The following is a 453992-nucleotide window of genomic DNA, read 5'->3' on the forward strand; positions in this document are numbered from 1 at the left end:
ACGGTGTCGATTTCGAGCGGTATGCCGCCCATGCCCAGCAGACGTTTGAAGACCATGCGCGCAGGCTAACCGGCGGACGGCCGTGCCGGGAAAGGCAGTTCGGTTGTTCGGGGCATGGTCCGGCGCGGGGTGCCGATTCCGATCGGGTCTCGCATTTCGCATGAAGGGCCCCCGGATGTGAACATCCTGTGTACGATCCTCGACACTTCGCGCACGCTCACAGCCCCCGGGAGAGATGCACGTGTACCCGCCCCCGCCGCCGTTCCAGCCCGCTCCCGCCCCGATGCCCGTGCGGCGCTGGTGGCAGCACCCCGCCCTGATCATCTGTCTCCTGGTCTTCCTCCCGCCGGCGGGCATAGCCCTGACCTGGATGAGCCGCTGGAGCCGGAACAAGAAGATCGTCGCGACCGTCCTCGGCGGTCTGTGGTTCCTGCTGTTCGTCTTCAGCGACCCGCCGGAGGAGAAGACGGACGACGCGAAGGGCGCGGCGAAGCCGACGGTGACGGCCACCGTGACCTCCTCCGGTACACCCACTCCGACGCCTGCTCCGTCGAAGACGGAGGGGGCCCCGGCGATGCCCTCGCTCGTCGGCGGGACGTACGCGGACTCCGAGCAGCTCCTCACCGACAACCTGGGCCGGGCCTACGCCGCCTACAAGGACGTCGAGCTGCCCGCCGACCACGCGGCCTGGACCGTCTGCTTCCAGCGCCCTGACGCCGGCGCGCCGGTCTCGTCGGCGGTGCCGGTGGTGTACCTGACCGCGCCGGGCGTCCCGTGCCCCGCGTCGCCCAACGCGGTGCTCCACAAGCCCACTCCGAAGCCCACGCCCAAGCCGAAGCCGACCACCCCGAAGCCGACGCATACCCAGGCGCCGGTGCCCACGCAGGAGCCGACGCCCACCGAGGATGCCGGTGACGACTCGTCGTCCGGCGGCGGCAGCGTCTACTACGCCAACTGCTCGGCCGTCCGCGCCGCCGGCGCCGCCCCGATCCATCGCGGCGACCCGGGCTACGACAGCCACCTCGACCGCGACGGCGACGGCGTGGCCTGCGAGCGCTGACACCCGCCTCTGCGCCACACGGCCCGCCCGCCCCTGCGAGCGCTGATCCCGCCCCTGCGTCACACGGCCCCTCCTCGGGTCACACGGCCCGTCCCTGCTCGGGGGCGGGTCGTTGCCTCAGGGGGCGGGCCGTTGGCTCGGAGAGCGGGCCTCGCTTCCTCCCAAGAATCATGCATGCGTGCTTGATTGTTTCCCCGGAGTGCTGACAAGGTCTCCCCAAGTCGTACCCACACGCGCGATCCTGGCGACCACCTTCCACCTCTCCCACCTCTCCAGGGGGCTTGCATGGTGTTCCACAGCGAGTACGAGGCCGTCTCCACCGTCTCCCTGCCGATCCACGACGCGGTGCTCGGCCGCGCGGCCGGGTGGGGCGACACCCCCGCACTGGTCGACGGGGCAGGGGAGTTCACCCTCACGTACGGGCAGGTCGACGCCTTCCACCGGCGGGTCGCCGCCGGGCTCGCCGAGGCCGGGGTGCGGAAGGGGGACGTGCTCGCGCTGCACAGCCCCAACACCGTGCTCTTCCCGGTCGCCTTCTACGCCGCCACGCGCGCGGGAGCCTCTGTCACCACCGTGCATCCGCTCGCCACCCCCGAGGAGTTCGCCAAGCAGCTCCGCGACTCCTCCGCGCGCTGGATCGTCACCGTCTCCCCGCTCCTCCCCTCCGCCCGCGCGGCGGCCGAACTCGCGGGCGGGATACGGGAGATATTCGTCTGCGACGCCGCACCCCAGGGTGAGGAGGTGCGATCGCTGCAGGCCTTCCTCGGATCCACCGGGCCCGTGCCCGAGATCCCCGTCGACCCCGACGAGGACATCGCCGCGCTCCCGTACTCCTCCGGCACCACCGGCGTCCCCAAGGGCGTGATGCTCACCCACGCCTCGATCGCCACGAACCTCGCCCAGCTGGAGCCGGTCATCCCCATGGGACCCGGTGACCGGATCCTGGCGATCCTCCCCTTCTTCCACATCTACGGGCTCACCGCCCTGATGAACGCGCCCCTCCGCCAGGGCGCCACCGTCGTCGTGCTGCCCCGCTTCGAGCTCGACACCTTCCTCGGCGCCATCCAGAAGCACCGCATCAACGGCCTCTACGTGGCCCCGCCGATCGTGCTCGCCCTCGCCAAGCACCCGGCCGTCGCCGACTACGACCTGTCCTCCCTGGAGTACATCGTCAGCGCCGCCGCCCCGCTCGACGCGACCCTCGCCCAGGCCTGTTCGGCGCGGCTCGGGCTGCCGCCGGTGCTCCAGGCGTACGGCATGACGGAGCTCTCCCCGGGCACCCACGTCGTACCGCTCGCCGCCGAGAACCCCCCGCCCGGCACCGTCGGCAAGCTGCTGCCCTCCACCGAGATGCGGATCCTGTCCCTCGACGATCCGTCGAGGGACGCGGCGCCCGGCGAGGAGGGCGAGGTCGCCATCCGGGGTCCCCAGGTCATGAAGGGGTACCTCGGCCGGCCCGACGCCACCGCCGCCATGATCGACGCCGACGGCTGGGTGCACACCGGCGACATCGGCCGGGTCGACGACGACGGCTGGCTCTACGTCGTCGACCGCGTCAAGGAACTCATCAAGTACAAGGGCTTCCAGGTCGCCCCCGCCGAACTCGAGGCGCTGCTCCTCACCCACGAGGGCGTCGCCGACGCCGCCGTCATCGGCGTCACCGACGCGGACGGCACCGAGATCCCCAAGGCCTTCGTCGTACGCCAGGCCGCCGCGCCCGACCTCACCGCCGAAGACGTCATGGCGCACGTCGCCGCCCGGGTCGCCCCGTACAAGAAGGTCCGCGGCGTCGAGTTCATCGACGCCGTTCCCCGGGCAGCGTCCGGGAAGATCCTCCGAAGGGAACTGAGGGACCGCGCATGACGACACTCGTGACATCGGTCGAGGAGCGAGGGATCACCACCCTCGCCCTGGACTCCCCGGCCACCCGCAACGCGCTCTCCGCGACGCTCGTCACCGAGCTCGCGGACGCGCTCACCGCCTGCGGCAAGGACCCGGCGGTCCGGGCGGTGGTGCTCACCCACACCGGCGGCACGTTCAGCGCGGGCGCCGACCTGAAGGCGCCGCCGAGCCCGTACGCCTTCGTGGACCTGCTCCGGCAGATCGTCGAGCTGCCGAAACCGGTCGTCGGACACGTCACCGGGCACGTACGGGCCGGCGGCCTCGGTCTGCTCGGCGCCTGCGACATCGTCGTGGCGGGGGAGGCGGCGGACTTCGCCCTCACCGAGGTACGGATCGGGGTCGCGCCGGCCGTCATCTCCCTCACCCTCCTCCCGAAGCTGGAACCCCGCGCGGCGGCCCGCCACTACCTGACGGGCGAGCGGTTCGGGGTGCCGGAGGCGATGGCGGCGGGGCTCGTCACCGACACGGAGGCCGCCCTCCCCGGCATCCTCGACTCCCTCCGCGCCGCCTCCCCGCAAGGCCTGCGCGAGGCGAAGCGGCTGGTCACCGCTAGAGTCCTGGAGACCTTCGAACGTGACGCGGAGGACCTGGTGCAGAGGTCGGCCACGCTCTTCGCCTCTGCCGAGGCGCGCGAGGGGATGACGGCCTTCCTCGAACGACGGGACCCCGCATGGCGGCTGTGACCGCACCCAAGCAGGACAGGAGCCGCGCCACCCGGCAGCGGCTCCTGGAGGCGGCCGTGTCCTGCCTGGCCGAACACGGCTGGGCGGGTTCCACGGTCTCCGTCGTCGCGGAGCGGGCCGGAGTCTCCCGGGGCGCGGCCCAGCACCACTTCCCGACCCGCGAGGACCTGTTCACGGCCGCCGTCGAGTACGTCGCCGAGGAGCGCTCCCAGGCGCTGCGGGCCCTGCCGTCCCGCGACCGCCACGAGGCCGTCGCCGCGCTGGTCGACCTCTACACCGGGCCCCTCTTCCGGGCCGCCCTCCACCTGTGGGTCGCCGCCTCGGGCGAGGACCAGCTCCGCGCGCGCGTGACCGAGCTGGAGGCCCGCGTCGGCCGCGAGTCCCACCGCATCGCCGTCGAGGTCCTGGGCGCCGACGAGTCCCGCCCCGGCGTCCGCGAGACCGTCCAGGGCCTCCTGGACATGGCCCGCGGCCTGGGCCTGGCCACCCTCCTGACGGACGACCGCGCCCGCCGGGACCGGGTGGTGTCGCAGTGGGCGCGGCTGCTGGACGAGGCGCTGGCGTAAGAACGCCCGTGCATGAACGCCCGTGCATGAACGCGCGTAAGAACGCCTGCGTAAGAGCAACGGGGCCTACACCCCCGGGATCTCCCGCGCCCGGAACGCGTCCCGTACGGCGTTCGCCGCCGACGTGCCGTACATCTTCTGCGCCGTCTCGACCGTCTTCCGTGCCGCGTCGCCGAAGTCGGTGTCGGGCGCGAAGCCGAACTGGGCGTTCACGATGATCCGGTCGGCCGTCCGGGCGCCGAGTGAGGTGCGGATGTCGAGGAGCGCGCGGGACCAGATCTCCCCGTCGGCGTGGACCTCGCCCTCCCGGTCGGCGTACGTCTTGGTCCCGTCGATCCGGCGGAGGCAGTGCGGCGCCTCGCTGTAGCCGGTCGAGTCCCAGTCGGCGACGCAGGCCGCGTCTGTCTTCATCGCCCAGCCGTACTTCTGGACGGCGTGGGTGCCGACCTGCACGGCGAAGTAGTCACCGAAGGCCTCGCCGATCGCGCCGGCCTCCGGGGTCGTCCCGAAGCCGGGGACCTGCGCGTTGTGCACGGCGTGGCCGTACTCGTGCAGGATCACCTCGGCGTCCTCGGCGTCGTCCACTCCGCCCTTGCCGAAGCGGATCTCGGCCTTCTTGTCGGTGAAGAAGGAGTTGTCGGCGCCCCACTGGTTGAGCCGGACCGGCTGGACCCGGTCGTTGGCCCCGGGCAGCTCGGTGCCGAAGCCGAGCCCCTGGAGGTACTCCTGGGCCTCGTTGACCCAGAAGTACGCCATGACCTGCTCGAACCGGTCGTCGGAGCGGTCGTACGCGGCGGCGCCCGCGACGGTCGCGGGCTTGCCCGTCTCGGACCGGACCGCGACCCAGCGGCCGGACAGGCCGCCGCTCGCGTCGAGGTTCCGCAGCGCGACGGTGGTGTACGCGGAGGCGGGTACGTCGCTCGCCGCGTCCTTGTGGTCGGTGAGGGTCTGGTCGCCGGTGGCCTGGACCGGGTTCACCATGAAGACGCGGGCCTGGGGGAGCGGGGAGGCCGCCTGGGGGACGGCGGAGGCGCCGGCGGCGGGCAGCAGCGCGACGGTGGCCGCCGTGGCGGCGGTGGCGACGGCTGCGGCGAGCAGGCCGCGGGACGGGCGGCGGGTCATGGACATCCTCCTGCGTCGGGATGCTGCGAAGAGAGACTTGACGTGTGCGTGACACGTGTGGCGGCGATCTTCGCGTACGGCCGCCCTTTTGAACACCCCCCGCCCCCCCGACCCTCGGACGTCGGGGCGTGACCCAGGCCACAGTCGATCCACCCCTCCCGCAGTACTCTGGTCGCATGCCCATGCTCGTACGCCGTCGCCACGTGGACTTCGTCCGCGTCACGAGCATGAGCTGTCGCCGCTCCGCCTGACCCTCCCGGGCACCACCACCGCCCCCCTGGGTCCCTCGTTCAGAGCTCAAGCCGACCGGCACCCGCGGCCCCCGCCCCACCCCTGGCGGCCGCCCGGGCACCCGTAGACCCCGCGGACGCATTCATGACTCGCAGCTCGTACTCCCAGCAGCAGCCCCTTCGGCAGCAGACCCTTCGGCAGCAGACCCTCCAGCAGCAGACCCGCAGCTCGTACGCCTCACAGCTCCCCATCGTCGACCTCTCCGCCGCCGACCGCGGGCCCCAGGCCCGGCGCCTGCTGCACGCGCAGCTCCACTCGGCCGCGCACGACGTCGGGTTCTTCCAGCTCATCGGGCACGGGGTGACCGAGGCCGAGACGCGGGCCCTGACCTCCGCGATGCACGCCTTCTTCGCGCTGCCCGAGGCCGACCGGCTTGCCATCGACAACATCAACTCGCCGCACTTCCGCGGCTACACGCGCATCGGCGACGAGCGCACCGCCGGCGCGCGCGACTGGCGCGACCAGCTCGACATCGGCGCCGAGCGCCCCGCGCGGACCCCCGCGCCCTGGGAAGCCCCGTACTGGTGGCTCGAAGGCCCCAACCAGTGGCCCGCCGTGCTCCCCGAGCTGCGGACCGCGGCCCTGCACTGGATCGAGCGGCTCAGCGGGGTCGCCGAGCGGCTGCTGCACGAGCTGCTCGCCTCGATCGGCGCGCCCGCGGACTTCTACGACGACATCTTCGGGCCGCGCGCCCACCCGCACCTCAAGCTGGTGCGCTACCCGGGCAGCAGCGGCGAGGGCGACGACCAGGGGGTCGGCGCGCACAAGGACTACGGCTTCCTCACCCTGCTCCTCCAGGACCAGGTGGGCGGGCTCCAGGTCCAGCGCGAGGACGGGAACTTCCACGACGTGCCGCCGCTGCCGGGCGCGTTCGTCGTGAACCTCGGCGAGCTGCTCGAAGTGGCGACCAACGGCTATCTGCTCGCCACCAACCACCGGGTCGTCTCACCGCCCGGGGCCACGGAGCGGTACTCCGTGCCGTTCTTCTACAACCCGCGGCTCGACGCCCGGATCAGCCCGCTGGTCTTCCCGTACGCGGAGACCGCGCCCGGCGTCACGGCCGACCCGGCGAACCCGCTGTTCGCCGAGTACGGCCGCAATGAGCTGAAGGGCAAGATGCGGGCCCACCCGCTGGTGGCGGCCCGTCACCACGCGGACCTGCTCCTGCATCCGGAGGCGCAGCCGGCGCTGTCGGCGTAGCCGGTACAGCCGTTACGGCTTCTGCGGAGCGCACGACGACGGCGGCGCGCACGACGACGGCCCTGACTGTGCGGGTCGGGCCGTCGCCGTGGCAGGTGGCAGGTGGAGGGGGCGGCAGGCGGGCTCAGCCCGCGATGTCCTCGTAGCCCTCGATCTCGCGCGGGTTCCGCTGGCCGGGGCCCGTGTAGAGGGCGGACGGGCGGACCAGGCGGCCGGTGCGCTTCTGCTCCAGGATGTGCGCCGACCAGCCGGCCGTACGCGCGCACGTGAACATCGACGTGAACATGTGCGCCGGGACCTCGGCGAAGTCCAGGACGATGGCCGCCCAGAACTCGACGTTCGTCGCCAGGACGCGGTCGGGGCGCCGGTTGTGCAGCTCCTCCAGGGCGGCCCTCTCCAGGGCCTCGGCGACCTCGAAGCGGGGCGCGGCCAGCTCGCGGGCGGTACGCCGCAGCACGCGCGCGCGGGGGTCCTCGGCGCGGTAGACGCGGTGGCCGAAGCCCATGAGGCGCTCGCCCTTGTCGAGGGCCTGCTTCACGTACGCGGTGGCGTCGCCGGTCCGCTCGATCTCCTCGATCATGCCGAGGACGCGGGAGGGCGCGCCGCCGTGCAGCGGGCCCGACATGGCGCCGACGGCGCCGGAGAGGGAGGCGGCCACGTCCGCGCCGGTGGAGGCGATCACGCGCGCGGTGAACGTGGACGCGTTCATGCCGTGCTCGGCGGCGGAGGTCCAGTAGGCGTCGACGGCCTTGACGTGCTTCGGGTCGGGCTCGCCGCGCCAGCGGATCATGAAGCGCTCGACGACGGACTCGGCCTTGTCGATCTCGCTCTGCGGGACCATCGGGAGGCCCTGGCCGCGGGCGGACTGGGCGACGTAGGAGAGCGCCATGACGGCGGCGCGCGCGAGGTCGTCGCGGGCCTGCTCGGCGGAGATGTCGAGGAGCGGCTTGAGGCCCCACACGGGTGCGAGCATCGCGAGCGCGGACTGCACGTCGACGCGGATGTCGCCGGAGTGCACCGGGATGGGGAACGGCTCGGCGGCCGGCAGGCCCGGGTTGAAGGCGCCGTCGACGAGCAGTCCCCAGACGTTGCCGAACGAGACGTGACCGACCAGGTCCTCGATGTCGACGCCGCGGTAGCGGAGGGCGCCGCCTTCCTTGTCGGGTTCGGCGATCTCCGTCTCGAACGCGACGACTCCCTCGAGTCCGGGTACGAAGTCGGACATCAGGCGGCTCCTCTATCGATGATCGATCAACCGAGTGGTGGTCGATGGTGGGGATTCAACAGTCGTCCAGCCCCAGAGTCTGTACGGTTCCGATGATGCGGGGAAGCGTGACATCCGGCACACTGCGCCGATTCGGCGAGTAAGGATTGATGGCACGCGGTGCCGGGCAAACTGAGGTGCTGCGGCAGGATGGCCCTCGTGACTGATCCCGTGACCGATCCCGCGAACGACTCCGCGAACGATCCCCTCACAGGCGTCGTGAACGACGCCCTGGATCCCGCCGACATGCGCGAGCAGTACCGCACCACCGAGCTGTCGGCGGCCGACCTCGCGCCCGAACCCATCGCGCAGTTCACCCGCTGGTTCAAGGAGACCGCCACGAACCCGGCGATCCACGAGCCGAACGCGATGATCGTCTCCACGGCCACCCCCGACGGCCGCCCGTCCTCCCGCACGGTGCTCCTGAAGCACTACGACCAGGCCGGTTTCGTCTTCTTCACCAACTACGACTCCCGCAAGGGCGCGGAGCTCGCGGCCAACCCGTACGCCTCGCTGCTCTTCCCCTGGCACCCGCTGGCCCGCCAGGTCATCGTCACCGGCCGCGCCGAGCACATCGGCCGCGACGAGACGGTCGCCTACTTCCGGACCCGCCCGCACGGCTCCCAGCTGGGCGCCTGGGCGAGCCGCCAGTCCTCGGTGATCGACTCCCGCGCGGAACTCCTCGCCCGATACGGGGAACTCGCCGCCCGCTACCCCGAGGGCACCCAGGTCCCGGTCCCGCCGGAGTGGGGCGGCATCCGGGTCGTCCCGGACGCGGTCGAGTTCTGGCAGGGGCACGAGAACCGCCTCCACGACCGTCTGCGGTACGTCCGCGAGGACGGCGGGGAGGGCGCGGAGGGCGAGACCTGGCGGGTGGAGCGGCTGGCGCCCTGAGCGGCCGCACCGCTCCCGTTCGCCCACCCGTCACCACATTCGTTTCCGCGATGCAACGATTTCGGTGAAGGTGATGTGCTCTGCGTCACGTTCCAGTTGAATGGCCGCAGCATGGGGGGGGGTGCCGGGATGAGTACTTTCACGGGGTCCGCGAGCGCGACCGCTTCCGTTCCCGGGGCGGGGGCCGATCTGCTGGCCGCGCTGCTCGACGGGATGGACGCGGCGCTCTGCGCGTTCGACGCCGACGGGACGATCACGCACTGGAACCGCGAGGCCGAGCGGATCCTCGGCTGGTCCGCCGCCGAGGCGGTCGGGCGGCGCGGGTTCGAGGGGTGGGCGGCGCGGAGCGCCGACGCCGAGGAGACACTGCAGCGGCTGATGGGGGCCATGAAGGGCCCCGGGCGGCAGGTCCACGAGCTGGCACTGCTCCGCAAGGACGGCGGCCGGGTGCTCGTACGGAGCCAGGCCGCCGGCGTACGAGGGGCGGACGGCGCCCCCGCGGGGGTGTACTGCGCGTTCAGCGAGGTCCACGTCCAGCTCGACCTGGAGCGGTCGGTGGCGCTCAGCGAGGCGCTGTTCGAGGACGCCTCCTGGGGTGTCGTCCTCGTGGACGCCGATCTGCGCCCCGCCATGGTCAACGGCCACGCCGCCCGCGCCTTCGGAACCGGGCGTACGGCCCTGCTCGGGCGCCCGCTGGGCGATGTCGTCGTGCACGGCGCCGAGGACCTTGAGGGCGCGATCCAGCACGTCCTGGCGGAGGGCACGCCGCCGGCGCCCGCCGAGGTGTGGGTGACGCTGCGGACGTCCACCGGGGAGCGGCGCCGGTGCTGGCGCAGCGGCTTCCTGCGGCTGTCCTCGCCGATGGCGGAGGAGCCGGTGCCGCTGGGGGTGGCCTGGCTGTTCCAGGACGTGACGGAGGAGCGGCTCGCGGCGCGCGAGGCGGACCGGCTGCGGTTCCGGTGGAGTCAGCTGCACCGGGCGGGCGCGGCGGCGGCGGAGTGCGAGGACCCGGCGGAGGCGGCGACGGTGCTGCTCGACTTCGCTCTTGCCGGGTTCGCGGACCACGCCCTTGTCGACCGGGTCGCGGGCGAGCGGCGCCTGACCCGGGCCCTGGCCACGCCGGGGGGCACCCCCGGCCCCGCCTCGCCGGTGGTGGGCGGCGGCATCCCGCTGCGGTACGGCCCGAGGCATCCGGCGCTCCAGGCCTGGGACCGGGTGGGCACGGTCCGCGCGAGCGCGGGCCGTACGGCGGAGGTGTGGGCGGAGGCCCACCAGTGGCCCGGCGACGCGGCCCACGCGGTGTGCGTGGTCCTGCGCTCCCGGGGCCGCACGCTGGGCGTGGTGACGTTCCTGCGGGCCGCGTGCCGCCGGCCCTTCGAGCGCGAGGACGTGGTCTTCGCGGAATCGGTGGCGTCGAGGGTGGCGGCGGCGCTGGACCTGGAGGAGCGGGCGTAGGCCTGGGGGAGTGGGAATCGGGCCTTGGGGGAGTGGGGGGAGGGCCTTGGGCCCCGCGGGCAGGGCCGAGGGCCCGGCGCCCCGAGCCCTTGGAACGCCTTAGTGCCGGTAGAAGATCCGGTCGCCGTACTCCGTCATCACGCGGCCGTTCCACTCGTGGCCGCCGTCGACGTTCCCGGAGCGCAGCAGCGGCGGCTCGATGCCGCGGCGGACGAGGTCCTCGGCGGCGGCGGCGAGCGTGGCCTGCATGAGCGCGCTGGTGACGACGGTGGACGCGGGTGCGAAGGGGGCCTCGATGCCCTCGTGGGTGAGCTCGGCGTCCCCGACGGCGATCCGGGAGTCGAGGACGATGTCGCAGTGGTCCTTGAGGTACGTCCCCGAGACGTGCCGGGACTTCGTCTCCGTCGCGTACGCCACCGAGGTGACGCCGATGACGGTGAGGCCGAGCGCGCGGGCGTTCATCGCCATCTCGACGGGCAGGGCGTTGCGCCCGGAGAGGGAGATGATGATCAGGACGTCCCCGGCCTTGGCGGGGGAGGAGTCCAGGACCGCGCCGGCGAGGCCGTCGACGCGTTCGAGGGCGGAGCCGAGCGTCGCCGGCATGACGTCGACGCCGACGACACCGGGGACGACGAGCAGGTTCATGAGGGCGAGGCCGCCCGCCCGGTAGACGACGTCCTGGGCGGCGAGCGAGGAGTGGCCCGCGCCGAACGCGAAGAGCCGGTTGCCGTTGGCCACGGCCTCGGCGATCGCGGCGCCCGCCTCGGCGATCTCGGCCGAGTCGCCGTCGCGCACCTGCTGGAGCAGGCCGATCGCGGCGTCGAAGAACTGTCCGGCCAGCTTGCTCTCGCCCGCGCTGTCGCCCATTCCAGAAGCTCCTTCTCGTCGCCGTCGCGTCGTCGCGTCATGTCGTGGTCGTGCCCTGGTCCTGCCCCGGTCGCCGATCACGGTGCGGTCTGGACCATTGCTCTGTCAATACCGCCTTCGCCCGGTGCGGCCCGGTTGTCGGCGCGATGCGTCAGAATTGGTGCAGGGCCAGCGCACGACTCATCGAGGGGCACGTATGTCCGGACTGATCGACACAACGGAGATGTATCTCCGCACCATCCTCGAGCTTGAGGAGGAAGGTGTGGTCCCCATGCGTGCCCGGATCGCCGAGCGGCTCGACCAGAGCGGCCCAACGGTGAGCCAGACGGTGGCCCGGATGGAGCGCGACGGGCTGGTGGCCGTCGCCAGCGACCGGCACCTGGAGCTGACGGACGAGGGCCGCCGCCTCGCCACCCGCGTCATGCGCAAGCACCGCCTCGCGGAGTGCCTGCTCGTCGACGTGATCGGCCTGGAGTGGGAGCAGGTGCACGCCGAGGCCTGCCGCTGGGAGCACGTGATGAGCGAGGCCGTGGAGCGGAGGGTCCTGGAGCTGCTGCGTCACCCGACGGAGTCGCCGTACGGGAACCCGATCCCCGGTCTCGAGGAGCTCGGCGAGAAGGCGGAGGCGGAGGCCTTCCTCGACGACACGATGGTGTCGCTCGCCGAGCTGGACGCGAGCGAGGGCAAGACGGTGGTCGTGCGCCGGATCGGCGAGCCGATCCAGACGGACGCCCAGCTGATGTACACGCTGCGGCGCGCGGGCGTGCAGCCCGGCTCGGTGGTGTCGGTGACGGAGTCCGCGGGCGGCATCCTCGTGGGCAGCAGCGGCGAGGCGGCCGAGCTGGGCGCGGATGTCGCGGCGCACGTGTTCGTGGCGAAGCGCTGACGGGCTGAGGCAGGGAGAGGCGCTGACGGGCTGATTCGCTGACGCGCTGAGGCCGGGTTTTCGCCGGATCTCGTGGGAAGGGTGCCCCGTCGGTCGTCGAGTACGACGACCGGCGGGGCACCCTTTCGCGTCTCCGGTCGTTCTCCGTGCGCCCCGGTTTACGCCGGAATGGCTACGCCCGCGCCCTCGCCGTGCCACGCTGGGGCGGAGTGGTGCGATATCGGGGAGGGGTGGGGCCGTGCAGCAAGCGGATGTCGTGCGTCGTATGCCGTCTGCCCCGGTGTCCCGCGCGCCCTGGACAGCAGAGCCCCGGACAGCAGAGGGCCCCGGCGCCTTTCGGCGCCGGGGCCTGTCCTCCCCTGTGCTGACCTGGAGCCCCGAGCTCTCAAGGTCAATCCCCTCGGACCGTTTTCCCCGAGCGGTCCGCCTCCCGTTCAAGATCTCCCCTCGGCAGCGGCCGTCAACCCTTGAGCCCTGTCACTCGAACGAGGGGTGTTGCGCGGCAGGAGCGCATTTTCGAATGCAAGTTCGATAGTCTGGCGAGGTTCGACGGCAAGAAGAGGGGGTGCCAGGGATGGCGCGACGACTCGACGTCACCGGGGCCGACGGCGTACGGCTGGCGGCTTGGGACTTCACGCCCGGGGCCGCCCCGCAGACCGGCCCCGGGGTCTTACTCCTTCACGGTCTGATGGGCCACGCCGCCCACTGGGCCCCTGCGATCAGCCGCCTCACGGAAGCGGCGGCCCACCCCGGCGTCCGCGCCCCCGACACCCAGGCCTTCGACACCCAGGCCTTCGATACCGGAGTCCCCCGCCCCGGCGCCCCCGCCCTCACCCTCCCCGCCCCCGAAGCCCCCTCCGTCCCCCAGCCGCGCCCCCGCACCATCGCCCTCGACCAGCGAGGCCACGGGCACAGCGACAAGCCCCCCGCCGCCGCCTTCACCCGCGAGGCGTACGTGGCGGACGCGGCGGCCGCCGTCGAGCAGCTCGGCCTCGGCCCGGTCACCCTCATCGGCCACTCCATGGGCGCCCTCACCGCCTGGCAGCTGGCCGCCGAGCGCCCCGACCTCGTCCACGCCCTCGTCATCTGCGACATGCGTGCCTCGGCGCTCGGTGCGGCCTCGCAGCGCGAGTGGCGGGACTGGTTCCGCCGCTGGCCCGCCCCGTTCCCGTCGCTCGACGCCGCCCGCCGCTGGTTCGGCGAGGAGGACCCGTGGGTCGAGCGGCCCAACCCCGCCCGGGGCGCCTTCTTCGCCGAGGTGATGGCCGAGCACCCGGACGGCTGGCGTCCGGTGTTCGACCCGGAGCAGATGCTGACCTCGCGCGAGACCTGGGTGCACGACGCCCACTGGGAGTCGCTCGCCCAGGTCCGCTGCCCGACGCTGGTCGTCCGTGGCCTGGACGGCGAACTGGGCCGCGCCGAGGCGCAGGAGATGGTCCGGGTGCTGCCTCACGGGGCGTACGCGGAGATTCCCGACGCCGGCCACCTCCTCCACTACGAGCACCCGGACGCCTGGCGCGAGGCGGTCGGTCCCTTCCTGAACGGGGTCCTCACGTCGTAGACCGTCCCGGCCTCGTGGACCGCCCGACCTCGTAGGCCGTCCCGACCCCGCAGACCGCCCTGACCTCGGAGGACAGGGTTCGGGCGGCGAGGTCGGACCCTCCCGTCGGACGCGCGCGCAGGGCAAGGTACGGTCCCTCTCGCGGCGCGTCCGAGGTCTTCTCCGCGCCGCCTCAGGGAGGGAATGAATGCGCACATCTCTGCTGCGGCGCCTGGCCACGGTGGCCACGGCGCTGGGGCTCAGCTCCGTCGGGTTCCTCGGTGCGGGCGCGGCGCCCGCGCAGGCCGCGGTCAGCGACTGCCCGTCGGGCTACTTCTGTGCCTGGAAGACCGACAACGGCACCGGCACGATGTACAAGACGAACACGAACGTGGCGACGCTCGGCGGCTGGGACAACACGTTCCGGTCGGTCGTGAACCGCACGAACAAGTACGCCTGCCTGTACGACGACGCCAACCACGGCCTCGACGGCATGGTCGGCGTCGTCTACCCGAGCCCCTCGGGTTCCGAGTGGGGCGGCCCGGGCAGCAACTCCGTCAGCTCGCTGAAGTTCGTCCCCACCGAGCGCGAGTGCGCCATGGACCCGTACCCGTACTGGTACGCGAACCAGGCCCCCGAGGCGGCAGGCTTCGGCGACATGAACGCCGACCGGACGGCTGACGTCGTCGTCCGCGACAAGGCGGGCCGGCTCTGGTTCCTGCCCGGTGACGGTTCGGGCAAGCTGATCGGCACCGGCGGCTGGAACGCCATGAACACCCTCACGCGGCACGGCGACTTCAGCGGCGACGGCCGCGAGGACGTCATCGCCCGTGAGACGGCCACCGGCAAGCTGTGGCTGTACCCCGGCACGGGGAACGGTGCGATCGGCACCCGCAAGCTGATCGGCAGTGGCGGCTGGAACGCCATGAACAGCATCACCGCGTTCGGTGATCTGTCCGGCGACGGCCGCGCGGACCTGCTCGCCGTCGAGAAGGCCACGGGCAAGCTGTGGCTGTACCCGGGCACGTCGACCGGCGCGCTCGGCGCGCGGAAGATGATCGGCAGCGGTGGCTGGAACGGAATGAACGCCCTGACCGCGTCGGGTGACATGAACGGCGACGGCAAGGCCGACCTCGTCGCCCGCGAGGCCTCCACCGGCAAGCTGTGGCTGTACCCGGGCAAGGCCGGGGCCGTCGGGACCCGTGTCCTGCTCGGCAGCGCCGGCTGGAACGTCATGGCCTCGCTCCTCGCCGTCGGCGACCACGACGGCGACGGTCACAACGACCTGGCCGCGATCACCAACAGCAGCTACGTCTCCAACGTGTTCCGCGGAGACGGCGTCCTGGTCCTCTACTCGGGCACGGGTACGGGCAAGATCGCGTCGGGCTTCCCGGAGACCGACTCCTGGTGGAGCCTCAACGGCGCGTTCTGATCCAGCGTGTTCTGATCCGGCGACCTTGATCCGGCGACCTCGATCCGGTGAGTCCGATCGGTGAGTCCGATCCGGCGAGTTCGATCGAGTGAGTTCGGCCAAGTGAAGGCCTCCGCCCCGCAGTTCCCGGGTGGAGGCCTTCGCTGTGCCGAAGCCCGGACCGGCGCCCGTACCATGATCGCTCCATGACAACCGACCCGGAGGTCGCCCCATGTCGGAGCCGTCCCGTCGTACGGTCCTGCGCAGCATCGGCGCGGGCACGGGCGCAGTCGCCGCGTCCGCCGCGTGGGTGCCGTCGGCTGCCGCAGCGCACCCCACCACGACGGCCGGGGACAACCCGGTCGTACGGGAGAACCGCGCACCCGGCTCCGACCAGTGGGCCGTCGGCTGCGCCGAGACCCGCGGGGTGGACCCGCACCGCCCGCAGATCCAGGGCCGTGCGGCGCGGGACTCGGTGGCCCCGGGGGAACCCCTCCGCCTCCACCTGACCGCACCCGGCGCCGAGTCGGTCACGGTCGCGATCTACCGCCTCGGCCACTACGGCGGCGCCCGGGCGCGCCACCTGCTGACGGAGACGGCGACGCCGGGGCTCTGGTCCCGCGCGATCCCGGCGACCTGGGTCTCGGGCCTCTACCTCGCGGTCCTCACGACACCCGCCGGCCACCGCGCCCACACTCCCTTCGTCGTCCACGAACCGGCCCGGAACTCCGCCCTCCTGCACGTCGTGTCGGGGGAGCCGGGCGCGGACGCGAGCGTGGGCCGCTGGCTGGAGGAAGAGGGCTACGACGTCACGTACGCCACGGCCGCCGACCTCCGCGCGCGCCGCGTCGACCCGGCCCGCGCGAAGGCGGTCGTGACGGCCGGCACGGCCGTACGCGGCCCCCGTGTCGTCCACCTCGACCGCCCGTCGGCGCTGAGCGAGCCGGGCCGTACGAAGGAGACGGCCCGCCGTGCGGCGGCGGAGGCCCTGGAAGCCGTCGGGGTCAGCAGATCCAGAAGCTGACGTCGGCGCCGATCCAGCCCTTGAAGCCGCGGTCGTCGTAGAGCGTCACCCAGCCGTCGGCGGTCACCTCAAGGCGTACGGTCAGCGGCTGGCCCGTCACGTACGCGCCGGAGACCACCCCGACCAGCCGCTGGGTACGGTTCGGCCGGGCCCGCAGGGGCAGTTGGAACAGCTGCTGCGTGCTGGCCCAGGCCTTGCCGTCGATCTGGTCGAGCGAGAAGTGCAGGAACACCTGGTCGCCGGAGAGCCGGTACTGCGGCTTGTAACTGGCGCTGTTCGGCACGAACGCGGCGGTGTTGAACGGGACTTCCGTCCACGTCCCGTTCCCCGGGTGCGGGTACCGCGCCGCCTGGAAGGTCCGCGCGCCGGACGAGCCGCCGGAGAAGCCGAAGGCGAGCGTGGCCTGCGGGTCGCCCGGGCTGTTCTCGTACACGCACAGCCCTTCGGGCTCACGGTCGGACAGCGAGGCGAACGCCGTGATCGTCACGTCCTGCACGACCCTGCCCGTCGCCCAGTCCGAGCAGGTCAGCGTCGTGACCGCGCCGGGCTCCTTGTCCGGCTTCCCGTAGTACGTGTACAGGTGGTCGCCGAGACTCGCGTACCCCTGGAGGGTCCGGCCGGACGCGGTGAACGGCATGGTCGCGAGGGGCGTGTACGTCCCCGCCACGACGGCGTCCAGGTCGTACCGGTCGATGCCGCCGACGCCTTCCTCGGACTTGATGTCGTTGGACTGCCAGCGGTAGATCAGCTGCCGCCGGTTCGGGTCGATGGTCGCGGACACCCGGTACGCCCCCGTCGTACGGGGCCGGTGGAAGGTGACGACGGATGCCGGCGCGGTGGTGTCCGAGGCGTCGACGGTGGCGTCCTTCTGCCACGGGATACGGGCGAGTCCGGTGGCCCACCCGCCGCTCGGCAGCGCGTCGGTCCACAGGAAGACGGCGCCGCCGGTCCGCTCGACGCCTATGTTCGCGCCGTGCCCGGCGCGCTCGATGTGCATGGAGTCCACGAGCACGCCGTCGGCGGTGAGCCGCGAGACGAGCAGCCGGTCCTGGTCGGCGGGGGTGATGTCCCGCTGGCACACGTACCAGTACTGGTCGAAGGACTCCCAGAAGAACGACTGCGCGACGCTGCCCTGGGAGGCGAGCGTGGCGCCGGAGAGCAGGGTGGGAGTGACGGCGGAATCGAGTCGGATCATGTGACGGCCCCCTCAAGATCGGCAAGAGAGCCCGAGACTACGGCCCGGTCTCTCTTCCTTCCCGCCGACCCCGCTGACGGACAGGTCAGTCCCACTGCTCGTCGGCGAGGGAGCTGACCGGCTGCGGCTTGCCGATGACGGCCAGGGCGATGAAGAAGTTGATCTGGCCGATCGCGATGGTCAGGGTGGCCAGGGCCTTCTCGTCGTAGTGCTTCGCGACCTCGGCGTACAGCTCGTCGGAGACGCGCTCCCTGCCGTGCGGGGCGGGCTGGAGGGTGGCCTCCACCAGGGCGAGGGCGGCGCGCTCGGCGTCGGTGAAGTACGGGGCGTCCTGCCAGGAGGAGACGGCGGTGATGCGCTCCTCGGACACCCCGGCCTTGCGCAGGAAACCGGTGTTCAGGATCGTCAGGTAGGTGTTGCCGACGATCTGACCGGCCCGCAGGTGGACGAGGCTCATCGTGGTGCGCGGCACCGAGTGGTTGCCCGTGGCCCGGAAGAGGGCGGCGCTGATGTCCTTCAGCTCGGGCACGAACTCGCCCGGGTTGGGCATCCGGGAGATGGAGGGGGTGGAGGGGGAGGTCGTGTTCGTCATGGCTGGTCTCCTTCGTTCTGGCGCTTCGGCCTCGTTGGCGTCTTCACAGCACTGACGGAGCCGCGCCCGCGGATGTGACGGGAAACCGGAAAGATTCTTCTGACGCGCTCCGGCCCTCCGAAGCGTGGTGCGAACGTGCTGGCCGTGTCGCACGACGATGTCCGAATCCCGCGAGCACGACGCGCCTCTGCTGATCACGCTGGAGTCATGACGATGCCATCCACTGCAGACCCCGAGATGGTCCTCACCGGTATGTACGCGGCTGAGGCCGAATATCTGGCGGCCGGAGGCCCTGGCGAGGCTTCGTTCGACGTGCTCGCCCCCTTCTTCGCTCCGAATGTCGAGCTGCATCAGGCGGACGCCCTGCCGTACGGGGGTGCTTGGCGGGGGCACAAGGGAATGGCGCGGTTCTTCCTCGCGATGGGACAGGTCTGGGAGACGTTCGACATGGTGGAGCAGGAGTTCCTCGCCACCGGCGAGACTGCGGTCGTGCTCACTCAGGTCCGTGCTCGCGCGCGGGCGACCGGCCGTGAACTCAGCTTCCCCATCCTGCAGACGATCACGGTCAAGGACGGGCAGATCACCGAGGTCCGTCCGTTCTACTGGGACACTCAGGCCATCGCCGACGCCTGCGGCGGGTCCGCGCCGACAGGCTGAGGCCGACAGTGCATCCCCGACCGGTCACGTACAACTCTCGCGCCTCCTCATGAGTCTGATGGAACGGTATGTACGCGTGTGCGTACGGTTCGATCTTTCTGAGGGGAAACGCGTGACTTCACAGGCGGCACGTTCGGCACAGCACCGGCTCTCCATCGCGATCACGGCCGTCCTCGCCATCACGGCGGGTACGGCGCTGGCCTCCGCGCCGACGGCCGGCGCCGCCCCGGCGGGCGCCGCTCCCCTCACCGCCGTCGCCGCCGCGGCCGACCGCGCGGACGCTCCTGCCGTGGCCGAGCTGCCGGTCGGCACGGAGATCGCCGGCGCCGGGCCGAACGGGTTCCTCGCCACCACCGAGCATTCCAGGGAGGGCGACACCTCGTACGACTACCGCTGGTATCGCCCGGACGGCACGTCCACCCTCCTCGCCGAGGCCTTTTCCGCCGTGACGGTCCGGCGCAACGCCGCCGTGTCCGACATCGTGACCCTCACCGACACACACCGTGAGCGCGAGTTCCGGCTCCACGACATGTCCGCACCCGCCGGCACCGCGCCGGTCGTCTTCGACCTGGACGAGCTGAGCGGGCCGGGACTCACGTACGAGCACGTCGCCACGGTCGGCTCGACGCTCCTCGTCCAGGTGACGACGGCGACAGGGGCGCACGAGTACCACCTCCTCGCCAAGAGCGGTGACACCGTCACCGATCGCCGGGTCACCGGGCTGACCGCCGCCGGCGTGGACGACGTCCGCGCCACGGCGGACACCGCGCTCCTCTGGTACCGGGCGGTGGCGGCCGACGGGAGTTCCGGGCCGGCCCTCGCCACCCTCGACCTGGCCACCGCCACCGTCGGCACCGCCTATCCCGTTCCCCAGCACGTCAGTTGGTGGGACACCTCCGCGATCGACGCCGAGCGCCTGGTCTGGTGGCGGGACAGGACGACCCTCGTCGTGACCGACCGGGCCACCGGCGCCCAGAATCCGATCACGCTCAGCCGGGCGGACACCCCGTACGCCGGCCTCCTCGGGGACTGGATCGTCTACGGCACGAGGACGGCAGCCGGCCAGGGCTTCGCCGACGACCCGCTGCTGCCCCTCGTGGCGCGCCCGTCGGCCGGCGGCGACCCGGTGAAGGTCCTCGACCACGTGTCGAGCCTCGTGGCGGCCGAGAGCGGCAGCCTGCTCGTGCGCGGCGGCACCGTCGAGAAGGGCGAGGGCATCTACCGGATCACCCTCGGCGCCGACCGCAGGCCGGCCGCCGAGCTGATCGCCTCCACCGGTGAGGACACCGCCCTCACCCCGAAGGGGACGAACATCGGCCCCGTCGTCGACCTCGATCCGCGGAACAACCGGATCGAGCTGACCTGGAACCTGTCCCATCCGCGCTTCACGGGCGAAGTGAACCTGATCCACAAGAAGAGCGGCCGCCGGTACCACCAGACCTTCGTGTCGGACCACGGGAACAGTTTCGCCTTCGTCTGGCGCGGGAACTTCGCCTCCTCCGAGACCGACCCCGGCTCGGCCGCGTACAACGGCGACTACCGCTGGGAGTTCGATGCCGCGCCGATGAACGGCATCGGCCCCGACCTGCACGCGACCGGCGACTTCAAGCTCGTACGGTCCCCCAAGGTCCACGACTTCAACGACAACGGCTCGGCGGACCTCCTCGCCCGCGACTCCCGGGGCAACCTGCGGCGCCTCGACACCGTCAACGAGGTCTGGAGCAGCCACCTCCTCCCGTCCGGCGCCCCGGTCTCCGTCGGCTCCGGCTGGAACGGCTACCGCCGGATCGAGTCCGTCGGCGACGTGGCCGGCACGAAGGCCCCGGACGTGATCGGCGTCGACGCGAGCGGTGTGCTGTGGCTGCACCCGGGCACGGGGGAGGAGCAGGCCCCGCTCGCCCCGCGGGTCAGGATCGGTGGCGGCTGGCAGGTGTACGACAAGCTCGCGGGCGGCAGCGACCTCGACGGGGACGGCCGCGCCGACCTGATCGCCGCCGACACCGCGGGCGACCTGTGGTTCTACAAGGGCACGGGAAACCCGAAGGCGCCGTACGCGCCCCGGAAGAAGAACGGCTTCGGCTGGGGCGTCTACAACCAGCTGACCGCCGTCGGCAACATCGCCGGAGGCCCCGCCGGAGACCTCGTCGCCCGCGACAGGGCCGGCGCCCTCTGGCTCTACCTCGGCAAGGGCGACGGCACCTTCGCCGGCCGCGTGAGGATCGGCGGCGGGTGGAACCAGTACAGCCACCTCGTCGGCATCGGCGACGCGACGATGGACGGCCGCCCCGACCTGTACGTCTTCGGCCCGAACAACACGTCGTACGTCTACGCCGGTACGGGTGACTGGCGCGCCCCGTTCGCGGTGAGGACCCCCACCAGGGTCCTCACCGACACCACCCTGGGCTTCGACGAGGTTCTCTGACAGACCCCCTGGCGGTCCTCTTCTCAGGGCCGCCAGGCATAGCGGATGTCCGGCTCGCGCTCCTCGTTGCGCAGGCCGTCGGTCCGCTCCTCCGCGACGAAGCCGTGGCGCTCGTAGAACCTCTGCGCCGGTGCGTTGACCTGGAACGTCCACAGCTGCAGCCCCTCGGGCCGCTGCCGCTTGGCCAGCTCCATGAAGCGGTCGCCCAGCCCCCGGCCGCGCCACGACGGGTCGAGGTAGAGCTGCTCCAGGTCGCCGTCGTCGAGCACCAGGAGCCCCACCACGCCGGCCTCCCCGGCGACCGCCACCCACGTCTCGTACTGCGGCACGACGACGTGGGTGAACCAGCTCCGTACTGCGTCGTCGTCGTGTGCGCGGCGCACGGTCGGCAGCGCGGCGGTGAAGGAACGCAGCCACACATCGGCTGTCGCGGTCGCGTCGGAGTCGTCCGCACGCCGAATCTCAAGGTCATCAGAGTTCACAGAGCGCGACGATCGCAGGCGGCGGCGCCGCGCGCACCTGAATTGAACCGCAGCCCCCCAGCCCGAGGTCCGTAGTCCGCGGTCCGCAGCCCGCACTCGGTGTTCAGGGGCGGTCGGGTCCGCGATAGGGGAGTGTCTCGCTGTAGACGACGCTGGTGGTCGTGCTGCCGAAGCCGGCCAGCTCGTCCACGAGGGTCTCCAGATGTTCCATGGAGGTCGCGGCCACCTTCAGGGTGTAGCAGTCGTCGCCCGTGGTCCGCACGCACTCCAGGATCTCCCGTCGCTCGGCGAGCAGCCGGCGCAACGGCTCGTGGCGGTTGCCCGGGTACTTCAGGCGGACCACGGCGAGCACGGGATAGCCGACCTTGGCCAGGTTCACCACGGCCCGATAGCCGGTGATGACGCCCAGCGACTCCAGATTCCGCACCCGTTCCGTGGTGGCCGACGAGCTGAGTTTCACGCGCCGGCCCAGTTCGCTGAGGGAGATGCGGGCCTCCTGCTGCAGCAACTCGATGATCGCCCAATCGAGTTCGTCAAGATTCGCGGCCATACCGCGATTCTACCGGCAGAACCACGGGAGAAGGCGGGTGGAACCGGGAGAGTTCGGTTCTGTTTTCCGTGATCACGGGGATAGTCTCGAATCATGCAACTTGGCGTCAACGTACCGAACTTCGGGCCCGGAACCGATCCCGGCGTGCTCCGCGAGTGGGCGCGGACAGTGGAGGGGCTCGGCTTCGACCTGCTCATGGTGTCGGATCACGTGGTCGTCACCCCGGACGTGGCCGAGCGGTACCCGGAGCCGTTCTACGAGCCGTTCACCACGCTGTCCTGGCTGGCCGGGATCACCACCCGGCTGCGGCTGGGCACCACCGTCCTCGTGCTGCCGTACCGGCATCCGCTGCTGGTCGCGCGCATGGCCACCAACCTCGGCCGGCTCAGCGGCGGCCGGTTCGTCCTGGGGGTCGGCGTCGGCTGGGCGCGTCAGGAATTCGACGCGCTCGGCGTGCCGTTCTCCCTGCGCGGCCGGCTGACCGACGAGTACCTGGGCACCCTGCGGGATGCCTGGCGCGCGCAGGACGAGAGCGGTGGTTCTTCGGTACCCGTCTGGGTGGGCGGCAACAGCGAGGCGGGCATCCGGCGGGCCGTCAGGTTCGGCGACGCCTGGCACCCGCTGAGGCTTCCGCTGGCCCGGATGCGCTCGGCCCTGGCGGACCACATGCGGCCGGACCACGCGCCGACGGACCACCCGCCCGCAGCCAACCCGCCGGCGGACCGCGTGCGGCCGGACCACCCGCCGGCGGGCCGCCCGCTTCCGGCGTTCGCGCCCCGTATCGCCCTGCGGCTGACCGCCACTCCCGTCGACGACCCCGAACGGCCTGCCGGTGTCGGCACCATCGAGCAGATCCTCGACGACCTCGACCAACTCCGCCTGCTCGGCGCCGATACCGTCGTGCTCGACCCGTACCACGGAGATCCGGAGGAGACCCGTCGGCCCCACGTGGCCTGGCAGGCGCTCACCGCCGTGGCCACCCACTGGAGGACACCATCGTGATCAGCCCCGCCGACGAGACTCTCCTGCGGCGCGCCATCGGCATCGCGGCCCGGGCCGTCACCCTGGGCGACGCGCCGTACGGTTCCCTCCTCGCGGGCCCGGACGGCGCGGTCCTCGCCGAAGCCCACAACACGGTGCGCCGCGACGACGACATCACCGCCCACCCGGAACTGAAGCTCGCCCGCTGGGCGGCCCGCGAACTCGACCCGGAGACGGCCGCCCGCACCACCCTGTACACCAGCTGCAAGCCCTGCGGCATGTGCGCCGGCGGCATCGTCCGCTCCGGCCTCGGCCGGGTCGTGTACGCGCTCTCCACCGAGCAACTCGTCGAACTCAACCCGCAGTCGGGCGACTGGCCGACGGTGACGCAGGACGGCCCGGCCCTGTTCGACGAGGCGCGCGCCCCGATCGACGCCTACTACCGGCCGTGACCTTCGTCCTTAGTCACTGAGGCCGTCGGCCGAACACCTCGAACAGCCGGGTCAGGCTGTCCTCCTGATAGCCCGCGGCCGCCGCGCGCCGGAACGTCTCCAGTACGGCGGCGGGCACCGTCGGGTCCACGCCCGAGTCCCGCGTCGTGTGCACGACGTGGTCGAGGCTCGCCACGGCCATCGAGATCCGGTCGACGTCGCCGCCGTGCTCCCCCGCCTCGATCCGCGGCGTGTAGAAGTCGAGGAACTGGCCCATCCCGGTCAGCGTCTCGGTCGCGTACGGCTTGATCTCGGAGAGGCCGATGCCGTTCGCGTCCGCCAGCGCCGCCATGTGCAGCCAGGCGGTCAGGGTGGTCCAGAAGAGGTCCATCTGCAGCTGGTAGTAGAGCGCGGCGAGCCCCGGGTCCTCGCCCCGGTGGTCGGTGTCGGTGAGCACCTTCAGAAGACCCTCGTACTCCTCGAAGAGGTCCCGGGGGCCGCTGTAGTAGGTGCCGGACTCCGTCGAGCCGATGCCGGACGGCGGCGTCTGGACCCCGCCGGTGAGGTGGCGCGCCCCGTGCTTCGCCGCCCAGGCGGCCCCCTTGCGGGCCTCCTCAGGGGTGTCCGAGCTGAGGTTGACGAGGACGCGGCCGTCGAGCGCGGAGACGGCGGGCTCCAGGATCGCGTACATCGCGGCGTAGTCGGTGAGGCTCAGCACCACGGCCTCGTTGGCCTTCAGTGCCTCCTCGACGGTGGCGGCGCGGACCGCGCCCCTGGCGACCAGTTCGTCGGCGCGGCTCGCGGTGCGGTTCCAGACGGTGACTCGGTAGCCGGCGTCGAGGTAGGCCCCGGCCATGGCCCGGCCCATCGGTCCGAGGCCGATGACGGTCACGGACGAATGGTTCACGGCAGACGTGCTCACAGAGATCTCCCCGAGAATCGGAATCAGCAGCGCATCGCTAGAACGAACGCTCTATCTAGTCAGGAACGTAGCACAGGGCTAGAACGATCGCTCTAGTTCGGTACTGTGGTGGGGTGAAGACCAAGGCCCCGCATGATCCCGAGACCGCCGGAACCCGTGAGCGGATCGTCCGTACGACCTCACGCCTGATGCAGCGCCAGGGTTACGAGGGCACCGGCATCAAGCAGATCTCCCGCGAGGCGGGGGCCACGCTCGGCTCCGTGTACCACTTCTTCCCCGGCGGCAAGCAGGAGCTCGGTACGGCCGCGGTGCGGCTCGGCGACGAGGAGTTCACCGAGTTCCTGACCGCGGCGCTCGACGCCGAGCCCGAGCCCGAGAAGGCCCTCGTCGCACTCACCGTGTCCCTCGCCGAAGGGCTGCGCGACTCGGACTGGCTCGACGGCTGCCCGGTCACCTCCACCGTCGTGGGTACGGCGACCAGCGCCCCCGGGATCCAGGAGGCGGCGGCCGAGGCGTTCGCGCGCTGGCGGGCGGTGGTCGCGCGGAAGCTCGGCGAGGCGGGCTTCACGGAATTGGAAGCCGACGAGCTGGCGCACACGGTGATCGCGACACTGGAAGGCGCCGAACTGGCGGCCCAGGTCGCCCGCAGCGTCACGCCCCTGGAGGTCGCGGGCCGGCACCTGGCCCGCCTGGTCGCCTCGTACCGACCGGCCTAACGTTGGTCCATGCTCACGATGCCGACACGGGTTGAACTGCACCCGCTCACCCTCTCCGACCAGGACGAGTTCTGCACGCTCGTGCGGGCCAGCTCCGAGCTGTACGGGCCGAGGATGCAACTGCCCGCGACCGCCGAGGAGTTCCAGGTCTGGATGCGCCGCTTCGACGACGGCACCAACCAGGGCTTCCTGATCCGCGTCCGGGAGACCGGCGCAGCCGCCGGCACGGTCAACATCAACTCGATCATCCGGGGCCGTTACCAGGGCGCGTCCCTCGGATACGCCGCCTTCGCCCCCTCCGCAGGGCGCGGGTACATGACCGAAGGGGTCGCCCTCGCCCTGCAGTACGCCTTCACCGACCTGCGGCTCCACCGGATGGAGGCCAACATCCAGCCGACGAACAAGGCATCCCTGGCCCTGGTCCAGCGGTTGGGCTTCCGCCACGAAGGGGTTTCGCCCGCCTACCTCTACATCGGCGGGGCCTGGCGGGACCACGAACGCTGGTCCATCACCGCCCCCGAGCCCTGGACGCCCGATCCGTCCCTCCCCGAGTTCTGAGCCGCACGGCGCCGCTTGCGACACCCGTCGGCGACAGGAGGGAGACGCAGGTCACAATCGGCGATGTCACATCGCGTCGAGCCCATTCCGTCCTGGGGGTGTAGTCACCGACCACCACGGAGGAGCTCGTCATGAGTGCACGTCTGAACATGTTCGCCAGCCCGGTCGCCATCAAGGCCTGGAAGCACATCATCGCGGCCAACAAGGCGATCGCGGAGGGCTCGTCGCTGCCCGCCGCCACCCAGGAGCTGGTGAAGATCCGCGCCAGTCAGATCAACGGCTGCGGCATGTGCCTCGACATGCACACCAAGGACGCTGCCGCGGCCGGGGAGACCTCGCTCCGGCTCCACTTGGTCGCCGCCTGGCGGGAGGCCACCGTTTTCACCGACGCCGAGCGGGCCGCCCTGGAGCTGACCGAGCAGGGCACCCGCCTCGCCGACGGGTCCGGGGTCACGGACGAGGTCTGGGACAACGCCGCAAAGCACTTCGACGACGACCAGCTCGCCGCCCTGGTGTCCCAGATCGCGATCATCAACGCGTTCAACCGTGGCAACGCCATCACCCGGCAGCCCGCCGGCGACTACCAGCCCGGCCAGTACGCGTAACAGCGATCCGCTTCGACTGACGGGCTCGGGAGCCGGCCCCGACACGACCTAGTCGCCCGGCCGCTCCGGCTCCGTCACCTGCAGCGGGTGCTTGACCGCGCCCGGGTTCGAGGCTCCGTGTCCGGTGATGCCCATGTCGTCGGCGGCCATGCTGCCGAGCGAGGGCCCGGCGCCGAGGCCGACGACGATCGCGGTGAGGCCGAGGAAGAGCAGCACGCCGTTGAACGAGTCCGTGGTCCACATCGCCACGACACCCCCCACCCCGGCGACGATCAGGCCGAGCGACGTCCAGGCCAGCGCCCGGAAGAGGCGCTGGCGGCGCCGGGTGGATGCCACGCTGTGGACGCGGAAGCGCAGCCGGTCACCGCAGGTCGGGCAGGTGATCTCCTTGACGAAGGGGGCCCTGCCGTCGGCCGGCCGCTTGATCTCGGTGGGATGCCGGGCGTACGTCCAGCCGGTGCCGGCGGCCGTCGCGGTGGCGAGGAAGGTGTTCCGGTGCCACAGCTCGGCACGCTGGATCTGCTCCACGACCCTGGGCATCGGAACTCCCTCTTGACTTGCGGCAGTTGGGCGATCCCGTTCATCCTTCCGCATGCCTTCGGAGGCTGTCCATGGCGATGGCCCGCCCGGACGAACCGAGCGGGCCATCGACGTGTGTACGTACCGGCATTGCGAACAGCGTCGCGAACTACCCCTTGCTGACCGCCGCCAGGATCTCCGGCAGCCGCCTCACCGTGCGCGGCGCCGCCACCTTCAGGCCCGCCCACACGAGGAGCGCGCCGTAGAGCGTGCCGGCCGGGAGCAGGAGCCAGAGCAGGGACTCCTGGTCGGAGACGTGGAGGTAGATCGTCGCGCCGATCAGCGGGGCGCACAGCAGCGGGGCCGTGAGCATGCCGCCGAGGATCGAGATCCACGCCAGAGCGCCCTGCCCCGGAGCCACGTTCTTGTAGCCGCTGTCCTGTGGGATCGAGTACGGGAAGGCGGCCGAGGTCACCGAGCCCGTCGCCAGCATCGCGCCGAGCAGGGCGAGCGCCAGGCCGACGGCGTCCGGGAGCCGCGACCAGTCGCCGAGGATGGCGACCGTGAGGACCGTGACGAAGACCGCGTACGGGAGGGTGATCATGAGCAGGGCCAGGGCCCGCGCCCGGAGTTCGGCGTACGCGTCGGCCGCCGTCGAGATGGTCTGGGCGACCATCCAGAACGCCGAGGTGTCCTGTCCGAACTGGTTGTACATCAGCATGCCGAGCATGCCGGAGGCGAAGCACGCCCAGTAGATCGAGCCCGTGCCCTGGAGCGCGTTGACGAGCGGGACGATCAGGCCGAGGGCGAGCGAGGTCACGGCCCCGGCCTTCGTCTTCGGGTCGCGCCACAGGTAGCGCAGGCTGCGCTCCATGACCGCGCCCGTGCGCCCGTCCGGCAGGATCCGGCCGAGCAGCCCCGTACCGTCGGACTTGTCACGGACGCCCGCGTCGGAGGCCGCGCCGATCGTGGAGCCGTCGGGCTCGACCATCAGCCGTACCAGACTCCGCTGCCACCAGTACCCGAGCGCCACGAGCGCGGCCGCCGTGAGCAGCAGCCGGACCGCCGCCACCGCGTAGTCGCCGTTGCTCGCCGCGTCCACGGCGCCGATCGCGGCGGCGGGCGGCAGCCAGCCGACGACGGACGCCGCCGGTTCGATCGCGGTCAGCCCGCCGGGCTGGCCGAGGCGCTGGGCGCCGAAGTTCACGAGCTGCATGCCCACGGCGATGATCAGACCGCTGAGCAGTGCCAGGTCCCGGCCCTTGCGGGAGGTGAGCAGCCGGATGTTGGCGGCGGCCACGGCCCGGGACAGTGCCACGCACGTGACGGTCACGAGGGGGACGGCGAGGACGGCGACGAGCGTGCCGGCCGCGCCGTGTGCGACGGACAGGGCCGCGCCGGACACCAGGAACAGGGTCAGGACGGGGCCGACACCCACGAGCGAGGCCACGAGCAGGGCCCGGATCAGCGGCCGGGGCCGCAGCGGCAGCATCACGAGCCGCGAGGGGTCGAGGGTCTCGTCTCCGCTGGGCACGAACAGCGGCATCACCGTCCACGCGAGCGCGGTCACCCCGGTGAGGAGGATCGCGATCGTGTCGGCGTCGGCGTTGCCCCGCAGAAGGGCGAAGGACAGCACCATCCCGGCGGCGAAGAGCAGCCCGAAGACGATCGAGACGATGTACGCGGCGGTCCGCCCGCCCGACTGCCGCAGCCCGTTGCGCAGCAGGCTCAGTTTGAGCCGCACGAAGACGGAGGTGAGGGAGGGGACGGGGCCGGTCGTGGCCGTGGTGCCGGTGGTGGTCGTGGCCGGGAAGGCGCTCATCGCGTACCCGCCCCGCCGCCCAGCCAGTCCAGCGAGTCCCCGGCCGCCTCGCGCCCGTTCGCGCCGACCAGTTCCAGGAACGCGGCCTGCAGCGAGGGCGCGTCGCCCCGTACCTCCGCGAGTGTGCCCTGTGCGCGGATCCGGCCCGCGGCCATCACGGCGACCCAGTCGCAGAGCGACTCGACGAGTTCCATGACGTGGCTGGAGAAGACGACGGTGGCGCCGGAGGAGGTGTACCGCTCCAGGACACCGCGGATGGTCTGCGCGGAGACCGGATCGACGCCCTCGAAGGGCTCGTCGAGGAAGAGCACCTCGGGGTTGTGCAGGAGCGCCGCCGCGAGTCCGATCTTCTTCCGCATACCGGTCGAGTAGTCGACGACCAGCTTGTTCTGCGAGCCGGTCAGGTCGAGGACGTCGAGGAGCTGCGCGGCCCGCTTGTCGACCTCGGCGCCGGGAAGGCCCCGCAGCCGCCCGCTGTACGCGAGGAGTTCACGGCCCGAGAGGCGCTCGAAGAGCCGCAGGCCCTCGGGCAGGATGCCGATCCGGGCCTTGACCTGGGCGACCGACTCCGGGTCGGCCCATACGTCGTGCCCGGCGACCAGGATGCGTCCCTGGTCGGGGCGGAGCAGGCCGGTGATCATGGAGAGGGTGGTGGTCTTGCCGGCGCCGTTGGGTCCCACGAGCCCGATGAACTTGCCGGCGGGCAGCACCAGATCGATCCCGTTGACCGCGATCTGCTGGCCGAATCGTTTCCACAAGCCCTCGACACGCACGGCGGGCGCCGCACCGTGTCCGGGTGCGGCGCCCGCCTTGTCGAACGCTCCGTCGTATGCCTGGTCAGGCATGGTCCTTCAACCCCTAGGTCGTCCCCGTGTGTACGGGCCCCACCCTACGGGCGGGGCCTGTTCGGGACCCAGGGTCATGACGTGCGGCTTCTCGCCTCCGCCGCTTCCCGGCCACATGCGTACGCGAGGGCGCTGATCAGCTCCTCCGCGTCGGGGAGCCAGCGGTTCGCCGGGGTGGGGCGCCGGGCCCACTGCACCGCGCCGCAGCCGCCGATCCGGGTGGGCGGGGCCGCCACGTAGTGGCCCTCGCCGCGCGTGGTGAGGTCCATGGCGGCCGGGACCCAGCCGAGCTTGCGGACGAGGTCCGGCACCTTGGCCGCGGCGCCCGGCAGCACGAAGAAGAACATCCGGCGGTCCGGGGTGCAGGTCACCGGTCCGAGCGTGAGCTCCATGCGCTCCATCCGGGCGAGCGCCAGGAACCCGGCCGACTCGGGCACCTCGATGGCGTCGAACGTACGGCCCGTCGGCAGCAGGATCGACGCCTTCGGCTGCTTCGACCACATCCGCCGGGCCCCGACCCCGCTGCCGGTCGCCTGGGTCGACCAGTCGGGCCTGACCGCGTGGGCGCCGGGCACGGCGCACGCGTCCGCGCCGCAGGAGCAGCGCTCCCGGCCCTCGACGGCCTCCAACCAGGTCCCGGGAAACACGTCCCAGTGCCGCTCTTCCGCGTACCGCACGGCGCTGTCCAGCAGCTGCTCGCCTCGCTGCTTGGGGATCTGTGCGGCTTCCGTGACTCCGATGGTCTCTTCCACGTGGAACACAACTTCCCCCGTCACCTGGGGTTACGGCCAGGGCGTGGAGCGGTGTGAGGCATCGATCCTGCACGCGGGGCGCATCGGTGCACGGGCGGGGGCGCGCGGGGGGCCGGGGAGCGGGGGTGGGTACGCACTGGTGGGGGCGTCGGCGGCGAAGTCGCGGCCGACGTGTCCGGTTTCGCGTGTTCACATCGGCATTGACCGGATATTCACCGGGCAGTGATCACTTCTCCGGTGATCACCGCACGGCCTCAGGGGGTACTCATGGCAGCCAGGCCACTCGTTCCGCGTCAGCTCAACGAAAGGCTCCAGGCGCTCATTCAGGAGGCCGGCTGCTCCAACGCCGGCCTCGCCCGCAGGGTCAACATGGTCGGCGCGGAGCGCGGACTCGACCTGCGGTACGACAAGACGTCGGTGGCGCGCTGGCTGCGCGGGCAGCAGCCGCGCGGGCGCGCGCCGGGGATCATCGCCGAGGCCCTCGGCCGCAAGCTGGGCCGTACGGTCACGATCGACGAGGTCGGCATGGCCAACGGCCGCAACCTCGCCGCCGGGGTGGGGCTCCAGTTCGCGCCGACCGTGCCCGGGGCGATCGAGCAGGTCTGCGAGTTGTGGCGCAGCGACGTGGGCCGCCGCGACTTCCTCTCCGGCTCCACGGTCGCGGCCTCCGCGCTCGTCGAGCCCAGCCGGGACTGGCTGATCACGGGCCCGGACGCGCACGTGGCCCGGATGGCGGGGGCGCGCGTCGGGGTCGCGGACGTGGCGGCCGTACGGGAGATGACGGCCGCGCTCGTCGACCTCGACCGGCGGTTCGGCAGCGGGCACGTGCGGCCGGTGGTCGTCCACTACCTCAACAGCGTGGTGTCGGGGATGCTGTCCGGCTCGTACCGGGAGGCGGTCGGCCGGCAGCTGTTCGCGGCGGTCGCCCGACTGACGGAACTCGCCGGGTACATGGCGGTGGACACGGGCGAACCGGGCCTCGCCCAGCGGTACTACATCCAGGCGCTGCGGCTCGCGCAGGCGGCCGGCGACCGGGGCTACGGCGGCTATGTGCTCGCCGCCTCGATGAGCCACCTCGCCGCGCAGCTCGGAAATCCCCGGGAGATCGCGCAGTTGGCACGGGCGGCGCAGGAGGGGGCGCGCGGGAAGGTGCCGCCGCGCGCGGAGGCGATGTTCCTCGCGGCCGAGGCGCGCGGGCACGCGCTGCTCGGGGACGTCAGCGCCTTCGAGACGGCGGCGGGCCGTGCCGTACGGGCTCTGGAGCAGGCCGATCCGGAGTCGGGCGACGACCCGGCGTGGATCGCCCACTTCGACCAGGCGTACCTCGCGGACGAACTGGCGCACTGCCACCGGGACCTGGGGCAGGCGGAGGCCGCGGCGCGGGCGGCGGAGGAGTCGATCGCCGGGCACCCGGAGACGCGCGCGCGACGCCGGGCGATCGGCCTGGCCCTGCTGGCCTCGGCGCAGGTCCAGCAGCGCGAGGTCGAGCAGGCCTGCCGTACGGGCACGCGCGCGCTCGAACTGCTCGGCACGCTGCGGTCGTCGAGGGGCGCGGAGTACCTGGAGGATCTGCGGGAGCGCCTGGAGCCGTATGCGGGGGAGGCGGTGGTGCGGGAGTTCGGGGCGCGGATCGAGCTGTACGCGGCGTAGTCGCCGGTGGGGCCCGTGCCGTTCGAGAAGGTTGTGTAACCGGGCTCACACGTGTGTGCGGAGCCCCGGGCGTACCCGGTAGCGTGAGCCGACGATTCCGTAGGTCCATCAGTAGGAGTCCCGGTGACGCAGAACGGACAGGGTCCGGAGCCGCAGTACCCGGCGGTGCCCCCCGCGCAGAACGGCCAAGGGGTAGCACAGTCGTACGGTGGCGCCTGGGGTCCCGCCGGCGGCTCGCCGGGCGGGCAGCCGCTGCCGCCCGCGCAGCCACTGCCTCCGGAGGCGACGCCGGGCGGCGCCGCCGACATGCAGTCCACCCAGTACCTGGCGCCGATACCGGCGCAGGGCGCGCCGCCGCAGCCCGGCTACGGCTACCCGGGGCCGGGTGCCCCGGGCGGTGCCGACATGCAGGCGACCCAGCACATCGCCCCGGTCCCGGGCGGGATGCCGCCGGTGTCCCCGGTCCCGGGCGGGATGCCCCCCGTGCAGGGCGGGATGCCGCAGGCGCCGGGCCCGCAGCCGGGGTACGGATACCCGCCGCAGGCTCCTGCCGGGATGCCGCACGTCCAGGGTGGGATGCCGCAGGCGTCCGGCCCGCAGCCCGGGTACGGCTACCCGCCGCCGGCCGGGGACATGCAGGCCACCCAGCACATCGCCCCGGTGCCGCCGCAGCAGGGCGCGGGCCCCTCGACCCAGTTCCTGGGCACGGGACCGCTCCAGGCGCAGGGCCCCGGGCCCGCGGGCGCCTCCGACGCGACCCAGTACATCGCCCCCGTCCCGGGGCAGGAGCCCGGTGAGCGGCAGCCGCCGGCCGAGTTCGACAACCTCTTCCGTACGGAGGCCCCGCGGGCGCCGCAGGCCCCGCAGCAGCCGCACGCGCAGGCGTACCAGCAGCCCGCCCCGGCTCCGTACCAGCAGTCGCATCAGCCGCCGCAGCATCAGCAGCAGCAGCACCACCAGCCGCCGGCGCCCCCGCAGCAGTACGCGTACCAGGGTGCCTACTACGACGACGGCGCCGAGCCCGAGCCCTCGCGCCGCAAGTCCCCGGTCGCGCTGATCGCCGCCGTCGTCGTCGGCTGCGCGGTCGTCGGCCTCGGCGCCGGCGCGCTGCTCAGCGGCGGCGACGAGGACAAGGACCCCAAGAAGGGCACCCAGAACGTGGCGGAGAGCTCCGCCACCCCGTCCGGCGAGGCCACGACGGCGCCCGCGGAGAAGCCGGCCGACCCGGCGGAGCCGCAGGCGAAGGAGCTGAGCAAGCTCCTCGCGACCAGCAGCAGCAGCCGCGACACGGTGATCAGCTCGGTCGAGTCCATCAAGCAGTGCAAGAACCTGGACAAGGCCGCGACCGATCTGCGGGGCGCCGCCGAGCAGCGCCGGAGCCTCGTCACCCAGCTCCAGTCGCTGTCGGTCGACAAGATCCCGGACAACCCCGCGCTGACGGCCTCGCTCACCAAGGCCTGGCAGGCCTCGGCGTCCGCGGACGACCACTACGCGGCCTGGGCCGACCAGATGAAGGCCAAGAAGGCCTGCAAGGGCGGCAAGGCCCGCTCGACCAACCAGCTGGCCGAGGCGAACAAGAAGAGCGGCGAGGCCACCGCCGCGAAGAAGCAGGCGGCCGGGCTGTGGAACCCGACCGCCACGAAGTACGGCCTGGAGAAGCGGACGTACACCCAGCTGTAGAGGGAGAGCGGGAGCTGCTCAGGGGGCGCTGAGGACGGTCTCGCCGACGTCGACGAAGCCGGGCCGCTGCGCCACCAGCTGCCCCTTGCGGACCACCTGGAACGTCACCTCGTGGTTGACGATCCGGGGGAAGCTGGGGGCGCCGAGCAGGTCCTCGTACTTCCAGCGCAGGACCGGCGTCAGGCCGCCGGTGTCGATCCGCTCGCCCCGGTCGAGGGCGTGGGCGATCTGGCTCGCGGTGATCGTGTCGGCGTCGAGGGCCTCGACGACCTCCTTGAGGACCGTGTACGCGATCCAGGTGGTCTGGACGCCCGCGTCGGCCGGGTCGACCCGGTTGTCGGCGAAGGCGTGCTCCTGGATGACCTTCCGCATCGGCGCCCAGCTCTTGTCGGACGCCTCCGGGTACCAGCCGGTGACGAAGGCACCCTCGAAGGGGCTGTGGGCGCCGCCCGTGCGGTCGATCACGGGCTGGCCGACGCTGCCGAGGACGGAGGAGATCCGCACGGTCTCGTTCTTCCCGCCGGAGTCGTCGCCGGAGTCTTCGCCGCCGTCGCTGCCGCGCTCCTCCTCCGGGAGGCGGCGGAAGGAGTCGAAGAAGGTCTGGGTGCGCTCGCCGAGCACGGCGGTCACGCAGCCGTCCTTGTCGCCGGCCTTCTTGCGGGCCGTGGTGGCCGGTGCGATGTACTCGGCGGCGTCCTCGACGGCGGGGATGTCGACGGCGCCCCGGTGGCTCGCCTTGCGCAGGCCGGAGTTGAGGAGTTCGGGGAGCTTGTCGCCGGCGAGGGTGTCGGGCCGGACGAGCGAGACCGTACGGCAGGACCCGGCGAGCTGCATGCCGTGACCGGCGATGAGGGCGGCCTGGCCGCCGTTGACCGGGTAGGACAGCGGGCTGGTGAACTCGTCCTCGGATATGCCGTAGCCGCCGATGTACGGGACGCCCGCGGCCTCCAGGGGGGCCATGAAGGCGCGCCCGTTCTGGCTGTACGAGCCGACCACCGCGACCGCGTTCTCGCGGACGGCCCGGCGGGCGCAGGCGGCGGCGCCGGCGGTGGTGTTCTGCTCGTTGCAGGTGAGGATGCGCAGTTCGTGGCCGTCGATACCGCCCTGGGAGTTGACCCAGCGGGCGTAGGCCTGCGCCATGGCGGGCATACCGGGCATATTGGTCGCCCTGGTCTGGTCGGGAGCCCACGTCATGACGGTGACGGGCTCCCTGGAACCCCCCGTGGTCCCAGGGAGCACGCCGCAACCGGTGAGCAACGAAGCTCCGGTCGCCGCGGTAGTGACGTACGCGAGGAGTGAGGTCAGTCGCCGTCCGGTCATGGACACGCACATTTCCGCCTCATGGGTAACGCGGGAGTGAGCCCGGTTCAACGCTGGGTGACGTAAAGGTGAATTACGGGGGCTGCGAGGGGGCGGCTCCGGTTACCGGACAAGGGAACGTACGATCGAAACGTGTCCAGTCCAGTCTCCGGTTCGGTTAACTCTTCCCGTCGCGGCCGTCGCTCCTCCACCATGGGCGGCATGCCGCTCAATGACATGCCGTGGTGGCGCTGGCGCAGCAACGTGCGCTCGGCGCTGCACATGCTCTCCGATCCCGGGTTCCACGAGACCACCTGGCTGGCCGGTCTCGACGGGTACGGCGACGTCACCGACGCCGTCTACCGCCTCGTCGAGGACACCTGGCTCGACAACTGGTCCGCCGAGAAATACGTCGGCTCGATCTTCCGCGACACCGGCGAGGCCGCCCTCGTCGACGTCGCCGTCCTCCGGGTGCTGCGCATCATGCACCAGGTGGGCCCCGACGCCCCCGTCTCCGCCTACCTGCAGCACCAAGGGTGGCCGGAGGCCGTACGGGCCGCCCGCGAGGCGCACGTACACCTCGCGCGGGCGGACGGGGAGGACCCCGACACGCCTCCGCGCTCCCTGGACGTGCTGCACATCATGACCGGGTCCTGACCTCACCGTTCCGTCTGACGGACAGTGGGTCACCCGGCCCGCCCGGGTATGGCAGGCTGACGGGATGACCGACCAGTACGTCCTCACCCTCTCGTGCCCCGACAAGCAGGGCATCGTGCACGCCGTGTCGAGCTACCTCTTCATCACCGGGTGCAACATCGAGGACAGTCAGCAGTTCGGAGACCGCGACAGCGGGCTCTTCTTCATGCGGGTCCACTTCTCGGCCGAGGCCCCCGTGAACGTCGACAAGCTGCGGGCCAGCTTCGCCGCGGTCGGCGATTCCTTCGCGATGGACTGGCAGATCAACCGCGCCGACGAGCGCATGCGGGTCGTCCTCATGGTGTCGAAGTTCGGCCACTGCCTGAACGATCTGCTGTTCCGCTCGCGGATCGGGGCGCTGCCGGTCGAGATCGTCGCCGTCGTCTCCAACCACACCGACTTCCAGGAACTCGTCGGCTCGTACGGGCTGCCGTTCCGGCACATCCCCGTCACCAAGGACACCAAGGCGGACGCCGAGGCCGAACTCCTGGACCTCGTCCGTGAGGAGAACGTCGAGCTGGTCGTCCTCGCCCGCTACATGCAGGTCCTCTCCGACGACCTCTGCAAGCAGCTCTCCGGGCGGATCATCAACATCCACCACTCCTTCCTCCCCAGCTTCAAGGGCGCCAAGCCCTACCACCAGGCGCACGCGCGGGGCGTGAAGCTGATCGGCGCGACCGCGCACTATGTGACGGCCGACCTCGACGAGGGCCCGATCATCGAGCAGGAGGTCGAGCGGGTCGGCCACGAGGTGACCCCGGACCAGCTGGTCGCGATCGGCCGCGACGTGGAGTGCCAGGCGCTGGCGCGCGCGGTGAAGTGGCACGCGGAACACCGCATCCTCCTGAACGGCCGCCGCACGGTGGTCTTCGCGTAACACCCGCCGGCGCGGTGCGGTCAGCCGTCAGCCGAGGAGCGAGCCGTCCGACTCGGCGGCTTCCTCGGTGCTGGGGACGGTGACCTTCACCGGCTTGCCGAGATCGGTGAGCGTGAGCGTGTTGACGGAGGTCGGCACGCCCTCGATGTTCAGCGAGAGACGCACTTTCACGACCTGCTTCCGCCCGTCGACCCACACGTCGGCGGACGCGGGGAGCGGGCCGCCCAGGAGCGTGCGCAGCTTGTCCACCATCGCCCGCCGCTCCTCGGCCATCTCCAGGGTGAGGGCCGCGTGCGGGAGGTGGCCGCGGTAGTGCGTGACCGGGGCGCCGTTCAGCTTCTCCTCGCCGACCCGCGTGAACCGCTCGCTCATGGCGACCTGCCGCAACGTGTACTCGGGGTCGTTGCCGGGCGCCCGGAGCGTGTGACGGGCCTCGACGTCGGCGCGGTCGACGTAGGACCACGGCATCGTCTCGTCGCCGGCGGTGCCGCGGAGATAGATCCGCTTCGAGGTGAGGACCTCCTCGAACTGGGCCGCCGTCCCCATGCCCGTACGGAGGGTGCCCCGGTCGCGCGCGAAGTCGTGGGCGCCGCGGGTCGTGATGACGAACGGAGCAGCCGACGGGCTCGTACCGATTTCCGTCCGGTACGAGAACCGGGCGGTGGTCCGGCCGGTCGCCGCGACGGCGGCGCGGATCGCGCGGGTGTGGTCGGCCGGGGTCGTCGCGACGGCGGTCGGGGTCGGGCGCGTGGCCCCGGCGGCGCCGGTTTCCGGTTCCGCGGTCGCGCAGCCGGCGGTCAGGAGCGCGGTGCAGAGGAGGGCGGGCAGAAGCGCACGACGCACGAGGGGGGAACTCCATGTCACGGGGGGCGGGGTCGTGCCTCCCGGTAACGTGACACGACTCATGCGCTGATCAGCCTATATGCAGCCAAGGACGGCCTCCGGGCGCGGGCGGACGCGGGAGCCGGGGCCGTCCTGGTCGCCGGGATCCTCCGGCTCCCTACAGTCGGCTCAGGGACGCCGCCGCCGACAGGACGTCCTTGATGGCCTCCCGGTCGCCGTCCTGGCCCGCCGCCGCTTCCTCCGGGGAGATGTGGCCCGCCACCAGCTGGCAGAACTCGACCCCGTCCATCGCCACCTGCGCCACCGCCCGTTCCGGTGAGGCGATCGCCGCCGGGGAGTCCAGCGCGATGTACCAGTGGCCGCCGCCCGCGCCCTCCACCTCCAGGTGGAGCGAGCGGCCCGGCGCGCCCGCCGCGACCAGGTGGCGGGCCGGGGACGCGAGGCCCGTGCGGCGGCGGTTCGCCAGGGCACCCGGCAGCAGGCGTGCCGCCAGGTCGATCATGCTGTGCAGATGCGCCCCGCTGGGCGGCGCGTACGGGTACGCCACCGCGTTCGCGATGTCGTCCGCGTGCACCCAGCACTCGAACGCCCGCTCCAGGAGCGAGTCCCGCAGCGGCAGCGCGAAGTCCTTGTACGTGACCGTCAGGTCCGCCACGCCCCGCCCCGCGAACGACACCGTCCGGATCAGCGTGTGGCTCTGGTCCCGCCACGGTCCCCGGATCGAGCGGTTCGGCGGCCGGTCCAGGCCCGACCAGAACGCGTCCGTCCGCTCCGACGGCGACAGCTCCGGAGTCCCCGCGCCCAGCGGGTCCTCCAGGCCGAGCGCCGTCGACACGAGACCGTCCACCGCGAGCAGATGGCCTATGACTCCCGCGACCGTCGCCTTCCGGCGTACGACCCGGTCCCCCTCGTACCACTTCAGCCGTACCGGCGCGTGCCACTCCGACTCGCCGATGTCCCGGAGCAGCGCGTCGAGCCGCGCGGTCTCCGCGTCGTACGGCGTGACCCACTCCGGCACCGGGATCCGCGCCGGCCGCCGCCCCAGGCAGTTCTCGAGCACCCGGGACCGCAGCAGCGGGTCGAGGTCCAGATCACGGTCCTCGTGCAGCAGCGCCACCGCGTCCCGGAGCCGCAGTGCCTCGTCCGCGCACGGCGCGCAGGCCGTCAGGTGGTCCTCGACGGCCTGCGTCTCCCCGGGCGAACACGCCGAGAGCGCCCACGCCCCGAGGAGGGACTTGAGCACCGCGTGGGTGAGGACCGGTACCTCGGGCGCGGGTTCCACCCCGGACTTCTCCTCTTCCGGCTCTTCCCTCGGGCCGGCCGTCAGGTCCGCGTGGTCGTCCGCCGCCCGCCGCGGCCCCGGTATCCACGGGGCGCGTGCGACGTCGTCCCCGTCGTCGCCGTTCGCCCCGGTCACAGCGCCCGTCCGTAGCCGGGCGGACCGCCGCCCTCGGAGGCGGGCCGGTTCGCCGAGGAGAGCAACTGGAGGCCGAGGCGCAGGCGCCGCCGTGCCTCGTCCTCGGTGACGCCGAGGTCCACGGCGGTCTGCCGGTAGTCCCGCCGCTGGAAGTACGCCAGTTCGAGCGCCGCCCGGAGCGGTGTCGGCATGGACGTCACGATGTAGTCGGCGCGGGCCGCGACCGACGCCCGCCGCACCTTCTGCTCCAGCTCCTCCGCCGAGCCGCGGCCCGTCTCCGCGTACGCCGTCGCCTCGGCCTGCCGCAGCCGGTGGACGGCCTGCCGCTGCGTCAGCTTGGCGACCCACGAGCGCATGTTCCCCTGCTTGGGGTCGTAGGCGTCCGGGTTCTCCCAGATGTAGCCGAAGACCTCGCGGGTGATCTGGTCGGCCGCGTCGTCGTCGTCGAGGACCCGGTGGGCGAGGCTGTGCACCAGGGCGGCGAACCGGTCGTACAGCTCGCCGAGCGCGGCCGCCTCGCCGCGCGCCAGCCGCTGCTGCATCCTGCGGTCCCAGCGCGGTGGTGTGTCCATCGCCATCCGACCCTCGCCCCTCCCGGCTCCGGCGGCTCTCTCCGTCTCTTCTCCAAAGTAATGCGCCGCCCCGACAACGCACGACTGTTTGCCGCAAGTACGCCCTTGACGCGGGCCCGGATGGTAAGGAAAGCGTCATCCCCGGGTCCGGGGGTTTCGGCCCGCCCCGGTGGGGCAGGCGGCGACCGTGACGACGATCGAGGTCGACGAGAACGAGTACGGCTCCTGGACGGTGTTCCGCGTGCGGGGGGAAATGGACCTGGTCACCTCCCCCCGGATACGCCGCCGCGTCCACGACGCCGTGGCGGGCGGCCGCCACGACCTGGTGATCGACCTGTCCGCGGTGCGGTTCTGCGATTCCAGCGGGGTGGGGGTGCTGATCGCGGCCCGCCGACTGCTCCGTTCCTGCGGCGGCAGGCTGCGCCTGATCCTCCCCGAGGACCGGGACGGTCACGTCGGCCGGGTGCTCACCGCGCTCGGCGTCCGGCGCCTCTTCGAGCTGTACGAGGACGTGCCGGGGGCCCTGACGGGGACGGCGGCGGTTGCCGAGGTGACGGTCCCCGGGCAGAGCCCGGGCCCGAGCCACAGCCCGAGCCACAGCCCCAGGCAGCACCCCGGCCAGAGCCAGAGCCACAGTCAGGACCCCAGGCAGAGCCCCAGGCGGGGCGTCACCGACCGAATCGCTCCCTGAGCTTGTACTTCAGCACCTTCCGCAGCGTCTCGTTGCGGGGGAGTTCGTCCACGACCTCCAGCTGTTCCGGCAGCTTGTGGACCGACAGGCCCGCCTCCCTCAGGAAGGCCGTCACCGCCGGAAGGGTCAGCGGGGCGGCCCCCGGGGGCTGTTCGACGACGGCGCAGACGCGTTCGCCGCGCTCGGCGTCCGGGAGTCCTATGACGGCCGTGTCGCCGACGTCCGGGTGCTGGTGGAGGAGGTCCTCGATCTCCTTGGCAGAGATGTTCTCTCCCTTTCGGATGATGATGTCCTTGATGCGGCCGGTGAGGACGAGGTGCCCGCTCGGCGTGAGATGTCCGACGTCGCCGGTGATGAGGAAGCCGTCCTCGTCGAAGGAGGCGGCCGTCTGCGCCGGGTCCAGGTAGCCCCGGCAGACGGCCTCCCCGCGGAGCCGTACCTCCCCGGAGTCGGTGATCCGGATCTCCATGCCGGCCGGCGGGCGGCCCTCGGTGGTCGCGAGGTTCTCGGGGGTGTCGTCGGGCGCGCCCATGGTGATCATGGGGACCTCGGTCATCCCGTACCCGTGGGTGAGCTGGCAGCCCAGCTCCTTCCGTACGGCGTGGTAGATCTCCGGCGGCTTCGGCGCCCCGCCGCCGGCGAGCAGCCGCAGGGTGGGGATGACGGGCTCGTCCGGCCGTTTGCGCTGCTCGGCGAGGAACATCGCGTAGAAGGCGGTGGAGCCGCCGGCCACCGTCACCCCGTGCCGCCGGTACTCGTCCAGGGCGTCCGGCAGCGCGAACTGTTCGAACATGACGGCCGGGAATCCGTACAGCAGGAGCATCACCGTGTAGTCGGGCCCGGCGATGTGCGCGTACGGGAAGGCCATCGAGCCGACGTCCGCGTCGTCGAGCCGGAGCGCGTGGGCGAGGCAGGAGCCGCCCGCGAGGAGTGAGCGGTCGGTGTGCAGGACGCCCTTGGGGTCGGAGGTCGTGCCGGACGTCCAGTAGATCCAGCGGACGTCGGTCCCGGAGGAGGGCGGCGGGGGAAGCACCGCAGGGTCGCCGTCGGGGAGGGAATCGGGGCCGTACGCCTCGAAGATGCCGTGCGCGCCGAGTCGCCGGGCCATCTCCGTATGGTCGAATCCACGCCAGACTCCGGGGACGGCGAAGAACTCGGCCTTGGACTCGCGCAGCGCGAAGCCGACCTCCTTGTCCCGGTAGAAGGGGATCACGGGCGTCTGTACGGCTCCGATGCGGGCGAGCGCGAAGGAGAGCACCGCGGTCTCGATGCGGGTGGGCAGCTGCCAGGCGACGACCGTGCCGGGGCGCACCCCCATGGCGTGGAGCCCGGCGGCGCAGCGTTCGGCGCGCTCGCGGAGGCCCTCGAAGGTGAGGACGCGGTCTCCCTGGAGGAGGACGGGCCGGTCGGGCGTGAGGGCGGCGCGGCGTTCGACGAGCTCCCAGAGCGTGCGGGACCCGCCCAGGGCGTGCGCGGTCTGATCCATGACCGTACTCCTCTTGGCTGACGTTCCGTCAGATAGTGCGGTGAGCGTAAGGGTCTCCCGCTTGTCGGTCCAGGGGTGCGGGGCTAGCCTGAGGGCGAACCCGTATCTGACGGTCCATCAGAAACACCGTCGGGAACGCCATCAGAGACATGGAGGGGTCATGACGGAACTGCCCCGCATCATCAGCGTCGACGACCACGTGATCGAGCCCGCCCACCTCTTCGAGACCTGGCTCCCGAAGAAGTACCGCGACCGCGGGCCCCAGCCCCTCACGGCCGGCATCGGCGAGCTCGCCTACGTCGCCGGCAAGTACCAGATCACGATGGACCCGTCCGGCCCGCCGACCGACTGGTGGATCTACGAGGACCTCAAGTTCCCGTACAAGCGCAACATCGCCGCCGTCGGCTTCGACCGGGACGACATGACCCTGGAGGGGATCACCAGGGAGGAGATGCGGCGCGGCTGCTGGGACCCCAAGGCGCGCCTCGCCGACATGGACCTCAACCACGTCGAGGCCTCCCTCTGCTTCCCCACCTTCCCCCGCTTCTGCGGCCAGACCTTCGCCGAGGCCCACGACAAGGAGGTCGCCCTCGCCTGCGTCCGCGCCTACAACGACTGGATGGTCGAGGAGTGGTGCGGGGACAGCGGCGGCCGGCTGATCCCGCTCTGCATCATCCCGCTCTGGGACATCGACCTCGCCGTCGCCGAGATCCGGCGCAACGCCGCCCGGGGCGTCAAGGCCGTCACCTTCTCCGAGATCCCCACCCACCTCGGCCTGCCGTCGATCCACTCCGGCTACTGGGACCCCTTCTTCGCCGTCTGCCAGGAGACGGGCACGGTGGTCAACATGCACATCGGCTCCAGCAGCCAGATGCCCGCCGCCTCGCCCGACGCCCCTCCCGCCGTCCAGGCCTCCCTCAGCTTCAACAACGCGATGGCGTCGATGATGGACTTCCTCTTCAGCGGGGTTCTCGTGAAGTTCCCCCGGCTCAAGCTCGCCTACAGCGAGGGCCAGATGGGCTGGATCCCGTACGCCCTGGAGCGCGCCGACGACGTGTGGGAGGAGCACCGCGCCTGGGGCGGCGTCCGCGACCTGATCCCCGAGCCGCCCTCCACGTACTACTACCGGCAGATCTTCTGCTGCTTCTTCCGCGACAAGCACGGCATCGCCTCGCTCGACGTCGTCGGCCGCGACAACGCCACCTTCGAGACCGACTACCCGCACGTCGACTCGACCTTCCCGCACACCAAGGAGGTCGCCCTCGACCACGTCCAGGGCCTCGACGACGAGACGATCTACAAGCTCATGCGGGGCAACGCCATCCGCATGCTCGATCTGGGCATCGTCTGATGGATCTCGGCTGCACCGACGAGGAGGAGGAGTTCCGGGCCCGGCTCAAGGCCTGGCTCACCCGCGAACTGCCCGGCCTTCCGCCGAGACCCGACCCGCTGGACTGGCCCGCCCGCCGGGCGTACGACTGCGGATGGCAGCGGCGGCTGTACGACGCCGGGTACGCCGACGTGCACGGGGACGCGTCCCCGACCCAGCGGCTGATCTTCCTGGAGGAGACCGAACTCGCCGGAGCGCCCTACGTCGGCGCCAACTTCGTCGGACTCCTGCACGCGGGCCCGACCATCGCCGCCGAGGGCACGGCCGAGCAGCGCGCCCGCTGGCTGCCGCCGGTCCTGCGCGGCGACGAGGTCTGGTGCCAGGGCTTCAGCGAGCCCGGTGCCGGGTCCGACCTGGCCTCGCTCCGTACGCGCGCGGTACGGGACGGGGACGCGTACGTCGTCAGCGGCCAGAAGATCTGGACCTCGCACGCGGAGGTAGCCGACTGGTGCGAGCTGTTGGTACGGACGGACCCCGAAGCGACCTCCAAACACCGGGGCATCAGCTGGCTCGCCATGCCCATGGACGCGCCGGGCATCACCGTACGACCGCTGCGCACCCTCGCCGGCTCGACGGAGTTCGCCGAGGTCTTCCTCGACGAGGTACGGGTGCCCGTCGAGAACCGGGTCGGCGAGGAGAACGACGGCTGGAGGGTCACCATGGTCACCCTCTCCTTCGAACGCGGTACCGCCTTCGTCGGCGAGGTCGTCGCCTGCCGCCGCCTCCTCGGCGAACTCGCCCGTACCGCACGGAAGAACGGCACCTGGGACGACCCCGTCCTGCGGCGCCGCCTCGGCAGGCTCTCCGCCGAGTTCCAGGCGCTGTGGCGGCTCGTCCAGGCCAACGTCAGCGAGGCCCAGGCGACGGGCGGGGTGCCCGGCGCGGGCGGCTCCGTCTTCAAACTGCACTACTCGCACGCCCGCCAGGAGCTGTACGAGGCCGCCGCCGCCGTCCTGGGCCCCGACGCGCTCGACCTCGGCCGCGACTGGACCCTCGACCGGCTGTCCTCGCTCTCGTACACGATCGCGGCCGGCACCTCCCAGATCCAGCGCAACATCGTCGCCGAGCGCATCCTCGGCCTGCCGAAGGGCCGGTGACCGCCGCCATGGACTTCCGACTCACCGAGGACCAGCGGGCCCTGCGCCGGGGGGTACGGGACCTCCTGGAGGGCCGCTTCGGCCGGGAGGCACTGCGGACGGCGGTCGACTCCGGCGGGGGACTGGACCGCGAGCTGTGGCGGGAGCTCGGGGAGGCGGGCTTCTTCGCGCTGCGGCTGCCGGAGGGCGAGGGGGGCGTGGGGCTCGGTCTGCCGGAGGCGGTGCTCGTGTTCGAGGAGGTGGGGCGGGTGCTGCTGCCGGGGCCGCTGGTGGCCACGCACGGGGCGGCGGGGGCGGTGCCGGGGGCCGCGGAGGGGGTGGTCGTCGTGACCGAGGTGTCCGAGGGCCTGGTCCCCTGGCTGGACGCGGCCGACGTCGTGATCGGCGACGTGTCGGGAGCCGTCCCGGTGCGGTCGGTCGACCCGTTGACGCCCCTGCACCGGGTACCGGGCAAGGAGGGCGCCACACGTCTCGACGCGGTTCTGCTGACCGCCGCCGAGCAGGTCGGAAGTGCCGAGCGGACCACCGAGATGGCTGTCTCCCACGCCCGCGAGCGGGAGCAGTTCGGGCAGGTGATCGGGGGGTTCCAGGCCGTCAAGCATCTCTGTGCCGGGATGCTGGTCCGTACCGAGCTCGCCCGCGCCGCCGTCCGGGCCGCCTCCCTGACCGCCGACCCCGTCGAGATCGCCGGCGCCAAGCTCCTCGCCGACGAGGCCGCGACCGGCAACGCCAGGGACTGTCTCCAGGTGCACGGCGGCATGGGGTTCACCTGGGAGGCGGACGTGCATCTGCACCTCAAGCGGGCCTGGGTGCGGTCCGAGCTGCGGTTGCCCGCCGCGCGGGCGGAGGAGGCGGTGGCCGCCGGACTGTGATTCCGCTGTCGCTCTCCGCGCCCGTCGGGTCACGGAATGTTGATACCTGCTTGTGTCCTTCGGCGGGGCCGTCACGGCCCGGAGTCGGCCTCCGGCTCCGGTACGCTCCGTGGGATGCGAGTGCTCGTTGGCCCGGATCGTCCCGGTGTCGCCCCTGAGGTGACTCCGGGCCCGGGAATGCGCGCCGCTCGCGCCCCGAGGAGGCGCCCCGCGCGCTCCTGTTCGACTCCCCGCAGCGCGCGTCGCACAGTATGGACTACGCGTACTCCTTCGCGCTGGAATATGCCCGAAGCGCTTGTTGCGGTGACTGTACGTCAACCATGCTGTCTCACAAGGGAATCACGTTCCGTAAGGGCGTCGATGGCTGTGAGGCGCGAGGCGATGTGTCCGCCGGTTCGGATGGTGTGAGCGGTGCAGGTGCTTCAGGTTCAGTTGGAGGTCGGGCCGGACCCGGCGGAGGTGGGGCGAGCCCGGAGGTGGGCCCGGTCACGGCTCGTCGTCTCGGGCATACAGGATGACGAGCCGCTGGCCGAGACGCTGGTGCTGCTCATCTCCGAGCTCGTGACCAACGCCGTGGTGCACACCGGCTGTCCGGCCGTGCTGCGGATGCTGTTCGCGGCCGAGGGCGGGGTGCGGGTCGAGGTGGCCGACACGAGCGACCGCCCCCCGCAGCCCCGGCACGCGGAGGGCGACGACACCAACGGGCGCGGCCTGGAGCTGGTGGACGGCCTCGCGGACCGGTGGGGCTGGCAGCCCGAGGGCGCCGGGAAGAGCATCTGGTGCGAGGTGGACCGGGCGGCTCCGGCCACGCCTTCGCCGGGCCGGGGACCCGGTCCGGGCTCGGGTCCGGGGGCGTCGGTGGCGCCCGGCCGGGTGCACTGCTGACGGTTCGCGGCCGGGTGGCGGCGGCTGAGCCGCCACCCGTCGACGTGCCACGGCTCAGAGGATGGCGACCGGTGCCACCGGCGTGCCCGTACCGCCCACGAAGGGCTCGGGCATCGCGGAGAGCAGGAAGGCGTGGCGCCGTTCTTGTGCACAGGCTGTGGACAGGGCTTCCAGATTCCAGTTCTGCCCCTGGAGCATGCCCATCTCGACCAGGTCGAGGGCGTGCACGGGCAGCCACAGGTCCTCGATCTCCGGCGGGAAGATCTCGAAGGTGAGGGTGTCGTTGGCGACGGCCGCGACGCCCCGGGCGTGGAACCACTCCGGCGTACGGATCGAGAGCCCGGGTGACGGGAAGGCGTATCCGTGCCGGTCGCCGGCCAGGTACGACTGCATCTGACCCGTCCGTACGAGCACGATGTCGCCGGACCGGACCGTCACCCCGCCGAAGTCGGCGGCCTCGTCCAGGTCCTCGGGGGTGACGGCGTGGTCGCCCGGCAGCCGGTCCAGGCCCTTGGCGGCGGCCACGTCGAGCAGGACCCCGCGGCTCACGAGGTGGCGGGCCGTGTGGATGCCGCTGAACTCGGAGCGGCCGTGCGGGGTGATGGTGCCGGCGGGGCGGCCGTTGTAGATGTGGCCCGAGTGCGAGACATGGGTCAGGGCGTCCCAGTGGGTGCCGGCCTGCAGGCCGAGGGTCACGGCGTCGTCGCTGGTGGCGACCGTGCCGGGGCCGAAGAGCTCCTGGTTGATCTGGACCATGACGTGGAGCGGATTGACCCGGCCGGGGATCATGCCGGTCTGGACGCCGTCCTGTTCGAGGTCGACGGCGAGGGGGATGCGGCGGCCGGTGCGGACGGTGGCGACGGCGTCCCGTACGACCTCGTCCGTGACGAGGTTGAGGGTGCCGATCTCGTCGTCCTGGCCCCAACGGCCCCAGTTGTTGACGCGCTTGGCGATCTCGTGGAATGCGGCGGGCAGAGACATCGGGGCCTCCGGGGTCTTGTTTTCCGGTATCTGACGGACCGTAGAATCCTGACGACGAATGAATCTAACGGACCGTCAGAAACTGCGGGAGGGGCCGGGCGTGGGGAACTTCTTGGCTGGCAAGGTCGTCGCTGTGACGGGCGCGGGACGGGGCATCGGCCGCGCCGTGGCCCTCGCGTGCGCGGCGGAGGGCGCGAAGGTCGTCGTCAACGACTACGGGGTGTCGATCGAGGGCGGTGAACCGACCTCGGAGATCGCGCTGTCGGTGGTGAAGGAGATCGAGGCAGCGGGTGGCACGGCGGTCGCGGTCGCCGACGACATCTCGACGATGGCGGGCGGGCAGCGGATCGTCGACGTCGCCCTCGCCGAGTACGGGCGCCTGGACGGGGTCGTGTGCGTGGCGGGCATCCTGCGCGAGCGGATGCTGTTCAACATGTCCGAGGAGGAGTGGGACCCGGTCGTCGCGACGCACCTGAAGGGCACGTTCACGGTCTTCCGGGCGGCCTCGGCGATCATGCGACGCCAGGGGACCGGGACCCTGATCGGCTTCACGAGCGGCAACCACCAGGGCTCCGTCGCCCAGGCCAACTACTCGGCGGCCAAGGGCGGGATCATCTCGCTCGTACGGTCGGCGGCGCTCGGCCTCCACAAGTACGGGGTGACGGCGAACGCGGTGGCGCCGGTGGCGCGGACCCGCATGTCGGCGAACGTCCCGATGGAACTGAAGGAGATCGGAGAGCCGGAGGACGTGGCGGCCCTCGTCGTCTACCTGCTCTCCGAGCGGGCCCGGGAGGAGAAGATCACCGGCCAGGTCTACACGATCGCCGGCCCGAAGATCGCGGTCTGGGCCCAGCCCAGGGAGCTGCGGGCGGGGTACGCGGAGGGCGGCGCCTGGACACCGGAACGCATCGCGGACTTCCTGCCGGGGACCGTGGGCGTGGACCCGATGCCGATGCTGGCACGCCTTGAGGAGATGGCACGGGCCGCGGCGGCGGGCGACCGCCCCAACACGAGCAAGGAGAACGGCTCATGAGGGGGGTGGTGTTCGACGGGAAGCAGGTCCGGGTCGTCGACGACCTGGAGGTGCGCGAGCCCGGGGCGGGGGAGGTGCTGGTGGGGATCGCGGCGGCCGGGCTGTGCCACAGCGACCTGTCGGTGGTCGACGGGACGATCCCGTTCCCGGTGCCGGTCGTCCTCGGCCACGAGGGCGCCGGGGTCGTGGAAGCAGTCGGGTCCGGCGTCACGCACGTCGCCCCCGGCGACCACGTCGCGCTGTCCACGCTCGCGAACTGCGGGGCCTGCGCCGACTGCGACCGCGGGCGGCCCACCATGTGCCGGAAGGCCATCGGGATGCCGGGGCAGCCGTTCTCACGGGGCGGCCGGCCGCTCTACCAGTTCGCCTCGAACTCCTCGTTCGCCGAGCGGACCGTCGTCAAGGCCGTCCAGGCCGTGAAGATCCCCCAGGACATCCCGCTCACGTCCGCGGCCCTCATGGGCTGCGGGGTCCTCACCGGGGTCGGGGCCGTGCTGAACCGGGCGAAGGTCGGCCGGGGAGAGACCGTCGTGGTCATCGGCACCGGCGGGATCGGGCTCAACGTCCTGCAGGGCGCGAGGATCGCGGGCGCGCTGACGATCGTGGCGGTGGACACGAACCCGGACAAGGAGGCGGTGGCCCGGCAGTTCGGCGCGAGCCACTTCCTGACCTCGACGGACGGGGTACGGGAGATCCTCCCCACCGGCGCCGACCACGTCTTCGAGTGCGTCGGGCACACCGGGCTCGTCCGCACCGCGATCGACCTCCTCGACCGGCACGGCCAGGCGATCCTCCTCGGCATGACGGCACCGAAGGCGGAGGCGAGCTTCCTGCCGGCCGCGATGTTCCTCGACAAGTCGGTCCTGGGCTGCCGCTACGGCTCGTCCCGCCCGCAGCGGGACATCCCGCTCTACGCGGAGCTGTACCGCTCGGGCCGCCTGCTCCTGGACGAACTGGTGACGTCGACGTACCCCGTGGAGGAGTTCGAACGGGCCGTGGGGGACGCGGAGGCGGGGAAGGTGGCGCGCGGGGTGCTCACCTTCTGAGACGGCGGGCCGCCCCTGGGGCCTGTCCGGCCCTGATCCGCCGGACAGGCCCTGAATCCCCTGGGTGACGGGATCACCCGAGGGCTACGGTCATGGCCATGTCCTACCGCGAGCTCGCCACCCGCCCCGTCCTCGCCTGGTGCGCCGTCACCGCCGCCGGACGGCTTCCCGTCGCCATGGCGCCGCTCGCGCTCGTCTTCCTCGTGCGCGAGCGGCCCGGCGGGTACTCCCTCGGGGCCGTGCTCGCCGCCGCGTACGTCATCGGTGAGATCGTCGCCGCCCCCGTCCTCGGCATGCGGATGAACGCCGAGCGGGCCCGGCCGCAGCTCGCCGCCGGACTCGCCGTCGGTGCCGCCGGGTTCGCCGGGCTCGGGTTCGCGCCCGGCGCGCACCCCGTCGTCCTCTCCGTGCTCGCGCTGCTCGCGGGCGCCGGACCGGCGGCCGTGGCGGGCGGGCTGCGCGCGCTCCTCACGAGCATGGTCCCCGAGCGGGCCGTCACCCAGGCGATGAGCATGGAGTCGATGCTGACCTTCGGCGTCTGGGCGGCCGCCCCCGCGCTCGCCACCGGCCTCGCGCTCGGCGTCGGCCCCGCCGTACCGCTGCTCCTCATGGCCGTCCTGATGGCGCTCTCGGTGGCCGGGATGTGGCTGCTGCCGGTCGGCTGGGCGGCCGAACCGCCGGAACAGGGGGTCTCCGCGCGGCGGGCACTGCTGCGGGCCTGGCCCGTGTACGTCCTCGGGGCCGCCGGGCTCTCGCTGCTCGCGCTCGCCGAGCTGCTCCTGCCCGCCCTGCTCGAACAGCGCGGGATCGCCATCGGCTGGGCCGGTCCGCTGCTCGCCGGGTTCTCGATCGGCTCGGCGGTCGGCGCCTTCGTCTACGGCCTGCGGGGGCACTGGCCGGGCCCGCTGCTCGTGCAGTCCGTCGTCCTGGTCCTCGCGGTGACCGCGGGCGTCGCCCTCGTCGCCCTCCTGCCCTGGACCGCCGTCATCGGCGTCGTCCTGGTCGCCGCCGGACTCCTCCAGGCCCCCGCCGCGCTCACCCGCAACCTCGCCCTGCGCCGGCTGCTCCCGCCGTCCGCGCTCGCCGCCGGGTACTCGGTCATGTACGCGGCCGTCGGCGCCGGTTACGCGGCGAGCGGCGCCCTCGCGGGCGGCCTGCTCAAGGTCGTGGCCCCGTCGACCGCGATCCTCTACGGCGTCGCACTGACCGTGCTGCTCACAGCGGTCGGCGCGGTGGGGGAGCGGCGGCTGAGCCGCCGCGTCCCCGCGGTTCAGGAGGGGGCCTCCGAGGAGGCCGACGAGGCCGAGGCGGCGGTGCGGAAGGTGCGGCGGTAGGACGTCGGTGTCACCCCGATCGCGCTCATCAGGTGGACCCGCAGCGACTGGGCCGTGCCGAAGCCCGCGTCCTGGGCGACCCGGTCGACGGGCAGGCCGGTGGACTCCAGGAGGTGCCGGGCCCGTTCGACGCGCTGCTGGGTGAGCCACTGGCCGGGGCTGATGCCGACCTCGTCACGGAAGCGGCGGGTGAACGTCCGTACGCTCATCGCCTCCTTCTCGGCCAGGTCCCGCAGCTGGATCGGCTCGTGGAGGTGGGCGAGCGCCCACGCGCGCGCGGCGGTCGTGGTGTGGGTGCCGGCCTCCGGCAGGGGCCGCTCGATGTACTGGGCCTGACCGCCGTCCCGGTGCGGCGGTACGACGGTCCTGCGGGCGACGTCGTTGGCGACCGCCGTGCCGTGGTCGCGGCGCACGATGTGCAGGCACAGGTCGATCCCGGCGGCCACGCCCGCAGACGTGAGGACGTCGCCGTCGTCGACGAACAGGACGTCCGCGTCGACCCGTATGCGCGGGAAGAGCCGCTGGAAGTGCTCGGCCGAGGACCAGTGGGTGGTGGCCGGGCGCCCGTCGAGGTATCCGGCGGCGGCGAGCACGTACCCACCGGTGCAGATGGAGACGAGCCGGGTGCCGGGCCGGATGTGGGCGAGCGCGGCGGCCAGCTCGTCGGTGAGCCTGCCCTCGTCGTAGACCGGACCGAGCTCGTACGAGGCCGGTACGACGACGGTGTCGGCGGTGGCGAGGGCCTCCGGGCCGTGCTCGACGTACACGGAGAAGTCGGCGTCGGTGGGGACGGGACCGGCGACCGGGGCGCAGGTGACGATCTCGTACAGGAGCCGCCCCTCGGGGTCGCGGGCGCGGCCGAAGATGCGGTGCGGGATGCCCAGTTCGAAGGGGAGGAGACCGGGCAGCGCGAGGACGGCGACGCGGTGCGGCGTCGGCACGGTCGGCCTCGGTGACGACGGCACGGGCGGTGTTCCCTCCGGTAGTCGGTCGAAATTCACTGGTGGTCCAGACCACATGGGTGATAGGCCAGCTGTCCGTGACGGACAACACGTACAAGTCTGAGGCCGCCGAGCGGATTCCCGCCCCGGCCGAGCCGCCCGCACTGTGGAACCGTAACTTCCGGCTCTTCTTCGTCGCCCGGGGCGTCGCCGTCTTCGGCGAGGGCATGGTCCCGGTCGCCTTCGCCGCCGGACTCCTCGGCGCCGGACACTCCGGCGCCACCGTCGGCTACGCGCTCGGCGGCTGGACCGCCGCCTTCGCGCTCTTCGTCCTCTTCGGCGGCGTCCTCGCCGACCGGTTCACCGCCCGCCGCATGATGATCCTCGCGGATCTGCTGCGGCTGCCCGGAGCGGCCGTCCTCGCCGTCTCCTTCACCCTCGGCAGCCCACCGCTCTGGGCGGTCTACACCCTCTCCGTCCTCAGCGGAGTCGGCGCCGCCCTCTTCCAGCCGGGCGTCGCCTCCACCATCCCGCGCATCGCCCCCGACGTGCAGCGCGCCAACGCCGTCCTGCGGGTCGTCGAAGCCCTCATGATCATGGCGGGCCCGGCGGCGGCGGGCGTGCTCGTCGCCGTGTGGAACGCGGGCGCCGCCTTCGCCGTCAACGGCGTGACGTTCGCCGTCAGCGCCCTCTGCCTCACCCTGATGCGGATCGCCCCCATCCCGTCCGACTCCCTGGAACGCGACTCCCTCGGCGCCGAACTCGCGGGCGGCTGGCGCGAGTTCAGAGCGCGGAACTGGCTCTGGGGTGTCATCGCCATCTGGACGGTGTACGGGCTCACCGTCGCCGGCCCCATGGTGCCGCTCACCGCGAGCCTGGTCACCGGGGACCACGGCTCGGCCACGTACGGCGTGCTCATGGCCGTCAACGGCGCGGGCAGCGCCGTCGGTGGCCTGCTCGCCCTCCGGCTGCGCCCGCGCATGCCCCTCGCGGCGGGCGCGGTCGCACTCCTCGGCCTCCCCGTCAACCTCGCCCTGCTCGGCCTGGGCGCGCCCGTGGCGCTGCTCGGCGCGGGCCAGTTCATCGGCGGGGCGGCCTTCGCCTTCTGGCTGGTGATGTGGTCGACGGCCGTCCAGACGCACGTACCGCAGGAGGCCCTGAACCGGATGCACGCGTACGACGTGGCCGGCTCGCTCCTGATGATGGGCGTCGGCCGCACCCTGTCGGGACCGGTGGCGGCGGCGGTCGGCACGGAGACGGTGCTGCTGACGGGGGCGGGCATCGCGGTCCTCGTGGTGGCCGCGCTGCTCCTCGTACGCCCGATCAGGACGCTGCCGAGGGTGTGAGAAAGCAGCGATCGGTGTCCCGATCCATTCGAAAGCTGTCGTCCGGGCCAATGGTCGGGCGCGGGGCGGACCGCGATGCTCAATGGCATGGCCCAGACAACCGACAGCCCCGCCGCCCGCACCCCTGACGGTCCCCCCGCCGGCACCCCTGACGGTGCGCCCGCCGGTGCACCCGTCCGCCCGCCCCGCGTCCACCGCGCGTGGTTCGTCGCCGCGGTCACCTTCGTCACGATCATCGGGGCCGCGGCCTTCGCCTCCCTGCCGGGCCTGCTGATCGAGCCGCTGCACGAGGAGTTCGACTGGTCACGGGGCACGATCGGCTTCGCCGTCTCGGTGAACCTCGCCCTCTACGGCCTCACGGCCCCCTTCGCCGCCGCCCTCATGGACCGCTTCGGCATCCGCCGGATCGTGGCGGTCGCCCTGTCGGTCATCGCGCTCGGCTCACTGCTCACGGTGTGGATGTCGGCCGCCTGGCAGCTCGTCCTCTTCTGGGGCGTGCTCGTCGGCCTCGGCAGCGGCTCGATGGCCCTCGCGTTCGCGGCCACCGTCACCAACCGCTGGTTCGTGGCCCGCCGCGGCCTGGTGACGGGCATCCTCACCGCCGCCGGCGCGTCCGGGCAGCTCGTCTTCCTGCCCCTCCTCTCCTGGCTGGTCGAGCACCACGGCTGGCGCCCGGCCGCGGTGACGGTGGCGCTCGCCGCGCTCGCGGTCGTGCCGTTCGTGTGGCTGCTGCTCCGGGACCACCCGGCGGACGTCGGCCTCGCCCCGTACGGCGGGGAGTACGTGGCGAAGCCCGCACCCGTCACGGGCGCCGCCCGCCGGGCGGTCACGGTCCTCTTCAAGGCGGCGCGCACCGGCCCGTTCTGGCTCCTCGCGGGCACGTTCGCGATCTGCGGCGCGTCCACGAACGGCCTCGTCAAGACACACTTCGTGCCCGCCGCACACGACCACGGGATGCCCGTCACCGCGGCGGCCGGACTGCTCGCCGTGATCGGCGTCTTCGACGTCGTCGGCACGATCGCCTCGGGCTGGTTCACCGACCGCTTCGAGGCCCGCCGGCTGCTCGCGGTCTACTACGCGCTCCGCGGCATCTCCCTCCTCTTCCTGCCGATGCTGCTCGCGCCGTCCGTGCACCCGCCGATGCTGTTCTTCATCGTCTTCTACGGCCTGGACTGGGTGGCCACGGTGCCGCCGACGATCGCCCTGTGCCGCGAGCACTACGGCGAGGACTCGGCGATCGTCTTCGGCTGGGTCCTCGCCTCCCACCAGGTCGGCGCGGCGGTCGTGGCCTTCGCGGGCGGTCTGGCCCGCGACGTCTTCGGCTCGTACGACGTGGTCTGGTACGCCTCGGGCGCGCTGTGCGCGGCGGCGGCGCTGATGGCACTGGTGATCCGGCGGCCCCGGAAGGAGACGTTGTCCCTGGCAGGAGCATGATGACCGCCAGGGGGTGATCGCGCATGAGCGAGCGTGAGCTGCGCGAGCGTGTCGTGAACGAGCGTGACGTGAACGGGCGTGGCATGAGCAAGCGTGACGAGGGGCGTACGTACAGCCGGATGCTGTGGGCCTCGGTGCTCGCACTGGTCCTGGAGGGGGCGCTCGCCCTGATCCTGCTCGTGGTGTTCGGGGACGCCGGGCAGCCGGAGCCGGGCGAGGAGCGCCTCAGCGCGCTGACCCTCCTCGCGCTCCCGCTCCTGGCCGTGGTCGGGCTGGTTCCGGCGTTCGCCGTCTCCGCCGCGCTCGTACTGCCGATCGTGCTCCTGGGCGAGGCCCTGACGCGCCGGGTGGGCGGGCGTCCGACCGGCTGGCAGCTGCTCCTGTCGACCGCCGCCGGGGCCCTGCTGTGGCCGCTCGCCGGCGGGCCGGGCTGGCTGGTGGCCACGGTGTGCCTGGCCGTGGCGGTGCTCGTCACGCGCCATGCGCGGCGGGGCTACTTCGTGGACCTGCTGGTGTGGGGGACGGTCGCGGTGCTGACCGTGTTCCTGCTGGGCGGCGTCGGCCTGCACGCGGGCGTGATCGACGCCTGACGGCGGGGCTACGAGCCCAGCCGCCCGAACCTCCCCCGGTGGAACAGCAGCGGATCCCCGTCCTCCTCCGCACCCAGCGACTCCACCCTCCCCACCACGATCAGGTGGTCGCCCCCGGTGTGCACGGCCGTGATCGTGCAGTCGATCCAGGCGGGCGAGCCGGCGAGGCGCGGCGAGCCGGTCGCCGGCGCCGGGCCCCAGTCGACCCCCGCGAACTTGTCGGCCCCGCTCACTGCGAACGACCGGCACAGGTCGCCCTGTTCGGTGCCGAGGATGTTGACGCAGAAGGTGCCCGAGCCAGCGATCCTGGGCCAGGTCGTCGATGTACGGGCGACCATGAAGGCGACCAGGGGCGGGTCGAGGGAGAGGGAGGCGAAGGACTGGCAGGCGAATCCGGCCGGTCCTTCCGCGTCGAGGGCGGTCACGATCGTGACCCCGCTCGCGAAGTGACCGAGGACGCGGCGGAATTCGGCCGGGTCGACGGGCGGTCGCTCGTCCTCCCGTACCGCGCGCAGTACCGGCCGGGGCAGTGGTTCCACGGCCGTCGGCGAACCGGCCGCTCTCAGGTGTCGGACGACGGTGGCCGCCATCCCCGCGTGTCCCATCACACCACCCATTGAAGCTGACGGTTCGTCAGATAGGAAGCCCCCGCACGCAGGAGCCCCCGGGGCGACGGTCGTCCGCCGCCCCGGGGGCTCCCTTCGTGCCGCGCGAGGATCAGCCGGCGACCGCCCCCGTCGAACGGGTCCACGCGACACCGGCGTAGTGACCGGTCCGGTAGGCCGTCACCTTGACGGTGATCCGGGTACCGCGCTGGGCCTTGGTGGGCGTGAACCAGGTCTTCGTCGCCCCGCTGATCGCCCGCCCGTTCGCGTACCACTGGTACGCGTACGAGGTCGGCGCCGGCGTCCACGTACCCCGGTTCAGGCTGAGCGTCCGCCCGACCTTGACCGTCCCCGTGACGTACGGCGCCCGGGTCGCCTTCGGTGCCGAGCCGTACGCGACGGTGTACCCGACGGTCGTGTGGGACCCGCTGAGGTGCCCGGTGCGGTGGGCCGTCACGGTCACCGTGAGCTTCTTGCCGAGGACGGACGCGGGCAGGGTGTACGAGGACCCCGTCGCGCCTGCGATGGCGACACCGTTCGCCCGCCACTGGTAGGCGTACGAGGCCGGCGCGGGCGACCAGGTCCCGACGACGGCCGACACCTTGGACCCGACGCGGGTGGTGCCGGAGATGTACGGGACCTTGGTGGGCTTGGGGGCGAGGCCCTTGACGACGAGATACCCACTGACCGCCGTGACGACCGGATGCCCGGCCTTGCGCGCGGTCACGGCCACGGAGAGCTGCTTGCCGAAGAGCGTCGACGGCAGGGTGTACGTGGACGCGGTGGCGCCGGCGATGGCGACGCCGTCGGCCCGCCACTGGTAGGCGTACGAGTCGGCCGCCGGCGTCCAGGTCCCGGCCTTCGCCGTGACCTTGCCGCCGATGACGGCGGTGCCGGTGATGCCGGGGGCGGCGGTGGCGCGGAGCGGGGCGACGACGGTGACGCGACCGCGGTCGTACGTGCTGCCGTCGTGCGTCACCACTTTCAGGCCGAGCGCGGTGCGCGGGGCGTTCGTCAGGTCCAGGGCGACGTCCATGCTCCGCCGGTCGGGAGCGACCGAGACGGTCGTCGACCGGGCGCGGTAGGTGCCGCCGGAGACCTCGACGACGTCCTTCTCGTGCAGCGCGGCACCGGTGACCCGCAGGGTGATCTTCCCCGCGCCGACGGTGCCGGGGGTGACGGTGCCGACGGTCCGTTCCTCCGGACCGCACATCCACGTCGAGTTGCAGGTGAACGTCGCCCGCACCGCCACGGAGGACTGCGTGGGCGCCGACGGCATCCCGATCACGAGGACAGACGGCAGGGACACCCGGTACCACTCGTCCTCGGGCTGCGGCACGGTGCACTCGTAGTACTCGGAGTACTGACGGTCGCAGCCGTTCCGGCGGTCCGACAGGGTGTACAGCCTGGGGGTCGGCGTCTGGGCAAGGCTTGTGGCCGGAGTCTGCGTCATGGCGAAGCGGTCGCTCGACATGGTCGGGAGCGTGACGCAGAGCGCGGTCTTCTGCTCTGACAGGGTGGCGACGAGAGGCCCGAAGCCATAGCTGACGTTCGGGACCTTGACGCACTCGGGCGCGGGCCCGGCGGCCGTGGCGATACGCAGGGCGTCGACGCGATAGGCGGGCGCGCCGGCTGTGCCCTCCCTGACCTCGACGACAGCCTGGTAGCGGATGGATCCCGTGACGGCGCAGCCGGAGGGCAGGTCGGCGCAGGCCTCCGCGCCGTTCGCCTGGTACACGCCGACCGGCCAGGCCGAGAGGTACGAGGTGTCGCGGACGTTCAGGTGCAGGGTGTCCCGGGAGTCGGTGGTGGTCACCAGGTGGCACACGAAGGTGCCGGGTGCGGTGAGCACACCGGCGACGGACGGGCCGCCGACCGCCGTGGCGGGGGTGTCGACGCAGCCGCGCGCGGTGGCGGTGACGTCCCGGCGGGTGAGAGCGAACTCGGCGGTCGTGTCGGTGCCGTGGACGAGGGCCGTGTACGCGCGCCCGGGAGTCAGCGGACAGGCTTCCAGAGGAACGGATTCGTAAGAGTCCGGGTCGAGGCAGGCCCGCCCGCCGTTCTGGTCGAAGACGGCGAGCTCGCCGTCCGAGTCGCCCGCGACCTTCCGCAGGGTGATCAGCTCGCGCGCGGAGTGCGCGTCCGCCGGGATGGTCAGGCAGTCCGAGAAGGCGTCCCCACCGGTCGACACGGTCATCGGGGCCGAGGCCGCGGTGAAGTCACCGGCCAGGAAGGTCCGGCAGCCGCTCGCCGCGTCCGTGCGGTGGAAGGCGAGGGCATAGGCGCCCGTTGACGGATCGGTGGTGCCGTTCCTGACGATCGCGCGGTACGGGGCGGTTCCGCCGAGGACGCAGGTGCTCAGGACGTACTCCGACGCGCCGGCGCACGGGGTGGCGCCGGTCGCGTCGACGAGGGTGACCTCCGGGTCCGTGCCCCGCTTGCCCGGCGCGTATCCGGTCAGGGTGACCACGTGAGCGCCCTGCGGCACCGGCAGGTTCAGGCAGTCGACCTCGCCGGGGACGGAGAAGGAGCTCCGGAGGGTACGTCCGAGCTGCGCATCGTTCGTGCAGCCCTCCGTCGAGCGCGGGTCGAGGATCCGTACGGTGCCGTCGGTGATCAGGGTGTATGTGACGCCTGCGGTGAGCAGGCAGGAGGCCTGGTCCTCGCAGATCCTTCCGGTCGGTGCGTAGATCTTGATCGTGCTCAGAGCGCCGGATGCCTCGACGGCCTCCACCTGGTACGCGCCGCTCGTGGCCGGCGTGAACGTCTTGCACTCGGCCGGGGGCGAGATTTCCGTCGGCGCCGAGCCGTACGCGCTCACGCCCACGACCGAGCACCCCACCGGGTGGGACACCTGTCGGACCCTCAGGGTGTACGGGACGGGGTACGTGCCGCCCGAGGGGCTGAGGTGCGCGAGGACGCGATAGCCGCCGACCCCGACGGGCAGCACGCAGTCGTAGCCGACGCTGCAGAGCCACTTGCCCGTGTCGTCGGTGATCCACGCGTTGATGTTGGCGGACTCGGCAGGCCGGAGGGACGTGTTGATCAGCTCCCCCGCCTGGGCGGCGAAGGGGTGGCAGACGATGCCGAGCTCGCCGGACGAGGTGCCGGTCGTCGGGTCCGTGCCGAAGGCGGTGCCGGCGGGATCCGTGCAGCCGGGGCCCGCGACCAGCGGGACGACGGCGACCCGCACCTCACCGCCGATCAGGCCGGCGCGGGCGAGGTCGAGCGTGTACGTGCCGACGGCCAGCTGGCAGGGGCTGCCCTGCAGCTCGGGACACGCGACCCGTGTCCCGCCGGAGGAGAACGTGAGGGACGAGGCCCCGCCTTCCACCAGCACCCGGTGCGGGCCCGGCTTCTCCACGGTGACGGTGAAGCAGGCGGACTCGCCCGGCGCCAAGGCCGCGTGGCCGACCGCGTCGCCGGGGTCGCCGAACGGGGCGAGGGGCAGGGCGGGGCAGGGGTCGACGGTGGGTTCCGTCGGGTTCGGCGACGGATCGACCGTCGGGTCCGTCGTGGGACTCGGGTCCGTCGTGGGGTCCGGGCCCGGGGCCGTCGTCGCCGGAGGCTCGGGTGTCGGATCGGCCTGGGCGGTGGCCGGCGGCGGCGTGGCCGCCAGGGCCGTGTCCGTCGGGAGCAGCGGGCTCAGGAGGGCCGTCAGCAGGGCAGGGACCAGAATGAGTGATCTTCTGGATCTTCGGGACTTTTCGCGCGAGCGCGCGGAGTTGGGCATTCCGTTCCCCCCGGAGCGGCAGTGTCAGGCATATGCGCTGCACACCATAAGGCTCCGGTACGACAGCTTCCGCTACCGCCCCTCGTACCGCGCCTCCCTCCGCTCCACGAAGCTCGCCACGCCCTCCCGCGCGTCCTTCGTCGTCATGTTGATCTCCTGCGCCGCCGCCTCCGCCGCGAACGCCGTCGCGCGGTCCACGTCCAGCGACGCGTTCACCAGCTGCTTCGTCAGGGCGAGGGCCCGTGTCGGGCCCTGGGCCAGGCGTTCCGCCCACTCCCGGGCCGTTTTCGAGAGCTCCTCCGCCGGGACGACCCGGTTCACCAGGCCCATGCCGTACGCCTCCGTCGCCGGCACCGCGTCCCCGAAGAACATCAGCTCCTTCGCCCGCTGCGGCCCGATCAGCCGGGGGAGGAGGTACGCGCCGCCCCCGTCCGGGACGAGTCCACGCCGTACGAACACCTCGATGAAGCGGGCCGATTCCGACGCCAGGACCAGGTCGCACGCGAAGGCGAGGTGCGCGCCGATGCCCGCCGCCGTCCCGTTCACCGCCGCGATCACCGGCTTCTCGCAGTCCAGTACGGCTCCGATGAACCGCTGCGCCCCGAGGCGGATCATCCGGGCCACGTCCCCCGCCACCCGTTCCCCGGCGGACGGTGCACCCCGCAGATCCGCGCCCGCGCAGAAGCCCCGCCCCGTCGCCGTCACCACCACCGCCCGGACGTCCGGGTCCGAGGAGGCCTCGGTGAGCAGGGCGATGATCCGTTCCCGCTGGTCCCAGGTGACCGCGTTCATCGCCTCGGGGCGGTTGAGCGTGATCCACGAGACGCCGTTCTCGACGGCGTGCAGTACATCGGCCATGACCGGTCTCCTCAGCGGCAGACCGCCAGCGCGTCCAGGGCCACCGCGCCCTGGCCCCGCGGCAGCACCATCAGCGGGTTGATGTCGAGTTCGGCGAGGTCGCCGTCGAGTTCGAGGGCCATCCGCTGCACCCGCAGCACCACCTCGACGAGCGCGTCCACGTCGGCCGGCGGCGCACCCCGTACCCCGTCGAGGAGGGCGCGGCCGCGCAGTTCGGCGAGCATCGAGCGCGCCTCGTACTCCCCGAACGGCGGGACCCGTACGGCCGTGTCGTTGAGGACCTCCACCAGGACCCCGCCGAGCCCGACCGTCACGGTCGGGCCGAACAGGTCGTCGCGGGTCACGCCCACCACCATCTCGACCCCGCGCCCGACCATCTGGCAGACGAGGATCCCGTCGAGGTCGATCGACTCGAAGTGGGCGATGTCGGTGAGTTCGCGGTACGCGTCCCGGACCTGGCTCGCCGACGTCAGCCCGACTTTCACCAGGCCCAGTTCGGTCTTGTGGGCGAGCTGGGCGCCGGAGGCCTTCATCACCACCGGGTAGCCGACGAGTCCGGCGGCCCGGACGGCCGCTGCCGCGCTGGTGACGAGCTGCTCGCGCGGCACCCGTATCCCGTACGCCCGCAGGAGTTGCTTCGCCGCGTGCTCGCTGAGCCGCCGGCCGGGCCGCATGAGGGCCTGGGCCTTGCGGAAGGAGGGGGAGGGGGTGCGGGGGGCCTCGTCGAAGGGGGAGCGGTAGGCGGTGGTGAAGCGGTGGTGGTCGAGGTAGGCCTTCACGGCCCCGATGCAGTTGGCGAAGGTGCGGAAGGTGGCGACGCGCGAGGAGCCGAGCAGGGTCGTGCGGTACGCGTCCTCCGTTCCCACCGGTGAGCCCCAGACCACGCACACCAGCTTGTCCGTCGCCTCGGCGGCGTCGACCAGATCCTGGGCGAGCTTGTCGCTCATGGGAGGGAAGGGGCCCGTGATGGGACAGATGAGGACGCCGACGGAGGGGTCGGCGAGGATCGCGTCGATGATCTTCCGGCCGCGCCAGTCGCCGACCGGGTGACCGCCGTTGTCGACGGGGTTGGCGACGCTCAGGTACTCCGGGATCCACTGGTGGAGTTCGTCCTGCTTGGCCCCCGGGAGGGTGGGCAGCTGGAGACCCGCCTCCGTGGCCAGGTCGGCGAAGTGGGCGCCCGTACCGCCGGAGATCGAGTAGACGACGACGCCGTCGGCGTGCGGCCGGCGGGCGCGGGCGAGCAGGGTCGCGGTGTCCTGGAGCTGGTCGAGCCCGTCGACCCGGATGACTCCGTACTGGCGCATGGCCGCGTCGACGACCTGGTCGGCGCCGGTGAGCTTGCCGGTGTGGGAGGCGGCGGTACGGGCCCCGGTCTCGGTGCGGCCGACCTTCACGGCGACGACGGGGACGCCGTGGCGGGCGGCCCGGTCGGCGGCGAGGAGGAAGGAGCGGCCGTCCTTGAGGCCTTCGACGTAGCAGGCGATGGCGCCGACCTCGGGCCGTCCGGCGAAGTACGAGATGAAGTCGGAGGTCTCCAGGTCGGCCTCGTTGCCGGTGGGTGCCCAGTGGGAGAGGCGGACGCCGAGCTCCTGGAGGGTGAAGACGGGCCGGCCCTGGTGGCCGGACTGGGTGATGAGCGCGACGGCGGGCCCGTCGAGGTCCTCGCGGAAGCGCTCGAAGGCGTTGAGGTTGGTGTTGGGGCCGAGGAGGCGGAGTCCGGAGCGGCGTACGGCGGCGGCGAGACGTTCCTGCGCGGCGGCTCCGGCCTCGCCGGTCTCGGCGAAGCCGGAGGCGAAGGCGACCGCGAACTTGACCTTGGTCTCGGCGAGTTCCTCGATGACGGGGAGCGGGTCGGCGACGAGGAGGACGGCGAGGTCGACGGGTTCGGTGAGCGCGCCGACGGAGGGCACGCAGTCGATCCCGAACACGCTGGTACGGGTGGGGTGGACGGGCACGAGCCGGGCGCCGACCCGTTCGGCCCAGGCGAGCAGCTGCCGGGTGATCCCGGTGTTGGGCCGGCCCTCGGTGTCGGAAGCGCCGATGACGGCGACGGACTCGGGCCGGAAGAACCGGTCGAGGTCGGGTACGGCGGCGTGCAGCGGGCGCCCGCTGACGTCCTGGTCGCCGGGGGCGGCGGCGACGCCGTGCACGGCGGTGCGGGGCGACTCCCCGCAGGCGACCACGCGGGCGCGGAGATCGGTGGTGAAGGTGCCGTGAGTCGATCCAAGCATGGTTGAGCCCGCCCTTCACCCATCCGTATACACCTGACGCTCAGTCAGATTACAGAACTGACGGCCAGTCAGGAATAGGTGTGAGGTGGCGGTTGTGTGGGTGCGGGTGCGGGTGCGGGTGCGGGTGCGGGTGCGGGTGCGGGTGCGGGCGTGGGCGTGGGTCTGGGGTGGGTGGACCCCCGATCCCCCCATGGGCCCTGATGCCCGGTGGCCCCCGGGCCCCGCCGGGTCACCTCGCGATGCGCCGCGCGATCTTCTCCGCGTCGATCGCCAGCTCGCGGAACATCCCGCTGATCGGGTTCGTGAACCCCGTGAAGTACAGACCGGGCGCCTCGCGCGGGCAGCGGGCCCCGTGCACCACCGGATGCCCGCGCTCGTCGAGCACGTCCAGGTGCCCGACGAGCGGCTCCAGGGCGCGCCGGTAGCCGGTCGCCGCGATCACCGCGTCCGGGGCGATGCGCGTGCCGTCCGCGAGGACCACCTCGCCGCCCTCGAAGGCCTCGACGGCCGCGACGATCTCGACCTTCCCCGCCCGTACCGCGTCGACCAGGCCCACGTCCTGCACCGGGACCGCGCCCTCCCGCAGGCGCGTCGCGAGGCCCGTGTCCGGCCGCGGCAGCCCGTACGCCGAGAGGTCGGGCGTGCCGACCCGGGCCGTCAGGGTGCCCAGCCGGTCGACGAGACCCGTCGGCAGGCGGCGTACGAGGATGCCGGAGCGTTGCGCGGGCCAGCCGGCCGTGGTGCGCTTCACGATGTGCGGGACCGTCCGCACCGCGAGCCGCACCCGCCCGGCGCCGCCGTCGGCGAGGTCGGCGGCGATCTCGGCGCCGGTGTTGCCGATGCCGACGACGAGGACGTCCTTCCCGGCGTACGGCTCCGGGTTGCGGTAGTCCCGGGCGTGGCTCAGCTCGCGGGCACCCGTGCCACCGCTCGCGTACGCGTCGAGGCCGGGCCAGTCGGGCAGGCGCGGGGTGTGGTTGTACCCGGTGGCCACGACGACCGCCCGCCCGGTGAGCCGGCGCCCGCCGGTCGCGTGCAGGACCCAGTCGGAGCCGGACCGCTCGATACGGGAGACCTCGACGCCCGTCACGATCTCCAGCTCGTGCTTCTCGGCGTACTTCTCCAGGTAGCGCACCACGTCCGCGCGGGCCACCCAGCGCCCGAAGGAACGGGGCATCTTCAGCCCGGGGAGGGCGGAGAGCCGCCGGGTGGTATGCAGTCGCAGCCGGTCGTAGTGGGCGCGCCAGGAGGCGCCGACGGCGTCGGACTTCTCCAGGACGACGGCCCGGACGCCCCGGCCGCGCAGGGCGGCGGCGACCGCGAGTCCGCCGGGGCCCGCGCCGATGACGTACACGGGGTGGTCAGCCTGTGGAGAGAGTGCAAGGGGGGTGGTGGCCATGAATGCTGAGCGTAATGACGTGTACACGTTGTGGGTCTCGGTCAAGAGGGATTTCGGTTGCGAATCGGTCACGCGGACCGGCGCCTCGGGCCGCGAGGGCCCACCTCTTGCGCGGGGCCGGGTGCTGCGCTGAACTGACGTACCGTCAGATCAAGTGGTGTCCCACGAAGGGGAGCGCGCATGCAGACCGTCTGGCTCACCGGCGCCGAATGGCTCGCCGTCCTCCGCATCGGCCTCGGCCTGTGGTGGCTGGAGAGCTGGCGCCACAAGGACAGGAAGGGCTGGTTCGAGCGCGGCACCGGCATGGCCTGGGCCGCCGACGTGGCGGGCAAGCACAAGTGGCCGCCGGTCAAGAAGGGCTTCGACGCGGTCGTCGCACCGCGCCCCAAGCTCATGGCGTACGTCGTCGTCTACGCCGAACTGGCCCTGGGACTCGGCCTGGTGGTCGGCTTCCTGACCCCCGTCGCCCTGATCGGCGGCCTTCTCCTGAACCTTCTCTATCTCGTCCTCATGATCCACGACTGGGCCGAGCAGGGGCAGAACGCGATGATGGCGCTCATCTCCCTCGTCGCGCTCTTCGCCATGTCCTGGCAGACCTGGTCCCTCGACCACGCGATCGGACTCTTCTGATGACGGCAGCCGACCCCGACATCGACGCCTTCACCCGCCCGTACTGGGACGCCGCCGCCGAGGGGCGGCTCCTCCTGCGCCGGTGCACGGCCTGCGACCGCCCGCACCACTACCCGCGGGAGTTCTGCCCGCACTGCTGGAGCGAGGACGTGACCTGGGAGCGGGCGAGCGGCCGCGCCACCCTCTACACCTGGTCGGTCGTCCACCGGAACGACCTCCCGCCCTTCGGCGAGCGCGTCCCGTACGTCGCGGCCGTCGTCGACCTCGCCGAGGGGCCGCGCATGATGACGGAGGTCGTGGACGTCCCGGAGGCGGAGCTCCGGATCGGAATGGAGCTACGGGTCGCCTTCCGGGCGGAGGGGGAGGCGACGGTCCCCGTCTTCACGGGAGCCGCCGCCGGTGGCTTGACGTAGGCACGCTTGGCGTAGGCCGTGGCCGGTCAGACGGGGGAGACGTTCCTCCAGAGCTGGGTCGCGCTGCTCGGGTCGCAGGTGTACGACATCATGAACGGCGGCCCGGCGACCATGCACTGGCCGCTGTTCATGTTCTTGATGGTCATGCCGGCGGACGTCTTGGTGTTGATCTTCCACGACTGGGTGCTGGAGCCGTTGCACGTCTTGGCGGTGAAGCCGGGTGTCCCGCCCGGCTGGAGGCAGTGGTTGGTCGCCTTGTTGATCAGCCGGAACGTGCCGTTCGCGCCGGGCGAGTAGATCCAGGCGTAGGAGATCGTGCCGCTGTTGGGCGGGGTGCCGCACGGCGCGGTGTTGGCCATGACGGCGTAGCCGGGGTTGGACTCGGCGAGACACTCCCCGTTGGAGACGCTCTCGATGGAGTACGTCCCCGAGGGCGCCGAGCCGCCGGTGGACGGCGGGGGCGCGGGCTTCGTGGTGGTCTGCGTCGGCCGCGGGGCGGGGGGACGGGTCGTGGTGCCACCGCCCGAAGGGGTGGTGGGGTTGGAGCCGCCGCCGGACGGGTCGGAGGGATCGGACCCGCCACCGGAGCCGGAACCGCTGCCGGACCCGTTCCCGCCGCTCCCGGGCTGGGTGCCGGTGCCGCCCACGTCGCCACCACCACCGCCGTTGGCGGGCGGGGGCGGTGCGCCGGGGGAGGAGCCCGGCGGCTTGGACGCGGGGGGCTTGGAACCGGGCGGGGTCTTGGCGGACGGCGACCCGGGCGTGGACGAAGACGGCTGTACGTTCGCCGGCTGCGAGGCCCCGGTGGACGGCGACGAGGCCGAGGGGTTCGGGGAGGCGCCGAGACGGCCGATCTCGTACGGGCCGAGGGCGACGGTCAGCGTGGTGCCGGTGGCCACGACGATCGGCACGGCGAGCATGACGAACCGGTTGCGCCGCCTCTCGCGCGGGCCCCGGGTGCCGGAGCCGGTGACGGAGAGCGGATCGGGCGAGGCGGTCGCGGGCTCCTTCGAGCCCGCCTGCGGAGTGAGAGAGGCCGTGGCGACGTCCTCGGCGGGCTCGGCCTTCGCGAGATCCGCCAGATGCTCGGCGGTGGGCGGCTCGGCGGCGAAGGCGGCCCGCTCGGCAATGCGTTCGCCTACGGCGGCGGGCCAGAGGGCGCCCAAGGCGTTCTCGGTGGTGCGCTCGACGAGCTCGGCGGCCGTCGGCCGGTCGGCCGGGTCCTTGGCGAGGCAGGTCCGGATGAGGGCGGCGAGCTCGGGGTCGGTCTCGGTGAGCTGCCCGAACTCGGGCTCGGCGTGGACGACGCGGTAGAGCAGGTCGGGGCCGGAGCCGTCGCCGAAGGGAGGCCGGCCGTTCGCCGCGTAGAGGAGAAGGCTGCCGAGGGCGAAGACGTCGGCGGCGCCGGTGAGTCGGCGGTCGGCGACGGCCTGCTCGGGGGCCATGTAGGCGGGGGTGCCGATGACCATGCCGGTCTTGGTGAGACGGCTCTGGTCGGCGGCGCGGGCCACGCCGAAGTCGATGAGCGAGAGGCCGGAGGAGGTGAGCATGACGTTGGACGGCTTGAGGTCGCGATGCACCATGTCGGCGCCGTGGACGACACCGAGCCCGGCGGCGGCTTCGCGAAGAAGCCGCCAGAGGGCGGCGCCGGGAAGCGGGCCGCCGTTCAGCCGGATGGCCTCGTTGAGGGTGATGCCCGGGATGTACTCGGTCGCGAACCACGGCGGCTTGGCCGTACGGTCGCTGGCGAGCAGCTTGGTGTTGGCGCCGGCGGGAAGCCGGGCGAGGTTGTCGAGCTCGTGGCCGAAGTGGCTGAGGAAGTCGGCGTCTTCGGCGAGGACGGGAAGGACCCGCTTCACCGCGGCGAACTTCCCTGGAACGGCGCCGAGATAGACCCGCCCCATGCCGCCGGACCCGAGGACACCGAGCAGCCGGAAGGCGCCGATCTGCCGGGGATCGCCCGGTTCCAGCGGCATGGCCCCACTGCCGTCCAGACTGCTCAAATTAGAGTTGTTTTCCAATTCCCCCTGCATGGGCCTCAGAGTAGCGGAGGGGGTTTGCGATCTGAATCTAAGTCAAGTTGTTGTTTCCGTACTGTGGTTGAAGGGTGCTGGTGGAGGCGGAGGTGCCGGTGGAGGCGCCCTCCCGCCCCGGATACTGCCCGGGCCCCGGCGTGGACTCCGCCCCCCGGACCGCCCTCCGAGAGTGTTCTCGCTCCTGGAGGTGGTGGGTCAAGGGTGGAGCGCAGCGGAATCGGCGAAGCCGACGCGACGAAGGAGCGCCCTTGACGCACCGCCGGAAGGAGCGACTCTCGGAGAGAGGGCGGTCCCACCAGAAGCCCGCGCACCCGGCCCACCCCCCGAGCCTCAGAGACCCGCACGCCTAGCAGCCCCCCACCCTCCGCACCTCCTTCCTCCCGCCCGCCCTTCCCTCACACCCCGACCGCTCCGTCGATCCGTTCGCGAATCAGGTCGGCGTGTCCGTTGTGGCGGGCGTACTCCTCGATCATGTGAATGAGCACCCAGCGCAGGGAGACCGCGCCCCGCCACGCGTCATGGCCCTCGACACCGAGGTGCGGAGCCTCCGCCACGAGGGCCTCCGCGAAGGCGACTTCGGCGTGCCAGGCCGCCCAGGACTCCGCGACGATCTCGGGGTCGGAACCAGTGCCGTCGAAGTCGCCCTCGGGGGCTTCCGGCGTCGAGAAGCGCAGCTCGACGTCGTGTCCGGCGAGCACTGCCCGGAACCAGCGACGTTCCACATCGGCGAGGTGCCGGACGAGGCCGAGCAAAGAGAGCGAGGACGGGGGCACGGACCGTACGGCCAGCTCCGCTTCCAGTCCCGAGCACTTCAGCTTCAAGGTGGCCCGCTGGGCGGCCAGCATGGCCACGAGCATGCTCCGCTCGTCACCGGTCGCGGGGCCGCTGAACCGGCGCTCGCTGTCGGCGCCGCTGAACAGTTCGATCCGTCGGTCGGGAATCTTCATGCCTGCATCATCGGCTTCGGGCGGCCGCCCCGGAACCCTGACCAAGCGCGAACTGCCCGATCAGGCAAGCCGGTTCCTCAGGTCAGCGCACTCACGATGTGGGGTGCCGCGTCCGCGAGAGTTCGGAAGTGTCGGTGTGCCTCGGGGTGCGGGGCCTCGGTGTTGACCGTCCAGACCGTCATCCCGGCAGCCACGCCGGAGCGGATGCCGGACGGTGCGTCCTCGATCACCAGGCAGTCCGCCGGGTCCGCGCCCAGCTTCTCGGCTGCGAGCAGGTACGGGACGGGGGACGGCTTCCCCTCGGCCACCGAGGCCGCGTCCACGACCAGCCCCGGCATCGGGAGCCCCGTCCGCTCGAAGCGTCCGCGTACCCGGTGCTCGTAGTTCGACGTCACCAGCGCCCACCGGCCCGCCGGCAGCGCGTTGAGCAGCTCGGCGGCCCCGTCGAAAGCCGCGTACGAGCCCGTACGGACGTCCTCGTCCTCCAGCGCGTGGAGGAGGGCGAGGCACTCGCCCGGGTCCTGCCCGGGGGTCACGGCCGCGAACGTCTCGACCGGACGGGTCCGGAGCGCGACGGCGTACACCTCGTCCCCGTCGAGCCCGTACCGCGCGGCCCACTCGTGCCAGACGCGGCGCTGGTTGGCCACGGCGTCCATGAGCGTGCCGTCGACGTCGAAGAGAATGTACTTTCCGCTGGTCACGGGGCCGATGGTACGGGGGCACCGCCTTGCGTGCCCGGGGGGTCTCAGGAGGGCCGGGGGAGGACCCTCTTGGCGCCGAGCCGGACGGCGTAGCGCTCTCGTGCCGCGAAGTCCGCCCCTGCCCACACCGTCGGGTGCCCGACCTCCGCGCACAGGTGGAGGATCGCGTCGTCCCCGACGTGGACGCCGACATGAGCCCCGTAGGCGCGGGCGGTGGAGTTGAACAGGACCAGGTCGAGGGGCTGCGGGACCGGCACGTGGACCGTGGCCTCGGTGTCGCTCCAGAGCTCGGAGGAGCGGAGCTCGGGAGGCGTCAGGCCGAAGTGTCTGAGCACCTCGTACGCGAACAACTGGCAGTTGGCGCCGGCCGCGAGGCCCGACTGGGCGGTCACGGCAGCGGCGCCCGGGAAACGTGAACCGTCGTACGGGACGGTCCAGAACTCTGCCGGGAGGCTGGTGATCAACGGCTCCATCCCCTCATCCTTCTTCCTGCGGGCGCGGGCTCGCCAGTACATCGGCTCCACCCACCAGGTCGGGGATGCCGTCGCGGTCGTTTCAAGGCGTGGTCCTTCCGGGGGTACGTGCGTGGCGCATGCTCGACCACGCACGTACCTGACCTGCGGAATCACCGAAAGAGTTGTACGACCGATCGGTTGGACGTGTCGGACGACCGGCCGGACGTGTCAGACGATCGGGTGGCGCGGGGTCGGCGTCGCCGGGTAGACGGAGCTGGACTCGCCCGGTGCGAACGGGGCGGTGGAGCTGCCCGTACCCCGGTACACGACCGAGCCGCCCTTGCCGTATGCGAACAGGTCGTTGCGCCCGTCGCGGTCCACGTCGCCCATGCCGACCAGGTGGGTGAACGCGCCCCAGCCCGCACCGACCCTGACCCGGGTGGAGAACGAGGTGCTGGTGGCGCCCTGGTGGAGCCAGAGGACACCGGCGGTGTCGCGGGCGAGGAGGTCGCCCTGCGGCGTACCGGCGACGTTGCCGACGGCGGTGATCTGGTTGTAGCCGCCCCAGCCCGCGCCGACCTTGATACGGCCGCGGAAGGGTGCCGACCAGCTGCCCGTGCCCTGGTACAGCCACAGGACACCGGCGGTGTCGGTGGCGAGCACGTCGGACCAGCCGTCGTTGTTGAGGTCGCTGCCGCCGGTGATCTGGTTGTACGTGTTCCAGCCGGGACCGATCCTGCTCCGGGTGGCGAAGGTGCCGTCGCCCTTGCCGAGGTACAGCCAGAGGACGCCGGAGGCGTCACGTGCGACCAGGTCGGGGGTGGCGGCGCCGGCGACGTTGCCGACGGCCTCGACCTGGTTGTACGTGTTCCATCCGGCGCCGATGAGCTTGCTCTCCAGCGACCAGTAGTCGGTGGAGGACGTGGTCTTCCTGACCTCGTCGCGCCAGAGACGGCCGGAGGCGTCGCGGGACAGCAGGTCCGGGGCGCCGTTGTCGTCGTAGTCGTGCAGGCCGGCCTTACGGGTCACCTTGAAGGTGCCCGTCTCCTTCAGGTCCGGGCCGATGCCGTTGAGCGGCTTGGCGTTCAGCTCCCAGACGTAGTCGCCGTTGGGGGCGAGGCCGTCGGCGAGGGTGCCCTGCCAGTTGAGGCCGATGGTGCCGTTGCCGTGGAACGGGATGTCCAGGGTCTTGCCGGTGCGGACGTGGCGCAGGGTGACCTTGCCGCTCGCGTTGGCGCGGGACAGCTGCCACACGAGCTGCGCCTTGCCGCCGTTCTGGTCCAGGTCGACCGTGGACGGGACGGTGGCGGAGGTGAGGGCCAGCGCCGTCGGGGCGTCGGTGCTGGCCACCATGGTGGCGACCGGCTTGCCGTCGGCGCCGGGGGCGATCCGGTAGATGCCCTCGCCGTGGGCGACCGTGCCACCGCGCGCGTAGAGGTCGCCGTTGGGGGCGGTGGCGGAGGAGGAGACGTGGTCGAGGAGCTTGACCGTGGTCCCGGGGGAGCTCAGGGAGCGGGCCGTCAGCGGGAAGAAGGACGAAGGGGTAAGGGCGGTACCGCCGTTGAGCGCGGCGGTGGTCACCCAGTTCCCCACCAGGCTGACGTCCACGTCGTGGTTCGGCGCCGTGCCGAGCTCCGTGGCGGTCGGCTCGCCGTCGCCGTTGCGGGCGGCCGTCATCAGCCGGACGCTGTTGGTCGCGGTGCGCTCGATCCAGGCCCAGTGGGTGGGGGACAGGAAGGCGTCGGAGCCGGTCCGCTCGGAGTGCGTCTCGCGCGGCCCTTCCACCGCCTGCCCGGTGGTGGTGTCCACGGCGACGATGAAGGTGCGCAGGTCCGCACCGGTGCCGGTGGAGTACTGGAGGAGCGCGATGCCGGGGGTGGTGGCCCAGACGCGGCCCAGGCGGGCGTTGCCGGGGACTGCGGTGACGTCGGTGATGGTGCTGGTGCCCGTGGCGCGGCTCAGCAGGTCCACGTCGAGCACGCCGGTGTCCTCGTCGGTGTGTGACATGACCAGCGTCTCGCCGGCGATCCCGCGCAGCACATAGCGCTGGTCGTTGTGGGACAGGCCGTACTGGAAGGACGCCGAGCCGGTCATGTCGTTCAGCCAGTAGGTGACCTTGGTGTCCTCTTTGGAGAAGACGATGTCGGACTGGGCGCCCATGAAAGTGGTGCGGGGTTTGGTCAGGTACTTGGTGGCGCCGTCGGAGTAGTTCGTCCAGCGGTACTCGGTGCCGGACGGGTACGCGACGCGGGTGAGGTAGCCGGTCGTGCCGGCGCTGACGATCTCCGTGGGGTGGGGCAGCGTGACCACGTCGGCCGCCTGGGCGGGCGCCTGCACGGCGGTCACCGGGGCGGCGGTCGCGGGGGTGGCCGTCAGGGCGGCACCGGCGGTGACGGCCAGGACGGCGGTGACGGCGGCGACGAGCTGCCGTCGGGACGCACGGGGCACACGGGATGCGCGAGACACACGAGGGTGAGTCAAGAAACGTTCCTTTTTAGGTGTGGAAGTGCATAGGTGCGAAAGTGTGTAGGTGTGGATGTGCATGGGTGTGCGTGTGCACGGGTGGAGATGTGCGGAACACGCGAGAGAGCCCGTGCGCGGGGTGCGCACGGGCCCTCTCGTGTCGTCAGGAGACGTGGTTGTAGCCGGAGCCCCCGAGGAGCACGTCGCTGGGGACGCGCGTCGCGAACGGGGCCCGCCAGCTGCCGGTACCGGAGTACACGTACGAGGTGTTGTCCGGCCCGTACACGTACAGGTCGGTGCGGCCGTCCATGGTGGCGTCGCCGACACCGACGAGGTGGCTGTACTGGTTCCACCCGGCACCGATCCCGGTGCGGGCGGCGAAGGTGCCGTCGCCCTTGCCGAGGTAGAGCCAGAGGACGCCGTCCTTGTCGCGGGCGACGAGATCCCCGGCGGGGCCCCCGGCGAGGTTGCCGACGGCCGTCAGCTGGTTGTAGATGCCCCAGCCGAAGCCGATCTTCTTGCGGGGCGCGAAGGGCGCGGCCGCGTTCCCGGTCGCCTTGTAGAGCCACAGGTCGCCGGCCGTGTCGGAGGCGACCAGGTCGGGGCGCCCGTCGCCGGTGAGGTCGCTGCCGCCCGCGAGCTGGGTGTAGACCTGCCAGCCGGGTCCGATCCTCACCCGGTCCGCGAACGGCTTCACCTCGTCGCCGGTGCCCTGGTGCAGCCACAGGACCCCGCTCTTGTCGACGGCGACCAGATCCGCCCCGCTCGTACCGGCGACGTCGCCGACCGACTCGATCTGGTGGTAGATGTCCCAGCCCCGGCCGACGTAGTACGGGTCGTCCGCGGGCTCGACCCTGGCCTTCCAGGCGTTGTAGACGGTGTCGAGCCGCCGGAGGTCACCGTAGCTGTCGCGGGCGAACAGGTCCGGGGAGCCGTTGTCGTTGAAGTCGTGGACCTTGGGCGTACGGGCGAGCTTGAAGTCGCCGGTGGCGCGCAGGTCCGGGCCGATGCCGTTCGTCGGCTTGGCCGTCAGCACCCAGGTGTAGTCGCCGTTGTACGCGGACTCGCCCGGATCGCCCTCGGAGTAGGCGAAGTTGCCCCGCCAGAGGTGGCTGATGTCGGCGGAGCGCTGGTTCAGGAACTCGTGGTGGTACCGCCGCCCGGTCTTCTTGTGGATCAGCTCCACCGTGTAGTCGAAGTTGTCGTGCGACAGGACCCAGTTCAGGCGGAACCTGTTGTGCATCGGGTCGAGGTCCACGACCGGGCCGATGTTCGTCGACGTGAAGGTCAGCGCGGTCGACTCGCCACTGGAGGCGATCAGTTCGGCGGCCGGGACGCCGTCGGTGCCGAGCGTGATCCGGTAGACGCCCTCGCCCTTCTCGACCGTCCCGCCGCGCACCAGGAGCGCGTCGTCCGACGCGGACACCACGCTCGACGCCCGGTCCAGGAGCTTGACCGTCCGGTCGCCGGTAAGCGACCGCGCCCTGAGGGGCAGCATCGCGTCACCGGCCTCACCGCCGCCGGTCTGCGTGCCCGTGCCGTAGGCGACCCAGCCGCCGACCAGCCCCAGCAGGGGAGAGCCCGCCTCGCCGACCTCGATCGGCGTCTCCGCGCCGGTGGCCCGGTCGGCCACCATGAGGGTCTTGCCCTGCCAGCGGACCACCTTGTCGGCGGAGAGGGCGGTGGGCCTGTAGGTATCTGCGGCGGGGTACGTCCCGTCGAACGCGGCGGAGGCCAGGTCCAAGGTCATCAGACCGGGCTTGTTCCCGTCGGTGGCGCTCGTACGGTACGAGACGAGCGCCGTTCCGGCCCGGCCGGTCACCCTCTCGACGGTGTCGAGCCCGGCGGGCACGCCGATGATCCGGCGGTCGGAGACGGTGCTCCCGCTCTTCGAGACGAGGTGGAGTTCCTTGGGGCCGCTCGCGGGCGTCACCTGCACGAGCAGGGTCGAGCCGATCGTGGCCAGGTACTTGTAGTTGGCGCCCAGCTTGTTCAGCTCGATGACGACCGGGGCCGTACCCGCGGGCGCGGACATGTCGTGCAGCCGGAGGACCCGGTAGTCGTACGTGTCGGCGACGGCGACGACGTCGGACACGATCGCGTTGGGCAGCGCGGGCTTGTACTCGTCGTTGTCCACGAGGACGGTCGAGGAGCCGTCCGCGCGGAACCAGGTGTAGGTGTACGAGTACTGGCCCTCGCTGTCGTAGTGCTCGGTCGACGTGAGGTAGCCGCTCGGTCCGGCGCTCATGACCTCCGTCCCGCGCGGCAGCACCACCGGTGCCTCCTGGCCGGCCGCCGTGAGGGCCGCACCGGAGGCCGCGACGGCGCCGGGCGCCGTCGGCGCGGCCGCCGCGTTCGGGGCGGTCACCAGCGCCGCGCCCGCCGTGACGGCGAGAGCGGTGGCGACTGCGGCGGAGAGTCGGCGCCGTGCCGTGCGTGAAGTCACGTTGTTCCCCTCGGAGCATCGAACGGCGGACACAACCGTGCCTACCGTTCGATCAGACTCGCGATCAGGAGAAAAGGTTGTAAGTGCGTTCGGGGAGAGTGTGGAACCAGCCGACCATGATCGGCGCGCGGAAAGGCCGCTTCCAGGAGCCCGTGCCCTTGTAGAGCACCGCCTCGCCGTCGTCGTACGGCCCCGAGGCGTACAGGTCGTTGCGCCCGTCGCGGTTCGCGTCGCCGACGCCCAGCAGGTGGTCGTACGGGCCCCAGCCCGCGCCGATCCTCGTACGGGCGGCGAAGGTGCCGTCGCCCTTGCCGAGGTACAGCCACAGCACCCCGGCGCTGTCGCGGGCGACGAGGTCCCCGGCGGGGCCTCCGGCGATGTTGCCGACAGCGGTCAGCTGGTTGTAGACGCCCCAGCCGAACCCGGTCTTCTTGCGGGCGGCGAAGGGGGCCGTGCGCGAGCCCGTGCCCTTGTACAGCCAGAGGTCACCGGCCTTGTCGGTGGCGACGAGGTCCGCCCGCCCGTCCCCCGTCAGGTCGCTGCCGCCGGTGAGCTGCGTGTACGCGTTCCAGCCGGAGCCGATCCGGGCCCGGGCGGTCAGCGGGGCCTTGGCGAGACCGGTGCCCTGGTAGAGCCAGAGGACCCCGGCCCTGTCCCGGGCCACCACGTCGCTCACGGCCGAGCCGGCGATGTTCCCGACCGCCTCGATCCGGTCGTAGATCTGCCAGCCCGCACCCACGAGCAGCCCCGGGTTCTGGTCCAGCTGGTCGTCGAAGTAGAGGGAGTGGAACGTGTCGTGGATCCACAACCGGCCCGCGGTGTCCCGCACGAGCACGTCCGGCGAGCCGTCGGCGTCGTAGTCGTGCGCACCGGGCTTCCGGGTCACGGTGAAGTTCCCGGAGGTCTTCAGCTCGGGTCCGATGCCGTTCATCGGTTTGGCCGTGATCTCCCAGGTGTACGGCCCGCTCGGCGCCCCGGTCCACATGTCGGGGGTGGCGTTCCAGGTGAGCTGGCCCTTCCAGGTGTAGGGCGCGTTGTGGGGGTCGTACTCGGGGACGTTGAGCGGGTGGACGCCGTCCGTCAGGGTCTCGCCCGTCCGGGTGTTGCGGATCCTGACCGCCATCTCCACCTCGGACCGGCTGAGCCGCCAGACCATGGTGAACCGGCCGCCGGTCCTGTCGAGGTCGAGCACCGGCGGGACGTTGTGCCCGAGGAGCGTGACCTTCGTCGAAAGCCCGGAGGAGGCGACCTGCGTGGCGACCGGGGTGCCGTCCGCGCCGGGGGCGATCCGGTACAGGCCCTCGCCGTCCTTGACGGTGCCGCCCTGCACGTACAGCGTGCCGTCGGGCGCCACGGCCGCGGAGTTCATGTCGTCCATGAGCTTCCGGGTCGTGCCGTTCCCCAGGTAGCGCGCGGTCACGGCGTACGTCGGGGACGGGTTCCGCTCCTCGTACCCGCCGGTCTGCGCGTATGTCAGCCAACTGCCGACCAGGCCGATGGAGTTGATCGCACCCGCCACGGTGATCCGCTGGGTGCCGGTGGCGGGGCCACGCTCGGTGACGACCACGGTCCGGGTGCCCCCGGCGGCGGGCTCCAGCCAGGCGACGTGCTTGCCCGAGAGCGCGATCGGGTCCCACTGCTCCGCCTCCGCGTCGCCCGCGATGGGCGCGGTCTCCGTGACGGCGGCGGTGGCGAGGTCCACGGTGGCCCAGCGCTTCCGCGCGCCCGGGCCCGAACCGGTGACGTACGTGACCAGGGCGGTGTCGGCCGTGGCGGCCCGGACCACCGGGTCCTTCGCGTCGTCCGGCAGACCGGTCACGAGCCGGTCGGAGAGCGTGCCGTCCCCCTGGGAGAGCAGGTGCACGGCGTGCCCGCCCCGGGAGTTGGACACCTTGACGAAGGCGGTCCGGCCGACGGCCCCGGCGAACCAGCCGTCGGTGCCCACGACCTTGGGCGAGACGGACAGGACGTCCTGATCCGTCGTCATGTCCCGGAGCGTGACGTAGCCGGACGGCTGGACGCGCGCGATCACGTCGGACGCGTGGGACCTGGTGACCCAGTCCTGCGACAGCGACCACGGCTCGGCCGTCGAGCCGTCCGCGTACCGGGTCCAGACGGCGTGCAGGGCGTCGTCCTTCCGGGTCCAGGTCAGGAACCCGGTCGTGCCGGCCGAGACGAGCTCGGGCGCGTCGGTCGGGTAGGGCACGACCGCCGGGGCGGCGGCCGGGGCGGCGGCCGGGGCGGGGACGGCGGCGGGGACGGCGGCCGTGGCGGGGACGGCGGCCGTCAGACCGCCCGCGGTGACGGCGAGAACGGCCGCCACGGCGGCGCCGAGCCGTACGCGGGCGGTGTGGCGGGTGGGCGTCAAGGTGTTCCTCCCCCAGGGATGCGGGCGTGGCGGTACTCGCCACGCCCGCAGGACTCCCGGGGAGACCGAAGGGTTGTACGGCCGGTCAGACGACCGCGTTGAACTTGCTTCCCTCGCCCGCGTACAGCGACGTCGTCTGACGGCTGAAGGGGGCGGTGCTGGAACCCGTCGAGCGGTAGACGTACGTGCCGCCCGCCCCGTACGCGATCAGGTCCGGCCGGCCGTCGCCGGTGACGTCACCGGCGCCGACGAGCTGGCTGAACGCCTGCCATCCGGCACCGATCCTGATCGGGCTCCCGAAGCCGGAGCCGCCCGTGCCACGGAAGAGCCAGAGGACGCCGGCCCTGTCGCGTGCGACGAGATCGCCGGCGCCGAGGTCGGTGCCCGGCGAGGTCGCGATGTTCCCGACGGCGGTGATCTGGTTGTAGGCGTTCCAGCCCGAGCTGACCCGGAGGCGGGGTCCGAACGGCTTCGCGTAGTTGCCGGTGCCCTTGTAGAACCACAGATAGCCGGCGCTGTCCGTGGCCACCAGGTCGGGACGGTTGTCGCCGTCGAGGTCGGAGCCGCCGGCGATCTTGTCGTAGATCTGCCAGCCCGTGCCGACCTTCACCCGGGTGGCGAACGTGCCGTCGCCCTTGCCCAGGTAGAGCCACTGCACGCCGGATCCGTCGACCGCGATCAGATCGCCGTGGGCGGCGCCGCCGACGCTGCCCACGGCCTCGACCTGCTTGTACGTGGTCCACCCGGCGCCGATCTTCGTCCGGCGGGCGGTCTTGTACTGGCCGCCCACCGGCCCGTCGAAGAGGTCGTCGCGCCACAGCACGCCCGAGGCGTCCCGGGCCAGGACGTCGGTCGAGCCGTTGTCGTTGTAGTCGTGCGGGTTGTTCAGGCGCGTGACCCGGAAGCCGCCCGAGGCGCTTCCAGGGCTGCCGACGCCGTCGGTCGGGGTGGCGGTGAGCTGCCAGGTGTAGGTGCCGTTCGGGGCGCTGATGCCGTCGAGGACGCCGTTCCACGTGTAGCTGAAGACGCTGCTGGTGAGGGGCTGCGTCGGCCGGTGGACGAACTTCTTGCCGGTGGCCGTGTGCGTGAGGGTGAGCTGCACGTAGGCGCTGTCGCGGGACAGGGTCCACCGCATCGGCAGCGTGCTGCCCGGCTTCTCCAGGTCCACGATGGCGGGGACCTGTGACCCGACCACCTGGAGGCCGAGGAGCCGGCCCGTGTCCGCCTTGAGTTCGAGGTCGGGGCGGGCGCCGGCGACCCCGCCCGAGATCCGGAACAGACCGTCGGACGCGGTCGTGGTGCCGCGCACGAGCAGGGAGCCGTCGGGGGAGTGGGCCGCGCTGGAGAAGTGCTCCAGGAACTTGTACGGGGCGGCGGCGGGGTCCTTGATGTTCCGCGCGTACAGGGGGCTCGGCGACGTGCTCCCTGCCGTGCCCGGAACGCCGTACAGGATCACGTCCCCGACGATGCCGGCGACGACGGCACCGGTCAGGTCGCCGGTCAGCGGGATGCGCAGGGCGCCGGTGTCCACGGAGATCTCGGGGGTGCCCTCGAACTGCGACGTGAGGACCACGGCCCGGTGGGTGGCGGTGAGGGCGCCGGTGGACGTCGGGTACCACTCGTGGGTGCCCGACGAGCCCTCCCAGTCGACGACCGTGTTGCTGAGGGTGGATGTGGTCGCGGTCCACCACGAGGGTGCCAGGCCGCCCCCGGACCGCGCCATCTCGGTGCCCAGGATGATCAGCTTCGTTCCGTCGGAGGCGACGACCTTGTAGTCCACGTTGCGGGCGCGGGACGAGAGCTTCATCTTCTGGCTGACGCCGTTGACCTTGGCGAGCGACCACAGCTCGCGGTAGTTCTCGGTGCCGCTCGGGACGCTCACGTAGAGCTTGTCGCCGACGACGCCGACGAGCTGTGAACCCGGCTTGAACTCGGAGGCGATCTCGAAATGCGTGGACCAGTTCGAGCCGGCCTTCATGTCCCGGATCTGGACCGAGCTGCCGCCGTTGCTCGTCACGACCATGTCGGAGTAGCTGTCGTGGCCCATGGTGCCGGTGTTGATCGGCAGCACGGCGCCGTCGGCGTACGTGTGCCACTCCTGGACCGGGTTGCCGGCGTCGTCCTTGCGGGCGGTGAGGTAGCCGGTGGTGCCGGCGCTGACGACCTCGGCGTCCAGCGGCAGAGTCGCCTCGGTGGCCGCCGAGGCGCCGGCCGCTCCGGTCACGGCGTTCGGGACGGCCGCGGTCGCCGGAACGGTGACGAGCGTCCCCGTCACGGCGGTGACCGTGGACAGGGTGAGCAGCGCGGCGGCGAGCCGGTGCCGGGACATACGGTGCTGCAAGAGAACCCCCCAGTGAGAACGGGCACGACGCGTGCCGCACCGATTCAGACTCTTGAGCGAATCAGGGGGTTGTACCCCCCGCCGGGGAAATCTCGCAACGGCCGCTGCCGGCCCGGCCGTTCAGTCCCGCCGCTCCACCGCACCCCGTACGAACGCCGCCTGCCCCGCGTGCTGGAGGTCGTCCGCGATCACCGACACCAGGCGGACGCCGAGGGTGACCGGGGGGTTCCAGGCGGTGTCGACGACCCGCTCCAGGTCCGCGTTCGTCACCGGCCGCACGAGGTCGAGGGTCCGCGCGTGCACCGCGTCGTGGTAGCCGAGCAGCAGCTCCGCCGGGGCGCGCACCCGGGCCACCTGGGCGCTCGTCTGGCCGTAGCCGGTCGCGTGCTTCGCGAAGGGCAGCCCGAAGCGGTCCCGCCAGCCGTCCGTGTCCCACAGCTGGTCCATGTCGAAGGCGCCCGCGAGGTGATCGTCCTGGATCCGGGTGAGGTGCCAGACCAGCCAGGCGATCGAGTTGGCCTCCGGATCGATCCTGGCGGCGAGCTCGTCCTCCGTGAGGCCCTCCACGGCCTCGTGGACGACTTCCTGGACCCGGCCGAACGAGTCGACCAGCAGACCGGCGCTGTTCATGAGGGACTCCTCTCGACAAGACCCCCTAGGAGGAACGCTCTATGAGGAACGCTCCGCCCGCCACCGCGCGACCGTCGCCTCGACGTCGAAGGGCTTGAGGTTCAGCGGGGGCCCGGCCGGCGGGCGCAGCAGCGCCTCGGCGATCCTGGTGTTGATCTCCCCGAGGATCCGCCGGACCTGGCTCTCCGAGACCGCCGCGGCCACCGCCGCCTCCGCGTCCTCGGCCGCCTTGCGCAGGGCCAGCGAGGGCGGCAGCACGGACGCGCCCTCGCGGTGCATCTTCCCCTTGATCCACCACAGCTCGTCGTACGGGGCCGAGTCGTCGGGGAGCGGCTTTCCGAATCCCGACAGGGAGCTGAACTCACCACGCTCCGACGCCTCGCGGATCTGCTTGTCCACGAACGACTCGAAGCTGACTCCGGGCGGTTTGCGTTCGGTCATGTGTCCAGACTACGGAAAACCCTCGCTCACGGGCCCGGAAAAGGGCAGGAGCCCCGCTCGTGCCCGAAGGCACGGAGCGGGGCTCCTTGGGTACTGCTCTAGTCGTGCGTGTTCGCCGACCCAGGCACCTTAGGCCGGGGAGACGTTCTCCGCCTGCGGGCCCTTCGGGCCCTGCGTGACGTCGAAGGTCACGAGCTGGTTCTCCTCGAGCGAACGGAAGCCGTTCGCGTTGATCGCGGAGTAGTGGACGAAGACATCCGGGCCGCCGCCGTCCTGGGCGATGAAGCCGAAGCCCTTTTCAGCGTTGAACCACTTCACGGTTCCGGTAGCCATGAGCCCTCCTATGGGCCAAAGGGTCGCCCTGCTCCAGAACCTGCAAACAAGTCTGAAAACTACAAAAGCCTGCGGGTCACATGCTCCGCAGGCTCTGTACTGCAAGGGAAACCAAACTGCAACTTGCGTTGAGCGTAGCACGCAGGTCGCCGGGGACGGTAGAGGGAAAGATCACGTCACTCGCATGTTTGATCTCGCTCCGTGTGCTGACGCGCGTGCCCCGGCGGTGCCCACGGTACGAGACGGGTCTAGCCTCACGATGTGGACAATGCAACCGACGAGCAGCAGCGCAGCCGGCCCCGCGTCGGGCACATCCAGTTCCTGAACTGCCTCCCCCTGTACTGGGGCCTGGCCAGGACCGGAACGCTCCTGGACCTCGAGCTGACCAAGGACACCCCGGAGAAGCTCAGCGAGCGTCTCGTCCGGGGCGATCTGGACATCGGACCCATCACCCTCGTCGAGTACCTCCGCAACGCGTCGGACCTCGTCGCGCTCCCCGACATCGCCGTCGGCTGCGACGGCCCCGTCATGTCGTGCGTGATCGTCTCGCAGCGGCCCCTGGAGGAGCTGGACGGAGCGCGCGTCGCGCTCGGCTCCACCTCCCGCACCTCCGTCCGCCTCGCCCAGCTGCTGCTCGCCGAGCGGTACGGGGTGGCGCCGGACTACTACACCTGCCCCCCCGACCTGGGCCTGATGATGCAGGAGGCCGAGGCGGCCGTCCTCATCGGTGACGCCGCGCTCCGGGCCTCGCTGCACGACGCGCCCCGGCTCGGACTCCAGGTCCACGACCTGGGCCTCATGTGGAAGGACTGGACGGGCCTCCCGTTCGTCTTCGCCGTGTGGGCGGCGCGCAAGGACTATCTGGCGCGCGAGCCGGAGACCGTCCACGAGGTCCACCAGGCGTTCCTCGCCTCCCGGGACCTCTCCCTGGAGGAGGTCGCCAAGGTCGCCGAGCAGGCCGCCCGCTGGGAGACCTTCGACGCGGAGCTCCTGGAGCGGTACTTCCGTACGCTCGACTTCCGCTTCGGCCCCGAGCAGCTCGCCGGGGTCCGCGAGTTCGCCCGCCGCACCGGCCCCACGACCGGCTTCCCCGCGGACGTCGCCGTCGAACTGCTCCGGCCGGCACGCGGCTGACCGGCCCGGCCCCGGCCCGCGCCGGGGCCGGGGTGAGGGCCGGGACCTGCGGCTCGGGCCCGGTCGTGGCCCGGTCGCGGCCCGGGCCCGTCCGGCGGCTCAGGCCCGGTCGGCGGTGTCGTCCGCGCGGACCCGGTCCGGCACCGGCGGCTGGAGCTGCCGGCTGATCCACTCGATCGAGCCGGCCTCCAGTCCCCTCATATAGCTCCGGGCGTTGTGGCCGCCGTCCGGGATGACCTGCAGCCTGCTCTTCACCGGGCCCTTGGTGTACGTACGGATGAACCGCCGTACCTTCGGGCCGATCCCGGTCTCCCGCGAGCCGAGCTGGAACGCCAGGTACACGTCGTTCCTCGGGACGTCCGGCCGCCGGGCGAGCGCGGCCGCGAGCCGGCCCGGGTCGTTCGCCCGCCGCTCCGCCTCGTGCCCCCGCCACAGCGGCGAGTCCGGGACCGTGTCGGGCCCCGACGCGATGACGGCCTTGAACCGGTCCGGGTGCTGGAGCACCGACTTGAGCCCGACGAAGCCGCCGGACGAGGACCCCATGAAGGCCCAGCCGTCCCGTGAGGCGAACGTCCGGAAATTCGCCCGGACGAAATCCGGTACGTCCTCCGCGACCCAGGTCCCCATTCTCGGCTGCCCCGGAATGTCACTGCCGTCGTAGTACCGGTCGGCGTTCGGGTTGAGGACGGGCATCACGACGATGAACGGAAGGCTCTTTCCCTCCCGGGACCACCGGGAGATACCCGACGCGAGCCCGAGTCCCGTCCCCTTCCAGTAATTCACCGGATATCCGTGCCCGCCCGGCAGCGCCACGAGGACGGGGAAGCCGCTGTGCGCGTACGCGGGATCGAAATACTGCGGCGGCGCCCATACCCACACCTTGCCCGTGAAGCCGGACTTCCGGCCCGTGACCGTCGTGACCCCGACGCTCGTGCCGTCGTCCACGGCTCCCGCCACCGTGAACCGCGCCCGCGGGCCGCTCGGGTAGACGGTCCCGGGCTGCCCCGGCGCGGCCGCGGGGCCCGAGGAGGGGCCGCCGAACACGAGCGGCGCGGCGGTCTCACCGGCGCCGCCCGCGAGAACGGTGAGCGGGGCGGCGAGCGCGAGGGCTACGGCGACGGAGCGGGACCTCCGGGGCGGGCGCGTCATGAGGCGACTTCGGTCCCTTCAGGGCAGAACGGGCGATATGGCGATTCCGAAGGGAGAGAGGGGCAGCGGGCCCGGCTGGTTGCCCCGGCACCCCGCATGGCCCACGGCACCCGTGCCGCCCGAGGCATCCCGCGCCGCTGCCCCCGCCGCCCGAGGCATCCCGCCCCGCTACCCCGCCACCCCGTCGCCCCGCCGTCCCGCGGCACCCAGCGGAAGCGGCGAGGAGCGCTGGCGTAGGCTGGTTCGGACGATCAGTACCCCTCCGAAAGGGACACACCCGGTGACCGAGAAGGCCGAACTCCAGTCCGTTCTCGACCGCGCTGCCGCGGGTGGCCGGATCACCCCCGAGGAGGCGCTCGACCTCTACCGCTCGGCACCCCTGCACGCTCTCGGCTCCGCCGCCGACGCAGTGCGCCGCCGCCGGTACGCGGGGACCGAGCACATCGCGACGTACATCATCGAACGCAACATCAACTACACGAACGTCTGCGTCACGGCCTGCAAGTTCTGCGCCTTCTACGCCGCACCGAAGGACACGAAGAAGGGCTGGACCCGCGACCTCGACGACATCCTGCGCCGCTGCGCGGAGACCGTGGAGCTCGGCGGCACCCAGATCATGTTCCAGGGCGGCCACCACCCGGACTTCGGCGTCGAGTACTACGAGAAGAACTTCGCCGCCATCAAGGCGGAGTTCCCGCAGCTGGTCATCCATTCCCTCGGCGCGTCCGAGGTCGAGCACATGGCCCGCATCAGCGGCGTCTCCGTCGAGGAGGCCATCACCCGCATCCACGCCGCCGGCCTCGACTCCTTCGCGGGCGCCGGCGCCGAGCTGCTCCCGGAGCGGCCGCGCAAGGCCATCGCCCCGCTCAAGGAGAGCGGCGAGCGCTGGCTGGAGATCATGGAGATCGCCCACAAGCTGGGCGTCGAGTCCACCTCCACCATGCTGATGGGCACCGGCGAGACCAACGCCGAGCGGATCGAGCACCTGCGCATGATCCGTGACGTGCAGGACCGGACGGGCGGCTTCCGGGCCTTCATCCCGTACACGTACCAGCCGGAGAACAACCACCTCAAGGGCCGCACGCAGGCCACGCTCCTCGAGTACCTGCGGATGATCGCCATCGGCCGGCTGTTCCTCGACAACGTCGCCCACATCCAGGGCTCGTGGCTCACCACGGGCAAGGAGATCGGCCAGCTCACCCTGCACTACGGTGCGGACGACCTCGGCTCGATCATGCTGGAGGAGAACGTCGTCTCCTCGGCCGGCGCCAAGCACCGCTCCAACCTGCGCGAGATGATCGACATGATCCGCACGGCGGACCGTGTGCCGGCGCAGCGCACCACGACGTACGAGCACATCGTCGTCCACGACGACCCGGCGAACGACCCGGTCGACGAGCGCGTCGCCTCCCACATCTCGTCCACGGCGATCGAGGGCGGCACGGCACACCCCGAGCTGAAGCTCCTCGACGCCAACTGACGCGCCCGTGCTGACGATCCACGTCGCCGAGGCGACACCCGAGACCGCCGTCCTGGTCGACGGCGACCGCATCGCCGCCGTCGGTCCCTACGAGGACCTGGCCGCCGCCGGTCCAGACGCACGGGTGCGGCGGTGGCCCGGCATCCTCACTCCCGGACTCCTCAACCCCTTCGGTCCCGAGCTGCTCGAAGGCATGTACCACCCGGACCCCCGGGAGGCCGAGGGGTTCGGCACCAAGCCGATCACCGGCGAGCGGGCGCAGCGGATCTTCCGGGCCGACCCCTCCCGCCGCGGCGCCTCCGCACGCCGCGGCGTGCAGCGGCTCCTCGCCCACGGGACGGTCGCCGTCGCCGGCGAACTGCGCGACCGGGCCGCCGTGGACGCCGTACGCCGGGCCGGTCTCGCCGTCGGCCGGCGCCCGCAGAAGCTCCCCGAGGGCCCGTCGTTCTCACCGTCGCCGCTGGTCCTCCTGCCCGGCCTGGTACCGGGAGGCCCGGCCCGGTTCGCCGTCTTCGACGTCCCGGACCGGGCTTCTCTGGCCCGCCTCGGCGCGTCCACCTGCGTCGCCACCGTCATCGGCGGACGGCTGGTGTTCCGGCGGCAGTAGCCGCGCGCCGCTCGGGGCCACCGCGCCGCGCCGTGGCTCAGCCGGCCGGGATCGCGGGCGGTGCCTTCTGTTCGACCGGGTTCTCGTCCGCGTACCGCACCAGGTCGAGGAAGCGCAGGTCCTCGGCGACGGTCAGCAGCTGTCGCGGTGTCACCGGCGCCGACACGCTCTCCGGGTCGACGGAGAGCCGGACGCGACTCCCGCCGTACAGGAACGTCAGGAACGACCCCAGCGTGTCCGCCTCGTTGACCGGCGCCGAGAGCAGATGCGCCGCACGGTTCCCGTCGAACGTCACGGCGTCGCAGTCGAGGCCCTTGGCCGGCACGGACTTGCAGGGTTCGAGCGTGCGGTCGTCGGTCGGCCGTACCGACACCGTCAGATGGAAGGTCTCGCCGCCCGAGGCGATCCGGTAGTGGCTCACCCGGTCCTTCACCGGCCGGACGTCGGTCACGGTCGCGGGCAGCAGTTCGTCGAGCAGCGCCGCCACCCGCTGCTGGTGGGCCGCGCGACGCTCGCGTTCGGCCCGGGACAGGCCGTCGGGGTTGTCGGGCGGTGTGACGCCCGGGGTCTCCTCGACGACGACGGACGGGTAGTTCGTGCTCGGGGTCGCGCCGAGCGACGGCGGCACGGCGGCGGGCATCGAGACGCCCGTGTTCGTTCCCGGCAGCAGCGTGAGGCCGAGTGCCCCCGCAGTGACCGCGCCGAACGCGGTCGTGACGATCGCGATCCGGGCCCGGACGCGCCGTCGTCGGCCCTCGCGCACCGCGAGCGGGGCGAGGTCGGGGAGCGGGGGAAGGTCGTCCGTCGTCCGGTCCATGACGTCGCGGAGCAGGGAGATGTCGTCGGTGTCCACGGGGGACCTCAGCTTCCTGTGGTGTAGAGCCCGGCGTCACCCAGGCGTACGCGGAGTCGGGCGAGCGAACGGGAGCACTGGCTCTTGACGGTGGCCTCGCTGCAGCGCAGCAGTGAGGCGACGGAGGCCACGCTGTGGTCGTCCCAGTAGCGCAGGACGACCATCGCGCGGGCCCGCGGCGGCAGCTCGGCGAGCGCCGCGAGCAGCGTGACGCGCAGATCGGCGTGGTCGGCGGCGGGCGCCGGGGCCATTCCGCCGGTCCGGGTGAAGGCGAGCAGATCGCGCAGCCCGCGCCGCCGTTCGGTCAGGAAGGTGCGGGTCAGCACCGTCTTGGCGTACGCGTGCGGATGATCGGCGGTGCCCGCGCGCCGCCAGTGCTGGTACAGCTTGGCCAGCGTGGTCTGGGTCAGGTCGCGGGCGGTCTCGGGGTCGCCGCAGAGCAGGTACGCCGTGCGGTACAGCCGCTGCTGCGCGACACGGGCGAACTCCTCGAACCCGGCGACCGTCCCGTCGGCCGTCCTGCCGGCCGGTCCGTGGGCCGGTCCGGTCCTTGCTTCGGCCGCCGTTCCGGCTGTCGCTCCGGACGCTGTTCCGGTCATCGGCCCGGTCGCCGGCCCGGGTCTCGTTTCGGTCGGTACCGCCATCGCACCCCTGCCTTCCTCGCCGGCGTCGCCGGCCGCTGTCATGCACTCACCCATCCCTGAGAGCGGCCGGGGCCAAAAGGTTGAAGCGGTACGAGGACGGATTCCGGTGGCTGCGACAATGGCCCGGTGACCCGAGCTTCCCTGGACAAGCAGCCGCACGAAGTCGCTTCGATGTTCGACGACGTGGCGGCGAACTACGACCTCACGAACGACGTGCTCTCCCTGGGCCAGGACCGGCGCTGGCGCAAGGAGGTCGCCAAGGCGGTCGACGCCCGCCCCGCGCAGAAGATCCTGGACCTGGCCGCCGGTACGGCCACCTCCTCGCAGCCCTTCGCCCGCGCGGGCGCGTACGTCGTGCCCTGCGACTTCTCGCTCGGGATGCTCCGGGTCGGCAAGAAGAACCACCCGTGGATGCCCTTCACGGCCGGCGACGGCACGAAGCTGCCCTTCCGTGACGACGTCTTCGACGCCGTCACGATCTCCTTCGGCCTGCGGAACATCCAGGACACGGAGCAGGCGCTGCGCGAGCTGTACCGGGTGACGAAACCCGGCGGCCGGGTCGTCATCAGCGAGTTCTCGCACGCCACCTGGGCGCCGTTCCGCACGGTGTACGAGGAGTACCTGATGCGCGCGCTGCCGCCGGTGGCCCGCGCGGTCTCCTCGAACCCGGACGCGTACGTGTACCTGGCCGAGTCCATCCGGTCCTGGCCGGACCAGCCGACCCTGGCGGGCATGCTCCAGAAGGCCGGCTGGTCGAAGGTGGCCTGGCGGAACCTGACCGGTGGGATCGTCGCCCTGCACCGGGGGTTCAAGGCCTGAGGGGTTGTCCTGGCGGCTACTTGGCGTACATGCCGTAGCCGCTGATCCCCGCGTACACGGCGTCGGCCACGTGCCGGTGCACGTACACGCCGTTCACCCGGTCCGTCGGCGGGGTGTGCGTCGTGACGCCGGTCATCAGCGTCGCCGAGCCGCCGCCGTCCAGGTTGAGCGCGTCGATCAGGCCGAGCTCGTCGGCGTCGAGGAGCGTGGCGAAGGTGCGCAGGGTCGCGCCGTCCTCGTGGGTGGTCGTGTTGCCCTCCTGGGTCTGCCCGGTCAGCGTGACGAGCACCGGACGGCCGCGGACGCTGGTGCCGAGGGCCACGCGCGAGTCGGTGCAGTTCTGGGTGCCGGGCTCCTTGCCCGGGCCCGTCTGGTTGCAGGTGTCGGGCAGTTCGACCGGGATCTCGCCGTCGCGGAGCACCTGGTGGAAGGAGCTCACGACGTCGACCGACGGGTCCAGCGGGATCTCCCGGCCGAGCCGCGCGTCGCGGAGCTTCTGGCCGACCGCCACCTTGGTGCCGGCGACGGCGTGGGCGCGCAGCCACGCGGCGCCCGTGCCGACGCCCTGGAGGATGCGGCCGCCGGACGGCACCTTGACCTGCTCGGCGGCGGTCGCACCGCCGCGGCCCTCGTGGGCGGCCGTCACCTTGCCCGTGGAGTCGAGGACGACCTCGAAGCCGGGGTCGTCCTCGGTGGTGACCGTCGGGTCGAGACCGGGCTTCGGCACCGGGAACTTGTAGTCGTCGGTGAACAGGACGATCTCGTCGGGGTCGGTGTAGACGCCCTTCTGCCCGGAGACCTCCTCGGGGACCAGCCGGTCCTGGGCGTCGCGGGCGCAGCCGCGGGCGCGGCCCGGGTCCCGGTTGATGTCGTCGAAGGGCACGGTGGTCCCGTCGGCGGCGGTGAGGGTGAGCTCCGTGAGGAGCTTGGTGATGTACGGGACGCCGTACTGGATCACGGCGCCCGAGGTGCCCTGACCGCTTCCCCAGCAGCTGGAGCTGTGCAGGACGCCGTCGGTGACGGAGACGCCCATGTGCTGGAGGGTGGTGGGTTCGGCGCCGGTGGGCACGACGTGGTCGGGGTGCTTCTTCTCCGACTTGAACAGACTGCCGTTGACTCCGGCCACGGGGTGCCGGGCGGGCACCGCGCTGACCCCGGCGAGCTGCTCGGCGACCGTCTCGGCCACGCCGTCGCCCGCGCCGACGGTGCTCTCCAGGCCGACGGGGGCGGTGCTCGGGTCGATCTCGACGATCTGGAGGATGCGGGGTCTGGTGCGGTTGTCGAGGACCTTCTCGGTCCATGTGGTGCGGGTGACGCCGGGGACGGTCCGGTCGACGTCCGCGTTCTGCTCCCAGTTCGTGGCGAGCAGGCTCGGCGGCTTCACCGCGGCGGGGGAGGCGGCGGCCGAGGTGGTCAGGGCGAGGGCCGCGGTGAGCGCGGCGGCGGCGGCGAGGGCCGGGCGCAGGGGCGTGGTCACTGGCACTCCGAGGTTCCGTTGACGAGTTCGTGGGAGCGGAACGCGCCCGCGAGGGAGGCGGGGACGGTGATGCTGTCGCCGCGGAGCACGACGTAGGCGCCGTACGTCGTGGTGCCCTCGGTCCAGGTGCCGGTGTAGTCGGGCCTGGGGTAGAAGCACAGGTGCTTGGCGGTCCGGTTCCACACGGACTTGGGGGCGACCTCGGTGCCGTAGCTGTTGCCGAGGTTCTGGGTGGCGGGGTCGACGGCCGGGACGTGGACGGTCATCGCGCCGCGCCCGTTGCGCTCGGTGAAGGTGCAGACGTCACCGTTCTCGCAGCGCTCGTAGCCGGTGAAGCACAGGGCGCGGGTGGGCACGAGCTTGTACGAGGCGACGGTCCAGCGGACGCCGTCGGTGACGTACTCGTCGTCGTTGCCCGGCATGACGGTCTGGAGGGAGCCGCCGTACTGGTCGGTGGTGTAGACGCAGGCCCACATACGGGTGTTGTTCTGCACGGACAGGGCGGTGCCGGTGTACTGCTCGTCCTTGCCGCCCTCGGCGACGTCCAGGCGGGTACCGGAGCCCTTGGAGCCGTCGTAGAGACAGAACTGGCCCTGCGGGCAGTCGTCGAAGGGGGCGGGGTCGGCGCTCGCGGGCAGTACGAGGAACACCGAGCAGAGGAGGGCGAGGACGGCTGTGATCAGCGCGCCCCGCCGTAGGTCGATTCGGAAGTCGGTCACGGAAGATCAATCTGCCATCACGCTCAGCGCAGGGGAACACCTGTTCACCCTGTGGGAAAGCGGTGGGGTGACCCTCCGCTTCCCCCGCACCCGCCCCCCATAGACTGCGATACGTCCTCAACGTCCTCATGGACGTCTTCGTCGTCGAACTCCCGGGAGACTCCGCCGTGACCGAGCAGCCCCTCTCCGAGCACAGCGCAGATGTGATCGTCGTCGGGGCGGGCCCGGCCGGCTCCACCACCGCGTACTACCTGGCCAAGGCCGGACTCGACGTCCTCCTCCTGGAGAAGACCGCGTTCCCCCGCGAGAAGGTCTGCGGCGACGGCCTCACCCCCCGCGCCACGAAGCAGCTCGTCTCCATGGGCATCGACATCTCCGAAGAGGCCGGCTGGCTGCGGAACAAGGGCCTGCGGATCATCGGCGGCGGCGTCCGCCTGGAGCTCGACTGGCCGGAACTCGCCTCGTACCCGGACTACGGACTCGTCCGCAAGCGCGACGACTTCGACGAGCAGCTGGCCCGCCAGGCCCAGAAGGCCGGCGCACGCCTCTACGAGCGCTGCAACGTCGGCGCCCCGATCATCGACGACCGTACGGGCCGGATCACCGGCGTCCACGCCAAGCTCGGCGAGGAGAAGCGCGAGGTCACCTTCCACGCCCCGCTCGTCGTCGCCGCCGACGGCAACTCCACCCGGATCTCCCTGGCGATGGGCCTGCACCGGCGCGAGGACCGCCCCATGGGCGTCGCCGTCCGCACCTACTTCACCTCGCCCCGGCACGACGACGACTACCTGGAGTCCTGGCTGGAGCTGTGGGACCGGCGCGGCCCGCAGGACCGTCTGCTGCCCGGCTACGGCTGGGTCTTCGGCATGGGCGACGGCACGTCCAACGTCGGCCTCGGCATCCTCAACTCCTCCAAGGCCTTCCGCGAGCTGGACTGGCGCGAGGTGCTCAAGGCCTGGTGCGCCTCGATGCCCGAGGACTGGGGCTTCACCCCGGACAACATGACGACCCCGATCCGCGGCGCCGCCCTCCCGATGGCCTTCAACCGCCAGCCGCACTACACCAAGGGCCTGCTGCTCGTCGGTGACGCGGGCGGCCTCGTCAACCCGTTCAACGGCGAGGGCATCGCGTACGCCATGGAGTCCGGCCAGATCGCGGCCGACGTCATCGTCCAGGCGAACGCCCGCACCACCCCCGCCCAGCGCGAACTGGCCCTGCAGAACTACCCGCAGATCCTCAAGGACACCTACGGCGGCTACTACACGCTCGGCCGCGCCTTCGTGAAGCTCATCGGCAACCCGAAGGTCATGAAGATCGCGACCCAGCGCGGCCTGACCCACCCGCTGCTCATGAAGTTCACGCTGAAGATGCTGGCCAACCTCACCGACCCGACGGGCGGCGACGCGATGGACCGCATCATCAACGGCCTGTCGAAGGTCGCGCCGAAGGCCTGAACGACCTGCGGTAGTCGGTGGGCGAGACCCCGACCGACCGCGTGAAGTGACGGCGCAGGTTCGCCGCCGTACCCAGACCGCTGAGGTCGCCGATCTGCTCCACGGGCAGATCGGTGGCTTCGAGCAGGCTCTGCGCACGGGCCACCCGCTGCTGGAGCAGCCACTGCAGGGGAGTGGTCCCACAGGTCTCCTGGAGCCGGCGGTGGAAGGTCCGGGGGCTCAGCCGGGCCCGCCGGGCGAGGTCGTCGACGGTCAGCGGCTCGGCGAGGTTCTCGGTCGCCCACTGGAGTACGGGGCCGAGGCTGTCGTCGTCGCTCGGCGGCAGCGGCGCCTCGATGAACTGGGCCTGCCCGCCGCTGCGGTGGGCGGGCACGACCAGGCGCCGGGCGAGCTGCCCGGCGACGGTCGCGCCGAGGTCCCGGCGGACCAGGTGCAGGCACAGGTCGAGCGCGGCGGTGGCTCCGGCGCTGGTCAGCACCGACCCCTCGTCCGTGTAGAGCACCGAGTCGTCCACGACCACCTCCGGGTGGCGGGCGGCGAGCTGCGCGGTGTGCTGCCAGTGCGCGGTGGCGCGGCGGCCGTCGAGGAGCCCGGCGGCGGCGAGCGCGAACGCCCCCGTGCACAGGGAGACCATGCGGGCGCCGGAGGATGCGGCCGCGCGCAGCGCCTCGACCAGTTCGGCGGGCACCTCCTCGCCGTCGTCGACGACCGCGTCGGGCACGGACGGCACGATGACGGTGTCCGCGCCCACGAGCCCGTCGAGGCCGTACTCCGTCCGCAGCGAGAACACGCCCGGTCCCGCCTCGCCGCACAGCCGCAGCTCGTACCAGGGGTCGGCCAGATCCGGCTGCGGGTTGCCGAAGACCGCGCAGGCGATGGCGATTTCGTACAGCTCCCACAGCGACGTTCCGATGCGCCGGTCCGGTACGACGGCGATGGCGACGACTCCCGCACTCATGGCGCCGACCCTACGACACCCTCGGCAGGAATGGTGCGGATGTCGTCAGTCCTGCCACTGTCGACCCGATCCCGCCACTGCGAGCGTGGACCCCATGAGCAACACGGACAAGCAGAACGTCACTGTCATCGGCCTCGGGCAGATGGGCTCCGCCCTCGCCGGCGCCTTCCTCGCCACCGGCCACCGCACCACCGTCTGGAACCGCACGCCCGGGAAGGCCGACGCCCTCGTCGCCCGGGGCGCGCTGCGCGCCGCCACCGTCACCGAGGCCGTCGCCGCGAGCGAGCTCGTCGTGGTCTGCGTCCTCGACTACCCCGCCGTACGCGAACTCCTCGCCCCGGTGGCCGAGTCGCTGCGGGGCCGGACCCTGGTCAACCTCACCACCGGTTCGCCCGAGCAGGCCCGCGAGGAGGCGGAGTGGGCCGCGGAGCACGGCATCGGCTATCTCGACGGCGCCGTCATGACGACCCCGCCGGGGGTCGGCGACAGCGCCAACATGATCCTTTACGCGGGCGGGCCCGAGCTCCTCGCCGAGCACCACGCGGCGCTCGCCGTCCTCGGCGACCCGCTGGACCTGGGTGCGGACGCGGGCAGCGCCTCGCTCTACGACGCGGGTCTGCTCGGCCTCATGTGGTCCGTCTTCGGCGGCTGGCTGCACGCGACCGCCCTCGCGGGCGCGGACGGGGTGACGGCCCGGGACTTCACGGCGGTGGCCACCCGCTGGCTGAGGACGGTCTCCTGGTTCATGACCGGGTACGCCGAGCAGATCGACGCGGGGGAGTACCCGGGCGAAGACGCCACGATCGACGTCCAGACGGTCGCCATCGGCCACCTCCTGCACGCGGCCGAGGCGCGCGGAATCGACAACCGGCTGCCGGAGCTGCACCTGGAGCTGATGCGCGCCGCGGTCGGGGCGGGCCACGGTGGGGACAGTTACGCCCGGATCATCGAGAACTTCCGCAAGTAGGACTTTGCGGGCAGATCCGGACCGAAGAGGGAAAAGCCGTCACTCCCCCGAGGAGTGACGGCTCTTCGCGTCCTACGACGTGCGGGCGATCAGAGAAGGCGGACCGCGCCGGAGGGCATGTCCCAGTCCAGGGAGCGCTCGACGACACCGGTCGACGAGTTCTGCGCGCCGACGTACTTGCCGCCGCCCACGTAGATCGCGACGTGGTACGAGCCGCTGCGGCTGCCCCAGTACAGGATGTCGCCCGGCTGGAGGCTGCTCAGGGAGACGGAGGTGCCCATGCTCGACTGGTCGTACGAGATGCGCGGCAGGTCGATGCCGGCCTGGCGGTAGGCGGCCTGGACGAGGCCGGAGCAGTCCCAGGAGTTGGGGCCGGTGCCGCCGGTGACGTACGAGTCGCCGATCTGGGCGCGGGCGAAGGCCACGATCGCGGCGGCGGAGCCGGAGGGGGCCTGCGTCTGGGTCTCGCCGGAGTCGGCCGAGGAGCCGCTGTCGGAGGAGCCGGAGCCCGTGGAGCTGTCGTCGCTCGCGGACTGGGCGGCGAGCTGGGTGCGCGCACGGTCGCGGGAGGCGCGCTCCTCGGCCTCCTTGCGGTCCTGCTCGGCCTTGAGGCGGGCCTTCTCGGCCTTCTCGGCCGCGGCCTTGCGGTCCGCCTCGGCCTTGGCCGTCTTGGCCTCCTTGGCGGCCTTCTGCAGCGCCAGGTTCTCCTGCGTCTGGAGGTTCTGGTCGAGCGCCTCCTGCTGGGAGGCCTCGGCGGAGGCGGCGACGGCGCTGGCGAGACCGGTGCCGGTCTCGAGCGAGCCCAGGGTGGGCATTTCGATGGTCTCGGTCACCGGCTCGGCATTGGCCGGCCCGGCAGCACCGGCCACCGCGATGGTGCCGAGGACGCCACCGGCAACTCCGGCTCGCAGCGCGAGCTTCGAGGCGCTGCGGCGGGGCTTCCGGTGGCTGGGTATGTGAGCGGTGTGGGACATGAGGACAACCGCTATCAGGGCTTCACGGTTCCCTTCAAGAAACGTGGGTTGCGCCACAGTTACGTTCGGAATCTCCTAATCCGCTTCCGTGGGGCCCTTATTGACGCCGTAACGGGCAAATCGGGCATGGCTCATCTGGCCCTTGATCACGGGTTTTCAATGAAACGTCCGAATTGCCCGACGCTTACCACCTCTTGACGCCGATGGCCAAGCCCCATGTTTTTCGGGGCCTTCCTTGTGTGATGCAGGTCACACTTCCGTCTCGCGGGCGCCCGAGAACGGGCGCACGCGTCCACCGTCGTACGCCGGACCCCCCGACCGGGCGACGGGCGCTTCCTTTATCACCCGGGTGCGTCCATCACCAATTTGCCTGTAGTGACCATCACTTGATAGTGCGACACCCCCTCCGATCAGCGATTTCCGGTCCGGATGTCACATCTGGTGATCACCTGGGCGCTTCGCGCAACAAGATCACCGCTCATCCGACTTCATGATCCTTCGTCAGGTGGTGGAGATCACAAAGTCGTTGGTGCACCCCGTGTCGCAGATCACAGAGGGGCAGGCATAGGATGCGGGGCAGCCGGGCTTGTGAACTGCCTCACATGGGGGCGATCTTTCACGGTCCGGTCGTGCGATCCAACGGTCAAGGACGACTGGAAGGAGCGAGGAGCGTGAATGCGTACGCGCCCGTCCTCGTGCTCGGTGCCCTGGGTGCGGGGTTTGCGATCTTCTCCGTGGTCATGGCCACGCTTATCGGGCCAAAGCGGTACAACAGGGCAAAGCTTGAGGCGTACGAGTGCGGCATCGAGCCGACGCCCACTCCCGTCGGAGGCGGCCGCTTCCCGATCAAGTACTACCTGACGGCGATGCTCTTCATCGTCTTCGACATCGAGATCGTCTTCCTCTACCCCTGGGCGGTCACCTTCGACGCCCTGGGGCTTTTCGGGCTCGTGGAGATGCTGCTCTTCGTGCTCACCGTCTTCGTCGCCTACGCGTATGTGTGGCGTCGCGGCGGCCTGGAATGGGACTGAGGGGCTGAGGGGCACCTATGGGACTCGAAGAGAAACTCCCGAGCGGCTTTCTGCTGACGACGGTCGAACAGGCCGCGGGCTGGGTGCGCAAGGCGTCCGTGTTCCCCGCGACCTTCGGCCTCGCCTGCTGCGCCATCGAGATGATGACCACCGGAGCCGGCCGGTACGACCTGGCCCGCTTCGGCATGGAGGTCTTCCGCGGCTCGCCGCGCCAGGCCGACCTGATGATCGTCGCGGGCCGGGTCAGCCAGAAGATGGCGCCCGTCCTGCGGCAGGTCTACGACCAGATGCCCAACCCCAAGTGGGTCATCTCCATGGGCGTCTGCGCCTCCTCCGGCGGCATGTTCAACAACTACGCGATCGTCCAGGGCGTCGACCACATCGTGCCGGTCGACATCTACCTGCCCGGCTGCCCGCCGCGGCCGGAGATGCTGCTCGACGCGATCCTCAAGCTCCACCAGAAGATCCAGACCTCCAAGCTCGGCGTGAACGCCGAGGAGGCGGCCCGGGAGGCGGAGGAAGCGGCGCTCAAGGCGCTGCCGACCATTGAGTTGAAGGGTCTGCTCCGTTGAGCGATGAGACACCCAACCCCGAGAAGGACCTCAGCGCGCAGAACCTGCCGGGGCAGCGCGGGGAGCACGGCGAGGAGGTCCGCGTCCAGCGCGGCATGTTCGGCGCCAACAACGGCGGCGACACCTCCGGCTACGGCGGCCTCGTCCGCTCGATCCGGCTCCCCGGCGCGGCCTCCCGCCCCTACGGCGGCTGGTTCGACGAGGTCGCCGACGAACTCGAAGGCGCCTTGGAGGAGCAGGGCCTCCTCCCTTCGAGCGCGATCGAGAGGACGGTCGTCGACCGCGACGAGCTCACCTTCCACATCGAGCGCGAGCACCTCGTCCGCGTCGCCCGCACGCTCCGCGACGACCCGGCGCTCCGCTTCGAGCTCTGCACCGGCGTCTCCGGCGTCCATTACCTCGGTGACAAGGGCCGCGAGCTGCACGCCGTCTACCACCTGCGCTCGCTCACCCACGGCCGGTTGCTCCGTATCGAGGTCTCGGCCCCGGACGCCGACCCGCACATCCCGTCGCTCGTCGCGGTCTACCCGACGAACGACTGGCACGAGCGCGAGACGTACGACTTCTTCGGCATCGTCTTCGACGGCCACCCCGCCCTCACCCGGATCATGATGCCGGACGACTGGCAGGGCCACCCGCAGCGCAAGGACTACCCCCTCGGCGGCATCGCCATCGAGTACAAGGGCGCCCAGATCCCGGCTCCGGACCAGCGGAGGTCGTACAGCTGATGTCCACGTCCCACGCGTCTCCCCGCGAGACGACAGAAGGCGCCGTCTACACGGTGACCGGCGGCGACTGGGAAGAGGTCGTCCAGTCCGCCGCGAAGGCCGACGACGAGCGCATCATCGTCAACATGGGCCCCCAGCACCCGTCCACCCACGGCGTGCTCCGGCTCATCCTGGAGATCGACGGCGAGACCGTCACCGAGGCCCGCTGCGGCATCGGCTACCTCCACACCGGCATCGAGAAGAACCTCGAGTACCGGACCTGGACGCAGGGCACCACCTTCGTCACGCGCATGGACTACCTCACCTCGTTCTACAACGAGACGGCGTACTGCCTCGGCGTGGAGAAGCTGCTCGGCATCACCGACCAGATCCCGGACCGGGCCAGCATCATCCGCGTCCTGCTGATGGAGCTCAACCGGCTCTCCTCCCACCTGGTGTGCATCGCCACCGGCGGCATGGAGCTCGGCGCCACCACGATCATGATCTACGGCTTCCGGGACCGCGAGATGATCCTGGACCTGTACGAACTGATCACCGGCCTGCGGATGAACCACGCGTTCATCCGCCCCGGCGGCCTCGCCCAGGACCTGCCGCCCGGCGCCGTCGACGCCGTGCGCGAGTTCGTGAAGACCATGAAGAAGAACCTGCCGGAGTACGACAAGCTCGCCACCGGCAACCCCATCTTCAAGGCCCGCATGCAGGACGTCGGCTACCTCGACCTCACCGGCTGCATGGCGCTCGGCGCCACCGGACCGATCCTGCGCTCGGCGGGCCTCCCGCACGACCTGCGCAAGACCGACCCGTACTGCGGCTACGAGAACTACGACTTCGAGGTCCCGACCGCCGACACCTGCGACTCCTACGGACGCTTCCTCGTCCGCCTGGAGGAGATGCGGCAGTCCCTCCGGATCGTCGAGCAGTGCCTCGACCGCCTGGCCCCGGGCGATGTCATGGTCGGCGACAAGAAGATCGCCTGGCCCGCGCAGCTCGCGCTCGGCGTCGACGGCCTCGGCAACTCCACCGACCACATCGCGAAGATCATGGGCACCTCCATGGAGGCCCTGATCCACCACTTCAAGCTGGTCACCGAGGGCTTCCGGGTCCCGGCGGGGCAGGCCTACGCGGCCGTCGAGTCACCCAAGGGCGAGCTCGGCGTGCACGTCGTCTCCGACGGCGGCACCCGGCCCTTCCGGGTCCACTTCCGCGACCCGTCCTTCACCAACCTCCAGGCCATGGCCGCGATGTGCGAGGGCGGCCAGGTCGCCGACGTCATCGTCGCCGTCGCCTCCATCGACCCCGTGATGGGAGGCGTCGACCGATGACCGACCAGATCCGTCTGGGCATGCCCCAGCTCCCCGCCCCCGCGTACCCGGCCGAGGTCCGCGCCCGCCTGGCGGAGGACGCGCAGGCGATCATCGACCGGTACCCGGACTCCCGCTCCGCGCTCCTGCCGATGCTGCACCTCGTGCAGTCGGAGGAGGGCCATGTGACCCGTACCGGCATGGCGTTCTGCGCCGAGACACTCGGCCTGACCACCGCCGAGGTCACCGCCGTCGCCACCTTCTACACGATGTACCGGCGCAAGCCCTCCGGCGACTACCAGGTCGGCGTCTGTACGAACACGCTCTGCGCGGTCATGGGCGGCGACGCCATCTTCGAGGAGCTCAAGCAGCACCTCGCCGTCGGCAACGACGAGACGACCGACGACGGCAAGATCACCCTCGAACACATCGAGTGCAACGCGGCCTGCGACTTCGCCCCCGTGGTGATGGTCAACTGGGAGTTCTTCGACAACCAGACCCCCGAGTCCGCCAAGCGGATGGTCGACGACCTGCGGGCCGGCCGGACCGTCGAGCCCACCCGCGGCGCCCCGATCTGCACCTTCAAGGAGACCGCGCGCATCCTCGCGGGCTTCCCCGACGAGCGCCCCGGCGCCGTCGAAGCCACCGGCGGCGCGGGCCCCGCCTCGCTCGTGGGGCTCCGCCTCGCCAAGGGCGAGCAGCCGCACCACCGAATCGTCCACCCGCGCGGTGAGACCTCCGGTCAGGAGGGGGAGTGATGACCTTGGCCGCCGAGATCAACAACAGCAGCCCCGAGAAGCTCCTGTCGCCGGTCCTCTCGGCCTTCTGGGACCAGCCCAACTCCTGGACCCTGGAGACCTACGAGCGCCACGAGGGGTACCAGGGCCTCAAGCGGGCCCTCGCCATGGGCCCCGACGACATCATCGCGTACGTCAAGGAATCCGGCCTCCGCGGACGCGGCGGCGCCGGCTTCCCCACCGGCATGAAGTGGCAGTTCATCCCGCAGGGCGACGGCAAGCCGCACTACCTCGTCGTCAACGCCGACGAGTCCGAGCCCGGCACCTGCAAGGACATCCCGCTCCTCTTCGCCAACCCGCACTCCCTCATCGAGGGAATGATCATCGCCTGCTACGCGATCCGCTCCGAGCACGCGTTCATCTACCTGCGCGGCGAGGTCGTCCCCGTCCTGCGCCGCCTCCACGAGGCCGTCCGCGAGGCGTACGCCGCCGGCTACCTCGGCCGGAACATCCTCGGCAGCGGACTGAACCTCGAACTCACCGTGCACGCCGGCGCCGGCGCGTACATCTGCGGTGAGGAGACCGCGCTCCTCGACTCGCTCGAAGGGCGCCGCGGCCAGCCCCGGCTGCGCCCGCCCTTCCCCGCGGTCGCCGGTCTGTACGCCTGCCCCACTGTGGTGAACAACGTCGAGTCCATCGCGTCCGTTCCCGCGATCCTCAACCGGGGCAAGGAGTGGTTCACCTCGATGGGCAGCGAGAAGTCCCCGGGCTTCACGCTGTACTCGCTGTCCGGGCACGTCTCCTCGCCCGGCCAGTACGAGGCACCCCTCGGCATCACCCTGCGCCAGCTCCTCGACATGAGCGGCGGCATGCGCCCCGGCCACCGGCTCAAGTTCTGGACGCCCGGCGGCTCCTCCACCCCCATGTTCACCGACGAGCACCTCGACGTGCCCCTCGACTACGAGGGCGTAGGCGCCGCCGGATCGATGCTCGGCACCAAGGCGCTCCAGTGCTTCGACGAGACGACCTGCGTCGTCCGGGCCGTCACCCGCTGGACCGAGTTCTACGCCCACGAGTCCTGCGGCAAGTGCACGCCCTGCCGCGAAGGCACCTACTGGCTCGTCCAGTTGCTCCGCGACATCGAGGCCGGCAAGGGCAAGCTGTCCGACCTCGACAAGCTGAACGACATCGCCGACAACATCAACGGCAAGTCGTTCTGCGCCCTCGGCGACGGCGCCGCCTCGCCGATCTTCTCCTCGCTGAAGTACTTCCGCGAGGAGTACGAGCAGCACGTCACCGGCCGGGGCTGCCCCTTCGACCCGGCCAAGTCGACCGCCTGGGCGGACAACCACAAGGAGGTGTCGGCATGACGGTCACCACGGCCGGCCCGGCCGGCGGCGGCTCCCCGGCCGTACCGCCCGAGGATCTCGTCACGCTGACCATCGACGGCATCGAGATCTCCGTCCCCAAGGGGACCCTGGTCATCCGCGCCGCCGAACAGCTCGGCATCGAGATCCCGCGCTTCTGCGACCACCCGCTCCTCGACCCCGCCGGCGCCTGCCGCCAGTGCATCGTCGAGGTCGAGGGCCAGCGCAAGCCGATGGCCTCCTGCACCATCACCTGCACCGACGGCATGGTGGTGAAGTCACAGCTGACCAGCCCCGTCGCCGAGAAGGCCCAGCACGGCGTGATGGAGCTGCTGCTCGTCAACCACCCGCTGGACTGCCCGGTCTGCGACAAGGGCGGCGAGTGCCCCCTGCAGAACCAGGCCATGTCCCACGGACAGGCCGAGTCCCGCTTCGAGGGCGTCAAGCGCACCTACGAGAAGCCGATCCCGATCTCCACCCAGGTGCTGCTCGACCGCGAACGCTGCGTCCTGTGCGCCCGCTGCACCCGCTTCTCCAACCAGGTCGCCGGCGACCCGATGATCGAACTCATCGAGCGCGGCGCCCTCCAGCAGGTCGGCACCGGCGAGGGCGACCCCTTCGAGTCGTACTTCTCCGGCAACACCATCCAGATCTGCCCGGTCGGCGCCCTCACCTCGGCCGCCTACCGCTTCCGCTCCCGCCCCTTCGACCTGGTCTCCACGCCGTCGGTGTGCGAACAGTGCGCCGGCGGCTGCGCCACCCGCACCGACCACCGGCGCGGCAAGGTCATGCGGCGGCTCGCCGCCGACGACCCGGAGGTCAACGAGGAGTGGATCTGCGACAAGGGCCGCTTCGGCTTCCGGTACGCCCAGCAGCGCGACCGGCTCACCACCCCGCTCGTCCGGAACCCCGGGACCGGTGAGCTGGAGCCCGCGTCCTGGCCCGAGGCCCTGGAGGCGGCCGCCCTCGGTCTCGTCCGCGGCCGCACCGGCGTCCTCACCGGCGGCAGGCTGACCGTCGAGGACTCCTACGCGTACGCCAAGTTCGCCCGGGTCGCCCTCGACACCAACGACATCGACTTCCGGGCCCGGATCCACTCCGGCGAGGAGGCCGACTTCCTGGCCTCCGCCGTCGCCGGACGCGGCCGCGACCTGGACGGCACGGGCGTCACGTACACCTCGCTCGAAGCCGCCCCGGCCGTCCTCCTCGTCGGCCTGGAGTCCGAGGAGGAGGCCCCCGGTGTCTTCCTGCGGCTCCGCAAGGCCTGGCGCAAGCACGGCCAGCAGACCTACGCGGTCGCCGCCTTCGCCACCCGCGGCCTGGAGAAGGCGGGCGGCACCCTGCTGCCCGCCGCCCCCGGCACCGAGACCGAGTGGCTCGACGCGCTGACCTCCCGGGTCGGCCTCGAAGGCGACGGACTCGCCGCCGCCGAGGCCCTCCGCCGGGAAGGCTCCGTCCTCGTCGTCGGCGAACGCCTCGCCGGCGTCCCCGGTGCCCTGACCGCCGCCCTGCGCGCCTCCGCCGCCACCGGCGCCCGGCTCGTGTGGATCCCGCGCCGCTCCGGCGAACGCGGAGCCATCGAGGCCGGAGCGCTCCCCGCGCTGCTGCCCGGCGGCCGGCCCGCCACGAACCCCCGCGCGCGTGAGGAGGTCGCCGTCGCCTGGGGCGTCCGCGAACTCCCGCACGGCTACGGCCGCGACACCGGCCAGATCGTGGAGGCCGCCGCCACCGGCGAACTCGCCGCCCTGCTCGTCGGCGCCGTCGAGGTCTCCGACCTCCCGGACCCGGCACGCGCACGCGAGGCGCTCGACGCGGCCTTCGTGGTCTCCCTGGAGCTGCGGCCCAGCGAGGTCACCGACCGCGCCGACGTCGTCCTCCCGGTCGCCGCCGTCGCCGAGAAGCCCGGCACCTTCCTCAACTGGGAAGGCAGGGCCCGGATGTTCGAGGCCGCGCTCAAGCCCGAGCAGATGACCCGGCCCCTGGCCCCCGCGGACGCGCGCGTGCTCCACATGCTCGCCGACGCCCTCGACGCCCACCTGGCGCTGCCCGACCTCAGGGCCGTACGCCGGGAACTCGACCGGCTCGGCGGCTGGACGGAGGAGCGGGCCTCCGAGCCCGTCGAGCCCGGCCAGGCAGCGCCCCGGCCCGGCGACGGCGAGGCCGTCCTCGCCGGACACCGGATGCTGCTCGACCTCGGCCGGCTCCAGGAGGGCGACACCGCCCTCGCCGGCACCCGGCACGCGGCGGTCGCCCGGCTCTCCGCCACCACCGCCGCCGACACCGGCGTCAAGGACGGCGACACCCTCGAAGTCACCGGCCCCGCGGGCTCCGTCGCCTTCCCGCTCCAGGTCACCGAGATGCCCGACCGCGTCGTCTGGCTCCCGCTGAACTCGGCCGGCCGCGGCGTCCTCTCCGACACCGGCGCCCACCCCGGCGACCTGGTCCGCATCGGCCCGGCGACCCCGAGCCCCGTCGATGTCACGGAGGTGCAGGCATGACCACGCCGCTCGCCGCTGAAGACCTGTCCATGTTCGGTACGGACCCCTGGTGGCTCGTCCTGATCAAGGCCGTCTTCTGCTTCGCGTTCCTGATGATCACCGTGCTCTTCTCCATCGTGTGGGAGCGCAAGGTCGTCGCCTGGATGCAGCTGCGCATCGGCCCCAACCGGCACGGCCCCTGGGGCCTCCTCCAGTCCCTCGCGGACGGCATCAAGCTGATGCTCAAGGAGGACGTGGTCGTCAAGAAGGCCGACAAGGTCGTCTACATCCTCGCGCCGATCATCGCCGCCGCCCCCGCGTTCATGGCGATCGCCGTGATCCCCTTCGGCCCGGCCGGCAACGAGGTCTCGATCTTCGGCCACCGCACCGCGATGCAGCTCACCGACCTGCCGATCGCGATGCTGTACGTCCTCGCGATCGCCTCCGTCGGCATCTACGGCATCGTCCTCGCCGGCTGGTCCTCCGGCTCCACGTACCCGCTCCTCGGCGGTCTGCGCTCCTGCGCGCAGATGATCTCGTACGAGATCGCCATGGGCGCGGCCTTCGCCTCCGTCTTCCTCTACTCCGGGTCGATGTCGACCTCGGCGATCGTCGAGGCGCAGGCGGACCGCTGGTTCATCATCCTGCTGCCGGTCTCGTTCATCATCTACATCATCACGATGGTCGGCGAGACCAACCGCGCCCCCTTCGACATGCCGGAATCCGAGGGCGACCTCGTCGGCGGCTTCAACACCGAGTACTCGTCCATCAAGTTCGCGATGTTCATGCTCGCCGAGTACGTGAACATGGTGACGGTCTCGGCCGTGTCGGTGACGCTCTTCCTGGGCGGCTGGCGGGCCCCGTACCCGGTCTCCACCTTCTGGGAGGGCGCGAACCACGGCTGGTGGCCGATGCTCTGGTTCGTCCTCAAGGTGCAGCTGCTGCTCTTCTTCTTCATCTGGCTCCGCGGCACCCTGCCCCGCGTCCGCTACGACCAGTTGATGAAGCTCGGCTGGAAGGTCCTCATCCCGGTCTCCGTGGTCTGGCTGATGCTGGTCGCCACCGTCCGGGCGCTGCGGAACGAGAACATCGCCTTCGGCAACATCGTCCTGTACGTCGCCGGAGCCGTCCTCGGACTGCTGCTGCTCTCCTTCGTGGTCGACGTGTTCCGCGACCGGAAGGCGAAGGCCGCCGCGCCCGCACCCGAGGAGACCCGCTCCTTCGACCCGATGGCCGGAGGCTTCCCCGTACCGCCCAAGCCCGGACAGTCCCTGCCGGCCGTCCCTCGGCGCAGGCCCCGGCACGAGCGGGACCTCGTTGTCAGTGGCGCCCCCGATACTGCTACTGCGAGTGATGGAAAGGAGACGGACGGTGTCTGATTTCCAGAATCCGGTGGCCGGCTTCGGCGTGACCTTCAAGGCCATGTTCAAGAAGCGGCTGACCGAGCAGTACCCGGAGCAGCAGAAGACGACGGCGCCCCGCTTCCACGGCCGGCACCAGCTCAACCGTCACCCCGACGGTCTGGAGAAGTGCATCGGCTGCGAGCTGTGCGCCTGGGCCTGTCCCGCCGACGCCATCTACGTCGAGGGCGCGGACAACACGGACGAGGAGCGCTACTCCCCGGGCGAGCGGTACGGCCGCGTCTACCAGATCAACTACGCCCGCTGCATCCTCTGCGGCCTGTGCATCGAGGCCTGCCCCACGCGGGCGCTGACGATGACCAACGAGTTCGAACTGGCCGACTCCTCCCGCGAGAACCTGATCTACACCAAGGAGCAGCTCCTCGCGGGGCTCGAGGAGACCATGGTCGACTCCCCGCACGCGATCTTCCCGGGCATGACCGAGCAGGACTACTACCGGGGGCTCGTCGTCGAGGCCGCACCCGGCACCGTCCGCCAGGTCGCCGTGTCCAAGGGGGAGAAGGGCGAGCCGGAGGGGGCGGACGCATGAGCGCGAACCTCGCGGCGTACGCGACTTCCTCCGGTGAGGCCTTCCAGTTCTGGGTCCTCGGCACCGTCGCCGTCGCCGGCGCCCTCGCCACGATCCTGATGAAGAAGGCCATGCACAGCGCCCTGTCGCTGGCCGGCACGATGATCGTCCTCGCGGTCTTCTACCTCGCCAACGGCGCGTACTTCCTCGGCATCGTCCAGATCGTCGTCTACACCGGCGCGATCATGATGCTCTTCCTCTTCATCGTCATGCTGGTCGGCGTCACGGCCGCGGACTCGCTGAAGGAGACCATCAAGGGACAGCGCTGGTGGGCCGTCGCCTGCGGCCTCGGCTTCGGCATCCTGCTGATCGCCGGGATCGGCCAGGCGTCGCTGACCGAGTTCGCCGGCCTCGGAGCCGCCAACAGCGCCCAGGGCGGAAACGTCGAGGGCCTCGCCGCCCTCATCTTCACCAAGTACGTCTTCGCCTTCGAGATCACCGGCGCGCTCCTCATCACCGCCGCCGTCGGCGCGATGGTGCTCACCCACCGCGAGCGCACCGAGCGGGCCGCCACCCAGCGCGAACTCTCCGAGCAGCGCGTACGCGAGGGCAAGCACCTCCCGCCGCTCCCGGCGCCCGGCGTCTACGCCCGGCACAACGCCGTGGACATCGCCGGTCTGCTGCCCGACGGCACCCCGGCAGAGCTCACCGTCATGCAGACCCTGCGCAAGCGGGGCCAGATCCGGGACGTGTCCACCGAGGCCCTCGCCGACCTCAAGGCCCTGGAGCAGCGCTCCGAGGAGCGGCTCGGCCGGGACCGGGACGAAGAGGAGGCCACCCGGTGAACCCCGTCAACTACCTGTACCTCGCCGCCCTGCTGTTCACCATCGGTGCGGCCGGGGTGCTGATCCGGCGCAACGCGATCGTGGTCTTCATGTGCGTCGAGCTCATGCTCAACGCCTGCAACCTCGCGTTCGTCACCTTCTCCCGCATGCACGGAAACCTCGACGGCCAGATCATCGCCTTCTTCACGATGGTCGTGGCCGCCGCGGAGGTCGTCGTCGGGCTCGCGATCATCGTGTCCGTCTTCCGTGCCCGCCACTCGGCCTCGGTCGACGACGCCAGCCTGATGAAGCTGTGAGGGGCTGACCGTGGAAAATCTCATTGCGCTGCTCGTCGGGGCACCCCTGCTCGGCGCGGTTGTCCTGCTCTGCGGCGGACGGCGGCTCGACAAGGTCGGGCACTGGATCGGCACGCTGTTCGCGGCCGTCTCCTTCGCCATCGGCCTGGCGCTCTTCGCCGACATGCTCGGCAAGAGCGCCGACGACCGGGCCCTGTTCCAGCGGCTCTACACCTGGATCCCCGTCGAGGGCTTCCAGGCGGACATCGCCTTCCAGCTCGACCAGTTGTCGATGACCTTCGTCCTGCTGATCAGCGGGGTCGGCACGCTCATCCACGTCTACTCCATCGGATACATGGAGCACGACGAGCGCCGCCGCCGCTTCTTCGGCTACCTCAACCTGTTCGTCGCGGCGATGCTCCTGCTCGTCCTCGCCGACAACTACCTGCTCCTGTACTTCGGCTGGGAGGGCGTCGGCCTCGCCTCGTTCCTCCTGATCGGCTTCTGGCAGCACAAGCCCGCCGCGGCCACCGCCGCCAAGAAGGCCTTCCTGGTCAACCGGGTCGGCGACATGGGCCTGTCCATCGCCATCATGATCATGTTCACCACCTACGGCACCTTCACCTTCGGCCCGGTGCTCGGGGCGACCGGCGAGACGGGCGAGGGCAAGCTGACCGCGATCGGTCTGATGCTGCTCCTCGCCGCCTGCGGCAAGTCGGCCCAGGTGCCGCTGCAGTCCTGGCTCGGGGACGCGATGGAGGGCCCGACCCCGGTCTCGGCCCTCATCCACGCGGCCACGATGGTGACCGCCGGTGTCTATCTGATCGTCCGCTCCGCCGACATCTTCAACGCCGCCCCGGACGCCCAGCTCGTCGTCACCGTCGTGGGCGCGGTCACGCTCCTCTTCGGTGCGATCGTCGGTTGCGCCAAGGACGACATCAAGAAGGCTCTCGCCGGCTCGACGATGTCGCAGATCGGCTACATGATCCTGGCCGCCGGCCTCGGCCCCATCGGCTACGTCTTCGCGATCATGCACCTGGTGACCCACGGCTTCTTCAAGGCCGGGCTGTTCCTCGGTGCCGGTTCGGTCATGCACGGCATGAACGACGAGGTCGACATGCGAAAGTACGGCGGCCTGCGGAAGTACATGCCGGTCACCTTCATCACCTTCGGCCTCGGCTACCTCGCGATCATCGGCTTCCCCGGCCTGTCCGGCTTCTTCTCCAAGGACAAGATCATCGAGGCGGCCTTCGCCAAGGGCGGCACCGAGGGCTGGATCCTCGGCTCGGTCACCCTGCTCGGCGCGGCCATCACCGCGTACTACATGACCCGCGTGATGCTCATGACCTTCTTCGGCGAGAAGCGCTGGCAGAACGACGAGAACGGCAACCCGCCGCACCCGCACGAGTCGCCCAAGTCCATGGTCATCCCCATGGTCCTGCTCGCCGTCGGCTCGGTCGCCGCAGGCGCCTACTTCGAGTTCGCCGGGTTCGTCGAATGGCTGGAGCCGGTCACCGGCTTCGCTCACGGCCACTCGCCGCTCAGCGCCGCCACCGTCACCACCGCCACCGTCGCCGTCATGGTGATCGGCGTCGGCCTCGCGTACCTCCAGTACGGGCGCAAGCCCGTCCCGGTCGTCGCCCCGCGCGGCTCGCTGCTCACCCGGGCCGCCCGCCGCGACCTCCTCCAGGACGACTTCAACCACGCCGTCTTCGTCCGCGGCGGCACCCACCTGACCCGCTCGCTCGTCTACGTCGACCACTCCCTGGTCGACGGCGTGGTCAACGGCACCGCGGCCTCCGTCGGCGGACTCTCCGGCCGGCTGCGCAAGCTCCAGAACGGCTACGCCCGCTCGTACGCGGTCTCCATGTTCGGAGGTACGGCGGTGCTGATCGCCGCGACCCTGCTGATGAGGGCGGTGTAACCACCATGTCATTCCCGCTCCTTACGGTGACGGCAGCGGTTCCGGCGGTCGGTGCGATCCTCACCGCCGCCGTCCCCGCCGCCCGCCGCACCGCCGCCAAGTGGCTGGCGCTGCTGGTCTCGCTCGCCACGCTCGTGCTCGCCGCCGTCGTCTTCGTACGGTTCGAGCCCGGCGGCGAGCGGTACCAGATGACCGAATCGCACTCCTGGATCAAGGACTTCGGGGTTCGCTACGAGCTCGGGGTCGACGGCATCGGGGTCGCGCTCATCGCGCTCACCGCGCTGCTGATCCCGTTCATCGTGCTCGCCGGCTGGCACGACGCCGACCCCCTGGAGACGTCCTCCAAGCGGTGGCGCCCCACCCAGGGCTTCTTCGCCCTGATCCTCATGGTCGAGGCGATGGTGATCCTCTCCTTCGAGGCCACCGACGTCTTCCTCTTCTACATCCTGTTCGAAGCCATGCTCATCCCGATGTACTTCCTCATCGGCGGCTTCGGCGACCGCGCCCACGCGGGCTCCGACGAGAACGCGGCGGCCCAGCGCTCGTACGCGGCCGTCAAGTTCCTCCTCTACAACCTGGTCGGCGGCCTCATCATGCTGGCCGCCGTGATCGGGCTCTACGTGGTCGCGGGGAACTTCTCGCTCACGGAGATCGCCGAGGCGCGCGCCAACGGCTCCCTGGAGATGGCGACCAGCACCGAGCGCTGGCTGTTCCTCGGCTTCTTCTTCGCCTTCGCGGTGAAGGCGCCGCTCTGGCCGCTCCACACCTGGCTGCCGAACGCGATGGGGGAGGCGACCGCCCCGGTCGCCGTCCTCATCACCGCCGTCGTCGACAAGGTCGGCACCTTCGCGATGCTCCGCTTCTGTCTCGGGCTCTTCCCCGAGGCCTCGAAGTGGGCCACCCCCGCGATCGTCGTCCTCGCCCTCATCAGCATCGTCTACGGGGCGCTGCTCGCCGTCGGCCAGCGGGACATCAAGCGCCTGGTCGCCTACGCGTCGATCTCGCACTTCGGCTTCATCATCCTGGGCATCTTCGCGATGACCACCCAGGGCCAGTCCGGGGCCACGCTCTACATGGTCAACCACGGCATCTCGACGGCCGCGCTGATGCTCGTCGCCGGGTTCCTGATCTCCCGGCGCGGCTCGCGGCTCATCGCCGACTACGGCGGTGTGCAGAAGGTCGCCCCGGTGCTCGCCGGCACGTTCCTGATCGGCGGCCTCGCGACCCTGTCGCTGCCTGGACTCGCCCCGTTCGTCAGCGAGTTCCTCGTGCTGGTCGGCACGTACGCGCGCTACCCGGTGGCCGGTGTCATCGCCACCACCGGCATCGTCCTCGCCGCGCTCTACACCCTCGTCCTGTACCAGCGGACGATGACCGGGCCGGTGAAGGAGGAGGTGCGGGAGCTGCCCGACCTGCGGGTGCGTGAACTGGCGGTGGTCGTCCCGCTGATCGCCGTCCTGATCTTCCTCGGGGTCTTCCCGAAGCCGCTGACGGACGTCGTCAACCCGGCCGTGCAGCACACCATGTCCGACGTACAGCAGAAGGACCCCGTCCCCGCTGTGCCTATTCAGAACGTGGAGGCGGCCAAGTGAGCACATCCGCCGTCGCATCCTCTGTCCACAGCCTGTGGACGACTGCTGCCGAGCCACTGAACAAGATCCCGGCACCCCACATCGAGTACGTCCAGCTCTCGCCCGTACTCATCGTGCTCGGTGCCGCGATCGTCAGCGTCCTGGTCGAGGCCTTCGTGCCCCGCAAGGGCCGCTACTACAGCCAGGTGTTCCTCAGCGTCGTGGCGCTCGTCGCCGCCTTCGCCGCCATCGTCGGCCTGGCGGCCGGTGGTTACGGCTCCACCAAGGCCCACATCGCGGCCATGGGCGCCATCGCCGTCGACGGGCCCGCCCTCTTCCTCCAGGGCACCATTCTCCTCGCCTCCATCGTGGCGATCTTCACCTTCGCCGAGCGCAGGCTCGACCCGGCCGACCACGGCCACAAGGTCGACTCCTTCGCCGCCGAGGCCGCCGCCGTCCCCGGCAGCGACCAGGAGAAGGCCGCCGTCAAGGCCGGGTTCACCACCACCGAGGTCTTCCCGCTCGCCCTCTTCGCCATCGCCGGCATGCTCGTCTTCCCGGCGGCCAACGACCTCCTGACGCTCTTCGTCGCCCTGGAGGTCTTCTCCCTCCCGCTGTACCTGCTCTGCGCCGTCGCCCGCCGCAAGCGGCTGATGTCGCAGGAGGCGGCCGTCAAGTACTTCCTGCTCGGCGCCTTCTCCTCGGCCTTCCTGCTCTTCGGGATCGCCCTGCTCTACGGCTACGCGGGCTCCGTCTCGTACGCCACCATCGCCCAGGTCGTCGACGGCTCGATCGCCTCCGTGAATCCGGCGCTCGCCGACACCATGGGCAACGACGCCCTGCTGCTCATCGGCTTCGCGATGGTCCTCACGGGTCTCCTCTTCAAGGTCGGCGCCGTGCCGTTCCACATGTGGACCCCGGACGTCTACCAGGGCGCCCCGACCCCGGTCACCGGCTTCATGGCCGCCGCGACCAAGGTCGCCGCGTTCGGCGCGCTGCTCCGCCTGCTGTACGTGGTGCTGCCGGGCCTCACCTGGGACTGGCGGCCGGTCATGTGGGGCGTCGCCATCGTCACCATGCTGGGCGGTGCGATCGTCGCCATCACCCAGACCGACATCAAGCGGCTCCTGGCGTACTCGTCGATCGCGCACGCGGGCTTCCTGCTCGCCGGTGTCATCGCGGCCACGCCGAGCGGAATCTCGTCCGTCCTCTTCTACCTGGGCGCCTACTCCTTCGTGACGATCGGCGCGTTCGCCGTCGTCACGCTGGTCAGGGACGCGGGCGGCGAGGCCACCCACCTCTCCAAGTGGGCCGGTCTCGGGCGCCGTTCGCCGCTCGTCGCGGCGGTCTTCGCGGTCTTCCTGCTCGCCTTCGCCGGCATCCCGCTGACGTCCGGCTTCTCCGGGAAGTTCGCGGTCTTCAAGGCGGCGGCGGACGGCGGCGCGGGCGCGCTCGTCGTGGTCGGTGTGATCTCCTCGGCGATCGCCGCGTTCTTCTACATCCGGGTGATCGTGCTCATGTTCTTCAGCGAGCCGAAGGCGGACGGCCCCACGGTCGCCGTTCCCTCGGCCCTGACGACCGTCACGATCGCGGCGGGTGTGGTGGTCACGCTGGTGCTCGGCGTGGCGCCGCAGTACTTCCTGGACCTGGCGAACCAGGCGAGCGTGTTCGTCCGGTAGCGCCGGTCACGCACGCGAGGGGCCCGGCTCGGGGGCGAGCCGGGCCCTTCGGCGTACCCGGGGTGCCTACGCGTGCCGTGAAGCGCTCCTCGGAAGGGGGTGCCGCACGCGGGGGTGACCCATCGGAGGTGTCCGTGCCATCGTGTGAAGCGCCTCAATGGTCTGTACCACCCGGCCTGTCCGCTCAGGAGGGAGAAGCGGCACGATGAGCGACACCACCGCGTTACGGGGGACCCCCTGCACCGCCCCGAGAGCCGGCGACCCGCCCATGCACCGTCTGGAGGTCCGGCTCCCCGACCAGGTGCCCTTCGCCGCCGGAACCTTCGACACCATCGGCTCCATGTCCCGCGCCGCCTTCCCGCACCGGCACACCTTCTACGAGATCGTGCACGTCACCGCCGGGACCGGGACCCACGTCGTGGACCTCGCCCGCTGGGATCTCCACCCTCCCCACCTGGGGCTCATCCTGCCCGGGCAACTGCACCACTGGGAGGACGCCCGGGGCCTGGACGGCAGTGTCGTCCTCTTCACCGAGGACTTCCTCCTCGACCACCCCGGCGACCGGGACCTCCTGCGCCGCCTCGGCGAGCGGCCCTGGCTCACCCTCGACGGGCCCACGCACACGCGTACCGGCCGCCTGATGGCCGAACTCATCGAGGAGTACGGACACGGCGCCGACGGCTTCGCGACCGTCCTGCGCTCCCTGCTGCACGTCCTCCTGGTCCGTACGGCGAGACTGCGCGGCCCCGGCAGGCTCGCGCCCCCGCCGGGAAGGCCCGCGGCCGTCGCCGAGGAGTTCGCCCGCCTGCTCGCCCGTACCGGGACGGAAGGCCGGTCCGTACGGGAGTGCGCCGAGCTGATCGGCGTCACCCCGGGCTACCTCGCCGAGGCCGTCCGCGCCGCCACCGGCCGCACCCCCGGCACGCTGCTGCGGGAGACCCGCTCCCGGGAGGCCCAACGCCTGCTGGTAGGAACATGTCTGTCGATCCGTCAGGTCGCGGCCCGGGTCGGCTTCGACGATCCCGCCTACTTCTGCCGCTTCTTCCGCCGCGAGACGGGGCTCAGCCCGGGGGACTTCCGAAAACACCACGACCGCCGCGATCCGTCCATCGAAGACGGCGGCGTCCCCGCCTAGGTTCGTTGTCGACCCCCCCCTCAGCCCCCACGCGAGGAGCAGGCAGGCATGGACAACGAGACCAGTACCGGGCACGTCACCCGTAAGGCGGTGCTGCGGGCCGCGCTCGCGGCCGGCATCGCGGCGCCCGCGGTGCTCATGGGCGTACCGGCGCTCGCCCGTACCCTCACCACCGGCGAGACGGCGCCCGCGCTCACCCCGGAGTGCGACGACGGCGACGACCCCACTGTGCCGCAGACCGAGGGCCCGTACTTCAAGCCCAACTCACCCTTGCGGACAAGTCTGTTGGAATCCGGAACAGCAGGTGTCCGGCTGACCGTGAGCGGCTATGTCTTCGGACTCGCCTGCCGGCCGATAGCCGGCGCCCTGCTCGACTTCTGGCAGGCCGACACCAACGGTGCCTACGACAACACCGGCTTCCGGTTCCGCGGGCACCAATTCACCGATGCGCAGGGCGCCTTCAGGCTCAGCACGATCGTGCCCGGCCTCTACCCGGGCCGCACCCGGCACCTCCACGTCAAGGTGCAGGCGCCCGGGCGCCCGGTGCTCACCACCCAGCTGTACTTCCCGGGCGAGCCCCGCAACAACACCGACAGCATCTTCGACGCCCGGCTCCTCATGAACGTCCGGGACGCGGGCGCCGCCAAGGAGGCGGCCTTCGACTTCGTGCTGAACGTGCCGCAGGACCCCGGCCCGAGCCCGACGGCCACGGCCACGACCGCGCCGCCCGGCGGCAGTTGGGCCGTCGGGACCACCTACCGGGCGGGGGACAGGGTCACGTACGGCGGCCCGGCCTATGTGTGCCTGCAGGCACACACGGGCCAGGCCGGCTGGGAGCCGCCGAACGTCCCCGCGCTCTGGCGGGCCCTGTAATCAGGCCGAGGGAACGATCCGGCCCCGGACCTCGCCCAGTCCCACCCGCGTGCCGTCCGGGCCCGGAGCCCAGGCCGTCATGACGACCTCGTCGCCGTCCTCCAGGAACGTCCGCTTGCCACCGGCGAGTTCGATCGCGTCGCGGCCGTTCCAGGTGAGCTCCAGGAGCGAACCGCGCTGGTTCACCTCGGGCCCGGAGACCGTCCCGGAGCCGTACAGGTCACCCGTGCGCAGCGAGGCGCCGTTCACCGTCATGTGGGCGAGCTGCTGGGCGGCCGTCCAGTACATGGTGGAGAACGGCGGCTCGGCCACGAGCTCGCCGTTGATCTCCACCGTGATCCGCACGTCGAAGCCGCCGGGCTCCTCCTCGGCCGCGTCGTCCAGGTACGGGAGCAGCGGGAAGTCCCGCGCCGGCGGGGCGGTCCGGGCGGCGTCCAGCGCCTCCAGGGGCGTCACCCACGCCGACACCGAGGTCTGGAACGACTTGCCGAGGAACGGGCCCAGCGGCACGTACTCCCAGGCCTGCACGTCCCGAGCCGACCAGTCGTTGAGCAGCGCCAGACCGAAGACGTGCTCCCGGAAGTCGTTGAGCGCGACCGGCTTCCCCAGCTCCGACGGGGCGCCGACCAGGAAGCCGACCTCCGCCTCGATGTCCAGCTTGACGGAGGGGCCGAAGACCGGCGCCGGGTCCGTCGGGGCCTTGCGCTGCCCCGAAGGGCGTACGACGTCGGTGCCGGAGACCACGACCGTGCCCGCGCGACCGTGGTAACCGATCGGCAGGTGCTTCCAGTTGGGGGTCAACGCGTCGCCGTCGGGGCGGAAGATCCGGCCCACGTTCGTCGCGTGGTGCTCGCTCGCGTAGAAGTCGACGTAGTCCGCGACCTCGTACGGCAGGTGCAGCGTCACCTCGTCGAGCGGGTGCAGCAGCGGCTCGACGTCCGCCCGGTGCGCGGGCACCGTCACCCAGGCCGTGAGCGCCCGGCGGACGTCACGCCAGGCGGTCCGCCCGGCCGCGAGCAGCGGGTTGAGGCTGGGCCGGTCGAGGAGCGCCGCGTACGGGGAGCCGAGCGCGTGCGCCGCGGCACCCGCGTCCAGCACGTGCCCGCCGATCCGGACGCCGAGCCGGCGCCGGTCGGGCTCGTCGGCGGTGGAGAAGACGCCGTACGGGAGGTTGTGCGGGCCGAAGGGATCGCCCTCGGCCAGGTCGAGCGGGCTGTGCTCGGACATCGGTGCGTGCCTCGCTTTCCACGTGTGTGGGGGACACGTTACGGGGCGGGCCGTCGGGCGCGGATGACATGGATCACACAGAAAGTGCGGCCTCCGTAGGCAACTGTCCGACTTCGTGCGGTTTATGTCCCCGGCGGGTGTCCGCCCCGGCGCCCAGCTGCGAAAACAGGTCTCGCGAAGGGCTGTTCCCGGCCATACGATCACGGTGGTATCGAGCCGCGTGAGGTTGCCGCAGGCACGTGCCCGCTTTCTTTCACCTCTCCCTGACCAGGAAAAAGGTCCCGCCTGTGAAGATTCGCCGCATCCTTGCGACCGCCGTGGCCGCCGCCGTGACCACCCCGGTCGTGTTCCTCTCGGCCGCGCCCGCCTTCGCCGACACGAAGCCGACGCCCTCGTCGACGCAGAAGGCCACGTCGGGTGAGGAAGACCCCGACGAGGACATGCCGTCGCTCGAGGAGCTGAAGGCGGCCGTCGCGCTGGCGCAGAAGGAGTACGACGAGGCCGTCGTCGTCCTCGACAAGGCCATGGCGGCTCTGAAGGCCTACGACAAGCCCGACCACCCGCTCCAGCTCGCCGTCACCGACGCCAAGAAGACCGCCGACGCGGCCGCCACGGCCAAGAACGCCGCCGACGAAGAGCTCAAGAAGGCCGAGAAGGCCCTGGCCGAGCCTCCCGTCGACGCCACCGAGGAGCAGAAGACGGCCGCCGCCGCTGCCGTCACCGCCGCGCAGACCGCCGCCACCGAGGCCGCCACGGCCAAGACCGCCGCCGACGAGAAGCTGAAGAAGGCCTCGACGGACCTCTCGGATGCTGAGGTCGCCGCCTCCACGGTGATCGGCCTCGCCCAGAAGGTGAAGAAGGCAGCCGCCGAGAAGCTCGACGAGGCCAAGGAAGAGCTGGCCTTCTTCGAGGAGATCGGCGGCGACTGCAAGGAGGACCCCTCGATCAAGGTCGCGCTGAGCGGCCCGAAGACGGTCACCGCCGGCAAGAGCGCCTACTTCTCGCTGCGCGTGAGCAACACCTCCGAGCGGACCCTGGAGGGCGTCGAGGCCTACGTCGACGCCGTGCGTCTCCCCGCGCCCGGTGAGCTCATCGACGAGGAGACGGACTTCGCCGAGCGGATCATCCCCGTCGAGTGGTCCTCCGCCGACAACCTGGAGTGGACCTCGTTCACCGAGGAGTTCGACTCCATCGAGGTCGGCAAGCTCGTCAAGGGCGGCCACTACGACGTGAAGCTCCGCCTCACGGTCGCCGCCGACGCCCCCGCGGGCAAGGGTGTGGCCTTCAGCGTCGGCGCGTACGACAACAACGACGGTGACTGCGGCATCGGCGAGCAGTTCGCGCAGACCGAGTTCGACATCCTCGCGGCCAAGTCCGACAAGCCCGAGCCGAAGCCGACCCCGTCGGAGACCACCGCGACGCCCACCCCGGCGCCCACCACCGGTGGCAACGACAACACCACCCAGCAGGGCGGCTCGTCGAACACCCCCGTGAACGGCAGCCTCGCCGCCACCGGCGCGAACGACAACGTCGCCCAGATCGGCCTCGCCGCCGGTGTGGCCGTCGCCCTCGGTGCCGGCGCGCTGGTCGTCGCCCGCCGCCGCAAGGCCGGCGCCGACGCGTAACCAGACGTAGCTCCTTCCCGGTCCCCCGTACGGCGTGCTGTCAGCCCGCCGTACGGGGGATCGTCTTCTCCCACGTCCGGTGGAAGACGACCTCGCCGCCCTCCTTGCACACCACCTCGTTCACGGCGAGGAAGGTGTCCGCGTCGCAGGTGATCTCCGAGCGGGTGTCGACCGTGACGTCCCAGGCCAGCTCCGGGCGGTGCAGCCGGATCGTCCATTCCGAGTTCGTGCGGGCGGACAGCGGGCCGCTCTCGTCGATCGTGTAAGTCTCCACGGCGTCCTCGGTGAACTCCAGGCCGTCCGGGTACACGCGCGTACCGCCGTACTTCGGGTCGACCTCCAGGGTCCACTCGCCCTTCGCCACGTCCCTGACCACCACCCGCTCCGGGCGGGGCTCCTCCAGGGTGCGCGGGTAGACCACGCCGAGCGGCTCCGACTGCTCCGGCTCGTCCCATTGGACGGCGTCCTCGGTGGGGCGGCGCACCGGCAGGGTCAGCGAGGAGCCCGCCGGGTCGAGAGTGAAGCCCGCCGCGTCCGGCTGCGGCCAGATCCACGGCCAGTACGTGGAGGAGACCGCGAGACGCACCCGGTGGCCGGGCGCGAAGGCGTGGCCGATGCCGTTCAGGTCGAAGGCAAAGCTCTCCGTCTCGCCGATCTGGGCCTCCACGGCCCGGTCGCGGCCGTAGCGGGCGGAGAAGTTCAGCACGCCCCGGGTGACGAGCGTGGAGGAGCCGTCGGGGGCGATGTCGCAGAGCCGGGCGATGACCTGCCCGGTCGGGGCGGCCGTGCGCAGGGCGAGGCTCACCGACGGGCGGCCGAGGATCTCGACGGGGCCGCCGTCCTCCGGGACCGGGAAGTCGAAGCAGGCCGAGTGGGCGTCCTCGTCGCGCTGGTCGGGCGGCAGGTCGGCGTCGTTGCCGAAGGGGAAGAAGCGGCCCGCGTCGAGCCCGGTCTGCTGCGGCGAGTCGACCACGACGGGCACGCCCTGGAAGGCGTACCTGACGGGGGTGACGTTCGGGGAGGGCCAGGAGGGGTCGGTGACCCAGCGGCCCGGCAGCTCCTCGTACACCGTGGCCGGCAGGTGCGAGTCGCTGATCCAGGAGCGGAGCAGCGGCTCGGCCATCACGTCGTTGTCGACGTCCTTGAGATGGTGGTCCCACCAGCGCAGGGTCTCCTGGAGGAAGCCGATCGCGGGCCCCGGCGGCAGGCCGCGGTCCGGGTACTGGTGCGACCAGGGGCCGATGATGCCGCGCACCCGGTCCTGGGGGAGGTGCTGGGCGAGCCGCAGGACGGTGTCCCGGTACGGGTCGTGCCAGCCGCCGACGGCGAGGACGGCGGCCCGGATCGCGCCGTAGTCCTCGCAGACGCTGCCGTGCCGCCAGTACGCGTCGCGGGTCTGGTGGGAGAGCCAGGTGTGCAGGAACGGTTCCACGGCCTCCAGGCGCTTCAGCCACATCGCGCGCCACTCCTCGCCCACGTACTGCGGGTCGGGCGGGCGGCAGACGAAGGCGAGCATGGTGGCGGCCCAGGCGTGCATGTCCACGGCGAGCACCGAGCCGCCCATGTAGTGGACGTCGTTGTCGTAGCGGTCGTCGGTGGAGCAGACGGTGACGATCGCCTTGAGCGGCTCGGGGGCGAGCGCGGCGACCTGGAGCGAGTTGAAGCCGCCCCAGGAGATGCCGAACATGCCGACCTTGCCGGTGCACCAGGGCTGCTCGGCGAGCCAGTTCACGACGGCCACGCCGTCGGCGAGCTCGACCGGGTCGTACTCGTCGCCTGGCAGGCCCTCGCTGTTGCCGTGGCCGCGGACGTCGACCCGTACGGAGGCGTAGCCGTGGCCCGCGTACCAGGGGTGGCGCTGCCAGTCGCGGGGCGCGGTCCAGTCGGTGAGCCGGTACGGCAGGTACTCCAGGAGCGCCGGTACGGGCTCGTCGGTGAGCGGCCGCCACACGCGCGCGTACAGCTGGGTTCCGTCCGGCAGCGGGATGCGGATGTCCTCGTGGCGGGTCTCGTACGGGAAGTCGGTACGGATCTTCATCTCGGCTCCCTAGTGGACGGGGTGCATGGTGCGGCGCAGCCAGGGCGCCAGGGCGATCACGACGAGGCCGACGGCGACGGCCACGGCTCCGTTCACGCCGAAGTAGACGGGCTTGGAGACCTCGTCGTAGAGCTTCACGGTCTGCGCCTGGATGCCGTTGGCGAGTGCGAGGGAGAGGAACCAGAGCGACATCGTCTGGCTGGAGAAGGCCTTCGGGGCGAGCTTGCTGGTGGCGGACATCCCGGAGGTCTCCAGGAGTACGTCACCGAGGCCGAGCAGCAGGTACGAGCCGACGATCCACCAGGCGGCCATCTGGTACGTGTCGTCGGCGTGACCGGAGGTCGGCAGGACCATCAGGAGGAACGACAGACCGCCGAGGATCACACCGAACGCGATCTTGTTGGAGGCGTGCGGCTGTTTGTGCCCCATCCGGGCCCAGACGGCGGCCACGACGGGCGCCAGGGCCACCTCGAAGGCGCCGAGGGCGGAGGCGTACCAGCTCGCCGGGAAGTCGAAGCCGAGGATGGTCGTACGGGCGTTGGTGGACGCCAGCAGGATCATCGTCGAGTACGCCTGGAAGAGGATGAAGTTGAAGACGACCGAGGCCAGGAACAGCACGATGTACGGCTTGAGGCGGCCACGCTCCTCCGCCGTGACCCGGGGGCTGGTGAACATCACCCAGAAGTAGACGACCGGCGCGATCACCGAGATCACGGTCAGCACGTCCACGAACCGGTCCATGGTCAGCCAGCCCGCGAGCGCGAGGCCCGTGGCGACCACGGCCACGACGACCGTGCCGCCGATCATCAGCCGGACCGCCCGCCGCATGGCTTCGGGGGCGAGCGCGAACTCGGCGGAGTGCTTGCGGCCGGCCAGGTGACGGCGGCCGGCCACGTACTGGATCAGCCCGAGCGTCATGCCGAGCGCGGCGGCCGAGAAGCCCCAGTGGTAGCCCTTGTGGTCGGCGAGCCAGCCGGTGATCAGCGGACCGGCGAAGGCGCCGATGTTGATCGCCATGTAGTAGAGCGCGAAACCGGCGTCCCGGCGGTCGTCGTCCGTCCGGTACAGCTTGCCGACCATGGTCGCCACGTTCGGCTTGAGCAGTCCGGTGCCCGCGCTGATCAGACCGAGGCCCACCCAGGTCATCCCGGCGGTCGGCACGGCCATCGCGTAGTGACCGCAGGCGATCAGGATGCCGCCCCAGAGGACCGCGCGGTACGAGCCGAGGATGCGGTCGGCGAGCCAGCCGCCGGCCACCGAGACCAGGTAGACGAGGGTGCCGTACGCGGCCGAGACCGAGGCGGCGGTGCCCGACGACATGCCGAGACCGCCGTCGGAGACGGCTGCCGCGAAGTAGAGGACGAGGATCGCCTGCATGCCGAGGAACGAGAACCGCTCCCAGACCTCCAGGCCTGAGAGGGTCAGCAGACCCCGTGGATGCCCGAGGAAGGCGTGGTCGTCCTCGGGGGGAGGCTGCTCGCCGTTCGTATCGGTGTCGATCGTTGTTCGGGACAAAACGGCTACTCCTGGTCGTATGAGCTGATCCCGAACATACCGGGGGTGACGGGAAGGCGCCCACGGTGATCGAAAGGTGACCGGATACGCTGGCTTGAGTGAATCGAGCGACACATCGACAATCCATGTGATCGTCAGTAATCCGTGTGAACGATTCGTGGGAACGTCAGCAGGCGTCAGCAGACAGGAGACCCCCTCGTGACCGTCGTCGGGCCGTTCGGTCTTAGCGTGCGGGACCAGGCTCTTGAGGCCGATGTCCAGACCGGGTTGGCGGCTGTGGAGGCGGGCCTCCTCGACGCCACCAAGAGCGATGTCCCCTTCATCACGGAGGCCGCGCAGCACCTGGTCCTGGCCGGTGGCAAGCGATTCCGCCCCCTGCTCGTGATGCTCGCCGCCCAGTTCGGCGACCCCTACGCGCCGGGCATCGTGCCCTCCGCCGTCGTCGTCGAGCTCACCCACCTGGCCACGCTGTACCACGACGACGTCATGGACGAGGCCGACGTCCGGCGCGGCGTCGACAGCGCCAACACCCGCTGGGGCAACTCGATCGCCGTCCTCACGGGTGACTTCCTCTTCGCCCGCGCCTCGCACACACTCGCGGACCTCGGTCCCGAGGCCGTACGCATCCAGTCCGAGGCGTTCGAACGGCTCGTCACCGGCCAGATCCTGGAGACCGCCGGTCCCAGCGAGGGCCGCGACCCCGTCGACCACTACCTCGACGTCCTCAGCGGCAAGACCGGCTCCCTCGTCGCCGTCTCCTGCCGCTTCGGCGCCATGATGTCCGGCGCCGACGAGAGCATCGTCGATACCCTCACCCAGTACGGCGAGAGGCTCGGCGTCGCCTTCCAGCTCGCCGACGACGTCCTCGACATCGCCTCCGACTCCCACGAGTCCGGCAAGACCCCCGGCACCGACCTGCGCGAGGGCATCCCGACCCTGCCCGTCCTGCACCTGCGGGCCGCGGCAGCCGCGCACGGGCGCCCCGAGGACCTGGAGCTCGTCGAGCTCGCCGACGGCGACCTGAGCGACGACACCCGGCACGCCGAGGTCCTGCGCAGGCTGCGCGCCCACCCGGCCCTGGAGCAGGCCCGACGGGACACCGTGCGGTACGCGGAGGAGGCGCGGGCGATGCTGGCGCCGCTGCCGGACGGGTACGCGAAGGCGGCGCTGGCGGAGATGTGCGACGCGGTGGTCCACCGGGCGGGCTGACGCCTTCCGCGCGGTGGTTCACCGGGTGGGCTGATGCCTTCCGCGTGAGGCCTTCCGCGCGGTGGTCCACGGGGGCGGGCCGATGCCTTCCGCGTCCACCGCGGCCCGTTCGGGTCCCCCGTACGGGCCAGGCGGTCTCAGGGTCGGGTCATCCCGAAGCAGTACGTGAGGTTGATCCCCGGGGCTGACGCTTCCGCACCTCCCCTTTGGTGAGATGGAGACATCGACCAAAGAGGGCCCGCAGAGGGCACGGAGGTAGGGGAGATCATGGCAGAGACCCGTAAGGCGAGCCGGTTCATCGTCCCGGTCGCGGTGGCCGGAGTGGCCGCAGCGACCATCGGCCTTGTCCCGGCGCTGGCGGCGTCCGGCGACCCTGACCTGCCGGAGATCACGGCCCAGCAGCTCATCGAGAAGATCGCCGCCTCGGACACCCAGACCCTGTCCGGCACGTTCAGGATCTCCACCGACCTGGGGCTGCCCCTCGACGGCCTGACGTCCGCCCTGGGCGGCATCGGCGGCGGCGCGGGCGGCGGTTCGTCGGTCGACCCCTCGGAGAAGCTCACGGAGCTCATCTCCGGCAGCCACACCCTGCGGATCGCGGCGGACGGCCCCGAGCGCCAGAAGCTGACGCTGCTCGACGGCTCCGACGAGTACAGCCTGATCCACAACGGCAACGACGTCTGGGCGTACGACAGCAAGTCCAACGAGGTCTTCCACGAGAAGGCCCCGGCGGGCACCGACGCCCCGGACGCGCACGAGGTCCCGAAGGGCAAGGAACTCCCGGGCACGCCCAAGCAGCTCGCGGACGAGGTCCTGAAGGCGGCCGGCGACACCACGTCGATCACCGTCGACGGCACGGCGAAGGTGGCCGGCCGGGACGCGTACCAGCTGGTGATCAAGCCGAAGCAGGCCGGTTCGACGGTCGAGTCGGTGAAGATCGCGGTGGACGCGGCGAACGGCACCCCGCTGAAGTTCACCCTCGCCTCGGTCGAGGGCGGCAAGCCCGTCGTCGACGCGGGCTTCACGAAGGTCGACTTCTCGAAGCCGGCGGCCTCCGACTTCACCTTCAAGGCGCCGGAGGGCGCGAAGGTGACCGAGGGCGCGGCGGAGAAGGCCGCCGAGGAGGCCGACGGCGCGAAGGAGAACCCGTTCGGCGACGAGCTGCCCGGGGGCCTCGGGGACGCCTTCGGTCTCGGCGCCGGCTCCGACAAGGGCGGCGTGAACGTCATCGGCGAGGGCTGGACGACGATCGCGAAGATCGACAGCGGGGCGCCGGCGCCCAAGACCGACGAAGCGCCGAAGGAGTTCCAGGGGCTCCTGGACTCCCTCGGCGACAAGGTCACCGGCAAGTTCGGCTCGGGCACCGTCTTCAAGACGAAGATCGTGAACGCGCTCCTCACCGACGACGGCAAGGTCTACGTCGGCGCGGTGACGAAGGACGCGCTGGTGAACGCGGCGAACGCCGACAAGTAGTCGGCGTTCACGGGGGATTGGGACCCCGGGCGGGTCGGGGGCGATGTTCACCGACCCACCCGGGAGCTCTGTGTTTCCTACGGGAAAGTCAGCTTGAAGCCGCTGATGTAGCCCGTGTCGACCGAGGCCTTGTCCTGGACGCGGAGCTTCCAGGCGCCGTTCGCGACCTCGGTGGAGGCGTTCACGGTGAAGGTCTGGACGATGTTGTCGGCGCTGCCGCCGGACCGGTTGGACAGGCTGTAGACCGATCCGTCCGGGGCGACGAGGTCGACGACGAGGTCACCGCGGTAGGTGTGGACGATGTCCACGCCGACCGAGAGGTTGCTGGGCGCGTTGCCCGTGATGCCGGTGACGTTGACCGTGGAGGTCACCGCGGCGCCGTTGTCCGGGACGGACACGTCGGCCGTGTTCTCGAAGACCGTGCCGGTGGGCGGCGTCGTGGTCGTACCGGACAGCGTCCAGATCGCGTGCGCGATCGCGTCGCTGTTGCGGTCGAGAGCGGTGTCGTTGATGTTCGACGTCGTGTCGCAGGACGAGTGGTAGCAGCGGTCGAAGGCCTGACCGGAGGTGCCGCCCCACTTCTGCGCCTGGGCCGCCGTCTTGGTGTAGTCGGCGCCGGTGAAGAGACCGCCGACCGGGATGCCCACGTTCTTGAACGGGGCGTGGTCGGAGCGGCCGTCACCCTCGGTCTCGATCTCCGTGGAGATGCCGAGGCCCGCGAAGTAGTCCTTGAAGGTCTTCTCGATGGTCGGGTCGTCGTCGTAGACGAAGTAGCCCGGGTTGGGCGAGCCGATCATGTCGAAGTTCAGGTAGCCCTTGACCTTCGCGCGCTCGGCGGTCGGCAGGTTGTTGACGTAGTACTTCGAGCCGATCAGCCCGAGCTCCTCCGCGCCCCACCAGCCGAAACGCAGGTGCTTGGAGGGCTGGTAGCCCGCGCGGGCCACGGCGAGCGCGGTCTCCAGGACGGCCGCGGAGCCCGAGCCGTTGTCGTTGATGCCGGGACCCGAGGTCACCGAGTCGAGGTGCGAACCGGCCATCAGGACCTGGTTCGGGTCGCCACCGGGCCAGTCGGCTATCAGGTTGTAGCCGGTCGCGCCGCTGGAGGTGAACGTCTGGAGGGTGGTGGTGTATCCGGCGGCGTCCAGCTTCGCCTTCACGAAGTCGATCGACGCCTTGTAGCCGGTACGGCCATGGGCGCGGTTGCCGCCGTTGGCGGTGGCGATCGACTGGAGGTCCGTCAAGTGCTGCTTGACGTTGGCCAGCGGGATGTCGGGTGCGGCGGCGGCCGCGGCCGGGTTGGCCGAGGCGGTGGTGCCGGTGAGACCGGCGAGGGCGAGCGCCGCGAGAGCGGCGACCGCGGTGACACGTCTGGGCACGGAGATGTTCATGTGTGGGGGCTCCGGATTCCGAACGGGGATGGGACGGAACGTGCGAGACGCCTCGGGCTTGGGTGCCACGAGGCGCTGGAGCTGTGCGAGTGCGTGTGCGGTGTTCAGTTGTCTGGGTGTTCAGTTGTTCTGTTGTGCGTGCTGAATGTTCAGTGAGATTTTGACTCCGCGTCAAGAGCGGAAACCGGTCAGGCGCGTTCGCTCACCGAACAAGCGCATCCGCGACGGTCTCCCGCACGCCGGGATCGGAGTCGCGCCCCAACTCCCGTAGCAGCACGTTGACTCCGGGGGTCGACCAATACGCCACGGCCTCGACGAGGGAGATCCGGACGGCCGGGTCGGCATGCCGGGCGAGGTGAGCGAGGCGGGCCAGCGGCCCGCGCCGCCGCATCCCGTACCAGTGGAGCGCCTCGCGCAGCGCCGCCGTGTCGTTCCGCGCCTCCGCCGCCTCGATCCGGGCGAGCAGCACCCGGGGGGCGGGCGGCGGCCCGTCGAGCGGATGCGGCCGCCGCTCACCGAGCCGGCGGACGCCGTAGCCGCCGCGGTCCCGGCACCCGTAACAGAGGCAGGGCGGTGTGCCGTGGGCGTCGGGCCGGTAGCGCCATCCGTTGACCTGTCGTACGGGCCGGATGCGCCGGACCTCGCCGCGCGCGACGGAGCGCGGCAGGAACACCTCCCAGCCCCGGGAGTCGGCGGTCACGGAAACCCGCCGCACGGCCTCGGCGGCCGACACGCGCGAGGGCTCCCGATCGCTGTACCGCCCGACGGTCACGGGCTCGCCGTCGGGCAGCCGTACGTGCACGGCGACGAGCCCACGGGGCCCGGGGCGGCGGGACAGCTCGCGCAGCCATTGGTGGGTGAGGGTGTACGAGGGAAGGACGGGGAAGAGGAACACCCCACGCCACTCGGCGTGCCCGGCGGCCTTGAGGCCGGCACGACGGACGCGGGCGGCGTTGGCGGCGGGGGTGAGGTGAACGAAGGTCGCCATGAGCATGATCGTAGGAGGCTCGGCTGCGGCCTTCGACTGCCTTTTAGGGGGCGTGTCGCTACTGAGGTGCTGAGGTGCTGAGGTGCTGGGTGTGGGGGTTTCGGGTGGGGTGCGGGTGCGGCCGCCCTCTTTCCGAGTGTGGCGTCCTCCACCGCCGCGTCAAGGGCGCTCCTTCGTCGCGTCGGCTTCGCCGATTTCGCTGCGCTCCACCCTTGACCCGGCGGCGGAGGCCGCCTTTTCACACTCGGAGGGCGGCCGGGGGCGTGGCCTACGCGGACTGTCCGGGCAGTATCCGGGGTCGGGGGGCGGCTGGCCGGTCGGTGGGTGGGGGCTTGGTTTGCGGCGGGGGTGGGTGGGTGCAGTTCGGTGGGTTGGGGGTGCGCGGTTGTTGAATGGGGCAGCTGGGCCTTGCTTGGCGGGTTGCGGCGGTGGGTTGGTCGGGCTTCAGGCCCCGCTGGTCGCTGTTGGTGGGTGGTCGGGGGGCACTGCCGGGAGGTTTCCTGCAGTAACTCGGGACGGAGAGGGTGATTCACCCCTTTTGAGAGGGTGCTCGTGGCCTGCTTCTCGGAGAAATGCAGGGTTATCCACGCCGTATCCACGCTTTCCACCCTCCGGGAGTGACCAGCGGGGCCTGAAGCCCCGCCCCGAGCCACTCCGGCAGTCGCTGAGCGCAGCCCAGCTGCCCCATTCAACTCCCGCGCACCACCGACCGCCGGAAGATCTCCACCCACCCCCGCCGCGAACCAAGCCCCCACCCACCGGCCCGGCACACGCCCTCCCGCCCCGGATACTGCCCGGGCCCCGGCGTGGACTCCGCCCCCCGGACCGCCCTCCGAGAGTGTTCTCGCTCCTGGAGGCGGTGGGTCAAGGGTGGAGCACAGCGGAATCGGCGAAGCCGACGCGACGAAGGAGCGCCCTTGACGCACCACCGGAAGGAGCGACTCTCGGAAAGAGGGCGGTCCCACCCGACGCTCACACACCCGGCCCACCCCCAGGGCCCCACCAGCCGCCGCGGAGAAGCACGAAGCGGCCTCCGCCCCTGTGGGCGGGGGTCGTCGTACTGTCCGGCGAGGAGGTACCCCCCTCGCCGCTCAAGATCATCAGAGGTGCAGAATGAACCGTATGCCTCTGTCGAACACCCCGAAAACGGCAATAATCGACGACGCCCCGATGGTCAGCGGCGTCCTGGCCCGCGCCTTCGGCGACGACCCGATGATGCGCTGGTTCTTCCCCGACGACGCCTCGCGCGAGGACGGTCTCGGCCGGTACTTCACCACCCTCTTCACCCGGCAGTACGGTCTGCACGGCGTGTGCGAGCGCACCGACGCCGCCGCCGCCTTCTGGGTGGCTCCGGAAGGTCAGGACAAGGCCGTTCCCGACGCGGAGACCGTCCAGGAGCTCCAGGAGATCCTCGGTGACCGCGCCGGACTGTTCCGCGAGGCCGTCGAGGCGGCCGCCGAGCACTCGCCGCCGGAGCCCCACTGGTACCTCGCGGTCATCGGCGCCGACCCGGCCGCCCGGGGCCAGGGGCACGGGTCCGCGCTGCTGCGCTCCGGCCTCGCCCAGGCCGACGCGGCAGGCATGCCCGTCTACCTGGAGTCCTCCAAGCCGGACAACCTCCCCGTCTACGAGCACTTCGGCTTCGTCGTCCTCGGCGAGGCGAGTCTGCCGGGGGGCGGCCCGACCCTGTGGGCCATGCGGCGCGCGCCTCGGGACCCGTCGGACGTCTGAGCCGCTCCGTAAGGGTGATGCGGGACGGAGGGGGGACGCCGTGGGACGTATCGGTACGGCGGGCGCGTGCGTGACGGCGTAGCGTCTGCATTCCGGGCCACCGTCTCCCCTTCGAAGGAGCACACCTCATGCAGATCGCGGTACTCGGAACCGGCGAGGTCGGCCGCCGGCTCGCCACCAAGCTCGTCTCGCTCGGGCACCAGGTCACGATGGGCTCCCGTACCGCCGACAACGCCGAGGCCGTGAAGTGGGCCGGTGAGCACGGCGGTGGGCACGGCACCTTCGCGGACGCCGCGGCCCCCGCCGAGCTCGTCGTGAACGCGACCGGCGGTCTCGTCTCCCTCGCCGTTCTGGAGTCCGTGGGCGCGGACGGGCTGCGCGGCAAGGTCCTTCTCGACGTGTCCAACGCACTCGACTTCTCCGAGGGCTTCCCGCCCAAGGTCGTCACGCCCGACGGCGCCAGCGTCGCCGAGCAGCTCCAGAAGGCCTTCCCGGAGGCGCGGGTCGTCAAGACGCTCAACACCATGACCAACACGGTCATGGTCGAGCCCGGCCGCGTCCCCGGACACCACAACGTGTTCCTCAGCGGCGACGACGAGGACGCCAAGGCCGTCGTCGCGGAGCTGCTCGGCTCCTTCGGCTGGGCCCCCGACCGGATCCTCGACCTCGGCGACCTGACGAGCGCCCGCGCCACCGAGCAGCTCGTACAACTGTGGCTGCGGCTCTACGGGATGCTCGGCACCGGCGCATTCAACTTCTCGGTCGTCACGGCGCCGGCCGCCTGAGCTCCGGTGTCTTCCGCGCGCGCAGGTGGTCCAGGAGGCCCGTGGGCTCCGGGTACGGCTCCTCGTGGGGGAGCAGTCGGCGTGCGCCGTCCAGGTCGCCCGAACGGACCAGGTCGCGCACGCCGTGGGCGAGCGGCGTCACGTCGCTGACCGACACCGTCCACTCGTCCGCGTACCGACGAGAAGCCTCGCCCGAGAGTCCGAGCTGCAGTGAGCGGTACGGGAGGGCCCGGAGGTACGGATCGCGCTCCGGGTCCCACTGGACGCGCGTCGGCGCATCCCTCAACTGCCGCTTCCAGGCGGCCTGGTCGGGGTGGAACCCGCGCTTGTAGTGGGAGAGGCAGGCGTTCCGCAGGGCCCACTCGAAGCCCTCGCGGGTGATCTCCACGGCGAGGACGGTCTCCTGGCCTTCCTTCGTCCCCCAGCCGGAGCGGTACATCATCCACAGGAACGACGGCTTGATCCATGTCATCCGGTCCCGCTTCCAGGTGGCCGGAAACCGGCCCTCGCGGGCCGCGGGCAGGCCTATCTCGGGTCGGTACGCCTGGTAGACGGTGACCGTACGGTCGGTGTGGAGCGCGCGGATGCGGTACTTCGGCTCATCGGTGGCCGACTTCGGTTCTTCTTCCATGGACCTCAGGATGGGTGAAGTCCCCGGGGAGGACCACCGGTTATCCGTGGCCCTGCCCTTGTCCGTGGGCCTTCCCTGGTCCGTGGCCCTGCCCTTGTCCATGGGCCTGCCCTCGTCCGCGGCCCTTTCCTGGTCCGTGGCCCTCCCCGCGGCACATCCTCAGGACACCGTCGCCGCCTCCCGCGCGTCGTACTCCTCCCGTGCGGCCGCGACCTCGTTCTGGTGCTGCTCGGTCCAGGTGACGAGGGAGCGGATCGTGGTGTGCAAGGTGGCGCCCAGGGGCGTCAGCGCGTACTCGACGCGGGGCGGGACCACCGGGTGGACCGTGCGCTTCACCAGGCCGTCGCGCTCCAGCTGACGCAGGGTCACGGTCAGCATGCGCTGACTGACGCCGTCGATCGCGCGCTTGAGCTCCGTGAAGCGCAGGACGCGGCGGTCGAGGAGGGCGATGACGAGGAGGGACCACTTGTCGGCGACGCGGTCGAGGATCTGCCGTACCTCGCAGTCCTCCCGGGTGTCCCACTGGAAGGGGTCGGGATCCCCGTCGTCCCCGTAGGTTCCCGCGCAGTGACTCGGTGACTTCAAAGTGCCTTCTTCCATGGCACCCGATGATCCCTCAGGATGCAGATGGTTACAAGAGGGAACCGACCCCCGGATCGGTAACCGGCCCTGCTGACCAGAACCCCAACCTCCCCTGCCCTGGAGACAGTTGTGTCCATCCGCGCCTGGAGTCTGCTCCTCGTCCTCTGCGGGACGATCTTCCTCGAAGGCATCGACGTCGCCATGCTTGCCGTCGCCGTCCCCACCGTCCGCGCCGACCTCGACCTCACCACCGGCACCGCCGCCTGGGTCATGTCCGCGTACGTCCTCGGCTACGCCGGCTTCACCCTCCTCGGCGGCCGCGCCGCCGACCTCCTCGGGCGGCGCCGGATGTTCCTCGGCTGGCTCACCGTCTTCCTGCTCTTCTCCGGCCTCGGCGGCCTCGCCGACGAGGGCTGGACCCTGATCCTGGCCCGCTTCGTGACCGGCGTCGCCGCCGCCTTCATGACCCCGGCCGCCCTGTCGATCATCACCACCTCGTACGCCGAGGGCCCGCAGCGCAACCAGGCGCTCCTGGTCTTCGCCGGCACCGCCGCCGGCGGCTTCTCGCTCGGGCTCGTCATCGGCGGGCTGCTCACCCAGCTCGGCTGGCGCTGGGTCTTCTTCGCCCCGGTCCTGCTGGCCGCCGCGATCCTGGCCGCCGCGCTCCGGCTCATCCCGAAGGAGCCCCGCCCGGCCCGGACGAAGGGCGGCTTCGACCTCGGTGGGGCGCTGACCGCCGCCGGCGCGATGCTCCTCCTCGCGTACGGCATCGTGCGCCTGGAGCACGGGTTCGCCGGGTGGCAGGTGACCGTCGCCGCCGTCGCCGCCGGACTCCTTCTCGCCGGCGTCTTCGTCGCCGTCGAGCGCCGGGCCACCACCCCGCTCGTCCGTCTCGGCATCCTCCGCAAGGCCTCGCTGATCCGCGCCGACCTGGGCGCCCTGCTCTTCGTCGGCTCCTTCTTCGGCTTCCAGTTCATGGCCACGCTCTACCTCCAGGAGCTGCGCGGCTGGTCGTCGCTCCAGACGGCGCTCGCCCTCCTGGTGATGGGCGTCGACGCGGTCCTCGCGCCGACGCTGACCCCGCGCCTGGTGGCCCGGTTCGGCAACGCCAAGGTGATCCTCGGTGGCTTCGTCCTCGCCGTCGGCTCGTACGCGCTGTTCCTGCCGGTCGGCCCGGACTGGTCGTACGCGGCGATGTTCCCGACCCTGCTCCTGACCGGGCTCGCCTTCGCCCTGGCGTACGGGCCGCTCACCATCGCCGGTACGGAGGGGATCGCGGAGGAGGAGCAGGGGCTCGCGAGCGGGCTTCTCACCACGGCGACCCAGTTCGGTTCGGCGGTCGGCATCGCGGCGGTGACGGCGGTGTACGGCATCGCCGGCGGCGGTCTCGACGGCTTCCGGGCGGCGCTCGTCGTCCCGCTGGCGATGGTCGCGCTCGGCGCGGTGATCACGGCGACGGGGGTACGGGAGCGCGGGCGGACCGGACCCGAGGAGGTCCCGGCGGGCGTCTCCACGGGTGCCCCCGCAGGCCTCCCGGAGGTCCCGGACGCTGCGACCAAAGTCACGGCCTGAGTGCCCCCGTACGCACCTAATGTGGAGGGATGAACGATTCGCCCGGCTGCCCGCTGATCGATGTCGCCGCCACGTACATGCCCCGGCTCTCGGAGATGACCTCCGAGCCGGGGCTTGCGGCTGCCGTCGACCAGCACGCCGCCGCCGTGCGTGATGCCCTGATCCCCGTCCAGCGGGGGTCGCGGGGCCGGAGCGTCCGGCGCGAGGAGCTCGCCGACTACGTCCTCGGGTTCACCGACTGGCTGACCGAGGTCGACTGGACCGCGCCCGTCGGCCACGACTTCGCGACCCTGCGCCTGACGGCGGTCTGCTGGCTGATCCGGGAGCACGACCTGCTGGACGCGTGACCGCCCGGGGTGCCTGACGGCAGGTGCCCGGCAGCACGTGCCGACGTCAGGTGCCCGATGCCACGTGTCCGGCGTCGGGTGCCCGACGTCAGGGGCCCGGTGTCACGCGCCCGGCGTCAGAGGGCCTGCCGGGCCGGAGCCGGAGTCGGCTCCGTTCCCGCTCCCGTCTGCGTCGCGGGTTCCGCCGCAGCCGCCTCGGCCGTTGCCTTCGCCGCCTCCATCGCCGCTCTGCTCCGGCGGGCCGTGCGCAGGGCGTCCCAGGTGAGGATCGTCAGCGCCAGCCACACGAGGGAGAAGCCCGCCCAGCGCTCCGGCGGCATCTCCTCGTGGAAGTAGAGGACCCCGAGCAGGAACTGGAGGGTCGGCGCCAGGTACTGGAGGAGGCCGAGCGTCGACAGCGGTACGCGGATCGCCGCCGCCCCGAAGCAGACGAGCGGCACCGCCGTGACGATGCCGGTGGCGGCGAGCAGGGCCGTATGGCCCGCGCCGTGGGAGCCGAAGGCGAGGTCGCCCTGGGTGCCGAGCCAGACGAGATAGCCGAGGGCCGGCAGGAACTGGATCGCGGTCTCGGCGGCGAGCGACTCCAGGCCGCCGAGGTTGACCTTCTTCTTCACCAGGCCGTAGACGGCGAAGGTGAAGGCCAGGACCAGGGAGATCCAGGGCGGCTGCCCGTATCCGATGGCCAGGACGAGGACCGCGGCGAAGCCGACGCCGACCGCCGCCCACTGTGCCGGGCGCAGTCGTTCCTGGAGGACGAGGACACCGAGGGCGATGGTGACGAGCGGGTTGATGAAGTAGCCCAGGGACGCCTCGACGACGTGCCCGGTGTTGACGGACCAGATGTAGAGGGCCCAGTTGATCGTGATGACGGCGGCGGCGACGGTGATCAGGCCGAGCTTGCGCGGGCTGCGGACGAGCTCGCGCATCCAGCCCCAGCGGCGCACCGCGAGCAGGGCGACGCCGACGAAGACCAGGGACCAGACCATCCGGTGGGCGAGGATCTCGACGGACCCGGCGGGCTTGAGGAGGGGCCAGAAGAGCGGGACCAGACCCCACATGCCGTAGGCGCCGATCCCGTAGAGCAATCCTGCTCGTTCCTCGTTATCCGTCTTCACCGGACCTCCCGCCCTGTGCCGCGCTGTCCTGTCGAAGGTAGCGCCGCACGGGGCGGGTTGTCATGTCCGTACCGCTATACGGTCATGACCATGCGGGGGAGGTGGTCAGGAACCGTTCAGGGCTTCCTTGATCGTCACCGCGATAGGGGTGGTCGGGCGGCCGATCAGCCGGGTCAGGTCGCCGGTCTGCAGGGCGAGCGCGCCGTGTTCGACGGCCCGGTCGACGTCGACCAGGATCTCGGCGAAGAACTGCGGGACCCCGGCGCCGGTGAGGATCGCGAGGTGCGCCTCGGCCGGCACGTTGCTGTACGTGATCTCCTGGCCGGTCTGGGCGGCGACCTCGGCCGCGTACTCGGCGAGGGACCAGGCGGTGTCGCCGCTCAGCTCGTACGCCTTGTTCAGGTGCTCCTCGGCGGGTCCGGCCAGCACGGCGGCCGCGGCGGCGGCGTAGTCGGCTCGGGCTGCGGAGGCGATCCGGCCCTCGCCCGCGTTGGAGACGACGGCGCCGTGAGCCAGGACCGGGGCGAGGTTCGCGGTGTAGTTCTCGGTGTACCAGCCGTTGCGCAGGAAGGTGTACGGCAGGCCGGAGTCGAGGATCAGCCGCTCGGTCTCCTTGTGCTCCGCGGCCAGGTCGAAGTCGGCCTCGTCCCCGCCGAGGACGCCGGTGTACGCGAGCTGGGCCACGCCGGCGGCCTTGGCCGCGTCGATCACGGCGGCGTGCTGGGCGACGCGCTGCCCGACCTCGCTGCCCGAGATGAGCAGCACCCGGTCGCCGGCCTCGAAGGCGCCCGCGAGGGTCTCGGGCTTGCTGTAGTCGGCGATCCGCAGCTCGACGCCGCGCTCGGCGAGGTCGGCCGCCTTCTCCTTGTCGCGGACGACGGCGGCGACGGACTCGGCGGGCACCCGGTTCAGCAGCTCGTCGACGACGAGGCGGCCAAGCTGTCCGGTGGCTCCGGTGACGACGATGCTCATGGTGCTTCCTTCTTCCCGTGGGGTGCGGTGGGCGATGCACTCACCGTACGTCGGGCGCTAACCAATCGAAAGTACCCACTTTGAAGTAAGGTACTGGTATGGGAGTAAGTCCACAGGTCAAGAAGCCCGACGTGAACCAGCCGATGTGCCCCTCGCGCCTCGTCCTGGAGCACGTCACCAGCCGCTGGGGCGTCCTGGTCCTGGCCGCCCTCCTGGAGCGCTCGTACCGCTTCAGCGAGCTGCGCCGGCAGATCGGCGGCGTCAGCGAGAAGATGCTCGCCCAGACCCTCCAGACCCTGGAGCGCGACGGCTTCGTCCACCGCGACGCCAAGCCCGTCATCCCGCCCCGCGTCGACTACACCCTCACCGAACTCGGCATCGGCGCCGCCCGCCAGGTCTGGGAGCTGGCCCGCTGGTCCGAGGGGCAGGTCGCCGCCGTGGAGGGGGCCCGCGAGCGGTACGACGAGGCCCGTCGCGAGAGTGCTACCGCTTCGTCTCAATGATGTTGTAACCAGGGCGAGTTGGCCCTCCCGGGTCGTACGATCTGTTCACTGTTCGGGGAAACCGTGAAGGACCGTGGGGGAACTGTGGCGTACGGGGACCGAAGACTGTGGCATGCCTGCTGCGCCGTCCTGGCGGGCAGCCTGATCGCGACCGGCTGCACCAGCGCGGGCGACGGGAAGAAACCCGACGGCAAGGGGACCACGAGCACCACACCCGCACCGACCGGGACGCCGACCAACGCCCCGACGGCAGTCCCGACCGCCCTCGACTTCACCCCGGACCCCAAGCGCGCGCCGAAGACCGAGGCCGAGGCCAGGCGCCTCGCCCTCGCCGTCGTCGCCGGGCCCGATGCCTGGGCCCCGGGCTACGTCAAGCGCACCCCGTACCTGAGCGACCCGGACTACTGGCCCGTCCTCGGTGCCAACTGTTCCTGGGAGACGGGCACCCGGCCGGCGACCGCGCTCGCCAGCGTCACTGCCTACAGCGAGATCCCGGCAGCCGGCGGCAAGGGCGTCCTACGGGTCGCAGCCACCGTCACGATCCACCGCACCGAGTCGGACGCCGACTGGGAGATGGCCGAAACCCTGGAGGAGGCACTTCGCTGCCCCGACCAGAAGCTTCGCGACGGCGAACGCATCACCGGGCTCATGTCGCTCGGCAACCCCTTCGGCGTCGGCGGCAACGTCAACGCCTCCGACGCCCTCCGTGAAGGCGGCTTCTACCTCAACGACGCCGTGAAGGGGAAGCAGCCGTACAGCTGGTACCAGTCCCGGATCGGTCAGGTCACCGTCGCCACCGTCGTCAAGGGTGCGCCCGGGTACACCGAGATGAGCGACGGCATGACCATCGGCACGAGCCAAGCGCAGATCCAGGCCCTCGTCACGATGCTCGAACGCGCCCAGGACGAGCTGGAGGTCCAGTCGTGAGCCCCACCGCCCCGCAGCCCCGACCCGAGCGGCCTGAGCCCGGCGCCCTCCAGCCGCTGCTGCCCTCCGACCCGTCGACGATCGCCGGCTACCGGCTCCTCGGCCGCCTCGGCGCCGGCGGCATGGGCGTCGTCTACCTCGGCCGTACCGCCGCCGGCGAACTCGCCGCCGTCAAGGTCACCCACGCCGACCAGGCCGACCAGCCCGACTTCCGGGCACGCTTCCGCCGCGAGGTCGAGGCCGCCCGCCGGGTCTCCAGCCCCTGGGCCGTGCCCGTCACCGGCGCCGATCCGGACGCCCCCGAGCCGTGGATGGCCACGGCGTTCGTCCCCGGCCCCTCCCTCGGCGAGGCCGTCACCGCGCACGGCCCGCTGCCCGAGCGGAGCGTCCGCCTCCTCGGCTGGGCCGTCGCCCGCGCCCTCGCCGCCGTCCACGCGGCCGGGCTCGTCCACCGGGACGTCAAGCCCGGCAACGTCCTCCTCGCCGTCGACGGCCCCCGGCTCATCGACTTCGGCATCGCCCGCGCCACCGGGGAGACCGCCCTCACCGCCACCGACATGGTCGTCGGCACCCCCGGCTTCCTCGCCCCCGAGCAGGCCGAGGCCCGCACCGACGCCATCGGCCCGCCCGCCGACGTCTTCGCCCTCGGCTGCCTCCTCGCGTACGCGGCGACCGGCCGCCCGCCCTTCGGCACCGGCGCCGTGGACGCCCTGATGTACCGGACCGTCCACGACGAGCCCGACCTCACCGGCGTCCCCGAAGGGCTGCTCGACCTCGTCCGGGCCTGCCTCGCCAAGGACCCGGCCGCCCGGCCCACGGCGGCCGAGATCGGCGTCCGGCTCGTCGAGGACAGCCCGGGCAACGGCGCCGACTGGCTGCCCGCCCCGGTCGTCCGGACCATCGCCGAACGCTCCGCCCGGATGCTCGCCCTCCCCGAGATCGACGCCACCGAGGCCGGTGGGACCACCGCCCCGGCCGCCCCGGAGAAGAGCAGACGAGGCTTCCTGCTGCTCGCCTCCGGCGCCGCCGCGCTGGCCGTCGGCGGCGGTGCGGCCGCCGTCTGGGCGGGGCTCGACGACGACAAGGACGACGCCAAGGGCGGCGGCAGGAAGGCAGCCCCGCCCCGCACCCGCTGGACGATCGGCGTCCTCGCCGACCTCTCAGGACCCGCCAAGGAGATCGGCCGCGCCCAGGAGCGCGGCGCACGGCTGGCCGTCGAGCAGTTCAACGCCCGCAAGGACAAGCCCTTCACGCTCGACCTCAAGGTCGTCGACGAACGGGGCGACGCCTCCCGGCCCCTGGAATCCGCCAAGGCCCTCACGACCGACCCCGGGGTCCTCGCCGTCCTCGGCCCCACCGCCGACGCCGTCGGACAGGCAGTCCTGCCCGCCTTCGAGGAGGCCGGGATCCCCCTGATCACGGTCTCGGCCGGATACAACCTGCTCACCCTGCGCACCGGCGTCGCGCGGAACGAGACGTTCCTGCGGGCCATCCCGAACCACATCAGCGCGGGCACCCACCTCTCCTTCGCCGTCACGCTGCTGCCGCAGATCCGCCGCCCCGGGGTCCTGGAGGACCGGACAGAGGACCACTACAGCTGGCAGGTCACCGGCGGTGTGCGCTTCGGCTTCGGCCAGGCCGGCATCGCCCCGCACTTCCGGGTCGTCCCCGGACACGCCGACGCCGCCGCGTACCGTCGCGTGCTCGGCGAGATGATCGACGCCGGCATGGACGCGTACGTCCACTGCGGAGTCACCGAGACCGCCGTCCACGCCGCCCGGGCGCTCATCGAACTCGGCTTCACCGGACCGAGGTTCACCGGTCAGGCCGTCTTCGGCCAGGAGTTCCTCAAGCAGGCCGGGGCCGCCGCCGAGGGCTGGTTCGTGTGCGCGCCCGTCGCCGACCCCACCGCGCAGAAGACGGCCGCCGCCTTCACCGCCGCCCACCGCAAGCGGTTCGGGACGGGCCCCGCGTACTACGCGGGCGAGTCGTACGACGTGGTCACCATGACGATCAAGCAGCTCACGGCCCAGGCGAAGGCGGGCAGCAAGCCCGCCCGCAAGGGCCTGTGGGCCGCGCTGCGCAAGCAGAAGTACACCGGCGTGATGGGCGGCTACCACTTCAACGAGTTCGGCGACCTGGGGCTCGGCGGCACCTTCGTCTTCGCGGTGCAGAACGGCGCGTACAAGCCGATCGGATCCGCCCCCCTGCTGCCGAACAAGCCCGCGAAGAACGACAAGAAGGCCTGACCCGTGCAGCCGCTCCGCAAGGCCGATCCGTCGGCCATCGCCGGGTACCGGATCCTCGGCCGCCTCGGCGCCGGCGGCATGGGCGTGGTCTACCTCGCCCGCTCCGGCGGCGGGGCGCTCGCCGCCCTCAAGCTGATCCGCGCCGAGCACGCCGCCGATCCGGGCTTCCGGGAGCGGTTCCGCCGCGAGGCCCGGGCCGCCGAGCGGATCACCGGCCGCTGGGTCGTCCGGGTCCTCGGGTCCGACCCGGAGGCCCGGGAGCCGTGGCTGGCCACCGAGTACGTGCCCGGGCCCTCGCTCGCCGAGGCCGTCGCCCTGCACGGCGCCCTGCCCGGGCCGACGGTCCGGGCCCTGGGCGCCCGGCTCGCGTCCGCGCTCGCCGACATGCACGACGCCGGGCTCGTCCACCGGGACGTCAAGCCGGGCAACGTCCTCCTCGCCCTCGACGGGCCGAGGCTCATCGACTTCGGCATCGCCCGGTCCGCCGGGGCGACCGCGCTGACCGCCACGGACGCGATGATCGGCACCCCCGGCTTCCTCGCCCCGGAACAGGCCCGGGTGGCGGGGTCCGGAGAGGTCGGGCCGGCCAGTGACGTCTTCTCGCTGGGCTGCGTCCTCGCGTACACGCTGACCGGTGAGCGGCCCTTCGGTACGGGTGGGGTGGCCGCCGTCGTCTACCGCACCGTCCACAAGGAACCCGAGCTCGTCGGCGTACCGGCCGCACTCCTCCCGCTGGTCGCCGCCTGCCTCGCCAAGGACCCGGCGGACCGGCCCACGGCCGCCGAGGTACGGGCGGCCCTGGGGGACGCCGAGGGGCCGGCGGGGGACTGGCTGCCGCCCGGCCTGCCCGCGCTCATCGCCGAGCGCTCGTCACGGGTCCTGGACCTGCCCGTCGCCGAGCCGACGATGCTGGTGAACCCCGAGCAGCCCCCGGGGATCTCGCGGCGACGCGTTCTCATGGCGGGCTCGGCCGCCGCCGTGGCGGGGGCCGGCGGCCTGACCGCCTGGCTGCTGAGCCGGACACCGGGCGGGACGGGTACCGGCGTCACCGGCGCCCCGCTCGCCACGTACACGATCGGCGTCCTCACCGACCTGAGCGGCCCCACCAGGACCGACGGCCGGGGGCAGGAGCGCGGCATCCGGCTGGCCGTGGAGGAGTTCAACGCCCGCGCCGACCGGCCCTTCGAGGTGCGTCTCCGGGTCGAGGACGACGGGGGGAAGCCGGCGCGCGCCGAGGCGGCCGCCCGGGCTCTGCTCAAGGATCCTCGCCTGGTGGGCGTCCTCGGGCCGACGGCCACGGCGACCGCCATCGCCGCGGGAGACGCACTCGCCGCCGCCGGGATGCCGTTGGCGAGTGTCATGGCCGACGTCCAAGCCGGTCAGATCAAGGGCCAGGAGACCACGCTCACCTACTTCCAGCCGCGGACCCTCGAGGACATGATGATCGTCCCCTTCGGCCGCTACCTCTCCGAGCGCGGGGCCGTCAGGACCGCCGTCGTGGAGGACAGGGCCGCCGGCCGGTACAGCTGGTTGGCGGTCAAGAACCTGAAGGACTACCCGCCGTCGCCGGACAAGGGCGGGGTGGTCACGTCGCACGCCGTGGAGGCCGACAGCGAGGACTTCGGCCCCGCCGTACGGGCAGCCCTGGCGACCGACCCGCAGGGCGTGATGTTCGCGGGGGTGTCGCCGCGCCGGGCCGCGCTGTGCGCCAGGGCCCTGCGCGACCAGGGATACCGGGGGCCCTGCGGCAGCGTCGAGTTCGCGCTTCAGCCGGAGTTCCTCGCCGTGGCCGGCCCGGCCGCCGAAGGCTGGTTCTTCGGTACGGGATATGTCGATCCCGACGGGCTTCCGGCGGCCCGGCGGTTCACCGCCGCGTACCGGAAGCGCTGGCGACTCGCCGGTACGACTCCCGTCGAGCGATTCGCGACGGAGGCGTACGAACTCACCAACTGGGCCCTCCAGGCTTTGCGCACGGCGGTCTCGGACAACGTCGAGTCGCTGGCCACGGGTGTGCGGAACAATCTCCAGCGGAGCCCGTACGCAGGGTTCGCCAAGACGTACACGGTCTTCACGGACAAGAACAGGCCCACCGCCCTCGCGGGCCTCTTCCTCTGGCAGGTGAAGGGCGGAGTGCCGCGATTCCTCGGGAAGTTCGACGAGGCGGCGGCGAAGGGCACGTGAGGTGATCGGGGGTACGCGAAGGGGCCCGGTCCGTACGCACGGACCGGGCCCCTTCGCGAACGCAGGAGCTACCCCACGACCGTCCACGTGTCGTTCCCCGTCAGCAGCTGCCCCAGGTCGCCCTTGCCGTGCTGCTCCACCGCCGTCTCCAGCTGGTCCGCCATCAGCGTGTCGTACACCGGCCGTTCCACCGACCGGAACACCCCGATGGGGGTCTGGTGGAGGGTGTCCGGGTCCGCGAGCCGGGAGAGCGCGAAGGCCGTGGTGGGGGTGGTGGCGTGGGCGTCGTGGATCAGGATCCGCGACTCGTTCTCGGGGGTGACCGTGACGACCTGGAGGTCGCCGGTCGCCTGGTCGCGGATGACACCCTTCTCGTTCTCGGCGCCGAAGCGGATCGGCTGCCCGTGTTCGAGGCGGATGACCGCTTCCTTGGCCTGGTCCTTGTCCTTGAGGACCTCGAAGGCGCCGTCGTTGAAGATGTTGCAGTTCTGGTAGATCTCGACGAGTGCCGTGCCGTTGTGGTCGGCGGCCTGCCGCAGTACCTCGGTGAGGTGTTTGCGGTCGGAGTCGACCGTGCGGGCCACGAAGGAGGCCTCGGCGCCGAGGGCGAGCGACACCGGGTTGAAGGGCGCGTCGAGCGAGCCCATCGGCGTCGACTTGGTGATCTTGCCGACCTCGGAGGTGGGCGAGTACTGGCCCTTGGTCAGCCCGTAGATCCGGTTGTTGAAGAGCAGGATCTTGAGGTTGACGTTGCGCCGGAGGGCGTGGATGAGGTGGTTGCCGCCGATGGAGAGCGCGTCGCCGTCGCCCGTGACGACCCAGACGGACAGGTCGCGGCGGGAGGTGGCGAGGCCGGTGGCGATGGCCGGGGCGCGGCCGTGGATCGAGTGCATCCCGTAGGTGTTCATGTAGTACGGGAAGCGGGAGGAGCAGCCGATGCCGGAGACGAAGACGATGTTCTCCTTCGCCAGGCCCAGCTCGGGCATGAAGCCCTGGACGGCGGCGAGGACCGCGTAATCACCGCAGCCGGGGCACCACCGCACCTCCTGGTCGGACTTGAAGTCCTTCATGGACTGCTGGGCCTCGGCCCGGGGGACCAGGTGGAGGAGGGGCTCACTCATCGATGGCCTCCTTGAGAGCGGCGGCGAGCTGCTCGGCCTTGAACGGCATGCCGTTGACCTGGGTGTGGCTGCGGGCGTCGACCAGGTACTTCGCCCGGACGAGGGTGGCGAGCTGTCCGAGGTTCATCTCGGGGACGACGACCTTCTCGTACTGCTTCAGGACCTCGCCGAGGTTCTTCGGGAAGGGGTTGAGGTGCCGCAGATGGGCCTGGGCGATGGGCAGTCCGGCAGCCCTGAGGCGGCGGACGGCCGCCGTGATCGGCCCGTAGGTGGAACCCCAGCCGAGGACCAGGGTCCGCGCGCCGTCCGGGTCGTCGACCTCGATGTCGGGGACGTCGATGCCGTCGATCTTGGCCTGCCGGGTGCGGACCATGAACTCGTGGTTGGCGGGGTCGTACGAGATGTTCCCGGTGCCGTCCTGCTTCTCGATGCCGCCGATGCGGTGTTCGAGACCGGGGGTGCCGGGCACGGCCCAGGGGCGGGCGAGGGTCTCCGGGTCGCGCTTGTACGGCCAGAAGACCTCGGTGCCGTCGGCCAGCTCGTGGTTGGGGCCGGTGGCGAACTGCGTCCGTAGGTCCGGGAGTTCCCCGACGTCCGGGATGCGCCAGGGCTCGGAGCCGTTGGCGAGGTAGCCGTCGGAGAGCAGGAAGACCGGCGTGCGGTACGTGAGGGCGATCCGGGCCGCCTCGATCGCCGCGTCGAAGCAGTCGGCGGGCGTCTTCGGGGCGACGATCGGGACCGGGGCCTCGCCGTTGCGCCCGTACATGGCCTGGAGGAGGTCGGCCTGCTCGGTCTTGGTGGGCAGACCGGTGGACGGGCCGCCGCGCTGGATGTCGACGATGAGCAGCGGCAGCTCCAGGGAGACCGCGAGGCCGATCGTCTCCGACTTGAGGGCCACACCGGGGCCTGACGTGGTCGTCACGCCGAGAGCACCGCCGAAGGCGGCCCCGAGGGCGGCGCCGATGCCGGCGATCTCGTCCTCGGCCTGGAAGGTCCGCACACCGAAGTTCTTGTGCTTGCTGAGCTCGTGGAGGATGTCCGAGGCCGGGGTGATGGGGTACGAGCCCAGGTACAGCGGCAGGTCCGCCTGGCGGGAGGCGGCGACGAGGCCGTACGAGAGGGCGAGGTTCCCCGAGATGTTCCGGTAGGTGCCGGTGGGGAAGGCCCGGGTCGCGGGGGCGACCTCGTACGAGACGGCGAAGTCCTCGGTGGTCTCGCCGAAGTTCCAGCCGGCCCGGAAGGCGGTGACGTTGGCCTCGGCGATCTGCGGCTTCTTCGCGAACTTCTGCCGCAGGAAGGTCTCGGTGCCCTCGGTCGGCCGGTGGTACATCCAGGAGAGCAGCCCGAGCGCGAACATGTTCTTGGAACGCTCGGCCTCCTTCCTGGACAGGCCGAACTCCTTGAGCGCCTCGACGGTCAGCGTGGTCAGCGGCACCGGGTGGACCCGGTAGCCGTCCAGCGAACCGTCTTCGAGGGGCGAGGTCGCGTAGCCGACCTTGGCCATGGCGCGCTTGGCGAATTCGTCGGTGTTGACGATGATCTCGCCACCGCGCGGCACGTCCCCGATGTTGGCCTTGAGGGCGGCGGGGTTCATCGCGACCAGCACGTTCGGGGCGTCGCCCGGGGTCAGGATGTCGTGGTCGGCGAAGTGGAGCTGGAAGGACGAGACGCCCGGCAGGGTTCCGGCGGGTGCCCGGATCTCGGCCGGGAAGTTCGGCAGCGTGGAGAGGTCGTTCCCGAAGGACGCCGTCTCCGAGGTGAAGCGGTCACCTGTCAGCTGCATACCGTCACCGGAGTCACCCGCGAAGCGGATGATCACCCGATCGAGACGGCGTACTTCCTTCTCGGTGCCGTGGTGCGGCTTCGCCGGGGCGCTGCGCTGCTCCCCGAGCAGGGCCTCACCGGCCTCGCTACTGACCTGGCTGGTCACTGAACTGGACCTCCCTCGCGGCAAGGGGACTCTCCGCCGGAGGCGGGAGAAGGCTCGGGATGCGGTCGGCCGATCACCGTCCGTCCCGAGGCCCACCCTACGACGGCAGGGAGGGCCCTCCCGGGACTTCTCACATCATGGACCTCTTTTTGAGACGCCCTCTTGCCCTGAATCGTCACGTTCTGTCGCCACCCGGAGTGTTCCGGAAAGTCGGATTCCGCCTCATCCTTTGCTTCTGGGCCCCTCGGGCGCAGGTGGGCCGCCCTCCCGGTTTCCGTGTCATCTGACAGAGTGTCAGATGATCAGGATTTCAGATACGTCAACACCGCCAGTACCCGGCGATGATCGCCGTCACTCGGCGAGAGCCCCAGCTTCAGGAAGATATTGCTGATGTGCTTCTCCACCGCGCCGTCACTCACGACCAGCGCCTTCGCGATCGCCGAGTTCGTCCGGCCCTCCGCCATCAGACCCAGGACCTCCCGCTCGCGCGGGGTCAGATTCGCCAGCACGTCCTGCTGACGGCTCCGCCCGAGCAGCTGCTGCACGACCTCCGGGTCCAGCGCCGTACCGCCGGCGGCCACCCGCACCACGGCGTCCACGAACTCCCGGACCTCGGCGACCCGGTCCTTCAGCAGATACCCGACACCCCGACTGGAACCGGCCAGAAGTTCGGTGGCGTACTGCTCCTCCACGTACTGCGACAGGACGAGCACCCCGAGTCCCGGATGCTCCTTCCGCAGCCGCACGGCCGCGCGCACCCCCTCGTCCGTGTGCGTCGGCGGCATCCGCACGTCGGCGACGACGACATCGGGCAACGCGCCCTGGTCGGCGAGCGCGGCCACGGTCTCGACGAGCGCGTCACCGTCCCCCACGCCGGCGACGACGTCATGCCCCAGATCGGTCAGCAGCCGGGTCAACCCCTCTCGCAGGAGCACGGAATCCTCAGCGATGACCACCCGCACGCGCCCGGCCCCTTGATCCACACCCACGCCGAACAGCCCCCATGTCTTGTTGCCGGTTGAGGCCTCCAGCATGGCATTTCCCACCCACAGCACCCCCCGTTGTGCACAATCGAGCATCCCCCGTTGTGCAGAATCGCTTCGTCGGGGTGACTTCCACCCTCCCCGTCGTGGGCACACAGGACAGCGCCCCGAGGCCGAGGGCCTCAGGGCGCCGAGCCCACCGCAGCGGTCACGCTCGCCAGGGCAGCTCCACCGTCACCGTCGTGGGCCCACCCACCGGCGAGTCCACCGCGAGCACCCCGTCCACCGCACCCACCCGCTCCGACAGCGAGGACAGACTCCGCCCCGTCACGACCTCCACGCCACCGACCCCGTCGTCCCTGACCTGCAGCATCAGCCGATTCCCCGTACGCCACACATCCACCCACGCCCGCCGCGCCCGCGCATGCGCCGTGACGTTCCGCAGCAGCTCCGAGACCGTGAAGTACGCGATCCCCTCGATCGCCGCGACCGGCCGCGCCGACAGATCCACGTTCACCGACACCGGAACCGCGCACCGCGAGGCCACGGCCGACAGGGCCGCGTCGAGCCCCCGGTCGGTGAGGACCGCCGGGTGGATGCCCCGCGCCAGATCCCGCAGCTCCTGGAGCGCGAGCTTCACCTCGCCGTGCGCCTCGTCGACCAGCACCGCCGCCGCCTGCGGATCCTCCGCGAGCTTCTCCTTGGCGAGCCCCAGGTCCATGGCGAGCGCGGCGAGCCGCGCCTGCGCCCCGTCGTGCAGATCGCGTTCGATGCGCCGCAGGTCCGCCGCGGCGGTGTCGACGACGACGCCCCGGTCCGACTCCAGCTCGGTGACACGCGAGGCGAGGCGGGACGGGCCGAGGAGCCCGGAGACGAGGAGCCGGTCGACGGCGACGAACCCGCGCAGGAGCCAGGGCCCGGCCATCACGAACAGCAGCCCGACGAGGCTGGTCACGGCGATCTCGAAGGGGGAGTCGAGGTAGAGGTCGTGGGACCCGTCGCCGTACAGCTGGATGCCGTCCTGCCCGAGGTACGCGGGGAAGACCCACTTCCACAGCGGATAGGTGAAGAGGCTCCAGCCCCAGGACCAGAAGGCCACGGTCACGGAGAACGAGAACACCGCCCACGGCATGTGCACGACCGCGTACAGCAGGTGCCGCCAGGAAGCCCCGCTCTTCAACATCGCACCCATCCAGGAGAAGGCCCCGCCGGTCCGCCCCCGCACCGGCTCGGGCGCCCGCACGTCGACATCGAGCAGGGCACGTGCCCGGGCCCGCTCGACGACGCCGAAGCCCCGGCACATGGCGAGGGTGCCGGCGAGGATCGGCACCCCGAGGAAGGTGATGAGCAGCCCGGCGCCGGCCGAGACGAAGGCGATGGAGAGCGCGAACCAGCAGACGCTCAGCGGCAGCCCGATCAGCACGTAGAGGAGCGCACGCCACGTGCGGCCCTCGAACGGCGCGCGGATCGCGGCGGGAAGTCGGTGGGAGGCCATCGCGGGGGTCCTTCTCTGCTCAAGGGCGGGCGGGTCGGGGAGGAGCGGGGCGGTACGTATCCAGGGTTCCGTCCCGGACCCCGCGGGACCATGAGGCGGGTGGGCGTCTGCGGACGGGGGTTTTCCCTACCTCACGCCGCCGGGCGCGACCGCCAGGGCAGTTCCGCCGTCACCGTCGTCGGGCCGCCCTCCGGGGAGTCCAGGACGAGCAGGCCGTCCACCGCCCCGAGTCGTTCCGCCAGCCCCGCGAGCCCTGTGCCGCCGTCGAAGCGGGCCCCGCCCGCCCCGTCGTCCCGGACCTGGAGCAGCAGGCGGTCCTTCGCCCGCCACACGTCCACCGACGCCGACCGGGCACGCGCGTGCTTGGAGACGTTCTGGAGCAGCTCCGACACCGTGAAGTACGCGATGCCCTCGATCGCCTCCGCCGGCCGCTCCGCGAGATCCACGCTCACCTTCACCGGCACCGTGCAGCGCGCCGACACCGACGAGAGCGCGGCGCTCAGCCCCCGGTCGGTGAGGACCGCCGGGTGGATGCCCCGGGCGAGGTCCCGCAGTTCCTGGAGCGCGAGCTTCACCTCGCCGTGCGCCTCGTCGACCATCGCCGCGGCCGTCTCCGGGTCGTCGAGGAGCTTCTCCTTCGCGAGGCCCAGCCCCATCGCGAGGGCGACGAGCCGCGCCTGCGCCCCGTCGTGCAGATCGCGTTCGATGCGCCGCAGGTCCGCGGCGGCGGTGTCGACGACGACTCCCCGGTCCGACTCCAGTTCGGCGATCCGCCGTTCCAGCTCGTCGGAGGGCGAGAGGAGGCCCCGGACCATGCCCCGGTCGGCGTTGGCCATGCCTCGGGACAGGAAGGGCAGTACGGGCCAGAGAACGAGGAGCGAGACGAGCCCGACCGTGAACGTCACGATTCCCCAGGGCAGCCGGATCAGCCCGTACAGCTGCGTCCGCCAGGCCACCGGGTCCTTCAACGTGGTCCACAGCCAGCCGAAGAAGCCTCCGCGCGAGGGCAACGGGGACGGCTCGGCGACCTCGACCCCGAGCAGCGCCCGGGCCCGCGCCCGTTCCGACCGGCCGATGAGGCGCGCGCCGCCGAGCCCGAGGGCGAGCAGCGGGAGCCCGATCACGGTGACGGAGAGGCCGACGCCCAGGAGCACGCTCACGACCGCGTAGACGAAACCGGCCAGCGCGGTGAAGAGATTGGAGAGGAGGAAGACGATCTCCTTCCAGGTCTCCTTCCCGTACGCGGTGCGCTTGGGCGGACGCGGACGCGGGGACGGGGTTGCGGCGGCCTCGGAGGACTCGGTGGCCTCGGAGGACTCGGCGGGATCAAGATCGGCGGTCATGCTCTCCAGCCTGCCGGTCGAGGACCTCGCGACGCCATGGGGGAGGTGGGTGAGCGGCAGGGGGGATATCCCCACCGCGACCGCCTACGCGACTGCTTACGGTCCCTTTAGCAGGGCCTAGACTCGCGTGCGTACAGAGTGACTCATGAGACACCAAGACCGAGGGGCGGACGTGCGGGAACCGACCGTTGTCGCGGCCGACGCAGCGGACGCGGCGGACTACTTCCAGACCTACTCCGTCGTCGGCCTGCTCGCCGTCGTCGGCGTGCTCTTCGTCGCCGTGGCGTTCGGCGCGGGCCGGCTGCTGAGGCCCGTCGTGCCGACGCCCGAGAAGCTCCTCACGTACGAGTGCGGTGTCGACCCCGTGGGGGAGGGCTGGGCCCACACCCAGGTCCGCTACTACGTGTACGCCTTCCTCTACGTCATCTTCGCCGTCGACTCGATCTTCCTCTTCCCCTGGGCGACGGTCTTCGCCGCGCCCGGATACGGCGCCACGACCCTGGTCGAGATGTTCGTCTTCCTCGGCTTCCTGGCCGTGGGGCTGCTCTACGCGTACAAGAAGGGCGTCCTGACATGGACGTAACACCTCCGTCCGCTACACCGACTCCCCTGCCGGCTCCGAAGCTGGGGTCACTCGCCCGCCTGGCCCCCGAGCCGATGAAGGTGGTCCTGAACTGGGGCCGCCGCTACAGCCTGTGGGTCTTCAACTTCGGGCTCGCGTGCTGCGCGATCGAGTTCATCGCCGCGTCGATGGCCCGGCACGACTTCATCCGGCTCGGCGTGATCCCGTTCGCGCCGGGTCCGCGCCAGGCCGACCTGATGATCGTCTCGGGCACGGTGACGGACAAGATGGCACCGGCGGTGAAGCGGCTGTACGAACAGATGCCGGAACCGAAGTACGTCATCTCCTTCGGCGCCTGCTCCAACTGTGGCGGCCCCTACTGGGACTCGTACTCGGTCACCAAGGGCGTCGACCAGATCATCCCGGTCGACGTGTACGTACCGGGCTGCCCGCCGCGCCCCGAGGCGCTGCTCCAGGGCATCCTCAAACTCCAGGAGAAGATCGCGCGGGAGAGCCTGGCCGAGCGGTACGCGAGCACCGCGTCGGTCGCGCAGCTGACGAGTCCCCTGGTCCAGCGGCCGGGAGCCGAAGCATGACCGCCGACGACTCGCGTGACGACTCCCTCCACGGGTCCCTCCACGACCCCCCCTACGACTCGCTCCCCGGCTCCGTGACGGAGATCTTCGGCGAGGAGGCGACGGCGGAGCAGGCGTACGACCTGCTGACGGTCGACGTCCCGCCGGCGTCGTGGATCACGGCGCTCGAAACGGCCCGGGACACGCTCGGGTGCACCTACTTCGACTGGCTGAGCGCGGTCGACGAGCCGGGCACGGGCTTCCGGGTCTGCGCGCACGTGGTGGCGCTGGGGCAGGGGCGGCCGCGCCGCCTCCTGCTCCGCACGACCGTCCCGCACGACGCTCCCGTCCTCCCCACGGCACTGGGGGTGTACGCGGGCGCCGGCTGGCACGAGCGCGAGACCCACGAGATGTTCGGCGTGGACTTCACGGGCCACCCGCACCTGGTGCCGCTGCTCCTCCCGGAGAACTTCGAGGGCCACCCGCTGCGCAAGGACTTCGTCCTGGCGGCCCGGGTCGCGAAGGCGTGGCCGGGCGCGAAGGAACCGGGCGAGTCCCACGAGGGCGGCCCGAAGCGCCGCCAGATGCTTCCCCCGGGCGTCCCGGACCCCAACGAGTGGGGTCCGCTGAAGGGCCAGCTCCCCCCGGCCCCGGCCCGCCCGACCCGAGCAGCGGCAGGCGAGCGCCCGGCCCGCCGAGCCCGCTCGGTGACGGAAGGCTCGGCGACCCGACCGGAACCCCCCACGACGGACCCGACCGCCCCGACCCGCCGCACCCGCACGGCATCGGAGGGCTCGGCAGGCCAGGCGCCCGTGACTCCCGAGCCGGGGCCCGACACCCCGTCCCCGGCCGCCCGCCCACCGCGCCGCACCCGCTCGGCGTCGGACGGCTCGGCGAGCCAGGCGACGACTGCCTCGGAGCCGAGTCCTGAGTCGGACCCGTCGTCCGCTCCGCCCCGCCCGCCGCGCCGCTCGCGCTCGGCGGCCGACGGCTCGGCGAGCCAGGCGGTGCCGGAGTCGTCCGACGCGCCCGAGCCGGGGCCCGACACCCCGCCCGCGGCAGCGCGCCCGCCGCGCCGCTCGCGCTCGGCGGCGGACGGCTCCGCGAGCCGGCCGACCCCGGACGGGCCCGCGCCCGGCGCGGAGGCCGCGCCCCCGCGCACCCGCAGCGCGGACGCCCCCTGGCACCACGCCCGCCCGGCCTTCGACCAGGAGCCGACCACTCCGCCGGAGCCGACCACTCCGCCGGAGCCGGAGCCGACCACTCCGCCGGAGCCGACCACTCCGCCGGAGCCGACCACTCCGCCGGAGCCGGAGCCGGAGCCGGAGCTGGAGCTGGAGCTGGAGCCGGAGGCCGAGGCCGCCGCCGAAGGCCCCGCCGAGTCCGACGACCCGCCCGCCCCGTCCAAGGGCGAACCCACCGACCCCGCCGAACCCATCGACCCCACCACCCCCGCCGGAGGCGATCCCGCGTGAACGACGTACTCGACGTCGCCCTCCGGCTTCTCGTCGTCTTCGCCGTCTTCCTCGTTCTGCCGCTCGTCGTCGGGCAGACCGAGCACAAGGTCATGGCCCATATGCAGGGCCGCCTCGGCCCCATGTACGCCGGTGGCTTCCACGGCTGGGCGCAGCTCGTCGCCGACGGGGTGAAGTTCGCGCAGAAGGAGGACGTGGTCCCCAAGGACGCAGACCGGCGGGTCTTCCAGCTCGCGCCGGCCGTCGCCCTTCTCCCGTACCTCCTCGTGCTCGTCGCGATCCCGATCGGCCCGAGTGAGGGCGCCGTCGGGCAGGTCGTCGACGCGGGCATCTTCTTCGTGCTGGCCGTGATGGGCGTCGGTGTCCTCGGCAGTCTGATGGCCGGCTGGGCGTCCGCGAACAAGTTCTCGCTGCTCGGCGGTCTCCGTACCGCCGCCCAGCTCCTCGCGTACGAGCTCCCCATGCTCCTCGCCGCCGCCTCCGTCGCGATGGCCGCCGGCACCGTCTCCCTCCCCGGCATCCTGAACGCCTTCGAGTGGTGGTGGCTGCCCTGGCAGATCGTCGGCGCGCTCGTGTTCTTCGTGGCGGGTCTCGCGGAGCTCCAGCGGCCCCCGTTCGACATGCCGGTCGCCGACTCGGAGATCATCTTCGGTGCGTACACCGAGTACACCGGCCTCCGTTTCGCACTCTTCCTGCTCGCCGAGTACGCCGGCATCGTCGTCCTGTGCGGCCTCACCACCGTCCTGTTCCTCGGCGGCTGGCACGGCCCCTTCGGCGCGGACGGGCTCGGCTGGGTCTGGACCCTCCTCAAGACCGCGATCCTCGCGTTCGTCGTCATCTGGCTCCGGGTCAGTTACCCCCGGCTCCGCGAGGACCAGCTCCAGAAGCTCGCCTGGACGACCCTCGTCCCGCTCGCGCTCGCGCAGATCGCGCTCACCGGCATCGTGAAGGTGGCGATCCAGTAATGCCCATCCCCGGATCCGGCCTCGCCAAGGGCCTCGCCGTCACGCTCCGCACGATGACGAAGAAGACCGTCACCGCGCAGTACCCCGACGTCCAGCCCGAGCTGCCGCCCCGCACCCGCGGGGTCATCGGGCTGTTCGAGGAGAACTGCACGGTCTGCATGCTCTGCGCCCGTGAGTGCCCCGACTGGTGCATCTACATCGACTCCCACAAGGAGACGGTGCCGGCGGCCGCCCCCGGTGGCCGTGAGCGCAGCCGGAACGTCCTCGACCGCTTCGCCATCGACTTCTCGCTCTGCATGTACTGCGGTATCTGCATCGAGGTGTGCCCCTTCGACGCGCTGTTCTGGTCGCCCGAGTTCGAGTACGCGGAGACCGACATCCACGAGCTGACCCATGAGCGCGACAAGCTCCGCGAGTGGATGTGGACGGTTCCCGAACCGCCCGCGCTCGACCCGCACGCGGAGGAACCGAAGGAGATCGCGGCGGCCCGCAAGGCGGTCGAGAAGGCCGCGGCGGCGGCCCAGGCAGAGGAGGAACAGCAGTGAACCTTGCCGCAGCCACCGCCCACGGCTTCCTCTCGCCCACCGGCGTCGAGATCGCCTTCCTCCTCGTCGGCCTCGTGACCGTCGGCGCCGCCCTCGTCACCGTCACCACCCGTCAGCTCGTCCACGCCGCGCTCTGGCTGGTCGTGGCGCTCGGCGGCCTCGCCGTCGAGTACCTGCTCCTGACGGCCGAGTTCATCGCCTGGGTCCAGGTCCTGATCTACGTGGGTTCCGTCGTCGTCCTCCTCCTCTTCGGGCTCATGCTCACCAAGGCCCCCATCGGCCACTCCCCGGACGCCGACTCACGCAACAAGCCGGCTGCGATCGCCGTCGCGAGCGCAGCCGCGGCCGCGCTCGTCTGGGTCGTCGTCGACGCGTTCCGTACGACGTGGATCGATCTGGACGGAGCCGTGCAGGGCTCCACCAAGGTGTCCGGCGAGACTCTCTTCCGGCACTGGGTGCTGCCGTTCGAGGCGCTGTCCGTGCTCCTCCTGGCCGCCCTGGTCGGCGCCATCGTGCTCTCCCGCAGGAAGAAGGAGGAGCAGCGCTGATGCATCTCGTCTACCCGGCCGTCCTCGCCGCCCTCCTCTTCGCCATCGGCGTGTACGGCGTCCTCGCCCGCCGCAACGCGATCCTGGTCCTGATGTCCGTCGAGCTGATGCTCAACGCCGTCAACCTCAACCTGGTCGCCTTCGACGTCTGGCTCCGCGACACCCTCCACGCCGGCCAGGCCCTCACCCTCTTCACCATCGCCGTCGCCGCCGCGGAGATCGGCATCGGTCTGGCGATCGTCCTGATGGTCCACCGCAACAAGGGCACCTCGGACATCGACCGCCTCCGGGACACGGCGGAGCACCCGGACTCCCCGGGGCACACGCCCTCGGACGGCACCCGTACCGATGACACGCCCACCGGCGAGAAGGCCGAGGCCACCGCGTGACCACCACGACCCTCGCCGTCCTCGTCCCCCTCCTCCCGTTCCTCGGCTCCGTCGCCGGACTCCTGCTCGGCCGCACCGCCCCCGGCTTCGTCCGCCCGCTCGCCGTGCTGCCCACCCTCGCGGCCGCGGTCCTGGCCGTGCTGGTCGCCGTACGCCAGGGCGGCGGCAAGACGATCGAAGCCGCCACCCAGCTCACCCCCACCGGCTCGATCCCCATCGACCTGGCCCTCTACATCGACGGCTTCGCGGCCCTCGTCGCCGTCCTGGTCGGCGTCGTCGCCACCTGTGTGCAGATCTACTCGACCGGCTACCTGCGCGAGGACCCGCGCTACCCCTCGTACGCCGCGCTCGTCTCCCTCTTCACCTCCGCGATGCTGCTCGTCGTCTACTCCGGCGACCTGATGGTGCTCCTGGTCGGCTGGGAGATCATGGGCATCTGCTCGTACTTCCTCGTCGGCCACTACTGGGAGACCCCCGAGGCGCGGGCCGCCTCCCTGAAGGCCTTCCTCGTCACCAAGCTCGGTGACGTCCCCTTCCTCATCGGTCTCTTCGCGCTCGCCACCGACGCGGGCACCTTCGAGATCACGGGCGTTCTCGGCGCCGTCGCGAGCGGCGGCCTCGACCACCCCACCCTGATCGCGCTGCTGCTGCTCGCCGGCGTGGCGGGCAAGTCGGCCCAGTTCCCGCTGCACACCTGGCTCCCGGACGCCATGGCCGGCCCCACCCCCGTCTCCGCGCTCATCCACGCGGCGACGATGGTCGCCGCCGGTATCTACTTCACGGCCCGGCTGCTGCCCGTCTTCGCCGCCTCCGCCGCCGCGATGACGGTGCTCGCCGTGATGGCCGCGATCACGATGGTCGGCTCGGCGCTCGCCGCGCTCGCCCAGGACGACATCAAGCGGGTCCTCGCCTATTCGACGATCGGCCAGCTCGGCTACATGGCCGGTGCCCTCGCCGTCGGCGACCGCGGGGCCGCCGTCTTCCACCTCATCTCGCACGGTGCGTTCAAGGCGCTGCTCTTCCTCGCCGCCGGCACCGTCATCCACGCCGCCGGTACGAACTCGCTGACCGCCATGTCCCGCATGAGCGGCCTCGCGAAGCGCATCCCGGACGCGTACTGGACGATGACCGTCGCCCTGCTCGCGCTCGCCGCGATCCCGCCCTTCGCCGGCTTCTTCTCCAAGGAAGCCGTCCTGGTGGCCGCCGAGCACACCGCGCTCGGGGACCGGACCGTCGCCCCCGCCGGGGCCGGCTGGACCGTCCTCGTCGCGGGCCTGCTGACGGCCCTGCTCACCGCCGCGTACGCACTCCGCCTCTGGCTGCGGACCTTCCGCGGCAGGGGCGCGCAGGCCCCGGACCACGGCCGTCAGCCCCTCGCCATGACGTCCGTCCTGTGGGTGCTCGCGATCCCCTCCCTGGGCTTCGGTCTGACCGTCACGTACCTCGACGACTGGTTCGACGGGAACGCCCTCACCCCGACCGTCACCACGGCCGTCCTCGGCACGGGCCTCGCTGCCGCCGGAGCCGTGATCACGTACGCGGTCTGGCGCACCCTCGCCGTCAGGATCCCGGCGGCGGCGGTCGCCGCCCAGGCGCCCGCCCCCCATGTCGCCCACCCGGACGCCGACGCGGGCCTGGTCGAGGCCGAGGCGCTGCACCTGCCGCACCCCGCCGAGGACCCGGCCGACCCCGGCCGTGCCCTCCTCGGCCCGCTGCACGGCCCCGCCGCAGACGGCTTCCACCTGGACGCCGTCTACCGGACGGCGTTCGTCCGTCCCGTCCTCGCCGCCGCCTCCCTGGTCCGCTTCCTGGACCGCGAGGTCGTCGACACCTACGTCCGCGCCGCGGGCAACTCCGCCAAGGGGCTCGGCTGGCTCGTCCGCCGCGCCCAGACCGGCAACGTGCAGACCTACCTCAGCGCCCTGCTCGCCGGCTCCGTCGTCCTGGCGATCGTCGCCGTCGCCCTCGCCAACGCCGCCGCCGGAGCGTGAGCCGTGATCGATATCAGCGAATCCGTGATGCAGTTCCTTCTGGCGTTGATCGTCGCCGGGCCGCTCCTCGGCGCGGCCGCGGCTCTCCTCCCGGCCCCGCCGGGGCTGAAGGGGACGTCCCCGGACCAGGCCGTGCTCCGCCACGGCGTCACCGTCACCGGTGTGATCCTGCTGGCCGCGATCGTCCTCGGGCTCGGCTTCGACCACGACCAGCCGTCGAGGATGCAGGCCACGACGGACATCAGCTGGATCCCCGCACTCGACGTGCGGATCCACCTCGGTGTCGACGGCATTTCCCTCCCCCTCCTGGTCCTGACCGCGCTCCTGAGCTTCCTCTGCGCGCTGTACAGCTACTTCAAGATGCCGGCCGGCCCTTCCCCCAAGGGCTTCGTCGCGCTGCTGCTCGTCCTGGAGTCCGGCACCCTCGCCACCTTCGCCGTCCTCGACCTCGTCCTGTTCTTCCTGGCCTTCGAGATGGTCCTCATCCCGATGTACTTCCTCATCGCCCGCTGGGGCGGCGAGGGCAGGCAGGCCGCCGCCTGGAAGTTCATCCTCTACACGCTGCTCGGCTCCGTCGTCATGCTGCTCGGCCTGCTCCTCATCGGTGTGAAGGCGGGCACGTTCGACATGGTGGCACTGGCCACTGACAACGGCCGTGGACTGACCACATCGGTGCAGGTCATCGCCGTTCTCGCGATCGGTCTCGGGCTCGCCGTGAAGACCCCGATGTGGCCGCTCCACAGCTGGCTCCCGGACGCCCACACCGCCGCCCCGACGGTCGGCTCGGTCCTCCTCGCCGGCGTGCTGCTCAAGATGGGCACGTACGGGTTCGTCCGGATCCTGCTGCCGATCACCCCCGACGGCATGCGGATCTTCGCCCCCTACCTCGCGGCCTTCGCCGTCGCCGGGATCATCTACGGATCGCTCGCCTGCCTCGCCCTCGTGCGGACCGGCAGCAAGGGCGACCTCAAGCGCCTCATCGCGTACTCCTCCGTCGGCCACATGGGCTTCGTGCTCCTCGGCATCGCCACCATGACCCCCACCGGGGTCAACGGCGCCCTCTTCGCCAACGTCGCCCACGGCCTCGTCACCGGCCTGCTGTTCTTCCTGGTCGGCGCGGTCAAGGACCGATACGGCACCGCCGACCTCGACACCCTCGCGGGCGCCACCGGCGCCGCCCTCTACGGCCGCGCCCCCCGCCTCGGCGCCCTCCTCGCCTTCGCCGCCGTCGCCTCCCTCGGCCTGCCCGGCCTGGCCGGCTTCTGGGGCGAGATGCTGGCCCTGTTCGGCGCCTTCGAGCCCGCCGAGGGCCTCAGCCGCCCCGCCTTCCTCACCTTCATGGCGATCGGCGCCTTCGGCACCCTCCTCACCGCCGCGTACCTCCTCCTCGTCGTCCGCCGCGTCTGCATGGGCGGCCCCCGGCCGGCCGGGGAGACGCCGATCGCCGACGTCCAGGGGTACGAGTTCGCCGCCTGGACCCCGCTCGTCGCCCTCACCGTCCTCGCCGGACTCTGGCCCGCGGTCCTCCTCGGCCTCACGGACCCGGCCGTCCAGAAGCTCCTCGCCGGAGGCACCCAGTGACGTCGTCGCTCGTCCAGTCCGTCGACTGGCTCACGATCGCGCCCCCCACCCTCACGGCCGTGGTCGCCCTCGTCGTGCTCGTCGCCGACCTGTTCGTCCCCGAGGAGCGCAAGCAGCTCCTCGGCTGGACCGCGATCGCCGGCCTCGTCGCCGCGCTCGCGCTCCTCGTCCCGCTGCGGGCCGGTGACCGCTCCACCTTCTGCCTCACGGCGGACACCCAGGTCAGGGCGTGCAGCTACACCGCCGACGACTTCACCCTCGTCATCCAGCTGCTCGTCCTCGGCGGCGCGCTCGTGACGGCGCTGCTCTCGCTCACCGAGACCCGCGAGAAGCTCCCGGCCGGCGAGTTCTGGTTCCTGCTGCTCTCCTCGGCCGCGGGCGCCGCCCTCCTGCCCGCCTCCCGCGACCTCGCGACCCTCGTCGTCGCCCTGGAGGTGGCCTCGCTGCCGGCCTTCGCGCTGGTCGGCCTCAAGCGCGGCGACCGCATGTCCGGCGAGGCGGCGCTCAAGTTCTTCCTGTCCTCCGTGACCGCGACCGCCGTCACCCTGCTCGGCGTCAGTTTCGTGTACGCGGCGACCGGCACCCTCCACCTCACGGAGATCGCCCAGCGACTCGACGACGTCCCCGGGCAGCTGGAGACGCTCGCCGAGGCGGGCGTGGCCCTCACCCTCGTCGGCTTCGCGTTCAAGACGGCCGCCGTCCCCTTCCACTTCTGGGTCCCCGACACCTACGTCGGCGCCCCGCTGCCCGTCGCCGCCTACCTCTCCGTGGTCGGCAAGGCCGTGGGCTTCACCGGGCTCATCCTGGTGACGGTCGTCGCCTTCCCCTCGTACGCGGACGTGTGGGGCCCGGCGCTCGCCGCCCTGGCCGCGCTGACCATGACCGTCGGCAACGTCGCCGCCCTCCGCCAGGTGTCCACGCGCGCGTGGAGCGCGGTCCGGCTGCTCGCCTGGTCCTCCGTCGCCCAGGCCGGCTACCTCCTCGTGCCGATCGCGGCCGCCGCGTACTCCAGCGACGACCAGATCGGCGCCACCGTCGCGTACGCCCTGATGTACGCCGTCGTGAACCTCGGCGCGTTCGCGGTCGTCGCGCTCGTCGCCCGCCGGCACCCCGAGAACCGGATCGCGGACTACCGGGGCCTGTACGCGGCGAGCCCTGCCGCCGCCCTCGCGCTCGCCTTCTTCCTCCTGAATCTGGCCGGTTTGCCCCCGGGTATCATCGGCCTCTTCGCCAAGGTGACCGTCTTCTCGGCGGCCGTCGACGCGGGCCTCGGCTGGCTGGCCGTGATCATGGGCGTCAACGTCGTGATCGGGCTGTACTACTACCTCCGCTGGACGGCACTGCTGTTCCGCACGCCGGAAGGCGCGCGGGAAGCCGCGCTGGAAGGCGCGCCGGAGGGCCGGGTCGCGCACACGGCCCCCGCGTCGATCACCCTGGCGATCGCGCTGACCGCCGCCGCCGGAGTCGTGCTCTCGGGATACCCGCAGATCGCCCTCCGCTTCGCGGCGAACAGCCTGTTCTGACCCCCCCCCACAAACGAAACATCTGGGAGCGAGAAACACCGTGCTGAACGGATTCAAGGACTTCATACTGCGCGGGAACGTCATCTCGATGGCCATCGGTCTGGCCGTCGGAACGGCGTTCACGGCCGTCGTCACGGGCTTCAGCAAGGCCTTCATCACCCCGCTCATCGGTCTCGCGACCGGATCCGTCGGTGACTTCAGCGAGGCGAAGTTCAGCGTCGGCAAGACCGTCTTCCCCTACGGCCTCGCCATCTCGGCCGCCATAGCCTTCGTCATCACCGCCGCGGTCCTCTACTTCCTGATCGTCGCCCCGCTGGCGAAGGTCCAGGAGAGGTTCGCGAAGGAGGAGGCCGCCGACCCCAAGGCCGAGAAGCGCGACTGTCCCCGCTGCTTCACCGAGATCCCGGCCGTCGCCTCCCGCTGTGCCCACTGCACGAGCGAGGTCGAGCCCGTCGCCACCACCCTGGAGAAGCTGAGCGTCCCGGCGGCCCGCTGATCACCTCCCGGCTGATCGCCTCCCGCCGATCACCCGAACGGCCCACAGCGCCCCCGGTGCGGCCGGGGGAACCCGAACCTCCCGCCTGGCGTTGACCAGTACGGAAGGGTCCACTGGACCTGGGGGTCCCTCCCGGACGAAGTCCGGGGGCGGACCACCACGAAGCAAAGGGTTCCCCTGCCGCACCACTTGGAGGGCGTACCGTGCACCGCCGGCACAACGGGCTGAGGACCGCCGTACTCCTCGGAGGGCTCTCCGCCCTCATCATCGTCATCGGCAGCTTCTTCGGACGTACGGGGCTGATCGTCGCGCTGTTCGTGGCGCTCGGCACCAACGCGTACGCGTACTGGAACAGCGACAAGCTGGCGTTGCGGGCCATGCGCGCCCGGCCGGTCAGCGAGTTCGAGGCCCCCGCGCTCTACAAGATGGTGCGGGAGCTGTCCACGCAGGCGCGTCAGCCCATGCCACGGCTCTACATCTCACCGACCCAGGCGCCCAACGCCTTCGCGACCGGCCGCAACCCGCGCAACGCGGCGGTCTGCTGCACCGAGGGCATCCTCGCGATCCTCGACGAGCGCGAGCTGCGCGGGGTCATCGGCCACGAGCTGAGCCATGTCTACAACCGGGACATCCTCATCTCCTCGGTCGCCGGAGCACTCGCCTCCGTGATCATGTTCCTGGTCAACTTCGCCTGGCTGATCCCGGTCGGCCGCTCCAGCGACGACGACGGACCGGGCATCCTCGGTTACCTCCTGGTCCTCATCCTCGGCCCGATCGCCGCCTCGATCATCCAGCTGGCCATCTCCCGCTCCCGCGAGTACGAGGCCGACGCCTCGGGATCCCAGCTCACCGGCGACCCGCTCGCCCTCGCCAGCGCCCTGCGGAAGCTCGACGCGGGCACCAAACAGCTGCCGCTGCCCGCCGAGCCCCGGATCGAGACCGCGAGCCACATGATGATCGCGAACCCGTTCGGGCCCGGAAAGGGCCTGTCCAAGATGTTCTCCACCCATCCGCCGATGGCCGAGCGGATCGCTCGGCTCGAACAGATGGCAGGTCGACGCCCGTGAAGACGATCCTCAACGTCATATGGCTGATCCTCTGCGGATTCTGGATGTTCCTCGGCTACATGCTCGCGGGCGTCCTGCTCTGCATCACGATCATCGGTATCCCCTTCGGACTGGCCGCCTTCCGTATCGGGATCTACGCACTGTGGCCCTTCGGGTACACGGTCGTGGACCGCCGCGACGCGGGCGCGCCCTCCTGCGTGGGCAACGTCCTGTGGCTGATCCTGGCCGGCTGGTGGCTCGCCCTCGGCCACATCACCACCGGCATCGTCCTGTGCATCACGATCATCGGCATCCCGCTCGGCATCGCGAACTTCAAGTTGATCCCGGTGTCGCTGCTGCCGCTCGGCAAGGAGATCGTCCGGACGGACGAGGCGTACGGCGCATACGGCGCGTACGACCGGCAGGGCCACTGAGGGCACCGGTGCACAACCCGAGGTACTGCCTGGTCTCCGGCATGTACGCGGTCGCCGTCTGCCAGGACGTCGACGGCCTGTACGGGGACCCCGCCCCGCCGCCACGTGCCGTCCACGAGCTCCGCGGCTGCGAACCGCGCGGGGACCTGGCCCGGGCCGTCACCCAGGCCGTCGTCGAGGGCTCGGCCCCGTTCGGCAGGCTCCACGTCCAGACCCACGACGGCCTCGCGTGGTTCTTCGAAGAGGTCCGCGTCCTCGGCGCGCGCGGTGACGTCGTCACCGTCGAGTCCTCGGGCCCGCCCCGGCGGGCGTACGGCGGGCACGGCGCCCTCCCCTGCGCCCACCTGGTCCCCGTCGCGCCGGAACCACTCGGGCGGACCCACACCGAGGTCACCTTCCTCGGCTGCTCCCCGCGCGGCGGGCTCCGTGACGCCCTGGCCGCCGGCCAGGTGGAGTTCGAGGCCGTCCGCTACCAGGTCCTCTCCTGGGTCGGGAGCGTGCACCACGAGGCCGAGGCGGGCCGCGTCACCGGCTGGGGCACCTCCGCCCGCCACCACGACCTCGTCGACCTCACCGTGGCCTTCCCCCGGGCGGGCCTGATCCCGCACCAGTCCCGGGAGGTCTGGGACCTGTGGCACCGCGACCGGCCCGCCGAGCCGGGCACCTGGCGGCGGTTCACCGGAGCGGCGCGCGGCGAGTGGCTGAAGCAGGCCGCCCGCCGGTCGTACGGCGCCCCGGAGATCACCCCGGGAGCCACGTACCACCTGCACGGGGCCGACGTCGTCGACGAGGACTCGTTCCTGTGCGCCCTCGGGGAGGCCGTGCACGGCCCCGGCCGCAGCCTCGGCGTGGGGGCGCCCAGGGCGATCGGCGAGCAGCTGGCGGGCACCACCCTCGTCTGGCACCGGGCCGACGTGGCCCGCGCCTGCCTGGGCGTCCTGCCGTACGCCGACCGCCGCCCCGCCACCTTCCAGGAGTTCGTCGACGGCTTCAGGGACGCGGGGGTGCGGCTCGTCCTCGACTGACGGCCCAGGCCACCACCCCGGCGGCGACGACCGCGGACCCGACGAAAACCGACCCGAGCGGCAGCGCGAACGCGAGCGCCGCGCACCCCCCGAGGCCGAGCGCGGCGAGAGGCCGGAGCGCCGGCCCCAGGGTCCAGGCGGAGGCGTTCGCGATGCCGTAGTAGACGAGCACCCCGAAGGACGAGAATCCGATCGCGCCCCGCACGTCCGCCGTCGCCGCCACGACGGCCACCACGGCGCCCACCGCGAGCTCGGCCCGGTGCGGCACCTGGAACCGGGGGTGGACGGCTGCGAGTGCGGTCGGCAGATAGGCGTCCCGGGCCATCGCCAGGGTCGTACGGGACACCCCGAGGATCAGCGAGAGCAGCGAGCCGAGCGCCGCGACGACCGCCCCGACGGCGACGACCGGCACCAGCCAGGCGGCGCCCGCCGCCCGGGCCGTGTCCGTCAGCGGCGCGGGGGAGTCGGCGAGGGCCTCGGGGCCGAGGACGGTGAGCACGCTCACCGTCACGAGCGCGTAGACGGCGAGCGCGATCCCGAGCGCCACGGGCACGGCCCGGGGGATCGTCCGGGCCGGGTCGCGGACCTCCTCGCCGAGCGTGGCGATGCGCGCGTACCCCGCGAATGCGAAGAAGAGCAAACCCGCGGCCTGGAGCACCCCGCCGGTGGTGAGCTCCCCGCCGAGCGAGATCGGCTGCGTCCCACCGGCTCCGAAGCTCACCACGACGACAGCGGCGAGGACCGCGAGGACGAGCCCCACGATCGCCCGCGTGAGCAACGCGGACTTCTGAACTCCCCGGTAGTTGACGGCTGTCAGGGCCACCACGGCGGCCACCGCCACCGCGTGCGCCTGCTCCGGCCACGCGTACGCCCCGACGGTCAGCGCCATCGCCGCGCACGAGGCCGTCTTGCCGACCACGAACGCCCAGCCGGCCAGGTACCCCCAGAACGATCCGAGGCATTCGCGACCGTACACATAGGTGCCGCCCGAACTGGGGTACCGGGCCGCTAGCCGTGCCGAGGCCATGGCATTGCAGTACGCGACGACGGCGGCGATCCCGAGCGCCAGAAGCAGCCCGCCCCCGGACCCGGCGGCCCCCGCGGCGGGCCCGAGCGCGACGAAGATCCCGGCCCCGATCATGGCGCCGAGCCCGATCACGACCGCGTCGAAGACACCGAGGGACCGCCGCAGCTCAGCACTCATACGCCGCAGCCTAGGGGCTGTGTCCTGCTGATCGGTCCGTGCCCCGGAGCCCGGTCTCCCGCAGGGTGATGTTGAGTCGCCCGGTGAGCCCGAGCGCCGGATCGGCCGTCCCCGGATACACCTTCGGCACCCCGTGATGGACCCACCGCGAATCCCCGCCGAACACGAACAGGTCGCCGGAGGCCAGGTCGACGTCCTGGTACGGGCGGCCCCGGCTCTCCTCGTTGCCGAACCTGAACACGCACCGGTCCCCGAGGCTGAGCGACACCACCGGCGCGTCCGAACGCTCCTCGCGGTCCTGGTGCATGCCCATCCGCGCCCCCGGCGCGTAGAAGTTCACGAGCGCGGTGTCGGGAGTGAATCCGCCGTCGTCCCCGTACGCCTCGGCGAGCGCCTCCCGGCCCAGGGCCACCAGCCAACCGGGCAACGGGACACCGACGGAGTCGAGATACCGGTACGGCACCCACTGCCGGCCCAGACACAGCGACCGCACCGACATCACACCCCCGCCGGGCAGCACGGTCTGCCGGTACGGCACCGGCCCGCGCCCCCACTCACGGCAGACGCCCACCAACTCCCGCTGCCGCGCGAACGGGAGCCACGCGGGCACGTGCACGGCGCCGGGCGCGACCGTCGCCCGCTCGCGGGGAAACAGCCCCTCGGTCACACCGGGGCTCCCTCCAGGCCGAGGAGCCGCTCCTTGCGCTCAAGTCCCGCCGCGTACCCGCGCAGACTCCCGTCCGCTCCGATCACCCGGTGACATGGCCGCACCACGAGCAGCGGATTGCGCCCGATCGCGGTCCCCACGGCCCGTACCCCGGCGCCCGCGGAACCGACCCGCCGGGCGATCTCCCCGTACGAGACGGTCGTGCCGTACGGGATCTCCTCCAGGGCCCGCCAGACGCGCCGCTGGAACTCGGTCCCGGCGTCGCCGTCGAGCGGAAGGTCGAACCGGTCGCGCCGCCCGTCGAAGTACTCCCCGAGCTGCCCGGCGACGTCCGCGAAGGCCTCGGGCGCCAGGATCCACCCGTCCTCGACCTCGACGGCACCCTTCTGCCCCGGCAGGGACAGCGAGCGCAACACGGCACGGCCCCCTTCGGCGAGCTGCCCGACCAGCAGCATCTCGCCCAGGGGGCCGTCGACGTACGCGTACACGGTCATGACTGGTTCCTCTCCCCGCACGGGTCTTCCACGTCCAGTGTGCGGGGCCCGCCGAGCCTCGGGCTGGCGGTATTCGGACACGAGCCTCGACCGGGCGGCAGGGTCAGCGGTAGTTCACGAACTGGATCGCGAACTCGAAGTCCTTGCCCTTGAGCAGCGTCTGCACGGCCTGCAGGTCGTCCCGGCTCTTCGAGCTGACCCGCAGCTCGTCACCCTGGACCTGCGCCTTGACGCCCTTGGGGCCCTCGTCGCGGATGGCCTTCGCGACCTTCTTGGCGTTCTCCTGGGAGATGCCCTCGGTGACCGACGCGAAGAGCTTGTACTCCTTGCCGGACAGCTGCGGCTCACCCTCGACGTCCAGCGACTTCAGCGAGATCCCGCGCTTGATCAGCTTGGTCTGGAAGATGTCGAGGATCGCCAGGACGCGCTCCTCGCCGTTCGCCTGCATGAGGATCTTCTCGCCCGACCACGAGATCGAGGCGTTGGTTCCCTTGAAGTCGTAGCGCTGGGAGATCTCCTTCACGGCCTGGTTGAGGGCGTTGTCGACCTCCTGCCGCTCGACCTTGGACACGATGTCGAAACTGGAGTCGGCCATGACTCGTGGCTCCTTGCTCGGATGCTGTGGGGTACGACCCAACCCTAGGGGGTGCACCACGGCCCGAACCGCTGATCAATCCGGTGGCGAACCACCCCCGGGGATCAGGTATTGTTTACGTCGTTGCCACGGAACACCGCCGAAAAGCGGCTCCACGGCAGCAGTCTCATGGCGATGTGCCCGAGTGGCCAATGGGAGCGGACTGTAAATCCGTCGGCTTAGCCTACCCAGGTTCGAATCCTGGCGTCGCCACGCGAAACGGAAGGTCCCCGGTGCTTGCACCGGGGACCTTCCTTCGTTTCTCGGGGGCCGACGGGGCCTCAGTTTCCGGCCACGTCCTTGACCGCGACCGAGAGCGGGGTCGAGCCCGCGACCAGTTCCAGGGTCAGGCCGGCCGTCGCCGGGGTGTCCAGGAGTTCGGCGAGGGTCGCGGCCACGTCGTCGCGGGGGACCGGGCCGCGGCCCGTGCGGGCCTCCAGACGGACCATGCCCGTGCCCGCGTCGTTCGTCAGGCTGCCGGGGCGCAGGATCGTCCAGTCCAGGTCCGCACGGGAGCGGACCTCGTCGTCGGCGGCTCCCTTCGCGCGCAGGTACGCGTCGAAGACGCCGTCACCCGCGTGCGTCGCGTCCGCGCCCATCGACGAGACGACGATGTAGCGGCGTACGCCCGCGCGTTCCGCCGCCTCGGCGAACAGGACGGCCGCCGCGCGGTCCACCGTGTCCTTGCGGTCCGCGCCGCTGCCCGCGCCCGCGCCGGCCGCGAAGACGGCCGCGTCGGCGCCTTGCAGCACGGCGGCGACCATCTCGACCGACGCCGACTCCAGGTCCAGGACGACGGGCTCGGCCCCCGCGTCCCGCAGGTCTCCGGCCTGTTCCGGTTTGCGGATGATTCCCGCGACCTCGTGCCCGCCCGCCGAGAGCAGCCTCTCCAGGCGCAGGGCGATCTGTCCGTGTCCTCCAGCGATGACGATGCGCATACTCACGACCGTACGACGGGACCGGCCGGAGGGCTTCCCGGCTCGGGCGGCCGCTCCGGGCGCGCCTGGCGCGGCAGGTCGAGTGCCGCCGCCGAGTCGCAGTACTCCCGCACCGCGCTCGTCCGGGCCACCACCCGCCCACGGTGCACCACGATCCGGCTGTACGCGAGCGACAGCACGCCCGACAGGCGCTCGCCGCGCACCGCGAGGAGCTCCGCCGGGAAACCGGCCTCCACCCGCACCTCGGGCAGCCCCATCGCCGCCCGCGCCTCCGCGCTCACCGCCCCGTACGCCGCCTCCGGCGGCAGCCCGCCGAGCGAGGCGAGGAGGTACGCCGCCTCCAGCGGATCCCCGCGCCCCACCGGGTTGGCCACGTCCCGCATCGCCCCGCTGCCCGCCGCGACCCGCACCCCGGCCGCCCGCAGCAGCCGTACCGGTGCCGCCCCGCGCCGCTCCGTACCCCCGCAGCCGCCCTGCGGCAGGCACACCACCGTCACGCCGGCCGCCGCGAGTCCGTCCGCCGCCCGCCGCGCCACGTCGGAGGGGAGCCGGCCGAGGCCCGCGCACGGTCCGATCGTCACGCCGGGCCGCAGCCCGCCGGCCATCGCCGCGAGCCGGGCGAGCCGGGCCGGGTCGTCCCCGTCGGTGTGCAGATCGACCGGCACACTGTGCTCGGCCGCGACCTCCAGGACCGCCTCGACGTAGCCGGTCGGGTCCGGGTCGAGGTCCGGGCAGCCGCCGACGACCCCGGCGCCCATCTTCACCGCGTCCCGAAGCATCGCCAGGCCGTCCGCGCCCGCCACCCCGGTGAGCAGCCGGGGCACGGCCACGGTCGTGAGGTCGACGAGGCCGCGCAGCGAACGCCGGGCCTGCAGCACGGCCTCCAGCGGCCCGAGGCCCTGCACGCCGCCGATCCGCACGTGCGCGCGGAGCGCGGTCGCGCCGTGGCCGAGCTGAAGCAGCGCCGCCTCGGTGGCCCGGCGCTGCACCTCCTCGGGGGCGTACGAGACGGGCCCGGGGGAGTCGGCGGAGAGCGCGGTGTCGGAGTGGGCGTGGGGTTCGGCGGCGGCGGGCAGCAGCAGATAGCCGGCGAGGTCCACGCGCGCGCCCACGGCGGTGAGGCTGCCGGCCGTGCCGACCGCCTCGATCCGGCCGCCGACGAGCCGTACGTCGACGGTCCGCCCGTCGGTGAGCCGTGCGTGGGAGAGCAGGAGCGAGGTCGAGTCGGCCGTGGTGGCGGCCCCGTCCTCGGGCGGCTGGGGCTGCTTGCTGTCGGCTGACATCGGGGGCTCCTTCAGGGCTCCTCAGATCAAGATCACGAAGCGTGGGAGCCGAGCCTAGGGGCGCTCGGACCGAGCTTCGAGGAGGAGCGCAATAGTCGTACCGATGAGGCCACGAGTGGCGTACGTGACGCCTGGTGAGGACCGTCGGGCGGGCGCCGCGAAACGGATTTGGGTGATGGGCCGGAGACCGTGTAATGTCTTCCTCGCTCGCCCCAATAGCTCAGTCGGTAGAGCGTCTCCATGGTAAGGAGAAGGTCTACGGTTCGATTCCGTATTGGGGCTCTGGTGAGAAGGACCCGTCTTCGGACGGGATCCGGATCATCAAAGCGGTGTAGCTCAGTCGGTAGAGCAAGCGGCTCATAATCGCTGTGTCACCGGTTCAAGTCCGGTCACCGCTACACACGGTAGCCGATTGTGGGGTCGGTCCTTCGATCGGCTACTCTTTTATGCGTTCATCCGTCCCATCCGTCCAAGGAGCACTCACGTGGCTGCCACCGACGTCCGCCCGAAGATCACGCTGGCCTGCGTGGAGTGCAAGGAGCGGAACTACATCACCAAGAAGAACCGGCGTAACAACCCGGACCGTCTTGAGATGAAGAAGCACTGCCCTCGCTGCAACTCGCACACGGCGCACCGCGAGACGCGCTAATCAGGCTCGTACACGAGGCCGTCCCCACTCGGGGGCGGCCTCGTGTCGTTTGTCGGCAACAAATCCAGGAGGTATCGAGTCCATGGCGCTCGACCAGTCCTTCGTGGGCCGGACCTATCCGCCCACCCCGCCCTACGAGGTCGGCCGCGAGAAGATCCGCGAGTTCGCCGAGGCGATCGGGGACGCGAATCCCGCCTACGTCGACCAGGAAGCGGCCAAGGAACTCGGGCATCCCGATGTGATCGCTCCGCCGACCTTTGTGTTCGCCATCACATTCAAGGCGGCCGGCGCGGTCGTCGAGGACCCCCAGCTGGGCCTCGACTACAGCCGGGTCGTCCACGGCGACCAGAAGTTCGTCTACACCCGGCCCGTGCGTGCCGGGGACCGGCTCTCGGTGACCTCCACCATCGAGGGGATCAAGTCCCTCGCCGGCAACGACGTCCTGGACATTCGCGGAGAGGTCCACGACGCCTCCGGCGAGCACGTCGTGACCGCCTGGACCAAGCTCGTCTCCCGCGCACCCGAGGGGGCCTGACCATGACCGCGAAGATCGCCTACGACGAGGTCGAGGTCGGCACCGAGCTGCCCGCGCAGACCTTCCCCGTGACGCGCGCCACGCTCGTCCGGTACGCCGGCGCCTCCGGTGACTTCAACCCCATCCACTGGAACGAGAAGTTCGCGGTGGGGGTCGGCCTCCCCGATGTCATCGCCCACGGCATGTTCACCATGGCCGAGGCGGTCCGCGTCGTCACCGACTGGGCCGGTGACCCCGCCGCCGTCGTCGAGTACGGCGTCCGCTTCACCAAGCCCGTCGTCGTCCCCAACGACGACCAGGGCGCGGTCATCCAGGTCAGCGCCAAGGTCGCCGCGAAGCTGGACGACCAGCAGGTGCGGGTCGACCTCGTCGCGATGTGCGCCGGCCAGAAGGTCCTGGGCATGTCCCGGGCCGTGGTCAGGCTCGCGTAGCGACACCGGTCGTCAGAAGACCGATCGCCAGGAGAGGGGTGGCCGCGGAAAGCGGTCGCCCCGATCTGCCCTTGACCAAGTTAGTGATTGAGTACTAACTTAGTCGCATGGTCAGAATGAGTGCGGAGGAACGGCGCGAGAGCGTCATCCGTGCGGCGATGAGCGAGTTCAGTCGCGGCGGGTACTACGGCACGTCCACCGAGGCGATCGCCAAGCGCGTCGGCGTCTCGCAGCCGTACCTCTTCCGGCTCTTCCCGGGCAAGAAGGCCATCTTCCTGGCCGCCTCCGAGCGCTGCATCAGTGACACCGTCCGTGTCTTCGAGGAGGCCTCGGAAGGGTTGTCCGGCGAGGAGGCCCTGCATGCCATGGCCAACGCGTACACCCGGATCATCACCGAGGAGCCCGAGCGGCTCCTGATGCAGATGCAGGTGTACGTGACCGTCGCCGCCGCCGAGGCGGCCGGCGAGCACGAGTTCGGCGAGGCCGTGCGGGCCGGCTGGATGGGGCTCTGGGAGACCGTCCACCTTGCGCTCGGTGCGGACACCGACGAGACCACGACCTTCCTGGCGTACGGGATGCTCATCAACGCCCTCGTCGCCATGGGCTTCCCGCCCGAGCATCGGGTCTGGGAGGGGTTCTACCCCTCCGCCCGCGTCCTCGGTCGTCTGGAGAAGTAGCGCCGCCGTCAGCTCTTGTACGTCCCCGCTCGCACGACCCGCTCTTTCATGGGCGCGTAAGTTAGTCATCAATAACTAACCTGAGATCTGAGGGGCAGTAATGAACCAGCCCGCAGCCCGCCGCGGTTCCGTCGCCTGGGCGCTCGTCATCACCAGCGTCGCCGGCTTCATGGCGGCCCTCGACAACCTCGTCGTCACCACCGCCCTCCCCTCGATCCGCGAGGACCTCGGCGGAGCACTGCACGACCTCGAATGGACAGTGAGCGCGTACACCCTCACCTTCGCCGTCCTGCTCATGTTCGGCGCGGCCCTCGGCGACCGCTTCGGCCGCCGCCGTCTCTTCATCGTCGGACTCACCGTCTTCACCGGCGCTTCCGCCGCGGCCGGGCTCGCCCCCGGCATCGACGCCCTGATCGCCGCCCGCGCCGTCCAGGGCGTCGGCGCCGCGATCATGATGCCGCTCACGCTGACCCTGCTCACCGCGGCCGTCCCGGCCGCCAAGCGAGGGATGGCCTTCGGCATCTGGGGCGCCGTCCAGGGACTCGCCGTCGCCTCCGGCCCGCTCATCGGCGGCACGCTCACCGAACACATCTCCTGGCAGTGGATCTTCTGGCTGAACGTCCCGCTCGGCCTCGCCCTGCTGCCGCTCGCCCGGCTGCGCCTGGCCGAGTCGCACGGCACCGGGGCCCGCCTCGACATCGCCGGCACGCTCCTCGCCAGCGGCGGCCTGTTCGGCATCGTCTACGCGCTGATCCGCGGCCCGATCGACGGCTGGACCTCCCTGACCGTCCTCACCGGACTGATCGCCGGCTCCGCGCTCATCGGCGGGTTCATCCACCACGGCATCCACGGCAAGGCGCCGATGCTGCCCATGCGGCTCTTCCGCAACCGCGCCTTCTCCGGGATCAACGCGGCCAGCCTGCTGATGTTCCTCGGCATGTTCGGCTCGATCTTCCTGCTCAGCCAGTACATGCAGGGCGTGCTCGGCTACTCGCCCACCGAGGCCGGGCTGCGGATGCTGCCCTGGACCGGAATGCCGATGATCGTCGCGCCGCTCGCGGGCGCCCTCTCCGACCGGATCGGCGGCCGCCCGGTCGTCGCCGCGGGCCTCGCCCTCCAGGCGATCGGCCTCGCCTGGTTCGCGCTCGTCGTGACCGCCGACGCCTCGTACGCCGTCCAGCTCCCCGCCCTCGTCGTGAGCGGCATCGGCATGGCGCTGTACTTCGCGCCGGCGGCCAACCTCGTGATGTCCAGCGTCCGCCCGTCCGAGCAGGGCATCGCGTCCGGCGCCAACAACGCGCTCCGCGAGGTCGGCGGCGCCCTCGGCGTCGCCGTGATGGCCTCGATCTTCGCCGCCCAGGGCGGGTACGAGTCCGGCCAGAGCTTCGTCGACGGCCTGGAACCCGCACTGTGGGTCGGCGCCGGTGCGGTGGCGCTCGGCGCGGTCGCGGTGCTCTTCGCCCCGTCGCGGCGCCAGGAGGCACGGCGCAAGGCCGAGGCGGAGGCCGCGGCCGAGGCGACGGAGAAGGACCTGATCACCGCGTGACGACGGGGGCGACACCGCGTCGGGTACGGCCCCGCCAGGAGTGGCGGGGCCGTCCGCCTTTCCCGTGGCACAGCCGTCCGCCTTTCTCACGGCGCGGATGAAGGCCCGTACTCTTGAGCGCGTGCAGGAACTCCACGACGCCCCCCTCGCCCCCCTGACCACCTTCCGGCTCGGCGGCCCCGCCGCCCGGCTCGTCACGGCCACGACCGACGACGAGGTGATCGCCGCCGTCCGTGAGGCGGACGCCGCCGGCACCCCGCTGCTGGTCATCGGCGGCGGTTCCAACCTGGTCATCGGCGACAAGGGCTTCGACGGCACCGCCCTGCGCATCGCGACCGAGGGCTTCGCCCTCGACGGGACGCGGCTGGAGCTCGCCGCCGGTGAGGTCTGGACGGACGCCGTCGCCCGGACCGTCGAGGCCGGGCTCGCCGGGATCGAGTGCCTGGCCGGCATCCCCGGCTCGGCAGGCGCGACCCCGATCCAGAACGTCGGCGCGTACGGGCAGGACGTCTCCGCCACCGTGACCGAGGTCGTCGCCTACGACCGGCGCGCCGAGGAGACCGTCACCCTCACCAACGCCGAGTGCGCCTTCTCGTACCGCCACAGCCTCTTCAAGGACCACCCCGAGCGCTATGTGGTGCTCCGGGTCCGCTTCGAGCTGGAGGACGCGGACGGTCTTTCCGCGCCGATCAAGTACTCCGAGACCGCCCGCGCCCTCGGCGTCGGGGCAGGAGACCGGGTGCCGCTCGCGCAGGCCCGCGAAACCGTGCTGCGACTGCGCGCCGGCAAGGGCATGGTCCTGGACCCGGCGGACCACGACACCTGGTCCGCCGGCTCCTTCTTCACCAACCCGATCCTCACGGCGGGGGAGTACGAGACCTTCCTCACGCGTGTGGCCGGGCGGCTCGGCGCGGACGTCACCCCGCCGGCCTTCCCCACGAGCGAGGACGGCGCGGTGAAGACCTCCGCCGCCTGGCTGATCGACAAGGCCGGGTTCACCAAGGGATACGGCTCCGGGCCCGCGCGGATCTCCACCAAGCACACGCTCGCGCTGACCAACCGGGGCGAGGCGAGCGCCGAGGACCTGCTCGCGCTGGCCCGTGAGGTCGTCGCCGGGGTCCACGAGGCCTTCGGGATCACCCTGGTGAACGAGCCCGTCACGGTGGGCGTCGCGCTCTAGTCGGGAAGTCCTCGTCGGGGCGTTCCAGGGCCTGCCCGGCGGACCAGCGCCGGACAGGCTCTAGTACCGGACAGGCTCTAGTACGCGACGCCGACGCCCTGCCTGACCGTGGCCGGGTCGTCGATCATCGCCAGCATCGCGTGGGCCACGTCCGCGCGGGCCAGCGAGCGGCCCCGGGACGGGTTGCCGCCGACGACCGTGCGGTAGTGGCCGGTGCCCTGCTTGTTCGTCAGCCTGGGCGGGCGTACGGAGGTCCAGTCCGCGCTGCTCGCGGCGAGGTCCGACTCCATGACCCGCAGGTCGGCGTAGACGTCCTTCAGGACGTTGCCGATGATCGCGAGGACGGCCTTGTCCAGGACTCCCTGGCCGTCCGGGACCGGGCCGACCGGGGCCGCGCTGACCACGAGCAGCCGGCGGACCTTCTCCGCCTCCATGGCCGTCAGGACCGAGCGGGTCAGCCGGGCGGCCACGCCCGCGTCCGCGCGGCTTCGTGCCCCGAGGCCCGAGAGCACCGCGTCCCGGCCCGCGAGCGCCCCGCGCAGGGCTTCCGGGTCGGAGAGGTCGGCGCGGAGGACCGTGAGCCGTCCGCCGGTGGCCGTGAGCCGCGCCGGATCCCGTACGACCGCCGTCACCTCATGGCCCGCGGCCAGCGCCTGGCCGACGATCTCCTGACCGATGCCACCAGTCGCACCGAAGACGGTGAGCTTCATGTCGCACCCTCCTAGGGGTGGGTAAGTGTTCACTCACCCCTAGGGTGAGTGGATACTCACTCACCCGTCAAGCGTGGATGGAGGGTGCATGGAACAGAAGCCGACCCGGGTACGGATCGTGGACGCCGCACGCGACCTCATGCGGACCGTGGGGCTCGCCCGCACCACGACCAAGGAGATCGCCAAGGCCGCGGGCTGCTCGGAAGCCGCCCTCTACAAGTACTTCACCAGCAAGGAAGAGCTCTTCCTCGCCGTCCTCAACGAGCGGCTTCCCCAGCTCGGCGGGCTCCTCGGCACGCTCGTCACCGACCCCGGCGGCCGTACCGTCGAGGCGAACCTCACCGAGGTCGCCCGGCAGGCCGCCCTCTTCTACGAGCAGACCTTCCCGGTCGTCGCCTCCCTCTACGCGGAACCGCAGCTCAAGCAGCGCCACGAGGAGGCCATGCGCACGTACGGCATGGGTCCCCACAAGCCCATCGAAGGCCTCGCCGCCTACCTGCGCGCCGAGCAGCAGCACGGCCGCATCGCCGCCGACGCCGACCCGGTGGCCGCCGCCTCGCTGCTCCTCGGAGCCTGCGCCCAGCGCGCCTTCGCCTGGGAGATGACCCCCGACCGCCGGCCGCCGGACTCCGTCGACGACTTCGCGCGGAGCGTCGCGCGCACCCTGATGGCAGGGATCGGCTAGCCCGGGGGGTTCAGGCGGCGATCCAGTCGTCGATCCCCGCGAGCAGCTTCGCCCGGACGTCCTCCGGGGCCGCCGAGCCCCGCACCGACTGACGGGCCAGCTCGGCCAGTTCCGTGTCCGTGAATCCGTGGTGCTTGCGGGCGATCTCGTACTGCGCCGCCAGCCGCGAGCCGAAGAGCAGCGGGTCGTCCGCGCCGAGCGCCATCGGGACACCCGCCTCGAAGAGCGTGCGCAGCGGCACGTCCTCGTGCTTCTCGTACACCCCGAGGGCCACGTTGGACGCCGGGCAGACCTCGCAGGTCACCCCGCGCTCCGCGAGCTTGCGAAGGAGTCGCGGGTCCTCCGCCGACCGCACACCGTGGCCGACCCGGGCCGCCCGAAGATCGTCCAGGCAGTCCCGTACGGACGAGGGGCCCGTCAGCTCGCCGCCGTGCGGGGCCGCGAGCAGGCCGCCCTCACGCGCGATGGCGAAGGCCCGGTCGAAGTCCCGGGCCAGGCCGCGCCGCTCGTCGTTGGAGAGCCCGAAGCCGACCACGCCCCGGTCCGCGAACCGCACCGCGAGCCGGGCGAGCGTCCGCGCCTCCAGGGGGTGCTTCATCCGGTTCGCCGCGACGAGCACCCGCATCCCGAGGCCGGTCTCCCGCGAGGCCGCGTCGACCGCGTCGAGGATGATCTCCAGGGCCGGGATGAGCCCGCCCAGGTGGGGGGCGTACGAGGTGGGGTCGACCTGGATCTCCAGCCACCCCGAGCCGTCCCTGACGTCCTCCTGGGCGGCCTCGCGGACGAGCCGCTGGATGTCCTCGGGGGAGCGCAGGCAGGAGCGGGCGATGTCGTACAGCCGCTGGAAGCGGAACCAGCCGCGCTCGTCGGTCGCCCGCAGCTTCGGAGGCGTACCACTGCTCAGCGCCTCGGGAAGGTGCACGCCGTACTTGTCGGCCAGCTCGATGAGGGTGGTGGGCCGCATCGAACCGGTGAAGTGCAGGTGCAGATGGGCTTTGGGCAGCAGGGTGAGATCGCGGTAAAGGTGCTCCATCGGCCGATCCTGCCGCACCCGAATGGACGAAGGCACCCCCTTTCCCCGATCGGGACCTTGCTAGAACGCAAAAACGGGCCCCCGGCTCCGAAGAGCAGGGGGCCCGCGGGGACTGCGATCAGTCGGTCGCCTCGGCGAGGAGCTTCTGGAGGCGGGACACGCCCTCCACCAGGTCCTCGTCGCCCAGCGCGTACGAGAGGCGGAGGTAGCCCGGCGTGCCGAAGGCCTCGCCCGGGACGACCGCGACCTCGGCCTCGTCCAGGATCAGGGCGGCCAGCTCGACCGAGGTCTGCGGGCGCTTGCCGCGGATCTCCTTGCCGAGCAGCTCCTTCACCGACGGGTACACGTAGAACGCGCCCTCCGGGTTCGGGCAGAGGACGCCGTCGATCTCGTTGAGCATCCGCACGATCGTCTGGCGGCGCCGGTCGAAGGCGCGCCCCATCTCCGCGACGGCGTCCAGGTTGCCCGAGACGGCGGCGAGGGCGGCGATCTGCGCGACGTTGCTCACGTTGGACGTGGCGTGCGACTGCAGGTTCGTCGCGGCCTTCACGACGTCCTTCGGGCCGATGATCCATCCCACGCGCCAGCCGGTCATCGCGTACGTCTTCGCGACACCGTTGACCACGATGCACTTGTCGCGCAGCTCCGGCATGACCGCCGGGAGGGAGACCGCGGAGGCGCCGCCGTAGACCAGGTGCTCGTAGATCTCGTCCGTGAGGACCCACAGGCCGTGCTCGACGGCCCAGCGGCCGATGGCCTCGGTCTCGGGCTCGCTGTAGACGGCGCCGGTCGGGTTGGACGGGGAGACGAAGAGGACGACCTTGGTCTTCTCCGTACGGGCCGCCTCCAACTGCTCCACCGAGACCCGGTAGCCGGTGGTCTCGTCGGCCACGACCTCCACCGGGACACCGCCCGCGAGGCGGATCGACTCGGGGTACGTCGTCCAGTACGGCGCCGGGACGATGACCTCGTCGCCCGGGTCGAGGATCGCGGCGAACGCCTCGTAGATCGCCTGCTTGCCGCCGTTGGTCACCAGGACCTGGGAGGCGTCGACCTCGTAGCCGGAGTCGCGCAGCGTCTTGGCGGCGATGGCGGCCTTCAGCTCCGGGAGACCGCCGGCCGGCGTGTAGCGGTGGTACTTCGGGTTCTTGCAGGCCTCGACGGCCGCGTCGACGATGTAGTCCGGGGTCGGGAAGTCGGGCTCACCCGCGCCGAAACCGATCACCGGGCGCCCGGCGGCCTTGAGAGCCTTGGCCTTGGCGTCGACGGCGAGGGTGGCGGACTCGGAGATCGCACCGATCCGGGCGGAGACCCGACGCTCGGTGGGAGGGGTAGCAGCGCTCATACGGCCCATCGTCCCAGACCTCTTCAAGGCCCGGCACTCAGGTTTCACGGACCGGACAGGAACGGTCATTACCGGTCGTACGCGCGTCCGACGGCAGGTCGGTCGTGGTTTCTGTTCGACGCGGGGGCCCCTGACCACGTATGCTCACTCCTCGTTGGCCCGCACCGACCACATCTCACGATGCGGTACGTTGAGGGACACCAGCAGAGGGTCGTAGCTCAATTGGTAGAGCACCGGTCTCCAAAACCGGCGGTTGGGGGTTCAAGTCCCTCCGGCCCTGCTACACACACCGCCAGGTGTTGTGCGCATGTACGTACTTCATTGCACCGCCGTGCGGCTCCACCCGGGCGCGGCACGGCCGACCCGGAATCAGGTGAGAGATCGTGACGGACGCCGTAGGCTCCATCGACATGCCTGATGCCGATGACGAGGCCGCAGAGTCGAAGAAGAAGTCCCGCAAGGGCGGGAAGCGCGGAAAGAAGGGCCCCCTGGGCCGTCTCGCGCTCTTCTACCGCCAGATCGTCGCGGAGCTCCGCAAGGTCGTCTGGCCCACGCGCAGCCAGCTGTCGACGTACACCACCGTGGTGATTGTCTTCGTCGTCATCATGATCGGCCTTGTCACCGTGATTGACTATGGCTTCCAGGAAGCAGTCAAGTACGTCTTCGGCTGACTTTTTGTTCCACCCCATCTGTATCGCAGGAAGAAGCAGCCACCGTGTCTGACGCGAACCTGAACGACGCCTTCGAGTCCGAGTCCGTCGAGGACGAGCTGGACACCGTCGAGGCCGCCGACGAGGACCAGGCCGACGCTGCTGACGACGTTGCCGGCGAGTCCGTCGAGGAAGCCGCTCCCCAGGTCGAGGACGAGGACCAGGACGAGTCGGAGACCGACGAGGACGCCGACGTCGAGACCGACGAGGACGCCGAGACCGACGAGGACGAGACCGTCGTCGAGGTCGAGGACACCGAGGAAGAGACCGACGAGGAGGCCGAGCCGGCCGCCCCGGTCGACCCGGTCACCGCGCTCCGCGAGGAGCTGCGCACCCTCCCCGGCGAGTGGTACGTCATCCACACCTACGCCGGCTACGAGAAGCGCGTGAAGGCGAACCTCGAGCAGCGTGCCGTCTCGCTCAACGTCGAGGACTTCATCTACCAGGCCGAGGTCCCCGAGGAAGAGATCGTCCAGATCAAGGGCGGCGAGCGGAAGAACGTCAAGCAGAACAAGCTTCCCGGCTACGTTCTCGTCCGCATGGACCTGACGAACGAGTCCTGGGGCGTCGTCCGCAACACCCCCGGCGTCACCGGCTTCGTGGGCAACGCCTACGACCCGTACCCGCTGACCCTGGACGAGATCGTCAAGATGCTCGCCCCGGAGGCCGAGGAGAAGGCCGCCCGCGAGGCCGCCGAGGCCGAGGGCAAGCCGGCTCCGGCCCGCAAGCTGGAGGTCCAGGTGCTGGACTTCGAGGTCGGCGACTCGGTCACCGTCACCGACGGCCCCTTCGCCACCCTCCAGGCGACCATCAACGAGATCAACCCCGACTCGAAGAAGGTCAAGGGCCTCGTCGAGATCTTCGGTCGCGAGACCCCGGTCGAGCTCAGCTTCGACCAGATCCAGAAGAACTGATCTCATAAGCTTCCGACCAGGTCAGAGTGGCTGTCACAGCCGCTCTGACCTGCTCGGTTTTTGGCCGCAGCGCTATACCCGTTATCGTGGTGCGGTATGCCTGCATCCGGATGACCGGATGGCGGGCTGAACACTCTCACTAGGACCCGGAGAGAGCAATGCCTCCCAAGAAGAAGAAGGTCACGGGGCTTATCAAGCTCCAGATCAACGCTGGTGCGGCCAACCCGGCCCCGCCGGTCGGTCCCGCGCTGGGCCAGCACGGCGTCAACATCATGGAGTTCTGCAAGGCCTACAACGCCGCGACCGAGTCGCAGCGTGGCATGGTCGTGCCGGTGGAGATCACGGTCTACGACGACCGTTCCTTCACCTTCATCACCAAGACTCCGCCGGCCGCCAAGCTGATCCTCAAGGCCGCGGGTGTGGACAAGGGCTCCGGCGAGCCGCACAAGACCAAGGTCGCCAAGCTCACCGCCGCCCAGGTCCGCGAGATCGCCACGGTCAAGCTCCCCGACCTGAACGCCAACGACCTGGACGCCGCGTCCAAGATCATCGCTGGCACCGCCCGTTCCATGGGCATCACGGTCGAGGGCTGATCAGCCCCCTCGTGACCCAGTGGTAGGGCCAGCGCCGGCCCGCACCACGACTCCACACCTGAACCAACAGGAGAAGCAGTGAAGCGCAGCAAGACTCTCCGCGCCGCGGACGCCAAGATCGACAGCGAGCGGCTCTACGCCCCTCTCGAGGCCGTCCGTCTCGCCAAGGACACCTCCAACACGAAGTTCGACGGCACCGTCGAGGTCGCCTTCCGCCTGGGCGTCGACCCGCGCAAGGCCGACCAGATGGTCCGCGGCACCGTGAACCTCCCGCACGGCACCGGCAAGACCGCCCGGGTCCTGGTCTTCGCGACCGGTGACCGTGCCGAGGCCGCGATTGCCGCCGGCGCCGACATCGTCGGCTCCGACGAGCTCATCGACGAGATCTCCAAGGGCAACCGCCTGAACGAGTTCGACGCCGTTGTGGCCACCCCGGACCTCATGGGCAAGGTCGGCCGCCTCGGCCGCGTCCTCGGCCCGCGTGGTCTCATGCCGAACCCCAAGGTCGGCACCGTCACCCCCGATGTCGCCAAGGCTGTCAACGAGATCAAGGGCGGCAAGATCGAGTTCCGCGTCGACAAGCACTCGAACCTGCACTTCATCATCGGCAAGGTCTCCTTCGACGAGACGAAGCTGGTCGAGAACTACGCCGCGGCCCTGGACGAGATCCTCCGTCTGAAGCCGTCCGCCGCGAAGGGTCGCTACATCAAGAAGGCGACCCTCGCGACGACGATGGGCCCCGGCATCCCGCTGGACTCGAACCGCACCCGCAACCTGCTCGTCGAGGACGAGACGGTCTGAGCCCCACGGGCTCGCTGAGCGGTCAGCCGGCCCCGCACCTCTTCGGAGGTGCGGGGCCGGTTTTTTGTTACGGTCCGGGGGACGTACGACGTTGATCAAGGGGGAACCCGCATGAGCAGGTCCGCATGGAAGCGCGCGGCCGTCGCACTGGCGGCCGTGGTCGTCGTGACGGGCGTCTCGGGGTGTGAGGACGGCGACGGCGGTACGAAGCCGGCGGGGGCGTCCGCCGGGCCGGGGACGCAGACCCGGGAGGAGGCCACGAAGGCCCTCCGGGCCGCGCACACCAAGACCGCCGAGGCCAAGAGCGCCAAGGTCGAGATGCGCGTCGTCGTGAGCGGCGGCCAGGCGGCCGGCAGCAGCACGTTCACCGGTGTCCAGGGATGGAGCCCCTCGGTCGCGGACCTGAAGGTCACCGATTCGACCTACCTGGCCGGAATCCCCGGCGCTCCCGCCGAAACGCGCCTGGTCACGGCCGACGGGACCACCTACACGGACGTGGGCGCCGGGCAGGCCGCGCAGACGGGCGGCAGGCGCTGGATGAGGATCGAGGCCGAGGGTGTCGCCGGTGGCGACGAGCTGCTGACGCAGCTGACCGCCGGTCTGGGCGTGGTGAACCAGGATCCGGCCCGGGAGCTCGGCCTCCTCGCCGGCTCGTCGGCGGTGAAGCACATCGGCACGGAGAAGCTCGACGGCGCCCCGGTGCAGCACTACGGGGGCCCGCTCTCCGGCGGCAAGGCCATGGACGTCTGGATCGGCACGGACGGCTATCCGGTGCGGACGATCGTCAGCACGAGGGCCGACGGGTCGCTGACGAAGCTCACGACGAACTACACCGACTACGGCACCAGGGCTGCCGTCCAGGCCCCGCCCGCCAAGGACACCTTCGGCATCATGGAGTTGCTGAAGAGCCTCGGTCAGGGCCTCGGTCGGGGCTGATTTGCCCCGGGGCGACCCGGTCACGTACTCTTCCGAGGAAGCCAAAGACCGCTGGTCGTCACTGTGCCGTCAAGGTGCGGTGGCCGAAGGATTCGCTGAGACGCGAACGACCCGCGCAGGTGATTGTGGAGAAGTTCCCGGATCCTCGTGATGCGGTTGAGCTGAGCCCCGAGCGCCTGCGCCGGGGCGTTTTGTTTTGTCAGCCCCTTCTGAGCGGTCCTCATCACCCGGAAGGAGGCCGACGCTCTATGGCAAGGCCCGACAAGGCTGCCGCGGTAGCCGAGCTTGAGGACCAGTTCCGCAGCTCGAACGCCGCCGTGCTGACCGAGTACCGGGGTCTCACCGTTGCGCAGCTCAAGACGCTGCGTCGTTCGCTCGGTGAGAACGCCCAGTACGCCGTGGTGAAGAACACGCTGACCAAGATTGCGGCCAACCAGGCCGGGATCACCGCGCTGGACGAGCACTTCGCTGGTCCGACCGCGGTCGCCTTCATCACCGGTGACCCGGTGGAGTCGGCGAAGAGCCTGCGTGACTTCGCCAAGGACAACCCGAACCTCATCATCAAGGGCGGTGTCCTTGATGGTAAGGCGCTCTCCGCCGATGAGATCAAGAAGCTCGCGGACCTCGAGTCCCGCGAGGTTCTGCTCAGCAAGCTGGCCGGCGCGTTCAAGGGCAAGCAGTCTCAGGCTGCCTCGCTCTTCCAGGCGCTGCCGTCGAAGTTCGTCCGCACCGCGGAGGCGCTTCGCGTCAAGCTCGCCGAGGGCGGTGCCGAGTAATTCGGCTCGCGTCATGATCTGTGCCGCCTAGGCGCAGGTCGTAGCGGGCCGTAACGCCCGCCTCTCTATACATCCGGCACTTGCCGAATTAGTGGAAGGATCGCCCATCATGGCGAAGCTCTCTCAGGACGACCTCCTCGCCCAGTTCGAGGAGATGACCCTCATCGAGCTCTCCGAGTTCGTGAAGGCGTTCGAGGACAAGTTCGACGTCACCGCCGCCGCGGCCGTCGCCGTTGCCGGCCCGGGTGCCCCCGTCGCCGCCGAGGCCGAGGCCGAGCAGGACGAGTTCGACGTCATCCTCGAGGGTGCCGGCGACAAGAAGATCCAGGTCATCAAGGTCGTGCGTGAGCTCACCTCCCTGGGCCTCAAGGAGGCCAAGGACCTCGTCGACGGCACCCCGAAGCCGGTCCTCGAGAAGGTCGCGAAGGAGGCCGCCGAGAAGGCTGCCGAGTCCCTCAAGGCCGCCGGTGCCTCCGTCACGGTCAAGTAAGACCGTTTCGAGTCGCTAGCAGACTCCTGCTCCCGTGTAACGCGGGAGCATCGAAAGGCGATCACCCTTCTGGGTGGTCGCCTTTCGGCGTTCCCCGGGAAGGGCGTGGCGGGACGCCTGAGGGCCGCCGGGAGCGGAGTATGGTGATCTTCGCCGTGCGCCCCGCAGACCGGGGGGCCTTGACGAACCGCACGCAGCGCGCAATTCTCAGGACGCGTCGTCACAACGATCCGTTTCCGAGGCATGGATCGACGACTGAACGGGCAGTATCGAGGTGCGCCGCACGGCGCGAGGTACCGCGGAGTTGAGAGCAACGAGGGTCGCGAATTATTCGCCCTGGACATCAGTGAGCCAAGTGGCTACACTGACCCTTTGCGCTGCCTGTTAGCTGCCCCCTGCCCGTCACCAGGGGCATACCTTCGCATCCGCTTCATAGCCCGACCGCGTCTGACCTGGCCTTTCGGTCATCTCAGGAAATGTCTGCCATGAAGCATGCAGGGGACCGGTACGCGCGTAGTGAGTCCGAGCCCTCGGAAGGACCCCCTCTTGGCCGCCTCGCGCAACGCCTCGACCAATACGAACAACGGCGCAAGCACCGCCCCGCTGCGCATCTCTTTTGCAAAGATCAGGGAGCCCCTCGAGGTTCCGAACCTCCTCGCGCTGCAGACCGAGAGCTTTGACTGGCTGCTCGGCAACGCCGCCTGGAAGGCTCGCGTCGAGGCTGCCCTTGAGTCGGGACAGGACGTCCCCAGGAAGTCCGGCCTGGAAGAGATCTTCGAGGAGATCTCGCCGATCGAGGACTTCTCCGGGTCGATGTCGCTGACCTTCCGCGACCACCGCTTCGAGCCGCCGAAGAACTCGATCGACGAGTGCAAGGACCGTGACTTCACGTACGGTGCCCCGCTCTTCGTCACCGCCGAGTTCACCAACAACGAGACCGGCGAGATCAAGTCCCAGACGGTCTTCATGGGCGACTTCCCGCTCATGACGAACAAGGGCACCTTCGTCATCAACGGCACCGAGCGTGTCGTGGTGTCGCAGCTGGTCCGTTCGCCGGGTGTCTACTTCGACTCCTCCATCGACAAGACGTCCGACAAGGACATCTTCTCGGCCAAGATCATCCCGTCCCGGGGTGCCTGGCTGGAGATGGAGATCGACAAGCGCGACCTGGTCGGTGTCCGCATCGACCGCAAGCGCAAGCAGTCCGTCACCGTCCTCCTCAAGGCTCTCGGCTGGAGCACCGAGCAGATCCTGCAGGAGTTCGGCGAGTACGAGTCCATGCGCGCCACCCTGGAGAAGGACCACACCCAGGGCCAGGACGACGCGCTGCTCGACATCTACCGCAAGCTGCGTCCGGGCGAGCCGCCGACCCGTGAGGCCGCTCAGACGCTGCTCGAGAACCTCTACTTCAACCCGAAGCGCTACGACCTCGCCAAGGTCGGCCGCTACAAGGTGAACAAGAAGCTCGGCGCCGACGAGCCGCTGGACGCCGGCGTGCTCACCACCGATGACGTCATCGCCACGATCAAGTACCTGGTCAAGCTCCACGCGGGCGAGACCGAGACGATCGGCGAGAACGGCAACGAGATCGTCGTCGAGACCGACGACATCGACCACTTCGGCAACCGTCGTCTGCGCAACGTCGGCGAGCTCATCCAGAACCAGGTCCGCACGGGTCTGGCTCGTATGGAGCGCGTCGTGCGTGAGCGCATGACCACCCAGGACGTCGAGGCGATCACGCCGCAGACCCTGATCAACATCCGGCCGGTCGTCGCCTCCATCAAGGAGTTCTTCGGCACCAGCCAGCTGTCCCAGTTCATGGACCAGAACAACCCGCTGTCGGGTCTGACGCACAAGCGTCGTCTCTCGGCGCTGGGCCCTGGTGGTCTGTCCCGTGAGCGGGCCGGCTTCGAGGTCCGAGACGTGCACCCGTCCCACTACGGACGTATGTGCCCGATCGAGACCCCGGAAGGCCCGAACATCGGTCTGATCGGTTCGCTCGCCTCGTACGGCCGCGTCAACGCGTTCGGCTTCATCGAGACGCCGTACCGCAAGGTCATCGACGGTACGGTCACCGACGACGTCGACTACGTCACCGCCGACGAGGAGGACCGCTTCGTCATCGCGCAGGCCAACGCCGCGCTCGACGACGAACTGCGGCTCACCGAGAACCGCGTCCTGGTTCGCAAGCGTGGTGGCGAGGTCGACTACGTCGAGCCGTCGGACGTGGACTACATGGACGTCTCGCCGCGCCAGATGGTGTCGGTCGCGACCGCCATGATCCCGTTCCTCGAGCACGACGACGCCAACCGTGCCCTCATGGGCGCGAACATGATGCGTCAGGCCGTTCCGCTGATCAAGTCCGAGGCCCCGCTCGTCGGCACCGGCATGGAGTACCGCTGCGCCACCGACGCCGGTGACGTGCTCAAGGCCGAGAAGGACGGTGTCGTCCAGGAGCTCTCCGCGGACTACATCACCGTCGCCAACGACGACGGCACGTACATCACGTACCGCCTGCACAAGTTCTCGCGCTCGAACCAGGGCACCTCGGTCAACCAGAAGGTCGTCGTCGACGAGGGCGACCGCGTGATCGAGGGCCAGGTCCTCGCCGACGGTCCCGCCACCGAAGACGGCGAGATGGCGCTCGGCAAGAACCTGCTGGTCGCGTTCATGCCGTGGGAGGGTCACAACTACGAGGACGCGATCATCCTGTCGCAGCGCCTCGTGCAGGACGACGTCCTCTCCTCGATCCACATCGAGGAGCACGAGGTCGACGCCCGTGACACCAAGCTCGGCCCGGAGGAGATCACCCGGGACATCCCGAACGTCTCCGAGGAGGTCCTCGCGGACCTCGACGAGCGCGGCATCATCCGTATCGGTGCCGAGGTCGTCGCCGGCGACATCCTCGTCGGCAAGGTCACGCCCAAGGGTGAGACCGAGCTGACCCCGGAAGAGCGTCTGCTCCGCGCGATCTTCGGTGAGAAGGCCCGTGAGGTCCGTGACACCTCGCTGAAGGTGCCGCACGGCGAGATCGGCAAGATCATCGGCGTCCGCGTCTTCGACCGCGAGGAGGGCGACGAGCTTCCCCCGGGCGTGAACCAGCTGGTCCGCGTCTACGTCGCCCAGAAGCGCAAGATCACCGATGGTGACAAGCTCGCCGGCCGTCACGGCAACAAGGGCGTCATCTCGAAGATCCTCCCGATCGAGGACATGCCCTTCCTTGAGGACGGCACCCCGGTCGACATCATCCTCAACCCGCTGGGTGTCCCGTCCCGAATGAACCCGGGACAGGTCCTGGAGATCCACCTCGGCTGGCTCGCCAGCCGCGGCTGGGACGTCTCCGGTCTCGCGGACGAGTGGGCGCAGCGCCTCCAGGTGATCGGCGCCGACAAGGTCGCCCCCGGCACCAACGTCGCCACCCCGGTCTTCGACGGTGCGCGTGAGGACGAGCTCGCGGGTCTGCTGAACCACACCATCCCGAACCGCGACGGCGAGCGCATGGTGCTCCCGACCGGTAAGGCGAGGCTGTTCGACGGCCGCTCCGGCGAGCCGTTCCCGGACCCGGTCTCGGTCGGGTACATGTACATCCTCAAGCTCCACCACCTGGTCGACGACAAGCTCCACGCCCGTTCGACCGGCCCGTACTCGATGATCACCCAGCAGCCGCTGGGTGGTAAGGCCCAGTTCGGTGGCCAGCGCTTCGGTGAGATGGAGGTGTGGGCGCTGGAGGCATATGGCGCCGCTTACGCCCTCCAGGAGCTGCTGACGATCAAGTCCGACGACGTGACCGGCCGCGTGAAGGTCTACGAGGCCATCGTCAAGGGCGAGAACATCCCTGAGCCCGGCATCCCCGAGTCCTTCAAGGTGCTCATCAAGGAGATGCAGTCCCTGTGCCTCAACGTGGAGGTGCTGTCCTCGGACGGCATGTCCATCGAGATGCGCGACACCGACGAGGACGTCTTCCGCGCAGCGGAGGAGCTCGGCATCGACCTGTCCCGGCGCGAGCCGAGCAGCGTCGAAGAGGTCTGACGGGAGTTCGGTCGGGGACTCGGCGTTTCACCGCTGAGTCCCCGGCCGGCCCCAGGACCCCCGTATCAGACCCCAAGCCTTACAACCCTGAGAGGGATTGACGCATAGTGCTCGACGTCAACTTCTTCGACGAGCTCCGGATCGGTCTGGCCACCGCTGACGACATCCGTCAGTGGAGCCACGGCGAGGTCAAGAAGCCGGAGACCATCAACTACCGCACGCTCAAGCCCGAGAAGGACGGACTCTTCTGCGAGAAGATCTTCGGTCCGACCCGGGACTGGGAGTGCTACTGCGGCAAGTACAAGCGTGTCCGCTTCAAGGGCATCATCTGTGAGCGGTGTGGCGTCGAGGTCACCCGCGCGAAGGTGCGCCGTGAGCGGATGGGCCACATCGAGCTCGCCGCTCCCGTCACCCACATCTGGTACTTCAAGGGCGTTCCGTCGCGTCTTGGCTACCTGCTCGACCTCGCCCCGAAGGACCTCGAGAAGGTCATCTACTTCGCGGCGTACATGATCACGTTCGTCGACGACGAGCGTCGTACGCGTGACCTGCCCTCGCTGGAGGCGCACGTCTCCGTCGAGCGTCAGCAGATCGAGAACCGTCGCGACTCCGACCTGGAGGCCCGCGCCAAGAAGCTCGAGAACGACCTCGGCGAGCTCGAGGCCGAGGGCGCCAAGGCCGACGTGCGCCGCAAGGTGCGCGAGGGCGCCGAGCGTGAGATGAAGCAGCTGCGCGACCGTGCGCAGCGCGAGATCGACCGTCTCGACGAGGTCTGGTCGCGCTTCAAGAACCTCAAGGTCCAGGACCTGGAGGGCGACGAGCTCCTCTACCGCGAGCTGCGTGACCGCTTCGGCACGTACTTCGACGGTTCGATGGGTGCCGCGGCGCTGCAGAAGCGCCTCGAGTCCTTCGACCTGGAGGAGGAGGCCGAGCGCCTCCGCGAGATCATCCGTACCGGCAAGGGCCAGAAGAAGACCCGTGCGCTCAAGCGCCTCAAGGTCGTCTCCGCGTTCCTGCAGACCGCGAACAGCCCCAAGGGCATGGTTCTCGACTGCGTGCCGGTCATCCCGCCGGACCTGCGTCCGATGGTGCAGCTGGACGGTGGCCGCTTCGCGACCTCCGACCTGAACGACCTGTACCGCCGCGTGATCAACCGCAACAACCGTCTGAAGCGTCTGCTCGACCTCGGTGCCCCCGAGATCATCGTGAACAACGAGAAGCGGATGCTCCAGGAGGCGGTCGACGCCCTCTTCGACAACGGCCGTCGTGGTCGCCCGGTCACGGGCCCCGGCAACCGTCCGCTGAAGTCCCTCAGCGACATGCTGAAGGGCAAGCAGGGTCGTTTCCGTCAGAACCTGCTCGGCAAGCGTGTGGACTACTCCGCGCGTTCCGTCATCGTCGTGGGTCCGCAGCTGAAGCTGCACCAGTGTGGTCTGCCGAAGGCCATGGCGCTGGAGCTCTTCAAGCCGTTCGTGATGAAGCGCCTGGTCGACCTGAACCACGCGCAGAACATCAAGAGCGCCAAGCGGATGGTCGAGCGCGGCCGCACGGTCGTGTACGACGTCCTCGAAGAGGTCATCGCCGAGCACCCGGTTCTGCTGAACCGTGCGCCCACGCTGCACCGCCTCGGCATCCAGGCCTTCGAGCCCCAGCTGGTCGAGGGCAAGGCCATCCAGATCCACCCGCTCGTCTGCACCGCGTTCAACGCGGACTTCGACGGTGACCAGATGGCCGTGCACCTGCCGCTCTCCGCGGAGGCGCAGGCCGAGGCCCGCATCCTGATGCTGTCCTCGAACAACATCCTGAAGCCCGCCGACGGCCGTCCGGTCACGATGCCGACCCAGGACATGGTCCTCGGTCTGTTCTTCCTGACCACCGACGGTGAGCTCCGTGACACCAAGGGCGAGGGCCGCGCGTTCGGCTCCACGGCCGAGGCGATCATGGCGTTCGACGCCGGCGAGCTCGCGCTGCAGTCGCAGATCGACATCCGCTTCCCCGTCGGCACCGTCGCTCCGCGTGGCTGGGTTCCCCCGGTCACCGAAGAGGGCGAGCCGGAGTGGCAGCAGGGTGACTCGTTCCGCCTGCGTACGTCGCTGGGCCGCGCGCTCTTCAACGAGCTGCTGCCCGAGGACTACCCGTTCGTCGACTACTCCGTCGGCAAGAAGCAGCTCTCCGAGATCGTCAACGACCTCGCCGAGCGCTACCCCAAGGTCATCGTGGCGGCGACGCTCGACAACCTGAAGGCGGCGGGCTTCTACTGGGCGACCCGTTCCGGTGTCACCGTGGCCATCTCCGACGTCGTCGTGCCCGAGGCCAAGAAGGCCATCGTCAAGGGCTACGAGGAGCAGGACGAGAAGGTCCAGAAGCAGTACGAGCGCGGTCTCATCACGAAGGAAGAGCGCACTCAGGAGCTCATCGCGATCTGGACCAAGGCGACCAACGAGGTTGCCGAGGCGATGAACGCGAACTTCCCGAAGACGAACCCCATCTTCATGATGGTTGACTCGGGTGCCCGAGGAAACATGATGCAGATGCGTCAGATCGCCGGTATGCGTGGTCTGGTGTCGAACGCCAAGAACGAGACGATCCCGCGTCCCATCAAGGCGTCCTTCCGTGAGGGCCTCACCGTTCTGGAGTACTTCATCTCCACGCACGGTGCCCGTAAGGGTCTGGCGGACACCGCCCTGCGTACCGCCGACTCGGGTTACCTGACCCGTCGTCTGGTGGACGTCTCGCAGGACGTGATCATCCGCGAGGAGGACTGTGGCACCGAGCGCGGTCTGAAGCTGCGGATCGCCGAGCGCGGCGCCGACGGTGCCCTGCGCAAGACGGACGACGTCGAGACCTCCGTGTACGCGCGGATGCTCGCCGAGGACGTCGTCGTCGACGGCAAGGTCATCGCGCCGGCCAACGTCGACCTGGGTGACGTGCTCATCGACGCCCTCGTGGGCGCCGGTGTCGAGGAGGTCAAGACCCGCTCGGTCCTGACCTGTGAGTCCGCCGTCGGTACCTGTGCGTTCTGCTACGGCCGTTCGCTGGCCACCGGCAAGCTGGTCGACATCGGTGAGGCGGTCGGCATCATCGCCGCCCAGTCCATCGGTGAGCCCGGTACCCAGCTGACGATGCGTACCTTCCACACCGGTGGTGTGGCCGGTGACGACATCACCCAGGGTCTGCCCCGTGTCGTCGAGCTCTTCGAGGCTCGTCAGCCCAAGGGTGTCGCCCCGATCTCGGAGGCGGCAGGCCGCGTCCGTATCGAGGAGACCGAGAAGACCAAGAAGCTCGTCGTCACCCCGGACGACGGCACCGACGAGACGGCGTTCCCGATCTCGAAGCGTGCCCGTCTGCTCGTGGGCGAGGGCGACCACGTCGAGGTGGGCCAGAAGCTCACCGTGGGTGCCACCAACCCGCACGACGTGCTGCGCATCCTCGGTCAGCGTGCGGTCCAGATCCACCTGGTCGCCGAGGTCCAGAAGGTCTACAACTCGCAGGGCGTGTCGATCCACGACAAGCACATCGAGATCATCATCCGGCAGATGCTGCGCCGTGTGACGATCATCGAGTCCGGCGACGCGGAGCTGCTGCCGGGCGAGCTCGTCGAGCGCTCGAAGTTCGAGACCGAGAACCGTCGTGTGGTCACCGAGGGCGGTCACCCCGCCTCCGGCCGTCCGCAGCTGATGGGTATCACCAAGGCCTCGCTGGCGACGGAATCCTGGCTGTCGGCCGCCTCCTTCCAGGAGACGACCCGAGTCCTGACGGATGCGGCGATCAACGCCAAGTCCGACAGCCTCATCGGCCTCAAGGAGAACGTCATCATCGGTAAGCTCATCCCGGCCGGTACGGGTCTGTCCCGCTACCGCAACATCCGGGTCGAGCCGACCGAGGAGGCCAAGGCCGCGATGTACTCGGCCGTCGGCTACGACGACATCGACTACTCGCCGTTCGGCTCGGGCTCCGGCCAGGCCGTTCCGCTGGAGGACTACGACTACGGTCCGTACAACCAGTAAGTAGTGCGAAACCGAAGGGCGGTCACCCCCGTGGGGGTGGCCGCCCTTCGGCGTGCCCGGCCGTCCCTATCGGGCGGCCAGTTCCCATACGGCGACGAGTACGCCGGCGCTCGCGGCCAGCGCGGCGATGCTGGTCAGCGGCCAGCGTGCGCGTTCCAGGTCGTCGAGGCGGGCCTCGTGGTCGGCGAGCTGCCGGTCGGTCTGGTCGCTGCGCTGGACGAGCAGCGCGAGGGAGCCGTCGACCCGGGCGAAGCCGGCCTCCAGGGTGCCGCGGAGCCGTTCCAGTTCGAGGGCGACGGCGACGGGGTCGTTCGGATCAGACTCGGTCATCGGCACCGCCCTCGGCCGGGGCGCTGTCGGTGCGGAGCCAGGACGGGAGCAGGTTCTGCACCACGTCCAGGGCCATCACCCGGGCCATCCCGCCGGCGACGGCCAGGGCCCCGGCGACCCAGGGGAGGGTCGCGGGGATGCCGGAGGCGTCGACGATCGCGGGGAGCACGACGGCGATGCCGACGGCGGACTGGAGGACGGTGCGGGCCGTGCGCTGGGCGGCATCGGACATCGGGGGTCTCCTCTGGTGCGGTGGCTACTTCGTGTACGGGACCTTCAGCGCGCTCCAGGATGCGGCGCCGGGTATGCCGTCGGCGTCGGAGCCGCGGAAGCCGAGCTTGCGCTGCCACTTCGCGTAGCTGAGCCGGTCGGCCTCGCTCCAGCGGGGGCCGGGGCCGACCGTGTACGCGGCGCAGCCCTCGGCGACGAGACGGCGGCCCATGGCCGTGATGACCGGGGAGCTCGTCTCCTTGCGGAAGAACGAGATGCCCGGGAACGGCTGGAGGCGGGGGGTGGCGGGCTTTCCGCTGTCGGGGGTGTTCTTGGCGGGGGCCTTGGCGAGCCGGGTCTGGACCCGCTGGCGGAGCGTCGGCATGCCGAAGCCCTTGGGGTCGCTCTTCCAGTCGGACCACTCCAGGTGGCCGATGACGGACTTGGCGCCCCAGCCGTGGGCCCGGCACAGGGCGGCGGAGACCCGTTCGATCGCGTCGAGCTGGGCGGCCGGCCAGGGGTCGGTGCCGTTGCCGAGGTTGACGCACTCGAAGCCGTAGAAGCGGGAGTTGCCGTCGACGGCGGTGTGGCTGCCCTGGTGGGCGCGCGGGGCCGGCGGCCGGTCCCCGTACGTCTCGGTGATCACGGCCTGGAGGACGGACGGGTCGCCGCCGCCGGCGTGGTTGGCGCGCCCGTTGCCGACGAGGTGGACGGTGCCGTCCTTGGCGATGACGCCGTGGCAGAGCGGTCCGGGCAGGCCCTCGTAGCCGTTGAAGCACATCTCGACGGAGGAGGCGGTGCCGGAGCTGACGGTGTGGTGGATCATCACGCCGGTGACCGGGCCCCAGGCGCCGGTGTGGTTGCGGTTGTGGGTGCGCCAGCCGGGGTGTTCGACGACGGTGACGCCTTCGGCGCGGAGCGCGGCGACGAGCCGGTCCGCGGGGAGGGGAGTGGCCATCTGGTGTCCTCCGGACATGAAAAAGGCCCGCGCGGAGTGCGGGCGGGCGTACGGGTGGGGTGCGGGAGGGCAGCCGCGGGGGTTACGGCTCCGGCGTCGGTTACGGCTCCGGCGTGGGTGCCGGTTCCGGTTCGGGGGCGGCCGGGGCCCAGCGGGCACACAGCGTGGCGTTGGCCAGCCGGCGGGTCTCGAAGTCGGTGAGCGAGGCCTCGACGGCCCGCTGGACGGCGGTCGGGTCGGGCACGGCCGGGTTGCCGGGCGGCGGGTTGACGGTGACCTGGCCGTAGCCGCGCAGGAAGGCGCCGTTCTCGCCGGACTCGCTGATCTGGGCGGTGACGTACACGGCCGGGTACTCGCCGGTCATCGGGTCGCGCTCCAGGGGGCCGCCGAGGGTGTTGTCGTACAGACGGACGGCGATCGCGTGGCCGTTCTCGGCGACGGTGCCGCGGCCCGCGTAGTCGATGGCCAGGCCCCAGGGGTGGTTCGGGTCGGGGATCATGGTGGCTCCTCTCAGGGGGTGGGGCGGGTCAGGTCTGGCGGCCGTACATCAGGGTCGGTTTGGCGTAGACCGTGCCGGAGGCGCTGGTGACGATGCCGTGGAGTTCCACGGTCATGTCCTTGCCGAAGTTGGCCTGCATGTCGGGGGTGGCCAGGTCGGTGTGGTCGAAGGTGGTGCCGGCGGCGACGGTCGTGCCGAACTGGACGCCGTTGACCATCACCCGGATCTGGCCGGTCGCCCCGCTGGAGACCCGGGTGGCGACGCGCAGCCGCAGCTTGGGCTGCCAGATCGGGTTCTGCGAGTGGGCGATCGTGGTCCAGGCGGTGGCGCTGGTGGCGGGCCAGTTCGCGGAGGCCCAGTCCTGCGGAGGGAGCATCGGCAGCCAGGGCCGGGCGAGACCGCCGGTGAGGATGTCGTCCGAGAGGATCTCGTGGCCGTAGGCGTCGTTGACCCGCAGGACCGGCTTGGAGGAGCCCGGGCCGCTGCTGTTGATCTGGGCGAGGGTGACGGAGGTCGTCGGGTCGTCGGGGTCGGGCTGCCGGCGCACGGTGAGCGAGCCGTTGACGACCTCGGTGATCGGCGGGCGGGTGTTCACCGCGGTGGACAGGGCCTGGATCCGGCGCTCCATCTGGATGAGCCGGTCGATGATGTCCTCGGGCAGCTGGGCCATCAGGCCTCCTCAAGGCTGAGCTCGGCGGTGTCGGGGCGGCCGCGCTCCGGCGGCCGGAACTTGACGCCGATGATCCGGTAGCGGGCGTCGAGCCCCTGGGGGTGCCACTCGTCGGTGATCCGGATCCTGGCGGTACGGCCGAGGAGCGCGGGCGGGACGATGCCGCCGAGGCGGATGCTGATCTCGGGGATCAGCACGGAGCCGCTCGCCGCGGTCACCTGCGCGAGGGCCAGCGAGTTGAGCGTGGCGACGTCGCTGATGTCGTTGTGGTCGGAGGACAGGTCGACCAGCGGCCATCCCGCGTGGTCCGGGCTGAGCCTCACCTCGGAGCAGGTGGGCCGGGACTCGGCGGCGGCGTTGGTGTTGGTCGAGGCGCCGCGCGCCACGGCGGCGGTGCCGCCCCGGGTCGCGTCGTCGGGGAACGAGTAGCTGAGGATGGTGCCGGGCCGGTCGAAGACCATGTCGGTCGCGCCGGTGCGGATCTTGGGCCAGCCGAGCCGCAGTTGGCGGACGCGGGTGCCGTCGATCGGGTCGCGGTAGACCAGGATCTGGTACTCGAAGCCGTTCTCCTGGGAGGCGAGCTGGTCGAGTGCCTCCTGGTAGACGGTCTCGTCGCCGAACCGCCAGGACGCCGTCCGCAGGACCGGGGACTCCTCGGGGCCGGGCAGGATTTTGCTCGAACCGAGGCCTGCCGAGAGGTCGCTCCAGAGCTCCCGGGCGATGGCGAGCTGATCGGTCGGCTGGGTGAACGTGATCGGCCTGCGGATGCGGCGCCGGGTCGCGTACGAGTCGAACGTGGCGGCCTGGATGCCGAGGGTCATCACCCCCCGGTCGCTGCTCTGCAGGTTCGTCGTCCAGACGATGCCGCCCCACCACAGGTCGCCGCCGCGCTCCAGGTAGACCGCGGTGCGGCCGGCCCGGACCTTGTGGGCGCGCTCGGCGATGGTCCGGTCGGGGAGGGGGATGGTGCCGGACAGGGAGCCTGCCCTGCCGATGTAGTCGTCGCACTGGACGTCCCGCAGCGGCAGGATGTCGAGCGTCGTGTCGGTCAGCAGATCGCAGAAGATCGCCCGGTAGGGCGTGTCGAGTGTCATCGGGGGGACCTCACAGCACGTAGGTGGCGGAGACGCGGAGGTTTCGGCCGGCCGCGAGAGCCCCGTTCGGCGACCAGGTGCGCAGCACCACTTGTCCGTTGGGCCAGAACACGGCGCCGCCGGAGGCGAAGCCGTCGCAGGCGGCCGTCTCCATGTCCAGGGCGGGGCGCCAGCCGACGGGCACCGTGAGCAGGAGCTCGTCGGTGATGTTGCCCGCGCTGTTGGCGCTGATGTCGGGGCCGTTGCGGGTGACCAGGGCGGTGACGGTGGCGAGGCCGCGGGTCCGGCGGCCGGCGAAGGCGAGCAGCGTCCAGCCGGGCAGCGCGGTCGCGCCGGTCGTGGTGGACTCCACCTCGACCGGCGGCTGGTAGTTGGCCCACGCGCTGCCGTTCCAGCGCTGGAGCACGCCCGCGTTGTCCCGGAACTGGCCGGTGTATCCGCCGGTCGTGAGCGTCGTCCCGGTGGGGATGACGCCGCCGACCTCCTTCGGGTAGGCGACCCAGGAGGTGCCGTCCCAGCGCTGGAGGTAGTGGGAGTTGTCGTTGTCCTGGTACTGGCCCGGGTAGGAGCCCGGCACACCGGAGTTGTTGTAGACGGGCAGGATGCCGCCGACGCCGGCGAGCGTGGTGCGCAGGTCGGTGAGGGCGCCGTTCGCCCACTCGATGCCGCCGGTTCCGGCCGAGGCTCCCTGCTTCACCCTGATCAGGTAGAGGGGGAGGGAGAGCGGGGGTGTGGCCGGGGCGACCGGCTGCGCCTTCGGCTCGCCCCGCACGATCTCCAGGGCCGCTTCGCTCCTGGTGAGGCCGTCGAACTCGTCGTCGTACACGCGCAGGACGACGAGGTCGAGGCGCGGGTTGACCGGGTCGCCGTCCTGGAAGGCGAGGACGGCGTCCTCGTCGAGGGTGACGGGGTAGGCGCCCTGGTTGCCCGCTCCCTGGATGATCGCCCGCCCGTGGTGGACGATCGCGGTCATCGGGCCGCTGGAGGTCATCGAGAGGCCGCCGACCCGGTACTTGCCGTCGATCGAGCCGGGCAGGATGCCGGAGCGGGAGGCGAGCGGGGTGACGGGCGTGGTGGCGCCGAGGGCCGTGAGACGGGTCGTGACGCGGGTCTGCCCGGTGGGCGGGAGCCAGCCGCTGCGCAGTGCCATGCGTTTCTCCTGTCGGGTGGGTGGGGCCTGCGTCAGGCCTGCGGGTCGACGCGGATGAAGGTGTTGTCGAACCCGGCCTTGATGCCGAGGGTGTTGGCGAGGATCTTGAAGTAGGCGGTGAACGTGTAGCTCACGCCCGGGGTGAGACCCGACAGGCGCCGCATGGTGGAGACCGGGATCAGGGTGTCGTTCGCGCACTGCAGCGACCACTCGTCGCTGAGGTCGTCGACGACCGTCGTTCCCTGGGTGAGCTTGAGCGCCATGTACGCGTAGTGGTCCGCGCGCGACTTCATCCGGGCGCCGAACGTGACGAGGACGGACTTCGACGGCGGGGCGACGAAGGTCAGCGCGAGCGGGTTCGTGGCGCGTGCCGCGAGCGTCGAGGTGTACGTGCTCGACGCGGTGTCGCCGAAGTCGGCGCTGTCGTTGAAGAGCGGCCCCGGCACCGCCGGCGCCCACACGGAACCGTTCCAGCGCTGGAGCTGGCCGAGCGCCGAGTCCCGGTACTGGCCGGTGTAGCTGGCGGGCGTGGTGGAGGCGGAGTTCGGGATGACGCCGCCCAGCGCGGACGGGTACGACACCCAGGCGCCGCCGTCCCAGCGCTGGAGCGCGCCGCCGGAGTCCTGGTACTGCCCCGGGTAGGCGCCCGGCAGGACCGGGCCCTCGACGGGCAGGATGCCGCCGAGCGCGACGACGGGGGTGCGCAGGTCCTTGAGCGAGGAGGACCACGGGATGCCGCCGTTGCCCGCGCTGACACCGGCCGGGACGAGCACCTCGTACAGCGGGAGGCTGCGCGGCGGGACCGCCGGGGCCTGCGGGGTCTGCCCCGGGACGCCCTGGATGATCTCGATCTTCGCCTCGTTGCGGTTCGAGGAGTCGTAGAGGTTGTCGTAGATCTTCACGACGAGCAGGTCGATCCGGCCGTACTGGGCGTCGCCCGGCGCGAAGGTGACCGCTTCGGACGTCGGCATGGTCACCGGGTAGACGCCCTGGGAGATCTCGCCCTGGACGACGGCCCGGCCCTCGGAGACGGTCGCGGTCATCGCCGAGGAACCGTAGGTCCAGAAGCCGGCCATCCGGTACAGGCCGTCGTAGGAGCCGGGCAGGACGCCGGAGCGGACCTGGACGGGGTTGGTCAGGGTGGTGACACCGGTCTGGGTGAGGCGGGTGTCCTCGCGGGTCTGGCCGGTCTCGGCGACCCAGCTGCTGCGCAGGTTCATGGGGTTTCTCCGATCGAAGGTGAGGGCGAGGGGGTCAGGACTTGATCCACTCGGCGGAGAGGTTGCCGGCGTAGCCCGAGCCGCCGAGGGTCTTCACCGCCACGCCGTGGGTCTGGTAGGCGGCGACCTGGAGGGTGCTGCCCGCGTTGAGCTTGATCAGGCCCTGGCCGCCGACCACGACGGCGCCGTCGCCGGCCGGAGTCAGCCAGGTGCAGCGCGGTACGCCGACGCTGTCGACCAGGAGCCGGGCGCCGCGCATGCCGGCTGCGGAGTCCCCGGACCACACGACGTGCGCGGAGACGCGCCACCAGCCGGCCCGCGGGACGCGGTAGAAGGAGCTGCCGGACCAGCCCGCCGCGTCGTCGACGTCGACGGTCTGGAAGCCGAGCGTGTACCAGGTGTTGGGCGGGACGGTCGCCTGCGCCGTCTGCGAGACGCTGAACAGGATCGACGCCTTGCCCTCGACGTACTGCCAGGCCGTGCCGTCCCAGCGCTGCAGCACGCCCGCGTTGTCCCGGTACTGGCCGGTGTAACTGCCCGTGGTCACCGTGCCGTTGGGTGCGATGCCGCCGAGGGGCTTCGCGTACGACACCCAGGTCGTGCCGTCCCAGCGCTGGAAGAGGCCGGCGGCGTCCCGGTACTGGCCGACGTAGGCGCCCTTGAAGCCGCTGGTGGGCAGGATGCCGCCGAGGGCGACCACCGGCCAGTGCATGGTGGTGACATCGGTGGTGATCCACTGGACACCGCCGGTGCCGGCGGACGTGCCCTTCCGCACCAGGACCGTGTACAGCGGGATCGTGCTGCCGGGGCCGCTCGCCGGGGCGGTGGGGGAGGCCGCGGGCGCGCCCTTCACCAGACGGACCACCGCCTCGGTGACGCCCGTACGGTCGTACGCGTCGTCCACCACGGCCAGCTCGATCAGGTCGATCCGGTCGTACTGCGGGTCGCCGTCCGGGACGGTGAGGATCTCCGGCGCGGTGACGGCGACGAGGTAGGAGCCCTGGGCGGTGTCCTTGCCCTGGACGATCGCGCGACCGGTGCCGATCGTGCACGTCATGGGCGTCGAGCCGGTGAGGACGAAGCCGCCGGGCACGATGCCGGGCCGGGAGCGCAGCGGCGTCTCCTCGGGGCTCTGCCCGCTGGGGGTGAGCAGGGCGGCGAGGGTGAGACGGGTGTCCTCGCGGGTCTGGCCGGTGGGCTGGAGCCAAGCGGCGCGTACGGTCATGGGGTCACCTCTCCGAGAAGGGGGTCGTGGCGTCGGGGGAAGGAACGGTTCGGCGACCGGTCACCGTGCGGTGCCCGGTCGCCAAATGGGGTCACCGGTCAACGGTCGGCGGCCGGTCGCCGGGCGGTCACGGTCACCGGTCGGCGGCCGGTCGCCATGCGGTCACGGTCACCATTCGGCGCTGCGCCAGCGGACCGTCATCAGCGCGTCCTCGGTCGCCTCGTCGGGCCGGAAGGACAGCTCCGTGCGGCCGGGGTCCAGGACGAAGAGCTCCTCCGGGCCGGAGTCGGCCATCGCGGTGTGCAGCCGGGAGGCCGAGTTGTTCAGCAGGACCGTGCCCGCGCGCGTGTCGATGACGAGCTCGTCGCCCGCGGCCAGGTCGATCGCGTACCGCAGCCGGCGCCGGCTGGTCCGCTCGGTGACGGTCGGCATGGAGCACGGACCGCGGAAGACGATCACCGGGTGCGCCGGGGCGGAACCGTGGTTCTCGACGACGGCGTCACCCGTGCTCTTCGCCTGGCCCCAGCTGAGCGGCCAGGTCAGCGGCCAGGTGAGGCCCGACTCCGGCTGCGGGGGATTGGCGGTCGCGAGCTGCTCGTTGACGACGTACCGGCGCGGGTCGGCGGCCAGCCACTGGATCGACATGCGCGAGCTGCCCTGGGTGGCGTAGCCCTGGTCGGCGGGGACCACGCGCTGCGCGATCCGGGCGCGCACGGTGAGCATCTCGCCGTGCAGCCGGACGGTGAGCCACCGTTCCTCGTCGAGCAGGGCGAGCGACTGCCGCAGCGCGCGGATCGCGTCGGTGGCCCCGTTCCACTCCGGCATCAGCACGATCGTGCCGCCGACCTTGCGCGGCTTGGCGTACCGGGAACCCGGCCAGGCGCCGTGCGAGGTCGGCCGGTCGGCGTCGGCGGAGTCGTACTCGGGCAGGTCCTCCCAGCCCGACAGGCCGGACTTGTCGACGGCGAAGGGGGTGCCGGGCCCGATGAGAAGCCCGGCCCACTGCATCTGCCCGTCCTGGGTGATGAGTGAGCCGGGCGCGAGGTCGGCGGTGAAGTTGCTTCCGGCGTAGGGGGTCGTGGTCTCGGCCATGGGGCCGTCACCTCACTTCGGATGGGGCGCTCACTTCGGATGGGTGTCAGGAGTGGCGCGGTCAGGCATGGGCGGTCGCGAGGAAGAGGAGGTCCTCGGCGGTCGACCGGGGGCCGGCGCCGGGCTCCTCGTGGAAGTCCCGGATGCGGTGCGGCGGTCGGGGCGTCTCGGTGAGCGCCGGGATGCGGCGGTTCTCCAGCTGCGCGAGCGAGTCGATGCGGTAGTCGTCCGCGGAGCCGGGGGAGACGATGCCGCCCTCGGCGAGCAGGGGGAGCTTGTCGAGTTCGACGCCGAACTTCTTGCCGGTGAGGGGGATCTCGAAGCTGAGCTTGTTGAGGCCGTCGATGATCCAGTTGGCGAAGGCGATCAGGCCGTTGATCGGCCCCTTGACGACGCCGATCACGGCACTGAGGGCACCCTTGACCAGGTCGCCGATGCCGCGCATGGCCTTGCTCACGGCGTCCTTGGCGGTACGGAAGAAGCCGGGCACCTTGTCGGTGACCCAGCGGACGATCGGCTGGACGGCGCTCTTGATGCCGCCGATCGTGCGCGAGGCGATGCCGCGCAGCGCGTTCGTGGCGGAGGAGACGGCGGAGCGGAGCTTGGAGATCCCGCCGATGGCCGCGCCGACGATCTTGAGCGCGGTCTTGAACAAGGTCAGATAGGCCTTGAAGTAGGTGCCCACGGCCTCGCCGAGGAGCTTCATGATCGGCTGGAGGAACTTCCAGATCGCCTGGAAGCCCTTCAGTGCCTGTTGCATGCCCTGCTTGATCAACCGTTGACCGGTCTCGGAGTTGACCGCGAGCTCGATCAGGTACGCCGCGATGGGCACGATCAGGCCGACGAGGAAGCCGAGCGGGTTGGCCCGCATGGCGACGTTGATGCCTGTCATGGCGAGGGAGGCGATGGTCATGACGGTGCCGAAGGTGCCCATGAGCCCGGTGATGACGTCGGTGATGGGCAGCAGCGGCAGCAGGATGCCGAGGATCGCGGCGCCGCCGGTGCCGATCTTCCCCGCGGCGGTACGGGCCTTGCCGGCGGCCGTGCCGATCCGACGGACGCTAGCGGGTGCGGTGGACCGGCGGATCCTGCCGAGGGCGGTCGCGCTTCCGGAGGCGTTCTGGCCGAGGTTCCGGAGGGCGGTGCCGCCCGTGCGCAGGGCGGTGGCGAGGCTGCCGACGCCGCCGTCCGCCCGCCGTACGTCCTGGGTGAACCGCCCCAGGGAGCCGCCCGCGTCGCGGAGCCCCCTTGCCAGGGAGTCCACCGTCGGGACGACCGCCCGGAAGTTCGGCATGCCGCCCAGCGCTACGGCGCTCATGCGCGTGCTCCACGCGCCTTCACGAGGTACATCAGCGCGTCGGCGGTCGCGTGCGGGTCGCTGGTACGGGCCGCGTGGTAGTGCTCGATGTGCAGCCCGCCGCCGGCGCCGACCGCCTGGTTGCCCTGGGCCGCGCGGGCGCGGCGGGCGGTCTGGGCGAGGAGCCGGTCCAGCTTGGAGAGCGGGAGGACGGCCTCGGCCTCGCCGGCCTCGGCGAGGATCGCCGGGACACCGCCGTGGCGGGGCATGACGACACCACCGGTGGCGAGCATCGGGATGGTCGGGATGTTGACGCCGAAGGTCTTGCCGCCGACGACCGGCACCCAGCCGGGGACGCTGACCTTGACCCTGTTCAGGCTGCCGATCATCCCGTTGATCAGGCCGATGACGGCGTTGATCGGGGACTTCACGCCGTCCTTGATTCCGTTGAACGCCCGGGACGCGATGTCCTTGAGGCCGTTCCAGATGGACGACATCTTGTCCTTGACGGCGCTGAAGGCCTTCGGGATCGCGGACTTGATCCAGTTGACCACCGGGGTGATGACGGCCTTGATGCCGTTCCAGACCGTGCTGATCACGGTCTTGATCGCCTTCATGACCGTGGTGATGACCGTCTTCCAGATCTTCACGTAGGTCTTGATGACGGTCGCGACGGCCTTGACGACGGTGGAGATGGCCTTCTTGATGCCGTTCCAGACCGTCTTGATCAGCGATCCGGCCTTCTGCATGATCGGCCCGACGGCCTTCATGACGGAGCTGATCACGGTCTTGATGGCGCTGAACGCCTTCTTCAGGACCGTCTGCATCGTCTTCGAGCGCATCGCCATCTCGACGATCGACTCGATGAGCGGCATGAAGAGTTCGAGCAGGCGGACGAGGAAGTTGCCCTTCATGGACCTGTTGAGCTTGTCCTGGCCCTTGGCCGCCTTGCCTGCGCCGGACTCGTACTTGCCGAGCTTGCCGCCGGCCGACTGCGCGGTGTCGCCGGCCTTCTTCATGGCGCGCTCGGCCTGCTCCGAGGCGGTCTTGAGGTTCTTGAGCTGGGTACCGGAGCCCTGGGCGTTGGTACGGAGCGTCTTGAGCTGACCGGACGCCGACTTACCGGCGTCCCCGACCTTCTTGACCGCGGTGCCGGCGCCGGAGGCCTGCGTCTTGAGGTTGCGCAGGGAGTCGGACGACTTCTTGAGGGCACTGACGAGGGACATGGGTGTACCTCCTTTCGGGGTGGGGTGGGGATCAGCCGGCGGCGATGACGCGTTCGGCGGACTGGGCGGCGGCCTTGAGGCTGTCGAACGCCGTCTTCACGTCGTCCCCGGCCCTGGCGAGCCGCTCGGCGGCCTCGGCGGCGGAGGCGAGACCGCGGGCCTTGGGGAGCTTTCTCGGGTCGAAGCCGCTCTGGGCGGCGACGAGCTTCTCCGTCGCGTCGGCGACCTTCTCGATGTCGGTGGGCTTGGCCGCGGCCACGGCGTCGCTCACCTTGCCGATGCCGGTGGCCGTCTTGGTCATCGCGCGCTCAGACGGCAGCTTGCGGAAGTTGGTGAGGAAGCTCGGGGCTTCCGAGTTGAACTTCTCGATCTTGGGGATCAGCAGCTCGAGCTGCGTCTGCAGGGGGCCGAGGTTCGTGCCCGGGGGGAGGTCGGCGAGGCTGGTGCCGCCGTTGGCGACCCGGCGCTCCCGCGCCTCGATGTCCGTGCGGCTCTGGCGGGTGAGGTCGCCGTTCGCGTCGTAGCCCCGGATCAGGCCGTCGCGGCTGATGAGCTCCTGGATTGATCGGCGGAGGGCTACGAATTTGCCCGACAGGTAGATGGTGAGCGCGCCGATCAGGAGGGCCACCATGCCGCCGACGACGGTCGAACCCCAGTACTTGAAGGCCGTCCCGAAGCCTTCGCCCTCGTACAGCTTCTCGATGCCGGCGGCGATGCCGTCGAGACCGGCGGCTTCGAAGTACTCCGAGACCGGGTTCTTCACGACCTCCTTGTGGATGTCCTCGATCTTCTCCTTGAAGTGCTCCAGGGTGCTGGAGATGGACGCCAGCTGACCCATCACGCTGCCGTGTTCCATGATCTGGCGGATGTGCCCCTGAACGATGGTGATCTTGAGGTCGGCGATCAGGGTGGGGATGTCTGGTTCTGCCATGGTGTACTCCGCTTCCGGCCGGTGACGGCCAAGCGCCGAAAAGCCCCTGCCGGTCCCGGCAGGGGCTCGTTCGTCTGGGGGCAGCGGGCGCGGCTAGGCGTCCTCGTCCCGGCGGGAGCCGCGTCGCACCGTCGCGAGGGCGTCGTTCCAGCCGGCCGCGTACGCGCGGGTCTCGCAGCGGGAGACCTCGGCGTACAGGGTGCCGAGCAACGCTCTCTTGTCGAGGGCGGTGGGTCCGTCGAGGAGCTGGCGGAGGCGGTCCAGGAGAGGGATCTGCGGTCGCGATGCCTCGGCCTGCTGGGTCATGGACGCCTGCCTTCCGGTTGCTTGCCCGTGCGTGCGTGGCGGCGCCGCGGAGTGAGGAGCGGGGGCACCACGTGTTCGAACTCTTGTGCGAACAGAGTGTGGAACATTCGTTCGGTGTTTGTCGAGCGGGAAACGTCTGACGGTGTGTCTTCTAGCCGTTGTCTCGAACGGGTTGGCGACTGATCGGAGCTTCTGTTCGACCGGGTAACCTGGAGGACGCTCTCCGGATCGGACCACCTCGGGGCGCGGGGGGCGCGAGGGGCGCGCGGGGACCCCAGGGGGCTGGGAAGGCAGTACTGACGCATGGAAACGGAGCCGGGAGCCAACCGGCGGGAGCGAGTCGTCGACTGGCTCGCGTCCCACCCCGATCTGCCCCATCTCTTCGCACGCCTCTCCGAGCTCGTCCTGGTCCACGGGTACGCCACCGAAGACCTCGTCGTGATCCCCCGGGCCGAGGTCGACCGCCGGGAGACGGCCGCGTTCACCGCGGGCTGGGCCGAGGCCGTGTCGGACGAACTCCCGCGCATACGACGGGAGTACGAGAAGCGCGTCGCCGACGCCTACACCCAGGGCCAGGGTGACGCGCGTGGAATCCGCCGGCCCGAGCGCCGGATCGACAGCGGACAGGACGGTGCCCGGGTCATCGCACTGCCCTTCGCCCGGCTCCTCGAACCGCCGGCCTCCGTGGTCGAGGCCGAGGAGCGCGTACGCAGAGAACGCGAGCAGTTCGAACAGCGGCCCGAACCGGAACCCGAACACACCTCGGGCCCCGAACCGGGCTCGGACCCCGACGTCCTCGTCACCGCCCAGGAGAGCCGCACCCGCAGGAGCGCCCAGCCGGTACGGAAGGTCGTACGCGGGAAGGGCGGGCGCCCGATCGTGCCGCCGCTCGCCGGGGTACCCGTACAGAACGGTCCGCACGCCGACCGCCGCGAGCAGGACGCCGCCGACCCGGAGCCGCGTCCCGGCAAGGGGCGCCGGGGATCGTTGTCCGAGCGGGCCAAGGCCCTGGAGAAGGAGCTCTCCACCGAGCGAGCACGGGAAGCGCCCCCGGAGTCCGCTCCCTGACGGGAACGGCCTCCGGGGGCCGCGGGGTCACCCGAAGAACCGGGCGAGGGCGTGGGGAGACACCGCCGCGCCCTCCTCGGCACGCGTGCTCCGCCCGTTCTCGTCGGTGCCCGTGCCGTCCGTCCCGTCCTCGTCCCCGTCCGGGACACCTGGTCGGGGAACGGGCGTCGGCGGATCGGGCTGGTCGCCGTCCTCGCCGCCGTTGACGCACATGAACATCCAGTTGGCGACGGCGAGATGGTCCACCGTGGCGGCCAGCAGATGATCGGTGATCGACCACTCGGCGGACTCGCCGTGGAGCTCCCGCTGGACGGCGCTGTCCCGCGGCAGATGCTTGATCAGCGCCAGGACCCGGCGGCTGGAGAGCGTGCCGCGGTGCCAGTCGAGGAGATCGGTGGAGTAGTAGCGGAGGAAGTCCGTCTCAAGGGCCTCGGCGTGTTCGTCGACGAACTCGACGAGGCTCAGTCTTCCCCCAGGCCGAGCCCGGTCTCCTTGCCGTAGGCCTCCAGGATGGCGGCGATGTCCTGCATGGTGATGTCGTGCTGTTCGAATCGGGCGAACTGCTTCTCACCCAGCAGGAGCGCGAGCAGCCCGTCCACGTCGTTGTCGTCGAGCGTGCGCAGCGCCTTGGCCGTCGCACGGCTCAGTTCGGTCGGAAGGGTGTAGCTCTCGCCGTCCAGCTCGAAGGACCAGGCGCGGCCGTGGGCCTCCTGTCGCTGGGCGCGGGCGGCGTTGACGTCGAAACGGGCCATGGTGATGCGTACTCCTTGTTTCGGGTGAAAGAAGGGGAGATCGGGAGAGGGGGCGGGGCGGGACGGATCTCTCCGTCCCGCCCCTGGAGGAGGGATCAGACAGTCGCGGAGTACTGGCTGTCCTTCATGAGGAAGGTCGCCAGCGGCTTGCCGTCGCCCTTGGACATCGCGCTGAAGGTGACGCCCAGCTGGGACGCCGCCTTGCGGGCCAGCTTGATGTCGTCGGTGGCGGTGACCTGACCGCGCGGGATGATGAAGCGGTACTTCACCGCGGTCGTGCCACCGGCCTTGACGTCGGTGAACTCCAGGCCGAGGGCGCGCACGTCGGCGAACGGACGCTCGGCGATCTCGTAGCGGTAGGTGTCGACGGCCGGGGTCGGCTCCGCCTTGACGGCGTCGCCGCCCATGAAGAAGGGCAGCGTGTCCTCGTTGAACTGGAGCAGCGAGAACTTCAGCGAGAGGTCACGGCTCGAGTAGATGTAGTGGACCGGGGAGACCGACTGCCACGAGTCGATGGCCTCCAGCTTGTCCTTCTTCGAGAAGGTGACGCCGTCGCCGGAGGTGAAGCCGAGGTCCTTCCAGCCCGCGCCGGACCAGTCGGCGGCGGAGTCGGTGCCGAAGGTGGCCGGGGCGGAGGTGCCTGCGTCGGCCACGTAGAGCTTGCCGGTGCCGGCGACGCGGATCTCGGCCGAGTTGTTTCCTGCCATGGTGTGTTTCTCCTTGGTGAGAGGGCCGCCGCCCCGGACCTGGGTCCGGGTACGGCAAAGGCCCCGCCGGACGGCGGGGCCTGGTCTGTGGGTGGGGCGAGCCGCTGGGCCGCGTCGTGGGGGTTCGGGTCTAGAACACGCTCAGGGAGAGGCGGATGACGCACAGGTAGCGGTTGGCGCCCCGGTAGAGGTAGTCGGGCAGCCAGCGCGGCCCGTCCTGCTCCTCGACGTCGTGGACGACGTTGTTGGCGCCGATCTGCTTGCCGATCGTGGCGAGCAGGGCCCGGCGGGCGCCGTTGGCGAGGACGTGGGCGGCGTTCTTGGTCGGCCCGTACACCTCGAACTCGATCAGCGGCATGTCGACGTGCAGGTCGCCGATCCAGGCGCCGCCGCGGCGGTTCACCAGGACGGCGGCCTGGGTGCCGTCGAAGCCGGCCGGCGCGTTGACCGCGATGGTCGCGCCGGCCAGGGCCGGGTCGGCCTTGAGGACGTCGACGACCAGCTTCTCGACGTCCGGGAAAGCACTCGGGGGAGTGGTCATGACGGGTTCTCCTCGGGTGAGGGATACGGGGCGGGGTGCCGCCCGGGGCGCTCCGGCGGGAGGGGGTGGGGCGCGGCAGCGCTCCCGGACGGCGAACGGCGAAGCCGCCGCCCGTTGTCCGGGCGCAGCTCCGCCGCTGCACCAACTGTGACAGAGAGCGTGCGCGCACGCAACTAGTTCGGACGAGTCCTTCCGTACGGGCTCCTCGCGCGCTCCCCCATGCCGTCCGTACGTCCTTCCGCACAGGGCTCTCAGGGGCGCCCGATAAGTTGGCGGCCACCGACCGAGGAGCCGCCCCGTGCCCGCCCGCCCCAGCCTTCTGTACGTCACCGACCTCGCCTACCCGGCCCGCGGACGGCGCTACTGCGACGAGGACATCCAGCTCACCGCCCGGCTGCGCGAGGACTTCGACCTGGCGCTCTGTCACCCGCTCGACGCCGCCGCCCTCATGGACGGCTTCGACGCCGTCGTCGTCCGCAACAGCGGCCCGGTCATCGGCTACCGGAAGGAGTACGACGCCTTCCGCGAGCGGGCCCTGGCCCGCGGCACCCGCGTCTACAACCCGCTCCACGGCCGCGGCGACATGGCGGGCAAGCAGTACCTGCTCGACCTCACCGCCACCGGCCACCCCGTCATCCCCACCGTCGACCGGCCCGAGGACCTCCACCGGCTGCCCCACGCCGCCGAGTACGCGGTCAAGCCCAAGGCCGGAGCCGACTCCATAGGGCTGCGCTTCCTGGCGTACGAGGAACTCGCCGGCCTCGCGTACGACGACGTTCTCGTCCAGCCGCGCATCGACTTCCGCTACGAGGTCTCCTTCTACTTCGTCGACGACCTCTTCCAGTACGCCCTCCACGCCCCCGACCCCGACCGCCGCTGGGTCCTGGAGCCGTACGAGCCCACCGGGGACGACCTCGCCTTCGCCCGCCGCTTCGTCGACTGGAACACCCTCGACCACGGCATCCAGCGCGTGGACGCCTGCCGCGCCCCCGGCGGCGAGCTGCTCCTGGTCGAACTGGAGGACCTCAACCCCTATCTCTCCCTGGACCGCGTCCCCGAGGAGACCCGCGACCGCTTCGTCGCCGCCCTCACGGACTCGCTCCACCGCTTCCTGGCGGCATGAGAAAGCGCCCCCCGTCCTTCCTGGACGGGGGGCGCTTCTCGTACGAGTGCGAGGGGGAGTCAGGCGGTGCGGGGACGGCGGCGGGCGACGCGCTCGGCGGCGAACACGTCCTCCAGGCGGAAGAGCTGCGCCCGGCCCGCCTTGCCGGCGGCCCGCAGATGACCGAGCTGGACCCACTTGCGGATGGTCGCGGGGGCGACGCCCGCCTCCTCGGCGGCGAGCGGTCCCGGGATCAGGGCCGGCAGGGCGAGCGAGCTCAGCACGAGGTCTCCTCCGTGTCGTCGGTCGTGGTGGTGCCCGTGGTCGTGCCCGTCGTCGTGTCCATCGCCGCCCCGATCTCCTCGGTACGGGCTCCGGAGGCGGCCGCGAGGTCCGCCCACTCCCGCTCCGGCCACAGGTGCCGGTAGGCGGGGTCGTCCTGACAGCCGCACACCTCGTCCGTGCAGACACAGGCCGGGTTCACACAGAGCACCGCGCGCCGGTCGGGGAAGGCCCGCAGCGACACCGAGTCGCACCAGGGGCAGCGGCCCGACACCCGGACCACCGTCTCCGAGTCGCCCAGCGTCCGGGCGCAGCGCCGGGCCATCCGGCGGATCTCGTCCCGCACGTGCCGGGCCAGGTCGGGTTCGGCGGCGATCGTGTCGAGCAGCCCGACCACCCGCCGGAGCCGGTCGATCACCCCGGCGCGGGGCGGCCGGGGCAGTGCGAGCCGGGCGCACACCGCCTCCTCCAACTCCACCACCCCGTCGGTGATGTCGCGGATCGCGTCGGAGACGTGCAGCCGGATCGGGGCGGCGCCGTGGCCGGGGACGGCGAGCCCGTGCCGCTGCTGGAGGAGCAGTGCCTCGCGGCGCTCCTCGCGGATCTGCTCGTCACGGCCCGCGGGGGAGGGGGCCGGGGCGCTCCCGGCGGGGCCGCGGCGGCCGGGCGCGAGCTCTTCGGCGAGCTCGGGGAACTGGCGTACGAGGGAGGCGGTCCAGAGTGCGATGTCGCGCACCACGAGCTCGACGGTGGCACCGGCGCGGTCAGCCACGGCGGCCGCTCCGGGCGAGCGTCGGGGTGAGGGCGACGGCCTTCGCCACGCGGGCGGCGTCCGCCGGACGCCCGTTGCGCCAGAGGCGGCCCGCGCAGACGCCGTCGAAGTAGCTCTCGGCGGGGGCCACCGCCGTCTCGCACTCGCGGCGGACGGGGCAGTCGGCGCAGGCGCGCAGCGCCGGGGCCGCCTCCTTGGCGCGTCGGGCGAAGACGACGGACGGGGAGAGGCCGGCACACGCGGCGGTGGCCTGCCAGGGGGTGGGGTCGGGCTGGAACAAGAGGTTCTCCACGGTCCGGGGCGCCCCGAACTCCATGGGGCCGATGGGGCCGTTGGGGCTCGGGGGGCCGACGAGTGCGGCGGCGAGCCAGACTTACATGTTGCGTGCGAGCGCGCAACAACTTTGTGGGGCACTCCTGGAGTCACCTTCATCGTTTCGACACGTTGCGTACCCGAAACCAGGTAATTCCGTGCGCGCAAGCACGCTAGAGTTGCACGCCTGGAGGAGTGGAGTGAGGAGCTGTACATGACCACTCGTGGGCTGGACGAGTTCGCAGGCTGGGTCGAAGGCCTGATGCGACAGCGTGGCTACGACATCGACAGCCCGCGCGGCGGCGGCAAGTCGCGGATCGCGGACGAGGCCGGGGTGCACCGGGCCGCCGTGACGCGCCTGCTGCAGCGGCAGAGCATGCCCGACCTGGAGACCATGCGCAGGATCGCCCCGCTGCTGGGCGTCTCGGTGCGCGACATGCTGATCCGGTCCGGTCGCGTGACCCCCGAGGAGCTCCCGATGGCGGCGGATCTGCTGCCGCCGAGCGACTGGCAGCCCTCGATGGAGGACTTCGCGCGCTGGCTGGGGGTGCCCGACGAGCGCATGGGCGTCTTCGTCAGGGTCGTGAACCAGTTCCTGGAGCCCGACACGGAGGGGGAGGAGTCCGCCGAGACCCCCGAACCCCGCCGCACCGCCCGGGACTGACCCCGGGCCCGACGGGGACCGACCCCGGTCCCCGCCCGGGACCGGCCCCGGTCCCGACGTGATCTTGCCTGGTCCCGGCCTTCGTCGGCCGGGACCAGGTGCGCGTGGCCATTTGTTTTGACCGGAGTCCATGCGATAGGTACGCTCAAGCCTTGTGCCTGGGGTGTGCCTGGGCTCGCGTGCGTGTCCTCAACCGCAAGGCGAGTCATATATCGGCCACCGTGATCCGCGCCTCTTCCGCTTCGGCGGAGAGGTTCGCGCGATTCGACACACCCGACCGCGTGGGTCGGCGAATGTTCCAGGTTAGTTTCACCGACGGCACACAGAAACCGGAGAAGTAGTGCCTACGATCCAGCAGCTGGTCCGGAAGGGCCGGCAGGACAAGGTCGAGAAGAACAAGACGCCCGCACTCGAGGGTTCCCCTCAGCGTCGCGGCGTCTGCACGCGTGTGTTCACGACCACCCCGAAGAAGCCGAACTCGGCGCTCCGTAAGGTCGCGCGTGTGCGTCTGACCTCCGGCATCGAGGTCACGGCCTACATCCCGGGTGAGGGTCACAACCTGCAGGAGCACTCCATCGTGCTCGTGCGTGGTGGCCGTGTGAAGGACCTTCCGGGTGTTCGCTACAAGATCATCCGCGGTTCCCTCGACACGCAGGGCGTCAAGAACCGTAAGCAGGCTCGCAGCCGCTACGGCGCCAAGAAGGAGAAGTAAGAATGCCTCGTAAGGGCCCCGCCCCGAAGCGCCCGGTCATCATCGACCCGGTCTACAGCTCTCCTCTTGTCACCTCGCTGATCAACAAGATCCTGCTGGACGGCAAGCGCTCCACCGCCGAGCGCATCGTCTACGGCGCCATGGAAGGCCTCCGCGAGAAGACCGGCGCTGACCCGGTCATCACGCTGAAGCGCGCGCTTGAGAACGTCAAGCCCTCGCTCGAGGTCAAGTCCCGCCGTGTCGGTGGCGCCACCTACCAGGTGCCGATCGAGGTCAAGCCCGGTCGCGCCGCGACCCTGTCGCTGCGCTGGATCGTGGGCTACTCCCGCGCCCGTCGCGAGAAGACCATGACCGAGCGCCTCATGAACGAGCTGCTCGACGCCTCCAACGGTCTTGGCGCTGCCGTCAAGAAGCGCGAGGACACGCACAAGATGGCCGAGTCCAACAAGGCCTTCGCGCACTACCGCTGGTAGTCCGAACCCACATCGAGACCGAGAGAAGATTGAGCCGATATGGCTACCACTTCGCTTGACCTTGCCAAGGTGCGCAACATCGGCATCATGGCTCACATCGACGCGGGCAAGACGACCACCACCGAGCGGATCCTGTTCTACACCGGCGTTTCGTACAAGATCGGTGAAGTCCACGACGGCGCTGCCACGATGGACTGGATGGAGCAGGAGCAGGAGCGCGGCATCACGATCACGTCTGCCGCGACGACCTGCCACTGGCCGCTCGAGAATGTCGATCACACGATCAACATCATCGACACGCCGGGTCACGTCGACTTCACCGTCGAGGTGGAGCGTTCGCTGCGCGTGCTCGACGGTGCTGTCACCGTGTTCGACGGTGTGGCCGGCGTCGAGCCCCAGTCCGAGACTGTCTGGCGTCAGGCGGACCGCTACGGCGTGCCGCGCATCTGCTTCGTCAACAAGCTCGACCGTACGGGTGCCGAGTTCCTCCGCTGCGTCGACATGATCGTGGAGCGCCTCGGCGCCGTCCCGATCGTCATGCAGCTGCCCATCGGCTCCGAGATGGACTTCCAGGGCGTTGTCGACCTGGTCCGCATGAAGGCGCTTGTCTGGTCCGCCGAGGCCAGCAAGGGTGAGATGTACGACGTCGTCGACATCCCGGCCTCGCACACCGAGCTCGCCGAAGAATGGCGCGCGAAGCTGGTCGAGACCGTCGCGGAGAACGACGAGGAGCTCATGGAGCTCTTCCTCGAGGGCGTCGAGCCCACCGAGGAGCAGCTGTACGCCGCCGTCCGTCGCATCACCATTGCCTCCGGCAAGGGTGGCGGCGAGAAGACGATCACCCCCGTCTTCTGTGGCACCGCGTTCAAGAACAAGGGCGTTCAGCCCCTGCTCGACGCTGTCGTCCGTTACCTGCCGTCGCCCCTGGACGTCGAGGCCATCGAGGGCCACGACGTCAAGGACGCCGAGCTTGTCGTCAAGCGCAAGCCGTCCGACGACGAGCCGCTGTCGGCCCTCGCGTTCAAGATCGCGAGCGACCCGCACCTCGGCAAGCTCACCTTCGTCCGGATCTACTCCGGTCGCCTGGAGGCCGGCACCGCGGTGCTGAACTCCGTCAAGGGCAAGAAGGAGCGCATCGGCAAGATCTACCGCATGCACGCGAACAAGCGTGAGGAGATCGACTCGGTGGGCGCCGGCGACATCGTCGCCGTCATGGGCCTCAAGCAGACCACCACCGGTGAGACGCTGTGTGACGACAAGAACCCGGTCATCCTGGAGTCCATGGACTTCCCGGCGCCGGTCATTCAGGTCGCCATCGAGCCCAAGTCCAAGGGTGACCAGGAGAAGCTGGGTGTTGCCATCCAGCGTCTCGCGGAGGAGGACCCCTCCTTCCAGGTGCACTCGGACGAGGAGACCGGCCAGACCATCATCGGTGGTATGGGCGAGCTTCACCTCGACATCCTCGTCGACCGTATGCGTCGCGAGTTCAAGGTCGAGGCGAACGTCGGCAAGCCGCAGGTCGCTTACCGCGAGACGATCCGCAAGACCGTCGAGCGCGTGGACTACACCCACAAGAAGCAGACCGGTGGTACCGGTCAGTTCGCCAAGGTGCAGATCGCGATCGAGCCGATCACCGAGGGCGACGCCTCGTACGAGTTCGTGAACAAGGTCACCGGTGGCCGCATCCCGAAGGAGTACATCCCTTCGGTCGACGCGGGTGCGCAGGAGGCCATGCAGTTCGGCATCCTGGCCGGCTACGAGATGACTGGCGTCCGCGTCATCCTTCTCGACGGTGGCTACCACGAGGTCGACTCCTCCGAGCTCGCGTTCAAGATCGCCGGTTCGCAGGCCTTCAAGGAGGCCGCGCGCAAGGCTTCGCCGGTCATCCTCGAGCCCATGATGTCCGTCGAGGTCACCACGCCCGAGGACTACATGGGTGAGGTCATCGGCGACATCAACTCCCGCCGTGGTCAGATTCAGGCCATGGAGGAGCGCAGCGGCGCTCGCGTCGTGAAGGGCCTCGTGCCCCTTTCGGAGATGTTCGGCTACGTCGGCGACCTCCGCAGCAAGACCTCGGGTCGCGCAAGCTACTCGATGCAGTTCGACTCCTACGCCGAGGTTCCGCGGAACGTCGCCGAGGAGATCATCGCGAAGGCCAAGGGCGAGTAACTCTTCCGAGTTCACGCTTTAGGCTTGACACCAGTCGCCGGGGCTCAGCCCCCGAAACCCGAGGGATCGGGCCCCGGCGGATGGCATCCCAGCAAAGATCACCTGGCGCCGATGAAGCAAGGCGTACAGAACCACTCCGCAGGAGGATTCAGTGGCGAAGGCAAAGTTCGAGCGGACTAAGCCGCACGTCAACATCGGCACCATCGGTCACATTGACCACGGTAAGACGACCCTCACGGCCGCCATTACCAAGGTGCTGCACGACGCGTACCCGGACCTGAACGAGGCCTCGGCCTTCGACCAGATCGACAAGGCTCCCGAGGAGCGCCAGCGCGGTATCACGATCTCGATCGCGCACGTCGAGTACCAGACGGAGTCGCGTCACTACGCGCACGTCGACTGCCCGGGTCACGCTGACTACATCAAGAACATGATCACGGGTGCCGCGCAGATGGACGGCGCGATCCTCGTGGTTGCCGCCACCGACGGCCCGATGCCGCAGACCAAGGAGCACGTGCTCCTGGCCCGCCAGGTCGGCGTTCCGTACATCGTCGTCGCCCTGAACAAGGCCGACATGGTGGACGACGAGGAGATCCTGGAGCTCGTCGAGCTCGAGGTGCGTGAGCTCCTCTCCGAGTACGACTTCCCGGGCGACGACCTTCCGGTCGTCCGCGTCTCGGCGCTCAAGGCGCTCGAGGGTGACAAGGACTGGGCGGACAAGCTCCTCGGCCTGATGAAGGCTGTCGACGAGTCCATCCCGCAGCCTGAGCGCGAGGTCGACAAGCCGTTCCTGATGCCGATCGAGGACGTCTTCACGATCACCGGTCGTGGCACCGTCGTCACCGGTCGTATCGAGCGCGGTATCCTCAAGGTCAACGAGACCGTCGACATCATCGGCATCAAGACCGAGAAGACCACCACCACGGTCACCGGTATCGAGATGTTCCGCAAGCTGCTCGACGAGGGCCAGGCCGGTGAGAACGTCGGTCTGCTCCTCCGTGGCATCAAGCGCGAGGATGTCGAGCGCGGCCAGGTCATCATCAAGCCGGGTTCGGTCACGCCGCACACGAACTTCGAGGCCCAGGCCTACATCCTGTCGAAGGACGAGGGTGGCCGTCACACCCCGTTCTTCAACAACTACCGCCCGCAGTTCTACTTCCGTACCACGGACGTGACCGGCGTCGTGACCCTCCCCGAGGGCACCGAGATGGTCATGCCGGGCGACAACACCGCCATGAGCGTTGAGCTGATCCAGCCCATCGCCATGGAGGAGGGCCTCAAGTTCGCCATCCGTGAGGGTGGCCGGACCGTCGGCGCCGGCCAGGTCGTCAAGATCACTGCCTGATCTCTGATCTGACCTGGTAGCTCCACGAGCTGCAGCAGAAGGCCCCGCACCTTTCGGTGCGGGGCCTTCTCGCGTTCCCGAGCGTTTTCCGAGCGCTTCCCGAGCGCTTCCGAGTCTTCCGGGCGCTCGACCGGCGTCGGTTCCTTACGGCCGCCAGCTCCAGGGGTGCCCGTCCGCGCCGAGGCCCACCACGGTCGTCCCGCCCGCGCCCAGGTGCAGCGCCGCCGACACCGCCGGCGCTTCCGCCGTACGGCTCCGCACCCGGTCACCGGCCCGCACCCGCACCCGGCCCTCCGCATCCGTGCCCAGGAGTACGGTCCCCAGCGCCGCGGAGCGCGCGGCGACCACACCCCCGTACCCGTCCAGACCGGCGTCGCCGCTCGGCCCGAGGAGCTCCTCGGCCGCCGGCCGCCGGTAGTACAGCTCGCCCCCGGCCGACGCCACCGTGGATCCGGAGAGCGGCAGCGTCTCCGACTGCTCCTCCCCGTCCACCCAGTGCCGTACGGACTCCCGCCCCGCGGCGTGGAGGTGCACCCGGCCCGCCGCGTCGAGCGATACGGCGAGACCGTCCTGGACCTCCGCCGTCCCGGGGAGCGTCCGCCACGGGCCCCAGGACCCGTCCGCCGCCCGCACCCGGGTCGAGACGCCCTTGTCCGCGTTCCGTACGAAGAGGTGGACCCGGCCGTCGGGGGCCGCGACGGCCACCGGGGCACCGACCCGGCGTCCCCGGTCGTCCGTGCGCTCCGGATTCCCGAGCCCGTTCCAGGCCAGGAACGGGCCGCCGGGGGAGCGCTGCTCCAGGAGCACCAGCTCGCGCCGGTTCGGCCCGCCGTGTCCGTCGATCGCGGAGAACCGCACGCCGAAGAGCAGCACCCGGCCGTCGCCGAGCACGGCCGAGCCGAGCGCGGGCGCGAGCGGGCCACCGCCGAGATCCGTCGGCTCGCCCCAGACGCCGGGCGCCGTCTCCCGCCAGCGGACCGCGAGCAGGCCGAGCACCCCGTACGCGGCGAGGCGGCCGTCCGGCTCCTCGGCGAGCGCGGGGCCCGCGGTCGGCCAGCGGTGGTGGGTGGAGCGCACCCAGCCCTTGCGGTTGGTGAGCGGCCGTTCGCCGCCGACGCCGTAGTCGCCGCAGCCCGAGGGGTTCCCGCACTCCCAGGACGGGTCCCCGCCGTACGGGACGAGGCGGGCGGCCTTCTCCTGGAGGACCCGGGGAGGGAGGTTCTTGGGCCAGTGCCGGTTGTAGTAGCCGCGGAAGGCGGTCGCGGTGAACGCCGGTATCGGGTTGCCGTCCCGGACTGCGTCCGCGACCCAGCGGCTCAGCGCTGCCCAGGTGAAGCAGGCGACCGCCGTGTGGTCCCCGTGGTCCGAGTAGCCGGGCTGCTCGGAGTCCCGGCCGCGGGTGGCCTCGTCGCTGAGCTGGATGTCCGGGTCCGGGTCCAGGGTGTGCACCAGCGTGGGCCGGTAGCGGCGGAGCAGTCCGACGAGGACGTCGACCAGCCGGTCGTAGTCATAGGTGTCCGAGCGGGTGACGGGCGAACCGGCCGACAGATGGGTCCGCAGCTCCAGGGCGCGGTCGTGCCAGAGCGCGGGCAGGGCCATGTACCGCCGGTTCGTGTGCATCGGCAGGTTGAGGAAGACCAGCTCGATCCGGCGCCCGCCGTGGCTGAGGGCGTCGATCTCCGCCCGCCGGCCGCCGGGGAGCGTGAGCACCTCGCGCCGCCAGGGCGTGAACATCGGCAGGCCGAGCGCCGCCGCGTACGACTGGCGGAGCCCCTGGTGACGCGCGGAGGAGTAGGCGGCGCGGTCCGGGGGAGCGTCCGGCATCCCCTTGATCCGGTTCCGGCCGGTGTGCTCGCCGGCGGTCACGTACACGGAGACCAGCGGGATCCCGGCGTCCAGGAGGCGCTGGGTGTCGGGGTTCATGAAGTACAGGTCGTCGTCCGGGTGTGCCGCGAACTGCAGGAGCAGCGCCCGCCGGGTCCGCGCGGAGGCGATCGGCTTGCCGGGCGCGGGATCGACGGTCGGTGCGGTCCTGCGCGGCTCCGGCACGGAACATCCGGCGACGGCCGAGGTGACGGCGAGGGCCGCGGCGAGAACCGTCCGCCGGCGGGGTGCTGTGGTCACGTACGCGGTCCGTCCCCTCGGGTCCTTCGGTCCTCTGTAAGACGGATATCCGGCACTCGAGGTTGTGTGCGGAGAGGCTCCCGCCTGGGAGGATTCATCCGCCGGAAGAAATCTCCGAAAGTCGCTGTCGATCATGTCGAGGACGCGCCACCGGCTCCGACCACGGGGTGACAGCACGCCGCAGGGGCGCGCGGACGGGGAGGACACCCACCATGAAGTACGTCGCGATGATCTACGGCAACCAGGCCAAGTGGGACGCGTTCCCGGCCGAGGCCTGGCCCGGGGCGATCGCCCGGCAGGAGGCCTTCAACAGGAAGTACCGGGAGAGCGGCGAGCTGATCGGCGCGTACGGGCTCGCCGACGCGGCCGCCGCCCAGCTGGTACGCCGCGAGGGCGGCGTCCCCGCGGTCACCGACGGCCCGTACCTGGAGACCAAGGAGTACCTGGCCAGCTTCTACCTGCTCGACTGTGACAGCCCGGAGCGGGCCCGGCAGATCGCCGCGGACATGCCCTTCGCGGACACCGACCCCGTCGAGCTGTGGCCGATCCTGCACGAGTCCGCGGCGGACGTGTGAGCGGCTCCGCCGAGATCGAGGGCCTGCTGCGTGCGTACGCGCCGCAGGTCCTCGGCGCGCTCGTCCGCCGGTACGGCACCTTCGACCTCTGCGAGGACGCCGTCCAGGAGGCCCTGATCGCCGCCGCCCAGCAGTGGCCCGAGGCCGGTGTCCCCGACCACCCGCGCGGCTGGCTGGTCACCGTCGCCACCCGCAGGTTCGTCGACCTGGTGCGCAGCGAGGCCGCCCGCAGGCACCGCGAGGACGCCGTGGCACTCGCCACCCCGGACTCCGAGCTCCTGGCGCGCGCCGCGGACGACGCCCCGGGCAGCGACCGGGACGACTCGCTCTCCCTGCTGTTCCTCTGCTGCCACCCGGAGCTGTCCCCGCCCAGCCGGATCGCGCTCACCCTGCGCGCCGTCGGCGGTCTCACCACCGCGCAGATCGCCGCCGCCTTCCTGGTGCCCGAGTCGACGATGGCGCAGCGCATCAGCCGGGCCAAGCGGACGATCAGGGCGGCGGGCGGCTCGTTCGCGCTCCCGCAGGGGGAGGACCGTACGGCCCGGCTCGCCGAGGTACGGCACGTGCTCTACCTCGTCTTCAACGAGGGATACACGGCGAGCGGCGGCGACGAGCTGACCGTGCCCGAGCTGTCCACGGAGGCGATCCGGCTCGCGCGGCTGCTCCACCGGCTGCTGCCCGAGGACACCGAGACGGCGGGGCTGCTCGCCCTGATGCTGCTGACCGACGCCCGCAGGCCGGCCCGTACGGGTCCGCTCGGAGAACTGGTGCCGCTCGCGGAGCAGGACCGGGGGAGGTGGGACGGCCGGCTCGTCGCGGAGGGTGTGGAGCTGATCAGCCGCGCCCTGCCCCGGGGCCAGGTCGGCCCGTACCAGTTGCAGGCGGCGATCGCCGCCGTCCACGACGAGGCGGAGACCGCCGGGGCCACCGACTGGCCGCAGATCCTCGCGCTCTACGAGCTGCTGGAGCGGACCGCGCCGAACCCGATGGTCACCCTCAACCGTGTGGTGGCCGTCGCGATGGTCCGGGGACCCGCGGCCGGGCTCGCGCTGCTGGACGAGCTGGCGGGGGACGAGCGACTGGCCCGGCATCACCGGCTGCTCGCCACCCGGGCCCATCTGCTCGAACTCCTCGGCGACAAGGTGACCGCGGCGGAGGCCTACCGGGAGGCGGCACGCCGTACGACCAGTGCCCCCGAACGTCGTCATCTCACCGAGCGGGCACGGCGCTTGGGGTGAGGCGGAGGGGGGCGGTCGAGCCCCGCGCGTGCGCCCCGGCGCATGGCCGTACGTGACGTGGGGTACAGTCTTCGCTCCCGATTGGCGGCCGGATGGCCCCGTATGGCAGACTGTCGGGGTTGCTCGGTTGAGTGCCGATGCTGCGCGCCTCCCGTCGGGAGGACCGGAAGCGAGTCCCACAGTACTCGTCGTCCCTTATCAGGGGCGGACGTACGGGAATCTTCTGGGAAGCGTCAGCGGGGTGCAGACCAGGCACCCGGTGGGTGTTTTGCCCCCGGCCTGCGGTCATGGCGATCGTGCCCCCTTGGTTGGGAAATCCTCAGGGATTTCTGCGTAGAGGGAGTGCGACACGCCCGACCGCGTGGGTCGGAGACACGACAACGCTTTTCAGTAAGCGAAGCCGATCGGGTTCCAGAGCGTTACGAGACAAAGGACTACTAGTAGCCATGGCGGGACAGAAGATCCGCATCCGGCTCAAGGCCTACGACCACGAGGTCATCGACTCCTCGGCGAAGAAGATCGTCGAGACGGTGACCCGCACTGGTGCGTCGGTCGCAGGCCCGGTGCCGCTGCCCACTGAGAAGAACGTGTACTGCGTCATCAAGTCGCCGCACAAGTACAAGGACTCGCGCGAGCACTTCGAGATGCGCACGCACAAGCGCCTCATCGACATCCTCGACCCCACGCCGAAGACGGTTGACTCGCTCATGCGTCTCGACCTCCCGGCGGGCGTTGACATCGAGATCAAGCTCTGAGGGCGCGCGAGATGGCTAAGAACATCAAGGGCATCCTGGGCGAGAAGCTCGGCATGACGCAGGTCTGGGACGAGAACAACCGGGTTGTCCCGGTCACCGTCGTCAAGGCCGGCCCCAATGTCGTGACCCAGGTCCGTACGAACGACGTCGACGGCTACGAGTCGGTCCAGATCGCCTTCGGCGAGATCGACCCTCGCAAGGTGAACAAGCCCCTCAAGGGTCACTTCGCCAAGGCCGACGTCACCCCGCGCCGCCACCTGGTGGAGCTCCGTACCGCTGACGCCTCCGAGTACACGCTCGGCCAGGAGATCACCGCTGAGCTCTTCGAGGCCGGCGTGAAGGTCGACGTCACCGGTAAGAGCAAGGGCAAGGGCTTCGCCGGTGTCATGAAGCGCCACAACTTCCGTGGTGGCAAGGCGTCGCACGGTGCCCACCGCGTGCACCGTAAGCCTGGTTCGATCGGTGGCTGCGCCACCCCGGGCCGTGTCTTCAAGGGCATGAAAATGGCCGGTCGCATGGGCAACGAGCGTGTGACCACCCAGAACCTGACCGTCCACGCCGTTGACGCCGAGAAGGGTCTGCTGCTCATCAAGGGCGCCGTCCCCGGCCCTAACGGTGGCCTCGTCCTGGTCCGCACTGCGGCCAAGGGGGTTTGAGGAACCGATGAGCACCATTGACATCCTTTCGCCGGCAGGCGACAAGACCGGGACCGTCGAGCTCCCCGAGGAGATCTTCGGCGCCAAGGTCAGCGTTCCGCTGATCCACCAGGTCGTCGTCGCTCAGCTGGCCGCTGCCCGTCAGGGCACGCACAAGACCAAGCGTCGTGGCGAAGTCCGTGGTGGTGGCAAGAAGCCTTACCGCCAGAAGGGCACCGGCCGCGCCCGTCAGGGTTCGACCCGCGCTCCGCAGTTCGTCGGCGGTGGCGTCGTCCACGGCCCGCAGCCGCGTGACTACTCGCAGCGGACCCCGAAGAAGATGAAGGTCGCCGCCCTCCGCGGTGCCCTCTCGGACCGGGCCACCCACTCCCGCATCCACGTCGTCACCGGCGTGGTCGAGGGTGACGTTTCCACCAAGGCCGCGAAGACGCTGTTCGGCAAGATCTCGGAGCGCAAGAACCTGCTCCTGGTCGTCGAGCGCTCCGACGAGGCCGCGTGGCTGTCCGCTCGTAACCTGCCCCAGGTGCACATCCTGGAGCCGGGCCAGCTCAACACGTACGACGTGATCGTCTCCGACGACGTGGTCTTCACCAAGGCCGCCCTCGAGTCCTTCGTGTCTGGCCCCCAGACCGCTGAGACCGAAGGGAGCGACGCCTGATGACTGAGGCCGTCGTCACCAGCAAGACCTTCTCGGACCCGCGCGACATTCTGATCAAGCCGGTCGTCTCGGAGAAGAGCTACGCCCTGCTGGACGAGAACAAGTACACGTTCATCGTCGCGCCTGGCTCCAACAAGACCCAGATCAAGCAGGCCGTCGAGGCGGTCTTCTCGGTCAAGGTCACCGGGGTCAACACGATCAACCGCCAGGGCAAGCGCAAGCGCACCAAGGCCGGTTTCGGTAAGCGCAAGGACACCAAGCGCGCCATCGTGACCCTTGCTGAGGGCAACCGTATCGACATCTTCGGCGGTCCGACCGCCTAACGGCGGTCTGGATCGTCCGGAATCGGACGAGGACTGAGAAATGGGAATCCGCAAGTACAAGCCGACAACGCCGGGCCGCCGTGGCTCCTCCGTTGCCGACTTCGTCGAGATCACGCGGTCCACGCCGGAGAAGTCGCTGGTTCGCCCCCTGCACAGCAAGGGCGGCCGTAACAACACCGGTCGGATCACCGTTCGCCACCAGGGTGGCGGACACAAGCGCGCCTACCGTGTGATCGACTTCCGTCGTCACGACAAGGACGGCGTGCCGGCCAAGGTCGCTCACATCGAGTACGACCCCAACCGCACCGCGCGCATCGCGCTGCTCCACTACGTGGACGGCGAGAAGCGCTACATCATCGCCCCCAAGGGTCTGACGCAGGGTGACCGCGTCGAGAACGGCCCCGGCGCGGACATCAAGCCCGGCAACAACCTGGCGCTCCGCAACATCCCGGTCGGTACCACGATCCACGCGATCGAGCTCCGTCCCGGTGGCGGCGCCAAGTTCGCCCGCTCCGCAGGCGCCTCCGTGCAGCTGCTGGCGAAGGAGGGCACGATGGCCCACCTTCGTATGCCGTCCGGTGAGATCCGTCTCGTCGACGCCCGCTGCCGCGCCACGATCGGCGAGGTCGGCAACGCCGAGCAGTCGAACATCAACTGGGGCAAGGCCGGCCGTAAGCGCTGGCTGGGCGTTCGCCCGACCGTCCGCGGTGTGGCGATGAACCCGGTTGACCACCCGCACGGTGGTGGTGAGGGTAAGACCTCCGGTGGTCGCCACCCGGTCTCCCCGTGGGGTCAGAAGGAGGGTCGTACTCGCTCGCCGAAGAAGGCTTCGAGCAAGTACATCGTCCGCCGCCGCAAGACGAACAAGAAGCGCTAGGAGCGGGTTTAGATGCCGCGCAGTCTCAAGAAGGGACCCTTCGTCGACGGACACCTCGTAAAGAAGGTGGACGTACAGAACGAAGCCGGTACCAAGAACGTCATCAAGACCTGGTCCCGTCGCTCGATGATCATCCCGGCCATGCTCGGCCACACGATCGCGGTGCACAACGGCAAGACCCACATTCCGGTGTTTGTCACCGAGTCGATGGTCGGCCACAAGCTCGGCGAGTTCTCGCCGACGCGCACCTTCCGGGGTCACGTGAAGGACGACCGGAAGTCGAAGCGCCGCTAGTAGCGGGGTGGAATGACCATGACAGACACTGGAAGGACAACCATGGAAGCCAGGGCCCAGGCGCGGTACATCCGCGTCACGCCCATGAAGGCCCGCCGAGTGGTGGACCTTATCCGTGGCATGGACGCCACGGAGGCTCAGGCGGTCCTGCGTTTCGCCCCGCAGGCCGCGAGCGTGCCGGTTGGCAAGGTGCTTGACAGCGCCATTGCCAACGCTGCACACAACTACGACCACACGGACGCCTCTTCGCTGGTCATCAGCGAGGCGTTTGTGGATGAGGGCCCGACCCTGAAGCGGTTCCGTCCGCGTGCTCAGGGCCGTGCCTACCGGATCCGTAAGCGGACCAGCCACATCACCGTGGTCGTCAGCAGCAAGGAAGGAACCCGGTAATGGGCCAGAAGGTTAACCCGCATGGGTTCCGGCTCGGCATCACCACGGACTTCAAGTCCCGTTGGTACGCCGACAAGCTGTACAAGGACTACGTCAAGGAAGACGTCGCCATCCGTCGGATGATGACGTCCGGCATGGAGCGCGCCGGCATCTCGAAGGTTGAGATCGAGCGCACCCGTGACCGCGTGCGGGTGGACATCCACACCGCGCGTCCCGGCATCGTCATCGGCCGCCGTGGCGCCGAGGCCGACCGCATCCGCGGCGACCTCGAGAAGCTCACGGGCAAGCAGGTCCAGCTGAACATCCTCGAGGTCAAGAACCCCGAGATGGACGCTCAGCTGGTTGCTCAGGCCGTTGCCGAGCAGCTCTCCTCCCGCGTCTCCTTCCGTCGCGCCATGCGTAAGAGCATGCAGGGCACGATGAAGGCCGGCGCCAAGGGCATCAAGATCCAGTGTGGCGGTCGTCTCGGCGGCGCCGAGATGTCCCGCTCGGAGTTCTACCGCGAGGGCCGCGTGCCCCTGCACACGCTCCGCGCGAACGTCGACTACGGCTTCTTCGAGGCCAAGACGACCTTCGGCCGTATCGGCGTGAAGGTCTGGATCTACAAGGGCGACGTCAAGAACATCGCCGAGGTCCGCGCCGAGAACGCTGCGGCCCGTGCGGGTAACCGCCCGGCCCGTGGTGCGGGTGGCGCTGGCGACCGTCCCGCCGGCCGTGGTGGCCGCGGTGGCGAGCGTGGCGGCCGCGGCCGCAAGCCGCAGCAGCAGTCCGCGCCGGCTGCCGAGGCCCCCAAGGCCGACGCTCCCGCCGCCGCTGCCGCTCCGGCTGAGAGCACCGGAACGGAGGCCTGACCGAAATGCTGATCCCCCGTAGGGTCAAGCACCGCAAGCAGCACCACCCCAAGCGCTCGGGTATGAGCAAGGGTGGTACGCAGGTTGCGTTCGGCGAGTACGGCATTCAGGCCCTCACGCCGGCGTACGTGACGAACCGCCAGATCGAGGCTGCTCGTATCGCGATGACCCGCCACATCAAGCGTGGCGGCAAGGTCTGGATCAACATCTACCCGGACCGCCCCCTCACGAAGAAGCCCGCCGAGACCCGCATGGGTTCCGGTAAGGGTTCTCCGGAGTGGTGGATCGCGAACGTCAAGCCGGGTCGGGTGATGTTCGAACTGTCCTACCCGAACGAGAAGATCGCGCGCGAGGCCCTGACCCGTGCGGCCCACAAGCTGCCGATGAAGTGCAAGATCGTTAAGCGCGAAGCAGGTGAGCTGTGATGTCGGCCGGTACCAAGGCGTCCGAGCTGCGCGAGCTGGGCAACGAGGAGCTTCTCAACAAGCTCCGCGAGGCCAAGGAAGAGCTGTTCAACCTCCGCTTCCAGGCGGCGACGGGCCAGCTCGAGAACCACGGCCGGCTCAAGTCCGTCCGTAAGGACATCGCCCGGATCTACACCCTGATGCGTGAGCGCGAGCTGGGCATCGAGACGGTGGAGAACGCCTGATGAGCGAGAGCAACGTGACTGAGAAGACCGAGCGCAACGCTCGCAAGGTCCGCGAGGGCCTGGTCGTCAGCGACAAGATGGACAAGACCGTCGTCGTCGCTGTCGAGGACCGCGTCAAGCACGCGCTGTACGGCAAGGTCATCCGCCGTACGAACAAGCTCAAGGCTCACGACGAGCAGAACGCTGCCGGCATCGGTGACCGCGTCCTCCTGATGGAGACCCGGAAGCTGTCGTCGACGAAGCACTGGCGCGTCATCGAGATCCTCGAGAAGGCCAAGTAATTCTTGAAGGGGTAACCCTTCGAGTTCGTTCCGCCAGGCTCGGTCGGGGCTTCCACGTGAAGCCCCGGCCGGGAACCGGCAGACAATCAGGAGATAGACGTGATCCAGCAGGAGTCGCGACTGCGTGTCGCCGACAACACTGGTGCCAAGGAGATCCTTTGCATCCGTGTTCTCGGTGGCTCGGGTCGCCGCTACGCGGGCATCGGTGACGTCATCGTCGCCACCGTCAAGGACGCGATCCCCGGTGGCAACGTGAAGAAGGGTGACGTCGTCAAGGCGGTCATCGTTCGCACCGTCAAGGAGCGCCGCCGCCAGGACGGCTCGTACATCCGCTTCGACGAGAACGCCGCTGTCATTCTCAAGAACGACGGCGACCCTCGTGGCACCCGTATCTTCGGCCCGGTCGGCCGTGAGCTGCGCGAGAAGAAGTTCATGAAGATCATCTCGCTCGCGCCGGAGGTGCTGTAAGCATGAAGATCAAGAAGGGCGACCTGGTCCAGGTCATCACCGGTAAGGACAAGGGCAAGCAGGGCAAGGTCATCACGGCCTTCCCCCGCGAGAACCGCGTCCTCGTCGAGGGTGTCAACCGGGTCAAGAAGCACACCAAGGCCGGCCCCTCGCAGGCCGGCGGCATCGTCACGACCGAGGCCCCGGTCCACGTGAGCAACGTTCAGCTCGTCGTGGAGAAGGATGGCCAGAAGGTCGTCACGCGTGTCGGTTACCGCTTCGACGACGAGGGCAACAAGATCCGCGTTGCCAAGCGGACGGGTGAGGACATCTGATGGCTACCACCACTCCGCGTCTCAAGACGAAGTACCGCGAGGAGATCGCGGGCAAGCTGCGTGAGGAGTTCTCGTACGAGAACGTCATGCAGGTTCCCGGCCTCGTCAAGATCGTGGTCAACATGGGTGTCGGCGACGCCGCCCGTGACTCGAAGCTCATGGACGGTGCCGTCCGTGACCTGACCACGATCACCGGTCAGAAGCCGGCCGTCACCAAGGCCCGCAAGTCCATCGCGCAGTTCAAGCTCCGCGAAGGACAGCCGATCGGTGCGCACGTCACCCTCCGTGGCGACCGCATGTGGGAGTTCCTGGACCGCACCCTGTCGCTCGCGCTGCCGCGCATCCGCGACTTCCGTGGTCTGTCCCCCAAGCAGTTCGACGGGCGTGGCAACTACACCTTCGGTCTCACGGAGCAGGTCATGTTCCACGAGATCGACCAGGACAAGATCGACCGTGTCCGGGGTATGGACATCACCGTGGTGACCACGGCGACCAACGACGACGAGGGCCGTGCCCTTCTGCGTCACCTCGGCTTCCCGTTCAAGGAGGCGTAAGCGAGATGGCGAAGAAGGCTCTCATCGCGAAGGCTGCCCGCAAGCCCAAGTTCGGCGTGCGTGGCTACACGCGCTGCCAGCGTTGTGGTCGACCCCACTCCGTGTACCGCAAGTTCGGCCTGTGCCGCGTGTGCCTTCGTGAGATGGCTCACCGTGGCGAGCTGCCGGGCGTGACCAAGAGCTCCTGGTAATCCCTTAATTGGGATGACCGGAGTCTCTCGGTAAGCACTGGGTTGTCGGATGCCCATCCCTCCATGGCTTAGGCTAGGAGGGTTGGGCGTCCGTCGCCCGTACGACTTACTACGCCGTAGGTCCCCGCGCCGCACCCGTCCCGCCCCTGTGTGGGGAGAGGGATGGCGCATACAGGAAACCCCGGCGAGAGAGGCCGAAGGCCAATTCATGACCATGACTGATCCGATCGCGGACATGCTGACTCGTCTGCGTAACGCGAACTCGGCATACCACGACTCCGTGACGATGCCGCACAGCAAGATCAAGTCTCACATCGCGGAAATCCTCCAGCAGGAGGGCTTCATCACGGGCTGGAAGGTCGAGGACGCCGAGGTCGGCAAGAACCTCGTCCTCGAGCTCAAGTTCGGTCCGAACCGTGAGCGCTCCATCGCGGGCATCAAGCGGATCTCGAAGCCCGGTCTCCGGGTTTACGCGAAGTCCACCAACCTGCCGAAGGTTCTCGGCGGCCTGGGCGTGGCGATCATCTCCACGTCCCACGGCCTCCTGACCGGCCAGCAGGCAGGCAAGAAGGGCGTAGGTGGGGAAGTCCTCGCCTACGTCTGGTAGTCGGGAAAGGAAGGAAAGCTCATGTCGCGTATTGGCAAGCTGCCTATCCAGGTTCCCGCCGGCGTGGACGTCACCATCGAGGGCCGCACGGTCACGGTGAAGGGTTCCAAGGGCACCCTGAGCCACACCGTTGCCGCGCCGATCGACATCGTTAAGGGCGAGGAGGGCGTGCTCAACGTCCTTCGTCCGAACGACGAGCGTCAGAACAAGGCCCTTCACGGCCTGTCCCGCACGCTGGTGGCCAACATGATCACCGGTGTGACCCAGGGTTACGTGAAGGCGCTCGAGATCAGCGGTGTCGGTTACCGCGTGGCCGCGAAGGGCTCCAACCTGGAGTTCCAGCTCGGCTACAGCCACCCGATCCTCGTCGAGGCGCCCGAGGGCATCTCGTTCAAGGTCGAGTCGCCGACCAAGTTCTCGGTCGAGGGCATCGACAAGCAGAAGGTCGGCGAGGTCGCGGCGAACATCCGCAAGCTGCGGAAGCCCGACCCGTACAAGGCCAAGGGCGTCAAGTACGCCGGCGAGGTCATCCGCCGCAAGGTCGGAAAGGCTGGTAAGTAAGCCATGGCATACGGTGTGAAGATCGCCAAGGGCGACGCTTACAAGCGTGCCGCCAAGGCGCGCCGCCACATCCGCATCCGCAAGAACGTGTCGGGTACGGCGGAGCGTCCGCGCCTCGTCGTGACGCGTTCGAACCGCGGTATCACCGCTCAGGTCATCGACGACCTCAAGGGTCACACCCTTGCGTCTGCGTCGAACCTGGACGCGTCGATCCGCGGTGGCGAGGGTGACAAGTCCGCGCAGGCCAAGCAGGTCGGAGCTCTCGTCGCCGAGCGCGCCAAGGCCGCTGGTGTCGAGGCTGTCGTGTTCGACCGTGGTGGCAACAGGTACGCCGGGCGCATTGCCGCTCTGGCTGACGCCGCCCGCGAAGCCGGGCTGAAGTTCTAAGCCCCGGTTCCGGGACTAACGGACGTAACAGAGAGAGGTAAATCCAATGGCTGGACCCCAGCGCCGCGGAAGCGGTGCCGGTGGCGGCGAGCGGCGGGACCGGAAGGGCCGCGACGGTGGCGCTGCCGCCGAGAAGACCGCGTACGTTGAGCGCGTTGTCGCGATCAACCGCGTCGCCAAGGTTGTCAAGGGTGGTCGCCGCTTCAGCTTCACCGCGCTGGTCGTGGTGGGCGACGGTGACGGCACCGTAGGTGTCGGTTACGGCAAGGCCAAGGAAGTTCCCGCGGCCATCGCCAAGGGTGTCGAGGAAGCCAAGAAGAACTTCTTCAAGGTTCCGCGCATCCAGGGCACCATTCCTCACCCGATCACGGGCGAGCGCGCCGCGGGCGTCGTGCTGCTGAAGCCGGCTTCCCCGGGTACCGGTGTTATCGCCGGTGGTCCGGTGCGCGCCGTGCTCGAGTGCGCCGGCGTTCACGACATCCTGTCGAAGTCGCTCGGCTCTTCGAACGCGATCAACATCGTGCACGCGACCGTGGCGGCCCTCAAGGGCCTGCAGCGTCCCGAGGAGATCGCGGCTCGCCGTGGTCTGCCCCTCGAGGACGTCGCCCCCGCGGCTCTGCTTCGTGCACGTGCTGGGGCGGGTGCGTAATGGCTCGCCTCAAGGTCACGCAGACGAAGTCGTACATCGGCAGCAAGCAGAACCACCGCGACACCCTGCGCTCGCTCGGCCTCAAGAAGGTCAACGACGTGGTTGTCAAGGAGGATCGTCCCGAGTTCCGCGGCATGGTGCACACCGTCCGCCACCTCGTGACGGTCGAGGAGGTTGACTGACATGGCGGAGACCAACCCGCTGAAGGCCCACAACCTCCGTCCCGCCCCCGGCGCCAAGACCGCGAAGACCCGTGTCGGTCGTGGTGAGGCGTCGAAGGGTAAGACGGCCGGTCGTGGTACCAAGGGCACCAAGGCCCGTTACCAGGTTCCGCAGCGCTTCGAGGGTGGGCAGATGCCCCTCCACATGCGTCTGCCGAAGCTCAAGGGCTTCAAGAACCCGTTCCGCACCGAGTACCAGGTCGTGAACCTGGACAAGCTCACCGCGCTCTACCCGCAGGGTGGCGAGGTCACGGTGGCCGATCTGGTCGCCAAGGGTGCGGTTCGTAAGAACCAGCTCGTCAAGGTGCTCGGCACCGGCGAGATCACCGTGGCGCTGCAGGTGACGGTTGACGCCGTCTCCGGCTCCGCCAAGGAGAAGATCGCCGCCGCTGGTGGCACCGTCACCGAGCTCGTCTAAGACGACTCGATGGCTTGAACATCCGATCGGGGATGCCTCCCAAAAGGGGCATCCCCGATTGGTCGTTCCTAGGGGGGCATGGTCGCCGGTAAGGTGGCGTGCACTGTCTAGACTCCGTGCGGTATGCCCGCACGGAATTGATGACCGATACCTATTCGTCGAACCTCAAGACCGTCACCCTTGACGCCTAGCGCGGGGGTCGCAGGAGGCACCGTGCTCACCGCGTTCGCCCGGGCGTTCAAGACGCCCGACCTGCGCAAGAAGCTGCTCTTCACGCTCGCCATCATCGTGCTGTACCGCCTCGGGGCCCACATCCCGGTCCCCGGCGTCAGCTACGAGGCCGTCCAGCAGTGTGTCAAGCAGGCCAGCGAGGGCAACAACAGCCTCTTCGGCCTGGTCAACATGTTCAGTGGCGGAGCGCTGCTGCAGATCACCATCTTCGCGCTCGGCATCATGCCGTACATCACGGCCAGCATCATCCTGCAGCTGCTGACCGTCGTGATCCCGCGTCTGGAAGCCCTCAAGAAGGAGGGTCAGTCCGGTACCGCCAAGATCACGCAGTACACCCGGTACCTGACGGTCGCCCTCGCCGTGCTGCAGGGCACCGGTCTCGTGGCCACCGCCAAGAGCGGTGCGCTGTTCAGTGGCTGCCGCGTCGCCGACCAGGTCGTGCCCGACCCGTCGATCTTCAAGATCGCCACGATGGTCCTCACGATGACCGCCGGTACCTGCATCGTCATGTGGCTCGGTGAGCTCATCACCGACCGCGGCATCGGCAACGGCATGTCGATCTTGATGTTCATCTCGATCGCCGCCGGCTTCCCGGGCGCCCTGTGGGCCATCAAGGAGAGCGGCAAGCTCGCCAAGGGCTGGATCGAGTTCGGCACCGTCATCCTCATCGGCTTCGTGATGGTGGCCCTCGTGGTCTTCGTCGAGCAGGCCCAGCGCCGGATCCCGGTGCAGTACGCGAAGCGCATGATCGGCCGGCGCTCCTACGGCGGTACGTCCACGTACATCCCGCTGAAGGTGAACCAGGCGGGTGTGATTCCTGTCATCTTCGCGTCGTCGCTGCTCTACATCCCGGCCTTGATCGCCCAGTTCTCGAACTCCACCGCAGGGTGGAAGACCTGGATCGAAGCCCACTTCGTCAAGGGTGACCACCCCTACTACATCGCGACGTACTTCCTCCTGATCGTGTTCTTCGCCTTCTTCTACGTGGCGATCTCGTTCAACCCCGAGGAAGTCGCCGACAACATGAAGAAGTATGGTGGCTTCATCCCGGGTATCCGGGCTGGTCGACCTACTGCCGAGTATCTGAGCTACGTGCTCAACCGGATCACTTGGCCGGGCTCGCTGTACTTGGGTCTGATCGCTCTTGTGCCGACGATGGCGTTGGCAGGCTTCGGTGGCGCCAATGCCAACTTCCCCTTCGGTGGGACGAGCATCCTCATCATCGTGGGTGTGGGGCTGGAGACCGTGAAGCAGATCGAGAGCCAGCTCCAGCAGCGCAATTACGAAGGGTTCCTCCGCTGATGCGAATCGTCCTCGTCGGACCGCCCGGTGCCGGCAAGGGAACGCAGGCTGCGTTCCTTGCCAAGAACCTGGACATCCCGCACATCTCCACGGGCGACCTGTTCCGCGCCAACATCTCTCAGGGCACGGAGCTGGGTCTGAAGGCCAAGGCGTTCATGGACGCCGGCGACCTGGTACCCGACGAGGTGACCATCGGGATGGCCAAGGACCGGATGGAGCAGTCGGACGCCGCCAACGGCTTCCTGCTGGACGGGTTCCCCCGCAACGTGGCGCAGGCCGAGGCTCTGGACGTGGTCCTGAAGGCCGAGGACATGCAGCTCGACGCGGTCCTGGACCTGGAGGTCCCCGAGGACGAGGTCGTGAAGCGGATCGCGGGTCGCCGTATCTGCCGCAACGACTCGGCGCACGTGTTCCACCTGACGTACAACGCTCCGAAGACCGAGGGCGTCTGTGACGTCTGCGGCGGCGAGCTCTTCCAGCGCGACGACGACTCCGAGGAGACCGTCCGCCGGCGCCTGGAGGTCTACCACACGCAGACCGAGCCGATCATCGACTACTACCGGGCGCAGAACCTGGTCGTGACGATCTCGGCGCTCGGCAAGGTGGACGAGGTCACCGCGAAGGCGATGGCCGCGCTCAAGAAGTAACCCTGGTTCGTCCGATACGGCCGCGGTGCCCCTCAGGGGCGCCGCGGCCGTATCGTTGTTCTGTTCCCCGTACTCGATGGAAAGGCCGCGGCCACGATGGTGCAGATCAAGACCCCCGAGCAGATCGCGAAGATGCGCGAGGCGGGGCTGGTCGTCGCCGCCATTCACTCGGCGACCCGTGAGGCGGCCGTGCCGGGCGCCACGACCCGCGACCTCGACGAGGTCGCGCGGAAGGTCATCGCCGACCACGGCGCGAAGTCGAACTTCCTCGGGTACGGCGGTTTCCCCGCGACGATCTGCACCTCGGTGAACGAGGTCGTCGTCCACGGCATCCCCGACGAGAAGACCGTCCTCAAGGACGGCGACATCATCTCCATCGACGCGGGCGCGATCGTGGACGGCTGGCACGGTGACGCGGCCTACACGGCCTTCGTGGGCACCGGGCACGCGCCCGAGCTCGTCGAGCTCTCCCGTGTCACGGAGGAGTCGATGTGGGCCGGCATCGCGGCCATGAAGCTCGGCAACCGCCTGGTCGACATCTCGAAGGCCATCGAGACGTACATCAAGCGCCAGCCGCGTCCGGCGGTCGGCGACCACAGCCTCGGTCGGTACGGGATCATCGAGGACTACGGCGGCCACGGCATCGGCACCGAGATGCACATGGACCCGCACCTGCTGAACTACGTCTCCCGCAAGCGCGGCAAGGGCCCGAAGCTGGTCCCCGGCCTCTGCCTGGCGATCGAGCCGATGGTCTCCCTGGGCACCCCCCAGACGGAGGTCCTGAAGGACGACTGGACGGTCATCACCACGGACGGCACCTGGTCCTCGCACTGGGAGCACAGCATCGCCCTGACGGAGGAGGGCCCGCTGGTCCTCACCGCGGTCGACGGCGGCAAGGCGAAGCTGGCGGAGCTGGGTGTGACGGCTGCGCCGGATCCGCTGGCTTAGTAGGCGTAGCTTGGAATTTCTACGGCGTGGTGCCTTGCGTAAGGATCAGTTCGGGTGGGCAGACTTCCCGATTCGTCTTTTCCTGGGGCCTGACGTAGACTGATGCGTCGGCTCTCGTGTACCCGTGTGTCCGCATACGGCGGCGAGAGTCGATCAAGGTAGCCGATTCGAAAGGCGAAGCGTGGCCAAGAAGCAAGGTGCCATCGAGATCGAGGGCACCGTGATCGAGTCCCTCCCGAACGCCATGTTCAGGGTGGAGCTCCAGAACGGTCACAAGGTCCTCGCGCACATCTCCGGCAAGATGCGGATGCACTACATCCGAATCCTTCCGGACGACCGGGTCGTCGTGGAGCTCTCTCCGTACGACCTGACGCGTGGCCGGATCGTCTACCGGTACAAGTAGATCTTGCCCGCACCCCGCCTTGTGCGCGGGTGGTGGCACTGACCCGGAGAACCTCACATCCCATGAAGGTCAAGCCGAGCGTCAAGAAGATCTGCGACAAGTGCAAGGTGATCCGCCGTCACGGCCGGGTCATGGTCATCTGCGACAACCTGCGCCACAAGCAGCGCCAGGGCTGACGCACGCCGACCGACCTGCAATTTCGCAGTTCTTCGCGCGACGCATAGCAATACGTACATACGCAGAGCCCGTCGGGCCGTGTTCCACGGTTGACGGCACCTCCGGCGGGGGCCGGGGACCCGGACGTACCACCCTCTGATTCAGAGGGTCGGCGGTCGGGAGCGGTTCTGCAGCAGACCCCCGAGAACACAGGAGCCATTGAATGGCACGCGTTTCCGGTGTTGACATCCCGCGCGAAAAGCGTGTGGTGGTCGCACTCACCTACGTCTTCGGTATCGGGCGTACCCGGTCCGAGGAGATCCTCGCCGCGACCGGCGTGAACCCGTCCACCCGTGTCCGCGACCTTGCCGAGGAAGACCTCGTCAAGATCCGCGAGTACGTGGACGCCAACCTCCAGACCGAGGGTGACCTCCGCCGCGAGATCGCCGCCGACATCCGCCGCAAGGTCGAGATCGGCTGCTACCAGGGTCTGCGCCACCGTCGTGGCCTGCCCGTCCGCGGCCAGCGCACCAGCACGAACGCTCGTACCCGCAAGGGCCCGCGTCGCGCCATCGCCGGCAAGAAGAAGCCGGGCAAGAAGTAGTCCTCAGCGGACGCTTGACCAAGCGGTCTTCGCTGTAGGACCGACCACCTCCCGTAGGAGTTATAGATGCCCCCCAAGGGTCGTCAGGGCGCTGCCAAGAAGGTGCGCCGCAAGGAAAAGAAGAACGTCGCTCACGGGCACGCCCACATCAAGAGCACGTTCAACAACACCATCGTCTCGATCACGGACCCCGCGGGCAACGTGATCTCCTGGGCCTCCGCCGGCCACGTCGGCTTCAAGGGCTCGCGCAAGTCGACCCCGTTCGCCGCGCAGATGGCCGCCGAGTCGGCCGCTCGCCGCGCGCAGGAGCACGGCATGCGCAAGGTTGACGTCTTCGTCAAGGGTCCGGGCTCCGGCCGCGAGACCGCGATCCGCTCCCTCCAGGCCACGGGCCTCGAGGTCGGTTCGATCCAGGACGTCACCCCCACGCCGCACAACGGCTGCCGTCCCCCCAAGCGCCGCCGCGTCTGACGCACGGCTGCTTGATTCAGGACTTCGGGCGGTACGGCTCTTCGGACCGTGCCGCCCGTACCCTTGCAGTACGCAGTACGCAGCACTCCGTCGGACGTCAAATAGTGGGCGTCCACGACTGAAGGACTGAACACATGCTTATCGCTCAGCGTCCGTCGCTGACCGAAGAGGTCGTCGACGAGTTCCGCTCCCGGTTCGTGATCGAGCCGCTGGAGCCGGGCTTCGGCTACACCCTCGGCAACTCCCTCCGCCGTACCCTCCTCTCCTCGATCCCGGGTGCCGCTGTCACCAGCATCCGTATCGACGGTGTCCTGCACGAGTTCACCACCGTGCCGGGCGTCAAGGAGGACGTGACCGACCTCATCCTCAACATCAAGCAGCTGGTCGTCTCCTCGGAGCACGACGAGCCGGTCGTGATGTACCTGCGCAAGCAGGGCCCGGGTCTGGTCACCGCCGCCGACATCGCGCCCCCGGCCGGTGTCGAGGTGCACAACCCCGACCTCGTCCTCGCCACGCTCAACGGCAAGGGCAAGCTGGAGATGGAGCTGACCGTCGAGCGCGGTCGCGGCTACGTCTCCGCCGTGCAGAACAAGCAGGTGGGCCAGGAGATCGGTCGTATCCCGGTCGACTCCATCTACTCCCCGGTGCTCAAGGTCACGTACAAGGTCGAGGCGACCCGTGTCGAGCAGCGCACCGACTTCGACAAGCTGATCGTCGACGTCGAGACCAAGCAGGCCATGCGCCCGCGTGACGCCATGGCGTCCGCCGGTAAGACCCTGGTCGAGCTGTTCGGTCTGGCGCGCGAGCTCAACATCGACGCCGAGGGCATCGACATGGGCCCGTCCCCCACGGACGCCGCCCTTGCCGCCGACCTGGCGCTGCCGATCGAGGAGCTCGAGCTCACCGTTCGTTCGTACAACTGCCTCAAGCGCGAGGGCATCCACTCCGTGGGTGAGCTCGTGGCGCGTTCCGAGGCCGACCTGCTCGACATCCGCAACTTCGGTGCGAAGTCGATCGACGAGGTCAAGGCGAAGCTGGCCGGTATGGGCCTCGCGCTGAAGGACTCGCCTCCCGGCTTCGACCCGACCGCCGCCGCTGACGCCTTCGGCGCCGACGACGACGCGGACGCCGGTTTCGTGGAGACCGAGCAGTACTAGTAGATCGTCTGCGGGCCGGTTTCGGCTGGTCGCGCAGTTCCCCGCGCCCCTTCTGGGGCGCGGGTCTTCGACGGGCGACCGCCCGCTCGGATACTGACCTCGGTACCTGATACGGCCGAGGCAGATCACAAGGAGAAACACCATGCCGCGTCCCGCGAAGGGTGCCCGCCTCGGCGGTTCCGCCGCGCACGAGAAGCTGCTTCTTGCCAACCTGGCGAAGTCGCTGTTCGAGCACGGCCGCATCACCACGACCGAGGCCAAGGCCCGTCGCCTGCGTCCGGTCGCCGAGCGCCTGATCACCAAGGCGAAGAAGGGCGACATCCACAACCGTCGCCTGGTGCTGCAGACGATCACCGACAAGGGCATCGTCCACACCCTCTTCACCGAGATCGCCCCGCGCTACTCCGAGCGCCCGGGTGGCTACACCCGTATCACCAAGATCGGCAACCGTCGTGGCGACAACGCCCCGATGGCCGTGATCGAGCTGGTCGAGGGCGAGATCGCCAAGAAGGCGACCGTCGCCGAGGCCGAGGCCGCCACCGTGCGCGCCGTCAAGGAGGCCGACGCGGCCGCCGAGGCTCCGGCCGAGACCGTCGAGGACTCGACCAAGTAAGAGGGCGTGAAGGACGCGTAAGCGTTCCGAACGACTGTTCTCGTGTGCGGGCCCGTACCCCTTGGGGTGCGGGCCCGTTCCCGTGTGTTTGAGAGGATCTCCGCGTGAGCGATGACGTGCAGGACGGGTTCGTACGGGTTCGGCTTGACCTGTCGTACGACGGCAAGGACTTCTCCGGCTGGGCCAAGCAGGCCCAGGGGCAGCGGACGGTGCAGGGGGACATCGAGGCCGCCCTGCGGACCGTGACCCGGTCCACGGAGACGTACGAGCTGACCGTGGCCGGCCGGACCGACTCCGGGGTGCACGCGCGCGGCCAGGTCGCACACGTCGACCTGCCCGTCGAGCTGTGGGCCGAGCACCGCGACAAGCTGCTCAGGCGGCTCGCAGGGCGCCTCTCGCACGACGTGCGGGTCTGGTCCCTGACCGAGGCCCCCAGCGGCTTCAACGCCCGGTTCTCCGCGATCTGGCGCCGCTACGCGTACCGCGTCACCGACAACCCCGGCGGCGTCGACCCGCTGCAGCGCGGCCACGTCCTGTGGCACGACTGGGCCCTCGACATGGATGCCATGAACGAGGCCGCCGCCGCGCTCGTGGGCGAGCACGACTTCGCCGCGTACTGCAAGCGACGCGAGGGTGCCACCACCATTCGCACGCTCCAGGAGCTGCGCTGGGAGCGCCGGCCCGACGGTGTGATGGAAGCCACCGTGAAGGCCGATGCCTTCTGCCACAACATGGTCCGCTCGCTGGTCGGCGCCCTGCTCTTCGTCGGCGACGGGCACCGGCCGGTGGACTGGCCGGGCAAGGTGCTCGCGGCCGGCGTCCGGGACTCGGCCGTGCATGTCGTACGGCCGCACGGCCTCACCCTCGAAGAGGTCGGCTACCCGGCCGACGAGCTCCTGGCCGCCCGGAATCTGGAGGCCAGGAACAAGCGGTCACTCCCCGGGAGCGCCGGCTGCTGCTGAGGCCTGGGCGCGGCCGCGGGCGTAGATCTGGTTGAAGGCGAAGGTGCCCAGGTCGTCGCTGGCCTGGAAGATCGGCTTGTCGGCCGTGGTGACCTTCTTGCCGTTGGCGAAGCCGGCCTGGGTGAAGTAGGCGTAGCGGCCGATCGAGTTCGAGCGGCGCAGGCAGACGGTGGCGTGGCAGAAGTCACGCACGCCGGCGCCTGCCAGCGGGGCGATACCGCCGGTGGCCTGGGCCTTCGCCTTGAGGGCCGCGGCCTCCGAGGGGAAGACGGCGACGCCGACGGTGATCGCCACGCCGTCCTTCACATAGGTGGCACGGAGTACCCGCTGGCAGCCGTTCTTCTTCAGGACGGTGCCGAGGCCGCCCTGGGTGACGGACGCGCAGTTGGTGGTCGAGGAGGTCGCGCCCTTCGTGTACGGGCGCTTGTTCATCGTCAGCTTCTTGCCCGGGAAGAGGCCCTCCGCGGAGAGCGGGGCCTTGTCCTTCTTCGGGTCCGAGATGTAGTCCTTCGGGTTCGGCGGGGGCGGCGGCGCCACCGAGGAGAAGGTCGGCTCGGGGGTCGGCGCCGCGGTGGGGGAGACCGTGCCGGTGGGGACCCCACCGTTCTTGGTCTCGTCGTTCTTCTTGCCGCCGGCCACCACGGCGGTGGCGACGATCGCGCCGACGACCAGGGCGGCCACCGCGCCGCCGCCGATCACCATCCAGCGCTTGCGCCGGTTACGGGAGGCCGAGGCGTCGGCGAGCGCGCCCCAGTCGGGGGTCGCCCCGCCGCCCTGGGCGCCCGGGAAGGGGTCCGGCTGCTGTCCGGGCTGCTGCCCGTAGCCGGGCTGCTGCCCGTAGCCGGGCTGCTGCCCGTACCCCTGCTGCTGCCCGTAGCCCGGCTGTCCGCCGTCCTGCGGCGACTGTCCGTACCCCTGCTGCGGCTGCTGTCCGTACCCCTGCTGCCCGCCCTGCTGCGGCTCTTGCGGCCACTGCGGTCCCCCAAAGCTCATGCCGCGCATCCTAAACCGGTTGGGCCGAGCCGACGCGGGCGGCGACAATGCACCTCATGGGACATGTCGAGGCCGCGCATCTTGAGTACTACCTGCCCGACGGGAGGGTCCTGCTCGGGGACGTCTCCTTCCGGGTCGGGGAGGGCGCCGTCGTCGCCCTCGTCGGAGCCAACGGCGCCGGCAAGACCACACTGCTCCGGCTGATCTCCGGGGAGCTCCAGCCGCACGGCGGCTCGGTCACCGTCAGCGGCGGCCTGGGCGTCATGCCGCAGTTCATCGGCTCCGTACGGGACGCGTCCACCGTCCGTGACCTGCTGGTCTCGGTGGCGCAGCCGCGGATCCGGGAGGCCGCGAAGGCGGTCGACGAGGCCGAGCACCTGATCATGACGGTCGACGACGAGGCCGCGCAGATGAAGTACGCGCAGGCCCTCAGCGACTGGGCCGAGGTGCAGGGGTACGAGGCCGAGACGGCCTGGGACATCTGCACCATGGCGGCGCTCGGCGTCCCGTACGAGAAGGCGCAGTTCCGGGAGGTGCGGACGCTCTCCGGCGGAGAGCAGAAGCGCCTGGTCCTGGAATCGCTGCTGCGCGGCCCCGACGAGGTGCTGCTCCTCGACGAGCCGGACAACTACCTCGACGTGCCCGGCAAGCGGTGGCTGGAGGAGCGGCTGCGGGAGACCCGCAAGACCGTGCTCTTCATCTCCCACGACCGGGAGCTGCTCTCCCGGGGAGCCCAGAAGATCGTCGCGGTCGAGCCCGGCCCGGCCGGCTCGGACGTGTGGGTGCACGGCGGCGGCTTCGACACCTTCCACGAGGCGCGGCGCGAGCGGTTCGCGCGCTTCGAGGAGCTGAAGCGGCGCTGGGAGGAGAAGCACGCCCAGCTGAAGAAGCTGGTCGTCAACCTGCGGCAGGCGGCGTCGGTCAGCCACGACATGGCCTCCCGGTACGCGGCGGCGCAGACGCGGCTGCGGAAGTTCGAGGAGGCGGGGCCGCCTCCGGAGCCGCCGCGCGAGCAGGACATCCGGATGCGGCTGCGCGGCGGCCGTACCGGTGTGCGTGCCGTGACCTGCGAGAACCTTGAGCTGGCCGGTCTGATGAAGCCGTTCTCGCTGGAGATCTACTACGGGGAGCGGGTCGGCGTCCTCGGCTCGAACGGGTCGGGCAAGTCGCATTTCCTGCGGCTGCTCGCGGGAGACCCGTCGGTCGCCCACACGGGTGACTGGAAGCTGGGCGCCCGTGTGGTGCCGGGGCACTTCGCGCAGACCCACGCGCACCCGGAGCTGGCCGGGCGGCCGCTCGTCGACATCCTGTGGACGGAGCACGCCAAGGACCGCGGCGGGGCGATGTCGATGCTGCGGCGGTACGAGCTGGAGCGGCAGGGCGACCAGCCGTTCGACAAGCTCTCGGGCGGGCAGCAGGCCCGGTTCCAGATCCTGCTGCTCGAACTGGCCGGCACGACGGCGCTGCTCCTCGACGAGCCGACGGACAACCTGGACCTGGAGTCGGCCGAGGCCCTGCAGGACGGGCTCGAGTCGTACGACGGGACGGTGCTGGCCGTGACCCACGACCGGTGGTTCGCGAAGAGCTTCGACCGGTTCCTGGTCTTCGGGTCCGACGGGGTCGTACGGGAGACCAGTGAGCCGGTGTGGGACGAGCGGCGGGTGGAGCGGGCGCGGTGACCTCGGGCGGTCGGCGGCGGGTTCGGGCTTCGGTCGGCGGACGGAGTCCGGCGCAGCCGTGCGACGCCGGAGAGGCCCCTTGGGGCCGAGTCGTGCGAGTGCGGCGTGGGGGAGAGGCGGCCCAGTGAGCCGGTGTGGGACGAGCGGCGGGTGGAGCGGGCGCGGTAGGGGCGGCGCGTTTTGACCCGTCCGGTGTGGCGCGGGTACTGTTGCGGTTTGTTATGCGTATGGGCTTCGTCGTTCTCGCACGAAGAGCCCTTACGCAGGTTCCCTGGAGCAGTTACCAGTGGCTCGCATACGGGCGGTGTCCCGGCAGTGCAGGCCCCAGCTGCATGATCGCTTCAGGTGTGTCTGGACTCCATCCACTGAAGAAGCGAAGGCTACGAAGTGCGTACGTACAGCCCCAAGCCCGGCGATGTCACTCGCCAGTGGCACATCATCGACGCGCAGGACATCGTCCTGGGCCGTCTGGCGACCACGGCTGCGAACCTCCTCCGAGGCAAGCACAAGCCCGTCTACGCCCCCCACATGGACATGGGCGACTTCGTCATCATCATCAACGCTGACAAGGTCCACCTGTCCGGCAACAAGAAGACCCAGAAGCTGGCGTACCGCCACTCCGGCTTCCCGGGTGGTCTGCGCTCCGTCCGTTACGACGAGCTGCTCTCCAAGAACCCCGAGAAGGCCGTCGAGAAGGCCATCAAGGGCATGATCCCCAAGAACACCCTGGGCCGCCAGATGCTCTCGAAGCTGAAGGTCTACGCGGGCGAGAACCACCCGCACGCTGCTCAGCAGCCGGTCCCGTTCGAGATCACCCAGGTCGCGCAGTAGTTCCGGCCACACCCCCTAAGAACGAAAGAAATCTGAGGAGAATCGTGGCCGACGAGACCACCCCCGAGACCCCCGTCGACGAGTTCGAGGGCGTTGAGGAGTACACCACCGAGACCGAGCTCGTCGAGGGTGAGTACACCTCCGAGTCGCTCGCGTCCCGCTTCGGCGACCCGCAGCCGGCCGCCGGCCTGGGCCGTCGCAAGAACGCCATCGCCCGCGTCCGGATCGTTCCGGGCACCGGCAAGTGGAAGATCAACGGTCGCACCCTTGAGGACTACTTCCCCAACAAGGTGCACCAGCAGGAAGTCAACGAGCCCTTCAAGGTGCTCGAGCTCGACAACCGCTACGACGTCATCGCCCGCATCGCGGGTGGCGGTGTCTCCGGCCAGGCCGGCGCCCTGCGCCTCGGTGTGGCCCGTGCGCTGAACGAGGCGGACGTCGAGAACAACCGCCCGGCGCTGAAGAAGGCCGGCTTCCTCTCCCGCGACGACCGTGCGGTCGAGCGCAAGAAGGCCGGTCTCAAGAAGGCCCGTAAGGCTCCGCAGTACAGCAAGCGTTAATCGCCTGCTCGGTCTGCTTTCGTACGCCCCGGCGGCACTGCCCGTGCCGTCGGGGCGTACGTTTTTTCATAACCTCTTTCTTCTTTCATCAGCTTGGGCACGTATTTCTCGGAGGACAGCTGTGGGACGACTCTTCGGCACGGACGGCGTACGCGGTGTGGCCAACGCGGACCTGACGGCGGAGCTCGCGCTCGGCCTGTCGGTCGCGGCGGCGCACGTGCTCGCCGAGGCGGGCACCTTCGAGGGCCATCGGCCGACCGCGGTGGTCGGGCGTGACCCCCGCGCGTCCGGAGAGTTCCTCGAAGCCGCCGTCGTGGCGGGGCTCGCCAGCGCCGGCGTCGACGTGCTGCGCGTCGGCGTGCTGCCCACCCCGGCCGTGGCCCACCTCACCGGCGTCCTCGGCGCCGACCTCGGCGTGATGCTCTCCGCCAGCCACAACGCCATGCCCGACAACGGCATCAAGTTCTTCGCGCGCGGCGGCCACAAGCTCGCCGACGACCTCGAGGACAAGATCGAGTCCGTGTACGAGGAGCACCGCACCGGTGCTCCCTGGGAGCGTCCGACCGGTTCCGGTGTCGGCCGGGTCCGTGACTACGACGAGGGCTTCGAGACCTACGTCGCCCACCTCATGGCTGTCCTCCCGAACCGTCTCGACGGTCTGAAGGTCGTCCTCGACGAGGCCCACGGCGCCGCCGCCCACGTCTCGCCCGAGGCCTTCACCCGCGCCGGCGCCCAGGTCGTCACCATCGGCGCCGAGCCGGACGGCCTCAACATCAACGACGGCTGCGGCTCCACCCACCTGGGGCTGCTCAAGGCCGCCGTCGTCGAGCACGGCGCCGACCTGGGCATCGCCCACGACGGCGACGCCGACCGCTGCCTCGCGGTGGACGCCGCAGGCAACGAGGTCGACGGCGACCAGATCCTCGCCGTGCTCGCCCTCGCCATGCGCGAGTCCGGTGCGCTGCGCGGGGACACCGTCGTCGCGACCGTCATGTCCAACCTGGGCTTCAAGCTCGCCATGGAGCGCGAGGGCCTGAACCTCGTCCAGACGGCGGTCGGCGACCGCTACGTCCTGGAGTCCATGAAGGAGCACGACTTCGCGCTCGGCGGCGAGCAGTCCGGGCACGTCATCGTGCTCGACCACGCCACCACCGGCGACGGCACCCTCACCGGCCTCATGCTGGCCGCCCGGGTCGCCGCCACCGGCAAGTCGCTCGCGGACCTGGCCGGTGTGATGGAGCGGCTGCCGCAGATCCTCATCAACGTCCCGGACGTCGACAAGTCCCGGGTGAAGACCTCCGGCGACCTCGCCGCCGCGGTCACCGCCGCCGAGCAGGAGCTCGGCTCCACCGGCCGCGTCCTGCTGCGCTCCTCCGGCACCGAGCCGCTGGTCCGCGTGATGGTCGAGGCCGCGGACATCGAGCAGGCGCGCGCGGTGGCGCAGCGCCTCGCGGACGTCGTGAAGTCGGCGTTGGGCTAAGCTTTTCTGAGGCATCGTCATGCGATGAGGGCCCCGCTGCACCCGGTCAGGGTGCGGCGGGGCCCTCAGCCGTTTCTCAGGCCTTCGACGCGCGGCGCCAGTGGCCGCGCTGGGTGCGCCAGAGGAGCTTCTGCCCGTACAGGGTCAGGATGCCGGCCAGCATGATGCCGAAGAGGTTGAGCAGGAGCTGTTCGATCGAGCCCCACATCTGGCCGAGTTCGCCGTAGCTCAGGGCCACGGCCGCGTTCGCACCGGCCGGGACCGTCGTCACCGAGATCGCCACGCCCACCAGGGCGCCGGACTTGGCCGAGGTGAGCGAGAGCGTGCCGGCGACGCCCGCGAGCAGGGCGACGACGAAGGAGAACGGGTCCGGCTGCCAGATAAAACTGGTGTTGGGGCGGTCCGCGTCCAACTGCTCCCGGCTGAACAGGTCGAGCGCGTCCATCCCCAGGCTGAACACCGTCGTCGCCACGATCGCCGCGGCGAAACCGACAAGCAGCGCGATCAGCGAGCGCGCGGCGAGCTTCGGGGCGCGCTGCACCACCGCCGTACAGACTCCGGCGAGCGGACCGAACTCGGGACCGACGGCCATGGCGCCCACGATCAGAATCGCGTTGTCGAGGAGGACACCGCAGGCCGCGATCATCGTCGCCAGGATCATGAACGCGCTGTACGTGATCGTCAGCGTCGACTCCTCGTGCGTGGCGCCCCTGAGCTGCTCCCAGATGACCGCGTCCGCGGCCTCGCCCGGGGCTTCCTTCTCGGCCGCGTCCGCCCATTTCGAGAGCGAGAGGTCGATGTCGTCGACGGCGATCGAGCCGTCCTGATCGATCCTCAGCTCCCGGAGCCCGTGCAGCAGTTCGTCCCCCGCCTCGCGGGCCACATCGCAGAGGACCAGGTCCCCGGCGGGGTCCCGGGCCGCGCCCGGCAGCACCACCAGATGGGTGGTGCCGACCGTCGACTCGATGAGCTTGACCGCGGCGAGGGTGCGGTCGGGCGGGACGATCATCCGGAGATGCAGCATGCGGAGAGCTTACGGAGATCAGAGCTTGCGGAGGCTGAGCCGCTGCACCTTGTGGTCGGGGCCCTTGCGGACGACGAGAGTCGCTCGGCCGCGTGTCGGGGCCACGTTCTCCAGGAGGTTCACCTTGTTGATGGTCCGCCACATGGTGCGGGCGTAGTCGAGGGCCTCGTCCTCGGAGACCTGGGTGTAGCGCTGGAAGTACGAGTCGGGGTCCTGGAAGGCGGTGTCGCGCAGCTTGCGGAAGCGGTTGAGGTACCAACGCTCGATGTCCTCCGGCCGCGCGTCCACGTACACCGAGAAGTCGAAGTAGTCGGCGAGGCCGACGCGGGTGCGGCCGTCCTTGCCGGGGAGGGCCGGCTGGAGGACGTTGAGCCCCTCCACGATGAGGATGTCCGGGCGGCGGACGACGAGGCGCTCGCCGGGCACGCGGTCGTAGATGAGGTGCGAGTAGACCGGGGCCGTGACCTCCTCCTTGCCCGCCTTGATGTCCGCGACGAACCGGGTCAGGGCCCGGCGGTCGTACGACTCGGGGAAGCCCTTGCGGGACATCAGCCCGCGCGCCTTCAGCTCCTCCATCGGGTAGAGGAAGGCGTCCGTGGTGACCAGCTCCACGCGCGGGTGCTCGGGCCAGCGGGCGAGAAGGGCCTGGAGGAGGCGGGAGACCGTCGACTTGCCGACGGCGACCGAACCGGCGACCCCTATGACGAAGGGCGTGCCGCGCTGCTCGGCGCTCTCGCCGAGGAAGGTGTTGAGGGCGCCGCGCAGTCCGCTGGTGGCCTGCACGTACAGGTTGAGCAGCCGGGACAGGGGCAGGTAGACGTCCCGTACCTCGTCGAGGTCGATGACGTCCCCGAAGCCGCGGAGCCGCTCGACCTCGTCGGCGGTGAGCGGGAGCGGCGTCTTGTCGCGCAGGGCGCTCCACTCGGCCCGGGTGAGGTCGACGTAGGGAGTCGCCCCGTTGGCGCTTCGTGGCGGCGAAGTGATCACCCCGCCATTGTCGGGGGTCGGAGGGCTTCGTGGGTCGTGGGGTCGGTCACGCCGCAAAAGCCGTTGTCCGACCCCTCGGCCGGTGTGATCCTTCTGATGCCGCGTGGGCTCCTGTCCTTCACGCGGGGGGAGCCACCACAGGGGTGGCGCGAAGCCACCAAGAGAAACGGAGAGCCGCCTCAGATGCGTACGTCCATGCGAAGCGCCGCCGTCGCCGCCACCACCGTGTCCCTCGCCCTGCTCGTCACCGCCTGCAGCGGCGGGGAGAAGAGCGACAAGGGCGGGGCCACCGGCGCGCCCAGCACCTCCGCCACCGGCGCGCCCGCGGCCAAGGCACTGTCCGCCGCCGAGCTGGACAAGCTGATCGTCGAGCAGGCCGACCTCCCCGGCCACCAGGTGCAGAAGGCCAAGCCCGCGGACATCGTCCCGGCCGACGCCGTCTCCACCGACAAGCCCTCCTGCAAGCCGATCGCCGACGGCATGTCGGCCATCGCCACCGGAAAGCCCGCGGCGAGCGCGCAGCGCAAGGCCATCGAGGTGCCGAAGACGGAAGGGGCGTCGGCTTCGCCGGAGGAGGCCCTCGGGGCGCTGGCGGCACCCGTGACGAGCGTGACGCTCGGCTCGTACGAGGGGCAGGGCGCCCAGGAGGCCTTCGCCTCGTTCAGGACGGCCGGCACCGACTGCGCGGGCGGCTTCACGCTGATCGGCGGCGGCGAGAAGACGAAGATCGACAAGGTCGCGCCGGAGACCCTCACCGCGGGTGACGAGGCGCTCGCCTGGACTATCACGACCGACGTGGACGGGAAGCCGTTCCTCACCAAGCTGGTCGTCTTCCGCAAGGGCAACACGCTGGCCTCGTTCTCCACGCTCAGCTTCGGCGGTGCGGTCAAGGCGCTGCCGCAGGCCATCATCGACGCGCAGGTCGCCAAGCTGGGCTGACTCCGGCCCTTCGGGCACCTTCCGCCGTAGGCTGCCGCCATGTGCGGAATCGTGGGATACGTCGGCGGGCAGTCGGCGCTTGATGTGGTGGTCGCAGGCCTCAAGAGGCTCGAATACCGGGGCTACGACTCGGCCGGTGTCGCGGTGCTCTCCGACGGAGGGCTGGCCGCGGCCAAGAAGGCGGGCAAGCTCGTCAACCTGGAGAAGGAGCTCGTGGACCGGCCGCTCGCCGGCGGGTCCGTGGGCATCGGACACACCCGCTGGGCCACCCACGGCGGGCCGACCGACGTCAACGCGCACCCGCATCTGGACAACGCCGGGCGCGTCGCCGTCGTCCACAACGGCATCATCGAGAACTTCGCCTCGCTCCGGGACGAGCTGGCGGAGCGCGGCCACGACCTGCTGTCCGAGACGGACACCGAGGTCGTGGCCCACCTCCTCGCCGAGGAGTTCTCCTCCGCCGGGGACCTCGCGGAGGCCATGCGGCTCGTGTGCCGGCGGCTCGACGGGGCCTTCACCCTGGTCGCCGTGCACGCCGACCAGCCGGACGTCGTCGTCGGCGCCCGCCGGAACTCGCCCCTCGTCGTCGGCGTCGGCGAGGGCGAGAACTTCCTCGCCTCCGACGTGTCCGCGTTCATCGCCCACACCCGCTCGGCCATCGAACTCGGCCAGGACCAGGTCGTCGAGCTGACCAGGGACGGCGTCACCGTCACCGACTTCGACGGGGTACCCGCCGACGTACGCGCCTTCCACGTGGACTGGGACGCCTCGGCCGCCGAGAAGGGCGGCTACGACTACTTCATGCTCAAGGAGATCGCCGAGCAGCCCAAGGCCGTCGCCGACACCCTCCTCGGCCGGATCGACGGCGCCGGCCGGCTCACCCTCGACGAGGTGCGCATCCCCGACGCCGTGCTCCGCGAGGCCGACAAGATCGTCATCATCGCCTGCGGCACCGCCTTCCACGCCGGGCTCATCGCCAAGTACGCCATCGAGCACTGGACCCGCATCCCCTGCGAGGTCGAGCTCGCCAGCGAGTTCCGCTACCGCGACCCGATCCTCGGCCAGCGCACCCTGGTCATCGCGATCTCCCAGTCCGGCGAGACCATGGACACCCTCATGGCGCTCCGGCACGCCCGTGAGCAGGGCGCGAAGGTGCTCGCCGTCTGCAACACGAACGGGTCGACGATTCCGCGTGAGTCCGACGCCGTGCTGTACACCCACGCCGGGCCCGAGGTCGCCGTCGCCTCCACCAAGGCCTTCCTGACGCAGCTCGTCGCCTGCTACCTCCTCGCGCTCTACCTCGGGCAGGTGCGCGGCACCAAGTGGGGCGACGAGATCCACGCCGTCGTCCGCGAGCTCGCCAGGATCGGCGACGAGGTCGAGCGCGTCCTGGAGACCATGGAGCCCGTCCGGGCCCTCGCCCGCTCCCTCGCACACAAGAACACCGTCCTCTTCCTCGGCCGGCACGTCGGCTACCCCGTCGCCCTCGAAGGCGCCCTGAAGCTCAAGGAACTCGCGTACATGCACGCCGAGGGCTTCGCGGCCGGAGAGCTCAAGCACGGGCCGATCGCGCTCATCGAGGAGGACCTGCCGGTCGTCGTCGTGGTGCCCTCGCCCAAGGGCCGCTCCGTCCTCCACGACAAGATCGTCTCCAACATCCAGGAGATCCGGGCGCGCGGAGCCCGGACCATCGTGATCGCCGAGGAGGGCGACGAGGCCGTCGTCCCGTACGCCGACCACCTCGTCCGGATCCCGGCCACGCCTACGCTGCTCCAGCCGCTGGTCTCCACGGTGCCGCTCCAGGTCTTCGCCTGCGAGCTCGCCACCGCGCGGGGCAACGAGGTGGACCAGCCGCGCAACCTGGCCAAGTCCGTGACCGTGGAGTGAGTGTGCGAGTGTGAACAGATGATCATTGGGGTGGGGATCGACGTGGCGGAGATCGACCGGTTCGCCGCGTCGATCGAACGGACGCCGGGGCTGCTCCAGCGCCTCTTCGTCGAAGGGGAGTTGCTGCTCCCCAGCGGTGAGCGGCGCGGGCCCGCCTCCCTCGCGGTGCGGTTCGCCGCGAAGGAGGCCCTCGCGAAGGCGCTCGGCGCGCCGGGCGGGCTGCACTGGACGGACGCCGAGGTGTACGTCGAGGGCACCGGGCAGCCACGGCTGCGGGTGCGCGGGACGGTGGCGGCGCGGGCTGCTGAGCTGGGCGTGAAGCACTGGCATGTGTCGCTGAGCCATGACGCGGGGGTGGCGTCCGCGGTCGTGATCGCGGAGGCGTGAGCTGTCGTTGATGTACGGACCATGGGCCCGGCCGCAGGGAGACGGCCGGGCCCATGGCCGTGTGCGCGCGGTCGCCAGGGCCGGCGTCGGGTGTGAGTGCCGCGCGCGTCCAGGGGGTGGTGGCCGTTTACTCCTGTGCTGCTCGGCTTACTCCTGTGCCGCTCGGCGGCGGCGGGTCAGGATCAGGGCCGCGCTGCCCAGGGCGGCGAGGCTCGCCGCGGTGAGGGCGACGGGGAGGGTACGGCTGCCGGTGGCGGCGAGGCCGCCGGTGGGGCTTGTTCCGTCGGTGGTGCTCGGGCCGGTGCCGCCGCCGGTTGTGCCTCCCGTGGTGCCTTGGGTGTGGGTGTTCGGGGAGGCCGAGTCCGTCGGGGGCGGCTCGGTGGGCGGGGCGGTCGACGTCGGTGCTGTGGACGTCGGGGTGGGCGTGGGCGTGGGCGTCGGCGTCGGCGTCGGTGACGTGCTCGTCGGTTGCTGGGTCGGGGGTTCGGTTGCCGTCTCGGTCGCCGTCGGTGTCGGGCCCGTCGGCTCCCCGGTCGGCGTCGGTTCCGGGGGCGTCGGGGTCTTCCGTACCGTCTGGGTCACCACGCCGCCCGCCACCGTGAAGAGCGTGTGGTCCGCCGGGTCCAGGGCCAGTGCCGCCGGGCGTTCGCCCGTCGTGATCGTCTCCGTGACGGTGCCCGCCTTCGGGTCGACGACCGCGACGGACGAGGCCCCGGTCCGGGCCGCGTACAGGGTTGCCGTTCCCGGGTCGTACGCGAGGGCCTTCGGGTTGCCGTCGACGGTGAGGCTGCCGGTGACCTTGAGTTCGGCCAGGTCGACGACCGAGACCGTACCGGCGGCCAGGTTGGCCACGTATCCCGTGCGGCCGGCCGGGTCGACGGTCACGCCCATGCTGCCGAGGGCGGTCGTGCCGAGGCTGACGGTGCCGGTGAGGCGGCCGGTGGTGCCGTCGACGGCGTTGAGGATGTTCCGGTAGACGACGGAGCCCTTCTCGACGGCGCCGCCGACGTAGGTCGCGTACCCCGTGTGGTGCGTGGTGTCCACGGCGAGTCCGGCCGGCTGGAAGGGCAGGACGACGGGCGCGCCGACGGCCGTGCCGGTCCCGGTGTCGTAGACGGTGACCGACTTGGCGGCCTGGTTGCCGACGTACAGCCGTCCCTGCCCCGGGTCGGCGGCGAGGAGGCTGACGCTGCCCTCGACCGGCAGCCGGTCGTCGGTGACGGCGCGGCTCGCGGTGTCGTAGACGGCGATACGGGTGGACAGGCCGAGGTAGAGGGTGCCGGAGGCGCCGAGGGCCATCACCGTGGCCGGGGCGGGGAGTTCGACCGGGTCTCCGACGGGCGCTCCGGTGGCCGTGTCGTACACCGTCAGGCGGTGGGCCGTGCCGTCGCTGCTGCTGACGTACACACGGGCGGCGGCCGGGTCGACCTCGGCGTCCAGGGCGGCGCCCAGGGGCGGGGTGATCGTGCGCAGGTTCTCGTGGAGCGGGGTGGGGAGCGGGGTCGGGGCCGGCGTGGCCGCCACCGTGCCCGCGAGGGCGAGTACGGCGGCGGCCGACAGGAGGGCGGTTCTCACTGGAAGGTCACCGGGACGTACACGTCGTACTTCCGGTCGGAGCTGTCGAAGTGGTCCGCGCGGGTGACGATCGCGCAGGTCACACCCGACTGGCCGCAGGTGACGGTGTCGGAGATCTTGGCCTTGACGTGGATCTGGACGGAGAAGGAGCCGAGGCCGCCGGACTCCGTGAACGGGGAGGAGTTGGACGGGGACATCCAGTACCAGTCGCTGTTCACCCAGTGGGAGGCGCCGGTCGTGCCGGTCTCGTCCTGGCCGCCGAGGCAGGGGGTGGGCTTGCTGTTCCAGGTGCCGGGGTCGGCGGTGTTCACCCCCGCGGGTATCGCGCAGAGACTCACGTAGACGCCCTGGTCGGGGTTGTAGCCGGAGCCGGTCACGGTGACGTTGGTGCCGGCGGCGGAGGCGGTGTTCGGGGCGGTGAGGGAGAGGTTGTAGGAACGAGTGCCGTCGGTGACGGTGCGGTTGGTGGTGGCGGCGGAGGCGGTGGAGGCGAGGCCGAGGGTGAGGGCGGCGGCGGAGGCGAGGGTGAGGGCGGAGCGGGTGAACGGGCGCATGGCGAAGCTGGCCTTCCGGGAGACGGATACCGGATACTTAGGTAAGGCAAACCTAAGTTGAGTGATGAAGGGGCGTCAACCCGTGCCACCGGGAGGGGGCTTGAGGATGGCGGGCCGACAGGCGCCCCGGGCGTGAGGACGGCGGGGCGGGCGAAGTGTCCCGGGGTTGAGGACGGCGGGGCGGGCGAAGTGTCCCGGGGTTGAGGGCGGTGCGCGGGCAGGCGCCCGGGGCCTGTGGCGGTGGGCCGATGCCCGGGCAGGTGCCGGGAGGCTGCGGCAGACTGCGAGCATGCGTACCGCTTACCGCGTGGAGACCGTACGGGCCGCCGAAGCCGCCCTCATGGCCCGTCTGCCCGAAGGCGCGCTCATGCAACGCGCCGCCGCCGGACTCGCCGCCGCCTGCTGCTCCCTCCTCGGGAAGGGGCGGGTGTACGGGGCGAGGGTCGTCCTCCTCGTCGGCAGCGGCGACAACGGCGGCGACGCCCTCTACGCCGGCGCCCGGCTCGCCCGGCGCGGCGCCGGAGTCACCGCCGTCCTGCTCGGCGACCGTGCCCACGAGGGCGGGCTGGCGGCGCTGCGGGCGGCGGGGGGCCGCGTCGAGGCCGATGACCCGTTCGAACCGCTCGCCACCGCCGATCTCGTCCTCGACGGCATCACCGGCATCGGCGGGCAGGGCGGGCTCCGGCCCGCCGCCGTGCCCGTCGCCCGGGCCGCGCGAGGCTCCGACGCCGTCGTCGTCGCCGTCGACCTGCCGAGCGGCGTCGACGCGGACACGGGGGAGGTTCCGGGGGAGGTGCTGCCGGCCGATGTGACGGTGACCTTCGGGACGTACAAGCCCGCGCTGCTCGTCGACCCGGCGCGGTCGTACGCGGGCGCGTTGCGGCTCGTCGACATCGGGCTCGGCGACGAACTACCGGGCGTGGCCGACCTGGAGGCGCTCCAGCACCAGGACGTGGCGCGGCTGCTGCCCGTACCGGGCGCGGAGAGTGACAAGTACCGGCGCGGGGTGCTGGGTGTCGTGGCCGGATCCGCGCGGTATCCGGGGGCGGCGGTTCTCGCCGTCGAGGGCGCGCTGCGGGGCGGGGCGGGTGCGGTGCGGTACGTCGGGCCCGCGGCGGACGCGGTGATCGCGCGGCACCCGGAGACCCTGGTCCATCCGGGGCCGCCGGACCGCGCCGGGCGGGTGCAGGCCTGGGTGGTCGGGCCGGGGCTCGGTGACGAGCCGGGTGTGGCGGAGGTCCTCGCGTCGGACGTTCCGGCGCTCGTGGACGCGGACGGGCTGCGGGGCCTCGACCCGGAGCGGGTGCGGGCCCGCAGCGCGCCGACCCTGCTCACCCCGCACGCCGGGGAGGCGGCGGCGCTGCTGGGCGTCTCCCGGGAGGAAGTGGAGGCGGGACGGCTCGCGGCGGTACGGGAACTGGCGGTGCGGTTCGGCGCGACGGTGCTGCTCAAGGGGTCGACGACGCTGGTGTGCGGGGCGGGGGGCGGCGCGGTACGGGTGAACCCGACGGGTACGGGGTGGCTGGCGACGGCGGGGAGCGGGGACGTCCTGTCGGGGCTCGCGGGCTCGCTGCTCGCGGCGGGGCTGCGCCCGTCGGACGCGGCGTCGTGCGCGGCGTATCTGCACGGGCTGGCGGCGAGGCGGGTGTCGGAGGGCCGGGGACCGGTGACGGCGGGGGAGGTGGCGGGGGCGTTGGGGGGTGCGTGGCGGGATGTGACGGCGGGGCTGTAGGGGGTGTCTTGTCGATCAGGCCGGGCTGATCGACAAGGCACCCCCTGGGGCGCCCGGGCTTCGGCCCGGACCCGAGGTGGGGCTCCGCCTTCAGCCGCTGGACCCATGGGGGACGAGGCGGGCTCCGCCGTCAGCCCCTGGACCCCGGGGCCGCCGCCGGCTCCGGCCCGGACCCGAGGCGGGCTCCCCCGTCAGTCCCTGGACTCACGGGGGGCGAGGCGGGCTCCGTGCGTCAGCCCCCGGCCCCCCGGCCGCCCCCCCCGACCCCCCGGCCGTCGCCGCCCCCCACTCGGCCGAACCCGTTGCCCCGGCCGCCTCTCTCGGCGCGCTCGCTCGTCCGCTCGGGGATTGGGTGGGTGGGTGATCAGATCGAGAAGTCGTGCCGTGTCGTTGTTCGTTCTTCTTGGCGTCCTGCTCGTGCCCGCGACCGGGGGCGGGGCCTTCGCCGATGTTCCCGAGCCCGAGGACGTGCTGGTGCCCGGGGTGGTCGGGGGTGGGCGGGCCGAGTATCCGATGGATACGCCCGATCAGGTGCTGCCGCCGCTGCAGCCCGAGGGTGAGGTGCCCGTGCCCGAGCCCGAGGAGGACGTCGACGAGTTGGTCGAGTACCTGCCGCGGAGTGCGGTGGGGGCTGCCTGTACCGCCAGCGCCGGGGCCTATCAGCGGCAGGTCGAGCGGCTGCTCGGGCTGAAGGTGGACGGGAAGCAGTCCGCCGCCGACTGCCGGGCCGTCCGCGCCTTCCAGGTCAAGGAGAAGATCAAGCCCGCCAACGGGTACGCCGGACCCGTCACCTGGGCCCGGGCCGAACTGCTCGCCGCCCGGAAGAACCTGGATCCGGGACGGCGCTGTCCCGTGAAGAAGTACGCCGTCGCCTGTGTCGATCTCGATCGGCAGCTCATGTGGGTGCGGAAGGACAAGAAGGTCACCTTCCCGGTGGTCAACATCAGGAGCGGGCGCGTCGGGTACGCCACCCGGACCGGGTGGCACACCGTCTACTGGCGGCACAAGGACCACTGGTCCTCCATCTACAACACCCCCATGCCCTACTCCCAGTTCTTCAGCGGCGGTCAGGCCTTCCACGCCGTCTACGGGCAGCTCGCCACGCCCGCCGGCAGCCGCGGCTGCGTCAATCTCGGCTACCGCAACGCCCAGAAACTCTGGGACGTCCTCCGCAAGGGTGACCGGGTCTACATCTGGGGAAAGCGGCCCGGGAGCTGACACCTGAGAGACTGGGCGCGATGACTGAGACACCGCCGCCCCGCAGAGCCCGCGCCGAGATCGACCTCGGTGCGCTGCGTGCGAACGTCCGCACGCTGCGCGCCCGCGTCGCCCCCCACGTCCGGATCATGGCCGTGGTCAAGGCCGACGCGTACGGACACGGCGCGGTGCGCTGTGCCCGCGCCGCCCTGGACGCGGGTGCGGACTGGCTCGGTACGGCCACCCCGCACGAGGCGCTCGCGCTGCGCGCCGCCGGGATCACCGACGTCCCCGTCATGTGCTGGCTCTGGACCCCCGGCGACCCCTGGGACCAGGGCATCGAGGCCGGTCTCGACATGTCCGTGAGCGGGATGTGGGCGCTGGAGGAGGTCGTCGAGGCGGCGCGTGTCGTCGGGAGGACCGCGCGCGTGCAGCTCAAGGCCGACACCGGGCTCGGGCGGAACGGCTGCCAGCCGGCGGACTGGCCCGAGCTGGTCGGGGAGGCCCTCAAGGCCGAGGCCGACGGGCTCGTCAAGGTCACCGGGCTCTGGTCGCACTTCGCGTGCGCCGACGAGCCCCACCATCCCTCCATCGCCGCGCAGCTCGACGTCTTCCGCTCGATGCTCGACCACGCCGAGAAGGCCGGTGTCGAGCCCGAGGTCCGGCACATCGCCAACTCGCCGGCCACCCTCACCCTCCCCGAGGCCCATTTCGACCTGGTCCGTCCTGGTATCGCCATGTACGGCGTCTCGCCGAGCCCCGAGCTCGGCACCTCCGCCGAGCTCGGACTCCGGCCGGTGATGTCGCTCAAGGCGAGCGTCGCCCTGGTCAAGCACGTCCCGGCCGGCCACGGCGTCAGCTACGGCCACCACTACGTCACCGACGCGGAGACGACCCTCGGTCTGGTCCCGCTCGGCTATGCCGACGGCGTCCCCCGGCACGCCTCGGGCCGCGGTCCCGTCCTCGTCGACGGCGTCGTCCGCACGGTCGCCGGGCGGGTCGCCATGGACCAGTTCGTCGTCGACCTGGGCGGGGACGTCCCCGCGCCGGGAACCGAGGCCGTGCTGTTCGGGCCCGGCGACCGGGGCGAACCGACCGCCGAGGACTGGGCGGTGGCCGCCGACACCATCGCGTACGAGATCGTCACCCGGATCGGCGCGCGCGTCCCGCGCGTGTACCTGGGCGAATAGAGGGGGGCCCATGGGCGAGTCCAGCAGCACCGGTACCTGGCGCCGCGCCGGATTCGCCGGCGCCGCGATAGGTGTGCTCGCCGCCGGCGCGGCCGCCGGGGTCGCCGTCGAGCGGCTGACCGTCGGCCGTTCCGTGCGGCAGAAGGCGCGGCTCGCCCTCGACTCCACCGGCCCGTACGGCGGGCTGCGCGGGACCCCCGGCCGGGCCCTCGCCGACGACTCGACCGTCCTGTACTACGAGGTCGACGAGGTGGAGGCGGACACCCCGCCCGCCCGTCGGCGGCGGCTCTTCGGGCGCAAGGACCCAGCCCCCGTCACCGTCGTCTTCAGCCACGGCTACTGCCTCAACCAGGACTCCTGGCACTTCCAGCGGGCCGCGCTGCGCGGTCTCGTCCGTACCGTCCACTGGGACCAGCGCAGCCACGGCCGCTCGGGGCAGGGTGTCGCGCAGTCCGGCCCCGACGGCGTGCCCGTCACCATCGACCAGCTGGGCCGCGACCTCAAGGCCGTCCTCGACGTCGCCGCGCCCGAGGGTCCGCTCGTCCTGGTGGGGCACTCGATGGGCGGCATGACGATCATGGCGCTGGCCGAACGGTACCCGGAGTTCGTCCGCGACCGGGTCGTCGGCGTCGCCTTCGTCGGCACCTCGGCCGGGAAGCTCGGGGAGGTCTCGTACGGGCTGCCGATCGCCGGCGTCAATGCCGTCCGGCGGGTCCTGCCCGGAGTGCTGAGGGCGCTCGGCTCCCAGGCGGAGCTGGTCGAGCGGGGCCGGCGGGCGACCGCGGACCTGTTCGCCGGGCTGATCAAGAAGTACTCGTTCTCCTCGAAGGACGTGGATCCGGCCGTCGCCCGCTTCGCCGAGCGGATGATCGAGTCGACCCCCATCGACGTGGTCGCCGCCTTCTACCCGGCCTTCGCCGAGCACGACAAGGCCGCCGCGCTGCCCGTCCTCCACGACCTGCCGGTGCTCGCCCTCGCCGGCGATCACGACCTGGTCACCCCCAGCTCCCACACCGAGGCCATCGCCGATCTCCTCCCGGACGCGGAGCTGGTCATCGTCCCGGACGGCGGCCATCTGGTGATGCTGGAGCACCCGGAGGCGGTCACCGACCGCCTCGCCGACCTGCTCGTCCGGGCGGGGGCCGTCCCGGAGGCGGCGGCGGCGACCGTCACGGTGAGGCCGGAGACCCGCAACAGCTAAGTTGGCGGGTATGGAAGCAGCGCACCCGCCCGTCTCCGGCGCGACCCTCGCCATCGACTCCCCCCAGCAGATGCAGGAGCTCGGCCGCCGCCTCGCGAAGATCCTCCGCCCCGGCGACCTCGTCATGCTCACCGGTGAGCTCGGCGCCGGGAAGACCACGTTCACCCGGGGCCTCGGCGAGGGCCTCGGCGTGCGCGGTGCCGTCACCTCCCCGACCTTCGTCATCGCCCGCGTCCACCCGTCCCTGGTCGGCGGCCCGGCCCTGGTGCACGTCGACGCGTACCGGCTCGGCGGCGGTCTCGACGAGATGGAGGACCTCGACCTGGACGTCTCGCTGCCCGAGTCGGTGGTGGTCGTCGAGTGGGGTGACGGGAAGGTCGAGGAGCTGACGGACGACCGGCTGCACCTGCTGATCCACCGGGTGACCGGCGACACCGACGACGACCGGCGCACGGTCGTGCTGCGCGGGATCGGCTCGCGCTGGGCCGACGAGGACCTGGGCGCGCTCTGAGGACGTCGGCGCACGGTGCGGACAGGCGCCGACCGGTGAGGCCGTGCTCCGACCGGCCGTACGCGGGGCCGCCCGGACGTACGTAGTTTCCGACAACGTGTCGGGAAGGTGTTGCGTCGTTCGTACGTGCCGTGGTGACATGGATGCACGAGCTGGTTAGGTGAACCTAACCTACGGGAGGCATGCATGGCGACGCCGAAGCGCGCGGAACCCGTCCGGCACCACGTCTCGATGAGTGAACTGCTGGCGTCCTGCGCGGCCGCCCGCGCCGTGTCGACCCCGCCGGGCGTCCGCCCGGACCGGGCGGACGAGGAGCGCGGGGCGAGGGCCGGACAGGTCGAGCGGATCGTGCGGGTCGTACGCGACAGAGCCGCTTAGCCCTTCGCGACGAGGCCCTACGCGACGACGATCACCTTCGCGCCGATCACCGCGAACGTCCACAGTGCGTCCCCGTCGGCCCGCTTCATGCGGATGCCGCCCGTCTTCTTCGTCGGGTCCGGGCTCGGCGTCGAACCGTCGACCGCCGCGCTGAAGCCGATCGCCACGTCCTGGGCCGTCGCGAACCGCACCACGTGCTCGATCTGCACGCCGTCCGAGCCGCGGACCGAGCCCGAGCGGGAGGTCACGCTGTACGCGCCCGTCGCCGGGTCCACCGTGCTCGGCATCACCGTGAACGTCCGGGTGGCCTTGCCCTTCGCGTCGACCAGCCACACCCGGCGGTCGGCGAGCGCGTAGACGACCCGCTCACCGCTGCCGGAGGCCGCCGGGACGGCGAGGGGGTTCTTCGCCGGCTGCTTCGGGCCGCCGCTCGGCGAGACCGAGGGGGCGGAGGTGCCGGGCGTCCGGGGCTTCACGGACACATCGGCGGGGGCGTTCGCCGAGGCCTGGTAGGCGAGGAAGCAGACCGCGGCGACGGCCGCCGCCGTGAGCCCGGCCACGAATCCCGAGCTGCTCCGTGCCACCGTGCCCACCTCTCGTACGAACGTATCGAAGGGTGACGGTAGCAGCCGGGGGAGCGAGGGGCGGGGCACCGTGCCCGGGAGCCGTAGGCTGTTCGCGTGCTGTTGCTCGCCATGGATACCGCCACCCCCGCCGTCACCGTCGCCCTCCACGACGGCGAGGCCGTCGTCGCCTCGTCGAGCCAGGTCGACGCCCGCCGCCACGGGGAGCTCCTGCTGCCCGCCGTCGACCGGGTCCTCAAGGAGGCCGGGCTGAAGCTCGACGCGGTCACCGGGATCGTCGTCGGCGTCGGCCCCGGGCCGTACACCGGCCTCCGGGTCGGTCTCGTCACGGCCGCCGCCTTCTCCTCCGCGCTCGGCGTCCCGGTGCACGGTCTGTGCACCCTCGACGGCCTCGCGTACGCCTCCGGGATCGACGAGCCCTTCGCCGTCGCCACGGACGCGCGCCGCAAGGAGGTCTACTGGGCGCGGTACGAGGACTCGCGTACGCGCGTGACCGACGCGGCCGTCGACCGGCCCGCCGAGATCGCCGAGCGGCTCGCCGGACTCCCCGTCGTCGGCGCGGGCGCCCGCCTCTACCCCGAGGCCTTCCCCGACGCCCGCGACCCCGAGCACCAGTCGGCGGCCGCGCTCGCCGCGCTCGCGGCGGAGAAGCTCGCGGCCGGAGACGACGGCTTCCTCGACCCGCTGCCGATGTATCTGCGCCGGCCCGACGCGCAGGTGCCGAAGAACTACAAGGTGGTCACCCCCAAGTGACCGGCGCCGTGGAACTGCGCGAGATGCGCTGGTGGGACATCGCACCGGTGCTGGCCCTAGAGGAGGAGCTGTTCCCCGAGGACGCCTGGTCGGCGGGGATGTTCTGGTCCGAGCTCGCGCACGCGCGCGGACCGCGGGCCACCCGCCGCTACATCGTCGCGGAGAACGGCGAAGGGAAACTCGTCGGGTACGCCGGGCTCGCCGCGGCCGGCGGACTCGGCGACGTGCAGACCATCGCCGTCGCCCGCGACCAGTGGGGCACGGGGCTCGGCGCCCGGCTCCTCACCGACCTGCTCCAGCACGCCACCGCCTTCGAGTGCGAAGAGGTTCTCCTCGAAGTGCGCGTGGACAACACCCGGGCCCAGAAGCTCTACGAGCGCTTCGGCTTCGAGCCCATCGGTTTCCGGCGCGGCTACTACCAGCCCGGAAACGTGGACGCGCTCGTGATGCGACTGACCGTTCAAGGAACTGAGACTGATTCTGATGGCTGCTGACGAACCGCTCGTACTCGGCATCGAGACCTCCTGCGACGAGACCGGCGTCGGCATCGTCCACGGGACCACGCTCCTCGCGGACGCCGTCGCGTCCAGCGTCGACACCCACGCGCGCTTCGGCGGCGTCGTGCCCGAGATCGCCTCCCGCGCCCACCTGGAGGCGATGGTCCCGACGATCGAGCGCGCCCTGAAGACGGCCGGGATCTCCGCCAAGGACCTCGACGGCATCGCGGTCACCGCCGGCCCCGGCCTCGCGGGCGCGCTGCTCGTCGGCGTCTCGGCGGCCAAGGCCTACGCGTACGCCCTCGGCAAGCCGCTCTACGGCGTCAACCACCTCGCCTCGCACATCTGCGTCGACCAGCTGGAGCACGGCAAGCTGCCCGAGCCGACGATGGCCCTGCTCGTCTCCGGCGGCCACTCCTCGCTGCTGCTCTCCTCCGACATCACCTCCGACGTGCGCCCCATGGGCGCCACCATCGACGACGCCGCCGGCGAGGCCTTCGACAAGATCGCCCGCGTCCTCGACCTCGGCTTCCCCGGCGGACCGGTCATCGACCGGCTCGCCAAGGAGGGCGACCCGGCCGCCATCGCGTTCCCGCGCGGTCTGAGCGGCTCCCGGGACCCCGCCTACGACTTCTCCTTCTCCGGCCTCAAGACCGCCGTGGCCCGCTGGATCGAGGCCAAGCGGGCGGCCGGCCAGGACGTGCCGGTACGGGACGTCGCCGCGTCCTTCCAGGAGGCGGTCGTCGACGTCCTCACCCGCAAGGCCGTCCGGGCCTGCAAGGACGAGGGCGTCGACCACCTGATGATCGGCGGCGGCGTCGCCGCCAACTCGCGGCTCCGCGCCCTCGCCCAGGAGCGCTGCGAGCGGGCCGGCATCCGGCTGCGGGTGCCCCGGCCCGGCCTGTGCACGGACAACGGAGCGATGGTCGCGGCCCTCGGCTCCGAGATGGTCGCCCGCAACCGGCCCGCCTCCGACCTGGAACTGTCGGCCGACTCGTCGCTGCCGGTGACGGACCCGCACGTGCCGGGGGCGCAGCACGATCATGCGCATGACCACGATCATGTGCACGAGGTCAGCAAGGAGAACCTCTACTCATGAGGCTGACCCTCATGTGGGAGGCGCGGGCCGCGCAGGGCCGGGGCGCCGAGCTCCTGGAATGGGCCAGGTCCCAGGTCCTCGCGTACGAGCCGCTGCGGCGGGAGATCCTGCGCGCGCCGCAGGACCGGGTGCTCGTCCTCACCTGGTGGGAGGCGGCGGCGTTCGACGCGGAGCTGCCCGAACTGCCCGAGCCGGAGGCCGAGCTCATCACCCGTCCGGTCCACCGCTGGCGCTTCGAGTCGGTCGAGACCTCCTGAGCAACCCCGGGGGCCGTTCGCGCATCCCCTAGGGCGTGGACAAGAAGATCGTGGTGTGGGCGGCGCTGACCGCCGTGGCTCTGTTGGTGACCGGCTGCGCGGTGGAGGAATCCGCCGCCACCCCCGTCCGGGGGACGGTCACCACCGCCCCTCCGGCGTCCCCGTCCGCCGGGGCCGCCGGTGACAAGGCCCCCGAGGCCGAGGCCGCAGCCGCGTACCGCCGCTGGGGGCTCAAGCCCTTCGCGGACCCGCCCGCCCCGCCCGCGGTCAAGCCGGTGACCCGCAAGCCGGGCGGCCCGGTCCCCGTCATCAGCGAGATACCCACCGACGAGAAGATCGTCTTCATCACGATCGACGACGGGGCGGAGAAGGACCCCGCGTTCGTCACGATGATGAAGGACCTCAAGGTCCCGGTCACGATGTTCCTCACGGACTCGGCGATCCGCGCCGACTACGCGTACTTCGCGCCGCTCGTCGCCCAGGGCCACGGGCTCGCCAACCACACCCTCACCCACCCCAACCTGCGCACCCTCCCCCAGGACGCCCAGCGCCGGGAGATATGCGGCCAGCAGACGAAGCTGGCGAAGCGGTACGGCACGACCCCGCGCCTCTTCCGCCCGCCCTACGGCAACTGGAACGAGGCCACGCGCGCGGCGGCGGGCGCGTGCGACGTCGACGCGATCGTGCTGTGGCGCGAGTCCATGCAGATCAAGAACATGCAGTACCAGCGCGGCGACAAGAAGCTGCACCCCGGCGACATCATCCTGGCCCACTTCCGCGGCCCGTCCGAGCTCAAGGGCCGGACGATGACCGAGATGACGGCCACGATGCTCCGCCGCATACAGGAGCAGGGCTTCACGGTGGCGCGGCTGGAGGACTACGTCTGAGAGGCCCCCGGCGAGGGTCACCGGATCGGATGAGGGTGTCGGGTTCCCGCTCGCTACGCTTGCCGTACGGTTCACAATCCCGGCCATGGGAGAACACATGACCGCCAGCGCATCCGATCAGCCGCTGATCCCGCAGCCACCGTCGACCGTCACCGCGCTGCGGCAGGCGGTGGCGCAGATCGCCCCGGCGTCGCTGCCGGCCTTCACCCGTGAGCTGGACCAGGCGGCGGACCAGGCCCGTCTCGGATCGGATCTCGCGCCGTTGCGCCGTTTCACCGCGCACTGGGCCGTGTACGTCCACATTCAGCGTCAGCCGGGGGTGGCTGCGCGCTTCCGGGAGCTCGAATCGGTGGTCGCGATCGGCGAAGCGGATCAGGTGCGGGAGGCCGCGGCGCAGCTGGGCCGCATGCTCGACGACGCCCGGGGCGCGCTGTCGAGGACCGGCGGTGAGTGAGCGCTGGCGCTGGGAGTACGACCCTGACAGTGCCCACGTCGCCGTGGGTGTCCCGGTGCCGGTGGTCGCTGAGGTCGAGCGGTTGACGTCCCAGTTGGTGGACCTGGCCGAGATGGGCGTGGACGTCGGTGACCTGGGGTGGGGGAGGGGCCGAGGTCTGGAGGCCTGCGGCGCATGGATGCGGCCGGGGGCTGGTTCTACTTCCTCGCCGCGCCGAGGGCGCGGCTGATCGTGGTCGTGCGGATCATCCCGCCGTTCGACAGCCTCTGAGGGCCCCGGGGCGCGCCTGGACGACGGTGTCTGGAAAAACCTTCCGCGAGTCGTCGATGCGGGCTTCTTCCGTTCGACGTATGTGTGGAAGGCGGGGAACGGCCCCGCCACCGCACCATCGAGGAGTCGTCATGCCCCGCTTCCTGTCCCTCGTCCGCATCGAGGAGAACACCATCGACATGGAGAGCGCCGACCCCGGCTTCGAGCAGCGGATGGGTGCGCTCTTCGAGGAGATCACCAAGGCCGGCGCCATGGTCGACACCGCCGGGCTCAAGCCGACTGCCGAGTCCACCCGGATCACCTGGTCGGACGGGAAGCTGTCGTTCACCGACGGACCGTTCACCGAGACCAAGGAGGTCGTCGGCGGCTACGCCATGCTGCAGTGCAAGGACATGGCCGAGGCCGTCGAGTGGGGGAAGCGCTTCCTCGCCGTCCACCCGCCGCAGTGGAAGGTCGGTCTGGAGGTCCGCGAGGTCGAGGAGATGCCGGAAGGCTGACCCGGACCCCGGACCCCGGACCCCCGGACCCCCGGACCCGGGTCCCCGCGGTGTGCTGTCATGTGAGACGTGACGGCACAGACGGTCGAGGAGACGCTGGAGACGGTCTTCCGCATGGAGTCGGCGCGGATCATCGCCACGGTGGCGCGGATCGTCCGAGACGTCGGCATCGCCGAGGAGATCGCCCAGGACGCGCTCGTCGCCGCCCTGGAGCAGTGGCCGCGGACAGGAGTCCCCGAGCGGCCCGGAGCCTGGCTGACGGTCGCCGCCAAGCACCGGGCCGTCGACCTCGTGCGGCGGCGCGAGACGTACGCGCGGAAGCTCGCGGAGGTGGGCCGGGCGCTCACGGAGGAGTCGTACGACCCCGAGCCCTCGGGCCCCGGCGACATCGACGACGACGTGCTGCGGCTGATCTTCACCGCCTGCCACCCGGTGCTCTCCGCCGAGGCCCGGGCGGCCCTCACGCTGCGGCTCGTCGGCGGGCTCCGTACGGACGAGATCGCCCGCGCCTTCCTCGTACCGGAGGCGACCGTCGCGGCGCGGATCACGCGCGCCAAGCGGGCCCTCGCTAAGGCGGGCGTGGAGTTCGAGGTGCCGTACGGGGAGGACCGGGAGGCTCGGCTCGGCTCCGTCCTGGAGGTCGTCTACCTGATCTTCAACGAGGGATACGCGGCGACCGCCGGCGACGATCTGCTGCGGCCGGATCTGTGCGAGGAAGCGCTGCGGCTCGCCCGGGTCCTCGCCGCGCTCGTACCGCAGGAGAGCGAAGCACAGGGCCTGGTCGCCCTGTTGGAGCTCCAGGCCTCCCGGGCGGCGGCCAGGACCGGGCCCGACGGGCGGCCGGTGCTGCTCGCCGCGCAGGACCGGCGGCGCTGGAACGGGCTGCTCGTCCGGCGCGGGTACGCCGCCCTGGAGCGGGCCGGGGACGGGCGCTCGTACGGGCCGTACGCCCTCCAGGCGGCCATCGCCGCCCTCCATGCGCGGGCCTCCTCGTACGAGGAGACGGACTGGGCGACGATCGCCGCGCTCTACGGGAAGCTGGCCGCCCTGACGCCCTCACCGGTCGTCGAACTGAACCGGGCGGTCGCCGTGTCGATGGCCGAGGGCCCCGCGGCGGCGCTCCCGATCGTCGACGCCCTGGCCGCCGAACCGGGCCTGGCGCGCTACCACTTGCTGCCGAGCGTACGGGGCGATCTGCTGGCCCGCCTCGGACGGGCGGAGGAGGCGCGGAAGGAGTTCGAGCGGGCGGCGGAGCTCACCCGCAACGAGAGCGAACGGGAGCTGCTGCGGGGGAAGGCGCGGGAGTTGGAGGCGTCGTGACGCACCCGTAGGGTGCTTGGCATGTCCCCGCGCAATCCGCTTCCTCCGCCGCCCCCGCCCGCCGAGCTCCAGAGCTGGCCCGACCGGGAGGCGCGGCTCGCCGACCGGGCGCTGGCGCTGGACGAGCTGAGCAGGCGTCTGCTCGGCGGCGCGCGGCTCACGCTGTTCCTGCTCTGGTTCCTCATGCTCGAACTGGGCTGGGGGCTGATCGGCGTCCTGCTCACCTCGCTCGGCGGACCGATCCTCGACCCGTTCGCGATGATGGCGGGTCTCTTCGCGGCTGCCCTCGGCATCGGGGTCCTCGTCCCGGCCGTGTGGCTGACGATCCGCAGCCTGCGGCAGGACCGGAGGGTCCGCGATCGCCTCGCCCAGTGGGCGGCGCTGGACCGGCACGGCCCGACGGACGCCCGGCTGCGCGCGCCCGTCCTCAGCGTCTGCTGGCTGCTGCTGTCCTTCGCGATGTGCGGGCTCGGCCTCTGGATGGGCTTCGCGGTCCCCCTGGGCGTCAGCCGCGACGACGGCTACGGCCTGGTCGCGTACGGCATGGGCGTCGCCCTGATCCTCTGGATCACCGGCCTCACGGGCCTGGTGAAGGCCTTCGGGCACTACCGCCTGGCGGTACGGCTGACGGGCCGGCGGCCGTCGCTCACGTCCTGAGCGGTGCAGCTCAGCGGCTCACCGGGGCACCCGTTCACCGGCCGCCCGCCGGCCGGCCGATCAGCATCGTCGGTGCTCCCGCCACCCGTGTGAGCAGGACCGTCGCCGCGTTCGGGCCCTTCGGCTTCACCTTGCGGCGGATCTCCTCGGGTTCGACCGCCGAGCCACGCTTCTTCACCGTCAGGGTGCCGACTTCGCGTTCCCTCAGCAGGGCCTTCAACTTCTTCAGGTTGAAGGGGAGCTCGTCGGTGATCTCGTACGCGGCGGCGTACGGGGTCGGGACGAGTTCGTCCGCCGTGATGTACGCGATCGTCTCGTCGATCAGGCCGCCGGCCAGGTCCTCCGCCACCTCGGCGACGAGATGCGCGCGGATGACCGCGCCGTCCGGCTCGTAGAGGTAGCGGCCGACCGGGCGGACCGCCGGGTCGGGGAGGCCGCGGCCGGTGAGGCCCGCGCCCGAGGGCAGCAGGGTGGCGCGCCGGGCGCCCGGTTCCGTGCCGAACCAGAGGACGGCCTCCTTGACGTCCCCGCCGTCCGAGATCCACTCGGCCTCGGCCTCTGCGGGGACCGCCTCGTGCGGGATCCCCGGGGCCACCTTCAGGGCCGCGTGCGGGGCCTTGCGGGCCGCCTCGACCGCCCAGGAGAGCGGCGGGGAGTACGCCTCGGGGTCGAAGATCCGGCCCCGGCCGCCGCGCCGCGCCGGGTCGACGAAGACCGCGTCGTACGGGGCGGTGTCGATGTCGGTGACGTCCGCGCACCGCACCTCGATCAGCTCCGCGAGACCGAGCGCCTCGGCGTTGGCGCGGGCCACCTCGGCCGTCAGCGGGTCGCGGTCCACGGCCAGGACCGTGATCCCGGCGCGCGCGAGCGCGATCGCGTCGCCGCCGATCCCGGAGCAGAGGTCCGCGACGCTCCGGACCCCGAGCACCTTCATCCGGGCCGCCCGGTAGGTGCCGACCGAGGCGCGCGTCGACTGCTCGACGCCGTTCGGCGTGAAGTACATCCGGTACGCGTCCTCCGCGCCGAACTTCGCCACTGCCCGCTGCCGCAGCCGCGCCTGTCCGATGGCCGCCGTGACCAGCTCGGCGGGGTGGTCACGGCGCAGCCGGGAGGCGACCGCCAGCTCCTGGGCGGGGTCGTAGTCGCGCAGGGCGGTGAGGAGCGTCTGCCCCTCGGCGGTGAGCAGGGGGGCGAAGGAGGCGAGGTCGGTCACCCGTCCCATTGTGGGCCCTGTGGTGCTGTGGGCCGGCCGGGGGACCGAGGGCACGTACGGCGGTGTCGTACCCCGGAGAGGGGCTCCCGCGCTGACAGGATGCGGCGCCATACGACTCGTACGACAAAAGGACTAGAAGATGGCAAAAGGTGTGCACGGTTCGTCTCGGGCGCTCGGGGCGGTGCTCGTCGTCGCCGCCCTCGTCTCCGCCGCCACCGCCTGCTCCGACGGCACCGAGCCGGACCGCGGCGCGCCCGCCCCCGCCGCCGGGCAGCAGGCCCGGGGGCAGGGCGCGGCCGGCGCGCTCAACGCGTACGTCGACAAGGTCCGCAAGCAGCGCGCCGCCCGTGTGCTCGCCGCCAAGAAGTGGGGCCTCGCCAAGCCCCCGCTCGAAGCCCCGGCCCCGCCCGCCGTCAAGCCGAAGATCACCACCCGCAAGGGCTTCGAGACGGACGGTGAAGGCCTTCCGCCCGTCTTCACCACCGTGCCGACCAAGCAGAAGATCGTCTTCCTGACGATCGACGACGGCGCGGAGAAGGACCCCGAGCTGCTGCGGATGATGAAGGAGCTGCGGATCCCCTTCAGCGCCTTCCTCAGCGACTACGTCGTCAAGGACGACTACGGCTACTTCTCCCGGATGCAGAAGTCGCAGGAGGCGGGGATCTCCCTCCACAACCACACCCTCAACCACCGCTACCTGCCCGGACTCTCGTACAGCCGGCAGAAGCGCGAGATCTGCGGCATGCAGGACGTCATCGAGAAACGGTTCGGCAAGCGGCCTCCGCTCTTCCGCCCGCCGTACGGCAACTACAACGAGGACACTCTGCGCGCCGCCAAGACCTGCGGCGTCAAGGCGGTCCCGCTGTGGGCGTCCGAGGCCTTCCCCGACCACATGGAGTGGCGCGAGTGGGACCGGGACCTGCACCCCGGCGACATCGTCCTCACCCACTTCCGGGGCAAGGAGGACTGGAAGGGCACCATGCCCGACATGATCCGCCGGGTGATGAACGTGATCACGGCCAAGGGGTACGCGGTCGCGAAGCTCGAGGACTACGTATGAGCCCGCGCCGGGTGCGGCCCCTCGTGGCGGCCGTCCTCCTGCTCGGTCTGACCGGCTGCGCCTCCGCGGTGGACCCGATCGAGCGCCTCGGCCGGAAGACGGTGGAACAGGTCAGGGAACGGGACGCCGCGGACCGCGCACACGTCCGGGCCGAGCGGCCCCGGGGCTGAGGCGGAAGGGGTTCGTCGCGCCCTCGCCGTATCGAGACCGAATCGCCACACGGCACGGAATTGGCACTCCGCTTGACCGAGTGCTAACCGCGGTCATAGTCTCGGCTCTGGCACTCCCCACTGGAGAGTGCCAACACAGCGACGGGCAGGTCCGGCACCCGCGACGACGGATCCACCTGGTCGCCACCTCAGACAGTTAACCCCGAGATCTCCGAAGGGGGAGGTCGGATCGTGACGACCACCAGCTCCAAGGTTGCCATCAAGCCGCTCGAGGACCGCATTGTGGTCCAGCCGCTCGACGCCGAGCAGACCACCGCCTCTGGCCTGGTCATTCCGGACACCGCCAAGGAGAAGCCCCAGGAGGGCGTCGTCCTGGCCGTGGGCCCGGGTCGCTTCGAGAACGGCGAGCGTCTGCCGCTCGACGTCAAGGCCGGCGACATCGTGCTGTACAGCAAGTACGGCGGCACCGAGGTGAAGTACAACGGCGAGGAGTACCTCGTCCTCTCGGCTCGCGACGTGCTCGCGATCGTCGAGAAGTAATTCACCGACGTACTGAAGTACCGAAGTACCGAGCACCAAGCAGATGCTCAGAGCTGCGCCCCGAGGCCCCTTCCAGGCGCCCCGGGGCGCGGTTCGTTCCACCCCGATTCCGAGAGGGCTGAACCGCTCCCATGGCGAAGATCCTGAAGTTCGACGAGGACGCCCGTCGCGCCCTTGAGCGCGGCGTCAACAAGCTTGCCGACACGGTGAAGGTGACGATCGGCCCCAAGGGCCGCAACGTCGTCATCGACAAGAAGTTCGGCGCCCCCACCATCACCAACGACGGTGTCACGATCGCCCGCGAGGTCGAGATCGAGGACCCGTTCGAGAACCTCGGCGCCCAGCTGGTGAAGGAGGTGGCGACCAAGACCAACGACGTCGCGGGTGACGGCACCACCACCGCCACCGTGCTCGCCCAGGCCCTGGTCCGCGAGGGTCTGCGCAACGTCGCCGCCGGCGCCTCCCCGGCCGCCCTGAAGAAGGGCATCGACGCCGCGGTCAAGGCCGTGTCCGAGGAGCTCCTCGCGACCGCCCGCCCGATCGAGGACAAGTCCGACATCGCCGCCGTGGCCGCGCTCTCCGCGCAGGACCAGCAGGTCGGCGAGCTCATCGCCGAGGCGATGGACAAGGTCGGCAAGGACGGTGTCATCACCGTCGAGGAGTCCAACACCTTCGGCCTGGAGCTGGAGTTCACCGAGGGCATGGCCTTCGACAAGGGCTACCTCTCGCCGTACATGGTCTCCGACCAGGAGCGTATGGAGGCCGTCCTCGACGACCCGTACATCCTGATCAACCAGGGCAAGATCTCCTCGATCCAGGACCTGCTGCCCATCCTGGAGAAGGTCATCCAGGCCGGCGCCGGCAAGCCGCTGCTGATCATCTCCGAGGACGTCGAGGGCGAGGCCCTGTCGACCCTGGTCGTGAACAAGATCCGTGGCACCTTCAACGCCGTGGCCGTCAAGGCCCCCGGCTTCGGTGACCGCCGCAAGGCCATGCTCGGCGACATCGCCACCCTCACCGGTGCGACCGTCATCGCCGAGGAGGTCGGCCTCAAGCTCGACCAGGCCGGTCTGGACGTGCTCGGCACCGCCCGCCGCGTCACCATCACCAAGGACGACACCACGATCGTCGACGGTGGCGGCGACTCCTCCGAGGTGCTGGGCCGCGTCAACCAGATCAAGGCCGAGATCGAGTCCACGGACTCCGACTGGGACCGCGAGAAGCTCCAGGAGCGCCTCGCGAAGCTGGCCGGCGGCGTGTGCGTGATCAAGGTCGGCGCCGCCACCGAGGTGGAGCTGAAGGAGAAGAAGCACCGTCTCGAGGACGCCATCTCCGCGACCCGCGCCGCGGTCGAGGAGGGCATCGTCTCCGGCGGTGGCTCCGCGCTCGTCCACGCCGTCAAGGTCCTCGAGGACAACCTCGGCAAGACCGGCGACGAGGCCACGGGTGTCGCGGTCGTCCGCCGCGCCGCCGTCGAGCCGCTGCGCTGGATCGCCGAGAACGCCGGCCTCGAGGGCTACGTCATCACCTCGAAGGTGGCGGAGCTCGACAAGGGCCAGGGCTTCAACGCCGCGACCGGCGAGTACGGCGACCTGGTCAAGGCCGGCGTCATCGACCCGGTGAAGGTGACGCGCTCCGCCCTGGAGAACGCCGCCTCGATCGCCTCCCTCCTCCTCACCACCGAGACCCTCGTGGTGGAGAAGAAGGAAGAGGAGCCGGCGGACCACGGCCACGGTCACGGCCACTCGCACTGACGCGTGTCGTGACTGATCGTCGTAACTGATCGCCGAGGCCCGGTGCCCCCGTCGCGGGGGCACCGGGCCTCGGCGTTCCTCCCCCGCTGTCCCTCCACCGCGCTATCCCTCCACGGCGCCGAGCTGCGCCATGAGGCCGAGCATGTCGTACTGCCACCAGTCCTCGACGATCTTCCCGTCGTCCCGGAAGCGGTGGATGATCGTCCCGGTCATGGTCACGTCCATGCCGGTCGGCTGGAGCCCCATGAAGTCCCCGGTGTGGCTGCCCTTCCAGGTCCAGCGGGTGCAGACCCGGTCGCCCTCGGCGATCTGGTCGTCGACGGTGAAGGCGAAGTCGAAGCCGGCCCGCCACATCTCCACATCGCGCCGGATCGCGTCCATGCCGATGGTGTCCTGAGCATTGGCCGGATTGTGGTCGTGGCACCCCTCGGCGAGTACCTCGTCGAGCAGCGCGAGCTCCGGCTCGACCGCGATCATCTCCAGGAAGCGCCGGGCATTGGCCTTGTACAGCGCCTCGTCCCGGACCACGTCCAGGTCGGTGAAGGTCGGCATCTCGTCACAGAGCGCGACCATCTCCCGGAAGATCCGATCGGTCTCGGGGAGCTGCGAGTTCCGCATCGCCACGTCGTAGGACGGGAACTCGACGATCTCCACAAGATGCGAGGAATCGGCCCGGTCCTTGCCGAGGATGCTGTGGGTGGCAGTCCGCTTGCCCTGGGACTGCTCGATCCACAGGTCCATGAGCCGGCTCATGTCGTCGACCCGGCTGGTCTTGAAGTCGATGATCTGCGTGAACGTCATGACGCCTCCCGACCCAGGTGGGATCTTTCCAGTCTAGGACCGGGGGCGGGGGATGCCCTGGCAGCATGGGGGCGTGGAGCGGGGGATCAGGGTCGAGAACGACGCGGGCATCGTGGTCATCGGCGACGGCAACCGGGTCGTGGCGGCGCCGGTGCCCGAGGTCCGCTCGGCCTACCGGGAACAGGTCCGCAGGATCGCCCCGCCCGAACTCGTCGGCCGCGAACGGGAGCTGGCCGAGCTCGCGGAGTTCTGCCGTGCCGATCCCGGGCCGGCGTACGCGTACTGGCGGGCGGACGCCTGGGCCGGGAAGACGGCGCTGATGGCGTGGTTCGCCCTCGCCCCGCCCCCCGGTGTGCGGATCGTCCCCTTCTTCGTCACCGCCCGCCTCGGCGCCCAGAACGACGTCGCCGCGTACACGGACGTCGTTCTGGAGCAGCTCGCGGAACTGGCGGGCGAGGGCCTGCCCGCGCTCCTGACGGCCGCGACCCGCGAGGCCCACCTGCTCCGGCTGTACGCCTCGGCGGCCTCGGCCTGCGCGGCGCGCGGCGAACGACTGGTCCTCCTCGTCGACGGCCTCGACGAGGACCGGGGCGTGACGACGGGAGCGGACGCCCACTCGATCGCGAGCCTGCTGCCGTACGACCTCCGGGTGATCGTCTCGGGCCGGCTGAACCCGCCCCTCCCGGCGGACGTCCCCGAGAACCATCCGCTGCGCGACCCGGCGGTCGTCCGCGTCCTGGCGCCGTCCCCGGAGGCCCGCGCGATCCGCGTCGAGGCCGAGCGCGAGCTGAAGCACCTCCTGGAGGCGGGCGGTCTCCCGTACGACCTGCTCGCCCTGGTCACGGCGGCGGGCGGCGGCCTCACGGCGGACGACCTGGTGGAGCTGACGGGCGCGGTGCCGTACCGGGTGAAGGACGTGCTGCAGACGGGGCCGGGCCGGACCTTCGCGCGACGGGGCGAGGCGTATCTGCTCGCGCACGAGGAACTGGTCGCCGGAGCACGGGAGATGCTGGGGGAGCGGGAACTCGCCCGGTGGCGGGCGGTGCTGTACGCCTGGGCGGACCGCTGGCGGGAGCGGGGCTGGCCGGAGGGGACCCCGGACTACCTGCTGCACGGGTACGTGCCGATGCTGCGGGCGGAGGGGGACGGGGAGCGGCTGGTGGTCTGCGCGGTGGACGAGCGGCGCCATCTGCGGCTGCTGGCCGCGACGGGGGGTGACGCGGCGGCGCTGGGGGAGATCGGAGCGGCGGAGGACGCGGTCCTGGGCGAGGCGGACGGTGCGGACCCGGTCCGGTCCGCGTTGCGGCTCGCGATGGGCAGGTCGAGGCTGTCGCGGGACAGCGGAAGCGTGCCCCTCGCGCTCCTGGAGGGCTGGGCCGCTGTCGGGGCTCCGGACCGGGCCGTGGCGCTCGCCCGGAGCCTCAAGGGGCCCCGTGCGATCGACGGACTGTGCGTCGTGGCGGGCAAGCTGCTGGACGCGGGGGCTCCGGAGCGGGCCATGGAGCTCGCCGACGAGGCGGAGAGGCTTGCGGAGGCGCTGCCGGCCGACGGCTTCCACGGGGAGCCGGCGGCCACCGTCACCCGGCTGCTCGGCCGGCTCGGCGCGTACGACCGTGCGGAGCGGCTGCTGAGGACGATCACCTCCACCGGTGCCCGAGGAGCCCGTCGTGCGCTGGTGGACGGACTGCTCGCGGTGGGGCGGTACGAACAGGCCGTCGCCCTGGGGCGGGAAGAGCCGGAGGACGGACTCGGAGCGGATGTACGGGCCGGCATCGTCGAGGCGCTGGTCCGCGCCGGGCACGTCGCCGAGGCGGAACGGGAGGCGTACCGGCAGGGGAACGAGCCCGGTGCGCGCGCCGTCGTGCTGCTGCGGGCCTCGGTGGCACTGCGCGAGGCCGGACACCGGGACGCCGCGGGCGCCGCGTTGCGGGAGGCGATGGTGGAGCGGACGCGCATGGGCCCCCGCAGGTCCGGCGTGTTCTTCTCCTTCCTGCTCGACGCCCTCGTCGCGGCGGGAGAGATCGCGGCGGCGCGTGAGGACGGCGACGACGGGGGAGCCGCCGTCTTCGCCTCGGCGCTGATCAGAAACGGCCGGTGGGAGGAGGCCCTGGAGGTCGCCGGGGCCATGGAGGGCACCGAATGGGTCCTCGTGCGCGCGCGTGCCGCCCGTGCGCTGGCACTGACCGGCGCCGTCGAGCAGGCCATGGCTCTCGCCCCGGAGGGGGAGATGCCCTGGGAGGACCCTTGGCCGGCCATCGTCTCTGCCCTGCTGGCGCGTGGAGACCTCGATGCGGTCGCCCCGCTGTGCGGACGGCTCGTCGACAGGCCCGCGTGGTGGTGGAGAGGGGTCGGCGAGCGCTCCGAGCGTGTCCGGGCGTTGGACGCCTTCCTGCGCCGACTGGTCGCGGAGGGCGCCGTCGGCCGCGCCCGGGCGCTGGTCGACGGGATAGAGGAGAACACGGAGGCCCTCGCCGTGTTCGCAGAGGTGCTGTACGACGCCGGCCACGCTGCCGAGGCCCGGGGCATGCTCGCGGCGGAGGAGAGGAGGAGCCGGGTGCCTCCCCGCGAGAGCCTCGTCAAGGACCTGGTGGCGCTCGCCCGGGCCCTCGGGGAGGCCGGCCGGCGTGATGACGCGGCGCACCTGCTCCGGGCCGTGGAGGGCGAGCCGGACCTGGACCCTGCGGACACCGTCCCCGCGGCGCTCGCGGCGGGACGGGTGGAGTGGGCGGAGACCCTCGCTCGGGGAGGGTCCGGGTTCCAGCAGCGGATCCTGCTTCCCCGGGTCGTCGCGGGCTACGCGGCCGAGGGGGCGTTCGACCGTGCCCTGCGCCTGGTCGAGCGGCCGGACGCGCCGCCGAACCTCCTCCCGGATGCTGTCGCGGCCTTCGCGGAAGCGGGCGCCTGGGACCGGGCGCTGGACCTGGCGTCCAGGCGGACCTGGGTGCCGGACGTGATGGAGATGTGTGCCCGGATGGCTCTGGAGTCCGTGCGCCAGGGCCGCCCCGACGAGGCCCGTGAGTTCCTGGAGGCCGTGCACGGGCTGGTGACGGCGGACCTGCCGGTGCCGCTCGATGCCGTACGGGCCGACTACGCACTGGGGAGGAACCTCCGGGCCCTCTTCGGGGCCGATTCCCTGGTGCGACTGCGGCGGCCCCGTGTCACGGAGCTCGCGATGGTCCTCATGGGCGCGTACGACGAGGCGCTCGACTTCTTCCGGTCCTGGAACCCGGGGCCGGTGGGGCACGGCCTCGCCGACCTCGTCGCCGAGTACCTGCGCGCTGCCCGGTACGGCCACGCCGCCGCCCTCCTCGGCGGCATGCACCACCTGGGCCCGGCCTGCGGGGAGGCGTACGCCCTCCTGGCCCGCGCCGAGCCCGATCCCGCCCTGGCCCGGCGCTGGGCCGTCCTCGCGCTCCGGCTCGGGAACTGGCGGTCCGTGCTGCCGGACGTGCTCGCCGTCGACCCGGGCTCGGTCCCGCTGGTCCTGGAGGAGGCCGACCGCCTACGCCGAGCGCTGGAGGTCTGACGCCCGGACCTCCTCCGTGAACGGTTCGCCCCTCCCGTACCGCGCCACCTCCTCCAGCGCCTGGTCCGTCATGCGGTGGAGTTCGTTGCCGAGGGAGCCCGCCACGTGCGGGGTGAGGAGGACGTTCGGGAGGGTGTAGAGGGGGGAGTCGGGGGGCGGGAGTTCCGGGTTCGTCACGTCCAGGATCGCGTGGAGGCGGCCCGCGACGAGGTGGGGGAGGAGGGCGGACTCGTCGATCAGCGAGCCCCGGGACGTGTTGATCAGGGTCGCCCCGTCCGGCATCGCCGCCAGCTGCGCCGCCCCGATCATGCGCTCCGTGGAGGGGAGTTGGGGCGCGTGGACCGACACGACCGTGCTGCGGGCGCACAGCTCGTCGAGGTTCGCCACCAGTTCCACGCCGGGGGGCGGGACGTCGACGTACGGGTCGTACAGGAGGATCTCGATGTCGAAGGGGCGCAGCAGGTCGATCACCCTGCGGCCGATGCGGGACGCGCCCACGAGGCCGACCGTGCGGCGGTAGTTGCCCCAGGTGGCGGACTCGGTGAGCCATGCGTGGTCGGCGCGGAGTTCCGCGTACCGCTGGGCGGAGCCGAGGACCCGCTTCCCCGCGAAGAGGATCGCGGCGAGCGTGTACTCCGCCACCGGCAGCGCGTTGGCCGCGGCGGCGGAGGTGACGCGGAGGCCCCGGTCCCAGCAGGCCTCGGTGATGTGGTGCTTGACCGAGCCGGCCGCGTGGACCACGGCCCGCAGGCGGGGTGCGCGGTCCAGGATCTCGTCGGTCAGCGGGGTCGCTCCCCAGCAGGTGAGGAGGATCTCGGCCTCGGCGAGGGCAGCGGCGACCCGCGGGTCCGGGGCCGTCAGGTCGTGCGCCACCAGATACGGGTCGGTGCGGGTGAGGGTCGCGAGGCGGGTGCGGTGGGCGTCCGTGAGGAGGCGTTCGGCTACGCCCTCGCCCATCGCGAGCAGCAGCGCGGGGCGGTTGTCAGTGGTCGGGTGCATCGTGGTACCTGAGCTCCTCACTTGACGCTGCCGGCCGTCAGACCGGCCTTCCAGTGGCGCTGGAGGGAGACGAAGGCGACGACGAGGGGGACGACGGCGAGCAGGGATCCGGTGACGACGAGGGGGTAGAAGTCGGGTTCGGCGTGGGCGTTGCTGTTCCACGCGTACAGGCCGAGGCTGAGCGGGTAGAGCTTCTGGTCCGACAACATCACCAGGGGGAGGAAGAAGTTGTTCCAGACGGCGGTGAACTGGAAGAGGAAGACGGTCACGAAGCCGGGCATGACCATGCGCAGACCGATGGACCAGAAGACGCGCAGTTCGCCCGCCCCGTCGATACGGGCTGCCTCCAGGGCCTCGTCGGGGATGTAGCCGGCGCAGAAGACCCGGGACAGGTAGACGCCGAAGGGGTTGACGAGGACGGGGATCAGGACGGCCCAGTAGGTGTTGACGACGCCGACCTCACTGGCCAGCAGGTACATCGGCAGGGCGAGCGCGGTGGTGGGGACGAGCACGCCCAGGAGGACGAGGCCGAAGAGCTTCTCCTTGCCCCGGAAGTCGTAGACGTGGAAGGCGTATCCGGCGGCGACGCTGACGAACGAGCAGGCGAGGGCGCCGAGTCCGGCGTAGAGCAGGCTGTTCAGGTACCAGTGGAAGTAGATGCCGTCGTTGTACTCGGCGAGCCGGGTGAGGTTGCCGCCCAGGTCGAAGCCCTCGAAGGAGAAGGCGTTTCCGGCGAGGAGGCCGCCGGCGTCCTTGGTGGCGGCCGTGAGCAGCCAGACCAGCGGGAAGAGCATGTAGACGACGGCGAGGACGAGGGCGCCGTTGACGGCCGCCTTGGAGAGCCAGACGGTGCCGGTGCGGGGCTTGCTCATGCCGTGCGCTCCTTCCGGGCCGCCCGGCGGCCCGTCAGCCGCGTCACCGCGAACGACAGCAGTGCCGCCGTGAGGGCGAGGAGTACGGACGCCGCCGCGGCGAGCCCGTAGTCGTTGCGGTCGAAGGCCGCGGTGTAGGCGTACATGTTCGGCGTCCAGGTGGAGGTGACGGCGGAGCCGGTGCCCTTGTTGAGGATCAGCGGCTCGGTGAAGAGCTGGAGGGAGCCGATGATCGTGAAGAGGCCGACCATCGCGAGCGAGGCCTTGACGAGCGGGACCTTGACGGAGAAGGCGATGCGCCAGGCGCCGGCCCCGTCGACGGTGGCCGCTTCGAGGACGGAGCGGTCGATGGCCTGGAGGGCCGCGTAGAAGATGACCATGTTGTAGCCGAGCCACTCCCACAGGGCGATGTTGACCACGGAGGGCAGGGCGCCTTCGGGGGAGAAGAAGTCGAAGCCGATGCCTCCGGCCTCCATGGCCTGGACGACCGGGCTGAGTTGGGGCGTGTAGAGGTAGACCCAGATCAGCGCGGCGATGATGCCGGGGACGGCGTGCGGCAGGAAGAGCGCGAGCTGGAAGAAGCGGCGGGCGCGGGCGAGCGCCGAGTCGAGCAGGAGGGCGAGGCCGAGGGCTCCGGCGAGCAGCAGCGGGATGTAGAGCAGGCAGTATCCGAGCAGGACGCCGAAGCCCTCGCGGAAGGCCCGGTCACCCAGCGCCGCGGTGTAGTTGTCGAGGCCGGTGAAGACGGTCTCGGTGCCGCCGAAGCCCAGTCCGGACTGTTTCTCGGTGAAGAGGCTGAGCCAGACCGCGTATCCGATCGGCACCACCATCACCAGGGTGAACAGCAGGAAGAAGGGGGTCAGCAGGATCGTGGCGGCGCGGGTGCGGGCCTTCATCCGGTCAGCCCTCGACCTTCAGGCCGCGCTTGGTGAGTTCGGCGACGGTGGCGTCGTGACCGGCCTTGACGGCGTCGGCGATGCCGGGGCCGCCCTGGGTGATCTTGCCGAAGTGGTCCTTGATGGTGGTGTTGGTGGTGCCGCTGGTCGGGCCCCAGGCCCAGTTCGGGCTGATGGACGCGCCCGCTGCCTCGAAGAGGGCGTAGATGTCCTGGCCGCCGTAGTAGCCGGCGTCGAAGGCCTTCTTGGCGACGGGGCGCAGCGCGGTGGCGGCCGGGAAGGCGGAGGAGGTGCCGGAGGCGATGCGGGCCTTGACGCCGTCCTCGGTGGTGGACATCCACTCGGCGAAGGTGACGGCCGCGGCCTTCTGCTTGCTGTCCTTGGTCACGGCGAAGGAGGTGCCGCCGAGCATGCCGCTGGCGGGCTTGCCGTCCCAGCTGGGCATGGGGGCGACGGCCCACTTGCCGTTCTGCTCGGGCAGGGTGCCCTTGAGGACGCCCGCGCCCCAGGAGGCGCCGAGGTAGCCGATGGTGGTGCCGTTCTTGAGGGAGCCGGTCCACTCGGGGCTGAAGGAGGCGTTCTTGTGGACGAGCCCGGCGTCGAGGAGGCCCTGCCAGTAGGTGGCGACCTTGGTGGTGGCCGCGTCGGTGGTGTTGATCTTCCAGGTGTCGTTCTCGGCCTTGAACCACTGGGCTCCGGCCTGCCAGGCCATGGCCTCGAAGGTCGTCGGGTCGTCGGGGAAGAAGGTGGCGATACGGGCCTTGGCGTCGGCCTTCTTGACCTGCTCGGCGGCCTTCTTGAAGTCGTCCCAGGTGGTGGGGACCTGGACCTTGTACTGCGCGAAGAGGTCCTTGCGGTAGAAGAAGGCCTGCGGGGCGGCGTCGAAGGGGACGGCCCAGGACTTGCCGCCGAGGGTGGTGAGTTCGACGGTCTGCGGGAGCAGCTTGGCGCGCTCGGCCTCGGTGAACTCGCCGCCGATGTCCTGGAGGGCGCCGGAGCTGACGAACTCGGGGAGCGAGGCGTACTCGATGGAGACGAGGTCGGGGGCGTTGCCGGCCTTCACGGCGTTGGAGATCTTGGCGTAGCCGCCGGCGGTGCCGGAGGGGATCTCCTCGAACTTCACCTGGATGTCGGTGTGGGAGGCGTTGAAGGCGTCGACGACGTCCTTGGAGCCCTTGGCCCAGCCCCAGAAGGTGATGGTCACGGGCCCGTTCGGCTTGTTCGCGGTGTCGTCACCGCCGCCGCCGCAGGCCGTGAGAACGGCGAGGGCGGTGGCGGTGCCGGCTATGACACGGGACGTTCTGCTCCAACTACGGGTCACGGCACGACTCCTGAGGGCGGCGGCGGGGAGGTTGTGGCCGTGATCCTGTGACCGTTCATGACCGAAGTCAAGAGCGAAAGATTGATTGATCGAAAAAAGATCACATAGTTACGTCGTGCGCGCCCCGCACGAGTCCCGTACCCGCAGCCGCGGCAGCAGCCCCAGATGGCGCCGCGCCGCGTCCTCGTCCGCGCCCGCCCCGCTCTCGGTGAGTCGCTCCACCAGGAGTTCGGTGGCGTGCCGCCCCACCTGCCGCTTCGGCGGCGCGACCGCCGTCAGCGGGGTGTCGGCGAGTGCGGCGACCTCGTCGTCGTACGCGATCAGGGCAAGGTCCTGCGGCACCCGCACGCCCAGCTCGGCGAGACGCTGCACGATCTCGATCGCGTCCACGTCGTTGTGCACCAGGGCCGCGCTCGCCAGGCCGGAGGCGACCGCCTCGTGCAGCGCCCGTACCGCCCGCTCGAAGCCCTCCGGATCCGCCTCCGCCGGTACGGAGTCGATGACCGGCCGCGGCTCCGTCAGGCCCAGGGTGCCCAGTGCCTCGGCGTACCCGGCGCGTACCGCGAGCGCGGTCGGCGAGTCCCGGCGCGCCACGAGCAGCGGGGTCGCGTGGCCGAGGGCGAGCAGGTGGCGCAGGGCGAGCAGGACGCCGTGGCTGTGGTCGGAGGCGACCCGGTCGAGGCCGTCGAGCGGGCTGCCGGGTTCGGCGCGGCGCTCCAGGAGCACGGCCGGCACGGGGAGTTCGGCCAGCCAGTCCCCGTACGCGCGCTGGTCCTCGGGCCCCCGCCAGCCGGGGGCGACGAGGACGCCCTCGGCGCCGGCCGCGAGCAGCCCCTCGGTGCGGGCCCTGTCCTCCTCCGGCCGGTAGTCCGAGACGCGCAGGACGAGCCGGGCGCCGGCGCGGGCGGCCGCCTCGTGCGCGCCCCGGATGACCTCGGCGAAGTAGTACGTGGCGGAGGGGGCCAGCAGGCCGAGGACCAGGCCCTCGCCGGACCGTGCGCCGCCCGGGGCGCCCCGGCGCTCGGGCCAGGACACCTGGCCGTGCACCCGGTCGAGCAGGCCCCGGCCGGCCAGGAGTTCGACGTCCCGGCGGGCGGTGACGGGGGAGACCCCGAGCCGCTCGGCCAGTTCGGCGACGCGGGCGGTGCCGCGCTCGCGCACCAGGGCCAGCAGTCGGTCGTGTCGTTCGGCAGCACTCTCGCGCACGGCGCAGTTCCCCCTCGCGGTGGTGGTGGTTCCCCGACCTTAGATCACACTCGGCCCCGAATGATCGAACGGAAGGAAATTCGATCATTCGCTCCGAATCTCTTGACGTTCGATCGGAGCCTGTTCAGGATTCCCGGCGACGCAGTCGTCACCGCTGGGAGCCTCAGGGAGCATCATGCCCACGCCGCCCGAGAACCGTGAGCTCAGCCCGTACACGGGCTGGACCCGTGCCCACTGGGAGACCACGGCCGACCGACTCCTCCTGGCCGTACGACCGTTCGCCTCCCCGCGCCACGGACTGATCGACCTGCCGGGACCCCGCCCCAGCTGGTCCGGAGCCCGCTCCGACGGCCTGGAGGGCTGGGCCCGCACCTTCCTCCTCGCGGCGCTCCGGGTCGCGGGCGGGCAGGGAGCCGACCCGCACGACCACCTCTCCCGGTACGCCGAAGGCATCGCCGCCGGGACCGGGAAGCCGGGACGTGAGGACGCGGACTCCTGGCCCCTCACCACCGACACCCGCCAGGCGATCGTCGAAGCAGCCTCCGTCGCCCTCGGCCTCCGCCTCACCCGCCCCTGGCTCTGGGACCGGCTCGACGACCGCACCCGCCACCAGGTCGTCGACTGGCTCCGTCCCGCCCTCGCCCCGTCCCCCGTCGACAACAACTGGTGGCTCTTCGGCCTCACCGTCGCCGGCTTCCTCCAGGACGTGGGCGTCGACACCGACCGGGCCGCCGCCACCGTCGACCGCTCCCTCGCCCGGATCGAGGACTGGTACCTCGGCGACGGCTGGTACAGCGACGGCGACAACCGCGCCTTCGACCACTACAACGCCTGGGCCCTGCACTTCTACCCGGTCCTCCACGCCCACCTCGCCGGAGACCGGGAGCTCCTCGACCGGTACGGGCCCCGCCTGCGCGCCCATCTCGACGCCTACGTCCACCTCTTCGACGCCAACGGCGCCCCTCTCCCGTACGGGCGGTCCCTGATCTACCGCTTCGCCGCGGCCGCCGCACCCTGGCTCGGCACGCTCACCGGACACACCCCGCTCACCCCCGGCGCCACCCGCCGTCTCGCCTCCGGCACCCTGCGGTACTTCCTCGACCGCGGTGCCACCGACGCGAACGGGCTCCTCACCCTCGGCTGGCACGGCCCGTACGCGCCCCTGGTCCAGGAGTACTCGGGCCCCGGCTCCCCGTACTGGGCGTCCAAGGGTTTCCTCGGCCTCCTCCTGCCCGCCGACCACCCCGCCTGGACCGACCCCGAGGAACCCCTGCCGGCCGAACGCGCCGACACCGTCCGCCCCTTCGCCCCTGCCGGGCTGCTCGTCCAGACCACCGCGGTCGACGGACTCGTACGCCTCCACAACCACGGCAGCAACCATGTGCACAGCGCCGAGGCTGCCGGGGACGACCCCGGCTACGCCCGCCACGCGTACGCGACCCGTACCGGACCCACCGACGGACCGGCCCCCGCCGACAACCACTTCGCGCTGATCGTCGAGGGGAGGCCCACCACCCGGGGCCCCGCCACCCCCGCCGGCACGGGCCCGGGCTGGGCCGCCTCCCGGCACACCCCGTACCCCGGCGTCCGGATCCTCTCCGCGACCCTCGCCCACGGCCGCGCCGAGGTCCGCGCCCACCTCGTCCTCGGCGCCCCGGAGGGGACTCCCGTACGGCAGACCGGCTGGGCCACCACCCCCGGCGGGCCGCACGCCCAGCTCCACCCGGTCCACGGCTATCCCACGGACCGCGAAGCCACCGAACTCCCCACCGGGGAAACCCTTCAGGGCCCCGACAGCCGGACCCTGACGCTGCACGGCACCGCGAGCGGCCCGGCCACCCTCTTCGTCGCCCTCGCCTCCCTCACCGCCGAGCCCGCCCCGGCCCCCGTCGCCGACCTCGCGGCCGTCCGGGTCACCGGCCACACGCTCCACGTGACATGGCGGAACGGCGCCACCGCGCGACTGGACCTCGACGTGCTGGAGGACGCGACGGAGGACACGCAGGAGGACGAGTCGCCGTGAACCGGACGTACGCGCCTGCTACTTCGGCCCGTACTTGCGTCCCGCCTTGGAGGAGACCCCGCCCAGCAGGCCGCGCGGCGCAAGCTTCACGACACCCATGAGGGCCTTGTAGCGGGGGTCGGGGATCGACAGCGTCTTCCCGCGCTCCAGGTCCGCGAGGGCCGCCGTCACCAGTTTGTCCGCGTCGAGCCACATCCAGCCCGGGATGTTGTCCGTCCCCATCCCGGCCCGCTCGTGGAACTCGGTCCGTACGAAGCCGGGGCAGAGCGCCATCAGCCGTACGCCGCTGCCCGCCAGATCCCGCGCCGCGCCCTGGGTGAACTGCACGACCCAGGCCTTCGACGCCCCGTACGTGCCGCGGGGCACGAAGGCCGCCACCGAGGCGACGTTCACGACCGCGCCCCGGTGGCGCTCCTTCATCGAGGCGGCGGCGGCCGAGGACAGTCGCAGCACCGCCTCGCAGTGCACCGTGAGCATCTTCAGCTCGTCGGCCATGGACACTTCGAGGAAGCGGCCCTTGTTGCCGAAGCCGGCGTTGTTCACGAGCATGTCCACCGGCTGCTTCGGGTCCGAGAGCCGGGCCTCGACGGCGGCGATGCCCTTCTCCTCGGCGAGGTCCGCCGCGAGCACCTCGGCCTCGATGCCGTGCCGGTCGTGCAGCTCGGTCGCCTGCTCACGGAGCCGCTTCATGTCCCGGGCCACGAGCACGACATCGTGGCCGTCCGCCGCGAGTCTCCGTGCGAAGGCGGCCCCGATGCCCGCGGTGGCTCCCGTAATCAGTGCAGTCGTCATACGGGCACGGTAGTGCCCCGCCGGAGGCGTCCTTGTCCGCGTACCGGCGACTACGCGCGCGCGTACTTCTCCGTGTACTGGCGTGCGAGCGCGAGGAGCCCCGACTCCATCCACTCGGCGGCGACCAACGTGCGGGGCAGCAGGGTGCGTTCGACGGTCGCGGCGCGGTGGAGCAGTGCGACGGTGATGTCGTGGTCGGGCCGGTGGACGACCGCGATCGGGTCGCCGGCGCGGATCTCGCCCGGCACGATCACCCGCAGCAGCGCGCCGGGACCGGCCTCGGACCGGGTGAACCGCTTGACCCAGCCCTTCTCCTCCACGAAGCCCGCGAACGTACGGCAGGGGATGCGGCCGCCCGTGACCTCCAGGACGACGTCCTCGCCGATCCGCCAGCGCTCGCCGATCAGAGCCCCGTTCACGTCGAGGCCGCGGGTGGTGAGGTTCTCGCCGAAGGAGCCGTCGGCGAGCGGGCGGCCGAGCTCCCGCTCCCACCGGTCCAGGTCCTCGCGTGCGAAGGCGTACGCGGCCCGGTCGTCGCCGCCGTGGAAGCGCAGGTCGCAGACCGTGTCCCCGGCGAGCCCGCTCTTCCCGACGCCGGGCGCCCCGGGCGCCTCGATCCGGACCGGTCCCTCGACGGGGCGCTTGTCGATGGCGGTCAGGCCGGAGGCGGCGTCGGTGTAGTCCACGGCCTTGGCGCGGCCCACATTCACACTCAGCAAGGTCATGTGGGCACTTTACGGGCACGCATCTCAAAGCCGCGGGCGAAAATGTGGGACTTCACCCAAGATTCGCTTATGCTGGAACGCATGATCGAGGCACGCCATCTCCGCGTCCTGCGCGCCGTCGCCGCCACCGGCTCCTTCTCGGCCGCCGCGCGCGAACTCGGCTGCACCCAGCCCGCCGTCAGTCAGCAGATGAAGGCCCTCGAAGCCTCCGCCGGCACGCCGCTGCTGATCCGTACGGGCCGCGAGATGCGCCTCACCGAGGCCGGTGAGGTCCTGGTCCGCCACGCCTCCGGCATCCTCGCCGGGCTCACCGCCGCCGAGGAGGAGGTCGCCGCGATCGCCGGGCTCCGTGCCGGCAGGGTCCGCCTGGTGTCCTTCCCCAGCGGCAGCTCCACGCTCGTCCCCACCGCACTCGCCTCGCTGCGGGCCGCGCACCCCGGCACCCGCGTCTCGCTCGTCGAGGCCGAACCGCCGCGCTCGATCGAGATGCTCCGCGAGGGCGACTGCGACGTGGCCCTCGCCTTCCGGTACGGCGCCGGGCAGGCCGAGTGGGACGACCTGGTCGTCCGGCCGATCCTGGCCGACCGCCTGGTGGGCCTGGTCCCCGAGGGGCACCGGCTCGCCGGGGCCGGGTCCGTGGGCATCGCCGAACTGGCCGACGAGTCCTGGATCGCGGGCTGCCCGCGCTGCCGCCGTCAGCTCGTGGACGTCTGCGAGGAGGCGGGCTTCACCCCCCGTATCGACTTCGCCACCGACGACTACCCGGCCGTGGTGGGCCTGGTCGGCGCCGGTCTGGGCGTGGCGGTCCTGCCGGAGCTGGCCATCGAGTCCGTACGGCCCAGGGGGGCGCGGACCGTGGCCGTGGAGCCCGCTGTCGAGCGGGAGATCGTGGCCCTGACGCTGCCCGACCTGGCGCAGGTCCCGGCGGTCGCCGCCACGCTCGACGAACTGACCCGGGCCGCCACGCGCGCGTAGGACGCCGCCACGCGCGCGTGGGCGCGGCTCCGGTGTTCGATGAGCTCCGGTTGTTCGATGCTTAGGTGAGGAAACGTTCCTTCACATGCGCTCCACAATCGGCCGGCCTGCTGCCGACGCCGATGTCGTCATGGATGTCACGGAAGCCGCGGACGCGACCGACGCGGTTGTCGGCGCCGCTGTGATCAGGCGATTGCGCGCGCGTCCCATGAGCTCTTCGCGTTCGTCCTCGGTGAGGCCGCCCCATACGCCGTAGGGCTCCCGCACGGCGAGTGCGTGTGCCGCGCACTCCGCGCGCACCGGGCACCGCATGCAGACCTCTTTCGCCGAGTTCTCACGCGCACTCCGTGCCGCGCCGCGCTCTCCCTCGGGGTGGAAGAACAGGGAGCTGTCGACTCCGCGGCAGGCCGCGAGCAGTTGCCAGTCCCACAGATCGGCGTTGGGTCCGGGAAGGCGGGAGAAATCTGCCATAGCGCTTGTCCCCTTGAAACCGTGTCGAACGGATAGGTGGGCGGGTGGATGGCTGATGGCCGGGGCTCCTCGGGGCCCCGACGGGTCCGGGTCGGTACACCTACTGTCTAAGTAGATGTAAATATGACTCATTGCGAATCTAGCCACAGACACTGCGAAAAGGGAAGAAAACCCGCTAAATGGGGCATAGCTTTCGATGATGGACAGAAGGTGCGCGTCGCACTCCTCCGCGCACGACCCCTCACGTAGAGTGCCGAAGCCGCCGTCCGACCCGTAACTCTTTCGAGTGACCGTCGTTGAGAGTGCGGAGGCGGTTGAAGGAACAAGCGATCGGGCAGGTGTCCGAGAGCGTCAATCGCACAGGTGACGATTACGTACAGCCCTGGAGGCTCAAGGTGACGCGCTACAGCTGCGAGAGCCGTGGAGGTCAGGCATGACATCGGTTCTCGTCTGCGACGACTCCCCGCTTGCCCGAGAGGCGCTCCGCCGCGCGGTCGCGACCGTGCCCGGCGTCGAGCGCGTGACCACCGCGGCCAACGGCGAGGAAGTCCTCCGCCGCTGGGGCGCGGACCGCTCGGACCTGATTCTGATGGACGTACGCATGCCCGGTCTGGGCGGCGTGGAGACCGTCCGCCGGCTGCTCTCCGCGGACCCCGGCGCCCGCATCATCATGCTCACGGTCGCCGAGGACCTCGACGGCGTCGCCCTCGCGGTCGCCGCGGGTGCCCGTGGCTATCTGCACAAGGACGCCTCGCGCGCCGAGCTGCGGGCCACCGTCACCCAGGCACTGGCCGACCCGACCTGGCGGCTCGCCCCGCGCCGGCTCCGTTCGGCCGAGATGGGCGCAGCGCCCACCCTCACCGCGCGCGAGATCCAGGTCCTCGAGGGCATGAGCCACGGCCGGTCCAACGCGGAGATCGGGCGCGAGCTCTTCCTCTCCGAGGACACCGTCAAGACCCACGCCCGGCGTCTCTTCAAGAAGCTGGGCGCATCGGACCGGGCGCACGCGGTCGCCCTCGGATTCCGCTGGGGCCTGGTCCGCTGAATCGCAGGTCACCGGCCACCTCCCCGTCCTCACCCGCGTCCGTCGTGGGGTGGACGGGGCGGGCTTGTGTCACTTCCCCGCGGAATGCCGCATCCTTGAGATGTGGAGTTCCTCGGGGACGAGTCGATCGAGCGGGAGGGGAGGGCGCGGGAGATGAGTTCCGGCGCACCTGCTCATAACGCTTCGGTGCACAACTACGGACGCGGTGCCGCGAACGCCGAGGCGTCGGGGCACCATGGAGCGATGCGCGACGACGAGACCGTGGGGTCCCCCATGCCTGCCGGGCAGGGGGAGATCGGCGCGCTCGTCCGCCGCGCGGTCGAGGGCGACGCCCAGGCGACGCACGACCTGCTCGCACGGGTGCACCCGCTCGCGCTGCGGTACTGCCGCACCCGCCTCAACCGGCTGCCGGGCGACGCCCGGCACTTCGTCGAGGACCTGGCCCAGGAGGTCTGCGTCGCCGTCCTGATGGCGCTGCCGCGCTACAAGGACACGGGCAGGCCCTTCGAGGCCTTCGTCTTCGCCATCGCCGGACACAAGGTCGCCGACCTCCAGCGGGCCGCCATGCGGCACCCCGGGTCCACGGCCGTCCCCTCCGACGAGATGCCCGAGCGGCCCGACGACTCCCTCGGCCCCGAGGAGCGCGCGCTCCTCAGCGACGACGCCGAGTGGGCCAAGAAGCTGCTCGCCAACCTCCCGGAGAACCAGCGCGAACTGCTCGTGCTCCGTGTCGCGGTCGGACTGACCGCCGAGGAGACCGGGCAGATGCTCGGGATGTCCCCCGGGGCCGTCCGGGTCGCGCAGCACCGCGCGCTCAGCCGGCTCAGGGCGCTGGCGGAGCAGTAGTCAGGGAGCGGCGTTAGCCGACCAGTAAGTGTTGCCGGGGCCTTTCGGCCCTTTCGTACACGTGTGAATGTCCAAAGCTTGCGGCTGATCTTGATCGTGGAATGAGACACCGCTTCGGCCCGTTAGCATGGACATCCGCACCGATCAAGGCCATTTGGGGAAGGTGTCATGACTGCATACGTCGACGGAGTGCCCGAGAAATTCGCGACACTCGGGCTGACCTACGACGACGTGCTGCTGCTGCCGGGCGCGTCCGAGGTCCTCCCGAACGCGGTCGACACCTCGTCCCGCATCTCCCGCAACGTGCGCGTGAACATTCCGCTGCTGTCGGCGGCGATGGACAAGGTCACCGAGTCCCGCATGGCCATCGCCATGGCGCGGCAGGGTGGCGTGGGCGTGCTGCACCGCAACCTGTCGATCGAGGACCAGGTCAACCAGGTCGACCTCGTGAAGCGCTCCGAGTCCGGCATGGTGACCGACCCGATCACCGTGCACCCGGACGCGACGCTGGCCGAGGCCGACGCACTGTGCGCCAAGTTCCGCATCAGCGGCGTCCCGGTGACCGACCCGGCGGGCAAGCTGCTCGGCATCGTCACCAACCGTGACATGGCCTTCGAGTCGGACCGCAGCCGCCAGGTGCGCGAGGTCATGACCCCGATGCCGCTCGTCACCGGCAAGGTCGGCATCTCCGGCGTCGACGCCATGGAGCTGCTGCGCCGCCACAAGATCGAGAAGCTGCCGCTCGTCGACGAGTCCGGCATCCTCAAGGGCCTCATCACGGTCAAGGACTTCGTCAAGGCCGAGAAGTACCCGCACGCGGCCAAGGACGCCGAGGGCCGGCTGCTCGTCGGCGCGGCCGTCGGTGCCAGCCCCGAGGCGCTGGAGCGTGCGCAGGGCCTGGCCGCGGCGGGCGTCGACTTCCTGATCGTCGACACGTCGCACGGCCACAACAGCAACGCGCTGAACTGGATGGCGAAGATCAAGTCCAGCGTCGGCGTCGACGTCATCGGCGGCAACGTCGCGACGCGTGACGGCGCGCAGGCCCTGATCGACGCCGGTGTCGACGGCGTCAAGGTCGGCGTCGGCCCCGGCTCCATCTGCACCACCCGCGTCGTCGCCGGCATCGGCGTCCCGCAGGTCACGGCCATCTACGAGGCGGCGCTCGCCGCCCGCGCGGCCGGCGTCCCGGTCATCGGCGACGGCGGCCTGCAGTACTCCGGCGACATCGGCAAGGCGCTCGCCGCCGGCGCCGACACGGTCATGCTGGGCAGCCTGCTCGCCGGGTGCGAGGAGTCCCCGGGCGAGCTGCAGTTCATCAACGGCAAGCAGTTCAAGTCCTACCGCGGCATGGGCTCGCTCGGCGCGATGCAGTCCCGCGGCCAGGGCCGGTCGTACTCGAAGGACCGCTACTTCCAGGCCGAGGTGGCCTCGGACGACAAGCTCGTGCCCGAGGGCATCGAGGGCCAGGTGCCCTACCGCGGCCCCCTGGCCAACGTCCTGCACCAGCTCGTCGGCGGTCTTCGCCAGACCATGGGCTACGTGGGCGCGGCCACCATCGAGGAGATGGAGTCCAAGGGCCGCTTCGTCCGGATCACCTCTGCGGGCCTCAAGGAGAGCCACCCGCACGACATCCAGATGACGGTCGAGGCGCCGAACTACAGCAGGAAGTAACACAGCGCGACGCGTGGGGGCGGTTCCGGCATGTGGCCGGAGCCGCCCCTCACGCTTGTGTCGGGGATACTGGTAGGCGCAGACGTAGAGGGAAAGGCCACACATCGTGACTGAGATCGAGATCGGGCGCGGCAAGCGCGGCCGCAGGGCGTACGCGTTCGACGACATCGCCGTCGTTCCGAGCCGGCGCACCCGGGACCCGAAGGAGGTCTCGATCGCCTGGCAGATCGATGCCTACCGCTTCGAGCTCCCGTTCCTGGCCGCCCCCATGGACTCGGTCGTATCGCCGCAGACCGCGATCCGCATCGGCGAGCTGGGCGGCCTGGGTGTCCTGAACCTGGAGGGTCTCTGGACCCGGTACGAGGACCCGCAGCCGCTGCTCGACGAGATCGCCGAGCTGGACGAGGCGGCCGCCACCCGCCGTCTGCAGGAGATCTACGCGGCCCCGATCAAGGAAGAGCTGATCGGGCAGCGCATCAAGGAGGTGCGCGACTCCGGTGTCGTCACCGCCGCCGCGCTCTCCCCGCAGCGCACCGCGCAGTTCTCCAAGGCCGTCGTCGACGCCGGTGTGGACATCTTCGTCATCCGCGGCACGACGGTCTCCGCCGAGCACGTGTCGGGCGCGTCCGAGCCGCTGAACCTGAAGCAGTTCATCTACGAGCTCGACGTCCCGGTCATCGTCGGCGGCTGTGCCACGTACACCGCGGCCCTGCACCTGATGCGCACCGGCGCGGCGGGTGTCCTCGTCGGCTTCGGCGGCGGCGCGGCGCACACCACGCGCAACGTGCTGGGCATCCAGGTCCCGATGGCGACCGCGGTCGCCGACGTGGCCGCGGCCCGCCGCGACTACATGGACGAGTCCGGCGGCCGGTACGTGCACGTCATCGCCGACGGCGGTGTCGGCTGGTCCGGCGACCTGCCGAAGGCGATCGCCTGCGGCGCCGACGCGGTCATGATCGGCTCCCCGCTGGCCCGCGCCACGGACGCGCCCGGCAAGGGCCACCACTGGGGCATGGAGGCCGTCCACGAGGACGTGCCGCGCGGCAAGCTCGTCGACCTGGGCATCGTCGGCACCACCGAGGAGATCCTCGCGGGCCCGTCGCACACCCCGGACGGCTCGATGAACTTCTTCGGCGCCCTGCGCCGCGCGATGGCCACCACGGGCTACAGCGAGCTCAAGGAGTTCCAGCGCGTCGAGGTCACGGTCGCGGACTCCCAGCACAAGCGCTGACGTCCCGCCTGTACGCCGAAGGGGCCCCGCACCGGGTGGTGCGGGGCCCCTCCTCGTACGTACGACGGCTACGAGGCCTTCTTGGCGCCGGAGAACGCGGCGAAGGCGGCGATGCCGAAGAACAGGAACGTCAGCCCGTCCTTGGTCGCGTTCCAGCCCTCGGTGAGCAGGCCGAACTCCTGGAAGAAGAGCTCCGTCGCGGAGACGTCCAGCTCCTTGGAGAGGAGGATCGCGATGCCCAGGAGCTGGCCGAGGTAGACCGCGCCGAGGGCGAGCACCGCGCTCGCGATCGGCAGGACGGGGTTGCGGCCGCCGACCTTGCCGGCGGCGAGACCGGTGAGGAAGCCGACGCCGACGGCGGCCCAGCCGATCTCGCGCTCGACGCCGCCGATGACGGCGCCGTATACGCCGGCCGACACGAGGGCGGCGACGACCGCGGCGACCAGGCCGAGGGCGACGTTGTCACGGGCGGGCGCCGGCGGCGGCGCGACCGGGTACTGCTCGGGCGCGGCGCCCCCGGCGAACGGGTTGCCGGGCGGCGGAACGGGCTGGCTCATGGTGCGGATCCCCCCAGGGACGGAAGTGGCACGCGCGTACGTGCATACGAGAGGCCCGGAGATTAGCACCCCCCTTGTGGCAGGGGCACAACAGTTTTGGTCGGTGGCTGCGCAGGTCAGAGACGGTGGGCCGTGCCCGTGGGCGTGGCGCCCCGGGTGTCGAGCAGGAGCTGGGCCTTCACCGCGAGGCCCTGGAGGTCGTACGTGCGGTGGTGCTGGAGCAGGACCGTCAGGTCGGCGTGGGCGGCGGCCTCGTAGAGGGAGTCCGCGCGGGGGACGGGGAGCTCGCGGACGCGCCAGTCGGGGACGTGCGGGTCGTGGTAGCTGACGGCGGCGCCCAGGTCCATCAGGCGGCGGGCGATCTCGTCGGCGGGGGAGCCCTGACGGTCGGGGAGGTCGGGCTTGTACGTGATGCCGAGGAGCAGGATCCGGGCGCCGCGGGCCGACTTGCCGTGCTCGTTGAGGAGGGTGGCGGCGCGCTGGACGACGTACTGCGGCATGCGCTCGTTGACCTGGCCGGCGAGTTCGACGAGGCGCAGCGGCCGGTGGGCGCCGACGGTGTCGACGGGGACGCCGTGACCGCCGACCCCCGGTCCCGGGCGGAAGGCCTGGAAGCCGAAGGGCTTGGTCTCGGCGCAGCGGATGACGTCCCACAGGTCGACGCCGAGTTCGTGGCAGAGCACCGCCATCTCGTTGACCAGGGCGATGTTGACGTGCCGGAAGTTGGTCTCCAGGAGCTTGACCGTCTCCGCCTCGCGGGGGCCACGCGCGCGTACCACCTTGTCGGTGAGCCGGCCGTAGAAGGCGGCCGCCGCTTCGGTGCAGGCCGGGGTGAGACCGCCGATGACCTTGGGGGTGCCGGCGAAACCGTGCGTACGGCTGCCGGGGTCGAGGCGGCCGGGGGAGTACGCGAGGTGGAAGTCGCGTCCGGCGCGCAGGCCGGAGCCCGCTTCGAGGAGGTCGCGGAGCAGGCCTTCGGTGGTGCCCGGCGGGACCGGGGATTCGAGGAGGACTGTGGTGTGCGGGCGCAGCCGGGCGGCGAGCGCGCGTGCTGCGTCGGTGACGGCGGTGAGGTCGAGCGCGTGGTCGGGGCCGAGGGGGGCCGGGGCGCAGAGGACGGCGGTGCGGACCCGGCCGAGTTCGGCGGGGTTGGCGGTCGGCCGGAAGCCCCCCGAGAGCATCCGGCGGATCTCCGGGACGGTGAGGGAGCCGTCGACCGGGGACCGGCCGGCGGCGAGTTCGGCGACGGGGCGGGGGTCGGTGTCGTAGCCGATGGTGTCGATGCCTGCGGCGGTGGCGGCCTGGGCCAGGGGGAGTCCGTGGTGGCCGAGGCCGATGACGGCGAGGTCAGCGGGCATGGAGGGTGGGCCGTCCTTCCCAGTAGCCGGAGGGGACGCGACGCGCAAGCCCGGTGGACAGAACGGGTCGAGCGCAATGTCAGACTAGGCGTAAATATGACCGATATGCCGCATTGTGAGGCCGAAGGTCGCCGAGTGTTATCCACAGGTCGGTGGCGAGGCGGTGGCTGAAGTCGCCCGCGAGGGCCAGAATCGAGCTGTGAGCCGGACCACATGGCCCGGTTCGCGTGCTGGAGCGACGGGGAACGACGGGGGACGACGGGAGGCAAGCCGTGAGGACAGCGACACTGGGACCCGCCGAGCGCGCCGAAGCGCTCGCGGCCATGGCCGAGCGCGAGCTGGACGTGCTGGTGGTCGGTGCCGGAGTGGTCGGCGCCGGGACGGCCCTCGACGCCGTCACGAGAGGGCTCTCCACCGGCATCGTCGAAGCCCGCGACTGGGCCTCCGGCACCTCCAGCCGGTCCAGCAAGCTCATCCACGGCGGCCTGCGCTACCTGGAGATGCTGGACTTCGCCCTGGTCCGGGAGGCCCTCAAGGAGCGCGGACTGCTCCTGGAGCGGCTCGCCCCCCACCTGGTGAAGCCGGTCCCCTTCCTCTACCCGCTCCAGCACAAGGGCTGGGAGCGGTTCTACGCGGGCTCCGGCGTCGCGCTCTACGACGCGATGTCCCTCTCCTCCGGGCACGGCCGCGGCCTCCCCGTCCACCGGCACCTCTCCCGGCGCGGTGCGCTGCGGGTCGCCCCCTGCCTCAAGAAGGACGCCCTCGTCGGCGCCCTGCAGTACTACGACGCGCAGATGGACGACGCCCGCTTCGTCACCACCCTCGTGCGCACCGCCGCCTCCTACGGCGCCCTGGCCGCGAGCAGGGCCCGCGTCATCGGCTTCCTGCGCGAGGGCGCGCGGGTCGTCGGCGCCCGCGTCCAGGACGTCGAGGCCGGCGTCGCGTACGAGATCAGGGCCAAGCAGATCGTCAACGCCACCGGGGTGTGGACCGACGACACCCAGGCCCTCATCGGCGAGCGCGGCCAGTTCCACGTCCGCGCCTCCAAGGGCATCCACCTCGTCGTCCCCAAGGACCGCATCCACGCGACCACCGGGCTCATCCTGCGCACCGAGAAGTCCGTGCTCTTCGTGATCCCCTGGGGCCGCCACTGGATCGTCGGCACCACCGACACCGAATGGGACCTCGACAAGGCCCACCCCGCCGCGTCCAGCGCCGACATCGACTACCTCCTGGAGCATGTGAACACCGTGCTCGCCACCCCGCTCACCCGGGACGACGTCGAGGGCGTCTACGCGGGCCTGCGTCCGCTGCTCGCCGGCGAGTCCGACGCCACGAGCAAGCTCTCGCGCGAGCACACCGTCGCCCACCCGGTCCCCGGCCTGGTCGTGGTGGCCGGCGGCAAGTACACGACGTACCGGGTCATGGCCAAGGACGCCGTCGACGAGGCCGTGCACGGCCTCGACCAGCGGGTCGCCCCCTGCGTCACCGAGGACATCCCGCTGCTCGGCGCCGAGGGCTACCGGGCCCTGTGGAACGCGCGGGCCAGGATCGCCGCGCGCACCGGCCTCCACGTCGTCCGGGTCGAGCATCTCCTCAACCGGTACGGCTCCCTGACGGAGCAGATCCTCGACCTCATCGCCGAGGACCCCACGCTCGCCGAACCGCTCCCGGCCGCCGACGACTACCTGCGCGCCGAGATCGTCTACGCCGCCTCCCACGAGGGCGCCCGGCACCTCGACGACGTCCTCACCCGGCGGACCAGAATCTCCATCGAGACCTTCGACCGGGGCACGCTCAGCGCCCGCGAGTGCGCGGAACTGATGGCGCCGGTCCTCGGCTGGGACGACCACCAGATCGAGAAGGAGGTCGAGCACTACGACAAGCGGGTCGAGGCGGAGCGCGAGTCGCAGCGGCAGCCCGACGACCTGACGGCGGACGCCGCACGACTCGGTGCGCCGGACATCGTGCCGATCTGACAGAACGACCGGGTCGCCCGTGCCGGGTGGGAACCTGGGGGGTGCCCCGGGGCGTCGTCATCCCGGAGTACGGACCCGGGGGCGCCACCCGTCCGGAGGTGAGGGACAATGGCCTCTCTTCCAGGGCGGGTTACCGCAGCGCGCGGGAAGCGGCAGACGCGGCGAAGATCAGGGATCGCAGAGGGGACGCATGTCGGAGGCGGAGCAGTCGCGGGACACGGCGAAGGACCCCGGGCGGGACGCCGCCGCGGGGGCCTCGACCGATGGCGACCGAGGAGCGGTCCCGGCCGCGCGTGAGCCCGAGCGGGACACGAAGGACACCAAGGACGCGCAGGTCACACGGGGTGCGGAGGACGCCGGGGAACCGGCTGCCCCCGCGGACTCCGCGGAACCGGAGGACGCGCGGGGCTCGGGCGTCCAGGACGTGAAGGACGTTCAGGATGCCCGGGGCGTCCGGGACGTGAAGGACGTTCAGGACGCGTCCACCGGGCGGCTGCGGGGGACCGAGCCGTCGACCGGGCGGGCCGGGTTCGGCGCGGGCGACGGTGACGGCCAGAGCGACGACCGCCGGTCGGCGCCGAGCTCCGTGCGCGGCACCGGCGGCGACAGGGCGCGCAAGGCCCCGGCCAACGAGGGACGGCTGCTCTCCGGCCGCTACCGGCTCGGCGCGGTCCTCGGCCGCGGCGGCATGGGCACCGTGTGGCGCGCGGTCGACGAGACCCTCGGCCGTACCGTCGCCGTCAAGGAACTCCGCTTCCCCACCAGCATCGACGACGACGAGAAGCGTCGCCTCATCACCCGGACCCTGCGCGAGGCGAAGGCCATCGCCCGGATCCGCAACAACGGCGCCGTGACCGTGTACGACGTCGTCGACGAGGACGACCGTCCGTGGATCGTCATGGAGCTCATCGAGGGCAAGTCCCTCGCCGACGCCGTCCGCGAGGACGGCACGCTCACGCCCCGGCGCGCCGCCGAAGTCGGCCTGGCCATCCTCGACGTGCTGCGTTCGGCGCACCGCGAGGGCATCCTGCACCGCGACGTGAAGCCGTCCAACGTGCTGATCGCCGAGGACGGCCGCGTCGTCCTCACCGACTTCGGCATCGCCCAGGTGGAGGGCGACCCCTCGATCACCTCCACCGGCATGCTCGTCGGCGCCCCCTCGTACATCTCCCCGGAGCGCGCCCGCGGCCACAAGCCCGGTCCCGCCGCCGACATGTGGTCCCTCGGTGGCCTGATCTACGCGGCGGTCGAGGGCAGCCCGCCGTACGACAAGGGTTCTGCCATCGCCACCCTCACGGCGGTGATGACCGAGCCGGTCGACCCGCCGAAGAACGCGGGACCCGAGCTGGAGAAGGTCATCTACGGCCTCCTCGCCAAGGACCCCGCCCAGCGGCTCGACGACGCCCGCGCGCGCGTCCTGCTCCGGGCCGTGCTCGACGCGACCGAGACCGTGCCGGAGGTCTCGCCCGAGGTCACCAGGGTCGTACCGCTGCCGCCGCGCCCCGAGCAGGCACCGGTGACCCCGGCGGCCGACCGGGCCAAGGCGCCCGACGCGTCCGCCGACCGGATGCGGGGTGCCCTGAAGTCCGTACGCAATGCGGCGGCCTCCGTGAAGGCCGAGCCGAAGGCGTCGTCGGCGCCGAAGGCGAGGACGGGGGCGGGAGCCGGCTCCGCGATGCAGCAGGGCGGTGGCAGACCCGCGCCGGCCCGTGCGGCGCTGACCGATGTCGTACCGCGCCGCACCTTGGTGATCATCGCCGCGGTCGCCGTACTCGCCCTGCTCGGGACGATCCTCGCGGTCTCCCTCGGCGGTGGCGACGAGGGCAACCAGGGCAAGGAGAGCGGGGGCACCACGGCCTCGGCCGGCGCCTCGGCGGGCGGTGACGGCTCCGGCGACTCCGGTGGCTCCGGCGGTTCCGACGGCGGCAAGGGCCAGACGCCCGGCGGACCCGGCCAGCAGGGCGGTGCGCAGCCCGGCGACACCGGCTCCGACGGGTCGACGGGCACCGACGGCACGACGGGCTCCACGGGCTCCACGGGCGGGTCGAACGGCAACGGCGTCACGCCGTCCGGCAAGCCCGGCGGCGGTTCGGGTACGCAGCTGCCCGCGGGCTACACCCTCGTCACCAACGACCGCTTCCACTTCTCGATGGCGATGCCCTCGACGTTCAAGGTCCGTTCGATACCGGGCTACAGCGGCGGCGGGATATTCAGCGAGAGCGGCGGCTTCCCGCGCATCCAGGTCGACTTCAACTCCAGCCCGAAGGACGACGCGGCGAGCGCCTGGGAGCTCGGCAAGATCGGCGTGGCCGCCACCAGCAAGAACTACAAGCACTTCGGCATCAGGACGGTCTCCTACAAGGGCTACCCGACCGTCGCCGACTGGGAGTTCGAGCGCACCCAGCAGGGCATGCGCGTCCATGTGCTCAACCGTGGCTTCAAGGTGGACGCCAAGCACGGCTACTCCATCATGATCAGCTGCAAGGCGGAGGAGTGGAACGGCGCGGAGTGCCGGACGCTGCGGGAGACGGCGTTCGCCACGTTCAGCCCCAAGGACTGACCCGTGCGACGTATCGTGAGGGTTCGAGGACCGTACGCAGTCGAACAGAGCCGATAACTGCACGGTGCCGGACCGGAATTGACGGACTCGCGTGATCCCGCCCGATCCCGAGGGATCCGCGGGCCCACGGGGGACAGCGTGCGCGCGTGGGGAGGCGTCGTGGACGACTACGCGGGAAGGGTGCTCGCGGACCGCTACCGCCTGCCGTTGCCGCCGGCGGACGCGGACGCGTACGACCTGGCCGAGACGCGCGCGTTCGACACCTACAGCGGGCAGGAGGTCCTGGTCCGCCAGGTGCCGCTGCCGGAGTTCGTCGACGCCGAGGTGCTCGACGGCGAGGGCGGCCCCGCCGGTCCCTACGGCAGCGCGGGGCGGGCGACCCGCCGCCCGGCCGAGCCCGTCGTGCGCCGGGCGATCGAGGCGGCCCAGGCCGCCGCGCAGATCCCCGACCACCCCCTGCTCGACCAGGTCTTCGACGTGTTCGCGGAGGCCGGTTCGCTGTGGATAGTGAGCGAACGCATCGCGGCCCGGCCGCTGGCCGCGCTCCTCGCCGAGCGGCCGCTCAACCCGTACCGGGCGGCCGAGATCGGCGCAGACGTGCTCACCGCCCTGCGGGCGCTCCACGCCCACGGCTGGGTGCACCGGAACATCACCTCGCGAACCGTGCTCGTCTGCGACGACGGCCGGGTGGTCCTCACGGGCCTCGCGGTGGGTGCGGCGGAGGAGGCCCTCTGCGGATACGCGCCCGTACCGGAGGCGGAGCCGGACACCACCGCGTGGCCGGAACCGGTGGAGGAGTACGGGGGCGGGGGATTCGGCTCCGATGAGTTCGGCTCCGGGGAAGACGGACCGGACGAGTACGGGGCGGACCAGTACGGGGCGGAGGACAGCGGCTCAGGGGAGTACGGCTCCGAGCTGTACGAGGCGGAGGTCTACGAGGACGGCGACGAGCAGGTCCCCTACGGCACGGACGTGTTCGAGGAACCGGCCGAGGAACCGATCGTGGTGACGGCCGAAGGACTGGTCGAGGACGCGGCCGACGGGCCGGTCGACGAGACGGCGGGGGAGTCCGTCGAGGAGTCGGTCGAGCGGACGGAGCCGGCCTACGGGTACGGCTACGGCGACGAGCTGTACGCCCCCGAACCGGCCGCGTACGCCCCCGAACCGGCCGCGTACGCCCCCGAACCCGCCCCTTACGCCGCCGAACCGGCCACGTACGCTGCTGAACCCGCCGCGTACGCCCTCGAACCCGCCTCGGACGGCACCGACTCCCCCTACGGGACCGACCCCTACGGCCGTTCTGTGCCCACGGCGCGCGCCGCCGAGACACAGCCCGCTCCCGCGCCGCCCACCGCCGATGTGCGGGCCGCGCGCGCCGGGGCCATCGCCGCCTATCGGGCCGGCGCGCGCGCCGCCGCCAAGCTCGGTGAGTCCGGGGCCCTGCCCGTGCAGCGCCCCGCGCCGACGGACCCGCCCGAGCCGCCCCCGGTGCCGACCGCGCAGGCGGCGGGTGCGCCCGAGCCACAGTGGTGGGCGCGGGTGGCGGACGACGACGAGGACGACGAGGACGACGGCGACGAGCCGTACGGCGCCGGCCCGCGGTCCGGCCCACCGCCGCGCGCGATGCTGGCCGGCAACTGGAGCGACGGCCCGCACGCCTCGCGCGACGGCTCCGGGCCGATCCCGGCCGGTGGCGGTTCGGGTCCCGGCCGTGGCCCCGTGCTGCCCGGTTCGGGCCGCCCGGCCCTGCCCGCCGGATACACGGCGGCGACCCCGGACCCCGCGCGCCTCCCCGTACCCGCCGGCGCCCGGGAGGGGGCCCTGGAGCCGGTCAGGATCCCCGCCCAGGCGGATCGCGGCCCCACCACCCGGCTCGCCGCCGAACGGGCCCGGCAGACCCGGATCGCGGTCGTCGGCGCCGTCACCGAGCGCTGGGCACCCGAACAGGCCGGCCCCGTCCACGAGAACTGGCGCCTAGCCCCGCCGATCGGCCCCGCCACCGATCTGTGGGCGCTCGGCGCGCTCCTCTACCGGGCCGTCCAGGGGCACGCTCCCTACCCCGAGGACAGTGCCGCCGAGCTCGTCCAGCTGGTCTGCGCCGAGCCGCCCGCCTTCGCCGAGGAGTGCGGGCCGCTGCGCCCGGTCGTGGAGTCCCTGCTGCGCCAGGACCCCACGGAGCGGCCCGACTTCGAGGAGCTGCGCGGCTGGCTGCGCTCCCTCGTGCGCTCGGCTCCGGAGCCGGAGGCCGGTATCGGAGTCGTGCCGCTGCCGTCCTTCGACGAGACACGGCTGCCGATCGTGCGCCGGCGCGGCGAGCTCGTACGCCGCCGGCGCGGGGGAGCGGGCGCGGGCCGCCACCGGCACAAGCGCGGCAAGGACCCGCGTCCCCCGGCCCGCCACGAGGACGTCCCCCCGCGCGAGCCCGCCCCCGTGCAGGCCGACATCCGCGAGGAGTTCCGAGACGATTTCCGGGACGATTTCCGGGAGTCGTTCCACGAGGAGATTCCGCAGCGCGCGTCCAGGGCCCCCCGGGCTCCCCGCGCCGGCCGGTCGTCGTCCTCGCGTCCCCCGGGTTCCCCGAGCTCCCTCGGCCGTACGCTCCTCGTCCTGGTCTTCCTCCTGCTCGGCGGGGCCGTCGCGTACGCCGTCCTCTTCATGCCCGGCGAGGGGGAGACGCCGAGCGCGCCGACCACTCCCACCACCGGCCAGACCCCGCGTACGACCGCGCCCGCGAGCCGTCCGCCCACGACGGCGCCGACCGCCGCACCGCCGGCCACCCCGCGCACCACCCCGCCCGCCGCGGATCCCTCGGCTCCGGCCCTCGCCGCCGGGTACACGCTGCGGCAGGATCCCGAGGGGTTCCGGATCGGGGTGCCGAACGGGTGGCAGCGCAAGCCGATCAACGACGCCGAGCAAGTGCGTTACACCAGCGGCGACTTCACGATGATCGTCGTCCCCGGCCGCGACAGCGTCCGGGACAACGGCTCCGACCCGCTGGAGTACCAGAACGCCAAGGAGCGCGAACTGGAGCCGTGGCGGACGTCGAGCTGGGCGGACGTGGACGAGGTGCGCCGGGTCGACATCGGTACGACGGCGACGGCCACGGGCAGTTACTGGTGGCTGGACAGCACGGGCCGCCAGGTGTTCGTCCGCAATCTCGCCCTGATCCACGGCGGGCGCTATCACGTCGTGCAGGTCATCGGCCCGAATCGCGAGCGCGACAAGGTCTCCGAGATCTTCGACGAGGCCACGAAGGCGTTCCGTCCGGGGCGCTGAGAGGGACGGGGTACGGAGGGGGTGTCCGGAATGCCCATCGACCCCCGGTCACAGTGCTGTTCCTATGACCGCCCCGAGGTTCCGCCGCCCGCACCCCCCTCCGTAACCTGGCATCCGAAGGAACGGGCGGGGGCAAGTGGAACATTCTCAGAGCACAGGGGCGGGGCTGTTGCTCGCCGGTCGCTACCGGCTGGGCGAGTCCATCGGACGCGGCGGCATGGGCAAGGTCTGGCGCGCGCACGACGAGGTGCTGCACCGCGTCGTGGCGGTCAAGGAACTGACGGCGGGCCGGTTCGTGGCGGAGGCCGACCGCCTCGTGCTGCACGCCCGCACGCAGAAGGAGGCGCGGGCCGCCGCGCGGATCACGCACCCGGGTGTGGTGACCGTCCACGACGTTCTGGAGCACGACGACCGGCCGTGGATCGTGATGCAGTACGTCGACGGGCCCTCGCTCGCCGACGCCGCCAAGGAGAAGGGCACGATCGATCCGCACGAGGCGGCCAGGATCGGTCTGCACGTCCTCGGCGCGCTGCGCGCCGCGCACGCGGCCGGGGTGTTGCACCGGGACGTCAAGCCGGGCAACGTCCTGCTCGCCCGCGACGGGCGCGTCCTGATCACCGACTTCGGGATCGCGGCGATCGAGGGGGACGCGACGATCACCCGGACCGGTGAACTCGTCGGCTCCATCGACTATCTGGCCCCCGAGCGGGTACGGGGCGGCGACCCCGGCCCGGCCTCCGACCTCTGGTCGCTCGGAGCCACCCTGTACACGGCGGTGGAGGGCACCTCTCCGTTCCGCCGCACCTCTCCGATCAGCACCATGCAGGCCGTGGTGGCCGAGGAGCCGCCGTACCCGGAGAAGGCCGGGCCGCTGGCCCCCGTCATCGTGGCCCTGCTGCGCAAGGACCCGCAGCATCGGCCGCAGGCGGACGAGGCGGGGCGGATGCTGCTCGACGCGATGGAGGGGCGTACGCCGGAGGCGGCGCAGGCGTACGTGCCGACCCAGCGGGTGGCGAGGGAGGACCTGGAGACGGGGGACGGGACGGGCTCCGTCCTCGACATCGTGACCCTGGGCGAGGAGTCCGAGGGTCCGGGGCCGACGGGCACGTCCCGTGCGTCCACCCCGGCACCCACCGCCCAGTGGCCCCACCCGCCCCAGTCGTCCTCGTCGTCCCATCCCTCGCACCCCTCTCGTACGTCCCGGTCGCACCAGGGGCAGTCCTCCCCGCCCACCGTCGTACCGCCGTCCGCCGCCCCCTCGGGCGGAGACGGCCGCGGCCGCTGGCGTAGCGCCGTCCTGACCGCCGTGCTCGCCGGACTCGTCGCGGGCGGCGCCGTCTTCGCCGCCATGAACTACGCGGGCGGCGACGGCAACGGCGGACGGCCCACGGCCACCGGCCCCGCCCCCACCACTGCCACCCAGGGCACCGGGAACGGCGTCCCGGACGGCTGGCGCCGCGTCGAGGACCCGAAGGGCTTCAGCCTCGCCGTACCGAAGGGCTGGAAGCGGCAGACGGAGGGCGACAACATCGACTACACCCCGGACAACGGGCGCCACCGCATCCGGATCAACGTCGACCCCAGCCCCGACTTCGAGAACCCGTACATGCACGCGCTCGACCTGGAGCGCATCGTGGCGAAGCGGATGGACTACACCCGGGTCAAGCTCGGCCAGACCACCTACCGCGACCAGGTCCGCTCCTCCCTCTGGGAGTTCACCTGGATGGAGAAGCGGGACTTCCCCGGGCCGCGGCACGCGATCGACCTCATGTACTACGCCGACGACGGCACGGAGTACGCGATCTACATGTCGTCTCCGGAGTCGAGCTGGGAGACCACCCGCGAGCAGTTCGACGTCGTCCTGCAGCACTGGCGTGCCCCGGGCGACTGAACCCTTTCGGAAAATCCCCGAACCCCTCCGGGAAATCCCCGAACCCTTCGGAAAATCTCCCAGCAGGACCTCGCCTCAGCCATAAGGCCCTGATCAGGCCTTATGTGCCAGTGATCGCTGGCGCGATGTGTGTCCCCGGTGAAAACGCGTTACCGACGGGTACCCAAAGGGCGGAACGGCGCCTACGCTCGCCCTCATGACGGACTCGCAGGCCCCCGCCGCCCCTTCGGTTCCCGCCGCGCCCGCCGCGGCGACCAATCCGGTCGCGCCGGCGCCCGCCGGCGCCCGCACCGCCGCCGACGTCGTGACGCCCGACGTGGTCGCCCGGCTCACGCGCGGTGTCGTCGGCTCCGGCCGGACGGCGAACCACACCCCCTTCACCGGGGCGAAGCTCGCGGACCTGCCCGAGTCCACCCCCGAGGACGTCGCCGAGGCCTTCACGCGCGCGCGTGCCGCCCAGGCCGCCTGGGCCGCCACCCCGGTCAGGGCCCGCGCCGCCGTCCTCCTGCGCTTCCACGACCTCGTCCTCCAGCGCCAGTCCGAGGTCCTCGACCTCATCCAGCTGGAGACGGGGAAGGCTCGCCTGCACGCCCACGAGGAGGTGCAGGCGGTGGCCGTCGCCGCCCGCCACTACGGCCGCAAGGCCGCCTCCTATCTGCGCGCCAAGCGCCACACCGGCGTCGTGCCGACCCTCACCAAGGTCACCGAGCTGCGCCAGCCGCGCGGGGTCGTCGGGCAGATCGCGCCCTGGAACTACCCCCTCGAACTCTCCGTCGGCGACGCGCTCCCCGCCTTCGTCTCCGGCAACGCCGTCGTCATGAAGCCCGACACGGAGACCGCGCTCACCGCGCTGTGGGCCCGTGACGTGCTCATCGAGGCGGGACTGCCCGCCGAGGTCTTCCAGGTCGTCCTCGGCGACGGCCCGGTCGTCGGCCCCGAGGTCGTCAAGCACGCCGACTACGTCTCCTTCACCGGCTCCACCCGCACCGGCCGCGAGGTCGCCCAGGGCGCCGCCGCCCGGCTCGTCGGCGTCTCCCTCGAACTCGGCGGCAAGAACGCGATGCTCGTCCTCAAGGACGCCGACATCGAGAAGGCCGCCGCCGGAGCCGTCCGCGCCTGCTTCTCCTCCGCCGGCCAGCTCTGCATCTCCATCGAGCGCCTGTACGTGCACGAGTCGATCGCCGACGCCTTCCTCGACCGCTTCGCCGCCCGCACCAAGGCCATGCGGCTCGGCAACTCCCTCGCGTACGGCGCCGACATGGGCTCCCTCGTCGGCGACCGCCAGCTGGAGACCGTCACGAAGCACGTCGAGGAGGCCGTCGCCAAGGGCGCCACGCTCGTCGCCGGTGGCGTCGCCCGCCCCGACATCGGCCCCCTCTTCTACGAGCCGACCATCCTCGACGGCGTCGAGGCCCCGATGGCGGTCTGCGGCGAGGAGACCTTCGGCCCGGTCGTCTCGATCTACCGCTTCCGCGACGAGGACGAGGTCGTCGAGCTCGCCAACGCCACCCCGTACGGCCTGAACTCCTCCGTCTGGACGAAGGACTCGCGCCGGGGCCACGCCGTCGCGGCCCGACTGCGCACCGGCACCGTCAACATCAACGAGGGGTACGCCCCCGCCTACGGCAGCGTGCAGTCCCCGATGGGCGGCATGAAGGACTCCGGTCTCGGCCGGCGCCACGGCTCCGAGGGCATCCTCAAGTACACCGAGGCCCAGACCGTCGCCCAGCAGCGGCTGATGCCGCTCGCGCCCTCCTTCGGGATGGACGACGAGAAGTACGCCGTGTTCATGAGCGTGTCCCTGAAGGCGATGAAGGCCCTGCGCCTGCGCTGAGCCGCCGCTCCGCCCTCCGCACCCCGACTGTCCCCTTTTCGTACGAGGAGAGCCATGACCGCGGTACCCCCTACCCAAAATCAGGACCAGGCGGAGGACGACGCGTACGACTACGACGTCCTCGTCGTCGGTTCCGGCTTCGGCGGTTCGGTCACGGCCCTCCGGCTCACCGAGAAGGGCTACCGGGTCGGCGTCCTGGAGGCCGGACGCCGCTTCACCCGCGCGACCCTGCCGAAGAACTCCTGGGACGTGAAGAACTTCCTGTGGGCCCCCGCCCTCGGCCTCTACGGCATCCAGCGCATCCATCTGCTCGGCAACGTCATGGTGCTCGCGGGCGCCGGCGTCGGCGGCGGCTCCCTCAACTACGCCAACACCCTCTACGTACCGCCCAAGCCGTTCTTCGACGACCCGCAGTGGAAGGACATCACGGACTGGCAGGACGAGCTGCGGCCGTACTACGACCAGGCCCAGCGGATGCTCGGCGTCCGGATCAACCCGACCATGACCCCCTCGGACGTGCACCTGAAGTCCGCCGCCCAGGCCATGGGCATCGGCGACACCTTCCACATGGCCCCTGTCGGTGTCTTCTTCGGTGACGGCCGCGACGCCGTCGGCGAGGACGGCGTCGGTACGGCGAAGGCGAAGCCCGGCGGGGAGGTCGCCGACCCGTACTTCGGCGGCGCCGGCCCGTCCCGGCGCGCCTGCACCGAGTGCGGCGAGTGCATGACCGGCTGCCGTCACGGCGCCAAGAACACCCTCAACGAGAACTACCTCCACCTCGCCGAGAAGGCGGGCGCCACCGTCCACCCCATGACCACCGTCGTCACCGTCACCGAGGACTCGCGGGGCGGCTTCGCGGTGAAGACCCTCCCCACCGACCGGCGGCGGAAGGGGAAGGGGCGCACGTTCACCGCCCGCCGGGTGGTGATCGCGGCCGGCACGTACGGCACCCAGACCCTGCTGCACCGGATGAAGGACAGCGGCCTGCTGCCCCGGATCTCGCAGCGGCTCGGCGAGCTCACCCGTACCAACTCGGAGGGTCTGGTCGGCGCGCAGACCACCGACCGCCGTTACCGCAAGCGGCACGGCAAGGAGAAGGCCGACTTCACCAAGGGCGTCGCGATCACCTCCTCGGTCCACCCCGACGCGAACACCCACATCGAGCCGGTGCGGTACGGCAAGGGCTCGAACTCGATGGGCAGCCTGACCGTCCTCCAGGTGCCCTACGGGGCCCACCGGGTACGCAACTGGTTCCTCAACCTGCTCAAGCACCCCACGCTCGCGGCCCGGTCGCTCTCCAACTGGCACTGGTCGGAGCGGACCATCATCGGCCTCGTCATGCAGTCCCTCGACAACTCCCTGACGACCTACCGCAAGCCCGGCGGCCTCGGAAAGGGCCTGCTCACGGCCCGGCAGGGGCACGGGGCGCCGAACCCGGTCCAGATCCCGGAGGCCACCCGGGCCGCCACCCTCCTCGCCGAGGAGATCAACGGCTTCCCCGGCTCCAACGTCGGCGAGCTGATGGGCACCCCGCTGACCGCCCACTTCCTGGGCGGCTGCCCGATCGGCGCCGACGCCGAGTCCGGTGTCATCGACCCGTACCACCGGCTCTTCGGCCACCCGGGGATCTCCGTCGTCGACGGGGCCGCCGTCTCCGCGAACCTCGGCGTGAACCCGTCCCTGACGATCACCGCGCAGGCGGAGCGGGCGATGTCCTTCTGGCCGAACAAGGGCGAGGAGGACACGCGGCCGGGGCAGAGCGAGTCGTACGTACGGCTCGCGGCGGTCGAACCGAAGTCCCCCGCGGTCCCGGCCGAGGCATTCGGCGCGCTGCGGCTGCCGTTCCTGGGGATGCCGGCGGTCCCGCCGAAGACGGTGTGACCCGTTCGCAGGGACAGGTGAACAGGTAAAGGGCGCTGCACCCCCCTCCGAGTGCAGCGCCCTTACCAGCTGTGGTGTTGCTGCATAGATGACCTGCGACGGGCGGGGATGGTTGTAGCGGTTGCACGGGATCTTCATGTGACGCGTGTCACGTCGGAGGTGTCGGAGTGCAGGCAAGGGCCGGGAGACGCCTGAACGCAGGCAAGGGCCGGGAGGCGTCTGAACGCAGGCAAGGGCCCCGTGGCGCGATTCCGGTCGCGGCACGGGGCCCTTGGGGATCGGCACCGGTGTCAGGGCAGCGGCGGTGCCGAGCGGGGCGGCGCCGGGGGGTTGCGCCGCGTGGGGAGAGAAGCCGAGGGGACGAGACGGGGTTCGGGGGTTGCGCACTGTGCTGGCGGTCGCGGGAGCCGCGACCGGGAGAGCCGGTTGCGGCCGACCCCGAGCGTCCCCGGGGCCGACCGCTCCTTCTGGGTGACCGGGCTGCTGTCCCCTGCTGTCCGGTCACAAGCGCTGGTGCGAGGTCCCACGACGTACCTGAGGTACGCCACACGCCCCAGCGAAGCCACGCGTGGTTTCTTACGGCCCGCCCCTGGCTGGCACGGACACCCGGACCAACGAAGCCGGGTCGGAGCCGGTCACGCGCCGTACGGGTGAGAGCGGGCCCGAACTCAGATGCGGGCGCCCACCCAGTGGCGCACGAGGACGTCCGCTCGGACGCCCGCCGTCCCCGGCGTGCGGACCCGCGCCGCCCCCGGCGTACGGACGCCTGACGCCCCCCCCGGCGTACGGACCCCCGCCGCCTCGGCTTACGGACACCCGCCCTCCCCGGCGTACGGACCCGCTCAGATGCGGCCCCGGCACAGCTCCAGCATCGTCATCGCGAGCGCCGTGCCCGGCTTGCCCAGCGCGTCCCTGTAGTGCCCGAGGACCTCCATCTCACGGGCCAGGTTCACCCGGCGGCCGCCGGAGGAGATCCGCGCCTCCTGGATGACGGCCGAGACGGCCATCCGTTCCTGGATGAGACCGATGATCCGGTCGTCGAGCGCGTCGATGCGCTCACGGGCGTCGCCGATGAGCGTCGCCGCCTCGTCGGTGCGGGCGCCGGTCTTCTCGGGGGTGGCGGTGTTCGTCGTCATGGTGGGGCTCCTGGGGTGTCGGATGCCCTGGGGTGACCCGGCCCGGGAACGACAGAACGCCCCGGGCTGTCAGCCCGGGGCGCCTGGGAAGTCGCTTGTCAGTTGCTCAAGCAGCACGACCATGGCAGCCGGTGGGCCGGTTGCCATAGGTAAAGAGGAAGGTCGTGAGCTTGCGCATGGCACCAGTATGGACCCCGCTGCCGAACCGGAGACAAACCGGGTTCGGATGGTGAGACGAAAAACGTCACCGGCGCGCCGGTAGAATCGACAAATAGCACCCCCCTTCGGGGGACCCTCCTCCTACCGCCGGAAGGCCGCCGTAGTGTCATCAGCGACCCCCGCTGCCGCGCCCGACGTCACCAACCCGGACGTAGTCCTCGTTGTCGACTTCGGCGCCCAGTACGCCCAGCTCATCGCCCGCCGCGTCCGTGAGGCCCGGGTCTACAGCGAGATCGTCCCGTCCACCATGCCGGTGGCCGAGATGCTGGCCAAGAACCCGAAGGCGATCATCCTCTCCGGCGGCCCGTCCTCCGTGTACGCCGAGGGCGCCCCGCGCCTCGACCGTGCGATCTTCGAGGCGGGTGTCCCCGTCTTCGGTATGTGCTACGGCTTCCAGCTGATGGCGACGACCCTCGGTGGCACCGTCGACAACACCGGAGCCCGTGAGTACGGCCGTACGGAGCTGCACGTCTCCAAGGCCGGCTCGACCCTCTTCGAGGGCACCCCGGTCGAGCAGTCCGTGTGGATGTCGCACGGCGACGCCTGCTCCGCCGCCCCCGAGGGCTTCTCCGTCACCGCGTCCACGGACGTCGTGCCGGTCGCCGCCTTCGAGAACGACGAGAAGAAGCTGTACGGCGTCCAGTACCACCCCGAGGTGCTGCACTCCACGCACGGCCAGCAGATCCTGGAGCACTTCCTCTACCGCGGCGCCGGCATCGAGCCCAGCTGGACCACGGGCAACGTGATCGAGGAGCAGGTCGCGGCCATCCGCGCCCAGGTCGGCACCAAGCGCGCCGTCTGCGGTCTCTCCGGCGGTGTCGACTCCGCCGTGGCCGCCGCGCTCGTGCAGAAGGCCATCGGCTCGCAGCTCACCTGCGTGTACGTCGACCACGGCCTCATGCGCAAGGGCGAGACCGAGCAGGTCGAGAAGGACTTCGTCGCCTCCACCGGCGTCAACCTGAAGGTCGTCGACGCGCAGGAGCGCTTCCTCGCCGCCCTCGCCGGGGTCTCCGACCCCGAGACCAAGCGGAAGATCATCGGCCGCGAGTTCATCCGGGTCTTCGAGCAGGCGCAGGCCGAGATCGTCGCCGAGTCGGCGGGCACCGGCGAGGACGTCGCGTTCCTCGTCCAGGGCACGCTCTACCCGGACATCGTCGAGTCCGGCGGCGGCACCGGCACCGCCAACATCAAGTCCCACCACAACGTGGGCGGCCTCCCCGAGGACCTGGAGTTCGAGCTCGTCGAGCCGCTGCGCCAGCTCTTCAAGGACGAGGTCCGCATGGTCGGCCAGGAGCTCGGCCTGCCCGAGGAGATCGTCCAGCGCCAGCCGTTCCCCGGCCCCGGCCTCGGCATCCGCATCGTCGGCGAGGTCACCAAGGAGCGCCTGGACCTGCTGCGCGAGGCCGACGCCATCGCCCGCGAGGAGCTCACCGCGGCCGGTCTCGACCGCGAGATCTGGCAGTGCCCGGTCGTCCTGCTCGCCGACGTCCGCTCCGTGGGCGTCCAGGGTGACGGCCGCACCTACGGTCACCCGATCGTGCTGCGTCCCGTCTCCTCCGAGGACGCGATGACGGCCGACTGGTCGCGCCTGCCGTACGACGTGCTCGCCAAGATCTCGACCCGCATCACCAACGAGGTCGAGGACGTCAACCGGGTCGTCCTCGACGTCACCAGCAAGCCGCCGGGCACCATCGAGTGGGAGTAGTCGCTCCCGCTCTCTGAGCCCGACGAAGCCGTCGCCCCCGCGTCCGTCGCGCGGGGCGGCGGCTTCGTCGTGTCCGGACTCTGGTGACTTGACCGGCCGGGCATTACCTTCCGGCGCATGAGCGTGATACCCGACCCCGTCCCCGTCGACCGGCTCCACTTCGCCCTGCCGCCCGTCCACGCGACGGCCGAGGAGGAACGCACCCACCGCAAACAGCGGCTCGCCGGCGCGCTCCGGCTCTTCGGGCGGTTCGGATACGAGGAGGGCGTCTCGGGCCACATCAGCGCCCGCGACCCCGAGCTCCCCGACTGCTACTGGGTGAACCCCTTCGGGGCGCCGTTCGAGGAGGTGGCCGCGAGCGACCTCATCCTGGTCAACGGCGACGGGCAGGTCGTACGGGGCGGGCAGCACGTCAACCAGGCCGCGTTCACCGTCCACGCCCAGGTCCACCGGGCCCGGCCCGACGCCGTGGCCGTCGCCCACACCCACTCCCTCCACGGGCGGGCCCTCGCCGCGCTCGGCGAACTCCTCGACCCGATCACCCAGGAGGCCTGCGCCTTCTACCAGGACCACGCCCTCTACGACGCGTACACCGGCGTCACCGTGGACGCCGAGGAGGGGCGCCGGATCGCCGTCGCGCTCGGCGCGTTCAAGGCGATCGTGCTCCGCAACCACGGGCTGCTCACCGTCGGCACCTCCGTCGACGCGGCCGCCTGGTGGTTCATCGCCCTGGAGCGCTGCGCCCAGGTGCAGCTGGCCGCGCGGGCGGCCGGCAAACCGGTCCTGATCGACCACCGCGAGGCCGTCGCCACCCGCGAACAGCTCGGCAGCGACCTCGTCGCCTGGATCAACTACCAGCCCCTCTGGCGCAGGATCAGCCGCACGGAGCCCGAACTCCTGTCGTAACACCATCGCTTCACCCTTCTGTACGTCAATGAGATGGCGCGGCAATCACCCTCCGGCGGGGCGCACGCGGCAGGTGCGGGAGCCGTCGGTACGACACAATTCCGTGGAACCAACGGCTGGTTGACCCTTCGGGACGCACCGGTACGTGTCGTGAAGTGAGCTCGGGAAGTGAGCACCGTGGCCGTTCAAGAGGCGAGACAGTACGGCGAGCACGCGACGGCCTGTGCGGGCTGCGCCCACTGCGGACAGGCCGGCCACCGGCGTGCCGTCGCCGCCTTCCTCGCACGGCGCGACGAACTCGCCGCCGGGCACGGCGTCCCCGCGGCCGTGGCCCACTCCCCGGTCGCGGCCCGCCAGTGGGTCTCCGACGAGCTGGCCCAGTCGGCCCGCGCGGTCGCCGTCCACGGCCGGGAGGCCGGGGTGGCCTGGTTCGACCGGGTGCGGCGCGGGGGTCTCGCCGCGGTCTGGGGCGGCGTCCTCGCCCTGCTCCTCGGCCAGGCGCTCACCGCCATCGGCAGCGGCTGGACCGGCGCCCGGACGGCCGGGCTCTGCACCGCCCTGGTGCTCGCCGCCCTGCTCAGCGCCGCCGCCCACGCCCACCGCTCCCGCGGCGGTCTGCTCGCCCCGCTGATCGGCGAGGACAACCGGCTCTCCACCACCCGTGCCGTCGCCGCCGGCTGGCTCCTCTTCCTCGGCTACACCCTCCTCTTCCTGGCCTTCCTGTCACCGGGCGCGACGGCCTTCGGTCTGGCCCGTGGTGCCGGTCTGCTGACCGTCCTCGCCCTGGTGTCCGCCGTCACCGTGACCGCCCGTCTCGTCGTCGCGGTCGGGATCGCGTCCCGCCGCCTCCAGAAGGTGCGCGCCGACCGCCCGCGCGCTGCCGACCTGCTCTGCGACGACAGCGGCCGGGCCGCCCTCGCCGACGTCCAGTACCTCCTCGTCTCCGGTTCCGTCCTGGTCCTGACGGCCGTCGGTCTCGCCGGCGACCCCGCCACGCTCCCCGAGGTGCCCTGGTCCCTCGTGCTGCTCGTCGGCGTCTCGGCGGCCTGGCACCTCGCCGCGAAGTACACCGAGGGCGTCCGCCCCACGATCCACTCCGTGGTCCGGTCCCGTGAGGCGGGCGACCTCGACGCCCCGATCCGTACGGGCGACGACATCGAGATCCGTGGCTGCGGTTTCGTCCCGCCCGGGGCCGGTGCCCCCGACCCGCTGACCCGTCTGGTCGTCCGTATCGGCCCGGTCCACGCCCACGTCCCGCTGGTCCCGGTCCCGGGCGGCTTCGCCAACCCCACCGACGCGGCCCTGACCGTCCCGCTCCCGGCGGACGTGGAGCCGGGCCGGGTGGAGGTCTCGGTCGTGACGGCGGCGGGCGTCGAGACCAATCGGGTCACGATCGACGTCGTGGACTGATCCTTCCGGCCGTCCTTCCCGTATCCCTTCACAGGCTGGGCGAGGAGAATCGTTCCGCGAACAGTCGTACGGGGCGAGGAGAGGTGGCCGACGATGACGGGACACGCGGACCGGGCGGACAGTACGGCCGACGGAACCGGTGGCGCGGGCGGTGTGGACGGTGCGAAGGGCGCGGGCGGTGCGGGCCGCCCCGGTGACTCCCGTGACTCCGGTGGGCTCGACCGGTGGAAGGCACTCGGCTCCCGTTATGCCCTCCTTCCGCTCCGGCTCTTCCTCGGGATCACCTTCATCTACGCCGCGTTCGACAAGCTCACCGACTCCGCCTTCTTCGCCGACACCGGCACGGGCTCCATCGGCGAGATGATGAGCGGCGTCCGCGACAGCTCGGCCATCCCCGCCCTGGTCGACCTCGCCCTCAAGAACCCCGCCGGCTTCGGCTACGCCATCGCCTTCGGGGAGCTCGCCGTCGGGATCGGGACCCTGCTGGGTCTCTTCGCCCGCGTGGCGGCCCTCGGCGGCGCGCTGATCTCCCTGAGCCTCTGGCTGACCGTGAGCTGGCAGGTGAACCCGTACTACCTGGGCAACGACCTCGCCTATCTGATGTCCTGGCTGCCGCTGCTGCTGGCCGGGGCGTCGGTGCTGTCGCTGGACCGGCTCCTCGCCGCGCGGCGCCGCACGCGATAGGCGATCCAGGTCGCGAGGCCGGCCAGGCCCAGGCCGCCGCAGAGCACCGGGAACACGACGTACCACGGGGTCGTCCAGGCCCCGGTGGCATCGCCCGCGTAGAGCCCGGCCAGGGTGAGGGCGCTGAGGCCGGCGATCAGCCTGCCGGGGCGGAACTCATGAAGCAGCACGGGTGACCTCCACCTGTCCGATGCTGACCTTGAGAGAGAGATCGAGGGTGCCTGCCGGGGTGGTCCCGGCCGGCGGGTTCAGGGTCCGGGTCACGTCGCGGTCCGGCGAGATGTCGATGTCGTTCGCCGGCTCGCCCGGCAGCTGCAGATCGCCGAGTCCCACCTGGGCGTGCAGCTTCACCACCGCGTTCTTCGGGACGATCACCTTGAGCTGACCGGCGCCCACCTCGATCGACGTCGACACGGTCGCGCCCGCCGGAACGGGCAGGGTCGACAGATCGAGCGTGCCGACCCCGGTGCCCAGCTCGTAGCGGGGCTGCACGGCGGCGACCGACGCCGGTCTCCATGTCTCACGGATCCACTCCGTGGTGATCCGGTCGGGCACCGCCGTGGTCAGGGCGAGCAGGCCCGCCGTGACCACGGTGAGGAAGATCGTGCCGAACCCGGTCCTGCCGAGGAAGCTGCTGACGACCAGACCGAGACCGAACACCGCGAGAGCGGCGACCAGACCGGTCTGCAGGCTCGTGCCCAGCGGCTCGCTCTCCCAGGTCAGAGCGGTGCCGACCACGGCCGCGGCCATGGCGAGCAGATAGACGAGACCACCGATGGAGAACGGGCTCCGCCGGATCGAGGGCTTCGGACGCCCGGGGGCCGCGGAGCCGGCATTCCACTGGCCGCCCGGCTTCGGCACCTCGCCGTCCACCATGCCGTCCCCGTCCACGATGCCGTGCGGGCCCCACAGGTAGCCGATGGCCACCTTGCCCGTCGAGCCGTCCTTGACGATCGGGTCCTTCCACCAGGAAGGGAACTCGACGAGCGGCGGGGCCTTGGTCTCGGGCGGAGCATCGGCGGTCGGCCGGGAGGCGGTCGCCGCATCCGTCCGTCCCTCGGCCTCCGCAGCGCCGGCCTGCCGGTGCCGCGACCAGACCGCGGCCGCCGACAGCGCGAGCGCCACCAGGAGGGCGGAGCTCAGCATCGACCCGCTGTGCAGCATCGACAGGAAGATCCCGCAGCCCACCAGGGCGATCAGTATGGCGGCCAAGGTGGCACCGGAGACGCGGCCGGTGAGCAGCCTGCGCCCCTCGTTCTCCTCCTCGCCGTCGAGCGGGATCAGCAGCCAGGCGAAGCCGTAGAGGATCAGCCCGAAACCGCCCGGCAGCGAGAGCACACCGATCACGACCCGGAAGATCACCGGGTCCAGGTCGAAGTACCGGCCGAGGCCGCCGCAGACACCGCCCACGACCTTGCTGCCGCGCGAGCGCCGCAGGGGCGGGGCGGAAACGGCCTCCGCCGGCGGCGGGGCCTCGTGCTGCGAAGGCATCGAACTCGTCATGCGTCCATGGTGACGGCCCGTGACGCCGAGCGGCACCGGGGCCGACCCTGGCCCGACCCTGATATTCGGCGCCCCCTTCTCCCCGAGGCGGTACCAGGGACGATCTCAGGGCCGACCCTGATGTCCCGTGCGGGCCGAACGTGTGACGATCGGTGCATGTCCGCAGCCGCTCGTGTCACCGACACCGACGAACCGCCCGTGCGCAAGCTCTACCGGAGCGCTGACGGGCGATGGCTCGGCGGTGTCGCACGCGGCCTCGCGGGCCACCTCGGGCTGCCGGTCGTCTGGGTCCGCATGGCCTTCGTGGTCATGCTCTTCCTGGACGGCCTCGGTCTCCTGATCTACGCGGCCTTCTGGATCGTCGTCCCGCTCGGTGTCGGCGGCAAGACCGCCCCGCGCCCCGTCTTCGAGATCACTCCCGACGGGCGCCGCAGACTGCGCAAGCCCGACCGGGGACAGCTCTTCGCCCTCATCGTGCTCGCGATCGGCGCCGCGGCCCTCATAGGGAAGATAGTCGCCGACAACCAGACGGGACGGTACGTCTGGCCCTTGCTCCTGGTCTCCGCGGGCGTCGCCCTGGTCTGGCGCCAGGCGGACAACGCCCGCCGGGCCAGCTGGACCGCCCCCGGGCGCCGCTCCCGCTACCTCCAGCTCGCTCGTGGCCTCCTCGGCGTGGCCCTGGTCGGCACCGGCCTCGCGGTCTTCGTGGTGGTCCGCGGCTCCGTCGCCCAGCTCGGCTCGGCCCTCACCGCGTCCGTCGCGGTCCTCACCGGCATAGCCCTGCTCGCCGGCCCCTGGCTGGTCCGGATGTCGCAGGACCTCACGGAGGAGCGGACCATGCGCATCCGCGCCCAGGAGCGCGCCGAGGTCGCGGCCCACGTCCACGACTCCGTCCTGCACACCCTCACCCTGATCCAGCGGAACGCCGAGGATGCGGGCGAGGTCCGCCGCCTCGCGCGCGCCCAGGAGCGGGAGCTGCGGAACTGGCTCTACAAGCCCGAGGGCACCGGCAAGGACGAGGAGCCCGGGACCCTCGCCGAGGCGGTGAAGAAGGCGGCGGCCGAGGTCGAGGACAAGCACGGGGTCCCGATCGAGGTGGTCGTCGTCGGCGACTGCCCGCTCGACGACGGACTGGTCGCGCAGATGCAGGCCGCGCGCGAGGCGATGGTCAACGCCGCGAAGTACGGTGGCGAGGGTGGGGCCGTGCAGGTGTACGCCGAGGTGGAGGGCCGCACGGTCTTCGTCTCGGTCCGGGACCGGGGGCCGGGATTCGACCTGGACGCGGTGCCCGAGGACAGGATGGGCGTACGAGAATCGATCATCGGTCGGATGCAGCGCAACGGCGGCACGGCCCGGCTTCGGTCCGTGCCGGGCGGGGGCACCGAAGTGGAGCTTGAGATGGAGAGGGCGGACGGATGAGCGACGAGACCGGGGCAGCGACCGGAACCGAGGCGGGGGCGGCGGGCACGGAGCGCCGTGTGCGGGTGGTGCTCGTCGACGACCACCGGATGTTCCGTACGGGAGTGCAGGCCGAGATCGGCCGAACTGAGGTGACCGGCGTCGAGGTGGTCGGCGAGGCCGCCGACGTCGACCAGGCGGTCACCGTCATCACGGCGACCCGCCCCGAGGTCGTCCTCCTCGACGTGCACCTTCCGGGCGGCGGTGGGGTCGAGGTGCTGCGGCGCTGCGCGAACCTCATGGGCGCGGTGGAGGACCCGGTGCGCTTCCTCGCCCTGTCCGTGTCGGATGCGGCCGAGGACGTGATCGGGGTGATCCGGGGCGGCGCCCGGGGCTATGTCACCAAGACGATCACCGGCACCGACCTGGTCGACTCGATCTTCCGGGTCCAGGAGGGCGACGCCGTCTTCTCCCCCCGGCTCGCCGGATTCGTCCTGGACGCCTTCGCCTCGACGGACGCGCCGCCGGTGGACGAGGACATGGACCGGCTGACCCAGCGGGAGCGGGAGGTGCTGCGGCTGATCGCCCGGGGATACGCGTACAAGGAGATCGCCAAGCAGCTCTACATCTCGGTGAAGACGGTCGAGTCGCACGTCTCGGCGGTCCTGCGGAAGCTCCAGCTCTCCAACCGCCACGAGCTGACCCGCTGGGCCACCGCCCGCCGCCTGGTCTGAGCCGGGTGCCCGGTGCGTGCCGGCCCCGTCATCCCACCCGGGTCGCTCCGGCGAAGGGCATCTCGTCGATGGGGGCGACCCGTACCGGGGCGCCGGGGCGGGGGGCGTGGATCATCTGGCCGCCGCCGATGTAGAGCCCGACGTGGCTGATCCCGGAGTAGAAGAAGATCAGGTCGCCCGGGGCGAGCTGGGACCGGGAGACGCGCCGGCCCGCGTTGATCTGGGTGTACGTGGTGCGGGGCAGGGAGACGCCGGCCGCGCGCCAGGCCGCCTGGGTGAGGCCCGAGCAGTCGTACGCGGAGGGACCGGTCGCTCCCCACACGTACGGCTTGCCGAGCTGGGCGTGGGCGAAGGAGATGGCCTCGGCGGCCCTGCCGTTCGGGGCGGTCACCGGCCCGCGCTCGCCGCCCGAGGAGCGGTCGGCCCGCGTCGGGGCGTTGGCGGCCGTGGCCGTACCGCCGGTGCCGTCGTTCCCGGCGGTGGTGCCGGAGCCCTCCCGGCCCGCCTCGGCGGCCTCGTACCGGGCGCGTTCCTGCGCGGTCAGCCGGGCGAGCAGGGTGCGTGCCGCCTGGAGCTTGCCCAGGACGGCCGCCTTCTGGCGCCGCAGCTCCGTCTCGTGCTCGCGCAGCGCGTCCAGGCGTCCCGTCGACTCGCCGCGCAGCTGCCGGACCGCGGCGAGCTCCCGTCGTACGGCGCTGACGGCGGCCGCCTGCCGGTCCCCGGCCTTCTCGGCGAGGGCGGCCCGCTCCAGGTACTGGTCGGGGTTCGAGGTGAGGGCGAGCTGCACGGCCGGGTCGAGGCCTCCGGACCGGTACTGGGCCGCGGCCATGGCCCCGAGCCCGTCCCGCGCGGTGTTGAGCCGCTGGGTTCTGCGGGCGGCCTCGTCGCGCAGCCGCTCGAACGCGGCGCGGGCCTCGTCCGCCTTCTCCTTCGCCCCGTTGTACCGCTCGGTCGCGACCTCGGCCTCCTCGTAGAGCCGGTCGACCTTCTCCTTGACCTGGGCGGCGGTGAGGCGGGGTTCCGCGTGCCCGGACCCCTCGAAGAGCGTCGCGGTCGCGGCGGAGGCGAGGGCGAGTGTGGCGGCGGTGCGGCCCGCCTGACCACCGAGGGGCGACTGCTTGGGTTTTCGGTGTGCTGCCACGAGGGCGGGTCACATCCTCTGTCCGAGGGACGGGCCCGCCGGGCCGACGGCGGGCCGTCACAGGGGAGACGGCCCGCCGTCGGGTTTTCTCGGCGGGGGTGACCGACAACCGCCGGATCGCCGGCGGTGGTGGGGAGCCGGTCACCTGGTGCAGGACGCTAAACCGGGGGTCACGCCCGGACGGCGGGATGACCGCTATTGGCGACACTTGACGGGCGGCGACCGATGTCTTTCGCCCGGAGTGCCGGGGGAAGGGACATTCCGGCGGTCACCCGACCGAAGAGACGGAGCGGGTGGACCCGGCCGGAAGGCGGTGCTACGGCCCCGGTTAGGCTCCGGCCCATGGACGTACTCATCAATGTCTTCGTCGCCCTGCACATCATCGGTATCGCCTCCCTGCTCGGCGGATTCCTCACCCAGATGAAGGCGATGGGGGCCGGTACGGCCCGCTTCAGCCCCGCCATGCTGCACGGCGCGCTGACCATGCTGGTCACAGGTGTGGCGCTCGTCGGCCTGAACCAGGCGGACGACCAGACCGTCAACAACCTCAAGATCGGCATCAAGCTCGGGATCCTCGTGGTGATCCTCGGCCTCGTCTACGTCAAGCGCGACGAGGAGAAGGTCGACAAGGGTCTCTTCGCCGCCGTCGGCGGTCTGACCATGGCGAACATCTTCATCGCGACCCTCTGGACGTGACACGGCACCCCTCCGGAGCGAGGCCCGGCCCCGTGGGTGTGACCGGTTCCGCAGGCCGGTGAGGAAGGCAGGTCCCGAAGGCGGGCCCGGATGTCGGTGGGGCGTCCTAGACTCGTGAGGCGATGAGCAGCCTCTTTGACGACAGCTTCCTGGCCGGCCTCCAGAACCACTCCTCGGAGGAGCCCCCGCCCCACCCCGAGGACCACGAGCACGGCTCCCCGGCCGTGGAGGACGTCCCGCACGACCTCTTCGGGGAGCACTTCGACGCGCCCCCGCCCGCCCGGGACACCCACTACCGCGACGGCGCCCCCCGCCCCGTCGTGGACGCCGCCGCGCTCCTGGACGGGTTGAACGAGCAGCAGCGCGCCGCCGTCGTCCACACCGACACCCCGCTGCTCATCGTCGCCGGCGCCGGCTCCGGCAAGACCCGGGTGCTCACCCACCGCATCGCCCACCTCCTGGGCACGCGGCACGTGCACCCCGGCCAGATACTGGCGATCACCTTCACGAACAAGGCCGCCGGCGAGATGAAGGAGCGCGTCGAGCAGCTCGTCGGCCCGCGCGCCAACGCGATGTGGGTGATGACCTTCCACAGCGCGTGCGTCCGCATCCTGCGCCGCGAGTCGAAGAGGCTCGGGTTCACGTCCTCCTTCTCGATCTACGACGCCGCCGACTCCAAGCGGCTGATGTCCCTGGTCTGCCGCGACCTGGACCTCGACCCGAAGAAGTTCCCGCCGAAGTCCTTCAGCGCCAAGATCTCGAACCTGAAGAACGAGCTGATCGACGAGGAGTCCTTCGCCGACCAGGCCGTCGACGGCTTCGAGAAGACGCTCGCCGAGGCGTACCGGATGTACCAGGCGCGGCTGCGCGAGGCCAACGCCCTGGACTTCGACGACATCATCATGACGACGGTCCATCTGCTCCAGGCGTTCCCGGACGTAGCCGAGCACTACCGCCGCCGCTTCCGGCACGTCCTCGTCGACGAGTACCAGGACACCAACCACGCCCAGTACACCCTCGTGCGGGAGCTCGTCGGCACCGGCTACGAGGACCTCGGCCCCGCCGAGCTGTGCGTCGTCGGTGACGCCGACCAGTCGATCTACGCCTTCCGCGGCGCGACCATCCGCAACATCCTCCAGTTCGAGGAGGACTACCCGGACGCGACGACGATCCTCCTGGAGCAGAACTACCGCTCCACCCAGACGATCCTCTCCGCCGCGAACGCCGTCATCGAGCGCAACGAGTCCCGCCGCCCCAAGAACCTGTGGACCAACGCGGGCGCCGGCGCGCAGATCACCGGCTACGTCGCCGACACCGAGCACGACGAGGCCCAGTTCGTCGCCGACGAGATCGACCGGCTCACGGACGCGGGCGAGGCGAAGGCCGGAGACGTCGCCGTCTTCTACCGGACCAACGCCCAGTCCCGGGTCTTCGAAGAGATCTTCATCCGCGTCGGACTGCCCTACAAGGTCGTCGGCGGCGTGCGCTTCTACGAGCGCAAGGAGGTCCGGGACGTCCTCGCGTACCTGCGCGTCCTCGCCAACCCCGAGGACAACGTCCCGCTGCGCCGCATCCTCAACGTCCCCAAGCGGGGCATCGGCGAGCGCGCCGAGGCGATGATCGACGCCCTCTCGCTGCGCGAGAAGATCACCTTCCCGCAGGCCCTCAAGCGGGTCGACGAGGCGTACGGCATGGCCGCGCGCTCGGCGAACGCCGTCAAGCGCTTCAACGCGCTGATGGACGAGCTGCGCACCGTCGTCGAGTCCGGCGCCGGCCCCGCCGTCGTCCTGGAGGCCGTCCTGGAGCGCACCGGCTATCTGGCCGAGCTCCAGGCCTCGACGGACCCGCAGGACGAGACCCGTATCGAGAACCTCCAGGAACTCGCCGCCGTGGCCCTGGAGTTCGAGCAGGAGCGTGGCGAGGAGCCCGCGACCCTCGCCGAGTTCCTGGAGAAGGTCGCGCTCGTCGCCGACTCCGACCAGATCCCGGACGAGGACGAGGAGGGCCGGGGCGTCATCACCCTGATGACGCTGCACACCGCCAAGGGCCTCGAATTCCCCGTGGTGTTCCTGACGGGCATGGAGGACGGCGTCTTCCCGCACATGCGCGCCCTCGGCCAGGCGAAGGAGCTGGAGGAGGAGCGGCGCCTCGCGTACGTGGGCATCACGCGCGCCCGTGAGCGGCTCTACCTCACGCGCTCGTCGATGCGCAGCGCCTGGGGCCAGCCTTCGTACAACCCGGCCTCGCGCTTCCTGGAGGAGATCCCGCCCGCGTACCTGGAGTGGAAGCGGACCGGTCCGATGGCGAAGCCGGCCGGGCCGACCTCGGGGATCACGTCCTCGCTCTCCTCCTCCCGCTCGCGCTCCGGCCCCTCGGGCTTCGCCACCCGGCGTGCCGGGGAGAAGCCGGTGATCTCGCTGCAGATCGGCGACCGGGTCACGCACGACCAGTTCGGCCTCGGCACGGTCATGACGGTGACCGGGGCAGGCGCGGACGCCCAGGCGACGATCGACTTCGGTGACGAGAAGCCGAAGCGGCTGCTGCTGCGGTACGCGCCGGTCGAGAAGCTGTAGTTCGCACGGCGACGTACGAGAGCGGGCCCCGGCTTCGGCCGGGGCCCGCTCTCGTACGTACGGGAAGGGTGAGGGGGAGGTCAGCTGGTCGGGTCGAGACCGTGGCTGCGCAGCCAGGCCAGCGGGTCGATCGCGTACCCGCCGCCCGGCCGGACCTCGAAGTGCAGGTGCGGGCCGGTGGAGTTGCCGGTGTCGCCGGAGTACGCGATGACCTCGCCGGCCTTCACCGAACCGGAGCGGATCTTGGCGCTGCTGAGGTGGCAGTACCAGGTCTCGGTGCCGTCCGGGGCGGTCACGATCACCATGTTGCCGTAGGCGCTGTTGATCTGGGTGCGGACGGTTCCGTCCGTCGCGGCCATCACGGGCGTGCCGGTCTGCACGGGGAAGTCGATGCCGGTGTGCACGGACATCCAGTTGACGCCGGACTGGCCGAACCGGGCGCTGAGCCGGTGGAGTTCCACCGGCAGCATGAACTTGGGACGCAGCGCCTCCTTGCGGGCCGCCTCCTCCTCGCGCTTCTTCTTGTCGGCCACCTGGCGCGCCTTGAGGTCGATGCGCTCCTGGGTGCGGCTGGCACGGTCGCCGAAGTCGCGGGCGTCGGCGCTGAGCGCGGCGAGCTGCGTGTCCAGGGCGTTGTTGGCGGCGACCTGCTTGACGGAGGCGGGGTCGGCGGCGGCGAGCGCGGTCGTGTCGTCCTTCTGCCCGGTCTCGGTGCCGGCTCCGGTGAGCCCGCCGACGGAGGCGGCGGCGATGCCGGCGACCCCCATGACGCAGGCGGAGGGCACGGCGACGGTCAGCAGCGCGGACCGCTTGGCGGGGGTGCGGCGGCGGCCGCGGCTGCCGCCCGAGGTGCGGCGCACGGGGCGGCCGGCGAGGGGGGAGTCGGTACGGACCTCGACGGCGGGCTGGTCGTCGAAGTCGCCGTCGTCGCGGTTGTCGTGACCGGCGGCACCGTCGTGGTCGTCGAGTTCGACGAGGTCGGCGTCGTGACGGTCGGCGAGGTCGTGCGCGGGCTCGGTGTCGTCGTGGTCCGCGTGGGCCTCGGCGGTGCCCGCCTCGGTCTCGGGGACGTACTCGAACGCGAACTCCGAGGTGTGCTCGGGTCCCGGCGTGTACTGCTGGGGGACGACCGGCTCGGCCTCCGGGGTCGCCTGGTTCCACGCGGTCGCGTCGTAGGCACCGGTGTCGGTCGCGAAGGCGGGGGCGGCCCACTGGCCGGTGGCGTCGTAGGCCTCGTAGCCGTATGCGCCCTGGGCGGCGTAGGCGCCGGAGTGGAGGGTCTCGTACTGGCCGGTGTGCTGGGCCTCGGTCCACGCGGAGGCGTCCCACTGGCCGGTGGTGTCGTACGAGGGGGTGGCCTCGTACTGCGCGGCGGCGGCGTCGTACGGGGAGCTGGTGTCGTACTGACCGGCCGTCGTCTCGTACTGCGCGGCCGTCGTGTCGTACTGACCGGTCGTCGTCTCGTACTGACCGGTCGAGGTCCCGTACGTGCCGGTGGTGTCGTAGGCGCCGGTGGTGTTCCACTGCCCGGTGGTGTCCCACTGACCGGTCGTGTCGTAGTGACCCGTGGTGTCGTAGTGACCGGTGGTGCTGTACTGCCCCGTCGTGTCGTACTGCGTGGTGTCGTACTGCCCCGTCGTCCCGTACGTGCCGGTGACGTCGTATCCTCCGAGGTTCCACTGACCGCTGTGGTCGGCCCGACCGTCGGCGTAGGCGCCGAAGAGAGGGTCGGTGGCGAAACTGCCGGTGGTGTGGGCGCCGTCTCCGGCGTACCCGGCGTGGGGGTGCTGGTCGTTCACCAACGTCTCTCTCGCCTCGGCAGCAGGACCAGTCCGGGGCGGGCCCGACGAGGGGTGTCCCGGGGGTAAGCAGTGGCGCGACTGTACCCGGCGGTATGCGCAGCCGACAATCTTCGGAGGCGTTTGAGCCCGTAGGAAACGGGCAATCGGCCGTGTTTCGCCAGCTCACGGAGAGACCTTTGGCCTTGTGTTCGAGGAACGTTCGAAGAACGGTGCCGGAGTGTCACGCCACGGAGGTGGCGCCCGGCTCCTCCTCACGCGCTCCCGCGGCCTCCGGCCCGCCCGCGTCGAGCGCCTCCCGGACCCCGGCGGCCACCGTCGGGTGCACGGGCAGCGCGAGATGACCGATCCCGCTGACCCGCACGTTGTGCACGAGCAGGTCGGGGTGGTCGAGACGCGCCGTCTCCACCGGCACCATGATCTGGTCGAGATCGCTCCAGAAACTCACGAAGCGGGTCCGGCAGCCGGGCGAGGGCCCGGCGAGCTCCCGCAGCACCTCCGAACCGGGCCGCATCTGCCGCACCAGCGGATGCGCGTCGGCGAGCGGGGCCACGGTCGTGCCGGAGTGCGGGGTGCCGAGCATGACCAGGGTGCGCACCCGGCTGTCACCGCCCAGCCGCTGTACGTAATAACGGGCGATGAGCCCGCCCAGGCTGTGCCCGACGATGTCGACCTCGGCGTGTCCCGTACGGGCGCGGATCTCGTCCACCCGGCGGCCGAGCAGCTCGGCGGCGGCCCGCAGGTCGCAGGTGAGCGGTGAGTAGTTGAGCGACTCGACACAGTCACGGCCGTTCCGGCTGAGGGAGCGGCGCAGGACGACGAAGACCGAGCGGTTGTCCACGAAGCCGTGCAGCATGACGACCGGGCGCCGGCCCGGGGTGACCGACGGGGGAGGGGTGGGCGCGAGGCGCTCGGCCACGATCCCGGAGGGGTACAGGACGAGGTGTCCGGTGAGGATCGCGAGCTCCAGGGCGGTGGCCTTCATCAGGGCGGTGACCTTGGTGAACTCCATGGACGACCTCCCGAACGGCACGCGGGGCCGAACGGTACGCCGGTACGCCGCGCTCCCGCACCGCACGGACGGCGGCACGGAGGCGCGGCGACCTCGTCGCGGCTCCCTTCGCGACCGTGCCCCGCTTGCGGCTGGTGGGCCCAGGAGGAGGGCCCGAAAGCGGGGTACGGCGCAGAGCGAACATGTCCCACGTGTGATTTCCCCCTCGCTCGCCTCCGCGAAACAGACACGTGCGGGATGCTGGGGGATAACGTTCGTTCACCTCCCCGGCAACAGGCGCGGGGGTCGCATGTGGAGGCAGTGATGGGTGTGACCGGTCCGATCCGCGTGGTGGTAGCCAAGCCGGGTCTCGACGGCCACGATCGCGGGGCCAAGGTGATCGCGCGGGCACTCCGCGACGCCGGTATGGAGGTCATCTACACCGGACTCCACCAGACGCCCGAGCAGATCGTCGACACCGCGATCCAGGAGGACGCCGACGCCATCGGCCTCTCGATCCTCTCGGGCGCGCACAACACGCTGTTCGTGAAGGTCCTGGAGCTCCTCAAGGACCGTGACGCGGAGGACATCAAGGTCTTCGGCGGCGGCATCATCCCGGACGGGGACATCGCGCCGCTGAAGGAGAAGGGCGTGGCGGAGATCTTCACGCCGGGCGCGACGACGTCCTCCATCGTCGACTGGGTGAACGCGAACGTCCGCGTGGCCGCGTAATCCGTTCCGTCCACCTCATGCCGTCAGGGCCCTCCCTTCGGGGAGGGCCCTGACGGCATGTCCGGGGTGGGCCGGTCTGCAGAGGGTCCCTTCGGCATGCCGGGGGTGGGTCGGGCTGCAGAGGGGCCCTCAGGCATGGCGGCGGGGGTGGACCGCTCTACAGAGCCGGCTCCGTGAGTTCGGCTCTCATCGCCTCACGCAGCCGGAGCGTGGAGACCAGGCGCTGGAAGGCCTCGGACCAGTAGCCGCCGGCGCCGGGGGAGATGTCCTCCGCTTCGTCCGGACGGGCCGTCAGGGCCTCCAGCGGCCGGGCCGCCTCGGGGGCGAGACAGCGCTCCGCGAGCCCCATCACCCCGCTGAAGCTCCAGGGGTAACTGCCGGCCTCCCGCGCGATGTCGAGGGCGTCGATCACCGCCCCGCCGAGCGGCTCCGCCCACGGCACCTCGCAGACGCCGAGCAGCTGGAACGCCTCCGACAGGCCGTGCGCCGCGATGAACGAGGCGACCCAGTACGCCCGTTCCCCCGAGGGCAGCGTCGACAGAAGCTGCGCCCGCTCGGCCAGCGACGAGGTGCCGGGGCCCGTCGCGGGCGGAGTCGCCGGGGAGCCGAGCAGCGCGCGCGACCAGGCCGCGTCCCGCTGCCGTACGGCCGCCCGGCACCAGGCCGCGTGCAGTTCGCCCTGCCAGTCGTCGGCGACCGGCAGCGCCACGATCTCCTCCGGACCGCGCCCCCCGAACCTGGGTGGCCAACAGGACAGCGGCGCGGCCTCGACGAGTTGGCCCAGCCACCAGGAACGCTCGCCGCGCCCCGCCGGAGGTGTCGCCGCGAGACCGTCCCGCTGCATGGCCGTGTCGCACTCGTGCGGGGCCTCCACGGTGATCGTGGGCGAGTCCGCCGTCCGGTCGAGACCGACGCAGGTGACCGCCCGGCCCGCCATCCGGCCCGCGAGCGCCGAGGCCGGCAGGGCGGAGAGCAGCTCGGCGGCGGTGGCACGGACGTTACGGCTGCGGTCGCCGAGGGCCGCCTCGAGGAACTCCTCGTCCGCGCCGGAGAGTCCGTTCCGCAGGGAGTCGAGGAACATCAGCCGGTCCTCCGCGCGCTCGGCGGACCAGGTGGACGCGAGGAGTGCGAGTCCGGCCGCCGGGTCCTCGGTCCGTACGGCGGCGAGCAGGGCGACCCGCTCGGCGAACAGGCCCTCGTCCCACAGGGCGCGCACACCCTCCTCGTCCCCGGGGTCGGGGAGGGAGCCCCCCGCACCCGCGCCCCGGAGGGCGAACCTCCACTCGGGGTTCAGCCGGGCCAGCCACAGGCCGCGCGGTCCGGCCAGCTGAAGGGCCTGGGGCCGCAGATCGGTGCGCGCCCGGGCCGCGTCGAGGAGGGCGGGCAGAGTGGCGGCCGGGGCCTTGTACCCGCGCGCGTTGGCGAGGGCCAGCCACTGGGGGAGCAGCTCTGCGAGGTCCGGCGCCGCCCCGCGCCGACCGGCGGGCGAGGGCGCGGCCCGGCCGGCGAGCAGTTGGTCGAGCCGCCGTCGGGCCGCCTCGGGCAGCGGTCCACGGCGGTCCTCGGGCGCGGGCTCCGGCGGTGCCGCGGCGGGCCCGGGGCGCAGCCCGGCCCTGCGCCGTACGGTGTGCAGCGCGGCGGCGTCGAGCAGGGCGGCCGGTAGGTCACCGGCAGCGGTTCCGGCGAGACCGGCGGGCGCCCGCCGGTCCGTCCCGAGCAGGGCCGAGGTGACGAGCTCCTCCCAGACACCGTCCTCCCGGAGACCGTCTTCGCGGAGACCGTCCTTCCGGACGCCACCCTCGCGGACACCGTCCTCGCCGGCACCGTTCATCGCGAGAAGCGTGCCGGGCGGGGGCGTCGTGTCCGTCTCCATCGAAGTCCTCCGGGCGGCCGGCGTGCGGTGGTCGGGGGTCATATGAGGGGGACCGTCTCTCCCGGGCTCTCCGGGGACCAGGCGGCGAGGGGCGTGAACCCCTGGTGTCCGCACTCTCCGAAGACCGTCACCGGGGCGCCGCCCGACAGGGCGACGAGGCGCCAGAGCCCGGGCCGGGACTGGGCCGCGGGTGTCAGCGGCAGGGCCTCGCGGCCGTCCGCGTCGGCGAGCTGCCAGCCGTACTCCGCGCGCGCGGGGACGACCCCGCTCAACGTCACCGGCCAGGAGTTCAGCCACGGGTCCTCGCCCAGCGCACGGCCGTACGCGTCGAGGGCCGCGCCCACCGGTCCGCCCGGCGGCGGGGCGACGGGGCCCGCGACCGGGACGAACGCGTCGCCCGGCTCCGCGCGCAGCCGGCCGGAGCCCGCGTGCGGGGTCAGTTCGCCGTCGAGCACCGCGCCCACGGGGAGCGCCAGTTGGGGAGCTCTCCCCGCCGCGCCGAACGACAGCAGGAGCGCCGTGCGCCCGCTCGCCGTGCCGTACAGCCAGATACGCCGAGTGGTCAGCCGGGCGTCGGCCGCGTCGTACTGCGCGAGCACGAGCCAGTGGTCGCGCACCGCCACGCCGTCGACGGGGGCGGTCAGGCCGACCCGGGTCCGTACGGTCGTCGCGAAGGGCGCGGGCAGCCGGTCGGCGGTGAGCCAGGCACGGTCGAGGAGGTGGGTCAGCGCGCACTCCTCCAGGAGCCGCACCGGCCAGCCGGGACCCGAACCCGGTATCGCCCCCAACTCCCTCACCCGGCCCGCGAGTCCCGGCGCCTGGGCGTCGATCATCCGGGCCGCCGTCTCCTCCCACAGCCCGTACCCCGGCTGCTCTGCCGCCGCCAGGCCGCCGCGCAGCAGGTCGGCGAGCCGCTGCTCCAACTCCTCGGCGCCCGAGGTGATCCGGGCAGCCCTCCGCTCGGCCCTGCGGCGCGCCGCCTCGGGGTCCGCCGGACCTCCGGCCGCGCCGCCCTCGGTCCTCCGGGCCGCGCTCGCGGCGCGCCCGCGCCGCGCCGCGAGCCACTCCCCGGCCCAGTCGGGCACCGTGGTCTCCTCGGTGGCCGTCCCCTCCGAGGCCTGGAGCAGAAGCAGGCCCAGCGCGTGCTTGCACGGGAACTTACGACTGGAGCACGCGCACAGGTACGCGGGCCCCGTGGTGTCGACGACCGTCCGGTACGGCACGCGGCCGCTGCCCTTGCACACGCCCCAGACGGCGCCCTCGCCGCGACCCGTGTCCGACCACGGCCCGGCCGTCCCCAGCTTGCTTCCCGCTCTGCGTGAGGCATCGTCAGGAGCCAGTGCAAGCACCTGTTCAGCCGTCCAGCGCACCCCCATGGCATTCATGTCCCCGACGGTAGAGGCCACCACTGACAACGCCTCTGGCCTGGGTGTTCAGGCCTTGTGGAGAGCCAGTGAAGTGATTTGACTTGACCATCCCTTTACGGTTCTCATCGCGTGACCGACCGATTCACCGCAACTGTTCCAGGGGAATCCCGCATGAAGCGCACCACCCGCACCGCCGTCTCGGCCCTCGCCGTCGCCGGTCTCGCCCTCGGCCTCGGCGCCTGCTCGGAGGCCGCCGAGAAGGCCGCCGACCAGGTCGACAAGTCCGTGACCGAGTCCTATGAAGTCACGTACGAGGTCACCGGCAAGGGAATCGAGTCCATCGACTACCACGCGGGCGACGGCACCGCGATGGTGCCGCAGGTCGAGTCGGAGAAGAAGCCGACCACGCCGTGGAAGAAGACCGTGAAGCTGACGGGCATCATGCCGCCGGCCGTCATGCCGGTCTCGCTCACCCCCGCCGACCTCACCTGCAAGGTCATCTACCAGGGCAAGGTCATCAAGGAGGCCAAGGCCGAGCAGGCGATGGCCGGCGGCTGCGTCGCCGCCTCCCCCGTCGTGGGCTGACCCTCCCTCAGTCCTCCCTCGGCCCTCCAACCGCCCCTGACCAGCGGTGACATCCGATTGTCAGAGGCATGGTGCACGGTGGATCGCACAGCAGGTCGAACGATCTGGAGGGGGATCCATGCCCGTGCCCGAAACCATCGCGCAGCCCGGTTCCGGTGTCGAGACGGACACCGGACCGGGGCAGCCGCAGGCCATGACCGAGGTCCTGCGGCCGCACGCGGAGCACGCCTTCGCCGACGAACTCGCCGCGCTCGCCGCCGCCGACGACCGGCCCCGACCCGCCCGCTGGCGCCTCTCGCCGTGGGCCGTCGCCACCTATCTCCTCGGCGGCACCCTCCCCGACGGGACGGTGATCAGCCCCAAGTACGTGGGACCGCGCCGCATCGTGGAGGTCGCCGTCACCACCCTTGCCACCGACCGGGCGCTGCTCCTGCTCGGCGTGCCCGGCACCGCCAAGACCTGGGTCTCCGAGCACCTCGCCGCCGCCGTCAGCGGCGACTCGACCCTCCTCGTCCAGGGCACCGCCGGCACCCCGGAGGAGGCCGTCCGGTACGGCTGGAACTACGCCCGGCTCCTCGCCCACGGCCCGAGCAGGGACGCCCTCGTACCGAGCCCCGTGATGCGGGCGATGTCGCAGGGCATGACCGCGCGCGTGGAGGAGCTCACCCGTATCCCCGCCGACGTGCAGGACACGCTCATCACGATCCTGTCCGAGAAGACCCTCCCCCTCCCCGAACTGGGCCAGGAGGTGCAGGCCGTCCCCGGCTTCAACCTGATCGCCACGGCCAACGACCGCGACCGGGGCGTCAACGAACTCTCCAGCGCGCTGCGGCGCCGCTTCAACACGGTGGTCCTGCCCCTGCCCGCGACCCCCGAGGCCGAGGTCGACATCGTCGCCCGCCGCGTCGAGCAGCTCGGGCGCTCCCTCGAACTGCCGGCCGTCCCGGACGGCGTCGCCGAGATCCGCCGGGTCGTCACCGTCTTCCGCGAGCTGCGGGACGGGGTCACCACCGACGGACGGACGAGGGTCAAGTCGCCCTCGGGGACGCTGTCCACGGCAGAGGCCATCTCCGTCGTCACGGGCGGGCTGGCCCTCGCCGCCCACTTCGGCGATGGCGTCCTGCGCCCGGCGGACATCGCGGCGGGCATCCTCGGGGCGGTCGTCCGCGATCCGGCGGCCGACCGGGTCGTATGGCAGGAGTACCTGGAGGCGGTGGTGCGGGAGAGAGACGGCTGGAAGGACTTCTACCGCGCCTGCCGCGAGGTGAGCGTATGACGTCCACGCCCACGCCCTCGCCGTCGCCCACGTCTGCGTCCACGCCCACGCCCACGTCTGCATCCACCCCCAGGCTCCCGTCCACCTCCACCTCCACCTCCACCTCTACCTCCACCTCCACGCCCTCGCCCGCACATGGCTTCCCCGGTGGGCCGCTCGTGCTCGGGGTGCGGCACCACGGGCCCGGGTCCGCGCGCGGGGTGAGGGCGGCGCTTGAGGCGGCGCGGCCCGCCGTGGTGCTCGTCGAAGGTCCCGCCGAGGCCGACGCCCTCGTGGCGCTCGCCGGGGACCCCGACATGCGGCCGCCGGTCGCGCTGCTCGCCCACGCCGTGGACGACCCCGGGCGGGCTTCGTTCTGGCCGATGGCCGCGTTCTCGCCCGAGTGGGTCGCGATCCGCTGGGCCCTCGACCGTGGCGCCGCCGTCCGGTTCATCGACCTGCCCGCCACGCACACCCTCGCGGCCTCCGACCCCACCTGGGACGACGGGGAGGACGAGGTCTCCGGCGGCGGGCTGCGGATCGACCCGGTCGCCGAACTCGCCCGGGCCGGGGGGTACGAGGACGCCGAGCGCTGGTGGGAGGACGTCGTCGAACTGCGCGGCGACGGCGACCCGACCGCCCCCTTCGAGGCCCTCGCCGAGGCCATGGGCGCGCTCCGGGAGGCCTACGGGCACGGCGGCCACCCCCGGGACCTCGTCCGCGAGGCCCATATGCGGATCCAGCTGCGTGCCGCCCGCAAGGAGTTCGGCGACGACGCCGTCGCCGTCGTCTGCGGCGCCTGGCACGTCCCCGCCCTCACCCGGAGGACCACCGTCGCCGCCGACCGGGCCCTGCTGAAGGGCCTGCCCAAGGTGAAGACCGAGATGACCTGGGTCCCGTGGACCCACCGCAGGCTCGCCCGCCGCTCGGGGTACGGCGCCGGGATCGACGCGCCCGGCTGGTACGCGCACCTCTTCGCCGCCCCCGACCGGCCCGTCGAGCGCTGGATGACCAGGGTCGCCGGACTCCTCAGGGCCGAGGACCACCTGGTCTCCTCCGCCCATGTCATCGAGGCCGTCCGGCTCGCCGAGACCCTCGCCGCTCTGCGCGGGCGCCCGCTACCCGGCCTCGACGAGACGACCGACGCCGTCCGCGCCGTCCTCTGCGAGGGCTCCGACGTGCCGCTCGACCTCGTCCGGGACCGCCTCGTCGTCGGCGACGTCCTCGGCGAGGTCCCGGCCGGCGCCCCCGCGGTGCCCCTGCAGCGCGATCTGGCCCGCCGTCAGCGCACCCTGCGTCTCAAGCCCGAGGCCGGCGAGCGTGACCTCGAACTCGACCTCCGCAAGGACATGGACGGGGAGCGCAGCCGGCTGCTGCACCGGCTGCGGCTCCTCGGCGTCGGCTGGGGCGAACGGGCCACCGGCCGCTCCGGCACCGGCACCTTCCGGGAGACCTGGCGGCTGCGCTGGGAGCCCGAGCTGCATGTCCAGGTCGCCGAGGCCGGCGTCTGGGGCACCACCGTCGAGGCCGCCGCCACCGCCCGGGCCAGGTCGCGGGCCCTGGGGGCGACGGCCCTCGCCGACATCACCGCCCTCGCGGAGCAGTGCCTCCTCGCCGGGCTCGCCGACGCGCTGCCCGTCGTCATGCGGGCGCTCGCCGACCGGGCCGCGCTCGACACCGACGTCGCCCATCTCGCCCAGGCCCTCCCGGCCCTCGCCCGCTCCCTGCGCTACGGCGACGTCCGGGGCACGGAGACGGCGGCCCTCGCCGAGGTCGCCGCCGGCCTCGCCGAACGGATCTGTGTCGGTCTCCCGCCCGCCTGCGCCGGACTCGACGCCGACGCGGCCGCCGCCATGCGCGAGCGGATCGACGAGGTCCACCAGGCCCTCGGACTGCTGCCGGGAGCCGCCGAGCTGACCGAACGCTGGGCCGGCGTCCTGCGCCGGCTCGCCGACCGCGACCGGATCCCGGGCATCCTCAGGGGCCGGGCCGCCCGGCTCCTCCTGGACGAGGGCCGGATCGCCGACGACGCGGCCGCCCTCCTCATGAGCCGCGCCCTCTCGCCCGGCACCCCGCCGCCCGACGCCGCCGCCTGGATCGACGGCTTCGTCGGCGGGGCCTCCGGCGGCGGACTGCTCCTCGTCCACGACGAGCGGCTCCTCGGCCTGGTCGACGACTGGCTGACGGGCGTCCCGGCCGAGGCGTTCACCGATGTCCTGCCGCTGCTGCGGCGCACCTTCTCCGGATACGAGCCGGGCGTACGCCGCACCCTCGGCGAGCTGGTCGCCCGGGGCCCGAAGGCCGGCGGCTCCGGGCACTCGGCCCCCGGAGTCCCCGGCTTCGCCCCCACGCTCGACCGGGAACGGGCGGATGCCGTGCTGCCCCTCCTCCACCTCGTCCTCGGCACGGAGGCCCTCGCATGAGCACCGGCACGACCACCGGTACGACCACCGGTACGACCACCGGTACGACCACCGGCACGACCACCGGTACGACCACCGGTACGACCACCGGTACGACCACCGGCACGACCACCGGTACGACCACCGGTACGACCACCGGTACGACCACCGGCACGACGACCGGCACGACGACCGGCATGAGCCCCGGCACGACCACCGACGTGAGCCCAGCTGCAGCGGCAGCGGCAGAGGCAGCGACGGGCGACGAGCGGCTGCGCCGCTGGCGGCTCGTCCTCGGCGGCGGCGAGGCCGACGGCACCGGCCGCGCCCTCGCCGGCACCGACGCCGCCATGGACGGAGCCCTCACCGCGCTCTACGGCCGCAAGAGCCAGGGCGGCGACCGCACCGGGCGGGACCGCTCGGCCGGACTCGGGGCCTCGGCACCCTCCGTCGCCCGCTGGCTCGGCGACATCCGTACGTACTTCCCCAGCTCCGTCGTCCAGGTCATGCAGCGCGACGCGATCGACCGCCTCGGCCTCGCCACCCTGCTCCTGGAGCCGGAGATGCTGGAGGCCGTCGAGGCGGACGTCCACCTCGTCGGCACCCTGCTCTCCCTCCACAAGGTCATGCCCGAGACGACCAGGGAGACCGCGCGGGCCGTCGTGCGCAAGGTCGTCGACGACCTGGAGAAGCGTCTCGCCACCCGCACCCGAGCGACCCTCACCGGCGCCCTCGACCGCTCCGCCCGGATCAGCCGCCCCCGCCACCGGGACATCGACTGGGACCGGACGATCCGCGCCAACCTCAAGAACTACCTGCCCGAGTACCGCACGGTCGTCCCCGAGCGGCTGGTCGGCCACGGGCGTGCCTCCCAGGCGATACGGAAGGAGGTCGTGCTCTGCATCGACCAGTCCGGCTCCATGGCCGCCTCCGTCGTCTACGCCTCCGTGTTCGGCGCCGTGCTCGCCTCCATGCGGTCGATCGCCACCCGGCTGGTCGTCTTCGACACCGCCGTGGTGGACCTGACCGACCGGCTCGACGATCCCGTCGACGTCCTCTTCGGCACCCAGCTCGGCGGCGGTACCGACATCAACCGCGCCCTCGCCCACTGCCAGTCGAAGATCACCCGCCCCGCCGACACCGTCGTCGTCCTCATCAGTGACCTGTACGAGGGGGGCATCCGTGACGAGATGCTGAAGCGGGTCGCGGCGATGAAGGCCTCCGGCGTCCAGTTCGTCGCGCTGCTCGCCCTCTCCGACGAGGGCGCCCCGGCGTACGACCGGGATCACGCGGCGGCGCTCGCCGCGCTCGGCGCCCCGGCCTTCGCCTGCACCCCCGACCTGTTCCCGGAGGTCATGGCCGCCGCCCTGGAGAAGCGCCCCCTGCCGATACCCACGGCCTGACCGGCCCCCACCCGACCGGCCCCACCCCACCGGCACTCACAGGTGCGGAATCAGTCGTCCCCGAACCACCCGGCAGGTGCGGAATCCGTCGTCGCGGGACCACCCGCACGGGTGTCCGGACCCGACTGAGTCCCATATCACACACGCTTCCGAACGCCCCTCACCTGCGCTCCCGGCGCGTCGTGAGGGGCGGGGAGGCCAAGCGCCGCCTACTGTGAACGCCGCACGTCGCCATCCCGTACCCCCTACGGACGGCCCCTCGGCCCCTACGGTCTGTGACCCGTATCACCGCTCTGTTGTGATCTGCGATTTAGGGACCTACGTCCCTCGGGGATAACCTGCGAGACGGACATGCCGCGTCCACGGTCACCGTGTACGCCTCCCTTGTGACAGCGCAGTCACGTTGCCCTTCGCGGCACGCCCACGCAGACAACGAACCGCGATCTTCAGAAAAGGGACGGACGCGCGTGGACCTGTTCGAGTACCAGGCGAGGGACCTCTTCGCCAAGCACGGAGTACCGGTGCTGGCCGGTGAAGTCATCGACACGCCTGAGGCCGCGCGCGCCGCGACCGAGCGCCTCGGCGGCAAGTCCGTCGTCAAGGCCCAGGTGAAGGTCGGTGGCCGCGGCAAGGCCGGCGGCGTCAAGCTGGCCGGCGACGCGGACGAGGCCGTCGCCCGCGCGACGGACATCCTCGGGATGGACATCAAGGGCCACACGGTCCACAAGGTGATGATCGCCGAGCTGTCCCCGGAGATCGAGGCGGAGTACTACGTCTCGTACCTCCTCGACCGCACCAACCGCACCTTCCTGGCCATGGCCTCGGTGCAGGGCGGCATGGACATCGAGGAGGTCGCGGAGAAGACCCCCGAGGCCCTCGCGAAGGTCCCGGTCAACGCCGTCGACGGCGTGGACATCGTCAAGGCCCGCGAGATCGTGGCCCAGGCGAAGTTCCCGGCCGACGTGGCCGAGGGTGTCGCCGAGGCCATGGTGACCCTGTGGGACACCTTCGTCGCCGAGGACGCGCTCCTCGTCGAGGTCAACCCGCTGGTGAAGACCAAGGACGGCCGCATCCTGGCCCTGGACGGCAAGGTGTCTCTCGACGAGAACGCCGACTTCCGTCAGCCCGAGCACGAGGCGCTCGAGGACAAGGCCGCAGCCAACCCGCTCGAGGCTGCCGCCAAGGCCAAGAACCTCAACTACGTCAAGCTCGACGGCGAGGTCGGCATCATCGGTAACGGTGCCGGTCTGGTCATGTCGACCCTGGACGTCGTCGCGTACGCCGGTGAGAACCACGGCGGCGTGAAGCCGGCCAACTTCCTCGACATCGGTGGCGGCGCCTCCGCCGAGGTCATGGCGAACGGCCTGGAGATCATCCTGGGCGACCCGGACGTCAAGTCCGTGTTCGTCAACGTCTTCGGTGGCATCACCGCCTGTGACGAGGTCGCCAACGGCATCGTCCAGGCCCTGGAGCTTCTCGCCTCCAAGGGCGAAGAGGTCACCAAGCCGCTGGTCGTGCGCCTCGACGGCAACAACGCGGAGCTGGGTCGCAAGATCCTGTCGGACGCGAACCACCCGCTCGTGCAGCGTGTGGACACCATGGACGGCGCGGCCGACAAGGCCGCCGAGCTCGCGGCTGCGAAGTAAGGGACGAGGTCAGAACACCATGGCTATCTTCCTGACCAAGGACAGCAAGGTCATCGTCCAGGGCATGACCGGTGCCACGGGCATGAAGCACACCAAGCTCATGCTGGCCGACGGCACCAACATCGTCGGTGGCGTGAACCCGCGCAAGGCCGGCACGTCCGTCGACTTCGACGGCACCGAGGTCCCGGTCTTCGGCTCCGTCGCCGAGGCGATGAAGGAGACCGGCGCCAACGTCTCGGTCCTCTTCGTCCCGCCGGCCTTCGCGAAGGCCGCCGTGGTCGAGGCGATCGACGCCGAGATCCCGCTGGCCGTCGTCATCACCGAGGGCATCGCCGTCCACGACTCCGCCGCCTTCTGGGCGTACGCGCAGTCGAAGGGCAACAAGACCCGCATCATCGGCCCGAACTGCCCCGGTCTCATCACCCCGGGCCAGTCCAACGCCGGCATCATCCCGGGCGACATCACGAAGCCGGGCCGCATCGGCCTGGTCTCGAAGTCCGGCACGCTGACGTACCAGATGATGTACGAGCTCCGTGACATCGGCTTCTCGTCCGCCGTCGGCATCGGTGGCGACCCGGTCATCGGCACCACGCACATCGACGCCCTCGCGGCGTTCGAGGCGGACCCCGACACCGACCTGATCGTCATGATCGGTGAGATCGGCGGCGACGCCGAGGAGCGTGCGGCCGACTTCATCAAGGCCAACGTCACCAAGCCGGTCGTCGGCTACGTCGCGGGCTTCACCGCGCCCGAGGGCAAGACCATGGGCCACGCCGGCGCCATCGTCTCCGGCTCCTCCGGCACCGCCCAGGCGAAGAAGGAGGCCCTTGAGGCCGCCGGCGTCAAGGTCGGCAAGACGCCGACCGAGACGGCCAAGCTGGCGCGCGCCATCCTCGCGGGCTGAACCAGCAAGTAGCCGGCTGCACGTAGCCGGCTGTACGAGAGGGCCCCGCCCCCGCCCGGTCACCCGGGCGAGGGCGGGGCCCTCTCGCGTACGGCGGCGGTTACTCGGCGGCCGGGGTCAGCCGCTCCGGGCCCGGGTTCGGTTCCGAGCGCAGTATGTCGCGGAGCTCCAGGTCCTCGAGGCGGAGCTTCTGCGGGCCGCCGCGCACCGGGACGCCGTTGACGGTCTCGCCGGGGACGTTCACCGGGATGTAGCGGGTCGGCGCGGTCGCCGCCGTGAAGCCGGTGACACCGATGAGGACCGCCGTCACGCCCAGCACCGCGCGCGTCCAGGTCCGCGTCCGGCGTTCGCTGCCCGTCCGGACGGCACGGGCCGCCGGGAGGGTCGCCGTCGGAGCCTCCGTGACCAGCGCGCTGAGGCGGCGGTGCAGGGCCTCCGGTTCGGCGAGCTCGGGGACCCGCTTCCCGAGGACCGTACGGGCGTGCAGCAGCCGGTTGGCGGCCGCGGGGGTGCTCGCCTCGGTCTCGGCGGCCGTCTCCGGCAGGTCGAGGCCGAGCCCGTCGTAGAGCAGGACGGTACGGCGGTACGGCGGCGGCAGTTCGAGGAGCGCGGTGAGCAGCGCCCGCCGGCTCGCCTCGGTCGGCGGGGAGTCGGGGTGCTTGTGGGTACGGCGCAGCCGGTGCCAGGGGGAGAGGGCGTACTCGTACGCCGTCGCCCGCACCCAGCCCACCGGGTCCGCGTCGACGGCGACGTCGGGCCAGTGTTCCCAGGCGTGGTGGAAGGCGTACTCGACGGCCTCGCGGGAGAGCCGCCGCCGGCCGGTCAGCAGATACGTCTGGTGGACGAGTCCGGGCGCCGCGTGCGCGTACAGCGCGTCGAAGGCCTCCTCCGGGGTGAGCCCGGGCACGGCGGGGGGCTGCGCGGGCTCCGCCTCCGCGACCCACGGGGCCTCCGCCACCACCGGTTTCAGACGTTCCTGCGGCTTCGGGGCGCCTTTGCGGGCCGGCCCGGCGGCGATGACCGGGGACGGGGAGGGGGCCTTCGGGGGCTTGGCGGCCCGCTTGGCCGCGGCCTTGGGCCGGACGTTCGCCGCGGGAGCCGGCGCCTGCGCCCGTACGGGTGACTGCGGCTCCGGCTGTGGCTGTGCGGGCTCCTCGGTTCCGGGCGGTGTGGACCAGGTCGGCATCTCCGACGAGGCCGACGGAGATGACGAGGCCGACGGAGCCGACGAGGAGGTCGGCGCGTCGCCCGGCTCGTGCGAGCCGAGCAGCTTCGCGTACGCCTCGCGCTTGCGGCCCCGTGGGGTCGAGCGCCCGGTCTCCCATGACCTGACCGTGGCCTTCGTGACGCCCATGGCCTCGGCGACCTGCTCCTCGCTCAGGGCGAGGGCCTCACGCAACCTGCGCCGCTCCTTCGGGGTCGGCAGGGTGGCGGAGGATGCGGAATCCGCGGTGCTCCGGCTCATCGGCGTCGACCTCCCGCAGAGCTGCTCTGGGCGGAAAAGTACATAAACGTATATTGAGCGACACAACGGAGGTTTGCCTGTTACGCGGCAAAAGCGCGTGTCGTTGGCAGCATGACCCCGTGACCCATGTGACCGAGCACCCCCTGGTCCAGGGCGGCCGTTCCGCCGCGCTCGCCACCGCCTGCGTCCGGGGCGGGGTCGCCGCCGGACTCGGCCTCGGCGCCCTCGCGGTCCTGGTGACCGCCGCCTGGATCAGCTCCCCGTACCCCGACAGCGGCCCCGGTGGCGCCCTTCACCTGGCCGCCGGGCTCTGGCTGCTCGCCCACGGCGTGGACCTCGTCCGTACGGACACCCTGTCCGGCCTGCCCGCGCCCCTCGGCATCGTGCCGATGCTCCTGGTCGTCCTGCCCGTCTGGCTCGTCCACCGGGCCGCCCGGGACACCCTCGACGCGAACGACGGAGGCGACCGGCCGCGCCCCTCCGCGAGCGGCGCGGTCGCCGCCGTGGCCGGGGGATATCTCCTGGTCGCGGCCGTGGTCGTGGTCTACAGCGAGAGCGGCCCGCTGCCCGCCGACCTCATCACCGCCGGCTTCTGGCTGCCCGCCGTCGTGGTGGGCGCGGCGGGGATGGGCGTCTGGACGGCGCTCGGCCGCCCGCTGCCCCGGCAACGCCAGGCGGCCGCCGCCCTGCGCGCGACGGGGCTCGGGCTCGTGACGCTGCTCGGTGGCGGCGCGGTCGTCGCGGCGGTCTCGCTGGCCTGGCACGCGCGCGAGGCGCAGAGCGTGTACGCCGGTCTCGCGGGGGAGTGGTCGGGGCGGGTGGCGGTGCTGTTGCTGGTGCTCGCGCTGCTGCCGAACATGGCCGTCTGGGGAGCCGCGTACGGGCTCGGGCCGGGCTTCACCCTCGGTACGGGCGCGCTCGCGACCCCGCTGGGCCTCGTCGGCGACCCGGCCGCGCCGCCCTTCCCGCTGCTCGCCGCGCTGCCCGCCGACGGGCGGGGCACCTGGATCCACTGGACGGCCGCCGCGGTCCCGCTGGCCGCCGCCGTGCTCCAGGGCGGCCGGCTGGGCCGTTCGGCGCGGACCTGGACGGGCCGGGACACGGCGCTCACGGCGCTGGGCGCGGCCTGGGGCTGCGGGGCGGCGGTCGCCGTTCTCTCGGCCGCGGCGGGCGGCCCTCTCGGCTCGGGCCGGCTGTCCGCGTTCGGCCCGGTGTGGTGGCAGACGGGCACGGCGACGGTCCTGTGGGGCGCGTGCGTCGGCGTGCCGGTGGCCTTGGGGGTACGGGCCTGGGGCCGGCGCGTCCCGCGCCCGAAGCCCCTGCCGGTGCCGGAAGCGGCTTCCGTGGCCGGACCGGTGGCCGGGGCCGCGAAGTGGGCCGCCTCGGGCCTCGTACCCGTGCCCGGCCCCGTACCCCCGTCCACCCCGGACCCGGAGACGCCCGAAGAGGCGCAACCGGACACCGCCCTGACGGCCCCGGCGGGGCCGGAGTCCGGGCCGGACTCCGGCCCGGACGTCGACCCGTACAGCGCCCCCTACGGTGACCCGTACGGCGACGCCGCCTTCGAGCCCTACGACTACCTCCCGGCGGCCTGGGAACCCGCCTCGCCGCCGCCCCCGGAAAGGCTCTAGCGGGTGTCTTGCCTGATCAGCCCGGGCTGATCAGGCAAGACACCCCCTGGTTCTGCTCGCTACTCCCGGACCCCGAAGCCCGCGCGCAGCGGCTTCGGCAGGAGATCGTTGCAGGCCAGCTGGCCCGCGTGGGTGAGGGCGTCGTCGCGGCACTCGTAGAAGTCGCTGTAGACGAGCTGCATGGTGAAGCCCACCGCGACGATCATCAGGGCCACGCTCGCCGCGACCAGACCGCTGATCGCGGCCGTCCGCATCGAGCGGAGCGGGGCCGCAGTGGCGCCCTGACCCGACGGCCGGGCCGCCGGCTGTCCCGAGGGCTGAGACGCCGACGCGGGCGTCGACTGTGATGTCGGCGACAGCTCCTCCGCCGGCTTCGGCTTGGCGCGCAGCGAGCTGATCGCCCAGTAGAGGCCCAGCGCGCCGAGCAGCAGTGCCAGCTCCGGGATCTCGAAGATGGCGAAGAAGAAGGCCCACATGCCGGAGAGGATCGCGTACCGCGCGCGGCGCTGTGCCGGGTCCGTCGGGTCCCAGCGGAGCCCCCGTCCACCGGAGCCCTGGCCGGGTCCGCCCTTCCCGGGGTCGCCCTCCGGTTCTCCCTGGCCGCCTCCCTGGCGCTCGGGTCCACGGCCGAAGCCGTCGTTCGACGGGCCCGGCTGGCGCGGGCTCCAGCGGCCGTCGGAGGCCCCGGATTCCCCGGACGATTCGTCGTCCGAGCCCTCCGGTCGCCGTGGCTGCCACGGCTGATCCGGCCGGCCCTCGGGCGGCGGCGCGAACGGGTTGTTGTCGTCCGTGGACTGGCGTTCCGGCATCTGCTGAACGTCTTCCCTCTGTCGTCGCGACCACGGCCGCACCCGTGGTCTCCGCTGCTGTCTCGTCTACTGCTGCGTGCTTCTGCGTACTGCCGCGTGTGCGCCTGTGTGCCGCGTCCGCGTGCTGCTGTGTGCTGCGCGTCCGTTACGCCGTCCGTGTCCTCGACCGGTGCTGGTCGGGTGCGCGTCCGGCCTCGGACCCTGACGCTACCGCTCTGCTCCGCCCCCGTCCCGTGGGGGCCGTCCGGTGTGCCGGTATCGTTGCTGACGGTCGAGCCATTCGTAGGGTTCCCCGTATCGAGCGGCACGATTCGTTCGTACGACCGTACAAACACCACGGAAAGAGTGACCCAGTGGCTGCCGCCCGCCTCGTCGTCCTGGTCTCCGGTTCCGGTACCAATCTGCAGGCCCTCCTCGACGGCATCGCCGCGGACCCCGAGGGCTACGGCGCGGAGATCGTCGCCGTCGGCGCCGACCGCGACGGCATCGCCGGCCTGGAGCGCGCCGAGCGCGCCGGCCTGCCGACCTTCGTGTGCCGGGTCAAGGACCACGCCACCCGCGAGGAGTGGGACCGCGCACTCACCGAGGCCACCGCCGCGTACGAGCCGGATCTCGTCGTCTCGGCCGGCTTCATGAAGATCGTCGGCAAGGAGTTCCTCGCCCGCTTCGGCGGCCGGGTCGTCAACACCCACCCGGCTCTGCTGCCCAGTTTTCCCGGTGCCCACGGGGTGCGTGACGCCCTCGCCTACGGCGCGAAGGTCACCGGGTGCACCGTCCACTTCGTCGACGACGGTGTCGACACCGGCCCGATCATCGCCCAGGGCGTGGTCGAGGTACGGGACGAGGACGATGAAGCCGCTCTCCACGAGCGCATCAAGGAAGTCGAGCGCTCGCTGCTCGTCGACGTCGTGGGGCGCCTCGCCCGGCACGGCTATCGCATTGAGGGACGAAAGGTTCATGTCGGTGAACACGGACACGGTTAAGCCCATCCGCCGCGCGCTGGTCAGCGTCTACGACAAGACGGGGCTCGAAGAGCTGGCCCGCGGTCTGCACGAGGCCGGTGTCGAGCTCGTCTCCACCGGCTCCACGGCCGGGAAGATCGCCGCCGCCGGTGTGCCGGTCACCAAGGTCGAGGAGCTGACCGGCTTCCCCGAGTGCCTGGACGGCCGCGTCAAGACCCTCCACCCGCGCGTGCACGCCGGCATCCTCGCCGACCTGCGCCTGGAGTCGCACCGCGAGCAGCTCGCCGAGCTCGGCGTGGAGCCCTTCGACCTGGTCGTCGTGAACCTCTACCCGTTCCGCGAGACGGTCGCCTCCGGCGCCACCCCGGACGAGTGCGTCGAGCAGATCGACATCGGCGGCCCGTCCATGGTCCGCGCCGCGGCCAAGAACCACCCGTCCGTGGCGATCGTCACCAGCCCCGAGCGGTACGCCGACGTGCTCGCGGCCGTCCAGGCCGGCGGCTTCGACCTGACCGCCCGCAAGCGGCTCGCCGGCGAGGCCTTCCAGCACACCGCCGCGTACGACGTGGCCGTGGCGTCCTGGTTCGCCGACGACTACGCCGCCGCCGACGACAGCGGTTTCCCGGACTTCCTGGGCGCCACGTACGAGCGGAACAACGTCCTGCGCTACGGCGAGAACCCGCACCAGGGCGCCGCGCTCTACGTCGACGGCACGGGCGGCCTCGCCGAGGCCGAGCAGCTGCACGGCAAGGAGATGTCGTACAACAACTACACGGACACCGACGCCGCGCGCCGGGCCGCGTACGACCACACCGAGCCCTGCGTCGCGATCATCAAGCACGCCAACCCGTGCGGCATCGCGATCGGCGCCGACGTCGCCGAGGCCCACCGCAAGGCGCACGCCTGCGACACGGCGTCCGCGTTCGGCGGCGTCATCGCCGTCAACCGCCCGGTCTCCGTCGCGATGGCCGAGCAGGTCGCTGAGGTCTTCACCGAGGTCGTCGTCGCCCCGGGGTACGAGGACGGCGCGGTCGAGATCCTCACCAAGAAGAAGAACATCCGCCTTCTGCGCGTCGAGGGCGCCCCGGCCAACCCGGTCGAGGTCAAGCCGATCGACGGCGGCGCGCTGCTCCAGGTCACCGACCGTCTCCAGGCCGAGGGCGACGACCCGGCGAACTGGACCCTGGCGACGGGCGAGGCCCTGTCGGCGGAGGAGCTCGCCGAGCTCGCCTTCGCCTGGAAGGCCTGCCGCGCGGTCAAGTCCAACGCGATCCTGCTCGCCAAGGACGGCGCCTCGGTCGGCGTCGGCATGGGCCAGGTCAACCGCGTCGACTCCGCGAAGCTCGCGGTCGAGCGGGCGGGCGAGGAGCGGGCGCGCGGCTCCTACGCCGCCTCGGACGCGTTCTTCCCCTTCCCCGACGGCCTGGAGATCCTCACGGCGGCCGGCGTGAAGGCGGTCGTGCAGCCTGGCGGCTCGATGCGTGACGAGCTGGTCATCGAGGCGGCGAAGAAGGCCGGCGTGACGATGTACCTCACGGGGACGCGCCACTTCTTCCACTGAGCGGTGTGAACGACGGGCGGCCCGCCGGTACCTCCCAGGTACCGGCGGGCCGCCCGCGGTCAGTGCATGAAGTTGCCGTTGCAGTCCCCGCTGTTCACCCACTTGTGGGACCGGATGCTGTTGTTCATGCCGTAGCCGTTGGTGAACTTGTTGCGGGACAGGTCGTCGACGAAGAACTCGCCCGCATCGAGGCAGTTGTAGCCGGCGTGGTCGCGGCCGTAGTCCTGCCAGTAGTAGAACTTCACGACGTCGAGGTTGCCCTCCGTGCCCGCGTTCATGACGGACGACGCCTTGTCCCAGGCGTTCGCGAAGTCCTCGCCCGCCGCGTTCGCGTTCCAGTCGGCGTCGTTGCCCGCGGTCTTGCCCAACTGCCCGTAGCAGAACGCCTCGTCGAAGGCGTACACCCTGCCGTCGCGGCCCGGCCAGACGGTGTTGCAGTGATTGGCCGTGGTGCCCGCGCCGGACGCCTGGGCCGTGCCGGCCGGGGCGACGAGACCGGCGACGGCCAGCCCGAGCGCGGTGATGGACATGCCTGACTTACGCATGGTTCGCTCCTGTGTGTCTGCCTCGTCCGAGGCGTGCTGATCCACGGGCACAGCGCCGTGGACGTATGCGAGGCGGGTCGGATCAGACCCGCGGGCCGGTGACCTCGGCCGCGCGCGCGAACGCGTCGCGCTGGAGGCGCCGGTGGGTGCCGATGAGCTCGGTGTACCGGTCGGGCAGGGTGCCGACGTAGTACGCCTGACGTTCCCGCGCGATCGTGGCGAACGAGGTCTCGTGGGCGCACCGGGCCTCGGCCACGGCGACCCGGGTCTCGACCTCGAACGCCTCTCCGGGCGAGCGGCCGGAGGCGTTCCCCGCCACCGCGTCCTGCGCGGCGGGTGGATCGGGGTAGACGTGCCCGGCCCGGGTCATGCAGCGCGACCAGGCCGCGAGGGCCTCGGTGAACGTCCTGTCACGGGTGATCCGGGGGACGTACAGCGGTTGGAGGTTGGTGACGGCCTTGTCGGCGCGGAACCAGGCGACCGGGTCCCCGTACAGCTTCTCCCCGGCCTCCGCCGAGCAGCCGCCCCAACGCTTGTGGACACTCCCCTTCCCGGCCCCGGTCGGGATCTCCGTGGTGAGGATCGTGGCCCCGAGCCCGCCGTCGAGCGCCTCGTCATAGGCCTTCCGGCGCGGCGCGGAAAGCCCCGCACGATAGGTGCCGTTCGGGTTCGCCCGGCGAGCCCGGTCCTCCTTGTCGCGGATGCGGCTGCCGTAGCCGTGCTCGCGGGCCCAGTCGACGTCGTCGTTGACGTAGTCGAGCGGGCGGCTCTCCTCCAGACTCAGCCGCGGACCCGTCCAGTAGGAGAAGCCCGCCCGGTTCATGCACTGCTTGATCAGCACTTCGGTGGCGTCCGAGATCCGCAGCCGTTCGGCCTGGGTCAGCTCACGAGGCGGTGGGGCGGACGCCCGGCCGGAGTCCTGGGCGCAGCCGGTCGTGGCGGCTGCCACGACCGCCACGACCGTGCACACGTGAACGATCACGCGCTTCATCCCGATGCCCCCTGACATGACCCGTGTCGCCCCTTCGGCGACGCAGTCACACCATGGCCCCGGGCCCGGGGGCGGAGGTACCTCGTACCTCCGAGGGCTGTCCGGTCAGCGCGCCGCCGCGCACTCACCGCCCCAGGTCACGGCCTTGATCGTGCGGCCGCCGGCGGCGAAGTCGCCGCGGCCCTCCCACCAGCCGTGGTGGAGGCATGACGTGCCGCCCTCCTTGAAGGAGACGTACGCGTGGTCGGCGCCGGCCTCCGGGTTGCCGTTGTTGAAGAAGGACCCGCGCAGGCCGCAGGTGCTCGCCGGCACGTTTCCGTCGGTCTTGCAGACCGCACCCCTGCCGCCCGTCTGCGCGTAGAAGCAGACGAAGCCGTTGGGGCAGTTCCACGGCTGGTACGGGGCCGTCTGCGGCGTGGCGCAGTTGCCGCTCGTGACGCTCGCCCACTGGCGCCCGGCCCCGCTGTACTCGACTCCGCCGAAGTGGACCGGCCTGCGGTGGCTCTCGTCCGTGAACGTCCCGGACGCCAGGTAGCGCTGCTCGTAGTGGAGGTGGGCCCAGTCGCCGGCCGCGCCGGACTTTCCGACCCGCCCGATCTGGGTGGCGCCGGTCACCTGGCGGCCCACCTTCACGTACGCGTCCGGGGCTTCCTGGAGGTGGTAGTAGGCGGTGAACCAGCCGTTGCCGTGGTTGATCTGGATGGTGTTGCCCGAGCCGTCGTTCCAGTAGACGGCCGAGACCGTGCCGGGGGCGGAGGCGTAGACGGGCAGGCCGTCGGAGCCGGGGTTCCCCTCCTTGACGATGTCGAGCGCCGGGTCGTGACCCCAGGTGTCGAGCTGCCACGTCGTGCCGCAGGCGAACGGCAGATGGAAGTCGGGCTTGCCGGCGGACGGTGCGGCGGCGGGGGCTCCGGCGGTGGCGGCGTTCGCGGCTCCGACCGTGGTGGCGCCGAGCCCCAGGACGAGGGCCAGGGCCGTCAGGAGAGCCAGGAGTGCGCTGCGGGGTGGTGTGGACGACACGTTCGTGTTCCCTTCTCGCGATCACGTTGCTCCACGGTCCCGAGATCCGGCGCCCGGCCCGTACTCGGACATCCGAGGGTCGCCGCCCGGGCAGTCGCCTCGGCCGCTCCTCAGCAGTCCGTGGCCCAGATGTGCGAGGCGATCGGGCGGTCGAGGGCGAGGTCGCGGCGCGCCCCCTTCGGTACGCAGCCGAGGTCGTCCCGGTAGTTCTTCGCCGCGAAGTACGCGACGTGGACGTAGCCCTTCGGGTCGGCGGCGCCGTTGTTGAACACCGAGCGCGGCGCCTTCTTCCGTGCCCACGCGCAGCCCGCGTCCCCGTCGGACCATTCGTCGTCGTCGTTCTCCCAGTCGCACATCTCGCCCCTGCCGCCCGTCTCGGAGAAGAAGCAGACGTAGGTCGGCGCGCACCGCTCGTACCCGGCGGCGGTGTCCGTGCCGTCCGGGCGGTTCACCAGGGTGTTCAGGCCGAGGCCCGCCACAGTGAGGGCGGCGAGGGCGGCGGCGAGCAGCGGCCCGCGGCGTCCGCCGCGCCGGCGGCGGCGTGGCACCCGCCCTGCCGCGGCCTCCCGGACCCGGCCCAGCAGCGATGTGGCGTCATGGACCACCCGTTCCTCGTGCGTACGGCTCAGACAGTCCGTGACGACCTCCCGCCAGGGCGCCGGGAGGTCGGGGGAGAGCCGGAGGTCCTCCTCCCCGCGCGCGTACCGCACGGCCGCGTCCCGGCGGGCCGTCGGCGTGCCGCCCGGGAGGGGGAAGGAGCCCGTCAGGACGAGGTGGGTCAGGACGCCGAAGGCCCAGACGTCGGCGCTGGGCCGGATCCGGGTGCCCCGGGTGCCGACCTCTGACCAGAGCAGCTCGGGCGGGGTGTAGTCGGGGGTGGCGAAGCCGGGGGAGTAGGCGTGCGTCCCTTCCAGTTCGCTCGCCGTGCTGAAGTCGCCGAGCCGGACGCCGCCGTCCTTCATCAGCAGGACGTTGCCGGGCTTGAGGTCGCCGTGCACCCAGCCCGCCGTGTGCAGTTGGTGCAGCCCCTCGCAGACCTGGAGGAGGAGCGCGGGGGCGGACGGCGGGGGCGCCGCGGTCTTCGAGAGCAGCGACTGGAGGGGGCGCTCCGCCTCCTCCAGTACGAGCACGGTGGCGCCGTCCAGCTCCGGGCGCTCCGGGTCGTCGACCGTCAGCGTCTCGTACAGGCGGATCAGCCGCGGTGACCGCAGCCGGCTCAGTAACTCCACCTCACGATCTGCCAGTTCGCGCAGATGGCGCAGTTGGCGCGGGGTGCGGGTGCCGGTGGGGAGGAACTTGAGAGCGGCCCGGGGCGGGAGGTCTTCGTCTCCGCTCGTGCGGCGTGCCGCGTAGACGCTGGCGAACGCCCCTGCCCCCAGCGGGCGTTCGACCGTCCAGGCGCCGACCTCGTAGCCGTCCGGCACGGTCAGCGGGAAGCCGGTCACCGTGACCGGGCCGGGGTCGCCGTCCGTGCCCGGGCCGCCGGATCCGCCGGATTCGTCGGCCCGGTCGAAGATGTCGCCGCCGGGGGCGTCAGTGCGACCAGGTCGTCCTCCCGTACGAGGTCGAAGCGGAGCGCGAGCGAGACCAGGGACTCCTTCTTGCCGTTGAGGCGGGGGCCCGCGTCCGCCGTGTCCGGGCCCGGCTTCAGGCGGAGTTTCACGGCCAGGTAGTCGATGTTCCACTGCACGGCGGCGCGGTTGGCGGCGGGCCACAGCGGGTGGAGCCGGTCCACGATCGTGTCCGCGGTCGGCAGCGGTGCGTGCGGTTCGCCGCGCAGCCGGGGCTCGCAGAGGGCGGTGAGCACGAGGAAGTACCGCTTCGAGCGGTCGAGCGGGAAGGCCAGCGCCGTCGGCTCGCCGTCCTCGGCGGCGTGCGCGCGCTCCACGTAGTCGTGGCGGGGTGCCCAGACGCAGAAGTCGACCAGGTCGCTGCCCGCGGGCAGCACGACCCGGGAGAACTCGAAGGGCACCGGGGCGTCGACCCGGCCCGGTGCGATCTTGATGTGCTCCCCGGCTCCCTCCGGGTTCTCGACGACGTACGTCGAGGCGGTGCTGAAGTTGCTCAGCGTCCAGTAGTTCCCGGTGGCCCCGATCTCCCCGGCGGTACGGGACACCCCGGGGTGCGGGATGTCCAGGTGGGGCCGGTCGCCGGCGGCGCGAGGGGTGGTGCGGCCGAAGTGGAGCCGTTCGCCGGGCGCCAGCCTGACCTGGTCTCCGGAGGCAGCGGTCGGTGTGGGCACCACGATGATGCTGTACATGACGCTTCCTTTCCCCGAGGTCTGCGCCGCCAGGCTAGGAAGAGCCGATAAACGAATGCAGAACGTCACCGAGGGTGTCCGGGGCGCCACAGGTGCCCGGCTGCGACTGATCCGCCGATCGGGTGGACTCTGGTCTAATGGGTTGCTCTTTTGTCGACCACTGGTAGTGGGGGCGTGGTGTTGGACGTACAGAACAGGTCCGCCGAGGAGGCCGTCACCGGCACTCCGGACGCCGCCGGCACCGAGTCGCCGGACGGCCTCTCGCCCGCCCCGCTCCGCCCGTACCTGATCCTCGCGGGCATCCTGTGCGGCCTGTACTTCCTCTACTCCTGGGTGCAGTACTCGCACTTCCGCACCCCGTCCTGGGACCTCGGGATCTTCGGGCAGTCGGTCAGGGCGTACGCCGAGTTCCGGGCCCCGATCGTCGACATCAAGGGCCCCGGCTTCCACATACTCGGCGACCACTTCAGCCCCGTCACCGCGCTGCTCGCGCCGCTGTACTGGGTCTGGTCCTCGCCGGTCTCCCTGCTCTTCGCCCAGGCCGCGCTCTTCGCCTCCGGCGCCGTCGTCGTCGGCCGCACCACCCAGCAGATCCTCGGCAGCCGGGCCGCCGGCATCGGACTCGCCCTCGCGTACGGGCTCTCCTGGGGGCTCCAGGAAGCCGTCAAGTCCGACTTCCACGAGATCGCCTTCGCCGTCCCGATGCTCGCCCTGACCTGCCGGGCCCTGCTCCTCGGCCGCTGGACCGCGGCCGCCGCCTGGGCCGTCCCGCTCGTCCTCGTCAAGGAGGACATGGGCCTCACCGTCTCGATGGTCGGCGTGGTCCTCTTCCTGAAGGGCCAGAAGCGGCTCGGCGCTGCCCTGGCCGGCTTCGGCGCGGCGGCCTTCGCGCTGACGGTCCTCGTCCTCATCCCGGCGGCGAGCCGGGTCGGCGAGTACGACTACTGGTCGAAGATCGAGAAGACCGGTCAGGGCGCCGAGACCTCCTTCGGGCAGGTCGTCGGCGACGCCCTCGCCTCGGGCGAGCGCTGGGAGATGGTGGTCTTCCTGCTCGCGATCACCGGCTTCCTCGCCCTGCGCTCCCCGCTGATCCTGCTCGTCCTGCCCACGCTCGGCTGGCGCTTCCTCTCCCAGGACCCGAACCACTGGGGCATGCACTGGCACTACAGCGCCATCCTCATGCCGGTGGTCTTCCTGGCCCTGGTGGACGGCGCCCGAGCCGTGCGCACCTCACCGCGCGCGTGGCTCGCCTCGTACGGGAAGGTCGTCGTCCCGGTCGCGACGGCGGTGGCGCTCGTCCTCGCCGCGAACCTGCCGCTGCGGGAGCTGATGAAGTCGGAGGCGTACCGGACGGACACCCGGGCCGAGCAGGCGCGGGCAGCGGTCGACGCGGTGCCGGAGGGCGTGAGCGTGGAGGCGGACGTCCCGCTCCTCGCCCACCTCACGGCGGACCACCGCGTCTACTGGGTGGGCACGTCGAAGGGCGCCACCCCGGACTACCTCGCCTTCGACCTGCGCGGCTGGTCGCAGCAGGTTTCGGACCCGGAGCAGCTGGCTTCGCAACTGCATCCTGAGGCGCGGTACGAGATCACCCACCGCTCGGACGGCTTCGCGGTCCTCAAGCGGGTCTGACACCCGACGGCCCGCGGACGACGCCGATCCGTACGCCGATCCGTACGCCGACTCGTGCGTCGATCCGTACGGCATCGACCCCCGTACGACCCCCGTACGACCCCCGTACGACGAGGAGGGCCCCCGTTCCAGGAACGGGGGCCCTCCTCGTCATGGGTGTGCCGTGCGCTCAGTAGCGCGGGCGGTTGAACCAGGCCGACGCCTGCGAGCCGATCATCGAGGCGAGGATGATGCCGCTGATGGCGAGGCTGATGACGCCGCCGAGGACACCGCTGGGCTCGCCCTGGGCGAAGTTGCTGAGCGAACCGATGATCATCAGCGAGGCGTAGATGATCGTGATGACGCGGATCGCGGTGCCGCCCTTGGAGAACCTGATCCCCAGGAAGATCGCCAGACCGGCGAAGGCCAGCAGGACGGCGACGATGGCGAAGCCCAGACCGGCGAGGCCGGTGGCGGCGTCCGAGTCGTCGACCGAGCTGGAGGCCGCGCCGATGGCGATGGCCGCGATGACGCCGATGAGGATCTGCAGGCCGCCGATGATGAAGAGCAGCACGCGCGCGGCGGTCATGAGTCCGGGCATCTTGGCCGGCCCCTGCGGGTAGCCACCGGGGCCGTACGGGGAGATCGGCGGAGCCGCGGGGTAGCCGTAGCCCTGCTGCGGCGGCACGCCCTGGGGGGCCTGCTGCGGGTAGCCGTAGCCGGGCTGCTGGCCCTGGCCCTGACCCTGCGGCTGGCCGTACGGGTTGTTCGGGTCACCGAAGCTCATCGCGGGTTTCCTCCGTGAAATTTCTCTTTGCGGGGACGACGCGGCCCGCGCGGAGGACTCTTCACGGTTGTGAGCGGATTCCCCCCGGCACTTTCCGCGGTACTTCGCCGATCATCGTGGTCGCAACGTCGACTTTTTGTCCAGTCGATACGCACCGGAGTTGTGCAAGTGCAACCTGTCGCTCCGCCTGGCCGGCCGCCCGGCGCGAGCGAATTGGAACAAGGCGGGGGTCATCCGGGAGGATGTCTCCATGAGCGCCCAGATTCTCGATGGCAAGGCCACCGCAGCCGCGATCAAGTCCGAACTGACCGTCCGCGTGGCGGCCCTCAAGGAGCAGGGCGTCACGCCCGGCCTGGGCACCGTCCTCGTCGGCGACGACCCGGCCAGCCAGAAGTACGTGGCGGGCAAGCACCGCGACTGCGCCCAGGTCGGCATCGCCTCCATCCAGCGTCACCTTCCGGCCACCGCCACGCAGGAGGAGATCGAGGCGGTCGTACGGGAGCTCAACGAGGACCCGACCTGCACCGGTTACATCGTCCAGCTCCCGCTGCCGAAGGGCATCGACGAGAACCGCATCCTGGAGTTGATGGACCCGGCCAAGGACGCCGACGGTCTGCACCCGACCAACCTCGGCCGCCTCGTCCTCAACGAGCCCGCCCCGCTGCCCTGCACGCCGAACGGCGTCATCACGCTGCTCCGCGCGCACGGCGTGGAGATCAACGGCGCGGAGGTCGTGGTCGTCGGGCGCGGTGTCACCATCGGCCGTCCGATGCCGCTCATCCTGACCCGCCGCTCCGAGAACGCGACCGTGACCCAGTGCCACACCGGCACCCGGGACCTGTCGGCGCACCTGCGCAACGCCGACATCATCGTGGCGGCGGCCGGCGTGCCGCACCTGATCAAGCCGGAGGACGTGAAGCCGGGCGCGGCCGTCCTCGACGTCGGCGTCTCGCGGAACGGCGAGGGCAAGATCCTCGGCGACGTGGACCCCGGTGTCGCCGAGGTGGCGGGCTGGATCTCCCCGAACCCGGGCGGCGTCGGCCCGATGACCCGCGCCCAGCTCCTCGTCAACGTCGTCGAGGCCGCCGAGCGCGCGGCCGCGGCGCTCTGACGTGACCCCCGGGACCCCGGGCACAGCCGGGAACCCGGACGGGGCGGCCGACGGCACGTCGCGGGACGCGGCCACGGACGCCACCTCGGCGGACGCCGCCTCGACGGGCGCTTCCTCGGCCCGTGGTGCCTCGGCCGGTGGCGACGCCGTGGCCGGTGACACCTCGGCCGGTGGCGACGCCGTGGCCGGTGGCGCCCCCTCCGGCTCCCGCGACTCCGCCTCCAGCGCCCCGGGGGCGAACGGTTGGAAGCGGCCGGCGCCCACCCTCACCACCGGCACCGCGCGGCCCGAGGGCGGCGGCCGGGCGGCCCCCGGCGACGCCTCGGCGCCCGCCCGTCAGTGGCCGCTGCTCACCGTGCTCGGCCTCGCCGGGATCGGTCTGCTCGTGGTGGGCACGGACGCCGTCCCGCAGTCCTTCCGGATCGGCACGATGCTGGTCGGTGCGGCGCTCCTCGTGGGGGCCGTGCTGCGCCGGGTGCTGCCCTCGGTGGGCATGCTCGCCGTCCGGTCCCGCTTCACGGACATGATCACGTACGGCGTCATGGGTGGCCTGATCGTGCTGCTCTCGCTCATGGTGCAGCCCGAGCCCTGGCTGAAGATCCCGTTCCTGGAGGACGTCCTCCATCTGACGGTCACCTGATCCGTTCGACGTTCACCTGACCCGTCCGACGGTCACCCCGACCCGGACGGACGGACGGACGGTACGTGGCGCGGCGCCCGCCCTCTCCCCCGTGGGAGGGCGGGCGCCGCTGCGATCAAGGGTCATGTACGTGCCAAGGCGGGTTCAAGGTCCGGCCGTGCGCTGTGGCACGGAAGTGACCATTCCGGTACCTCGGCTGCGCATCCGGGGCACGCATCGCCCCCGGACCTGCCATCCTTCGGGGAAGCAGGGGAGGCACGGCACGTACGGGACAAGGGGGACCGCCATGCCTGGCTGGAAGGCGCTGCCGGAGGAACTCGACCCGGACGTCCGCGCGTTCACGGAACGGCTCCGCCGCCTGATCGACCGCAGCGGCCTCGGCGTCACGGCCGTCGCCGAGCGCACCGGGCACGAACGGGCCGCGTGGGACGCCTATCTGAACGCACGTCAGCCCGCGCCCCGCAGTGCCGTCGTGGCACTCGCCGAGGTGACCGGAAGCGACCCGGCGGGCCTCGCGGCCGGCGGGGAGCGCGCCGAGCGCGCCTGGGCCCGCGCGGCCGCCCTTGCCGAGAGCCGGGGCGGTGGGAGCCGTCGGGGCGGTGAGGGTGAGCCCGAGGACGGTGACGGTGGCCGCACGGCCGACGTCGGTGACGATCGCGGCCCCGGTGACGATCGCGGCCCCCGTGGCGACGGTGGTCCCCTCGGCGACCGCGGTCCCGGTGACGACCGCACCATGGAGATCCGGCGCCTCGACCGGCCCCGCCCGGCGGCGGCCTCGGCCCCCGACTCCGCCGTGCCCCCGCCCCGTGACCCCGCTCCCGACTTCGCCGTGCCCGCCACGCGTACCCCCGCACCCGACTTCGCCGTGCCCGCCACGCGTACCCCCGCACCCGACTTCGCCGTGCCCGCCACGCGTACCCCCGACTCCCGCCGCCGCAGTGTCCTGCTCTACTCCGCCGGCGTCATCGGCGCCCTGCTCGTGGTCACCGCCGCCCTCCTCCTCGTCGATCTCGGGGGTTCCGACGGCGAGGGCGACCCGGTGGCCGCCCCTCCCACCACCACCGCCCCGCCCGCCACACCGCGCGCCAGCCTCCCCGCAGGGGTGAAGTGCGCGGGACCTGACTGCACGGGGCAGGACCCGGAGGCCATGGGGTGCGGCGGCCCCCTCGCCACCACCGTCGCCCGCGCCCTCGTGGGCGACGCGCAGATCGAGGTCCGCTACAGCGACACCTGCGGGGCCGCGTGGGCCCGGCTCACCGGGGGTGCGCCCCAGGACGCCGTGAGCGTCCACGTCGGGGCCGCCGTGCGACGCGCGACCGTCGCCCCCGGTACCGACACGGCGGCGGTGGAGACCGACGCGTACACGCCGATGGTCGCCGTCGACTCCGGCACGGCCGCCCGGGCCTGCGCACTGCTCGTGGACGGCGGCGAAGGCTGCACCGCGAGCCGGTGAACGCGTCCACCCGCACCCGGCGGCCGGAGTCGTACGGCCGAGCGACCCCGTCCGTGCGGCCGAGCGACCCCGTCCGTACGGCCGAACCACCCCGTCCGTACGGACGGGTGACCCATCCGTACGGACGGGTGGCCTCGGCCGCGCGGACGGGCGGCAGTGAGCCGGACCACAAGGGGGTGGGGATTCAGCGGGGCCCGGGTCGGATAGCCTGACCGCTGGATATCTCTTCATGTCGAGACACCGATCGATCAAGAGAGCTATCCCGCACCAGGGGCAGGGACCCCCACCGCCAGCTGTCTTACGGAGATCGCCATGACCCGCACTCCCGTGAATGTCACCGTGACCGGCGCGGCCGGCCAGATCGGCTACGCGCTGCTCTTCCGCATCGCCTCGGGCCACCTGCTCGGCGCGGACGTGCCGGTCAAGCTGCGCCTCCTCGAGATCCCGCAGGGCGTGAAGGCCGCCGAGGGCACCGCCATGGAGCTCGACGACTGCGCGTTCCCGCTGCTCAAGGGCATCGACATCTTCGACGACCCGAGCCAGGGCTTCGAGGGCGCCAACGTCGCGCTGCTCGTCGGTGCCCGCCCGCGTACCAAGGGCATGGAGCGCGGCGACCTGCTCGCCGCCAACGGCGGCATCTTCAAGCCGCAGGGCAAGGCCATCAACGACCACGCCGCGGACGACATCAAGGTCCTCGTCGTCGGCAACCCGGCCAACACCAACGCGCTGATCGCCCAGGCCGCCGCCCCGGACGTGCCGGCCGAGCGCTTCACCGCGATGACCCGTCTGGACCACAACCGCGCGCTCTCGCAGCTCGCCGCCAAGACCGGCGCCTCGGTCGAGGACATCAAGCGCCTCACCATCTGGGGCAACCACTCGGCGACCCAGTACCCGGACATCTTCCACGCGGAGATCGCCGGCAAGAACGCCGCCGAGGTCGTCGCCGACGAGGCGTGGCTGGCCGACACCTTCATCCCGACCGTCGCCAAGCGCGGCGCCGCGATCATCGAGGCCCGTGGCGCGTCCTCCGCCGCCTCGGCCGCGAACGCCGCCATCGACCACGTCCACACCTGGGTCAACGGCACCGCCGCGGGCGACTGGACCTCCATGGGCATCCCGTCCGACGGCTCGTACGGCGTGCCGGAGGGTCTCATCTCCTCCTTCCCCGTCACCACCAAGGACGGCAAGTACGAGATCGTCCAGGGCCTGGAGATCAACGAGTTCTCCCGTGCCCGCATCGACGCCTCCGTGGCGGAGCTCGCCGAGGAGCGCGACGCGGTGCGCGAGCTCGGCCTCATCTGAGACTGAGCCCCGGCTCCACCTGCTCGGCGCCCCCGGGCCGTACGACCGACCGTACGGCGTGGGGGCGCCGTTTTTCATGCCCGCACCGGGCTGCTTTTCCTGCCGACACGGAGCCCCCGCCTCCCCTATGCTGTCCCCCCGGTTCGCGGCCAAGCCGGCCGTAAACATGAGTAGTTACACACGATCGGGGGAGTTTTGGCACAGTCCTTCTTACCTCGGCAGCCGGGGCAGCCGCCCGGTGCGACCCCGCCGGCCGCCGACCCGCGCCGGCTGCCGGCCGCCAGCGAGGCGACCCGGCTGCTCTGCGCCGGCACCTATCTCGACGACGGATTCCGCGACGCGGTCATCGACCAGTTGTACGTCCACGAGGAGCGCTTCGCCGCCCCCTCCCTCGGCTACGACGCGAGCCGCGTCCTCGCGCACGCGCTCCGCGCCCGCCGCGTCGAGCTGGCCTGGGCCGCCGGCATCCTCGCCCTCTGGATCATCGCGATCCCGCTCACCAAGGGCCTGATCGTCCTCCTGATCGTGCCCTTCCTGGTCCTCGGCCTCGCCCGCTGGGTCCGGGGCCGGTCCGCCACCGCGCCAGTCTTCCGCCTCGTCCCCGCCTTCCTGCTGCGCTGGTACGGGCGGCTCATGCTCCTCCAGTCCGTCCTGCTGCTCCTCTTCCTCGCCCTCGGCGACGACGAGTCCGGCTGGGAGTTCCTCGGCGACACCGCCGAGGCCGGGGAGCTCGTCGGCCTCGCGGTCGAACTCGTCGCCCAGGAGATGTGGGGCATCGGCAGGCTGGAAGTGTGGATCACCATCGTCGTGCCGCTCCTCGTGGCCTGGGCGGTGGCCACCCAGCGCGGCCAGTTCGCCCGTGCGCTCACCGAGGAGCTGTCCCGGGAGCGCTTCCCCGACCAGGGATCCGACCCCGCCGAGCGGGCCGAGGGCGTACGGTTCCGCCGGCTGCGCGACCGGATCCGTACCGAACAGCACGCGCGGCTCGTGATGTACGGGGCCGACGACCCGTTCTGCGGCGCCGGTGAGCCGTACGAGCCCTGGTCGCTCTCCATCGAGCTGCGCCCCCGCAAGAACCTCGACGGCGGGGCGCCCGAACCGCTCGACAACAGCGCCATCATGCGGCACGTCGTCCCGCTCGTGGAGGCGCTCCGCGTGCCCTCCGCGCACGGCTCGCCCGCGATCCAGGCCGCCGTACGGGACCGGCTGCGCGACCTGGAGATCGACGAGGTCGTCTTCCTGCCGGTCGACGGACTGCCGGCCCGCACCGCCGCCCCGTACAGCCCGGAGGGCTTCGAGGCGCACCGTTCGGGCGCCATCGAGGAGGGCGGCGAGACCCGCCGGCACTTCCTGCGCGTCCGCGTCGGCGGCTGGGGCGAGGAGATCGTCACCACCGTCTTCGTCCGCGTCCACACCCAGGGCGGCATGCTGATGCTGGAGGTCGCCCCGCACGTCCTCCGGCCGGTGAAGCCGCTCTACCGGTACGCCGACCGGATCGCCCACCGCTACCGGCACAACCACCGCTTCGGCAGGGCCGTCTGGGCCCTCGGCCGGACCCCGCGTTCGGCGGGGCAGGCCCTGGTCACCCTCGGGCGTTCGGTCGGCCACGCCTGGCGGCTGCTCACCGAGGGACACGCCAACGCGCTGCCCGAGGGCCCCGAGGTCTCGGTCCGCGAGCTCGGCTCCGACGACGACGCCTCGCTCTTCCAGGAGATGGACGTCAGCCGCTATCTGAAGAGCGTCCAGGACCGGGTCGCGAACGGAGTGACGGTCGCGCTCCGCGAAGCGGGGTACGAGACCGCCGAGTTCGAGCAGAAGATCGTCCACGTCGCCGAGGGCGGCACGTTCATCGAGAACACCAAGGGCAACGTCACCGTCGGCCACCACAACACCGTCACCAGCAGGACCTTCACCAACGTGAGCACGGGAGGCACTCGTGGCTGAGGCCGGGAACACCACGGAGAACGGCACCGGGAACACCGCCGCGAACGGCTCCGGCGACACCCGGGCCGCCCGCGGCGGCATCCATGTCACCAACACCGGGGGCAACGTCACCATCGGCGACCACAACACCGTCACCAGCACGGTGCACGGGACCCCGCCGGCCCGCGACCCGCAGCAGGAGGAACTGCTCCAGGCCGTTCGCCGGCTCCGCACCGACCTGGGCGGGGTCGTCCCCACCGAGCAGACGGCCGCCCTGGACACCGAACTCTCCGACACCGAGGACGAGATCGAGGGCACGGGCCGGGCGGACGCCGGACGGCTCACCCGGCTGCGCCGCGCCCTCACGGACGCGGGCGCGGTGACCGGGATCCTCGCCTCGGGCGTGGCCGTCGGGCAGGCCGTCGGCGCCCTGCTCGGAGGGTGAGATGAGCGGCTACGGGGGCGGGGCCCGCTGGAACGACGAGACGCAGAGCTGGGAGACCGGCGCGGCGACGCCCGGTCCCGCAGGGGGAGTCGGGGACGGCCCTCTCGTACCCCTGCCGCCGCCGCCCCCGCCGCAGTACGCACCGGGAACGGTGCCGGGGTACGACCCCGGGCACGCGCCCGCGTACGTGCCGGAGACGGACGGCCGGCAGCACACCACGCCCGGCAGCGCCGCTCCGGAGGCCCGGCCACGCGCGCGTGCGGCCGCCGCGGCGGGCGTCGCCGTGGCGGTCCTCGCGGCGGGCTCCGTGGGCGGCTGGCTGCTCTGGGGCCGTGACGACGACGGGCAGAGCCCGGCGGCGAGCGGCCCCCCGGCCTCCGTCTCGGCCCCGGAGGAGGCCGACGGGACCACCGAGCCGACGTCAGGCCCGCCGTCGGACTCCCCGTCCGGTACGCCGTCGGACCCGGCCTCGCCCTCCGGCACGGCCACCCCCACGGACGGCGCGCCCCCGGCCGGTTACCGCGTCCTGGAGGACCTCAAGGGCTTCACCATCGCCGTCCCCGACGGCTGGGACCGTACGGAGTCCGACCAGGGCGTCTTCTACAACGCGCCCGACCGCCGCAGCCTGCTCCAGATCTTCGTGGTCGTCGAGGCCGGCCTGACGCCGTACGAGGCCCTGCGCGCGGCCTCCGAGGACGGCCGCGCCAACAAGCCCGGCTACCAGGAGATCAGCCTCGAACGGCTCACCGGCGAACCGGGCGTCCCGGCCGACTCCGCCGAGCTCGTGTACGCGTACGCCCGGGACGACGGCAGCCGCCGCAAGGTCGTCGACCGGGCCTTCACGGCCGCGGACGGCAACCACTACACGATCCTGGCCGCCGGTCCGGAGGGCGAGTGGCCGAAGCAGCGCGAATCCCTCCGCGTGGCACTGGAGTTCTTCCGGCCCGGCGCGCACTGAGCGGCGCCGGGGGCGGGGACCTAGGGGAGGACCCAGGGCTAGGGGATCCAGGGCTGGGGGACCCAGGCCCCGCGCCGCCGGGAGCGTCAGAGTGTCCCGCTCTCCCGGAGACTCGCCGCGAGCGCCGACAGGTCGTCCCCCGCGCGCAGGAGCAGCCCGTCGCCGAAGGTGATCCGGGTCGCGCCGAGCCGGCCGAGTTCGGCGAAGGACGGGCCGCCCTGGCCGGCCAGGGCGTTGAGCGGGAGGTCACCGAGGGCGGCGCGAAGGACCGGGAGGTCGGCGGGCGGGGCCGCGATCGGGTAGACGCAGTCCGCGCCGGCCTCCGCGTAGAGCCGGGCTCGCTCGATCGCGGCGTCGACCGGTTCGGGTGCCCGGCGGATGTACACGTCCACGCGCGCGTTGACGAAGAGCGCGGGCCCCGCCGCGGCCCGCACCTCCGCGAGCCACTCGGCGTGCGCCCGCGGGTCCGTGAGACCGCCGGCCGGGCCGGTGTCCTCCAGGTTCACGCCGACGGCACCCGACTCCCGTACGCGCTCCACCAGTTCGGCCGCCGACAGCCCGTAACCGCCCTCCAGGTCCGCCGTGACGGGGACGGAGACGGCGCGGACGATCCGGGCAACGGCGGCGAACATCTCCGCCGCCGGTGTCGCCCCGTCCTCGTACCCGAGGGAGGCGGCGATCCCGGCGCTCGGCGTCGCGAGCGCCGGGAAGCCGGCCGCCTCGAAGGCACGGGCGCTCACCGCGTCCCACGGACCCGGCAGCACCAGCGGATCGCCCGCGGTCCGGTCCCGGTGGAGGGCCCGCAGGGCCTCGGCCGTCGCGCCCCCGGCACCGCCCCCGGTCGCGCCCCCGGTGACGCTCACGCTCATGCTCCGCGGGGGGTGTAGTGGCCGGGCGTCATCCGGGTGCTGACGCCGATCCGGTTCCATGCGTTGATGACGACGATCGCGCTGATGACGCGGGCGAGTTCCGTCTCGTCGAAGTGCTCGGCGGCGCGGGCGTACACCTCGTCGGGGACGAAGCCGTCGGTGAGGACGGTGACGGACTCGGTCAGCGCGAGCGCGGCCAGCTCCCGCTCGGTGTAGAAGTGCCGCGACTCCTCCCAGGCGGAGAGCTGCACGATCCGCTCGACGGTCTCGCCCTCGGCCAGCGCGTCCTTGCTGTGCATGTCGATGCAGAAGGCGCAATGGTTGATCTGCGAGGCCCGGATCTTGATCAGGTGGTACAGGGTCGGGTCGATGTCCTTCGCCGCCGCCGTCTCCAGGCGCAGCATCGCCCGGTAGAACTCGGGGACGCGCTCGGCGAGGGGGAGGCGGGGGGCGTGCTCGTGGGCGTACTCGGCCGGCGCGGCCGTAGCGATCCCGGTGGTCTCAAGGATGTCCGTGTGCGTGGTCATGTCTTCAACCGTACGAGCCAGGTGGCACAGGAGTATGGTCCATTGCCATGGCGAACGAGTGGGCCACTTTCGGGGCCGATCTTCATCTTGAACTTCGCGGTCCGCGCCTGCGGGCCGGGCTCATGGACGCCCTGCGGGAGGCGGTGCGCAGCGGACGCCTCGAGGCGGGCACCCGGCTGCCGTCGTCCCGGTCGCTCGCCGCCGACCTCGGCATGGCCCGTAACACCGTCGCCGACGCCTACGCCGAACTCGTCGCCGAAGGTTGGCTGACGGCCCGGCAGGGCTCCGGCACCCGGGTCGCCCGCCGCGCCGAGCCTCGCGGCGCCGAGTCCCGCCACCCCGAGTCCCGCCGTGTCGAGCCCCGCCGTGCGGAGGCGGCGCGCCCGGCGGCGCGGCCTGCCGCCGCCTCTCCCGCGCTCTCCCCGCCCCGGCCCTCCGCGCCCGCGCACAACCTGAAGGCCGGCACCCCCGACCTGGCGTCCTTCCCGCGCGCCGAGTGGCTCAAGGCGTACCGGCGGGCGCTCACCGCCGCCCCGAACGAGGCCTTCGGGTACGGCGATCCGCGCGGCCGGATCGAACTGCGGACCGTCCTCGCCGAGTACCTCGCCCGTGCGCGGGGCGTGTACGCCCGGCCCGAACGGATCGTGGTCTGCGCGGGCTTCGTGCACGGACTGATGCTGATCGGGCAGGTGCTGCGGAGCCGGGGCGTCCGGGACGTCGCGGTCGAGTCGTACGGGCTCGGCCTGCACGCCGGTCTCCTCACCGGCGCGGGCCTGGGCACCCCGGTCCTGCCCTTCGACGAACGTGGCACCCGGGTCGAGGAGTTGTCGGATCCGGGCCATTCCGGAAGCCTCGGCTCGGTCGGGGCCGTCCTGATGACGGCCGCCCACCAGTTCCCGCTGGGCGGCGCCCTGCCCCCGGACCGGCGTGCGGCGGTCGTCGACTGGGCGCGCGCCTCGGGCGGCTTCGTCCTGGAGGACGACTACGACGGGGAGTTCCGCTACGACCGGCAGCCGGTGGGCGCGCTCCAGGGCCTCGATCCCGAGCGGGTCGTCCACCTCGGCACCGCGAGCAAGTCCCTCGCCCCCGGGCTCCGGATCGCGTGGATGGTGCTGCCGGAGAGCCTGGTCGGCGAGGTGGTGGCGGCGAAGGGGGTGGTGGACTGGGTGTCCAGCGCGCCGGACCAGCTGGCGTTCGCGGAGTTCCTGGGTTCGGGGGCGTACGACCGGCACGTACGGGCGATGCGGTTGCGCTACCGGCGGCGCCGCGACCAGCTGGTGGCGGCGGTGGCCGCGCACTCGCCGGAGACGCGGGTCAGCGGGATCGCGGCCGGTCTCCACGCCGTGCTCGCCCTGCCGCCCGGCACCGAGCAGGCCGTGCTCCGGGCCGCGGCCTGGAACGGGCTCGCCGTCCAGGGCGTCAACCAGTTCCGCCGCCCGACGGTGCCGGCGACCCTGGACGGCCTCGTCGTCGGCTACGGGACGCCGCCGGACAGCGCCTGGCAGAGCGCGCTGCAGGCCCTGTGCCGGGTGCTGCCGTAGGGGTCGTCCTGCTGACCGGGCCGGGCCGGCCGAGCGCCTGGGTCGTGTCCGGAAAGCCCGCCTGGCCCGGCGGGCAGACGGCGCTGCTTTCCGGACACGACCTAGGGGGTGTCCGGACCGGAGCCCTGGCCTTGGCCGGAGCCCTGGCCCCCGCCCGGACCCGTGCCCACGCCCGCCCCCGTGCCCGCGGTCACCGTCCGCCCGGTCTCGTCCACCTCCGGTGGCTCGCCGAAGCGGGCCAGGGTCAGGGAGCCCGCCACCGCGATCGCGAAGCCGAGGACCGCGAGCCAGCCGAACCCCTGCCGGGTGGTGTCGCCGAGCCAGGCCACCCCGATGATCGCGGGGCCGATCGTCTCGCCGAGCACCGCGCCCGCCGTCGCCGTGGTCACCGAGCCGCGCTGGAGCGCCGAGGTCAGCAGCAGGAACGCGGCCCCGCCGCCCACCAGGAGCGCGTACCAGACCGGGTCGGCGAAATCGATGCCGTCGATCAGCCGGACCGCCACCTCCACCACCCCGAAGCCGAAGCCCGCGCCGAGGCCGAGGACCAGGGCGCGCGGTCGCTGCGGCAGCCTGCCGCCGACCACGCCGAGCAGCAGCACCCCGAAGGCCGTCGCGAGCAGCGCCCAGCGCAGTGCGTCCGAGCCCTCCCGGTGGCCCTCCTTCCCGGAGGCGAGGGCGAGCAGCGCGAGCCCCGCGCAGACCACGGCGACGGCCGTCCACTCCACCCGGCTCAGCCGCACCCGCAGCACCCGGGAGGCGATGACCGCCGTGACCGCCAGGCTCGCGGCGAGGGCCGCGCCCACCACGTAGATGGGCAGGGTCCGCAGGGCCACGATCTGCAGGGCGAAGCCCAGCCCGTCCATGCCGAGGCCGGCGATGTACCGCCACTGCCGCAGGGCCCGCCCCATCAGCGCGATGTCGACGCCACCCCCGGTCCCTGGTGTCGCGGCGCGGGCGCCCATCGCCTGCAGAACCGAGGCCGCGCCGAAGCAGACGGACGAAGCGAGCGCACAAATCATCCCGAGTAGCACGAAATGACTCTAGGGCCTGTCCTGCGGATCATGGCCGGGGCCGCGGCCCCGATCCGCCGGACAGGCCCAGGCGTTGCGGCTGAAAATCACCGGCCTACACTGTGCGGTCGCGACAGACGTGAACGCGACAAGCGGGAACGGCGGCCGGTGTGACCGTAAGGGTCGCGCCCGCGAACGGGAGGGCGACGGACATGCGGAGGCTGAGGTCGAGCACGGTGGTGCTCGGCGGGATGGGTGTGCTCGCGGCGACGATCACCGCGTGCGGCTCCGAGCCGGACAAGCGGTGTGTCGACCCGCTGACCCGGGAGGAGCTGCCCCGCTACGAGTGCGAGAGCAGCGGCGGCGGTGGTGACGACGACGACAATGGCGGCACCACCCGTGGCTCGTACTACTACGGCGGTTCCCTACGCGACAAGCAGGTGAGCGGCGGCAGCTTCGACAAGAAGGCCGTCGACACCGGCGGCTTCGGCTGCTCCGGTTCCGGCGGCGGCTGAGAGAGGTCCGGCACATGCGACGGCACACCATCGAGCCGCGGCCCGGCTGGCAGGAGACGGTGGAGGAGCAGGGGCTCGTCTATCCGCTGACCCGCTACCCGGACGGTTCGCTGCGCCCGTACTGGCACGAGAGCGCGTACTACTCCTTCAGCCTGCCCGAGGTCGAGGCCCTCGAAGAGGTCGTCGACGAGCTGCACGCGATGTGCCTGGCGGCGGCCGCGCACATCGTCGAGCGGGACCGGTTCGCGGAGCTGGGGATCACCGATCCGAAGCTCGCGTCCCTGGTCGCCGAGTCATGGCGGCGCCGCGCCGAACTCCCCTCCCTCTACGGGCGGTTCGATCTGCGCTACGACGGCACCGGCCCGGCCAAGATGCTGGAGTACAACGCCGACACGCCCACCTCGCTCGTCGAGGCCGCGAGCCCGCAGTGGTTCTGGATGGAGGAACGGTTCCCCGGCGCCGACCAGTGGAACTCCCTCCACGAACGGCTCGTCGACGCGTGGAAGAAGCAGGCCCACCTGCTGCCTCCCGGCCCCCTCCACTTCGCGCACTCCGACGGCGACGAACTCGGCGAGGACCTGATGACGGTCGCGTATCTGCGCGAGACCGCCCAGCAAGCCGGGCTCGACACCGAGGCGCTCTCCGTCGAACGGATCGGCTGGGACCGGCTCTCGCGCCGCTTCGTGGACGACCGGCTCCGGTTCATCCGCAGCTGCTTCAAGCTCTACCCGTGGGAGTGGCTGACCACCGACCGCTTCGGCCGGCACGTCCTGGACACCCTCGACAACGGCGGCGGCACCGGGACGACCTGCTGGATCGAGCCCGCCTGGAAGATGCTGCTGTCCAACAAGGCGCTGCTCGCGATCCTGTGGGAGCTGTACCCGGGCCACCCCAACCTGCTGCCCGCCTACCTCGACGGACCGCGCGAGCTCGCCACGACCGCGGGCTGGGTCGCCAAGCCGCTGCTCGGCCGCGAGGGCGCGGGCGTCACCCTGCACGAGGCCGGTACGGAGCCGTTCGTACGGGACGGGGAGCCCTGCTGCTACCAGGAGCTGGCCCCGCTGCCGGACTTCGACGGCAACCGGGTGGTGCTCGGCGCGTGGGTCGTCGAGGACGAGGCGGCGGGGCTCGGGATCCGGGAGTCGACGGGCCTCGTCACCGACGAGTACGCCCGCTTCCTCCCGCACGTGATCCTGTAGGGCCGGCTACTCCGGGATGTACTCCCTGAGCGGCGCGGGCTTCAGGCCGGCGGCCTCGGCCGCGGCGAGGGCCCGCTCCAGGTCCTGCTCCAGGGTCTCGTTGAAGTGCAGCAGGATGATGTCGCCGGCCTTGAGGGCCGGCGTCGGCGGGGTCCACTGGCCCCAGGTGGTGAGGTCGTACGTCCACGCCACCAGCGCCTTCGCCCCGCAGGCGCGGGCCGTGGTCCGGGTGGTCGCGTCGTACACGCCGTACGGCGGGCGCAGCAGCCGCGGACCGTCGCCGAACTGGGCCAGGTGCTGGTCGCGTGCCCCGCAGACCTCCGCCTTCTGGCCGGCGGCGTCGAGCGTGGTCAGGTCCGGGTGGTTGACGGTGTGGTTCTCGACGCGGGAACGGCCCTGGTTCAGCAGGGTGTGGAAGTAGCCGGAGTCGTACGAGTAGGCGCCGGGGAGCAGGAAGAGCGAGGCGGGCACCCGGCGGTCGAGCAGCAGCTTCGCCGCGGCGGGGTCGTGGAACCAGCCGTCGTCGATGGTGATGAAGACGACGGGGTCGGTGGTCTCGACGTGCGAGACCACCGGGACGGGCTCGGACCAGGCCGCCCTCGGGGCGGCGTGCGCGGGTCCCGTGACCGCGCCGAGGAGCGCGAGGGGGACGAGGGCGGCGAGCGCGGCACGCACGGCGTGACGCAGACGGAGTCTCGGCATGGCGGCATCATTGGCCTAGACCAACTGCCCTGTCAATGGTCCGAGTTGTCCCGCGCCGGCCCACGGCCGCCGCCCCTTCAAGCGGACTCCGTCACTCCTCCGACAGCACGCCCCTCAGCTGCTCCAGACCCCAGTCCAGGTCCTCCTTCGAGATGACCAGCGGCGGCGCGATCCGGATCGTCGAACCGTGGGTGTCCTTCACCAGGACACCCCGCTCCATCAGCTTCTCCGAGATCTCCCGGCCCGTGCCGCGCGAGGGCGCGATGTCCACCCCGGCCCAGAGTCCGCGCCCGCGCACCGCCTCCACCGCACCGCCGCCCACCAGCAGCCCCAGCTCCGCGTGCAGGTGCTCGCCCAGCTCCGCCGCCCGCTCCTGGAACTCGCCCGTCCGCAGCATCGCGATCACCTCCAGGGCCACCGCACAGGCCAGCGGGTTCCCGCCGAACGTCGACCCGTGCTCACCCGGCCGGAACACCCCGAGCACCTCCCGGTCGGCGACCACCGCCGACACCGGCACCACACCGCCGCCCAGCGCCTTCCCCAGGATGTACACGTCCGGCACCACACCCTCGTGCTCGCACGCGAACGTCCGGCCCGTCCGGCCCAGACCCGACTGGATCTCGTCCGCCATGAACAGCACGTTCCGCCGGCGCGTCAGCGCCCGCACCCCCGCCAGATAGCCGGCCGGCGGCACCAGGACCCCCGCCTCGCCCTGGATCGGTTCCAGCAGCACCGCCACCGTGTTCTCGGTGACCGCCGCCTCCATCGCCGTCAGATCCCCGTACGGCACGATCTCGAACCCCGGCGTGTACGGACCGAAGTGGTCCCGGGCCTCGTGGTCCGTGGAGAAGCTGACGATCGTCGTCGTCCTGCCGTGGAAGTTGTTCGCCGCGACCACGATCTTCGCGTGCCCGTCCGGCACGCCCTTCACCTCGTACCCCCACTTCCGGGCGGTCTTCACGGCCGTCTCGACCGCCTCCGCGCCGGTGTTCATCGGCAGCACCGCCTCCTTGCCGCACAGCTCGGCGAGCCGGGTGCAGAACTCGGCGAACCGGTCGTGGTGGAACGCGCGCGAGGTCAGCGTCACCCGCTCCAGCTGGGCCTTCGCCGCGTCGATCAGGCGCCGGTTGCCGTGCCCGAAGTTGAGCGCCGAGTATCCGGCGAGCATGTCGAGATAGCGGCGCCCCTCGACATCGGTCATCCAGGCGCCGTCCGCCGAAGCGACGACGACCGGCAGGGGGTGGTAGTTGTGAGCGCTGTGCGCCTCTGCCGAAGCGATCGCGTCTTGTGTGCTCGACACGGGATCTCCGTTCGTCCTGCGGCTCGGGGATGACCCCGACGAGGGGGTGTGGCCCCTGTTTCTATCGTCGCTCGGATGCCGGACCGGGAAACCTCGCGCGCGGCGCGCCCTTTGCGGGTGTCTTGTCGGTCAGACCCCGCTCCCCGATCCGGCCTGACCGACAAGACACCCGCTACTCTGAAAACACGCACGGCGACTGGCGCACGGGGAAGCGACCCCGGGGGAGTCGTGCGCGGCAGACCACACGAGACGCCGCCCGCCTGGGCGTCACGGGACCGAAGTCCCGCGTGGCGCCGCGCCTCTCACGCAGTGCCCCGGGATCCGCCGTCGCCCGGAGGACACCACCATGACCGTCCCGCAGCACCAGTACCAGCACCCCGCACTCGCCGCCGCCGACCCCGAGCTCGCCGCCCTCGTCGGCGCCGAGGAACGCCTCCAGGCCGAGACCCTGCGCCTCATCCCGAGCGAGAACTACGTCTCCGCCGCCGTCCTCGAAGCCTCCGGCACCGTCCTCCAGAACAAGTACAGCGAGGGCTACCCCGGCCGCCGCTACTACGAGGGCCAGCAGAACATCGACCAGGTCGAGACCCTCGCCGTCGAGCGCGCCAAGGCCGTCTTCGGCGTCGACCACGCCAACGTCCAGCCCTACTCCGGCTCCCCGGCCAACCTCGCCGTCTACCTCGCCTTCGCCGAGCCCGGCGACACCGTCATGGGCATGGCCCTGCCCATGGGCGGCCACCTCACCCACGGCTGGGGCGTCTCCGCCACCGGCAAGTGGTTCCGCGGCGTCCAGTACGGCGTCCGCCAGGACACGGGTCTCGTCGACTTCGACGAGGTCCGCGAGCTGGCCCTCAAGGAACGCCCCAAGGTGATCTTCTGCGGCGGCACCGCGCTGCCCCGCACGATCGACTTCGCCGCCTTCGGCGAGATCGCCCGTGAGTCCGGTGCAGTGCTCGTCGCCGACGTCGCCCACATCGCCGGCCTCATCGCGGGCGGCGCCCACCCGTCCCCGGTCCCGTACGTGGACGTCATCTCCACGACCACCCACAAGACCCTCCGCGGCCCGCGCGGCGCCATGCTCATGTCCCGCGAGGAGCACGCCAAGGCCCTCGACAAGGCCGTCTTCCCCGGCCTCCAGGGCGGCCCGCACAACCAGACCACCGCGGCCATCGCCGTCGCTCTCCGCGAGGCCTCCCAGCCCTCCTTCCGCGACTACGCCCACGCCGTCGTCGCCAACGCCAAGGCCCTCGCCGAGGCGCTCCTCGCCCGTGGCTTCGACCTCGTCTCCGGCGGCACCGACAACCACCTGATCCTGATGGACCTCACCCCCAAGCAGGTCCCCGGCAAGATCGCCGCGAAGGCCCTCGACCGGGCGGGCATCGTCGTCAACTACAACACCGTCCCCTACGACCCCCGGAAGCCGTTCGACCCCTCGGGCATCCGCATCGGCACCCCTTCCCTCACCTCCCGAGGCCTCACCACGGAGCACATGACCCAGGTCGCCGACTGGATCGACCGCGGTGTCGCCGCCGCCGGCACGGGCGACGAGCAGGCCCTCGCCACGATCCGTGCGGAGGTCGCCGACCTGCTGACCGCCTTCCCGGCCCCCGGCCTCCCGGTCTGACCCACGCGATCCGCGCGGCCCTCAGTCGACCGACTCCGCCGCCCGGCGGGCCTCCTCGCGGTCCGGTATGCCCTCCAGGCGGAAGGTGAGCGCGCCCCCGTTCCTCGTCCAGAGGAGCGTGGGGCCCGCCGTGCGGACCTCATGGGTCCAGGCCGAGCCCGTCCCGTCCGTCATCGGGAACGTCAGCAGGTGCGGGGCCGCGAACCAGTAGCCCTGCGCGCCGTCCGGGAGATCGACCCACTCGGGCTGCGTCCGCACCTGCTTGGCGAAGCCGATGTCCAGCCGGGCCGGGAACTCGTCCAGCCGGACGGTCCGCCCCCCGTCGCGCCAGCACAGGCTGATCACCGCCCGGCCCCGCTCGGCCGACCCCGTCACCGCCACCGCGTCCGGCGCGCCGAGCGCCTTCGGTATCAGCGGCTCGAAGCCCGCGAGCCGCCCCGCCTCCGCCGCCGGCACCGGTTCCGGGCACCCCGGCACCGCACCGCCGGCCGGGACGTGACGCCCGTCCGGGTCGTACCGCACGGCGACCCCGCCGAAGCCGAACCACTCCGCCACCGCCGCCCGCACCGGCGGGGTGAGCACCAGGACGATCAGCACCCCGGTCAGGCCCGCCACCAGGGCCCGCCACCGCTCCCGCACCCATCCCCGTACCGCCGTCCACGCCGCTGTCCACCACCGGAGCCGGGCCGGCCCGGGCCGGCCCGGCTCCGGTGGTGGCACCTGCTCGGCGAGGAGCTGGGCGAGCACCCGCTCGGCCATCGACTCCCCGTCCACGTCCGGCACGCGCAGTCGCCGTCCCAGCTCCCTCAGCTCGTCCGGCAGACCCTCGTCAGCCATGCTCCTCACCTCCCTCCGGTCCTTCCGTCAGGCCTTCCTCAAGCACCAGGCCCAGCTTCTTCAGCGCCGGCTCAGCCGGGACTTCACCGTCCCCTTCGGCCAGCCGAGCGCCTGGGCCGTCTCCGTCTCGTCCAGCTCGAGGAGATAGCGGTTGATCACCACCTGCCGGTGGTCCTCGCTCAGTCCGTCGAGTGCTTCGAGGAGCCGTCTGCTCCGCTCCCGCTCCACCGCCGCGACCGCCGGATCCGCCGACTCGGGTATCCGCGGCTCGCCCCCGAGGAGTTCCGCCTCCCGATCGGCGACGGCCCGCCGGCGACCCGCCGACCGCACTGTGTTCCTGGTCTCATTGACGACGATCCGCAGCAGCCACGGCCGGAACGCCGAGCCCTCCTTGAAGCGCCCGAGCGAGCGGTACGCCTTGAAGAAGGCCTGCTGCACCACGTCCTCGGCCTCCGCGCCCGCACCGCACGCCACGGCCGCTCTCAGCGCGACCGCCGTGTACGCGCGGACCAGCTCCGCGTACGCCTCCGGCTCTCCGGCGCGCACCCGTGCGATCACCACGGCCTCGTCGTCGACCAGGCCCCCCTCCCGCGTCCTCACACCTTTGATACACCGGCAGTCGGGGATCGGTTCCCACACCTGAGAGAATGATGTGCATGGCCTCTGACAGTCCCCGCGTGCTCTCCGGAATCCAGCCCACGGCAGGCTCGTTCCACCTCGGCAACTACCTCGGCGCCGTCCGCCAGTGGGTCGCCCTCCAGGAGACCCACGACGCCTTCTACATGGTCGTCGACCTGCACGCGATCACGGTCCCGCAGGACCCCGCCGAGCTGCGTGCCAACACCCGGCTCGCCGCGGCCCAGCTGCTCGCCGCCGGTCTCGACCCCGAGCACTGCACCCTGTTCGTCCAGAGCCACGTCCCCGAGCACGCCCAGCTCGGCTGGGTCATGAACTGCCTCACCGGCTTCGGCGAGGCCTCCCGCATGACCCAGTTCAAGGACAAGTCCGCCAAGCAGGGCGCCGACCGCGCCACCGTCGGCCTCTTCACCTACCCGATCCTCCAGGTCGCGGACATCCTGCTCTACCAGGCCAACCAGGTCCCGGTCGGCGAGGACCAGCGCCAGCACATCGAGCTGACCCGCGATCTCGCGGAGCGCTTCAACGGCCGCTTCGGCAAGACGTTCACGATCCCGGCGCCGTACATCCTCAAGGAGACGGCGAAGATCTACGACCTCCAGGACCCGGCGATCAAGATGAGCAAGTCGGCGTCCACGCCGAAGGGCCTCATCAACCTCCTGGACGACCCGAAGGTCACCGCCAAGAAGGTCAAGAGCGCGGTCACCGACACCGACACGGTGATCCGTTTCGACCCGGCGAACAAGGCCGGCGTCTCCAACCTGCTCACCATCATGTCCACGCTCACCGCCACGTCCGTCGAGGACCTGGTGAAGAGCTACGAGGGCAAGATGTACGGCGCGCTGAAGACGGATCTCGCCGAGGTCATGGTGGACTTCGTCACGCCGTTCCGGGCCCGCACCCAGGAATACCTGGACGACCCGGAGACGCTGGACTCGGTCCTGGCCAAGGGAGCCGAGAAGGCCCGCGCGGTCGCCGCCGAGACGCTGGCGCAGACGTACGAGCGCATGGGCTTCCTGCCCGCCAAGCACTGAGACCAAGGGCCCTGGCCCAAAGGGTGGTGCAGGCCGCACACTGGCGGCTGCACCACCCGACACAAGTCGACCGACGACGGAGGAGAACGACGTGGGGACCGTAACGCTCGGCGTTTCGATCGCGGTCCCGGAGCCCTACGGCAGCCTGCTCCAGGAGCGGCGCGCCGGCTTCGGGGATCCGGCTGCGTACGGCATCCCCACCCATGTCACGCTCCTCCCGCCGACCGAGGTCGAGGAGGAGCGGCTGCCGGAGATCGAGGCGCACCTCGCCGGTGTCGCCGCCGGCTGCCTGCCGTTCCCGGTACGACTGAAGGGCACCGGGACCTTCCGGCCGCTCTCGCCGGTCGTCTTCGTGAAGCTCAGGGAGGGCGTGCCCCTCTGCAGTCGGCTCCAGCACCAGATCCGGGACGAGGCGGGCCCGCTCGCGCGCGAGCTGCAGTTCCCGTACCACCCGCACGTCACTGTGGCGCACGCCATCTCCGAGGAGGGGATGGACCGGGCGTTCGAGGAGCTCGCCGGTTACGAGGCGGCCTGGAACTGCCGTTCCTTCGCGCTGTACGAGCAGGGCGCAGACGGCGTGTGGCGGAAGCTGTACGACTACGAGTTCGGCAGCGGCCGCCCCATCTCGGCCGTCCCGGCGCAGGGCGGCAGCCCGGTCGACACGCCGACGGTCACGCCCGCCGGCTGACGCGGGAAGAGCCGGCCGCAAGAGCCTCGCACCGGCTGACCGACCCCGGCCGACCGACCCTGACCGACCCCGGCCGACCGGTATCCGGCCCGAAAGCCTCACACCGGCAGCCGCCGGAACAGCGGCCTCGGCACGTGCCGTACCGCCGCCATCACCATCCGCAGCGCCCCCGGCACCCACACCGTCTCGGAGCGGCGCCGCAGCCCCAGTTCGATCGCGCCCGCGACCGCCTCCGGCGTGGTCGCGAGCGGCGCCTCCGCGAGCCCGGCCGTCATCTTAGAGCGGACGAATCCCGGCCGTACGACCATGACGTGCACTCCGGTGCCGTGCAACGCGTCCCCGAGGCCCTGGGCGAAGGCGTCGAGCCCCGCCTTCGACGAGCCGTAGATGAAGTCGGCGCGCCGGGCCCGCTCGCCCGCCACCGACGAGAGCACCACCAGCGAGCCGTGCCCCTGCGCCTGGAGCGCGCCCGCGCACACCAGGCCGGCCGAGACGGCGCCCGTGTAGTTGGTCTGCGCGACGCGGACGGCGGCGACCGGGTCGGACTCGTCGCGCGCCTGGTCGCCGAGGACCCCGAACGCGAGCAGCACCATGTCGATGTCGCCCTCGGTGAAGATCTTGCCGAGCCGTTCCTCGTGCGACTCGGTGTCGAGCGCGTCGAACGGGACGGTGCGCACGTCCGCGCCCAGCGCCCGCAGCGAGTCGGCGGCGGCGGTGAGCGCGGGGGAGGGGCGCCCGGCGAGCCAGACGGTACGGGTACGGCGGGCGATCAGCCGGCGGGCGGTGGCGAGTCCGATCTCGGAGGTGCCGCCGAGGACGAGCAGGGACTGCGGGGCACCGAAGGCGTCCTTCATGGGGGCTCCTAGAGGTCGAGGCGGCGGGCAAGGTCGGAGGTGAAGACGGACCGGGGGTCGAGCGCGGCGCGCAGCGCCCGGAACTCGTCGAGCCGCGGGTACATCGCGGCCAGCGTCTCCGGCCGTACGCGGGAGTCCTTGGCGAGGTGGACGCGGCCGCCCGCGCCCACGACCTCCTCGTCGAGCGCGTCGAGGAAGGCGCCGAGCCCGGGGAGACCGGTGGGCAGGTCGAGGGCGAGGGTCCAGCCCGGCAGGGGGAACGACAGCCAGCCGGGGTCGCCCGCGCCGAAGCGCTTGAGGACGGCGTGGAGGGAGGGGCAGCCGCGGTCCGCGATCCGCCGGATCACCTTCCGCAGGGCCTCCTCCTGTCCGTACGGGACGGCGAACTGGTACGGGACGAACCCCGCGCGCCCGTAGATCCGGTTCCAGTGCGGGACGGCGTCGAGCGGGTGGAGGAAGGCGGCGAGCGTCTGGAGCCGGCCGGTGCTCGCGCGGGGCGCCGTGCGGTACCGGAGCTCGTTGAGGAGCCCGGCCGTGGTCCGTCCGAGCAGCCCGCCGGGGACGTACGGCGGCGGGGCGGGCAGCCGTCCGGGCCGGAACGCGAGCGGTGCGCGGCGGGCCCGGTGGCGGCGGGGCAGCGCGTCGTACGGGGCGTGGTCGCCGCGCGTGAGGACGGCGCGGCCGGTGGCGGCGCCCCGGGCGAGCAGGTCGATCCGGGCGACGGAGTAGCGGTACCGGTGGTCGGTGGCGGTGAGCCGGGCCATCAGCTCGTCGAGGTCGCGGGCGCGCTCGGTGTCCACGGTCATGAGCGAGGTCTCGACGGGCAGCAGCCGCAGGGTGGCGGAGAGGATCACGCCGGTCAGGCCCAGGCCGCCGGTGGTGGCGTCGAAGAGCGGGGTGCCGGGCAGCACGGTCCTGATCTCGCCGTCGGCGGTGAGGAGTTCGAGCGCGGTCACGTGCCGGCCGAAGGAGCCGGAGACGTGGTGGTTCGTGCCGTGGACGTCGGCGCCGATCGCGCCGCCGACGGTGACGTACCGGGTTCCGGGGGTGACCGGGACGAACCAGCCGAGCGGCAGCAGTGCCTCCATCAGCCGGTGCAGGCTGACGCCGGCCTCGCAGACGACGAGCCCGGCGGTGGCGTCGACGGCCAGGATCCGGTCGAGGCCGGTCATGTCGAGGACGGTGCCGCCGGCGTTCTGTGCGGCGTCGCCGTAGGCGCGCCCGAGACCGCGGGCGATCGCACCGCGGGTCCCGCAGGCGCGGACGGCGGCGGCCGCCTCGGCGTGACCGCGGGGCCGGTGCACGCGCGCGAGGGTCGGGGCGGTGCGCCCCCAGCCGGTGAGCGTTTCGCAGTCGTCGTCCAGGACGTGGGTCTCGACAGCCATGGGGGGACCGTATAGCCGCCTCTGTCGCTTATGCCGGTATTGCAGAGCGGTTCGTCGAAATGGGTGATTAAAGGAGTGTCGGGAAAGAATCCCCGAAGCCCCCGACGGACGGCGATGTACGGGGTGCCGCTCGCGGGGTGCGGGATGTCGCTCGCGGCTCCGCGAGCCCCGCCGGGGGATTCTCGTACTGCGCTCTCCGCGCACCCGAACGGATCGAGGGGCAGACGTACGACATGGACTGGCTGACCAAGCTCCCCGTCATCGGCCCATGGGTCGCCCGGCTCATGCGGACCCACGCCTGGCGCTCGTACGAGACCCTCGACGCGGCCCACTGGACCCGGCTCGCCGCCGCGATCACCTTCCTCTCCTTCCTCGCGCTCTTCCCGCTGATCACCGTCGCCGCGGCGGTCGGGGCCGCGCTCCTCAGCAAGGAGCAGCTCGACCGGATCGAGGAGAAGATCAGCGACCAGGTGCCCGGCATCTCCGACCAGCTCAACATCAGCGGGCTCGTCGACAACGCCGGCACCGTCGGACTCGTCGCCGGCGCGATCCTGCTCCTCACCGGCATCAGCTGGATCGGCGCCATGCGGGACTGCCTGCGCGCGGTGTGGGGACTCGACGACATCGAGGGCAACCCGATCCTGCTCAAGGGCAAGGACGCGCTCATCCTCATCGGCCTCGGCGGCGTCGCCCTCGCCTCGCTCGCAGCGTCCTGGCTCGGCTCCACCGCCGTCGGCTGGAGCGCCGACCGGATCGGCATCTCGAGCGACGGCGCGGGCGGTTTCTTCCTCCAGGTGGCCGCCGTCCTGGTCGCCGTCGTCGCCGACTTCCTGATCCTGTTGTACGTCCTGACCCTGCTGCCCGGCGTGCACCCGCCGCGCCGCCGGCTCGTCGTGGCGGCGCTGATGGGCGCGGTCGGCTTCGAGCTGCTCAAGCTGCTGCTCGGCGGCTACATGAGGGGCGTCGCGGCGAAGTCGATGTACGGGGCGTTCGGCGTGCCGATCGCCCTGCTGCTCTGGATCAACTTCACCGCGAAGCTGCTGCTGTACTGCGCCGCGTGGACGGCCACGGACTCCCGTCGGGAGTCCGAGTCCGAGGCGCGGCCCGAGTCCGACGCTCGACCCGAGGCCGAGGCGCGGCCCGAGTCCGCTACGGGTTCACGTCCGGAGTCCGGCGCGAACGGCGACGGCGGCCCCCCGCCCCGGCCAGCGGCCAGCGACGGTTGACCAGGAAGACCGCGCCGGCGAGGAGCACGAGGGCCCCGCCCGCCACACCGAGCGCGATCCCGACGCCGCCGGACCGCTCTTCGGCGGCCGCGTGGACGGTGCCCTTCGGGGCGTTCTTGCCGGGGGCCGGGGCAGAGCCGTCGTCCGGGGCGGTCGTCTCCGCACCGGCGGACAGCGGCCGCACCAGCTCGCCGACCGGGGTCACCTTCCCCGCCGCCGCGAAGCCCCAGTCGAGCAGCCGGGCGGCCTCGCGGTAGACGGCGTGCTGCTCCTTCGAGGAGGGGTTCATCACGGTGACGAGCAGGACCTTGCCGTTCCGCTCGGCGACACCCGTGAAGGTGGCACCCGCGTGCGTGGTGTTGCCGTTCTTGACACCGGCGATGCCCTGGTACGGGGCGACGCCGAGGTCACCGGTGAGCAGCCGGTTGGTGTTCTGGATCTCGAAGGTCTCGCGCTTCTTGCCCGGCTTCTGCTCGCCGGGGAAGGCGGCGCGGGGCGTGGCGGCGTACGCGCGGAAGTCCTTGTTCTGCATGCCGTGGCGGGCGATGAGTGTCAGGTCGTACGCGGAGGAGACCTGGCCCGGGGCGTCGTAGCCGTCCGGGGAGACCACATGGGTGTCGAGCGCCTGGAGCTCGGCCGCGTGGTCGTTCATGTCCTTCACGGTCTGGCGCAGGCCGTTGTTCATGCTGGTCAGGACGTGCACGGCGTCGTTGCCCGAGCGGAGGAACACGCCGAGCCACAGGTCGTGGACGGTGTAGGTCTGCTTCTCCTTGATGCCGACCAGGCTGGAGCCCGCTCCTATCCCGGCCAGGTCGGTGGTGGTGACGAGGTGCTTGCGCTGCGAGTCGGGGAACTTCGGCAGCAGGGTGTCCGCGAAGAGCATCTTGAGGGTGGAGGCCGGGGCGAGCGGCCAGTGCGCGTTGTGCGAGGCGAGGATCTCGCCGTTCTCCGCGTCCGCGACGATCCAGGAACGGCCGGAGAGTTCCTTCGGCAGCACCGGGGCGCCGGGCCCCAGCTTCACCTGTGTACCGGGGTTGCCGAGCAGGGGGCCGCCGAGCGAGGACATCGCGTTCGGGGGCTTGGGCTGCTTGTCCTTCTCGTCCTTCGTGTCCGCATGGGCGGGCACGGCGACGACGAGCGGCAGGAACAGCGCAGCGGTGACCGCCCAAGCGGTCTTCTTCGAAGCAGACACGGTCGTGAACGTACAGGTACGGAACAAGGATCCGAACCCCGGCAGGCGGTTCGCCCGGGCTCGTCCACCCGTCCGCGGGGCCAGTGGGGCGGACGGTGATACTGGGGTCATGAAGTTCAGCCGTCGCGTCTCCTGGTTCCTGCTCGCCTTCGGGGTGTGGAGCTGGTTCATCTGGATCACTTTCGTCAAGAACCTGTGGAACGACGGGAGTGGCCTCGCGTTCGACGACGCGGGCGACCCGACGGCCTACTTCTGGGTTCATCTGCTGCTTGCCGTCACGTCCTTTGTCCTGGGGACGGTGATCGGAGTGCTCGGGTTGCGTGGGGTGCGTGCCGTGCGCCGCGAAAACGGCTAGAACCGCGCAAGCGGAGAAGAGGGGTTCCGGGGCGTGGTCGTCTTCCTGCTGGTCCTGATCGTGGTGCTCGCGCTGCTCGGTGCGGTCCACTGGTACGTGTGGCGGCGCCTCGTGCGTGACGTCACGACGCGCGGAAGCCTGCCGCGCCGCCTCGGCACGGCCGCCGTCGTGGCGCTCCCGCTGCTGTCGTTCGCGGCCCTCGCCTCCTCCCGCGCCGGGGCCCCGTTCCTGCTCCAGCAGGTCGTCGCCTGGCCGGGCTTCCTCTGGCTCGCCCTGCTCCTGTACGTCACCCTGGCCCTGGCCGTCGGCGAGGCCGTCCGCCCGGTCCTGTTCCGATGGCTCACCCGCCGTGCGCAGGCCGCGGCCCCGGCGCCCGTGCCGGCGCCGGTTTCGGAACACGTGCCCCCCGCCCCCGAGGAGCCGGCCGAACCGGCCCTGGCCGACCCTCCGGCCCCGGCCGACTCTCCGGCCCCGGCCGCCCCTCCGGCCACCGACGTCTCCCGACGTCTCTTCGTCTCCCGGGTCGTCGGCGGCGCCGCGGCCGCCGCCGCCGTCGGGACCGTCGGCTACGGCACGTACGGAGTGCTGCGCGGCCCCCGGGTCAAGCGGGTCACCGTCCCGCTCGCCAAGATCCCGCGCGCCGCGCACGGCTACCGGATCGCCGTCGTCTCCGACATCCACCTCGGACCGATCCTCGGCCGCGCCCACACCCAGCGCATCGTCGACACCATCAACGCCACCCAGCCCGATCTGATCGCGGTCGTCGGCGACCTCGTCGACGGGACCGTCGAGAACCTCGGCTCCGCAGCCGAGCCCCTCGCGCGGCTCCGCGCCCGGCACGGCTCGTTCTTCGTGACCGGCAACCACGAGTACTTCTCGGGCGCCGACGCCTGGGTCGACCACGTCCGTGAGCTCGGCCTGCGCCCGCTGCGCAACGAGCGCGTGGAGGTGGCGGCCGGCTTCGACCTCGCCGGCGTCGACGACGTCGCGGGGGAGAGCGAGGGCCAGGGCCCCGACTTCGCACGGGCGCTCGGCGACCGCGACCGGGCCCGCGCCGCGGTCCTCCTCGCGCACCAGCCGATCGTCGTCCACGACGCCGTACGCCACGGTGTGGACCTCCAGCTCTCCGGCCACACCCACGGCGGTCAGCTCTGGCCCGGCAACTACCTCGCCGAACTCGCCAACCCGACCGTCGCCGGGCTGGAACGGTACGGGGACACCCAGCTGTACGTCTCGCGCGGCGCGGGCGCCTGGGGACCTCCGGTCCGGGTCGGGGCGCCCTCGGACATCACCGTCGTCGAACTCGCCTCGAAACAGGCGTAATCGGGGCAGGGTCACTCCCTGCGCCGAGACCGATACGTGCTGCTCATCGACTTAAATTCGCATTTCCCGGACATATACCTGTGGTGTGAAAGTTTTCTCTTCCACTTGTGAAAACCGTGTGATGGGATGACGCCATCGCGACTATGCCGGGGGGCCGTCGCAGCTGGGGTGGACGAAAAAAGGAAGCACGGCAATGCGGTCGACGGTCCGTCTGCGGATCCTCATCACTTGTGGAGTACTGGTGGCCGCCGGAGTGGGGGGCTGGCAACTCCTGCCCTCCGACGGCGGCCGGACCGATCCGATCAGCGTCGGCACAACCGACGAGGTCACTTCACTGGACCCGGCCGGCGCGTACGACGCCGGTTCCTGGGCCATGTACAGCAATGTCTTCCAGTCGTTGCTGACGTTCAAGCCGGGGTTCACGACCCCCGTTCCGGACGCGGCGGAGAGCTGCAGGTTCGCGGGCTCGAAGCTCACGACGTACGAGTGCACGCTCCGCGACGACCTCTCGTTCGCCAGCGGGCGCAAGGTCACCGCCGAGGACGTCAAGTACTCCTTCGAGCGGATGCTGCGCATCAAGACGGACGTGGGCCCGAAGGCCCTGTTCCCGACCCTGAAGAGCGTCTCGGCCTCGGGCCGCAAGGTCACCTTCCATCTGAGCGGCCGGGACGCCACGTTCCCGCTGAAGGTGGCCACGGGCGCCGGCTCGATCGTCGACAAGGACCAGTACCCGGCCGGCACGCTGCGGACCGGCTCCGCGGTGGACGGCTCGGGGCCGTACGTCCTCAAGGAGTACAAGGAGGGCGAGTCCGCCCTGCTCGAGCCCAACCCGACGTACCGGGGCGCCATCGCCCGGAGCGGCGGCCCGGTCCTGGTGAAGTACTTCGCCCAGTCCGAGGACCTCGCCAACGCCTGGAAGGCGAAGGACGTCGAGGTGACGCACCGGCAGCTGCCGCCGGAGTTCGTCTCCTCCCTGGACACCAAGGACGGCACGCGGGTCACCGAGGCGGAGAGCGCCGAGATCCGCAACCTCAACTTCAACGTGCGGCCCGGCTCGGCCATGGCCGACAAGGCCGTACGGCAGGCCGTCGCCGCGGTCCTCGACCGTCCGGCGATCACCACCGGCGCCTACAAGGGCACGGTCGAGCCGCTGTACTCCCTCATCCCGCAGGGCTTCATCGGGCACAGCACCGCGTTCTACGACGTCAACCCGGGGCCGAACGCCAAGAAGGCGAAGCGGCTCCTGAAGGACGCCGGCATCAAGACCCCGGTGAAGTTCACCTTCGGCTACCGCGCGGACGCCACCTACGGCGCCGAGACCGCCGAGATCAAGCGGCAGCTGGAGGAGACCGGCCTCTTCGAGGTCGAGACCGTCGAGGTCAAGTGGACCGAGTTCCAGAAGGCGTACGCGAAGGGCACCTACGACGCGTACACCGTCGGCTGGCTCCCCGACTTCCCCGACTCCGACAGCTTCACCGCGCCGCTCGTCGGCACCGAGAACACCCTGCACAACGGGTTCTCCAGCAAGCGGATCGACTCCCTGATCTCCTCGACGCAGCAGTTCAGCGACCGCTCCCGGGCGACCGACGACTTCAAGGAGATCCAGAGCGAGGTGGCGACCGACGTGCCGCTCGTCCCGCTGTGGCAGAAGAAGGACTACGTCCTCTCCACGGAGGCGGTCGCCGGCTCCCAGTACCTGACGGACGGTACGGGCATCTGGCGCCTGTGGGAGCTGCGCTGGATCTAGGCCGCGCCGTGACGAGGCGGGTCCGCCGGCCACGAGGCAGGTCCCGCCGTGACGAGGCAGGTCCGCCGGCCACGAGTCAGGCCGCGCCGTTACGACGCGGTCCCGCCAGCCACGAGTCAGGCCGCGCGTTACGAGTTCTCCGGCTCCGGCTCCGGCGGCTTCGGGTTCGTCCTCTTCTTGGGCTTGCCCGAGGCCGCCATTCCCGCTGCCGTCGGCATGAAGTCGGAGAGCAGCTCGTGCGTCTCCTTGACCAGCGGGCGCAGGATCCGGAAGCGGGAGAGCGAGATCGCGCGGGCGGTGACCGGCGCGAGGCGCTCGACCAGGCGGCGGCTGTTGGCCGCGCCCTCCGAGCGGTCGTACACCCAGAAGAGGACGAGCCCCATCTGCTGGAGCCACAGCAACCGCGGGAGGGCCTCGGCCAGTTCCGGGTCGACCTTCACCGAGGCGCCGGAGATGACCCGCCGGTGGACCTCGATCGCGGCCTCGCGCGGGCCCTCCGACTCGGGTGAGAAGGGGCTGAGCGGGCTGTCCGGGTCGGCGGCGTTCTTGAAGAACTGGGACGCGAACTCGTGGTACGGCTCCGCGATGTCGAGCCAGCCGAGGTAGACCCCCCGGATCCGGGCCGTGAGGTCCTTCTCGCCGCCGGTCAGGATGGGCTCGACGGCCGCCTGGTGCTCCTCGGCGATCCGGTCGTAGAAGCCCTGGACGAGGTGCTCCTTGGACGAGAAGTAGTAGTACGCGTTGCCGACGGAGACCCCGGCCTCCTGGGCGATGGCCCGCATCGTCGTCTTGTCGTAACCGCGCTCCCTGAACAGCCGGAGCGCGGTCTCGAGGATGAGCGTGCGGGTCTGCTCGCTCTTCGGGGCCTTCTTCTCGTCGGCCTTCTTCTCTTCCTTCACGTCCTTCACGGGACCGAGCCTAACCGGGCGGACCGGGCACCTCGCAGCGCCCGTCGTCGCAGCGCCCGTCCCTGGTGTCCGGCCCCTTGAGGGCCTCGCGCCACTTCGCCGCCGCCAGGACGGTCACCCGGGCGAAGGGCTGCCCGGCCGGGGTGGCCAGCCAGTGGGCCTTGGCCCGGTGGTCGGCGAGCGCCCAGAGGCAGACGATCCAGGCGGAGGTCTCCCGGTAGACCTGGCCCCGGTCCCCGACCACGGTGATCTCCCGCAGGGTGGAGGCGTGGTCGAGGGCGGGGAAGCGGCGCCTGGCCTCCTGCGACCCGGCCGGTACGAGGTCCAGCGGGACGAGCTGCCGCTGGCGGAGCAGCCAGTGTCTGAGGTGCACACAGAGCGGGCAGTCGGCGTCGTACAGCACGGTCAGGCGTCCCACGGGCGTCGGCACGGCGGGCTCAGCCCTGGGGTGCGGGCGGGGCCCAGGGGCCGGCCTTGGGTGCCTGGGTCCAGCCCTGCGGGCCGACCGGCGGCACCTGTTCGCGCTCCATGACCCCGCGGCGGCGGATCTTGTTGAGGACGTACACGTTCCCGAGGTGCATCACGCCGAGGACGAGCAGCACGACCCCGAGCTTCACGGAGAGCGCCTCGAAGAGCGCGCGGGCGTCGAGGACGGCCTCGTCCTGGCTCAGATAGAGGGCGACGAAGCCGAAGTTGACGAGGTAGAAGCCGACCACCAGGAGGTGGTTGACCGCTTCGGCGAGCTTCTCGTTCCCGTGCAGGACGTCCGCGAGGAAGATCCTTCCGTTGCGGCTGAGTGTGCGCGCGACCCAGATGGTCAGGGCCACGCTGATCAGCAGATAGACGATGTACGCGACGACAGTGAGGTCCATGCCCCACCCTCCCTTGAACGCGTTCAAAAGCTGGCGGTCATGACTGTAGACCTCTCTTTGAACGTGTTCAAGTCATGGGCGGGTCGCATGGGAATCGGATGGGGGTCGTAGGCAGGTCGTATGCGGGTCCCTGCGTGCGGCGTCTGCGCAAACCCGGTGGTCACCACGGGTCCCGCCGCCTAGGGTCGGGCGGATGACGCTCTCTCACGACCTGGCCGGCCAGGGCCCCTCGACCGTCCTCCTGCTGCACTCCGGGGTCTGCGACCGCAGGATGTGGGACGGACAGTTCCACGCACTCGCCGAGGCCGGACACCGGGTCGTCCGCTGCGACCTCCGCGGCTTCGGGGACACCCCCGTCGATGCCGCACACACCCACGCCGACGACGTACGCGACCTCCTCGACCACCTCGGCGTCGAACGGGCCGCCGTCGTCGGCTCCTCCTTCGGCGGCCGCGTCGCCCTGGAACTCGCCGTCCGCCACCCCGGCCACGTCTCCGCCCTCGCCCTGCTCGCCTCCGGCATCCCGGACTTCCGGCCCAGCCAGGAGCTGGCCGCCTGGGGCGACCGCGAGGACGAACTGCTCGACGCGGGCGACCTCGACGCCGCCGTCGAGCTCAACGTCGACACCTGGCTCGGCCCCGAGGCCGGACCCGAGGCCCGCGCCCTCGTCCGGGAGATGCAGCGGCACGCCTTCGAGGTCCAGCTCGCCGTCCCCGAGGAGTTCCACCCGGTCGCCCCCGGCGTCACCGCCGACGACCTCGCCGGGATCAAGGTCCCCGCCCTCGTGGCGGTCGGTGCCCACGACCTCCCCGACTTCCGGGCGGTCGCCGACGACCTCACCCGCCTCCTCCCCGGCGCCCGCCGCGTCGACCTCGACTGGGCCGGACACCTCCCCGCCCTGGAACGCCCGGCCGAGACCGCCCGGCTGCTCACCGACTTCCTGGCGGAGGCGGCCACCTCCTAACCCCTGTCCGTGCCGCCGACCACGCTCACGACAGGCGGCGGACCCCCGGCACGAGCGCCGTCGCGGCGCAGCAGCCGCCCACCAGGACGGCCGCGACGAGCAGCGGCACCTCGGGGCCCCAGGCCGAGGCCGCGAGCGGCGCCAGCGCGTATCCCAGTGGCATGGCGGCCAGCGAGAGCAGCCAGTCGTACGAGGTGACCCGGGCGAGCGCGTGGGCGGGCACCGCGCGTTGGACGGCGGTGTCCCATACGGGGGAGAGGAACCCGAGTCCCGCCTGCGCGAGCCCGTAGGCCGCGATCGTCAGCGGTGCGGGCGCGGCGACCGCGAGCAGGACCAGTGGCAGCGCGTACGTGGCGAGCCCGAGGTTCGCCGTGAGGACCGGGCGCCGGGGGGTGAATCGGCCGGCGAGCAGTGCCCCGAGGAGGAAGCCGACGGCGCCGACCTGCAGCAGGACGACCCATGTGGTGCCGCCGCCGAGCCGTTGCACCGCGACCGCGGGGCCGAGGGTCATCAGGACGGCCGCGGCGCCGTTCCAGGCGCTGTGGCCGATCAGGCTGGTCCAGTACCAGTCCCGGGAACGGACCTCCTGCCAGCCCTCGACCAGATCGGCCCGGAGCGAGCGGCGCGGGATCGGCACCCGCTTCACCTTCACCGCCGTCAGGATGAGCGCGCTGACGGCGAAGGTCGCCGCGTCGAGGACGAACGCCCAGCCCGGTCCCACGGTCAGCACCAGGGTGCCGGCGAGTGCGGGGCCGCCGAGCCGGGTGGCGCTCCGGGCGACGCTCATCGCCGCGTTGGCCCGGTGCAGCGACTCGGTCGCCACCGTGCCCTTCACCAGGGGTGAGACGGTCGGCATCGCGAAGGCCCCGGCCGCGCCGCCGAGCGCTTCGGCGACCGCGAGGACGGCCAGGCTCGGCGTACCGCCGAGGAGTTGGATGCCGACGAGCAGCTGGGTGCCGCAGCGTACGAGATCCGTGGTGAGGGCGACCGTACGGGCGTCGAAGCGGTCGCCGACGACGCCGCCGAGGGGCAGCAGGAGCAGCTTGGGCACCATCGCGCAGCCGAGGACCAGGGCGAGCGCGGAGGTGGAGCCGGTGGCCTCCAGGACGGCGAGGGCGAGGGCGGCGGGGATCGCGGCGTCGCCCAGGAGGGAGAGGGCGCGACCGGTGAGGAGCAACCGGAAGGAGCGGGTGCGAAGGGGATGGGGGGCGGGCGGCGGCGCCGTGGTGGTGGCAGCGGTCATGATCGGAATAGTATTTCGGTACCGAATAATTCGTCAACGAAATATTCGGTACCGAAGGGAGTTGGAATGGAGGAACGGGAGCAGCGACGTACGATCGCCCCATGGAGCCGACGGAAGCGACCGACCCCGAGGGGGCGACCCCCGCGCAACACGACTGGACCGACGAGCACGTCGCCCGCTGGCAGCCCGTCCTGCCCGGCCTCGACCCCGTCGTCGAAGGCGCCGTCACCCGGATGAAGAAGCTCTCCGTCCACTTCCGCCGGGTCAGGGAGCAGTCGCTCGTCGACTTCGACCTGGAGCGCCACGAGTTCGACACCCTGCACAAGATCGCCGGCCGGGGCGGCAGTGCGGCCCCCTCCGAGCTCGCCGAGGACCTCGACCTGGCCCCCGCCTCCGTCACCGGCCGCCTCGACGCCCTGGAGAAGCGCGGCTTCGTCCGCCGTACCCAGTCCACCACCGACCGGCGCCGGGTCGTCGTCGAACTGACCGCCGCGGGCCGCGAGACCTGGCTCGGCGCGATGGACGTCCTCGGCCACGAGGAGTACCGCCTGCTCGGCGTTCTCGCCCCCGAGGAGCGCGCCCTCCTCAACGACATGCTGCGGCGCATCATGATCGAGGCGGAGTCGACGGAGCCGACCCGCCATTGGTAGGGCCGCCGACGTCGTAGGGCCGCCGACGTCGTAGGGCCGCCGCCCGCCGCCGACGCCTGCCAAGGACGCCCGCCGACACCCGCGCCGCCGCCTGCCGCCACCGCCCCGGAAACGCCAAAGGGGCGCCCTCGGGCGCCCCCTTGCCGATGACGACCGCTCACATGCTCAGCGACCGCGCGTAGTTGAGCTGGCCCATCACCCAGTTGAAGGTGTCCGGGCCGCGCGCCGGGATCATCGTCGAGTGGTGCCGGCCGCCGCTGGTGACCGTGACCTGGATGAAGCCGGTGGTCGTCTTCTCCTTCATCAGGAGGAACAGCAGGCCCAGCAGGCAGAAGAGGAAGAACACGATCGCCAGCACGATGGCGACCGTGGGCATCTTCTCCTCGGTCCGCGACATGTCCGTCGCGTTCCACACGGCGCCCTTGAGAGGCATCGCGCCGGCCGGCGTGATGATCTGGTCGCCCACCACGGTGATGTCACCGAGGCTCAGCACCGGGGCGCCCCCGGTCTGTGGCGGCACTCCGGGCACCTGCTGCTGCGGCGGCACCGGCACGCCGCCCGGCAGGGTCGGCTGGTACGCCGGAGTCTGCGGGTACGCCGGCGTGTGCGGGTACCCGTAGGCGGGCGTGCCCGGCTGCTGCTGCCCGGGGCCCCACTCGTACTCCTCAGGCCGGTAAGGGTTCGGCTCGCTCATCAGTCCCCGTCCTTCACAAAGAAAAAGCCCGCTCCTGCACGCCGCAGCGTACAGAAGCGGGCCGAAACACCGAACCGGAAAGGTGTCAGAAGCGACGCGTGATCAGCGCGCGCTTCACTTCCTGGATCGCCTTCGTGACCTCGATGCCACGCGGGCAGGCGTCCGTGCAGTTGAACGTCGTGCGGCAACGCCACACGCCGTCCTTGTCGTTCAGGATCTCCAGGCGCTGCTCGCCCGCCTCGTCACGCGAGTCGAAGATGAAGCGGTGCGCGTTGACGATCGCGGCCGGACCGAAGTACTGGCCGTCGTTCCAGAAGACCGGGCAGGACGACGTGCACGCGGCGCACAGGATGCACTTGGTGGTGTCGTCGAAGCGCTCGCGGTCCTCGGCGGTCTGCAGACGCTCGCGCGTCGGCTCGTTGCCCTTGGTGACCAGGAACGGCATGACGTCCCGGTACGCCTGGAAGAAGGGCTCCATGTCGACGACAAGGTCCTTCAGCACCGTGAGGCCCTTGATGGCCTCGACGGTGATCGGCTTGTCGGGGTTGAGGTCCTTGATCAGCGTCTTGCAGGCGAGCCTGTTCTTGCCGTTGATCCGCATCGCGTCCGAGCCGCAGATGCCGTGCGCGCACGACCGGCGGAACGTCAGCGTGCCGTCGACGTCCCACTTGATCTTGTGGAGGGCGTCGAGGACGCGCTCCTTCGGGTCGATCTCGATCTGGAAGTCTTCCCAGACCGAGGCGTCCGAGATCTCGGGGTTGAAGCGGCGGATCCGCATCGTGACCGTGATGTACGGGGAGGCGGCGGACTCCGCCTCGACCTTGTCCAGTACGGGGGTAGCCATCAGTACTTACGCTCCATCGGCTGGTAGCGGGTCTGGACGACCGGCTTGTAGTCGAGACGGACGGTCTCGGAGCCGTCCTCGCCGACCTCGCGGTACGCCATGGTGTGGCGCATGAAGTTGACGTCGTCGCGGTTCGGGTAGTCCTCGCGGTAGTGACCGCCGCGGGATTCCTTGCGCGCGAGGGCCGAGACGGCCATGACCTCGGCCAGTTCGAGCAGGTTGCCCAGCTCGATGGCCTCCAGGAGGTCCGTGTTGAAGCGCTTGCCCTTGTCCTGGATGGACACGTTCTCGTAGCGCTCGCGCAGCTCGGCGATCTTCTCGACGGCCGTCTTGATCGTCTGCTCGGTGCGGAACACCATCACGTTGGCGTCCATGGTCTCCTGCAGCTCGCGGCGGATGTCCGCCACCCGCTCGTGACCCGTGGAGTTGCGCAGCTTCTCGATCGTCGCGACGACGAGGGACTCCGGGTTCTCCGGCAGCTCGACGTAGTCGTGCTTGGCGGAGTACTCGGCCGCGGCGATGCCGGAGCGCTTGCCGAAGACGTTGATGTCGAGCAGCGAGTTGGTGCCGAGGCGGTTGGCGCCGTGCACCGACACGCAGGCGACCTCGCCGGCCGCGTACAGGCCCGGGACGACCGTGGTGTTGTCCGAGAGGACCTCACCCTGGACGTTGGTCGGGATGCCGCCCATCGCGTAGTGCGCGGTGGGCTGGATCGGGATCGGGTCCGTGTACGGCTCGATGCCGAGGTACGTACGGGCGAACTCGGTGATGTCCGGGAGCTTGGCGTCGAGCTGCTCCGGCGGAAGGTGCGTCAGGTCCAGGTAGACGTGGTCGCCCTCGGGACCGCAGCCGCGGCCCTCGCGGATCTCCGTGTAGATGGAGCGGGAGACGACGTCACGGGACGCGAGGTCCTTCATGACCGGCGCGTACTTCTCCATGAAGCGCTCGCCGTCCTTGTTGCGGAGGATGCCGCCCTCACCGCGGGCGCCCTCCGTCAGCAGGATGCCCATGCGCCAGATGCCCGTCGGGTGGAACTGGAAGAACTCCATGTCCTCCAGGGGCAGACCGCGGCGGTAGCACGCGGCCTGGCCGTCACCGGTCAGGGTGTGCGCGTTGGAGGTCACCTTGAAGAACTTGCCGGTGCCGCCGGACGCGTAGATCACGGCCTTGGCCTGGAAGATGTGGATCTCGCCGGTGGCCAGCTCGTACGCGACGACGCCCGCGGAGTGCTTCACACCGTCGACCTCGACGATGAGCTGGTCCAGGACGTAGAACTCGTTGAAGAACTCCACACCCTCCTTGACGCAGTTCTGGTACAGCGTCTGGAGGATCATGTGGCCGGTGCGGTCCGCGGCGTAGCAGGACCGGCGGACCGGGGCCTCGCCGTGGTTGCGGGAGTGACCGCCGAAGCGGCGCTGGTCGATGGTGCCGTTCGGGGTCCGGTTGAACGGCAGGCCCATCTTCTCCAGGTCGAGGACGGCGTCGATGGCCTCCTTCGCCAGGATCTCGGCGGCGTCCTGGTCGACCAGGTAGTCACCGCCCTTGACCGTGTCGAAGGTGTGCCACTCCCAGTTGTCCTCCTCCACGTTCGCCAGCGCGGCGGCCATGCCGCCCTGCGCGGCGCCCGTGTGGGACCGGGTGGGGTAGAGCTTCGTCAGCACGGCGGTGCGGCTGCGCTTCGTCGACTCGATGGCGGCGCGCATGCCGGCGCCGCCGGCTCCGACGATGACGGTGTCGTACTTGTGGATCTTCATGACGTGGATTACCTCAGCCCCGTGCCTAGCGGATGTTCGGGTCGAAGGTGAAGATCACCAGCGTGCCCAGAAGGATGGTGAACACCGTGGCGGTGTACAGCAGGCCCTTGAGCCACAGGCGCGTGTTGGCCCGCTCCGCGTAGTCGTTGATGACGGTACGGAGGCCGTTGGCGCCGTGCAGCATGGCGAGCCAGAGCATCAGCAGGTCCCAGACCTGCCAGAACGGGGACGCCCAGCGGCCGGCCACGAAGGCGAAGCCGATCTTGGAGACGCCGCCGTCGAGGAAGAGCTGGATCAGCAGGTGGCCGAGGACCAGGACGACGAGGACCACGCCCGAGAGGCGCATGAAGAGCCACGCGGCCATCTCGAAGTTGCCACGGGTCGCCTTCGGCGTCTTGCCGGTGCGCTTGCGCGGGGCCTCGATGTACGGCGCGGGGTTGTCCACGTCGTAGTGCGCGCCGCCCTCGACGGGGCCGATGGCGGCGGAGGTGGTGTCAGCGGACATATCTGGCGTCAGCTCCCGAACAGTTCACGTGCGGCGTGGCCGAGGACGGGGTACAGCGAGCCCGCCATCAGCACGACCCAGATGCCCACGACGGTCCAGAGCATCTGCTTCTGGTAGCGCGGGCCCTTGGACCAGAAGTCCACGGCGATGACACGGAGACCGTTCAGCGCGTGGAAGAGGATGGCAGCGACGAGGCCGTACTCGAGAAGAGCGACGATCGGCGTCTTGTAGGTCGCGACGACCTCGTCGTACGCCTCGGGGGAGACGCGGACGAGAGCGGTGTCCAGCACGTGTACGAACAGGAAGAAGAAGATGAGGACGCCGGTGACTCGATGAGCCACCCAGCTCCACATTCCTTCCCGGCCGCGGTACAGCGTTCCAGCCGGCACGGAAAAACCCTCCGGGAGCGGGGATCAGGGTCGGCCGGCTTCTCTGTCGGTCTGACCCGGCCGGGTACGGTCCACCGGCCCCGGTCATCGTAGCGACGACTTGTCGGTTCGCTCGCGCGGGGTCCATCGGTGTGATCAAACAGGCACGGACGGACTATCGCACAGGCCGGAATCGCCGTATTCCGGACGGATTCACGGCCCGGAGTGTCGCGGTGTGAGGGCCTCCGCGAGACGGAATGCCAGCCGGGCGCGGGCGAGCCGCCTCAGTTCGTCGGCGGCGACCACACGTTCCTCCTCCGGTTCGTTGCCGAGACGTGACCGAATGCCTGCCAATACCTGGTCGAGCCGCTCTCCCGGCCGCACTCCGTCCAGGCTGATCACGAACGCGTGTCCGAAGCTGCTCTCGTACGCGGCATGGGCGGCCCGCAGCGCGGTCCGCGCGGCCGGCGGGGCGTCGGGGTGCGGCAGGGCCGAGGACTCGGCGGCCAGGGCCTCGTCGAGGTCGGCGCGGGACAGGTCGTACCCGGCCTCGTCGGCGGCGGCGAGCAGCGCGTCCACGGTGGGGTACGGACGGTGCGCCGCCACCCGTTCGGCCCAGCGGCGGCTGTGGCAGCACGACAGGAGCAGGGCCTCGGCCTCGACGGGCGCGGCGGCGTTGAAGCCCGCGAGGCCGTGGAGATGGGAGCCCCTGTTCTGGGCGGGTATGGCAGGCGTGTCCGTGGAGCCCGGCTTGCGGCAGGGGACATGGGTGTCGCTGGTCAGCGTGGGCTCCGGTACTCCGGGACGGGTGGGCCCGATCGCGCGGGGGGACGGGCGCGATGGGGTGGGTGTGACGCAACGTTATCGACGGGACGAGGGAAGTGTCCGACGGATGCGCGAATTTCACCCGGAAGGGAGAGTTTCGGAACAGGTGATGGACGAATGCGTTCAGGTCGGCCCGTCGTGATGCCCCGCGATGTCCCCCGGTTGGCCGGACCGCCCGCCGTACGGGAGGATTCCGAATGATGCGGTACTCCATACGAGGGCCCCACAAGGGCCCCGCACTTCTGGCGACGACGGTGGCACTGGCCACCGTGGCGGCCTGCTCCACCGGTTCACCGACCGGCTCGGGCTCGTCCGCCGCCACTCCTTCCGGTACGTCCGCGAGCGCGGCGCCCACCAGCGCGCCGCCCAGTCCGACGCCCACACCGACCCGGACCTACCCGCTCTCCACCGCACCCCGCACGGTCCCCGCGGTCCGCGACCACCAGGCCGCCCGCGGCCCCGGCTGGAAGCCCGCGTCCCCCGCCGGGGTCGTCATCGCCGCGAACAGCGCCGGCCTCGCCGACGAGGGGAAACTGCTCGCCGGGGAGCTCGGCATCCCGTACCGCGGCGCCGTCGCCGCCGGGCCCGGGGACGTCGAACTGGCGCTGGGCGGGACCGGCGCCCCCGAGTCGTACACCCTGACCGTCCGTGACGACCGGGTCCGGATCAGCGGCCCCGACGAGGCCGGGGTCTTCTACGGCACCCGCACCCTCAAGCAGTCGGTGAAGGGCTCCGGCGCGATGCCCGAGGGCGTCGTCACCGACGCGCCCGCGAAGCCCCAGCGCGGACTGAACGTCGACATCGCCCGCAAGTACTTCACCGCGGGCTGGATCGAGGACCGGCTCCGCGAGATGGCCGACCTCAAGCTCAACCACTTCGGTCTGCACTTCTCCGACGACCAGGGCTTCCGGATCGCCTCGGACAGCCACCCCGAGATCGTCTCCGCCCAGCACCTCAGCAAGGCCGAGGTGCGCCGGATCCTCGCCCTCGCGCAGAGCCTGCACATCACCGTCGTGCCCGAGATCGACTCGCCCGGACACCTCGGCGCCGTCCTGCGCGCCCACCCGGACCTCCAGCTGCGCAACGTCCAGGGGACGCCGCGCCAGGGCGCCATCGACATCTCGAAGCCGGCGTCGGCGCAGATCGTCGACGATCTGCTGCGCGAGTACTCCGCCCTCTTCCCCGGCGGCTGGTTCCACGTCGGCGCCGACGAGTACCAGGCGCTGACCGTCCGCAGCCCGTCCACCTCGTACCCGCAGCTCGCCACGGCGGCCCGGCAGAAGTACGGGGCCCAGGCCGGGGTCCAGGACCTGGCCGAGGGCTGGCTGAACGACCGCGCCGCCGTCGTGCGCGCGGCCGGGAAGACGGCCAAGGCCTGGAACGACGGGTTCTTCCGCGGCGGTTTCGTCACGGCCGACCAGCGGATCGAGGTCGAGTACTGGACGGGCAAGGAGATCGGCGCGCGCCCGCCCGCGGAGTACCTGGCCGAGGGCCGCAAGGTCGTGAACCTCAACGACGAGTACCTGTACTACGTCCTCGGCGAGCCGAACCAGTTCACGTACCCGACGGGCCGCCGGATCTACGAGCAGTGGACCCCCCTGGTCCTGCGCGGCACGACACCGGTGCCCGCGCGGTACGCCCCGCAGATCCTGGGCGCCCGGCTCGCGGTCTGGTGCGACCTGTCGGCCGCACAGACGCAGACACAGGTGGCGACCGGCATCCGGATGCCCCTGACGGCCCTCGCCCAGAAGGTCTGGGACGCGCGAACGCCGACGATGACCTGGGAGCAGTTCAGGACGCTGGCGACGAAGGTGCGGTGACCGGAAGAAGCCGCGACGCCCTCGCTTGGGGGAGCGCCTGCTCGCCCCGTATCTCGTCGACATCGAGGTGACCTCGGCCCTCTTGGGCCGTCACCGGGGCGGCGAACTGACCGCCCGCGAGCTGGACGACGCCTGCGCGGGTTGCGCCGAGCTGCCGCTGCGCAGGTCGGAGCAGCTCCAGCTGCTGCCCCGGGTGCGCGAGCTGTACGCGAATCCCACCGCCGACGACGCGACGTATGTGGCGCTCGTGGAGGGGTACGACGTCCCGCTGGTGACCAGCGATGCCCGGATCCTTGACGGCGCAAGGGCCACCCGCACCGAATGCCCGGTCGAGGTGTTCGACGAGAAGGTCCTCGGGCTGCGGTAGGACGCTGCTGAACCCGCAGGTGGCGGGCGGCATCCGGATCGCGTACGTTCCCCCGGCGGCGGCTGCTCGGCCACCGCCGGCGTCTCGGGGAGGGGCGCCGACCTTCCCTGGGGGGAACCACATGCTCACACTCCGAAATCCGGGCGGCCTTTCGCACGCCGTCGTGGCCCTGCTCGCGGGCAACATTCTCTTCGACGTCCTGTTCGGCGCGATCGAGCTCCGCTTCCTGTTCACCGACAGCGCTGCGGACTACTTCGATCCGGCCGTGTTCGGCGCTCTCGATCTGAACGTGCTCTACAGCCCGGCTTTCACGCTGTACGTGGCGACCGGGATCGTCTTCATCGTCTGGTTCCACCGGCTGCGCAAGAACGCCGAGGTCTGGGCCGCTGACCTGCAGGGCCGGAAGCCTGGCTGGGCCATCGGCGGCTGGTTCATCCCGATCGGCAACCTGTGGATTCCCCGGGGGGTCGCCGCCGACATCTGGCGGGCCAGCCGCTGGGAGCCGTACGCCGCAGACGGCGCCCGGGAGCTGACCCTCCTCAACGCATGGTGGTCGTTCTGGGTCGCCAGCATGGTGATGGACCGGATCTCAGCCCAGCTGTACAAGGGAGCCGAGACCGCCGACGCCTATGTCACCGCATCAGCCTGGTCCCTCACGGGCTACGCCCTCGACCTCGCCGCCGCCGTCCTCGCCATCCTCTTCGTCCGGCGTCTGACCTCTATGCAGCACGCCAAGGCCACTGGCATGATTCCGGCCGCGCAGTGACGAAAAAGCGCCGCACGGCGCAGTAGTGGACGTACTGCGTCCGTATCGGGTGGCAAGGGGGCGTCCATGACGTCGGCGACGAGTCGGAGCCTGCTGGAACTGATCGACGGGGCGGACGAGCGAGGCCTGGCCGCGGCCGGTCTCGCCTGCCTCGACCGCTGCCTCCCGCTGCTCGCCGGCGACCGGGGCGACGCCCTGCGTCCCGTGTGGGCGGCCGTCGCACGCGGCGACGGCGAGGCCTGGGGCGAGGCCGTCGCCAAGGCCCGCGTCGAGCTCGACGCCGAGCTGGGCGCCGACGGTACGGAGGACGCCGAGGCCGTACGCGGCATGCTGGCGTACGCCCCCGCGGTCTGGACGGCCGAGGCCCTGCGCGTCTGGGCCGGTGAGTGCTCCGTCACCGCCCTCACCCTGCACGGCCGGTACGACGCGGCAGAGGCGCCCGACGGTCTCGTCGAGCGCTGCCGGGCCGGGGACGCGGACGGCGCGGGCCCGTTGCTCGCCGGGGAACTCCGCCGCCAGCAGACCGTCCTCGAATCGGTCGCCCACGGCCCGACCGGTCTGCGCCGGGCCCGTGAGCTCTCCGTCGAGGGCGGCCGGGTGCTGCGCGCGGTCGTCTCGCGCCGGGCCCGCACCGCCTGAAGCTCCTAGGAATCCTCCTCCGGGGCCGCGATCGTCGCCGAGGCGATCGTCTCGGCGATCTGCTGCTCCGCCGTGGCCTTGTCGAGGCCGAGTCCTGTCAGGACGCCCCTACCGTCCTCGTGCTCCAGGAGGGCGAGCAGGATGTGCTCGGTGCCGACGTAGTTGTGGCCGAGGCGCAGCGCCTCGCGGAACGTCAGCTCCAGGACCTTCTTCGCCGCCGCGTCGTACGGGACGAGCGCGGGCACCTCGGCGGCGGCCGGCGGCAGGGTCGCCGTGACGGCCTCGCGCAGCTGCTCCGGGGTCACGCCCCGCGAGGCGATCCAGAGCGCCGCGAGCCCTTCGGGCTCGGAGAGCAGGCCGAGTGCCAGGTGGCCGGTGAGGATCTCGTCGTTCCCGGCGCTCTTGGCCTCGTTCTGGGAGGAGACGATCACGTTCCGCGCCCGGGGGGTGAAGCGGCTGAACCCGGCGTTCGGGTCCATCTTCTCCGCGTCGGGGTCCTTGGGGACGAACCGCTTCTGGGCCGCCTGGCGGGTGACGCCCATGCTGCGGCCGATGTCGGTCCAGGAGGCGCCGGAGCGCCGGGCCTGGTCCACGAAGTGGCCGATGAGGTGGTCGGCGACATCGCCGAGGTGGTCTGCCGCGATGACCGCGCCGGAGAGTTGCTCCAGGGCGTCGGGGTGGACTTTCTTGATCGCTTCGATGAGCTCGTCGAGACGGACAGGGACATTCAGGCCGACTGGATTCGTCATGAGGCAACCGTAGGTTGACACCCCTCCCCTGTCAACCTTCGGTTGACACCTTCATGGGGGGTGAAAGGGGGGAAATGGGAGACGGCCGAGGTCGCCACCCCCCACAGGAGAGACCCCGGCCGTCGTCCACGGAGCCGCAGCACGGCTCCGTACTCCTTTCAGCGCCAGGGGTGCGGTTTCTGTCACACCGCGCACACCGCGACTTTGCCGGCGGCATCGCGCACACCACCGCCCGAAGGTTGCAAGTTGTACAAAGACCCCGGATCGCGTGGACGCGGCGCCGCGACACGACGTAGCGTGCAGGTGCGCGAGGCAGCGTGGCGGTGGTGACCAGCCGCGATGAAGCGAGAACGCGACCGACGAACAGGGTTTGGGGAGTGCTGGGGGACGACGCGGAGCTGACGGCCGCGGTGCTCGCTGCTCAGGACGGGGACGAGAACGCGTTCCGTACTGTGTATCGCGCCGTGCATCCACGGCTGCTCGGCTACATACGCACACTGGTCGGCGACACCGAGGCCGAGGACGTCGCCTCGGAGGCCTGGCTCCAGATAGCCCGAGACCTCGACCGTTTCGACGGCGACGCCGACCGCTTCCGAGGCTGGGCGGCCCGGATCGCCCGCAACCGCGCCCTCGACCATGTCCGGATGCGCGGCAGGCGCCCCGCGGTCGGAGCCGACGAGACCGAACTCACCGACAAGCCCGCCACGTCCGACACCGCGGGCGAAGCCCTGGAGGCGCTGGCCACCGGCCACACCATGCAGTTGATCGCCCAGCTTCCGCAGGACCAGGCCGAGGCCGTCGTCCTCCGCGTCGTCGTCGGACTCGACGCCAAGACCGCCGCCGACACCCTTGGGAAACGCCCCGGAGCCGTACGCACCGCCGCCCACCGCGGCCTCAGGAAGCTCGCCGAACTCCTCGGTGTCGACGGCGAGACTGCCGGGCCCGACGGCCTCGGCGAGGCCGTCGTCTCCCTGGACGGTGTGCCTCCGCAACGCGGGCGCGTGCAGGGGTCCGTGACCCCCGGCGGTGTGACGCAATCGCGTCCGCGTACGCAGAAGGACATGTGATGGCCGACGAGCGGTACCAGTGGCTCGACCAGGAGGCCGCGGAGCGGCTGCTCCGCGGCGAGCCGGTCGATGCCGTCGACGACCACGCGCGTTCCCAGGCCGAGCACCTCGCCGGAGCTCTCGACGCGGCCCGTGTCCCGACCGTCCTCCCGTCCGCGCGCACCGAACTCCCGGGTGAGGCCGCCGCGCTCGCCGCCTTCCGCGAGGCCATCGCCGAGCGCGCCGCCGCCCCCGTCACCGCGGGTGCGGCCGGCCGCACCGAGCACGCCGATCTCGGCCGGGTCCGGCTCGCCCCCGTGCCCGCCCCGCGCCGCCGCTGGGGGCGTTCCCTGCGGTACGGACTCGCCGCCGCGGTGGCCGCCGTCACCGTCGGAGGGGTCGCCGTCGCCGCGGGAACGGGTGTGCTGCCGATGGTGGGTCCCGCGCCCGCCAGTTCCGTCACGGCGGGGGAGTCCGCCGACCCGCTCGTCTCGGAGGATCCCGGCATACGCACGGACCCCGAGGCGCCTTCGGCGGAGCCGGGCGGCGGCGGTGACCCCACGCCCGGCGCGTCCCCCACGGCCGGCACCGGCACCACGGCACCGTCCACCGGAGCCCCCGACGGGCACGGCACGGGCACCCCGGGGCCGGGCACCCCGAAGCCGGGCAGGAGCACGGCGGGCACGGGCACGGACCCCGGCGGACCGGGCACGGAAACCGGCGGCACGGGCGGCGTCACAGGCGGTGACCTGAGCGGTACGAAGTCCCGGGAGAGGCTTCTCAAGGCCTGCCGGGAGTACCGGTCGGGGAAGCTCGACGCCACCGGCAGGAAGGGCCTCACGAAGCTCCTGCGCGACGGCGACACCCTGCGCCGTTACTGCGACCGGATCCTCGGCGGCGCCACGGGCACGCCCGAGGACGGCGGCAAGGACGATCCGAAGGACTCCGACGGCGACGGCAAGGGCGACGGCGGGAACGGGGACGGGCGCGACTACTGGGGCAACGACGGCGGTGTCGGCGACGCCGGCAAGGACCGCCGCGACACGGCCCGGTTCTCGACCCCGGATCCCGCCCGGCTCACCGCCGTGCTCCCCCTCGGGACGGGCGTCACCGCACGCCTCCCGCTCCCGGTGTAACACTTCTCGACCCGTCGGCGCAGTACTGAGTGAGCCGACTGGTCATCGGCCGCGCAGTGAGCCGGGGTTCCCCCCGTACCTACGGCTCCGCGCACATGGCGCGGGTGGGGCACGTTCCCCCGGTCCCACCCGCGCCCTCTACTTTCCCTCCCGTGTCACCAGTGGACGACGACCTTGTCGCCGACCTTCACCTGGTCGAAGAGGGTCGTGAGCTTGGCCCGGTCCCTGACGTTGACGCAGCCGTGCGAGGCCCCGTTGTAGCCGCGGGCCGCGAAGTCCGCCGAGTAGTGCACCGCCTGGCCGCGGCTGAAGTACATCGAGAGCGGCATCGGCGTGTGGTAGAGCCGCGACCAGTCCTGACGGACCTTGCGCTCGACGGTGAACGTGCCCTCGCGGGTCGGAGTGTTCTCCGAGCCGAAGCGGACGTCCATCGACGAGACGACCTTGCCGTCGATCATCCAGGCGAGCGTCCGGCTCTCCTTGCTGATGCACAGCACCCGACCGGTCATGCACCGCGCGTCGGGGGTGTCCAGCTTGTTGGTCGTCGACGGCTTCAGCTCGTCGGCGGTCGGCTTCCGGCTCGCGCCGAGCAGTCGCTGCCAGGTCGCCTCGTCGACCGAACCCGTTCGGGACAGACCCTGCTTCTTCTGGAAGGCCTTGACCGAGCCGGCCGTCATCGTGCCGTAGAAACCGGTGGGCGCCCGGTCGAAGTGCCCGAGCTGCCGCAGCCGCGCCTGCAGCTCGCGGACCTGCTCGCTCTCGTCGCCGTCGCCCATGAGGGCCTTGGGCTTCGGCGTCCCGGTGGGGGCGTCGGTGGGCGCTGCCGTGGTGGCCGAGGGGGACGGGGGCTTGCCGTCCTCGGTCGGGGCGTCGGTCGGGGTGCCGGTCGCGGTCGGTGCGGGGGACGCGGTCGTCGGCGCCTTCGTCGGGCTCGCCGAGCCGGCTCCGGAGCCGGCCGCCTGGGCCGTACAACCGGCGGCGAGGGCCACCGAGGCCGCTGCCAGAACCGCTCTGCGTATGACGGAAGAAGACCGCTTCATCGTTGCCCCCCGGGACGAGTCGTGTGTACCTAGGGATGCTTCCCGCGCGTGTGCGGTTGCGCGGGAAGGTCACGATCCGCGCATGCTGTGGGGAAGGTCCAAGCTATGCGGGAGGCACTACCAATGGCGCGCGAGTCGGAGTCGGGTCTGCCCATCGAGCCGGTCTATGGGCCGGGGGTGTTGGAGGGCTGGGATCCTGCCGAGAGGCTGGGTGAGCCGGGTGGGTATCCGTTCACGCGTGGTGTGTATCCGTCGATGTACACGGGGCGTCCGTGGACGATGCGTCAGTACGCGGGTTTCGGTACGGCGGTGGAGTCGAACGCGCGTTACAAGCAGTTGATCGCGAACGGCACGATGGGTCTGTCCGTCGCGTTCGATCTGCCGACGCAGATGGGGCACGACTCGGACGCGCCGATCGCCTCGGGCGAGGTGGGGAAGGTGGGGGTGGCGATCGATTCGGTGGAGGACATGCGGGTCCTGTTCGACGGGATCCCGCTGGACCGGGTCTCGACGTCGATGACGATCAACGCCCCGGCGGCTCTGCTGCTGCTGATGTACCAGCTGGTGGGTGAGGAGCAGGGTGTCGAGGCGGGCCGGCTGACGGGCACGGTCCAAAACGATGTGCTGAAGGAGTACATCGCGCGGGGCACCTACATTTTCCCGCCGAAGCCGTCGCTGCGGCTGATCGCGGACATCTTCAAGTACTGCCGGGCCGAGATCCCGAAGTGGAACACGATCTCGATCTCCGGCTATCACATGGCGGAGGCGGGTGCCTCGCCCGCGCAGGAGATCGCGTTCACTCTCGCGGACGGTATCGAGTACGTCCGCACGGCCCTCGCGGCGGGGATGGACGTGGACGACTTCGCACCGCGGCTGTCGTTCTTCTTCGTGGCGCGCACGACGATCCTGGAGGAGGTCGCGAAGTTCCGGGCGGCCCGCCGGATCTGGGCGCGGGTGATGAGGGAGGAGTTCGGCGCGAGGAACCCCAAGTCGCAGATGCTGCGTTTCCACACCCAGACCGCGGGGGTGCAGCTGACCGCGCAGCAGCCCGAGGTCAACCTCGTGCGGGTCGCCGTGCAGGGCCTGGCGGCGGTCCTGGGCGGGACGCAGTCCCTGCACACCAACTCCTTCGACGAGGCGATCGCGCTGCCGACGGACAAGTCCGCCCGCCTGGCCCTGCGCACCCAGCAGGTCCTCGCCCACGAGACGGACGTCACCGCGACCGTCGACCCGTTCGCCGGCTCCTACGTCGTGGAGAAGATGACCGACGACGTCGAGGCCGCGGCCCTGGAGCTGATGGCCAGGGTCGAGGACATGGGCGGCGCGGTCGACGCGATCGAGCAGGGCTTCCAGAAGAGCGAGATCGAGCACTCCGCCTACCGGATCGCCCAGCAGACCGACAACGGTGAACGCGTCGTCGTCGGCGTCAACCGCTACACCATCGACGTCGAGGAACCCTACGAACCCCTCCGCGTCGACCCCGCCATCGAAACCCAACAGGCCCAGCGCCTCACCCGGCTCCGCGCCGAACGCGACCAGACAGCAGTCGACACAGCCCTCACCGAACTCAAGAAAGCCGCCCAAGGCACCGACAACGTCCTCTACCCCATGAAAGACGCCCTCAAAGCCCGCGCCACCGTCGGCGAAGTCTGCAACGCACTCCGCGAGATCTGGGGCACCTACGTCCCGACCGGCGCGTTCTGATCTTCCGCGATACGAAACACACAGGCGGAGTGTCGTACTGACATGCGACACTCCGCTTCATGCTGGGTGTCACCGATCTTCCGACCTACCTCGTAGGCCTCGTCCTCATCATCCTTCTGCCGGGGCCGAACTCGCTGTACGTGCTGTCCGTCGCCGCCCGCAAGGGCACCCGGACCGGGTACAAGGCCGCGGCCGGCGTCTTCACCGGCGACGCGGTCCTGATGACGCTTGCCGCGCTCGGCGCGGCCTCGCTGCTCCAGACCACGCCGCTGCTCTTCATGATCGTGAAGTACGCGGGCGCGGGCTATCTGGCCTGGATGGCGTACGGGATGCTGCGGTCGGCCTGGGCGATGTGGCGCTCGCGCGGGGAGACGCCGGCCGAGGAACCCGAGCAGGTACAGGCGGCGGGGGAGAACCCGTACCGCAGGGCGCTCATCATCAGCCTGTTCAACCCGAAGGCGATCCTCTTCCTCATCTCGTTCTTCGTGCAGTTCGTGGACCCCGCGTACGCCTACCCGGCCCTCTCCTTCCTGGTGCTCGGCACGCTGCTGGAGATCGGCAGCTTCCTCTACCTCACGATGCTGATATTCGGCGGCACCCGGCTGGCCGCCGCGTTCCGGCGCCGCAGGCGGCTCTCGGCGGGGGCGACCTCCGCAGCGGGCGCGCTCTTCCTCGGCTTCGCCGCGAAGCTGTCCCTCAGCAGCGCCGCTTGACCCTCACACCGTGTGAGGCCGTTCCGTAGGGGTCGTCATGTTCACCATCGGAGACTTCGCCCGGCACGGGCGGGTGTCGGTCCGGATGCTGCGCCACTACGACGCCATCGGACTGCTGCGCCCGGCCCGGGTCGACCCGCACACGGGCTACCGCTTCTACACGGCGGACCAGCTCGCCCTGCTCAACCGTGTCATCGCGCTCAAGGACCTCGGCTTCACCCTCGAACAGGTGGGGGCGATCCTCGACGAGAAGTTCGACGCGGACGAGCTGCGGGGCATGCTGCGTCTGCGCCAGGCCGAGCTGGAAGCGGCCCTGGCGGAGGCGCGGGCACGGCTCGCCCAGGTCGGCGCGCGGCTCCGAGCCATCGAGAGCGAGGGACGCATGTCCACCCAGGACGTCGTCGTCAAGAAGATCCCCGCCGTCCGGATCGCCGAGCTGAGCGCGGTCGCCGCGAGCTTCGGCCCGCACGACATCGGCCCGGTCATCGGGCCCCTGTACGACGAGCTGTGCGGCCTTCTTGAGGCCGCCGGGCTCACCGGGTTCGGCCCGGGGATCGCGTACTACGAGGACGCGGGCAAGGGCGACGGGTCGGTCCTCGTGCACGCCGGCATGACCGTCCCGGAGGGGACGGCCGTGGAGGGCGTCGAGGTGCACGTCCTGCCGGGCATCGAGGAGGCGGCGACCGTCGTCCACCGGGGCTCGATGGACACGATCCTGCCGACCGCGCAGACCCTGGCGCGCTGGATCGAGGCCAACGGGTACAAGACGCGGCACTACGCGCGCGAGCTGTACCTGGAGTGCCCCGAGGACCGCTCGCAGTGGGTGACGGAGATCCAGGAGGCGATCGTCCGCGCCTGAGGGCGAGGACGCCTGCGGGCCCGGGTCCCCCGCACGGGGCCCGGGCCCGCCGCTTTGCGCGGTGGCGTCCGGAACGGGTGCCGGAAGCCAGGCCGCGGCGTCGCTACCTCTTCAGCGCCTTGCGCAGCCGCAGCGCACGCCGCGCCAGGCGGCGGACCCTCGGGTGCCGGGGGAGCGGGATGCCGCCGGGCAGGTTGAGGACGGTGAGGCGGCGGCGGGTGAAGTGGTGCCGGGTGCGTTCGGCGAGCGGGCCGGACAGGTGCCGTACCGCCGGCTCCCGCAGCTCCGGCCGGATCTTCGGCTGCATGGCGAAGCCGACCGCCGCGACCAGGTCGTTCAGCTGCTCCGTGGCGACCGCGCCGCCGTCCTCCCCGCCGTCCTCCAGGGGCGGGACGACCGCGTCCACGACGGTGAGCGGGATGCGGTTGCTGTTCTGGAACGGGGTGAGCCGTTCCAGCAGGCCGCGGGTGCCGACCCGGGCGACCGGCAGTCCGTAGAAGGTCTGCGCGGTGAGCAGCGCCGTGGAGAAGCAGCCGACGACGAGAGCGGGCCGCAGCTCGCGGTAGAGCACCTCGGCGAGTACGGGCCGGTTCTCGACGGTCAGTTCGGCGCCGAGCGCCGCCGCCTCCCGCACCAGCGCCTTCGACCAGGTGTCGGGGGCCGTCGGGTGCGGCTTGAACACGAGCCGCCGGTGGCCCCGGGCGACCGCGCCCCGGACCATCCGCAGGTGCAGCTCCTCCTCCTCGGCGACGGTCAGCAGGTTGAGGGCCGCGAGGTACTGGCCGAGGAGCAGCGCGGGGCCGTCCCCGGAGCCGGCCGGGGCGGCGGGCCCGGCCAGCTCGTCGACGCACGTGGTGAACGCCTCCGTCGGTACGGCCTCCGGCACCGCCCCGAACTCGGCGAGCAGCAGCGGCGCGAGCCCGGGGACGAGGTCCAGGTGGAGCAGCCGGCCGACGCGCCCGCCGATCAGCGGGTCGATCTTGTTGCGGGTCGGCCCGTAGCTCATCAGACCGTCCGCGTACACGGTGATCGGCGCGTCGGGCAGCAGCTGGGCGATGGCGAGCGCGGGCGTCACCTGGAGCGATTCCAGGGCGAGTTCGACACGGTCGTCGCCGAGGTCCCAGAGCTTGCGCAGATGGCGCTGGAGGAGCGGCAGATCACTCGCCCGGGGGGTCCAGCCGCCCGGGTGGAGCGGGGAGATCGTCTCGTTCCACGACAGGACGGAGTCGAAGCGGCCGCGCAGTCGCTCGAAGCCCTCGGCCTCGTCCAGGGCCGGGGTCGTCTCCGGCACGGCCGCGTTGTGGGTGACGAGGAGGATGCGGCGGTCGGCGGGGCCGAAGCTCCCGCTGTCCAGGGCGGCGGCGATCGTCGCCACGCCGTAGAGGGTGGAGGCGCAGAAGATCTGGGTGGTCCGGCGGGTGCTCACGCGGCCACCTCCGCAGAGGTCGAGCCGGCACCGGCGCCCGGGCCCGGGGCCGGCGGTGGTGCCGGACGGCGTCGCCGCAGTCTGCGCAGCATCGTCGCGCGGTCCCCGCCCATGGCCTTCAGGGCCTCGTCGAGGACGTCCTGCGGCATGCGCCGCAGCGCGCCCGCGCCCATCGCTTTCAGCCGGCGGGCCACGTCGGGCTCGAAGCGCTCTATCGATCCGATGTGATGGGAAATCACCGCGCAATAGGTGCGGACGGCCTTCGGAAGAAGAAGGTCCGCGTCCGCGTCCTGTGCGGTTTCCTCGATCACCTGGTCGAATGCGCGAATGAAATCCAATTGCCTTATGTCGCCGATCTGGGTGAGTGAGGTCGCCACTCCGCGCCGGTAGAAGACGCCGAGTTCACCGATCGCGGCGAACGACTTCGCCTCGCGGTGCAGTCGCCAGATCCACGGCCGGTCCTCGGCGGTCCGCAGACCGTGCGGGAAGTGCAGCAGGCCGCGGTCGAGGAGCCGCCGGTGGTAGATCCCCGCCCAGGCGTACGGGTAGTCGACCGAGGTCGTCCGGTGCGAGGGCAGGATCGCGTCCCGCGGGTCCAGCACCTCGCCGCGCCGGGGGATCGGCGCGCGGCGGATCCCGCGGTTCCGCCCGGTGACGGAGACGTGGTCGGTGCGCAGGAAGTCGCAGCCGAGTTCCTCGGCGGCGGTGACCAGGCGGGAGTAGTAGCCGGGGGCGAGCCAGTCGTCCCCGTCGAGGAAGGTGAGGTACTCGCCGCGGGCGGCGTCGAGGCCGGTGTTGCGGGCCGTGGCGAGGCCCTCGTTGTGCTCGTGCCTGATCAGGACGGCACCCGGGATCTCGCGCGCGGCCCGTTCGAGGAGCTCCGGAGTCCCGTCCGACGAGCAGTCGTCGACGAGCAGGAACTCGAAGTCCTCCCGGGCGTTGGCCCGCAGGCTCGTGAGGGTGTCGGGGGCGTATGTCTGCACGTTGAAGAACGGCACGACGACGGAGAGCTTGACCACGCGGTTGACGCTAGGTGCCGTCCCGGCATTCCCACCGACCGGTGGGCAACTCTTCGGTGAACACGAAGCGGCGGGCCGATTAACCACCTTTCCCCAACGGGGAAATCGACCCCCTCACGTCCGGTTCACGACCCACTTCAACAGGAGGAGAGGCTCTGTTCACCGTTTGTTGTGGCTCAGTTGGGCCGAAAAGCGGAATGCCCTTCTAGCGTCCTCGGCGTGCCAGCAAGTACCAGAGAAGCGGTACGGGTCGCCGTACTCGCCGATTCCGACACCCGGTGGAAATGGGGCGCCCTCACGGCGCGCCGCATCACCACGGCGACCGCCGAACCCACCGGATTCGTCCTGCGCGGACGGGCAACCCCCACCGAACGCCAGCTCGCCGAGACCGGGGTGTCCACCACCACCCCGCGGGAGGTGACGGGCGCGGAGTTCCTGCGCGCGGTACGGGACGCGGAGACGCGCGGCGAGGGATACGACGTCGTCGTGCTCGCCCTCGTCGGCGGCACCGTCCGGGCCGTCCTCCAGGGTCTCGCCGACCTGGGCCTCGAACGGCGCCCCGTGATCGTCACCGGCTATGTCGGCGTCGTCTACGAGAAGCTGACCGACGGTCTGCTCCTGCGCCACGGCGCCGACGTCGTCCTCGCCAACTCCCGTCACGACGCGGAGCGTTTCCGTGCCGTGTACGAGGGAGTGGGCGCCGGGGCCGACTCGGTCGTCGAGGCGGCACTGCCCTTCCTCGGCGGCGCCCCGCACACCCCGGAGCCCGGCCGCGACACCCTGGTCTTCGCCGCCCAGCCGTCCGTGCCGGTCACCCGGACCGAGCGCGCCTACGTGCTGCGGCGACTGATCGAGCACGCCCGGCTCCGCCCGGACCGCGAGGTGCTCCTCAAGCTTCGCTCCAAGCCGGGCGAACACACCACGCACCTGGAGGAGTTCCCCTTCCAGAAGCTGGTGCGCGAGCTCGACCCGCCGGCCAACTTCCGCCTCGTGTACGGGCACATGGGTGAGGTCCTCGACCGCACCGACCTGCTCGTGACCGTCTCCTCCACGGCGGCCCTCGAAGCCCTCCACCGGCGCATCCCCACCGCGATCCTGACCGACCTCGGGGTCCGCGAGGCGCTGGGCAACCACCACTTCGTCGGCTCCGGCCTGCTGGCCTCCTTCGACCGGCTCGACAGGGGGCTCGCCCCGACGCCCGACGAGACCTGGCTCGCCCGGCAGGGCGTCGCGTCCGACGGGTCGTACGAGGAGGCCTTCGACGCGGCCCGCGACCGGGTCACCGAGCTCCTGGCGCTCCCCGCGCTGCCCCCGATCACCCCCTACTACACAACGGAGACGGCGCCCGGCTACCTGCCCGGGATCCTCGCCCGCCACCGCCTGGACGTCACCGCCCAGGAGCCCCGCGAAAGCGGCCTCCGCAGGGTCGTCCGGGAGGCCGCGCGGGGCGCGTACCGCCACGGCGTGCAACGCGTCGCCCCCGTCATCCGCCGTCTGGGAGAACTCTGATGACCGCCACCGCCACGCCGGCCGAGCAGCCGGCCACGGAGCCCACCGCCGCCGAGGCCACCCGGCCCGCGCCGACCGTGCTCGCCGTGATCCCCGCGAGGGGCGGCTCGAAGGGCGTGCCCGCCAAGAACCTCGCCCCGGTGGCCGGAGTCCCCCTGGTGGCCCGCGCCGTCCACGCCTGCCTCGGCGCCCGCCCCGTCACCCACGTCGTGGTCTCCACCGACGACGCCGGCATCGCGGCGGCCGCCCGTACCGCGGGGGCCGAGGCCGTGCGGCGCCCCGCCGAGATCGCCGGCGACACCGCCACCAGCGAGGCCGCGGTCCTGCACGCGATGGATGCCTTCGAGGCCGCCCACGGCCGCCCGGCCGACGTGGTCCTCCTCGTCCAGTGCACGAGCCCCTTCCTCGGCTCCGCCGAGGTCGCCGAGGCCGTCGAGCGCATCACCTCCGGTGCCGCCGACACGGCCTTCACGGCCGCCCCGTCGCACGGCTTCCTGTGGCGGGAACCCTCCGACGGCGCGGCGGACGGCGCCACCGGCGTCAACCACGACAAGGCGCACCGCCCCCGCCGCCAGGACCGGGAACCCGAGTACCTGGAGACCGGCGCCGTCTACGCGATGGACGCAGCGGGCTTCCGTACCCACAAGCACCGCTTCTTCGGCCGTACGGCGCTCGTCGTCACCGACCCCGCCCGGGTCCTGGAGATCGACGACCCGCACGACCTGGCCCGCGCCCGCGCCCTCGCGCCGCTCCTCGACACCCCGGCCACCCCCGGCTTCGCGGACGTCGACGCCGTCGTCCTCGACTTCGACGGCACGCAGACCGACGACCGGGTCCACCTGGACGCCGAGGGGCGCGAGTTCGTCTCCGCGCACCGCGGCGACGGCCTCGGCATCGCGGCCCTGCGCCGTGCCGGACTGCCGGTCCTCATCCTCTCCACCGAGCAGAACGCCGTCGTCGCCGCCCGCGCCCGCAAGCTCAAGATCCCCGTCCTGCACGGCATCGACCGCAAGGACCGGGCTCTCAAGGAGTGGTGCGAGGCCGAGGGCATCGACCCGCAGCGCGTGCTCTACGCCGGAAACGACGTCAACGACCTTCCCTGCTTCCACCTCGTCGGCTGGCCCGTCGCGGTGAGCAGCGCACACGACTCCGTACGGGCCGCGGCCCGCGCGGTCACCGTCACCCCGGGTGGTTCCGGCGCGATCCGCGAGATCGCCGCCTGGCTCCTCGGACCCGAGCTCAACACCCCCAACTCCTAAGGATCAGCACCATGAACAGCCGTATGCGCACCCTCGGCGACAAGACCGCGGGCCCGGGACAGTCCGTCTACATCACCGGCGAGATCGGCATCAACCACAACGGTGACCTCGACAACGCCTTCGCGCTGATCGACGTGGCCGCCGAGGCCGGCTGCGACGCCGTCAAGTTCCAGAAGCGCACCCCCGAGATCTGCACCCCGCGCGACCAGTGGGACATCGAGCGGGACACCCCCTGGGGCCGCATGACGTACATCGACTACCGTCACCGCGTCGAGTTCGACGAGACCCAGTACCGCGCCATCGACGAGCACTGCAAGAAGCGCGGCATCGACTGGTTCGCCTCCCCGTGGGACACCGAGGCCGTCGCCTTCCTGGAGAAGTTCGACATCCCGGCCCACAAGGTCGCGTCGGCCTCCCTCACCGACGACGAGCTGCTGCGCTCGCTGCGCGCCACCGGCCGTACGGTCATCCTCTCCACCGGCATGTCGACGCCGAAGCAGATCCGTCACGCCGTCGAGGTCCTCGGCAGCGACAACATCCTGCTCTGCCACGCCACCTCGACCTACCCGGCCAAGGCCGAGGAGCTCAACCTGCGCGTCATCCAGACGCTCCAGGAGGAGTTCCCCAACGTCCCGATCGGCTACTCCGGCCACGAGACCGGCCTCCAGACCACGCTGGCCGCCGTCGCCCTCGGCGCCACCTTCGTCGAGCGTCACATCACCCTCGACCGCGCCATGTGGGGCTCCGACCAGGCCGCCTCCGTCGAGCCCCAGGGCCTGCAGCGCCTGGTCCGCGACATCCGCACGATCGAGACCGCCCTCGGCGACGGCGTCAAGAAGGTCTACGAGTCGGAGCTCGGCCCGATGAAGAAGCTCCGCCGGGTCCAGGGGCTCGTCGCCGCATGACCGGGCAGCTGGCGTTCGTCGAGAGCCCGGTCCAGCTCCTCAACGTCCTGGAATGGGCGCACACGCAGACCGGGCGGGCAGCCGCTCCGGGTGCGCCCTCCGCGGCACCCGCCGGCGCGCACGGCCCGGCGGACGCCGTGCCCGCGGCGGCCACCGCGGCGCCCGACTCCGCGGACGCCGTCGCGTCCGTGCGGGCGCCTCGCTCGACGGACGCCACCCAGGGTGCGGCACAGGCCGCACCCGCCCTGACGGTCGTCGTCCTCTCGCCGACCGACCCCATGTCGCGGGGCCAGCTGCGCCGCATGGCCCAGCTGGCCCGCGACGAGGGCTTCACCGTCCGCTGGCAGGAGGCCCGCGGTGGCCGGGGCTCGCTCGTCCGCACGCTGCGGGAGCTCGCCCGGCCGCTGCGCTCGGCGGAGCGGGTGATCATCGGGGACCCGTTCTCCCGGTACGTCCAGCTCCTCCTCACCCTCTTCGGCCCCCGGCACCTGACCGTGGTCGACGACGGCACCGCCACCATGGAGTTCGCCGCCCAGATCGGCCGCGGCGAGCGCCTGGTGCGCTGGCACCGCAAAGGCAGCGGCCTCGACCCGCGCGAGCTGGTGCTCGCCCCGGTGACCTCGTTCGCCAAGCGGCGTCTCGCCCCGAACCGGGGCCGTACGGTCGAGATCTTCACCTCGCTGCCCGTCGAGGCCCCCGAGGGCATCACGGTCACCGAGAACTCCTATGCCTGGACCCGGACCCGCTTCGGCCCGCCGCGGCTCACCGGGGGCGCGGATCTGGTGGGCACCTCGCTGGTCGAGACGGGCGTCGTCGACGCCGACCACTACGACCGGGTGGTGGCGGAACTCGCCCGCACCCACGGCGCCACCCGCTACTTCGCGCACCGCAGGGAGAGCGCCGAGAAGCTGCACCGGATCGCGGTCGAGACGGGCCTGCAGGTCGTCCGGCCGGAGCTGCCCCTGGAACTGATCGCCCGGCGCGGACCCATCGGCCGTACGGTCGTCAGCTTCCCGTCCACGGTCGTGCACACCCTGCCGCTGGCCCTCGCCGGGACCGGGGTGAAGGTCGCGGTCTGTGAGATCGCGCCCGAGTGGCTGAGGGCGACCGCCTCGCCGCGCGCCCAGGGCTTCCTGTCCGGGGTGGCGGGCACGGCGGCCCACGAGGTCGACCGGCTCACCTCACGGACGGCGACCCAGACGGATCGGCTCGAATTCGGCTGAGCGTACCCATATGGAACGGGCTTCATGCCTGTCGAACCGAGATTCTTTCCCCTAACGGGCTGAACTTTTTGTGATCAACGGGCAGTTGACCTCCTCGGAGGCCTACCCTTCAAAGGGTGAACCAGTTGAAGTCCCGTGAGCCAGGCTCCGTCACCCTGCCCGGAACGCTGTCCGAACCCCTGCGCATCGAACTGATCTCCTTCCGCAGGGACTTGCACATGCATCCGGAGCTCGGGAACCAGGAGTTCCGTACGACCGCCGCGCTCAAGGCCCGCCTGGAGGCGGCCGGCCTCGCGCCGAAGGTCCTGCCGGGCGGCACCGGACTCATCTGTGACATCGGCACCCCGGACCGCGACCGGCCCATGCTCGCGCTCCGCGCCGACATCGACGCGCTGCCGATCCCCGACGTCAAGACCGTCGCCTACCGCTCCACCGTGGCCAACCGCGCCCACGCCTGCGGACACGACGTCCACACCACCACGGTCCTCGGTGCCGGACTCGTCCTCGCCGAACTCGACCGGCAGGGCCTCCTCCCGAACGCCGTACGGCTCCTCTTCCAGCCCGCCGAGGAGGTCCTCCCCGGCGGCGCCGCCGACGCCGTCGAGGCCGGAGTCCTGGACGGAGTCGGCCGGATCATCGCCGTCCACTGCGACCCCCGGGTGGACGCCGGGAAGATCGGGCTCCGCACCGGCCCCATCACCTCCGCCTGCGACCGCCTCGAAGTCACCCTGGACGGCCCCGGCGGCCACACCGCCCGCCCGCACCTCACCACCGACCTCGTCACCGCCGCCGCCCGGGTCGCCACCGACGTCCCCGCCGTCCTGGCCCGCCGCGTCGACGCCCGCTCGGGACTCTCCGTCACCTGGGGCCGTATCGAGGCGGGCCACGCCTGCAACGTCATCCCGCAGCACGCCGAGCTCTCCGGCACCGTCCGCTGCCTCGACCTGCCCACCTGGCGGGACGCGCCCGACCTGGTGCACGCGGCCATCGACGAGATCGCGACCCTCCACCGGGCCAAGTCGACCGTCACCTACGTCCGCGGTGTCCCCCCGGTCGTCAACGACCCGGCGGTCACCGAACTCCTCCAGGCCGCGATGACCGCCCGCCGCGGACCGTATGCGATCGAGGACACCGAGCAGAGCCTCGGCGGCGAGGACTTCTCCTGGTACCTGGAGCACGTCCCCGGCGCCATGGCCCGCCTCGGCGTCCGCACCCCGGGCGACACCCGCGTCCGCGACCTGCACGCCGGCGACTTCGACGTGGACGAGCGCTGCATCGAGGCCGCCGTGGAGCTCTTCACCGCCGCGGCCCTGATCGACGCCGCGCCGCAGCGCTGAATTCCGGCCGGACGGACCGCGGGGCGGTGTCCTGCCGATCACGCCGGATCAGGCAGGTCACCCCCCTCATCCGTCCGGCCGACCGCCGTCCCCCCTTCGGCTCAGCGGCCCGGCGTGGCGCGTTACGCCCTCTGTCCCGACACCCCTTCCCGGCGGTATAACCGGCGGTACCGGGCCGAACGCCCCCGGTCGCCTCGACTGGCCGGTTCGCGACGATCCGATAACGACTCATGAACGGGTCTTTAACTGACATCTACGCGCGTTACGATCGCCGCGAAACCAGCGCCGGAAGAGGCGCTTTCGGTCAGTCTTGAAGGGACCCTCCTCTTGCGCCGGATCACCAGGATCACGACCGTGGGCATCGCCTCCGCGGCGCTCGCGCTCTCCGCCACCGCGTGTGGCAAGTCTTCGACCGACTCCGGCTCCTCGTCGTCGTCGACGGACTCGAAGGCGACCAAGGCCGCCATCGCGTACGACATCGGTGGCCGTGGCGACCAGTCGTTCAACGACGCCGCCTACGCGGGCCTGAAGAAGGCCGAGGACGAGCTCGGCGTCAAGGGCGCCGAGGCCGAGCCCTCCGAGGGTGAGGGCGACGCCGACAAGGTGCAGCGCCTCACGGCCCTCGCCCGCGCCGGCAACAACCCGGTCATCGGTGTCGGCTTCGCCTACGCGCCGGCCATCGAGAAGGTCGCCAAGGCCTACCCGAAGACCACCTTCGGCCTCATCGACGACACGTCGAAGACCGGCCCGAACATCGCCAACCTCGTCTTCAACGAGGAGCAGGGCTCCTACCTGGCCGGCGTCGCCGCCGCCAAGGCGTCCAAGACCGGCACGGTCGGCTTCATCGGCGGTGTCGAGGTTCCGCTGATCAAGAAGTTCGAGGCGGGCTTCGCGCAGGGCGTCAAGGACACCAACCCCAAGGCGAAGGTGCTCGTCCAGTACCTGACCCAGCCGCCGAACTTCGACGGCTTCTCGAAGCCCGACCTCGGCAAGGCCGCCGCGGAGGGCCAGCTCGACAAGGGCGCCGACGTGATCTACGCGGCCGCCGGTCTGGCCGGCTCCGGCTCGATCGAGGCTGCCGCGACCGCCGGCAAGTGGGCGATCGGTGTCGACTCCGACCAGTACAACCAGGCGGGTCTGGCCTCCTACAAGGACCACATCCTGACCTCGGTCACCAAGGACGTGTCCGACTCCGTCTTCAACGTGATCAAGTCGGTCAAGGACGGCAAGCCGCAGTCCGGCGAGATCCGCTACGGCCTCGCCACGGACGGCGTCGGCCTGGCCGACTCCAACCCGGCGTACAAGAAGATGACCGATGTCACCGCCGCCGTGGAGAAGGCGAAGAAGGACATCGTCGACGGCAAGATCACGGTCAAGACCGCTCCGTAAGGACAGCAGGTCATGACCTGAGCCCGCGGGCCCGGAGCGGTGGCACCCGCCATCGCACCGGGCCCCGGGTCCATTCCCGTACGGGTTTTCATTTTTCGGCAGCGCTACGCGTGTAGATGTCTCCCTGGCACGATAACTTCGCCCCGCCCTGCCCTCCCGCTCCCACTCCTTCCGGCCAAGGAGAGTGCGTCATCAACGCGTCCAGCCCCCCCGCCGTAGAACTGCACGGCATCACCAAGCGATTCCCCGGCGTCGTCGCCAACAAGGACATCGCCATCACGGTCCGCAAGGGCACCGTGCACGCCCTCATCGGCGAGAACGGTGCCGGCAAGTCGACCCTCATGAAGATCCTCTACGGCATGCAGAAGCCGGACGAGGGCACCATCGCGGTCGACGGCCAGCAGGTCACCTTCTCCAGCCCCGGTGACGCCATCGCGCGCGGCATCGGCATGGTGCACCAGCACTTCATGCTCGCCGACAACCTCACCGTCCTGGAGAACGTCGTCCTCGGCGGCGAGAAGCTCTACGGCATCGGCGCCAAGGCGCGGAAGAAGATCCGGGAGATCTCCGACGCGTACGGCCTCGGGGTCCGCCCCGACGCCCTCGTCGAGGACCTCGGCGTCGCCGACCGGCAGCGCGTGGAGATCCTCAAGGTCCTCTACCGCGGCGCCAAGATCCTCATCCTCGACGAGCCGACCGCCGTGCTCGTCCCGCAGGAGGTCGACGCTCTCTTCGACAACCTGCGCGAGCTCAAGGCCGAGGGCCTGACCGTCATCTTCATCTCGCACAAGCTGGGCGAGGTCCTGAAGGTCGCGGACGACATCACGGTCATCCGCCGGGGCACCACGGTCGGCACCGCCGACCCGAAGACCGCCACCACCAAGCAGCTCGCCGAGCTGATGGTCGGCAGCGAGCTGCCCTCCCCGGAGACCCGTGAGTCCACGGTCACCGACATCGCCATGCTCAAGGTCGAGAACCTCACGCTGGTCGAGAGCGGAGTCACCGCAGCCCCGCTGACCACCGCCCCGCAGGAGGACCCGTCGTTCGGGGAGACCTTCCACGAGGAGGCCGTGGCGGGCCGCAAGCTGCTCGACGACATCTCCCTCACGATCCACAAGGGCGAGATCCTCGGGATCGCCGGTGTCGAGGGCAACGGCCAGACCGAGCTCATCGAGGCCCTCATGGGCCTGTCCACCCCCGACGCGGGCGTCATCTCGCTCGACGGCGTGGACATCTCCAAGGTCTCGGTGCGCAAGCGCCGCGAGGGCGGCATCGGCTACATCCCCGAGGACCGCCACCGCCACGGCCTGCTCCTGGAGGCCCCCCTCTGGGAGAACCGGATCCTCGGCCACGTCTCCGAGGCGCCCAACTCCAAGCGCGGCGTCCTCGACCCGAAGGGCGCCCGCAAGGACACCGAGCGGATCGTGCGCGAGTACGACGTGCGCACCCCCGGCATCGACGTCACCGCGGCCTCCCTCTCCGGCGGCAACCAGCAGAAGCTGATCGTCGGCCGCGAGATGAGCCACGCGCCCAAGTTCCTGATCGCCGCCCACCCCACCCGTGGTGTGGACGTCGGCGCGCAGGCGCAGATCTGGGACGCGATCCGGGACGCGCGCCGCGAGGGTCTCGCGGTGCTGCTGATCTCGGCCGACCTCGACGAGCTGATCGGTCTCTCCGACACCCTCCGGGTCATGTACCGCGGCAAGCTCGTCGCGGACGCCGACCCCGCCACCATCACGCCCGAGCAGCTCGGCTCCGCCATGACCGGCGCGGCCAGCGGTCAGCTCGAAGGCGACGCAGAGCAGCCCGAAGACGGTGACGCCCGATGATGAAATTCGACAAGGACAAGCTGATCCTGGGCGCGGCCGGACCGGTGCTCGCCCTGGTCACCTCGTTCGTGCTCACCGTCCTGGTGCTGCTCGCGACGGGCCTCGACCCGATCGAGCCGATCCGGCTGATGATCGAGAACGCCGGCTTCGCCGACATCCAGGTCCTGATCGTCAACCAGACCGGGATCTACTACCTGGCAGCCCTGGCCGTGGCCATCGGTTTCCGGATGAACCTGTTCAACATCGGTGTCGACGGCCAGTACCGGCTCGCGGCGATGGTCTCGGCCCTCGTCGGCGCCTCGATCGAGCTGCCCGGTCCGCTGCACATCCTGGTGATCGTGCTCGTCGCGATGCTCACCGGCGCCTTCTGGGCCGGCATCGCCGGCATCCTGAAGACCACCCGCGGTGTCTCCGAGGTCGTCTCGACGATCATGCTGAACGCCATCGCGACCTCGCTGGTGGCCTGGCTGATCCTGCCGAAGAACTTCGGCGTCCAGCCCGAGGGCTCCAACAACCTCACCACCGGTGAGATCTCCGAGTCCGGCTGGTTCCCGGGCATCGACATGGGCGAGGGCAACGGAGTCATCTACGGCTTCACCTTCGTCGCGCTGGCCCTCGGCGTCGTCTACTGGTTCGTCCTCAACCGCACCCGGTTCGGCTTCGACCTGCGCGCCACCGGCGCCAGCGAGTCCGCCGCCCAGGCCAGCGGCGTCGACGCCAAGAAGATGGTCCTCACCGCGATGCTGCTCTCGGGCGCGCTGGCCGGCCTCTCCGGCATGCCGACGCTGCTCGGCGAGTCCCACACGTACAGCCTCGACTTCCCCGTCGGTGTCGGCTTCACCGCCATCACCATCGCGCTGCTCGGCCGGAACCACCCGGTCGGCATCTTCTTCGCGGCCCTGCTCTTCGCGTTCCTGGACAAGGCGTCCAGCAACCTCGACGTGTACGGGTACCCGAAGGAGATCACCAAGATCATGCAGGGCATCATCGTGATCGCGGTCGTCGTCTCGTACGAGCTCGTCCGCCGTTACGGCCTCCGTCGCCAGCAGCAGAAGGTCGGCGAGGAACTCGCCGCCGGCGGCGCCATCAAGACCGACAAGGAGGTCTCGGCATGAGCACCGGCACTGTCACCAAGCCGAGCGCCGCGCCCAAGGGCGGCGGACGCCGCAAGCTCACCTGGCCGTGGATCATGCTGATCGCCGCGGCCGGTCTTCTGCTCTTCTCCCTCGTCCGGGCCGTCTCCGGGGCCAACGACCTCACCTCGGTGGGTCAGGTCTCCGGCGCGCTCTCGCTCGCCGTGCCGATCGGCCTCGCCGGTCTCGGCGGTCTGTGGGCCGAGCGCGCGGGCGTCGTCAACATCGGCCTCGAAGGCATGATGGTGCTCGGCACCTGGTTCGGCGCCTGGGCCGGATACCAGTGGGGCCCCTGGGTGGGTGTCCTCTTCGGTCTCCTCGGTGGCGCGCTCGGCGGTCTGCTGCACGCGATCATCACCGTCACGTTCAACGTGAACCACATCGTCTCCGGTGTGGCGATCAACATCCTCGCGGTGGGCTTCACCCAGTACCTGTCGAACTTCACGTTCGCCGAGGCCGAGGGCGGCTCCTCCAAGCAGTCCCCGCGCATCGACCAGATCACCAAGATCACGATCCCAGGGTTGTCCGACTGGCTTGCGGATCTCCAGGGCAAGCACTGGTTCTTCATCTCCGACCTGGCCGGCATCCTCGGCGGCCTCGTCACCAACCTGTCGCTGCTCACGATCGTCGCCCTGCTGCTGATCCCGGCCACCTGGTGGGTGCTGTGGCGCACGGCCTTCGGCCTGCGGCTGCGCTCCTGCGGTGAGAACCCGGTCGCCGCCGAGTCCCTCGGCGTCAACGTCTACAAGTACAAGTACATCGCCGTCACGACCTCCGGCGCCCTCGCGGGCCTCGGCGGCGCGTTCCTCGCGATCGTCGCCACCGGCATCTACCAGGAGGGCCAGACCGGCGGTCGCGGCTACATCGGTCTCGCTGCGATGATCTTCGGCAACTGGATGCCCGGCGGCATGGCGCTCGGCGCGGGCCTCTTCGGCTTCACCGACAGCCTCAAGCTGCGCGGTGGCGCCGAGAACGTCCACGCGCTGCTGCTGCTCGTCGCCCTGCTCCTGGTGATCGCCGCCCTGTGGCAGCTGTACAGGAAGAAGTACGTGGTCGGCGCGATCTCCGCGGCCTTCGGCGTCGGCTTCTTCCTCTGGTACGCGCTGACCGACGAGGTCCCGAGCCAGTTCGTCGACGCGGCCCCGTACATCACCACCCTGCTCGTGCTCGCCCTGTCGGCGCAGCGCCTGCGCATGCCGAAGGCGGACGGTCTGCCGTACCGCAAGGGTCAGGGCAAGTGACGACCGCCCCGCCCGGGGCCGACTGGGAGGCCCTGCGGGTCACGGCACGCGAGGCCATGTCCCACGCGTACGCCCCGTACTCGGGCTACCCGGTCGGCGCGGCGGCCCGCGTCGACGACGGGCGGGTGGTCTCCGGCTGCAACGTGGAGAACGCCTCGTACGGCCTCGCCCTGTGCGCCGAGTGCGGGCTCGTCTCCGAGCTGCAGGCGACCGGCGGCGGGCGCCTCACGCACTTCGTCTGCGTGGACGGCCGGGGCGAGTCCCTGGTGCCGTGCGGGCGGTGCCGGCAGCTGCTGTACGAGTTCGGGGGTCCCGAACTCGTACTGGAGACGCCCGCCGGGTTCCTGACGCTGGCCGAGATGCTGCCGCAGGCATTCGGCCCGGACCACCTCGCGAAGTAAACCTCGGAGCGGCCCTTCCGGCACGATGGGAAGGGCCGCTCCTCCTTTCCCCCTCTATGCGCGTAGAAAGAGGCACCACCATGGACGTCATCTCCGTCATCCGCACGAAGCGGGACAAGGGCGAGCTGAGCCCGGAGCAGATCGACTGGGTCATCGACGCGTACACCCGCGGCGCGGTCGCCGACGAGCAGATGTCCGCCCTGGCCATGGCCATCCTGCTGAACGGCATGAACCGCGCGGAGATCGCCCGCTGGACGGCGGCGATGATCGCGAGCGGCGAGCGCATGGAGTTCTCCGCCCTCTCCCGCCCGACCGCCGACAAGCACTCCACCGGCGGCGTCGGCGACAAGATCACCCTCCCGCTCGCCCCGCTCGTCGCCGCCTGCGGCGCGGCCGTCCCGCAGCTCTCCGGCCGCGGCCTCGGCCACACCGGCGGCACGCTCGACAAGCTGGAGTCCATCTCGGGCTGGCGCGCGCTGCTCTCCAACGAGGAGATGCTGCACGTCCTCGACACCACCGGCGCGGTCATCTGTGCGGCCGGCGACGGCCTGGCCCCCGCCGACAAGAAGCTCTACGCGCTCCGCGACGTCACGGGCACGGTGGAAGCCATCCCGCTGATCGCCTCCTCGATCATGTCGAAGAAGATCGCCGAGGGCACCGGCTCCCTGGTCCTCGACGTCAAGGTCGGCACCGGCGCCTTCATGAAGAACATCGAGGACGCCCGCGAGCTGGCCTCCACCATGGTCGGCCTCGGCACCGACAGCGGTGTGAAGACCGTCGCGCTGCTCACCGACATGTCCACCCCGCTCGGCCTCACCGCCGGCAACGCCCTCGAGGTCCGCGAGTCGGTCGAGGTCCTCGCCGGCGGCGGCCCGGCGGACGTCGTCGAGCTGACGATCGCGCTCGCCCGCGAGATGCTCGACGCGGCCGGCATCAAGGACGCGGACCCGGCGAAGGCGCTGGCCGACGGCTCGGCGATGGACCACTGGCGCCGGATGATCGCGGCCCAGGGCGGCGACCCGGACGCGGCCCTCCCGGTCGCCCGCGAGCAGCACGTCGTGACGGCCCCGTCCTCCGGTGTCCTGACCCGCCTCGACGCCTACGACATCGGCATCGCCGCCTGGCGCCTGGGCGCGGGCCGCGCCCGCAAGGAGGACCCGGTGCAGGCCGGCGCTGGTGTCGAGATCCACGCCAAGCCGGGCGACACGGTGACGGCGGGCCAGCCCCTCGTCACCCTCCACACGGACACCCCGGAGAAGTTCGACTACGCGCTGAAGTCCCTGGGGTCGGCCTGGGACATCGCGGCCCCGGGCACCGAGTTCACCCCGAACCCGATCGTCCTGGACCGCATCGCCTGAGGCGTGTGCCCCTGACGCGCTCGAACGAACGGGACCGGCGGACCTCCGCCGGTCCCGTTCGGCATGCGGGTGCCGGTGACGACTACGTGTGGGTACCGGTGACGACTAGACCGGTTCCCCGAGCAGCCCCGGCAGCTCCCGCATGTCGTCGAAGACCACCGTGCGGGGGCCCGTCAGGCGGTTCGCCCTGGTCAGGCCGCCGGTGTAGCCGAAGGCGCGCATGCCGGCCGCGCGGGCGGCCTGGACGCCGTACGGGCTGTCCTCGACGACCGCGCAGCGCTCCGGCGGGACGCCCATCGTGGCGGCCGCGTGGAGGAAGAGATCCGGGGCCGGCTTGGCGCGGGACACGTCGCGGGCGCTGAACATGCGGCCTTCGAAGCGGTCGAGCAGTCCGGCGCGGCCGAGGTTCTTGCGGATGCTGGGGTGGCTGCCGTTGGAGGCGAGGCAGTAGGGGAGCGGCAGGGTGTCCAGGACGTCCGTGATGCCCTCCACGGCCGTCAGTTCCGCGTCCAGCGCGTCCTCGTACCGCTGCTTGAAGGGGGACTGCCAGCCGGGTTCGAGGGGGTGGCCCCTGCGTTCCTCCACGATGGAGGTGAGCATCGCGTGCGAGGAGCCGACGAAGTAGTCGATCATCTCCGCCTCGGTGAACTCCGCTCCGAGGGCCGCGAACACCTCCCGGTCCACCCGGCAGTAGATCTTCTCGCTGTCCACCAGAACGCCGTCACAGTCGAAGATCACCAGTTCGACAGGCTCGTGAGTCATGATCGGGAGCCTATGCGGTCGTCCCGCACCGATGAGTTCCGGTCCGTCCTCCGGTCACCAGGCATGTGGACACCAGTCAACCGCTTGTCGTGACCCTGACCGCCCGCCCCACCGGGGACGAGGTCGCGCGTCTCTGCGCCGCGCTCGGGGCCGCACCGCCCGGGGAGGTGGTCTGCGAGGTCGGCGCGCTCGCGCCCGCCGACCTCGCCGCCGTCGACGCCCTCGCCCGGCTCAAGCTCGCCGCCGGGCGCGGCGGGCACCGGATCCGCTTCCATGGAGCAGGGCCCGACCTGCGGGCCCTGCTCCTGCTGACCGGGCTCGACGGGACCCTGGGGGTCTGACCGGCGAACCCTAGGCCTCCAGGCGGGCCGGCAGGTCGAAGAGCGGGAACCAGCGCTCGGTGTCCAGGAAGAAGTCCATCCCGGCGACCTTGCCGTCGCGGAGCTCCAGGACGATGAGCGCCCACGGGGCGAAGCCGCCCGCCGGGTCCGGGTGGTACTGCGCGAACGCCGGGGAGCCGTTCGCCACGGTCGGCACCAGCTTCGAGCCCGAGCAGACCTCGCCGACGCCCAGCATCCAGCCGACGATGTCGTCGTGCCCCTGCAGCCAGAGGTCGTACGGCGGCATGGACATGGTCGCGTCCTCGTGGAGGAGCGCGGTCAGCGCCTTCATGTCGTAGCCCTCGAACGCGGCGACATAGCGCTCCAGGAGCGCCTTCTGTTCCTCGTCGAGGGGGTTCGCCGGGTCGGAGGTGGCCGGTGCCTGCTCGGCCAGCGTCGCGCGGGCCCGCTGCAGGGCGCTGTTGACCGAGGCGACGGAGGTGTCGAGGAGTTCGGCGACCTCGCTGGCCTTCCAGGCGAGCACCTCGCGCAGGATGAGCACCGCCCGCTGCTTGGGCGGCAGATGCTGGAGCGCGGCCACGAACGCGAGCCGTACGGTCTCCCGGGAGACGGCCGTCTCCGCCGGGTCGGCGACCGAGGGCAGCACCCGCCCGTCGGGAATGGGTTCCAGCCAGGTGATCTCCGGCTGCTTGACGAGCTGTGCCTGGGCGACCGGCGTCGGCGAGGTGAGGTCCATCGGCCGTGCCCTCCGGTTGCCCGCGTTCAGCGCGTCCAGGCAGACGTTGGTGGCGATCCGGTAGAGCCAGGACCGCAGCGAGGAGCGGCCTTCGAAGGAGTCGATGGCCTTCCAGGCGCGCACCATGGTGTCCTGCACCGCGTCCTCCGCCTCGAAGGAGGATCCGAGCATCCGGTAGCAGTAACCGGTCAGTTCCCGGCGGTACTTGTCGAGTTGGTCGGTCGTCGCGGTCGCGGCGTCACTCATCGGGTCCACACCCCACTCACCCCTCACCGGCACCCGTTCGGTGCCGGTGAGAGGGAAGCTACCGCAGCCGACCGACAGTCGGGGTCAGGTTCCCGGCTTGCGCCCGTAGATGAAGACGTCGTCGCCGTTCCTGAGCAGGTTCCAGTACGCCTTGGCGTCGGCGGAGCGCATGTTGACGCAGCCGCCGGAGCCCGGCGGGTTCCACATGGACTTGGTGGTCGAGTGGAAGGCCTGCCCGCCGTCGAAGAACTGCGAGTACGGCATGGAGACGTGGTAGATCGTCGACCAGTGGTTGATGTTCCGCCAGTAGATCTTCTTCGACCCGGTCCGGGTCTCGGTGCCGTCCTTGCCCGTACGGACCGGCACGGGGCCGTACTTGAGGCGGGAACCGTCCTGGATCCACGTCAGCTGGCGGGTCAGGTCGACGCAGGCGATCCGGCCCCGGTTGGTCGGACACTTGCGGTCCTTGTTCGGGTTGGACCCCGCCGCCTTCTGCTGGATCATCGTGTTCATCGTGCGCCAGGTGATCGTCCCGGCGTACCCCGCGGTCGGGGTGATGCCGTGCTTCCCCTGGAAGGCCTGGATGGCCTTGCAGTCGGCGAGCGACTGGCGCCCGTCGACCGTCCGCCCGAGGAACTTCTCCACCTGCTTCTGGTACGGGCCCGTCGTCACGTTGCAGGACGCCGCCTGCGCCGGAGCCGCCCCGAGTGCGATGGTCATCGGCACCACCAGCGAGGTGAGGCCGGCCGCGATGCCCGCTCTCTTGCCTATCCGGCCCGCGATTCTGTTCATGATCGTCAACTCCCCCTTGAGTCCTATCAGTCAGGACGTCCGGGGGAGCGGCGCAGTTGCAGCGGAATCGGCCGGAATCAGCAGGATGCGGCGAGCTGGATCCGCCGCGCCTCGACGCGGGCGCTGTGGCTGCCGTACAGGGTCACCGAGACGACGCCGAGGACCGCGACCAGGCCGATCAGGACCGTGCCGGCCCACCCGCCCTCGTGGAAGGCGATCGCGCCGAGCGTGCCGCCCGCGCTGCTGCCGAGGTAGTACGCGGACTGGTAGAGCGCCGAGGCCTGCGCGCGGCCCGTCTTCGCCGTACGGCTCACCGAGGAGGAGGCGACCGCGTGGCCGGCGAAGAAGCCGGCGGTGATCAGGACGAGGCCCGCGAGGACCGCCGGCAGTGCGTCGGCGAGCGAGAGCAGCAGACCCGCGGCGGTGGTGGAGACCGCCAGGTAGAGCGCCCCGCGCCGGCCGAGCCGGCCGACGAGCCTGCCCGCGGCGGCGGAGGAGACCGTACCGACCAGGTAGACCAGGAAGATGGAGCCGATCACGCCCTGCGGCAGCGAGAACGGGGCCTCGACCAGGCGGTAGCCGATGACGGTGTACACCGCGCCGAACACCGTCATGAACAGGGCGCCGATCACGTAGAGACGCATCAGCAGCGGGTCCGCGAGATGCGTCCTTACCGTCCGGGCGAGCGCCTTCGGGTTGAGCGTGCCGGGCGTGAAGTGCCGTGCCTTCGGCAGCAGCGCCCGGAAGGCGAGCGCGCACAGCAGGGAGGTCAGGCCGACGGCGGCCAGACCCGCCCGCCACCCCCACATCTGGGCCACCCAGCCGGTCACCAGGCGGCCGCTCATGCCGCCGATCGAGTTGCCGGCCACGAACAGGCCGATCGCGGCGATCAGCGCCTTGGGGCGGACCTCCTCGGCGAGGAAGGCCATCGCGGAGGCCGGGAGCCCGGCGAGCGCGGCGCCCTGGATCGCGCGGAGGGCGATCAGGGACTCCAGGTTCGGGGCGAGCGGCACGAGGAGGGCGATGCCGACCGCGACGGACAAGGAGGCGATCATCATCGCGCGCCGGCCGAAGCGCTCGGAGAGGGCGCTGAGCGGGAGCACACACAGGGCGAGGGCGCCGGTCGCGGCCGAGACCGTCCAGGAGGCGGCGGAGGCGGTGGCGCCGAACTCGGCCGAGATGGCCGGGAGGAGGGCCTGTGTGGAGTAGAGGAGCGCGAAGGTGGCGAGGCCGGCGGCGAAGAGCGCGAGGCTCATCCTGCGGTAGCCGGGGGCGCCGGGGGTGAGGCGGGTGTCGGCAGGGGAGCGGGTGTCGGCGGACGCGATGGTGGCGGCCGCCTTGGTACTGGCGGAAGGCATGTGTCGAACGTAGGCCGACCCGTTTCATGCGTCCAATGCACGGAACTGCTGTAATCGTTCCTATGGTGCATGAGTACAGGTCACAGCTTCGCCTGTCACCGAACAGTAACGAAGAAGACATGGGACTGCTGCTCGCCCCGCGGCTCGCGTACTTCGCCGCCGTCGCCCGGCACGAGCACGTGACCAGGGCCGCGGCCGAGATGGGCGTCCCGCAGTCCACGCTCTCCCGGGCGATGGTCCGGCTCGAACAGGACCTCGGCGTCAGCCTCTTCGCCCGCCGCGGCCGCACGGTCTCCCTGACCCCGGCCGGGCGCCGCTTCCTCACCGCCGCCGAGCGGGCGCTCGCGGAGGTGGAGCGGGCCGCCGACACCGTACGGGCCGACGCCGACCCCACGGCCGGCCGCGTCGCCTTCGGCTTCCTCCACACCATGGGCTCCGAGACCGTCCCCGGCCTCATCCGCGCCTTCCGCGTCGACCATCCGCGGATCCGCTTCACCCTGGTCCAGAACTACGGCGAGGCCATGATCGAACGGCTCCGGGCCGGCGACCTCGACCTCTGCCTGACCTCCCCGGTGCCGGACGCCCCCGACCTGGTCGCCCGGCGCCTCGACGAACAGCGGCTCCGGCTCGTCGTCCCCGACGACCACCGGCTCGCGGGCCGCAAGCGCGTCCGCCTCGCCGAGGCCGCCGACGAGACCTTCGTGACCCTGGAACCGGGGTACGGGCTCCGCCGCATCACCGACGACCTGTGCGCGGAGGCCGGGTTCAAGCCCCGGGTCGCCTTCGAGGGCGAGGAGGCCGAGACCCTGCGCGGCCTGGTCGCCGCCGGACTCGGCGTCGCCCTGCTGCCGCCACCGGCCGTACCGCGCCCCGGCGTCGTCGAACTCACCGTCACCGCCCCGCGAGCGGTCCGCGAGATCGGCGTCGCCTGGCTGGACGGCCACCCTGACACGGCCCCGGTGGCCGCCTTCAAGAAGTTCCTGCTCAGCAGGCGCGGTCATCTGCTCCCGAAGGAGCCCGCCGCGCCACTGCTCTCGGAGGAGCCTGCCGCGAGGCGGCTCCCGGAGGAGCCCTCACCGCCGCAGTGAGCCCTTGAAGCCCGCGGCGAGCGGCATCCGCAGGCCGAGCGGCGGGGGAGCGGCCATCGCGTCGGTCACCGGGCGGGTGACCGGCCGGGCGAAGAGGGCGCCGAGGACGAAGTCGGCGGCGAGGGCCTGGACCTCGGCCGCGTACTGGCGCAGGGCATGACCGTCCGAATGCACCTCGAAACGGCAGGTGTCCCGGTTCGCCTTCTTCGCCCGCTCGGCGAACCGGAACGACAGCTCCGGGTCCGTACGGGCGTCGTTCGTGCCGTGGACGAGCAGCACCCGGCGCCCCACCAGCTGCCGTACGGCCTCCGGCTCCGCCGCCATGTCGTCCTCCGGCAGCCACGGGGCGAGCGCCAGGACCGAGCCGACCGCGCCGTGCCCGGCGGCCTGCAGCGCCGCCCTGCCGCCGAGCCCGTGGCCGACGAGACAGACCGGGACGTCGCCGTAGCGCCGTACGGCCTCGGCGACCGCCCAGGAGGCGTCCGCCGCGAGGTTGGCGTCGGCCCCGTTCCAGCCGCGCCCCCGGTAACGGACCACATGGGCGACGAGGCCCTCGGCCCTGCCCGCCCGGACGAGACCCCGCCCGAGCGGCAGCATCGCCGCGTGGGCCAGCGTGGAGGCACGCCGCCCCGACACCGGCTCGCCGTCCGGAAGCAGCAGCACCACGCCGCCCACCGCCGCCGACGTGCGTGAACCTCCAACAGGCCGACCGAGCCGGGGTCTCCGGGCGTCGGGCGGCCCCACGAGTGCGAAGTGCGCCATGACAGAACAGTCTCAGAAGGAGAGGTGTACGCCAGTCGTACGTGCGGTCTCTGTTACGTATCGTCCGGAGAGCGAACGCGAGTGCCCCTTATGCCCGTTCGAAGATGTGGAGGGTGTCGACGACGGTGAAGCCCTTCCTCTCGTACCAGCGGTGCGGCCAGTTCGACGCGTTCGCGGTCAGGTGGCGGAGGCCGCAGCCGGCCTCGGCCGCGAGGTGCAGCGCCGTGTCCAGGACCCGCCCGGCGTGCCCCTTCCCGAGGTGGTTCTCGGCGGTGACCAGGTCCTCGATCTGCGCGATCCCGGCCTTCGGGTCGAGGTAGAGATCGGCCCAGGACGCCACCTCGCCGTCCTCGGAGTACGAGGCGAGGAACCGTACGTCCTCGGCACCCCGGAGCCGGGCGGTCCGCCGCTCCACCAGGTGGTGGACCTCCTCGTCGCTCACCCCCGGCACGAAGCGGCGCCAGGACGCGCCCACCGGCCCGCGCAGCGCGTCCAGGTCCACCTCACGGGCTCCGCCGTGCGCCGGGACCGGGCCGGTGTGCCGCATGGCGTACGTGGCCGAGTGCGCGTATCCGGCCCGCTCCAGTGGACCGCGGCAGGCGGCCGCGACCTCGTCGGGGAGGACGTACACGAGCCGGTACGGGAGGTGGCCGAGGAGCTCGTCGGCCCGTGCGGCCAGCGCCTCGGGGTCGGTCGCCCCGTCGACGAGGAGGTGGTTGTTCCCCCGGGAGCGCGCGTACGTGTCGTCGAGCGCGGCGAAGCCGCCGGGGAAGTCGACGGTGCGGCCCGCCTGCCGGCGGTGGAAGTCGCACAGGAACCGGTGGAACCGGGCCAGTTCGGAGTCGGGCGCCGTAGAGGTCATGCGGGCAGCCTAGGAGGCCGTTCTCCGATGGTGAGGTCGTTTTTCGTTCGTTTGGCCGACGGCCCGTGTGGCGGGGGGAATGACCGCCACACGGGCCGCCGGTCGACTTCAGCGGCGGTTGCGTGCCTCGCGGGGCGCCGCTTCCTCCATCAGGCCGGCGACCGCGTCAACCGGGCGAGCGCTACCGGGCGGGCGCGGTCAGCGCGGTCTTGCCGGTGGTGCCCTTGGTGCTGGTGGTGGCCGTCATGCCAGTGGTGCCCTTGGTGCTGGTCGCGCCCTTGGCGGCGATGGTCTCACTGGTGGCGGTCCGGCCGAGGAGCCCCGACGGGCCGAGGAGCCCGTTCGGACCGAGGAGCCCGTTCTCGCCGACGAGAGAGACATCCCCCAGGAGCTGCGGAGCGTAGTTCACCTCCTGGGTGCAGGAGCCGAACGTGCTGTTCTGGCAGCTGTGGTCGAGGCTCTGGTTCGACTGGTCGGTGTCGGCCTGCGAGGTGCCGATCATGCCGAGCGACAGGGCGCCCGCCGAGAGTGCGACGAGCAGTCCGCGGATGTAGCGCATGCCACGTCCTTCCTTGGTCCGGCAGGTTTCGGCTCCCGCCGTGATCGACTCACGTAATCGCGAGCCGGTGGGACCCGGCGCACCCCGAGAAGCCGGTGTCGTCTCAACAGCTCAATAAGTCGTATACGCGAAGGTCTGAACGCGCTTCCCCGTCCATCGAGGTGCTGTTGACGTGGCATCAGGATCGCCCGCGAGCGAGAAGACCGGGCGCGGAAACGGCGCCGCAAAGGCGCGCTCTACGCGCGTAGGGGCTAGAGTGCGGAAATGACGAGCCAGACCCCCAGCGTCCCCACCGCGGACCAGATCCGCCGCGCCCCGAAGGTGCTGCTCCACGACCACCTCGACGGTGGACTGCGCCCCGGCACGATCATCGAACTCGCCCGGGAGCAGGGCTACCAGCAGCTCCCCGAGACGGAGCCCGACAAGCTCGGCATCTGGTTCCGCGAAGCCGCCGACTCCGGGTCCCTGGAGCGCTACCTGGAGACGTTCGCGCACACCTGCGCCGTCATGCAGACCCGTGACGCCCTCTTCCGCGTCGCCGCCGAGTGCGCCGTCGACCTCGCCGAGGACGGCGTCGTGTACGCGGAGGTGCGCTACGCCCCCGAGCAGCACCTGGAGGCCGGCCTCACCCTCGAAGAGGTCGTCGAGGCCGTCAACGAGGGCTTCCGCGAGGGCGAGCGGCAGGCCAGGGCCAACGGACACCGCATCCGGGTCGGCGCCCTGCTCACCGCCATGCGGCACGCCGCCCGCGCCCTGGAGATCGCCGAACTCGCCAATCGCTACCGCGACACCGGCGTCGTCGGCTTCGACATCGCGGGCGCCGAAGCCGGCTACCCGCCCACCCGCCACCTCGACGCCTTCGAGTACCTCAAGCGGGAGAACAACCACTTCACGATCCACGCCGGCGAGGCCTTCGGGCTGCCCTCCATCTGGCAGGCGCTCCAGTGGTGCGGCGCCGACCGGCTCGGGCACGGCGTCCGGATCATCGACGACATCGAGGTCGCCGACGACGGCTCGGTGACCCTCGGCCGGCTCGCCGCCTACGTCCGCGACAAGCGCATCCCGCTGGAGATGTGCCCGTCCTCCAACCTCCAGACCGGCGCCGCGGCCTCGTTCGCCGAGCACCCCATCGGTCTGCTCCGCAAGCTCCACTTCCGGGCCACGGTCAACACCGACAACCGGCTCATGAGCGGGACGAGCATGACCCGGGAATTCGAGCTGCTGACCGAAGCATTCGATTACACGCTCGATGACATGCAGTGGTTCACGGTCAATGCGATGAAATCAGCGTTCATTCCTTTCGATGAACGCCTGGCCATGATCAACGAGGTCATCAAGCCCGGATACGCCGAGCTGAAGTCCGAATGGCTGTTCCAGCAGACCGCCACGACCAGCGAGTCTTCCCGTATCGCGGGCTGAACACCGCCCCGTCGAGGGGAACCGAGCGGCCGGGAAAGCACGACACCCGGCCGCTTTCCGGTGTTTGCGGAGGAGTCGTTCACTGGTTAGGTTGCAGAGCCGCTCTGCATTCCCAGGATTTCCCCGCCCGGCTTTCCCGGAAGCCCCCGGATTCCCCAAGGAAGATTTTCAGATGAAGCAGTCTGCCGCCAAGAAGCTCGGTGTCGCCGCTCTCGGTGCCGCTTTCGCCGCTGCCGCCGCCGGCACGGCCTCCGCCGCCCCGGTCGCGCCCGCCACCCCCGACGCGCTCGGCCTGGTGACCCAGACCGTGCCGCTGGGTGACGGCCTCACCGAGCTCCCCGACGGCGCCGCCGAGTCCCTCGGTGCCGGTCAGGGCGCCCTCGGTCAGGGCGTCGACCAGGGTGTGAAGACCCTTCCGGCCGCCGCCGGCCAGGCCACCCAGAGCCTCCCGCTCGACGCCGCCGCCGGTGGCCTCGGCGCCACCCCGCTGGGCGGCCTGCTCGGCGGCCTGCCGCTGGGCGGCGGCGGTCTGCCGATCGGCTGACCCCGGGGCCGTACGAGGCTCTCCGTACGCCGAAGGGGCGCGCACCCGGTTTCCCGGGCACGCGCCCCTTCGGCGTGGGTCCGTCACCAGGCCGTGGTGGCCTTCCGCTCGTCCGGCATGAAGATCCACAGGGCGATGTAGATCAGGAACTGCGGGCCGGGCAGCAGGCACGAGACCAGGAAGATCAGACGCATCGTGTTCGCGGAGATGCCGAAGCGCCGGGCCAGGCCCGCGCACACTCCGCCGATCACGCGTCCGTCACGAGGGCGGGTCAGTGCGGCCATGGTGGGCTCCTTCGGAGTCGGTCCGGGAGCCGCTCTGTCGGGCTCCCGATGTATCCATGGTGCCGCGGGCCGGGGGTCCGGGGCGTCGGTCTACCGGGCGATCGGGACCCTGGGAATCGTCGGGGTCGCACCCTGAGACCCCTCGTTCCGCAGCAGGGGGGAACCCCGACCCGGCCCGGTACCCACGGAGGAGCCCGACCGTCCCGCCTCCGACCTGCGGCGCAGCCAGGTGCGGCCGGCCGGGACGAAGAGGAGATGCGCGATCGCCACCCCGGCGGTGTTCAGAAGGACCGAGTCCACGTCCACGACCTGGCCCGGTACGGCGGTCTGCAGGAGCTCCACGGCGAGTGACACCAGCGCGCCGGCGGCGGTCGTACGGGTCAGGGAGGCCCAACCGGAGACATGGAGCCGTCCGTCGGCCATCGGAAGCAGGATCCCGAGCGGGGCCAGGAGCAGCAGCCCCTCGCCGATCAGCCGGACGGCCTCGGCGGCACCGAGGGCCAGACCGGCCCGGATGCCGTCGAAGGGCACCGTGTTCGGCGCGGTCACCCAGGCCACGTCCCGTGGGCGCAGACTGACCCAGGCGACGAGCAGCAGATGCGCGAGGACGAGGACGAACCCCGCCACGCGGACGACCACGGCGGCACTGCCGCCCGAACCTTGACGCTGCACGCCCCCCAAGACGCCCCCGACAGCGGAATCGGTTCCGCCGGGCGCGGCTCCGACCTCCGGAGGGTGTCCCGTCAGCCCGTCAGCCCGTCAGCCCGTCAGCCCGTCGCCGTGGCCGACGGGGTCGGCACGGCCGCCGTCGGCGGGGTCGACTCCGGGCGTTCGCGGAGTTCCGTCGTGCAGCGGTAGCGCTTCGGGGCGTACGCGCCCGGGCCGCCGAGCAGGACCGTCTGCTCGCCCGCGCCCGCCGAGCTCGCCGCGAACGTGCAGACCAGCTGCGACAGGGACGTCGGAGCCAGGTCCTCCGGCTGGCGGCTCAGCCGCAGCGTGCCCGCCGGATCGCCCCGGTGGCCGCCGCTCACCACCAGCGGGCCGCGCACCGCCGTCGTGAAGCCGGCCCGCCGCTCGCTCTCCGAGGGCTCGGCGAGCAGCTGCGCGAGCAGCCCCGTCGCCGTGCGCACCGGATCACCGCCCGCCTTCTCCTCCGGCAGCGGTGACCGCCGGTCCACCGCCTCCAGCTGCGAGCCGCAGACCAGGAACACCCGGACCGGCACGCCCTGCAGCGCCGCCCCCGTCGTCCCCTCCTCGGTCACGCTGCACGGGACCCGGGACGGGGCCGCGCCCGCGTCGACCGGGACCGAGGTGGTCCTGATCCCGCAGCCGGCGACCAGCGCGACGAGCCCGGCCGCCACGGCCGTACGCCCGAAGGTGCGGCGTCTCACTCTTCCTCCACCTCGCCCTGGCTGCTGCGGGTCTGCACCTCGCGTGTGATCCCCGACGCGTCGAGCGGCAGCCGCAGTACGAACACCGCGCCGTCCACCGCCCCGTCCTCGCCGACCGAGTTGGCGGCGGTGATCGAACCGCCGTGGATCAGCGCGTTCTCCATGGCGATCGACAGGCCGAGACCGCTGCCGTCGGACCGAGGCCGGGACGCGCTCGCCTTGTAGAAGCGGTCGAAGACGTGCGGCAGCACCTCCTCGGGGATGCCGGGGCCGTGGTCGCGTACCGCGATGACCAGTTCGTCGTCCTCGGTGCGCACCGAGACCCGGACCGGCGAACCGCCGTGCTTCAGCGCGTTCCCGATCAGGTTCGCCAGGATCACGTCGAGCCGGCGGGGGTCGAGCGGCGCCACGATCCCGCGCTCGGCGTCCAGGTCGACCGCGTCGAGCCACGCGCGCGCGTCGATGCACGCGGTGATCTGGTCGGCGATGTCCACCTCGTCGAGGACGAGCCGGGCGGTGCCCGCGTCGAAGCGGGTCACCTCCATCAGGTTCTCCACCAGGTTGTTGAGGCGATGGGTCTCGCTGACGACCAGGGCGACCGCCGGGGCGATCATCGGGTCGAGGGAGTCCTGCTCGTCCTCCAGGACCTCCGTGACGGCCGTCAGGGCGGTCAGCGGCGTCCGCAGCTCGTGCGACATGTCGGCGACGAAACGCCGGGAGGACTCCTCCCGGGCGCTCATGTCCGCGACCTTCTTCTGCAGCGACTCGGCCGCGCTGTTGAAGGTCCGGGTGAGATCGGCCAGTTCGTCGGCGCCGGTGACCCGGAGCCGGGTGTCGAGCTTGCCCTCGCCGAGCTGCTTGGCGGCCTCGCCGAGCCGGTGCACCGGACGCAGCACGGTCGTCGCCGCGACCTGCGCGAGCAGCACGGAGCCGGCCACCGCGAGCGCGGTCGCGATCCCGAGCGACCAGGCGAGCGAGTTCAGGTCGGCCTTCTCCGCGGCCAGCGACTTGAACATGTAGCCGGCGGGCCCGCCGCCGTCGATCCGCGTCCCGCCGACCAGGTAGGGCGTCCCGTTCCGCTCCGTACGCTGCCAGAACAGGTGGTACGGGTACGCGTTGCCCTCCGTCACGGGCCGCTTGGTGTCCACGGCGACCATCAGCGAGCGCGGCACGTCGGCCAGGGTGAAGTCGTCCGGGTCCGAGGCGCCGACGATCGGCTTGCCCGCCTCCCGCTCACCGAGCAGCAGCACCTGGTAGTTGGCGCTGCCGGTCGCCATCAGCTCGGCGGTCCGCCGCAGATCCTCCTGGGTGGGCCGCAGCGGCAGCGTCGCCGCCCGGTTCTGCATCTCCTGCCGGAAGTCGTTGAGCGCCCCGTCCTGGGTGCGGGTCAGCACCGCCTCACGGTTCAGCCAGTACGCGATGCCGGAGGCGGAGACGGCCGCGGTGAGCGCGACGAGGGCGAAGACGACGACAAGACGCAGCCGCAGGCTCGAAAGACGCAGCCGCGTGAGGATGCCTTTGCTCACGCAGGGACGTCCAGCCGGTAGCCGACCCCGCGCACGGTACGGATGAGCGTCGGCGAGGACGGCACGTCCTCCACCTTGGCGCGCAGCCGCTGCACACAGGCGTCGACGAGCCGCGAGTCGCCCAGGTAGTCGTGCTCCCACACGAGCCTCAGCAACTGCTGCCGGGAGAGCGCCTGTCCGGGCCGGCGGCTCAGCTCCAGGAGCAGCCGCAGCTCGGTCGGGGTGAGCTGGAGGTCCTCGCCGTTCTTCGTGACCGTCATCGCGGAGCGGTCGATCACGAGCGAGCCGTAGGTCGCCGAGTCCGTCGACTCCCGTTCACCGCGCCGCAGTACGGCCCGGATCCGGGCGTCGAGGACGCGGCCCTGCACCGGCTTGACGACATAGTCGTCGGCTCCGGACTCCAGGCCCACGACCACGTCGATGTCATCGCTGCGCGCGGTCAGCAGGATGATCGGCAACTGGTCCGTGCGGCGGATGCGCCGACAGACCTCGAAGCCGTCGATGCCGGGCAGCATGACGTCGAGCACGACCAGGTCCGGCCGCTGCTCGCGCAACAGCTGGAGGCCGTCCTCACCGGTCGCGGCGGTGGCCACCCGGTGGCCCTGCCGCGACAGGGAGAGTTCGAGGGCCGTGCGGATGGCGTCGTCGTCCTCGATCAGCAACAGAAAAGGCACGGGCAACATTCTGTCGCATTGGGCCGTCCGAGTTCGACCGCTGGGAGGCGCGCTTCTGGCCGGGCCCCTGTGACACGCCTGTGACAGTCGGCGGACAACGCCATGAAGTCCGCTGGGCAAGCTTCATTGCACACGGACCGAAACACACTCCAACCGACGGGGGGCGCGAGATGAACGCACTGCACAGCACCACCTCAAGCGCAGTAGTCACGCGTCTCCACGACGTCGTACGGAGCACGGAGAAGTCCGGCGCGGTGAACGGGCGGGGGTGCGTTCGCAGCGTCGGGCGTCAGCGCAAGGCGCCGTACATGGTGGCCATTGCTGACGGGGGAGCGGCGTACGGGGAGGTCACGGGGGAGCGCAACTGTTCGGAGGCCGAGTTCACGGCCTACGTCCAGGAGCGTCGTGCCTCCCTGTACGCCACCGCCTACCACCTCACCGGTGACCGGTTCGAGGCCGAGGACCTGCTCCAGAGTGCGCTGTTCTCCACGTACCGCGCCTGGGAGCGGATCAGCGACAAGGCCGCGGTCGGCGGATACCTCCGCCGCACCATGACCAACCTGCACATCAGCGCCTGGCGCCGGCGCAAGCTCAACGAGTACCCGACCGAGGAGCTCCCGGAGACGGTGGGCGAGACGGACGCGATGCGCGGCACGGAGCTGCGCGCGGTGCTGTGGCAGGCGCTGGCCCGGCTGCCCGAGCTCCAGCGGACGATGCTGGTGCTGCGCTACTACGAGGGCCGGACCGATCCGGAGATCGCGGAGATCCTGGACATCAGTGTCGGCACGGTGAAGTCGAGCATCTGGCGGTCGCTGCGGCGACTGCGCGAGGACGAGGTGCTCAGCTTCGGCCGTGACGAGGAGGAGTCCTTCGGCGAGCTGGTGGCCTGAAGGCTGGGGGGAAAGACCCACGGGGGCTACGGGGGAAACGGAGCCGTCGGGGGAGCACGGGGGAACCGTACGGGGGTACGGGGAACGGCGACGCGGGTCGTACGAGCTGGGGGGCTCGTACGACCCGCGTCGTGTTTTCGGCTCTCAGCTCGCCGCAGGCGTGCGGTGGCGGCCCGCCGCCGCGGCGGCCAGGCGGCCCAGGGCTTCCGGTTTGGCGCAGGGATGGGCGCCCAGTTCCGCCTGGCGGGCGACGATCGCCCGCTCCGCGCGCATCAGGCGCCAGCCGCGGCGCAGCAGGAACGGGACCGACTTGCGGCCCTCGCGCAGGTCGCGGGCGAGCCGGCGGCGGAACGTCGTCGAGGGACGGCCGCGCAGGCAGATCGCGTCCGCGAGGACGCCGAGCTCACGGCAGCGGGACACGATCTCGGCCGCGAAGATCCCCTCCGCCACGAACAACGGCGTCCGCTCGATGTCGAGCCGTTCGCGGTCCACCCGGGAGCTGGTGGCGATGTCGTACACGGGGACGTCGGTCCGTCCCGTACGGCACAGCTCGACGATGGCGGAGACGGCCGCGTCCGCGTCCCAGGACCGTGGGGAGTCCCAGTCGATGTCCGCGCTGCCCTCGACGAGGGGGAGGGTCGGGTCGTCGGCCTCCTTGTAGAAGTCGTCGAGGCGCAGCACCGGGAGACCGGTGACAGCGGCGAGGGACGACTTGCCGGAGCCGGAGGGGCCCGCGAGCAGGACGACACGGGTCGGGATCGGTTGGGAACTCACGGGACACCAGTGTGAAGCATTCCCCCGTGCAGGGGACCCCCGAGGAAGGCCGTTGGTATCGAGCATCACACCTCAACTACTGTCGGTGTCCGCTCGGTCACCCCGTGAAAGCTCGGAAGGATCATCAATGGCGCGTCACGCAGAACCCCGGAGCCCCCGTCGCAGCGCCCTGCTCAAGGCCGGTCTCACCGTCACCGCGGCGGGCGCGGCGGTGCTCGGTGCGGGTGCGGCGGCGCAGGCCGTGGCACCGGTGCCGCTGCCCGTCGACTCCCTGACCAGGACGGATGCCACGGCGGCCGGGGCGGGCGCGCTGTCCGGTGTCACCCACGGTCTCGGCCCGCTGACCCGGCTCCAGCTCGACCCGCTGGCCAACACCGGCGTCGACCCGCTCGACAACGGCCTCGGCACCCAGGTCGCCGACTTCAAGCCGGTGGGCACCAACCTGGTGACCGACCACGTCACGAAGGGCGGGGCGGTGGCCGATCTGCCGGTGGCGGGCCCGCTGACGCGGGGGCTGCTTCCGTAACGGCGCCGGTCCCGGCAAGCCCGGTCTCGGAGGCGCCGGTTTCCGAGGCCTCGGTTCCGGCGGCGCCCGGTTCGGGCCGCAGCGGGACCTCCCGTACGAGCCAGGCCACGGCGAAGGCCAGGGCGGCGAGCAGTGCCGTGCCGAGCAGCACCCCGTGCACCCCGCTCGTCACCGCCGCCCCCAGGCCCTCCCGTGCCGGCTCCGGCAGCCGCAGGGCCTGCGCCGGGGTCAGGTGCGTGTCGGTCCCGTCGAGGCGCGCCGTGAACACCGCGCCGAGGACGGCCACGCCGAGCGAGCCGCCGAGCGTCCGCACGAGCGTGACGGTGCCGGTTGCCGCGCCCATGTCGCGAGGCTCGGCGCCGTACATCGTGACGAGCAGCGTGGCCTGCATGAGGAAGCCCATGCCCGCGCCGACGATCACGGTGAGCCCGGAGGCGACGGCGGTGGGGGTGTCCACGTCGAGCAGCAGCAGGACGAGCGCCCCCGCCGTCATCAGCGCGCCGCCGAGGATCGGGAAGATCCGGTAGCGGCCCGTGCGGGCGATGATCCGGCCCGAGGCCAGCTGCGTGGCGACCATGGCGAGCATCAGCGGGAGCAGCAGCAGTCCGCTCGCCGTGGACGACTGCCCGCGGGCGAACTGCAGGTACTGCGGCAGATAGTTCAGGGCGGCGATCATGCCCGCACCGACCAGGAAGCTCAGGATCTGCGCCGACGTGAAGTTGCGGGTACGGAAGAGCCTGGGCGGGATCACGGGCTCCTCGGCCCGCCGCTCGACCCGGACGAACCAGGCGAGGGCCGCGACCGCGATCACGCCCAGGGTCAGGATCCGGGGTGAGGACCAGGCGTGGGCGGTGCCGGCCCAGCCGGCGAGCAGAGTGAGCGCGAGGACCCCGGTGGTCAGCAGGAGGGCTCCCGCCCAGTCGATGCGGGCACGGACGCGCGGGGTCCGTACGCGCAGGGTGAGCGAGACGATCAGCAGGGCGGCGAGGCCGACGGGCAGGTTGACGTAGAAGGCCCAGCGCCAGTTCAGGTGGTCGGTGAGGAGGCCGCCGAGGAGCGGACCGCCGGCGAAGGCCACCGGCAGCATGGCCCCGGTGATCGCCTGGACCCGGGCGCTGTCCTTCGGCGCCACCAGGGTGCCGATGAGCGCGAAGGCGCCGACCATCAGGCCGCCCGCGCCGATGCCCTGGAGGGCGCGGAAGGCGATGAGCTGGCCCATGGTCTGGGCGAGGCCGGAGAGTACCGACCCGGCGAGGAAGACGCCGACGGCGGAGAGGTAGCCGCCCTTGCGGCCGTAGAGGTCGCCGAGCTTGCCCCAGAGCGGGGTGGCGACGGCGGCGGTGAGGAGATAGGCGGTGACGACCCAGGACAGCCGGTCGAGGCCGCCGAGTTCACCCGCGATGGTGGGGAGGGCGGTGCCGACGATCGTGCCGTCGAGGGTGGCGAGGACGATGCCGAGCATGAGCCCGGTGACGCCCAGGTAGGGGATGCGGGTCTCCTGATGGGTCGTCACGACTCAGGCCTCGTAGGGCTTGCGGGTGCGGGCCTCGCGAAGTGCCTCGCCCCACCAGGTGAGTCGGTCGAGCATCGTCTTGGCGGCGGCGTCGGTCGAGGGGTCGACGGCCCGGCCGTCTTCGTCGAACTGGCCCCAGACGCCCTGGAGTCCGACCGCGTCGCGGACGGTGACGGCGTGCAGCTCGGCGAAGACGCCGCGCAGGTGCTCGACGGCGCGCAGGCCGGCGGAGAAGCCGCCGTAGGCGACGAAGCCGACGGGCTTGGCGTGCCACTCCTTCTGGTGCCAGTCGATCGCGTTCTTCAGGGAGGCCGGGTAGCTGTGGTTGTACTCGGGGGTCACCACGACGAAGGCGTCGGCGGCGGCCAGACGCGGGGACACGGCGGCGAGCTGGGCGCGGTCCTCGGCGCGCTCGGGGGCCTGGCCGAGGTGCGGGAAGACGGTCGGCAGCGGGGTCTCGGCGAGGTCGATCAGGTCGGTGGTCAGCTCCGGGCGGGCGGCGGTGTGGGTGAGCAGCCAGTTCGCGACGGCGGGGCCGAGGCGGCCGTCGCGGGTCGAGCCCTGGATCACGGCGATGTGGAGCGGTGCGGTCATGGGGTCCCCCTGGAACGGTGATGTGTACGGTGTATACCGGCTGGTGTACAACGTACACGTCGATGTGTACGGCGTCTACAAGGCATACGCTGTACGCGAGAGAAGGAGGCCCGAGTGGCGAAGAAGGAAGAGACGGACGACGTCTCCCTGTGGGAGCGCCTGGAGCGGCCCGCGGCGGCACCGCGGGCGTCCCTGAGCGCGGCACGGATCGCAGCCGTCGCGATCGACATCGCCGACCGGGAGGGCTTCGCCGCCGTCACCATGCGGCGCGTCGCCACCGAGCTGGGTGTCGCGCCCATGGCCGCGTACCGGCACGTCAAGGGCAAGGACGAGCTCTGGGAACTCATGGTCGACCAGGTGTCGACCGAGCTGGAACCGGACGGGGAGACCGCCGGCTGGCGCGCGACCCTGCGGGCCTACGCGGTGCGGACCCGCGCCATGGTGCTGCGCCACCCGTGGCTCGCCCACATGCCGACACCGCTCTTCGTCCTCACCCCGCACCGGATGGCGGCGTCCGAACGGCAGCTGGCCTCCCTCGACGGCCTCGGGCTCGACGCGGACACGATGATGGCGGCGTTCCGCGCGGTCACGTCGTACGTACAGGGGGCCACGCAGTCGGAGGCCGTACTGCGCCAGTACATGGCGGAGCAGGGCTGGACCAGCGGCGACGACACGCGCAGGGCACTCGCCCCGAAGATGTCGTACCTGCTCGAGACCGGGCGCTACCCGACGTACCGGCGCTACGCGCTCGGGGCGGCGCGCAAGGACGACGCGGAGTGGCAGTTCGAGACGGGGCTCGACTGCGTGCTCGACGGCGTGGCGGGGCTCGTGGCACGCGGGCGGGAATGACGACGGGCCCCGGGATCACCCGCGGGCAGGAACGACGACAGGCCCCCGGGAACACCCGGGGGCCTGCCGTCATGGGACTGGGGACTAGTACGAGGAGCCGGAGGCTCCCAGGCTGCCCGTCGGGTGCCAGACCGTCTTCGTCTCCAGGAAGGCCGTCATGCGGTCCGTGCCCGGGGACTCCGCGAAGTCCTCCTTGCGCGGGCGCAGGACGCGCTTCAGGTTGTCCGCCGCCGCGATCTCCAGGTCGCGGGCCAGGTCGCCCTCGGTCGCGCCCGTCAGGTCGATCGCGTTGACGTCCTGGTGGGCCGCCAGGTGCGGGCCCATCTCCGAGGCCTTGCCCGAGAGGATGTTCACGACACCGCCCGGCAGGTCGGAGGTGGCGAGCACCTCGCCCAGGGAGAGCGCGGGAAGCGGGGACTTCTCGCTCGCGATCACGACCGCCGTGTTGCCCGTGGCGATCACCGGGGCGATCACCGAGACCAGGCCCAGGAACGACGAGTCCTGGGGCGCGACGACGGTGACGACACCGGTCGGCTCTGGGCTCGACAGGTTGAAGTACGGGCCCGCGACCGGGTTGGCACCGCCCACGACCTGGGCGATCTTGTCCGTCCAGCCCGCGTACCAGACCCAGCGGTCGATCGCCGCGTCGACGACGACGGCGGCCTTCGACTTCGACAGGCCCTCCGCCTCCGCGACCTCGCGGACGAACTGCTCCTTGCGCCCCTCCAGCATCTCGGCGACGCGGTAGAGGATCTGGCCGCGGTTGTACGCGGTCGCGCCCGCCCAGCCGCCGAAGGCCTTGCGGGCGGCGACGACCGCGTCACGCGCGTCCTTGCGGGAGGAGAGCGGCACGTTCGCCAGCCACTTGCCCTTCGAGTCCGTCACCTCGTACACCCGGCCGCTCTCGGAGCGGGGGAACTTGCCCCCGACGTACAGCTTGTAGGTCTTGAAGACGCTCAGACGGGTCTGCTCAGACATCGAGGTAGGCCTCCAGACCGTGACGGCCGCCCTCGCGGCCGAAGCCCGACTCCTTGTATCCGCCGAACGGCGAGGTCGGGTCGAACTTGTTGAACGTGTTGGCCCAGACGACACCGGCGCGGAGCTTGCCGGCGACCGCGAGGATGCGGGAGCCCTTCTCCGACCAGATACCGGCGGACAGGCCGTACTGGCTGTTGTTGGCCTTCGCGACCGCCTCGTCGGGCGTACGGAAGGTCAGCACCGACAGGACCGGGCCGAAGATCTCGTCGCGGGCGACCGTGTGCGCCTGCGTGACGTTCGTGAAGAGCGTCGGGGCGAACCAGTAGCCGGCCTCGGGGATGTCGCAGGCGGCGGTCCAGCGCTCGGCGCCCTCCGCCTCGCCCTGCTCCACGAGCGAGGTGATCCGGGCGAGCTGCTCGGACGAGTTGATGGCACCGATGTCGGTGTTCTTGTCCAGCGGGTCGCCGAGACGCAGCGTCGACAGGCGGCGCTTCAGGCTGTCCAGGAGCTCGTCCTGGATCGACTCCTGGACGAGGAGGCGCGAGCCCGCGCAGCAGACCTGGCCCTGGTTGAAGAAGATGCCGTTGACGATGCCCTCGACGGCCTGGTCGATGGGGGCGTCGTCGAAGACGATGTTCGCGCCCTTGCCGCCCAGCTCCAGGGTGACCTTCTTGTCGGTGCCGGCGATCGAGCGCGCGATGGCCTTGCCGACGGCGGTCGAACCGGTGAAGGCGACCTTGTTCACGTCCGGGTGCGCGACGAGCGCGGCGCCCGTCTCCCCGTACCCGGGAAGGATGTTGACGACGCCCTTCGGCAGCCCGGCCTGGCGGCAGATGTCCGCGAAGAACAGGGCGGTCAGCGGGGTCGTCTCGGCCGGCTTCAGGACGACCGTGTTGCCGGTCGCGAGCGCCGGGGCGATCTTCCACGCCAGCATGAGCAGCGGGAAGTTCCACGGGATGACCTGGCCGGCCACGCCCAGCGGCTTCGGGTTCGCCCCGTAGCCGGCGTGGTCGAGCTTGTCGGCCCAGCCCGCGTAGTAGAAGAAGTGCGCGGCGACCAGCGGGAGGTCCGCGTCGCGCGTCTCCTTGATCGGCTTGCCGTTGTCCAGGGTCTCCAGGACGGCCAGCTCACGGCTGCGCTCCTGGATGATCCGGGCGATACGGAACAGGTACTTGGCGCGCTCGGAGCCGGGCAGCGCCGACCACTTCTCGAAGGCCTTGCGGGCCGCCTTCACCGCACGGTCGACGTCCTCGGTGCCCGCCTGGGCGATCTCGGCGAGGACCTCCTCGGAGGACGGGGAGACGGTCTTGAAGACCTTGCCGTCGGCCGCCTCGACGAACTCGCCGTCGATGAACAGGCCGTAGTTGGGGGCGATGTCGACGACGGACCGGGACTCGGGCGCCGGTGCGTACTCGAATGCAGATGCCATGTTGATCAGTCCACCGTCACGTAATCGGGGCCGGAGTAACGGCCGGTCGCCAGCTTCTGGCGCTGCATCAGCAGGTCGTTGAGCAGGCTGGAAGCGCCGAAGCGGAACCAGTGGTTGTCCAGCCAGTCCTCGCCCACGGTCTCGTTGACGAGTACCAGGAACTTGATGGCTTCCTTGGTGTTGCGGATGCCGCCGGCCGGCTTCACGCCGATCTGCACGCCGGTCTGTGCGCGGAAGTCGCGCACGGCCTCCAGCATGAGCAGCGTGTTGGCCGGGGTGGCGTTGACCGCGACCTTGCCGGTCGAGGTCTTGATGAAGTCCGCGCCGGCCATCATGCCGAGCCAGGAGGCACGGCGGATGTTGTCGTACGTGGACAGCTCGCCGGTCTCGAAGATCACCTTGAGGCGGGCGCGGTCGCCGCACTCCGCCTTGATCGCGGCGATCTGCTCGAAGACCTGGAGGTAGTGGCCGGCGAGGAAGGCGCCACGGTCGATGACCATGTCGATCTCGTCGGCGCCCGCGGCGATGGCGTCCGCCGTGTCGGCGAGCTTCACGGGGAGCGCGGCGCGGCCGGCCGGGAAGGCGGTGGCGACCGAGGCGACCTTGACGCCGGAGCCCGCGAGGGTGGCCTTGGCGGTGGCCACCATGTCCGGATAGACACAGACGGCGGCGGTCGTCGGGGTCGTGCGGTCGGTCGGATCGGGACGGACGGCCTTGGCGGCGAGCGCCCGGACCTTGCCCGGGGTGTCCGCGCCTTCGAGCGTCGTCAGGTCGATCATGGAAATGGCCAGGTCGATGGCGTACGCCTTGGACGTGGTCTTGATCGAGCGGGTGCCGAGGGACGCGGCGCGCGCCTCCAGGCCGACGGCGTCGACGCCGGGCAGCCCGTGGAGGAAGCGGCGCAGCGCACCGTCGGACGCGGTCACGTCGGCGAATGCGGATGCTGCGGATGCAGTGGTGGGCATGGTCACCAGTCGAGCATATCTACGCGCGTAGCGACCTGTACAGGGGACGGGCTTCGCAGAGCCCGAGGTCACAGGCGGGCGGTCGGCGTGGTGACCCGCGTCGGGCGGGTGGGGTGAGTCCCGTCACAGGCTCGTGACATGGAGCGGACAAGTTCTGAATACAAGATCAATAGATTCTTGTCAGCAGCCAGCCAGACCTCACCGGACATAGTCGGACCGAGAAAAAGCGGCATGCGACTCTCCCATCCACCTGCCTGAATTCACAGGAGTCGTTATGCGCACCGCCCTTCGCACCGCCATCGCCACCGCCCTCGTCGCGGGCGTCGCGATCACCGCCCCGGCCGTCTCCGCCGGAGCCGCCTTCGCCGCCGACGGCCCGGTCGCCGTCCCGTCGGCCGCCGCCGAGCAGGCGGAGGGGAAGCCGGCCGACGTGAAGCCCGGTGAAGCGAAGCCGGCGGAAGCCACGGCCGACGCCGCGAAGGGCACCCTCGTCCGGACCGAGACCCTCCTCGCCGGCACCATCGCCAAGATCTACAAGGTCGACGCGCTGCACCACCGCGCCGAGCTCTTCCACGAGGGCAACCCGGCCGGTGTCCTCGACGCGAACACCCGCCCGGTCGCCGGCAACGACAACGGTGAGTTCTTCGTCCTCTTCGAGGACGGCCGCACCCTCAACTGGGACCGCAACTACGTCCCCGGCGCCGAGCCCGGCCTGTACGAGCTCGCCGACGGCACCCGCCTGGAGCTCGGCGAGAAGGACGGCCGCTACGGCCTCCAGCTCGTCGAGAACGGCAAGGGCCGCGGCTTCACCTACCTCAACGGCTTCCGTCAGGTCTGGGTCTACGGCAAGGCCGTCGTCGTCCTGGAGAGCGACGGCGGGTTCGCCGCGTACATCCAGGGCGGTGCCAGGCAGGCCGCCCCGCGCCTCGTCGAGAACCCCACCCCGGCGCCCGCGCCCACCCCCGGCCCCGTCGTCACCGTCGGCGAGTGCACCGTCCGGCAGGACATCCCGTCCGTCTTCGCGCTGCTGACCGTGACGCTCACCCACGACCTGGAGAAGGGCCCGAAGGCCGTCCTCAAGGACGAGGCAGGCAAGCCCGTCGTCACCGTCGACCGCGACCACGCCGCCGACCTCGGCATGGGTCTCACGATCAAGGGCGCGAACACCTCCACCCCGCAGCTCGGCCAGCGCACGCAGGGCGGCGACACGCCGTACCTCTGGACCGCGTTCCCGAAGCTCCCCAAGGGCTGCGAGAAGGACTCGGCCACGCCCACCCCGGCGCCGTCGGTCACCACCCCGGCCCCCGCGGGCAACACCGGCACCACCGTCAACAACGGCGGGCAGACCTCCGTCGTCCCGAAGGGCGGTGTCGCGGCCGGCGCCGAGCTCGGTGCCGAGGGCGACGGCACCGCGCTGATCGCGGCCGGTGCCGGGGCCGCCTCGCTCGCCGCAGCGGGCCTGGGCTTCGTCGTCCTGCGCCGCCGGGCCGCCGGCCCCCGCGTCTGATCCGGACGCTCGACTCCCGAGCCCACCCCGGCTCTCGGGCCCACCCGGCTCCCGAGCCCAACCCGGCTCAGCAGGCGGACCCCCGCTCCTGAGCTCCACCCGGCCCCCGAGCCCCACCCGGCTCTCGCCGGACCCGTCTCCCAGCCCTTTGACCCGAGCGGGAGCACACCCCACCCCCGGCCGGTCGCCGCGTCCCGCGCGGCGGCCGGCCGCACCCCGTCCGTCGTCTGCCGCACCCCGTCCGTCGTCTGCCGCACCCCGTCCCTCGTCTGCCGTACCCCGTCCGTCCGGAGCCCGCCCGTGAACCGTCGCCGTACCCGTCCCCGTACCGCCTCCGTCCTCCTTCTGGTGGCCCTCTCCGCCGGCTCCGCGCTCACCGGCTGCTCGGCCGGTGCCGGACCCGCGCCCGGCACCCCGCCCGCGCGGATCTCCGAGGCCACCGCCCCCAAGCCCACCGCGAGCACCGCGCCCGTGAAGCCGCTCGCCCGCTCCCTGCCCGTGCGCGTTCAGGTCCCCGCCGCCGGGGTCGACACCGGGCCCACCGGGCCCGTCCTGGAACTCGGGCTCGCCGCCGACGGCACCGTCGAGGTGCCCTCGGTCGCGGACGCCGACCGCATCGGCTGGTACGAGAAGGGCGTCACGCCCGGTCAGACCGGTCCCGCCGTCCTCATCGGGCACTTCGACACCGCCCGCGGACCCGCCGTACTGAAGAACGTCTCCAAGGCCCGGGTCGGCGACGAGATCACCGTGACCAGGGCCGACGGCACCACCGCGGTCTTCCGGGTCAGGGAGCTGGAGCAGGTCGACAAGGACACCTTCCCGACGGCCAAGGTGTACGGCGACACCGAGGGCCCCGAGCTGCGCCTCATCACCTGCGGCGGCGAGCTGGTCGACGGCCACCGCCCCGACAACATCATTCTGTACGCGGATCTCGTGGCCACGCGGGCCGCCTGAGCCTCCACCGGCCCGCTGAGGCACAATCGGCCCCATGACGACCCCCGAGCCGACCCCCGAGCCCAGCCACGAGCCGAGCCGCGAGTCGACCCCCGAGCAGCCGTCCGCGGGGCAGAAGTCCGCGGGGCCGCAGTCCCCCGACCGTGTCTTCCGGTCGCCGCTCGGGATCGCGAGCGGGGTGTTCCTGCTGCTCCTCGCGGCCCTGTTCGCCGGTGACGTGATGTTCCGCGGCGAGGGCCGGTCGCCCTGGATCGCGCTCGCGGGGATCCTCCTCGCCGCGCCGCTGATCGTCGCGTTCACGATCCGGCCCGCCGTGTACGCCAACGACGACCGGCTCCGGATCCGCAACCCGTTCCGGTCGATCACGCTGCCCTGGGCCACGGTCGCCGACGTCCGGGCCGGCTACTCCAGCGAGGTCTTCACCCAGGACGGCGCCAAGTACCAGCTGTGGGCCGTCCCCGTCTCGCTGCGCCAGCGCAAGAAGGCGGCCCGCCGGGCCGCCCGCGCCTCCCAGGACGACCCGCACGGCCGTACCTCGGTCACCGCCGACGTACGGGACAGCGCCTCCCGCGTCGCGCCCACCGACAAGACCGTCGCCGATCTGCGCGAGCTCGCCGAGCTCCGCGCCGGCACCCCGGGTGCGCGGGGCGAGGCGCACGTGCGCTGGGCGTACGAGATCGTCGGCCCCGCGGTGGCCGGGCTGCTGCTCCTGGTGATCCTGCTGGCGACGGGCTGATCCCGGCCCGCCGCTTCGGCTCTTCACCGAATCGGCCCTCCAGTGAATCGGCCTCCAGCGAATCGGCTCCTCACCGAAGCGGCTCTTCACCGAATCCGCTCTTCTGCATGGCTCTGATCTGGTCAGACTGACCGGATCGAACGGGGTCGAACGCGCCGCCGGTGTCCTAGGGGCAACCTCCTGGTGAAGCGTGCAACCCCGCAAATGGTTTAGCACCCAACAGTCACGCCGGTCTCAATAGATTGCGCTTGCCGAGACTGTGGGGGTGGGGGCGATGACCAAGGACACCGGTGTGTCCGGGACGCGTTGTCTGGTCGACATGGGGGCCGACGGACGCTACGGATGGCGACTCGTCGCGCAGAACGGGAGGGTCGTCGCGCGCTCGGGGGGCTGCTACGACGACCACGCCGGGTGCCGGGAGGCCTTCACGGCCCTGTGCACCGGGTACGCGGACATGGCCGGCGGAGTGCAGCACACCGCCGGGGGCAACGGCTGGGTGTGGCTGCTGCGGGACGCCGAGGGGCGTACCACCGCCCTCTCCGGGCGCTCCTACGAGCGCCATTCCACCTGTCGTACCGCCTATGCGCGTTTCCGGGACCTGATCGCCACGGAGGGCCCTAGATGGGCCTCAACTGCCTTACGGTGAACGGAAGTTGCCCCGCGCACGCCCCTCGTTCACGTCGAGTGGAACACATGTCCACCGGGCGGGACTTACGTCCTTCCCGTGACGACCGAGACCCTTGACCCGCCGCCCGGACCGCCGCCCGGCAGAACACCGGCAGGCGCCCCGGCGGACACACCGCCCGACACGCCGCGACGACTCCACGCCGACCCCGGCCTTCCCGACCGGGTGTTCCGCACCGTCGCCCGCACCGGCGGCGGCCTCGTCCTCGCGGTCATGCTTCTCGTCGGCGGCTTCCTGCTCCTGCGCGCCTGGCAGGCCCTCGACCGCGCCGGCCTCTCCTTTCTCGCCACCGAGAACTGGGAGCCCGACGCCGGACGCTTCGGCATCGCGGCCGTCCTCCTCGGCACCGTCCTGATCGCCCTCGTCGCGATCGTCGTGGCCGTGCCGCTGGCCACCGGGGCAGCGCTCTACATCTCCGAGTACGCGGCGCCCCGGCTGCGCCGCACCCTCATCTCCACCGTCGACCTGATGGCCGCCGTGCCCTCGGTCGTCTACGGCCTGTGGGGCGTCTTCTGGCTGGAGGAGTCGATCCTCCCGATCGCCCGCTGGATCGCCACGTACCTCGGCTGGATCCCGTTCCTCCGCGTCGACGGCGCCGACCCCGACGATCCGCTGGCCCCGCCCACCGTCTACACCTCGTCCACCTTCGTCGCCGGTCTCGTCGTCGCGATGATGGTCGCGCCGATCATCTGCTCGATCATGCGCGAGGTCTTCTCCCAGGCCCCCGCCGGCGAGCGCGAGGGCGCGTACGCGCTCGGCGCCACCCGCTGGGGCATGATCCGCAGCGTCGTCCTGCCCTTCGGCAAGGGCGGCATGATCGGCGGCACCATGCTCGGCCTCGGCCGCGCCCTCGGCGAGACCATCGCCGTCTATATGGTCATCTCGCAGGTCTTCACCATCCAGTGGCACGTCCTGCAGACCGGCACCAGCTCGGTGTCCTCCCTCATCGCCCTGCGCTACGGCGAAGCCACGCCCTTCGGCATGTCCGCCCTGATGGCGGCCGGCTTCGCCCTCTTCGTCATGACCCTGATCGTCAACTTCGCCGCTTCCTCCATCGTCGCCCGCAGCCGCTCCGGCGCCACCAGCGACGCCTGAGCGGTGTCTCGCACCATGCTCCTCAAGAGGGGGACCCGAACCCGATGACCATCGCCCCGGAGCGGCCGAAGCTGCGACCGCCCGCCGAGAAGGCCCCGCCGCCCGGACCCGAACGCCGCCGTACCACCGGCACCCTGCGCGCCTCCGACGTGTACGCGCTGCTCGGCGCCGCCGCCGCCTCGATCGCCCTCACCTGGCTCCTCTTCGCCCGCCTGCTGCCCTTCAGCGGCGCCGTCGGCTTCGTGATCGTCGCGTACGTCCTCTTCCTCGGGCTGTACGCGCTGCTCGTCTCCTTCGACGAGGACGGGCCCGCCGTACGGGACCGGCTCGCCGGCGTCGTCGTCCGCAGCCTCGGGCTGCTCCTCCTCGCCGTCCTCGTCTTCGTCGTCGCCTTCACGCTCTGGGAGGGCCGCGAGGCCCTCGTCCACCTCAACTTCTTCACCGAGGACATGAGCCTGGCGGGCCCCCTCGAACCGCTCGACGTCGGCGGCATCCTGCACGCCGTCGTCGGCACCCTCGAACAGGTCGGCATCGCCCTCGCGCTCACCGTGCCCACCGGCATCGTCTGCGCCGTCTTCCTCACCGAAGTGCCCGGCCCCTTCGCGCGCCTGGTCCGCACCATCGTCGAGGCCATGACCGCGCTGCCCTCGATCGTCGCGGGACTCTTCATCTACGCGACCGTCATCCTGGCCCTGGGCGCCGAGCGCTCCGGGCTCGCCGCCTCGCTCGCCCTCTCCGTGATGATGCTCCCGATCATCATCCGCGCCTCCGACGTCGTCATCCGGCTCGTCCCCGGCACACTGCGGGAGGCCTCGTACGCCATGGGGTCCTCGCGCTGGCGAACGGTCTGGCACGTCGTCCTGCCGACCGCCCGCTCGGGACTGACCACGGCCGTGATCCTCGGCACCGCGCGCGGGGTGGGGGAGACCTCGCCCGTGCTGCTGACCGCCGGGTTCACCGCCGAGCTGAACGCCCTGCCGACCTCCGGCGCTCAGGTCTCCCTGCCGCTCGCCACCTTCGAGCTCGTCAAGTCGCCCGAACCGAACATGATCGCCCGCGGCTTCGGCACCGCCGCCGTCCTCATGCTGCTCGTCCTGCTCCTCTTCGTCCTCGCGCGGATCGCGGGCGGGCGCGGATCGGGGCAGCTGACGAAGCGCCAGGAGCGGCGCAGGGCCCTCGCCTCCCGGCAGGACGCGGCCCGGTGGGTCTCCGCCAGGGGGAACGTCTCCGCCTCCGGGGCCGCCGCGTCCCTGGCCGGCGCCGGGACCGCCGGGTCCTCCGCCGCGCCCGCCGACCGATCCGTACCTCCGAGGAGCACGCCGTGAGATCCGCCGCCCCGTTCGCCCGCACCGCCCTGGGGCTCGCCGCCGCCCTGTGCGCGGTGCTCGCCCTGCTCGTCCATCCGCCCGCCGCGCAGGCCGCCGGGTACACCAAGATCACCGGCTCCGGCTCGACCTGGAGCTCCAACGCCGTCGAGCAGTGGCGCCGCAACATCGGTGCCAACGTCGGCCTCACGGTCAACTTCAACGCCAACGGCTCCTCGCAGGGCCGCGAGCAGTTCAAGAACGGCACCGTCGACTTCGCCGTCTCCGAGATCCCGTACGGCCTCAACGACGGTGGCGCCACCGACGTGCCGCCGAGCCGCGGCTACGCGTACATGCCGATCGTCGCCGGCGGCACCGCCTTCATGTACAACCTGCGGATCGGCGGCCGTCAGGTCACCAACCTGCGGCTCTCCGGACCCGTCCTCGCGAAGATCTTCACCGGGCAGCTGACCATGTGGAACGCGCCCGAGATCAAGGCCGACAACCCCGGCCTGACCCTCCCCGCCCGCCGCATCGTCCCCGTCGTGCGCTCCGACGGCTCGGGCACCACGGCCCAGTTCACCACCTGGCTCGCCAAGGAGAACGGCTCCGTCTGGAACGACTACTGCCGTCGCGCCGGCCGCTCCACCCCCTGCGGCATGACCTCGTACTTCCCGGTCGTGCCCGGCACCACCACCGTCGCCAAGTCCGGCTCGCTCGGCGTCTCCGCCCACGTCCGCCAGCCGCAGGGCGAGGGCGCCATCACCTACGTCGAGTACTCGTACGCGATCAACGCGCACTTCCCGGTCGTCAAGGTGCTCAACCGCTCCGGCTACTACGTCGAGCCGACCGCCCAGGCCGTCGCGGTCGCCCTGCTCAGGGCCCGGATCAACCCGGACCGGAACTCGACGAACTACCTGACCCAGATCCTCGACGACGTCTACCGCTCCGAGGACAGGCGCAGCTACCCGCTCTCCAGCTACAGCTACATGGTCGTCCCGACCTCGGCGACCGCCCCGCACACCACCGAGAAGGGCCGCTCGCTCGGCACCTTCGCCCGCTACTTCCTCTGCGAGGGCCAGCAGCAGGCCGAGGAACTCGGCTACTCACCGCTCCCGAGGAACCTCGTCCAGGCGGGCTTCGACCAGGTCCGCCGGATACCCGGCGCGCCGGCCGGCGCCGTCGACCTCTCCGACTGCCGCAACCCCACCTTCTCGGCCGACGGCACCAACACCCTCGCCAAGAACGCCCCCATGCCGAAGGACTGCGACAAGCGCGGCGCGACCCAGTGCGGTGACGGCACGGGCGGCGCCAAGGGGACGAACACCCAGGTGAACAACGGCGGTTCGACCACGGGCGGCGGCGCCACGGGCGGCAACGGGAACGGCAACGGTGCCGGCTCCTCGACCGGCGGTTCCAGCGGCTCCGGCTCCAACAGCTCCGGCTCCAACGGTGGTTCGGCCGACGGTGGCACGGGCGGCGCCAACGGCTCCGGTGCCGACTCCGGCAACGGCAGCGGCGGTTCCTCGAACGGCGGTACGGGCGGCGGTACGGGTTCCGGTGGCGGCTCCGCCACCGGCGGTGCCACGGGCGGCGGAGCCGTCGACCCCGACACCGGCGAGGTCCTCGGCGACGGAGGTACGGGCGGAGGCACCGGCACCGGCCAGGACTCCGGCGGCAACCAGATCGTCGGCACCCCCGTCACCCTCGCCGCCGACACCGGAGGCGGCCTGCGCGGGATCCTCATGGCCCTCTCCGCGCTCCTGCTCCTCGCCACCGTCGTCGCCCCGCCCCTCGTCGGGCGAGCCCTCGCGGCCCGCGCCGAACGCCAGGGAGGGGTGCGATGAAGCCGGGCATCACCCGGAGGGCCGGACTGGGGGCGCTCCTCGCCGCTGTTCTGCTCGTACTGGTGCCGCTGCCGCAGGACACTTCGGCGGCGACCGACCCCTCCGAGAGCTCGGCGCTGACGAAACGCGGCACCAAGGGGCCGTACGACGACTTCTCGGGCCTCGAAGTCACCGTCCATCAGACGAGGAGTCTGCGGGGCCAGGGGCTGAACGTGACGTGGAAGGGCGGGAAGCCGACCCAGGGGCGGAAGACCGACTTCCTCCAGATCATGCAGTGCTGGGGCGACGACCCGGCGGGCCCGAAGCGGGAGCAGTGCCAGTTCGGCGCCGTGGTCAACGCCGACGGCTTCGGCGAGAACGTCCTGAAACGGGTGCTCACGGTCGGCAAGGACCCGCAGGAGAAGGAGTACGACGAACCCATCCCCTACCCGGGCGTTCCGGGCCAGACGACCGATCCGTTCGTGCCCTTCACCCCGGTCTCGGGTCCTCCGACGAAGACGTCCACCGACTGGACCTACTTCAGCAACAACGACACCAACGAGGAGCCCTTCGCCGTCACCCAGCCCGACGGAACGGGCGAGGTGGGCTTCAACCTGCAGTCCACCCGGGAGGCTCCGCACCTCGGCTGCGGCGATCCGGTCGGTACGGGCACGGACACGCGCGGCCGGAAGTGCTGGCTCGTCGTGGTGCCCCGCGGCTCCCACGATCCGGACGGGACCAGCTACAACGGCAGCCTGCGGTCCTCGCCGCTCTCCACCACCAACTGGAACGGGCGCATCGTCTTCCCGCTCGACTTCCTGCCCGTCGGCGACCCCTGCCCCACGGACAAGGCCGAGCGCCGGATGACCGGCTCCGAGCTGGTCACGGACGCCGTCACCTCCTGGCAGGCGGCCCTGTGCGCAGGCGGCTCCACCCGCTTCACCTTCTCCCAGCGGGGAGAGGAGCTGGCCCGGTCGAGCCTGCTCTCCCCGACCTCCACCTCACCCGGTCTCGGCTTCACCGTCGAGCCCGTCGAGCCCGTCGAAGGCAGCGGCAAGGGGGGATTCGTCCACGCCCCCGTGGCGGTCAGCGCGCTGACCGTCGGCTTCTTCTGGGAGGCCGACAAGATCGGGCTCGTGAAGGACCTGCGGCTGAACCCGCGGCTCCTCGCGAAGCTGCTCACGCTGTCCTACCCCTTCGACGTCCGGGTCGGCATGTGGGGCATGGAGCCCCTGGAGCATCTGAAGGGCAATCCGTCCACCATCCTCCGTGACCCGGAGTTCCTGAAGCTGAATCCGCAATTCGAGGAGTTCCGGCAGGGAGAGCTGAACTATCCCGGCGGAATTCTCCTTTCCGCCGAGCGGTCCGACACCGCGAAGGTCGTCTGGGACTATCTGCGGAGCAATCCGGATGCGCGTTCCTTCCTCGAAGGGAAGCCGGACCCCTGGGGAATGAAGATGAACCCCCACTACAAGAGTCTGGGAATCGCCGCAGCCAGTCTCCACGAGTTCCCGAAGGCCGACCCCACGGAGACGGAACTCGTGCTGTCGGGGAAATCCATCAGGTACGGGGCGATCGACCGCTCCCCGTACGCCGGCGATTTCCACGACGCCGCCCGATGGACGCGCAGGGGCACCAACAACACCAAGTACGAGGCCGCCGAGGACACGGCGACGGGCGGACTCAAGCTCACCGGCCCGTCGGCCCTTCCGGGCAGCCGCCGCGCCTACGGCATCATCGACTCGGCCTCGGCAACCCGCTATCAGCTCCAGGTCGCGGCCCTGGCGAACGCCGACGGCACCTACGTCCGGCCCACCACCCCCGCCCTGCTCAAGGCGGTCGAGCAGTTCAAGGACTCGTCCGTACCAGGGGTCCTCGCCTCCGACCCGGCACGCGCCAGGGACGGTGCCTACCCGCTGACGGTGGTGACCTACGCCGCCGCCTCCACCAGCCTTCCGGCGGACGCCCGCAAGGACTACGCGCGCGTGCTGCGCTACGCGGCCGGACCTGGGCAGAAGCAGGGCACGGCACCGGGTGAACTGCCCTTCGGCTACGCGCCGCTGCCCCTGAAGCTGAAGGCCCAGGCCGAGGCCGCGGCCGGCCGGCTCGAGCGCGGGGCACCGGCCGGCCCGGGCGCCACCACCGGCGGTACGACCGGCGGTGACGGCGGTGCGACCGGAGGCGCGGACTCCGGCGGCGGCCAGGGAGCGAGCGGCTCGACGGGCTCCGCGGGCGCCGGCTCCGGTGCCTCCGGCGGCGTGGGCCCCGGCTCCGGCGGAGGGTCCCCGGGCGGAGCCGCGACCGGCGGTGCGGACACCGGTGGGTCCTCCGGGTCGCCGTCCTCCGCCGCGCCGCCGCCGGCCTCCGGCGGGGGCGCGAACGGCTCCGGGGGCGCACCGGGGGAGAGGCTCGCCGACACCGGCAGCACCCCCTCCCAGGTACTCGGTGTCATCCGCTGGGTCCTTCTCTCGGTGCTGATCGTCGGCGGTCTTGCCGGTATCGCAGGACCCGCCGTCCTGGCCGCGGCCGGACGTCGCCGGATTCCCTCGGATTCACCTAGGACAGGAATTCGTAACCTGAAGAGCGGCTGAACGTGGTGGTCGCCCGTGCCGCCCGTACGGAATTGTTGTCCCCGGCCGGTCGACGGACCGGCCGGTTGAAGAATCCGGATTTTGCTTGTGCGTCCATTCCATGACATCCGTTTCCACGGAGGAGATCAGAAGTGAACGTCAAGTCCCGCGCTCGTATCGGTGCCGCCCTCGGTGTGGCCGCCCTCGGTCTCGGTGTCGCCCTCGCCCCCGCCGCGCAGGCCGACCCCAGCCCGATCACCCAGTACCGCACCCTCGCCGGCACCGGCTCGGACACGACCCAGGACGTCCTGAACGGCCTCGGCAACGTGGTCGTCAACGCCCTCGGCCAGAAGATCATCGCGTCCTGGGACGCCACCGGCACCGCCACCATCAAGACCAAGGCGACCGGCTGTGTGATCAACCGCCCGAACGGCTCGTCCGCCGGCATCGACGCGCTGCGCAACGCCGTGGACACCAACTCCGGCTGCCTCGACTTCGCCCGCTCCTCGCGCGGCCCGGCCGACACCAGCACCACGGACCTCACCTGGATCCCCTTCGCCAAGGACGCGGTGTCCTGGGTGAAGCGCTCCGACAGCACGCTGCCCTCCGACCTGACGGTGACGCAGCTGAAGGACATCTACGAGTGCAACCTCACCACCCTCAACGGCGTGGCGCTCACCCCGATCCTGCCGCAGGCCAACTCCGGCACGCGTCAGTTCTTCCTCTCCTCCATCGGCGTGGCCGCCCCGGGCTCCTGCGTCCAGCAGGGCGTCCAGGAGAACGACGGCACCGTCCTCGACACCGCCGGTGACATCGCGCCCTACTCCGTCGCCCAGTACACGGCGCAGGAGAAGGCCGTCGTCACGGACCGTCGCGGCGCGGCCGTCCTCGGCTCCGTCGGCACCGTCGCGCCCCGCAACGCCGACAAGACGCTGAACACGTCGTTCCCCTTCCTCCGTGACGTCTACAACGTCGTCCCGACCGCGAAGCTGGCCAACGCGACGATCGCCCAGACCTTCGTCGGTTCCACCTCCAAGGTCTGCGCCGCCACCGCGACGATCACCAACTACGGCTTCGGCGCCCTCGGCACCGCCTGCGGCGCCACCACCACCAAGGGCGAGCGCTGATCACCACCGCTCCCTGACCGCACACCGGCCGGGCACCCTCGGGTGCCCGGCCCCCCGGCGTACCCGAGCACCTCGACACCGCCGGTGACCAAGCGACCGCCGGTGACCTCGCACCGCGTCACACCGACAGCACCACCCCGAGGGCGAGCGCCGACCGCCCGGCCTGCCGCCCGTCCCGCACCGCCGACCACCGCCCACCGCCTCGGAGGAACTCCACCCCATGAACCCGATCGCACACCTCAGATCGCCCGTGGCCCTGCTCACGGCACTCGCCCTCCTCTGCGGCACCCTGGCGATCGTCCTGGCCATGTCCACGCCCGCCGCGGCGGTCACCCGGCACGGCGGCATCACCCTGACGCCCACCTCGGGCACCGTCGCCGCCGGCCCCACCGCCGCTGCCGCCGCCGCGGCCTGCCCGGCCCCGGTCGCTCAGGACAAGCCGTACGTCAAGGGCGTCCTCGCCCTCGTCAACCCCGGCGACCCGACCGTCAGCGCACCGATCGCCGAGGTCGTGCCCGGCGGCCCGCTCGGCAGCACCCCGATATCGGGCCCGCTCAGCGCCTCCGGCACGGGCCACGCCACGCTCCAGGACCGGCTGCGCGAGATCGTGCCCTCCGGGCCCCTCGACGGCCGGTACGAGCTGCGGCTCTTCTGCGAGACCGCGGGCGCGGAGGCGCGCGCCGAGTACTTCTCCCAGCTGATCGACGTCACCGGCGAGAACTGGGCCGTCGCCGACCAGCAGGCGACCAACGTGACGGTCACCTCCGACAGCGACACCCCGCCCGCCGGCCGCCCCTTCCCGGTCAGGGCGGACGTCCAGCCGGCGACCGCGGCGGGCACGGTCACGTTCCTCACGCTCGACGAGAACGCCGAGGTCGTCGAGCTCGGGACGAAGGAACTCGTCGACGGCAAGGCGGAGATCACCGCCACCATGCACGAGACGCTCAACGCCAACTTCCCCGTCCTGGCGCAGTACACGCCCGCCGACCCCGCCGCGTACACCGCCTCCTCGGTCCTCGCCACGTTCATCGCGGGCCCGGCCGTCACCCCCACGCCCACCGGCACCACCCCGACCCCCACCGGCACCACCCCGACCCCCACCGGCACCACCCCCACCCCGACGGGCACCGGCACCCCGACCCCCACGGACGACCCCACCGACACGCCCGCGCCGACGGACACGCCCAGCGGGACGCCGAGCGACACCCCGAGCCCGACCGGCACCGACACGCCGGCGCCGACCGCGACCGGGGACTCCGGCACCTCGGGCGGCTCCGGCGGCAGCGGTACGAGCGGCGGCTCCGGCGGTGACTCCGGCGGCAGCGGTACGAGTGGCGGCTCCGGCGGCGCCGACACCCACGGCGGCAACGGCAGCCTCGCCTCCACCGGCGCCTCCGCCGCGTCCGCCGCGCTCGGCTCCCTCGCGCTCTGCCTCCTCGGCGCGGCGGCCGTGATCCAGACCCGCCGCCGCAAGGCGGGCGCCCGCCCGTGACCACCGCACCGCCACCCACCGCCCCCCGCGCCGGGCTCGCCCTGGCCGGGGCGGCGCTGTGCGTCCTCGCCGCGCTGCTCATCGGCTTCGCCGCCAACCTCACCGTCGTCGGACACCTCCAGCACGCCCGCGAGCAGTCCACCGCCTACGACGAGCTGCGCGAGCAACTCGCCCTCGGCACCGCCCCGGTGGGCCAGCTCACCTACGACGGCAAGCCCCTTGCGCCGGGTGCGCCCGTCGCCCTGCTCCGTATCCCCGCGCTCGGACTCCGCGAGGTCGTCGCCGAGGGCACCACCTCCGAGGTCCTCATGTCGGGCCCCGGCCACCGCCGGGACACCGCCCTGCCCGGCCAGGCCGGGGCCAGCGTGATCATGGGGCGCAAGTGGGGCTACGGCAGCCCCTTCAACGACGTGCACCGGCTGCCGAACGGCGCCCGCGTCGAGGTGACCACCGGTCAGGGCAAGGCCGTGTACGAGGTGACGGGCGTCCGCCACCCCGGCGACCCCAACCCGGCGGCCCTCGGCCGGGGCGAGGGGCGGCTCACCCTGATGACCGCGACCGGTGGCGCGTACACACCCGAGGACGTCGTCCGCATCGACGCCGAGCTCGTCGGCCCGGCTCGGCCCAGCCCGCCCAGGCCGCTGCGCCCCGGCTGGATCACCGCCGCCGAGAAGCCCCTCGCCGGCGACCCCGACGCCTGGCCCGGGATCTTCCTCGGCGCCCAGGCCCTGCTGCTCGCGGCCCTGCTCACCGTCCTCGCCCGCCGGCGCTGGGGAAACCGCCAGACCTGGGTCACCGCCGTCCCGGTCCTCGTCGCCCTCGGCGTCCTCGTCTCCGGCGAGCTGACCCGGCTCCTCCCCAACCTCCTCTGACCGCTGTGGAGTTCACACCGTGACCGATCTCGTCGACACCGTCACCCTGCCGCCCGTGCCGGGCGGCGGTACGACGGCCCCGTCCCGGGCCGCCGCCCTCGAAGCCGACTCCGTCTCCGCCTGGTTCGGCGACCGCAAGGTCCTCGACCGGGTCTCGCTCGCCATGCCCGCCCGTGAGGTCACCGCCCTCATCGGCCCCTCCGGCTGCGGCAAGTCGACCTTCCTGCGCATCCTCAACCGGATGCACGAACTCACCGGCACCGCCTCGCTCGCCGGCCGGGTCCTCCTCGACGGCGCCGACATCTACGACCGGGGCCGCCGCATCACCCACGCCCGCCGTGAGATCGGCATGGTCTTCCAGAAGCCCAACCCCTTCCCGGCGATGTCCCTGTACGAGAACGTCCTCGCCGGCCTGAAGCTCGGCGGCATCCGGGCCGGCAGGGAGGCCAAGGACGACCTCGTCGAGGAGTGCCTGACCCGGGCCGGGCTCTGGAACGAGGTCAGGGACCGGCTGCGGCAGCCCGGCGGAGCGCTCTCCGGCGGTCAGCAGCAGCGCCTCTGCATCGCCCGCTCGCTCGCCGTCCGCCCGCGCGTCCTGCTCATGGACGAGCCCTGCTCGGCGCTCGACCCGACCTCCACCCGGCGCGTCGAGGAGACCATCGCCGAGCTGAAGTCGGAGGTCACCGTCGTGATCGTGACCCACAACATGCAGCAGGCGGCCCGCGTCTCCGACTCCTGCGCCTTCTTCCTCGCCGAACAGGGCACTCCCGGCGTGATCGTCGAACAGGGTCCTACGGAGACGGTGTTCGGCTCCCCGAGCGACCCGCGCACCGCCGACTACGTCAACGGCCGCTTCGGCTGAGACGGTCCCAGGAGTGCGCCCCGGTCCCAGGCGTGCGCCCCGGTCCCAGGCGTGCGCCCCGGTCCCGGGCCTGCGCCCCAGTCCCCAGCGTGCGCCCCCGGCGTGCGGCTGCCGCCCTACGTCACATGCCGTACGGGGTTCACCCGGACGGGCGAAGGGCGGAGCGGGAATGCGGAAGGGCCGGTACGGAGCGGACTCCGTACCGGCCCTTCGTGGCTGTGCGGGGGTCAGAGACCCGCCGCCGCCGACAGGTCCCGCTTGATCGCGACCAGCACCTCGGCGGCCGTCGCCCGGGCCGGGGCGAGGTCGACCGCCGCGGCGACCGGCACCACGACCTCCAGGTAGCACTTGAGCTTGGGCTCGGTGCCGCTCGGGCGGACGATCACCCGGGCCTTGTAGGCGCCCTCCAGGTGGTAGCGCAGCCCGTCCGTCGGGGGCAGCGACTCCGTGCCCTTCGTCAGGTCCTCCGCGGAGACGACCGTCAGGCCGGCGAGCAGGACCGGCGGCCGCTCGCGCAGCGCCGTCATGGCGTTCGCGATGACGCTCAGGTCCTCGACCCGCACCGACAGCTGGTCCGTGGCGTGCAGGCCGTGCGCGACCGCCAGGTCGTCGAGCAGGTCGGTCAGCGTCCGGCCCTGCTCCTTGAGGACCGACGCAAGCTCGGTCACGAGCAGCGCCGCCGTGATGCCGTCCTTGTCGCGGACGCCCTCCGGGTCGACGCAGTAGCCGAGCGCCTCCTCGTAGCCGTACCGCAGGCCCTCCACGCGGGCGATCCACTTGAAGCCGGTCAGCGTCTCCTCGTAGCCGACGCCCGCGGCCTCCGCGATCCGGCCGAGCAGCGAGGACGACACGATCGACTCGGCGAACACGCCCGTCGCGCCCTTGTGCACCAGGTGCGCGGCCAGCAGCGCGCCCACCTCGTCGCCGCGGAGCATCCGCCAGCCGCCCACGACCGTCGCGTCGGGCACGGCCACGGCGCAGCGGTCGGCGTCCGGGTCGTTGGCGATGATCAGGTCGGGGTCCACGGCCCGGGCCGCCTCGAAGGCGAGGTCCATGGCACCCGGCTCCTCCGGGTTCGGGAAGGCGACCGTCGGGAACGCCGGGTCCGGCTCGGCCTGCGCGGCGACCAGCGCGGGCGGCGGGAAGCCGGCCCGGGCGAAGGCGGCCGTCAGGACGTCCTTGCCGACGCCGTGCATGGCCGTGTAGACGGTCCGCGCGGTGCGGGGGGACCCGGAGGTCAGGACGGCGTCCGTACGCTCCAGGTAGGCGTCCAGGACCTCGTCACCGAGGGTCTCCCAGCCGGTCTCGGGACGGGGGACGTCGTGCAGCGAGCGGATCGCGTCGATCTCGGCGGCGATCTCCGCGTCGGCGGGCGGCACGATCTGCGAGCCGTCGCCGAGGTAGACCTTGTAGCCGTTGTCGCGCGGCGGGTTGTGGCTCGCGGTCACCTCGACACCCGCGACGGCGCCCAGATGCCTTATGGCGAACGCGAGGACGGGCGTCGGCAGCGGGCGGGGGAGGAGCGCGGCGCGCAGCCCGGCGCCGGTCATCACGGCGGCGGTGTCGCGCGCGAAGTCCGCGGACTTGTAGCGGGCGTCGTAGCCGATGACGACGAGGCCGCCCTCCTGGCCCTTGGCCCTGAGGTACGCGGCGAGGCCGGCGGCGGCGCGGATGACGACCGAGCGGTTCATCCGCATGGGCCCGGCGCCCAGCTCACCACGGAGCCCGGCGGTGCCGAACTGGAGGGTGCCGGCGAAGCGGGCGGCGAGCTCGTCGCCGGCGCCGCCGTCGAGCAGCGCGGCCAGCTCGTCACGGGTCTCAGGGTCGGGGTCCTCGGCGAGCCAGGCCTGGGCCCGGGTGAGGAGATCGTCCTGCGTCACGGTGTGCCTTTCGGGGGTCGGCGGGGGCGGTGGTGGGTGCGGGTGGGTGGTGCGGGGTGCCGCTGCGCGGAGCCTTCCCCCACCCCGCCCCTTCCCGAAACTGGGGGCAGGCCCCCAGACCCCGTACGGCCTTCGGCCGTGCCCTCGAACGCCGGGCGGGCTGAAAACCCGGCCCCGCCTGGGGTCCCCCCACGCCCGCAAGGGCGTAGGGGGAGTTCGGGGCGCGGGGTCCGGGGCGGAGCCCCGGTTCGGGAAGGGGCGCGGTGAAGACTCAGATCCGGTCGAGGACCCGCGTCAGCAGCTCACCCATCCGCGCGGCCGAGTCCCGGCCCGCCTGAAGGACTTCCTCGTGGTTCAGCGGCTCGCCCGAGAGCCCCGCCGCCAGGTTGGTGACCAGGGAGATGCCGAGGACCTCGGCACCCGCCTCGCGCGCGGCGATGGCTTCCAGGACGGTGGACATGCCGACCAGGTCGCCGCCGAGCACGCGGACCATGTTGATCTCGGCCGGGGTCTCGTAGTGCGGCCCGGGGAACTGCACGTAGACGCCCTCTTCGAGGGTCTCGTCGACCTCCTTGCACAGCGCGCGCAGCCGCGGCGAGTACAGGTCGGTGAGGTCGACGAAGTTCGCGCCGACGATCGGGGAGGCCGCCGTCAGGTTGAGGTGGTCGCTGATGAGGACCGGCTGGCCGGGGCGCATGCCCTCTCGCAGGCCGCCGCAGCCGTTGGTCAGGATGATCGTCTTGCAGCCGGCGGCGACGGCGGTGCGGACGCCGTGGGCCACGGAGGCGACGCCGCGGCCCTCGTAGAAGTGGGTGCGGCCGAGGAAGACGAGGGCGCGCTTCTCACCGATCTTGTACGAGCGGATCTTGCCGCCGTGGCCCTCGACGGCGGGCGGCGGGAAGCCGGGAAGGTCGGTGACCGGGAACTCGGCCTCGGGGGCACCGAGCGCGTCGACGGCGGGCGCCCAGCCCGAGCCCATGACCAGGGCGACGTCGTGGTTCTCGACTCCGGTCAGCTCGCGAAGACGTGCGGCAGCGGCCTCGGCGGCCTCGTACGGGGTGGCAGTTGCGTTCACTGACTCTCTCGCCTCGGGGAGGGGGGTCCGAGGTTGGCCCCGGACGGATTTGATACGCGCAGAAGCGTATCCGGACTTTGCCTACGCGCGTAGATGACGATGCCGACGGACATGCGATCGTTGTCTTGTCGTTTCCGACGAATGGCGCACGTTCACCCCGTCCCCCACGCGTCGGCAGTTCGTACACCTCCGGCCGCCACCGTCAGCAGGGACGCTTGCGCAACTCCATCACGTAGTCGTGCGGCGCGCCCGCCGACTCGGCCGCGTCGGCGACCTCGCCGAGGTACCGCGCCGACGGCAGTCCGCCCTCGTACGCGTTGAGGACGTACAGCCAGGCCGGCTCCTCGCCGTCCAGGGTGTGCACCCGGACCCGCATCCGGCGGTAGATGTCCAGGCCGACGCCCTCCCAGCGGTCCATGGACTCCTCGTCCATCGGCGCGATGTCGTACAGCGCCACGAAGACCTGGGAGCGGGGGGCCTCCACGATGGTGGCCAGCGCTCCCTCCCAGCCCATCTGCTCGCCGCCGAAGGTCAGCCGCCAGCCGTTCAGCCAGCCGGTGCCGCGCAGCGGGGAGTGCGGTGCGCGGCGGCTCATCAGCCGCGCGTCGAGGTTGCCGGCGAAAGCGGCGTAGAGCGACATGGGACCGAGGGTACGGGAGGGGGCGGGGTGCCCGCCGAACTCCGAGGTGGGGGCCGTGGGGTACGTGCTCCGGGGTGCGAGGAGCGGCCGGGCCCGGAGGTCCCGCGGCGGGCCGGGACGGCGGGTGCGCCCCTTCGGAGGCCCCGGCGTGAGGCCGCGCCGGGCGTGCGGGAGAATGGGGTACGCACTTGAAGCGTGCGGGACAATGGCGTACGCACTGCATCCCAGCGGGGGGACCCCCCGGCAGAACGAGAGCGCGAGGCGTAGATCCCAGTGACCCGGATCGTGATCATCGGCGGCGGACCCGGCGGATACGAGGCGGCCCTGGTGGGCGCCCAACTCGGCGCGGAGGTGACCGTCGTCGACTGCGACGGCCTCGGCGGCGCGTCCGTCCTGACCGACTGCGTCCCCTCCAAGACCCTGATCGCCACCGCCGAGGTGATGACCACCTTCGACTCCTCGTACGAGGAGCTCGGCATCATCGTCGCGGACGACACCCCGCACGTGGAGCAGGCGGCCCGTGTCGTGGGCGTGGACCTCGGCAAGGTCAACCGACGGGTGAAGCGCCTCGCGCTCGCCCAGTCGCACGACATCACCGCCTCCGTCACCCGGGCCGGCGCCCGGGTGCTGCGCGGCCGCGGCCGGCTCTCCGGCCGGCAGGCGATGGACGGCTCCCGCCAGGTGATCGTCACGGCCGCCGACGGCACGGAGGAGACGCTGACCGCGGACGCCGTGCTCATCGCGACCGGCGGCCACCCGCGCGAGGTGCCGGACGCCAAGCCGGACGGCGAGCGCATCCTGAACTGGACGCAGGTCTACGACCTCAAGGAGCTCCCGGAGGAGCTCATCGTGGTCGGTTCCGGTGTGACGGGTGCCGAGTTCGCCGGCGCCTACCAGGCGCTCGGCTCGCGGGTCACCCTGGTCTCCTCCCGCGACCGCGTGCTGCCCGGCGAGGACCCGGACGCCGCCGCCGTCCTGGAGGACGTCTTCCGCCGTCGTGGCATGAACGTCATGGCCCGCTCCCGCGCCGAGTCCGCCAAGCGGGTCGGCGACCGGGTCGAGGTCACCCTCGCGGACGGCCGGGTCATCTCCGGCACGCACTGTCTGATGGCGGTCGGCGCGATCCCGAATTCGGCCGGAATGGGTCTGGAGGAGGCGGGGGTCAAACTGAAGGACTCCGGTCACATCTGGACCGACAAGGTCTCCCGCACGTCCGCCCCCGGCGTGTACGCGGCCGGTGACGTGACCGGTGTCTTCGCGCTCGCCTCGGTGGCCGCGATGCAGGGCCGTATCGCGATGTACCACTTCCTCGGCGACGCGGTGGCCCCGCTCAACCTGAAGACGGTCTCGTCGAACGTCTTCACCGACCCCGAGATCGCCACCGTCGGCTACACGCAGGCCGACGTGGACGCGGGCAAGATCGACGCCAAGGTCGTCAAGCTGCCGCTGCTGCGCAACCCGCGCGCGAAGATGCAGGGCATCCGGGACGGCTTCGTCAAGATCTTCTGCCGTCCGGGCACGGGCATCGTGGTCGGCGGCTGTGTCGTCGCCCCGAAGGCGAGCGAACTGATCCATCCGATCTCGATCGCGGTCGACAACAATCTGACGGTCGAACAGATCGCAAATGCTTTCACCGTGTACCCCTCGTTGTCGGGTTCGATCGCGGAAGTGGCACGGCAGTTGCACACCCGGAAGTCCGCGGGCGAGGCCTGACAGCCCTCCGTACGCCCCTCCGGCGCGCGGCTCCCGCCTGCGGGAACGGTTCGCCGACTCGGACAACCCCCGGCAAGGCAGGGCATAGCCCTGGCGCGAAGCGGATCAACGACGGGGTCTCCCATACCACTTGGAGGCCCCGTCTGTGTGCATCTTCTGCAATTCGGCGCATAGTGCTGAAAACTATCGGCCGGTCACGTTACTGTCAGTTTCGTGTTCGCTGCAGAACGTCGCCAGTTGATCCTCGAAATGGTGCGAGCCAATGGGGCCGTGTCGCTCCGCGAGCTCGCCCGCGTCGTCCAGACCTCTGAAGTGACCGTACGGAGAGACGTACGGGCCCTTGAGGCAGAAGGACTCCTCGACCGCCGGCACGGCGGTGCGGTGTTGCCGGGCGGATTCACGCGAGAATCCGGCTTCCCGCAGAAATCCCATCTCGCCACCGCGGAGAAGACGGCCATCGCCGACGTCGCCGCGAGCCTCGTCGAAGAAGGCGAGGCCATCGTCGTCGGCGCCGGGACGACCACGCAGGAGCTGGCCCGCCGGCTCGCCCGCGTGCCCGGTCTGACCGTGGTCACCAACTCGCTCCTGGTCGCCCAGGCCCTCGCCCACGCCAACCGGGTCGAGGTCGTCATGACCGGGGGCACCCTGCGCGGCTCCAACTACGCCCTGGTGGGCAGCGGGGCCGAGCAGTCGCTCCAGGGCCTCCGGGTCTCCCGCGCCTTCCTCTCCGGGAGCGGTCTGACCGCCGAGCGCGGCCTGTCCACGTCCAACATGCTCTCCGCGAGCGTGGACCGGGCGCTGGTCCAGGCGGCGGCGGAGGTCGTGGTCCTCGCCGACCACACCAAGCTCGGCTCCGACACCATGTTCCAGACGGTGCCCACGGACGTCATCACCCGCCTGGTGACCGACGAGCCGCCCGCCCACGACGACCGGGCCGCCACCGAGCTCCAGGCCCTCGCCGACCAGGGTGTGCAGATCGCCGTCGCCGGTACGGGCGCCGCCGGTGGCCCCCCGGGCGGTGACCAGGTCCCCCCGGGCGCCCGGCCCCGCCGTGACATGCCGCTCCCGGTGCAGCGCGGCCGGATGGCGGCGGGTCAGTTCCGGGGCCCGGGCGGAGGGATGGCCGCCGAGACGCTGGAGCGCACGGCACGCGTCGCGGACATGCGGCGCCGCTGAGGTCCGTGGTCGTGAGGCGGTGAAGCCCGCGGCCCCGTTGCCCCTTCGAGGGACCCTCCCCCAGGGGTCCCACGCGCCGCGGAACTCTTCTCGCCGCGGCGGTGGTTCCCGCTTCAGTCCTTGATGCCCCGAAGCGTCAGCGCGAGCAGGCGGTCCGCCAACTCCGTGTCCTCCGGACACTGTTCCGCCGCCAGCGCGATGGCGTTCGTCAGCTGCATCAGATCGCCGATCGACACGTCGGCGCGCACCTGGCCCGCCTCCCGGGCGCGCCCGAGCAGTCGCTCGCCCGCCGCGCGCAGCGGCTCGCTGCACTGGGCGAGCGCCGAACTCCGGTCGTACGAGGCGGACATCAGCGCGTGTGCGAGCCCCCGGTACTCGCCCGCGTGGGCGATCAGCGCCCGCAGCCACTCCACGAGCGCCCGGCACGGTTCCTCGGCCTCGGCCAGCTCCCCCGAGCGGTGCAGGAGTTCCGCCAGGGCTTCCTGGAAGACGGAGTTGAGCAGTTCGGCCCGGGTGGGGAAGTGGCGGTAGAGGGTGCCGATCCCCACGCCCGCGCGGCGCGCGATCTCCTCCAGGGGCGCGTCGGCGCCCTGTTCGCCGAAGGTGGCGCGGGCTTCGGTGAGCAGCCGTTCGTGGTTGCGTCGCGCGTCGGCTCGCATGGCCGGTGGATCGCCCTCCCCTCGACGAAGGGCCCGCAGGCGACTGCCTGCGGGCCCTTCGTACCGTACTCGGTGCCTACGGTCAGTCCTTGATGTCGCAGATCGCGGCGCCGGAGGTGACCGACGCGCCGACCTCGGCGGTCAGGCCCTTGACGGTGCCGGAGCGGTGCGCGTTGAGCGGCTGCTCCATCTTCATGGCCTCCAGGACGACGATCAGATCGCCTTCCTTGACCTCCTGGCCCTCCTCGACCGCGACCTTCACGATCGTGCCCTGCATCGGGGAGGCGAGGGTGTCACCGGAAGCGGCCGGGCCGGACTTCTTGGCAGCGCGGCGCTTCGGCTTCGCACCGGCCGCGAGACCCGTGCGGGCCAGCGTCATGCCGAGCGAGGACGGCAGGGAGACCTCGAGACGCTTGCCGCCGACCTCGACCACGATCGTCTCGCGGCCGGACTCGTCCTCGTCGGCGTCGGCGCCGGCCGGGGCGAACGGCTTGATCTCGTTGACGAACTCGGTCTCGATCCACCGGGTGTGGATCCGGAACGGGTCGGCGGTGAACGCCGGGTCGACGACGACCGCCTGGTGGAACGGAATGGCCGTGGCCATGCCCTCCACCTTGAACTCGCCGAGCGCACGCGCGGCCCGCTGGAGGGCCTGCTCGCGGGTGGCGCCGGTGACGATCAGCTTGGCCAGGAGCGAGTCCCAGGCCGGGCCGATGACGCTGCCGGACTCCACGCCCGCGTCCAGCCGGACACCGGGGCCGGTCGGCGGGGTGAAGAGGGTGACGGTGCCGGGGGCGGGCAGGAAGCCGCGGCCCGGGTCCTCGCCGTTGATACGGAACTCGAAGGAGTGACCCCGGATCTCCGGGTCGCCGTAGCCGAGCTCCTCGCCGTCGGCGATCCGGAACATCTCGCGGACCAGGTCGATGCCGGTGACCTCTTCGGTGACCGGGTGCTCGACCTGCAGACGGGTGTTGACCTCCAGGAAGGAGATCGTGCCGTCCGTGCCGACGAGGAACTCGACCGTGCCGGCGCCGACGTAGCCGGCCTCCTTCAGGATCGCCTTCGACGCCGCGTACAGCTCCGCGTTCTGCGCCTCGGAGAGGAACGGCGCGGGGGCCTCCTCGACGAGCTTCTGGTGGCGGCGCTGCAGCGAGCAGTCACGCGTGGAGACCACGACGACGTTGCCGTGGGAGTCGGCCAGGCACTGCGTCTCCACGTGCCGCGGCTTGTCCAGGTAGCGCTCCACGAAGCACTCGCCCCGGCCGAACGCGGCGACAGCCTCGCGCACGGCGGAGTCGTACAGCTCGGGAACCTCTTCCAGCGTCCGCGCCACCTTCAGACCGCGACCGCCACCACCGAAGGCGGCCTTGATCGCGATCGGCAGTCCGTGCTCCCGGGCGAACGCGACGACCTCGTCGGCGCCGGAGACCGGGTCGGGCGTACCGGCGACGAGCGGGGCACCGGCGCGCTGCGCGATGTGACGCGCCGCCACCTTGTCGCCCAGGTCCCGGATCGCCTGCGGCGGCGGGCCGATCCACGTCAGACCGGCGTCGAGGACGGCCTGCGCGAACTCCGCGTTCTCGGAAAGGAACCCGTAGCCGGGGTGGATCGCGTCCGCGCCCGAGTCCTTCGCCGCCTGCAACACCTTCGCCATGTCCAGATAACTGGTCGCCGGAGTGTCACCGCCCAGAGCGAACGCCTCGTCAGCCGCCCGGACATGCAGAGCATCCCGGTCCGGCTCGGCGTACACGGCCACGCTGCCGATACCTGCGTCCCGGCACGCCCGGGCCACACGGACAGCGATTTCGCCACGGTTGGCGATGAGCACCTTGCGCACGATGGCTCCCTCCTTGAAACAAGCTGAGTTTAGGGACTGCCGACACGGCCTTTCGACCCGTCCCCAGTGGTGAGCTTGCCCACACGGAGCGTGACCCCGGGCCTGCTCGGGTCGTGAATTCCCTTGTCGCACCACGGTACGCAGGGTTCCTTTACGGCACAGTAGCTCCGAGGTGTGGCGCAGGTCTCTGTTCGTGCGGCCAGTCGCCATTCGGGTTTCTTTGTCGAGTCCCTACGAATGGCCCAACGATTCTTTGCCCTGCCGCCCGCCGCCGCCCGTCGTGTGCGCACTCTTGTCCAGGGGTTTACCGGCCAGTAGCCTTCGCGCTGTCGATCGTACTGTCGGTAACAGTCGTATGCAGGGGGTGGCCGAGGTGGCCCGCAGACCGATAGCTCTCGTGACGGCGGCGGTGCTGTTCCTCGAAGCGCCCGGGATCGTCGCGATCAACGCCGTGATGGCACGGTTCGTCAAAGTCCAGGCGATGTCCCTCGACGGCATGGACCCGGACGCGATGTACACCGGTACCTGGGCGCTCGGCATCGCCTCCGGCGTCGCCCTCGCCCTGTGCGGCCTCGTCGCCCTCGTGGCCGGCATCCGCGACCGCCGGCCCGGTCGTGTCGGCCGGGGTCTGCTCATCGGCTGTGCGGTCGTGCACGGCATCCTCGGCGCGGTCACCGTCGGCCTGATCGGCTGGGGCGCGTTCGCCTTCATGATGCTCGTACTCGGCCTGATCGTGCTCACTCTTGTGGCGTACGGCAAGGAGCACGGGAAGGGTGCCGAGCCCCGCGAAGAGGCGCCGGTACCCGCGTAGGGGCACCAATACCCGCGTCGGAGCACCGGCCCCCGCGTAGGAGGGCCGGTGTCCGCGCGACCGGCTTCTCAGGCCCAGAGGTCGGTGATCCGCACGCCCAGCTTCCCGAGCAGCGTGCGGAGCAGCGGCAGTGACAGGCCGATCACATTGCCCGGGTCCCCGTCGATGCCGTCGATGAACGGCGCCGAGCGCCCGTCCAGGGTGAACGCGCCCGCCACGTGCAGTGGTTCTCCGCTCGCCACGTACGCCGCGATCTCGTCGTCCGTCGGCTCGCCGAAGCGGACCACGGTGGAGGCCGTCGCCGACTCGTAGCGCTTGGCGGCCGTGTCGTACACACAGTGACCGGTCTGGAGGATGCCGACCCGGCCGCGCATCGCCTTCCAGCGGGCAGTTGCCTCCTCGGCGTCCGCCGGCTTGCCGAGGGCCTGCTTGTCGAGCTCCAGGACCGAGTCGCAGCCGATGACCAGGGCGCCGAACACCTCGGGCCGGGCGGCCACATGGGCGGCCTTCGCCTCCGCGAGGGCGAGCGCGAGCTCGGCCGGGGTCGGGGCGTGCACCTTGTCCTCGTCGACCCCGCTCACGATCACCTCGGGGGCGAGCCCGGCCTGCCGGAGCAGGTTGAGGCGGGCGGGGGAGGCGGAGGCGAGCACGACACGGCGCGGATCAGCAGTCATGGGGGCAGCGTAGCCAGTCGGGGGGTCCCGTTCGCGTCGAAGGCCCGTCGAGGCCCGTCGAGGTGAGCCGACGGCTCAGCGCGCGCTGACCACGAACATCGCCACCACCATCGCCAGGGCCAGCAGCACGCCCGCACGACGGAGCTTCGCCTGCATGTCGCGCATGAACTTCGGCGGCTGATTCTTCGGGTCGGACCACAGCATGCCTCCGATCCTGCGGGCGGGGCGGGCAGGGCGCCTGAGTACGGATACTCAGGCGCCCCGGTGCCGATGGACTATTCGCGGAGGAACGGACGAACACCGCACAACTGCACCCGGATGAACACCGCACGGCTATGCGCGGACGAACACCCCGTCCCGTGCTGCCGCGAGGGCCGCCGTGACCGCGCGTTCCGCCACGTCCGCCGTGACCTCCTCGCGGGTGACCGTGAAGCGGTAGTAGAGCGGCGCGGAGACGGCGCGGAGCAGCTCGGTCGGGTCCGTCTCCGCAGGGATCTCGCCGCGGGCCGCGCCCTTGGCGACGACGGGCGCCCATTCGCCGAGCCGGGTCCGGTAGAAGTCGGCGAGCGCGGCCGCGCACTCCTCGTCGCAGGCGGCCGCGGAGATGACCGCGCGGAAGACCGCGCCCATGCGCGCGTCGGTGAGCGTGTCCCGGACGAGCTCGGCGTTGGCCCGCAGGTCGCCCGCGAGGCTGCCGGTGTCGGAGGCGGGCAGGGACTGCTCGGCCATGTCGTGCAGGAGGTCGGTGACCAGGCCGACGGGGGAGCCCCAGCGGCGGTAGACGGTGGTCTTGCCGACGCCCGCGGTCGCGGCGATCCGGTCCATGTTCAGGGCGTGGAAGCCGGTGTCGGCGAGCGCGTCCTGGGTGGCGTCGAGGACGGCCCTGCGGACCTTCGCGGTACGGCCGCCGGGGCGCAGGGTGCCGGGCGAGGCCGGCTGGCTCTCAGTCAAATGGGTCTCCTGTTCCATTAACGCCATCGACTCTGCTACGGTACGGGACATCTTAACGGAACCAGTCTCCCATTAAGGGGTCGGTACGCATGGTTGCCCTGGATCACCCCAAGCCCGTGGAACACGCGGACGTCCGTATGACCGGCCGGATGCGGCTCGTCCTCGTCGTCCTCCTCCTCGCCCAGTTCATGCTGGCCGTCGACTTCTCGATCCTGAACGTCGCCCTGCCCGTCATCGGTCAGGGACTCGGCTTCAGCCTCGGCGGTCTCCAGTGGATCGCCACCGCCTTCGCCCTCGCCGCCGCCGGCTTCACCCTGCTCTTCGGGCGCGTCGCCGACCTCGTCGGACGCCGCCGCCTCTTCCTCGGCGGCATGGCCCTCCTCGGGGTCTCCTCCCTCGTCGGCGGCCTCGCCACCGGCCCCGAGATGCTGATGGCCGCCCGCGTCGCCCAGGGCCTCGCCACCGCCGCCGTCACCCCCGCCGGGCTCTCCCTGCTCACCGCCTCCTTCCCCGAGGGCCCCCTGCGCGCGCGTGCGCTCGGTCTCAACGGCGCCCTCATGTCCGCGGGCTTCACCACCGGCGCGATCCTCGGCGGCGTCCTCACCGACCTGCTCTCCTGGCGCTGGGCGTTTCTCGTCAACGTGCCGGTGGCCCTCGCCGTCCTCCTCGTCGCCCCCGCCGTCCTCACCGAGAGCCGCCCCGCCGTCCGTCCCCGGCTCGACGTGCCCGGCGCGATCACCGTCACCGGCGGACTCCTCGCCCTCGTCTACGGCCTGACCGTCAGCGGCGAGCACGGCTGGACCGACCCGACCGCGCTCACCGCCCTCGCCGTCGGCGCCGCACTCCTGGTCGCCTTCGTCCTCGTCGAACGGCGGGCCGCCGCCCCCCTCGTACCGCTCCACATCCTGAAGCGCCGCACCGTCGTCTGGGGCAACCTCGCCGGGCTCGTCGCCTTCGTCACCGAGACCTCGCTGGTCTTCCTGATGACGCTCTACCTCCAGGACGTCCTCGACTTCTCCCCGCTCGCCGCCGGCCTCTCCTTCGGCGTCCTCGGCGCGGGCACGGTCCTCGGCGGAGTGTTCGCCTCCCGCTTCATCGGCCGCTTCGGCGCCCGTACCGCGCTGGTCTCCGGCGGTCTCCTCCAGGCCGTCGCGACGCTCTCCCTGTACGGGCTCGGTGAAGGCCCCGGCAGCCTCGGGCTGCTGCTCGCCGCGACCTTCGCCGGCGGCGTCGGCAACATGCTCGCGATCGTCGGCTTCATGGTCACCGCCACCTCCGGGATCCCCGACCACGAGCAGGGCACGGCGACCGGGCTCGCGACCATGACCCAGCAGGTCGGCATCACGATGGGCACCCCGATCATGAGCGCCGTCGTCGTCACCGCGCCCGTGCTCCTCGACGGCATCGGCCTCGCGGTCCTCGTGAACGCGGCGATCGTCGCCGCCGGAGCCGTCCTGTCCGGCCTCTTCCTGCGCCGCACGTGACGGGTGGCGGGGACACGAGAAGGGCCGGACCCCCGCACAGGGAGTCCGGCCCTTCTCATGTGTCGACCCGCGCCTACACCGGCCAGTAAGACCGCGCCCAGGCCCGCGGGCCCGGACGGTGGCGTATCGACCGCGCGATCCGGGAGGGGTCCGACCAGCCCTCCGGCGCCACCGGGCCGCCGCTCTCGGCGGACGCCGCCGCCGTCGCCGCGGCCCGGGCCTGGACCACCGCCAGTGCGGCGGCCAACTCCTCCGGCGTCGGGTTTCCTCGTACGACCTTGATCATGGGGACTCCTTGAAGGGTCAGGTCCGGGGAGGCCTAGAGCGGGATGTTGCCGTGCTTCCTCGGAGGCAGGGATTCCCGCTTCGTACGCAGCTGACGCAGCCCCTTCACGATCTGCGGGCGCGTGTCCGACGGCAGGATCACACCGTCGATGTAGCCGCGCTCGGCCGCCGTGTACGGGTTGAGCAGAGCGTCCTCGTACTCCTGCATGAGCCGCGCCCGCTCCGCGTCCTGGTCCTCCGCGGCGGCGATCGTCCGGCGGTGCAGGATGTTGACCGCGCCCTGCGCGCCCATGACCGCGATCTGCGCCGTCGGCCACGCCAGGTTCAGGTCGGCGCCGAGGTGCTTGGAGCCCATGACGTCGTACGCGCCGCCGAAGGCCTTCCGCGTGATGACCGTGATCAGCGGGACCGTGGCCTCCGCGTACGCGTAGATCAGCTTCGCGCCGCGCCGGATGATGCCGGCGTACTCCTGGTCCACGCCCGGCAGGAAGCCCGGCACGTCCACGAAGGTGAGGACCGGGATGTTGAACGCGTCGCAGGTACGGACGAACCGCGCGGCCTTCTCGGACGCGTCGATGTCGAGGCAGCCCGCGAACTGCATCGGCTGGTTGGCGACGACACCCACCGGGAAGCCCTCGACACGGCCGAAGCCGGTCAGGATGTTCGGCGCGAACAGCGCCTGCGTCTCCAGGAACTCACCGTCGTCGAGGACATGCTCGATGACCTTGTGCATGTCGTACGGCTGGTTCGCCGAGTCCGGGATCAGCGTGTCCAGCTCGCGGTCCTCGTCCGTCACCTCGGTCTCCGCGACCTCCGGGAAGGCCGGCGCCTCGGAGAGGTTGTTCGACGGAAGGTAGGACAGCAGGGACTTCACGTACTCGATGGCGTCCTTCTCGTCCCCCGCCATGTGGTGCGCCACGCCCGAGGTCGCGTTGTGCGTCCGGGCGCCGCCCAGCTCCTCGAAGCCCACGTCCTCGCCGGTCACCGTCTTGATGACGTCGGGACCCGTGATGAACATGTGCGAGGTCTGGTCCACCATCACCGTGAAGTCGGTGATCGCGGGGGAGTACACCGCGCCGCCCGCGCACGGGCCGACGATCAGGGAGATCTGCGGGATCACCCCGGAGGCATGGGTGTTGCGGCGGAAGATCTCGCCGTACATGCCGAGCGCGCTCACACCCTCCTGGATGCGGGCGCCGCCGGAGTCGTTGATGCCGACGACCGGGCAGCCGGTCTTCAGCGCGAAGTCGAGCACCTTGATGATCTTCTGGCCGTACGTCTCGCCGAGCGCACCGCCGAAGACCGTGAAGTCCTGCGAGAAGACGGCGACCGGGCGCCCGTCCACCGTGCCGTAGCCGGTGACGACACCGTCTCCGTACGGCCGGTTCTTCTCCAGACCGAAGCTGGTCGACCGGTGCCGGGCCAGTTCGTCCAGCTCGACGAACGACCCTTCGTCGAGCAGCAGCGCGATCCGTTCGCGTGCGGTCAGCTTGCCCTTCGCGTGCTGCTTCTCCACCGCACGCTCCGAGCCGGCATGGGTGGCCTCGTCGATACGGCGCTTGAGGTCCGCGATCTTGCCTGCGGTCGTGTGAATGTCGATCTCGTACTGCTCTGCCGGCTCGGACATCGGGATGCGGCTCCCTGCCTGGTCACGGGGGGTTCGTTGACTACGAATGGGCTACTGCTGAGCTACTGAGCCGTAGCGTATCGACGCGGATACGGTTCGGCACTGCGGTCTTTGCCACACCTAGTCTGGCTTGCATGACGTCCTCCCAAGGCTCCGGCGGACCCTGGTCCGACCTCGACCGGCCCCCGCTGAACGCCCCCGCACTGCGCCGCGCCCTCGTCCTGCCCGACGGTCTGTGGACCTCGTTCGACGTGGTCACCAGCACCGGATCCACCAACAGCGACCTCACCGGCCGCGCCGACGAGCTGCCCGAGGGCGCCGTGCTCGTCGCCGAGGAGCAGACCTCCGGCCGCGGCCGCCTCGACCGCAGCTGGACGGCGCCCGCCCGCTCCGGACTCTTCCTCTCCGTCCTCCTCAAGCCGGAGGTGCCGGTCCACCGCTGGGGCTGGCTCCCGCTGCTCACCGGCGTCGCCGCGTCGACCGGCCTCGCGAAGGCCGCCGGGGTCGACATCTCCCTCAAGTGGCCCAACGACCTCCTGGTTTCCGTCGCGGGCGAGGAACGCAAGACCGGCGGCATCCTCGCCGAGCGGGCCGGGGCGGACGGCATCGTCGTCGGCCTCGGCATCAACGTCACCCTCCGTGAGGAAGAACTGCCCGTCCCCGCGGCCGGCTCCCTCCTCCTCGCCGGAGCGGTATCCACCGACCGCGACACCCTCCTGCGGGCCGTCCTGCGCTCCCTCGCCCAGTGGTACGGCGACTG

The 453992-nt window shown here is 71.4% G+C and carries 430 protein-coding genes, 4 tRNA genes, 2 pseudogenes and 1 riboswitch (2 of these 437 only partly in view); of the genes and pseudogenes, 263 read left to right on the forward strand and 173 right to left on the reverse strand.

The features are described 5' to 3' along the window. Window positions 1-56, reverse strand: partial view of a sporulation protein gene (locus OG462_RS25245; RefSeq protein WP_406060958.1) — the 5' end (the start) only. The gene continues 748 nt to the left of window position 1, outside the view; only the first 56 of its 804 coding nucleotides appear in the window; its start codon is at window positions 54-56; its stop codon lies beyond the left edge, outside the window. Between the two features lie 179 nt (window positions 57-235). Here OG462_RS25245 and OG462_RS25250 point away from each other — a divergent pair, with 179 nt between their 5' ends. The 4 genes from OG462_RS25250 (at window position 236) to OG462_RS25265 (ending at window position 4211) form a co-directional block, all read left to right on the forward strand. Beyond that, the gene (locus OG462_RS25250; RefSeq protein WP_406060960.1) at window positions 236-1060 is read left to right on the forward strand and encodes an excalibur calcium-binding domain-containing protein; all 825 of its coding nucleotides are present in this window, start codon (window positions 236-238) and stop codon (window positions 1058-1060) included. A gap of 285 nt (window positions 1061-1345) precedes the next feature. After that, the gene (locus OG462_RS25255) at window positions 1346-2923 is read left to right on the forward strand and encodes a 4-coumarate--CoA ligase family protein (RefSeq protein WP_406060962.1); all 1578 of its coding nucleotides are present in this window, start codon (window positions 1346-1348) and stop codon (window positions 2921-2923) included. Continuing rightward, the gene (locus OG462_RS25260) at window positions 2920-3645 is read left to right on the forward strand and encodes an enoyl-CoA hydratase family protein (RefSeq protein ID WP_406060964.1); all 726 of its coding nucleotides are present in this window, start codon (window positions 2920-2922) and stop codon (window positions 3643-3645) included. Before OG462_RS25255 ends, OG462_RS25260 begins: the two co-directional genes overlap by 4 nt. Then, on the forward strand, window positions 3633-4211 hold the full coding sequence (locus OG462_RS25265) for a TetR/AcrR family transcriptional regulator (protein WP_406060966.1): 579 nt from the start codon (window positions 3633-3635) through the stop codon (window positions 4209-4211). Before OG462_RS25260 ends, OG462_RS25265 begins: the two co-directional genes overlap by 13 nt. 66 nt (window positions 4212-4277) lie before the next feature. On the opposite strand, the gene OG462_RS25270 is transcribed toward OG462_RS25265, so the two are convergent. Continuing rightward, window positions 4278-5333 (reverse strand): M4 family metallopeptidase, encoded by a 1056-nt coding sequence (locus OG462_RS25270; protein WP_406060968.1) that lies wholly within the window; start codon window positions 5331-5333, stop codon window positions 4278-4280. A 375-nt stretch (window positions 5334-5708) separates the two neighbouring features. Here OG462_RS25270 and OG462_RS25275 point away from each other — a divergent pair, with 375 nt between their 5' ends. Continuing rightward, window positions 5709-6824, forward strand: coding sequence for an isopenicillin N synthase family dioxygenase (locus OG462_RS25275; RefSeq protein ID WP_406060970.1), 1116 nt, complete (start codon window positions 5709-5711; stop codon window positions 6822-6824). Window positions 6825-6948: 124 nt separating this feature from the next. On the opposite strand, the gene OG462_RS25280 is transcribed toward OG462_RS25275, so the two are convergent. After that, the gene (locus tag OG462_RS25280) at window positions 6949-8049 is read right to left on the reverse strand and encodes a citrate synthase 2 (RefSeq protein WP_406060972.1); all 1101 of its coding nucleotides are present in this window, start codon (window positions 8047-8049) and stop codon (window positions 6949-6951) included. 189 nt (window positions 8050-8238) lie between these two features. Here OG462_RS25280 and pdxH point away from each other — a divergent pair, with 189 nt between their 5' ends. Both pdxH and OG462_RS25290 read left to right on the forward strand, forming a co-directional pair. After that, window positions 8239-8982, forward strand: coding sequence for a pyridoxamine 5'-phosphate oxidase (pdxH, locus tag OG462_RS25285; protein WP_406060974.1), 744 nt, complete (start codon window positions 8239-8241; stop codon window positions 8980-8982). 129 nt (window positions 8983-9111) lie between these two features. Further along, a complete protein-coding gene (locus tag OG462_RS25290; protein WP_406060976.1) occupies window positions 9112-10437 on the forward strand; it encodes a PAS domain-containing protein in 1326 nt (441 codons plus the stop codon). 99 nt (window positions 10438-10536) lie between these two features. Here the strand turns inward: OG462_RS25290 and OG462_RS25295 are convergent, their stop codons facing one another. Beyond that, on the reverse strand, window positions 10537-11304 hold the full coding sequence (locus tag OG462_RS25295; RefSeq protein WP_266895072.1) for an SIS domain-containing protein: 768 nt from the start codon (window positions 11302-11304) through the stop codon (window positions 10537-10539). 196 nt (window positions 11305-11500) lie between these two features. Here OG462_RS25295 and OG462_RS25300 point away from each other — a divergent pair, with 196 nt between their 5' ends. The 4 genes from OG462_RS25300 to OG462_RS25315 all read left to right on the forward strand — a co-directional run bounded on the left by OG462_RS25300 (window position 11501) and on the right by OG462_RS25315 (window position 16165). Beyond that, window positions 11501-12190 (forward strand): metal-dependent transcriptional regulator, encoded by a 690-nt coding sequence (locus OG462_RS25300; RefSeq protein ID WP_406060977.1) that lies wholly within the window; start codon window positions 11501-11503, stop codon window positions 12188-12190. A gap of 574 nt (window positions 12191-12764) precedes the next feature. Beyond that, window positions 12765-13751, forward strand: a complete 987-nt coding sequence (locus tag OG462_RS25305) for an alpha/beta fold hydrolase (protein ID WP_406060978.1) — start codon at window positions 12765-12767, stop codon at window positions 13749-13751. A gap of 187 nt (window positions 13752-13938) precedes the next feature. Continuing rightward, window positions 13939-15162 carry an FG-GAP-like repeat-containing protein gene (locus tag OG462_RS25310; RefSeq protein ID WP_406060980.1) on the forward strand — a complete coding sequence of 408 codons (1224 nt, stop codon included), beginning with the start codon at window positions 13939-13941 and terminating at the stop codon, window positions 15160-15162. A gap of 211 nt (window positions 15163-15373) precedes the next feature. Next, complete coding sequence (locus OG462_RS25315; RefSeq protein ID WP_406060982.1) at window positions 15374-16165, forward strand: N,N-dimethylformamidase beta subunit family domain-containing protein; 792 nt, start codon at window positions 15374-15376, stop codon at window positions 16163-16165. On the opposite strand, the gene OG462_RS25320 is transcribed toward OG462_RS25315, so the two are convergent. Both OG462_RS25320 and OG462_RS25325 read right to left on the reverse strand, forming a co-directional pair. Further along, window positions 16146-17360 carry a hypothetical protein gene (locus tag OG462_RS25320; protein WP_406060984.1) on the reverse strand — a complete coding sequence of 405 codons (1215 nt, stop codon included), beginning with the start codon at window positions 17358-17360 and terminating at the stop codon, window positions 16146-16148. The genes OG462_RS25315 and OG462_RS25320 overlap by 20 nt on opposite strands. 85 nt (window positions 17361-17445) lie before the next feature. Then, window positions 17446-17952, reverse strand: a complete 507-nt coding sequence (locus OG462_RS25325; protein ID WP_406060986.1) for a carboxymuconolactone decarboxylase family protein — start codon at window positions 17950-17952, stop codon at window positions 17446-17448. A gap of 207 nt (window positions 17953-18159) precedes the next feature. On the opposite strand from OG462_RS25325, the gene OG462_RS25330 reads away from it, so the two are divergent. Further along, window positions 18160-18609, forward strand: coding sequence for a nuclear transport factor 2 family protein (locus OG462_RS25330; protein WP_406060988.1), 450 nt, complete (start codon window positions 18160-18162; stop codon window positions 18607-18609). A 112-nt stretch (window positions 18610-18721) separates the two neighbouring features. Further along, entirely contained in the window at window positions 18722-21031 is a 2310-nt protein-coding gene (locus OG462_RS25335; RefSeq protein WP_406060989.1) for an FG-GAP repeat domain-containing protein, read from the forward strand. A gap of 23 nt (window positions 21032-21054) precedes the next feature. Here OG462_RS25335 and OG462_RS25340 read toward each other — a convergent pair whose 3' ends face one another. After that, window positions 21055-21513, reverse strand: a complete 459-nt coding sequence (locus OG462_RS25340) for a GNAT family N-acetyltransferase (RefSeq protein WP_406060991.1) — start codon at window positions 21511-21513, stop codon at window positions 21055-21057. Window positions 21514-21616: 103 nt separating this feature from the next. Beyond that, window positions 21617-22063: an Lrp/AsnC family transcriptional regulator gene (locus OG462_RS25345; protein WP_406060992.1), complete on the reverse strand. Its 447-nt coding sequence runs from the start codon at window positions 22061-22063 to the stop codon at window positions 21617-21619. Window positions 22064-22156: 93 nt separating this feature from the next. On the opposite strand from OG462_RS25345, the gene OG462_RS25350 reads away from it, so the two are divergent. Next, on the forward strand, window positions 22157-23065 hold the full coding sequence (locus OG462_RS25350) for an LLM class flavin-dependent oxidoreductase (RefSeq protein ID WP_406060994.1): 909 nt from the start codon (window positions 22157-22159) through the stop codon (window positions 23063-23065). Next, window positions 23062-23496 (forward strand): nucleoside deaminase, encoded by a 435-nt coding sequence (locus OG462_RS25355; protein ID WP_406060996.1) that lies wholly within the window; start codon window positions 23062-23064, stop codon window positions 23494-23496. The genes OG462_RS25350 and OG462_RS25355 overlap by 4 nt, the downstream gene beginning before the upstream one ends. Window positions 23497-23509: 13 nt before the next feature. Here OG462_RS25355 and OG462_RS25360 read toward each other — a convergent pair whose 3' ends face one another. Beyond that, complete coding sequence (locus tag OG462_RS25360) at window positions 23510-24382, reverse strand: NAD(P)-dependent oxidoreductase (protein WP_406060998.1); 873 nt, start codon at window positions 24380-24382, stop codon at window positions 23510-23512. Between the two features lie 128 nt (window positions 24383-24510). Between OG462_RS25360 and OG462_RS25365 the strand changes: the two genes are divergently transcribed. From OG462_RS25365 to OG462_RS25375, 3 genes are all read left to right on the forward strand, one after another. Continuing rightward, complete coding sequence (locus tag OG462_RS25365) at window positions 24511-25113, forward strand: TetR/AcrR family transcriptional regulator (protein WP_406060999.1); 603 nt, start codon at window positions 24511-24513, stop codon at window positions 25111-25113. Window positions 25114-25122: 9 nt separating this feature from the next. Further along, window positions 25123-25671: a GNAT family N-acetyltransferase gene (locus OG462_RS25370; RefSeq protein WP_406061001.1), complete on the forward strand. Its 549-nt coding sequence runs from the start codon at window positions 25123-25125 to the stop codon at window positions 25669-25671. 131 nt (window positions 25672-25802) lie between these two features. Continuing rightward, the gene (locus OG462_RS25375) at window positions 25803-26276 is read left to right on the forward strand and encodes a carboxymuconolactone decarboxylase family protein (protein WP_406061003.1); all 474 of its coding nucleotides are present in this window, start codon (window positions 25803-25805) and stop codon (window positions 26274-26276) included. Between the two features lie 48 nt (window positions 26277-26324). Here the strand turns inward: OG462_RS25375 and OG462_RS25380 are convergent, their stop codons facing one another. The 4 genes from OG462_RS25380 to OG462_RS25395 all read right to left on the reverse strand — a co-directional run bounded on the left by OG462_RS25380 (window position 26325) and on the right by OG462_RS25395 (window position 30223). Continuing rightward, window positions 26325-26816, reverse strand: coding sequence for a hypothetical protein (locus tag OG462_RS25380; RefSeq protein ID WP_406061005.1), 492 nt, complete (start codon window positions 26814-26816; stop codon window positions 26325-26327). A gap of 148 nt (window positions 26817-26964) precedes the next feature. Then, on the reverse strand, window positions 26965-28617 hold the full coding sequence (locus tag OG462_RS25385) for a transporter (protein WP_406061007.1): 1653 nt from the start codon (window positions 28615-28617) through the stop codon (window positions 26965-26967). Further along, window positions 28614-29462, reverse strand: a complete 849-nt coding sequence (locus OG462_RS25390; RefSeq protein ID WP_406061009.1) for an ABC transporter ATP-binding protein — start codon at window positions 29460-29462, stop codon at window positions 28614-28616. The genes OG462_RS25385 and OG462_RS25390 overlap by 4 nt, the downstream gene beginning before the upstream one ends. A 74-nt stretch (window positions 29463-29536) precedes the next feature. Next, a complete protein-coding gene (locus tag OG462_RS25395) occupies window positions 29537-30223 on the reverse strand; it encodes a bifunctional DNA primase/polymerase (protein WP_406061010.1) in 687 nt (228 codons plus the stop codon). A 258-nt stretch (window positions 30224-30481) separates the two neighbouring features. On the opposite strand from OG462_RS25395, the gene OG462_RS25400 reads away from it, so the two are divergent. Both OG462_RS25400 and OG462_RS25405 read left to right on the forward strand, forming a co-directional pair. Next, complete coding sequence (locus tag OG462_RS25400; protein ID WP_406061012.1) at window positions 30482-31864, forward strand: transcriptional regulator; 1383 nt, start codon at window positions 30482-30484, stop codon at window positions 31862-31864. A gap of 123 nt (window positions 31865-31987) precedes the next feature. After that, window positions 31988-33544 (forward strand): hypothetical protein, encoded by a 1557-nt coding sequence (locus tag OG462_RS25405; RefSeq protein WP_406061014.1) that lies wholly within the window; start codon window positions 31988-31990, stop codon window positions 33542-33544. Window positions 33545-33562: 18 nt separating this feature from the next. Here the strand turns inward: OG462_RS25405 and OG462_RS25410 are convergent, their stop codons facing one another. Beyond that, window positions 33563-34864: an ABC transporter substrate-binding protein gene (locus OG462_RS25410; RefSeq protein WP_406061016.1), complete on the reverse strand. Its 1302-nt coding sequence runs from the start codon at window positions 34862-34864 to the stop codon at window positions 33563-33565. 192 nt (window positions 34865-35056) lie between these two features. Here OG462_RS25410 and OG462_RS25415 point away from each other — a divergent pair, with 192 nt between their 5' ends. Then, window positions 35057-35500, forward strand: coding sequence for an SCO4402 family protein (locus OG462_RS25415; RefSeq protein WP_406066710.1), 444 nt, complete (start codon window positions 35057-35059; stop codon window positions 35498-35500). Between the two features lie 64 nt (window positions 35501-35564). Beyond that, the gene (gene purU, locus OG462_RS25420) at window positions 35565-36416 is read left to right on the forward strand and encodes a formyltetrahydrofolate deformylase (protein ID WP_406061017.1); all 852 of its coding nucleotides are present in this window, start codon (window positions 35565-35567) and stop codon (window positions 36414-36416) included. A 27-nt stretch (window positions 36417-36443) separates the two neighbouring features. On the opposite strand, the gene OG462_RS25425 is transcribed toward purU, so the two are convergent. The 3 genes from OG462_RS25425 to OG462_RS25435 form a co-directional block, all read right to left on the reverse strand. After that, window positions 36444-37259, reverse strand: coding sequence for a hypothetical protein (locus OG462_RS25425; RefSeq protein ID WP_406061019.1), 816 nt, complete (start codon window positions 37257-37259; stop codon window positions 36444-36446). A 157-nt stretch (window positions 37260-37416) separates the two neighbouring features. Continuing rightward, window positions 37417-38676 (reverse strand): maleylpyruvate isomerase N-terminal domain-containing protein, encoded by a 1260-nt coding sequence (locus tag OG462_RS25430; RefSeq protein ID WP_406061021.1) that lies wholly within the window; start codon window positions 38674-38676, stop codon window positions 37417-37419. After that, the gene (locus OG462_RS25435) at window positions 38673-39254 is read right to left on the reverse strand and encodes a sigma-70 family RNA polymerase sigma factor (protein ID WP_406061023.1); all 582 of its coding nucleotides are present in this window, start codon (window positions 39252-39254) and stop codon (window positions 38673-38675) included. Before OG462_RS25435 ends, OG462_RS25430 begins: the two co-directional genes overlap by 4 nt. 163 nt (window positions 39255-39417) lie before the next feature. Between OG462_RS25435 and OG462_RS25440 the strand changes: the two are divergent. After that, window positions 39418-39774, forward strand: a pseudogene (locus tag OG462_RS25440) (STAS domain-containing protein); the annotation flags it as partial. A 142-nt stretch (window positions 39775-39916) separates the two neighbouring features. Here OG462_RS25440 and OG462_RS25445 read toward each other — a convergent pair. Further along, on the reverse strand, window positions 39917-41425 hold the full coding sequence (locus OG462_RS25445) for a class I adenylate-forming enzyme family protein (protein ID WP_406061025.1): 1509 nt from the start codon (window positions 41423-41425) through the stop codon (window positions 39917-39919). A gap of 160 nt (window positions 41426-41585) precedes the next feature. Here OG462_RS25445 and OG462_RS25450 point away from each other — a divergent pair, with 160 nt between their 5' ends. The 4 genes from OG462_RS25450 (at window position 41586) to OG462_RS25465 (ending at window position 45669) form a co-directional block, all read left to right on the forward strand. Continuing rightward, on the forward strand, window positions 41586-42776 hold the full coding sequence (locus OG462_RS25450; protein ID WP_406061027.1) for an amidohydrolase family protein: 1191 nt from the start codon (window positions 41586-41588) through the stop codon (window positions 42774-42776). After that, on the forward strand, window positions 42776-43912 hold the full coding sequence (locus OG462_RS25455; RefSeq protein ID WP_406061029.1) for an acyl-CoA dehydrogenase family protein: 1137 nt from the start codon (window positions 42776-42778) through the stop codon (window positions 43910-43912). Before OG462_RS25450 ends, OG462_RS25455 begins: the two co-directional genes overlap by 1 nt. An 8-nt stretch (window positions 43913-43920) precedes the next feature. Beyond that, window positions 43921-44784, forward strand: coding sequence for an acyl-CoA dehydrogenase family protein (locus OG462_RS25460; RefSeq protein ID WP_406061031.1), 864 nt, complete (start codon window positions 43921-43923; stop codon window positions 44782-44784). Window positions 44785-45195: 411 nt separating this feature from the next. Beyond that, on the forward strand, window positions 45196-45669 hold the full coding sequence (locus tag OG462_RS25465; RefSeq protein WP_406061033.1) for an ATP-binding protein: 474 nt from the start codon (window positions 45196-45198) through the stop codon (window positions 45667-45669). Window positions 45670-45723: 54 nt separating this feature from the next. Here the strand turns inward: OG462_RS25465 and OG462_RS25470 are convergent, their stop codons facing one another. Then, window positions 45724-46650 (reverse strand): cyclase family protein, encoded by a 927-nt coding sequence (locus OG462_RS25470; protein WP_406061035.1) that lies wholly within the window; start codon window positions 46648-46650, stop codon window positions 45724-45726. A gap of 100 nt (window positions 46651-46750) precedes the next feature. Here OG462_RS25470 and OG462_RS25475 point away from each other — a divergent pair, with 100 nt between their 5' ends. The 3 genes from OG462_RS25475 (at window position 46751) to OG462_RS25485 (ending at window position 50063) form a co-directional block, all read left to right on the forward strand. Further along, the gene (locus OG462_RS25475; RefSeq protein ID WP_406061037.1) at window positions 46751-47683 is read left to right on the forward strand and encodes an SDR family oxidoreductase; all 933 of its coding nucleotides are present in this window, start codon (window positions 46751-46753) and stop codon (window positions 47681-47683) included. Beyond that, entirely contained in the window at window positions 47680-48729 is a 1050-nt protein-coding gene (locus OG462_RS25480; protein ID WP_406061039.1) for a Zn-dependent alcohol dehydrogenase, read from the forward strand. Before OG462_RS25475 ends, OG462_RS25480 begins: the two co-directional genes overlap by 4 nt. A gap of 98 nt (window positions 48730-48827) precedes the next feature. Then, entirely contained in the window at window positions 48828-50063 is a 1236-nt protein-coding gene (locus OG462_RS25485; protein ID WP_406061040.1) for an MFS transporter, read from the forward strand. Here the strand turns inward: OG462_RS25485 and OG462_RS25490 are convergent. Further along, window positions 50000-51028 (reverse strand): GlxA family transcriptional regulator, encoded by a 1029-nt coding sequence (locus OG462_RS25490; RefSeq protein ID WP_406061042.1) that lies wholly within the window; start codon window positions 51026-51028, stop codon window positions 50000-50002. The genes OG462_RS25485 and OG462_RS25490 overlap by 64 nt on opposite strands. A gap of 68 nt (window positions 51029-51096) precedes the next feature. Between OG462_RS25490 and OG462_RS25495 the strand changes: the two genes are divergently transcribed. The 3 genes from OG462_RS25495 (at window position 51097) to OG462_RS25505 (ending at window position 54374) form a co-directional block, all read left to right on the forward strand. Further along, the gene (locus OG462_RS25495; protein WP_406066712.1) at window positions 51097-52350 is read left to right on the forward strand and encodes an MFS transporter; all 1254 of its coding nucleotides are present in this window, start codon (window positions 51097-51099) and stop codon (window positions 52348-52350) included. An 87-nt stretch (window positions 52351-52437) separates the two neighbouring features. Next, window positions 52438-53784: an MFS transporter gene (locus tag OG462_RS25500; RefSeq protein ID WP_406061044.1), complete on the forward strand. Its 1347-nt coding sequence runs from the start codon at window positions 52438-52440 to the stop codon at window positions 53782-53784. Window positions 53785-53807: 23 nt separating this feature from the next. Next, a complete protein-coding gene (locus tag OG462_RS25505) occupies window positions 53808-54374 on the forward strand; it encodes a hypothetical protein (protein WP_406061045.1) in 567 nt (188 codons plus the stop codon). Window positions 54375-54382: 8 nt separating this feature from the next. Here the strand turns inward: OG462_RS25505 and OG462_RS25510 are convergent, their stop codons facing one another. From OG462_RS25510 to OG462_RS25530, 5 genes are all read right to left on the reverse strand, one after another. Continuing rightward, window positions 54383-54991, reverse strand: coding sequence for a flavin reductase family protein (locus tag OG462_RS25510; RefSeq protein WP_406061047.1), 609 nt, complete (start codon window positions 54989-54991; stop codon window positions 54383-54385). A gap of 100 nt (window positions 54992-55091) precedes the next feature. Continuing rightward, the gene (locus tag OG462_RS25515; RefSeq protein ID WP_406061049.1) at window positions 55092-58712 is read right to left on the reverse strand and encodes a hypothetical protein; all 3621 of its coding nucleotides are present in this window, start codon (window positions 58710-58712) and stop codon (window positions 55092-55094) included. Between the two features lie 72 nt (window positions 58713-58784). Then, window positions 58785-59570 (reverse strand): enoyl-CoA hydratase/isomerase family protein, encoded by a 786-nt coding sequence (locus OG462_RS25520; RefSeq protein WP_406061051.1) that lies wholly within the window; start codon window positions 59568-59570, stop codon window positions 58785-58787. Between the two features lie 11 nt (window positions 59571-59581). Next, entirely contained in the window at window positions 59582-61804 is a 2223-nt protein-coding gene (locus OG462_RS25525) for an acetate--CoA ligase family protein (protein ID WP_406061052.1), read from the reverse strand. A 229-nt stretch (window positions 61805-62033) separates the two neighbouring features. Beyond that, window positions 62034-63203: a flavin-containing monooxygenase gene (locus OG462_RS25530; protein ID WP_406061054.1), complete on the reverse strand. Its 1170-nt coding sequence runs from the start codon at window positions 63201-63203 to the stop codon at window positions 62034-62036. A 180-nt stretch (window positions 63204-63383) separates the two neighbouring features. Here OG462_RS25530 and OG462_RS25535 point away from each other — a divergent pair, with 180 nt between their 5' ends. Both OG462_RS25535 and OG462_RS25540 read left to right on the forward strand, forming a co-directional pair. Then, window positions 63384-63833, forward strand: a complete 450-nt coding sequence (locus OG462_RS25535) for a DoxX family membrane protein (RefSeq protein WP_406061055.1) — start codon at window positions 63384-63386, stop codon at window positions 63831-63833. After that, window positions 63833-64246: a Zn-ribbon domain-containing OB-fold protein gene (locus OG462_RS25540; protein WP_406061057.1), complete on the forward strand. Its 414-nt coding sequence runs from the start codon at window positions 63833-63835 to the stop codon at window positions 64244-64246. Before OG462_RS25535 ends, OG462_RS25540 begins: the two co-directional genes overlap by 1 nt. A 26-nt stretch (window positions 64247-64272) precedes the next feature. Here OG462_RS25540 and OG462_RS25545 read toward each other — a convergent pair whose 3' ends face one another. The 11 genes from OG462_RS25545 to OG462_RS25595 all read right to left on the reverse strand — a co-directional run bounded on the left by OG462_RS25545 (window position 64273) and on the right by OG462_RS25595 (window position 79407). Further along, on the reverse strand, window positions 64273-66249 hold the full coding sequence (locus OG462_RS25545; RefSeq protein WP_406061059.1) for a protein kinase domain-containing protein: 1977 nt from the start codon (window positions 66247-66249) through the stop codon (window positions 64273-64275). A gap of 428 nt (window positions 66250-66677) precedes the next feature. Next, entirely contained in the window at window positions 66678-67229 is a 552-nt protein-coding gene (locus OG462_RS25550; protein ID WP_406061060.1) for a DinB family protein, read from the reverse strand. A gap of 77 nt (window positions 67230-67306) precedes the next feature. Beyond that, window positions 67307-67930, reverse strand: coding sequence for an HAD family hydrolase (locus tag OG462_RS25555; RefSeq protein ID WP_406061061.1), 624 nt, complete (start codon window positions 67928-67930; stop codon window positions 67307-67309). A gap of 44 nt (window positions 67931-67974) precedes the next feature. After that, complete coding sequence (locus OG462_RS25560) at window positions 67975-68403, reverse strand: hydrolase (RefSeq protein WP_406061063.1); 429 nt, start codon at window positions 68401-68403, stop codon at window positions 67975-67977. A gap of 210 nt (window positions 68404-68613) precedes the next feature. Continuing rightward, window positions 68614-70833 (reverse strand): FG-GAP repeat domain-containing protein, encoded by a 2220-nt coding sequence (locus tag OG462_RS25565; RefSeq protein ID WP_406061064.1) that lies wholly within the window; start codon window positions 70831-70833, stop codon window positions 68614-68616. Window positions 70834-71011: 178 nt separating this feature from the next. After that, on the reverse strand, window positions 71012-73294 hold the full coding sequence (locus OG462_RS25570) for an FG-GAP repeat domain-containing protein (protein WP_406061066.1): 2283 nt from the start codon (window positions 73292-73294) through the stop codon (window positions 71012-71014). 64 nt (window positions 73295-73358) lie between these two features. Next, window positions 73359-75662, reverse strand: a complete 2304-nt coding sequence (locus OG462_RS25575) for an FG-GAP repeat domain-containing protein (RefSeq protein ID WP_406061067.1) — start codon at window positions 75660-75662, stop codon at window positions 73359-73361. An 85-nt stretch (window positions 75663-75747) separates the two neighbouring features. Further along, complete coding sequence (locus tag OG462_RS25580; RefSeq protein ID WP_406061069.1) at window positions 75748-78003, reverse strand: FG-GAP repeat domain-containing protein; 2256 nt, start codon at window positions 78001-78003, stop codon at window positions 75748-75750. A gap of 120 nt (window positions 78004-78123) precedes the next feature. Beyond that, window positions 78124-78633 carry a mycothiol transferase gene (locus OG462_RS25585; protein ID WP_406061071.1) on the reverse strand — a complete coding sequence of 170 codons (510 nt, stop codon included), beginning with the start codon at window positions 78631-78633 and terminating at the stop codon, window positions 78124-78126. A 39-nt stretch (window positions 78634-78672) separates the two neighbouring features. Next, entirely contained in the window at window positions 78673-79074 is a 402-nt protein-coding gene (locus OG462_RS25590; protein WP_406061073.1) for a DUF1992 domain-containing protein, read from the reverse strand. A 129-nt stretch (window positions 79075-79203) separates the two neighbouring features. Next, window positions 79204-79407: a cold-shock protein gene (locus tag OG462_RS25595; protein WP_015035453.1), complete on the reverse strand. Its 204-nt coding sequence runs from the start codon at window positions 79405-79407 to the stop codon at window positions 79204-79206. Window positions 79408-79668: 261 nt separating this feature from the next. Between OG462_RS25595 and OG462_RS25600 the strand changes: the two genes are divergently transcribed. Continuing rightward, window positions 79669-80541: a menaquinone biosynthetic enzyme MqnA/MqnD family protein gene (locus OG462_RS25600; RefSeq protein WP_406061075.1), complete on the forward strand. Its 873-nt coding sequence runs from the start codon at window positions 79669-79671 to the stop codon at window positions 80539-80541. Between the two features lie 99 nt (window positions 80542-80640). Here OG462_RS25600 and OG462_RS25605 read toward each other — a convergent pair whose 3' ends face one another. Next, window positions 80641-81690 (reverse strand): alpha/beta hydrolase, encoded by a 1050-nt coding sequence (locus OG462_RS25605; RefSeq protein WP_406061076.1) that lies wholly within the window; start codon window positions 81688-81690, stop codon window positions 80641-80643. 280 nt (window positions 81691-81970) lie between these two features. Here OG462_RS25605 and mqnC point away from each other — a divergent pair, with 280 nt between their 5' ends. Next, window positions 81971-83170 carry a cyclic dehypoxanthinyl futalosine synthase gene (gene mqnC, locus OG462_RS25610; protein ID WP_406061078.1) on the forward strand — a complete coding sequence of 400 codons (1200 nt, stop codon included), beginning with the start codon at window positions 81971-81973 and terminating at the stop codon, window positions 83168-83170. A gap of 7 nt (window positions 83171-83177) precedes the next feature. Continuing rightward, window positions 83178-83777 carry an imidazolonepropionase-like domain-containing protein gene (locus tag OG462_RS25615; RefSeq protein ID WP_406061080.1) on the forward strand — a complete coding sequence of 200 codons (600 nt, stop codon included), beginning with the start codon at window positions 83178-83180 and terminating at the stop codon, window positions 83775-83777. Window positions 83778-83814: 37 nt separating this feature from the next. On the opposite strand, the gene OG462_RS25620 is transcribed toward OG462_RS25615, so the two are convergent. Further along, a complete protein-coding gene (locus OG462_RS25620; protein ID WP_406061081.1) occupies window positions 83815-84630 on the reverse strand; it encodes a hypothetical protein in 816 nt (271 codons plus the stop codon). An 8-nt stretch (window positions 84631-84638) separates the two neighbouring features. Beyond that, window positions 84639-85229: a SigE family RNA polymerase sigma factor gene (locus OG462_RS25625; RefSeq protein ID WP_406061083.1), complete on the reverse strand. Its 591-nt coding sequence runs from the start codon at window positions 85227-85229 to the stop codon at window positions 84639-84641. A 171-nt stretch (window positions 85230-85400) separates the two neighbouring features. On the opposite strand from OG462_RS25625, the gene OG462_RS25630 reads away from it, so the two are divergent. Then, window positions 85401-86093, forward strand: coding sequence for a demethylmenaquinone methyltransferase (locus tag OG462_RS25630; RefSeq protein ID WP_406061085.1), 693 nt, complete (start codon window positions 85401-85403; stop codon window positions 86091-86093). Between the two features lie 16 nt (window positions 86094-86109). On the opposite strand, the gene OG462_RS25635 is transcribed toward OG462_RS25630, so the two are convergent. Then, complete coding sequence (locus OG462_RS25635) at window positions 86110-87570, reverse strand: phosphodiester glycosidase family protein (protein ID WP_406061086.1); 1461 nt, start codon at window positions 87568-87570, stop codon at window positions 86110-86112. Continuing rightward, window positions 87567-88289, reverse strand: coding sequence for a peptidase inhibitor family I36 protein (locus tag OG462_RS25640; protein WP_406061088.1), 723 nt, complete (start codon window positions 88287-88289; stop codon window positions 87567-87569). Before OG462_RS25640 ends, OG462_RS25635 begins: the two co-directional genes overlap by 4 nt. A 128-nt stretch (window positions 88290-88417) precedes the next feature. On the opposite strand from OG462_RS25640, the gene OG462_RS25645 reads away from it, so the two are divergent. Then, on the forward strand, window positions 88418-89743 hold the full coding sequence (locus OG462_RS25645) for a geranylgeranyl reductase family protein (protein WP_406061089.1): 1326 nt from the start codon (window positions 88418-88420) through the stop codon (window positions 89741-89743). Here the strand turns inward: OG462_RS25645 and OG462_RS25650 are convergent. Then, window positions 89709-90701 (reverse strand): helix-turn-helix domain-containing protein, encoded by a 993-nt coding sequence (locus OG462_RS25650; RefSeq protein ID WP_406061091.1) that lies wholly within the window; start codon window positions 90699-90701, stop codon window positions 89709-89711. The genes OG462_RS25645 and OG462_RS25650 overlap by 35 nt on opposite strands. 94 nt (window positions 90702-90795) lie before the next feature. On the opposite strand from OG462_RS25650, the gene OG462_RS25655 reads away from it, so the two are divergent. After that, window positions 90796-91668, forward strand: coding sequence for an NAD(P)-dependent oxidoreductase (locus tag OG462_RS25655; RefSeq protein WP_406061092.1), 873 nt, complete (start codon window positions 90796-90798; stop codon window positions 91666-91668). Between the two features lie 89 nt (window positions 91669-91757). On the opposite strand, the gene OG462_RS25660 is transcribed toward OG462_RS25655, so the two are convergent. Next, window positions 91758-92642, reverse strand: a complete 885-nt coding sequence (locus tag OG462_RS25660; RefSeq protein ID WP_406061094.1) for a C40 family peptidase — start codon at window positions 92640-92642, stop codon at window positions 91758-91760. Between the two features lie 671 nt (window positions 92643-93313). Here OG462_RS25660 and OG462_RS25665 point away from each other — a divergent pair. The 16 genes from OG462_RS25665 (at window position 93314) to OG462_RS25740 (ending at window position 111086) form a co-directional block, all read left to right on the forward strand. Further along, the gene (locus OG462_RS25665; RefSeq protein ID WP_266895216.1) at window positions 93314-93673 is read left to right on the forward strand and encodes an NADH-quinone oxidoreductase subunit A; all 360 of its coding nucleotides are present in this window, start codon (window positions 93314-93316) and stop codon (window positions 93671-93673) included. 17 nt (window positions 93674-93690) lie between these two features. Next, window positions 93691-94245, forward strand: a complete 555-nt coding sequence (locus tag OG462_RS25670; protein WP_024756031.1) for an NADH-quinone oxidoreductase subunit B family protein — start codon at window positions 93691-93693, stop codon at window positions 94243-94245. After that, complete coding sequence (locus OG462_RS25675) at window positions 94242-94973, forward strand: NADH-quinone oxidoreductase subunit C (protein ID WP_406061096.1); 732 nt, start codon at window positions 94242-94244, stop codon at window positions 94971-94973. The genes OG462_RS25670 and OG462_RS25675 overlap by 4 nt, the downstream gene beginning before the upstream one ends. After that, window positions 94973-96295: an NADH-quinone oxidoreductase subunit D gene (locus tag OG462_RS25680; RefSeq protein WP_406061098.1), complete on the forward strand. Its 1323-nt coding sequence runs from the start codon at window positions 94973-94975 to the stop codon at window positions 96293-96295. Before OG462_RS25675 ends, OG462_RS25680 begins: the two co-directional genes overlap by 1 nt. Then, on the forward strand, window positions 96292-97032 hold the full coding sequence (nuoE, locus tag OG462_RS25685; RefSeq protein WP_406061100.1) for an NADH-quinone oxidoreductase subunit NuoE: 741 nt from the start codon (window positions 96292-96294) through the stop codon (window positions 97030-97032). The genes OG462_RS25680 and nuoE overlap by 4 nt, the downstream gene beginning before the upstream one ends. Next, window positions 97029-98381: an NADH-quinone oxidoreductase subunit NuoF gene (gene nuoF, locus OG462_RS25690; RefSeq protein WP_406061102.1), complete on the forward strand. Its 1353-nt coding sequence runs from the start codon at window positions 97029-97031 to the stop codon at window positions 98379-98381. Before nuoE ends, nuoF begins: the two co-directional genes overlap by 4 nt. Continuing rightward, entirely contained in the window at window positions 98378-100876 is a 2499-nt protein-coding gene (locus tag OG462_RS25695) for an NADH-quinone oxidoreductase subunit G (protein ID WP_406061104.1), read from the forward strand. Before nuoF ends, OG462_RS25695 begins: the two co-directional genes overlap by 4 nt. Beyond that, window positions 100873-102234 carry an NADH-quinone oxidoreductase subunit NuoH gene (nuoH, locus tag OG462_RS25700; protein WP_406061106.1) on the forward strand — a complete coding sequence of 454 codons (1362 nt, stop codon included), beginning with the start codon at window positions 100873-100875 and terminating at the stop codon, window positions 102232-102234. Before OG462_RS25695 ends, nuoH begins: the two co-directional genes overlap by 4 nt. Continuing rightward, window positions 102209-102805 carry an NADH-quinone oxidoreductase subunit NuoI gene (gene nuoI / locus OG462_RS25705; protein WP_406061107.1) on the forward strand — a complete coding sequence of 199 codons (597 nt, stop codon included), beginning with the start codon at window positions 102209-102211 and terminating at the stop codon, window positions 102803-102805. The genes nuoH and nuoI overlap by 26 nt, the downstream gene beginning before the upstream one ends. After that, window positions 102802-103629: an NADH-quinone oxidoreductase subunit J gene (locus OG462_RS25710; protein WP_406061109.1), complete on the forward strand. Its 828-nt coding sequence runs from the start codon at window positions 102802-102804 to the stop codon at window positions 103627-103629. The genes nuoI and OG462_RS25710 overlap by 4 nt, the downstream gene beginning before the upstream one ends. Continuing rightward, the gene (nuoK, locus tag OG462_RS25715; RefSeq protein ID WP_017239464.1) at window positions 103626-103925 is read left to right on the forward strand and encodes an NADH-quinone oxidoreductase subunit NuoK; all 300 of its coding nucleotides are present in this window, start codon (window positions 103626-103628) and stop codon (window positions 103923-103925) included. The genes OG462_RS25710 and nuoK (OG462_RS25715) overlap by 4 nt, the downstream gene beginning before the upstream one ends. A gap of 10 nt (window positions 103926-103935) precedes the next feature. Further along, complete coding sequence (gene nuoL, locus OG462_RS25720) at window positions 103936-105828, forward strand: NADH-quinone oxidoreductase subunit L (RefSeq protein WP_406061111.1); 1893 nt, start codon at window positions 103936-103938, stop codon at window positions 105826-105828. 5 nt (window positions 105829-105833) lie between these two features. Continuing rightward, complete coding sequence (locus tag OG462_RS25725) at window positions 105834-107420, forward strand: NADH-quinone oxidoreductase subunit M (RefSeq protein ID WP_406061113.1); 1587 nt, start codon at window positions 105834-105836, stop codon at window positions 107418-107420. Next, on the forward strand, window positions 107417-109078 hold the full coding sequence (gene nuoN / locus OG462_RS25730) for an NADH-quinone oxidoreductase subunit NuoN (RefSeq protein WP_406061114.1): 1662 nt from the start codon (window positions 107417-107419) through the stop codon (window positions 109076-109078). Before OG462_RS25725 ends, nuoN begins: the two co-directional genes overlap by 4 nt. 205 nt (window positions 109079-109283) lie before the next feature. Then, window positions 109284-110213, forward strand: a complete 930-nt coding sequence (locus OG462_RS25735) for a helix-turn-helix domain-containing protein (protein ID WP_406061116.1) — start codon at window positions 109284-109286, stop codon at window positions 110211-110213. Window positions 110214-110261: 48 nt separating this feature from the next. Further along, the gene (locus OG462_RS25740) at window positions 110262-111086 is read left to right on the forward strand and encodes a carbohydrate-binding protein (protein ID WP_406061118.1); all 825 of its coding nucleotides are present in this window, start codon (window positions 110262-110264) and stop codon (window positions 111084-111086) included. Here OG462_RS25740 and fahA read toward each other — a convergent pair whose 3' ends face one another. After that, entirely contained in the window at window positions 111087-112313 is a 1227-nt protein-coding gene (gene fahA / locus OG462_RS25745; RefSeq protein WP_406061119.1) for a fumarylacetoacetase, read from the reverse strand. A 287-nt stretch (window positions 112314-112600) separates the two neighbouring features. Between fahA and OG462_RS25750 the strand changes: the two genes are divergently transcribed. Then, window positions 112601-113938: a peptidase gene (locus OG462_RS25750; protein ID WP_406061121.1), complete on the forward strand. Its 1338-nt coding sequence runs from the start codon at window positions 112601-112603 to the stop codon at window positions 113936-113938. A gap of 40 nt (window positions 113939-113978) precedes the next feature. Here OG462_RS25750 and OG462_RS25755 read toward each other — a convergent pair whose 3' ends face one another. Beyond that, a complete protein-coding gene (locus tag OG462_RS25755; protein WP_406061123.1) occupies window positions 113979-115976 on the reverse strand; it encodes a CocE/NonD family hydrolase in 1998 nt (665 codons plus the stop codon). Window positions 115977-115985: 9 nt separating this feature from the next. Continuing rightward, window positions 115986-117491 carry a peptide MFS transporter gene (locus OG462_RS25760; protein WP_406061125.1) on the reverse strand — a complete coding sequence of 502 codons (1506 nt, stop codon included), beginning with the start codon at window positions 117489-117491 and terminating at the stop codon, window positions 115986-115988. Window positions 117492-117689: 198 nt separating this feature from the next. Between OG462_RS25760 and OG462_RS25765 the strand changes: the two genes are divergently transcribed. Together OG462_RS25765 and OG462_RS25770 are read left to right on the forward strand one after the other, a co-directional pair. Beyond that, window positions 117690-118700 (forward strand): polyprenyl synthetase family protein, encoded by a 1011-nt coding sequence (locus OG462_RS25765; RefSeq protein WP_406061127.1) that lies wholly within the window; start codon window positions 117690-117692, stop codon window positions 118698-118700. A gap of 267 nt (window positions 118701-118967) precedes the next feature. Then, on the forward strand, window positions 118968-120173 hold the full coding sequence (locus OG462_RS25770) for a LolA family protein (protein WP_406061129.1): 1206 nt from the start codon (window positions 118968-118970) through the stop codon (window positions 120171-120173). A gap of 77 nt (window positions 120174-120250) precedes the next feature. Here OG462_RS25770 and OG462_RS25775 read toward each other — a convergent pair whose 3' ends face one another. Both OG462_RS25775 and OG462_RS25780 read right to left on the reverse strand, forming a co-directional pair. Next, a complete protein-coding gene (locus OG462_RS25775; RefSeq protein WP_406061131.1) occupies window positions 120251-121561 on the reverse strand; it encodes a M28 family peptidase in 1311 nt (436 codons plus the stop codon). A gap of 202 nt (window positions 121562-121763) precedes the next feature. Then, the gene (locus OG462_RS25780) at window positions 121764-122549 is read right to left on the reverse strand and encodes a HEAT repeat domain-containing protein (protein ID WP_406061132.1); all 786 of its coding nucleotides are present in this window, start codon (window positions 122547-122549) and stop codon (window positions 121764-121766) included. A gap of 1113 nt (window positions 122550-123662) precedes the next feature. Between OG462_RS25780 and OG462_RS25785 the strand changes: the two genes are divergently transcribed. Beyond that, window positions 123663-124280 carry a GNAT family N-acetyltransferase gene (locus tag OG462_RS25785; RefSeq protein ID WP_406061134.1) on the forward strand — a complete coding sequence of 206 codons (618 nt, stop codon included), beginning with the start codon at window positions 123663-123665 and terminating at the stop codon, window positions 124278-124280. A gap of 128 nt (window positions 124281-124408) precedes the next feature. Beyond that, the gene (locus OG462_RS25790) at window positions 124409-125065 is read left to right on the forward strand and encodes an NADPH-dependent F420 reductase (RefSeq protein ID WP_406061136.1); all 657 of its coding nucleotides are present in this window, start codon (window positions 124409-124411) and stop codon (window positions 125063-125065) included. On the opposite strand, the gene OG462_RS25795 is transcribed toward OG462_RS25790, so the two are convergent. Both OG462_RS25795 and OG462_RS25800 read right to left on the reverse strand, forming a co-directional pair. Further along, window positions 125046-125696, reverse strand: a complete 651-nt coding sequence (locus tag OG462_RS25795; RefSeq protein WP_406061138.1) for a DUF4291 domain-containing protein — start codon at window positions 125694-125696, stop codon at window positions 125046-125048. The two genes, OG462_RS25790 and OG462_RS25795, sit on opposite strands and share 20 nt — an antisense overlap. A 159-nt stretch (window positions 125697-125855) precedes the next feature. Continuing rightward, window positions 125856-126296 (reverse strand): winged helix-turn-helix transcriptional regulator, encoded by a 441-nt coding sequence (locus tag OG462_RS25800; protein ID WP_406061139.1) that lies wholly within the window; start codon window positions 126294-126296, stop codon window positions 125856-125858. Window positions 126297-126407: 111 nt separating this feature from the next. Here OG462_RS25800 and OG462_RS25805 point away from each other — a divergent pair, with 111 nt between their 5' ends. Together OG462_RS25805 and OG462_RS25810 are read left to right on the forward strand one after the other, a co-directional pair. Continuing rightward, window positions 126408-127850, forward strand: a complete 1443-nt coding sequence (locus OG462_RS25805; protein WP_406061141.1) for an MFS transporter — start codon at window positions 126408-126410, stop codon at window positions 127848-127850. A gap of 29 nt (window positions 127851-127879) precedes the next feature. Continuing rightward, window positions 127880-128197, forward strand: coding sequence for a DUF6401 family natural product biosynthesis protein (locus OG462_RS25810; RefSeq protein WP_406061142.1), 318 nt, complete (start codon window positions 127880-127882; stop codon window positions 128195-128197). A gap of 116 nt (window positions 128198-128313) precedes the next feature. Here the strand turns inward: OG462_RS25810 and rarD are convergent, their stop codons facing one another. Next, on the reverse strand, window positions 128314-129312 hold the full coding sequence (gene rarD, locus OG462_RS25815; RefSeq protein ID WP_406061144.1) for an EamA family transporter RarD: 999 nt from the start codon (window positions 129310-129312) through the stop codon (window positions 128314-128316). A gap of 105 nt (window positions 129313-129417) precedes the next feature. Beyond that, complete coding sequence (locus tag OG462_RS25820; protein ID WP_406061145.1) at window positions 129418-130284, reverse strand: NAD(P)H-binding protein; 867 nt, start codon at window positions 130282-130284, stop codon at window positions 129418-129420. A 98-nt stretch (window positions 130285-130382) separates the two neighbouring features. On the opposite strand from OG462_RS25820, the gene OG462_RS25825 reads away from it, so the two are divergent. From OG462_RS25825 to OG462_RS25840, 4 genes are all read left to right on the forward strand, one after another. After that, entirely contained in the window at window positions 130383-130787 is a 405-nt protein-coding gene (locus OG462_RS25825) for a winged helix-turn-helix transcriptional regulator (protein WP_406061147.1), read from the forward strand. An 84-nt stretch (window positions 130788-130871) separates the two neighbouring features. Continuing rightward, window positions 130872-131714 (forward strand): hypothetical protein, encoded by an 843-nt coding sequence (locus OG462_RS25830; protein ID WP_406061149.1) that lies wholly within the window; start codon window positions 130872-130874, stop codon window positions 131712-131714. Further along, window positions 131711-133963 (forward strand): bifunctional serine/threonine-protein kinase/ABC transporter substrate-binding protein, encoded by a 2253-nt coding sequence (locus OG462_RS25835; RefSeq protein ID WP_406061150.1) that lies wholly within the window; start codon window positions 131711-131713, stop codon window positions 133961-133963. Before OG462_RS25830 ends, OG462_RS25835 begins: the two co-directional genes overlap by 4 nt. A 3-nt stretch (window positions 133964-133966) precedes the next feature. Beyond that, the gene (locus OG462_RS25840; RefSeq protein ID WP_406061151.1) at window positions 133967-136144 is read left to right on the forward strand and encodes a bifunctional serine/threonine-protein kinase/ABC transporter substrate-binding protein; all 2178 of its coding nucleotides are present in this window, start codon (window positions 133967-133969) and stop codon (window positions 136142-136144) included. 68 nt (window positions 136145-136212) lie between these two features. On the opposite strand, the gene OG462_RS25845 is transcribed toward OG462_RS25840, so the two are convergent. From OG462_RS25845 to OG462_RS25865, 5 genes are all read right to left on the reverse strand, one after another. Further along, window positions 136213-137265: a 2-oxoacid:ferredoxin oxidoreductase subunit beta gene (locus tag OG462_RS25845; RefSeq protein WP_406061153.1), complete on the reverse strand. Its 1053-nt coding sequence runs from the start codon at window positions 137263-137265 to the stop codon at window positions 136213-136215. Then, complete coding sequence (locus OG462_RS25850; RefSeq protein WP_406061154.1) at window positions 137258-139195, reverse strand: 2-oxoacid:acceptor oxidoreductase subunit alpha; 1938 nt, start codon at window positions 139193-139195, stop codon at window positions 137258-137260. The genes OG462_RS25845 and OG462_RS25850 overlap by 8 nt, the downstream gene beginning before the upstream one ends. A 302-nt stretch (window positions 139196-139497) precedes the next feature. Continuing rightward, a complete protein-coding gene (locus OG462_RS25855) occupies window positions 139498-140157 on the reverse strand; it encodes a LuxR C-terminal-related transcriptional regulator (protein WP_406066714.1) in 660 nt (219 codons plus the stop codon). Between the two features lie 229 nt (window positions 140158-140386). Continuing rightward, on the reverse strand, window positions 140387-141673 hold the full coding sequence (locus OG462_RS25860) for a sensor histidine kinase (protein WP_406061156.1): 1287 nt from the start codon (window positions 141671-141673) through the stop codon (window positions 140387-140389). 131 nt (window positions 141674-141804) lie between these two features. After that, entirely contained in the window at window positions 141805-143016 is a 1212-nt protein-coding gene (locus OG462_RS25865) for a sensor histidine kinase (RefSeq protein ID WP_406061158.1), read from the reverse strand. Window positions 143017-143161: 145 nt separating this feature from the next. Here OG462_RS25865 and OG462_RS25870 point away from each other — a divergent pair, with 145 nt between their 5' ends. The 14 genes from OG462_RS25870 (at window position 143162) to OG462_RS25935 (ending at window position 156171) form a co-directional block, all read left to right on the forward strand. After that, complete coding sequence (locus tag OG462_RS25870) at window positions 143162-143599, forward strand: NADH-quinone oxidoreductase subunit A (protein WP_406061159.1); 438 nt, start codon at window positions 143162-143164, stop codon at window positions 143597-143599. Continuing rightward, on the forward strand, window positions 143590-144174 hold the full coding sequence (locus tag OG462_RS25875) for an NADH-quinone oxidoreductase subunit B (RefSeq protein ID WP_406061161.1): 585 nt from the start codon (window positions 143590-143592) through the stop codon (window positions 144172-144174). The genes OG462_RS25870 and OG462_RS25875 overlap by 10 nt, the downstream gene beginning before the upstream one ends. Then, entirely contained in the window at window positions 144171-145628 is a 1458-nt protein-coding gene (locus tag OG462_RS25880; protein WP_406061163.1) for an NADH-quinone oxidoreductase subunit C, read from the forward strand. The genes OG462_RS25875 and OG462_RS25880 overlap by 4 nt, the downstream gene beginning before the upstream one ends. After that, on the forward strand, window positions 145625-146593 hold the full coding sequence (locus OG462_RS25885; RefSeq protein ID WP_375887327.1) for an NADH-quinone oxidoreductase subunit H: 969 nt from the start codon (window positions 145625-145627) through the stop codon (window positions 146591-146593). Before OG462_RS25880 ends, OG462_RS25885 begins: the two co-directional genes overlap by 4 nt. Next, a complete protein-coding gene (locus OG462_RS25890; RefSeq protein WP_406061165.1) occupies window positions 146593-147138 on the forward strand; it encodes a NuoI/complex I 23 kDa subunit family protein in 546 nt (181 codons plus the stop codon). Before OG462_RS25885 ends, OG462_RS25890 begins: the two co-directional genes overlap by 1 nt. Then, window positions 147135-147686 (forward strand): NADH-quinone oxidoreductase subunit J, encoded by a 552-nt coding sequence (locus OG462_RS25895; RefSeq protein WP_406061167.1) that lies wholly within the window; start codon window positions 147135-147137, stop codon window positions 147684-147686. Before OG462_RS25890 ends, OG462_RS25895 begins: the two co-directional genes overlap by 4 nt. After that, entirely contained in the window at window positions 147686-148075 is a 390-nt protein-coding gene (nuoK, locus tag OG462_RS25900) for an NADH-quinone oxidoreductase subunit NuoK (RefSeq protein WP_406061169.1), read from the forward strand. The genes OG462_RS25895 and nuoK (OG462_RS25900) overlap by 1 nt, the downstream gene beginning before the upstream one ends. After that, window positions 148072-150066, forward strand: coding sequence for an NADH-quinone oxidoreductase subunit L (locus OG462_RS25905; RefSeq protein WP_406061171.1), 1995 nt, complete (start codon window positions 148072-148074; stop codon window positions 150064-150066). Before nuoK (OG462_RS25900) ends, OG462_RS25905 begins: the two co-directional genes overlap by 4 nt. Window positions 150067-150093: 27 nt before the next feature. Continuing rightward, window positions 150094-151647: a NuoM family protein gene (locus OG462_RS25910; RefSeq protein ID WP_406066716.1), complete on the forward strand. Its 1554-nt coding sequence runs from the start codon at window positions 150094-150096 to the stop codon at window positions 151645-151647. Next, window positions 151644-153170, forward strand: coding sequence for an NADH-quinone oxidoreductase subunit N (locus tag OG462_RS25915; protein WP_406061173.1), 1527 nt, complete (start codon window positions 151644-151646; stop codon window positions 153168-153170). The genes OG462_RS25910 and OG462_RS25915 overlap by 4 nt, the downstream gene beginning before the upstream one ends. Window positions 153171-153210: 40 nt before the next feature. Next, entirely contained in the window at window positions 153211-153666 is a 456-nt protein-coding gene (gene mscL / locus OG462_RS25920) for a large conductance mechanosensitive channel protein MscL (RefSeq protein ID WP_406061175.1), read from the forward strand. Window positions 153667-153869: 203 nt separating this feature from the next. Then, a complete protein-coding gene (htpX, locus tag OG462_RS25925; protein ID WP_406061177.1) occupies window positions 153870-154733 on the forward strand; it encodes a zinc metalloprotease HtpX in 864 nt (287 codons plus the stop codon). Beyond that, window positions 154730-155146 carry a YccF domain-containing protein gene (locus tag OG462_RS25930; protein ID WP_406061179.1) on the forward strand — a complete coding sequence of 139 codons (417 nt, stop codon included), beginning with the start codon at window positions 154730-154732 and terminating at the stop codon, window positions 155144-155146. The genes htpX and OG462_RS25930 overlap by 4 nt, the downstream gene beginning before the upstream one ends. Before the next feature lie 8 nt (window positions 155147-155154). Beyond that, entirely contained in the window at window positions 155155-156171 is a 1017-nt protein-coding gene (locus tag OG462_RS25935; RefSeq protein WP_406061180.1) for a hypothetical protein, read from the forward strand. On the opposite strand, the gene OG462_RS25940 is transcribed toward OG462_RS25935, so the two are convergent. The 4 genes from OG462_RS25940 to OG462_RS25955 all read right to left on the reverse strand — a co-directional run bounded on the left by OG462_RS25940 (window position 156137) and on the right by OG462_RS25955 (window position 159131). Continuing rightward, a complete protein-coding gene (locus OG462_RS25940) occupies window positions 156137-157375 on the reverse strand; it encodes an APC family permease (protein WP_406061182.1) in 1239 nt (412 codons plus the stop codon). The genes OG462_RS25935 and OG462_RS25940 overlap by 35 nt on opposite strands. A 10-nt stretch (window positions 157376-157385) precedes the next feature. Then, entirely contained in the window at window positions 157386-158042 is a 657-nt protein-coding gene (locus OG462_RS25945; protein ID WP_406061184.1) for an alpha-ketoglutarate-dependent dioxygenase AlkB family protein, read from the reverse strand. After that, entirely contained in the window at window positions 158039-158536 is a 498-nt protein-coding gene (locus OG462_RS25950) for a methylated-DNA--[protein]-cysteine S-methyltransferase (RefSeq protein ID WP_406061185.1), read from the reverse strand. Before OG462_RS25950 ends, OG462_RS25945 begins: the two co-directional genes overlap by 4 nt. A 103-nt stretch (window positions 158537-158639) precedes the next feature. Continuing rightward, window positions 158640-159131, reverse strand: a complete 492-nt coding sequence (locus OG462_RS25955; protein ID WP_406061187.1) for a YajQ family cyclic di-GMP-binding protein — start codon at window positions 159129-159131, stop codon at window positions 158640-158642. 170 nt (window positions 159132-159301) lie between these two features. Between OG462_RS25955 and OG462_RS25960 the strand changes: the two genes are divergently transcribed. Beyond that, window positions 159302-159383: transfer RNA gene (locus OG462_RS25960), tRNA-Tyr, on the forward strand. 68 nt (window positions 159384-159451) lie between these two features. On the opposite strand, the gene OG462_RS25965 is transcribed toward OG462_RS25960, so the two are convergent. Then, entirely contained in the window at window positions 159452-160108 is a 657-nt protein-coding gene (locus OG462_RS25965; protein ID WP_406061189.1) for an NAD(P)H-binding protein, read from the reverse strand. 2 nt (window positions 160109-160110) lie between these two features. Next, entirely contained in the window at window positions 160111-161391 is a 1281-nt protein-coding gene (locus OG462_RS25970) for an amidohydrolase family protein (RefSeq protein WP_406061191.1), read from the reverse strand. Window positions 161392-161600: 209 nt separating this feature from the next. On the opposite strand from OG462_RS25970, the gene OG462_RS25975 reads away from it, so the two are divergent. From OG462_RS25975 to OG462_RS26010, 8 genes are all read left to right on the forward strand, one after another. Beyond that, a tRNA-Thr gene (locus OG462_RS25975) sits at window positions 161601-161673 on the forward strand. A gap of 43 nt (window positions 161674-161716) precedes the next feature. Further along, window positions 161717-161789 (forward strand) — tRNA-Met (locus tag OG462_RS25980). A gap of 86 nt (window positions 161790-161875) precedes the next feature. Further along, on the forward strand, window positions 161876-162040 hold the full coding sequence (gene rpmG, locus OG462_RS25985) for a 50S ribosomal protein L33 (protein WP_003956487.1): 165 nt from the start codon (window positions 161876-161878) through the stop codon (window positions 162038-162040). Between the two features lie 82 nt (window positions 162041-162122). Continuing rightward, window positions 162123-162575, forward strand: coding sequence for a MaoC family dehydratase N-terminal domain-containing protein (locus OG462_RS25990; protein ID WP_406061193.1), 453 nt, complete (start codon window positions 162123-162125; stop codon window positions 162573-162575). A gap of 2 nt (window positions 162576-162577) precedes the next feature. Beyond that, on the forward strand, window positions 162578-163006 hold the full coding sequence (locus OG462_RS25995) for a MaoC family dehydratase (RefSeq protein ID WP_406061195.1): 429 nt from the start codon (window positions 162578-162580) through the stop codon (window positions 163004-163006). Between the two features lie 107 nt (window positions 163007-163113). Further along, window positions 163114-163683: a TetR/AcrR family transcriptional regulator gene (locus OG462_RS26000; protein ID WP_406061197.1), complete on the forward strand. Its 570-nt coding sequence runs from the start codon at window positions 163114-163116 to the stop codon at window positions 163681-163683. Window positions 163684-163783: 100 nt separating this feature from the next. Continuing rightward, on the forward strand, window positions 163784-165229 hold the full coding sequence (locus tag OG462_RS26005) for an MFS transporter (RefSeq protein WP_406061199.1): 1446 nt from the start codon (window positions 163784-163786) through the stop codon (window positions 165227-165229). Between the two features lie 97 nt (window positions 165230-165326). Further along, entirely contained in the window at window positions 165327-166409 is a 1083-nt protein-coding gene (locus tag OG462_RS26010) for a UDP-N-acetylmuramate dehydrogenase (RefSeq protein WP_406066717.1), read from the forward strand. Between the two features lie 77 nt (window positions 166410-166486). Here OG462_RS26010 and OG462_RS26015 read toward each other — a convergent pair whose 3' ends face one another. Further along, on the reverse strand, window positions 166487-167119 hold the full coding sequence (locus OG462_RS26015) for an NAD(P)-dependent oxidoreductase (RefSeq protein WP_406061201.1): 633 nt from the start codon (window positions 167117-167119) through the stop codon (window positions 166487-166489). Window positions 167120-167207: 88 nt separating this feature from the next. Between OG462_RS26015 and OG462_RS26020 the strand changes: the two genes are divergently transcribed. Next, window positions 167208-167804 carry a TetR/AcrR family transcriptional regulator gene (locus tag OG462_RS26020; protein ID WP_406061203.1) on the forward strand — a complete coding sequence of 199 codons (597 nt, stop codon included), beginning with the start codon at window positions 167208-167210 and terminating at the stop codon, window positions 167802-167804. Window positions 167805-167814: 10 nt separating this feature from the next. On the opposite strand, the gene OG462_RS26025 is transcribed toward OG462_RS26020, so the two are convergent. Continuing rightward, window positions 167815-168837 (reverse strand): adenosine deaminase, encoded by a 1023-nt coding sequence (locus tag OG462_RS26025; RefSeq protein WP_406061205.1) that lies wholly within the window; start codon window positions 168835-168837, stop codon window positions 167815-167817. Window positions 168838-168955: 118 nt separating this feature from the next. Further along, entirely contained in the window at window positions 168956-170182 is a 1227-nt protein-coding gene (locus tag OG462_RS26030; protein WP_406061207.1) for a pyridoxal phosphate-dependent aminotransferase, read from the reverse strand. 207 nt (window positions 170183-170389) lie between these two features. Here OG462_RS26030 and OG462_RS26035 point away from each other — a divergent pair. The 10 genes from OG462_RS26035 (at window position 170390) to OG462_RS26080 (ending at window position 183438) form a co-directional block, all read left to right on the forward strand. Beyond that, a tRNA-Trp gene (locus OG462_RS26035) sits at window positions 170390-170462 on the forward strand. 103 nt (window positions 170463-170565) lie between these two features. Beyond that, window positions 170566-170853 carry a preprotein translocase subunit SecE gene (gene secE, locus OG462_RS26040; RefSeq protein ID WP_015035534.1) on the forward strand — a complete coding sequence of 96 codons (288 nt, stop codon included), beginning with the start codon at window positions 170566-170568 and terminating at the stop codon, window positions 170851-170853. Window positions 170854-170897: 44 nt separating this feature from the next. Continuing rightward, the gene (nusG, locus tag OG462_RS26045) at window positions 170898-171806 is read left to right on the forward strand and encodes a transcription termination/antitermination protein NusG (RefSeq protein ID WP_406061210.1); all 909 of its coding nucleotides are present in this window, start codon (window positions 170898-170900) and stop codon (window positions 171804-171806) included. Between the two features lie 158 nt (window positions 171807-171964). Then, window positions 171965-172399 carry a 50S ribosomal protein L11 gene (gene rplK / locus OG462_RS26050; RefSeq protein WP_315891551.1) on the forward strand — a complete coding sequence of 145 codons (435 nt, stop codon included), beginning with the start codon at window positions 171965-171967 and terminating at the stop codon, window positions 172397-172399. A gap of 78 nt (window positions 172400-172477) precedes the next feature. Beyond that, complete coding sequence (gene rplA / locus OG462_RS26055) at window positions 172478-173200, forward strand: 50S ribosomal protein L1 (protein ID WP_406061213.1); 723 nt, start codon at window positions 172478-172480, stop codon at window positions 173198-173200. Window positions 173201-173311: 111 nt separating this feature from the next. Beyond that, the gene (locus OG462_RS26060; RefSeq protein WP_406061214.1) at window positions 173312-174136 is read left to right on the forward strand and encodes a hypothetical protein; all 825 of its coding nucleotides are present in this window, start codon (window positions 173312-173314) and stop codon (window positions 174134-174136) included. 248 nt (window positions 174137-174384) lie between these two features. Then, window positions 174385-174912: a 50S ribosomal protein L10 gene (rplJ, locus tag OG462_RS26065; RefSeq protein ID WP_189831652.1), complete on the forward strand. Its 528-nt coding sequence runs from the start codon at window positions 174385-174387 to the stop codon at window positions 174910-174912. Window positions 174913-175021: 109 nt separating this feature from the next. After that, window positions 175022-175402, forward strand: coding sequence for a 50S ribosomal protein L7/L12 (gene rplL / locus OG462_RS26070; RefSeq protein WP_266895362.1), 381 nt, complete (start codon window positions 175022-175024; stop codon window positions 175400-175402). 546 nt (window positions 175403-175948) lie between these two features. After that, window positions 175949-179431 (forward strand): DNA-directed RNA polymerase subunit beta, encoded by a 3483-nt coding sequence (rpoB, locus tag OG462_RS26075; protein WP_406061215.1) that lies wholly within the window; start codon window positions 175949-175951, stop codon window positions 179429-179431. A 107-nt stretch (window positions 179432-179538) separates the two neighbouring features. Further along, window positions 179539-183438: a DNA-directed RNA polymerase subunit beta' gene (locus OG462_RS26080; protein ID WP_406061217.1), complete on the forward strand. Its 3900-nt coding sequence runs from the start codon at window positions 179539-179541 to the stop codon at window positions 183436-183438. Between the two features lie 66 nt (window positions 183439-183504). Here the strand turns inward: OG462_RS26080 and OG462_RS26085 are convergent, their stop codons facing one another. The 14 genes from OG462_RS26085 to OG462_RS26150 form a co-directional block, all read right to left on the reverse strand. Beyond that, window positions 183505-183768, reverse strand: a complete 264-nt coding sequence (locus OG462_RS26085; protein ID WP_406061219.1) for a hypothetical protein — start codon at window positions 183766-183768, stop codon at window positions 183505-183507. Then, window positions 183755-184000 carry a hypothetical protein gene (locus tag OG462_RS26090; RefSeq protein WP_406061221.1) on the reverse strand — a complete coding sequence of 82 codons (246 nt, stop codon included), beginning with the start codon at window positions 183998-184000 and terminating at the stop codon, window positions 183755-183757. Before OG462_RS26090 ends, OG462_RS26085 begins: the two co-directional genes overlap by 14 nt. A gap of 24 nt (window positions 184001-184024) precedes the next feature. Further along, a complete protein-coding gene (locus OG462_RS26095) occupies window positions 184025-184936 on the reverse strand; it encodes a peptidoglycan-binding protein (RefSeq protein ID WP_406061222.1) in 912 nt (303 codons plus the stop codon). A 100-nt stretch (window positions 184937-185036) separates the two neighbouring features. Further along, window positions 185037-185435 (reverse strand): ATP-binding protein, encoded by a 399-nt coding sequence (locus tag OG462_RS26100; RefSeq protein ID WP_406061224.1) that lies wholly within the window; start codon window positions 185433-185435, stop codon window positions 185037-185039. 28 nt (window positions 185436-185463) lie between these two features. Further along, window positions 185464-186105: a hypothetical protein gene (locus OG462_RS26105; RefSeq protein WP_406061226.1), complete on the reverse strand. Its 642-nt coding sequence runs from the start codon at window positions 186103-186105 to the stop codon at window positions 185464-185466. After that, entirely contained in the window at window positions 186105-187199 is a 1095-nt protein-coding gene (locus OG462_RS26110; RefSeq protein ID WP_406061228.1) for a hypothetical protein, read from the reverse strand. The genes OG462_RS26105 and OG462_RS26110 overlap by 1 nt, the downstream gene beginning before the upstream one ends. Window positions 187200-187209: 10 nt before the next feature. Then, window positions 187210-188349 (reverse strand): hypothetical protein, encoded by a 1140-nt coding sequence (locus OG462_RS26115; protein WP_406061229.1) that lies wholly within the window; start codon window positions 188347-188349, stop codon window positions 187210-187212. A gap of 32 nt (window positions 188350-188381) precedes the next feature. Further along, window positions 188382-189569, reverse strand: a complete 1188-nt coding sequence (locus OG462_RS26120) for a hypothetical protein (RefSeq protein WP_406061231.1) — start codon at window positions 189567-189569, stop codon at window positions 188382-188384. Window positions 189570-189603: 34 nt separating this feature from the next. Next, window positions 189604-190794: a hypothetical protein gene (locus OG462_RS26125; protein ID WP_406061233.1), complete on the reverse strand. Its 1191-nt coding sequence runs from the start codon at window positions 190792-190794 to the stop codon at window positions 189604-189606. A 168-nt stretch (window positions 190795-190962) separates the two neighbouring features. Then, window positions 190963-191886 carry a phage distal tail protein gene (locus OG462_RS26130; RefSeq protein ID WP_406061235.1) on the reverse strand — a complete coding sequence of 308 codons (924 nt, stop codon included), beginning with the start codon at window positions 191884-191886 and terminating at the stop codon, window positions 190963-190965. A 61-nt stretch (window positions 191887-191947) separates the two neighbouring features. After that, the gene (locus OG462_RS26135) at window positions 191948-193204 is read right to left on the reverse strand and encodes a tape-measure protein (RefSeq protein WP_406061237.1); all 1257 of its coding nucleotides are present in this window, start codon (window positions 193202-193204) and stop codon (window positions 191948-191950) included. After that, window positions 193201-194409, reverse strand: a complete 1209-nt coding sequence (locus tag OG462_RS26140; protein WP_406061239.1) for a phage tail protein — start codon at window positions 194407-194409, stop codon at window positions 193201-193203. Before OG462_RS26140 ends, OG462_RS26135 begins: the two co-directional genes overlap by 4 nt. A 31-nt stretch (window positions 194410-194440) precedes the next feature. Beyond that, the gene (locus OG462_RS26145) at window positions 194441-195340 is read right to left on the reverse strand and encodes a hypothetical protein (RefSeq protein WP_406061241.1); all 900 of its coding nucleotides are present in this window, start codon (window positions 195338-195340) and stop codon (window positions 194441-194443) included. A gap of 93 nt (window positions 195341-195433) precedes the next feature. Then, window positions 195434-195646 carry a hypothetical protein gene (locus tag OG462_RS26150; protein ID WP_406061243.1) on the reverse strand — a complete coding sequence of 71 codons (213 nt, stop codon included), beginning with the start codon at window positions 195644-195646 and terminating at the stop codon, window positions 195434-195436. 303 nt (window positions 195647-195949) lie between these two features. Between OG462_RS26150 and OG462_RS26155 the strand changes: the two genes are divergently transcribed. Further along, window positions 195950-196714 carry a hypothetical protein gene (locus OG462_RS26155; RefSeq protein ID WP_406061245.1) on the forward strand — a complete coding sequence of 255 codons (765 nt, stop codon included), beginning with the start codon at window positions 195950-195952 and terminating at the stop codon, window positions 196712-196714. Between the two features lie 27 nt (window positions 196715-196741). On the opposite strand, the gene OG462_RS26160 is transcribed toward OG462_RS26155, so the two are convergent. The 4 genes from OG462_RS26160 to OG462_RS26175 all read right to left on the reverse strand — a co-directional run bounded on the left by OG462_RS26160 (window position 196742) and on the right by OG462_RS26175 (window position 198714). Continuing rightward, a complete protein-coding gene (locus OG462_RS26160) occupies window positions 196742-196960 on the reverse strand; it encodes a hypothetical protein (RefSeq protein WP_406061247.1) in 219 nt (72 codons plus the stop codon). A 215-nt stretch (window positions 196961-197175) separates the two neighbouring features. Beyond that, window positions 197176-197466: a hypothetical protein gene (locus OG462_RS26165; protein ID WP_406061249.1), complete on the reverse strand. Its 291-nt coding sequence runs from the start codon at window positions 197464-197466 to the stop codon at window positions 197176-197178. Between the two features lie 95 nt (window positions 197467-197561). After that, window positions 197562-198173, reverse strand: a complete 612-nt coding sequence (locus OG462_RS26170) for a phage tail protein (RefSeq protein ID WP_187623348.1) — start codon at window positions 198171-198173, stop codon at window positions 197562-197564. A gap of 130 nt (window positions 198174-198303) precedes the next feature. Further along, window positions 198304-198714 (reverse strand): hypothetical protein, encoded by a 411-nt coding sequence (locus OG462_RS26175; RefSeq protein ID WP_189831632.1) that lies wholly within the window; start codon window positions 198712-198714, stop codon window positions 198304-198306. A gap of 298 nt (window positions 198715-199012) precedes the next feature. Here OG462_RS26175 and OG462_RS26180 point away from each other — a divergent pair, with 298 nt between their 5' ends. Continuing rightward, a complete protein-coding gene (locus tag OG462_RS26180) occupies window positions 199013-199837 on the forward strand; it encodes a hypothetical protein (protein ID WP_406061251.1) in 825 nt (274 codons plus the stop codon). Between the two features lie 59 nt (window positions 199838-199896). On the opposite strand, the gene OG462_RS26185 is transcribed toward OG462_RS26180, so the two are convergent. The 3 genes from OG462_RS26185 to OG462_RS26195 are packed head-to-tail and all read right to left on the reverse strand — an operon-like array spanning window position 199897 to window position 201186. Then, the gene (locus OG462_RS26185; protein ID WP_266895406.1) at window positions 199897-200100 is read right to left on the reverse strand and encodes a hypothetical protein; all 204 of its coding nucleotides are present in this window, start codon (window positions 200098-200100) and stop codon (window positions 199897-199899) included. Then, on the reverse strand, window positions 200094-200870 hold the full coding sequence (locus tag OG462_RS26190; RefSeq protein WP_406061253.1) for a hypothetical protein: 777 nt from the start codon (window positions 200868-200870) through the stop codon (window positions 200094-200096). The genes OG462_RS26185 and OG462_RS26190 overlap by 7 nt, the downstream gene beginning before the upstream one ends. Next, on the reverse strand, window positions 200863-201186 hold the full coding sequence (locus OG462_RS26195; protein ID WP_406061255.1) for a WhiB family transcriptional regulator: 324 nt from the start codon (window positions 201184-201186) through the stop codon (window positions 200863-200865). Before OG462_RS26195 ends, OG462_RS26190 begins: the two co-directional genes overlap by 8 nt. A 210-nt stretch (window positions 201187-201396) precedes the next feature. Here OG462_RS26195 and OG462_RS26200 point away from each other — a divergent pair, with 210 nt between their 5' ends. From OG462_RS26200 to tuf, 5 genes are all read left to right on the forward strand, one after another. Continuing rightward, a complete protein-coding gene (locus tag OG462_RS26200) occupies window positions 201397-201846 on the forward strand; it encodes a helix-turn-helix domain-containing protein (protein WP_406061257.1) in 450 nt (149 codons plus the stop codon). Between the two features lie 340 nt (window positions 201847-202186). Further along, window positions 202187-202558: a 30S ribosomal protein S12 gene (gene rpsL / locus OG462_RS26205; RefSeq protein WP_003948652.1), complete on the forward strand. Its 372-nt coding sequence runs from the start codon at window positions 202187-202189 to the stop codon at window positions 202556-202558. 2 nt (window positions 202559-202560) lie between these two features. Further along, the gene (gene rpsG, locus OG462_RS26210) at window positions 202561-203031 is read left to right on the forward strand and encodes a 30S ribosomal protein S7 (protein WP_014154599.1); all 471 of its coding nucleotides are present in this window, start codon (window positions 202561-202563) and stop codon (window positions 203029-203031) included. A gap of 39 nt (window positions 203032-203070) precedes the next feature. Continuing rightward, window positions 203071-205200 (forward strand): elongation factor G, encoded by a 2130-nt coding sequence (fusA, locus tag OG462_RS26215; protein ID WP_406061261.1) that lies wholly within the window; start codon window positions 203071-203073, stop codon window positions 205198-205200. Window positions 205201-205351: 151 nt separating this feature from the next. After that, a complete protein-coding gene (tuf, locus tag OG462_RS26220) occupies window positions 205352-206545 on the forward strand; it encodes an elongation factor Tu (RefSeq protein ID WP_406061263.1) in 1194 nt (397 codons plus the stop codon). A gap of 144 nt (window positions 206546-206689) precedes the next feature. Here the strand turns inward: tuf and OG462_RS26225 are convergent, their stop codons facing one another. Then, entirely contained in the window at window positions 206690-208669 is a 1980-nt protein-coding gene (locus OG462_RS26225) for a PIG-L family deacetylase (protein WP_406061264.1), read from the reverse strand. Between the two features lie 212 nt (window positions 208670-208881). On the opposite strand from OG462_RS26225, the gene OG462_RS26230 reads away from it, so the two are divergent. From OG462_RS26230 to truA, 33 genes are all read left to right on the forward strand, one after another. After that, window positions 208882-209244 carry a YciI family protein gene (locus OG462_RS26230; RefSeq protein ID WP_406061266.1) on the forward strand — a complete coding sequence of 121 codons (363 nt, stop codon included), beginning with the start codon at window positions 208882-208884 and terminating at the stop codon, window positions 209242-209244. After that, complete coding sequence (locus OG462_RS26235; RefSeq protein WP_406061267.1) at window positions 209241-210482, forward strand: RNA polymerase sigma factor; 1242 nt, start codon at window positions 209241-209243, stop codon at window positions 210480-210482. Before OG462_RS26230 ends, OG462_RS26235 begins: the two co-directional genes overlap by 4 nt. A gap of 446 nt (window positions 210483-210928) precedes the next feature. Then, complete coding sequence (gene rpsJ, locus OG462_RS26240) at window positions 210929-211237, forward strand: 30S ribosomal protein S10 (RefSeq protein ID WP_003948644.1); 309 nt, start codon at window positions 210929-210931, stop codon at window positions 211235-211237. 11 nt (window positions 211238-211248) lie between these two features. Further along, window positions 211249-211893: a 50S ribosomal protein L3 gene (gene rplC / locus OG462_RS26245; RefSeq protein WP_024755405.1), complete on the forward strand. Its 645-nt coding sequence runs from the start codon at window positions 211249-211251 to the stop codon at window positions 211891-211893. A gap of 7 nt (window positions 211894-211900) precedes the next feature. Continuing rightward, on the forward strand, window positions 211901-212551 hold the full coding sequence (rplD, locus tag OG462_RS26250; protein ID WP_187623357.1) for a 50S ribosomal protein L4: 651 nt from the start codon (window positions 211901-211903) through the stop codon (window positions 212549-212551). Beyond that, window positions 212551-212874, forward strand: a complete 324-nt coding sequence (rplW, locus tag OG462_RS26255; RefSeq protein ID WP_015035575.1) for a 50S ribosomal protein L23 — start codon at window positions 212551-212553, stop codon at window positions 212872-212874. Before rplD ends, rplW begins: the two co-directional genes overlap by 1 nt. A 40-nt stretch (window positions 212875-212914) precedes the next feature. Continuing rightward, window positions 212915-213751 (forward strand): 50S ribosomal protein L2, encoded by an 837-nt coding sequence (gene rplB, locus OG462_RS26260; RefSeq protein ID WP_030318653.1) that lies wholly within the window; start codon window positions 212915-212917, stop codon window positions 213749-213751. Window positions 213752-213763: 12 nt separating this feature from the next. Beyond that, the gene (rpsS, locus tag OG462_RS26265; RefSeq protein WP_024755409.1) at window positions 213764-214045 is read left to right on the forward strand and encodes a 30S ribosomal protein S19; all 282 of its coding nucleotides are present in this window, start codon (window positions 213764-213766) and stop codon (window positions 214043-214045) included. 42 nt (window positions 214046-214087) lie between these two features. Continuing rightward, complete coding sequence (rplV, locus tag OG462_RS26270) at window positions 214088-214435, forward strand: 50S ribosomal protein L22 (RefSeq protein ID WP_056552397.1); 348 nt, start codon at window positions 214088-214090, stop codon at window positions 214433-214435. Continuing rightward, window positions 214435-215286, forward strand: coding sequence for a 30S ribosomal protein S3 (gene rpsC / locus OG462_RS26275; protein WP_030214015.1), 852 nt, complete (start codon window positions 214435-214437; stop codon window positions 215284-215286). The genes rplV and rpsC overlap by 1 nt, the downstream gene beginning before the upstream one ends. A 5-nt stretch (window positions 215287-215291) precedes the next feature. Beyond that, a complete protein-coding gene (gene rplP / locus OG462_RS26280; protein ID WP_015035580.1) occupies window positions 215292-215711 on the forward strand; it encodes a 50S ribosomal protein L16 in 420 nt (139 codons plus the stop codon). Continuing rightward, complete coding sequence (gene rpmC, locus OG462_RS26285; RefSeq protein ID WP_017239580.1) at window positions 215711-215935, forward strand: 50S ribosomal protein L29; 225 nt, start codon at window positions 215711-215713, stop codon at window positions 215933-215935. Before rplP ends, rpmC begins: the two co-directional genes overlap by 1 nt. Then, window positions 215935-216216 carry a 30S ribosomal protein S17 gene (gene rpsQ / locus OG462_RS26290; RefSeq protein WP_030318650.1) on the forward strand — a complete coding sequence of 94 codons (282 nt, stop codon included), beginning with the start codon at window positions 215935-215937 and terminating at the stop codon, window positions 216214-216216. The genes rpmC and rpsQ overlap by 1 nt, the downstream gene beginning before the upstream one ends. A gap of 99 nt (window positions 216217-216315) precedes the next feature. Beyond that, window positions 216316-216684 (forward strand): 50S ribosomal protein L14, encoded by a 369-nt coding sequence (gene rplN / locus OG462_RS26295; RefSeq protein ID WP_003956455.1) that lies wholly within the window; start codon window positions 216316-216318, stop codon window positions 216682-216684. Between the two features lie 2 nt (window positions 216685-216686). Further along, window positions 216687-216998 (forward strand): 50S ribosomal protein L24, encoded by a 312-nt coding sequence (gene rplX, locus OG462_RS26300; protein ID WP_030214024.1) that lies wholly within the window; start codon window positions 216687-216689, stop codon window positions 216996-216998. Then, the gene (gene rplE, locus OG462_RS26305; RefSeq protein ID WP_106975815.1) at window positions 216995-217552 is read left to right on the forward strand and encodes a 50S ribosomal protein L5; all 558 of its coding nucleotides are present in this window, start codon (window positions 216995-216997) and stop codon (window positions 217550-217552) included. The genes rplX and rplE overlap by 4 nt, the downstream gene beginning before the upstream one ends. A gap of 5 nt (window positions 217553-217557) precedes the next feature. Continuing rightward, window positions 217558-217743 carry a type Z 30S ribosomal protein S14 gene (locus OG462_RS26310; protein WP_003948630.1) on the forward strand — a complete coding sequence of 62 codons (186 nt, stop codon included), beginning with the start codon at window positions 217558-217560 and terminating at the stop codon, window positions 217741-217743. 208 nt (window positions 217744-217951) lie between these two features. Then, a complete protein-coding gene (rpsH, locus tag OG462_RS26315) occupies window positions 217952-218350 on the forward strand; it encodes a 30S ribosomal protein S8 (protein WP_015035585.1) in 399 nt (132 codons plus the stop codon). Between the two features lie 21 nt (window positions 218351-218371). After that, complete coding sequence (rplF, locus tag OG462_RS26320) at window positions 218372-218911, forward strand: 50S ribosomal protein L6 (RefSeq protein WP_406061271.1); 540 nt, start codon at window positions 218372-218374, stop codon at window positions 218909-218911. Between the two features lie 3 nt (window positions 218912-218914). Beyond that, a complete protein-coding gene (gene rplR, locus OG462_RS26325) occupies window positions 218915-219298 on the forward strand; it encodes a 50S ribosomal protein L18 (RefSeq protein WP_015035587.1) in 384 nt (127 codons plus the stop codon). Between the two features lie 46 nt (window positions 219299-219344). Continuing rightward, the gene (gene rpsE / locus OG462_RS26330; protein WP_030214033.1) at window positions 219345-219947 is read left to right on the forward strand and encodes a 30S ribosomal protein S5; all 603 of its coding nucleotides are present in this window, start codon (window positions 219345-219347) and stop codon (window positions 219945-219947) included. Continuing rightward, complete coding sequence (rpmD, locus tag OG462_RS26335) at window positions 219947-220129, forward strand: 50S ribosomal protein L30 (protein WP_015035589.1); 183 nt, start codon at window positions 219947-219949, stop codon at window positions 220127-220129. Before rpsE ends, rpmD begins: the two co-directional genes overlap by 1 nt. Before the next feature lies 1 nt (window position 220130). Continuing rightward, a complete protein-coding gene (gene rplO / locus OG462_RS26340) occupies window positions 220131-220586 on the forward strand; it encodes a 50S ribosomal protein L15 (protein WP_030318646.1) in 456 nt (151 codons plus the stop codon). Window positions 220587-220799: 213 nt separating this feature from the next. After that, on the forward strand, window positions 220800-222119 hold the full coding sequence (gene secY, locus OG462_RS26345) for a preprotein translocase subunit SecY (protein WP_148005766.1): 1320 nt from the start codon (window positions 220800-220802) through the stop codon (window positions 222117-222119). Further along, the gene (locus OG462_RS26350; protein WP_266895451.1) at window positions 222119-222766 is read left to right on the forward strand and encodes an adenylate kinase; all 648 of its coding nucleotides are present in this window, start codon (window positions 222119-222121) and stop codon (window positions 222764-222766) included. The genes secY and OG462_RS26350 overlap by 1 nt, the downstream gene beginning before the upstream one ends. 96 nt (window positions 222767-222862) lie before the next feature. Then, window positions 222863-223714, forward strand: coding sequence for a type I methionyl aminopeptidase (gene map / locus OG462_RS26355; RefSeq protein ID WP_406061274.1), 852 nt, complete (start codon window positions 222863-222865; stop codon window positions 223712-223714). 181 nt (window positions 223715-223895) lie between these two features. Then, window positions 223896-224117, forward strand: coding sequence for a translation initiation factor IF-1 (gene infA / locus OG462_RS26360; protein WP_014047798.1), 222 nt, complete (start codon window positions 223896-223898; stop codon window positions 224115-224117). A gap of 62 nt (window positions 224118-224179) precedes the next feature. Further along, window positions 224180-224293 carry a 50S ribosomal protein L36 gene (gene rpmJ, locus OG462_RS26365; RefSeq protein ID WP_003956441.1) on the forward strand — a complete coding sequence of 38 codons (114 nt, stop codon included), beginning with the start codon at window positions 224180-224182 and terminating at the stop codon, window positions 224291-224293. Window positions 224294-224496: 203 nt separating this feature from the next. Further along, the gene (gene rpsM / locus OG462_RS26370; protein ID WP_015035595.1) at window positions 224497-224877 is read left to right on the forward strand and encodes a 30S ribosomal protein S13; all 381 of its coding nucleotides are present in this window, start codon (window positions 224497-224499) and stop codon (window positions 224875-224877) included. Window positions 224878-224943: 66 nt separating this feature from the next. Beyond that, window positions 224944-225348: a 30S ribosomal protein S11 gene (gene rpsK / locus OG462_RS26375; RefSeq protein WP_006376016.1), complete on the forward strand. Its 405-nt coding sequence runs from the start codon at window positions 224944-224946 to the stop codon at window positions 225346-225348. A 134-nt stretch (window positions 225349-225482) separates the two neighbouring features. Further along, a complete protein-coding gene (locus OG462_RS26380) occupies window positions 225483-226505 on the forward strand; it encodes a DNA-directed RNA polymerase subunit alpha (protein ID WP_003966937.1) in 1023 nt (340 codons plus the stop codon). A gap of 142 nt (window positions 226506-226647) precedes the next feature. Beyond that, window positions 226648-227118 carry a 50S ribosomal protein L17 gene (gene rplQ, locus OG462_RS26385; RefSeq protein WP_406061277.1) on the forward strand — a complete coding sequence of 157 codons (471 nt, stop codon included), beginning with the start codon at window positions 226648-226650 and terminating at the stop codon, window positions 227116-227118. Between the two features lie 104 nt (window positions 227119-227222). Further along, a complete protein-coding gene (truA, locus tag OG462_RS26390; protein ID WP_406061279.1) occupies window positions 227223-228080 on the forward strand; it encodes a tRNA pseudouridine(38-40) synthase TruA in 858 nt (285 codons plus the stop codon). Here the strand turns inward: truA and OG462_RS26395 are convergent. Next, complete coding sequence (locus OG462_RS26395) at window positions 228051-229073, reverse strand: hypothetical protein (RefSeq protein ID WP_406061282.1); 1023 nt, start codon at window positions 229071-229073, stop codon at window positions 228051-228053. The genes truA and OG462_RS26395 overlap by 30 nt on opposite strands. Before the next feature lie 47 nt (window positions 229074-229120). Here OG462_RS26395 and OG462_RS26400 point away from each other — a divergent pair, with 47 nt between their 5' ends. From OG462_RS26400 to glmM, 4 genes are all read left to right on the forward strand, one after another. Beyond that, complete coding sequence (locus tag OG462_RS26400; protein ID WP_406061284.1) at window positions 229121-230752, forward strand: ABC-F family ATP-binding cassette domain-containing protein; 1632 nt, start codon at window positions 229121-229123, stop codon at window positions 230750-230752. Between the two features lie 387 nt (window positions 230753-231139). Continuing rightward, window positions 231140-231583, forward strand: coding sequence for a 50S ribosomal protein L13 (rplM, locus tag OG462_RS26405; protein ID WP_053646145.1), 444 nt, complete (start codon window positions 231140-231142; stop codon window positions 231581-231583). A 44-nt stretch (window positions 231584-231627) separates the two neighbouring features. Next, on the forward strand, window positions 231628-232143 hold the full coding sequence (gene rpsI, locus OG462_RS26410; protein ID WP_406061285.1) for a 30S ribosomal protein S9: 516 nt from the start codon (window positions 231628-231630) through the stop codon (window positions 232141-232143). A 121-nt stretch (window positions 232144-232264) separates the two neighbouring features. Next, window positions 232265-233623, forward strand: a complete 1359-nt coding sequence (glmM, locus tag OG462_RS26415; protein WP_406061286.1) for a phosphoglucosamine mutase — start codon at window positions 232265-232267, stop codon at window positions 233621-233623. Between the two features lie 76 nt (window positions 233624-233699). Here the strand turns inward: glmM and OG462_RS26420 are convergent, their stop codons facing one another. Continuing rightward, window positions 233700-234647: a DUF389 domain-containing protein gene (locus OG462_RS26420; RefSeq protein ID WP_406061287.1), complete on the reverse strand. Its 948-nt coding sequence runs from the start codon at window positions 234645-234647 to the stop codon at window positions 233700-233702. Window positions 234648-234665: 18 nt separating this feature from the next. Continuing rightward, window positions 234666-235634: a type I pantothenate kinase gene (gene coaA, locus OG462_RS26425; protein WP_406061289.1), complete on the reverse strand. Its 969-nt coding sequence runs from the start codon at window positions 235632-235634 to the stop codon at window positions 234666-234668. Between the two features lie 183 nt (window positions 235635-235817). On the opposite strand from coaA, the gene OG462_RS26430 reads away from it, so the two are divergent. Genes OG462_RS26430 through OG462_RS26440 form a run of 3 tightly spaced genes read left to right on the forward strand, consistent with a single transcriptional unit; the run spans window position 235818 to window position 238847 of the window. After that, complete coding sequence (locus OG462_RS26430) at window positions 235818-236573, forward strand: hypothetical protein (protein ID WP_406061291.1); 756 nt, start codon at window positions 235818-235820, stop codon at window positions 236571-236573. 39 nt (window positions 236574-236612) lie between these two features. Next, window positions 236613-238460, forward strand: coding sequence for a glutamine--fructose-6-phosphate transaminase (isomerizing) (gene glmS / locus OG462_RS26435; protein ID WP_406061292.1), 1848 nt, complete (start codon window positions 236613-236615; stop codon window positions 238458-238460). 18 nt (window positions 238461-238478) lie between these two features. Then, the gene (locus tag OG462_RS26440) at window positions 238479-238847 is read left to right on the forward strand and encodes a holo-ACP synthase (RefSeq protein WP_406061293.1); all 369 of its coding nucleotides are present in this window, start codon (window positions 238479-238481) and stop codon (window positions 238845-238847) included. A gap of 147 nt (window positions 238848-238994) precedes the next feature. On the opposite strand, the gene OG462_RS26445 is transcribed toward OG462_RS26440, so the two are convergent. Beyond that, window positions 238995-240422 (reverse strand): YncE family protein, encoded by a 1428-nt coding sequence (locus OG462_RS26445; protein WP_406061294.1) that lies wholly within the window; start codon window positions 240420-240422, stop codon window positions 238995-238997. Continuing rightward, a complete protein-coding gene (locus OG462_RS26450) occupies window positions 240419-240976 on the reverse strand; it encodes a hypothetical protein (protein WP_406061295.1) in 558 nt (185 codons plus the stop codon). Before OG462_RS26450 ends, OG462_RS26445 begins: the two co-directional genes overlap by 4 nt. 289 nt (window positions 240977-241265) lie before the next feature. On the opposite strand from OG462_RS26450, the gene OG462_RS26455 reads away from it, so the two are divergent. The 6 genes from OG462_RS26455 to OG462_RS26480 all read left to right on the forward strand — a co-directional run bounded on the left by OG462_RS26455 (window position 241266) and on the right by OG462_RS26480 (window position 247185). Continuing rightward, window positions 241266-242708: an NAD(P)H-hydrate dehydratase gene (locus tag OG462_RS26455; RefSeq protein WP_406061296.1), complete on the forward strand. Its 1443-nt coding sequence runs from the start codon at window positions 241266-241268 to the stop codon at window positions 242706-242708. A 390-nt stretch (window positions 242709-243098) separates the two neighbouring features. Further along, a complete protein-coding gene (locus tag OG462_RS26460; protein ID WP_406066719.1) occupies window positions 243099-243926 on the forward strand; it encodes a L,D-transpeptidase family protein in 828 nt (275 codons plus the stop codon). Between the two features lie 20 nt (window positions 243927-243946). Next, window positions 243947-245095: an alanine racemase gene (alr, locus tag OG462_RS26465; protein WP_406061297.1), complete on the forward strand. Its 1149-nt coding sequence runs from the start codon at window positions 243947-243949 to the stop codon at window positions 245093-245095. A gap of 10 nt (window positions 245096-245105) precedes the next feature. Then, entirely contained in the window at window positions 245106-246296 is a 1191-nt protein-coding gene (locus OG462_RS26470; protein WP_406061298.1) for an alpha/beta fold hydrolase, read from the forward strand. A 10-nt stretch (window positions 246297-246306) separates the two neighbouring features. Next, the gene (tsaE, locus tag OG462_RS26475; protein WP_406061299.1) at window positions 246307-246807 is read left to right on the forward strand and encodes a tRNA (adenosine(37)-N6)-threonylcarbamoyltransferase complex ATPase subunit type 1 TsaE; all 501 of its coding nucleotides are present in this window, start codon (window positions 246307-246309) and stop codon (window positions 246805-246807) included. 186 nt (window positions 246808-246993) lie between these two features. Continuing rightward, complete coding sequence (locus tag OG462_RS26480) at window positions 246994-247185, forward strand: hypothetical protein (RefSeq protein WP_406061300.1); 192 nt, start codon at window positions 246994-246996, stop codon at window positions 247183-247185. A 17-nt stretch (window positions 247186-247202) separates the two neighbouring features. On the opposite strand, the gene OG462_RS26485 is transcribed toward OG462_RS26480, so the two are convergent. Further along, window positions 247203-247745 carry a hypothetical protein gene (locus OG462_RS26485; protein WP_406066721.1) on the reverse strand — a complete coding sequence of 181 codons (543 nt, stop codon included), beginning with the start codon at window positions 247743-247745 and terminating at the stop codon, window positions 247203-247205. Between the two features lie 120 nt (window positions 247746-247865). On the opposite strand from OG462_RS26485, the gene tsaB reads away from it, so the two are divergent. The 9 genes from tsaB (at window position 247866) to OG462_RS26530 (ending at window position 254460) form a co-directional block, all read left to right on the forward strand. Then, window positions 247866-248522, forward strand: a complete 657-nt coding sequence (tsaB, locus tag OG462_RS26490; RefSeq protein ID WP_406061301.1) for a tRNA (adenosine(37)-N6)-threonylcarbamoyltransferase complex dimerization subunit type 1 TsaB — start codon at window positions 247866-247868, stop codon at window positions 248520-248522. 23 nt (window positions 248523-248545) lie between these two features. Further along, window positions 248546-249016, forward strand: a complete 471-nt coding sequence (gene rimI, locus OG462_RS26495) for a ribosomal protein S18-alanine N-acetyltransferase (RefSeq protein WP_406066723.1) — start codon at window positions 248546-248548, stop codon at window positions 249014-249016. Continuing rightward, a complete protein-coding gene (gene tsaD, locus OG462_RS26500; RefSeq protein ID WP_406061302.1) occupies window positions 249006-250118 on the forward strand; it encodes a tRNA (adenosine(37)-N6)-threonylcarbamoyltransferase complex transferase subunit TsaD in 1113 nt (370 codons plus the stop codon). The genes rimI and tsaD overlap by 11 nt, the downstream gene beginning before the upstream one ends. Further along, a complete protein-coding gene (locus OG462_RS26505) occupies window positions 250115-250375 on the forward strand; it encodes a hypothetical protein (protein ID WP_406061303.1) in 261 nt (86 codons plus the stop codon). Before tsaD ends, OG462_RS26505 begins: the two co-directional genes overlap by 4 nt. Before the next feature lie 35 nt (window positions 250376-250410). Beyond that, on the forward strand, window positions 250411-251262 hold the full coding sequence (locus OG462_RS26510; protein WP_406061305.1) for a polysaccharide deacetylase family protein: 852 nt from the start codon (window positions 250411-250413) through the stop codon (window positions 251260-251262). A 97-nt stretch (window positions 251263-251359) separates the two neighbouring features. Further along, window positions 251360-251716: a DUF6247 family protein gene (locus OG462_RS26515; RefSeq protein ID WP_406066725.1), complete on the forward strand. Its 357-nt coding sequence runs from the start codon at window positions 251360-251362 to the stop codon at window positions 251714-251716. Window positions 251717-252117: 401 nt separating this feature from the next. Then, window positions 252118-252483: a YciI family protein gene (locus tag OG462_RS26520; RefSeq protein WP_406061307.1), complete on the forward strand. Its 366-nt coding sequence runs from the start codon at window positions 252118-252120 to the stop codon at window positions 252481-252483. A 114-nt stretch (window positions 252484-252597) separates the two neighbouring features. Further along, window positions 252598-253803 carry an RNA polymerase sigma factor gene (locus OG462_RS26525; protein WP_406066727.1) on the forward strand — a complete coding sequence of 402 codons (1206 nt, stop codon included), beginning with the start codon at window positions 252598-252600 and terminating at the stop codon, window positions 253801-253803. A gap of 21 nt (window positions 253804-253824) precedes the next feature. Beyond that, complete coding sequence (locus OG462_RS26530) at window positions 253825-254460, forward strand: hypothetical protein (RefSeq protein WP_406061309.1); 636 nt, start codon at window positions 253825-253827, stop codon at window positions 254458-254460. Window positions 254461-254494: 34 nt separating this feature from the next. Here OG462_RS26530 and OG462_RS26535 read toward each other — a convergent pair whose 3' ends face one another. Continuing rightward, window positions 254495-255682, reverse strand: a complete 1188-nt coding sequence (locus tag OG462_RS26535) for a THUMP-like domain-containing protein (RefSeq protein WP_406061311.1) — start codon at window positions 255680-255682, stop codon at window positions 254495-254497. Between the two features lie 130 nt (window positions 255683-255812). Here OG462_RS26535 and OG462_RS26540 point away from each other — a divergent pair, with 130 nt between their 5' ends. The 4 genes from OG462_RS26540 (at window position 255813) to groL (ending at window position 259197) form a co-directional block, all read left to right on the forward strand. Beyond that, window positions 255813-256733, forward strand: coding sequence for a polysaccharide deacetylase family protein (locus OG462_RS26540; protein WP_406061313.1), 921 nt, complete (start codon window positions 255813-255815; stop codon window positions 256731-256733). After that, on the forward strand, window positions 256730-256903 hold the full coding sequence (locus OG462_RS26545) for a hypothetical protein (RefSeq protein WP_406061314.1): 174 nt from the start codon (window positions 256730-256732) through the stop codon (window positions 256901-256903). Before OG462_RS26540 ends, OG462_RS26545 begins: the two co-directional genes overlap by 4 nt. Before the next feature lie 231 nt (window positions 256904-257134). Further along, window positions 257135-257443: a co-chaperone GroES gene (groES, locus tag OG462_RS26550; protein WP_362362055.1), complete on the forward strand. Its 309-nt coding sequence runs from the start codon at window positions 257135-257137 to the stop codon at window positions 257441-257443. Window positions 257444-257574: 131 nt separating this feature from the next. Continuing rightward, the gene (gene groL, locus OG462_RS26555; protein WP_406061316.1) at window positions 257575-259197 is read left to right on the forward strand and encodes a chaperonin GroEL; all 1623 of its coding nucleotides are present in this window, start codon (window positions 257575-257577) and stop codon (window positions 259195-259197) included. A 102-nt stretch (window positions 259198-259299) separates the two neighbouring features. Here groL and OG462_RS26560 read toward each other — a convergent pair whose 3' ends face one another. Continuing rightward, window positions 259300-259998: an ester cyclase gene (locus OG462_RS26560; protein ID WP_406061318.1), complete on the reverse strand. Its 699-nt coding sequence runs from the start codon at window positions 259996-259998 to the stop codon at window positions 259300-259302. A 73-nt stretch (window positions 259999-260071) separates the two neighbouring features. Between OG462_RS26560 and OG462_RS26565 the strand changes: the two genes are divergently transcribed. Then, a complete protein-coding gene (locus OG462_RS26565) occupies window positions 260072-263524 on the forward strand; it encodes a hypothetical protein (protein ID WP_406061319.1) in 3453 nt (1150 codons plus the stop codon). On the opposite strand, the gene OG462_RS26570 is transcribed toward OG462_RS26565, so the two are convergent. From OG462_RS26570 to OG462_RS26590, 5 genes are all read right to left on the reverse strand, one after another. After that, window positions 263501-264523, reverse strand: coding sequence for a hydroxyacid dehydrogenase (locus OG462_RS26570; protein ID WP_406061321.1), 1023 nt, complete (start codon window positions 264521-264523; stop codon window positions 263501-263503). The genes OG462_RS26565 and OG462_RS26570 overlap by 24 nt on opposite strands. A gap of 17 nt (window positions 264524-264540) precedes the next feature. Continuing rightward, window positions 264541-265395, reverse strand: coding sequence for a carbohydrate ABC transporter permease (locus tag OG462_RS26575; protein WP_406061322.1), 855 nt, complete (start codon window positions 265393-265395; stop codon window positions 264541-264543). Next, window positions 265392-266291, reverse strand: a complete 900-nt coding sequence (locus OG462_RS26580; protein ID WP_406061323.1) for a carbohydrate ABC transporter permease — start codon at window positions 266289-266291, stop codon at window positions 265392-265394. The genes OG462_RS26575 and OG462_RS26580 overlap by 4 nt, the downstream gene beginning before the upstream one ends. Before the next feature lie 4 nt (window positions 266292-266295). Beyond that, window positions 266296-267612, reverse strand: a complete 1317-nt coding sequence (locus tag OG462_RS26585; RefSeq protein ID WP_406061325.1) for an ABC transporter substrate-binding protein — start codon at window positions 267610-267612, stop codon at window positions 266296-266298. A gap of 108 nt (window positions 267613-267720) precedes the next feature. Next, window positions 267721-268818, reverse strand: a complete 1098-nt coding sequence (locus OG462_RS26590; protein WP_406061326.1) for a substrate-binding domain-containing protein — start codon at window positions 268816-268818, stop codon at window positions 267721-267723. A gap of 175 nt (window positions 268819-268993) precedes the next feature. Here OG462_RS26590 and OG462_RS26595 point away from each other — a divergent pair, with 175 nt between their 5' ends. Next, a complete protein-coding gene (locus OG462_RS26595) occupies window positions 268994-270841 on the forward strand; it encodes a DUF2264 domain-containing protein (protein WP_406061328.1) in 1848 nt (615 codons plus the stop codon). 18 nt (window positions 270842-270859) lie between these two features. Here OG462_RS26595 and OG462_RS26600 read toward each other — a convergent pair whose 3' ends face one another. Then, window positions 270860-271633: an SDR family NAD(P)-dependent oxidoreductase gene (locus tag OG462_RS26600; protein ID WP_406061330.1), complete on the reverse strand. Its 774-nt coding sequence runs from the start codon at window positions 271631-271633 to the stop codon at window positions 270860-270862. Window positions 271634-271683: 50 nt separating this feature from the next. Beyond that, entirely contained in the window at window positions 271684-272358 is a 675-nt protein-coding gene (locus OG462_RS26605) for an MOSC domain-containing protein (RefSeq protein ID WP_406061332.1), read from the reverse strand. 81 nt (window positions 272359-272439) lie between these two features. On the opposite strand from OG462_RS26605, the gene OG462_RS26610 reads away from it, so the two are divergent. After that, window positions 272440-273333, forward strand: a complete 894-nt coding sequence (locus OG462_RS26610; RefSeq protein ID WP_406061333.1) for a LysR family transcriptional regulator — start codon at window positions 272440-272442, stop codon at window positions 273331-273333. Window positions 273334-273414: 81 nt separating this feature from the next. Here the strand turns inward: OG462_RS26610 and OG462_RS26615 are convergent, their stop codons facing one another. Next, entirely contained in the window at window positions 273415-273804 is a 390-nt protein-coding gene (locus tag OG462_RS26615) for a WhiB family transcriptional regulator (protein ID WP_187623399.1), read from the reverse strand. 433 nt (window positions 273805-274237) lie between these two features. On the opposite strand from OG462_RS26615, the gene OG462_RS26620 reads away from it, so the two are divergent. From OG462_RS26620 to OG462_RS26635, 4 genes are all read left to right on the forward strand, one after another. After that, entirely contained in the window at window positions 274238-274849 is a 612-nt protein-coding gene (locus OG462_RS26620; protein WP_003948568.1) for a response regulator transcription factor, read from the forward strand. A 243-nt stretch (window positions 274850-275092) separates the two neighbouring features. Continuing rightward, window positions 275093-275695 carry a sigma-70 family RNA polymerase sigma factor gene (locus tag OG462_RS26625; protein ID WP_056552247.1) on the forward strand — a complete coding sequence of 201 codons (603 nt, stop codon included), beginning with the start codon at window positions 275093-275095 and terminating at the stop codon, window positions 275693-275695. 168 nt (window positions 275696-275863) lie between these two features. After that, the gene (guaB, locus tag OG462_RS26630) at window positions 275864-277366 is read left to right on the forward strand and encodes an IMP dehydrogenase (RefSeq protein WP_056651095.1); all 1503 of its coding nucleotides are present in this window, start codon (window positions 275864-275866) and stop codon (window positions 277364-277366) included. A 106-nt stretch (window positions 277367-277472) separates the two neighbouring features. Next, window positions 277473-278597 (forward strand): GuaB3 family IMP dehydrogenase-related protein, encoded by a 1125-nt coding sequence (locus OG462_RS26635; protein ID WP_318208732.1) that lies wholly within the window; start codon window positions 277473-277475, stop codon window positions 278595-278597. A 68-nt stretch (window positions 278598-278665) separates the two neighbouring features. Here OG462_RS26635 and OG462_RS26640 read toward each other — a convergent pair whose 3' ends face one another. Both OG462_RS26640 and OG462_RS26645 read right to left on the reverse strand, forming a co-directional pair. Next, window positions 278666-279154, reverse strand: a complete 489-nt coding sequence (locus OG462_RS26640; RefSeq protein ID WP_406061336.1) for a hypothetical protein — start codon at window positions 279152-279154, stop codon at window positions 278666-278668. 116 nt (window positions 279155-279270) lie between these two features. Then, window positions 279271-280512: a nucleotide sugar dehydrogenase gene (locus OG462_RS26645; protein ID WP_406061337.1), complete on the reverse strand. Its 1242-nt coding sequence runs from the start codon at window positions 280510-280512 to the stop codon at window positions 279271-279273. A 272-nt stretch (window positions 280513-280784) separates the two neighbouring features. On the opposite strand from OG462_RS26645, the gene OG462_RS26650 reads away from it, so the two are divergent. The 6 genes from OG462_RS26650 (at window position 280785) to OG462_RS26675 (ending at window position 293933) form a co-directional block, all read left to right on the forward strand. After that, complete coding sequence (locus tag OG462_RS26650; RefSeq protein ID WP_406061339.1) at window positions 280785-282491, forward strand: glycerol-3-phosphate dehydrogenase/oxidase; 1707 nt, start codon at window positions 280785-280787, stop codon at window positions 282489-282491. Window positions 282492-282681: 190 nt separating this feature from the next. Beyond that, the gene (locus OG462_RS26655) at window positions 282682-285051 is read left to right on the forward strand and encodes a protein kinase domain-containing protein (protein WP_406061341.1); all 2370 of its coding nucleotides are present in this window, start codon (window positions 282682-282684) and stop codon (window positions 285049-285051) included. A gap of 159 nt (window positions 285052-285210) precedes the next feature. Further along, a complete protein-coding gene (locus tag OG462_RS26660; protein WP_406061343.1) occupies window positions 285211-288327 on the forward strand; it encodes a protein kinase in 3117 nt (1038 codons plus the stop codon). A 136-nt stretch (window positions 288328-288463) separates the two neighbouring features. Beyond that, a complete protein-coding gene (locus tag OG462_RS26665) occupies window positions 288464-290218 on the forward strand; it encodes a serine/threonine-protein kinase (RefSeq protein ID WP_406061345.1) in 1755 nt (584 codons plus the stop codon). 196 nt (window positions 290219-290414) lie between these two features. Beyond that, on the forward strand, window positions 290415-292052 hold the full coding sequence (locus OG462_RS26670; protein ID WP_406061347.1) for a succinic semialdehyde dehydrogenase: 1638 nt from the start codon (window positions 290415-290417) through the stop codon (window positions 292050-292052). Window positions 292053-292106: 54 nt separating this feature from the next. Further along, complete coding sequence (locus tag OG462_RS26675) at window positions 292107-293933, forward strand: GMC family oxidoreductase N-terminal domain-containing protein (RefSeq protein WP_406061349.1); 1827 nt, start codon at window positions 292107-292109, stop codon at window positions 293931-293933. Between the two features lie 842 nt (window positions 293934-294775). On the opposite strand, the gene OG462_RS26680 is transcribed toward OG462_RS26675, so the two are convergent. Next, on the reverse strand, window positions 294776-295069 hold the full coding sequence (locus OG462_RS26680) for a chorismate mutase (RefSeq protein WP_055603524.1): 294 nt from the start codon (window positions 295067-295069) through the stop codon (window positions 294776-294778). Window positions 295070-295391: 322 nt separating this feature from the next. On the opposite strand from OG462_RS26680, the gene guaA reads away from it, so the two are divergent. The 4 genes from guaA to OG462_RS26700 all read left to right on the forward strand — a co-directional run bounded on the left by guaA (window position 295392) and on the right by OG462_RS26700 (window position 299993). Beyond that, complete coding sequence (guaA, locus tag OG462_RS26685; protein ID WP_406061351.1) at window positions 295392-296993, forward strand: glutamine-hydrolyzing GMP synthase; 1602 nt, start codon at window positions 295392-295394, stop codon at window positions 296991-296993. Window positions 296994-297110: 117 nt separating this feature from the next. Beyond that, window positions 297111-297899: a class II aldolase/adducin family protein gene (locus OG462_RS26690; RefSeq protein ID WP_406061352.1), complete on the forward strand. Its 789-nt coding sequence runs from the start codon at window positions 297111-297113 to the stop codon at window positions 297897-297899. A 177-nt stretch (window positions 297900-298076) separates the two neighbouring features. Next, window positions 298077-299309: a hypothetical protein gene (locus tag OG462_RS26695; protein ID WP_406061354.1), complete on the forward strand. Its 1233-nt coding sequence runs from the start codon at window positions 298077-298079 to the stop codon at window positions 299307-299309. Between the two features lie 93 nt (window positions 299310-299402). Continuing rightward, window positions 299403-299993, forward strand: a complete 591-nt coding sequence (locus OG462_RS26700; RefSeq protein ID WP_406061356.1) for a DoxX family protein — start codon at window positions 299403-299405, stop codon at window positions 299991-299993. 156 nt (window positions 299994-300149) lie between these two features. On the opposite strand, the gene OG462_RS26705 is transcribed toward OG462_RS26700, so the two are convergent. After that, window positions 300150-301496 carry a PspC domain-containing protein gene (locus OG462_RS26705; protein WP_406061358.1) on the reverse strand — a complete coding sequence of 449 codons (1347 nt, stop codon included), beginning with the start codon at window positions 301494-301496 and terminating at the stop codon, window positions 300150-300152. A gap of 156 nt (window positions 301497-301652) precedes the next feature. On the opposite strand from OG462_RS26705, the gene OG462_RS26710 reads away from it, so the two are divergent. Together OG462_RS26710 and OG462_RS26715 are read left to right on the forward strand one after the other, a co-directional pair. After that, entirely contained in the window at window positions 301653-302915 is a 1263-nt protein-coding gene (locus OG462_RS26710) for a PspC domain-containing protein (protein WP_406061360.1), read from the forward strand. Then, on the forward strand, window positions 302912-303628 hold the full coding sequence (locus OG462_RS26715) for a LuxR C-terminal-related transcriptional regulator (RefSeq protein WP_406061361.1): 717 nt from the start codon (window positions 302912-302914) through the stop codon (window positions 303626-303628). The genes OG462_RS26710 and OG462_RS26715 overlap by 4 nt, the downstream gene beginning before the upstream one ends. 28 nt (window positions 303629-303656) lie before the next feature. Here the strand turns inward: OG462_RS26715 and OG462_RS26720 are convergent, their stop codons facing one another. Beyond that, window positions 303657-304769 carry an NlpC/P60 family protein gene (locus OG462_RS26720; RefSeq protein ID WP_406061363.1) on the reverse strand — a complete coding sequence of 371 codons (1113 nt, stop codon included), beginning with the start codon at window positions 304767-304769 and terminating at the stop codon, window positions 303657-303659. 342 nt (window positions 304770-305111) lie between these two features. On the opposite strand from OG462_RS26720, the gene OG462_RS26725 reads away from it, so the two are divergent. Next, window positions 305112-305465 carry a hypothetical protein gene (locus OG462_RS26725; protein WP_406061365.1) on the forward strand — a complete coding sequence of 118 codons (354 nt, stop codon included), beginning with the start codon at window positions 305112-305114 and terminating at the stop codon, window positions 305463-305465. 122 nt (window positions 305466-305587) lie between these two features. Continuing rightward, window positions 305588-308038 (forward strand): DNA helicase PcrA, encoded by a 2451-nt coding sequence (gene pcrA, locus OG462_RS26730; protein WP_406061366.1) that lies wholly within the window; start codon window positions 305588-305590, stop codon window positions 308036-308038. Between the two features lie 80 nt (window positions 308039-308118). Here the strand turns inward: pcrA and OG462_RS26735 are convergent, their stop codons facing one another. Together OG462_RS26735 and OG462_RS26740 are read right to left on the reverse strand one after the other, a co-directional pair. Further along, window positions 308119-309837, reverse strand: coding sequence for a M23 family metallopeptidase (locus OG462_RS26735; RefSeq protein WP_406061368.1), 1719 nt, complete (start codon window positions 309835-309837; stop codon window positions 308119-308121). Between the two features lie 223 nt (window positions 309838-310060). Beyond that, window positions 310061-310849, reverse strand: a complete 789-nt coding sequence (locus tag OG462_RS26740; protein WP_406061370.1) for an esterase/lipase family protein — start codon at window positions 310847-310849, stop codon at window positions 310061-310063. Window positions 310850-311152: 303 nt separating this feature from the next. Between OG462_RS26740 and OG462_RS26745 the strand changes: the two genes are divergently transcribed. After that, entirely contained in the window at window positions 311153-311560 is a 408-nt protein-coding gene (locus OG462_RS26745; protein WP_406061372.1) for a cobalamin B12-binding domain-containing protein, read from the forward strand. A 157-nt stretch (window positions 311561-311717) separates the two neighbouring features. Here OG462_RS26745 and OG462_RS26750 read toward each other — a convergent pair whose 3' ends face one another. Next, the gene (locus tag OG462_RS26750) at window positions 311718-313433 is read right to left on the reverse strand and encodes a DUF5691 domain-containing protein (protein WP_406061373.1); all 1716 of its coding nucleotides are present in this window, start codon (window positions 313431-313433) and stop codon (window positions 311718-311720) included. Window positions 313434-313471: 38 nt separating this feature from the next. Further along, the gene (locus OG462_RS26755) at window positions 313472-314818 is read right to left on the reverse strand and encodes an SWIM zinc finger family protein (protein ID WP_406061374.1); all 1347 of its coding nucleotides are present in this window, start codon (window positions 314816-314818) and stop codon (window positions 313472-313474) included. 153 nt (window positions 314819-314971) lie between these two features. On the opposite strand from OG462_RS26755, the gene OG462_RS26760 reads away from it, so the two are divergent. The 6 genes from OG462_RS26760 (at window position 314972) to sucD (ending at window position 322995) form a co-directional block, all read left to right on the forward strand. Then, window positions 314972-315385 (forward strand): hypothetical protein, encoded by a 414-nt coding sequence (locus tag OG462_RS26760; protein WP_406061376.1) that lies wholly within the window; start codon window positions 314972-314974, stop codon window positions 315383-315385. Between the two features lie 118 nt (window positions 315386-315503). Continuing rightward, the gene (locus tag OG462_RS26765) at window positions 315504-316661 is read left to right on the forward strand and encodes an AAA family ATPase (RefSeq protein ID WP_406061378.1); all 1158 of its coding nucleotides are present in this window, start codon (window positions 315504-315506) and stop codon (window positions 316659-316661) included. Next, the gene (locus OG462_RS26770; RefSeq protein ID WP_406061379.1) at window positions 316658-319063 is read left to right on the forward strand and encodes a DUF5682 family protein; all 2406 of its coding nucleotides are present in this window, start codon (window positions 316658-316660) and stop codon (window positions 319061-319063) included. The genes OG462_RS26765 and OG462_RS26770 overlap by 4 nt, the downstream gene beginning before the upstream one ends. Window positions 319064-319239: 176 nt before the next feature. Next, on the forward strand, window positions 319240-320445 hold the full coding sequence (locus OG462_RS26775; protein ID WP_406066729.1) for a VWA domain-containing protein: 1206 nt from the start codon (window positions 319240-319242) through the stop codon (window positions 320443-320445). A 467-nt stretch (window positions 320446-320912) separates the two neighbouring features. After that, complete coding sequence (gene sucC, locus OG462_RS26780) at window positions 320913-322091, forward strand: ADP-forming succinate--CoA ligase subunit beta (RefSeq protein WP_406061381.1); 1179 nt, start codon at window positions 320913-320915, stop codon at window positions 322089-322091. A gap of 19 nt (window positions 322092-322110) precedes the next feature. After that, window positions 322111-322995: a succinate--CoA ligase subunit alpha gene (gene sucD / locus OG462_RS26785; protein WP_384895400.1), complete on the forward strand. Its 885-nt coding sequence runs from the start codon at window positions 322111-322113 to the stop codon at window positions 322993-322995. Window positions 322996-323095: 100 nt separating this feature from the next. On the opposite strand, the gene OG462_RS26790 is transcribed toward sucD, so the two are convergent. Next, window positions 323096-324460: a sigma factor-like helix-turn-helix DNA-binding protein gene (locus tag OG462_RS26790; protein WP_406061383.1), complete on the reverse strand. Its 1365-nt coding sequence runs from the start codon at window positions 324458-324460 to the stop codon at window positions 323096-323098. Window positions 324461-324579: 119 nt separating this feature from the next. Here OG462_RS26790 and OG462_RS26795 point away from each other — a divergent pair, with 119 nt between their 5' ends. Further along, entirely contained in the window at window positions 324580-326091 is a 1512-nt protein-coding gene (locus OG462_RS26795) for a DUF6350 family protein (protein ID WP_406061385.1), read from the forward strand. A gap of 59 nt (window positions 326092-326150) precedes the next feature. Here the strand turns inward: OG462_RS26795 and OG462_RS26800 are convergent, their stop codons facing one another. After that, window positions 326151-326900, reverse strand: a complete 750-nt coding sequence (locus OG462_RS26800; protein WP_406061387.1) for a hypothetical protein — start codon at window positions 326898-326900, stop codon at window positions 326151-326153. A gap of 353 nt (window positions 326901-327253) precedes the next feature. Here OG462_RS26800 and purN point away from each other — a divergent pair, with 353 nt between their 5' ends. Next, entirely contained in the window at window positions 327254-327883 is a 630-nt protein-coding gene (gene purN / locus OG462_RS26805) for a phosphoribosylglycinamide formyltransferase (protein WP_383052435.1), read from the forward strand. Further along, window positions 327858-329423 carry a bifunctional phosphoribosylaminoimidazolecarboxamide formyltransferase/IMP cyclohydrolase gene (gene purH, locus OG462_RS26810; RefSeq protein WP_406061389.1) on the forward strand — a complete coding sequence of 522 codons (1566 nt, stop codon included), beginning with the start codon at window positions 327858-327860 and terminating at the stop codon, window positions 329421-329423. Before purN ends, purH begins: the two co-directional genes overlap by 26 nt. Before the next feature lie 59 nt (window positions 329424-329482). Here the strand turns inward: purH and OG462_RS26815 are convergent, their stop codons facing one another. The 5 genes from OG462_RS26815 to OG462_RS26835 all read right to left on the reverse strand — a co-directional run bounded on the left by OG462_RS26815 (window position 329483) and on the right by OG462_RS26835 (window position 334239). Next, window positions 329483-329968, reverse strand: coding sequence for a hypothetical protein (locus OG462_RS26815; protein WP_406061391.1), 486 nt, complete (start codon window positions 329966-329968; stop codon window positions 329483-329485). An 82-nt stretch (window positions 329969-330050) separates the two neighbouring features. Next, entirely contained in the window at window positions 330051-330959 is a 909-nt protein-coding gene (locus tag OG462_RS26820; protein WP_406066731.1) for a hypothetical protein, read from the reverse strand. A gap of 105 nt (window positions 330960-331064) precedes the next feature. Continuing rightward, window positions 331065-331979, reverse strand: coding sequence for a peptidoglycan DD-metalloendopeptidase family protein (locus tag OG462_RS26825; RefSeq protein ID WP_406061392.1), 915 nt, complete (start codon window positions 331977-331979; stop codon window positions 331065-331067). A 110-nt stretch (window positions 331980-332089) separates the two neighbouring features. After that, window positions 332090-333424: a protein kinase domain-containing protein gene (locus tag OG462_RS26830; protein WP_406061394.1), complete on the reverse strand. Its 1335-nt coding sequence runs from the start codon at window positions 333422-333424 to the stop codon at window positions 332090-332092. Then, entirely contained in the window at window positions 333421-334239 is an 819-nt protein-coding gene (locus tag OG462_RS26835; RefSeq protein WP_406061395.1) for an FHA domain-containing protein, read from the reverse strand. The genes OG462_RS26830 and OG462_RS26835 overlap by 4 nt, the downstream gene beginning before the upstream one ends. A 177-nt stretch (window positions 334240-334416) precedes the next feature. Here OG462_RS26835 and OG462_RS26840 point away from each other — a divergent pair, with 177 nt between their 5' ends. Continuing rightward, on the forward strand, window positions 334417-335871 hold the full coding sequence (locus OG462_RS26840; protein WP_406066733.1) for a DUF2079 domain-containing protein: 1455 nt from the start codon (window positions 334417-334419) through the stop codon (window positions 335869-335871). A 169-nt stretch (window positions 335872-336040) separates the two neighbouring features. Here OG462_RS26840 and OG462_RS26845 read toward each other — a convergent pair whose 3' ends face one another. After that, on the reverse strand, window positions 336041-336637 hold the full coding sequence (locus OG462_RS26845; protein WP_406061397.1) for a hypothetical protein: 597 nt from the start codon (window positions 336635-336637) through the stop codon (window positions 336041-336043). Between the two features lie 250 nt (window positions 336638-336887). Between OG462_RS26845 and OG462_RS26850 the strand changes: the two genes are divergently transcribed. From OG462_RS26850 to OG462_RS26880, 7 genes are all read left to right on the forward strand, one after another. Further along, window positions 336888-337748 (forward strand): bifunctional methylenetetrahydrofolate dehydrogenase/methenyltetrahydrofolate cyclohydrolase, encoded by an 861-nt coding sequence (locus OG462_RS26850; RefSeq protein WP_024759217.1) that lies wholly within the window; start codon window positions 336888-336890, stop codon window positions 337746-337748. A 1-nt stretch (window position 337749) separates the two neighbouring features. Beyond that, window positions 337750-338388 (forward strand): DUF3017 domain-containing protein, encoded by a 639-nt coding sequence (locus tag OG462_RS26855; RefSeq protein ID WP_406061398.1) that lies wholly within the window; start codon window positions 337750-337752, stop codon window positions 338386-338388. Between the two features lie 286 nt (window positions 338389-338674). Continuing rightward, entirely contained in the window at window positions 338675-339841 is a 1167-nt protein-coding gene (locus OG462_RS26860; protein WP_406061399.1) for a DUF2690 domain-containing protein, read from the forward strand. A gap of 312 nt (window positions 339842-340153) precedes the next feature. After that, window positions 340154-341143, forward strand: a complete 990-nt coding sequence (locus OG462_RS26865) for a malate dehydrogenase (RefSeq protein ID WP_406061401.1) — start codon at window positions 340154-340156, stop codon at window positions 341141-341143. A gap of 195 nt (window positions 341144-341338) precedes the next feature. Then, entirely contained in the window at window positions 341339-343087 is a 1749-nt protein-coding gene (locus OG462_RS26870; protein WP_406061403.1) for a hypothetical protein, read from the forward strand. Continuing rightward, window positions 343080-343511, forward strand: coding sequence for a hypothetical protein (locus OG462_RS26875; protein ID WP_406061404.1), 432 nt, complete (start codon window positions 343080-343082; stop codon window positions 343509-343511). The genes OG462_RS26870 and OG462_RS26875 overlap by 8 nt, the downstream gene beginning before the upstream one ends. A gap of 1 nt (window position 343512) precedes the next feature. Beyond that, window positions 343513-344469, forward strand: a complete 957-nt coding sequence (locus OG462_RS26880) for a serine/arginine repetitive matrix protein 2 (protein WP_406061405.1) — start codon at window positions 343513-343515, stop codon at window positions 344467-344469. An 86-nt stretch (window positions 344470-344555) separates the two neighbouring features. Here OG462_RS26880 and OG462_RS26885 read toward each other — a convergent pair whose 3' ends face one another. Next, a complete protein-coding gene (locus tag OG462_RS26885) occupies window positions 344556-345332 on the reverse strand; it encodes an isocitrate lyase/phosphoenolpyruvate mutase family protein (protein WP_406061407.1) in 777 nt (258 codons plus the stop codon). Between the two features lie 2 nt (window positions 345333-345334). Further along, window positions 345335-345865, reverse strand: a complete 531-nt coding sequence (locus OG462_RS26890; protein ID WP_406061408.1) for a carboxymuconolactone decarboxylase family protein — start codon at window positions 345863-345865, stop codon at window positions 345335-345337. Window positions 345866-345912: 47 nt separating this feature from the next. On the opposite strand from OG462_RS26890, the gene OG462_RS26895 reads away from it, so the two are divergent. After that, window positions 345913-347406, forward strand: coding sequence for a PLP-dependent aminotransferase family protein (locus OG462_RS26895; protein WP_406061410.1), 1494 nt, complete (start codon window positions 345913-345915; stop codon window positions 347404-347406). A 101-nt stretch (window positions 347407-347507) separates the two neighbouring features. On the opposite strand, the gene OG462_RS26900 is transcribed toward OG462_RS26895, so the two are convergent. Next, window positions 347508-348437, reverse strand: coding sequence for a hypothetical protein (locus tag OG462_RS26900; protein WP_406061411.1), 930 nt, complete (start codon window positions 348435-348437; stop codon window positions 347508-347510). Window positions 348438-348628: 191 nt separating this feature from the next. On the opposite strand from OG462_RS26900, the gene OG462_RS26905 reads away from it, so the two are divergent. Beyond that, window positions 348629-348931, forward strand: coding sequence for a hypothetical protein (locus tag OG462_RS26905; protein ID WP_406061413.1), 303 nt, complete (start codon window positions 348629-348631; stop codon window positions 348929-348931). A 14-nt stretch (window positions 348932-348945) separates the two neighbouring features. Beyond that, the gene (locus tag OG462_RS26910) at window positions 348946-350130 is read left to right on the forward strand and encodes a glutathionylspermidine synthase family protein (RefSeq protein ID WP_406061415.1); all 1185 of its coding nucleotides are present in this window, start codon (window positions 348946-348948) and stop codon (window positions 350128-350130) included. Between the two features lie 6 nt (window positions 350131-350136). Here the strand turns inward: OG462_RS26910 and OG462_RS26915 are convergent, their stop codons facing one another. Together OG462_RS26915 and rocD are read right to left on the reverse strand one after the other, a co-directional pair. Beyond that, complete coding sequence (locus tag OG462_RS26915) at window positions 350137-350832, reverse strand: polysaccharide deacetylase family protein (RefSeq protein WP_406061416.1); 696 nt, start codon at window positions 350830-350832, stop codon at window positions 350137-350139. Between the two features lie 91 nt (window positions 350833-350923). Continuing rightward, complete coding sequence (gene rocD / locus OG462_RS26920; RefSeq protein WP_406061418.1) at window positions 350924-352132, reverse strand: ornithine--oxo-acid transaminase; 1209 nt, start codon at window positions 352130-352132, stop codon at window positions 350924-350926. Between the two features lie 182 nt (window positions 352133-352314). After that, window positions 352315-352405: riboswitch (ZMP/ZTP riboswitch) on the forward strand. 73 nt (window positions 352406-352478) lie between these two features. Between rocD and glyA the strand changes: the two genes are divergently transcribed. Then, window positions 352479-353756, forward strand: coding sequence for a serine hydroxymethyltransferase (glyA, locus tag OG462_RS26925; protein ID WP_406061419.1), 1278 nt, complete (start codon window positions 352479-352481; stop codon window positions 353754-353756). 21 nt (window positions 353757-353777) lie between these two features. Here glyA and OG462_RS26930 read toward each other — a convergent pair whose 3' ends face one another. Further along, window positions 353778-354593 carry a hypothetical protein gene (locus OG462_RS26930; protein ID WP_406061421.1) on the reverse strand — a complete coding sequence of 272 codons (816 nt, stop codon included), beginning with the start codon at window positions 354591-354593 and terminating at the stop codon, window positions 353778-353780. Continuing rightward, window positions 354586-355193: pseudogene (locus tag OG462_RS26935) on the reverse strand (RNA polymerase sigma factor). Before OG462_RS26935 ends, OG462_RS26930 begins: the two are co-directional and overlap by 8 nt. Window positions 355194-355249: 56 nt before the next feature. Between OG462_RS26935 and trpS the strand changes: the two are divergent. Then, window positions 355250-356263 (forward strand): tryptophan--tRNA ligase, encoded by a 1014-nt coding sequence (gene trpS, locus OG462_RS26940; protein ID WP_406061423.1) that lies wholly within the window; start codon window positions 355250-355252, stop codon window positions 356261-356263. A 91-nt stretch (window positions 356264-356354) separates the two neighbouring features. Further along, entirely contained in the window at window positions 356355-356951 is a 597-nt protein-coding gene (locus OG462_RS26945; RefSeq protein WP_406061425.1) for a 2'-5' RNA ligase family protein, read from the forward strand. Window positions 356952-357049: 98 nt separating this feature from the next. On the opposite strand, the gene OG462_RS26950 is transcribed toward OG462_RS26945, so the two are convergent. Beyond that, complete coding sequence (locus OG462_RS26950) at window positions 357050-357805, reverse strand: decaprenylphospho-beta-D-erythro-pentofuranosid-2-ulose 2-reductase (RefSeq protein ID WP_406061427.1); 756 nt, start codon at window positions 357803-357805, stop codon at window positions 357050-357052. Between the two features lie 8 nt (window positions 357806-357813). Beyond that, window positions 357814-359190 carry an FAD-binding protein gene (locus OG462_RS26955; RefSeq protein ID WP_406061429.1) on the reverse strand — a complete coding sequence of 459 codons (1377 nt, stop codon included), beginning with the start codon at window positions 359188-359190 and terminating at the stop codon, window positions 357814-357816. 233 nt (window positions 359191-359423) lie between these two features. Here OG462_RS26955 and OG462_RS26960 point away from each other — a divergent pair, with 233 nt between their 5' ends. Continuing rightward, window positions 359424-360416 carry a YihY/virulence factor BrkB family protein gene (locus tag OG462_RS26960; RefSeq protein WP_406066734.1) on the forward strand — a complete coding sequence of 331 codons (993 nt, stop codon included), beginning with the start codon at window positions 359424-359426 and terminating at the stop codon, window positions 360414-360416. Here OG462_RS26960 and OG462_RS26965 read toward each other — a convergent pair. Then, complete coding sequence (locus tag OG462_RS26965) at window positions 360340-361608, reverse strand: D-alanyl-D-alanine carboxypeptidase family protein (protein ID WP_406061431.1); 1269 nt, start codon at window positions 361606-361608, stop codon at window positions 360340-360342. The genes OG462_RS26960 and OG462_RS26965 overlap by 77 nt on opposite strands. Window positions 361609-361717: 109 nt before the next feature. On the opposite strand from OG462_RS26965, the gene OG462_RS26970 reads away from it, so the two are divergent. From OG462_RS26970 to OG462_RS26980, 3 genes are all read left to right on the forward strand, one after another. Next, entirely contained in the window at window positions 361718-361963 is a 246-nt protein-coding gene (locus tag OG462_RS26970) for an SCO4848 family membrane protein (protein WP_406061433.1), read from the forward strand. A gap of 33 nt (window positions 361964-361996) precedes the next feature. Then, entirely contained in the window at window positions 361997-363286 is a 1290-nt protein-coding gene (locus OG462_RS26975) for a metallophosphoesterase (RefSeq protein WP_406061435.1), read from the forward strand. Between the two features lie 193 nt (window positions 363287-363479). Further along, on the forward strand, window positions 363480-365033 hold the full coding sequence (locus tag OG462_RS26980; RefSeq protein ID WP_406061437.1) for an ABC transporter substrate-binding protein: 1554 nt from the start codon (window positions 363480-363482) through the stop codon (window positions 365031-365033). A gap of 128 nt (window positions 365034-365161) precedes the next feature. Here OG462_RS26980 and OG462_RS26985 read toward each other — a convergent pair whose 3' ends face one another. The 3 genes from OG462_RS26985 to OG462_RS26995 are packed head-to-tail and all read right to left on the reverse strand — an operon-like array spanning window position 365162 to window position 366813. Next, window positions 365162-365941: a TetR family transcriptional regulator gene (locus OG462_RS26985; protein ID WP_406061439.1), complete on the reverse strand. Its 780-nt coding sequence runs from the start codon at window positions 365939-365941 to the stop codon at window positions 365162-365164. 10 nt (window positions 365942-365951) lie between these two features. Continuing rightward, the gene (locus tag OG462_RS26990; RefSeq protein ID WP_406061440.1) at window positions 365952-366371 is read right to left on the reverse strand and encodes a thiol-disulfide oxidoreductase DCC family protein; all 420 of its coding nucleotides are present in this window, start codon (window positions 366369-366371) and stop codon (window positions 365952-365954) included. A 7-nt stretch (window positions 366372-366378) separates the two neighbouring features. Beyond that, complete coding sequence (locus OG462_RS26995; RefSeq protein WP_406061442.1) at window positions 366379-366813, reverse strand: hypothetical protein; 435 nt, start codon at window positions 366811-366813, stop codon at window positions 366379-366381. 193 nt (window positions 366814-367006) lie between these two features. On the opposite strand from OG462_RS26995, the gene OG462_RS27000 reads away from it, so the two are divergent. Continuing rightward, window positions 367007-367777, forward strand: a complete 771-nt coding sequence (locus OG462_RS27000; protein ID WP_406061443.1) for an alpha/beta fold hydrolase — start codon at window positions 367007-367009, stop codon at window positions 367775-367777. A 25-nt stretch (window positions 367778-367802) separates the two neighbouring features. Here OG462_RS27000 and OG462_RS27005 read toward each other — a convergent pair whose 3' ends face one another. After that, window positions 367803-369020 carry an MFS transporter gene (locus OG462_RS27005; protein ID WP_406061445.1) on the reverse strand — a complete coding sequence of 406 codons (1218 nt, stop codon included), beginning with the start codon at window positions 369018-369020 and terminating at the stop codon, window positions 367803-367805. A gap of 101 nt (window positions 369021-369121) precedes the next feature. Here OG462_RS27005 and OG462_RS27010 point away from each other — a divergent pair, with 101 nt between their 5' ends. Then, window positions 369122-369670 carry a MarR family winged helix-turn-helix transcriptional regulator gene (locus OG462_RS27010; RefSeq protein ID WP_406061447.1) on the forward strand — a complete coding sequence of 183 codons (549 nt, stop codon included), beginning with the start codon at window positions 369122-369124 and terminating at the stop codon, window positions 369668-369670. Window positions 369671-369827: 157 nt separating this feature from the next. Here the strand turns inward: OG462_RS27010 and OG462_RS27015 are convergent, their stop codons facing one another. From OG462_RS27015 to OG462_RS27040, 6 genes are all read right to left on the reverse strand, one after another. Then, window positions 369828-370364 (reverse strand): hypothetical protein, encoded by a 537-nt coding sequence (locus tag OG462_RS27015; RefSeq protein ID WP_406061449.1) that lies wholly within the window; start codon window positions 370362-370364, stop codon window positions 369828-369830. 85 nt (window positions 370365-370449) lie between these two features. After that, window positions 370450-371208, reverse strand: a complete 759-nt coding sequence (locus tag OG462_RS27020; protein WP_267045435.1) for a succinate dehydrogenase iron-sulfur subunit — start codon at window positions 371206-371208, stop codon at window positions 370450-370452. Beyond that, window positions 371208-372962: a succinate dehydrogenase flavoprotein subunit gene (gene sdhA, locus OG462_RS27025; protein ID WP_406061452.1), complete on the reverse strand. Its 1755-nt coding sequence runs from the start codon at window positions 372960-372962 to the stop codon at window positions 371208-371210. Before sdhA ends, OG462_RS27020 begins: the two co-directional genes overlap by 1 nt. A gap of 25 nt (window positions 372963-372987) precedes the next feature. Beyond that, window positions 372988-373467 (reverse strand): succinate dehydrogenase hydrophobic membrane anchor subunit, encoded by a 480-nt coding sequence (locus tag OG462_RS27030; protein ID WP_406061453.1) that lies wholly within the window; start codon window positions 373465-373467, stop codon window positions 372988-372990. A gap of 8 nt (window positions 373468-373475) precedes the next feature. After that, a complete protein-coding gene (sdhC, locus tag OG462_RS27035) occupies window positions 373476-373856 on the reverse strand; it encodes a succinate dehydrogenase, cytochrome b556 subunit (RefSeq protein WP_015035721.1) in 381 nt (126 codons plus the stop codon). A 192-nt stretch (window positions 373857-374048) separates the two neighbouring features. Further along, on the reverse strand, window positions 374049-374618 hold the full coding sequence (locus OG462_RS27040) for a 2-oxo-4-hydroxy-4-carboxy-5-ureidoimidazoline decarboxylase (RefSeq protein ID WP_406066735.1): 570 nt from the start codon (window positions 374616-374618) through the stop codon (window positions 374049-374051). Window positions 374619-374857: 239 nt separating this feature from the next. On the opposite strand from OG462_RS27040, the gene OG462_RS27045 reads away from it, so the two are divergent. The 4 genes from OG462_RS27045 (at window position 374858) to OG462_RS27060 (ending at window position 378252) form a co-directional block, all read left to right on the forward strand. Next, the gene (locus tag OG462_RS27045; protein ID WP_406061455.1) at window positions 374858-376480 is read left to right on the forward strand and encodes a beta-N-acetylhexosaminidase; all 1623 of its coding nucleotides are present in this window, start codon (window positions 374858-374860) and stop codon (window positions 376478-376480) included. A gap of 25 nt (window positions 376481-376505) precedes the next feature. After that, window positions 376506-376847, forward strand: coding sequence for a type II toxin-antitoxin system VapC family toxin (locus OG462_RS27050; protein ID WP_406061457.1), 342 nt, complete (start codon window positions 376506-376508; stop codon window positions 376845-376847). Between the two features lie 121 nt (window positions 376848-376968). Then, window positions 376969-377613 carry a DUF4328 domain-containing protein gene (locus OG462_RS27055; RefSeq protein ID WP_406061459.1) on the forward strand — a complete coding sequence of 215 codons (645 nt, stop codon included), beginning with the start codon at window positions 376969-376971 and terminating at the stop codon, window positions 377611-377613. Between the two features lie 66 nt (window positions 377614-377679). After that, window positions 377680-378252 (forward strand): hypothetical protein, encoded by a 573-nt coding sequence (locus tag OG462_RS27060; RefSeq protein ID WP_406061461.1) that lies wholly within the window; start codon window positions 377680-377682, stop codon window positions 378250-378252. A 5-nt stretch (window positions 378253-378257) separates the two neighbouring features. Here OG462_RS27060 and OG462_RS27065 read toward each other — a convergent pair whose 3' ends face one another. Then, complete coding sequence (locus tag OG462_RS27065; protein WP_406061462.1) at window positions 378258-379001, reverse strand: Clp protease N-terminal domain-containing protein; 744 nt, start codon at window positions 378999-379001, stop codon at window positions 378258-378260. 377 nt (window positions 379002-379378) lie between these two features. Between OG462_RS27065 and OG462_RS27070 the strand changes: the two genes are divergently transcribed. Then, window positions 379379-380068: an RNA polymerase sigma factor gene (locus OG462_RS27070; protein ID WP_406061464.1), complete on the forward strand. Its 690-nt coding sequence runs from the start codon at window positions 379379-379381 to the stop codon at window positions 380066-380068. Beyond that, on the forward strand, window positions 380068-381183 hold the full coding sequence (locus OG462_RS27075) for a hypothetical protein (RefSeq protein ID WP_406061466.1): 1116 nt from the start codon (window positions 380068-380070) through the stop codon (window positions 381181-381183). The genes OG462_RS27070 and OG462_RS27075 overlap by 1 nt, the downstream gene beginning before the upstream one ends. 155 nt (window positions 381184-381338) lie before the next feature. On the opposite strand, the gene OG462_RS27080 is transcribed toward OG462_RS27075, so the two are convergent. Next, entirely contained in the window at window positions 381339-382223 is an 885-nt protein-coding gene (locus OG462_RS27080; protein ID WP_406061468.1) for a L,D-transpeptidase family protein, read from the reverse strand. 123 nt (window positions 382224-382346) lie between these two features. On the opposite strand from OG462_RS27080, the gene OG462_RS27085 reads away from it, so the two are divergent. The 3 genes from OG462_RS27085 to OG462_RS27095 are packed head-to-tail and all read left to right on the forward strand — an operon-like array spanning window position 382347 to window position 385499. Continuing rightward, a complete protein-coding gene (locus OG462_RS27085; RefSeq protein WP_406061469.1) occupies window positions 382347-383927 on the forward strand; it encodes a methylmalonyl-CoA mutase in 1581 nt (526 codons plus the stop codon). 59 nt (window positions 383928-383986) lie between these two features. Then, a complete protein-coding gene (gene leuE / locus OG462_RS27090) occupies window positions 383987-384640 on the forward strand; it encodes a leucine efflux protein LeuE (RefSeq protein WP_406061471.1) in 654 nt (217 codons plus the stop codon). Between the two features lie 37 nt (window positions 384641-384677). Continuing rightward, window positions 384678-385499, forward strand: a complete 822-nt coding sequence (locus OG462_RS27095; RefSeq protein WP_406061472.1) for a MerR family transcriptional regulator — start codon at window positions 384678-384680, stop codon at window positions 385497-385499. Window positions 385500-385602: 103 nt separating this feature from the next. On the opposite strand, the gene OG462_RS27100 is transcribed toward OG462_RS27095, so the two are convergent. Both OG462_RS27100 and OG462_RS27105 read right to left on the reverse strand, forming a co-directional pair. Continuing rightward, on the reverse strand, window positions 385603-386925 hold the full coding sequence (locus OG462_RS27100) for a polysialyltransferase family glycosyltransferase (protein ID WP_406061474.1): 1323 nt from the start codon (window positions 386923-386925) through the stop codon (window positions 385603-385605). Then, window positions 386922-387944, reverse strand: a complete 1023-nt coding sequence (locus OG462_RS27105; protein ID WP_406061476.1) for a glycosyltransferase family 2 protein — start codon at window positions 387942-387944, stop codon at window positions 386922-386924. The genes OG462_RS27100 and OG462_RS27105 overlap by 4 nt, the downstream gene beginning before the upstream one ends. 219 nt (window positions 387945-388163) lie before the next feature. Between OG462_RS27105 and OG462_RS27110 the strand changes: the two genes are divergently transcribed. The 11 genes from OG462_RS27110 (at window position 388164) to OG462_RS27160 (ending at window position 401528) form a co-directional block, all read left to right on the forward strand. Beyond that, entirely contained in the window at window positions 388164-389453 is a 1290-nt protein-coding gene (locus tag OG462_RS27110) for a DUF6716 putative glycosyltransferase (RefSeq protein ID WP_406061478.1), read from the forward strand. Then, the gene (locus tag OG462_RS27115; protein WP_406061480.1) at window positions 389453-390712 is read left to right on the forward strand and encodes a cytidylyltransferase domain-containing protein; all 1260 of its coding nucleotides are present in this window, start codon (window positions 389453-389455) and stop codon (window positions 390710-390712) included. The genes OG462_RS27110 and OG462_RS27115 overlap by 1 nt, the downstream gene beginning before the upstream one ends. 11 nt (window positions 390713-390723) lie before the next feature. After that, window positions 390724-391617 carry an N-acetylneuraminate synthase family protein gene (locus OG462_RS27120; protein WP_406061482.1) on the forward strand — a complete coding sequence of 298 codons (894 nt, stop codon included), beginning with the start codon at window positions 390724-390726 and terminating at the stop codon, window positions 391615-391617. Next, on the forward strand, window positions 391614-392840 hold the full coding sequence (locus OG462_RS27125) for a hypothetical protein (protein WP_406061484.1): 1227 nt from the start codon (window positions 391614-391616) through the stop codon (window positions 392838-392840). Before OG462_RS27120 ends, OG462_RS27125 begins: the two co-directional genes overlap by 4 nt. 116 nt (window positions 392841-392956) lie before the next feature. Then, entirely contained in the window at window positions 392957-394177 is a 1221-nt protein-coding gene (locus OG462_RS27130; RefSeq protein WP_406061486.1) for an amidohydrolase, read from the forward strand. Between the two features lie 327 nt (window positions 394178-394504). Next, a complete protein-coding gene (locus OG462_RS27135; RefSeq protein ID WP_406061487.1) occupies window positions 394505-395566 on the forward strand; it encodes a BMP family protein in 1062 nt (353 codons plus the stop codon). A gap of 116 nt (window positions 395567-395682) precedes the next feature. Next, a complete protein-coding gene (locus OG462_RS27140) occupies window positions 395683-397395 on the forward strand; it encodes an ABC transporter ATP-binding protein (RefSeq protein WP_406061489.1) in 1713 nt (570 codons plus the stop codon). Further along, window positions 397392-398510 carry an ABC transporter permease gene (locus OG462_RS27145; RefSeq protein WP_406061491.1) on the forward strand — a complete coding sequence of 373 codons (1119 nt, stop codon included), beginning with the start codon at window positions 397392-397394 and terminating at the stop codon, window positions 398508-398510. The genes OG462_RS27140 and OG462_RS27145 overlap by 4 nt, the downstream gene beginning before the upstream one ends. Then, window positions 398507-399769, forward strand: coding sequence for an ABC transporter permease (locus OG462_RS27150; RefSeq protein ID WP_406061493.1), 1263 nt, complete (start codon window positions 398507-398509; stop codon window positions 399767-399769). The genes OG462_RS27145 and OG462_RS27150 overlap by 4 nt, the downstream gene beginning before the upstream one ends. After that, window positions 399766-400170, forward strand: a complete 405-nt coding sequence (locus OG462_RS27155) for a cytidine deaminase (RefSeq protein ID WP_406061495.1) — start codon at window positions 399766-399768, stop codon at window positions 400168-400170. The genes OG462_RS27150 and OG462_RS27155 overlap by 4 nt, the downstream gene beginning before the upstream one ends. An 80-nt stretch (window positions 400171-400250) precedes the next feature. After that, entirely contained in the window at window positions 400251-401528 is a 1278-nt protein-coding gene (locus OG462_RS27160) for a thymidine phosphorylase (RefSeq protein WP_406061497.1), read from the forward strand. Between the two features lie 105 nt (window positions 401529-401633). On the opposite strand, the gene OG462_RS27165 is transcribed toward OG462_RS27160, so the two are convergent. Beyond that, window positions 401634-402290, reverse strand: coding sequence for an HAD family hydrolase (locus OG462_RS27165; RefSeq protein ID WP_406061499.1), 657 nt, complete (start codon window positions 402288-402290; stop codon window positions 401634-401636). 89 nt (window positions 402291-402379) lie between these two features. Between OG462_RS27165 and OG462_RS27170 the strand changes: the two genes are divergently transcribed. Continuing rightward, on the forward strand, window positions 402380-402631 hold the full coding sequence (locus tag OG462_RS27170; protein WP_406061501.1) for an STAS domain-containing protein: 252 nt from the start codon (window positions 402380-402382) through the stop codon (window positions 402629-402631). A 10-nt stretch (window positions 402632-402641) separates the two neighbouring features. On the opposite strand, the gene OG462_RS27175 is transcribed toward OG462_RS27170, so the two are convergent. From OG462_RS27175 to OG462_RS27185, 3 genes are all read right to left on the reverse strand, one after another. Beyond that, window positions 402642-403613 (reverse strand): sigma-70 family RNA polymerase sigma factor, encoded by a 972-nt coding sequence (locus OG462_RS27175; protein WP_406061503.1) that lies wholly within the window; start codon window positions 403611-403613, stop codon window positions 402642-402644. Between the two features lie 84 nt (window positions 403614-403697). Further along, on the reverse strand, window positions 403698-404405 hold the full coding sequence (locus OG462_RS27180) for a L,D-transpeptidase family protein (RefSeq protein WP_406061505.1): 708 nt from the start codon (window positions 404403-404405) through the stop codon (window positions 403698-403700). 77 nt (window positions 404406-404482) lie between these two features. After that, window positions 404483-405763, reverse strand: a complete 1281-nt coding sequence (locus OG462_RS27185; protein WP_406061507.1) for an MFS transporter — start codon at window positions 405761-405763, stop codon at window positions 404483-404485. A gap of 62 nt (window positions 405764-405825) precedes the next feature. On the opposite strand from OG462_RS27185, the gene OG462_RS27190 reads away from it, so the two are divergent. After that, window positions 405826-406851: a LysR family transcriptional regulator gene (locus OG462_RS27190; protein WP_406061509.1), complete on the forward strand. Its 1026-nt coding sequence runs from the start codon at window positions 405826-405828 to the stop codon at window positions 406849-406851. Here the strand turns inward: OG462_RS27190 and OG462_RS27195 are convergent. The 3 genes from OG462_RS27195 to OG462_RS27205 form a co-directional block, all read right to left on the reverse strand. Further along, window positions 406837-407613, reverse strand: a complete 777-nt coding sequence (locus tag OG462_RS27195) for an alpha/beta hydrolase (RefSeq protein WP_406061510.1) — start codon at window positions 407611-407613, stop codon at window positions 406837-406839. The genes OG462_RS27190 and OG462_RS27195 overlap by 15 nt on opposite strands. Before the next feature lie 88 nt (window positions 407614-407701). Next, a complete protein-coding gene (locus OG462_RS27200; RefSeq protein WP_406061512.1) occupies window positions 407702-408475 on the reverse strand; it encodes a GNAT family N-acetyltransferase in 774 nt (257 codons plus the stop codon). 181 nt (window positions 408476-408656) lie between these two features. Beyond that, a complete protein-coding gene (locus OG462_RS27205) occupies window positions 408657-409034 on the reverse strand; it encodes a hypothetical protein (protein WP_406061514.1) in 378 nt (125 codons plus the stop codon). A 264-nt stretch (window positions 409035-409298) separates the two neighbouring features. Here OG462_RS27205 and OG462_RS27210 point away from each other — a divergent pair, with 264 nt between their 5' ends. Both OG462_RS27210 and OG462_RS27215 read left to right on the forward strand, forming a co-directional pair. Then, on the forward strand, window positions 409299-410453 hold the full coding sequence (locus tag OG462_RS27210) for an adenosine deaminase (RefSeq protein WP_406061515.1): 1155 nt from the start codon (window positions 409299-409301) through the stop codon (window positions 410451-410453). A 172-nt stretch (window positions 410454-410625) separates the two neighbouring features. After that, window positions 410626-410997 (forward strand): hypothetical protein, encoded by a 372-nt coding sequence (locus tag OG462_RS27215; protein ID WP_406061517.1) that lies wholly within the window; start codon window positions 410626-410628, stop codon window positions 410995-410997. Window positions 410998-411080: 83 nt separating this feature from the next. Here the strand turns inward: OG462_RS27215 and OG462_RS27220 are convergent, their stop codons facing one another. From OG462_RS27220 to afsQ1, 5 genes are all read right to left on the reverse strand, one after another. Beyond that, window positions 411081-411281 (reverse strand): PspC domain-containing protein, encoded by a 201-nt coding sequence (locus tag OG462_RS27220; RefSeq protein WP_055600943.1) that lies wholly within the window; start codon window positions 411279-411281, stop codon window positions 411081-411083. 90 nt (window positions 411282-411371) lie between these two features. Next, window positions 411372-411953: a VanZ family protein gene (locus OG462_RS27225; RefSeq protein ID WP_406061519.1), complete on the reverse strand. Its 582-nt coding sequence runs from the start codon at window positions 411951-411953 to the stop codon at window positions 411372-411374. 95 nt (window positions 411954-412048) lie between these two features. Beyond that, complete coding sequence (locus tag OG462_RS27230) at window positions 412049-412672, reverse strand: hypothetical protein (protein ID WP_406061520.1); 624 nt, start codon at window positions 412670-412672, stop codon at window positions 412049-412051. Then, window positions 412669-414198: an ATP-binding protein gene (locus tag OG462_RS27235; protein ID WP_406061521.1), complete on the reverse strand. Its 1530-nt coding sequence runs from the start codon at window positions 414196-414198 to the stop codon at window positions 412669-412671. Before OG462_RS27235 ends, OG462_RS27230 begins: the two co-directional genes overlap by 4 nt. After that, complete coding sequence (afsQ1, locus tag OG462_RS27240; protein WP_017239746.1) at window positions 414195-414872, reverse strand: two-component system response regulator AfsQ1; 678 nt, start codon at window positions 414870-414872, stop codon at window positions 414195-414197. Before afsQ1 ends, OG462_RS27235 begins: the two co-directional genes overlap by 4 nt. A gap of 170 nt (window positions 414873-415042) precedes the next feature. Here afsQ1 and OG462_RS27245 point away from each other — a divergent pair, with 170 nt between their 5' ends. Beyond that, on the forward strand, window positions 415043-415762 hold the full coding sequence (locus OG462_RS27245) for a SigE family RNA polymerase sigma factor (protein ID WP_030318346.1): 720 nt from the start codon (window positions 415043-415045) through the stop codon (window positions 415760-415762). A gap of 144 nt (window positions 415763-415906) precedes the next feature. Here OG462_RS27245 and OG462_RS27250 read toward each other — a convergent pair whose 3' ends face one another. After that, window positions 415907-416602: a uridine kinase gene (locus OG462_RS27250; RefSeq protein WP_406061524.1), complete on the reverse strand. Its 696-nt coding sequence runs from the start codon at window positions 416600-416602 to the stop codon at window positions 415907-415909. Between the two features lie 61 nt (window positions 416603-416663). Between OG462_RS27250 and OG462_RS27255 the strand changes: the two genes are divergently transcribed. Continuing rightward, window positions 416664-417062: a hypothetical protein gene (locus OG462_RS27255; protein ID WP_406061526.1), complete on the forward strand. Its 399-nt coding sequence runs from the start codon at window positions 416664-416666 to the stop codon at window positions 417060-417062. Here the strand turns inward: OG462_RS27255 and OG462_RS27260 are convergent. Then, the gene (locus OG462_RS27260; RefSeq protein ID WP_406066737.1) at window positions 416995-418524 is read right to left on the reverse strand and encodes an MDR family MFS transporter; all 1530 of its coding nucleotides are present in this window, start codon (window positions 418522-418524) and stop codon (window positions 416995-416997) included. The two genes, OG462_RS27255 and OG462_RS27260, sit on opposite strands and share 68 nt — an antisense overlap. A gap of 54 nt (window positions 418525-418578) precedes the next feature. Continuing rightward, window positions 418579-419169 (reverse strand): NADPH-dependent FMN reductase, encoded by a 591-nt coding sequence (locus OG462_RS27265; RefSeq protein WP_406061528.1) that lies wholly within the window; start codon window positions 419167-419169, stop codon window positions 418579-418581. 114 nt (window positions 419170-419283) lie between these two features. Between OG462_RS27265 and OG462_RS27270 the strand changes: the two genes are divergently transcribed. Continuing rightward, a complete protein-coding gene (locus OG462_RS27270; protein ID WP_406061529.1) occupies window positions 419284-420018 on the forward strand; it encodes a TetR/AcrR family transcriptional regulator in 735 nt (244 codons plus the stop codon). An 84-nt stretch (window positions 420019-420102) separates the two neighbouring features. On the opposite strand, the gene OG462_RS27275 is transcribed toward OG462_RS27270, so the two are convergent. Genes OG462_RS27275 through deoC form a run of 3 tightly spaced genes read right to left on the reverse strand, consistent with a single transcriptional unit; the run spans window position 420103 to window position 423390 of the window. Beyond that, the gene (locus OG462_RS27275; protein WP_406061531.1) at window positions 420103-420996 is read right to left on the reverse strand and encodes an aldehyde dehydrogenase family protein; all 894 of its coding nucleotides are present in this window, start codon (window positions 420994-420996) and stop codon (window positions 420103-420105) included. Continuing rightward, complete coding sequence (locus OG462_RS27280) at window positions 420989-422425, reverse strand: aldehyde dehydrogenase family protein (RefSeq protein ID WP_406061533.1); 1437 nt, start codon at window positions 422423-422425, stop codon at window positions 420989-420991. The genes OG462_RS27275 and OG462_RS27280 overlap by 8 nt, the downstream gene beginning before the upstream one ends. 5 nt (window positions 422426-422430) lie before the next feature. Continuing rightward, on the reverse strand, window positions 422431-423390 hold the full coding sequence (gene deoC, locus OG462_RS27285; RefSeq protein WP_189832824.1) for a deoxyribose-phosphate aldolase: 960 nt from the start codon (window positions 423388-423390) through the stop codon (window positions 422431-422433). A 274-nt stretch (window positions 423391-423664) separates the two neighbouring features. Between deoC and OG462_RS27290 the strand changes: the two genes are divergently transcribed. The 12 genes from OG462_RS27290 to OG462_RS27345 all read left to right on the forward strand — a co-directional run bounded on the left by OG462_RS27290 (window position 423665) and on the right by OG462_RS27345 (window position 438420). After that, complete coding sequence (locus OG462_RS27290) at window positions 423665-424897, forward strand: hypothetical protein (protein ID WP_406061535.1); 1233 nt, start codon at window positions 423665-423667, stop codon at window positions 424895-424897. A gap of 300 nt (window positions 424898-425197) precedes the next feature. Beyond that, window positions 425198-425851, forward strand: a complete 654-nt coding sequence (locus tag OG462_RS27295) for a class F sortase (protein WP_406061536.1) — start codon at window positions 425198-425200, stop codon at window positions 425849-425851. A gap of 34 nt (window positions 425852-425885) precedes the next feature. Next, window positions 425886-426587 carry a PH domain-containing protein gene (locus OG462_RS27300; RefSeq protein ID WP_406061538.1) on the forward strand — a complete coding sequence of 234 codons (702 nt, stop codon included), beginning with the start codon at window positions 425886-425888 and terminating at the stop codon, window positions 426585-426587. Window positions 426588-426861: 274 nt separating this feature from the next. After that, window positions 426862-427233 (forward strand): DUF1508 domain-containing protein, encoded by a 372-nt coding sequence (locus OG462_RS27305; protein ID WP_406061540.1) that lies wholly within the window; start codon window positions 426862-426864, stop codon window positions 427231-427233. Window positions 427234-427311: 78 nt separating this feature from the next. Continuing rightward, window positions 427312-428367 carry a phosphate ABC transporter permease subunit PstC gene (gene pstC / locus OG462_RS27310; protein ID WP_406061541.1) on the forward strand — a complete coding sequence of 352 codons (1056 nt, stop codon included), beginning with the start codon at window positions 427312-427314 and terminating at the stop codon, window positions 428365-428367. Between the two features lie 44 nt (window positions 428368-428411). Beyond that, window positions 428412-429692 carry a phosphate ABC transporter permease PstA gene (gene pstA / locus OG462_RS27315; protein ID WP_406061542.1) on the forward strand — a complete coding sequence of 427 codons (1281 nt, stop codon included), beginning with the start codon at window positions 428412-428414 and terminating at the stop codon, window positions 429690-429692. Continuing rightward, the gene (pstS, locus tag OG462_RS27320) at window positions 429689-431518 is read left to right on the forward strand and encodes a phosphate ABC transporter substrate-binding protein PstS (RefSeq protein WP_406061544.1); all 1830 of its coding nucleotides are present in this window, start codon (window positions 429689-429691) and stop codon (window positions 431516-431518) included. Before pstA ends, pstS begins: the two co-directional genes overlap by 4 nt. Next, a complete protein-coding gene (locus tag OG462_RS27325) occupies window positions 431515-434088 on the forward strand; it encodes a hypothetical protein (RefSeq protein ID WP_406061545.1) in 2574 nt (857 codons plus the stop codon). The genes pstS and OG462_RS27325 overlap by 4 nt, the downstream gene beginning before the upstream one ends. 131 nt (window positions 434089-434219) lie before the next feature. Further along, entirely contained in the window at window positions 434220-435194 is a 975-nt protein-coding gene (locus tag OG462_RS27330; protein ID WP_406061547.1) for a substrate-binding domain-containing protein, read from the forward strand. A gap of 220 nt (window positions 435195-435414) precedes the next feature. Then, window positions 435415-436686, forward strand: coding sequence for a hypothetical protein (locus tag OG462_RS27335; protein WP_406061548.1), 1272 nt, complete (start codon window positions 435415-435417; stop codon window positions 436684-436686). After that, entirely contained in the window at window positions 436683-437558 is an 876-nt protein-coding gene (locus OG462_RS27340) for a sortase (protein ID WP_406061549.1), read from the forward strand. The genes OG462_RS27335 and OG462_RS27340 overlap by 4 nt, the downstream gene beginning before the upstream one ends. 55 nt (window positions 437559-437613) lie before the next feature. Next, window positions 437614-438420: a phosphate ABC transporter ATP-binding protein gene (locus tag OG462_RS27345; protein WP_406066739.1), complete on the forward strand. Its 807-nt coding sequence runs from the start codon at window positions 437614-437616 to the stop codon at window positions 438418-438420. Between the two features lie 227 nt (window positions 438421-438647). On the opposite strand, the gene OG462_RS27350 is transcribed toward OG462_RS27345, so the two are convergent. From OG462_RS27350 to OG462_RS27360, 3 genes are all read right to left on the reverse strand, one after another. Continuing rightward, window positions 438648-440300, reverse strand: a complete 1653-nt coding sequence (locus tag OG462_RS27350; protein WP_406061551.1) for a phospho-sugar mutase — start codon at window positions 440298-440300, stop codon at window positions 438648-438650. A 271-nt stretch (window positions 440301-440571) separates the two neighbouring features. Beyond that, window positions 440572-441375, reverse strand: a complete 804-nt coding sequence (locus tag OG462_RS27355; RefSeq protein WP_266895866.1) for a purine-nucleoside phosphorylase — start codon at window positions 441373-441375, stop codon at window positions 440572-440574. Window positions 441376-441577: 202 nt separating this feature from the next. After that, a complete protein-coding gene (locus tag OG462_RS27360) occupies window positions 441578-442015 on the reverse strand; it encodes a gamma-glutamylcyclotransferase (RefSeq protein ID WP_406061553.1) in 438 nt (145 codons plus the stop codon). Window positions 442016-442288: 273 nt separating this feature from the next. On the opposite strand from OG462_RS27360, the gene OG462_RS27365 reads away from it, so the two are divergent. Both OG462_RS27365 and OG462_RS27370 read left to right on the forward strand, forming a co-directional pair. Continuing rightward, window positions 442289-443728, forward strand: coding sequence for an NAD(P)H-quinone dehydrogenase (locus OG462_RS27365; protein ID WP_406061554.1), 1440 nt, complete (start codon window positions 442289-442291; stop codon window positions 443726-443728). Between the two features lie 249 nt (window positions 443729-443977). Then, a complete protein-coding gene (locus OG462_RS27370; RefSeq protein WP_030323936.1) occupies window positions 443978-444904 on the forward strand; it encodes a DeoR/GlpR family DNA-binding transcription regulator in 927 nt (308 codons plus the stop codon). Between the two features lie 113 nt (window positions 444905-445017). Here OG462_RS27370 and OG462_RS27375 read toward each other — a convergent pair whose 3' ends face one another. Further along, window positions 445018-445563 (reverse strand): TetR/AcrR family transcriptional regulator, encoded by a 546-nt coding sequence (locus OG462_RS27375; RefSeq protein ID WP_406061556.1) that lies wholly within the window; start codon window positions 445561-445563, stop codon window positions 445018-445020. An 82-nt stretch (window positions 445564-445645) separates the two neighbouring features. After that, complete coding sequence (locus OG462_RS27380; protein WP_406061557.1) at window positions 445646-447400, reverse strand: acetyl/propionyl/methylcrotonyl-CoA carboxylase subunit alpha; 1755 nt, start codon at window positions 447398-447400, stop codon at window positions 445646-445648. A 355-nt stretch (window positions 447401-447755) separates the two neighbouring features. Here OG462_RS27380 and OG462_RS27385 point away from each other — a divergent pair, with 355 nt between their 5' ends. Further along, a complete protein-coding gene (locus tag OG462_RS27385) occupies window positions 447756-448211 on the forward strand; it encodes a hypothetical protein (RefSeq protein ID WP_406061558.1) in 456 nt (151 codons plus the stop codon). 68 nt (window positions 448212-448279) lie between these two features. Here OG462_RS27385 and OG462_RS27390 read toward each other — a convergent pair whose 3' ends face one another. The 3 genes from OG462_RS27390 to OG462_RS27400 form a co-directional block, all read right to left on the reverse strand. Further along, complete coding sequence (locus OG462_RS27390; RefSeq protein ID WP_406061560.1) at window positions 448280-448885, reverse strand: nucleoside triphosphate pyrophosphatase; 606 nt, start codon at window positions 448883-448885, stop codon at window positions 448280-448282. A gap of 75 nt (window positions 448886-448960) precedes the next feature. Then, a complete protein-coding gene (gene mmpB, locus OG462_RS27395; protein WP_266968684.1) occupies window positions 448961-449089 on the reverse strand; it encodes a morphogenic membrane protein MmpB in 129 nt (42 codons plus the stop codon). Window positions 449090-449218: 129 nt separating this feature from the next. Beyond that, window positions 449219-449887: a TetR/AcrR family transcriptional regulator gene (locus tag OG462_RS27400; protein WP_406061562.1), complete on the reverse strand. Its 669-nt coding sequence runs from the start codon at window positions 449885-449887 to the stop codon at window positions 449219-449221. Window positions 449888-449925: 38 nt separating this feature from the next. Between OG462_RS27400 and OG462_RS27405 the strand changes: the two genes are divergently transcribed. Beyond that, a complete protein-coding gene (locus OG462_RS27405) occupies window positions 449926-451320 on the forward strand; it encodes an MFS transporter (protein WP_406061564.1) in 1395 nt (464 codons plus the stop codon). A gap of 73 nt (window positions 451321-451393) precedes the next feature. On the opposite strand, the gene OG462_RS27410 is transcribed toward OG462_RS27405, so the two are convergent. Continuing rightward, window positions 451394-451606 carry an acyl-CoA carboxylase subunit epsilon gene (locus OG462_RS27410; RefSeq protein ID WP_406061566.1) on the reverse strand — a complete coding sequence of 71 codons (213 nt, stop codon included), beginning with the start codon at window positions 451604-451606 and terminating at the stop codon, window positions 451394-451396. 33 nt (window positions 451607-451639) lie between these two features. Then, on the reverse strand, window positions 451640-453232 hold the full coding sequence (locus OG462_RS27415; RefSeq protein WP_406061568.1) for an acyl-CoA carboxylase subunit beta: 1593 nt from the start codon (window positions 453230-453232) through the stop codon (window positions 451640-451642). Window positions 453233-453366: 134 nt separating this feature from the next. Here OG462_RS27415 and OG462_RS27420 point away from each other — a divergent pair, with 134 nt between their 5' ends. Continuing rightward, window positions 453367-453992, forward strand: the 5' portion of a protein-coding gene (locus OG462_RS27420) for a biotin--[acetyl-CoA-carboxylase] ligase (RefSeq protein WP_406061570.1). The gene runs 220 nt beyond the window's last position; 626 of the gene's 846 nt are visible here — the first part of the coding sequence; its start codon is at window positions 453367-453369; its stop codon lies beyond the right edge, outside the window.

The sequence above is a fragment of the Streptomyces sp. NBC_01077 genome, from assembly GCF_045162855.1.
In the GTDB taxonomy this organism is placed as follows: Bacteria; Actinomycetota; Actinomycetes; order Streptomycetales; family Streptomycetaceae; genus Streptomyces.

What these genes read in the sequence shown, in the direction of transcription:
- OG462_RS26455 (WP_406061296.1), top strand. Translation starts at nt 241,266, where the DNA reads ATGCGTACCGCTTACCGCGTGGAGACCGTACGGGCCGCCGAAGCCGCC.
- OG462_RS25990 (WP_406061193.1), top strand. Translation starts at nt 162,123, where the DNA reads ATGGCGCTCGACCAGTCCTTCGTGGGCCGGACCTATCCGCCCACCCCG.
- OG462_RS25785 (WP_406061134.1), top strand. Translation starts at nt 123,663, where the DNA reads ATGAACCGTATGCCTCTGTCGAACACCCCGAAAACGGCAATAATCGAC.
- OG462_RS25940 (WP_406061182.1), bottom strand. Translation starts at nt 157,375, where the DNA reads ATGAGTGCTGAGCTGCGGCGGTCCCTCGGTGTCTTCGACGCGGTCGTG.
- OG462_RS25740 (WP_406061118.1), top strand. Translation starts at nt 110,262, where the DNA reads ATGGACAACGAGACCAGTACCGGGCACGTCACCCGTAAGGCGGTGCTG.
- rpmC (WP_017239580.1), top strand. Translation starts at nt 215,711, where the DNA reads ATGTCGGCCGGTACCAAGGCGTCCGAGCTGCGCGAGCTGGGCAACGAG.
- OG462_RS27305 (WP_406061540.1), top strand. Translation starts at nt 426,862, where the DNA reads ATGACCAAGGACACCGGTGTGTCCGGGACGCGTTGTCTGGTCGACATG.
- OG462_RS26420 (WP_406061287.1), bottom strand. Translation starts at nt 234,647, where the DNA reads ATGCTGCATCTCCGGATGATCGTCCCGCCCGACCGCACCCTCGCCGCG.
- OG462_RS26595 (WP_406061328.1), top strand. Translation starts at nt 268,994, where the DNA reads ATGCCCACGCCGCCCGAGAACCGTGAGCTCAGCCCGTACACGGGCTGG.
- OG462_RS26775 (WP_406066729.1), top strand. Translation starts at nt 319,240, where the DNA reads ATGAGCCCCGGCACGACCACCGACGTGAGCCCAGCTGCAGCGGCAGCG.
- OG462_RS25810 (WP_406061142.1), top strand. Translation starts at nt 127,880, where the DNA reads ATGAACGATTCGCCCGGCTGCCCGCTGATCGATGTCGCCGCCACGTAC.
- OG462_RS25400 (WP_406061012.1), top strand. Translation starts at nt 30,482, where the DNA reads ATGGCAGCCAGGCCACTCGTTCCGCGTCAGCTCAACGAAAGGCTCCAG.
- OG462_RS26165 (WP_406061249.1), bottom strand. Translation starts at nt 197,466, where the DNA reads ATGGCCCGTTTCGACGTCAACGCCGCCCGCGCCCAGCGACAGGAGGCC.
- OG462_RS25865 (WP_406061158.1), bottom strand. Translation starts at nt 143,016, where the DNA reads ATGACCGCCGATCTTGATCCCGCCGAGTCCTCCGAGGCCACCGAGTCC.
- OG462_RS26745 (WP_406061372.1), top strand. Translation starts at nt 311,153, where the DNA reads ATGGGTGTGACCGGTCCGATCCGCGTGGTGGTAGCCAAGCCGGGTCTC.
- OG462_RS27185 (WP_406061507.1), bottom strand. Translation starts at nt 405,763, where the DNA reads ATGCCTTCCGCCAGTACCAAGGCGGCCGCCACCATCGCGTCCGCCGAC.
- OG462_RS25505 (WP_406061045.1), top strand. Translation starts at nt 53,808, where the DNA reads ATGAGCGAGCGTGAGCTGCGCGAGCGTGTCGTGAACGAGCGTGACGTG.
- OG462_RS25375 (WP_406061003.1), top strand. Translation starts at nt 25,803, where the DNA reads ATGAGTGCACGTCTGAACATGTTCGCCAGCCCGGTCGCCATCAAGGCC.
- OG462_RS26310 (WP_003948630.1), top strand. Translation starts at nt 217,558, where the DNA reads ATGGCGAAGAAGGCTCTCATCGCGAAGGCTGCCCGCAAGCCCAAGTTC.
- OG462_RS26755 (WP_406061374.1), bottom strand. Translation starts at nt 314,818, where the DNA reads ATGAATGCCATGGGGGTGCGCTGGACGGCTGAACAGGTGCTTGCACTG.
- OG462_RS26610 (WP_406061333.1), top strand. Translation starts at nt 272,440, where the DNA reads ATGATCGAGGCACGCCATCTCCGCGTCCTGCGCGCCGTCGCCGCCACC.
- leuE (WP_406061471.1), top strand. Translation starts at nt 383,987, where the DNA reads ATGCTGGGTGTCACCGATCTTCCGACCTACCTCGTAGGCCTCGTCCTC.
- OG462_RS26140 (WP_406061239.1), bottom strand. Translation starts at nt 194,409, where the DNA reads ATGTCCCTCGTCAGTGCCCTCAAGAAGTCGTCCGACTCCCTGCGCAAC.
- OG462_RS26200 (WP_406061257.1), top strand. Translation starts at nt 201,397, where the DNA reads ATGACCACTCGTGGGCTGGACGAGTTCGCAGGCTGGGTCGAAGGCCTG.
- OG462_RS26480 (WP_406061300.1), top strand. Translation starts at nt 246,994, where the DNA reads ATGGCGACGCCGAAGCGCGCGGAACCCGTCCGGCACCACGTCTCGATG.
- OG462_RS25435 (WP_406061023.1), bottom strand. Translation starts at nt 39,254, where the DNA reads ATGGCGATGGACACACCACCGCGCTGGGACCGCAGGATGCAGCAGCGG.
- OG462_RS26115 (WP_406061229.1), bottom strand. Translation starts at nt 188,349, where the DNA reads ATGGCACTGCGCAGCGGCTGGCTCCCGCCCACCGGGCAGACCCGCGTC.
- OG462_RS26380 (WP_003966937.1), top strand. Translation starts at nt 225,483, where the DNA reads ATGCTTATCGCTCAGCGTCCGTCGCTGACCGAAGAGGTCGTCGACGAG.
- OG462_RS26765 (WP_406061378.1), top strand. Translation starts at nt 315,504, where the DNA reads ATGCCCGTGCCCGAAACCATCGCGCAGCCCGGTTCCGGTGTCGAGACG.
- OG462_RS25670 (WP_024756031.1), top strand. Translation starts at nt 93,691, where the DNA reads ATGGGACTCGAAGAGAAACTCCCGAGCGGCTTTCTGCTGACGACGGTC.
- OG462_RS26020 (WP_406061203.1), top strand. Translation starts at nt 167,208, where the DNA reads ATGGAACAGAAGCCGACCCGGGTACGGATCGTGGACGCCGCACGCGAC.
- OG462_RS27115 (WP_406061480.1), top strand. Translation starts at nt 389,453, where the DNA reads ATGACCGCCACCGCCACGCCGGCCGAGCAGCCGGCCACGGAGCCCACC.
- OG462_RS26560 (WP_406061318.1), bottom strand. Translation starts at nt 259,998, where the DNA reads ATGACGTTCACGCAGATCATCGACTTCAAGACCAGCCGGGTCGACGAC.
- OG462_RS27030 (WP_406061453.1), bottom strand. Translation starts at nt 373,467, where the DNA reads ATGTCCGCTGACACCACCTCCGCCGCCATCGGCCCCGTCGAGGGCGGC.
- OG462_RS25255 (WP_406060962.1), top strand. Translation starts at nt 1,346, where the DNA reads ATGGTGTTCCACAGCGAGTACGAGGCCGTCTCCACCGTCTCCCTGCCG.
- OG462_RS27075 (WP_406061466.1), top strand. Translation starts at nt 380,068, where the DNA reads ATGGCCGACGAGCGGTACCAGTGGCTCGACCAGGAGGCCGCGGAGCGG.
- OG462_RS26815 (WP_406061391.1), bottom strand. Translation starts at nt 329,968, where the DNA reads ATGCGTAAGTCAGGCATGTCCATCACCGCGCTCGGGCTGGCCGTCGCC.
- OG462_RS26655 (WP_406061341.1), top strand. Translation starts at nt 282,682, where the DNA reads ATGTCGGAGGCGGAGCAGTCGCGGGACACGGCGAAGGACCCCGGGCGG.
- OG462_RS26910 (WP_406061415.1), top strand. Translation starts at nt 348,946, where the DNA reads ATGCGACGGCACACCATCGAGCCGCGGCCCGGCTGGCAGGAGACGGTG.
- OG462_RS26645 (WP_406061337.1), bottom strand. Translation starts at nt 280,512, where the DNA reads ATGCCCGCTGACCTCGCCGTCATCGGCCTCGGCCACCACGGACTCCCC.
- OG462_RS27180 (WP_406061505.1), bottom strand. Translation starts at nt 404,405, where the DNA reads ATGAACAGAATCGCGGGCCGGATAGGCAAGAGAGCGGGCATCGCGGCC.
- OG462_RS27260 (WP_406066737.1), bottom strand. Translation starts at nt 418,524, where the DNA reads ATGCTCGGCATCGTCCTCGCCACCCTCGACGGCACGATCGTCGGCACC.
- OG462_RS26010 (WP_406066717.1), top strand. Translation starts at nt 165,327, where the DNA reads ATGAAGGCCCGTACTCTTGAGCGCGTGCAGGAACTCCACGACGCCCCC.
- OG462_RS27010 (WP_406061447.1), top strand. Translation starts at nt 369,122, where the DNA reads ATGGAGCCGACGGAAGCGACCGACCCCGAGGGGGCGACCCCCGCGCAA.
- OG462_RS26690 (WP_406061352.1), top strand. Translation starts at nt 297,111, where the DNA reads ATGAGCGTGATACCCGACCCCGTCCCCGTCGACCGGCTCCACTTCGCC.
- sdhA (WP_406061452.1), bottom strand. Translation starts at nt 372,962, where the DNA reads ATGAAGATCCACAAGTACGACACCGTCATCGTCGGAGCCGGCGGCGCC.
- OG462_RS25660 (WP_406061094.1), bottom strand. Translation starts at nt 92,642, where the DNA reads ATGTCCCACACCGCTCACATACCCAGCCACCGGAAGCCCCGCCGCAGC.
- rpsM (WP_015035595.1), top strand. Translation starts at nt 224,497, where the DNA reads ATGGCACGCGTTTCCGGTGTTGACATCCCGCGCGAAAAGCGTGTGGTG.
- OG462_RS26675 (WP_406061349.1), top strand. Translation starts at nt 292,107, where the DNA reads ATGACCGCGGTACCCCCTACCCAAAATCAGGACCAGGCGGAGGACGAC.
- OG462_RS25270 (WP_406060968.1), bottom strand. Translation starts at nt 5,333, where the DNA reads ATGACCCGCCGCCCGTCCCGCGGCCTGCTCGCCGCAGCCGTCGCCACC.
- OG462_RS26090 (WP_406061221.1), bottom strand. Translation starts at nt 184,000, where the DNA reads ATGTCCGATGCCGCCCAGCGCACGGCCCGCACCGTCCTCCAGTCCGCC.
- OG462_RS26570 (WP_406061321.1), bottom strand. Translation starts at nt 264,523, where the DNA reads ATGCACCCGACCACTGACAACCGCCCCGCGCTGCTGCTCGCGATGGGC.
- OG462_RS25775 (WP_406061131.1), bottom strand. Translation starts at nt 121,561, where the DNA reads ATGAACATCTCCGTGCCCAGACGTGTCACCGCGGTCGCCGCTCTCGCG.
- OG462_RS26525 (WP_406066727.1), top strand. Translation starts at nt 252,598, where the DNA reads ATGGAGTCGGCGCGGATCATCGCCACGGTGGCGCGGATCGTCCGAGAC.
- OG462_RS25655 (WP_406061092.1), top strand. Translation starts at nt 90,796, where the DNA reads ATGAGCAACACGGACAAGCAGAACGTCACTGTCATCGGCCTCGGGCAG.
- OG462_RS25450 (WP_406061027.1), top strand. Translation starts at nt 41,586, where the DNA reads ATGACGGAACTGCCCCGCATCATCAGCGTCGACGACCACGTGATCGAG.
- OG462_RS26680 (WP_055603524.1), bottom strand. Translation starts at nt 295,069, where the DNA reads ATGACGACGAACACCGCCACCCCCGAGAAGACCGGCGCCCGCACCGAC.
- OG462_RS25875 (WP_406061161.1), top strand. Translation starts at nt 143,590, where the DNA reads ATGGACGTAACACCTCCGTCCGCTACACCGACTCCCCTGCCGGCTCCG.
- OG462_RS25455 (WP_406061029.1), top strand. Translation starts at nt 42,776, where the DNA reads ATGGATCTCGGCTGCACCGACGAGGAGGAGGAGTTCCGGGCCCGGCTC.
- OG462_RS25410 (WP_406061016.1), bottom strand. Translation starts at nt 34,864, where the DNA reads ATGACCGGACGGCGACTGACCTCACTCCTCGCGTACGTCACTACCGCG.
- OG462_RS25305 (WP_406060978.1), top strand. Translation starts at nt 12,765, where the DNA reads ATGGCGCGACGACTCGACGTCACCGGGGCCGACGGCGTACGGCTGGCG.
- rplC (WP_024755405.1), top strand. Translation starts at nt 211,249, where the DNA reads ATGGCTAAGAACATCAAGGGCATCCTGGGCGAGAAGCTCGGCATGACG.
- OG462_RS26955 (WP_406061429.1), bottom strand. Translation starts at nt 359,190, where the DNA reads ATGGCTGTCGAGACCCACGTCCTGGACGACGACTGCGAAACGCTCACC.
- OG462_RS25680 (WP_406061098.1), top strand. Translation starts at nt 94,973, where the DNA reads ATGTCCACGTCCCACGCGTCTCCCCGCGAGACGACAGAAGGCGCCGTC.
- rpsE (WP_030214033.1), top strand. Translation starts at nt 219,345, where the DNA reads ATGGCTGGACCCCAGCGCCGCGGAAGCGGTGCCGGTGGCGGCGAGCGG.
- OG462_RS26470 (WP_406061298.1), top strand. Translation starts at nt 245,106, where the DNA reads ATGGGCGAGTCCAGCAGCACCGGTACCTGGCGCCGCGCCGGATTCGCC.
- OG462_RS25560 (WP_406061063.1), bottom strand. Translation starts at nt 68,403, where the DNA reads ATGGAGCCGTTGATCACCAGCCTCCCGGCAGAGTTCTGGACCGTCCCG.
- OG462_RS25995 (WP_406061195.1), top strand. Translation starts at nt 162,578, where the DNA reads ATGACCGCGAAGATCGCCTACGACGAGGTCGAGGTCGGCACCGAGCTG.
- OG462_RS26600 (WP_406061330.1), bottom strand. Translation starts at nt 271,633, where the DNA reads ATGACGACTGCACTGATTACGGGAGCCACCGCGGGCATCGGGGCCGCC.
- OG462_RS25800 (WP_406061139.1), bottom strand. Translation starts at nt 126,296, where the DNA reads ATGGAAGAAGGCACTTTGAAGTCACCGAGTCACTGCGCGGGAACCTAC.
- OG462_RS27045 (WP_406061455.1), top strand. Translation starts at nt 374,858, where the DNA reads ATGATGCGGTACTCCATACGAGGGCCCCACAAGGGCCCCGCACTTCTG.
- fahA (WP_406061119.1), bottom strand. Translation starts at nt 112,313, where the DNA reads ATGTCCGAGCACAGCCCGCTCGACCTGGCCGAGGGCGATCCCTTCGGC.
- OG462_RS25325 (WP_406060986.1), bottom strand. Translation starts at nt 17,952, where the DNA reads ATGACGAACACGACCTCCCCCTCCACCCCCTCCATCTCCCGGATGCCC.
- OG462_RS26535 (WP_406061311.1), bottom strand. Translation starts at nt 255,682, where the DNA reads ATGGGACGGGTGACCGACCTCGCCTCCTTCGCCCCCCTGCTCACCGCC.
- OG462_RS26095 (WP_406061222.1), bottom strand. Translation starts at nt 184,936, where the DNA reads ATGGCCACTCCCCTCCCCGCGGACCGGCTCGTCGCCGCGCTCCGCGCC.
- OG462_RS27120 (WP_406061482.1), top strand. Translation starts at nt 390,724, where the DNA reads ATGAACAGCCGTATGCGCACCCTCGGCGACAAGACCGCGGGCCCGGGA.
- OG462_RS27300 (WP_406061538.1), top strand. Translation starts at nt 425,886, where the DNA reads ATGACGACCCCCGAGCCGACCCCCGAGCCCAGCCACGAGCCGAGCCGC.
- nuoK (WP_406061169.1), top strand. Translation starts at nt 147,686, where the DNA reads ATGCATCTCGTCTACCCGGCCGTCCTCGCCGCCCTCCTCTTCGCCATC.
- OG462_RS25525 (WP_406061052.1), bottom strand. Translation starts at nt 61,804, where the DNA reads ATGCTTGGATCGACTCACGGCACCTTCACCACCGATCTCCGCGCCCGC.
- OG462_RS25295 (WP_266895072.1), bottom strand. Translation starts at nt 11,304, where the DNA reads ATGGGCGACAGCGCGGGCGAGAGCAAGCTGGCCGGACAGTTCTTCGAC.
- OG462_RS27325 (WP_406061545.1), top strand. Translation starts at nt 431,515, where the DNA reads ATGAAGCCGGGCATCACCCGGAGGGCCGGACTGGGGGCGCTCCTCGCC.
- OG462_RS26430 (WP_406061291.1), top strand. Translation starts at nt 235,818, where the DNA reads ATGCGTACGTCCATGCGAAGCGCCGCCGTCGCCGCCACCACCGTGTCC.
- OG462_RS27385 (WP_406061558.1), top strand. Translation starts at nt 447,756, where the DNA reads ATGCAGGGGGTGGCCGAGGTGGCCCGCAGACCGATAGCTCTCGTGACG.
- OG462_RS26820 (WP_406066731.1), bottom strand. Translation starts at nt 330,959, where the DNA reads ATGAAGCGCGTGATCGTTCACGTGTGCACGGTCGTGGCGGTCGTGGCA.
- rpsK (WP_006376016.1), top strand. Translation starts at nt 224,944, where the DNA reads ATGCCCCCCAAGGGTCGTCAGGGCGCTGCCAAGAAGGTGCGCCGCAAG.
- OG462_RS25735 (WP_406061116.1), top strand. Translation starts at nt 109,284, where the DNA reads ATGAGCGACACCACCGCGTTACGGGGGACCCCCTGCACCGCCCCGAGA.
- OG462_RS25310 (WP_406060980.1), top strand. Translation starts at nt 13,939, where the DNA reads ATGCGCACATCTCTGCTGCGGCGCCTGGCCACGGTGGCCACGGCGCTG.
- OG462_RS25470 (WP_406061035.1), bottom strand. Translation starts at nt 46,650, where the DNA reads ATGTCTCTGCCCGCCGCATTCCACGAGATCGCCAAGCGCGTCAACAAC.
- OG462_RS27210 (WP_406061515.1), top strand. Translation starts at nt 409,299, where the DNA reads ATGACGAGCCAGACCCCCAGCGTCCCCACCGCGGACCAGATCCGCCGC.
- OG462_RS25460 (WP_406061031.1), top strand. Translation starts at nt 43,921, where the DNA reads ATGGACTTCCGACTCACCGAGGACCAGCGGGCCCTGCGCCGGGGGGTA.
- OG462_RS25350 (WP_406060994.1), top strand. Translation starts at nt 22,157, where the DNA reads ATGCAACTTGGCGTCAACGTACCGAACTTCGGGCCCGGAACCGATCCC.
- rplJ (WP_189831652.1), top strand. Translation starts at nt 174,385, where the DNA reads ATGGCAAGGCCCGACAAGGCTGCCGCGGTAGCCGAGCTTGAGGACCAG.
- rplP (WP_015035580.1), top strand. Translation starts at nt 215,292, where the DNA reads ATGCTGATCCCCCGTAGGGTCAAGCACCGCAAGCAGCACCACCCCAAG.
- rplF (WP_406061271.1), top strand. Translation starts at nt 218,372, where the DNA reads ATGTCGCGTATTGGCAAGCTGCCTATCCAGGTTCCCGCCGGCGTGGAC.
- OG462_RS26615 (WP_187623399.1), bottom strand. Translation starts at nt 273,804, where the DNA reads ATGGCAGATTTCTCCCGCCTTCCCGGACCCAACGCCGATCTGTGGGAC.
- OG462_RS26930 (WP_406061421.1), bottom strand. Translation starts at nt 354,593, where the DNA reads ATGGCTGACGAGGGTCTGCCGGACGAGCTGAGGGAGCTGGGACGGCGA.
- OG462_RS26865 (WP_406061401.1), top strand. Translation starts at nt 340,154, where the DNA reads ATGACCCGCACTCCCGTGAATGTCACCGTGACCGGCGCGGCCGGCCAG.
- OG462_RS27190 (WP_406061509.1), top strand. Translation starts at nt 405,826, where the DNA reads ATGGTGCATGAGTACAGGTCACAGCTTCGCCTGTCACCGAACAGTAAC.
- OG462_RS25445 (WP_406061025.1), bottom strand. Translation starts at nt 41,425, where the DNA reads ATGGATCAGACCGCGCACGCCCTGGGCGGGTCCCGCACGCTCTGGGAG.
- rplX (WP_030214024.1), top strand. Translation starts at nt 216,687, where the DNA reads ATGAAGATCAAGAAGGGCGACCTGGTCCAGGTCATCACCGGTAAGGAC.
- OG462_RS25530 (WP_406061054.1), bottom strand. Translation starts at nt 63,203, where the DNA reads ATGGCCACCACCCCCCTTGCACTCTCTCCACAGGCTGACCACCCCGTG.
- OG462_RS26505 (WP_406061303.1), top strand. Translation starts at nt 250,115, where the DNA reads ATGAGGCTGACCCTCATGTGGGAGGCGCGGGCCGCGCAGGGCCGGGGC.
- OG462_RS25910 (WP_406066716.1), top strand. Translation starts at nt 150,094, where the DNA reads ATGCAGTTCCTTCTGGCGTTGATCGTCGCCGGGCCGCTCCTCGGCGCG.
- OG462_RS26060 (WP_406061214.1), top strand. Translation starts at nt 173,312, where the DNA reads ATGAGCAGGTCCGCATGGAAGCGCGCGGCCGTCGCACTGGCGGCCGTG.
- OG462_RS26970 (WP_406061433.1), top strand. Translation starts at nt 361,718, where the DNA reads ATGAAGTTCAGCCGTCGCGTCTCCTGGTTCCTGCTCGCCTTCGGGGTG.
- OG462_RS25300 (WP_406060977.1), top strand. Translation starts at nt 11,501, where the DNA reads ATGTCCGGACTGATCGACACAACGGAGATGTATCTCCGCACCATCCTC.
- OG462_RS25755 (WP_406061123.1), bottom strand. Translation starts at nt 115,976, where the DNA reads ATGAAGATCCGTACCGACTTCCCGTACGAGACCCGCCACGAGGACATC.
- OG462_RS26835 (WP_406061395.1), bottom strand. Translation starts at nt 334,239, where the DNA reads ATGTACAGCATCATCGTGGTGCCCACACCGACCGCTGCCTCCGGAGAC.
- OG462_RS27205 (WP_406061514.1), bottom strand. Translation starts at nt 409,034, where the DNA reads ATGCGCTACATCCGCGGACTGCTCGTCGCACTCTCGGCGGGCGCCCTG.
- OG462_RS27195 (WP_406061510.1), bottom strand. Translation starts at nt 407,613, where the DNA reads ATGGCGCACTTCGCACTCGTGGGGCCGCCCGACGCCCGGAGACCCCGG.
- OG462_RS27085 (WP_406061469.1), top strand. Translation starts at nt 382,347, where the DNA reads ATGGCGCGCGAGTCGGAGTCGGGTCTGCCCATCGAGCCGGTCTATGGG.
- OG462_RS26670 (WP_406061347.1), top strand. Translation starts at nt 290,415, where the DNA reads ATGACGGACTCGCAGGCCCCCGCCGCCCCTTCGGTTCCCGCCGCGCCC.
- OG462_RS27125 (WP_406061484.1), top strand. Translation starts at nt 391,614, where the DNA reads ATGACCGGGCAGCTGGCGTTCGTCGAGAGCCCGGTCCAGCTCCTCAAC.
- OG462_RS27150 (WP_406061493.1), top strand. Translation starts at nt 398,507, where the DNA reads ATGAGCACCGGCACTGTCACCAAGCCGAGCGCCGCGCCCAAGGGCGGC.
- OG462_RS25595 (WP_015035453.1), bottom strand. Translation starts at nt 79,407, where the DNA reads ATGGCTACCGGAACCGTGAAGTGGTTCAACGCTGAAAAGGGCTTCGGC.
- OG462_RS26530 (WP_406061309.1), top strand. Translation starts at nt 253,825, where the DNA reads ATGTCCCCGCGCAATCCGCTTCCTCCGCCGCCCCCGCCCGCCGAGCTC.
- OG462_RS25385 (WP_406061007.1), bottom strand. Translation starts at nt 28,617, where the DNA reads ATGAGCGCCTTCCCGGCCACGACCACCACCGGCACCACGGCCACGACC.
- nuoE (WP_406061100.1), top strand. Translation starts at nt 96,292, where the DNA reads ATGACCGACCAGATCCGTCTGGGCATGCCCCAGCTCCCCGCCCCCGCG.
- rpsQ (WP_030318650.1), top strand. Translation starts at nt 215,935, where the DNA reads ATGAGCGAGAGCAACGTGACTGAGAAGACCGAGCGCAACGCTCGCAAG.
- nuoH (WP_406061106.1), top strand. Translation starts at nt 100,873, where the DNA reads ATGACCACGCCGCTCGCCGCTGAAGACCTGTCCATGTTCGGTACGGAC.
- OG462_RS26085 (WP_406061219.1), bottom strand. Translation starts at nt 183,768, where the DNA reads ATGACCGAGTCTGATCCGAACGACCCCGTCGCCGTCGCCCTCGAACTG.
- rplL (WP_266895362.1), top strand. Translation starts at nt 175,022, where the DNA reads ATGGCGAAGCTCTCTCAGGACGACCTCCTCGCCCAGTTCGAGGAGATG.
- OG462_RS26860 (WP_406061399.1), top strand. Translation starts at nt 338,675, where the DNA reads ATGCCTGGCTGGAAGGCGCTGCCGGAGGAACTCGACCCGGACGTCCGC.
- OG462_RS27415 (WP_406061568.1), bottom strand. Translation starts at nt 453,232, where the DNA reads ATGTCCGAGCCGGCAGAGCAGTACGAGATCGACATTCACACGACCGCA.
- OG462_RS25260 (WP_406060964.1), top strand. Translation starts at nt 2,920, where the DNA reads ATGACGACACTCGTGACATCGGTCGAGGAGCGAGGGATCACCACCCTC.
- OG462_RS25250 (WP_406060960.1), top strand. Translation starts at nt 236, where the DNA reads ATGCACGTGTACCCGCCCCCGCCGCCGTTCCAGCCCGCTCCCGCCCCG.
- groL (WP_406061316.1), top strand. Translation starts at nt 257,575, where the DNA reads ATGGCGAAGATCCTGAAGTTCGACGAGGACGCCCGTCGCGCCCTTGAG.
- OG462_RS27400 (WP_406061562.1), bottom strand. Translation starts at nt 449,887, where the DNA reads ATGTCCCGTACCGTAGCAGAGTCGATGGCGTTAATGGAACAGGAGACC.
- rpsC (WP_030214015.1), top strand. Translation starts at nt 214,435, where the DNA reads ATGGGCCAGAAGGTTAACCCGCATGGGTTCCGGCTCGGCATCACCACG.
- rpmJ (WP_003956441.1), top strand. Translation starts at nt 224,180, where the DNA reads ATGAAGGTCAAGCCGAGCGTCAAGAAGATCTGCGACAAGTGCAAGGTG.
- OG462_RS26520 (WP_406061307.1), top strand. Translation starts at nt 252,118, where the DNA reads ATGCCCCGCTTCCTGTCCCTCGTCCGCATCGAGGAGAACACCATCGAC.
- OG462_RS25790 (WP_406061136.1), top strand. Translation starts at nt 124,409, where the DNA reads ATGCAGATCGCGGTACTCGGAACCGGCGAGGTCGGCCGCCGGCTCGCC.
- OG462_RS25695 (WP_406061104.1), top strand. Translation starts at nt 98,378, where the DNA reads ATGACGGTCACCACGGCCGGCCCGGCCGGCGGCGGCTCCCCGGCCGTA.
- OG462_RS26135 (WP_406061237.1), bottom strand. Translation starts at nt 193,204, where the DNA reads ATGAGCGCCGTAGCGCTGGGCGGCATGCCGAACTTCCGGGCGGTCGTC.
- OG462_RS26750 (WP_406061373.1), bottom strand. Translation starts at nt 313,433, where the DNA reads ATGGAGACGGACACGACGCCCCCGCCCGGCACGCTTCTCGCGATGAAC.
- OG462_RS25320 (WP_406060984.1), bottom strand. Translation starts at nt 17,360, where the DNA reads ATGATCCGACTCGATTCCGCCGTCACTCCCACCCTGCTCTCCGGCGCC.
- OG462_RS26545 (WP_406061314.1), top strand. Translation starts at nt 256,730, where the DNA reads ATGAGCCCGCGCCGGGTGCGGCCCCTCGTGGCGGCCGTCCTCCTGCTC.
- OG462_RS26025 (WP_406061205.1), bottom strand. Translation starts at nt 168,837, where the DNA reads ATGGAGCACCTTTACCGCGATCTCACCCTGCTGCCCAAAGCCCATCTG.
- fusA (WP_406061261.1), top strand. Translation starts at nt 203,071, where the DNA reads ATGGCTACCACTTCGCTTGACCTTGCCAAGGTGCGCAACATCGGCATC.
- OG462_RS26880 (WP_406061405.1), top strand. Translation starts at nt 343,513, where the DNA reads ATGAGCGGCTACGGGGGCGGGGCCCGCTGGAACGACGAGACGCAGAGC.
- OG462_RS26950 (WP_406061427.1), bottom strand. Translation starts at nt 357,805, where the DNA reads ATGAAGGACGCCTTCGGTGCCCCGCAGTCCCTGCTCGTCCTCGGCGGC.
- OG462_RS27255 (WP_406061526.1), top strand. Translation starts at nt 416,664, where the DNA reads ATGGCGCGTCACGCAGAACCCCGGAGCCCCCGTCGCAGCGCCCTGCTC.
- rplR (WP_015035587.1), top strand. Translation starts at nt 218,915, where the DNA reads ATGGCATACGGTGTGAAGATCGCCAAGGGCGACGCTTACAAGCGTGCC.
- OG462_RS25535 (WP_406061055.1), top strand. Translation starts at nt 63,384, where the DNA reads ATGCAGACCGTCTGGCTCACCGGCGCCGAATGGCTCGCCGTCCTCCGC.
- OG462_RS25955 (WP_406061187.1), bottom strand. Translation starts at nt 159,131, where the DNA reads ATGGCCGACTCCAGTTTCGACATCGTGTCCAAGGTCGAGCGGCAGGAG.
- OG462_RS26150 (WP_406061243.1), bottom strand. Translation starts at nt 195,646, where the DNA reads ATGACCCAGCAGGCCGAGGCATCGCGACCGCAGATCCCTCTCCTGGAC.
- OG462_RS26710 (WP_406061360.1), top strand. Translation starts at nt 301,653, where the DNA reads ATGTCCGCAGCCGCTCGTGTCACCGACACCGACGAACCGCCCGTGCGC.
- rplW (WP_015035575.1), top strand. Translation starts at nt 212,551, where the DNA reads ATGACTGAGGCCGTCGTCACCAGCAAGACCTTCTCGGACCCGCGCGAC.
- rpsJ (WP_003948644.1), top strand. Translation starts at nt 210,929, where the DNA reads ATGGCGGGACAGAAGATCCGCATCCGGCTCAAGGCCTACGACCACGAG.
- OG462_RS26125 (WP_406061233.1), bottom strand. Translation starts at nt 190,794, where the DNA reads ATGACCGTACGCGCCGCTTGGCTCCAGCCCACCGGCCAGACCCGCGAG.
- OG462_RS27000 (WP_406061443.1), top strand. Translation starts at nt 367,007, where the DNA reads ATGACGCTCTCTCACGACCTGGCCGGCCAGGGCCCCTCGACCGTCCTC.
- OG462_RS26905 (WP_406061413.1), top strand. Translation starts at nt 348,629, where the DNA reads ATGCGGAGGCTGAGGTCGAGCACGGTGGTGCTCGGCGGGATGGGTGTG.
- OG462_RS25265 (WP_406060966.1), top strand. Translation starts at nt 3,633, where the DNA reads ATGGCGGCTGTGACCGCACCCAAGCAGGACAGGAGCCGCGCCACCCGG.
- OG462_RS27215 (WP_406061517.1), top strand. Translation starts at nt 410,626, where the DNA reads ATGAAGCAGTCTGCCGCCAAGAAGCTCGGTGTCGCCGCTCTCGGTGCC.
- OG462_RS26700 (WP_406061356.1), top strand. Translation starts at nt 299,403, where the DNA reads ATGACGGGACACGCGGACCGGGCGGACAGTACGGCCGACGGAACCGGT.
- OG462_RS26395 (WP_406061282.1), bottom strand. Translation starts at nt 229,073, where the DNA reads ATGAGCTTTGGGGGACCGCAGTGGCCGCAAGAGCCGCAGCAGGGCGGG.
- rpsH (WP_015035585.1), top strand. Translation starts at nt 217,952, where the DNA reads ATGACCATGACTGATCCGATCGCGGACATGCTGACTCGTCTGCGTAAC.
- OG462_RS25880 (WP_406061163.1), top strand. Translation starts at nt 144,171, where the DNA reads ATGACCGCCGACGACTCGCGTGACGACTCCCTCCACGGGTCCCTCCAC.
- OG462_RS25870 (WP_406061159.1), top strand. Translation starts at nt 143,162, where the DNA reads ATGAGACACCAAGACCGAGGGGCGGACGTGCGGGAACCGACCGTTGTC.
- OG462_RS25890 (WP_406061165.1), top strand. Translation starts at nt 146,593, where the DNA reads ATGCCCATCCCCGGATCCGGCCTCGCCAAGGGCCTCGCCGTCACGCTC.
- OG462_RS26000 (WP_406061197.1), top strand. Translation starts at nt 163,114, where the DNA reads ATGGTCAGAATGAGTGCGGAGGAACGGCGCGAGAGCGTCATCCGTGCG.
- OG462_RS26130 (WP_406061235.1), bottom strand. Translation starts at nt 191,886, where the DNA reads ATGGCCGAGACCACGACCCCCTACGCCGGAAGCAACTTCACCGCCGAC.
- OG462_RS27200 (WP_406061512.1), bottom strand. Translation starts at nt 408,475, where the DNA reads ATGACCTCTACGGCGCCCGACTCCGAACTGGCCCGGTTCCACCGGTTC.
- OG462_RS26145 (WP_406061241.1), bottom strand. Translation starts at nt 195,340, where the DNA reads ATGGCAGAACCAGACATCCCCACCCTGATCGCCGACCTCAAGATCACC.
- rpsG (WP_014154599.1), top strand. Translation starts at nt 202,561, where the DNA reads ATGCCTCGTAAGGGCCCCGCCCCGAAGCGCCCGGTCATCATCGACCCG.
- OG462_RS25770 (WP_406061129.1), top strand. Translation starts at nt 118,968, where the DNA reads ATGGCAGAGACCCGTAAGGCGAGCCGGTTCATCGTCCCGGTCGCGGTG.
- OG462_RS25780 (WP_406061132.1), bottom strand. Translation starts at nt 122,549, where the DNA reads ATGGCGACCTTCGTTCACCTCACCCCCGCCGCCAACGCCGCCCGCGTC.
- tsaE (WP_406061299.1), top strand. Translation starts at nt 246,307, where the DNA reads ATGGAAGCAGCGCACCCGCCCGTCTCCGGCGCGACCCTCGCCATCGAC.
- OG462_RS25965 (WP_406061189.1), bottom strand. Translation starts at nt 160,108, where the DNA reads ATGCGCATCGTCATCGCTGGAGGACACGGACAGATCGCCCTGCGCCTG.
- OG462_RS26030 (WP_406061207.1), bottom strand. Translation starts at nt 170,182, where the DNA reads ATGAGCGCTGCTACCCCTCCCACCGAGCGTCGGGTCTCCGCCCGGATC.
- OG462_RS26620 (WP_003948568.1), top strand. Translation starts at nt 274,238, where the DNA reads ATGACATCGGTTCTCGTCTGCGACGACTCCCCGCTTGCCCGAGAGGCG.
- OG462_RS25625 (WP_406061083.1), bottom strand. Translation starts at nt 85,229, where the DNA reads ATGACCGGAACAGCGTCCGGAGCGACAGCCGGAACGGCGGCCGAAGCA.
- OG462_RS27005 (WP_406061445.1), bottom strand. Translation starts at nt 369,020, where the DNA reads ATGACCGCTGCCACCACCACGGCGCCGCCGCCCGCCCCCCATCCCCTT.
- OG462_RS25370 (WP_406061001.1), top strand. Translation starts at nt 25,123, where the DNA reads ATGCTCACGATGCCGACACGGGTTGAACTGCACCCGCTCACCCTCTCC.
- OG462_RS25280 (WP_406060972.1), bottom strand. Translation starts at nt 8,049, where the DNA reads ATGTCCGACTTCGTACCCGGACTCGAGGGAGTCGTCGCGTTCGAGACG.
- OG462_RS25520 (WP_406061051.1), bottom strand. Translation starts at nt 59,570, where the DNA reads ATGGCCGATGTACTGCACGCCGTCGAGAACGGCGTCTCGTGGATCACG.
- OG462_RS25345 (WP_406060992.1), bottom strand. Translation starts at nt 22,063, where the DNA reads ATGGCCGCGAATCTTGACGAACTCGATTGGGCGATCATCGAGTTGCTG.
- OG462_RS26110 (WP_406061228.1), bottom strand. Translation starts at nt 187,199, where the DNA reads ATGACACTCGACACGCCCTACCGGGCGATCTTCTGCGATCTGCTGACC.
- sucD (WP_384895400.1), top strand. Translation starts at nt 322,111, where the DNA reads ATGGCTATCTTCCTGACCAAGGACAGCAAGGTCATCGTCCAGGGCATG.
- OG462_RS27250 (WP_406061524.1), bottom strand. Translation starts at nt 416,602, where the DNA reads ATGCTCGATACCAACGGCCTTCCTCGGGGGTCCCCTGCACGGGGGAAT.
- OG462_RS27095 (WP_406061472.1), top strand. Translation starts at nt 384,678, where the DNA reads ATGTTCACCATCGGAGACTTCGCCCGGCACGGGCGGGTGTCGGTCCGG.
- OG462_RS26915 (WP_406061416.1), bottom strand. Translation starts at nt 350,832, where the DNA reads ATGCCGAGACTCCGTCTGCGTCACGCCGTGCGTGCCGCGCTCGCCGCC.
- OG462_RS26540 (WP_406061313.1), top strand. Translation starts at nt 255,813, where the DNA reads ATGGCAAAAGGTGTGCACGGTTCGTCTCGGGCGCTCGGGGCGGTGCTC.
- trpS (WP_406061423.1), top strand. Translation starts at nt 355,250, where the DNA reads ATGGCCTCTGACAGTCCCCGCGTGCTCTCCGGAATCCAGCCCACGGCA.
- OG462_RS26800 (WP_406061387.1), bottom strand. Translation starts at nt 326,900, where the DNA reads ATGCCGGAACGCCAGTCCACGGACGACAACAACCCGTTCGCGCCGCCG.
- OG462_RS27405 (WP_406061564.1), top strand. Translation starts at nt 449,926, where the DNA reads ATGGTTGCCCTGGATCACCCCAAGCCCGTGGAACACGCGGACGTCCGT.
- OG462_RS26230 (WP_406061266.1), top strand. Translation starts at nt 208,882, where the DNA reads ATGAAGTACGTCGCGATGATCTACGGCAACCAGGCCAAGTGGGACGCG.
- OG462_RS27390 (WP_406061560.1), bottom strand. Translation starts at nt 448,885, where the DNA reads ATGACTGCTGATCCGCGCCGTGTCGTGCTCGCCTCCGCCTCCCCCGCC.
- OG462_RS26515 (WP_406066725.1), top strand. Translation starts at nt 251,360, where the DNA reads ATGACCGCCAGCGCATCCGATCAGCCGCTGATCCCGCAGCCACCGTCG.
- OG462_RS27360 (WP_406061553.1), bottom strand. Translation starts at nt 442,015, where the DNA reads ATGTCGCTCTACGCCGCTTTCGCCGGCAACCTCGACGCGCGGCTGATG.
- OG462_RS27275 (WP_406061531.1), bottom strand. Translation starts at nt 420,996, where the DNA reads ATGTCTGAGCAGACCCGTCTGAGCGTCTTCAAGACCTACAAGCTGTAC.
- OG462_RS25275 (WP_406060970.1), top strand. Translation starts at nt 5,709, where the DNA reads ATGACTCGCAGCTCGTACTCCCAGCAGCAGCCCCTTCGGCAGCAGACC.
- OG462_RS27165 (WP_406061499.1), bottom strand. Translation starts at nt 402,290, where the DNA reads ATGACTCACGAGCCTGTCGAACTGGTGATCTTCGACTGTGACGGCGTT.
- OG462_RS27335 (WP_406061548.1), top strand. Translation starts at nt 435,415, where the DNA reads ATGAACCCGATCGCACACCTCAGATCGCCCGTGGCCCTGCTCACGGCA.
- OG462_RS25540 (WP_406061057.1), top strand. Translation starts at nt 63,833, where the DNA reads ATGACGGCAGCCGACCCCGACATCGACGCCTTCACCCGCCCGTACTGG.
- OG462_RS25510 (WP_406061047.1), bottom strand. Translation starts at nt 54,991, where the DNA reads ATGGGTGGTGTGATGGGACACGCGGGGATGGCGGCCACCGTCGTCCGA.
- OG462_RS25825 (WP_406061147.1), top strand. Translation starts at nt 130,383, where the DNA reads ATGGGAGTAAGTCCACAGGTCAAGAAGCCCGACGTGAACCAGCCGATG.
- OG462_RS27375 (WP_406061556.1), bottom strand. Translation starts at nt 445,563, where the DNA reads ATGCGAGCCGACGCGCGACGCAACCACGAACGGCTGCTCACCGAAGCC.
- OG462_RS25605 (WP_406061076.1), bottom strand. Translation starts at nt 81,690, where the DNA reads ATGACGCGCCCGCCCCGGAGGTCCCGCTCCGTCGCCGTAGCCCTCGCG.
- OG462_RS25315 (WP_406060982.1), top strand. Translation starts at nt 15,374, where the DNA reads ATGTCGGAGCCGTCCCGTCGTACGGTCCTGCGCAGCATCGGCGCGGGC.
- OG462_RS25515 (WP_406061049.1), bottom strand. Translation starts at nt 58,712, where the DNA reads ATGCCCAACTCCGCGCGCTCGCGCGAAAAGTCCCGAAGATCCAGAAGA.
- nuoI (WP_406061107.1), top strand. Translation starts at nt 102,209, where the DNA reads ATGGAAAGGAGACGGACGGTGTCTGATTTCCAGAATCCGGTGGCCGGC.
- OG462_RS25650 (WP_406061091.1), bottom strand. Translation starts at nt 90,701, where the DNA reads ATGAGTGCGGGAGTCGTCGCCATCGCCGTCGTACCGGACCGGCGCATC.
- OG462_RS27020 (WP_267045435.1), bottom strand. Translation starts at nt 371,208, where the DNA reads ATGGCTACCCCCGTACTGGACAAGGTCGAGGCGGAGTCCGCCGCCTCC.
- OG462_RS26760 (WP_406061376.1), top strand. Translation starts at nt 314,972, where the DNA reads ATGAAGCGCACCACCCGCACCGCCGTCTCGGCCCTCGCCGTCGCCGGT.
- OG462_RS27080 (WP_406061468.1), bottom strand. Translation starts at nt 382,223, where the DNA reads ATGAAGCGGTCTTCTTCCGTCATACGCAGAGCGGTTCTGGCAGCGGCC.
- OG462_RS26960 (WP_406066734.1), top strand. Translation starts at nt 359,424, where the DNA reads ATGGACTGGCTGACCAAGCTCCCCGTCATCGGCCCATGGGTCGCCCGG.
- glyA (WP_406061419.1), top strand. Translation starts at nt 352,479, where the DNA reads ATGACCGTCCCGCAGCACCAGTACCAGCACCCCGCACTCGCCGCCGCC.
- purH (WP_406061389.1), top strand. Translation starts at nt 327,858, where the DNA reads ATGTCGGTGAACACGGACACGGTTAAGCCCATCCGCCGCGCGCTGGTC.
- OG462_RS25590 (WP_406061073.1), bottom strand. Translation starts at nt 79,074, where the DNA reads ATGACCGAACGCAAACCGCCCGGAGTCAGCTTCGAGTCGTTCGTGGAC.
- OG462_RS25480 (WP_406061039.1), top strand. Translation starts at nt 47,680, where the DNA reads ATGAGGGGGGTGGTGTTCGACGGGAAGCAGGTCCGGGTCGTCGACGAC.
- OG462_RS25710 (WP_406061109.1), top strand. Translation starts at nt 102,802, where the DNA reads ATGAGCGCGAACCTCGCGGCGTACGCGACTTCCTCCGGTGAGGCCTTC.
- OG462_RS27265 (WP_406061528.1), bottom strand. Translation starts at nt 419,169, where the DNA reads ATGACCGCACCGCTCCACATCGCCGTGATCCAGGGCTCGACCCGCGAC.
- OG462_RS26790 (WP_406061383.1), bottom strand. Translation starts at nt 324,460, where the DNA reads ATGAGCCGGAGCACCGCGGATTCCGCATCCTCCGCCACCCTGCCGACC.
- OG462_RS26105 (WP_406061226.1), bottom strand. Translation starts at nt 186,105, where the DNA reads ATGGCCCAGCTGCCCGAGGACATCATCGACCGGCTCATCCAGATGGAG.
- OG462_RS25820 (WP_406061145.1), bottom strand. Translation starts at nt 130,284, where the DNA reads ATGAGCATCGTCGTCACCGGAGCCACCGGACAGCTTGGCCGCCTCGTC.
- OG462_RS27160 (WP_406061497.1), top strand. Translation starts at nt 400,251, where the DNA reads ATGGACGTCATCTCCGTCATCCGCACGAAGCGGGACAAGGGCGAGCTG.
- OG462_RS27140 (WP_406061489.1), top strand. Translation starts at nt 395,683, where the DNA reads ATGTCTCCCTGGCACGATAACTTCGCCCCGCCCTGCCCTCCCGCTCCC.
- OG462_RS26640 (WP_406061336.1), bottom strand. Translation starts at nt 279,154, where the DNA reads ATGAGCCAGCCCGTTCCGCCGCCCGGCAACCCGTTCGCCGGGGGCGCC.
- OG462_RS27370 (WP_030323936.1), top strand. Translation starts at nt 443,978, where the DNA reads ATGGTGCGAGCCAATGGGGCCGTGTCGCTCCGCGAGCTCGCCCGCGTC.
- OG462_RS25795 (WP_406061138.1), bottom strand. Translation starts at nt 125,696, where the DNA reads ATGGAAGAAGAACCGAAGTCGGCCACCGATGAGCCGAAGTACCGCATC.
- OG462_RS26100 (WP_406061224.1), bottom strand. Translation starts at nt 185,435, where the DNA reads ATGATCCCCGACCCGAACCACCCCTGGGGCCTGGCCATCGACTACGCG.
- OG462_RS25290 (WP_406060976.1), top strand. Translation starts at nt 9,112, where the DNA reads ATGAGTACTTTCACGGGGTCCGCGAGCGCGACCGCTTCCGTTCCCGGG.
- mmpB (WP_266968684.1), bottom strand. Translation starts at nt 449,089, where the DNA reads ATGCTGTGGTCCGACCCGAAGAATCAGCCGCCGAAGTTCATGCGCGAC.
- OG462_RS27280 (WP_406061533.1), bottom strand. Translation starts at nt 422,425, where the DNA reads ATGGCATCTGCATTCGAGTACGCACCGGCGCCCGAGTCCCGGTCCGTC.
- OG462_RS27145 (WP_406061491.1), top strand. Translation starts at nt 397,392, where the DNA reads ATGATGAAATTCGACAAGGACAAGCTGATCCTGGGCGCGGCCGGACCG.
- rplQ (WP_406061277.1), top strand. Translation starts at nt 226,648, where the DNA reads ATGCCGCGTCCCGCGAAGGGTGCCCGCCTCGGCGGTTCCGCCGCGCAC.
- OG462_RS26400 (WP_406061284.1), top strand. Translation starts at nt 229,121, where the DNA reads ATGCACCTCATGGGACATGTCGAGGCCGCGCATCTTGAGTACTACCTG.
- rimI (WP_406066723.1), top strand. Translation starts at nt 248,546, where the DNA reads ATGCGCTGGTGGGACATCGCACCGGTGCTGGCCCTAGAGGAGGAGCTG.
- OG462_RS25330 (WP_406060988.1), top strand. Translation starts at nt 18,160, where the DNA reads ATGACGATGCCATCCACTGCAGACCCCGAGATGGTCCTCACCGGTATG.
- glmS (WP_406061292.1), top strand. Translation starts at nt 236,613, where the DNA reads ATGTGCGGAATCGTGGGATACGTCGGCGGGCAGTCGGCGCTTGATGTG.
- OG462_RS25550 (WP_406061060.1), bottom strand. Translation starts at nt 67,229, where the DNA reads ATGAAGATTCCCGACCGACGGATCGAACTGTTCAGCGGCGCCGACAGC.
- OG462_RS25585 (WP_406061071.1), bottom strand. Translation starts at nt 78,633, where the DNA reads ATGAACAGCGCCGGTCTGCTGGTCGACTCGTTCGGCCGGGTCCAGGAA.
- OG462_RS26740 (WP_406061370.1), bottom strand. Translation starts at nt 310,849, where the DNA reads ATGGAGTTCACCAAGGTCACCGCCCTGATGAAGGCCACCGCCCTGGAG.
- OG462_RS26980 (WP_406061437.1), top strand. Translation starts at nt 363,480, where the DNA reads ATGCGGTCGACGGTCCGTCTGCGGATCCTCATCACTTGTGGAGTACTG.
- rplB (WP_030318653.1), top strand. Translation starts at nt 212,915, where the DNA reads ATGGGAATCCGCAAGTACAAGCCGACAACGCCGGGCCGCCGTGGCTCC.
- OG462_RS25845 (WP_406061153.1), bottom strand. Translation starts at nt 137,265, where the DNA reads ATGAGTGAGCCCCTCCTCCACCTGGTCCCCCGGGCCGAGGCCCAGCAG.
- OG462_RS26575 (WP_406061322.1), bottom strand. Translation starts at nt 265,395, where the DNA reads ATGAGCAAGCCCCGCACCGGCACCGTCTGGCTCTCCAAGGCGGCCGTC.
- OG462_RS27290 (WP_406061535.1), top strand. Translation starts at nt 423,665, where the DNA reads ATGCGCACCGCCCTTCGCACCGCCATCGCCACCGCCCTCGTCGCGGGC.
- rplV (WP_056552397.1), top strand. Translation starts at nt 214,088, where the DNA reads ATGGAAGCCAGGGCCCAGGCGCGGTACATCCGCGTCACGCCCATGAAG.
- OG462_RS26890 (WP_406061408.1), bottom strand. Translation starts at nt 345,865, where the DNA reads ATGACCACGCACACGGACATCCTTGAGACCACCGGGATCGCTACGGCC.
- OG462_RS25860 (WP_406061156.1), bottom strand. Translation starts at nt 141,673, where the DNA reads ATGGCCTCCCACCGACTTCCCGCCGCGATCCGCGCGCCGTTCGAGGGC.
- OG462_RS26705 (WP_406061358.1), bottom strand. Translation starts at nt 301,496, where the DNA reads ATGACGAGTTCGATGCCTTCGCAGCACGAGGCCCCGCCGCCGGCGGAG.
- OG462_RS27015 (WP_406061449.1), bottom strand. Translation starts at nt 370,364, where the DNA reads ATGAGCGAGCCGAACCCTTACCGGCCTGAGGAGTACGAGTGGGGCCCC.
- OG462_RS26350 (WP_266895451.1), top strand. Translation starts at nt 222,119, where the DNA reads ATGCGAATCGTCCTCGTCGGACCGCCCGGTGCCGGCAAGGGAACGCAG.
- OG462_RS26440 (WP_406061293.1), top strand. Translation starts at nt 238,479, where the DNA reads ATGATCATTGGGGTGGGGATCGACGTGGCGGAGATCGACCGGTTCGCC.
- OG462_RS26005 (WP_406061199.1), top strand. Translation starts at nt 163,784, where the DNA reads ATGAACCAGCCCGCAGCCCGCCGCGGTTCCGTCGCCTGGGCGCTCGTC.
- rplO (WP_030318646.1), top strand. Translation starts at nt 220,131, where the DNA reads ATGGCGGAGACCAACCCGCTGAAGGCCCACAACCTCCGTCCCGCCCCC.
- OG462_RS27060 (WP_406061461.1), top strand. Translation starts at nt 377,680, where the DNA reads ATGACGTCGGCGACGAGTCGGAGCCTGCTGGAACTGATCGACGGGGCG.
- guaB (WP_056651095.1), top strand. Translation starts at nt 275,864, where the DNA reads ATGACTGCATACGTCGACGGAGTGCCCGAGAAATTCGCGACACTCGGG.
- OG462_RS26625 (WP_056552247.1), top strand. Translation starts at nt 275,093, where the DNA reads ATGCGCGACGACGAGACCGTGGGGTCCCCCATGCCTGCCGGGCAGGGG.
- purU (WP_406061017.1), top strand. Translation starts at nt 35,565, where the DNA reads ATGACCGACCAGTACGTCCTCACCCTCTCGTGCCCCGACAAGCAGGGC.
- OG462_RS26120 (WP_406061231.1), bottom strand. Translation starts at nt 189,569, where the DNA reads ATGAACCTGCGCAGCAGCTGGGTCGCCGAGACCGGCCAGACCCGCGAG.
- OG462_RS26195 (WP_406061255.1), bottom strand. Translation starts at nt 201,186, where the DNA reads ATGGAGTTCGGGGCGCCCCGGACCGTGGAGAACCTCTTGTTCCAGCCC.
- OG462_RS27410 (WP_406061566.1), bottom strand. Translation starts at nt 451,606, where the DNA reads ATGATCAAGGTCGTACGAGGAAACCCGACGCCGGAGGAGTTGGCCGCC.
- OG462_RS25950 (WP_406061185.1), bottom strand. Translation starts at nt 158,536, where the DNA reads ATGACCGTGTACGCGTACGTCGACGGCCCCCTGGGCGAGATGCTGCTG.
- OG462_RS27220 (WP_055600943.1), bottom strand. Translation starts at nt 411,281, where the DNA reads ATGGCCGCACTGACCCGCCCTCGTGACGGACGCGTGATCGGCGGAGTG.
- OG462_RS25500 (WP_406061044.1), top strand. Translation starts at nt 52,438, where the DNA reads ATGGCCCAGACAACCGACAGCCCCGCCGCCCGCACCCCTGACGGTCCC.
- OG462_RS25725 (WP_406061113.1), top strand. Translation starts at nt 105,834, where the DNA reads ATGTCATTCCCGCTCCTTACGGTGACGGCAGCGGTTCCGGCGGTCGGT.
- OG462_RS26770 (WP_406061379.1), top strand. Translation starts at nt 316,658, where the DNA reads ATGACGTCCACGCCCACGCCCTCGCCGTCGCCCACGTCTGCGTCCACG.
- pdxH (WP_406060974.1), top strand. Translation starts at nt 8,239, where the DNA reads ATGGCCCTCGTGACTGATCCCGTGACCGATCCCGCGAACGACTCCGCG.
- OG462_RS25485 (WP_406061040.1), top strand. Translation starts at nt 48,828, where the DNA reads ATGTCCTACCGCGAGCTCGCCACCCGCCCCGTCCTCGCCTGGTGCGCC.
- OG462_RS26725 (WP_406061365.1), top strand. Translation starts at nt 305,112, where the DNA reads ATGGACGTACTCATCAATGTCTTCGTCGCCCTGCACATCATCGGTATC.
- OG462_RS26015 (WP_406061201.1), bottom strand. Translation starts at nt 167,119, where the DNA reads ATGAAGCTCACCGTCTTCGGTGCGACTGGTGGCATCGGTCAGGAGATC.
- OG462_RS26450 (WP_406061295.1), bottom strand. Translation starts at nt 240,976, where the DNA reads ATGCGCCCGTTCACCCGCTCCGCCCTCACCCTCGCCTCCGCCGCCGCC.
- OG462_RS26170 (WP_187623348.1), bottom strand. Translation starts at nt 198,173, where the DNA reads ATGGCAGGAAACAACTCGGCCGAGATCCGCGTCGCCGGCACCGGCAAG.
- OG462_RS26995 (WP_406061442.1), bottom strand. Translation starts at nt 366,813, where the DNA reads ATGGACCTCACTGTCGTCGCGTACATCGTCTATCTGCTGATCAGCGTG.
- OG462_RS26580 (WP_406061323.1), bottom strand. Translation starts at nt 266,291, where the DNA reads ATGAAGGCCCGCACCCGCGCCGCCACGATCCTGCTGACCCCCTTCTTC.
- OG462_RS25415 (WP_406066710.1), top strand. Translation starts at nt 35,057, where the DNA reads ATGGGCGGCATGCCGCTCAATGACATGCCGTGGTGGCGCTGGCGCAGC.
- OG462_RS26850 (WP_024759217.1), top strand. Translation starts at nt 336,888, where the DNA reads ATGAGCGCCCAGATTCTCGATGGCAAGGCCACCGCAGCCGCGATCAAG.
- OG462_RS26715 (WP_406061361.1), top strand. Translation starts at nt 302,912, where the DNA reads ATGAGCGACGAGACCGGGGCAGCGACCGGAACCGAGGCGGGGGCGGCG.
- OG462_RS25645 (WP_406061089.1), top strand. Translation starts at nt 88,418, where the DNA reads ATGGACGTCTTCGTCGTCGAACTCCCGGGAGACTCCGCCGTGACCGAG.
- OG462_RS26155 (WP_406061245.1), top strand. Translation starts at nt 195,950, where the DNA reads ATGGAAACGGAGCCGGGAGCCAACCGGCGGGAGCGAGTCGTCGACTGG.
- OG462_RS25390 (WP_406061009.1), bottom strand. Translation starts at nt 29,462, where the DNA reads ATGCCTGACCAGGCATACGACGGAGCGTTCGACAAGGCGGGCGCCGCA.
- pcrA (WP_406061366.1), top strand. Translation starts at nt 305,588, where the DNA reads ATGAGCAGCCTCTTTGACGACAGCTTCCTGGCCGGCCTCCAGAACCAC.
- tsaD (WP_406061302.1), top strand. Translation starts at nt 249,006, where the DNA reads ATGGCTGCTGACGAACCGCTCGTACTCGGCATCGAGACCTCCTGCGAC.
- OG462_RS27245 (WP_030318346.1), top strand. Translation starts at nt 415,043, where the DNA reads ATGAACGCACTGCACAGCACCACCTCAAGCGCAGTAGTCACGCGTCTC.
- OG462_RS27055 (WP_406061459.1), top strand. Translation starts at nt 376,969, where the DNA reads ATGCTCACACTCCGAAATCCGGGCGGCCTTTCGCACGCCGTCGTGGCC.
- deoC (WP_189832824.1), bottom strand. Translation starts at nt 423,390, where the DNA reads ATGCCCACCACTGCATCCGCAGCATCCGCATTCGCCGACGTGACCGCG.
- pstA (WP_406061542.1), top strand. Translation starts at nt 428,412, where the DNA reads ATGACCATCGCCCCGGAGCGGCCGAAGCTGCGACCGCCCGCCGAGAAG.
- map (WP_406061274.1), top strand. Translation starts at nt 222,863, where the DNA reads ATGGTGCAGATCAAGACCCCCGAGCAGATCGCGAAGATGCGCGAGGCG.
- rplD (WP_187623357.1), top strand. Translation starts at nt 211,901, where the DNA reads ATGAGCACCATTGACATCCTTTCGCCGGCAGGCGACAAGACCGGGACC.
- OG462_RS25380 (WP_406061005.1), bottom strand. Translation starts at nt 26,816, where the DNA reads ATGCCCAGGGTCGTGGAGCAGATCCAGCGTGCCGAGCTGTGGCACCGG.
- rpsS (WP_024755409.1), top strand. Translation starts at nt 213,764, where the DNA reads ATGCCGCGCAGTCTCAAGAAGGGACCCTTCGTCGACGGACACCTCGTA.
- OG462_RS26175 (WP_189831632.1), bottom strand. Translation starts at nt 198,714, where the DNA reads ATGACCACTCCCCCGAGTGCTTTCCCGGACGTCGAGAAGCTGGTCGTC.
- OG462_RS26605 (WP_406061332.1), bottom strand. Translation starts at nt 272,358, where the DNA reads ATGACCTTGCTGAGTGTGAATGTGGGCCGCGCCAAGGCCGTGGACTAC.
- rpmD (WP_015035589.1), top strand. Translation starts at nt 219,947, where the DNA reads ATGGCTCGCCTCAAGGTCACGCAGACGAAGTCGTACATCGGCAGCAAG.
- rplK (WP_315891551.1), top strand. Translation starts at nt 171,965, where the DNA reads ATGCCTCCCAAGAAGAAGAAGGTCACGGGGCTTATCAAGCTCCAGATC.
- alr (WP_406061297.1), top strand. Translation starts at nt 243,947, where the DNA reads ATGACTGAGACACCGCCGCCCCGCAGAGCCCGCGCCGAGATCGACCTC.
- OG462_RS26895 (WP_406061410.1), top strand. Translation starts at nt 345,913, where the DNA reads ATGGCGAACGAGTGGGCCACTTTCGGGGCCGATCTTCATCTTGAACTT.
- OG462_RS27065 (WP_406061462.1), bottom strand. Translation starts at nt 379,001, where the DNA reads ATGACGAATCCAGTCGGCCTGAATGTCCCTGTCCGTCTCGACGAGCTC.
- OG462_RS25970 (WP_406061191.1), bottom strand. Translation starts at nt 161,391, where the DNA reads ATGTCAGCCGACAGCAAGCAGCCCCAGCCGCCCGAGGACGGGGCCGCC.
- OG462_RS27175 (WP_406061503.1), bottom strand. Translation starts at nt 403,613, where the DNA reads ATGAGTGACGCCGCGACCGCGACGACCGACCAACTCGACAAGTACCGC.
- OG462_RS26845 (WP_406061397.1), bottom strand. Translation starts at nt 336,637, where the DNA reads ATGAGCTTCGGTGACCCGAACAACCCGTACGGCCAGCCGCAGGGTCAG.